General features: G+C 68.5%; 401 protein-coding genes, 2 tRNA genes, 6 pseudogenes and 1 riboswitch (2 of these 410 cut by a window edge). Of the genes and pseudogenes, 220 read left to right on the top strand and 189 right to left on the bottom strand.

Annotation, left to right across the window (positions count from 1 at the left end; all coding sequences use genetic code 11):
• On the bottom strand, window positions 1–114 hold the 5' portion of the coding sequence (locus KHF85_RS18905; RefSeq protein WP_064539554.1) for an HDOD domain-containing protein. Its footprint begins 705 nt before the window's first position; the window shows 114 of its 819 coding nt (coding positions 1–114); it begins with the start codon at window positions 112–114; the stop codon falls past the left edge of the window.
• A 524-nt stretch (window positions 115–638) separates the two neighbouring features.
• On the opposite strand from KHF85_RS18905, the gene KHF85_RS18900 reads away from it, so the two are divergent.
• A complete protein-coding gene (locus KHF85_RS18900) occupies window positions 639–1,130 on the top strand; it encodes a hypothetical protein (protein WP_284567844.1) in 492 nt (163 codons plus the stop codon).
• A 377-nt stretch (window positions 1,131–1,507) separates the two neighbouring features.
• Here KHF85_RS18900 and KHF85_RS18895 read toward each other — a convergent pair whose 3' ends face one another.
• Entirely contained in the window at window positions 1,508–1,981 is a 474-nt protein-coding gene (locus KHF85_RS18895) for a YehS family protein (RefSeq protein ID WP_284567843.1), read from the bottom strand.
• Window positions 1,982–2,133: 152 nt separating this feature from the next.
• Between KHF85_RS18895 and KHF85_RS18890 the strand changes: the two genes are divergently transcribed.
• The 4 genes from KHF85_RS18890 to glpK all read left to right on the top strand — a co-directional run bounded on the left by KHF85_RS18890 (window position 2,134) and on the right by glpK (window position 7,448).
• Window positions 2,134–3,006, top strand: a complete 873-nt coding sequence (locus KHF85_RS18890; protein WP_345782169.1) for a DeoR family transcriptional regulator — start codon at window positions 2,134–2,136, stop codon at window positions 3,004–3,006.
• 326 nt (window positions 3,007–3,332) lie between these two features.
• Window positions 3,333–4,847, top strand: a complete 1,515-nt coding sequence (gene glpD, locus KHF85_RS18885) for a glycerol-3-phosphate dehydrogenase (RefSeq protein WP_284567841.1) — start codon at window positions 3,333–3,335, stop codon at window positions 4,845–4,847.
• A gap of 181 nt (window positions 4,848–5,028) precedes the next feature.
• Window positions 5,029–5,850, top strand: a complete 822-nt coding sequence (locus KHF85_RS18880; protein WP_064539550.1) for an MIP/aquaporin family protein — start codon at window positions 5,029–5,031, stop codon at window positions 5,848–5,850.
• Window positions 5,851–5,948: 98 nt separating this feature from the next.
• Window positions 5,949–7,448: a glycerol kinase GlpK gene (gene glpK, locus KHF85_RS18875; protein WP_284567840.1), complete on the top strand. Its 1,500-nt coding sequence runs from the start codon at window positions 5,949–5,951 to the stop codon at window positions 7,446–7,448.
• 128 nt (window positions 7,449–7,576) lie between these two features.
• Here glpK and KHF85_RS18870 read toward each other — a convergent pair whose 3' ends face one another.
• Window positions 7,577–7,795 carry a hypothetical protein gene (locus KHF85_RS18870; protein ID WP_284567839.1) on the bottom strand — a complete coding sequence of 73 codons (219 nt, stop codon included), beginning with the start codon at window positions 7,793–7,795 and terminating at the stop codon, window positions 7,577–7,579.
• Between the two features lie 80 nt (window positions 7,796–7,875).
• On the opposite strand from KHF85_RS18870, the pseudogene KHF85_RS20525 reads away from it, so the two are divergent.
• The 8 genes and pseudogenes from KHF85_RS20525 to KHF85_RS18830 form a co-directional block, all read left to right on the top strand.
• Window positions 7,876–8,136 (top strand): annotated as a pseudogene (locus KHF85_RS20525) (hypothetical protein); the annotation flags it as partial.
• A 64-nt stretch (window positions 8,137–8,200) separates the two neighbouring features.
• Window positions 8,201–8,683 (top strand): HAD-IA family hydrolase, encoded by a 483-nt coding sequence (locus KHF85_RS18860; RefSeq protein WP_284567838.1) that lies wholly within the window; start codon window positions 8,201–8,203, stop codon window positions 8,681–8,683.
• A gap of 387 nt (window positions 8,684–9,070) precedes the next feature.
• A complete protein-coding gene (locus KHF85_RS18855) occupies window positions 9,071–10,075 on the top strand; it encodes an aldo/keto reductase (protein ID WP_409976718.1) in 1,005 nt (334 codons plus the stop codon).
• Window positions 10,072–10,926: an amidohydrolase family protein gene (locus tag KHF85_RS18850; RefSeq protein WP_284567837.1), complete on the top strand. Its 855-nt coding sequence runs from the start codon at window positions 10,072–10,074 to the stop codon at window positions 10,924–10,926. The genes KHF85_RS18855 and KHF85_RS18850 overlap by 4 nt, the downstream gene beginning before the upstream one ends.
• Before the next feature lie 51 nt (window positions 10,927–10,977).
• Window positions 10,978–11,724 (top strand): SDR family oxidoreductase, encoded by a 747-nt coding sequence (locus KHF85_RS18845; RefSeq protein ID WP_053839423.1) that lies wholly within the window; start codon window positions 10,978–10,980, stop codon window positions 11,722–11,724.
• 37 nt (window positions 11,725–11,761) lie between these two features.
• On the top strand, window positions 11,762–12,619 hold the full coding sequence (locus KHF85_RS18840; protein WP_284567836.1) for a fumarylacetoacetate hydrolase family protein: 858 nt from the start codon (window positions 11,762–11,764) through the stop codon (window positions 12,617–12,619).
• Window positions 12,620–12,718: 99 nt separating this feature from the next.
• Window positions 12,719–13,675 carry an IS1595 family transposase gene (locus KHF85_RS18835; RefSeq protein ID WP_284566649.1) on the top strand — a complete coding sequence of 319 codons (957 nt, stop codon included), beginning with the start codon at window positions 12,719–12,721 and terminating at the stop codon, window positions 13,673–13,675.
• Between the two features lie 255 nt (window positions 13,676–13,930).
• On the top strand, window positions 13,931–15,250 hold the full coding sequence (locus tag KHF85_RS18830; protein WP_284567835.1) for an L-fuconate dehydratase: 1,320 nt from the start codon (window positions 13,931–13,933) through the stop codon (window positions 15,248–15,250).
• 360 nt (window positions 15,251–15,610) lie between these two features.
• Here KHF85_RS18830 and KHF85_RS18825 read toward each other — a convergent pair whose 3' ends face one another.
• A complete protein-coding gene (locus KHF85_RS18825; protein ID WP_284567834.1) occupies window positions 15,611–15,988 on the bottom strand; it encodes an L-rhamnose mutarotase in 378 nt (125 codons plus the stop codon).
• A gap of 1 nt (window position 15,989) precedes the next feature.
• Window positions 15,990–17,303, bottom strand: coding sequence for an L-fucose:H+ symporter permease (fucP, locus tag KHF85_RS18820; protein ID WP_284567833.1), 1,314 nt, complete (start codon window positions 17,301–17,303; stop codon window positions 15,990–15,992).
• Window positions 17,304–17,610: 307 nt separating this feature from the next.
• On the opposite strand from fucP, the gene KHF85_RS18815 reads away from it, so the two are divergent.
• The 11 genes from KHF85_RS18815 (at window position 17,611) to KHF85_RS18765 (ending at window position 28,634) form a co-directional block, all read left to right on the top strand.
• The gene (locus KHF85_RS18815) at window positions 17,611–18,366 is read left to right on the top strand and encodes an IclR family transcriptional regulator (RefSeq protein ID WP_284567832.1); all 756 of its coding nucleotides are present in this window, start codon (window positions 17,611–17,613) and stop codon (window positions 18,364–18,366) included.
• Window positions 18,367–18,466: 100 nt separating this feature from the next.
• Window positions 18,467–18,913, top strand: a complete 447-nt coding sequence (locus KHF85_RS18810; RefSeq protein ID WP_284567831.1) for a hypothetical protein — start codon at window positions 18,467–18,469, stop codon at window positions 18,911–18,913.
• 205 nt (window positions 18,914–19,118) lie between these two features.
• Window positions 19,119–20,762 carry a malonate decarboxylase subunit alpha gene (gene mdcA, locus KHF85_RS18805; RefSeq protein ID WP_284567830.1) on the top strand — a complete coding sequence of 548 codons (1,644 nt, stop codon included), beginning with the start codon at window positions 19,119–19,121 and terminating at the stop codon, window positions 20,760–20,762.
• Window positions 20,763–20,771: 9 nt separating this feature from the next.
• Window positions 20,772–21,086 (top strand): malonate decarboxylase acyl carrier protein, encoded by a 315-nt coding sequence (gene mdcC / locus KHF85_RS18800; protein ID WP_003476499.1) that lies wholly within the window; start codon window positions 20,772–20,774, stop codon window positions 21,084–21,086.
• A 388-nt stretch (window positions 21,087–21,474) separates the two neighbouring features.
• Window positions 21,475–22,389 carry a biotin-independent malonate decarboxylase subunit beta gene (locus KHF85_RS18795; RefSeq protein ID WP_284567829.1) on the top strand — a complete coding sequence of 305 codons (915 nt, stop codon included), beginning with the start codon at window positions 21,475–21,477 and terminating at the stop codon, window positions 22,387–22,389.
• Entirely contained in the window at window positions 22,389–23,093 is a 705-nt protein-coding gene (mdcE, locus tag KHF85_RS18790; RefSeq protein WP_284567828.1) for a biotin-independent malonate decarboxylase subunit gamma, read from the top strand. Before KHF85_RS18795 ends, mdcE begins: the two co-directional genes overlap by 1 nt.
• Complete coding sequence (gene mdcG / locus KHF85_RS18785) at window positions 23,086–23,739, top strand: malonate decarboxylase holo-[acyl-carrier-protein] synthase (RefSeq protein ID WP_284567827.1); 654 nt, start codon at window positions 23,086–23,088, stop codon at window positions 23,737–23,739. The genes mdcE and mdcG overlap by 8 nt, the downstream gene beginning before the upstream one ends.
• A gap of 409 nt (window positions 23,740–24,148) precedes the next feature.
• Window positions 24,149–25,105 carry an IS1595 family transposase gene (locus KHF85_RS18780; protein WP_284566649.1) on the top strand — a complete coding sequence of 319 codons (957 nt, stop codon included), beginning with the start codon at window positions 24,149–24,151 and terminating at the stop codon, window positions 25,103–25,105.
• A gap of 308 nt (window positions 25,106–25,413) precedes the next feature.
• Window positions 25,414–26,226: a triphosphoribosyl-dephospho-CoA synthase MdcB gene (gene mdcB, locus KHF85_RS18775; RefSeq protein WP_284567826.1), complete on the top strand. Its 813-nt coding sequence runs from the start codon at window positions 25,414–25,416 to the stop codon at window positions 26,224–26,226.
• Complete coding sequence (locus KHF85_RS18770) at window positions 26,223–27,143, top strand: acyltransferase domain-containing protein (protein WP_284567825.1); 921 nt, start codon at window positions 26,223–26,225, stop codon at window positions 27,141–27,143. Before mdcB ends, KHF85_RS18770 begins: the two co-directional genes overlap by 4 nt.
• A 135-nt stretch (window positions 27,144–27,278) precedes the next feature.
• On the top strand, window positions 27,279–28,634 hold the full coding sequence (locus KHF85_RS18765) for an SLC13 family permease (protein WP_064538282.1): 1,356 nt from the start codon (window positions 27,279–27,281) through the stop codon (window positions 28,632–28,634).
• Window positions 28,635–28,783: 149 nt separating this feature from the next.
• Here KHF85_RS18765 and KHF85_RS18760 read toward each other — a convergent pair whose 3' ends face one another.
• The gene (locus KHF85_RS18760; RefSeq protein ID WP_284567824.1) at window positions 28,784–29,524 is read right to left on the bottom strand and encodes a GntR family transcriptional regulator; all 741 of its coding nucleotides are present in this window, start codon (window positions 29,522–29,524) and stop codon (window positions 28,784–28,786) included.
• A 124-nt stretch (window positions 29,525–29,648) separates the two neighbouring features.
• On the opposite strand from KHF85_RS18760, the gene KHF85_RS18755 reads away from it, so the two are divergent.
• Complete coding sequence (locus tag KHF85_RS18755) at window positions 29,649–30,251, top strand: DUF4142 domain-containing protein (protein ID WP_284567823.1); 603 nt, start codon at window positions 29,649–29,651, stop codon at window positions 30,249–30,251.
• A gap of 96 nt (window positions 30,252–30,347) precedes the next feature.
• The gene (locus tag KHF85_RS18750) at window positions 30,348–31,304 is read left to right on the top strand and encodes an IS1595 family transposase (protein ID WP_284566649.1); all 957 of its coding nucleotides are present in this window, start codon (window positions 30,348–30,350) and stop codon (window positions 31,302–31,304) included.
• Between the two features lie 119 nt (window positions 31,305–31,423).
• Here the strand turns inward: KHF85_RS18750 and KHF85_RS18745 are convergent, their stop codons facing one another.
• Window positions 31,424–32,503, bottom strand: a complete 1,080-nt coding sequence (locus KHF85_RS18745) for a pirin family protein (RefSeq protein WP_284567822.1) — start codon at window positions 32,501–32,503, stop codon at window positions 31,424–31,426.
• Window positions 32,504–32,806: 303 nt separating this feature from the next.
• Here KHF85_RS18745 and KHF85_RS18740 point away from each other — a divergent pair, with 303 nt between their 5' ends.
• The 6 genes from KHF85_RS18740 to KHF85_RS18715 all read left to right on the top strand — a co-directional run bounded on the left by KHF85_RS18740 (window position 32,807) and on the right by KHF85_RS18715 (window position 40,967).
• Window positions 32,807–33,322 (top strand): RNA polymerase sigma factor, encoded by a 516-nt coding sequence (locus KHF85_RS18740; RefSeq protein ID WP_284567821.1) that lies wholly within the window; start codon window positions 32,807–32,809, stop codon window positions 33,320–33,322.
• Window positions 33,315–34,397 (top strand): FecR family protein, encoded by a 1,083-nt coding sequence (locus KHF85_RS18735; RefSeq protein WP_284567820.1) that lies wholly within the window; start codon window positions 33,315–33,317, stop codon window positions 34,395–34,397. The genes KHF85_RS18740 and KHF85_RS18735 overlap by 8 nt, the downstream gene beginning before the upstream one ends.
• A gap of 117 nt (window positions 34,398–34,514) precedes the next feature.
• Window positions 34,515–35,471 carry an STN domain-containing protein gene (locus KHF85_RS18730; protein ID WP_284567819.1) on the top strand — a complete coding sequence of 319 codons (957 nt, stop codon included), beginning with the start codon at window positions 34,515–34,517 and terminating at the stop codon, window positions 35,469–35,471.
• Complete coding sequence (locus tag KHF85_RS18725) at window positions 35,429–37,015, top strand: TonB-dependent receptor domain-containing protein (RefSeq protein ID WP_284569601.1); 1,587 nt, start codon at window positions 35,429–35,431, stop codon at window positions 37,013–37,015. The genes KHF85_RS18730 and KHF85_RS18725 overlap by 43 nt, the downstream gene beginning before the upstream one ends.
• Window positions 37,016–37,025: 10 nt before the next feature.
• Complete coding sequence (locus KHF85_RS18720; protein ID WP_284567818.1) at window positions 37,026–38,405, top strand: histidine-type phosphatase; 1,380 nt, start codon at window positions 37,026–37,028, stop codon at window positions 38,403–38,405.
• 102 nt (window positions 38,406–38,507) lie between these two features.
• Window positions 38,508–40,967: a DUF3772 domain-containing protein gene (locus KHF85_RS18715; RefSeq protein ID WP_409976717.1), complete on the top strand. Its 2,460-nt coding sequence runs from the start codon at window positions 38,508–38,510 to the stop codon at window positions 40,965–40,967.
• 214 nt (window positions 40,968–41,181) lie between these two features.
• Here the strand turns inward: KHF85_RS18715 and KHF85_RS18710 are convergent, their stop codons facing one another.
• The gene (locus tag KHF85_RS18710) at window positions 41,182–42,873 is read right to left on the bottom strand and encodes an ABC1 kinase family protein (RefSeq protein ID WP_284567816.1); all 1,692 of its coding nucleotides are present in this window, start codon (window positions 42,871–42,873) and stop codon (window positions 41,182–41,184) included.
• 192 nt (window positions 42,874–43,065) lie between these two features.
• Here KHF85_RS18710 and KHF85_RS18705 point away from each other — a divergent pair, with 192 nt between their 5' ends.
• Window positions 43,066–44,175 (top strand): XAC2610-related protein, encoded by a 1,110-nt coding sequence (locus tag KHF85_RS18705; protein ID WP_284567815.1) that lies wholly within the window; start codon window positions 43,066–43,068, stop codon window positions 44,173–44,175.
• A gap of 233 nt (window positions 44,176–44,408) precedes the next feature.
• On the opposite strand, the gene KHF85_RS18700 is transcribed toward KHF85_RS18705, so the two are convergent.
• Window positions 44,409–46,037 (bottom strand): dihydroxyacetone kinase subunit DhaK, encoded by a 1,629-nt coding sequence (locus KHF85_RS18700; RefSeq protein ID WP_284567814.1) that lies wholly within the window; start codon window positions 46,035–46,037, stop codon window positions 44,409–44,411.
• A gap of 145 nt (window positions 46,038–46,182) precedes the next feature.
• On the opposite strand from KHF85_RS18700, the gene KHF85_RS18695 reads away from it, so the two are divergent.
• Window positions 46,183–47,103 (top strand): DUF808 domain-containing protein, encoded by a 921-nt coding sequence (locus tag KHF85_RS18695; RefSeq protein ID WP_284567813.1) that lies wholly within the window; start codon window positions 46,183–46,185, stop codon window positions 47,101–47,103.
• 118 nt (window positions 47,104–47,221) lie between these two features.
• On the opposite strand, the gene KHF85_RS18690 is transcribed toward KHF85_RS18695, so the two are convergent.
• On the bottom strand, window positions 47,222–48,844 hold the full coding sequence (locus tag KHF85_RS18690) for a GGDEF domain-containing protein (protein ID WP_284567812.1): 1,623 nt from the start codon (window positions 48,842–48,844) through the stop codon (window positions 47,222–47,224).
• A gap of 338 nt (window positions 48,845–49,182) precedes the next feature.
• On the opposite strand from KHF85_RS18690, the gene KHF85_RS18685 reads away from it, so the two are divergent.
• On the top strand, window positions 49,183–49,809 hold the full coding sequence (locus KHF85_RS18685; protein WP_284567811.1) for a ParB-like protein: 627 nt from the start codon (window positions 49,183–49,185) through the stop codon (window positions 49,807–49,809).
• Here the strand turns inward: KHF85_RS18685 and KHF85_RS18680 are convergent.
• Both KHF85_RS18680 and KHF85_RS18675 read right to left on the bottom strand, forming a co-directional pair.
• Window positions 49,770–50,273, bottom strand: coding sequence for an MgtC/SapB family protein (locus KHF85_RS18680; RefSeq protein ID WP_284567810.1), 504 nt, complete (start codon window positions 50,271–50,273; stop codon window positions 49,770–49,772). The two genes, KHF85_RS18685 and KHF85_RS18680, sit on opposite strands and share 40 nt — an antisense overlap.
• Window positions 50,274–50,422: 149 nt before the next feature.
• Window positions 50,423–51,349, bottom strand: coding sequence for a carbohydrate kinase family protein (locus KHF85_RS18675; RefSeq protein ID WP_284567809.1), 927 nt, complete (start codon window positions 51,347–51,349; stop codon window positions 50,423–50,425).
• Between the two features lie 291 nt (window positions 51,350–51,640).
• Here KHF85_RS18675 and KHF85_RS18670 point away from each other — a divergent pair, with 291 nt between their 5' ends.
• Window positions 51,641–52,597 carry an IS1595 family transposase gene (locus KHF85_RS18670; RefSeq protein ID WP_284566649.1) on the top strand — a complete coding sequence of 319 codons (957 nt, stop codon included), beginning with the start codon at window positions 51,641–51,643 and terminating at the stop codon, window positions 52,595–52,597.
• Between the two features lie 150 nt (window positions 52,598–52,747).
• Entirely contained in the window at window positions 52,748–53,380 is a 633-nt protein-coding gene (locus tag KHF85_RS18665; RefSeq protein WP_284567808.1) for a Rossmann-fold NAD(P)-binding domain-containing protein, read from the top strand.
• An 82-nt stretch (window positions 53,381–53,462) separates the two neighbouring features.
• Here KHF85_RS18665 and KHF85_RS18660 read toward each other — a convergent pair whose 3' ends face one another.
• Together KHF85_RS18660 and KHF85_RS18655 are read right to left on the bottom strand one after the other, a co-directional pair.
• Complete coding sequence (locus tag KHF85_RS18660; protein WP_284567807.1) at window positions 53,463–54,758, bottom strand: carbohydrate porin; 1,296 nt, start codon at window positions 54,756–54,758, stop codon at window positions 53,463–53,465.
• A 318-nt stretch (window positions 54,759–55,076) separates the two neighbouring features.
• The gene (locus tag KHF85_RS18655) at window positions 55,077–55,247 is read right to left on the bottom strand and encodes a hypothetical protein (RefSeq protein ID WP_284567806.1); all 171 of its coding nucleotides are present in this window, start codon (window positions 55,245–55,247) and stop codon (window positions 55,077–55,079) included.
• Window positions 55,248–55,462: 215 nt separating this feature from the next.
• Between KHF85_RS18655 and KHF85_RS18650 the strand changes: the two genes are divergently transcribed.
• Window positions 55,463–55,786, top strand: coding sequence for a DUF6172 family protein (locus tag KHF85_RS18650; protein ID WP_009584587.1), 324 nt, complete (start codon window positions 55,463–55,465; stop codon window positions 55,784–55,786).
• A gap of 248 nt (window positions 55,787–56,034) precedes the next feature.
• On the opposite strand, the gene KHF85_RS18645 is transcribed toward KHF85_RS18650, so the two are convergent.
• Window positions 56,035–57,306: a DEAD/DEAH box helicase gene (locus KHF85_RS18645; protein ID WP_284567805.1), complete on the bottom strand. Its 1,272-nt coding sequence runs from the start codon at window positions 57,304–57,306 to the stop codon at window positions 56,035–56,037.
• A 234-nt stretch (window positions 57,307–57,540) separates the two neighbouring features.
• Window positions 57,541–59,118: a M4 family metallopeptidase gene (locus tag KHF85_RS18640; protein WP_284567804.1), complete on the bottom strand. Its 1,578-nt coding sequence runs from the start codon at window positions 59,116–59,118 to the stop codon at window positions 57,541–57,543.
• A 713-nt stretch (window positions 59,119–59,831) separates the two neighbouring features.
• Here KHF85_RS18640 and KHF85_RS18635 point away from each other — a divergent pair.
• Window positions 59,832–60,521, top strand: coding sequence for a hypothetical protein (locus KHF85_RS18635; RefSeq protein WP_284567803.1), 690 nt, complete (start codon window positions 59,832–59,834; stop codon window positions 60,519–60,521).
• A 45-nt stretch (window positions 60,522–60,566) separates the two neighbouring features.
• Here KHF85_RS18635 and KHF85_RS18630 read toward each other — a convergent pair whose 3' ends face one another.
• The 6 genes from KHF85_RS18630 to KHF85_RS18605 all read right to left on the bottom strand — a co-directional run bounded on the left by KHF85_RS18630 (window position 60,567) and on the right by KHF85_RS18605 (window position 69,561).
• A complete protein-coding gene (locus KHF85_RS18630) occupies window positions 60,567–61,982 on the bottom strand; it encodes a dihydrolipoamide acetyltransferase family protein (protein WP_284567802.1) in 1,416 nt (471 codons plus the stop codon).
• Window positions 61,979–62,329: an SH3 domain-containing protein gene (locus KHF85_RS18625; protein WP_284567801.1), complete on the bottom strand. Its 351-nt coding sequence runs from the start codon at window positions 62,327–62,329 to the stop codon at window positions 61,979–61,981. The genes KHF85_RS18630 and KHF85_RS18625 overlap by 4 nt, the downstream gene beginning before the upstream one ends.
• Before the next feature lies 1 nt (window position 62,330).
• Window positions 62,331–63,410 (bottom strand): alpha-ketoacid dehydrogenase subunit beta, encoded by a 1,080-nt coding sequence (locus tag KHF85_RS18620; RefSeq protein ID WP_284567800.1) that lies wholly within the window; start codon window positions 63,408–63,410, stop codon window positions 62,331–62,333.
• The gene (gene pdhA, locus KHF85_RS18615; RefSeq protein ID WP_284567799.1) at window positions 63,403–64,491 is read right to left on the bottom strand and encodes a pyruvate dehydrogenase (acetyl-transferring) E1 component subunit alpha; all 1,089 of its coding nucleotides are present in this window, start codon (window positions 64,489–64,491) and stop codon (window positions 63,403–63,405) included. Before pdhA ends, KHF85_RS18620 begins: the two co-directional genes overlap by 8 nt.
• Window positions 64,492–64,836: 345 nt before the next feature.
• Complete coding sequence (locus KHF85_RS18610; RefSeq protein WP_284566649.1) at window positions 64,837–65,793, bottom strand: IS1595 family transposase; 957 nt, start codon at window positions 65,791–65,793, stop codon at window positions 64,837–64,839.
• 204 nt (window positions 65,794–65,997) lie between these two features.
• Complete coding sequence (locus KHF85_RS18605; RefSeq protein WP_284567798.1) at window positions 65,998–69,561, bottom strand: lamin tail domain-containing protein; 3,564 nt, start codon at window positions 69,559–69,561, stop codon at window positions 65,998–66,000.
• A gap of 166 nt (window positions 69,562–69,727) precedes the next feature.
• Between KHF85_RS18605 and KHF85_RS18600 the strand changes: the two genes are divergently transcribed.
• The 3 genes from KHF85_RS18600 to KHF85_RS18590 all read left to right on the top strand — a co-directional run bounded on the left by KHF85_RS18600 (window position 69,728) and on the right by KHF85_RS18590 (window position 73,082).
• Window positions 69,728–70,654, top strand: a complete 927-nt coding sequence (locus tag KHF85_RS18600; protein WP_284567797.1) for a tryptophan 2,3-dioxygenase — start codon at window positions 69,728–69,730, stop codon at window positions 70,652–70,654.
• Between the two features lie 183 nt (window positions 70,655–70,837).
• On the top strand, window positions 70,838–72,457 hold the full coding sequence (locus KHF85_RS18595; protein WP_284567796.1) for a peptide MFS transporter: 1,620 nt from the start codon (window positions 70,838–70,840) through the stop codon (window positions 72,455–72,457).
• A gap of 16 nt (window positions 72,458–72,473) precedes the next feature.
• On the top strand, window positions 72,474–73,082 hold the full coding sequence (locus tag KHF85_RS18590) for a thioredoxin family protein (RefSeq protein WP_284567795.1): 609 nt from the start codon (window positions 72,474–72,476) through the stop codon (window positions 73,080–73,082).
• A gap of 139 nt (window positions 73,083–73,221) precedes the next feature.
• On the opposite strand, the gene KHF85_RS18585 is transcribed toward KHF85_RS18590, so the two are convergent.
• A complete protein-coding gene (locus KHF85_RS18585; RefSeq protein ID WP_206710937.1) occupies window positions 73,222–73,710 on the bottom strand; it encodes a MarR family winged helix-turn-helix transcriptional regulator in 489 nt (162 codons plus the stop codon).
• 134 nt (window positions 73,711–73,844) lie between these two features.
• On the opposite strand from KHF85_RS18585, the gene hppD reads away from it, so the two are divergent.
• Together hppD and hmgA are read left to right on the top strand one after the other, a co-directional pair.
• Window positions 73,845–74,957, top strand: coding sequence for a 4-hydroxyphenylpyruvate dioxygenase (gene hppD, locus KHF85_RS18580; RefSeq protein ID WP_409976630.1), 1,113 nt, complete (start codon window positions 73,845–73,847; stop codon window positions 74,955–74,957).
• 185 nt (window positions 74,958–75,142) lie between these two features.
• Complete coding sequence (hmgA, locus tag KHF85_RS18575) at window positions 75,143–76,444, top strand: homogentisate 1,2-dioxygenase (RefSeq protein ID WP_284567794.1); 1,302 nt, start codon at window positions 75,143–75,145, stop codon at window positions 76,442–76,444.
• Window positions 76,445–76,457: 13 nt separating this feature from the next.
• On the opposite strand, the gene KHF85_RS18570 is transcribed toward hmgA, so the two are convergent.
• A complete protein-coding gene (locus KHF85_RS18570; protein WP_284567793.1) occupies window positions 76,458–76,955 on the bottom strand; it encodes a hypothetical protein in 498 nt (165 codons plus the stop codon).
• Window positions 76,956–77,312: 357 nt separating this feature from the next.
• Between KHF85_RS18570 and KHF85_RS18565 the strand changes: the two genes are divergently transcribed.
• Both KHF85_RS18565 and KHF85_RS18560 read left to right on the top strand, forming a co-directional pair.
• Window positions 77,313–77,972, top strand: coding sequence for a lectin (locus tag KHF85_RS18565; protein ID WP_284567792.1), 660 nt, complete (start codon window positions 77,313–77,315; stop codon window positions 77,970–77,972).
• 591 nt (window positions 77,973–78,563) lie between these two features.
• Complete coding sequence (locus KHF85_RS18560; RefSeq protein WP_284567791.1) at window positions 78,564–79,514, top strand: calcium/sodium antiporter; 951 nt, start codon at window positions 78,564–78,566, stop codon at window positions 79,512–79,514.
• A 124-nt stretch (window positions 79,515–79,638) separates the two neighbouring features.
• Here the strand turns inward: KHF85_RS18560 and KHF85_RS18555 are convergent, their stop codons facing one another.
• The 6 genes from KHF85_RS18555 to KHF85_RS18530 are packed head-to-tail and all read right to left on the bottom strand — an operon-like array spanning window position 79,639 to window position 85,542.
• A complete protein-coding gene (locus KHF85_RS18555) occupies window positions 79,639–80,016 on the bottom strand; it encodes a Na+/H+ antiporter subunit G (RefSeq protein WP_009575160.1) in 378 nt (125 codons plus the stop codon).
• Window positions 80,013–80,297: a K+/H+ antiporter subunit F gene (locus tag KHF85_RS18550; protein WP_004426328.1), complete on the bottom strand. Its 285-nt coding sequence runs from the start codon at window positions 80,295–80,297 to the stop codon at window positions 80,013–80,015. Before KHF85_RS18550 ends, KHF85_RS18555 begins: the two co-directional genes overlap by 4 nt.
• Window positions 80,294–80,794 (bottom strand): Na+/H+ antiporter subunit E, encoded by a 501-nt coding sequence (locus KHF85_RS18545; RefSeq protein WP_284567790.1) that lies wholly within the window; start codon window positions 80,792–80,794, stop codon window positions 80,294–80,296. The genes KHF85_RS18550 and KHF85_RS18545 overlap by 4 nt, the downstream gene beginning before the upstream one ends.
• A 1-nt stretch (window position 80,795) precedes the next feature.
• Window positions 80,796–82,355: a monovalent cation/H+ antiporter subunit D gene (locus tag KHF85_RS18540; RefSeq protein WP_284567789.1), complete on the bottom strand. Its 1,560-nt coding sequence runs from the start codon at window positions 82,353–82,355 to the stop codon at window positions 80,796–80,798.
• Complete coding sequence (locus KHF85_RS18535) at window positions 82,352–82,711, bottom strand: Na+/H+ antiporter subunit C (protein ID WP_053838831.1); 360 nt, start codon at window positions 82,709–82,711, stop codon at window positions 82,352–82,354. The genes KHF85_RS18540 and KHF85_RS18535 overlap by 4 nt, the downstream gene beginning before the upstream one ends.
• Window positions 82,711–85,542, bottom strand: a complete 2,832-nt coding sequence (locus KHF85_RS18530) for a monovalent cation/H+ antiporter subunit A (protein WP_284567788.1) — start codon at window positions 85,540–85,542, stop codon at window positions 82,711–82,713. The genes KHF85_RS18535 and KHF85_RS18530 overlap by 1 nt, the downstream gene beginning before the upstream one ends.
• Window positions 85,543–85,719: 177 nt before the next feature.
• Between KHF85_RS18530 and KHF85_RS18525 the strand changes: the two genes are divergently transcribed.
• On the top strand, window positions 85,720–86,640 hold the full coding sequence (locus KHF85_RS18525; protein WP_284567787.1) for an SDR family oxidoreductase: 921 nt from the start codon (window positions 85,720–85,722) through the stop codon (window positions 86,638–86,640).
• A 25-nt stretch (window positions 86,641–86,665) separates the two neighbouring features.
• On the opposite strand, the gene KHF85_RS18520 is transcribed toward KHF85_RS18525, so the two are convergent.
• A complete protein-coding gene (locus KHF85_RS18520) occupies window positions 86,666–87,148 on the bottom strand; it encodes an Mpo1 family 2-hydroxy fatty acid dioxygenase (protein ID WP_284567786.1) in 483 nt (160 codons plus the stop codon).
• Window positions 87,149–87,402: 254 nt separating this feature from the next.
• Complete coding sequence (locus KHF85_RS18515) at window positions 87,403–88,329, bottom strand: phosphoribosylaminoimidazolesuccinocarboxamide synthase (RefSeq protein ID WP_237652459.1); 927 nt, start codon at window positions 88,327–88,329, stop codon at window positions 87,403–87,405.
• 143 nt (window positions 88,330–88,472) lie between these two features.
• Between KHF85_RS18515 and KHF85_RS18510 the strand changes: the two genes are divergently transcribed.
• The 10 genes from KHF85_RS18510 to KHF85_RS18465 all read left to right on the top strand — a co-directional run bounded on the left by KHF85_RS18510 (window position 88,473) and on the right by KHF85_RS18465 (window position 97,643).
• Window positions 88,473–88,805 carry a J domain-containing protein gene (locus KHF85_RS18510; protein ID WP_039008185.1) on the top strand — a complete coding sequence of 111 codons (333 nt, stop codon included), beginning with the start codon at window positions 88,473–88,475 and terminating at the stop codon, window positions 88,803–88,805.
• A 9-nt stretch (window positions 88,806–88,814) separates the two neighbouring features.
• Entirely contained in the window at window positions 88,815–89,483 is a 669-nt protein-coding gene (rpe, locus tag KHF85_RS18505) for a ribulose-phosphate 3-epimerase (protein ID WP_064540823.1), read from the top strand.
• Between the two features lies 1 nt (window position 89,484).
• A complete protein-coding gene (locus KHF85_RS18500; RefSeq protein WP_284567785.1) occupies window positions 89,485–89,967 on the top strand; it encodes a GNAT family N-acetyltransferase in 483 nt (160 codons plus the stop codon).
• 307 nt (window positions 89,968–90,274) lie between these two features.
• A complete protein-coding gene (gene yegS, locus KHF85_RS18495) occupies window positions 90,275–91,213 on the top strand; it encodes a lipid kinase YegS (RefSeq protein ID WP_284567784.1) in 939 nt (312 codons plus the stop codon).
• Window positions 91,214–91,661: 448 nt separating this feature from the next.
• On the top strand, window positions 91,662–93,137 hold the full coding sequence (gene trpE / locus KHF85_RS18490; protein ID WP_039008181.1) for an anthranilate synthase component I: 1,476 nt from the start codon (window positions 91,662–91,664) through the stop codon (window positions 93,135–93,137).
• A gap of 2 nt (window positions 93,138–93,139) precedes the next feature.
• The gene (locus KHF85_RS18485; protein ID WP_284569599.1) at window positions 93,140–94,210 is read left to right on the top strand and encodes a threonine aldolase family protein; all 1,071 of its coding nucleotides are present in this window, start codon (window positions 93,140–93,142) and stop codon (window positions 94,208–94,210) included.
• Between the two features lie 56 nt (window positions 94,211–94,266).
• Window positions 94,267–94,845: an anthranilate synthase component II gene (locus KHF85_RS18480; RefSeq protein ID WP_039008180.1), complete on the top strand. Its 579-nt coding sequence runs from the start codon at window positions 94,267–94,269 to the stop codon at window positions 94,843–94,845.
• Between the two features lie 100 nt (window positions 94,846–94,945).
• On the top strand, window positions 94,946–96,004 hold the full coding sequence (trpD, locus tag KHF85_RS18475; protein ID WP_053836534.1) for an anthranilate phosphoribosyltransferase: 1,059 nt from the start codon (window positions 94,946–94,948) through the stop codon (window positions 96,002–96,004).
• A 137-nt stretch (window positions 96,005–96,141) separates the two neighbouring features.
• The gene (gene trpC / locus KHF85_RS18470) at window positions 96,142–96,936 is read left to right on the top strand and encodes an indole-3-glycerol phosphate synthase TrpC (protein ID WP_284567783.1); all 795 of its coding nucleotides are present in this window, start codon (window positions 96,142–96,144) and stop codon (window positions 96,934–96,936) included.
• Complete coding sequence (locus KHF85_RS18465; RefSeq protein ID WP_284567782.1) at window positions 96,933–97,643, top strand: haloacid dehalogenase-like hydrolase; 711 nt, start codon at window positions 96,933–96,935, stop codon at window positions 97,641–97,643. Before trpC ends, KHF85_RS18465 begins: the two co-directional genes overlap by 4 nt.
• Here the strand turns inward: KHF85_RS18465 and KHF85_RS18460 are convergent.
• The 3 genes from KHF85_RS18460 to crp form a co-directional block, all read right to left on the bottom strand.
• The gene (locus KHF85_RS18460; RefSeq protein WP_284567781.1) at window positions 97,640–98,668 is read right to left on the bottom strand and encodes a glycoside hydrolase family 5 protein; all 1,029 of its coding nucleotides are present in this window, start codon (window positions 98,666–98,668) and stop codon (window positions 97,640–97,642) included. The genes KHF85_RS18465 and KHF85_RS18460 overlap by 4 nt on opposite strands.
• A 287-nt stretch (window positions 98,669–98,955) precedes the next feature.
• Entirely contained in the window at window positions 98,956–99,714 is a 759-nt protein-coding gene (locus KHF85_RS18455; protein WP_284567780.1) for a sulfite exporter TauE/SafE family protein, read from the bottom strand.
• 48 nt (window positions 99,715–99,762) lie between these two features.
• Window positions 99,763–100,452, bottom strand: coding sequence for a cAMP-activated global transcriptional regulator CRP (gene crp / locus KHF85_RS18450; RefSeq protein WP_284567779.1), 690 nt, complete (start codon window positions 100,450–100,452; stop codon window positions 99,763–99,765).
• A 150-nt stretch (window positions 100,453–100,602) separates the two neighbouring features.
• On the opposite strand from crp, the gene speD reads away from it, so the two are divergent.
• Both speD and KHF85_RS18440 read left to right on the top strand, forming a co-directional pair.
• A complete protein-coding gene (gene speD / locus KHF85_RS18445; RefSeq protein ID WP_003476431.1) occupies window positions 100,603–101,397 on the top strand; it encodes an adenosylmethionine decarboxylase in 795 nt (264 codons plus the stop codon).
• 121 nt (window positions 101,398–101,518) lie between these two features.
• Window positions 101,519–101,836: a DMT family transporter gene (locus KHF85_RS18440; RefSeq protein WP_003470247.1), complete on the top strand. Its 318-nt coding sequence runs from the start codon at window positions 101,519–101,521 to the stop codon at window positions 101,834–101,836.
• 91 nt (window positions 101,837–101,927) lie between these two features.
• Here KHF85_RS18440 and KHF85_RS18435 read toward each other — a convergent pair whose 3' ends face one another.
• On the bottom strand, window positions 101,928–102,437 hold the full coding sequence (locus KHF85_RS18435; RefSeq protein WP_284567778.1) for a hypothetical protein: 510 nt from the start codon (window positions 102,435–102,437) through the stop codon (window positions 101,928–101,930).
• A 193-nt stretch (window positions 102,438–102,630) separates the two neighbouring features.
• Window positions 102,631–103,275, bottom strand: coding sequence for a 2-polyprenyl-3-methyl-6-methoxy-1,4-benzoquinone monooxygenase (gene coq7 / locus KHF85_RS18430; protein ID WP_284567777.1), 645 nt, complete (start codon window positions 103,273–103,275; stop codon window positions 102,631–102,633).
• 215 nt (window positions 103,276–103,490) lie between these two features.
• Here coq7 and rplM point away from each other — a divergent pair, with 215 nt between their 5' ends.
• Window positions 103,491–103,919: a 50S ribosomal protein L13 gene (gene rplM, locus KHF85_RS18425; RefSeq protein ID WP_003470250.1), complete on the top strand. Its 429-nt coding sequence runs from the start codon at window positions 103,491–103,493 to the stop codon at window positions 103,917–103,919.
• Window positions 103,920–103,921: 2 nt separating this feature from the next.
• Window positions 103,922–104,314, top strand: coding sequence for a 30S ribosomal protein S9 (rpsI, locus tag KHF85_RS18420; protein ID WP_003470251.1), 393 nt, complete (start codon window positions 103,922–103,924; stop codon window positions 104,312–104,314).
• Between the two features lie 434 nt (window positions 104,315–104,748).
• Here the strand turns inward: rpsI and KHF85_RS18415 are convergent.
• Both KHF85_RS18415 and KHF85_RS18410 read right to left on the bottom strand, forming a co-directional pair.
• A tRNA-Gln gene (locus tag KHF85_RS18415) sits at window positions 104,749–104,822 on the bottom strand.
• Between the two features lie 44 nt (window positions 104,823–104,866).
• Window positions 104,867–104,943, bottom strand: a tRNA-Met gene (locus tag KHF85_RS18410).
• A gap of 120 nt (window positions 104,944–105,063) precedes the next feature.
• On the opposite strand from KHF85_RS18410, the gene KHF85_RS18405 reads away from it, so the two are divergent.
• The 3 genes from KHF85_RS18405 (at window position 105,064) to bfr (ending at window position 106,547) form a co-directional block, all read left to right on the top strand.
• Window positions 105,064–105,675, top strand: a complete 612-nt coding sequence (locus KHF85_RS18405; protein ID WP_284567776.1) for an RNA pyrophosphohydrolase — start codon at window positions 105,064–105,066, stop codon at window positions 105,673–105,675.
• 79 nt (window positions 105,676–105,754) lie between these two features.
• Complete coding sequence (locus KHF85_RS18400) at window positions 105,755–105,964, top strand: (2Fe-2S)-binding protein (protein WP_284567775.1); 210 nt, start codon at window positions 105,755–105,757, stop codon at window positions 105,962–105,964.
• A gap of 112 nt (window positions 105,965–106,076) precedes the next feature.
• Window positions 106,077–106,547: a bacterioferritin gene (bfr, locus tag KHF85_RS18395; RefSeq protein WP_284567774.1), complete on the top strand. Its 471-nt coding sequence runs from the start codon at window positions 106,077–106,079 to the stop codon at window positions 106,545–106,547.
• Between the two features lie 188 nt (window positions 106,548–106,735).
• Here the strand turns inward: bfr and KHF85_RS18390 are convergent, their stop codons facing one another.
• Genes KHF85_RS18390 through KHF85_RS18380 form a run of 3 tightly spaced genes read right to left on the bottom strand, consistent with a single transcriptional unit; the run spans window position 106,736 to window position 111,768 of the window.
• On the bottom strand, window positions 106,736–109,168 hold the full coding sequence (locus KHF85_RS18390; RefSeq protein ID WP_284569598.1) for a hybrid sensor histidine kinase/response regulator: 2,433 nt from the start codon (window positions 109,166–109,168) through the stop codon (window positions 106,736–106,738).
• Window positions 109,169–109,203: 35 nt separating this feature from the next.
• On the bottom strand, window positions 109,204–111,090 hold the full coding sequence (locus tag KHF85_RS18385) for an EAL domain-containing protein (RefSeq protein WP_284567773.1): 1,887 nt from the start codon (window positions 111,088–111,090) through the stop codon (window positions 109,204–109,206).
• Between the two features lie 45 nt (window positions 111,091–111,135).
• Entirely contained in the window at window positions 111,136–111,768 is a 633-nt protein-coding gene (locus tag KHF85_RS18380) for a DUF4126 domain-containing protein (RefSeq protein ID WP_284567772.1), read from the bottom strand.
• 198 nt (window positions 111,769–111,966) lie between these two features.
• Here KHF85_RS18380 and KHF85_RS18375 point away from each other — a divergent pair, with 198 nt between their 5' ends.
• From KHF85_RS18375 to KHF85_RS18355, 5 genes and pseudogenes are all read left to right on the top strand, one after another.
• Window positions 111,967–112,701 carry a DUF6776 family protein gene (locus tag KHF85_RS18375; RefSeq protein WP_284567771.1) on the top strand — a complete coding sequence of 245 codons (735 nt, stop codon included), beginning with the start codon at window positions 111,967–111,969 and terminating at the stop codon, window positions 112,699–112,701.
• 7 nt (window positions 112,702–112,708) lie between these two features.
• Window positions 112,709–112,870, top strand: a pseudogene (locus tag KHF85_RS18370) (bactofilin family protein); the annotation flags it as partial.
• Window positions 112,871–112,931: 61 nt separating this feature from the next.
• Window positions 112,932–113,318 (top strand): iron-sulfur cluster insertion protein ErpA, encoded by a 387-nt coding sequence (gene erpA / locus KHF85_RS18365; protein WP_003470970.1) that lies wholly within the window; start codon window positions 112,932–112,934, stop codon window positions 113,316–113,318.
• Between the two features lie 48 nt (window positions 113,319–113,366).
• Complete coding sequence (gene nudC, locus KHF85_RS18360) at window positions 113,367–114,332, top strand: NAD(+) diphosphatase (RefSeq protein ID WP_284567770.1); 966 nt, start codon at window positions 113,367–113,369, stop codon at window positions 114,330–114,332.
• A gap of 63 nt (window positions 114,333–114,395) precedes the next feature.
• Window positions 114,396–115,292, top strand: coding sequence for a hypothetical protein (locus tag KHF85_RS18355; protein ID WP_284567769.1), 897 nt, complete (start codon window positions 114,396–114,398; stop codon window positions 115,290–115,292).
• Between the two features lie 6 nt (window positions 115,293–115,298).
• Here the strand turns inward: KHF85_RS18355 and KHF85_RS18350 are convergent, their stop codons facing one another.
• Both KHF85_RS18350 and KHF85_RS18345 read right to left on the bottom strand, forming a co-directional pair.
• Entirely contained in the window at window positions 115,299–115,706 is a 408-nt protein-coding gene (locus KHF85_RS18350) for a DUF2752 domain-containing protein (protein WP_284567768.1), read from the bottom strand.
• Between the two features lie 5 nt (window positions 115,707–115,711).
• Window positions 115,712–116,053 carry a CD225/dispanin family protein gene (locus tag KHF85_RS18345; protein ID WP_284567767.1) on the bottom strand — a complete coding sequence of 114 codons (342 nt, stop codon included), beginning with the start codon at window positions 116,051–116,053 and terminating at the stop codon, window positions 115,712–115,714.
• 390 nt (window positions 116,054–116,443) lie between these two features.
• On the opposite strand from KHF85_RS18345, the gene xopQ reads away from it, so the two are divergent.
• Window positions 116,444–117,751 carry a type III secretion system effector XopQ gene (gene xopQ / locus KHF85_RS18340; RefSeq protein WP_284567766.1) on the top strand — a complete coding sequence of 436 codons (1,308 nt, stop codon included), beginning with the start codon at window positions 116,444–116,446 and terminating at the stop codon, window positions 117,749–117,751.
• Between the two features lie 55 nt (window positions 117,752–117,806).
• Here xopQ and KHF85_RS18335 read toward each other — a convergent pair whose 3' ends face one another.
• The 5 genes from KHF85_RS18335 to purH form a co-directional block, all read right to left on the bottom strand.
• Window positions 117,807–119,729: an MFS transporter gene (locus KHF85_RS18335; RefSeq protein WP_284567765.1), complete on the bottom strand. Its 1,923-nt coding sequence runs from the start codon at window positions 119,727–119,729 to the stop codon at window positions 117,807–117,809.
• A gap of 199 nt (window positions 119,730–119,928) precedes the next feature.
• A complete protein-coding gene (locus KHF85_RS18330) occupies window positions 119,929–120,885 on the bottom strand; it encodes an IS1595 family transposase (RefSeq protein WP_284566649.1) in 957 nt (318 codons plus the stop codon).
• Between the two features lie 65 nt (window positions 120,886–120,950).
• A complete protein-coding gene (locus tag KHF85_RS18325) occupies window positions 120,951–121,346 on the bottom strand; it encodes a hypothetical protein (protein WP_284567764.1) in 396 nt (131 codons plus the stop codon).
• A 342-nt stretch (window positions 121,347–121,688) separates the two neighbouring features.
• Window positions 121,689–122,978 carry a phosphoribosylamine--glycine ligase gene (gene purD, locus KHF85_RS18320; protein ID WP_284567763.1) on the bottom strand — a complete coding sequence of 430 codons (1,290 nt, stop codon included), beginning with the start codon at window positions 122,976–122,978 and terminating at the stop codon, window positions 121,689–121,691.
• A 267-nt stretch (window positions 122,979–123,245) separates the two neighbouring features.
• Window positions 123,246–124,832 (bottom strand): bifunctional phosphoribosylaminoimidazolecarboxamide formyltransferase/IMP cyclohydrolase, encoded by a 1,587-nt coding sequence (purH, locus tag KHF85_RS18315; protein ID WP_284567762.1) that lies wholly within the window; start codon window positions 124,830–124,832, stop codon window positions 123,246–123,248.
• A gap of 81 nt (window positions 124,833–124,913) precedes the next feature.
• Here purH and KHF85_RS18310 point away from each other — a divergent pair, with 81 nt between their 5' ends.
• The 6 genes and pseudogenes from KHF85_RS18310 to KHF85_RS18285 all read left to right on the top strand — a co-directional run bounded on the left by KHF85_RS18310 (window position 124,914) and on the right by KHF85_RS18285 (window position 129,932).
• Window positions 124,914–125,525, top strand: a complete 612-nt coding sequence (locus KHF85_RS18310; RefSeq protein ID WP_284569597.1) for a CDP-alcohol phosphatidyltransferase family protein — start codon at window positions 124,914–124,916, stop codon at window positions 125,523–125,525.
• 94 nt (window positions 125,526–125,619) lie between these two features.
• Window positions 125,620–126,162 (top strand): annotated as a pseudogene (locus KHF85_RS18305) (serine aminopeptidase domain-containing protein); the annotation flags it as partial.
• Window positions 126,163–126,209: 47 nt separating this feature from the next.
• The gene (locus KHF85_RS18300; RefSeq protein WP_284567761.1) at window positions 126,210–127,679 is read left to right on the top strand and encodes a TIGR04222 domain-containing membrane protein; all 1,470 of its coding nucleotides are present in this window, start codon (window positions 126,210–126,212) and stop codon (window positions 127,677–127,679) included.
• Window positions 127,679–128,332 (top strand): CDP-alcohol phosphatidyltransferase family protein, encoded by a 654-nt coding sequence (locus tag KHF85_RS18295; RefSeq protein WP_284567760.1) that lies wholly within the window; start codon window positions 127,679–127,681, stop codon window positions 128,330–128,332. Before KHF85_RS18300 ends, KHF85_RS18295 begins: the two co-directional genes overlap by 1 nt.
• Window positions 128,329–128,961 (top strand): lysophospholipid acyltransferase family protein, encoded by a 633-nt coding sequence (locus tag KHF85_RS18290; RefSeq protein WP_053836081.1) that lies wholly within the window; start codon window positions 128,329–128,331, stop codon window positions 128,959–128,961. Before KHF85_RS18295 ends, KHF85_RS18290 begins: the two co-directional genes overlap by 4 nt.
• Window positions 128,958–129,932 carry a phosphatidate cytidylyltransferase gene (locus KHF85_RS18285; protein ID WP_284567759.1) on the top strand — a complete coding sequence of 325 codons (975 nt, stop codon included), beginning with the start codon at window positions 128,958–128,960 and terminating at the stop codon, window positions 129,930–129,932. The genes KHF85_RS18290 and KHF85_RS18285 overlap by 4 nt, the downstream gene beginning before the upstream one ends.
• Window positions 129,933–130,257: 325 nt before the next feature.
• Here the strand turns inward: KHF85_RS18285 and fis are convergent, their stop codons facing one another.
• The 3 genes from fis to KHF85_RS18270 form a co-directional block, all read right to left on the bottom strand.
• Window positions 130,258–130,530, bottom strand: a complete 273-nt coding sequence (gene fis / locus KHF85_RS18280) for a DNA-binding transcriptional regulator Fis (protein ID WP_003471008.1) — start codon at window positions 130,528–130,530, stop codon at window positions 130,258–130,260.
• A gap of 115 nt (window positions 130,531–130,645) precedes the next feature.
• Window positions 130,646–131,548, bottom strand: coding sequence for a DUF3426 domain-containing protein (locus KHF85_RS18275; protein ID WP_284567758.1), 903 nt, complete (start codon window positions 131,546–131,548; stop codon window positions 130,646–130,648).
• A 175-nt stretch (window positions 131,549–131,723) separates the two neighbouring features.
• Window positions 131,724–132,092: a helix-turn-helix transcriptional regulator gene (locus tag KHF85_RS18270; RefSeq protein WP_284567757.1), complete on the bottom strand. Its 369-nt coding sequence runs from the start codon at window positions 132,090–132,092 to the stop codon at window positions 131,724–131,726.
• A gap of 189 nt (window positions 132,093–132,281) precedes the next feature.
• Between KHF85_RS18270 and KHF85_RS18265 the strand changes: the two genes are divergently transcribed.
• Window positions 132,282–132,740, top strand: coding sequence for a hypothetical protein (locus KHF85_RS18265; RefSeq protein WP_284567756.1), 459 nt, complete (start codon window positions 132,282–132,284; stop codon window positions 132,738–132,740).
• A gap of 43 nt (window positions 132,741–132,783) precedes the next feature.
• Here KHF85_RS18265 and prmA read toward each other — a convergent pair whose 3' ends face one another.
• Window positions 132,784–133,704 carry a 50S ribosomal protein L11 methyltransferase gene (gene prmA, locus KHF85_RS18260; protein WP_284567755.1) on the bottom strand — a complete coding sequence of 307 codons (921 nt, stop codon included), beginning with the start codon at window positions 133,702–133,704 and terminating at the stop codon, window positions 132,784–132,786.
• A 207-nt stretch (window positions 133,705–133,911) separates the two neighbouring features.
• Between prmA and KHF85_RS18255 the strand changes: the two genes are divergently transcribed.
• Together KHF85_RS18255 and KHF85_RS18250 are read left to right on the top strand one after the other, a co-directional pair.
• The gene (locus tag KHF85_RS18255; protein WP_284567754.1) at window positions 133,912–134,853 is read left to right on the top strand and encodes a hypothetical protein; all 942 of its coding nucleotides are present in this window, start codon (window positions 133,912–133,914) and stop codon (window positions 134,851–134,853) included.
• Entirely contained in the window at window positions 134,850–135,203 is a 354-nt protein-coding gene (locus tag KHF85_RS18250) for a hypothetical protein (protein ID WP_003470513.1), read from the top strand. Before KHF85_RS18255 ends, KHF85_RS18250 begins: the two co-directional genes overlap by 4 nt.
• A gap of 414 nt (window positions 135,204–135,617) precedes the next feature.
• On the opposite strand, the gene accC is transcribed toward KHF85_RS18250, so the two are convergent.
• From accC to aroQ, 3 genes are all read right to left on the bottom strand, one after another.
• Complete coding sequence (accC, locus tag KHF85_RS18245) at window positions 135,618–136,985, bottom strand: acetyl-CoA carboxylase biotin carboxylase subunit (RefSeq protein WP_064542717.1); 1,368 nt, start codon at window positions 136,983–136,985, stop codon at window positions 135,618–135,620.
• A 129-nt stretch (window positions 136,986–137,114) separates the two neighbouring features.
• Window positions 137,115–137,600 carry an acetyl-CoA carboxylase biotin carboxyl carrier protein gene (gene accB, locus KHF85_RS18240; RefSeq protein ID WP_284567753.1) on the bottom strand — a complete coding sequence of 162 codons (486 nt, stop codon included), beginning with the start codon at window positions 137,598–137,600 and terminating at the stop codon, window positions 137,115–137,117.
• Window positions 137,601–137,705: 105 nt separating this feature from the next.
• On the bottom strand, window positions 137,706–138,152 hold the full coding sequence (gene aroQ / locus KHF85_RS18235) for a type II 3-dehydroquinate dehydratase (RefSeq protein WP_009611169.1): 447 nt from the start codon (window positions 138,150–138,152) through the stop codon (window positions 137,706–137,708).
• A 479-nt stretch (window positions 138,153–138,631) separates the two neighbouring features.
• On the opposite strand from aroQ, the gene KHF85_RS18230 reads away from it, so the two are divergent.
• Window positions 138,632–140,023, top strand: coding sequence for an FAD/NAD(P)-binding protein (locus tag KHF85_RS18230; protein WP_284567752.1), 1,392 nt, complete (start codon window positions 138,632–138,634; stop codon window positions 140,021–140,023).
• A gap of 121 nt (window positions 140,024–140,144) precedes the next feature.
• On the opposite strand, the gene KHF85_RS18225 is transcribed toward KHF85_RS18230, so the two are convergent.
• The 4 genes and pseudogenes from KHF85_RS18225 to KHF85_RS18210 all read right to left on the bottom strand — a co-directional run.
• Window positions 140,145–140,705 (bottom strand): TlpA family protein disulfide reductase, encoded by a 561-nt coding sequence (locus tag KHF85_RS18225; protein ID WP_284567751.1) that lies wholly within the window; start codon window positions 140,703–140,705, stop codon window positions 140,145–140,147.
• Entirely contained in the window at window positions 140,702–142,981 is a 2,280-nt protein-coding gene (locus tag KHF85_RS18220; RefSeq protein ID WP_284567750.1) for a protein-disulfide reductase DsbD family protein, read from the bottom strand. Before KHF85_RS18220 ends, KHF85_RS18225 begins: the two co-directional genes overlap by 4 nt.
• A 4-nt stretch (window positions 142,982–142,985) precedes the next feature.
• Window positions 142,986–143,318: a divalent-cation tolerance protein CutA gene (gene cutA, locus KHF85_RS18215; RefSeq protein ID WP_284567749.1), complete on the bottom strand. Its 333-nt coding sequence runs from the start codon at window positions 143,316–143,318 to the stop codon at window positions 142,986–142,988.
• A gap of 250 nt (window positions 143,319–143,568) precedes the next feature.
• Window positions 143,569–143,859 (bottom strand): annotated as a pseudogene (locus KHF85_RS18210) (endonuclease); the annotation flags it as partial.
• 266 nt (window positions 143,860–144,125) lie between these two features.
• Between KHF85_RS18210 and KHF85_RS18205 the strand changes: the two are divergent.
• From KHF85_RS18205 to KHF85_RS18190, 4 genes are all read left to right on the top strand, one after another.
• Window positions 144,126–144,413 carry a co-chaperone GroES gene (locus KHF85_RS18205; RefSeq protein WP_003470504.1) on the top strand — a complete coding sequence of 96 codons (288 nt, stop codon included), beginning with the start codon at window positions 144,126–144,128 and terminating at the stop codon, window positions 144,411–144,413.
• Window positions 144,414–144,549: 136 nt separating this feature from the next.
• Window positions 144,550–146,199 carry a chaperonin GroEL gene (gene groL, locus KHF85_RS18200; RefSeq protein WP_009611148.1) on the top strand — a complete coding sequence of 550 codons (1,650 nt, stop codon included), beginning with the start codon at window positions 144,550–144,552 and terminating at the stop codon, window positions 146,197–146,199.
• Window positions 146,200–146,666: 467 nt separating this feature from the next.
• A complete protein-coding gene (locus KHF85_RS18195; protein WP_284567748.1) occupies window positions 146,667–147,740 on the top strand; it encodes a 3-deoxy-7-phosphoheptulonate synthase in 1,074 nt (357 codons plus the stop codon).
• A gap of 314 nt (window positions 147,741–148,054) precedes the next feature.
• Window positions 148,055–148,339 carry a GIY-YIG nuclease family protein gene (locus tag KHF85_RS18190; RefSeq protein WP_284567747.1) on the top strand — a complete coding sequence of 95 codons (285 nt, stop codon included), beginning with the start codon at window positions 148,055–148,057 and terminating at the stop codon, window positions 148,337–148,339.
• A gap of 243 nt (window positions 148,340–148,582) precedes the next feature.
• Here KHF85_RS18190 and KHF85_RS18185 read toward each other — a convergent pair whose 3' ends face one another.
• The gene (locus KHF85_RS18185) at window positions 148,583–150,103 is read right to left on the bottom strand and encodes an acetyl-CoA hydrolase/transferase family protein (protein WP_284567746.1); all 1,521 of its coding nucleotides are present in this window, start codon (window positions 150,101–150,103) and stop codon (window positions 148,583–148,585) included.
• A 128-nt stretch (window positions 150,104–150,231) separates the two neighbouring features.
• Between KHF85_RS18185 and KHF85_RS18180 the strand changes: the two genes are divergently transcribed.
• Window positions 150,232–152,457, top strand: a complete 2,226-nt coding sequence (locus tag KHF85_RS18180) for an AsmA family protein (protein ID WP_284567745.1) — start codon at window positions 150,232–150,234, stop codon at window positions 152,455–152,457.
• A 40-nt stretch (window positions 152,458–152,497) separates the two neighbouring features.
• Here the strand turns inward: KHF85_RS18180 and KHF85_RS18175 are convergent, their stop codons facing one another.
• On the bottom strand, window positions 152,498–152,905 hold the full coding sequence (locus KHF85_RS18175; RefSeq protein WP_284567744.1) for a hypothetical protein: 408 nt from the start codon (window positions 152,903–152,905) through the stop codon (window positions 152,498–152,500).
• On the opposite strand from KHF85_RS18175, the gene glnE reads away from it, so the two are divergent.
• On the top strand, window positions 152,905–155,730 hold the full coding sequence (glnE, locus tag KHF85_RS18170; protein WP_284567743.1) for a bifunctional [glutamate--ammonia ligase]-adenylyl-L-tyrosine phosphorylase/[glutamate--ammonia-ligase] adenylyltransferase: 2,826 nt from the start codon (window positions 152,905–152,907) through the stop codon (window positions 155,728–155,730). The two genes, KHF85_RS18175 and glnE, sit on opposite strands and share 1 nt — an antisense overlap.
• A gap of 623 nt (window positions 155,731–156,353) precedes the next feature.
• Here the strand turns inward: glnE and KHF85_RS18165 are convergent.
• The 3 genes from KHF85_RS18165 to KHF85_RS18155 form a co-directional block, all read right to left on the bottom strand.
• Window positions 156,354–156,947 (bottom strand): VUT family protein, encoded by a 594-nt coding sequence (locus tag KHF85_RS18165; protein ID WP_284567742.1) that lies wholly within the window; start codon window positions 156,945–156,947, stop codon window positions 156,354–156,356.
• 108 nt (window positions 156,948–157,055) lie between these two features.
• Window positions 157,056–158,246 carry a glycerophosphodiester phosphodiesterase gene (locus KHF85_RS18160; RefSeq protein WP_284567741.1) on the bottom strand — a complete coding sequence of 397 codons (1,191 nt, stop codon included), beginning with the start codon at window positions 158,244–158,246 and terminating at the stop codon, window positions 157,056–157,058.
• Window positions 158,247–158,287: 41 nt separating this feature from the next.
• On the bottom strand, window positions 158,288–160,585 hold the full coding sequence (locus tag KHF85_RS18155; RefSeq protein ID WP_284567740.1) for a TonB-dependent receptor: 2,298 nt from the start codon (window positions 160,583–160,585) through the stop codon (window positions 158,288–158,290).
• A 501-nt stretch (window positions 160,586–161,086) separates the two neighbouring features.
• Between KHF85_RS18155 and KHF85_RS18150 the strand changes: the two genes are divergently transcribed.
• A complete protein-coding gene (locus KHF85_RS18150) occupies window positions 161,087–162,955 on the top strand; it encodes a S53 family peptidase (RefSeq protein WP_284567739.1) in 1,869 nt (622 codons plus the stop codon).
• Between the two features lie 104 nt (window positions 162,956–163,059).
• Here KHF85_RS18150 and KHF85_RS18145 read toward each other — a convergent pair whose 3' ends face one another.
• Entirely contained in the window at window positions 163,060–164,040 is a 981-nt protein-coding gene (locus tag KHF85_RS18145; protein WP_284567738.1) for a mitochondrial fission ELM1 family protein, read from the bottom strand.
• A gap of 132 nt (window positions 164,041–164,172) precedes the next feature.
• On the opposite strand from KHF85_RS18145, the gene KHF85_RS18140 reads away from it, so the two are divergent.
• Entirely contained in the window at window positions 164,173–164,763 is a 591-nt protein-coding gene (locus tag KHF85_RS18140; protein WP_284567737.1) for a malonic semialdehyde reductase, read from the top strand.
• 92 nt (window positions 164,764–164,855) lie between these two features.
• Window positions 164,856–165,491: a YceI family protein gene (locus tag KHF85_RS18135; protein ID WP_284569596.1), complete on the top strand. Its 636-nt coding sequence runs from the start codon at window positions 164,856–164,858 to the stop codon at window positions 165,489–165,491.
• A gap of 128 nt (window positions 165,492–165,619) precedes the next feature.
• Here KHF85_RS18135 and KHF85_RS18130 read toward each other — a convergent pair whose 3' ends face one another.
• The 9 genes from KHF85_RS18130 to KHF85_RS18090 form a co-directional block, all read right to left on the bottom strand.
• Complete coding sequence (locus KHF85_RS18130; protein WP_284567736.1) at window positions 165,620–166,066, bottom strand: hypothetical protein; 447 nt, start codon at window positions 166,064–166,066, stop codon at window positions 165,620–165,622.
• Window positions 166,067–166,090: 24 nt separating this feature from the next.
• The gene (locus tag KHF85_RS18125; protein WP_284567735.1) at window positions 166,091–166,348 is read right to left on the bottom strand and encodes a hypothetical protein; all 258 of its coding nucleotides are present in this window, start codon (window positions 166,346–166,348) and stop codon (window positions 166,091–166,093) included.
• Window positions 166,349–166,358: 10 nt separating this feature from the next.
• On the bottom strand, window positions 166,359–166,763 hold the full coding sequence (locus tag KHF85_RS18120; protein ID WP_284567734.1) for a hypothetical protein: 405 nt from the start codon (window positions 166,761–166,763) through the stop codon (window positions 166,359–166,361).
• Between the two features lie 24 nt (window positions 166,764–166,787).
• Complete coding sequence (locus KHF85_RS18115; RefSeq protein ID WP_284567733.1) at window positions 166,788–167,078, bottom strand: hypothetical protein; 291 nt, start codon at window positions 167,076–167,078, stop codon at window positions 166,788–166,790.
• A 34-nt stretch (window positions 167,079–167,112) separates the two neighbouring features.
• Window positions 167,113–167,346 carry a hypothetical protein gene (locus tag KHF85_RS18110; protein ID WP_284567732.1) on the bottom strand — a complete coding sequence of 78 codons (234 nt, stop codon included), beginning with the start codon at window positions 167,344–167,346 and terminating at the stop codon, window positions 167,113–167,115.
• 9 nt (window positions 167,347–167,355) lie between these two features.
• On the bottom strand, window positions 167,356–167,625 hold the full coding sequence (locus KHF85_RS18105) for a hypothetical protein (protein ID WP_284567731.1): 270 nt from the start codon (window positions 167,623–167,625) through the stop codon (window positions 167,356–167,358).
• 270 nt (window positions 167,626–167,895) lie between these two features.
• Window positions 167,896–168,282 (bottom strand): STAS domain-containing protein, encoded by a 387-nt coding sequence (locus KHF85_RS18100; protein ID WP_284567730.1) that lies wholly within the window; start codon window positions 168,280–168,282, stop codon window positions 167,896–167,898.
• Window positions 168,279–168,719, bottom strand: a complete 441-nt coding sequence (locus KHF85_RS18095) for an ATP-binding protein (RefSeq protein WP_284567729.1) — start codon at window positions 168,717–168,719, stop codon at window positions 168,279–168,281. Before KHF85_RS18095 ends, KHF85_RS18100 begins: the two co-directional genes overlap by 4 nt.
• The gene (locus tag KHF85_RS18090) at window positions 168,716–170,656 is read right to left on the bottom strand and encodes a SpoIIE family protein phosphatase (RefSeq protein ID WP_284569595.1); all 1,941 of its coding nucleotides are present in this window, start codon (window positions 170,654–170,656) and stop codon (window positions 168,716–168,718) included. The genes KHF85_RS18095 and KHF85_RS18090 overlap by 4 nt, the downstream gene beginning before the upstream one ends.
• A 234-nt stretch (window positions 170,657–170,890) precedes the next feature.
• Between KHF85_RS18090 and aceE the strand changes: the two genes are divergently transcribed.
• Together aceE and KHF85_RS18080 are read left to right on the top strand one after the other, a co-directional pair.
• A complete protein-coding gene (gene aceE, locus KHF85_RS18085; RefSeq protein ID WP_284567728.1) occupies window positions 170,891–173,581 on the top strand; it encodes a pyruvate dehydrogenase (acetyl-transferring), homodimeric type in 2,691 nt (896 codons plus the stop codon).
• A 152-nt stretch (window positions 173,582–173,733) separates the two neighbouring features.
• The gene (locus KHF85_RS18080; protein WP_284567727.1) at window positions 173,734–174,132 is read left to right on the top strand and encodes a DUF3010 family protein; all 399 of its coding nucleotides are present in this window, start codon (window positions 173,734–173,736) and stop codon (window positions 174,130–174,132) included.
• An 85-nt stretch (window positions 174,133–174,217) separates the two neighbouring features.
• On the opposite strand, the gene KHF85_RS18075 is transcribed toward KHF85_RS18080, so the two are convergent.
• Window positions 174,218–175,174 (bottom strand): IS30 family transposase, encoded by a 957-nt coding sequence (locus KHF85_RS18075; RefSeq protein ID WP_009597007.1) that lies wholly within the window; start codon window positions 175,172–175,174, stop codon window positions 174,218–174,220.
• 125 nt (window positions 175,175–175,299) lie between these two features.
• On the opposite strand from KHF85_RS18075, the gene KHF85_RS18070 reads away from it, so the two are divergent.
• Both KHF85_RS18070 and KHF85_RS18065 read left to right on the top strand, forming a co-directional pair.
• A complete protein-coding gene (locus KHF85_RS18070) occupies window positions 175,300–176,250 on the top strand; it encodes a protein kinase domain-containing protein (RefSeq protein WP_284567726.1) in 951 nt (316 codons plus the stop codon).
• Between the two features lie 113 nt (window positions 176,251–176,363).
• Entirely contained in the window at window positions 176,364–177,320 is a 957-nt protein-coding gene (locus KHF85_RS18065) for an IS30 family transposase (protein WP_009597007.1), read from the top strand.
• Window positions 177,321–177,429: 109 nt separating this feature from the next.
• Here the strand turns inward: KHF85_RS18065 and KHF85_RS18060 are convergent, their stop codons facing one another.
• Window positions 177,430–178,764 carry a site-specific DNA-methyltransferase gene (locus tag KHF85_RS18060; RefSeq protein ID WP_284567725.1) on the bottom strand — a complete coding sequence of 445 codons (1,335 nt, stop codon included), beginning with the start codon at window positions 178,762–178,764 and terminating at the stop codon, window positions 177,430–177,432.
• A 23-nt stretch (window positions 178,765–178,787) separates the two neighbouring features.
• Window positions 178,788–179,744, bottom strand: coding sequence for an IS1595 family transposase (locus KHF85_RS18055; RefSeq protein ID WP_284566649.1), 957 nt, complete (start codon window positions 179,742–179,744; stop codon window positions 178,788–178,790).
• 153 nt (window positions 179,745–179,897) lie between these two features.
• Between KHF85_RS18055 and KHF85_RS18050 the strand changes: the two genes are divergently transcribed.
• The 3 genes from KHF85_RS18050 (at window position 179,898) to KHF85_RS18040 (ending at window position 183,586) form a co-directional block, all read left to right on the top strand.
• Complete coding sequence (locus KHF85_RS18050; RefSeq protein ID WP_345782168.1) at window positions 179,898–180,800, top strand: DNA adenine methylase; 903 nt, start codon at window positions 179,898–179,900, stop codon at window positions 180,798–180,800.
• 664 nt (window positions 180,801–181,464) lie between these two features.
• Complete coding sequence (locus KHF85_RS18045) at window positions 181,465–182,172, top strand: HNH endonuclease (protein WP_284567724.1); 708 nt, start codon at window positions 181,465–181,467, stop codon at window positions 182,170–182,172.
• Window positions 182,173–182,983: 811 nt separating this feature from the next.
• A complete protein-coding gene (locus KHF85_RS18040) occupies window positions 182,984–183,586 on the top strand; it encodes an XAC0095 family protein (protein WP_284567723.1) in 603 nt (200 codons plus the stop codon).
• 6 nt (window positions 183,587–183,592) lie between these two features.
• Here the strand turns inward: KHF85_RS18040 and KHF85_RS18035 are convergent.
• Window positions 183,593–184,737 (bottom strand): IS3 family transposase gene (locus KHF85_RS18035; protein WP_284567722.1). Its coding sequence is split into 2 segments (ribosomal slippage): window positions 183,593–184,485 and window positions 184,485–184,737, totalling 1,146 coding nucleotides; the frame shifts between segments, so codons are not numbered across the junction.
• A 303-nt stretch (window positions 184,738–185,040) separates the two neighbouring features.
• On the opposite strand from KHF85_RS18035, the gene KHF85_RS18030 reads away from it, so the two are divergent.
• Window positions 185,041–185,220 carry a hypothetical protein gene (locus KHF85_RS18030; protein WP_284569593.1) on the top strand — a complete coding sequence of 60 codons (180 nt, stop codon included), beginning with the start codon at window positions 185,041–185,043 and terminating at the stop codon, window positions 185,218–185,220.
• A gap of 280 nt (window positions 185,221–185,500) precedes the next feature.
• Window positions 185,501–186,805 carry a S1 family peptidase gene (locus KHF85_RS18025; RefSeq protein ID WP_284567721.1) on the top strand — a complete coding sequence of 435 codons (1,305 nt, stop codon included), beginning with the start codon at window positions 185,501–185,503 and terminating at the stop codon, window positions 186,803–186,805.
• A gap of 169 nt (window positions 186,806–186,974) precedes the next feature.
• On the opposite strand, the gene KHF85_RS18020 is transcribed toward KHF85_RS18025, so the two are convergent.
• Window positions 186,975–188,017 (bottom strand): IS3 family transposase gene (locus KHF85_RS18020; RefSeq protein WP_284569592.1). Its coding sequence is split into 2 segments (ribosomal slippage): window positions 186,975–187,819 and window positions 187,819–188,017, totalling 1,044 coding nucleotides; the frame shifts between segments, so codons are not numbered across the junction.
• 651 nt (window positions 188,018–188,668) lie between these two features.
• Between KHF85_RS18020 and KHF85_RS18015 the strand changes: the two genes are divergently transcribed.
• The 6 genes from KHF85_RS18015 to KHF85_RS17990 all read left to right on the top strand — a co-directional run bounded on the left by KHF85_RS18015 (window position 188,669) and on the right by KHF85_RS17990 (window position 194,465).
• The gene (locus KHF85_RS18015) at window positions 188,669–189,001 is read left to right on the top strand and encodes a polysaccharide deacetylase (protein ID WP_458296508.1); all 333 of its coding nucleotides are present in this window, start codon (window positions 188,669–188,671) and stop codon (window positions 188,999–189,001) included.
• A gap of 109 nt (window positions 189,002–189,110) precedes the next feature.
• Window positions 189,111–189,311, top strand: a complete 201-nt coding sequence (locus KHF85_RS18010) for a hypothetical protein (RefSeq protein ID WP_284567720.1) — start codon at window positions 189,111–189,113, stop codon at window positions 189,309–189,311.
• A gap of 617 nt (window positions 189,312–189,928) precedes the next feature.
• Window positions 189,929–190,549: a DUF2076 family protein gene (locus tag KHF85_RS18005; RefSeq protein ID WP_284567719.1), complete on the top strand. Its 621-nt coding sequence runs from the start codon at window positions 189,929–189,931 to the stop codon at window positions 190,547–190,549.
• A 405-nt stretch (window positions 190,550–190,954) separates the two neighbouring features.
• Window positions 190,955–191,185, top strand: coding sequence for a hypothetical protein (locus tag KHF85_RS18000; RefSeq protein ID WP_284567718.1), 231 nt, complete (start codon window positions 190,955–190,957; stop codon window positions 191,183–191,185).
• Between the two features lie 79 nt (window positions 191,186–191,264).
• A complete protein-coding gene (locus tag KHF85_RS17995) occupies window positions 191,265–192,089 on the top strand; it encodes an alpha/beta fold hydrolase (protein ID WP_284567717.1) in 825 nt (274 codons plus the stop codon).
• A 288-nt stretch (window positions 192,090–192,377) separates the two neighbouring features.
• On the top strand, window positions 192,378–194,465 hold the full coding sequence (locus KHF85_RS17990; RefSeq protein WP_284567716.1) for a beta-galactosidase: 2,088 nt from the start codon (window positions 192,378–192,380) through the stop codon (window positions 194,463–194,465).
• Window positions 194,466–194,655: 190 nt separating this feature from the next.
• On the opposite strand, the gene KHF85_RS17985 is transcribed toward KHF85_RS17990, so the two are convergent.
• Complete coding sequence (locus KHF85_RS17985; protein ID WP_284567715.1) at window positions 194,656–195,759, bottom strand: DUF1615 domain-containing protein; 1,104 nt, start codon at window positions 195,757–195,759, stop codon at window positions 194,656–194,658.
• Between the two features lie 62 nt (window positions 195,760–195,821).
• Entirely contained in the window at window positions 195,822–196,661 is an 840-nt protein-coding gene (locus tag KHF85_RS17980) for an NAD(P)H-dependent oxidoreductase (RefSeq protein WP_284567714.1), read from the bottom strand.
• Between the two features lie 84 nt (window positions 196,662–196,745).
• Between KHF85_RS17980 and KHF85_RS17975 the strand changes: the two genes are divergently transcribed.
• The gene (locus KHF85_RS17975) at window positions 196,746–197,639 is read left to right on the top strand and encodes a LysR family transcriptional regulator (RefSeq protein ID WP_284567713.1); all 894 of its coding nucleotides are present in this window, start codon (window positions 196,746–196,748) and stop codon (window positions 197,637–197,639) included.
• Between the two features lie 162 nt (window positions 197,640–197,801).
• On the opposite strand, the gene KHF85_RS17970 is transcribed toward KHF85_RS17975, so the two are convergent.
• Both KHF85_RS17970 and KHF85_RS17965 read right to left on the bottom strand, forming a co-directional pair.
• Complete coding sequence (locus KHF85_RS17970; protein ID WP_284566649.1) at window positions 197,802–198,758, bottom strand: IS1595 family transposase; 957 nt, start codon at window positions 198,756–198,758, stop codon at window positions 197,802–197,804.
• A 194-nt stretch (window positions 198,759–198,952) separates the two neighbouring features.
• Window positions 198,953–199,960 carry a class I SAM-dependent methyltransferase gene (locus KHF85_RS17965; protein WP_409976629.1) on the bottom strand — a complete coding sequence of 336 codons (1,008 nt, stop codon included), beginning with the start codon at window positions 199,958–199,960 and terminating at the stop codon, window positions 198,953–198,955.
• 64 nt (window positions 199,961–200,024) lie between these two features.
• Between KHF85_RS17965 and KHF85_RS17960 the strand changes: the two genes are divergently transcribed.
• The 4 genes from KHF85_RS17960 to KHF85_RS17945 all read left to right on the top strand — a co-directional run bounded on the left by KHF85_RS17960 (window position 200,025) and on the right by KHF85_RS17945 (window position 204,025).
• Complete coding sequence (locus tag KHF85_RS17960) at window positions 200,025–200,900, top strand: DMT family transporter (protein ID WP_284567711.1); 876 nt, start codon at window positions 200,025–200,027, stop codon at window positions 200,898–200,900.
• Window positions 200,901–201,080: 180 nt separating this feature from the next.
• Window positions 201,081–201,428 carry a hypothetical protein gene (locus tag KHF85_RS17955; RefSeq protein ID WP_284567710.1) on the top strand — a complete coding sequence of 116 codons (348 nt, stop codon included), beginning with the start codon at window positions 201,081–201,083 and terminating at the stop codon, window positions 201,426–201,428.
• Window positions 201,429–201,600: 172 nt separating this feature from the next.
• Window positions 201,601–202,980: a D-serine/D-alanine/glycine transporter gene (gene cycA, locus KHF85_RS17950; protein WP_284567709.1), complete on the top strand. Its 1,380-nt coding sequence runs from the start codon at window positions 201,601–201,603 to the stop codon at window positions 202,978–202,980.
• Between the two features lie 133 nt (window positions 202,981–203,113).
• On the top strand, window positions 203,114–204,025 hold the full coding sequence (locus KHF85_RS17945; protein ID WP_284567708.1) for a CorA family divalent cation transporter: 912 nt from the start codon (window positions 203,114–203,116) through the stop codon (window positions 204,023–204,025).
• Between the two features lie 16 nt (window positions 204,026–204,041).
• Here the strand turns inward: KHF85_RS17945 and KHF85_RS17940 are convergent, their stop codons facing one another.
• Complete coding sequence (locus KHF85_RS17940) at window positions 204,042–204,401, bottom strand: hypothetical protein (protein WP_284567707.1); 360 nt, start codon at window positions 204,399–204,401, stop codon at window positions 204,042–204,044.
• Window positions 204,402–204,702: 301 nt separating this feature from the next.
• Here KHF85_RS17940 and KHF85_RS17935 point away from each other — a divergent pair, with 301 nt between their 5' ends.
• On the top strand, window positions 204,703–205,602 hold the full coding sequence (locus KHF85_RS17935; RefSeq protein ID WP_284567706.1) for an AraC family transcriptional regulator: 900 nt from the start codon (window positions 204,703–204,705) through the stop codon (window positions 205,600–205,602).
• A gap of 107 nt (window positions 205,603–205,709) precedes the next feature.
• On the opposite strand, the gene KHF85_RS17930 is transcribed toward KHF85_RS17935, so the two are convergent.
• On the bottom strand, window positions 205,710–206,489 hold the full coding sequence (locus KHF85_RS17930) for a transporter substrate-binding domain-containing protein (RefSeq protein WP_284567705.1): 780 nt from the start codon (window positions 206,487–206,489) through the stop codon (window positions 205,710–205,712).
• A gap of 271 nt (window positions 206,490–206,760) precedes the next feature.
• On the opposite strand from KHF85_RS17930, the gene KHF85_RS17925 reads away from it, so the two are divergent.
• The 3 genes from KHF85_RS17925 (at window position 206,761) to KHF85_RS17915 (ending at window position 210,352) form a co-directional block, all read left to right on the top strand.
• Window positions 206,761–207,774, top strand: a complete 1,014-nt coding sequence (locus KHF85_RS17925; protein WP_284567704.1) for a hypothetical protein — start codon at window positions 206,761–206,763, stop codon at window positions 207,772–207,774.
• 757 nt (window positions 207,775–208,531) lie between these two features.
• On the top strand, window positions 208,532–209,458 hold the full coding sequence (locus KHF85_RS17920; protein ID WP_284566813.1) for an IS110 family RNA-guided transposase: 927 nt from the start codon (window positions 208,532–208,534) through the stop codon (window positions 209,456–209,458).
• Between the two features lie 120 nt (window positions 209,459–209,578).
• Complete coding sequence (locus KHF85_RS17915) at window positions 209,579–210,352, top strand: lytic transglycosylase domain-containing protein (protein WP_284567703.1); 774 nt, start codon at window positions 209,579–209,581, stop codon at window positions 210,350–210,352.
• 5 nt (window positions 210,353–210,357) lie between these two features.
• Here KHF85_RS17915 and KHF85_RS20740 read toward each other — a convergent pair.
• The 4 genes and pseudogenes from KHF85_RS20740 to KHF85_RS17900 all read right to left on the bottom strand — a co-directional run.
• Window positions 210,358–210,465: pseudogene (locus KHF85_RS20740) on the bottom strand (AIM24 family protein); the annotation flags it as partial.
• A complete protein-coding gene (gene treA, locus KHF85_RS17910) occupies window positions 210,466–212,157 on the bottom strand; it encodes an alpha,alpha-trehalase TreA (RefSeq protein WP_284567702.1) in 1,692 nt (563 codons plus the stop codon).
• 861 nt (window positions 212,158–213,018) lie between these two features.
• Window positions 213,019–215,904 carry a M16 family metallopeptidase gene (locus KHF85_RS17905; RefSeq protein ID WP_284567701.1) on the bottom strand — a complete coding sequence of 962 codons (2,886 nt, stop codon included), beginning with the start codon at window positions 215,902–215,904 and terminating at the stop codon, window positions 213,019–213,021.
• 326 nt (window positions 215,905–216,230) lie between these two features.
• On the bottom strand, window positions 216,231–217,688 hold the full coding sequence (locus tag KHF85_RS17900; protein ID WP_284569591.1) for a cellulase family glycosylhydrolase: 1,458 nt from the start codon (window positions 217,686–217,688) through the stop codon (window positions 216,231–216,233).
• A gap of 290 nt (window positions 217,689–217,978) precedes the next feature.
• On the opposite strand from KHF85_RS17900, the pseudogene KHF85_RS17895 reads away from it, so the two are divergent.
• The 4 genes and pseudogenes from KHF85_RS17895 to KHF85_RS17880 all read left to right on the top strand — a co-directional run.
• Window positions 217,979–219,217 (top strand): annotated as a pseudogene (locus KHF85_RS17895) (hypothetical protein); the annotation flags it as partial.
• A gap of 56 nt (window positions 219,218–219,273) precedes the next feature.
• Window positions 219,274–219,834 carry a hypothetical protein gene (locus KHF85_RS17890; RefSeq protein WP_284567700.1) on the top strand — a complete coding sequence of 187 codons (561 nt, stop codon included), beginning with the start codon at window positions 219,274–219,276 and terminating at the stop codon, window positions 219,832–219,834.
• 13 nt (window positions 219,835–219,847) lie between these two features.
• The gene (locus tag KHF85_RS17885; protein ID WP_284567699.1) at window positions 219,848–224,305 is read left to right on the top strand and encodes a phospholipase effector Tle1 domain-containing protein; all 4,458 of its coding nucleotides are present in this window, start codon (window positions 219,848–219,850) and stop codon (window positions 224,303–224,305) included.
• Window positions 224,306–224,350: 45 nt separating this feature from the next.
• Window positions 224,351–224,986, top strand: a complete 636-nt coding sequence (locus KHF85_RS17880) for a hypothetical protein (RefSeq protein WP_284567698.1) — start codon at window positions 224,351–224,353, stop codon at window positions 224,984–224,986.
• A gap of 71 nt (window positions 224,987–225,057) precedes the next feature.
• Here the strand turns inward: KHF85_RS17880 and KHF85_RS17875 are convergent, their stop codons facing one another.
• Window positions 225,058–226,656, bottom strand: a complete 1,599-nt coding sequence (locus tag KHF85_RS17875; RefSeq protein WP_284567697.1) for an APC family permease — start codon at window positions 226,654–226,656, stop codon at window positions 225,058–225,060.
• 286 nt (window positions 226,657–226,942) lie between these two features.
• On the opposite strand from KHF85_RS17875, the gene KHF85_RS17870 reads away from it, so the two are divergent.
• From KHF85_RS17870 to KHF85_RS17845, 6 genes are all read left to right on the top strand, one after another.
• Window positions 226,943–227,365 carry a hypothetical protein gene (locus KHF85_RS17870; protein WP_284567696.1) on the top strand — a complete coding sequence of 141 codons (423 nt, stop codon included), beginning with the start codon at window positions 226,943–226,945 and terminating at the stop codon, window positions 227,363–227,365.
• A gap of 10 nt (window positions 227,366–227,375) precedes the next feature.
• A complete protein-coding gene (locus tag KHF85_RS17865; RefSeq protein ID WP_009589054.1) occupies window positions 227,376–227,825 on the top strand; it encodes a type II 3-dehydroquinate dehydratase in 450 nt (149 codons plus the stop codon).
• On the top strand, window positions 227,806–228,024 hold the full coding sequence (locus tag KHF85_RS17860; RefSeq protein ID WP_284567695.1) for a hypothetical protein: 219 nt from the start codon (window positions 227,806–227,808) through the stop codon (window positions 228,022–228,024). Before KHF85_RS17865 ends, KHF85_RS17860 begins: the two co-directional genes overlap by 20 nt.
• Window positions 228,025–228,484: 460 nt before the next feature.
• The gene (locus KHF85_RS17855; protein WP_284569590.1) at window positions 228,485–229,768 is read left to right on the top strand and encodes a histidine kinase; all 1,284 of its coding nucleotides are present in this window, start codon (window positions 228,485–228,487) and stop codon (window positions 229,766–229,768) included.
• Window positions 229,761–230,528 carry a LytR/AlgR family response regulator transcription factor gene (locus tag KHF85_RS17850; RefSeq protein ID WP_064539191.1) on the top strand — a complete coding sequence of 256 codons (768 nt, stop codon included), beginning with the start codon at window positions 229,761–229,763 and terminating at the stop codon, window positions 230,526–230,528. Before KHF85_RS17855 ends, KHF85_RS17850 begins: the two co-directional genes overlap by 8 nt.
• 41 nt (window positions 230,529–230,569) lie before the next feature.
• A complete protein-coding gene (locus KHF85_RS17845) occupies window positions 230,570–230,971 on the top strand; it encodes a hypothetical protein (protein ID WP_284567694.1) in 402 nt (133 codons plus the stop codon).
• Between the two features lie 519 nt (window positions 230,972–231,490).
• Here KHF85_RS17845 and KHF85_RS17840 read toward each other — a convergent pair.
• The 11 genes from KHF85_RS17840 to KHF85_RS17790 form a co-directional block, all read right to left on the bottom strand.
• Window positions 231,491–233,584 (bottom strand): TonB-dependent receptor, encoded by a 2,094-nt coding sequence (locus KHF85_RS17840; RefSeq protein ID WP_284567693.1) that lies wholly within the window; start codon window positions 233,582–233,584, stop codon window positions 231,491–231,493.
• Between the two features lie 371 nt (window positions 233,585–233,955).
• On the bottom strand, window positions 233,956–234,876 hold the full coding sequence (locus tag KHF85_RS17835) for a glycoside hydrolase family protein (protein ID WP_284567692.1): 921 nt from the start codon (window positions 234,874–234,876) through the stop codon (window positions 233,956–233,958).
• Between the two features lie 58 nt (window positions 234,877–234,934).
• Window positions 234,935–236,071, bottom strand: coding sequence for a dTDP-4-amino-4,6-dideoxygalactose transaminase (gene rffA / locus KHF85_RS17830; protein WP_284567691.1), 1,137 nt, complete (start codon window positions 236,069–236,071; stop codon window positions 234,935–234,937).
• Between the two features lie 65 nt (window positions 236,072–236,136).
• Window positions 236,137–237,753, bottom strand: coding sequence for a hypothetical protein (locus KHF85_RS17825; RefSeq protein ID WP_284567690.1), 1,617 nt, complete (start codon window positions 237,751–237,753; stop codon window positions 236,137–236,139).
• Complete coding sequence (locus tag KHF85_RS17820; protein ID WP_003465732.1) at window positions 237,746–238,123, bottom strand: EamA family transporter; 378 nt, start codon at window positions 238,121–238,123, stop codon at window positions 237,746–237,748. The genes KHF85_RS17825 and KHF85_RS17820 overlap by 8 nt, the downstream gene beginning before the upstream one ends.
• Before the next feature lie 85 nt (window positions 238,124–238,208).
• Window positions 238,209–238,877, bottom strand: coding sequence for an acetyltransferase (locus KHF85_RS17815; protein ID WP_284567689.1), 669 nt, complete (start codon window positions 238,875–238,877; stop codon window positions 238,209–238,211).
• Entirely contained in the window at window positions 238,874–239,509 is a 636-nt protein-coding gene (locus tag KHF85_RS17810) for a methyltransferase domain-containing protein (RefSeq protein WP_284567688.1), read from the bottom strand. The genes KHF85_RS17815 and KHF85_RS17810 overlap by 4 nt, the downstream gene beginning before the upstream one ends.
• Window positions 239,490–240,419, bottom strand: a complete 930-nt coding sequence (locus tag KHF85_RS17805) for a glycosyltransferase family 2 protein (protein WP_284567687.1) — start codon at window positions 240,417–240,419, stop codon at window positions 239,490–239,492. Before KHF85_RS17805 ends, KHF85_RS17810 begins: the two co-directional genes overlap by 20 nt.
• The gene (locus tag KHF85_RS17800) at window positions 240,416–241,111 is read right to left on the bottom strand and encodes a WbqC family protein (protein ID WP_284567686.1); all 696 of its coding nucleotides are present in this window, start codon (window positions 241,109–241,111) and stop codon (window positions 240,416–240,418) included. Before KHF85_RS17800 ends, KHF85_RS17805 begins: the two co-directional genes overlap by 4 nt.
• Window positions 241,108–242,922 carry a DUF6077 domain-containing protein gene (locus KHF85_RS17795; RefSeq protein WP_284567685.1) on the bottom strand — a complete coding sequence of 605 codons (1,815 nt, stop codon included), beginning with the start codon at window positions 242,920–242,922 and terminating at the stop codon, window positions 241,108–241,110. Before KHF85_RS17795 ends, KHF85_RS17800 begins: the two co-directional genes overlap by 4 nt.
• A gap of 640 nt (window positions 242,923–243,562) precedes the next feature.
• A complete protein-coding gene (locus KHF85_RS17790; RefSeq protein WP_009588949.1) occupies window positions 243,563–244,180 on the bottom strand; it encodes a hypothetical protein in 618 nt (205 codons plus the stop codon).
• A gap of 426 nt (window positions 244,181–244,606) precedes the next feature.
• Between KHF85_RS17790 and KHF85_RS17785 the strand changes: the two genes are divergently transcribed.
• Window positions 244,607–247,618 (top strand): bifunctional diguanylate cyclase/phosphodiesterase, encoded by a 3,012-nt coding sequence (locus KHF85_RS17785; RefSeq protein WP_284567684.1) that lies wholly within the window; start codon window positions 244,607–244,609, stop codon window positions 247,616–247,618.
• Here the strand turns inward: KHF85_RS17785 and KHF85_RS17780 are convergent.
• The 10 genes from KHF85_RS17780 to KHF85_RS17735 all read right to left on the bottom strand — a co-directional run bounded on the left by KHF85_RS17780 (window position 247,608) and on the right by KHF85_RS17735 (window position 257,883).
• Complete coding sequence (locus KHF85_RS17780) at window positions 247,608–248,621, bottom strand: Rieske 2Fe-2S domain-containing protein (RefSeq protein WP_284567683.1); 1,014 nt, start codon at window positions 248,619–248,621, stop codon at window positions 247,608–247,610. The genes KHF85_RS17785 and KHF85_RS17780 overlap by 11 nt on opposite strands.
• A gap of 47 nt (window positions 248,622–248,668) precedes the next feature.
• Window positions 248,669–249,823, bottom strand: coding sequence for a GGDEF domain-containing protein (locus KHF85_RS17775; RefSeq protein WP_284567682.1), 1,155 nt, complete (start codon window positions 249,821–249,823; stop codon window positions 248,669–248,671).
• A gap of 342 nt (window positions 249,824–250,165) precedes the next feature.
• Window positions 250,166–251,275, bottom strand: a complete 1,110-nt coding sequence (locus tag KHF85_RS17770; RefSeq protein WP_284567681.1) for a hypothetical protein — start codon at window positions 251,273–251,275, stop codon at window positions 250,166–250,168.
• The gene (locus KHF85_RS17765) at window positions 251,272–252,453 is read right to left on the bottom strand and encodes an ATP-grasp domain-containing protein (RefSeq protein WP_284567680.1); all 1,182 of its coding nucleotides are present in this window, start codon (window positions 252,451–252,453) and stop codon (window positions 251,272–251,274) included. Before KHF85_RS17765 ends, KHF85_RS17770 begins: the two co-directional genes overlap by 4 nt.
• A complete protein-coding gene (locus tag KHF85_RS17760) occupies window positions 252,446–253,291 on the bottom strand; it encodes an MBL fold metallo-hydrolase (protein ID WP_284567679.1) in 846 nt (281 codons plus the stop codon). The genes KHF85_RS17765 and KHF85_RS17760 overlap by 8 nt, the downstream gene beginning before the upstream one ends.
• A 154-nt stretch (window positions 253,292–253,445) precedes the next feature.
• Window positions 253,446–254,423 (bottom strand): NAD-dependent epimerase/dehydratase family protein, encoded by a 978-nt coding sequence (locus KHF85_RS17755; RefSeq protein WP_284567678.1) that lies wholly within the window; start codon window positions 254,421–254,423, stop codon window positions 253,446–253,448.
• Between the two features lies 1 nt (window position 254,424).
• Complete coding sequence (locus tag KHF85_RS17750; protein ID WP_284567677.1) at window positions 254,425–255,441, bottom strand: 3-oxoacyl-[acyl-carrier-protein] synthase III C-terminal domain-containing protein; 1,017 nt, start codon at window positions 255,439–255,441, stop codon at window positions 254,425–254,427.
• Between the two features lie 115 nt (window positions 255,442–255,556).
• Window positions 255,557–256,243 carry a glycosyltransferase gene (locus KHF85_RS17745; RefSeq protein WP_284567676.1) on the bottom strand — a complete coding sequence of 229 codons (687 nt, stop codon included), beginning with the start codon at window positions 256,241–256,243 and terminating at the stop codon, window positions 255,557–255,559.
• Window positions 256,244–256,316: 73 nt separating this feature from the next.
• Window positions 256,317–257,312, bottom strand: coding sequence for an aldo/keto reductase (locus KHF85_RS17740; RefSeq protein ID WP_284567675.1), 996 nt, complete (start codon window positions 257,310–257,312; stop codon window positions 256,317–256,319).
• Window positions 257,313–257,556: 244 nt separating this feature from the next.
• Entirely contained in the window at window positions 257,557–257,883 is a 327-nt protein-coding gene (locus KHF85_RS17735) for an aldo/keto reductase (protein WP_284567674.1), read from the bottom strand.
• A 23-nt stretch (window positions 257,884–257,906) separates the two neighbouring features.
• Here KHF85_RS17735 and KHF85_RS17730 point away from each other — a divergent pair, with 23 nt between their 5' ends.
• The gene (locus KHF85_RS17730; RefSeq protein ID WP_284567673.1) at window positions 257,907–258,263 is read left to right on the top strand and encodes a LysR family transcriptional regulator; all 357 of its coding nucleotides are present in this window, start codon (window positions 257,907–257,909) and stop codon (window positions 258,261–258,263) included.
• A 91-nt stretch (window positions 258,264–258,354) separates the two neighbouring features.
• On the opposite strand, the gene KHF85_RS17725 is transcribed toward KHF85_RS17730, so the two are convergent.
• Complete coding sequence (locus KHF85_RS17725) at window positions 258,355–258,924, bottom strand: flavodoxin family protein (RefSeq protein WP_064541372.1); 570 nt, start codon at window positions 258,922–258,924, stop codon at window positions 258,355–258,357.
• A gap of 123 nt (window positions 258,925–259,047) precedes the next feature.
• A complete protein-coding gene (locus tag KHF85_RS17720) occupies window positions 259,048–259,956 on the bottom strand; it encodes a LysR family transcriptional regulator (protein WP_284567672.1) in 909 nt (302 codons plus the stop codon).
• Between the two features lie 179 nt (window positions 259,957–260,135).
• Here KHF85_RS17720 and KHF85_RS17715 point away from each other — a divergent pair, with 179 nt between their 5' ends.
• The 3 genes from KHF85_RS17715 (at window position 260,136) to KHF85_RS17705 (ending at window position 264,184) form a co-directional block, all read left to right on the top strand.
• A complete protein-coding gene (locus KHF85_RS17715; RefSeq protein WP_284567671.1) occupies window positions 260,136–260,942 on the top strand; it encodes a DODA-type extradiol aromatic ring-opening family dioxygenase in 807 nt (268 codons plus the stop codon).
• Window positions 260,943–261,041: 99 nt separating this feature from the next.
• The gene (locus KHF85_RS17710; protein WP_284567670.1) at window positions 261,042–262,286 is read left to right on the top strand and encodes a putative DNA modification/repair radical SAM protein; all 1,245 of its coding nucleotides are present in this window, start codon (window positions 261,042–261,044) and stop codon (window positions 262,284–262,286) included.
• Between the two features lie 455 nt (window positions 262,287–262,741).
• A complete protein-coding gene (locus KHF85_RS17705) occupies window positions 262,742–264,184 on the top strand; it encodes a UdgX family uracil-DNA binding protein (RefSeq protein WP_284567669.1) in 1,443 nt (480 codons plus the stop codon).
• Window positions 264,185–264,304: 120 nt separating this feature from the next.
• Here the strand turns inward: KHF85_RS17705 and KHF85_RS17700 are convergent, their stop codons facing one another.
• Entirely contained in the window at window positions 264,305–264,895 is a 591-nt protein-coding gene (locus KHF85_RS17700; protein WP_284567668.1) for a fasciclin domain-containing protein, read from the bottom strand.
• A 304-nt stretch (window positions 264,896–265,199) separates the two neighbouring features.
• Window positions 265,200–265,868 carry a class I SAM-dependent methyltransferase gene (locus KHF85_RS17695; protein ID WP_284567667.1) on the bottom strand — a complete coding sequence of 223 codons (669 nt, stop codon included), beginning with the start codon at window positions 265,866–265,868 and terminating at the stop codon, window positions 265,200–265,202.
• A gap of 253 nt (window positions 265,869–266,121) precedes the next feature.
• Here KHF85_RS17695 and KHF85_RS17690 point away from each other — a divergent pair, with 253 nt between their 5' ends.
• The 3 genes from KHF85_RS17690 (at window position 266,122) to KHF85_RS17680 (ending at window position 269,625) form a co-directional block, all read left to right on the top strand.
• Complete coding sequence (locus KHF85_RS17690) at window positions 266,122–267,759, top strand: Na+/H+ antiporter (RefSeq protein WP_237652371.1); 1,638 nt, start codon at window positions 266,122–266,124, stop codon at window positions 267,757–267,759.
• Between the two features lie 160 nt (window positions 267,760–267,919).
• Window positions 267,920–268,867 (top strand): ABC transporter ATP-binding protein, encoded by a 948-nt coding sequence (locus KHF85_RS17685; protein WP_284567666.1) that lies wholly within the window; start codon window positions 267,920–267,922, stop codon window positions 268,865–268,867.
• Entirely contained in the window at window positions 268,864–269,625 is a 762-nt protein-coding gene (locus KHF85_RS17680; protein WP_284567665.1) for an ABC transporter permease, read from the top strand. The genes KHF85_RS17685 and KHF85_RS17680 overlap by 4 nt, the downstream gene beginning before the upstream one ends.
• A gap of 21 nt (window positions 269,626–269,646) precedes the next feature.
• Here the strand turns inward: KHF85_RS17680 and KHF85_RS17675 are convergent, their stop codons facing one another.
• Window positions 269,647–269,892 carry a DUF3297 family protein gene (locus KHF85_RS17675; RefSeq protein ID WP_003476154.1) on the bottom strand — a complete coding sequence of 82 codons (246 nt, stop codon included), beginning with the start codon at window positions 269,890–269,892 and terminating at the stop codon, window positions 269,647–269,649.
• Between the two features lie 145 nt (window positions 269,893–270,037).
• On the opposite strand from KHF85_RS17675, the gene KHF85_RS17670 reads away from it, so the two are divergent.
• Window positions 270,038–270,583: a DUF6630 family protein gene (locus tag KHF85_RS17670; RefSeq protein WP_284567664.1), complete on the top strand. Its 546-nt coding sequence runs from the start codon at window positions 270,038–270,040 to the stop codon at window positions 270,581–270,583.
• Between the two features lie 57 nt (window positions 270,584–270,640).
• On the opposite strand, the gene KHF85_RS17665 is transcribed toward KHF85_RS17670, so the two are convergent.
• The 4 genes from KHF85_RS17665 to KHF85_RS17650 form a co-directional block, all read right to left on the bottom strand.
• Entirely contained in the window at window positions 270,641–271,282 is a 642-nt protein-coding gene (locus tag KHF85_RS17665; RefSeq protein ID WP_284567663.1) for a fibronectin type III domain-containing protein, read from the bottom strand.
• 176 nt (window positions 271,283–271,458) lie between these two features.
• The gene (locus KHF85_RS17660) at window positions 271,459–272,736 is read right to left on the bottom strand and encodes a S53 family peptidase (RefSeq protein WP_284567662.1); all 1,278 of its coding nucleotides are present in this window, start codon (window positions 272,734–272,736) and stop codon (window positions 271,459–271,461) included.
• A gap of 399 nt (window positions 272,737–273,135) precedes the next feature.
• Complete coding sequence (locus KHF85_RS17655) at window positions 273,136–273,420, bottom strand: DUF4031 domain-containing protein (RefSeq protein WP_284567661.1); 285 nt, start codon at window positions 273,418–273,420, stop codon at window positions 273,136–273,138.
• Between the two features lie 11 nt (window positions 273,421–273,431).
• Window positions 273,432–273,977: a hypothetical protein gene (locus KHF85_RS17650; RefSeq protein ID WP_284567660.1), complete on the bottom strand. Its 546-nt coding sequence runs from the start codon at window positions 273,975–273,977 to the stop codon at window positions 273,432–273,434.
• Window positions 273,978–274,268: 291 nt separating this feature from the next.
• Here KHF85_RS17650 and KHF85_RS17645 point away from each other — a divergent pair, with 291 nt between their 5' ends.
• Window positions 274,269–275,093 (top strand): hypothetical protein, encoded by an 825-nt coding sequence (locus KHF85_RS17645; RefSeq protein ID WP_284567659.1) that lies wholly within the window; start codon window positions 274,269–274,271, stop codon window positions 275,091–275,093.
• Between the two features lie 190 nt (window positions 275,094–275,283).
• On the opposite strand, the gene motB is transcribed toward KHF85_RS17645, so the two are convergent.
• The 3 genes from motB to msrB form a co-directional block, all read right to left on the bottom strand.
• Window positions 275,284–276,501, bottom strand: a complete 1,218-nt coding sequence (gene motB, locus KHF85_RS17640; RefSeq protein ID WP_284567658.1) for a flagellar motor protein MotB — start codon at window positions 276,499–276,501, stop codon at window positions 275,284–275,286.
• A gap of 10 nt (window positions 276,502–276,511) precedes the next feature.
• Window positions 276,512–277,366: a flagellar motor stator protein MotA gene (gene motA, locus KHF85_RS17635; RefSeq protein ID WP_284567657.1), complete on the bottom strand. Its 855-nt coding sequence runs from the start codon at window positions 277,364–277,366 to the stop codon at window positions 276,512–276,514.
• A gap of 421 nt (window positions 277,367–277,787) precedes the next feature.
• Complete coding sequence (gene msrB, locus KHF85_RS17630; protein WP_053837280.1) at window positions 277,788–278,252, bottom strand: peptide-methionine (R)-S-oxide reductase MsrB; 465 nt, start codon at window positions 278,250–278,252, stop codon at window positions 277,788–277,790.
• A gap of 287 nt (window positions 278,253–278,539) precedes the next feature.
• Here msrB and KHF85_RS17625 point away from each other — a divergent pair, with 287 nt between their 5' ends.
• The 3 genes from KHF85_RS17625 to KHF85_RS17615 all read left to right on the top strand — a co-directional run bounded on the left by KHF85_RS17625 (window position 278,540) and on the right by KHF85_RS17615 (window position 280,523).
• Entirely contained in the window at window positions 278,540–278,788 is a 249-nt protein-coding gene (locus tag KHF85_RS17625) for a hypothetical protein (RefSeq protein ID WP_284567656.1), read from the top strand.
• A 138-nt stretch (window positions 278,789–278,926) separates the two neighbouring features.
• Entirely contained in the window at window positions 278,927–279,304 is a 378-nt protein-coding gene (locus KHF85_RS17620; protein ID WP_039007975.1) for a baeRF12 domain-containing protein, read from the top strand.
• Between the two features lie 262 nt (window positions 279,305–279,566).
• Window positions 279,567–280,523, top strand: coding sequence for an IS1595 family transposase (locus tag KHF85_RS17615; protein WP_284566649.1), 957 nt, complete (start codon window positions 279,567–279,569; stop codon window positions 280,521–280,523).
• Between the two features lie 27 nt (window positions 280,524–280,550).
• Here KHF85_RS17615 and KHF85_RS17610 read toward each other — a convergent pair whose 3' ends face one another.
• Window positions 280,551–281,030, bottom strand: coding sequence for an AsnC family transcriptional regulator (locus KHF85_RS17610; protein WP_284567655.1), 480 nt, complete (start codon window positions 281,028–281,030; stop codon window positions 280,551–280,553).
• A gap of 148 nt (window positions 281,031–281,178) precedes the next feature.
• On the opposite strand from KHF85_RS17610, the gene KHF85_RS17605 reads away from it, so the two are divergent.
• Window positions 281,179–282,486 carry a D-amino acid dehydrogenase gene (locus KHF85_RS17605; protein WP_284567654.1) on the top strand — a complete coding sequence of 436 codons (1,308 nt, stop codon included), beginning with the start codon at window positions 281,179–281,181 and terminating at the stop codon, window positions 282,484–282,486.
• On the top strand, window positions 282,465–283,538 hold the full coding sequence (alr, locus tag KHF85_RS17600; protein ID WP_284567653.1) for an alanine racemase: 1,074 nt from the start codon (window positions 282,465–282,467) through the stop codon (window positions 283,536–283,538). The genes KHF85_RS17605 and alr overlap by 22 nt, the downstream gene beginning before the upstream one ends.
• 355 nt (window positions 283,539–283,893) lie before the next feature.
• Here alr and KHF85_RS17595 read toward each other — a convergent pair whose 3' ends face one another.
• On the bottom strand, window positions 283,894–284,463 hold the full coding sequence (locus tag KHF85_RS17595; RefSeq protein WP_284567652.1) for a DUF3016 domain-containing protein: 570 nt from the start codon (window positions 284,461–284,463) through the stop codon (window positions 283,894–283,896).
• A 196-nt stretch (window positions 284,464–284,659) separates the two neighbouring features.
• Between KHF85_RS17595 and KHF85_RS17590 the strand changes: the two genes are divergently transcribed.
• From KHF85_RS17590 to KHF85_RS17570, 5 genes are all read left to right on the top strand, one after another.
• Window positions 284,660–285,130 carry a hypothetical protein gene (locus KHF85_RS17590; protein WP_284567651.1) on the top strand — a complete coding sequence of 157 codons (471 nt, stop codon included), beginning with the start codon at window positions 284,660–284,662 and terminating at the stop codon, window positions 285,128–285,130.
• Between the two features lie 17 nt (window positions 285,131–285,147).
• Window positions 285,148–285,396, top strand: coding sequence for a hypothetical protein (locus tag KHF85_RS17585; RefSeq protein ID WP_284567650.1), 249 nt, complete (start codon window positions 285,148–285,150; stop codon window positions 285,394–285,396).
• A gap of 165 nt (window positions 285,397–285,561) precedes the next feature.
• A complete protein-coding gene (locus KHF85_RS17580; protein WP_284567649.1) occupies window positions 285,562–287,565 on the top strand; it encodes a PAS domain-containing hybrid sensor histidine kinase/response regulator in 2,004 nt (667 codons plus the stop codon).
• 66 nt (window positions 287,566–287,631) lie between these two features.
• Window positions 287,632–287,922, top strand: coding sequence for a DUF3247 family protein (locus tag KHF85_RS17575; RefSeq protein ID WP_284567648.1), 291 nt, complete (start codon window positions 287,632–287,634; stop codon window positions 287,920–287,922).
• A gap of 107 nt (window positions 287,923–288,029) precedes the next feature.
• On the top strand, window positions 288,030–289,364 hold the full coding sequence (locus KHF85_RS17570) for a PQQ-dependent sugar dehydrogenase (RefSeq protein WP_284567647.1): 1,335 nt from the start codon (window positions 288,030–288,032) through the stop codon (window positions 289,362–289,364).
• Window positions 289,365–289,608: 244 nt separating this feature from the next.
• Here the strand turns inward: KHF85_RS17570 and KHF85_RS17565 are convergent, their stop codons facing one another.
• Window positions 289,609–289,872, bottom strand: a complete 264-nt coding sequence (locus KHF85_RS17565; protein WP_053835882.1) for a hypothetical protein — start codon at window positions 289,870–289,872, stop codon at window positions 289,609–289,611.
• Window positions 289,873–290,015: 143 nt separating this feature from the next.
• On the opposite strand from KHF85_RS17565, the gene KHF85_RS17560 reads away from it, so the two are divergent.
• A complete protein-coding gene (locus tag KHF85_RS17560; protein ID WP_284567646.1) occupies window positions 290,016–291,089 on the top strand; it encodes a class I SAM-dependent methyltransferase in 1,074 nt (357 codons plus the stop codon).
• A complete protein-coding gene (locus KHF85_RS17555; protein WP_284567645.1) occupies window positions 291,086–291,787 on the top strand; it encodes a pseudouridine synthase in 702 nt (233 codons plus the stop codon). Before KHF85_RS17560 ends, KHF85_RS17555 begins: the two co-directional genes overlap by 4 nt.
• Before the next feature lie 204 nt (window positions 291,788–291,991).
• Here KHF85_RS17555 and KHF85_RS17550 read toward each other — a convergent pair whose 3' ends face one another.
• Complete coding sequence (locus tag KHF85_RS17550; RefSeq protein WP_284567644.1) at window positions 291,992–292,540, bottom strand: DUF1415 domain-containing protein; 549 nt, start codon at window positions 292,538–292,540, stop codon at window positions 291,992–291,994.
• Window positions 292,541–292,610: 70 nt separating this feature from the next.
• A complete protein-coding gene (locus tag KHF85_RS17545) occupies window positions 292,611–293,093 on the bottom strand; it encodes a YajQ family cyclic di-GMP-binding protein (RefSeq protein WP_003476107.1) in 483 nt (160 codons plus the stop codon).
• Between the two features lie 108 nt (window positions 293,094–293,201).
• On the opposite strand from KHF85_RS17545, the gene KHF85_RS17540 reads away from it, so the two are divergent.
• The 5 genes from KHF85_RS17540 to KHF85_RS17520 all read left to right on the top strand — a co-directional run bounded on the left by KHF85_RS17540 (window position 293,202) and on the right by KHF85_RS17520 (window position 297,487).
• Window positions 293,202–294,098: a DMT family transporter gene (locus KHF85_RS17540; RefSeq protein WP_284567643.1), complete on the top strand. Its 897-nt coding sequence runs from the start codon at window positions 293,202–293,204 to the stop codon at window positions 294,096–294,098.
• A 107-nt stretch (window positions 294,099–294,205) separates the two neighbouring features.
• Complete coding sequence (locus tag KHF85_RS17535) at window positions 294,206–295,213, top strand: methionine ABC transporter ATP-binding protein (RefSeq protein WP_284567642.1); 1,008 nt, start codon at window positions 294,206–294,208, stop codon at window positions 295,211–295,213.
• Window positions 295,210–295,905 (top strand): methionine ABC transporter permease, encoded by a 696-nt coding sequence (locus KHF85_RS17530; protein ID WP_009573964.1) that lies wholly within the window; start codon window positions 295,210–295,212, stop codon window positions 295,903–295,905. The genes KHF85_RS17535 and KHF85_RS17530 overlap by 4 nt, the downstream gene beginning before the upstream one ends.
• Window positions 295,906–296,103: 198 nt before the next feature.
• The gene (locus KHF85_RS17525) at window positions 296,104–296,910 is read left to right on the top strand and encodes a MetQ/NlpA family ABC transporter substrate-binding protein (RefSeq protein WP_284567641.1); all 807 of its coding nucleotides are present in this window, start codon (window positions 296,104–296,106) and stop codon (window positions 296,908–296,910) included.
• Between the two features lie 13 nt (window positions 296,911–296,923).
• Window positions 296,924–297,487, top strand: a complete 564-nt coding sequence (locus KHF85_RS17520) for a DUF1453 domain-containing protein (RefSeq protein WP_284567640.1) — start codon at window positions 296,924–296,926, stop codon at window positions 297,485–297,487.
• A 73-nt stretch (window positions 297,488–297,560) separates the two neighbouring features.
• Here KHF85_RS17520 and KHF85_RS17515 read toward each other — a convergent pair whose 3' ends face one another.
• Window positions 297,561–298,193 (bottom strand): OmpW/AlkL family protein, encoded by a 633-nt coding sequence (locus KHF85_RS17515; RefSeq protein ID WP_039007953.1) that lies wholly within the window; start codon window positions 298,191–298,193, stop codon window positions 297,561–297,563.
• 188 nt (window positions 298,194–298,381) lie between these two features.
• Between KHF85_RS17515 and KHF85_RS17510 the strand changes: the two genes are divergently transcribed.
• Window positions 298,382–298,924, top strand: a complete 543-nt coding sequence (locus tag KHF85_RS17510; RefSeq protein WP_284567639.1) for a DNA-deoxyinosine glycosylase — start codon at window positions 298,382–298,384, stop codon at window positions 298,922–298,924.
• Here the strand turns inward: KHF85_RS17510 and KHF85_RS17505 are convergent, their stop codons facing one another.
• Window positions 298,925–299,683 carry a hypothetical protein gene (locus KHF85_RS17505; RefSeq protein ID WP_284567638.1) on the bottom strand — a complete coding sequence of 253 codons (759 nt, stop codon included), beginning with the start codon at window positions 299,681–299,683 and terminating at the stop codon, window positions 298,925–298,927. It abuts the gene before it with no gap.
• 245 nt (window positions 299,684–299,928) lie between these two features.
• Here KHF85_RS17505 and aceF point away from each other — a divergent pair, with 245 nt between their 5' ends.
• Both aceF and lpdA read left to right on the top strand, forming a co-directional pair.
• Window positions 299,929–301,698 carry a dihydrolipoyllysine-residue acetyltransferase gene (gene aceF / locus KHF85_RS17500; protein WP_284567637.1) on the top strand — a complete coding sequence of 590 codons (1,770 nt, stop codon included), beginning with the start codon at window positions 299,929–299,931 and terminating at the stop codon, window positions 301,696–301,698.
• A gap of 131 nt (window positions 301,699–301,829) precedes the next feature.
• The gene (lpdA, locus tag KHF85_RS17495; protein ID WP_284567636.1) at window positions 301,830–303,635 is read left to right on the top strand and encodes a dihydrolipoyl dehydrogenase; all 1,806 of its coding nucleotides are present in this window, start codon (window positions 301,830–301,832) and stop codon (window positions 303,633–303,635) included.
• A gap of 176 nt (window positions 303,636–303,811) precedes the next feature.
• Here the strand turns inward: lpdA and KHF85_RS17490 are convergent, their stop codons facing one another.
• Complete coding sequence (locus tag KHF85_RS17490; RefSeq protein WP_284567635.1) at window positions 303,812–304,639, bottom strand: porin family protein; 828 nt, start codon at window positions 304,637–304,639, stop codon at window positions 303,812–303,814.
• Window positions 304,640–305,072: 433 nt separating this feature from the next.
• Here KHF85_RS17490 and KHF85_RS17485 point away from each other — a divergent pair, with 433 nt between their 5' ends.
• From KHF85_RS17485 to KHF85_RS17440, 10 genes are all read left to right on the top strand, one after another.
• On the top strand, window positions 305,073–305,438 hold the full coding sequence (locus KHF85_RS17485) for an ATP synthase subunit I (RefSeq protein WP_139117932.1): 366 nt from the start codon (window positions 305,073–305,075) through the stop codon (window positions 305,436–305,438).
• A 27-nt stretch (window positions 305,439–305,465) separates the two neighbouring features.
• Entirely contained in the window at window positions 305,466–306,260 is a 795-nt protein-coding gene (gene atpB / locus KHF85_RS17480) for a F0F1 ATP synthase subunit A (protein ID WP_009609782.1), read from the top strand.
• Window positions 306,261–306,338: 78 nt separating this feature from the next.
• Window positions 306,339–306,638, top strand: coding sequence for a F0F1 ATP synthase subunit C (gene atpE / locus KHF85_RS17475; RefSeq protein ID WP_003476079.1), 300 nt, complete (start codon window positions 306,339–306,341; stop codon window positions 306,636–306,638).
• A gap of 117 nt (window positions 306,639–306,755) precedes the next feature.
• Window positions 306,756–307,226 (top strand): F0F1 ATP synthase subunit B, encoded by a 471-nt coding sequence (locus tag KHF85_RS17470; RefSeq protein WP_284567634.1) that lies wholly within the window; start codon window positions 306,756–306,758, stop codon window positions 307,224–307,226.
• Between the two features lies 1 nt (window position 307,227).
• Entirely contained in the window at window positions 307,228–307,755 is a 528-nt protein-coding gene (locus KHF85_RS17465) for a F0F1 ATP synthase subunit delta (protein ID WP_004425437.1), read from the top strand.
• Window positions 307,756–307,902: 147 nt separating this feature from the next.
• Complete coding sequence (gene atpA / locus KHF85_RS17460) at window positions 307,903–309,450, top strand: F0F1 ATP synthase subunit alpha (RefSeq protein WP_284567633.1); 1,548 nt, start codon at window positions 307,903–307,905, stop codon at window positions 309,448–309,450.
• A gap of 147 nt (window positions 309,451–309,597) precedes the next feature.
• The gene (gene atpG, locus KHF85_RS17455) at window positions 309,598–310,461 is read left to right on the top strand and encodes a F0F1 ATP synthase subunit gamma (protein WP_284567632.1); all 864 of its coding nucleotides are present in this window, start codon (window positions 309,598–309,600) and stop codon (window positions 310,459–310,461) included.
• Window positions 310,462–310,583: 122 nt separating this feature from the next.
• Window positions 310,584–311,990 (top strand): F0F1 ATP synthase subunit beta, encoded by a 1,407-nt coding sequence (gene atpD, locus KHF85_RS17450; protein WP_003476072.1) that lies wholly within the window; start codon window positions 310,584–310,586, stop codon window positions 311,988–311,990.
• 171 nt (window positions 311,991–312,161) lie between these two features.
• Complete coding sequence (locus tag KHF85_RS17445; RefSeq protein ID WP_009609779.1) at window positions 312,162–312,584, top strand: F0F1 ATP synthase subunit epsilon; 423 nt, start codon at window positions 312,162–312,164, stop codon at window positions 312,582–312,584.
• A 327-nt stretch (window positions 312,585–312,911) separates the two neighbouring features.
• Window positions 312,912–313,484, top strand: coding sequence for a chorismate mutase (locus tag KHF85_RS17440; RefSeq protein ID WP_053837300.1), 573 nt, complete (start codon window positions 312,912–312,914; stop codon window positions 313,482–313,484).
• A gap of 202 nt (window positions 313,485–313,686) precedes the next feature.
• On the opposite strand, the gene KHF85_RS17435 is transcribed toward KHF85_RS17440, so the two are convergent.
• Entirely contained in the window at window positions 313,687–314,070 is a 384-nt protein-coding gene (locus KHF85_RS17435) for a GtrA family protein (protein ID WP_284567631.1), read from the bottom strand.
• Window positions 314,071–314,213: 143 nt separating this feature from the next.
• Here KHF85_RS17435 and glmU point away from each other — a divergent pair, with 143 nt between their 5' ends.
• Together glmU and KHF85_RS17425 are read left to right on the top strand one after the other, a co-directional pair.
• The gene (gene glmU, locus KHF85_RS17430; RefSeq protein WP_064542569.1) at window positions 314,214–315,578 is read left to right on the top strand and encodes a bifunctional UDP-N-acetylglucosamine diphosphorylase/glucosamine-1-phosphate N-acetyltransferase GlmU; all 1,365 of its coding nucleotides are present in this window, start codon (window positions 314,214–314,216) and stop codon (window positions 315,576–315,578) included.
• A 120-nt stretch (window positions 315,579–315,698) separates the two neighbouring features.
• Window positions 315,699–316,655 carry a DUF1565 domain-containing protein gene (locus tag KHF85_RS17425; RefSeq protein ID WP_284567630.1) on the top strand — a complete coding sequence of 319 codons (957 nt, stop codon included), beginning with the start codon at window positions 315,699–315,701 and terminating at the stop codon, window positions 316,653–316,655.
• Window positions 316,656–316,867: 212 nt separating this feature from the next.
• Here the strand turns inward: KHF85_RS17425 and KHF85_RS17420 are convergent, their stop codons facing one another.
• The 11 genes from KHF85_RS17420 to KHF85_RS17370 form a co-directional block, all read right to left on the bottom strand.
• On the bottom strand, window positions 316,868–318,220 hold the full coding sequence (locus tag KHF85_RS17420; RefSeq protein ID WP_284567629.1) for a sensor histidine kinase: 1,353 nt from the start codon (window positions 318,218–318,220) through the stop codon (window positions 316,868–316,870).
• Window positions 318,217–319,554, bottom strand: a complete 1,338-nt coding sequence (locus tag KHF85_RS17415; protein WP_284567628.1) for a sigma-54-dependent transcriptional regulator — start codon at window positions 319,552–319,554, stop codon at window positions 318,217–318,219. Before KHF85_RS17415 ends, KHF85_RS17420 begins: the two co-directional genes overlap by 4 nt.
• Before the next feature lie 55 nt (window positions 319,555–319,609).
• A complete protein-coding gene (locus KHF85_RS17410) occupies window positions 319,610–320,071 on the bottom strand; it encodes a hypothetical protein (protein ID WP_284567627.1) in 462 nt (153 codons plus the stop codon).
• 17 nt (window positions 320,072–320,088) lie between these two features.
• The gene (locus tag KHF85_RS17405) at window positions 320,089–321,321 is read right to left on the bottom strand and encodes an ABC transporter permease (RefSeq protein ID WP_284567626.1); all 1,233 of its coding nucleotides are present in this window, start codon (window positions 321,319–321,321) and stop codon (window positions 320,089–320,091) included.
• A 1-nt stretch (window position 321,322) separates the two neighbouring features.
• Window positions 321,323–322,651 carry an ABC transporter permease gene (locus tag KHF85_RS17400; RefSeq protein ID WP_284567625.1) on the bottom strand — a complete coding sequence of 443 codons (1,329 nt, stop codon included), beginning with the start codon at window positions 322,649–322,651 and terminating at the stop codon, window positions 321,323–321,325.
• A 39-nt stretch (window positions 322,652–322,690) separates the two neighbouring features.
• Window positions 322,691–323,917 (bottom strand): ABC transporter permease, encoded by a 1,227-nt coding sequence (locus KHF85_RS17395; protein ID WP_284567624.1) that lies wholly within the window; start codon window positions 323,915–323,917, stop codon window positions 322,691–322,693.
• 64 nt (window positions 323,918–323,981) lie between these two features.
• Entirely contained in the window at window positions 323,982–325,280 is a 1,299-nt protein-coding gene (locus KHF85_RS17390) for an ABC transporter permease (RefSeq protein WP_284567623.1), read from the bottom strand.
• Between the two features lie 13 nt (window positions 325,281–325,293).
• Window positions 325,294–326,535, bottom strand: coding sequence for an ABC transporter permease (locus KHF85_RS17385; protein ID WP_284567622.1), 1,242 nt, complete (start codon window positions 326,533–326,535; stop codon window positions 325,294–325,296).
• The gene (locus tag KHF85_RS17380) at window positions 326,532–327,842 is read right to left on the bottom strand and encodes an ABC transporter permease (RefSeq protein WP_284567621.1); all 1,311 of its coding nucleotides are present in this window, start codon (window positions 327,840–327,842) and stop codon (window positions 326,532–326,534) included. Before KHF85_RS17380 ends, KHF85_RS17385 begins: the two co-directional genes overlap by 4 nt.
• Before the next feature lie 52 nt (window positions 327,843–327,894).
• On the bottom strand, window positions 327,895–328,620 hold the full coding sequence (locus tag KHF85_RS17375) for an ABC transporter ATP-binding protein (RefSeq protein WP_284567620.1): 726 nt from the start codon (window positions 328,618–328,620) through the stop codon (window positions 327,895–327,897).
• 176 nt (window positions 328,621–328,796) lie between these two features.
• Window positions 328,797–330,068, bottom strand: coding sequence for an efflux RND transporter periplasmic adaptor subunit (locus KHF85_RS17370; protein ID WP_284567619.1), 1,272 nt, complete (start codon window positions 330,066–330,068; stop codon window positions 328,797–328,799).
• A gap of 288 nt (window positions 330,069–330,356) precedes the next feature.
• Between KHF85_RS17370 and glmS the strand changes: the two genes are divergently transcribed.
• Window positions 330,357–332,186, top strand: a complete 1,830-nt coding sequence (gene glmS, locus KHF85_RS17365; RefSeq protein WP_284567618.1) for a glutamine--fructose-6-phosphate transaminase (isomerizing) — start codon at window positions 330,357–330,359, stop codon at window positions 332,184–332,186.
• A gap of 8 nt (window positions 332,187–332,194) precedes the next feature.
• Here the strand turns inward: glmS and KHF85_RS17360 are convergent, their stop codons facing one another.
• A complete protein-coding gene (locus tag KHF85_RS17360) occupies window positions 332,195–332,839 on the bottom strand; it encodes a hypothetical protein (protein ID WP_284567617.1) in 645 nt (214 codons plus the stop codon).
• A gap of 251 nt (window positions 332,840–333,090) precedes the next feature.
• On the opposite strand from KHF85_RS17360, the gene KHF85_RS17355 reads away from it, so the two are divergent.
• Both KHF85_RS17355 and KHF85_RS17350 read left to right on the top strand, forming a co-directional pair.
• A complete protein-coding gene (locus KHF85_RS17355) occupies window positions 333,091–333,564 on the top strand; it encodes a hypothetical protein (RefSeq protein WP_046978691.1) in 474 nt (157 codons plus the stop codon).
• A 353-nt stretch (window positions 333,565–333,917) separates the two neighbouring features.
• Window positions 333,918–334,844 (top strand): IS110 family RNA-guided transposase, encoded by a 927-nt coding sequence (locus KHF85_RS17350; protein ID WP_284566813.1) that lies wholly within the window; start codon window positions 333,918–333,920, stop codon window positions 334,842–334,844.
• 66 nt (window positions 334,845–334,910) lie between these two features.
• On the opposite strand, the gene KHF85_RS17345 is transcribed toward KHF85_RS17350, so the two are convergent.
• The 3 genes from KHF85_RS17345 to KHF85_RS17335 form a co-directional block, all read right to left on the bottom strand.
• Window positions 334,911–335,903, bottom strand: coding sequence for a copper resistance protein B (locus tag KHF85_RS17345; protein ID WP_284567616.1), 993 nt, complete (start codon window positions 335,901–335,903; stop codon window positions 334,911–334,913).
• Complete coding sequence (locus KHF85_RS17340) at window positions 335,900–337,738, bottom strand: copper resistance system multicopper oxidase (protein ID WP_284567615.1); 1,839 nt, start codon at window positions 337,736–337,738, stop codon at window positions 335,900–335,902. The genes KHF85_RS17345 and KHF85_RS17340 overlap by 4 nt, the downstream gene beginning before the upstream one ends.
• 115 nt (window positions 337,739–337,853) lie before the next feature.
• Window positions 337,854–338,294: a CopL family metal-binding regulatory protein gene (locus KHF85_RS17335; RefSeq protein ID WP_284567614.1), complete on the bottom strand. Its 441-nt coding sequence runs from the start codon at window positions 338,292–338,294 to the stop codon at window positions 337,854–337,856.
• Between the two features lie 246 nt (window positions 338,295–338,540).
• Here KHF85_RS17335 and KHF85_RS17330 point away from each other — a divergent pair, with 246 nt between their 5' ends.
• The 6 genes from KHF85_RS17330 (at window position 338,541) to KHF85_RS17305 (ending at window position 346,005) form a co-directional block, all read left to right on the top strand.
• The gene (locus KHF85_RS17330) at window positions 338,541–338,984 is read left to right on the top strand and encodes a heavy metal-responsive transcriptional regulator (protein WP_284567613.1); all 444 of its coding nucleotides are present in this window, start codon (window positions 338,541–338,543) and stop codon (window positions 338,982–338,984) included.
• On the top strand, window positions 338,981–341,434 hold the full coding sequence (locus tag KHF85_RS17325; RefSeq protein ID WP_284567612.1) for a heavy metal translocating P-type ATPase: 2,454 nt from the start codon (window positions 338,981–338,983) through the stop codon (window positions 341,432–341,434). The genes KHF85_RS17330 and KHF85_RS17325 overlap by 4 nt, the downstream gene beginning before the upstream one ends.
• A gap of 41 nt (window positions 341,435–341,475) precedes the next feature.
• Window positions 341,476–341,688 carry a heavy-metal-associated domain-containing protein gene (locus KHF85_RS17320; RefSeq protein WP_284567611.1) on the top strand — a complete coding sequence of 71 codons (213 nt, stop codon included), beginning with the start codon at window positions 341,476–341,478 and terminating at the stop codon, window positions 341,686–341,688.
• Between the two features lie 121 nt (window positions 341,689–341,809).
• On the top strand, window positions 341,810–342,913 hold the full coding sequence (locus tag KHF85_RS17315) for a PLP-dependent cysteine synthase family protein (protein ID WP_053835271.1): 1,104 nt from the start codon (window positions 341,810–341,812) through the stop codon (window positions 342,911–342,913).
• 61 nt (window positions 342,914–342,974) lie between these two features.
• Window positions 342,975–344,999, top strand: a complete 2,025-nt coding sequence (locus KHF85_RS17310) for a M3 family metallopeptidase (protein ID WP_284567610.1) — start codon at window positions 342,975–342,977, stop codon at window positions 344,997–344,999.
• 199 nt (window positions 345,000–345,198) lie between these two features.
• On the top strand, window positions 345,199–346,005 hold the full coding sequence (locus KHF85_RS17305; RefSeq protein ID WP_284567609.1) for a hypothetical protein: 807 nt from the start codon (window positions 345,199–345,201) through the stop codon (window positions 346,003–346,005).
• A gap of 100 nt (window positions 346,006–346,105) precedes the next feature.
• Here KHF85_RS17305 and fabB read toward each other — a convergent pair whose 3' ends face one another.
• Window positions 346,106–347,314, bottom strand: a complete 1,209-nt coding sequence (gene fabB / locus KHF85_RS17300) for a beta-ketoacyl-ACP synthase I (RefSeq protein WP_284567608.1) — start codon at window positions 347,312–347,314, stop codon at window positions 346,106–346,108.
• Window positions 347,314–347,829: a 3-hydroxyacyl-[acyl-carrier-protein] dehydratase FabA gene (gene fabA / locus KHF85_RS17295; protein WP_284567607.1), complete on the bottom strand. Its 516-nt coding sequence runs from the start codon at window positions 347,827–347,829 to the stop codon at window positions 347,314–347,316. Before fabA ends, fabB begins: the two co-directional genes overlap by 1 nt.
• A gap of 205 nt (window positions 347,830–348,034) precedes the next feature.
• Between fabA and dinB the strand changes: the two genes are divergently transcribed.
• Together dinB and gph are read left to right on the top strand one after the other, a co-directional pair.
• Window positions 348,035–349,096: a DNA polymerase IV gene (gene dinB / locus KHF85_RS17290; RefSeq protein WP_284567606.1), complete on the top strand. Its 1,062-nt coding sequence runs from the start codon at window positions 348,035–348,037 to the stop codon at window positions 349,094–349,096.
• A gap of 207 nt (window positions 349,097–349,303) precedes the next feature.
• Window positions 349,304–349,957: a phosphoglycolate phosphatase gene (gene gph / locus KHF85_RS17285; RefSeq protein WP_284567605.1), complete on the top strand. Its 654-nt coding sequence runs from the start codon at window positions 349,304–349,306 to the stop codon at window positions 349,955–349,957.
• 430 nt (window positions 349,958–350,387) lie between these two features.
• Here the strand turns inward: gph and btuB are convergent, their stop codons facing one another.
• From btuB to KHF85_RS17270, 3 genes are all read right to left on the bottom strand, one after another.
• Complete coding sequence (btuB, locus tag KHF85_RS17280) at window positions 350,388–352,259, bottom strand: TonB-dependent vitamin B12 receptor (protein ID WP_284567604.1); 1,872 nt, start codon at window positions 352,257–352,259, stop codon at window positions 350,388–350,390.
• A 110-nt stretch (window positions 352,260–352,369) separates the two neighbouring features.
• A riboswitch (cobalamin riboswitch) is annotated at window positions 352,370–352,586 on the bottom strand.
• Window positions 352,587–352,611: 25 nt separating this feature from the next.
• On the bottom strand, window positions 352,612–353,049 hold the full coding sequence (locus KHF85_RS17275; protein ID WP_284567603.1) for a TfoX/Sxy family protein: 438 nt from the start codon (window positions 353,047–353,049) through the stop codon (window positions 352,612–352,614).
• A gap of 7 nt (window positions 353,050–353,056) precedes the next feature.
• Window positions 353,057–353,539, bottom strand: a complete 483-nt coding sequence (locus KHF85_RS17270; RefSeq protein WP_284567602.1) for a GAF domain-containing protein — start codon at window positions 353,537–353,539, stop codon at window positions 353,057–353,059.
• 104 nt (window positions 353,540–353,643) lie between these two features.
• Here KHF85_RS17270 and bioD point away from each other — a divergent pair, with 104 nt between their 5' ends.
• The gene (gene bioD / locus KHF85_RS17265; RefSeq protein ID WP_284567601.1) at window positions 353,644–354,339 is read left to right on the top strand and encodes a dethiobiotin synthase; all 696 of its coding nucleotides are present in this window, start codon (window positions 353,644–353,646) and stop codon (window positions 354,337–354,339) included.
• Window positions 354,340–354,662: 323 nt separating this feature from the next.
• Here bioD and KHF85_RS17260 read toward each other — a convergent pair whose 3' ends face one another.
• The 3 genes from KHF85_RS17260 to KHF85_RS17250 form a co-directional block, all read right to left on the bottom strand.
• Window positions 354,663–355,034, bottom strand: a complete 372-nt coding sequence (locus KHF85_RS17260) for a phasin family protein (RefSeq protein ID WP_064541217.1) — start codon at window positions 355,032–355,034, stop codon at window positions 354,663–354,665.
• A 263-nt stretch (window positions 355,035–355,297) separates the two neighbouring features.
• Window positions 355,298–355,660 (bottom strand): 6-carboxytetrahydropterin synthase QueD, encoded by a 363-nt coding sequence (gene queD / locus KHF85_RS17255; protein ID WP_284567600.1) that lies wholly within the window; start codon window positions 355,658–355,660, stop codon window positions 355,298–355,300.
• A gap of 132 nt (window positions 355,661–355,792) precedes the next feature.
• Window positions 355,793–357,151 carry a DEAD/DEAH box helicase gene (locus tag KHF85_RS17250; protein WP_409976628.1) on the bottom strand — a complete coding sequence of 453 codons (1,359 nt, stop codon included), beginning with the start codon at window positions 357,149–357,151 and terminating at the stop codon, window positions 355,793–355,795.
• A 375-nt stretch (window positions 357,152–357,526) separates the two neighbouring features.
• On the opposite strand from KHF85_RS17250, the gene KHF85_RS17245 reads away from it, so the two are divergent.
• Both KHF85_RS17245 and maiA read left to right on the top strand, forming a co-directional pair.
• Window positions 357,527–358,516, top strand: a complete 990-nt coding sequence (locus KHF85_RS17245; protein WP_284567599.1) for a fumarylacetoacetate hydrolase family protein — start codon at window positions 357,527–357,529, stop codon at window positions 358,514–358,516.
• 88 nt (window positions 358,517–358,604) lie between these two features.
• Complete coding sequence (gene maiA / locus KHF85_RS17240; RefSeq protein ID WP_284567598.1) at window positions 358,605–359,264, top strand: maleylacetoacetate isomerase; 660 nt, start codon at window positions 358,605–358,607, stop codon at window positions 359,262–359,264.
• A gap of 107 nt (window positions 359,265–359,371) precedes the next feature.
• Here maiA and KHF85_RS17235 read toward each other — a convergent pair whose 3' ends face one another.
• On the bottom strand, window positions 359,372–360,514 hold the full coding sequence (locus tag KHF85_RS17235) for a PilT/PilU family type 4a pilus ATPase (RefSeq protein WP_284567597.1): 1,143 nt from the start codon (window positions 360,512–360,514) through the stop codon (window positions 359,372–359,374).
• A 99-nt stretch (window positions 360,515–360,613) separates the two neighbouring features.
• Here KHF85_RS17235 and KHF85_RS17230 point away from each other — a divergent pair, with 99 nt between their 5' ends.
• The 11 genes from KHF85_RS17230 (at window position 360,614) to KHF85_RS17180 (ending at window position 374,782) form a co-directional block, all read left to right on the top strand.
• Window positions 360,614–361,006 carry a DUF4398 domain-containing protein gene (locus KHF85_RS17230; protein ID WP_284567596.1) on the top strand — a complete coding sequence of 131 codons (393 nt, stop codon included), beginning with the start codon at window positions 360,614–360,616 and terminating at the stop codon, window positions 361,004–361,006.
• The gene (locus tag KHF85_RS17225) at window positions 361,003–361,899 is read left to right on the top strand and encodes an OmpA family protein (RefSeq protein WP_064541187.1); all 897 of its coding nucleotides are present in this window, start codon (window positions 361,003–361,005) and stop codon (window positions 361,897–361,899) included. Before KHF85_RS17230 ends, KHF85_RS17225 begins: the two co-directional genes overlap by 4 nt.
• 339 nt (window positions 361,900–362,238) lie before the next feature.
• Window positions 362,239–362,463: a YdcH family protein gene (locus KHF85_RS17220; protein WP_009575526.1), complete on the top strand. Its 225-nt coding sequence runs from the start codon at window positions 362,239–362,241 to the stop codon at window positions 362,461–362,463.
• Window positions 362,464–362,664: 201 nt separating this feature from the next.
• Complete coding sequence (locus KHF85_RS17215) at window positions 362,665–364,035, top strand: pyridoxal-phosphate dependent enzyme (RefSeq protein ID WP_284569589.1); 1,371 nt, start codon at window positions 362,665–362,667, stop codon at window positions 364,033–364,035.
• An 81-nt stretch (window positions 364,036–364,116) separates the two neighbouring features.
• Complete coding sequence (locus KHF85_RS17210; protein ID WP_284567595.1) at window positions 364,117–365,304, top strand: cystathionine gamma-synthase; 1,188 nt, start codon at window positions 364,117–364,119, stop codon at window positions 365,302–365,304.
• A 1-nt stretch (window position 365,305) separates the two neighbouring features.
• On the top strand, window positions 365,306–366,139 hold the full coding sequence (locus KHF85_RS17205; RefSeq protein WP_003466755.1) for an ABC transporter permease: 834 nt from the start codon (window positions 365,306–365,308) through the stop codon (window positions 366,137–366,139).
• A complete protein-coding gene (locus KHF85_RS17200; protein WP_409976716.1) occupies window positions 366,129–367,493 on the top strand; it encodes an ABC transporter ATP-binding protein in 1,365 nt (454 codons plus the stop codon). The genes KHF85_RS17205 and KHF85_RS17200 overlap by 11 nt, the downstream gene beginning before the upstream one ends.
• Window positions 367,494–367,530: 37 nt before the next feature.
• Window positions 367,531–369,645, top strand: coding sequence for a class I SAM-dependent methyltransferase (locus KHF85_RS17195; RefSeq protein ID WP_284567593.1), 2,115 nt, complete (start codon window positions 367,531–367,533; stop codon window positions 369,643–369,645).
• Window positions 369,627–371,900: a glycosyltransferase family 2 protein gene (locus KHF85_RS17190; RefSeq protein ID WP_284567592.1), complete on the top strand. Its 2,274-nt coding sequence runs from the start codon at window positions 369,627–369,629 to the stop codon at window positions 371,898–371,900. The genes KHF85_RS17195 and KHF85_RS17190 overlap by 19 nt, the downstream gene beginning before the upstream one ends.
• Window positions 371,901–371,939: 39 nt before the next feature.
• On the top strand, window positions 371,940–374,237 hold the full coding sequence (locus tag KHF85_RS17185) for a glycosyltransferase family 2 protein (protein ID WP_284567591.1): 2,298 nt from the start codon (window positions 371,940–371,942) through the stop codon (window positions 374,235–374,237).
• 44 nt (window positions 374,238–374,281) lie between these two features.
• Complete coding sequence (locus KHF85_RS17180) at window positions 374,282–374,782, top strand: hypothetical protein (protein ID WP_284567590.1); 501 nt, start codon at window positions 374,282–374,284, stop codon at window positions 374,780–374,782.
• A gap of 6 nt (window positions 374,783–374,788) precedes the next feature.
• Here KHF85_RS17180 and KHF85_RS17175 read toward each other — a convergent pair whose 3' ends face one another.
• The gene (locus KHF85_RS17175) at window positions 374,789–375,718 is read right to left on the bottom strand and encodes a methyltransferase domain-containing protein (protein ID WP_284567589.1); all 930 of its coding nucleotides are present in this window, start codon (window positions 375,716–375,718) and stop codon (window positions 374,789–374,791) included.
• A 291-nt stretch (window positions 375,719–376,009) separates the two neighbouring features.
• Here KHF85_RS17175 and KHF85_RS17170 point away from each other — a divergent pair, with 291 nt between their 5' ends.
• On the top strand, window positions 376,010–376,135 hold the full coding sequence (locus KHF85_RS17170; RefSeq protein WP_284567588.1) for a hypothetical protein: 126 nt from the start codon (window positions 376,010–376,012) through the stop codon (window positions 376,133–376,135).
• A 175-nt stretch (window positions 376,136–376,310) separates the two neighbouring features.
• On the opposite strand, the gene KHF85_RS17165 is transcribed toward KHF85_RS17170, so the two are convergent.
• Complete coding sequence (locus KHF85_RS17165; RefSeq protein ID WP_284567587.1) at window positions 376,311–376,481, bottom strand: hypothetical protein; 171 nt, start codon at window positions 376,479–376,481, stop codon at window positions 376,311–376,313.
• Between the two features lie 403 nt (window positions 376,482–376,884).
• On the opposite strand from KHF85_RS17165, the gene KHF85_RS17160 reads away from it, so the two are divergent.
• Together KHF85_RS17160 and KHF85_RS17155 are read left to right on the top strand one after the other, a co-directional pair.
• Window positions 376,885–377,103: a hypothetical protein gene (locus tag KHF85_RS17160; protein WP_284567586.1), complete on the top strand. Its 219-nt coding sequence runs from the start codon at window positions 376,885–376,887 to the stop codon at window positions 377,101–377,103.
• Between the two features lie 71 nt (window positions 377,104–377,174).
• Complete coding sequence (locus tag KHF85_RS17155) at window positions 377,175–377,645, top strand: hypothetical protein (RefSeq protein ID WP_284567585.1); 471 nt, start codon at window positions 377,175–377,177, stop codon at window positions 377,643–377,645.
• Between the two features lie 44 nt (window positions 377,646–377,689).
• On the opposite strand, the gene KHF85_RS17150 is transcribed toward KHF85_RS17155, so the two are convergent.
• The 14 genes from KHF85_RS17150 to KHF85_RS17085 form a co-directional block, all read right to left on the bottom strand.
• A complete protein-coding gene (locus KHF85_RS17150; protein WP_284567584.1) occupies window positions 377,690–379,102 on the bottom strand; it encodes a hypothetical protein in 1,413 nt (470 codons plus the stop codon).
• Window positions 379,099–379,500: a GtrA family protein gene (locus tag KHF85_RS17145; RefSeq protein ID WP_284567583.1), complete on the bottom strand. Its 402-nt coding sequence runs from the start codon at window positions 379,498–379,500 to the stop codon at window positions 379,099–379,101. Before KHF85_RS17145 ends, KHF85_RS17150 begins: the two co-directional genes overlap by 4 nt.
• Window positions 379,497–380,801: an NAD(P)/FAD-dependent oxidoreductase gene (locus KHF85_RS17140; RefSeq protein ID WP_284567582.1), complete on the bottom strand. Its 1,305-nt coding sequence runs from the start codon at window positions 380,799–380,801 to the stop codon at window positions 379,497–379,499. Before KHF85_RS17140 ends, KHF85_RS17145 begins: the two co-directional genes overlap by 4 nt.
• A 233-nt stretch (window positions 380,802–381,034) precedes the next feature.
• Window positions 381,035–381,820 carry a hypothetical protein gene (locus KHF85_RS17135; protein WP_284567581.1) on the bottom strand — a complete coding sequence of 262 codons (786 nt, stop codon included), beginning with the start codon at window positions 381,818–381,820 and terminating at the stop codon, window positions 381,035–381,037.
• Window positions 381,821–381,850: 30 nt separating this feature from the next.
• A complete protein-coding gene (locus tag KHF85_RS17130) occupies window positions 381,851–382,807 on the bottom strand; it encodes an IS1595 family transposase (RefSeq protein WP_284566649.1) in 957 nt (318 codons plus the stop codon).
• 69 nt (window positions 382,808–382,876) lie between these two features.
• Window positions 382,877–384,331 (bottom strand): hypothetical protein, encoded by a 1,455-nt coding sequence (locus tag KHF85_RS17125; RefSeq protein ID WP_284567580.1) that lies wholly within the window; start codon window positions 384,329–384,331, stop codon window positions 382,877–382,879.
• Between the two features lie 192 nt (window positions 384,332–384,523).
• Window positions 384,524–384,880 carry a hypothetical protein gene (locus KHF85_RS17120; protein ID WP_284567579.1) on the bottom strand — a complete coding sequence of 119 codons (357 nt, stop codon included), beginning with the start codon at window positions 384,878–384,880 and terminating at the stop codon, window positions 384,524–384,526.
• A gap of 174 nt (window positions 384,881–385,054) precedes the next feature.
• Complete coding sequence (locus tag KHF85_RS17115; RefSeq protein WP_284567578.1) at window positions 385,055–385,999, bottom strand: NAD-dependent epimerase/dehydratase family protein; 945 nt, start codon at window positions 385,997–385,999, stop codon at window positions 385,055–385,057.
• Between the two features lies 1 nt (window position 386,000).
• Complete coding sequence (locus KHF85_RS17110) at window positions 386,001–386,729, bottom strand: SDR family oxidoreductase (protein WP_284567577.1); 729 nt, start codon at window positions 386,727–386,729, stop codon at window positions 386,001–386,003.
• 2 nt (window positions 386,730–386,731) lie between these two features.
• The gene (locus KHF85_RS17105; RefSeq protein ID WP_284567576.1) at window positions 386,732–388,039 is read right to left on the bottom strand and encodes an FAD-binding oxidoreductase; all 1,308 of its coding nucleotides are present in this window, start codon (window positions 388,037–388,039) and stop codon (window positions 386,732–386,734) included.
• Window positions 388,039–389,427: a UbiA family prenyltransferase gene (locus KHF85_RS17100; protein ID WP_284567575.1), complete on the bottom strand. Its 1,389-nt coding sequence runs from the start codon at window positions 389,425–389,427 to the stop codon at window positions 388,039–388,041. The genes KHF85_RS17105 and KHF85_RS17100 overlap by 1 nt, the downstream gene beginning before the upstream one ends.
• 108 nt (window positions 389,428–389,535) lie before the next feature.
• Window positions 389,536–390,525 (bottom strand): lysylphosphatidylglycerol synthase transmembrane domain-containing protein, encoded by a 990-nt coding sequence (locus tag KHF85_RS17095; RefSeq protein ID WP_284567574.1) that lies wholly within the window; start codon window positions 390,523–390,525, stop codon window positions 389,536–389,538.
• Between the two features lie 16 nt (window positions 390,526–390,541).
• A complete protein-coding gene (locus KHF85_RS17090; protein WP_284567573.1) occupies window positions 390,542–391,483 on the bottom strand; it encodes an electron transfer flavoprotein subunit alpha/FixB family protein in 942 nt (313 codons plus the stop codon).
• Window positions 391,483–392,229: an electron transfer flavoprotein subunit beta/FixA family protein gene (locus tag KHF85_RS17085; RefSeq protein ID WP_284567572.1), complete on the bottom strand. Its 747-nt coding sequence runs from the start codon at window positions 392,227–392,229 to the stop codon at window positions 391,483–391,485. The genes KHF85_RS17090 and KHF85_RS17085 overlap by 1 nt, the downstream gene beginning before the upstream one ends.
• A gap of 237 nt (window positions 392,230–392,466) precedes the next feature.
• On the opposite strand from KHF85_RS17085, the gene rfbB reads away from it, so the two are divergent.
• The 4 genes from rfbB to rfbD are packed head-to-tail and all read left to right on the top strand — an operon-like array spanning window position 392,467 to window position 395,935.
• Complete coding sequence (rfbB, locus tag KHF85_RS17080) at window positions 392,467–393,522, top strand: dTDP-glucose 4,6-dehydratase (protein WP_284567571.1); 1,056 nt, start codon at window positions 392,467–392,469, stop codon at window positions 393,520–393,522.
• A gap of 57 nt (window positions 393,523–393,579) precedes the next feature.
• Window positions 393,580–394,467 (top strand): glucose-1-phosphate thymidylyltransferase RfbA, encoded by an 888-nt coding sequence (gene rfbA / locus KHF85_RS17075; RefSeq protein ID WP_009575611.1) that lies wholly within the window; start codon window positions 393,580–393,582, stop codon window positions 394,465–394,467.
• Window positions 394,464–395,021, top strand: a complete 558-nt coding sequence (rfbC, locus tag KHF85_RS17070; RefSeq protein ID WP_284567570.1) for a dTDP-4-dehydrorhamnose 3,5-epimerase — start codon at window positions 394,464–394,466, stop codon at window positions 395,019–395,021. The genes rfbA and rfbC overlap by 4 nt, the downstream gene beginning before the upstream one ends.
• The gene (gene rfbD / locus KHF85_RS17065; protein WP_284567569.1) at window positions 395,018–395,935 is read left to right on the top strand and encodes a dTDP-4-dehydrorhamnose reductase; all 918 of its coding nucleotides are present in this window, start codon (window positions 395,018–395,020) and stop codon (window positions 395,933–395,935) included. The genes rfbC and rfbD overlap by 4 nt, the downstream gene beginning before the upstream one ends.
• A gap of 72 nt (window positions 395,936–396,007) precedes the next feature.
• Here the strand turns inward: rfbD and KHF85_RS17060 are convergent, their stop codons facing one another.
• Window positions 396,008–397,411 carry a mannose-1-phosphate guanylyltransferase/mannose-6-phosphate isomerase gene (locus KHF85_RS17060; RefSeq protein ID WP_284567568.1) on the bottom strand — a complete coding sequence of 468 codons (1,404 nt, stop codon included), beginning with the start codon at window positions 397,409–397,411 and terminating at the stop codon, window positions 396,008–396,010.
• A gap of 48 nt (window positions 397,412–397,459) precedes the next feature.
• Window positions 397,460–398,806, bottom strand: a complete 1,347-nt coding sequence (locus KHF85_RS17055) for a phosphohexomutase domain-containing protein (RefSeq protein ID WP_009575620.1) — start codon at window positions 398,804–398,806, stop codon at window positions 397,460–397,462.
• Between the two features lie 133 nt (window positions 398,807–398,939).
• Here KHF85_RS17055 and KHF85_RS17050 point away from each other — a divergent pair, with 133 nt between their 5' ends.
• Entirely contained in the window at window positions 398,940–399,677 is a 738-nt protein-coding gene (locus KHF85_RS17050) for a CoA transferase subunit A (protein ID WP_284567567.1), read from the top strand.
• Window position 399,678: 1 nt separating this feature from the next.
• The gene (locus KHF85_RS17045) at window positions 399,679–400,311 is read left to right on the top strand and encodes a CoA transferase subunit B (RefSeq protein ID WP_003466796.1); all 633 of its coding nucleotides are present in this window, start codon (window positions 399,679–399,681) and stop codon (window positions 400,309–400,311) included.
• Between the two features lie 24 nt (window positions 400,312–400,335).
• On the opposite strand, the gene KHF85_RS17040 is transcribed toward KHF85_RS17045, so the two are convergent.
• Together KHF85_RS17040 and KHF85_RS17035 are read right to left on the bottom strand one after the other, a co-directional pair.
• The gene (locus KHF85_RS17040; protein ID WP_284567566.1) at window positions 400,336–403,167 is read right to left on the bottom strand and encodes a rhamnan synthesis F family protein; all 2,832 of its coding nucleotides are present in this window, start codon (window positions 403,165–403,167) and stop codon (window positions 400,336–400,338) included.
• A gap of 70 nt (window positions 403,168–403,237) precedes the next feature.
• Window positions 403,238–404,881 carry an electron transfer flavoprotein-ubiquinone oxidoreductase gene (locus tag KHF85_RS17035; RefSeq protein ID WP_284567565.1) on the bottom strand — a complete coding sequence of 548 codons (1,644 nt, stop codon included), beginning with the start codon at window positions 404,879–404,881 and terminating at the stop codon, window positions 403,238–403,240.
• Window positions 404,882–404,994: 113 nt separating this feature from the next.
• On the opposite strand from KHF85_RS17035, the gene KHF85_RS17030 reads away from it, so the two are divergent.
• A complete protein-coding gene (locus KHF85_RS17030) occupies window positions 404,995–405,576 on the top strand; it encodes an alpha-ketoglutarate-dependent dioxygenase AlkB family protein (protein ID WP_284567564.1) in 582 nt (193 codons plus the stop codon).
• Window positions 405,577–405,741: 165 nt separating this feature from the next.
• Here the strand turns inward: KHF85_RS17030 and KHF85_RS17025 are convergent, their stop codons facing one another.
• The 4 genes from KHF85_RS17025 to KHF85_RS17010 form a co-directional block, all read right to left on the bottom strand.
• Window positions 405,742–406,413, bottom strand: coding sequence for an ABC-type transport auxiliary lipoprotein family protein (locus tag KHF85_RS17025; RefSeq protein WP_284567563.1), 672 nt, complete (start codon window positions 406,411–406,413; stop codon window positions 405,742–405,744).
• Window positions 406,410–407,336, bottom strand: coding sequence for an MlaD family protein (locus KHF85_RS17020; protein WP_284567562.1), 927 nt, complete (start codon window positions 407,334–407,336; stop codon window positions 406,410–406,412). The genes KHF85_RS17025 and KHF85_RS17020 overlap by 4 nt, the downstream gene beginning before the upstream one ends.
• Before the next feature lie 3 nt (window positions 407,337–407,339).
• The gene (locus KHF85_RS17015; RefSeq protein ID WP_284567561.1) at window positions 407,340–408,161 is read right to left on the bottom strand and encodes an ABC transporter ATP-binding protein; all 822 of its coding nucleotides are present in this window, start codon (window positions 408,159–408,161) and stop codon (window positions 407,340–407,342) included.
• Between the two features lie 81 nt (window positions 408,162–408,242).
• Entirely contained in the window at window positions 408,243–409,355 is a 1,113-nt protein-coding gene (locus KHF85_RS17010) for an ABC transporter permease (protein WP_053839601.1), read from the bottom strand.
• Window positions 409,356–409,454: 99 nt separating this feature from the next.
• Here KHF85_RS17010 and KHF85_RS17005 point away from each other — a divergent pair, with 99 nt between their 5' ends.
• Entirely contained in the window at window positions 409,455–410,711 is a 1,257-nt protein-coding gene (locus KHF85_RS17005) for a threonine/serine exporter family protein (protein WP_064538789.1), read from the top strand.
• A 99-nt stretch (window positions 410,712–410,810) separates the two neighbouring features.
• Here the strand turns inward: KHF85_RS17005 and KHF85_RS17000 are convergent, their stop codons facing one another.
• The 3 genes from KHF85_RS17000 to KHF85_RS16990 form a co-directional block, all read right to left on the bottom strand.
• Window positions 410,811–411,287, bottom strand: coding sequence for an H-NS histone family protein (locus KHF85_RS17000; protein ID WP_284567560.1), 477 nt, complete (start codon window positions 411,285–411,287; stop codon window positions 410,811–410,813).
• 295 nt (window positions 411,288–411,582) lie between these two features.
• Window positions 411,583–413,277 carry a proline--tRNA ligase gene (locus KHF85_RS16995; protein WP_284567559.1) on the bottom strand — a complete coding sequence of 565 codons (1,695 nt, stop codon included), beginning with the start codon at window positions 413,275–413,277 and terminating at the stop codon, window positions 411,583–411,585.
• 100 nt (window positions 413,278–413,377) lie between these two features.
• Window positions 413,378–413,770, bottom strand: coding sequence for a DUF4124 domain-containing protein (locus KHF85_RS16990; RefSeq protein WP_284567558.1), 393 nt, complete (start codon window positions 413,768–413,770; stop codon window positions 413,378–413,380).
• 79 nt (window positions 413,771–413,849) lie between these two features.
• On the opposite strand from KHF85_RS16990, the gene pssA reads away from it, so the two are divergent.
• The 4 genes from pssA (at window position 413,850) to KHF85_RS16970 (ending at window position 417,326) form a co-directional block, all read left to right on the top strand.
• Window positions 413,850–414,626 (top strand): CDP-diacylglycerol--serine O-phosphatidyltransferase, encoded by a 777-nt coding sequence (gene pssA / locus KHF85_RS16985; protein WP_284567557.1) that lies wholly within the window; start codon window positions 413,850–413,852, stop codon window positions 414,624–414,626.
• Window positions 414,627–414,634: 8 nt separating this feature from the next.
• Window positions 414,635–415,123, top strand: a complete 489-nt coding sequence (locus KHF85_RS16980) for an alanine acetyltransferase (RefSeq protein ID WP_284569588.1) — start codon at window positions 414,635–414,637, stop codon at window positions 415,121–415,123.
• On the top strand, window positions 415,120–415,611 hold the full coding sequence (gene rimI, locus KHF85_RS16975; RefSeq protein WP_284567556.1) for a ribosomal protein S18-alanine N-acetyltransferase: 492 nt from the start codon (window positions 415,120–415,122) through the stop codon (window positions 415,609–415,611). Before KHF85_RS16980 ends, rimI begins: the two co-directional genes overlap by 4 nt.
• A gap of 563 nt (window positions 415,612–416,174) precedes the next feature.
• On the top strand, window positions 416,175–417,326 hold the full coding sequence (locus tag KHF85_RS16970) for a pectate lyase family protein (RefSeq protein WP_284567555.1): 1,152 nt from the start codon (window positions 416,175–416,177) through the stop codon (window positions 417,324–417,326).
• Window positions 417,327–417,513: 187 nt separating this feature from the next.
• Here KHF85_RS16970 and KHF85_RS16965 read toward each other — a convergent pair whose 3' ends face one another.
• The 3 genes from KHF85_RS16965 to KHF85_RS16955 form a co-directional block, all read right to left on the bottom strand.
• Complete coding sequence (locus tag KHF85_RS16965; RefSeq protein WP_284567554.1) at window positions 417,514–420,423, bottom strand: valine--tRNA ligase; 2,910 nt, start codon at window positions 420,421–420,423, stop codon at window positions 417,514–417,516.
• Window positions 420,424–420,530: 107 nt separating this feature from the next.
• Complete coding sequence (locus tag KHF85_RS16960; RefSeq protein ID WP_284569587.1) at window positions 420,531–420,956, bottom strand: DNA polymerase III subunit chi; 426 nt, start codon at window positions 420,954–420,956, stop codon at window positions 420,531–420,533.
• 128 nt (window positions 420,957–421,084) lie between these two features.
• On the bottom strand, window positions 421,085–422,584 hold the full coding sequence (locus KHF85_RS16955; protein ID WP_053839608.1) for a leucyl aminopeptidase: 1,500 nt from the start codon (window positions 422,582–422,584) through the stop codon (window positions 421,085–421,087).
• Between the two features lie 107 nt (window positions 422,585–422,691).
• On the opposite strand from KHF85_RS16955, the gene lptF reads away from it, so the two are divergent.
• The 3 genes from lptF to KHF85_RS16940 are packed head-to-tail and all read left to right on the top strand — an operon-like array spanning window position 422,692 to window position 425,187.
• The gene (gene lptF, locus KHF85_RS16950) at window positions 422,692–423,777 is read left to right on the top strand and encodes an LPS export ABC transporter permease LptF (RefSeq protein ID WP_003475921.1); all 1,086 of its coding nucleotides are present in this window, start codon (window positions 422,692–422,694) and stop codon (window positions 423,775–423,777) included.
• Window positions 423,774–424,880: an LPS export ABC transporter permease LptG gene (lptG, locus tag KHF85_RS16945; protein ID WP_284567553.1), complete on the top strand. Its 1,107-nt coding sequence runs from the start codon at window positions 423,774–423,776 to the stop codon at window positions 424,878–424,880. The genes lptF and lptG overlap by 4 nt, the downstream gene beginning before the upstream one ends.
• 4 nt (window positions 424,881–424,884) lie before the next feature.
• On the top strand, window positions 424,885–425,187 hold the full coding sequence (locus KHF85_RS16940) for a hypothetical protein (RefSeq protein ID WP_284567552.1): 303 nt from the start codon (window positions 424,885–424,887) through the stop codon (window positions 425,185–425,187).
• 68 nt (window positions 425,188–425,255) lie between these two features.
• Here KHF85_RS16940 and KHF85_RS16935 read toward each other — a convergent pair whose 3' ends face one another.
• The gene (locus KHF85_RS16935) at window positions 425,256–425,732 is read right to left on the bottom strand and encodes an RDD family protein (protein WP_284567551.1); all 477 of its coding nucleotides are present in this window, start codon (window positions 425,730–425,732) and stop codon (window positions 425,256–425,258) included.
• A 138-nt stretch (window positions 425,733–425,870) separates the two neighbouring features.
• Between KHF85_RS16935 and xerD the strand changes: the two genes are divergently transcribed.
• The 3 genes from xerD to purL all read left to right on the top strand — a co-directional run bounded on the left by xerD (window position 425,871) and on the right by purL (window position 432,126).
• Window positions 425,871–426,845, top strand: a complete 975-nt coding sequence (gene xerD, locus KHF85_RS16930) for a site-specific tyrosine recombinase XerD (protein ID WP_284567550.1) — start codon at window positions 425,871–425,873, stop codon at window positions 426,843–426,845.
• A 123-nt stretch (window positions 426,846–426,968) separates the two neighbouring features.
• Entirely contained in the window at window positions 426,969–427,775 is an 807-nt protein-coding gene (locus KHF85_RS16925) for a DsbC family protein (protein WP_284567549.1), read from the top strand.
• Window positions 427,776–428,010: 235 nt separating this feature from the next.
• Window positions 428,011–432,126, top strand: a complete 4,116-nt coding sequence (purL, locus tag KHF85_RS16920) for a phosphoribosylformylglycinamidine synthase (RefSeq protein WP_284567548.1) — start codon at window positions 428,011–428,013, stop codon at window positions 432,124–432,126.
• Between the two features lie 179 nt (window positions 432,127–432,305).
• Here purL and KHF85_RS16915 read toward each other — a convergent pair whose 3' ends face one another.
• Window positions 432,306–434,939 carry a methyl-accepting chemotaxis protein gene (locus KHF85_RS16915; protein WP_284567547.1) on the bottom strand — a complete coding sequence of 878 codons (2,634 nt, stop codon included), beginning with the start codon at window positions 434,937–434,939 and terminating at the stop codon, window positions 432,306–432,308.
• A 133-nt stretch (window positions 434,940–435,072) separates the two neighbouring features.
• Between KHF85_RS16915 and KHF85_RS16910 the strand changes: the two genes are divergently transcribed.
• The 9 genes from KHF85_RS16910 to KHF85_RS16870 all read left to right on the top strand — a co-directional run.
• Window positions 435,073–436,203 carry a hypothetical protein gene (locus KHF85_RS16910; protein WP_284567546.1) on the top strand — a complete coding sequence of 377 codons (1,131 nt, stop codon included), beginning with the start codon at window positions 435,073–435,075 and terminating at the stop codon, window positions 436,201–436,203.
• Between the two features lie 1,524 nt (window positions 436,204–437,727).
• Window positions 437,728–443,625 (top strand): ESPR-type extended signal peptide-containing protein, encoded by a 5,898-nt coding sequence (locus KHF85_RS16905; RefSeq protein WP_284567545.1) that lies wholly within the window; start codon window positions 437,728–437,730, stop codon window positions 443,623–443,625.
• 158 nt (window positions 443,626–443,783) lie between these two features.
• Window positions 443,784–445,670 carry a S8 family peptidase gene (locus KHF85_RS16900; protein ID WP_284567544.1) on the top strand — a complete coding sequence of 629 codons (1,887 nt, stop codon included), beginning with the start codon at window positions 443,784–443,786 and terminating at the stop codon, window positions 445,668–445,670.
• Window positions 445,671–446,007: 337 nt separating this feature from the next.
• Window positions 446,008–447,738: a type II secretion system ATPase GspE gene (gene gspE / locus KHF85_RS16895; RefSeq protein WP_064538805.1), complete on the top strand. Its 1,731-nt coding sequence runs from the start codon at window positions 446,008–446,010 to the stop codon at window positions 447,736–447,738.
• Window positions 447,739–447,853: 115 nt separating this feature from the next.
• Window positions 447,854–449,068 (top strand): type II secretion system protein XpsF, encoded by a 1,215-nt coding sequence (gene xpsF / locus KHF85_RS16890; RefSeq protein WP_284567543.1) that lies wholly within the window; start codon window positions 447,854–447,856, stop codon window positions 449,066–449,068.
• Window positions 449,069–449,529: 461 nt separating this feature from the next.
• A complete protein-coding gene (gspG, locus tag KHF85_RS16885; protein ID WP_009575957.1) occupies window positions 449,530–449,964 on the top strand; it encodes a type II secretion system major pseudopilin GspG in 435 nt (144 codons plus the stop codon).
• 79 nt (window positions 449,965–450,043) lie between these two features.
• Complete coding sequence (gene xpsH, locus KHF85_RS16880) at window positions 450,044–450,493, top strand: type II secretion system protein XpsH (RefSeq protein ID WP_284569586.1); 450 nt, start codon at window positions 450,044–450,046, stop codon at window positions 450,491–450,493.
• Entirely contained in the window at window positions 450,490–450,906 is a 417-nt protein-coding gene (gene xpsI, locus KHF85_RS16875) for a type II secretion system protein XpsI (protein WP_064538808.1), read from the top strand. The genes xpsH and xpsI overlap by 4 nt, the downstream gene beginning before the upstream one ends.
• Window positions 450,903–451,361, top strand: the 5' portion of a protein-coding gene (locus KHF85_RS16870) for a type II secretion system protein J (RefSeq protein ID WP_284567542.1). Its footprint extends 192 nt past the window's final position; 459 of the gene's 651 nt are visible here — the first part of the coding sequence; it begins with the start codon at window positions 450,903–450,905; its stop codon lies off the right edge, out of view. Before xpsI ends, KHF85_RS16870 begins: the two co-directional genes overlap by 4 nt.

Raw genomic sequence — 451,361 nt, 5'->3', positions numbered from 1 at the left:
CGCCACGCTGTCCAGGCTGGTGGTGGGATTGTCGAATTGCAGGATCAGCTCCTGCGCCACCTTGGGAATGGTCGGCAGGGTGTGCAACTGGTCGAACAGCACCTCTAGTTTCATGGGGACCTCAAAACGGAACGGGAAGGGACACCGCCAGCGCAGGGAGTGGGCGGCGCCCGCCATGGGGGCGAACCTCGCGCATCGTAGACCGAATCGCGGCAAGCGGCGTGCACGCCTGGATGTGCGGTTTGGTACAGCTTGCCTGACCTCTGCGGCGCCGTGCCGGCGCTGCGAGACAACATTCGCTTGCGTATGCGCGCAGGCGCCGCGCTCTGCAGGCCGGTTGGCGAAGACACCGCAGCGACAGCGCGAACAGGCCAATGCGTGGCGGTGCGAGCAAGCGGGCGAGCAGGCCGAGCCGCTGCAGACCGCTGCGGCGTCCGCCGGCGCGGCGGCGGACGATGCCCGCGCCAGCGCCGCTTCGCCCGACAGGCACCGCCGACCCGGTGTGTCCACGCCGTGGCGGCTCGCGTCTGGCGCATGTCATCCCGCCGTCACCGGATTGACCCAAACTTGCCTAACTGGGGAGCCGGTCCTAGCGACCGCGCAGCCTTTCTTCTCCGCCAAGGCGACAGGATCGAACGATGAAATACTTAGTGCTGGTGCTGGCATGCGTCCTGGCGGCACCGGTGGCGCTGGCGCAGTCGGGGTATGTGGAGATCGAGCGCCGCTTGAGTGCCGCGCAGTTGCGCGAGGTCGGACTGACCCCGGCCCAGCTGGCCACGCTCAATCGCCTGCTGCGCGACGCCGAGACGCGCCAGGCGGCACAGGCGCCGGCGCGGCCCGCCGCGGTCGCGGGCGCCGCAGTGGGCGACCCCCAGGCCGAGCCGGGCATGCTGATCGGCCTGGACGACGGCCCGATCAGCGCCCGCGTGCAGGGCGAGGTCGCCGGCTGGGCGCCGGGCACCGTGTTCGTGCTGGACAACGGCCAGCAGTGGAAGGTGCTCAAGGGCAGCATGACCCTGCGCACCGCACTGGCTTCGCCGGCGATCAAGGTCGTGCCCGGCATCGCCGGACGCTGGTTCCTGCAGGTGGACGAAGACCTGCCGAAGGCGCGGGTCTACCGGATCCGCTGAGCGCCTGCGTCTATCGCGCGTCATGGAGAAGCGGTTCCAACCGCGACCGATGCAGCAGCAGGAGCGCGGGGCGTCTGCCGCCGCCGGGGCTGATGGCCCAAGGCCACCCAGAGCCCTTTCTGCAGTGCGTACCGCTGGCTCGCCCCCTGTGGGAGCGGCTTCAGTCGCGACGAACGAAGCAGAGAACCTGAGTGCTTCGGATCGCGTCGGATAGCATCGCACTGCCATTGACTACGGCTCCTGTAGGAGCGGTTTCAACCGCGACGCAAGGCCCCGGCAAGAGGACGGCTTCTGCGGCGGGGCAGATGGCCAGACGGCCACCCCGTGCCCCTCCTGCAGGAACACGCTGGCGCCGCGTGCTCATCGCGCACGCCGCCTCACCCCGCCGCGCGCAGCCGCAGGGTCAGCCCCTTGAGGAAGTTGCGCAGCAACTGGTCGCCGCACAGGCGGAAGTTCTTGTGCTCGGGCTGGCGGAACAGCGCCGACAGCTCCGGCTTGGACACCGGGAAGCCGGCCTCGGCGAAGATCTGGTGCATGTCCACGTCCTTCAGCTGGAACGCCACGCGCAGCTTCTTCAGCACCACGTTGTTGCTGACCCGGGTTTCCACCGGGCGCGCCGGCAGGTTGTCGTCGCGGCCGCGGTAGTGGAACACCAGCCCGTCGAGGAAATGCGCCAACACCCGGTCGCTGCATTCGACGAAGCCGTCCTCGTCCTCCTTCTTCAGGTAGGCCGGTACCTCGCTCCTGTCGATCGGGAAGGCCGGATCGGCGAGGTGCACCGTGTCCACGATCATCTGGTCGCTGAGGTCGAGCATGTAGCGGATGGAGCGCAGTACGTCGTTGTTGATCATGGCCGGTCCGGTGCTGCCGGTGGCGTCCGGCGGGGTGCGTAGTCTAGGCCGTGCGGTCGATGGCCGGGTAGGCGCGTGGCGCAACGCCACGCGGCTGCGTCGATGCGATGTGCGCGATCGCCGCGGCTGCCGGCGTTTGCATCGGCCCGCGCATGCGCCATCATCGGCGCATGGACAACACCATCCCCAAACCGAGCGCGGTGCCTGCGCTCAATCCGCGCCAGGAGCAACTGGTCGCGCTGGTGCGGCAACAGGGCTATGCCGAAGTGGAAGGGCTGGCCACGCGTTTCGACGTGACCCCGCAGACCATCCGCCGCGATCTGACGCTGCTGTGCGAGGCCGGCGTGCTGCGCCGCTACCACGGCGGGGTCAGCCTGCCGTCGAGCGTGGAGAACCTGGCCTACACCGCGCGCAAGTCGCTGCAGGCGCTGGAGAAGCGGCGCATCGCCACGCTGCTGGCGCAGCACATCCCCGACGACGCGTCGCTGTTCATCAACATCGGCACCACCAACGAGGACGTGGCGCGCGCCTTGATGGGGCATAGCGGGCTACGGGTAATCACCAACAACCTCAACGTGGCGGTGATGATGAGCGCCAATCCGAGCTTCGAGGTGATGGTCGCCGGTGGCCGCGTGCGCGGCCGCGACCAGGGCGTCACCGGCGAGGCCACGATCGAGCTGATCCGCCAGTTCAAGGTGGATTTCGGCGTGATCGGCATTTCCGGCATCGACCCGGACGGCACCTTGCTGGATTTCGATTTCCACGAGGTGCGGGTGGCGCAGGCCATCATCGAGCACTCGCGGCAGGTGTTCCTGGCCGCCGACCACAGCAAGCTCGGCCGCAACGCGATGGTCCGGCTCGGGCCGATCGCGCGGGTCCAGGCCTGGTTCACCGACCGCGCGCCGCCGCCGGAGCTGGCCGTGGTGCTGGACGAGGCCGGGACCCGCGTGTTCGTCGCCGAGGACGCTGCCGAAGGCGAGGCCGAGGCGGAAACGGTGGCCGGCGACCAGGCCGATCTGGACTGAGCCGCGCCGCCCGCCGGCGTGCAGCGGACGCCGGGTCACCGCGGGCATCAACGGCGGATGCGGCGATCCCCATTGCGGGTGCGTTTATGTTCGTATCATTTCGTTATTGTGACGTTACATGCTGCCGGGAGTCGCTATCGGCGGGAGGCCGTCTGCCGCAAATGAAGCGGTCGCCACACGCCCATGCCGCCCGCAGCAAGGCTTTGCGCTGACGCTACGCTGCACTGCAGCGTGCTATGTTCGAAAATGTTCGTTTACGATCTTTTCGTCCCTCGTCGTCGCCCCCGGCCTTTCCGCCGCGGACACGACGCTTCCGGAGTCAGGCAATGCGCGAGATTTACGATGTGCTGGTGGTCGGTGGCGGCATCAACGGCGTGGGCATCGCCCGCGATGCGGTGGGCCGTGGCCTGTCGGTGTGCCTGTGCGAGCGCGACGACCTCGCCTCGCATACCTCCAGCGCCAGCACCAAGCTGATCCACGGCGGGCTGCGCTACCTGGAGCAGTACGAGTTCGCGCTGGTCGGCAAGGCGCTGGCCGAGCGCGAAGTGCTGCTGCGCCTGGCCCCGCACATCATCTGGCCGCTGCGCTTCCTGCTGCCGCACCAGCCGCACCTGCGCCCGGCGTGGATGATCCGCACCGGCCTGTTCCTGTACGACCATCTCGGCCGCGGCCGCCGCACCCTGCCGGGCTCCAGGCGCATGGCGCTGCGCTCTGATCCGGTCGGCGCGCCGCTGCGCGAGGAATTCCGCACCGGCTTCGTTTATTCCGACGCCTGGGTGCAGGACGCGCGGCTGGTGGTGCTCAATGCGATGGACGCAGCGCAACGCGGCGCGCGGATCCTGACCCGCACCCGCTGCGTCGCCGCGCGCCGCGTCGGCGGCGTCTGGCAGGTGCAGCTGGAGCATGCCGATGGCGGCCGCCAGGATCTGCAGGCGCGCGCCCTGGTCAATGCCGCCGGGCCGTGGGCGGTGCAGTTCCTGGACGACGTGGCCAAGGTCGGCCACGGCCACGCGCTGCGCCTGGTCAAGGGCAGCCACATCGTGGTGCCGCGGCTGTTCGAGCACGACCATGCGTACATCTTCCAGCAGCCCGACCGGCGCATCGTGTTCGCGATCCCCTACGAGCACGACTTCACCTTGATCGGCACCACCGACGTGGACTACCGCGCCGATCCGTCCGCGCCGAAGATCGATGCCGAGGAGACGCGCTACCTGTGCGAGGCGGCCAACCGCTACTTCCTCAAGCAGATCGCGCCCGACGACGTGGTGTGGAGCTACAGCGGCGTGCGCCCGCTGCTCGACGACGAGGAGGACAACGCCGCTGAGGTCACCCGCGACTACCTGCTGGAACTGGACGCGGACGCCGGCGCGGCCTTGCTCAACGTGTTCGGCGGCAAGCTCACCACCTACCGCAAGCTGGCCGAGGAGGCGGTGGACCGGCTGGTCGCGCACGCCGGGCGCAAGGCGTCGGCGTGGACCGCGCGCGGCGCGCCGCTGCCCGGCGGCGAGCGCCGCGACATCGGCGTGCTGGCGCAGGAACTGCGTGCGGCGCGGCCGTGGCTGAGCGAGGCGACCGCAACGCGGCTGGCGCGCAACTACGGCACCCGCGCGGTGCAGTTGCTGGGCGCCGCGGCCTCGCTGCAGCAACTGGGCGAACACTTCGGCGCCGACCTGTACCAGGCGGAAGTGGACTACCTGCGTGCGCACGAATGGGTGACCCAGGCCGACGACCTGCTGTGGCGCCGCAGCAAGCTCGGCCTGCGCATCGACGCCGCCGGCCGCCAGCGCCTGATCGACTATCTGCAACAGGCGCCGGCCGCGGTGGCCGCCGCGCCCGCATGAGGCAAGCACCGCGGCCGGCGTGCCCTGTTCCGGGCGCCGGCCGTGCGTGCGCAATCGCCGCGCGCATCGGCAACCGCCGCCGCGCGCGAACCTGGGAACGACCGTGGAGGGTGGCAGGCATGTACAAGACGACGACCGGGATGACCGGCAAGACGACGACCGCAATGCAGGAGCAGCGCGCATGAACCGGCAACTGCTTGGTGAACTGATTTCCGAGGCGGTGGCGATGGTGATCATCATCGCCTTCGGCTGTTCGGTGGCGTGCATGTATGTGTTGTACGACCCCAGTCCGTACCAGAACGCCTACTGGGGCGTGTGCATCGCCTGGGGCCTGGCGGTGACGATCGCGATCTACGCCACCGGCTCGGTCTCCGGCACCCACGCCAATCCGGCGGTGACCCTGGCGCTGGCGCTGTTTCGCGGGTTCGCCTGGAACAAGGTGCTGCCGTACTGGGTGGCGCAGGTGGTCGGCGGGTTTCTCGGTGCGGGCATCGTCTACCTGCTGTTCGCGCCGGTGATCGACCACTACAATCAGGCCCATCAGCTGACCCGCGAAGCGGGCGGCGCGGCCGGCGTGTTCTTCACCGCGCCGGGCCTGGCGATCACCCCGATGCATGCGCTGCGCGACCAGGTGATCCTGACCGCGTTCCTGATCTTCGGCATCTTCGCCATCACCGAGCGCTACAACGAGGCGGCGCCCACCGCCAATTCCGGTGCGCTGATCATCGGCCTGCTGGTGGCGACCATCGGCGCCTCGATGGGCTACCTGGAAGCGTGGGCGATCAATCCGGCGCGCGATTTCGGGCCGCGCCTGTTCGCCTACTTCGCCGGCTGGGGCTCCTCGGCGCTGCCGTCGGCCAACAACTACTGGTGGATCCCGATCGTCGGCCCGCTGATCGGCGGCGTGATCGGCGGCGGCGCTTATCAGCTGCTGATCTATCCGTTCCTGCCGGCGCGGGTGAAAGCGCTCGAGGAAGAAGCAGCGGCGTCGCGCCGGGCCTGAGCCGGCGCGCGGTATCCAGTGCCGGCGCCGCCGGCACGTCCCCAATCATTGCGGGCGCCGCCGCGGCGCGCGCCTCACGACCCCCGCAGGAGTCACCGATGGAAAAGAAATTCATCCTGGCCATCGACCAGGGCACCACCAGTTCGCGCGCGATCCTGTTCGACCGCAAGGGCCACATCGCCGGCATGGCGCAGCGCGAGTTCGGGCAGATCTTCCCGCAGCCGGGCTGGGTGGAGCACAACCCGCGCGAGATCATGACCAGCGTCTACACCACGATCACCGAACTGCTGAACAACCAGCAGGTGGACGCGAGCGCGATCGCCGGCATCGGCATCACCAACCAGCGCGAGACCGCGGTGGTGTGGGACCGCGCCACCGGCCAGCCGATCTACAACGCCATCGTCTGGCAGTCGCGGCAGACCAAGGACATCTGCGAACAGCTCAAGGCCGCCGGCCACGAGGACATGGTGCGGGCCAAGACCGGGCTGCTGATCGATGCGTATTTCTCCGGCACCAAGGTCAAGTGGATCCTCGACCACGTCGAAGGCGCGCGCGAACGCGCGCAGCGCGGCGAACTGGCGTTCGGCACCATCGACAGCTGGCTGATCTGGAACCTCACCGCCGGCAAGGTCCACGTCACCGACTACACCAACGCCTCGCGCACGCTGCTGTACAACATCCACGAATTGCGCTGGGACGAGGAGCTGCTGCAGATGCTCGACATCTCCGCCTCGATGCTGCCCGAGGTGCGGTCTTCCAGCGAGGTCTACGGCACCACCCAGGGCCAGTATTTCTACGGCCACGAAGTGCCGATCGCCGGCATCGCCGGCGACCAGCAGGCGGCGCTGTTCGGCCAGGCCTGTTTCGAGCCGGGCATGGCCAAGAACACCTACGGCACCGGCTGTTTCATGCTGATGAACACCGGCGAGAAAGCGGTGGAATCCAAGAACGGCTTGCTCACCACCATCGCCTGGGGCGTGGACGGCAAGGTCGAATACGCGCTGGAAGGGGCGATCTTCGTCGCCGGTTCGGTGGTGCAGTGGCTGCGCGACGGCCTGCGCATGTTCGGCAAGGCCAGCGACTCGCAGTCCTATGCCGAACGCGCCGGCGACAACGACGGCGTGTACTTCGTGCCGGCCTTCGTCGGCCTGGGCGCGCCGTACTGGCGCAGCGACATCCGCGGCGCGGTGTTCGGCCTGACCCGCGGTACCACCAAGGAACATTTCATCCGCGCCGCGATCGAATCGATGGCCTACCAGACCCGCGACGTGCTGACCGCAATGCAGGTCGATTCGGGCATCGAGCTGAAGGAACTGCGCGCCGACGGCGGCGCGATCAGCAACGACTTCATGGCCCAGTTCCAGAGCGACATCCTCGACGTGCCGGTGCTGCGCCCGGAAGTGGCGGAAACCACCGCGCTGGGCGCCGCCTACCTGGCCGGCCTGGCGACGGGCTTCTGGAAGGATCGCGCCGAGATCGCGCAGCAGTGGGCGGTGGACCGCCGCTTCGAGCCGAGCATGCCGGCCGAACGCCGCGAGGAACTGTATGCCGGCTGGCAACAGGCGGTGGAGGCGACGATGGGGTTCCGGATTCGCTAGCCATCGCCATCGCTATCGCTATTGCTCTCTGTAGGAGCGGCTTCAGCCGCAACCGGAGCGTTACCGGTAACGTTCGGTCGCGGCTGAAGCTCCTACAGAGATTTTCAGGGATTTTTTCAGGCCGGACGCTAGACGTACTGCGTCGGCCCACGCGGTCCCGGCACCGGGGCATCGACGTTGCCGACCGGATCGCTGATCGGCGGGATGGTCGGATCGATCGGCTGGTCCGGGATCGGATCCACCGGCCGGTCCGGGGTCGGGTCCACGCCGGGATTGGGGACCTGTCCCGGCACCTCGTTTGGCGGTTGCTGCGGATCCTGGCCGTGGTTGGGATTCTGCATCTGCATATGCACCTCATGATTCGGAAACCAGGCTGCACCGTGCGCGCCGCGCCAAACGCAGCGCGTGAAGCGCGAGGCAAGGGCGGATGAAGGCGCGCAAGCGGCAAAGCGTGATGTCTCCCCAAGCTATGGTCAGGCGGCCGCAAAAACCGCGCTGGGCGTGCCCTGGCGAGCGTTGGACCGCGTTGCGCAACGGCATGCTCGCCGCAAGCGCTGGCGGCGCGGCCGCCGCTGCGGCATGCTGCCGCCGCATGCGCCGCTACGACCTGATCATCTTCGATTTCGACGGCACCCTGGCCGATTCCTTCGCCTGGTTCCTGGACAGCATCAACGACGTTGCCGACGCGTTCGGCTTCCGCCGCTTCGCGCCGGAGCGGCTGCAGGAAATCCGCAGCCTGAGCGCGCGCGCTGATGGCGCGCAGCGGCATCCGCTGGTGGCGGGTGCCGGCGGTGGCGCGGCACATGCGCGCGCTGATGGCCGCGCAGATCGAGCGCATCGCCCTGTTCGACGGGGTGGCCGAGTTGCTGGACGCGCTCGCGCAGGCCGGCGTGCAGCTGGCGCTGGTGACCTCCAACAGCCGCGACAATGTCGAGCGCGTGCTCGGCGCCGAACTGACCGCGCGCTTCCGCCACATCGGCTGCGGTGCCGCGGTGCTGGGCAAGCGCCGCAAGCTGCGCGCTGCGCTCAGTGCGTGCCGGGTAGCGGCCACGCGCGCGCTGTGCGTGGGCGACGAGATCCGCGATGCCGACGCCGCACGCCAGGCCGGCATCGCCTTCGCCGGCGTCGCTTGGGGCTACACCCTGCCGGCCGCGCTGCAGCCGCACACCCCGCTGCCGCTGCTGCAACACCCGGCCGACCTGTGGGACCGGCTGGGCCTGCCAAGCCCGGCCTGAGCGCGGCCTGGGTCGCATCGGTGAACGCTGCGCCCAGCCATTCTCGGCTCCCGATTCCCCGCTCCCGGTCCGTTCGGAGTCCCGCCGCGCCAGCGAACTGCGCTCCCAACCATTCCCGATTCCTCATTCCCGGCCCAATGCTGCACCGCAACGTGCTGTTCACTTGTGATTGATATATTCATATACGAACAGCTGGCAGGCAGCGTCCGCAATGGCGGCGCCGCGAGCCGGCACCATCCGATCTAGCCCACGTGGGCGGAGGCGTGCCATGCGCAACCCCAGCAGCAACCGGTCCCGGAGCGCGCGCGGGCCGTGCGCGGCGGCCATCGGCGCGGACGCCGGCAGGTGCCGTTGAACGTCGTCAGCGCCGCCGCCGAACCAGGCGCGATCGCGCAGCGCCCGCTGGTGGGCCGCAGCGGCGTGCGCATCGCCACGCTGGGCTTCGGCGCCGCGCCGATCGGCAATCTGTACGCGGAAGTGGACGATGCGGTGGCGTTGGCCGCGGTCGCCGACGCCCATGCCGCCGGCATCCGCCACTTCGACACCGCGCCGTATTACGGCTACGGGCTGAGCGAGCGCCGGCTCGGGCAGGGCCTGCGCGGCTTGCCGCGTGCCAGCTACACGCTGTCGACCAAGGTCGGGCGCCGCGTCTACGACCAGGCCGGCGCCGCGCCGGGGCGCGACGGTTTCGCCGTGGCCGGGCGCGGCGCCGCGTTCGACTACAGCCGCGACGGCGTGCTGCGCGAATTCGAGGCCAGCCTGCAGCGGCTCGGCACCGACCATGTGGACGTGCTGCTGCTGCACGACATCGGCCGCCTCACCCACGGCGAACGTCACCCGGCGATGCTGCGCCAGGCGCTGGACGAGGCCTTGCCGGCGATGGCCGAGCTCAAGGCCAGCGGCGCCTGCCGCGCGATCGGCATCGGCGTCAACGAGGAAGACATCGCGCTGGAACTGATGCCGCTGTTCCCGCTGGACTGCGTGATGCTGGCCGGCCGCTACACCTTGCTCGAACAGCACGCGGCGCAGCGGATCATGACGCAGGCGCTGCAGCACCAGATCGGCATCCTGGTCGCCGGGCCGTACAGCTCGGGCCTGCTCAGCGACGCGCGCGGCCCCGGCGACACCTACAACTACGCGCCGGTGGACCCGGCCACGCTGGCGCACGCGCAGCGCCTGTTCGCCGCCTGCGCGGCGCAGGGCGTGGACGTGGGCGCGGCCGCGCTGCAGTTCCCGCTCGCGCACCCGGCGGTCGCCGCGGTGGTCGCCGGCATGCGCACGCCGGCCGAGGTGGCCAGTGCCGCCGCGCGCCTGCACGCGCCGATCCCGCCGCTGCTGTGGCAACAGTTGCGCGACCACGGCTTGCTGCAGGCGCAGGTGCCGACGCCGTGAACCTGGTCGATGCCCACGTGCACTTCTGGCAGCTGGCGCGCGGCGACTACGATTGGCTGACGCCCGAACTGGCCGCGCTGTATCGCGATTTCGTGCCCGAAGACCTGAGCGCCACGCTCGCTGCGCACGGCGTGGACGCGATCGTCGTGGTGCAGGCGGCGCAGACCGAAGCGGAGACCCGCTACCTGCTGCAGCTGGCGCGTGCGCAGCCGCGCATCGCCGGCGTGGTCGGCTGGATCGATTTCGAGGCCGGCGACGCCGCCGCGCGCATCGCCGCGCTGTGCGCCGAGGGCGATGGCCTGCTCAAGGGCCTGCGGCCGATGGTGCAGGACCTGGCCGATCCGCAGTGGCTGGCGCGGCCGCAGCTGGACCCCGCGTTCGACGCGCTGCTGCGGCACGACCTGGCGTTCGACGCGCTGGTCAAGCCGCTGCACCTGCCGGCGCTGCAGGCGCGGCTGCAGCGCCATCCGCAACTGCGCGTGGTGCTCGACCATGCCGCCAAGCCGGCGATCGGCGGCGCCGGTTTCGCCGCCTGGGCCGACGGCCTGGCGCAGCTGGCGAAGCACCCGAACGTGCTGTGCAAGCTGTCCGGCCTGCTCACCGAACTGCCCGCCGGCGCCGACCTCGCCGCGATCGAGCCGTACGTGGCGCAGGTGTTCGCCAGCTTCGGCGCGCAGCGGGTGATGTGGGGCAGCGACTGGCCGGTGCTGATCCAGCGCGCCGGCTATGGCGACTGGCTGGCGCTGGCGCAGGCGCTGGTCGCGCGCCATGCCGCCGGCCACGCCGCCGACGTGTTCGCCGGCACCGCACGCCGTTTCTACCGTTTGCCCGAGCCGATTCCTTCCCCCTGAGCGAGAGTGCCCCACCATGACCACGACCGCGTTTCATCCCCGGAGCCGCGCATGAGCGGCCGTCTGCAAGGCAAGCGTTGCCTGATCACCGCCGCCGGCGCCGGCATCGGCCGCGAGAGCGCGCTGGCCTGCGCGCGCGAAGGCGCGCAGGTGCTGGCCACCGACATCGATGCCGCCGCACTGCAGGCGCTGGCCGCCGACTCCGATGCGATCGTCACCCAGACCCTGGACGTGACCGACGCCGCCGCGATCCAGGCGCTGGTCGCGGCGAACGCGCCGTTCGACGTGCTGTTCAACTGCGCCGGCTACGTGCACCAGGGCAGCATCCTGGACTGCGACGAGCCGGCATGGCGGCGTTCGTTCGCGATCAACGTCGATGCGATGTACTACCTGTGCCAGGCGGTGTTGCCGGGCATGCTGGCGCAGGGCCACGGCAGCATCGTCAACATGTCTTCGGTGGCCTCCAGCATCAAGGGCGTGCCCAACCGCTTCGCCTACGGCGTGACCAAGGCCGCGGTGATCGGGCTGAGCAAGGCCATCGCCGCCGACTACGTGGCCAAGGGCATCCGCTGCAACGCGATCTGCCCGGGCACGATCAAGACGCCGTCGCTGGGCCAGCGGGTCAAGGCGCTGGGTGGCGACGAGCAGGCGGTGTGGAAGAGCTTCACCGACCGTCAGCCGATGGGCCGCCTCGGCGACCCGCGCGAGATCGCGCAGCTGGTGGTGTACCTGGCCTCGGACGAGGCCTCGTTCACCACCGGCCAGACCCACATCATTGACGGCGGCTGGTCGAACTGACCGCGCCTGCCTTCCACTTCCAAGAGGACATGCCATCATGAAACTGCTGCGCTACGGCGAACCCGGCCACGAACGTCCGGCCCTGCTCGACGCCGACGGCCACCTGCGCGACCTGTCCGCGGTCATCGACGATGTCGCCGGCGAACACCTCACCGCCGCCGGCCTGGACAAGCTGCGCGCGCTCGATGCGGCCACGCTGCCCAAGGTGGAGGGCGAAGTGCGCTACGGGCCGGCCGTGGGCCGCGTCGGCAAGTTCATCTGCGTCGGCCTGAACTACGCCGACCACGCCGCCGAGTCGGGCATGGCGGTGCCGGAGATGCCGGTGCTGTTCATGAAGGCCACCACCGCGATCAGCGGCCCCAACGACACCGTGACGATTCCGCGCGGCTCGAAGAAGAGCGACTGGGAAGTGGAGCTGGGCGTGGTGATCGGCGATGTCGCCCGCGACGTGGCGCTGGAAGACGCGCTCAAGCACGTGGCCGGCTATGCGGTGATCAACGATCTGTCCGAGCGCGAATTCCAGCTCGAGCATGGCGGGCAGTGGGTCAAGGGCAAGAGCTGCGACGGCTTCGGCCCGCTCGGCCCGTGGCTGGTCACCGCCGACGAGGTCGCCGACCCGCAGAACCTGTCGATGTGGCTGGAGGTCAACGGCCATCGTTACCAGAACGGCAACACGCGCACGATGGTGTTCGGCGTGGCCGAGCTGGTCAGCCACATCAGCCGCTACATGACGCTGATGCCGGGCGATGTGATCAGCACCGGCACGCCGCCGGGCGTGGGCCTGGGGCAGAAGCCGCCGATCTACCTCAAGCCGGGCGACGTGATGGCGCTGGGCATCGAAGGCCTGGGCGAGCAGCGCCAAGCCGTGATCGCCCACCCGCGCGACGCGCAGTGACGCTCTAAAGCCCCTCTCCCCTGGGCCTGATTAGCGCTGTGTCTCAGCTGGTGATGCTGCCTTGGTTTAGAAATGCAGGTTCTTCAGTGAGATACGGCGATGACGCTCAATCGGATCCAGTTCCAAAAGGGGCTTTCGATTCCGGCTTTTCTGAGCCGCTACGGCTCCGAGGCGCAATGTGTCGAGGCCTTGGTTCAGGCCAGGTGGCCCAATGGCTTCGTGTGTCCGCAGTGCGGACACACGCATGCCAGTGGCTTTGAGCGGGGACGCCAGCACCTGTGGCAGTGCGCGCGCTGCCGGGTACAGACCAGCTTGACCGCCGGCACGCCCATGGCAGACACCAAGCTTCCCTTGCGGGTGTGGTGGCTGGCCATCTATCTGGTGAGCCAAGCCAAGAACGGAATTGCTGCGCTGGAACTGGCTCGGCAACTGGGCGTGTGCTATCGCACTGCATGGCGGATCAAGCACAAAGTGATGTCGGCGATGGCCGATCGTGAGCAGTCACGCCGGCTCGACGGAGAGGTCCAGATCGATGATGCCTATCTGGGCGGCGAACGCGCCGGTGGTCCAGGCCAACCGCAGTGGCGCAATAAAGTGCCGTTTATTGCAGCGGTTTCCCTGCATCAAGGGCGCCCGCGCTATCTCCGCCTGGATGTGGTCTCCAGCTTCCGAAGAAGCGTCGTGCACACGTGGGCTCAGCAGGCACTGGCACCGGGCACCCATGTCGTCAGTGATGGGCTGACAGCGTTCACCGGTGTGGGCTGGGCAGGCCTGACCCACGATGCCATCGTGACCGGAAGCGGCCGCAAAGGCGTCCAGCAGCCTCGTCTGCGTTGGGTCAATACGATCCTGGGCAATCTCAAAACGGCGCTTAGCGGCACCCACCATGCGGTGGACTTCCCCAAATACGGCGCGCGCTACCTGCATGCGCATGCCTACCGCTTCAATCGCCGCTTCAACCTGGCCGCCATGGTGCCGCGCCTGGCCAGTGCCCTGGCCGGCGCGGGAAGGCTCACAGAGCAGCAACTGCGTACGACAGCTGAGACACAGCGCTAATCAGGTCCCCTGGGGAGAGGGGTTGGGGTGAGGGTACGGGGCGAAGCCACCTCGCCATCCATTTGGATGCGGTCCTCGCTCGCGCCTTCGCGTCCCGCGTGTGCAACACCGCTGCGTGCTTCTACTGCGTTCGTGTTTTTGCGGGAGGCGGCAGTCGTGCACTCCCGCACCCTCACCCCAACCCCTCTCCCGGGGGAGAGGGGCTTGTCCACTGCAGTTTCTTCTTTCTCTACCGCTTCACCGACCAGGATCCCCATGAGCAAAATCGTCGCCCTCGAGACCTTCGACGTGCGTTTCCCCACTTCGCGCGAACTGGATGGTTCCGATGCGATGAATCCGGATCCGGACTACTCGGCCGCCTATCTGCGGCTGCGCACCGATACCGACGACGGCCTCGCCGGCTACGGTCTGGTGTTCACCATCGGCCGCGGCAACGATGTGCAGAGCGCGGCGATCGCGGCGCTGTCGCAGCATGTGGTCGGGCGCGACGTGGACGCGGTGATCGGCGACCTGGGCGGCTTTGCGCGCAGCCTCACCGACGATTCGCAGCTGCGCTGGCTGGGCCCGGAGAAGGGGGTGATGCACATGGCCATCGGCGGCGTCATCAACGCCGCCTGGGACATGGCCGCGCGCCGCGCCGGCAAGCCGCTGTGGCGCTACATCGCCGAGCTGTCGCCGGAGCAGCTGGTGGCGACCATCGACTTCCGTTATCTCAGCGATGCGCTGACCCCGGACGAAGCGCTGGCGCTGCTGCGCGCCGCCGAACCGCAGCGCGCCGAACGCCTGCAGACGCTGCTCGAACAGGGCTATCCGGCCTACACCACCTCGCCCGGCTGGCTCGGCTACTCCGACGAAAAGCTGGTGCGCCTGGCCAGGGAAGCGGTGGCCGACGGCTTCCGCACGATCAAGCTCAAGGTCGGCGCGAATGTGCAGGACGACATCCGCCGTTGCCGCCTGGCACGCGCAGCGATCGGCCCGGACATCGCGATGGCGGTGGACGCCAACCAGCGCTGGGACGTGGGCCCGGCGATCGCCTGGATGCGCCAGCTGGCCGAATTCGACATCGCCTGGATCGAGGAGCCGACCAGCCCCGACGACGTGCTTGGCCATGCCGCGATCCGCCAGGGCATCGCGCCGGTGCCGGTGTCCACCGGCGAGCACACGCAGAACCGCGTGGTGTTCAAGCAACTGCTGCAGGCCGGCGCGGTGGACCTGATCCAGATCGACGCCGCGCGCGTGGGCGGGGTCAACGAGAACCTGGCGATCCTGCTGCTGGCGGCGAAGTTCGGCGTGCGCGTGTTCCCGCATGCCGGCGGCGTGGGCCTGTGCGAGCTGGTGCAGCATCTGGCGATGGCCGATTTCGTCGCCATCACCGGCAAGATGGAGGACCGTGCGATCGAATTCGTCGATCACCTGCACCAGCACTTCGTCGATCCGGTGCGGATCGCACACGGCCGCTACCTGGCGCCGACGCTGCCGGGCTTCTCGGCCGAGATGCACGCGCACTCGGTCAGCCAGTACCTGTATCCGGACGGCCCGTTCTGGAGCGCGGACCTGGCCGCGCAGCAGGCCTAGCGCGACAAGCGTGCGCGGCCCCGTGCCGCGCACGCGCCCCTGTAGGAGCGGCTTCAGCCGCGACGAACCAAGCCAGGAACCTTGGCGGTTTTGCTTGTCTGTCGCGGCTGAAGCCTCCTACAGTGCACCCTGCGAGCAAGCTGCAAGTCTCCTGTAGAGCGGCTTCAGCCGCGACGAACGCAGTGGTGGCCCTGATGGCTTCGCAAGCTATCGGGACCGAAGTGCTTTCGCAGTGCCACTGCCTGCATCGCGTACGAATCCTGTAGGAGCGGCTTCAGCCGCGACGCGCTCTACCGATGCAATCTGTCGCGGCTGAAGCTCCTACAGGGTGGTCTTTCGGCGGCGCGGGGACCGTTTGCCTCAGTCGCGCTCCTGCATCCGCGCCTGCTCCACCAGCGCCGCCTGCAGCGAAAAGATCTGCAGCGCCTCGCGCCATTTCTCGCCCGGCGCCGAACCCGGCAGCGGCTTCTGGAAGCGCCACATCAACGCCTCCCAGGCCTGCACGCGCGGGTCGGCCGCATCCGCGGCGGCCTTGGCCGCGGGCGAATAATCGTCGTCCACCTCCATCAGCATCACCAGGCGGTCGCCGCAGCGGTGGATGTCCAGTTCGCGGATGCCAGCGTTGCGCAACGAGGCGACGATCTCCGGCCATACCGTGTCGGGGCGATGCCAGCGTTCGTACTCGGCGATCAGCGCCGGGTCGTCGTGCAGGTCGAGCAGATAGCAGTGACGCGGCATCTCAGGCTCCCGCCGCGGTGGCGCGCGTCGCGGCCGCGCGGTCGCGCGCATAGGACGCGAACACCAGGATCACCGCGAAGCACAGCGCCGGCACCGTCATCGCCCAGTGGATGCCGGCACGGTCGGACAGTGCGCCCATCAGCGCGGTCAACGCCGCGCCGCCGATGATCGCCATCACGATCAGCGAGGAGCCGAGCTTGCGCGCGTCGTCGTCCAGCCCATCCAGGCCCAGCGCGAAGATGGTCGGGAACATCACCGACATGAACACGCTGCTGGCCACCAGCGCGTACAGTCCGGTCCAGCCCGGCAACGCGATCGCCACGCCGCACAGCAGCAGGTTGAGCAGCGCGAACGCGCCCAGCAACACCGCTGGCGACACGAAGCGCAACAAGGCGGTGCCGATGAAGCGGCCGGCCATGAACAGCACCAGCGAGACGGTCAGGAAGCTGGCCGCGGTCTTTTCCGGGGTGCCCGGCACCGCGTCCTGCAGGTAGCGGATCAGGAAGCTCCAGATGCCGACCTGGGCGCCGACGTAGAAGAACTGCGCGACCACCGCGAACACGAAGCGGCGGTTGCGCAGCAACGGGCCGAAATAGGCCTTGCCGCCGCTGGCCGCCGCGCCGCTGTCACGGGTGACCGGGAAGCGGGTCACTCCGATCAACAGCGCCCACAGCACCACCACCGCGCCGATGATCAGGTACGGGGTCTGCACCGCCGCCGATTCGGCGGCGAAGAAGCTGGCGCGCGCGGCCGGCGCCATCGCCGCCAGTTGCTGCGGCGTGTGCTCCACGCCGGACAGGATGAAGTGCTGGCCGATCAGCACGCCGGTGATCGAGCCCAGCGGATTGAACGCCTGCGCCAGATTCAGCCGCCGCGCCGCGCCCTCGGCCGGGCCGAGCACGGTGACCAGCGGATTGGCGGTGGTTTCCAGGAACGCCAGGCCGCTGGCGATCACGAACAGCGCCAGCAGGAACAAGCCGTAGGTGTGCTCCTGCGCGGCCGGGTAGAACAGGAACGCACCTGTGGCGTACAGCAGCAGGCCGAGCACCACCGCCGCCTTGTAGCTGAAGCGGCGCATGAACATCGCCGCCGGGATCGCGAACACGAAGTAGCCCAGGTAGAACGCGCTCTGCACCAGTCCGGCCTGCAGGTCGGACAGCTCGAAGGCCTTCTTGAACTGCTTGATCAGGATGTCGTTGAGGTTGTTCGCCATGCCCCACAGAAAGAACAGGCTGACGATCAGCACCAGGGGCACGATGGCGGTACGCGCCAGGCTGCCGGGCGCCGCTGTTGCGGTGTCGCTGCTGTAGTGCATGCCGCCTACCCCTCCCAGGATGTGCCGCGTCGCGTTGATTGTGGCCGGAGCGTACTGCGCCCGCTGTCGCCATGCAAATATAAAATTCGTGTTTATATTTGCATGGCGCGATCGGGCGAGCGTCGTGCCCGAGCACGGGCGCGGGCTGGCGTCGCAAGCGTCCGCGTCGGCGTCCGCGCGTCGGACCTGGCGGGCGCTTTGGACATCCGCGCCGCAGGCGCGGGCCGGGTGCGTCGCGCCTCTGCGCACGGACATTCCCTGTACCCTAGCGCCCTTCCACTCCCCCCCCCTGCCTGGCCTCGACGGAATGACCACGCCCCCGCCCAAGTACCGTGCTCCCGCCCTGGACAAGGGCCTGGACATCCTGGAACTGCTGGCGCGCGACGCGCGGCCGATGACGATGAGCGAGATCTCGCAGGGCATCGGCCGTTCGCGCGGGGAGATCTTCCGCATGCTGCAGGTGCTGGAAGAACGCGGCTACCTGACCAAGGGGCCGGGCGAGGGCGGCTACGTGCTGACCAACCGCCTGTTCATGCTCGGCATGCAGCAACCCCAGGTGCAGAACGTCACCGAGGCGGCGCTGCCGGTGATGCGCCGGCTGGCCGATGCGATCCGCCAGCCCTGCCACCTGGTGGCGCCGTCGGACGACCAGATCGTGGTCATCGCGCAGATGGACGTGCCCAGCGACCTGGGCCTGGTGGTGCGCCCGGGCCACCGCCGCCCGCTCGCGCATTCCACCTCCGGCCTGGTGCTGTTCGCGTTCCAGCACGAAGACGCGCAGGCGCGGTTGCTGCAGCGCCTGGACGCCGGCGACGTGGCCTACGACCGCGCCGCGTTCCTCGCCGCCGCCGCGCAGGTGCGCGCGCTGGGCTACAGCATCCACCCCAGCGAAGCGGTGGTGGGCGTGATCGACCTGACCGCGCCGATCCTGCAGCACGGCAGCGCCATCTACACGCTCACCGTGCCCTTCATCGAACGCCGCCCGCAGGAAATCGATGCGCAGGCGGCGATGCAGGCGGTGTGCGCGGCGGCGGCGGAGATCAGTGCGGCGTTGGGTGGGTAGCCTGTCGCGCGGTACGCACGGCACTTTGCCAGGCTGCGGTTGCGCAGGTGGCAAACCCGGCATCAGCCTGATGGCAGGGACATAGGTTGGGGGGAGAGCCGTGCTTACCTGGGAGGACGCCGTCACCGTCGCTGCCATCGTCGCGGTCGTTGCTTCCATCGCGTGGCTTGTGTGGCTTCAGCGCCGTCGTGATCATTGGCTGGAGCAGGCGGTGGAGGAATCCTTCCGGCGCGTTTCCCTGACCAGCGATGGCGTGCTCCTCACCGGTGTGGATCTGGTCGTGGTGAAGAAGGTGCAGCAATTCATGGACGCCAATTACGATGCGTCCTTCATGTTCGATAGCGAAGCCATGAACGGCAGCAACGCGTTCTGGTATTGCAGGGGACACGGCGCGCGCTGGTTCCTGGCGATCCCGAAGGTCAGCACGTGCCGCGGTGGTGTGGACGTGCGCTGGGTGCTGCGTCCGCTGAGCGAGCAACGTGCGCACGCGGTGCTGCGCTTCGATCGTGTGGCGTATCGGCGCGCGTTCGGCGAGACGCCCGATTAGGCGTAGCGACGCTCGCGACGGCGCGGTCAGCGCAGGCGTCGGTCACCTGAATCATCCTTGCCTCGTAGACGGGTGCAACAGACCCGAAAGACGCTGTTGCACCGCAGCGTGCATTGGTCACGGTTTCATAATTATATCGTAATTACAATTTTGGCCGGCCCCGCCGCCAGGCGCTGCCGCCCTCCATTCGCCGACGGAAAGCTTTATGCCTCAGGACTGGAACACACTCGCCGACAACCGCCGGCAACGCCTGCAGCGCGCCGCCGGGCTGGCGCGCGGGCGGCTGGTGGAGGCCAAGGACGCGGTGGCGCTGCTGGAGGCGGTGATCGAGCCGGGCGACCGCGTGTGCGTGGAGGGCAACAACCAGAAACAGGCCGATTTCCTCTCGCAATGCCTCACCGAGGTCGATCCGGCGCGGGTGCACGGGCTGCACCTGCTGCAGTCGGTGCTGGCGCTGCCGGCGCACCTGGACGTGTTCGAACGCGGTATCGCGCAGCGCCTGGATTTCTCCTTCTCCGGGCCGCAGGCGCTGCGTCTGGCGCGGCTGGTCGCCGACAAGCGCATCGAGATCGGCGCGATCCACACTTACCTGGAACTGTTCGGCCGCTACTTCGTCGACCTGACCCCGCGCGTGGCGCTGGTCGCCGCGCAGGCCGCCGACCGCCACGGCAATCTCTACACCGGGCCGAACACCGAGGACACGCCGGTGATCGCCGAGGCCACCGCGTTCAAGGGCGGCATCGTCATCGCCCAGGTCAACGAGATCGTGGACACGCTGCCGCGCGTGGACATCCCCGCCGACTGGGTCGGCTACGTGGTGCAGGCGCCGCGCCCGCACTACATCGAACCGCTGTTCACCCGCGACCCGGCGCAGATCTCCGAGATCCAGGTGCTGATGGCGATGATGGCGATCAAGGGCATCTACGCCGAGTACGGCGTGGACCGGCTCAACCACGGCATCGGGTTCGATACTGCGGCGATCGAACTGCTGCTGCCGACCTACGCCGAGTCGCTCGGCCTGCGCGGCAAGATCTGCCGGCATTGGGCGCTGAATCCGCATCCGGCGCTGATCCCGGCGATCGAGTCGGGTTTGGTCAAGTCGGTGCATTCGTTCGGCTCGGAGCTTGGCATGGAGAAGTACATCGCCGCGCGCGCCGACGTGTTCTTCGCCGGCCCCGACGGGTCGATGCGCTCCAACCGCGCGTTCGCGCAGACCGCCGGCCTGTACGCCTGCGACATGTTCATCGGCTCCACGCTGCAGATCGATCTGCAGGGCAACAGTTCCACCGCCACCCGCGACCGCATCGCCGGCTTCGGCGGTGCGCCGAACATGGGCTCGGATGCGCGCGGCCGCCGCCACGGCAGCGACGCCTGGCTCAAGGCCGGGCGCGAGGCCGCGCGCCCTGGCGAGATGCCGCGCGGACGCAAGCTGGTGGTGCAGATGGTGGAGACCTTCCGCGAACACATGGCGCCGGCCTTCGTCGAGCGGCTCGACGCCTGGGAACTGGCCGAGCGGGCCAACATGCCGCTGCCGCCGGTGATGATCTACGGCGACGACGTCAGCCACGTGCTGACCGAAGAAGGCATCGCCAACCTGCTGCTGTGCCGGACGCCGGAGGAACGCGAACAGGCGATCCGCGGCGTGGCCGGCTACACCGCGGTGGGCCTGGGCCGCGACAGGCGCATGGTCGAGAACCTGCGCGATCGCGGCGTGATCCGTCGCCCCGAAGACCTGGGCATCCGCCTGCGCGACGCCAGCCGCGATCTGCTGGCCGCGCGCAGCGTCAAGGATCTGGTGCGCTGGTCCGGCGGCCTGTACGCGCCGCCGCAACGTTTCCGCAACTGGTAAGGGATATCGATGGAAACCCTTCGCTATCGCTACGACGGGCGCCTGGCGCCGAACGGCCGGCGCGACCACGTGCTGGTCGGCGTGGTGGCTTCCGGCAATCTGGAAGTGCTGATCGAACCGCAGGACCTGGGCGGGGCGATGCAGATCGAAATCGTCACCGCCGCCGACGGCTTCGGCACGATCTGGCAGGCGGTGCTCGACGATTTCGCCGCGCGCCATCCGCTGCGCGACGTACGCATCTCGATCAACGATGTCGGCGCCACCCCGGCGGTGGTCGGCTTGCGCCTGGACCAAGCGGTGGAAGCCTTGCAGGAGGAGGCGTGATGCGTTCCATCCGCACATCCGCCATCGCCGTGCTCCCTGTAGGAGCGGCTTCAGCCGCGACGGTGTCCGCAGCCGACGATAGTTCGGTTACGTTCGTCGCGGCTGAAGCCGCTCCTACAGGGGATGTCGCTCGGTTTCTTCCTGTAGGAGGGGCTTCAGCTCCGACTGTGTCCGGAGCCTGGGACATTTCGACTCCGTTCGTCGCGGCTGAAGCCGCTCCTACAAGGGATGCCGTGCCTGCGAGGCGTCCTGTGGGAGGGGCCTCAGCCCCGACGCGATCCTCCGGCAGCGTCTGGATGGTTCCGGCCGCGATCCGGACGCCTGCTGCAATGAACGAGCGTCCTGCATTGCCCATCCGGCAAGTACGCCGCCCACACCGGAGCTGCGCATGAGCGCGATCCCCAACAACCGCCGCCCGCGCAGCTTCTACGAGGCCGACGCGCGCGAGCGCATCGCCGGGCTGCTCGATCCCGGTTCCTTCCGCGAATTCGTCGGCCCGCGCCAGCGCGCGATGAGTCCGCACCTGGCGCAGCTGGACCAGCCGGGTGCGTTCGACGACGGCATCGTCGTCGGCGAGGGCCGGCTCGACGGGCGCACGGTGCTGATCGCCGCGCAGCAAGGCCAGTTCATGGGCGGTGCGGTCGGCGAGGTGCACGGCGCCAAACTCACCGGCCTGCTGCAGCGCGCCGTGGCCACCAGGCCGGCGGCGGTACTGCTGCTGCCCGACACCGGCGGCGTGCGCCTGCATGAGGCCAACGCCGGGCTGATCGCGATCTCCGAGATCATGCGCGCCACGCTCGACGCACGCGCCGCCGGGGTGCCGGTGCTGGCGCTGATCGGCAGCGGCACCGGGTGCTTCGGCGGCATGGGCATCGTCAGCCGTTGCTGCTCGCGCATCGTGATGTCCGAGGAAGGGCGGCTGGGCTTGTCGGGTCCGGAAGTGATCGAGACCGTGCGCGGGGTGGAGGAATTCGATGCGCGCGATCGCGCCCTGGTATGGCGCGTGACCGGCGGCAAGCACCGCTATCTGCTCGGCGAGGCACAGGCCTTGGTCGCCGATGCCATCGAAGACTTCCGCGCTGCAGCGATCGCCGCGCTGGCGGTGCCGTCGCTGGCCGAAGACGACGACGGCCTAACACGCATCGCCGCCGAGCACGCCGCGCTGCGCCAGCGCCTGGACGCCTACGGCGACTGCCGCGATGGCGTGGAGATCTGGCGCCGCCAGGGCATCGCCGAGCCCGACGCGCTGCCGCTGCTGGACACCGCCGCCTTCCTTGCCGCCGTCGCCGACCGGAGCCCATGATGGAACTGACCCCTCTATTGCAGCAACTGTTCCCGCTCGGCCACCGGGTCGAGGTGCGCGCTGGCGTGATCGGCGGCAGCGCCAGCACCGCGCTCGGCGAGGTCACCGTGATCGGCAGTGCCGACAAGCTGGAAGTGGGCGTGGAGCACGCGCTGGCGTTGGCTGCCGCGGTGCTGGACAGCACGCGCACGCAGCCGCAGCGGCCGATCGTGATGCTGGTCGATACCGCCGGCCAGCGGCCGTCGCGCAAGGACGAACTGCTCGGCATCAACGGCTATTTCGGGCATCTGGCGCAATGCCTGGACCTGGCACGGCGGCGCGGCGCGCGGCTGCTGACGCTGGTCTATGGCGAATCGGTCAGCGGCGGTTTTCTCGCCTTCGGGCTGATGGCCGACGCGATCTACGCGCTGCCCGAGGCGCAGGTGCGGGTGATGGACCTGCGTGCGATGGCGCGGGTCACCAAGCAGCCGCTGGAGAAGTTGCAGGCCTTGAGCAAGAGTTCTCCGGTGTTCGCGCCGGGCGTGGAGAACTACGTGGCGATGGGCGCGGTGGACGCGCTGTGGCAGGGCGATCTGGCGCAAGCGCTGGTCGCCGCGCTGCAGGCGCCGCTGCACGGCGATGTACGCGCGCAACGCGGCGCCGCGTGCAACGGCCGCCTGCTGGCCGCACCGATCGCCGCGCAGGTCGCCGCCGGCCATGCATGAGCCGCTCGCCCGGCACGACCTGGTCTGGCTGGCGGCCGATGCGCCGTGGCAGGCGCGCACACCGGGTGCGCAGGCGCGCCTGCGCGACTGGTTCGCTGCCGGCCATCCGGCGATCGTCGCGCGCGGCGATCGCCGCGACGCTGCGCCGCTACTGCGCCTGGGCGTGCCGTTGCCGCCGGCCGAGGGCAAGCAGCGGCTGTCGCTGTCGGTAGAGCGTGGTGCGGTGCGGCGGCAGCGCGCGCCGCTGACCCTGGACGAGGTCTGCGCGCAGGTGCCGGCACTGCACGATTGGCAATTGCCGCTGCGCGAACTGCAGGCATTGGCCGCCACGCATGGGCTGATCCCGCGCGTATTCGGCGCCTTCGCCTGGCAGGCGCTGACCGGCTTGCGCTACGTGCAGGCCGGTTCGGACATCGATCTGTTGTGGCCGGTGCCGTCGTCGGCGCAGGCCCCCGCGCTGCTCGCCGACCTGGCGCGTTGGGAGCAGCGCCACGGGTGCCGCGCCGATGGCGAAGTGCTGCTGCCCGACGGCGACGCGGTGAGCTGGCGCGAACTGGCCGGCGACAGCGCGCAGCTGCTGGTCAAGGCGCTGCGCGACTGCCGGCTGCAGCCGCGCACGGAACTGCTGCAGGCGTGGGGGGCGTGATGGACCTGCAGGCGCTGCGCGGTACGCAAGACGCCTGCTTTCCGCCATCGCTGGCCGCCGCAGCCGTGGACGGTCCGGCGCCGCAAGCGGTCGGGGCTGAAGCCCCTCCTACAGTGGCCCCAGCAGGTTCGCAGGCTCCTGCAGGAGCGGCTTCGACCGCGACGAACGGAGCGTCAAACCTACCGGCGTCGGCAGCCGTCGGCACTGAAGACCCTCCCACAGTGCAGCTAGCCGGCCATCCGCAAGCCCCTGTAGGAGCGGCTTCAGCCGCGACGAACGGAGCGTCGCACCTACCGGCGTCGGAAGCCGTCGGGACTGAAGACCCTCCCACAGTGCCTGATTAGCGCTGTGTCTCAGCTGGTGATGCTGCCTTGGTTTAGAAATGCAGGTTCTTCAGTGAGATACGGCGATGACGCTCAATCGGATCCAGTTCCAAAAGGGGCTTTCGATTCCGGCTTTTCTGAGCCGCTACGGCTCCGAGGCGCAATGTGTCGAGGCCTTGGTTCAGGCCAGGTGGCCCAATGGCTTCGTGTGTCCGCAGTGCGGACACACGCATGCCAGTGGCTTTGAGCGGGGACGCCAGCACCTGTGGCAGTGCGCGCGCTGCCGGGTACAGACCAGCTTGACCGCCGGCACGCCCATGGCAGACACCAAGCTTCCCTTGCGGGTGTGGTGGCTGGCCATCTATCTGGTGAGCCAAGCCAAGAACGGAATTGCTGCGCTGGAACTGGCTCGGCAACTGGGCGTGTGCTATCGCACTGCATGGCGGATCAAGCACAAAGTGATGTCGGCGATGGCCGATCGTGAGCAGTCACGCCGGCTCGACGGAGAGGTCCAGATCGATGATGCCTATCTGGGCGGCGAACGCGCCGGTGGTCCAGGCCAACCGCAGTGGCGCAATAAAGTGCCGTTTATTGCAGCGGTTTCCCTGCATCAAGGGCGCCCGCGCTATCTCCGCCTGGATGTGGTCTCCAGCTTCCGAAGAAGCGTCGTGCACACGTGGGCTCAGCAGGCACTGGCACCGGGCACCCATGTCGTCAGTGATGGGCTGACAGCGTTCACCGGTGTGGGCTGGGCAGGCCTGACCCACGATGCCATCGTGACCGGAAGCGGCCGCAAAGGCGTCCAGCAGCCTCGTCTGCGTTGGGTCAATACGATCCTGGGCAATCTCAAAACGGCGCTTAGCGGCACCCACCATGCGGTGGACTTCCCCAAATACGGCGCGCGCTACCTGCATGCGCATGCCTACCGCTTCAATCGCCGCTTCAACCTGGCCGCCATGGTGCCGCGCCTGGCCAGTGCCCTGGCCGGCGCGGGAAGGCTCACAGAGCAGCAACTGCGTACGACAGCTGAGACACAGCGCTAATCAGGCCCACAGTGCAGCTAGCCGGCCATCCGCACGCCCCTGTAGGAGCGGCTTCAGCCGCGACGAACGGAGCGTCGCACCTACCGGCGTCGGCAGCCGTCGGAACTGAAGTCCCTCCCACAGTGCAGCTAGCCAGCCATCCGCACGCCCCTGTAGGAGCGGCTTCAGCCGCGACGAACGCAGCCGCGATCTTCACGGCATCAGAAGCGGTCGCGCCTGAAGCCCCTTCTACAGTGCAATTCGTCGGCTATCCGCAAGCGGCTTCATCGGCGGCGAACACCGCAGCGAACGTCCCCAACGCTGCGGCCATGCCATACCGTCTCGGCCGTCTCGCCGTCGCCAGCCTGCATGCCGAGCTGGCCTGCGCGCCGAAGCCCGGCCTGGTCACGCCGTTCGATCGCGGCAGCCACGACGACATGGACGCGTCCACGTTCCTGCGCAGCCTGTTCGCGTTGCGCGGCTACTTCGTCGCGATCGCCGCTGCCGGCATGGCGGATGCGCCGTTCGCCACGTTGCGCCAGCGCGGCATCGAGGCCGAGCGCGCCATGCTGCGCGCCACCGGCGGCGTCAACACCCACCGCGGTGCGATCTTCAGCCTGGGCCTGCTGGTCGCGGCGGCGGCGCGGTTGCGCAGCCAGCAGCATGCGATGCCGGACGGCGTGGCGGTCTGCAATGCCGTCGGCCACTGGCGCGATGCGTTGCTGGACGCGCCACTGGATCCGCACAGCCACGGCCAGCGCATGCGTCGCCGGCATGGCGTGGCCGGCGTGCGCGAACAGGCCGCTGCAGGCTTCCCGCTGCTGCGCGAGGTGGCGCTGCCGACGCTGCGCCGCGCGCTGCGTGCAGGCGTTGCCTATGATGCCGCCATGGCGCAGACCCTGCTGCAGCTGATCGCGCACACCGACGATCTGAACCTGCTGCAGCGCGGCGGCCGCGACGGCCTGCGTTTCGCGCAACGCAGCGCGCGGGGGTTCCTCGAGGCCGGCGGCGTGGCGCAGCCGGATTGGCGCCAGCAGTTGTCGCGCATCGGCGAGGCCTTCGTCGCGCGCCGGCTGAGCCCGGGCGGCAGTGCCGATCTGCTCGCCTGCGCCTGTTTCCTGCAGCGCCAGGAGGCCGCATGAGCCTGGCACTGCTGTGCCCGGGGCAGGGCGCGCAACATCCGGCGATGTTCGACTACAGCGCCGGCGCGCCTGCGGCCGAGGCGGTGCTGGCCGCGGCCGCGCAGGTGCTCGGCGCCGATCCGCGCGCGCTGGCTGGTGCCGACGCGCGCTACGACAACGCGGTCGCGCAGCCGCTGGTGTGCGCGGCGGCGCTGGCCAATGCCGCCGCGCTGCTGCCGCAACTGCCGCCGCCGGCGTTGCTGCTCGGCTACAGCATCGGCGAACTGGCCGCGCATGCGCTGGGCGGCGGCATGGACGCGTCCGTCTGCCTGGCGCTGGCGCGGCGGCGCGCGCAGCGCATGGATGCGGCCAGCCGCAAGGGCGACGGCCTGATCGCGGTACAGGGCCTGTTGCGCGACGCCGCCGAAACGCTGTGCGCGCAGACCGGCCTGCACATCGCCATCGTCAACGGCGACGACCATCTGGTGCTCGGCGGCCATGCCGATGCGCTGGCGCAGGGCGAGCGCCAGGCGCGTGCGCAACGCGCGCGGGTCACCCGGCTGCCGGTCGCGGTGGCCGCGCATACGCCGTTGCTGGCCAGCGCGGCGCAGGCGTTCGCCGCCGACCTGCGCGCCGCGCCGCTGGCCGCGCCGCGCGCCGCACTGCTGGCCGGGATCGACGGACACCGCATCGGCGATCGCGACGACGCCATCGGCGCGCTGTCGGCGCAGCTGGCGACGACGCTGGACTGGGCCGGCACCCTGCGCCAGGCCGCCGAGCGCGGTGCGCGCGTGTTCCTGGAACTGGGGCCTGGCGGGGCGCTGGCACGCATCGCGCGCGAGCTGCTGCCGCAGTGCCAGGCGCGTTCGGTGGAAGAGTTCGGCAGCCTGGCCGCAGCGGCGGCATGGGCGCGGCAGGCGGAGCAACGGATGCAGTGATGCGGCCGTGGCGGCGGGAGGGGACGGCGATGGCAGCCGTCGCGCCGCCACGGCAGTTGGCAGTGGGCGATCGACCCAGGATGGCGGGTGGCCATTCGCGGCAGTGGTACGGATCCAGCAAGCTCGGGAGGGCGCATGAGTCCACAAATCGCGACGATCATCGGCTTGATCGTCATGTTCATCGTGGCCACGGCATTGCCGGTCAACATGGGCGCGGTCGCATTCGCGTTGGCCTTCATCATCGGTGGCGTCTGGGTCGGCATGGACGGGAAGGAGGTCCTGGCCGGGTTTCCCGGCGACCTGTTCCTGACCCTGGTCGGCATCACCTATCTGTTCGCGATCGCGCGCAACAACGGCACCATCGATCTGTTGGTGCATTGGGCGGTGCGCGCGGTCCGCGGCAAGCTCGTAGCGATCCCGTGGGTGATGTTCGTGGTCACCGCGGTACTGACCGCATTCGGCGCGCTCGGCCCGGCGGCGGTGGCGATCATCGGCCCGGTCGCGCTGCGCTTCGCCAGGCAGTACCGGATCAGTCCGTTGCTGATGGGCCTGCTGGTGATCCATGGCGCGCAAGCCGGCGGTTTCTCGCCGATCAGCGTGTACGGCGGCATCACCAACAAGGTGGTGGAGAAGGCCGGGCTGGACGTGACCGAGATGGCGGTGTTCCTGACCAGCCTCGGCTTCAACCTGCTGATGGCGCTGATCTGCTTCTTCGCCTTCGGCGGCCTGGCGCTGCTGCGGCGCGAACCGACGCCATCGCTGGCCAACGCCGCCTACGTGCCGGTGGGCGATCAGTCCTCGCATCGCCAGTTCGCGATCGAAGGCCATGGCGCGTTGCTGTCGGCCGGCGGCGGCACCTTGTCCACCGACCCGGCGGCGCTGGAGGCGGTGAGCCTGAACCGCGATCGGGTGCTGACCCTGTTCGGCCTGCTCGGCCTGGGCATCGCCTCGCTGCTCTACAACCTCAACGTCGGCCTGGTGTCGATGACCGTGGCGGTGGTGCTGGCGTTGCTGTCGCCGAAGGCGCAGAAGGGCGCGGTGGACGGCATCAGCTGGTCCACGGTGCTGCTGATCAGCGGCGTGGTCACCTACGTGGCGGTGCTGCAGGAGAGCGGGGCGGTGGACTACATCGGCAACGGCGTGTCCGACATCGGCATCCCGCTGCTCGGCGCGCTGCTGGTGTGCTACGTCGGCGGCATCGTCTCCGCGTTCGCCTCCTCGGCGGCAGTGCTGGGCGCGACCATCCCGCTGGCGGTGCCGTTCCTGCTGCAGGGCCACCTCGGTGCGGCCGGGGTGATCTGCGCGTTGGCGATTTCGTCCACGGTGGTGGACGTGAGCCCATTCTCGACCAACGGCGCGCTGGTGGTGGCCTCGGCCGCGCCGGACGAACGCGAGTCGCTGTACAAGCGCTTCCTGATCTACAGCGGTCTGGTGGTCCTGTTCGGCCCACTGCTGGCCTGGCTGCTGCTGGTGGTGCCGGGCTGGCTGTGAGGGACGCAGACCGGGCAGCCGCGACCGCCGATCGCGGTTCCCGGCCCGCAACGCATCGAACAAAAAAAGCGCCGTCCCTCGGGGCGGCGCTTTTGTGGGTGTGGCTCTCGGCGAGCGCCTTGCAGCGGCAAAACCGAACGCGCCGCTTTTTACGAGTTCCGCGTCCCGGGTCCCGCGTCCCGCCCACCAGGCAACGGCGCCGGCACATTCAACTTGCCGCCGGCGGCCACATACATCGCCAGGGCGTTGCCCTGGCTTTGCAGGTGCCGGTTCATGGTGCGCTCGGCGCCTTCGGCGTCGCCGCGGCGGAAGCAGTCCATCAGTTCGCGGTGTTCGCACAGCGATTGCTGCATGCGCCCGGGCGCCAGCAGCTGGCGCCCGCGGTGCATCTTGAGGATGCGGTGCAGGTCGTGGGTGACGCGGATCAGCCACGGGTTGCCGGCGAATTCCTGCACCGATTCGTGGATCAGGTAGTTCTGCCGGTAGTACTCGGCCAGGTCGCCTTCGTCGGCCGCCTGCTCCATCCGCGCATGCAGCGCTTCCAGCCGCGCCAGGCCGGCGGCATCGACCTTGCGTACCGCCTCGTAGGCGCAGCGGCCCTCCAGCAGCGCCATCACCGGGAACAGCTCGTTGAGGTCCTCCAGGTTCAGCCGGGTCACGCGCGCGCCGCGGCCGGGCTCGATCTGCACCAGGCCTTCGGCGGCGAGCAGCTTCAGGCTCTCGCGCAACGGGGTGCGGCTGATGCCCAGTTCGGCGACCAGCGCCGGCTCGTCGATCCACTCGCCCGGCGGCAGCACGTAGTCGTAGATCTTCTGCCGCAGCCGCTCGGCCACGTCTTCGTACAGCGCCACGCGCTTGCGCGGCGCGCGGGTGTCGGGCGCGAGGGTCATCGGCGGATCGGAACGCTCTGGAGCCGTGTTGGCCATGCCGTCATTCTAGCGGCCTGCGCAGGCGATTCACGCGGGTTTGCGCGGCGCCTGGGCAAGGTAGGCGTTGGCAAACCAGGAGCATCCCATGACCCCGAGACGCATCACGACCCGGCTTTCGATTCTCGCGGCGCTGACTGCCGTGGCGCTGAGCGGCTGCGGCAAGCCGGGCGACCAGACCTCGCGCACCGCACCGGCGACCTCGCCGGCCCCGACCGCGGCCCCGGTCGGCGGCGAAAGCGGGCGCGCGCCGATCGCCGGCGATGCCTCGGCCAAGGCGATGCTGCAGGTGCTGGAAGGCAATGCGGTGGCGCTGTCGCAGCAGGCGCTGTCGCGCAACGTCAGCGGCAGCGTCGCCGACTTCGCCCGCGAAGTGGTCGCCGCGCATCAGGGCGCCGCGGCTGCGGACGCCGGAAAGGGCGGTCCCGGCGATGCGCAGAAGATCGCCGCGCAAGTGGCCAAGGGCCAGGCGCAACTGCAGGCGCTGGACCAAGAGAAGGACGATTCGGCGTACATGAACGCCTACATGGCGACGATGGTACGCAGCTATTCCGATGCGTTGACGGTGATCGATGCCGAGCTGGTGCCGGCCGCGCAACAGCAGGCGACCAAGCAGGAACTGCAGCAGGCGCGCAAGCGCATCGCCGAGCAACTGGAGCGCGCGCAGGCGCTGGCCTCCGCACGCTACTGATGTAGCCCCTGTCCCCTCGGGGCCTGATTAGCGCTGTGTCTCAGCTGGTGATGCTGCCTTGGTTTAGAAATGCAGGTTCTTCAGTGAGATACGGCGATGACGCTCAATCGGATCCAGTTCCAAAAGGGGCTTTCGATTCCGGCTTTTCTGAGCCGCTACGGCTCCGAGGCGCAATGTGTCGAGGCCTTGGTTCAGGCCAGGTGGCCCAATGGCTTCGTGTGTCCGCAGTGCGGACACACGCATGCCAGTGGCTTTGAGCGGGGACGCCAGCACCTGTGGCAGTGCGCGCGCTGCCGGGTACAGACCAGCTTGACCGCCGGCACGCCCATGGCAGACACCAAGCTTCCCTTGCGGGTGTGGTGGCTGGCCATCTATCTGGTGAGCCAAGCCAAGAACGGAATTGCTGCGCTGGAACTGGCTCGGCAACTGGGCGTGTGCTATCGCACTGCATGGCGGATCAAGCACAAAGTGATGTCGGCGATGGCCGATCGTGAGCAGTCACGCCGGCTCGACGGAGAGGTCCAGATCGATGATGCCTATCTGGGCGGCGAACGCGCCGGTGGTCCAGGCCAACCGCAGTGGCGCAATAAAGTGCCGTTTATTGCAGCGGTTTCCCTGCATCAAGGGCGCCCGCGCTATCTCCGCCTGGATGTGGTCTCCAGCTTCCGAAGAAGCGTCGTGCACACGTGGGCTCAGCAGGCACTGGCACCGGGCACCCATGTCGTCAGTGATGGGCTGACAGCGTTCACCGGTGTGGGCTGGGCAGGCCTGACCCACGATGCCATCGTGACCGGAAGCGGCCGCAAAGGCGTCCAGCAGCCTCGTCTGCGTTGGGTCAATACGATCCTGGGCAATCTCAAAACGGCGCTTAGCGGCACCCACCATGCGGTGGACTTCCCCAAATACGGCGCGCGCTACCTGCATGCGCATGCCTACCGCTTCAATCGCCGCTTCAACCTGGCCGCCATGGTGCCGCGCCTGGCCAGTGCCCTGGCCGGCGCGGGAAGGCTCACAGAGCAGCAACTGCGTACGACAGCTGAGACACAGCGCTAATCAGGCCCTCGGGGAGGGGGTGGGGTGAGGGTACGGCGCGAAAGCGACGCGCTGATGCGAGTACGCGAAGCCAGCACGGCCCGCCACGTTTCCGCAGCCATTCGCCACGGGAACACGCGCTAACCGATCGCGATGTCCGCGGCTGCCGCGTGCTGTGCCGGCCGCTCCTCGCGCCCATCCGGGTGTCGCGCGAAGCGGGCCGCATCGCTGCCGTGCACCGGCGCCTCGTCGTTCCATGGCCAGCCGCCGAACTGGGTGCGGCGGTAGTCGGCCATGGTCTGGGCGATCTCGGCTTGGGTGTTCATCACGAACGGGCCGTGCTGGGCCACCGGTTCGGCGATCGGCCGGCCCTGCAGCACCAGGAACTCGCTCACGTCCAGATCGCCGTTGACCAGCTCCACCGCCTGGTCGGCACGCACTTCGATGGCGGCGTGGCGTTGCACGTCGCGTCCGCCCACGGTCACCGCTGCGCCCTTGAAGAAGTACAGGCTGCGGCGCGTGCCGCGACCTTGCGCGGCGGGCAGCGTCCAGCGTGCGCCGGGCGCCATGCGGATCGTCCAGATCGCCACGTCGGCATCGTCCTGCGCGGCCCACGAATCCGGCGGCGGCGCCAGCGGACCGCCGGCCGCGCCGGGCGCGGCGTCGACCGGGCCGATCCGGCCGGCCACGCAGGCCACCTCGGTGCGGCGGCCGGCGGCGTCGGTGGCGCTGAAGCGCGGCAGGTCGTGCGCCCAGAACATGGTGAAGTGCGGCGCCACCATCTTGCTGCGCGCCGGCAGGTTGAGCCAGATCTGGAACAGTTCCAGCGGGTTGGGCGCGGTGGTCTCTAGCAGCGGGAACATCTCCGAATGGACGATGCCGGCACCGGCCGTCAACCACTGCACGTCGCCGGCGCCGAAGCGCGCCACCGCGCCGAGCGAGTCGGCATGGTTGATCAGCCCCTTGCGCACGATGGTCACGGTCTCGAAGCCGCGGTGCGGGTGGCCGGGAAAGCCGGGGATCTGCTCGCCGTGATACATGCTCCAGCCGTCCTTGCGGCTGAAGTCCTGGCCGATGGCGCGGCCCGCGAGCGATGCCGCCGGACCCATCGCGCCGTTGCCGGCGGGATAAGCGTCGTCGTGATAGACGCAGAACAGAAACGGGTCGATCGTTTCCCATGGAAAGCCGAGCGGCTTGATCTGGACGACGGGGTCGGTCATGACGATGTCCTTGGCGAACGCCGGCGCAAAGGCGGCAATCCCTTGAACATGGAGCGTGTCCGGCGCAGCGGAAGGCCGCTGCGAAGGACATCCTATCCCGCATGTGGAACGCCGCCCGCCCGCGGCCGCCCCGGCCATCGGCCGCGCTACATCCGCCGCTCCAGCGCACCAGGCCGCCCGCGGCGCGCAACTGAATGCCGGCTGGGGCGCGGCCCTGCATCCGTGCCCGCGCGGCCCGTGCGTCATCGGACTTTCATCCGCCGCAACCAGCATCGCAGGCCTTTCCGATCCTGCGAGCGCCTGGTGCGTCCCGAACCCTTGCCGGCCCTGTCGCGGCTGTTCCTGCAATGGCGGCCGTCGCTGAGCCGCTATTTCCTGCGTCGCCGCGCCGCGGCCTGGGACGCCGAGGACCTGGTACAGGAAGTGTGGCTGCGCCTGCAACGCAGCGAGGCGCACGCGCCGGAGATCGCCAATCCGGAAGCCTACCTGTTCACCATCGCCGCCAACCTGATGCGCGAGCATGCGCTGCTCAACCAGCGCAGCACGCAGCGCGACACCTGCCTGGACGAGGTGCTGGAGCGGCTGGCGGTGCCGTGCGAGGCGGATGCGCAGATGCACCGCGAGCAACGCCGGCGGCGCCTGGCCGAACTGATGGCGCGGCTACCGCCGAAATGCCGCGCGGCGATGGTGCTGCGCTACCGCGACGAACTCGGCTACCAGGACATCGCCCAGCAGTTGCAGATCTCCAGCCACATGGTCAAGAAATACATCATCAAGGGCCTGGCGGTGTGCCGGCAGGGCATGGCGCGCTATGCGTGAGTCGCCGATCGCCGCGGCGGCCGCGGCCTGGTACCTGGCACAGCGCGAGGCGCCGCTGGCGCCGGTGCAGCAGGCCGAATTCCTGGCGTGGCTGCGGCAATCGCCGGCGCACGTGGCCGAATACCTGGGCATCGCCCACCTGCACCAGGACCTGCAGGCCGCGGCGCACTCGCAGCAGGCCAGCAGCGACCAGCTGTGCGCGCATGCGCGCCACAGCGGCGCGGTGGTGGTGCCGTTGCGGCCCGAACTCGGCCGCAGTGCCGCGTCGCGAGTGCGCGCGGCGGCGCCCGCGCGCAAGCGCAGCCGGCGCCGGGCCTTGGGCCTGGCCGCGGTGCTCGCGCTGGCCGCGGTGGGCGTGGCCACGCAGCTGGCGGCGCCGGCCAGCGTCGCGGCGACGGTCTACGCCGCCGCCGCCGATGCCGGGCGCGAGGTCGCGCTGGCCGACGGCAGCGTGGTGCGCCTGGACCGCGGCAGCGCCATCGCCGTGCGCTACGGCGCGCAGCGCCGCGACATCGCATTGCTGCGGGGCAAGGCGCTGTTCGACCTCGGCCACGATCCGGCGCGGCCGCTGCGGGTCAGCGTCGGCACGCTGGTACTGCGCGACATCGGCACTGTGTTCGGCGTCGATCAACATGCCGGTGGCACACGCGTCACCGTGCTGCAGGGACGCGTGCACGTGCTGCGCGGCGCGCATCCGTGGTGGTGGCGCAACGCTTTGCCCAGCGAGGGCGCGCAGCTGGCGGACCTGGGCGGCGGCCAGCAGGCGCGGCTGGATGCGCGCGGCCAGTTGCTGGGACTGGACGCGCATGCCGACATCGCCGGCGCCACCGCCTGGCTGCCGGCGCAGGTCGGCGTGCACGACCGCAGCGTGGGCGAGGTGGCGCGGCTGTTCAACGCCTACACCACGCAGCCGCTGCGCATCGCCGACCCGGCGCTGGCCGCGCGCCGCATCAGCGGCGTGTTCCACCTGCGCGATCCGGACGCTTTCGTCGCCTATCTGGGCAGCCTGCCGAACGTGCAGGTGCACCGCGACGCCCACGCGGTGACGATCCGCAGCGCGCCGGCGCCGATGTAAGAAAAAATTCATGCAATTACCGGTAGCCGCGCGGCGCTGTGCGGCACTCCTAGGTAGGTATGGCCGTCGCGCTGGATGCGCACGGCCGCCTTCCTCTCCCCTCCGGTAGCACGTCCCATGCGCAACACGCTCGTCGTTTCCATCGCCCTGCTGCTCGGCAGCACCGCTTCGCTGCCGGCCTGGTCGGTTCCCGTTGCCGCCTCTGCGCCGGCGATCGCGCCGATGCCGCTGGATCAGGCGCTGGAGCGGTTCGCCCGCAACAGCGGCCTGCAACTGATGTACGACCCGGCGCTGGTCGCCGGGCAACGCAGCAACGGCGCACCGGCCGGCTTGGCGCCGGCGCAGCAGCTGCAGAAACTGCTGGCCGGCACCGGCCTGGACTACCGCATGCCAACCCCGAGCACGGTCAGCATCGTGCGCAGCGCCGTTGCCGCGCCCCGCAGCGCCGCCGCCCCGCGCGCGCCGCAGGCCGTGGCCACGCCGGCCGCCGACCCCGGAGACCGCGACGACGGCCCACGCGAACTGGCGCCGATCAATGTCACCGCCAACAGCGTCGATACGCTGGCGCCCAGCGCCGCGCCGCTGGAAGCGAGCCAGCCGACCTCGGTGATCGACGAACGCTTCATCCGCGACGGCCTGCGCCTGAACGCGAACTACGACGACATCATCAAGTACGCGCCGAGCGTGGTCACCACCTCGCCGGAAGGTCCCGGCCTGGGCAAGAACGAAGGCATCAGCATCCGCGGCTTCCAGGACGGCCCATCACCTTCGACGGCATCCCGTTCGGCGACGCCAGCGACCTGCACCACACCACCTCGGCGTACTTCAACAACCACGTGCTCGGCCAGGCCGAGATCGACCGCGGCCCCGGCGGCGGCGCCACCATCGGCAACGCCACCTTCGGCGGCACGCTGGCGCTGCGCACGCGCAATCCCAGCGCGGTGGACGGGGTCACCGCCTACGTCACCGGTGGCAGCTGGGACACCTGGTCCACCGGCGTCAGCGCCGACGAGCACATCGGCAACACCCGCGTGTTCGCCGACCTGTCCAAGGAAGCCAGCGACACCTACCTGAAAGGTACCGACGACCGCCGCGAGCACGCCTTCGTCAAGACCGTCACCGAGCTGGGCGAGGCGACCACGCTGAGCTTCGTCAGCAGCTACAACCAGGAGCACCAGAACACCGTGCAGGGCGCTACCCGCGCGCAGATCGCACAGCACGGCTGGCGCTACGGCCTGGGCAACGATCCGACCCTGCAGAACTACACCGGCTACAACAGCGCCGCGTACTACTCCAGCTTCAGCTACCTGGGCCTGAGCACGCGCCTGGGCGACTGGGAGCTGGACAACAAGGTCTACTACAACAGCTTCGACCACACCGCGGCCAAGAGCAGCATCCCCACCAGCGAGAGCACCGCCGACAACGGCGTGACCTTCTATTCCAGCACCGGCAAGAAGCTGTCCAAGGCGGCCAAGGACGTGCCCGGCAAGCTGTCGGACAACGATTTCCACGCCTTCGGCGACGTGCTGCGGTTGGCGCGCGAGCTGGGCCCGGGCCAGTTGCAGACCGGCGTGTGGGTGGAGCGCAGTCTGGACGAACGCAACCAGCTGCCGGTGGACATGAGCACCGGCGCGGCCAGCGGCACCAAGTACGGCTATCTGTACAACTATCAGCTGCACGACCGCACCGACACGCTGCAGCCGTACGTGCAGTACGACTGGAAGCTAAGCGACACGCTGACCCTCAGCCCCGGCGTGCGCTATTCGCGGGTCGAGCGCCAGCTCGACGCGCAGCTCAACAAGAGCACGCCGCCGGCACCGTCCTACACCAGCGCCAGCTACGACGCGACGCTGCCGTCGCTGAGCCTGCACGACGCCTTCAGCGAGCACTGGAGCGGCTACGTGCAGGCCGCGCGCGGCTTCCTGGCGCCGCCGATCGACGTGATCGAACTCAACGGCGAGCGCGGCCTGCAGCCGGAGCTGACCAGCAACTACCAGCTCGGCACCAGCTACGCCGCGCGTGGCCTGACCTTCGGCGCCGACGTCTACTACATCGACTTCAGCAACTACATCAGCCAGACCCTGGTCGCCACCGACAGCGGCAGCGAGAGCGCCTTCGTCAACGGCGGCGGTGCGGTGTACCGCGGCGCCGAGGCCGAGGCCACCTATGCGCTCACGCCGATGCTGAGCCTGTACGCCAACGCCAGCTACAACGAGGCCACCTACAAGCACAGCAGCACCCAGGTCGCCGGTACCCCGCATGTGACCGGCGCATTGGGCCTGCTCTACAACAGCGGCAGCGGCTACTTCGGCTCGTTGATGGAGAAAGTGGTCGGCGCGCAGTACGGCGTGGACAACAGCACCGACGCCAGCGGCGCCACCGTGTTCGGCAACGACCAGCGCCTGGGCGGCTACGCCAGCCTGGATGCGGCGCTGGGCTATCGCAGCACGCAGGGCCCCTACGGCCTGAAGGGTTATTCGATCAGCATGGACATCAACAACCTGCTCGATCGGCACGCCTTGATCGGCTATGCCGGCGCGCGCTCCTCCGACAACCAGCCGCTGTACTTCGGCCTGGCCGGACGCGGCGTGTTCCTCGACCTGTCGTTGAAGTTCTGAGGCCGGCGCGATGTACGCTTCCATCGCAACACGCGTCGCTGCCGCCGCAGGTTCGCGGCGGTGGCCGCGCGCGGCGGCGCTGGTGCTGCTGGCGGTGACGGCCTTGCCCGCCGCGGCCGCGCACGTGCACGTGCCGACCGGCAACGCGGCGCGCGCCAGCGCAAACGCGCCAGCGCAAGTGCGCCTGAGCATCGTGGTGATGCGCCACGGCGTGCGTGCGCCGACCAAGGATCCGCACGCGCTGGCCAGGTACGCGGCGCAGCCATGGCCGCAATGGCCGGTGGCGCCGGGCATGCTCACCGCGCACGGCGCGGCGGGGATGCAGGCGCTGGGCGCACGCTACCGGCAGCGCTGGCTGGGCGAAGGTGTGCTGGCGCCGGGCTGCGATGCCGCGCAGGTGGTGCTGATCGCCGACAGCACGCCGCGCAACCACGCCAGCGCCGCGGCCTTCGGCGAGGGCCTGCAGCCGGGCTGCCATGCCGACTACCTGGCACTGCCGACCACGCAGAACAATCCGCTGTTCCACTACGCGGCCGGCGAGGACAAGAACGACGACAAGGACGACGATGCGGTGGCCGCGCCGCTGCATCCGGATGCGGCCACGCGCGCGCGGCTGCGCGCACTGCAACGGGTCCTGTCCGGCTGCCAGGGCGCTGCCGCCTGCGCCGCGCCAGCACCGGGCCAGGACACGCCGCGGCTGGACGATCCGCAACGCCTGGACGATCCCGCGCAGGCGGCCAAGCTGCTGAAGACCGCCGGCAGCCTGGCCGAGAACCTGATGCTGGAATACGCGCAGGGCCTGCCGCTGGCGCAGGTGGCATGGGGTCGCGCCGATGCGACCGTCCTGCAACGCCTGATCGGCCTGCACAACGCCGCCTTCGACCACAGCAAGCGCGCCCTGCCGGCGGCGCGTGCCGGCGGCTCCAACCTGCTCGCGCACCTGCTGGCGACGCTGCAGGCCGCGGCCGGGCAGGCCCCGGCAGTGGCGCCGCTGGCACCGGCGCAGACCCGCGCGCTGCTGTTGCTCGGCCACGACACCAACCTGGCGCATCTGGCCGGCCTGCTCGACGTGCCGGGCGCGGTGCCTGGCCAGCCCGATGCCTATCCGCCGGGCGGCGCGCTGCTGCTGGAGTTGGTGCGGCAGGGCGACCGCGACTACCTGCAACTGCGCAGCGTGGTGCCGACCTTGCAGGCGCTGCGCGACAACCGCTTTGACGGCGCCGCGCTGCGCGAGCGACGCTGGCCGTTGCCGGGCTGTGGCGGCCGACTGCGCTGTCCGTTGGCGGTGGCATTGCCGGCCTTGCAGGCGCGGCTGGACGCGCAGCAGGTGCAGGCCGAGGTGCCGACAATGCGCGCGTGGCCGGTGCAGGTGGCCGGGGGCGGCGACTAGCGCGGATGTCCACCGCGCTGTGCCCCCTGTAGGAGCGGCTTCAGCCGCGACAGGTTGCCACCGGTCGCATGCCGCTGGCTCTGTTCAACCCCCACGCCGTATATTGCGCCGCACGCGCGGTGGTCCGCGCTTCACTTGCCGGTTCCCCGCGTGCGCTTGCCTTCCCGTTCCGTTGTGTTGCTGCCGTTGCTGCGCTGCTCGCTGCTGCTGCTGTTGCTGTGCCTGAGCGCGGCCGCTGCCGCGCAGCCGCAGGACCAGCCGCAGGCGCCCGACCCGGAGGCCTTGCTGAGCGGCGCCGAGCAGACGCTGCAGGACGCCCGGCACAGCATGGACAGCGCCGACGACCCGGAGGCGCTGCGCAAGCTGATCGGGCAGGTGGCCGATGCGCAGCGCGATGCCGAGACCGCGGTCGCGGCGTTGACCCCGCAGCTGGCCCAGGTCGATGCGCGGCTGAAGCAACTGGGTGAGCCTGCCGCGGGCGAGGCGAGCGACATCGTCGCGCAGCGCAAGGATCTGACCAAGCAGCGCGCGCCGCTGGATTCGGGGATCAAGCGCGGCAAGCTGCTGGTGCTGGACGCCAAGCAGCTCGGCGAGCAGATCGAGGCCTTGCAGGCCGAGCATTTCAGCCAGGAGCTGTCGATGCGCTCGGACTCGCCGCTGTCGCCGACGCTGTGGCGGCAGATCGCCAGCGATTTCCCCGACGACCGCGATCGCTTGCTCGCGTTGTACCAGTTGGCGGCGCAGGCGCTGGACGCCGCCATCGCCGAGAACGGCACCGGCGCGCTCGGCATCGGCGTGGGCATCGCGTTCGTGCTGCTGTTCCCGCTGCGCTACCTGCTGCGCTGGCTGGGCAAGCGGTACGCGATGTCGCGCGCGCCGGGCAGCCGCCTGCGCCGCTCCGGCCTGGCGTTGTGGTTTCTGCTGCTGGGCACGTTGACCGCGGGTCTGGCCGCGCTGGTGCTGGCCGAGAGCCTGCGCAGCATCGGTGCGGTGCCGGCGCGGCTGGAAAGCGTGCTGCGTGGCTTCGTCGTGGTCAGTTTCGCCGCCGCGTTCATGGGCTCGCTGGGCGCCAGCGTGCTGCTGCCGAACCAGCCGTCGTGGCGGCTGTTCCCGATCGACGACGCCACCGCGCGGCGCCTGCGCAAGTACACCTGGGCCACCGCGACGCTGGCCTGGGTCAGCAGCATGCTGTTGGTGGTCAACCGCGCCAGCCATACCAGCGCCTCGGCGACGGTGGCCGCCGACGGGCTGATCGCGCTGGCCTACGCGGTGCTGATCCTGGCCATCCTGACCAGCCTGTCGCGGCTGCGCCGGCGCCAGTACGCCGAGGCCGCCGCGCAGGCGCTGGAGAACGGCCAGCCGCCACCGCCGGGCCAGCACGGCGGCGCGCTGGCGCTGGTCGGGGTGCTGGTGCGGGTGGCGGTGGTGGTGGCGCTGCTGGCCTCGCTGCTGGGCTATCTGTACCTGGGCCTGTTCATCACCCGGCAGATCATCTGGATCACCATGGTGGTCGGCGCGATCCGCCTGCTGATGACCTTCGCCGACGATTTCGCGCTATGGCTGTTCGCCAGCGAAGGCCGCATCGGCCGTGCCGCCAACGGCGCGTTCGGCGTGCGCCCCAGCCGCCTGGAGCAGGCGGGGGTGCTGAGCTCGGCGGTGATGCGCGTGTGCCTGTTGCTGATCGGCGTGGGCGCCTTGCTGATCCCGTTCGGGACCAATGTCTCGACCATCACCGACTGGTTCTCGGTGCTGTCGCAGGGCATCCCGATCGGCGAGAGCCACCTGTACCCGGGCAAGGTATTGCGCGCGGCGCTGGTGTTGGGCCTGGGCCTGCTGGTGATGCAGTACATCCATGGCTGGCTGACCCAGACCTACCTGCCGAAGACCGAGCTGGACGATGGTTCGCGCAATTCGGTCAGCACCGCGGCCCGCTATATCGGCATCCTGCTGGCCGCGCTGTGCGGGCTGGCCGCCTCGGGCATCGACGTGGCGCAGATCGCGCTGGTGGTCAGCGCGCTGTCGGTGGGCATCGGCTTCGGCCTGCAGTCGATCATCCAGAACTTCGTGTCCGGGCTGATCCTGCTGGCCGAGCGCCCGGTCAAGATCGGCGACTGGGTCAAGATCGGCGACCAGGAAGGCGACGTGCGCAAGATCAGCGTGCGTTCCACCGAGATCCAGGTCGGCGACCGTTCCACCCTGATCGTGCCCAATTCCGAACTGATCACCAAGACCCTGCGCAACATGACCCTGGCCGGGCCGCTGGGCCGGGTGCAGATCCAGTTCGCGGTGTCGCTGGGCACCGACGTGGTCAAGCTGCGCACGCTGCTGCTGGAACTGTATGCCGCGCATCCGGGCGTGTTGTCGGATCCGGCGCCGTCGGTGTACATCGACTCCATCGCCAGCGGCCACGTCACCCTCAACAGCTTCGCCTACGTCGGCAATCCGCGATTGAGCTACGGCATCCGCAGCGATCTGTTCTTCAGCCTGCTGCAGCGCCTGGCCGAAGAGGGCATCGCACTGGAATCGCCGCAGGAAGTGCGGCTGCTGCGCAAGGAGCCGTAAGCGCGAATGGCGCAAGGCCTCGGCGCTCCTGTGGCCGCGCGTGCCGGGCCATCGGCGCCGGCGCCATCTGCAGCGCTCAGCGCCGCCGCTTCGTTCGTCGCGGCTGAAGCCGCTCCTACAGAGGAGCGCCCGCACAGGCCAATGGCGCTGCCACGCTTTTCCGAGTTCCGAGTTCCGAGTTCCGAGTTCCGAGTTCCGAGTCCCGCCACAACACCTACCGCCGCCCGCGCTCCTCCCGCGCATGCGCCCGCCGGTCGAACAGCACCGCGCTGGCGACGATGCCCAGGCCCAGCGCCACGCCGAGCAGGAACAGCACCATCGCGATGGCCGGGTAGCCGAACAGCTTGGCGCCGGTGTCGATGCGCATCATCTGCGTGGAGGCCAGGATCAGCGCGGCGGTGACGATGCCGGCGGCGACGCGGTTGGCGATCTTCTGCAGGCTTTCCATCAGCCGCGATTCTTCCAGCCCGGCCACGCGCACCTGCAGGCGGTTGTCGGCGGCCAGCGACAGGATGTCCGACAGCTTGCGCGGACCCTCGCGCAGCAGCGCCTGCATTTCCATGGCCTCGCTGGCCAGGTTCGCCGCCGACAGCGATTTCTTCAGCCGCGCGCGCATCACGTGCTGCAACTGGTCCTCGACCACGCTGCGCGTATCCAGGTGCGGCGACAGCGCGCGGCACACCGCTTCCAGGTTCAGCAGGGTCTTGCCGAGCAGGCTCAGTTCCGGCGGCGTGCGCAGCCCGTAGGCGGTGGCGATGCGCACCAGGTCCAGCACCACGCGGCCTTCGGAGGTGGCGTCGTGCGCGGCATAGCGCGCGATCATCTGTCCGGTCTCGCGCTGGTAGCGGTCCTCGTCGAAGTCCTCCAGGCGCGTACTCAGCGCGATGGTTTCCTCGGCCACTTCCTCGCCGCGGCCATCGACCGCGGCGAACAGCAGCTTGAGCAGGCGCTCGCGCAGTTTCGGCGGCACGTGCGCGACCATGCCCAGGTCGAAGATCGCCAGGCGCCCGTCGCCGAGCACGCGCAGGTTGCCCGGGTGCGGATCGGCATGGATCTCGCCGTGCACGAACATCTGGTCCAGATAGCCGCGCACCAGCGCCGCGGCCAGCTCGTGCATCGGCTGCTCGGTGCGGCGCAGCCCGGAGATCCTGTCCACGCGCACGCCTTCGGCCAGCTGCATGGTCAGCACCTTGCGGCTGCTCAGGTCCCAGATCGGCTGCGGCACCCACAGCTGCGGGAACGGCTTGAGGTGTTCGCCGAAGCGCGCCAGGTTCTCCGCTTCGGCTTCGTAGTTGAGTTCGGCCAGCAGCGCCTTGCCGAACTCGGCCAGCCAGTCGGCGAAGCGAATGCGCCGGCCCAGCCCGGTCAGTTTGTCGGCGGCGTTGGCGAAACTCTTCAGCACCTCCAGGTCCGAACGCACCTGCGCGGCCACCTCCGGCTTCTGCACCTTGATCGCCACCGGCGTGCCGTCGCGCAGCGCGGCGCGGTGCACCTGCGCCAGCGAGGCGGTCCCCAGCGGGGTGTCGTCGAACGCGGAGAAGGCCTTGTTGACCGCCACGCCGAGGTCGGCCTCGACGATCTCGCGGATGCGTTCCACCGGGATCGGCGCGGTGTTTTCCTGCATCCGCTCCAGCGCGGTGGCGAATTCCGGCGGCACCACGTCCGGGCGCGTGGACAGCATCTGTCCGAGCTTGACGAAGGTCGGGCCGAGCGCTTCCAGGTCGGTGACGAACTGTTCGGGCGTGCCTTCCGGCGGCAGTTCCTGCGCGCCGTCGGCGGCCTGCACGTCCATGCCGGAGAACACGCCCGAGCTGCGGTAGCGCAGCAGCAGGCGCAGGATCTGGGTGCGGCGGCTGAGGCCGCCGACCACGTGCGGGGTGTCCGCAGCGTCGGGCGTCGCACTCAAGGTTCGGCTCCGGAAATGGTGGGTATGGCAGCGGCAAGTCTGGCCAGGGCCGGGTCGTCGTATGGTGAACCCCCGATGGCCCGTGGCGCGCAGCGCACGGCGCGGATGGGCGGGCTGCTCTAAACTGCGGCGCTCAGGCACATTCGCCGATATCCAGGACATCCCATGCGGTCGTTCTCTGCGCTTCTCCCCATGCGCGCCGCGTGGCGTTGCGGTTTCCTCCTGCTCGGCACGCTGTCGCTGGCGGCCACGGCGTCGGCCCAGTCGCGGCGCAGCGCCGACGATGGGTTCGATGCGCAGGCCTTCGCCCACAGCCAGCGCCGCACCTACGAGGTGCAGGATTTTTCCGACCGCTACCGGGCGACGCTGGAGATCGAGGACAACCGCGAGGAGTTCCGCCCCGGTATCGTGCGCGTGTTCGCGCGCGGCAGCGCCAAGCCGCTGATCGAGGTGGCCTCGCCCGAACTGGTGCTGGACCCCGACGTCGAGGCCGGCAAGGCCAAGGGCAAGGTGCACGAACTACCGTACGCCAAGCAGAGCGTCCTGATCTATGCCGACTTCAACTTCGACGGGATCAAGGACCTGGCGCTGATGGACGGGCAGAACAGCTGCAATCACGGTGCGTCCTACAAAGTGTACGTCGGCACCGCCAAGGGCTTTGCGCCGAGTCCGGCATTCACCCAGCTGGCGCAGAAAAACTGCGGCCTGTTCAAGGTGGATGCGCAGGCGCGCGAACTGCAGACCATGAACAAGGACGGCTGCTGCTGGCATCGGTCCGCGGTGTACACGGTGCACGACGGCCAGCCGTTGCTGCAGCGCGAATTGGTCGAGGACGCCAGCAGCGCGCCGGGCCTGGCCCAGGAGACGCGCTACCGCGACCAGGGCGGCAAGCGCGTGGCGCAGACGCATTACCTGTGGGACGACCGCGGCAGCACGGCGATGGTGCCGCACAAGATCCTGCTCGACTTCCGCCTGGCCCCTGCCGGCAAGCGCATCGTCGTGTTCGCCAGCGAGCAGAACGGCCAGTTTGGTAAGCCGTACTACGCGGCGATCGATGCGCAGCAGCAGGTGGAGTTGCTGTACCCGGAAGGCAAGGGGGAAACCTTCGCCTACGACGCTGCGCGGCATACGTTGAGCTTCGTGCGCGGCGCCACCACCTACCGCATCGTCGGCGACGCCCAGGGCGTGCCGCAGCGCATGGACGTGGTGGCGCGCGGCAAGACCCAGCCGCTGGCGCTGCAACCCGGCTCGGCGCACGGCTCGCTGCAGGCAGTGGCGCAGGCGCTGCGCGCTGCGCAGTAAGGAGCAGCGCCTGCGGCGAGCAGGCCTCGCTGTCCCCTGTAGGAGCGGCTTCAGCCGCGACCGGCACCCGCGGTAACGCCCGTCGCGGCTGAAGCCGCTCCTACAAAGGTGCACGGTGGGAGGGACTTCCGTCCCTACTATGCCCGATGCCAGGCAACCGGCCGGCGCCATTGGTCGCGGCCGACACCGCTGCTACAGGTCCGCACCTGTCCGGCGCGGCGCAGTGTCGGCGTTCATCGACTCCACGCCGCGAACGCACGCGCCACCGCGTCGGCGCCCGGATCGATCACGCCGCGCAGCGCGTCTGCCGGTACCGCGGCCGAGCGGCCGGCGCGGGCCTGGGTCAGCTGCGCGGTGGCATCGGCGCCGGCACGCGCCGCGCGTGCCGCGTCGTCGGCGCTGCCGCCGCGCGCCAGCGCGTGCAACGCCGGCAGCAGCGCGTCGAGCATGGTCCGGTCGCCCGGTTGCGCGCCGCCGTAATGCTGCATCCGTGCCACGCCGGCCTGCAGCGCCGGCACCCAGCCGTGCCCGGCCTCCAGTTCGGTGGCCGCGGTGGTGAACAGGATCGACAGCAGCACGCCGCTGGAACCGCCCATGCTGCGTTCGATCGTCGCCGCCAGGCCGTGCGCCAGCGGCGCGGCCGCGCCGGTCGCCAGCGCGTCTTGCTGCAGCGCCTGCTGCAGCGCGCGGGCGCCGGCGGCGAAGGTGCTGCCGGCATCGCCGTCGCCGGTCTGCGCATCCAGCGCGTCCAACGCCGACTGCGCGCCGATCAGCGCCTGCGCGACCCGGGCCAGCGCCGCAGCGCGCTGCGCGTCGCGGGCGCCATGCCGGAACGCATCGCTGCGCGACAGCGCCGGGGCGAAGTGGACGGGCGCGTGCGGCACGCGCACGCCCGGCCAGCCAAGCGTCTGCACCGGCGAGCGCAGTGCGGCGAGCACGTCGGCGTCGGCCGGCACCAGGGTGATCGAGAAGCCGTGCATGTCCATCGAGGTCATCAGCGCCGCCGGCAGCGTCATCAATGCGATCCGGTCGCTGCCGATGCGCTGCAACGCCAGCCTTGTCAGCACGCCCAGTTCCTGGGTGGAGCAGCCGCCCAGGTCGTTGAGCAGCAGCACCAGCGGCGCAGCGGCGCCGTAGCGCGCATCGGCCTGCGCCAGCAGCGGATCCAGCACCAGCGCCAGCGCGTCCTCGACCGAGGCCGGTTGCACCTTGCGCGTGCCCGGCTCGTTGTGAATGCCCAGGCCCAGTTCCGGCGCGCGGCGGCCGGCGTGCTGGCCCGGCACGGTGCAGCTGGACAACGCCATGCCCAGCGACAGCAGGCGCTCGGCGAAGGCCTGGCCGCGCTGCGCCAGCGCGGCCAGCCCTACGCCTTCGCGCGCCAGATGGCCGACGTACTTGTGCACCAGCACCGTGCCGGCGATGCCCCGCGGCTGCGCGGCATCGGGCAGGGCGATATCGTCGGCGACCAGCACGCTGGCCACGTCGATGCCTTCGGCGCGTGCGCGCTCGGCGGCCAGGCCGAAATTGAGCCGGTCGCCGGTGTAGTTCTTGATCACCAGCAGCACCCCGGGCGCATCGGCGCAGGCGCGGATCGCGGCCAGCACCGCTTCCACCCCCGGCGAGGCGAACAGGTCGCCGGCGATGGCGCCGCTGAGCATGCCGGGGCCGACGAAGCCGGCATGCGCCGGTTCGTGGCCGGCGCCGCCGCCGGACAGCACGGCCACTTGCGCCGGATCGCGCTCGGCCTGCAGCACGATGCGGGTACCGCTGGCTGGGTCCGAGCGCAGCAGCGGCTGCAGCGCGGCGACGGCGTCGAGCACGTCGTCGACGATGGCGCGGGGGGCGGTGAGGAACTGGTCCATGGGGGTCCTTCGCAGGCGGCATTGGTCTGCTGCGCACGGTAGCCGAGCCGGCGTTACGCGCGGTTGAGGCGGTGCGCGCCGCTCACGCAGCGGGCGCGCGGAATCGGCGAGAATCCGCGCTCATCCCCCCGAATGGAATCCCCGCATGGCCGGCGCCAGCCTGTTCACCTTGCTCGACGATATCGCCTCGCTGCTCGACGACGTGTCGATCCTGACCAAGGTGGCGGCGAAGAAGACCGCCGGCGTGCTCGGCGACGACCTGGCGCTGAACGCGCAGCAGGTCACCGGGGTCAACGCCGACCGCGAGCTGCCGGTGGTGTGGGCGGTGGCCAAGGGCTCGCTGCTCAACAAGGCGATCCTGGTGCCGGCGGCGCTGGCGATCAGCGCCTGGCTGCCGTGGGCGATCACCCCGCTGATGATGATCGGCGGCGCGTTCCTGTGCTTCGAGGGCGTGGAGAAGCTGGCGCACCGCTTCCTGCATTCCAGGGACGAGGACGCGCAGCGCCATGCGCAAACGCTGCAGGCGCTGGCCGACGAAAAGGTGGACGTGGTCGCGTTGGAGAAGGACAAGGTGAAGGGCGCGATCCGCACCGATTTCATCCTGTCCGCGGAGATCATCGTGCTGTCGCTGGGCGTGGTCGCCGGGGTGCCGTTCTCCCAGCAAATCATGGTGCTGGTGGCGATCGCGCTGGCGATGACCATCGGCGTGTACGGCCTGGTCGCCGGCATCGTCAAGCTCGACGACCTGGGCCTGTCCCTGACCCGCAAGGGCGCCACCGCGGCGGCGGTCGGCCGCGGCATCCTATGGCTGGCGCCGTGGCTGATGCGGGTGCTGTCGATCGCCGGCACCGCGGCGATGTTCCTGGTCGGCGGCGGCATCCTGGTGCACAGCATCGGCCCGCTGCACCACGCCCTCGAAGGCCTCGCGCCGCAGGGCGCCTGGGGCAGCGTGGTGCTCAACCTGGGCAATGCGCTGGTCGGCATGGTCGCCGGGGCGCTGGTGCTGGGGGTGGTGGCGCTGTTCCAGAAAGTTCGGGACTCGGGACGCGGGACTCGGGACTCGTAACAGCGGGCGCAGTGGGTGCGGATGGATCGCGACTGCGCGTTGCGTTCCGCCGTCGCCGGGATCACGCTCTGCCAGTCCCGAGTCCCGAGTCCCGAGTCCCGAGTCCCGAGTCCCGGCCTCAATCCGCTGAAATCACCCGGTTCTTGCCCGCCTTCTTGGCCTCGTACATGGCACGGTCGGCGCGCTTGACCAGCACGTCCTGGGTCTCGCCGGCGCGGCGCATCGCCACCCCGGCGCTGAAGCTGATGAACACGCGCTGGTCCTCGTGCACCAGCGCGCGCTGGGCCAGGGCGCGCTGCACCCGGGTCACCGCCGCGGCCGCTTCGAAGATGGTGCAGTCGGGCATCAGCAGCAGGAATTCCTCGCCGCCGAAGCGCGCGATCGCGTCGCTGCCGCGCAAGGTGGTGCGCGCCACCTCGACCACGTGACGCAGCGCGGCGTCGCCGCCGGGATGGCCGTAGATCTCGTTGAGCGTGCGGAAATCGTCCAGGTCCAGCATCGCCACGCACAGCGGCTGGGTGCTGCGCTCGGTGCGCACCAGTTCGCGCGCGAACAGTTCGTCCAGCCCGCGCCGGTTGAGGCTGCCGGTGAGCTGGTCGACCCGCACCAGCCCGCTGACGTCCTGCAGCTCCTGCTCCAGGCGCAGGATGCGCTGCTCGGCCGCGTCCACTTCCTGGCGCGCGGCGATCAGGTGGTCGCGCGCGCGCAGCGCCTGCTGCTGCACATGGCCGGTGTCCTGCAGCACTTCCTGCAGCAGGCGGTTGAGGTCGCCGATGCTGCGCGCGTCGCGGATGGTCTGCGAATAGTCGGCGATGCGGTCGTGGAATTCGCTGGTGCTGATCGCCATGCCATCCAGGTTCTCGACGAAGGACACCATCATGTCCTTCATCGCCTCCTTGGATTCGGCGATGCCCTGCTTCAGCAGGCCCTGCTTGTAGATCACCTCGCGCAGGCTGCCGCGCGCTTCCTCGATCGAATAGCGGTCCAGCGGGCCGCTGATCATGTCGCGCACCACTGCGATCTGGCCCTGCAGCCAGCTGGTGTCGTCGAGCAGTTCGCCGACGTTTTCCAGCAGCAAGTCGAACAGGCCCAGCAGCAGGGTCTGCTGCTCCTGGCTGTCGCTGGCGCGCAGCGACACCTGGTGACACAGCTCGCGTACGCGCTGCGCCACCGGCTCCAGCGGCAGGCCCGGGCGCCATTGGCGCAGCGCCTCGCCGGTGGCCTCCGATGCGTTGGCCAGTTCCGGCAGGGTGTGCAGCAGCGAGGCCAGCGCGCCGGCGATGGCCTGGCGCAGCAGGTCGCGCAGGCGTTCGGTGTCGCTGGGGCCGGCCAGCGGATCGCCGACGTCGATGGTGCGGATGTACTTGTCGATCAGCTGGCGCAGCGCGCGGCCGTAGCTGGGCCAGTCGCTGCTGCTGGCGGCCGATTGCAAGCGCCGGCCCATGTCGCCGAGCTCGCCGTGCAGGCCGGCCATGCCGTCAGCGAAGGCGCCGAGCAGCTCCAGCGGCTGGTGGGCGTGGTTGAACAGGTGGATCAGCGCCGCGGTGGCCGCGGCCGGATCGGCGTGCTCGCCCGGCGCCGCAGGCGCGGCACCAGGACCATGACCATGCCCACGGGCATGGCCATGGCCATGTCCGCGTGGCGCCACCGCGGAGGCGGCCGGCGGCGCCGGTTCACGGCGACGCGGCGACAACAGCTTGCGCAGTCCGCCGACGGGTGGCTCGTCGCGATGGTCCGGCATGCGGACGCTTCCTCCCAGTAAACGCGCCGCCCATGGCGACACTCAGGAACAGGATATCGGCGCTGGCGGCGTGCGCTTGAGCCGTGGGCCACAACCCTACCATCCCACGGCATACGGTCACGGAAATTGGCGGGCGCGACGCAGGCCTGTTCAAAACGGACCAGACGCTGTCACTCTAGCAAGACGTCTGCTGTGGCTTGGCGATCGATGTCCGCGTGGCGCGGATGCGGCGATCGCCGCCGATGACGGGGAGCCTGGCGTCGCCGCGGTTGCGCGGTAGCGGCGTCATGGTATGGTCGCGGGCGCGACCGGACCGATCCAAGGAGACCCAGAACGACATGGCCAATACCCGGGAACCGATCCTGCAACCGATCCCGATCCTGTCCTTGCGCCCCACGCAGATGACGGTGGGGATGCGCGAGGTGAAGGAAAAGCGCAAGCGCTGGCGCGCCCACAAGTCCGAACGCAAACGCGCCGAATTGCTCGGCAAGCACATGATCCCCGTCGTGCTGGGGCCGGACGGCAATTTCTATGTCGTCGATCATCACCATCTCGCGCGTGCGCTGCACGATGAAGGGGTAAAGGACATCCTGGTCACCGTGATCGCCGATCTCAGCGTCGTCGACAAGGCGGCGTTCTGGAGCGTTCTGGATCATTTACGCTGGGCGTATCCCTATGACGCCAAGGGCGAGCGCCGTCCCTTCAAGGAGATCCCGACGTCGATCGCGGACCTGACGGATGATCCCTACCGCAGCGTTGCCGGCGAGGTCCGGCGTGCTGGAGGCTTTGCCAAAGACACCACGCCGTTCAGCGAATTCCTGTGGGCCGACCTGTTCCGCCGCCGGCTGCCGCGCCGCGAGGTCAAAGCCGATTTCGCGCGCGCCGTTGAGAAAGCGCTTGCGATCGCCAGGAGCAAGGACGCGATCTACCTGCCGGGTTGGTGCGGGCCGGTGTCCGACGACTGATCGGGCGTCGCTGGCGCATGACCGGCTTTCCCGCCGAGCGCCTTGTGCAGCGCGCGCTCGACGCGGCCGCCGCACAGCAGGATGACGAACGTGATGACCAAGCACACGGTCACGATCCGCCAATGGCCGGCACCGCACATGATGCCCACGCAAGCGGTGAGCCAGGCGCAGGCGGCGCTGGTGAGGCCGTGGACCCGGACATGCCGCTGGGTGTGATAGATCACCCCGGCGCCGAGAAAACCGATGCCGGTCAGGATGCCCTGGACGACCCGGCTGCCGGCATCGGTGAAGCCGCCATTGCCGGTCGGATCGACCAGCAGGACCACCATCGCGGTCGCCAGGCCAACCAGCCCCAGCGTGCGCACACCGATGGGTTTGCCGTGCAGATCGCGGTTCAAGCCGATCGCGCCGCCGGCCAGGGCGGCGGCTCCGAGACGCAGGACGATGTCGGACAGGTCGATCAATGGGCGTTCCCAGCCGATGCCCCGGCTTGGGCAGCCGGTCCATCATATAGAACCTGGCACCCGGCGTTCGCTTTCATGGCCGTGGTACGGGCGATCCGGTCGGGCAGCGCGCAGGAGCCAGGCGCACCGTTGTGAAGGGACGGCTCGCCTCAGAGCGCGGCGCGGACCTCGTCCAGGCTGGGCGGGTTGGCGCCGGCGCGGGTGCAGTTGATTGCGGCCGCGGCCACGCAGAAGTCCAGCAAGCGCTGCAGCGCCGGCGCCGACTGGTCCAGCGCGGCGAGCGCGGCCAGGTCGGGCAACTGGTGCAGCAGCGCGGCCTGGAAGCTGTCGCCGGCACCAACGGTATCGGCCACCTGCACCGCGCGCCCGGCCACGCGTGCTTCTGCCTCGCCGCGCCAGGCCACCGCGCCGTCGCTGCCCAGGGTCATCACCACCAGCGACGGGCCCTGCTGCAGCCAGCTGCGCGCGATCGCGAACGGATCCTGCTGCGGGTACAGCAATTCGATGTCCTCCTGGCTGACCTTGACCACGTGCGCCAGCGCGATCCAGCGCGCCAGCCGCGCGCGCCACACCGCCATGTCCGGTTCCACCGTCGGCCGCACGTTGGGATCCAGCGAGATCAGCCGCTGCGCGCGTTCGCGCTCGGCCAGGGCCTGGAAGGTGCTGGCGGTGGTCTCGGCGACCAGGGTGTAGGAGCCGAAATGCAGGCCGCCGACCGTGGCGTCGAGCGCCGGCAGGTCGGTGGCGGTCAGCGCGCGGTCGGCGCAGCCGGTGCCGTAGAACGAATAGTTGGGTACGCCCTGCGCGTCCAGCGCGACCATCACCAGGGTGGTCGCCTCGCGCTTGTCGATGCAGTGCTGCAGCGCCACGCCCTCGTGTTCGAGTGTGCTGCGCAGCTGGCGGCCGAGCGGATCGGTGGACAGCCCGGTGAACAGCGCCGACGGCGTACCCAGGCGGGCCAGGCCGATCGCCACGTTGAACGGCGAGCCGCCCTGGCGCGCGGTCATGCCGACCGCGGTACCGGCGTAGCCGTCGATGAAGATGTCGTACAGGGCCTCTCCACACACCACGAACATCGAACGGCTCCTCGGTTGGCTGCAGCGGCGCCGGGCGGCGCGATGGGTGGCTATTGTGGCGTACAAGCCGCAGCGCGGCGACCATGCTGGGTGGTGTGGGATTGTGGCCGCTGCCTGGGTGTGGGGCAGCGAGGCTGCGCCCGTACCCACATCCGCCCCTTCGGGGCACGGGAGAAGGGAGCCGCCTGCGCTGTGCATAGCCCCTCTCCCGTCGGGACCTGATTAGCGCTGTGTCTCAGCTGGTGATGCTGCCTTGGTTTAGAAATGCAGGTTCTTCAGTGAGATACGGCGATGACGCTCAATCGGATCCAGTTCCAAAAGGGGCTTTCGATTCCGGCTTTTCTGAGCCGCTACGGCTCCGAGGCGCAATGTGTCGAGGCCTTGGTTCAGGCCAGGTGGCCCAATGGCTTCGTGTGTCCGCAGTGCGGACACACGCATGCCAGTGGCTTTGAGCGGGGACGCCAGCACCTGTGGCAGTGCGCGCGCTGCCGGGTACAGACCAGCTTGACCGCCGGCACGCCCATGGCAGACACCAAGCTTCCCTTGCGGGTGTGGTGGCTGGCCATCTATCTGGTGAGCCAAGCCAAGAACGGAATTGCTGCGCTGGAACTGGCTCGGCAACTGGGCGTGTGCTATCGCACTGCATGGCGGATCAAGCACAAAGTGATGTCGGCGATGGCCGATCGTGAGCAGTCACGCCGGCTCGACGGAGAGGTCCAGATCGATGATGCCTATCTGGGCGGCGAACGCGCCGGTGGTCCAGGCCAACCGCAGTGGCGCAATAAAGTGCCGTTTATTGCAGCGGTTTCCCTGCATCAAGGGCGCCCGCGCTATCTCCGCCTGGATGTGGTCTCCAGCTTCCGAAGAAGCGTCGTGCACACGTGGGCTCAGCAGGCACTGGCACCGGGCACCCATGTCGTCAGTGATGGGCTGACAGCGTTCACCGGTGTGGGCTGGGCAGGCCTGACCCACGATGCCATCGTGACCGGAAGCGGCCGCAAAGGCGTCCAGCAGCCTCGTCTGCGTTGGGTCAATACGATCCTGGGCAATCTCAAAACGGCGCTTAGCGGCACCCACCATGCGGTGGACTTCCCCAAATACGGCGCGCGCTACCTGCATGCGCATGCCTACCGCTTCAATCGCCGCTTCAACCTGGCCGCCATGGTGCCGCGCCTGGCCAGTGCCCTGGCCGGCGCGGGAAGGCTCACAGAGCAGCAACTGCGTACGACAGCTGAGACACAGCGCTAATCAGGCCGTCGGGAAAGGGGTGGGGGTGAGGGTACGGCGCGAAGCGCCTCGTGGATCCTGGAGGAGCTAGGACGCGCATGCAGACATCGCCTTGCCCATGTGCCTGCCATCCTCTTAGCTTGATTCCCCCATCGCGCGAGGACGTTCTCGATGAAGATCCTGCTCGCCGGCGCCACCGGCCTGGTCGGCGCACAGGTGCTGGCACAGTTGCTCGCCGCGCCGGATTGCAGCGCGGTGGTCGCGCCGACCCGGCGTGCGCTGGACCGCGTCCACCCGAAACTGCACAACCCGCTCGTGGACTTCGAGCAGCTGCCGGCGCAGGCGCCGTGGTGGCAGGCCGACGCGGCGATCTGCGCGCTCGGCACCACGATGCAGCAGGCCGGCTCGCGCGACGCGTTCCGCTGTGTCGATCACGCCTACCCGCTGGCGATCGCGCGGTTGGCGCGGCAGCACGGGGCCAGCGCGTTCGCGTTGAATTCGGCAATGGGTGCCGATCCGGAGTCGCGGCTGTTCTACAACCGGGTCAAGGGCGAACTGGAGCGCGACCTGCAGGCGCTGGATTATCCCTCGCTCACGTTGGTGCGCCCGGGCCTGATCGGCGGCGCGCGGGCGCAGCCGCGCGCGGCCGAGGGGCTGGCCGGCGCGCTGTTGCAGGTACTGGGTCCGTTGCTGCCGCGGCGCTACCGGATCAATCCCGCCGCGCGCGTCGCTGCCGCGCTGGTGGACAGCGCGTTGCGGCCGCGTGCCGGCTGCCATGTGATCGGTTCCGAACGCCTGATCTGAGCGCGAGAAGCCTATGGCCGCTTGACGCGATCGGGATAGGCCGCGTCGCCATTGACGCGCCGCGGCACGCGGCACGCGGCGATCAGAAGTTCATGCTGACGCGCAGGCCACCGACCACGCCGTTGTTGTCCTTGATCCCGTTGGCGTTGCGGATGTACTGCAGGTTCGGCATCAGCGACAGCGCCGGGGTGATGGCGTACTGGTAGTTCAGTTCCAGCGGATATTCGTAGCCCTGCACGCCCACCGCCGTCGCCCCGCCCGGCAGCGCGGCGTTGTAGCGGCGCTGCGCATCGCCGAGGCGTTCGCTGACGCGGGTACGGCCGGCCGCAAAGCCGATGCGGTCGTCCGGACGCGAGGCGAACGGCGCATCCAGCCACGCACCCAGCTGCAGCATCTGGTCGATGCGATCGGTGTCCTTGTCGGCCTGCACCCAGTTGCCGAACAGGCGCAGCGTGCCGCCGCCGGGTCCGTGCCACAGCACCTGCTCGGCGGTGGCGTAGTAGCCGCTTTCGCTGTCCATCGTCGCGGTGGCGGCGTCGCTGACGTCCGACGGCAGGCCGCTGACGGTGACGGTGTTGCGGTAGTCGGCGCTGTTGCGCCAGCCGCCGACGCGATAATGGCCTTGCAGGCCGTCGCCGAAGGTGGGCAGGTACTCGATCTCGGCCACCACCAGCGTGCCCTGGCTGTCGCCGTCGGTGCGCAGTTTCAGGCCCTGGTCGCGGTCCAGGTTGTTCGGGTTGACGTCGTAGGCGCCGAGCTTGAAGCGCCAGGCGTCGTTGGGCTTGAACGCGACAACCGCGCCGTACTGGCTGATCGGATCGACGTACCAGCCGTTGCTGACATAGCCGGGTAGGCCGCCGCAGAAGCTCAGGTTCTGGAACTTGCAGGAGAACGAGAAGAAATCGCCGTTGGCGTAGAGGCGGCCGAGCTTGATGCTGAGGCGGTCGTCGAACAGTTCCTGGGTCAGCGAGAACTGGCTCAGGCGCGTCACCGCGCCGCGGCCGTGGATCTCCTGCACCGCCAGCAGGGTCGGAAAGCCGGCCGCGTCGTTGAGCGAGTCGCCGTTGCGGTTGGCCACTTCGACCTTGAAGGTGGCACCGCGCCAGGCCCACAGCTTGTCCAGGTCGAAGGTGCCGGCCAGGAAGAACTGGTCGGCATAGGCGTAGGTATCGTCGCGGCTGCCGCCGACGTTGTTGTGCGCGAACTCGCCGGTGTAGGACAGGCGCAGGTCCACGCCGCTGTCGACCAGGCGGGTGCGGGTGCCGCCCCAGTCGCCGGTCAAGGTCTTGGCCGGATCGAAATCCTGCGCCGCGGCCTGTGCGCAGCACAGCGCTGCCGACAGCGCCGCCAGGGCGATGCATGGGGTCTTGTTCATCATGGGCGACTCGCTTGGTACGGGGCCGGCACGGGGGCGCGGCCGGTCATGGGAAGGACGCCGGCGTGGCGGCTGCCGGCGCTTGGGGGCAGGCGGCAGTGGCGGCGTGTGCAAGGTGCGGAGCGAAACAGGCGCTGCGGCGCGCGCCGCTGACCCGGCAGCGGGAAGCGGTACGGCGGACGGCGGCGGTGCATGGATGGAACACATGGCCTCCCGGTTGCCCATCGCAATGCGCTGCGCTGGACTGGATGAATGCGGATGCAACCCCTGTGTCCTGAGCATATCGTCGCCACGCTCGTTTCATGTTCGTTATTTTTCGGATTAGATCTTTCTTGTTTTTCTTTGTTCAGGATTGGTGGGGAATGCCAACCGCGGTGCGTGCTCCGCGGCATCCGTTGCGCCTTGTGCGGCAAGGGTCTTGGCGTTCGAGCAGGCCGCGCTGCGGGCGTTGGCCATCGCTGCTGCCGCCTCGCGGCGCAGCGGCGGAACCACGATCTTTGCTGCGTCGCAGCGTCCGGAACGGGGGCAGGGGCTGCTGCCAAAGCGCCGCGCACCGACTATCGGCCAATCCGCAGCGCGGGGCCGGGTTCTGGCACCATGGCGGCCCGCCGCGCACGCAGGCGGCCAGCGCGACGGCCTGTCCCGCCAGCGGCCGCTGCCGCGCATGCCCGGCCACCGCGTTCCCTCTTTCCAGGATCCTCCCCGCAGTGAAGAAGACCTACCAGCTCCGCATCGAAGGCAAGCACCCCGACCGCCTGCTCGACGCCAGCAAGCACGACATCCGCAAGTACATTCGCCGCGAACGCCGCAAGACCTTGCCGGCTGGTGCCGACTACTGGGATTTCGACACGCTGTTCGGCGCCGAAGAGGCCAGCGCCGCGGTGGTGCCGCCGGCCGAGCTGCTGCGTTCGATCGACGCCCTGGTCGCCACGGGCGGCACCCAGTTCTACGTGGAAATCCGCAGCAAGCCGGGCAAGCGCACGCCGCGGCCGCAGGGCGATGCCGCCGTGGCCGATCCGTTCGACGATTGAGGGCGGTTCGCGCATCTGCCTGCGGGAGCGGATCCGGGTGGCCTGCGGGCCATCGGCGGCGATGATCGAGGCGGGCGCGTTGCAGCTCCGGTCGCGGCTGAAGCCGCTCCTACAAGAGCGTGCTGCCCTCCCTGTAGGAGCGGCTTCAGCCGCGACCGACAGGATCGGCGCACGCAATGCATCGGATCGCTGGCGCCCGTCGCGCTGCGCAATAGCGCGCGCATCTCTCGCCATGGCCGCGAACGCGGTCAATCCTTGGCAGGCAGCGCGCCACCGCCCTGCGCAGTCGCCGCGCGCAGCTTGTCCTTCTTGCTCGGGCGCTTGCCCTTGATGCCTCCCGCCTGCGGCGCCGCTTCGGCGGCGGTCACGGCCGCCGAAGCCGGTTCGAAACCGGCGATGCGCTCGCGCGGCACGCGCAGCTGCTGGCGCTTTTCGATCAGGCGCAGGTGCGCCGCGCTGGCCGCATCGACGAAGCTCACCGCCAGGCCGTCGGCGCCGGCGCGCCCGGTGCGGCCGATGCGGTGGGTGTAGTCGGCGGTGGCGCGCGGCAGGTCGTAGTTGACCACCACCGGCAGCTGCGCGATGTCCAGCCCGCGCGCGGCCACGTCGGTGGCGACCAGCACCTGCACCTGGCCGCTCCTGAAGCCGGCCAGCGCCTGGTTGCGGCGGCCCTGGCTCAGTTCGCCGTGGAACGGCTGCGCCGGCACGCCGGCCTTGTGCAGTTTCTCGGCCAGGTTGTCGGCGCCGCGCTGGCTGGCCACGAACACCAGCGCCTGCGGCCAGCCCTCGCTGTGCAGCAGGTGCCGCAACAGCGCGGTGCGCTGCGCGCTGTCCACTTCGATCGCGCGCTGGCGGATCGTCGCCGGAACCGCGGCGGCGGCGTCCTCGCCGATGCGCCGCGGCCCGCGCAGCAGGCGTTGCGCCAGCCCGTCCACGTCGGCCGGGAAGGTGGCCGAGAACAGCAGGGTCTGCCGGCGCCGCGGCAGCAGCGCCAGGATCCGGCCCAGTTCGGCTTCGAAGCCCAGCGCCAGCAGGCGGTCGGCCTCGTCCAGCACCAGCGTGCGCACCGCGCCCAGGTCGAGCGCGTTGTGCGCGGCCAGGTCGAGCAGGCGGCCCGGCGTGGCCACGACGATGTCGGCACCGCCGCGCAGCTTCAGCATCTGCGGATTGATCGAGGCGCCGCCGGCGACCGCGGCCACCTTGATGCGGCGCGGCAGGTAGCGCCCCAGCGCCTGCAAGGTGTCGCCGACCTGCGTGGCCAATTCGCGGGTCGGCACCAGCACCAGTCCGCACACGCGGCGGCTGGGCGGCAGCAGCGCCGCCTGCTGCAGCAGCGGCAGCGCGAACGCGGCGGTCTTGCCCGAGCCGGTCGCGGCGCAGGCCAGCAGGTCGTCGCCGCGCAGGATCGGCGCGACCGCCTGCGCCTGGATCGGCGTGGGCGCGGTGTAGCCGGCAGCGTCGAGCGCGCGGGAAAACGCGGGCAGCAGCTCGGGCGCTAGGCCCAGCGTGGCGAATGGCATGCAACGGAATCCAGGCAAGGGGCGGTCGCGCGATCGTGGCGCAGGCGCGCCTTATCGCGATGGAGGCAGGCGCGCAGCCTAACCGCAGCCGGCCTTGCGCGCGAGGCGCGTGGAGGCCGGCCGCGCGCCGGCAGCGTGTGCGGCGCTGCGCTGCCGATGCCTAGTGCCGACACGCGACGACGCACGGCCATCCATGGCGGATGGCCGTGCGTGGCGTCGCGCCCGCAGCGGGACTTACTGGGTGCAGGTCACGCCCACTGCATTGAACGCCGCAGTCACCGCCGCCACCGAGCGGCCCAGGTCGCTGGCCGCGGTACGCACGCCGCAGGCGCCGCTGTTGAAGCTGGTGCTCGGGGTCCAGTACAGGCGGTTGGCGCGGGCGAACACTTCGAAGGCGGTGCGCGTGTTCCAGCCGGACGTGGTGGCCAGCTTGTAGAACGCCTTGTTGTAGACGCCGGAGGAGTAATGCACGTTCAACCCATTGCGGTAGTTGGCGGCGTTGTCGATCGAGGCGCCGTCCTGCGGCGGATTGGCCATGTAGCGCAGCGCGCCGTTGGACTTGAAGATCTCCGGGCCCACCAGGAAATCGTTGCTGCCCTTGAGGTAGTACTCGGTGGCTTCGCCGGCGATGTCCGAATACGCTTCGTTGATGCCGCCGGGCTGGCCGGAATAGGTGAGGCCGGAATTTTGCTCGGTGAAGCCGTGCGAGACCTCGTGGCCGGCGACGTCGATGCTGACCAGCGGATGGAAGCGGGTGTTGCCGTCGCCGAAGTTCATCGTCGAACCGTTCCAGAATGCGTTCTCGTAGCGGGTGCCGTAGTGCACGCGCATCACCAGCTGGAAGCTCAGCGGCGCCACCCCGGCATAGGCGCGGTACATCTTCTCGATGACGCCGCCGAAGTAGTGCGCGTCGTTGATCGGCGAGTAGGCGCCGTTGATGGCCTTGTAGGTGTTGCGCGGGCAGGCGAACTGGTAGGCGGTGCTGCCGGAGCTGCCGCCGTTGAGGTCCACCGACTTGACTACGCTGTTCTGCATGCGGCAGTTGTCGTCCACCTCGAGGAAGCCGTGGATGCTGCCGCTGCTGCCGTATTCGTATTGCCCGGTCTTGACGTTGCCGCCGGGGCCGGTGGCATCGCGCGTGGTCAGACCCTCCCATTGCCGCAGCACCGCGCCGTTGCGCGCATCGACGATCACGAACGGCCGGGTCGGTGCGCCGCCCTGCGGCGCGTCGGCGAAGAACGACACCACGTAGGCCATGTGCGCGCGGTCGTCGTCGTCCAGGTAGATCATCTGCGGCGCCTGTGCGCGCTCGATGCGGCGCGCGGCCAGTGCGTCGCCGAGCGCGGCGCGCTTGGCCACGTCCAGCGCGCGCTCGGCCGGCAGCAGCGCGGCCGCCGTGGCGGTCGCGGTGGCCGGCAGTTCGCTGGCCAGGCCGGCGACCGAGCGGCCGAACAGGCTGCGCACGCGGCCGTCGCTGCGCTCGCTGACCACGACGTGCTCGCCCCAGATCGGCACGCCGCGGAAGGTCTGCTGGTAGCGGCTGTGCACGGTGCCGTCGGCGTCGGTGCTGCTGCTCAGCAAGCGCAGCGCGGACTCGGCATCCAGCCCGACCAGTTCGGCATGGCGCACCGCGGCGGCCGCGGGCACGCCGCCCAGGCTGGTGGCGACGGCCTGGTACTGGGTGTTGAGCGCGCCGAGATCCTTGCCGTGCAGATCCACGCGTTCGGCCGCGGCGGCGGAGGTGGTGGCGAGGGCGAGCAGCAACGACGGCAACAGCGCCAGCAGGCACTGGCGGCGGATGGACTGGGTCATGTCGGGTTCCTCTGAGCGATAAGGAAAGTCGTGCCGGCGTGGCAGCGCAGGGCGGCCACCTTGCTTGCAGTTGCGTGGTGGATCACGGCAGCGTTGCGACAGATGGCACGCTGCCGTTGCCCTGGACACGAACATAACGACGCAGTTACCAGTTTTGGTAGACAGGTTTCGTTCATGTTTCAAATGTGGGATGGCGAGCCTGATGTCCCGCTTCGGCAGGCGTGTGGGTCGCTACGCCGGCCATGAGGATGCGAAACGGCGTGTCGGCAACCGCGCGGTTTCGCTCCCGCCCTGGTTGTGCGGCGACGCAGCGGGCGGTTTGCGCCAGGCGGCACTCGAACGATAATCGCGCTGCACGGCGTTGCAGATGCAATGTTTATCGTTTATAGCAAGCCACGCTCGATCCGCTGCGGTATGCCGGAAAGCCGCGATTGGGCATTTGCGAAAATGGCGAAAAAACACACGTTTTCAGCTGGATTACGCACAATGCGAGCGCTTGATTGCGATACCTTTCTGGGCTGTAGAAAAGCGACGGCGATGCCTGCGCGATGTGTATGGAGTTAATCGTAGACGCGGGCGATCCAAAATGCGCGGCAAGTCACCGTTGCGGATATTGGCGATTGCCGCCGCGGAGAGCGGGTTGCTATATCTGTCGCCTCGGTGCGCTGCTGGTGCCCGCCGAGTCTCCCTCCTCCTTTTGGAATCGCAACCGTATGCGCGGTTCGCTCCTGTGGCCGATGTCGGCTGCGCTCGTTGCGGCGATGCGCGGATGCTGGCGGTGTGCGCCGGTGCTGGCGGTGTGGCAGCGCGGGCGCGATCGCAGCGCATGCCGCGTGCTCGGCATGGCGCTGGCCGCGGTGGTGCTGGTCACGCCGTCGCTCTCGGCGCAGGCAGCGGATATCGGTGCGCTGCGGCAGGCGGCGACCGGCGCGCGCTTCAGTTACGGACATTCCACCTATCGCCTGATTCCCGGCGCGGTGGTGCGCCTGCACGCCGAACAACGCCTGCGCGGGCCGCATCCGGCGGATGCCGGGGACCACGTGGCCGCACGGGTCGGCCCGTACGCGATCCTGCTGGGGCGCGAGGCCCGCGACGCGGCGCATGCGCCGCCGGATCCGTCCACGCCGGACGAGCGCCTGGTCGCGGCAATCAACGAACTGACCGCGCAGACCGTGCTGGTCGCGCCCAAGCTCAAGTTGTTCGGCACCACGCCGGCGGTGGCCGATGCGTTGGCGCGCAGGACCGGCGGTACCACGGTCTACGCCTCGGCGATGGATGGCAGCGCGGCGATCCGCTACGGCTCGGTCGAGGCCGCGCACGCGGCGCTGGTGCAACTGCAGAACGCCAGCGGCGTGACCGAGGTGGCGCTGCAGCTCATCCAGAGCGTCGACGAGCGCAACTGATGGAGGGCCACGCCGCCGCCTCGGGGTGAGGCGGCGGCGCGCAGTTCAGCCGGCCAACGCCAGCTCGTCGAGCATCGCGCGCAGGAAGCGCGCCGCCTCGCCGCCGGTGCAGGCACGGTGGTCGAAGCTCAGCGATAGCGGCAGCAGCTTGTGCGTTTCCACCCCGCCCAGCACCGGCACCAGCTGGTGCCGGGCGCGGCCGGCGGCGACGATCGCCACGCACGGCGGCACCACGATCGGGGTGGCGTAGCGGCCGGCGAACATGCCGAAGTTGGACAGCGAGATGGTGTAGCCGCTCAGTTCGGAGGCGGCGATGCTGCGCGCTTCCACCTGCTGGCGCAGTCGGTTGACGCCTTCGCGAATGCCGCGCGCATCGAGCATGTCGGCGTTGCGCAGCGCCGGCACGAACAGGCCGTCGTCGGTGTCCACGGCGATGCCGATATCCACGTGCGCGTGCAGTGTGCGGGTCAGCGCCTCGCCGTCGAACCAGGCATTGAGCGCCGGCACCGCGTGGCAGGCGGCGACGATCGCGCGCACCAGGCGTGCGGTCATGTCGTTGCCGGGTGACCAGGCATGGAGGTCGGCATCGTCGTTGAGCGTGGTCAGCACCACCTCGCGTTGCGCCTGCGCCATCACCCGCGCCATGTTGCGGCGCACGCCCTTGAGCGGCTCCGGCTGGCCGTGCGCGGCGGGGCCGGGCGGCTGTGTGCGCATCGGTTTGCCGGTGGCGGACAGTGGCGTGCGCGAGGGTGCTGCAGTTTTTGTAGGAGCGGCTTCAGCCGCGACCTGCGGCGGCGGTGCGGTCGCGGCTGAAGCCGCTCCTACAACGGCCGAACCGTTCGCTGCCGCCTGCTTCACGTCGGCCAGGGTCACTGCGCCGTCGCCGCCGCTGGCGCGCACCCGCGTCAGGTCCACGCCCAGTTTCTTTGCCAGTGCGCGCACCGCCGGCATCGCGCGGACCCCGCCGACCGAGACCGTGCGCTCGCTGTGCACGGCGTTGGAACTCTGCATCGCACCGACCACGGTGCCGGCGTCGTCGCGCGCGCCATCGCCCGGCGCCGCGTCGGCATCGCGCAGTTCGCCGCCGGTGTCGGAGGCGATGACGCGGTCGTTGTCGCCCGGCGCATCGGCACCGGCGCCCTTGCCGGAGCTGGCAGGCGCGGCGCCGCCGTGGTGGTGGCCGGTGTCCTGGCCGTCGGCGCGCTGCGGCATGCTGGCGTCGGGCGCGAACTGCGCCAGCATGCTGCCGGTGACGACGATGTCGCCCGGCGCGCCGGCCAGTTTCAGCACCTTGCCGGAGACGGGCGAGGGCACTTCGACCACCGCTTTGGCGGTTTCCATCGACACCAGCGGCTCGTCGAGCTGGATGGTGTCGCCTTCCTTGACGAACCATTCGACGATGGTGGCGTCGGGCAGGCCTTCGCCCAGATCGGGCAGATTGAAGCTCTTGGTTTGGCTCATGTGCTCTCTTCCAGCAGTTCCAGGTCGCGCGCCGGCAGCCAGCCCTGCGCGCCATCGGCGCGCTCGGCCCACCACCAGTCGCCGTATTCGTGATGCAGGGTCACGGTATCGCCCTGCGCGGCATCCAGTTCGCGTGCGTCGTAGTCGCGCAACGCCTCGGCGTGGCCGTCGCCGGTGGCGCGCAGCCAGGCCAGCGGTGCCCAGCCGGCGTTGCCGGCCGCGGTCGTGGTCCAGACGAACGCGGGCCATTCCTCGTCGCGCACGCCCAGTACCACGCGCTCGCCGGCGGCGAAGCGGATCGGGTGCGGGTAGGCGGCGCGGTAGTCGCTGAGCAGGCGCGCCCGCATGTCAGCCTGCGGCGACGGCACGCTTGGCCGCCGCGACGATCTTGTCCACGCTCGGCAGGTATTTCATCTCCAGCCGGAACAAGGGAATATGCGTGTCGTAGCCGGTCACCCGCTGCACCGGCGCGACCAGGTCGTACATCGATTGCTCGGCCAGGCGCGCGGCGATCTCGGCGCCGAAGCCGGCGCTGCGCGGGGCCTCCTGCACGATCACGCAGCGGCCGGTGCGCGCCACCGATTCGGCGATGGTGTCGAAGTCCAGCGGGCGCAGCGTGGCCACATCGATGACTTCGGCGCTGATGCCGTCTGTGGCCAGTGTGTCGGCCGCTTCCAGCGCTTCCTTGACCTGCGCGCCCCACGCCACCAGGGTCACGTCGCTGCCCTCGCGCAGCACGAAACACACGTCCAGCGGCAGCGCCTCGCCGTCGTCGGCGACCACTTCCTTGTACTGGCGGTAGATGCGCTTGGGCTCCATGTAGATCACCGGATCCGGCTCGCGGATCGCCGCCAGCAGCAGGCCGTAGGCGCGCTGCGGCGAGGACGGCAGCACCACGCGCAGGCCCGGCACGTTGGTGAAGATGGCCTCGTTGGCTTCGCTGTGGTGCTCCGGCGCGCGGATGCCCCCGCCCCACGGCACGCGCAGCACCATCGGGCAATGCAGGCGGCCGCGGGTGCGGTTGCGCAGGCGCGCGGCGTGGCAGATCAGCTGATCGACCATCGGATAGACGAAGCCGTCGAACTGCGCCTCGGCCACCGGCTTCATGCCTTGCGCGGCCAGGCCGACGCTGAGGCCGGCGATGGTGGTTTCGTCCAGCGGCGTGTCCAGCACGCGCTGCGCGCCGAAGCGCTGCTGCAGGCCGGCGGTGGCGCGGAACACGCCGCCGTTGACGCCAACGTCCTCGCCCAGCACCAGCACCGACGGGTCGTGCTGCAGTTCCCAGGCCAGGGCCTGGGTGACGGCTTCGATCAGGGTGATGGGGGCGCTGGTCATCGGGCTGTCTCCGCGCGCTGTCGCCGCGCTGTGGGCGGTGCCGGCCGCGTGCGCGGCGGCCGTGTCGGCGAGCCGAGGGCTGAACTCATCCATGGCGCTGCTCCAGGGCGATGGCCTCGGCGCGCTGTGCGAGCAGGTCCGGCGGCGGATCGGCGTACAGATGATCGAACATCGCTTCCACCGGCTGCACCGGGGTGGCCAGGTAGGCATCGACCTCGATGTCGACCAGGCGCGCGCATTCCTGCTTCCACGCCGCTTCCTCGGCGTCGTTCCACAGGCCCTGCGCGGTCAGCCAGGTGCGCAGCCGGGTCAGCGGTTCGCGCTCCCAGGCGTGCTTGACCTCGTCGGCGTCGCGGTAGCGGCGCGCGTCGTCGGCGGTGGTGTGGTCGGACAGGCGATAGGTCATGCATTCGATGACCGTGGCGCCCTGTCCGGACAGCGCGCGCTCGCGTGCCTGGCGCATCGCTTCCAGCACCGCGATCAGGTCGTTGCCGTCCACCTGCAGGCAGTGCAGGCCGCCGGCCAGACCCTTCTGCGCCAGGGTCTGCGCGCCGGTCTGCGCCGCGCGCGGCACCGAGATCGCCCAGCCGTTGTTGATCACGCACAGGATCAGCGGCAGCTGGTAGGCGCCGGCGGAATTGAGTGCGGCATAGAAATCGGTCTTCGAGGAGCCGCCGTCGCCGCAGGTGGCGACGGCGACATGGCCTTCGTTGCGCAGCTTGAACGCCAGCGCCGCGCCGGCGGCATGCAGGCACTGGGTGGAGATCGGCACGCAGATCGGGAAGTCCTTGGCGGCGTCGGAATCGCGCAGGAAGTCGCTGCCGCGTTCGTCGCCGCCCCAGTACAGCAGCACCTCGCGCGGGCGCACGCCGCGCATGAACATGGCGCCGTATTCGCGGTAGCTGGGCGCCAGCACGTCGCCGCTGCGCATCGCCGCGCCGATGCCGATGTGGGTGGCTTCGTGGCCCAGGCACGAGGCGTAGGTGCCGAGCTTGCCGGTGCGTTGCAGGGCCACGGCCTTGCTGTCGAAGGTGCGCACGTAGAGCATCTGCTTGAACAGCGCCAGCAGGGTCTGCGGGTTGGCCGAGTCGGCCGGGAGGGCGTCGCGAGCCGGCTGGCCGTCCGCGTCGAGGTACTGCAGGTATTCGATTTCGAACTGGGCGGCGATGGTCATGACAGCGGCACTCTCGACAACAAGTTTCAAATGATATGACTCGGCATGTTAAGGACGGCGTGCACAAAAGCCGTCCTGCACCGCAGCACAGGTTCTTGCTGGATTGCAGCAAAAAACGTGTGCTGTGTGGGCGTTGCGCCCTGCTGGCGTTGACTTCGGCGATTGCTGCGTTGCGGTTGGTGGTTCGCCGTGGGTGTGGATGTGTGGCGGTGGATGTTCAGGGCGGGGTGGGCCTGGTGCGTGCTGTACAGGTGCCCCGAAGGGGCGGATGAGGGGACGTGCGCAGCCTCGTGCATCCAAACTCCGCGAGACGCTTCGCCCCCACCCCCTCTCCCGAGGGCCTGATTAGCGCTGTGTCTCAGCTGTCGTACGCAGTTGCTGCTCTGTGAGCCTTCCCGCGCCGGCCAGGGCACTGGCCAGGCGCGGCACCATGGCGGCCAGGTTGAAGCGGCGATTGAAGCGGTAGGCATGCGCATGCAGGTAGCGCGCGCCGTATTTGGGGAAGTCCACCGCATGGTGGGTGCCGCTAAGCGCCGTTTTGAGATTGCCCAGGATCGTATTGACCCAACGCAGACGAGGCTGCTGGACGCCTTTGCGGCCGCTTCCGGTCACGATGGCATCGTGGGTCAGGCCTGCCCAGCCCACACCGGTGAACGCTGTCAGCCCATCACTGACGACATGGGTGCCCGGTGCCAGTGCCTGCTGAGCCCACGTGTGCACGACGCTTCTTCGGAAGCTGGAGACCACATCCAGGCGGAGATAGCGCGGGCGCCCTTGATGCAGGGAAACCGCTGCAATAAACGGCACTTTATTGCGCCACTGCGGTTGGCCTGGACCACCGGCGCGTTCGCCGCCCAGATAGGCATCATCGATCTGGACCTCTCCGTCGAGCCGGCGTGACTGCTCACGATCGGCCATCGCCGACATCACTTTGTGCTTGATCCGCCATGCAGTGCGATAGCACACGCCCAGTTGCCGAGCCAGTTCCAGCGCAGCAATTCCGTTCTTGGCTTGGCTCACCAGATAGATGGCCAGCCACCACACCCGCAAGGGAAGCTTGGTGTCTGCCATGGGCGTGCCGGCGGTCAAGCTGGTCTGTACCCGGCAGCGCGCGCACTGCCACAGGTGCTGGCGTCCCCGCTCAAAGCCACTGGCATGCGTGTGTCCGCACTGCGGACACACGAAGCCATTGGGCCACCTGGCCTGAACCAAGGCCTCGACACATTGCGCCTCGGAGCCGTAGCGGCTCAGAAAAGCCGGAATCGAAAGCCCCTTTTGGAACTGGATCCGATTGAGCGTCATCGCCGTATCTCACTGAAGAACCTGCATTTCTAAACCAAGGCAGCATCACCAGCTGAGACACAGCGCTAATCAGGTCCCGAGGGCACAGGGGCTTGAGCCAGCAGAGCGGCTTTCACGGCGAGCGTGGAGTCGCAGCGAGCGCAAAAAAAGGCGCGGCTTTGTGGCCGCGCCCTTGTTCCAGCGTGTTCCAGCCGATGCTGGCGCTCAGCGGCCGATGCGGGTGCTGAAGCGTGCCGCGTTGTCGGTCGGGTCGGCATCGGACGAGGCCGAGTTGGCGCTAGCCTCGATCACGATGTTGCGGTCGGCGTGCAGCGGGCGGGTCGCGGTGGTCAGGGTGAACGCGGTGCTGGCGCCCGGGGCCAGGTCGGCGCGGGTGCTGCACTGGTATTGCACGCTGCGCAGGTCGTGGGGCTGGCGTACGCACTGCCAGCCGCGCGGCGGGACCAGCAGCGACAGCACCGACAGCGTGTTGCCGCTGACGCTCAGGCTGGCGCGCTTGACCGGCGCATTGCCATGGTTGACCAGGGTGAGGCGGTAGTTGGCGCTGAACGCGATCAGCGGCAGCGTCGCCGGGCCGTCGATGCGCAGCGCCAGGTTGCCGGCAGGTGCGGCCTGCACCGCCACCGCGGCGCTGGCGCCGTTGTTGCCGCCGTTCGGGTCCTGGGTCTGCGAGGCGACCGAGGCGGCCAGGGTCAGCGTGCGCCCGACCAGGTCGGCCGTGGCAGGCACCGCCACGTCGACGCTCGGCGCGGCACCGGCGGCGAACGCCGTCGTGGTGCAGGTCACCACGGTCTGCGCGGCTACGTCCGGGGCGGCGCAGTCCCAGCCCGGGGCGGCGGTCACGGTCGGCGTCACCGCCGCATCCAGGGCGAAGGCGACCGCGGCGAAGCGCGCCGCATCCGGGCCGGCGTTGCCGAGCGCGACGCTGTAGCGGATGGTGTCGCCGGCGTAGACCGCGGCATTGGCCGCGGTCGCGGTCACGCTCAGGTCGGCGCGCTGCAGCGGCTTGAGCGTGAGCAGCACCACCGCCGGATCGTGGTCGGACAGCCGCGCCGGCGAGTTGGCGTCGTTGCGCGCAGTGGCCGGGAAGTCGGCGTTGAGCCGCGCATGGCTCTCGCTGAGCGTCGCGACCTGCGCCGAGTTCATCAGCGCGCGGTTGGCCAGGATGTGGTCCAGCGACTGCACGTTGCCGTCGTAGGCGTACGAATAGCTCTGGTCCGGCGTGGACAGCAGGGTCAGGTTGTACAGGTCGGGCGCGACCAGGTCGGCGCCATCGCCGTCGACCACGGTCTGCGCGTCGGCCGAGGGCAGGCCGGTCACCGTGCCCATCGCATCGACGTAGCCGTCGTTGAACTCGAAGGCGTTGAAATCGCCCATCACCAGCAACTGCTCGCCGGGATCGGCCACTTGCCGCGCCTGCAGCAGGTTGGCCAGGAACACCGCCTGCGCCTGGCGCTTGGCGCGGATGCGCAGGCCGCTGGCGTCGTCGGTCTCGGCGCCGTTGAGCGAGCGCTGGTGCACCTCGACCACGGTCAGCGGCAGGGTGCGGCCGTCGGCGAAATGCACGATCGCCTTCAGCAGCAACGGTGGGCGGTCGTTGAGCAGGCTGCTGCCGCCGGCCGGCTCGGTCCAGGTGGTCGCCTTGCCTTGCTGGCTGACCGAGCGCACTTCCACGCGGGCGATGCCGGCGCCGACCGCGCCGGTCTTGACCAGGAAGCCGACGTCGATGCCGCCGACGTCGTTGCCTTCCTGCAGGTAGGCCACGTACTGCGGATCGGGCTGGCCGGCGGCGACCGCGTCGCTGTTGATGCGCGCGGCCAGGGTCTGCAGCACGCTCAGGCTTTCCACTTCCACCGTGCCCAGGATGTCGGGCGTGTTGAGGTAGTTGCGGATCGCCAGCGAGGCCTTGTTGAGCCGCGCCTGGTAGGCGGCCGCGGTCAGCACCGGTTCGCCGATCGCCGGGTCGTTCTGGTCGTCGAAGAAGCGCTCCATGTTGTAGGTGGCGACGTTGACGTCGTCGGCCTGCGGCGCGGGCGCCGGCTTGGGCTGGTCGGCGCCGTTGCATTGCACGGTGGGCGCGGTTTCCGGATAGATCGTGTAGCGGCGGAAGCTGTAGTCCAGCGGGCCGCTGACGCCGAGCACCACGCAGCCGCTGGCCACGTCGATACGCTCGCCGCCGAGGCCGGCGCTGCCCACCGCGATCACCTGCGGGCTGGTGTTCCAGCGCGGCACGTCGGCCGGGGAGCCGGCCGGCAGCGGGTCGGGCTGCTGCACGCCGGCCGTGCGCCAGGCGCGCGGCAGGCCGCTGACCACGGCATGGAACACGCCGTTGCTGCTGGCGCTGGCGTTGGTCTCGTTGACGCTGCCGCCGGTGGGCGCGTTGACGGTCAGGCTGGGCACGGCGACGCGCATGCCTTCCAGGCGTTCGAGCTGGTCGTAGGCGCCGTTCGGGTCGGGGAAGCGGGTGGTCAGCGTCACCGCGGCCGGCAGCGGATTGCCGGTGGACTGCAGCAGCACGGTCGGCGTGCCCAACTCGGTCAGCGGCGGCTGGGTCGGGTCGGCGCTCGGCACGTATTCGAGTACCGTGGCCTGCACCCGCACCGCATTGCCCACCGCGGCCTCGGCCGGCGGTGCGCTGCCGGTGTAGACGTAGATGCCTTCGGAGGTCTGCGGATCGGCGTCGGCCTGGGCGTCGGGCGCCTGCAGGAAGAAGCCGGCGCTGCGCCGCGCGGTGACGATGCCGCTGGTGGCGACGATCTGCCCGACCAGCGGCGAACGCGCGCCGCTGCCCTGGATGCTGTGGATCGGCACCAGGTTGAAGTCGTCGTTGAGGATCACGCCGCTGGCGGTCAGCGTGGCCGGCAGGGCGCCGCTGATGCCGGTGATGTCGAGGTAGAAGGTCTCGTCCGGCTCGTTGGCGGTGTCGCCGTTGACCAGCACGCTGACCTGCGCGCTGCTTTCGCCGGCGGCGATGGTCACGTTGGTCGCGGCCACGGCCTGGTAGTCGCTGCCGGCGCTGGCGCTGCCGTCGCGGGTGGCGACGCGGAAGCTGACCCCGCCGCTGCCGGCCGGTTGGCTCAGGGCGATGGTGAACACGAACGCGCTGCTGCCGCTGTCGCCTTCGCCGCGGCTGAGGTTGGCCACGCTGGCCACCGGCTGGTTGCCGCTGCCGCACAGGTTGGCGGCCGCGGCGCTGTTGCGCGGGGTCGGCGCGCCGGTGGCGAAGTCGGCGTTGTTGTTGTCGCTGTCGCTGCAGCCGCCGCTGCCGCGCAGCACCGCCAGGGTGTTGCTCGGCGCGGCGGTCGGCGCGCTGCCTTCGGCGCAGCTGGCGCTGCTGCCGTAGCCGACGAAATCGACGTTGCCGGCGGGGCAGGCGCCGCTCAGCGCGGTCGCCGCGTTGCTCAACGCGAGTTTGCCGGCGGTGCCGCTCATCGCGATGGTGCCGGTGGCGTCCGGCGTCGGCAGCGCGGTGCTGCCGCCGCTGCCGTCGGCCTGCTTGACCAGGTAGTAGTCGCCGGCGGGGATGTTGCCGGCCAGCGCGGTGACCTGCCAGCTGCTGCCGGCGGCCGAGGCGTACTGCAGCGACCAGCCGGCCAGGCTCACCGCCTGGTTGCCGTTGTTGTGCAGTTCGACGAAATCGCTCTTGTAGGTGGCGCCGCTGTTGCCGCCGCCGCCATAGACCTGGCTGATGACGACCTGGGCCTGGCCGGTCCCGGCACAGGCAAGCGCGCACGACAACACTGCAGCACGAAGCAGCATGGTTCGCATGACGAAGACTCTCCCCAATCCTTGAAGACGCACGTAACGGCGATGACCGACGGCGTTCCCCGAAGCGCCGGCTCGATTCTGCCCGAGTTTGCCGTGCGCCGCTGACCGGGATGTGACACGCGTCGCTGCGGTACCCTTGCCGGCCCCGGATCGCCGTCCCCCGCCCATGCCCGTCGAACAGAACCAGCGCCCGCTCGAAGCCGGCATCCACACCGACCTGGAAGGCCGCGTCACCTACGGCGGCTACCTGCGGCTGGACCAGCTGCTGTCCGCGCAGCAACCGCTGTCCGATCCGCCGCACCACGACGAGATGCTGTTCATCATCCAGCACCAGACCTCCGAGCTGTGGCTGAAGCTGCTGGCGCACGAGCTGCGCGCGGCGATCATGCACCTGCAACGCGACGAGGTCTGGCAATGCCGCAAGGTGCTGGCGCGCAGCAAGCAGGTGCTGCGCCAGCTGACCGAGCAGTGGTCGGTGCTGGAGACGCTGACCCCGTCCGAATACATGGGCTTCCGCGACGTGCTCGGCCCGGCCTCGGGCTTCCAGTCGCTGCAGTACCGCACCATCGAGTTCCTGCTCGGCAACAAGAACGCACAGATGCTGCGCGTGTTCGGCCACGACCCACACGGCCAGGCGGCGCTGCAGGCGGTGCTCGAAGCGCCCAGCCTGTACGAGGAATTCCTGCGCTACCTGACCCGTTTCGGGCATGCGATTCCCGCGCAGTACCGGGCGCGCGACTGGCGCCAGCCGCATGTCAGCGATCCGCTGCTGCGGCCGGTGTTCGAGCGCATCTACGAGAACACCGACCGCTACTGGCGCGAATATGCGCTGTGCGAGGACCTGGTGGACCTGGAGACCCAGTTCCAGCTGTGGCGCTTCCGCCACATGCGCACGGTGATGCGGGTGATCGGCTTCAAGCGCGGCACCGGCGGCTCCAGCGGCGTGGGCTTCCTGCAACAGGCGTTGGCGCTGACCTTCTTTCCGGAGCTGTTCGAGGTGCGGACCTCGGTGGGGCTGCCGGACGGGCGCGACGTCGCGCCGGGACTCGGGACTCGGGACTCGGGACCCGATGGCGCGCCGCCGCCGTCCTAGCACGCGCTTGGGTGCCGCTCTCAAGCGATGCGCTCAGGTCGCGGAACGCCTGCGAGTCCCGAGTCCCGGCTCCCCAGTCCCGACCCAATTTGACGCCAGCGCCAACTGTCGGTGATGCTCGCCCGTTACCCGGCCAGGCCGGGAATCGCCCCAGCCCATACTGAATACGCAAGGGAACACCGCATGAGCGTTGACGACGTCGCGTCGCACCCCCCAGCCTCACCGCCGCAGCCGCCAGCGCAACCGCCCGAATTCAAGACCCTGCTGGGCCATCCACGGCCATTGTGGATGCTGTTCATGACAGAATTCTGGGAGCGCTTCGCGTTCTACGGGATCCGCTGGGCATTGGTGCTGTACATCGTGGCGCAGTTCTATGGGGGGCAGGGTTCTGGCCAGGCCTCGGCTAGCGCCACGTATGGCGCGTATCTGGCACTGGTCTACGCGGCAGCCATCTTCGGAGGTTACGTCGCCGATCGAGTGCTCGGCTATCAGCGGTCCATCCTGGTCGGTGCAGCGGTGATGGCCACTGGCCTTTTCATGATCGCCGTACCGAACCAGCAGGTGTTCGAGCTAGGCCTAGCCACGATCATCGTCGGCAATGGCCTGTTCAAGCCCAACATCTCGGCGATGGTCGGCAAGCTCTACAGTGTTGCCGACCCGCGTCGAGACAGCGGATTTACCATCTTCTACATGGGCATCAATATCGGCGCGATGGTCTCGCCAGTGTTGACCCAGATGTTGGCCGAGAAAGTGTTTGGCACTGTGGCGATGCCGTCCTACAAGATGGTGTTCATCGCCTCGGGCATCGGCATGTTGATAAGCCTGCTGTGGTTCTTTGTCGGCCGCGCCCAGCTGAAGGGTATCGGCGCTGCATTCCCAGGTACCGGCGGTAGCGGCCGCGTCATCGCCGTACTGGTGGGCTGTGTGTTCGCGGTTCCTGTGATCTATTTTGTGCTCGGGGGCGCGCTTGCCAGGTATGTGGCCGATGCGCTGATGTCACTGGGATGGCTGCAAGCGGTCCATGTGCAGGGCGCGCTCGACTACGAGAAGACGCTCGCCGCCGCGACGGTGCTGGCCTGGATACTCGGTGCGATCTTCATTGCGCTGTCGGTGATGTTGTTGGTCGAAGGCATCCGCAACGGCAAGGTGGCGCGCGACAAGGTGATCGCGATGCTGATCATCTTTGCCTTCAACGTGTTGTTCTGGATGTTCTTCGAGCAGGCGGGCAGCTCTTTCACCTTCCTTGCCGACGAGATCGTCAATCGCCAGTTCGGCGACTGGACCTTTCCCACCGCATGGTTCCAATCGGTGAATTCGTTGGCCATCATCACCCTTGCACCGGTCATCGCCTGGATCTGGGTCAAGGCTGGCCGCTTCAATCCCTCGATCTCGCGCAAGTTTGCGCTGGGCCTGGGGTTCAATGGCCTGGCATTCCTGCTGCTGATGTTCGCGCTGTCGAGCCTGGTCAACGATGCCGGCAAGATCCCGTTCTGGACCTTGTTCATGGTCTACGTGATCCAGTCGGTGGGCGAGCTGTGCCTGTCGCCGATCGGCCTGTCGATGGTGACCAAGCTGGCACCACTGCGCCTGGTCGGTTTCGGCATGGGCGGCTGGTTTCTGTCCACCGGCATCGGCAACAATCTGTCCGGCATCTTTGCCAGCCATGTCAGCGGCAAGGATGGGATGACGGTATCTTCCGCCTTGGGCGGATATACCTTCGGTTTCTGGGCCCTGCTGGGCTCGGGTGTGTTGTTGTTCCTGATTGCACCGTTGATCAGCAAGTTGATGCACGGTGTTAAATGACGTGAGGTAGATCGCAATGGCGAACAAGACGATCAAGACGATAGGCAGCGCGGCGGCGCTGATGCTGGCCCTGGGCGGTTGCAACAAGGCGCCTGCGCCGGAACCGGAACAGGCGCCGGCCAAGCCGCTGGACACCTCGGTGCAGAAGCCGCCGGTAGCCGATCCGAACCAGCCGGTGGCCTCGGGCAACACGCCCGCCGCGGCCGATGTGGCCGCGGCGGCGGCGTTGGGCGCGCAGTTCGATCCGCACCGCGATCCGGCCAACGACCTGGAAACGGCCGAGGTGGAAGCCAAGCGCGGCGGCAAGCGCATCCTGCTCGACGTGGGCGGCGAGGCGTGCGCGCGGTGCCACATCCTCGACGACTTCATCCAGGGCGACGCCGAGGTGCGCAGTTTCCGCGACGCCAACTACGTGTGGGTCAAGGTCAACCGCAGCGACGAAAACAAGAACGAAGCGTTCCTGGCCCAGTACCCGAAGATCGAGGCCTATCCGCACCTGCTGGTGCTCGATGCCGACGGCAAGCTGCTGCACTCGCAGTTGACCGGCGAGCTGGAGAAGGGCGAGGGCTACGACCGCAAGAAGTTCTTCGACTTCCTCAAGCAGTGGGCGCCGCCGAAGACGTGAGCGCAGCGGCCGACTGCTGAACGTCGCTCGCATCCTGTAGGAGCGGCTTCAGCCGCGACGGGCGTTACCGACAATGCCTGTCGCGGCTGAAGCCGCTCCTACAGGAACTCGCGGCCGCGCCTGCTTCAGGCGCTGCGCCTCACTTGCCGGTCATGCTCGGCAACCCCTCGGCCGCCAGTCGGTCGATCAGCCGGTTCAGCACGCGCTGCTCTTCCTCGCTGAACGGCGCCAGCAGGCGGCGCTCGCATTCCAGCACCATCGGCGCGACCACCTGGTAGACCTCCACCCCCGCCTCGGACAGGTGCAGGACCGAGCGGCGGCGGTCGTCGCCATGCGTCTCGCGCTGGATGAAGCCGCGTTCCAGCAACCGCGCTACCGCGCGGCTCACCGCCACCTTGTCCATCGCGGTGCGCTCGGATACCTCGCCGGCCGACAGCCCCGGATACAGCGCCAGCACCGCCATCACCCGCCATTCGGTCACCGCCATGCCGTAGCGCTCGCCGTAGACGCGGGCGATGTTGCTGCTGATCCGGTTGGACAGCACGCTGATGCGGTAGGGCAGGAACTGCTCCAGGTCGAGCGACGGCTGCTCGGGGGCGGGCGGGGCGGCGGAAGCGATCGAGGTCATGCTGCATTGCACCTTGCTGGTGGTTTCATTTGTAACTATAACGGAGGAGACTACTGTCCATTCTCGCGAGTCTGGCGTCCGTCCGCATCCGAAATTTCGGCCGGGCGCTGCCCGCGTTCTCCAGGAGACGAGCCATGAGCGCACAACCGCAGTATCCGTCCCAGCCGGCCAACCTGGGCATGCAGGTCACCACCTTCGAGAACCCGATGGGCATCGACGGCTTCGAGTTCGTCGAGTTCGCCGCGCCGGCCGGGCAGGGCGAACAGTTGCACGCCTACTTTCGCAGCATGGGCTTCAGCGCGGTGCTGCGCCATCGCCGCCGCGCGATCACCGTGTACCGGCAGGGCGGCGTGAATTTCCTTGTCAATGAGGACCCGGATGCGTTCGCCGCCGATTTCGCCGCCGCGCATGGTCCCTGCGCCTGCGGCTTCGCGATCCGCTTCCGGCATCCGGCCGACGCCGTGTTCGCCAAGGTGCTGGAGAACGGCGGCGAAGCCATCGCCGACAAGGCCGACACGCGCGCGGTGCCGGCGCCGGTGGTCAAGGGCATCGGCGACTGCATGCTGTACCTGGTCGACCGCTATGGCGAAAAGGGTTCGGTGTACGCCGAGTTCGAGCCGGTGCCGGGCGCCGAGCCGCATCCGGCCGGCTTCGGCCTGACCTTCATCGACCATCTGACCCATAACCTCTACTTCGGCAACATGCAGCGCTGGTCGGACTACTACGAGCGCCTGTTCAACTTCCGCGAGATCCGCTACTTCGACATCAAGGGCGCCAAGACCGGGCTGACCTCCAAGGCGATGACCGCGCCGGACGGCGTGGTGCGCATCCCGCTCAACGAGTCCTCCGATCCGAAGAGCCAGATCAACGAATACCTGGACGCCTATCACGGCGAAGGCATCCAGCACATCGCCTGCTTCACCGACGACATCTACGCGACCGTGGAGCGGATGCGCGCGGCCGGGGTGGAATTCCTGGACACTCCGGACGCGTATTTCGAGGTGATCGACCAGCGCATCCCCGACCACGGCGAAGACGTGGCGCGGCTGGCCAGGAACAAGATCCTGATCGATGCCGATCAGGAGACCAAGCAGCGCAAGCTGCTGCAGATCTTCACCCAGAACTGCATCGGCCCGATCTTCTTCGAGATCATCCAGCGCAAGGGCAACGAAGGCTTCGGCGAAGGCAACTTCCAGGCGCTGTTCGAGAGCATCGAGCGCGACCAGATGAAGCGCGGGGTGCTTTGATTGGCGGGACCGGGGACCGGGGACCGGGGACCGGGGACTCGGGACTCGGGACTCGGTAAAGCAGTCCCGGTGGTGTACCTCCTTATGTCCTTCGGCGGCATGTGGCAAGCGTTTCGTTCGTTAAGTTTTTCCGAGTCCCGAGTCCCGAGTCCCGAGTCCCGAGTCCCGACCTCCCGAGTCCAGCCATGCACAACGACACGTTCCACTACCAATCCGGCTTCGGCAACGAATTCGCCACCGAGGCCGTGCCCGGCACGTTGCCGGTCGGGCAGAACTCGCCGCAGCGCGTGGCCCATGGCCTGTACGCCGAGCAGCTGTCGGGCACCGCGTTCACCGCGCCGCGCGGCGTCAACCGGCGCAGCTGGCTGTACCGGATCCGCCCGGCCGTCGTGCACGGCAGCTTCGCCGCGTACACCCAGGCCGGCGCTTTCCATAACGACTTCAATGCCGGGCCGGTGTCGCCGGACCAACTGCGCTGGAGTCCGCTGCCGTTGCCGCAGTCCCCGGTGGATTTCGTCGATGGCCTGTACACGATGGCCGGCAACGGCTCGGCCGCGGCGCAGCACGGCGTGGCGGTGCATCTGTACGCGGCCAACGCGTCGATGCAGGGCCGTTTCTTCTACGACGCCGACGCCGAACTGCTGATCGTGCCGCAACTCGGGCGGCTGCAGCTGTGCACCGAACTGGGCACGCTCGAGGTCGAACCGCAGGAGATCGCGGTGATCCCGCGCGGCGTGCGCTTCCGCGTCGTGCTGCTCGACGCGGAAGCGCGCGGCTACGTGTGCGAGAACTTCGGCGCGCTGCTGCGGCTGCCCGAGCTGGGGCCGATCGGCGCCAACGGCCTGGCCAATCCGCGCGATTTCCTGACCCCGGTGGCCGCCTACGAGGAAGACGAAGGCGACTTCGCGCTGATCGCCAAGTTCCAGGGCCACCTGTGGCAGGCGCCGATCGCGCATTCGCCGCTGGACGTGGTCGCCTGGCACGGCAACTACGCGCCGTACAAATACGACCTGCGCCGCTTCAACACGATCGGCTCGATCAGCTTCGATCATCCCGACCCGAGCATCTTCACCGTGCTCACCGCGCCCAGCGACACGCCCGGCACCGCTAATCTGGACGTCGCGATCTTCCCGCCGCGCTGGCTGGTGGCGCAGCACACGTTCCGGCCGCCGTGGTTCCACCGCAACGTGGCCAGCGAGTTCATGGGCCTGCTCCACGGTGTCTACGACGCCAAGGCCGAAGGCTTCGCGCCCGGCGGCGCTTCGCTGCACAACTGCATGAGCGGGCATGGCCCGGATGCGGCGACCTTCGACAAGGCCGCGCAGGCGGACCTGTCGCGGCCGGACGTGATCGCCGACAGCATGGCCTTCATGTTCGAGACCCGCGCCGTGCTGCGCCCGACCGCGCAGGCGCTGGCCGCTGCGCATCGCCAACGCGATTACCAGCAGTGCTGGCAGGGCCTGCGCCGCAACTTCCGCGCGCCCTGAGCGCGCGCTGCGCTCAGGCGGCTTGCAGCGAGGCGTGCAGCGGCACCGGCAGCACTTCCAGCACGCGCTCGCGGATGCGTTGCGCATAGCGCTCGGAGGTCATTTCCGGCATCGCGCGCAAGGCGTGCGCGATCGCTTGCAGCGTGTCGGCGTCCTCGCGCGCGTCGCGCAGCAGCTGCTGCAAGGTGCGTGAGGCGGGATGGCGCTGCAGTTGCAGCAGGTCGAGCAGGTACATGCGCGCGTTGAGCAGCGCGCGGCGCGGATCCGCCGGCGTTACGGTCGCTGGTGTCTGCGCAGCGGGCGGGGCGGTGCTTGCGCGGCCATCGTCCAGATAGCCCTGCTGCAGCAGCGCCTGCACGATCGCCGCGGCATTGCTGCCGCCCAGTGCGGCCAGCTCGTCCACGCTGCGCTGGCCGTCGGCCAGGATCAACACACGCCGCTGGCGCATGTCCAACGGCGCGGCGTGGGATTTCAGTGCGGCGAGGGCGAGGGCGGTCTTGCGCGGATGCATGGCAGCGGTACCGGAAGGTGCGAAGCTTTGCCGCCGGCGGTGAAACATTGATGACAGGCGCTGCGAGCCGTCGCGGCGGCGAGGCAATGCCGCGTGCGCGGGCAGGCGCCATGCGTGGTCGGTGCTGCGATAGCGTGGCCGTGCCCTGGGCACTGTGTGGTGCGTGGCGCTGCGTGGCATTGGGAGCTTGTTGGGCGGTTTCCGCCGAAGCCGAAGCTGAAGCAGCCTCTTACCCCGACCCCGGGCTGCGTCGCGCAGGTAGCGGGAGCGGACCCCGCGACGCGATTCCGCAACGCCAGGCAGTGCATGCGCGCGGCACGCGCGCTAGCCTATGCACTGCTCTTGCGAGGAACTGCGATGAAGCCGACCCTGCCCGCCGCCGCATTGCTGCTGCTCGCGCTGAGCGCCTGCGACAAAGCGCCGCCTCCACCGCCGCCTGCACCGCCCGCGCTCGCCACCGCGAACGATGACCCCTTGCCGCCGCCGGCGCTGGACCAGCCCGATAGCGACGTCCCCCCGGCACAGGCCCCGGCCGCGGCGATGCCGCCGCAGATGGCGCCGGCCGAGGGTCAGCTCGCCCGCGACGACGGCTATGGCGACCTGCGCCTGGGCATGAGCGCGGCGCAGGCGCGCGCGGCCTGGGGCGGCGAACTCGACGGCCAGCCCGGCGCGGCCGGCGGCTGCTATGTGCTCAAGCCGCGCTGGGTCAAGGGTGGCACCGACTTTGGCCTGATGTTCGAAGCCGACAAGCTGGTGCGCTACGACGTGCGCACCGCCAAGGAGACCGCGCCGGGCGGCGGCAAGGTCGGCATGGACCTGGCGCAACTGCGCGCGCTGTACGCCGGGCGCGTGCAGGAGCAGCCGCACAAGTACATCGAAGGCGGCAAGGTCCTGCGCATCGCCGGCCCCAATGCCCAGTCCGGCGTGCTGGTGTTCGAGACCGACGCCGCGGGCAAGGCGACCGCCTGGCGGGTGGGTCTGCCGCCGCAGGTGGACTACGTGGAAGCTTGCGGCTAGCGCCAACGCGACTCCGATCACCTCCCGCAGTTCGCCCATGCGCCCCGCTGCAAGCCTCTGTAGGAGCGGCGTTAGCCGCGACATGTTGCCGAAGCCCCTGCAGTTCCGGCTCCGTTCGTCGCGGCTGAAGCCGCTCCTACAGGAGGCTTGCTACCGACTCGCCGGGTGCACTGTAGGAGCGGCTTCAGCCGCGACGAACGCAGCGGCGGCCCCGACGATATCGGGTAGTTGCCGGGGCCGATGACCCAACGCCACGCTGAGCCCCTCGCACAGTTCGCCCGCCCGGCCCGCCGCAAGCCCCCTATGGGAGCGACTTCAGCCGCGACGAACGCAGCGGCGACCTCGACGGTTTCGGGCAGTTGCCGCAGCCGATGGCCGCAAGCCGCCCGAAGCTGCAACCATCCAGCGCTGGCCATCATCCGTGCAGGAGCCACTCCGGGCGGCCTCCGAGCATCGGGCTACGGCCGACACCAGCGGCGCCCGGCGTCAATGAATCCGCCTGACCATCCGCCCCGTGCCACCCCCACGATGACGGCCGCATCATCCGCGCTGCGCATAGAATCGCGCATCGTAATGGTGAGGGGATGGGCGATGGCAAGCGCGATCGGCTTGGTGCTGGTGGGACTGCTGCTGCTGGCCTTGGGTGGCGATTCGATCGTCAAGGCGGCCTCGGGCCTGGCGCAGCGCTGCGGCGCCTCGCCGTTCGTCGCCGGCCTGCTGCTGGTGGCGTTCGGGACCTCGTTGCCGGAACTGGCGGTCAATGCGCGCGCCTACGCGGTCGGCGCACAGGACCTGGCGCTGGGCAACGCGGTCGGCAGCAACATCGCCAATCTCGGCCTGACCCTGGCGCTGGCCGCGCTGGCGGCACCGCTGCTGGTGCGCACGCGGATGCTGGCGCCGTTGCTGCTGGTGCTGGCGGTGGCGACGCTGGCGCTGATCGGGTTCGGCCTGGACGGGGCGATCTCGCGCCTGGAAGGCGTGCTGCTGTTGCTGGGCTTCGTCGGCGTGGTGGTGTTCCTGCTGCGCCGCGTGCGCAGCGAAGATGCCGCGCGCCAGCTCGGCCTGTCCGGCTATGCGGTGACCCGCACCGCGCTGGGCCTGAACCTGCTGCGCCTGCTGATCGCGGTCGTGCTGCTGTATGTCGGCGCCAAGCTTGTGGTCGATGCGGCGCCGCGGCTCGGCGCCGCCTGGGGCCTGTCGCCGCTGCTGGTGGGCCTGTTGCCGGTGGCGATTGGCACCGCGCTGCCGGAAGCCGTCGCGGCGATCGCCGCCGCGCGCCGCGGCCAGGGCGACATGGTGGTCGGGCATGTGCTCGGCTCCAGCCTGTTCAACCTGCTGGTGGTGATCGGCGGCATGGCGGCGCTGCGCCCGTTGCCGCTGCCTGCCTCGTTCGTGCGTCTGGAATTGCCGGCGGCGGTGGCGCTGAGCGTGGTGCTGTATCCGATGCTGCGCGGCGACATGCGCATCAGCCGCGGCGAAGGCGCGGTGTTGCTGGTCGCGTTCCTGGCCTGGATTGGGCTGGAAGTGGTGTTGGTGGGATGAGGCGCGGCTGTAGCCTGCCATCCAGGCGATGCCACCTGTAGGAGCGGCTTCAGCCGCGACCGGGACCTTACCGGTAACGCCCGGTCGCGGCTGAAGCCGCTCCTACAGGGCTGTGCCAGCGCGGCTAGCGCTCGTCGTCCTGCTGCGCCGGCGGCGGCAAGCCTTCCTTGTCGGCATGCTCGCCGCTGTTGGGTACCTGCGGCCGCTGCTCCATCATCAGCGACAGCGCCGCCTTGGCCATCATGTGCGCGCTGATCGGCGCGGTGATGAACAGGAAGGCGGTGATCAGCAGTTCGCGCGGCTGCGGGTCCTGGCCCAGGAACAGGTGGTAGCCGACCGAGGCCAGCAGCACGCAGCCCACGCCCAACGTGCTGGCCTTGGTCGGCGCATGCAGGCGCTTGAAGAAGTCCGACAGCTTCACCAGCCCCAGCGCGCCGAGCAGGATGAAGCCGCAGCCGACGATCAGCAGCAGCGACAGCCCGACCTGCAGCAGCGTGATCATTCGACGATGTTCCGGCGCAAGACGAACTTGCTCAGCACCACGGTGCTGCCGAAGCCGAGCATGGCGATGACCAGCGCGGCCTCGAAATACACCGGCGAATCCAGGTACATGCCGAACAGCATCAACTCGGCGATCGCGGTCACCGACAGCGTGTCCAGCGCCAGGATGCGGTCGGGTACGGTCGGTCCGCGCAGCAGCCGCCACAGCGCCAGCAGCATCGCCAAGGCGACCACGTGCATGCACACGGCGATGGTGCCATCGATGAACATGTGGCCGGTCATGGGAAGATCTCCATCAGGGGCGCTTCGTAGCGCGTCTTGATCTGCCGGATCACGGTCTCGGCGTCGTCCAGGTGCAGCACATGCACCAACAGGTATTTGCGGTCGTCCGACAGCGCCGCCGACACCGTGCCCGGGGTCAGCGTGATCATGCTGGTCAGCGCGGCGATGCCGTGGATGTTGGCGATGTCCAGCGGCACCCAGATGAAGCCGGGGCGGATCCGCGATTCCGGACCCAGCACCTGCAGCGCCACCACCACGTTGGAGCGCACGATGTCCCAGGCCACCACGCACAGCATCTTCGGCACCGAGCGCAGCGAGCCGATGCGCGCGAACTCGCGGTCCAGGCGCGCGGCAAACAGCGGCACCGCCACGCCCAGCAGCGCACCCAACAGCAGCTGACCCAGGCCGAAGCTATCGCTCATCAGCAGCCAGAACACGGCGACGGTGACGCTCAGCGGCCAGGACGGGAACAGGCGGCGCAACCAGGGACGGCGCATGTCAGGGCTCCCGCAGCGCTGGCGCGGTCGCGCGCAGCTGAGTGGCGTAATCGGCCGGGCGCAGCAATTGCGCGGCGGCGGCCTCGGTATAGCGCAGCATCGGCCCGGCGGCGACGGTCATCGCCACGCCGTAGCCGAGCAGCAGCAGCGTCGCGGCGGTTTCCAGCGGCCGCGCGCGCGCCTTGCGCGGCGGCGGCGGCAGCTGTTCGATGCCGTCGTCGTCGAGGTGCTGGTCGCCCGGCACGCGCCAGAACAGGCGCACGCCGGCGCGGGTCAGGCCCATGATCACCATCAGGCTGCTGAGCAGCACCGCGGCCCACACCGGCCCGGCGTTGCCCGCCGGCGTGGCACTGAGGATCGCGACCTTGGCCAGGAACCCGGACAGCGGCGGTAACCCCGCCACCGACACCGCGGCGATCAGGAACAGCACGCCGGGCACGGTCTTGCCCGGCAGCGGCGCGATCACTTCCTTGCGGTCGCTGGCGTCGCCGCGGCGGCGCCGGATCAGGTCGGCGACCAGGAACAGCGCCGCGGCGACGAAACTGCTGTGCGCCAGGTAATACAGGCCGGCGCCGAGCGTGCCCGGCGCGTCCAGCGCGAAGGCGATGAACAGCGTCGCCGCCGACACGATCACCAGGTAGCCGACCAGCACCCGCAGGCGCACCGCGGCCAGCACCCCGAGCGCGGCCAGCAGCAGCGTGCCGATGCCCAGCCACAGCAGCCAGGCGCGGCCGTAGCCGTCCAGCGCCTGTGCCTGGTTGCCCAGGATCAGCGTGCTCACCCGCAACACCGCGTACAGCCCGACCTTGGTCATCACCACGAACAGCGCCGCCACCGGCGCCGGCGCGCGTGCATAGGTTTCCGGCAGCCACAGGTATAGCGGCAGCAGCGCGGCCTTGGCGCAGAACACCAGCAGCAACAGGCCGAAGCTGGCCTTGATCAGGCGCAGGTTCTCCGGCGGCGCCTGCGCGATGCGCTGCGACAGCTCGGCCATGTTCAACGAGCCGAGCAGCGCGTACAGCAGGCCCAGCGCGATCAGGAACAGCGTGGAGGAGGTGACGTTGAACACCACGTAGTGGAAGCCCACGCGCAGGCGCAGGCCGCGCCCGCCGCTGAGCAGCAGGCCGTAGGAGGCGATCAGCATCACCTCGAAGAACACGAACAGGTTGAACACGTCGCCGGTCAGGAACGCGCCGTTGAGGCCGACCAGCTGGAACTGGAACAGCGCGTGGAAGTGCGGCGCGCGCCGGTCCCAGCCGGCGCAGGCGTGCAGCAGGCAGGCCGCGGCCAGCAGGGTGGTGGTCAGCAGCATCCACGCCGACAGGCGGTCGGCCATCAGCGCGATGCCCAGCCGCGACGGCCAGTCGCCGAGCAGATACACCTGCACCTGGCCATCGCCAGCGCGCACGAACAGCGCGATCACCGCCGCCGCCAGCGCCGCCATCGCGGTCCAGGCCACCGCGCGGCGCACGTGGCGCCCATAGCGGCGGTGCTCCACGAACAACGACAGCGCGGCGCCGAGCAGCGGGATCAGGATCGGCAGGAGCAGCAGATGGTTCATAACGCGCTGTCGCCGTCGTGATCGACGCGCGCATCGACGTGGTCGCTGCGGTTGTCGCCGCGGCTGCGCATCGCCAGCACGATGCTGACCGCGGTCATCGCGAAGGCGATCACGATCGCGGTCAGCACCAGCGCCTGCGGCAGCGGGTCGGCGTGCTCGGCCAGGGTCGGCGCGACGCCGTCGCGCAGCACCGGCGCCTTGCCCTGCACCAGCCGCCCGCCGGCGAAGATCAGCAGGTTGGTGGCGTAGGACAGCACGGTCATGCCCAGGATCACGTCGAAGCTGCGCGCGCGCAGCAGCAGGTACACGCCGACCGCGGTCAGCACGCCGATGGCGCTGGCCAATGCCAGTTCCATCAGCGCATCTCCCCGGTGCGGGCGGAACGTTGCGCCGGATCGATCTCGCCGCGCTGCGAGGCGCGCGTGCGCGAGGGCTTGATCGTGCCCATCATCGACAGGGTCAGCATGGTGCCGCCGAACACCACCAGGTACACGCCGGTATCGAAGCCCAGCGCGCTGGCCAGCGGGATGTCGCCGATCAGCGGCACGTAGAGGTCGTAGTGGCCGCTGGTCAGGAACGGCACCCCGAACAGCAGCGAAGCCATGCCGCTGAGCGCGGCCAGCAACAGGCCCAGGCCGATGCAGCGGATGTAGTCGAAACCGAAGCGCGATTCCACCGAGGCCGCGCCCTGGATCACGTACTGGATCAGCAGCGGCACCGCCAGCACCAGGCCGGCGATGAAGCCGCCGCCGGGCGCGTTGTGGCCGCGCAGGAACAGGAAGATCGACACGGTGAGGGTCAGTGGGAACATCAGCTGCGCCAGGTCTGCCGGTACCGGCAGCTTGATCGGCGGCCCCGGCATCACTTTTTCCGGCGCCATCCGCGCGCGCCGCAACAGCGCGTGCACCACCAGCGCGGCGATGCCGAACACGGTGATCTCGCCGAAGGTATCGAAGCCGCGGAAATCGACCAGGATCACGTTGACCACGTTGCGCCCATAGGCTTCCGGCAACGCGCGTTGCAGCAGTTCGCCGGCCATCGTCGCCGCCGGCCGGGTCATCACCGAATACGCCAGCAAGGCCATGCCGGTGCCGGCGGCGATCGCCAGCGCCGCATCGCGCAGCTTGCGCCAGCGTTGCGGCTCGACCGGCGAGGCCTTGGGCAAGTAGTTCATCGCCAGCAGCATCAACACCAGGGTGACCATCTCCACCAGCAACTGGGTCAGCGCCAGGTCCGGCGCCGATAGGAACACGAACACCAGGCTCACGCCCAGGCCGCTGCCGCCGATCACCAGCACCGCCAGCAGCCGCTGCCGGTACAGGAACAAGGTGGCTAGCGCGCAGCTGACGATCAGCAGCCACAGCGCCCAGCCCAGCAACGGCATCGGCTGCGGCGCCGGCCACTGGCTCCACAGCGGCGGCGCGGCGACGAACGGCGCCGCCGCAACCACCACCGCGCTCAGCAGCAGCCAGCGCAGGCTGCGCTGCAGGCTGCCGTTGGTCAGCATGCGGGTGAAGCGCGCGGCGACGCCGAACAGCGCGTCCACCTGCCAGTGGAACACGCGCTTGCCCAGCGAGCGGCGCACTTCGGTGTACAGCACGGTCAGCCGGCGCAGGCCGAAGTACAGCGCCACGCCGCCGACCATACCGGCGATGCTCATCGCCAGCGGCGCGTTCCAGCCGTGCCAGACCGCCAGGCTGTAGTCGGGCAGCGCGTCGCCGAGGATCGCCCCGGCCGCGCTGCGCAACACCGGCGCCACGGTCAGCGCCGGGAAGATGCCGACCGCCACGCACACCAGCACCAGCACTTCCACCGGGATCTTCATCCAGCGCGGCGGCTCGTGCGGCAACGCATCCAGTTGCCGCGGCCCAGTGCCGAAGAAGGTCTCGTAGACGAAGCGCAGGCTGTAGGCGACGCCGAACACGCCGGCCAGCAGCGCCGCAGTGGCGGTGAACACGCGCATCGCTACCGGGCCGTCGGCGTCCAGCGCCTGCGCGAAGAACATCTCCTTGGACAGGAAGCCGTTGAGCAGCGGAATGCCGGCCATCGACAGCGAGGCGATGATCGCCAGCGCGCTGGTGAACGGCATCCAGCGGCGCAGATTGCCGAGCCGGCGCATGTCGCGGGTATGCGTCTCGTGGTCGATGATGCCGGCGGCCATGAACAGCGAGGCCTTGAACACCGCGTGGTTGAGGATGTGGAACACGCCGGCCACCACCGCCAGCGGCGTGGACAGGCCGAACAGCATGGTGATCAGGCCCAGGTGCGAGATCGTCGAATACGCCAGCAGGCCCTTCAGGTCGTGCTGGAAGATCGCGTACCAGGCGCCGACCAGCAGGGTGACCGCGCCGACGCCGCTGACCGTGTAGAAGAACAGATCGCTGCCTGCCAGCGCCGGATGCAACCGCGCCAGCAGGAACACCCCGGCCTTGACCATCGTCGCCGAGTGCAGATACGCCGACACCGGCGTCGGCGCCGCCATCGCATGCGGCAACCAGAAATGGAACGGGAACTGCGCACTCTTGGTGAAGATGCCCAGCAGGATCAGCCCCAACGCCCACGGATACAGCGCGCTGGCGCGGATCGTGTCGCCTGCGGCGAGCACCGCATCGAGCTGGTAGCTGCCGACGATGCGCCCGAGCAGCAGCACCCCACCGAGCAGCGCCAGGCCGCCGCCGCCGGTGATCACCAGCGCCATGCGCGCACCGTCGCGCGCGTCCTTGCGATGCGACCAGAACCCGATCAGCAGGAACGAGCTGATGCTGGTCAGTTCCCAGAACACCATCAGCAGCAGCAGATTGCCGGCGATCACCATGCCCAGCATCGCGCCCATGAACAGCAGCAGGTAGCCGTAGAAGCGCGCCGCATTCTCACGCGCGCTCAGGTAGTAATGCGCATACATCACCACCAGCGCGCCGATCGCCAGCACCAGCCCGGCGAACATCCAGGCCAGTCCGTCCAGGCGCAGCGAGAACTGCAGCCCGATCTGCGGCAGCCAGGCGTGGTCGGCGCGGACGATGCCGCCGCCGAGCACGGTCGGAGTCAGCGTGCCAAGCAGGATCAGCCCGGCCAACGGCGCCGCCGCGGCGACCCAGGCCAGCGTGGCGCGCGAACGATGGCGCAGGGCGACCACGGCCGCCGCCATCAGGAACGGCAAGGCCAGCAGGATATCCAGAACCGGGATCATGCAGGCAATACGAGATTCGCGCGCAGGAGCCCGAGTGTAACAGGCGCTTCCCGGCGCTGGCCTGCGAGGGTCGTCGGCGCATGCAAGGTCATTTTTTCACCATAGCGCAGGCCGGGTGATGCGCGTGCGAGCGCGCAGGCATTGGGCGCAGCGGCGCTCGCTCGCTATGCTTGCGCGATGACCGACCTGCCCATCACTGCCGCTTCCGCCACCACGCTTGCCGGCGCGGCACGAGCGCGCGTGGCGCTGCTGTTCGGCGGCAGCGGCCAGATCGGCGAGCGCCTGTTGCAGGGCTTGCTGGCTGCGGGCTGGCAAGTGCATGCGTTCTCGCGCACGCCGCAAGCGCCGCGCGACGGCCTGCACTGGCATCTGGGCGAATTGAGCCAGTTGCAGGCGCCGCCGGTGCAGGCCGAGGCGATCTTCAGCTGCGGCCCGCTGGATGCGTTCGCCGACTGGTACCGGCGCACGCCGCTGCATGCGCGGCGCGTGGTCGCGTTCGGCTCCACCAGCCTGGAGGTCAAGCGCGATTCGCTGGATGCCGCCGAACGCGACGTCGCGCGGCGCTTGCGCGAGGCCGAGGCGGCCTTGTTCGCCACCGCAGCCGAGCGCGGCGCCGCGGCCACCGTGCTGCGCCCGACCCTGGTCTACGGCGCCGGCCGCGACCGCACGCTGAGCGCGATCGCCACGCTGGCCCAACGCAGCGGCTGGTTCGTGCTGCCGCACAGCGCGCGCGGCCTGCGCCAGCCGGTGCACGTGCACGACCTGGCCGATGCGGCGCTGGCGGTAATGGCGCATCCGGCCACGCACGGCCGCAGCTATGCGCTGGGCGGCGGCGAGGTGCTCAGCTACCGCGAGATGGTGCGGCGGGTGCTGGCCGCGCTGCAGCCGCCGGCGCGGCTGCTGTTGCTGCCGCATGCCGTGTTCGCGCTGGCCCTGCGCATCGCCCATGCCGGCGGCCGCCTGCGCGGCATGAACCGCGCCGCGCTGCAGCGCATGGGCGAGGACCTGGTCTTCGATCTGGCGCCGGCGCAGCGCGATTTCGGCTATGCGCCGCGCGCCTTCGTGCTCGATGCGGCGATGCTGGGCGTGGAGCGCTGAGCCGAAGGCAGGTGCAGCGCCCGGCTCAGTAGCGCCAGTTCATGCGCCGATAGAACTTGGCCAGCACCCAGGCCGGCCCGATCAGCAGGTACACCAGATCGGTCAGGAAGCTGGGCCTGTGGCCTTCCAGCGCATGCCCGACGAACTGCGCGATCCAGGCCACCACGAACACGCCCACCGCCAGCCACAGCAGGCCGTGCAGGCCGAGCCGCGCTTCCAGCAACCGGCACAGGCAGCCGCAGAAGAAGAGCGCGGCCAGCATGCCGTAGCCCAGCGGTCGCGACAGCCGGTTGTAGAACATCCACGCCGCGAACATGCCCAGTGCCGCCCACAGCCCGCTCTGGAACCAACTGCCGCCGACCGGGATGCACCACAGCAGCGCCACCACCGACCACAGGATCGCCGGCACCGCGAGCACATGGATGCGCTGGTTGGCGACATGGCGGTGATCGTCGGAATAGCTGGCGAAATAGCGGTCGATCGGGCGCGCGTAGGCGGTGGTATCCATCGTCCCTCCCAGGAGTCGGGCCAGGATAGCGCCATCCAGCCGGCGGCGCGGAGACGGTGCTGGACGCCGTTCTCGCCACGGTATTCAGTGGCGACGTTCGGATTGGATCTGCAGCTGTGTCGCAAGCGCATGCCTTGCGTCGGCGCGCCGCGCGCGCAAGCGTCGGCGTTGCGGTCTGCAAGCGCGATGCGGGAAGCTGCCTGTGCGGCGCGCGCCACGCTTCAGCGACGCTTGGCGCGCGCGCCGCATCGCGCTCAGTCGATCGAAATCCCCGCCAGCCGCTGCAGCGCCTCGGCGTACTTGGCGCGGGTGCGGTCGATCACGTCCTGCGGCAGGCGCGGGCCGGGCGCGGTCTTGCCCCAGTCCAGCGTCTCCAGGTAGTCGCGCACGAACTGCTTGTCGTAGCTGGGCGGGCTGCTGCCCACTTCGTAGTCGTCGGCCGGCCAGTAGCGCGAGGAATCCGGGGTCAGCATCTCGTCCATGATGTACAGGCGGCCGTCGGCGTCGGTGCCGAACTCGAACTTGGTGTCGGCCAGCAGGATGCCGCGTTCGGCGGCGAAGTCGGCGGCGAAGCGGTAGATGCGCAGGGTGGCGTCGCGCACGCGCTCGGCCAGTTCGGCGCCGACGGTCTTGACCATCGCGTCGAAGTCGATGTTCTCGTCATGGTCGCCGACCGCGGCCTTGGTCGAGGGGGTGAAGATCGGCTCGGCCAGTTTCTCGGCCTGGCGCAGGCCGTCGGGCAGCTCGATGCCGCTGACCTTGCCGGTGCGCTGGTAGTCCTTCCAGCCGCTGCCGATCAGGTAGCCGCGGGCGATCGCCTCCACCGGCACCGGCTTGAGCTTCTTGGTTACCACCGCGCGCCGGGCGTACAGCGCCGCGTCCACCCCGGCGGGCAGCACGCTGGCCACGTCGATGCCGGTCAGGTGGTTGGGCATCAGGTGCTCGGTCTTCTTGAACCAGAAGTTGGAGACCTGGCACAGCATCTCGCCCTTGCCGGGAATCGGGTCGGGCAGCACCACGTCGAACGCGGACAAACGGTCGGTGGCGACCATCAGCAGGTAGTCCCCGGGTGGGGCGTCGGCAGGCAGGCGGTCGCGGGGGATATCGAATACGTCGCGGACCTTGCCCCGGTGACGCAACGGCAGGCCGGGCAGATCGGATTGCAACAGCGTGGTGGACACAGGCACTCCTACGGACTTCGCAATGGCGGCTGTCCCGGGACCCGGCGGGCCCGCGGCTCGACAGCGGGCCGCGTAGTGTACGGCCGGAAAGCTCCGCTGTGCCGTAAAATACGAGGCCTTGTCCGCCGAGCCCGCCCTCGCCCATGCACTGGTACGGAAAACTGCTCGGCGCCATCGTCGGGGCGCTGCTGTTCCGGCCCAATCCGGTGGTCGGCGCGGTGCTCGGGCTGCTGGTCGGGCACGCCTTCGATGCTGACTGGTTCAAGTTCGGCCAGCGCGACGATCCCTACCGCGAGCTGGGCGTGCGCCGCGACGCCACCGACGCCGAGATCGAACTGGCCTATCGCCGGCTGATGTCCCAATACCACCCCGACAAGGTTGTCGGCGGCAGCCCGGAGCTGCGCGCGCGGGCCGAGAAGAAGGCCAGCCAGCTCAACACCGCCTACGACCGTATCCGCACCCTGCGCAAGCGCTGAGACCCCGCCATGTCCGATTGCATCATCTCCCCGTCCATCCTGTCCGCCGATTTCGCCCGCCTCGGCGAGGAAGTGGACAACGTGCTCAAGGCCGGCGCCGACTGGATCCATTTCGACGTCATGGACAACCACTACGTGCCGAACCTGACCATCGGCCCGATGGTGTGCCAGGCGCTGCGCAAGCACGGCGTCGCCGCGCCGATCGACGTGCACCTGATGGTCGAGCCGGTGGACCGGCTGATCCCGGACTTCGCCGAGGCCGGCGCCAGCCTCATCAGCTTCCACCCCGAGGCCAGCCGCCACGTGCACCGCACGATCCAGCTGATCAAGTCGCACGGCTGCAAGGCCGGCCTGGTGCTCAATCCGGCTACGCCGGTAGACATCCTCGACTGGGTGCTCGACGAGCTGGACCTGGTGCTGGTGATGTCGGTCAACCCGGGCTTCGGCGGCCAGGCCTTCATCCCCTCGGCGCTGGACAAGCTGCGCGCGATCCGCAGCAGGATCGACGCCAGCGGCAAGCCGATCCGGCTGGAGATCGACGGCGGGGTCAAGCCCGACAACATCGCCGCGATCGCCGCCGCCGGCGCCGACACCTTCGTCGCCGGCTCGGCCATCTTCAACGCGCCCGACTATGCCGCGGTGATCGCGCAGATGCGGGCGGCGGTGGCGGCGCGCTGAGATGGCCGCGCTGCACATCCGCCCGGCCACCGCCGACGATGCCGGGCTGATCCTGCGCCTGATCCGCGACCTGGCCCGCTACGAGCGCGCCGAGGACGCGGTGCAGGCCGACGAGGCCGGGCTGCGCGCCAGCCTGTTCGGCCCCGGCGCCAGCGCCCACGCGCTGATCTGCGAGGCCGACGCGCAGCCGGTCGGCTACGCGGTGTACTTCTACAACTACTCGACCTGGCTCGGCCGCAACGGCCTCTACCTGGAAGACCTCTACGTGGCCCCGGAACACCGCGGCAGCGGCGCCGGCAAGGCCTTGCTGCGGCATTTGGCCAGGCAGGCGCTGGCCGAAGGCTGCGGCCGCTTCGAATGGTCGGTGCTGGACTGGAACCAGCCGGCGATCGAGTTCTACCAGGCCGCCGGCGCGCAGGCGCAGGACGAATGGACCGTGTACCGCCTGCAGGGCGAAGCGCTGGCCCGGTTCGCGGCCGGCTGAGCGGCGCCACCGGCGCAAAAAAAGAACCGCACTGTCGCCAGTGCGGCCCTGGGAGAAATCGGAGGCTGATCCTGCCTCCATCCGTCGTCCTTGCTATGGCCTTCCATGTTCCGGGCGATCGGTGACGCAGGGATGACATTGCGGCGAACATCGGGTTGCGCGCCGGCGGCCGCACCCGAAGCGGAGGCGCGCGCCTTGCCGCGTGCGGGGCGCGGCCCCCCGAGGCCCGCTGGCACGCACGCCGCGCATTCACGATGCCCGCATCCGCCGCCGGCTAGGCTGCAGGCCTGATCCTGGGAAGGTCCGCATGGCAGCAGCGCACTGGCGTCTGATCCTCAATGGCAAGTCGGCGGGCGACGAGCCGCTGCGCGCCGCCGTGTCCGCGCTGCGCGCGCGCGGCATCCAGCTGCAGGTGCGGGTGACCTGGGAGGAGGGCGATGCCGAGCGCTACGTGGCCGAGGCGGTCGCCGACGGCGCCGACTGCATCGTCGCCGCCGGCGGCGACGGCACCTTGAGCGAGGTGGCCAGCGCGCTCGCGCACCATGACGCCGATGCCGCGGCGCTACCGGCGCTGGGCCTGGTGCCGCTGGGCACGGCCAACGATTTCGCCACCGCCGCCGGCATTCCCGACACCGCGCTGGCGGCGCTGGAACTGGTCGCGCAGGCGCCGGCGGTGGCCATCGACCTGCTGCGCATCGAAGCCGAGCATGGGCCGCACTGGTGCGCCAATGTCGCCAGCGGCGGCTTCGGCACCCAGGTCACGGTGGACACCGACGAGGGGTTGAAGAAGATGCTCGGCGGCCTGGCCTACCTCATCACCGGGATGGGCAAGCTGGGCCAGATCGATCCGATCCAGGCGCGCTTCGAGGGGCCGGAGTTCGCCTGGGAAGGCGAGTTCATCGCGCTCGGCCTGGGCAACGGGCGCCAGGCCGGCGGCGGCCAGGCGCTGTGCCCGGACGCCTTGCTCGACGACGGCCTGCTCGACCTGACCATCGTCCCGGAGATGAACGGCGAACTCGCCGCGACCCTGGGCACGCTGCTCACCTCCGGCAAGCAGGCCGCGCTGGAGCGGGTCGCAGTACGCGCGCAACTGCCGTGGCTGCGCATCGACGCGGCCATGCCGCTGACCTTGAACCTGGACGGCGAACCGGAGACCTCGCGGCACTTCCGCATCGACTGCGTCGCCGGCCGCCTGCGCATGCACCTGCCGGCCGACTCGGCCTTGCTGCGCGGCCGGGCGGGGTAGCGGCGCGGCGGTCGCTGGTCGGAGGGGTGCCGCGTCGCGACTGAAGTCGCTCCCACAATGGGCTTGCGGCGCGCCGGCTGGGTGCACTGTGGGAGGAACTTCAGTCCCGACTGCTCCGAATCCGATAGCCGGCCCACTCCGTTCGTCGCGGCTGAAGCCGCTCCTACATGAGACTTGCGGCGCGCCGGATGGGTGCACTGTGGGAGGGACTTCAGTCCCGACTGCATCCAGCCCAGGCAGTCCTGGCGCTTTCCAGGCTGCAACAGTCTCTGCAGCGCAGCGCCGATGGTCCCTTTTGCAACCGTTGCCAGTCGCCGCAGTTGCGGTAAAGTAGCCGCCGTGTCCAGCCTGACGACCCCGCGTTCCTTCACTTCCGCTCGCCGTGCGTGGCGATGGTGGCCTGCAGCCGTCGTCCGCCCCGCCACCGAGTCCCGGAAGGAAAGTCGTCTTGATCACCCGCGAGCTGTTCCAGCGCTACGCCGCTGAAGGCCACACCCGCATCCCCGTCGTCCGCGAAGTGCTGTCCGACCTGGACACGCCGCTGTCGGTCTATCTCAAGCTCGCCGACGCCCCGCATACCTATCTGTTCGAATCGGTCGAAGGCGGCGAACGCTTCGGCCGCTACTCGATCATCGGCCTGCCGGTGCGCCGCGTGTACACCTTCAGCGGGCATACGCTGGAAGTGCGCGATCACGGCGAGTTGATCGAGCGCCGCGAGGTCGCCGATCCGTTCGCCGAGGTCGAGGCGCTGCGCTCGGCGCATTCGGTGCCCAGGCTCGACGGCGTGCCCGGCTTCACCGGCGGCCTGGTCGGCTGGTTCGGTTTCGAATGCATCGGCTACATCGAGCCGCGCCTGGCCAGCGGCGACAAGCGCAACGAGCTCGACACGCCCGACATCCTGCTGATGCTGTCCGAAGAGGTCGCGGTGTTCGACAACCTCAAGGGCCGCCTGTACCTGATCGTGCACGCGGATCCGCGCGACGCCGACGCCTGGGACCGGGCGCAGGCGCGGCTGGACGCGCTGACCGCCACGCTGCGCCAGCCCGGCGCCGGCTACCCGGTGCCGCTGGCGCGCGACGTGCTCGACGAAAGCGACTTCGTGTCCGGCTTCACCCGCGACGGTTTCATCGCCGCGGTGGAGAAATCCAAGGACTACATCCGCGCCGGCGACATCTTCCAGGTGGTGCTCAGCCAGCGCCTGAGCGTGCCGTTCAGCGCCCGCCCGGTGGACGTGTACCGCGCGCTGCGCGCGCTGAATCCTTCGCCGTACATGTATTTCCTCGACGTCGGCGACACCCAGGTGGTCGGTTCCTCGCCGGAGATCCTGGTGCGGCTGGAAGCCGGCCAGGTCACCGTGCGTCCGATCGCCGGCACCCGCCCGCGCGGCAAGACCGTGGAAGAGGACCTGGCGCTGGAAGCGGAGCTGCTGGCCGATCCGAAGGAGCGCGCCGAGCACCTGATGCTGATCGACCTGGGCCGCAACGACGCCGGCCGCGTGTCGCAGGCCGGCACCGTCGCGGTCGGCGAGCGCTTCGTGATCGAGCGCTACAGCCACGTCATGCACATCGTCAGCGAAGTCACCGGCACGCTGCTGCCCGGGCTCAGCTACGCCGACGTGCTGCGCGCCACATTCCCGGCCGGCACCGTCAGCGGCGCGCCGAAGATCCGCGCGCTGGAAGTGATCCGCGAGCTGGAGCCGATCAAGCGCAACGTCTATGCCGGCAGCATCGGCTACCTCGGCTGGCACGGCGATGCCGACACTGCCATTGCGATCCGCACCGCGGTGATCAAGCACGGCCGCCTGCACGTGCAGGCCGGCGCCGGCATCGTCTACGACTCCGATCCGCAGAAAGAGTGGGACGAGACCATGAACAAGGGCCGCGCGCTGTTCCGCGCGGTGGCCGAGGCAGCGAAGGGGCTGTGAGCGTGCCCGCAGCGACAGCGCGGATCGGCTTCCGCAACGACTACAGCGAAGGCGCGCATCCGCGCCTGCTCGCCGCCCTGGCCGCGGCCAGCGCCGAGCAGAACGGCGGCTACGGCCTGGACCGGCACAGTGCACGCGCCGCGCAACTGATCTGCCGCGAATGCGCCTGCGCCCATGCCGAGGTGCACCTGCTGGTCGGCGGCACCCAGACCAACCTGACCGCGATCGGCGCCTTCCTGCGCCCGCACCAGGCGGTGATCGCCGCTGCCTGCGGGCATATCGCCACCCACGAGACCGGTGCGATCGAGGCCACCGGGCACAAGGTGTTGACCGTGGACGCGGCCGATGGCCGCCTCCGTCCCGAACGGATCGCGCCGCTGCTGGCCGAGCACGGCAACGAGCACATGGTGCAGCCGCGGTTGGTGTACGTGTCCAATACCACCGAGCTCGGCACCGTCTATCGCAAGCATGAACTGCAGGCCTTGCGCGACGTCTGCGATGCGCATGGGCTGTGGCTGTTCCTGGACGGCGCGCGCATCGGCAGCGCGCTCACCGCCGAAGGCAACGATCTGAGCCTGGCCGACATCGCCGCGCTGACCGACGCGTTCTACATCGGCGGCACCAAGAACGGCGCCTTGCTCGGCGAAGCGCTGGTGATCGTCAACCCCGCGTTGCAGGCTGATTTCCGCTACCTGCTCAAGCAGCGCGGCGCGCTGCTGGCCAAGGGCATGGTGCTGGGCGCGCAGTTCGCCGCGCTGTTCGAGGATGGGCTGTTCTACGAACTGGCCGCGCACGCCAACCGCATGGCCGCGCGCCTGCGCGAAGGCCTGGCGGCGGCCGGCGCGCAGTTCGCCTCGGACTCGCCGACCAACCAGCTGTTCGTGACGCTGCCGGCCGACGCCGTCGAGGCGCTGGCGCAGCGCTACGATTTCGAGCGTTGGCAGCTGCTGGCCGACAGCCGCTGGGTGATCCGTTTCGTGACCTCGTGGGCCACGCAGGCCGCGGCGGTGGACGCGCTGTGCCGCGATTTCGCCGCGCTTTCGCACTCCGGCGCGCAACGCGCGGCCGGCTGACATTCTTTCCGAAAACGTCCATGCGGTCTTCCTGATCGCGCAATGAGTCCTTCGCCATGCTGCTGATGCTCGACAACTACGACAGCTTCACCTACAACCTCGTGCAGTACCTGCAGGCTCTCGGCGCCGAGGTCAAGGTGCTGCGCAACGACGCGCTCAGCGTGGACGAGATCGAGCGGCTGGCGCCGGAGCGCATCGTGATCTCGCCCGGCCCGTGCACGCCGAACCAGGCCGGGGTGTCGCTGCAGCTGATCGAGCGGCTTGGCCAGCGCACGCCGATCCTGGGCGTGTGCCTGGGCCACCAGAGCATCGGCCAGGCCTACGGTGGCGAGGTGGTCCGCGCCGGCACCATCATGCACGGCAAGACCTCGCGCATCCGCCACGAAGGCCGCGGCGTGTTCGCCGGGCTGCCGGACCGCTACGAGGCCACCCGCTACCACTCGCTGGTGGTGGAGAAAACCACGCTGCCGGACTGCCTGGAAGTGACCGCCTGGACCGAAAACGAAGACGGCACGATGGAAGAGATCATGGGCCTGCGCCACCGCCAGTTCCCGGTCGAGGGCGTGCAGTTCCATCCCGAGTCCATCCTCACCGAGCACGGCCACGCGCTGCTGAAGAACTTCCTGGAGCGATGAACATGCGCCTGCCCTACTCCCCGATGCGCGACGGCGACTGCGTGCTGATGGGCCAGGAAATCCTCGCGCACGCCAGCCTCTGATCCTTCCAGGAACCGCCATGACGCTGACCCCCCAGCAAGCCCTGCAACGCACCATCGAGCACCGCGAGATCTTCCACGACGAGATGGTCGGACTGATGCGGCAGATCATGCGCGGCGAAGTGTCGCCGATGATGACCGCGGCGATCCTCACCGGGCTGCGGGTGAAAAAGGAGACGATCGGCGAGATCGCCGGCGCGGCTGCGGTGATGCGCGAATTCTCGCGCACCGTCGAAGTGGCCGACCGCACCCATATGGTCGATATCGTCGGCACCGGTGGCGACGGCTCGCAGACCTTCAACATCTCCACCGGCGCGATGTTCGTGGCCGCCGCGGCCGGGGCCAAGGTGGCCAAGCACGGCAACCGCAGCGTGTCCTCCAAGTCCGGCAGCGCCGACGCGCTGGAGGCGCTGGGCGCGGCGATCGAACTGCAGCCCGAGCAGGTGGCGCAGGCGCTGGCCGCCACCGGCATCGGCTTCATGTACGCGCCGGTGCACCACCCGGCGATGAAGGTGGTGGCGCCGGTGCGGCGCGAGATGGGGGTGCGCACCATCTTCAACATCCTCGGCCCGCTGACCAACCCGGCCGGTGCGCCGAACATCCTGATGGGCGTGTTCCACCCCGACCTGGTCGGCATCCAGGCGCGCGTGCTGCACGAGCTGGGCGCCGAGCGCGCCTTGGTGGTGTGGGGCCGCGATGGCATGGACGAACTCTCGCTCGGCGCCGGCACCCTGGTCGGCGAACTGCGCGACGGCCAAGTGCGCGAGTACGAAGTGCATCCGGAGGATTTCGGCATCGCCATGTCGGCCAGCCGCAACCTCAAGGTGGCCGATGCCGCCGAATCGATGGCGATGCTGCTGGGCGTGCTCGACAACGTACCCGGCCCGGCGCTGGACATCGTCGCCTTCAACGCCGGCGCGGCGCTGTACGTGGCCGGTGTGGCGGCCGACATCGGCGCCGGCATCGTCCTGGCGCGCGCGGCGATCGCCGACGGCCGCGCGCGCGCAAAGCTGGATGCGTACGTGGCGTGCACGCGGCAGTTGGCGGCAGTCCGCGATGCAGCGCGCTTTCCCGCCTGAGCGCGGCGGATCGGCAAGGCCGCCGGCGCTGCGCATGCTCTTTGCCGATGCTGTTAGCGGCATCACGAATTATGTGTACGCTCGCCTTCATGATCTTGGCCGATAATGCCCGGCCGCCCTCCCCGGACACTGTGCACATGAGCGATATCCTCCGCACCATCCTCGCCCACAAGGCCGAAGAGGTGGCCACGCGCAGCGCGCGCGTGCCGTTGGCCGACTTGGTCGAGCGCGCCAAGGTCGCGCCGCCGGTACGTGGTTTCGCCCGCGCGCTGAAGGCCGCGGTCGCCAACGGCGATCCGGCGGTGATCGCCGAGGTCAAGAAGGCCAGCCCGTCCAAGGGCGTGATCCGGCCCGACTTCCATCCGGCCGACATCGCGGTCAGCTACGAGTTCGGCGGTGCCGCCTGCCTGTCGGTGCTGACCGACGAGAAATTCTTCCAGGGCCATGACCGCTACCTGCAGGAAGCGCGCGAGGCGTGCACGCTGCCGGTGCTGCGCAAGGACTTCATCAGCGACCCGTACCAGGTCTACGAGGCGCGCGTGCTCGGCGCCGACTGCATCCTGCTGATCGTCGCCGCGCTGGACGACCTGCAGCTGTCCGAACTGTCCGAACTGGCGCTGCAGCTGGGCATGGACGTGCTGGTCGAAGTGCACGACATCGACGAGCTGGAGCGTGCGCTCCAGGTGCCGGCGCCGCTGATCGGCATCAACAACCGCAACCTGCGCACCTTCGAGGTTTCGCTGCAGACCACGCTGTCGATGCGCGACGCGGTGCCGCGCGACCGCCTGCTGGTCACCGAGAGCGGCATCCTCGGCGCGGCCGACGTGGCGATGATGCGCGCCGCAGGCGTGCACGCGTTCCTGGTCGGCGAGGCCTTCATGCGCGCCGAGGAACCCGGCGAGGCGCTGCGCCAGCTGTTCTTCGAGTCATGACCGGCGGCTATCCCGTGCCGCGCGCCGATGCGCCGCTGGTGGTGTTCGATTTCGACCACACGCTGTACGACGGCGACTCGGGTAGCCACCTGTTCGCCTGGCTGATCCGGCGCAATCCCCTGCGCCTGGCCGCCGCGCTGCTGGCCACGCCGCTGCTGGGGCCGCTGGTGGCGATGCTGCCAACGCGGCGCAGCGGCATTTCCGGCTACGTGTGGATCGCCAGCTTCGGCCTGCACCGCGCGCGCGAGTTCAACCGGGTGATCGACCAGTACGTGCTGCGGCACGAGGCGCGGATCCGCCAGCGCCTGCTGCCGCACGCGCTGGACGTGTTCACCCGGCACCGCGCCGCCGGCGACCGGGTGGTGGTCGCCACCGGCGCGCCGCCGGAGCTGGCGCGGGCCATCCTCGGCTTCGTCGCGCACCAGGACGTGCCGGTGGTCGGCAGCCTGATCGGCCCGCGGCTGGGCGCGGTCACCGCCACCCGCCACTGCCACAACCAAGAGAAGATGCGCATGCTGCGCGAGCTGGGCTATGGCGAGATCGCCACCGCCTATTCCGACAGCACCGCCGATCTGCCGTTGCTGCAGGCGGCCGCAGTGCCGGTGGTGGTCAATCCCAAGGCCTCGGCGGTGGCGCGCTTCCGCCGCGAACTGCCGTCCGGCACGCCGATCCTGAACTGGGGTTGCCGCGACCGCGCTGGCGACTAGGGCGTTGCGCCTGTGGCCCCGAGTGGGGGACGGCGCCTGGAATAAGCACCATCGCGCGACACCAGCGCCCGGTGCAGCGGTTCGATCCAATGTCCCTGGCCGATGTCGTAGGCGCCGAAGCTGCCCTCGAATTGCCAGTACGCCCACGCGAAATGGCGTTTCTCGGCGGCATTGACCACCGCGATGGTCCAGGCCAGGCGATCGGCATGCGGCGCCTGTTCGTACGGCGCCTGTTCGTAGGCCCCGAATTCGCCCAGCAGTATCTGCCGGTGGTGCGCCGTGGCCCAATCCGCGATCGCATCGAACTGGCGATAGAGCTTGGCCCGGTCGCCGCTGCCGCCCCAGGCAACGCCGCTCGCGTCCCTGATGTCCGGGCGGACCCACGGCGCGCCCTGATGGGTGAAGCGGAACGGGTTGTAGTAGTGCACGGTGACCAGGATGTTGGGATCGTCCTCGGGCAGGCGCAAGGCGCCCAGCGCAGTGAAAGCGTTGCCGTTCGCCGGCCCGATCACCACCGTGCGGGTCGGATTCTCGCGGCGGATGAGGCGCAGCGCATCGCCGAGCAGGGCGTTCCACCGGTCGCTGGTCAGTTCGCCATTGGGCTCGTTCAAGAGTTCGAACAGGACCGAGGGCGGTGCGTTGCGGTAGCGCATCGCGATCTGTTTCCAGAACGCCAGCAGCCTGGTCCGGCAGCTGGCTGCGTCCTGCGCGCAAGGGTGGAAGTCGTGCTCGTCGAGGATCACGTTCAGCCCGGCAGCGCTGGCCTGGTCCACCACGCTGTCCAGGGTGTGCAGCCAGGCGGGATCCAGCTGGTTCGCCGCGTCCATGTGCGCGAAGGCCTGCAGGTTGACCCGCACGGTCTGGAAACCGCCGTCGTGGATCGCGCGGTACAGCGACGGGCGGAAGCGCGCCCTGGACGCATCCGTCCACAGCGGGTCGTAACCGAGCACATTGATGCCGCGGCCGAGTCGGGCGAAGGCGTCGGCATGCGCCAGCGGTGTCAGCATCACCAAGGCCAACAGCATGGCGATCGTCTGAAATCCACGGTTGCGCTGCATCGCGATCTCGCAAGTGGGGAGCAGGGAACAGCATGCCGACCGAACGGCGGCATGCGCCGGCGGCGGCGTTCGCTGCGCATCATCGCGCCTGTGGGCGCCACCAATGCGAACCGCCAATAACCAAGGCAGCGGCCGATGCGTCGGCAATGCCCCGTGGCGGCCGGGTGCTGGATTTTCCGCGGCGCGATCTTTCGGCGGTTCTCCGGCGCCGCCCGCCTGCCGTTGTGCGCGTGCGCTTGCACTGCCTTGGCCGGCTAGGCCAGCCAGCGCGTCAGGGTGATGCCGATCTGGTACAGGCTGATCGCGAGCACCAGCAGGCCCACCGCCATCAGCACCCAGCGTTCGCGCACACGTTTGACCAGCAGCGCCGCCAGCGGCGCGGCCAGCATGCCGCCGACCAGCAGGCCGAGCACGATCTGCAGGTGCTCGATGCCCATGCTCAGCAGGAAGGTCAGCGAGATCGACAGCGTCACCAGGAATTCGGCGGCATTGACCGTGCCGATCGTGGTGCGCGCCTGGCCGCCGCGCGCCAGCAGGGTCGAGGTCGCCACCGGCCCCCAGCCGCCGCCGCCGCTGGCGTCGAGCAGGCCGGCGACGAAGCCCAGCAGCGGCACCCGCTGCACCTGCTGCCGCGGCAGCGCGCGGCCTGCGGCACGCAACAGGATCAGCACCGCCAGGCCGAGCAGATACAGATGCACGAACGGGCGGATGAACTCGCCCGGCAATTGGGTCAGCCCATAGGCGCCGAGGATGCCGCCGGCCATGCCCGGCAGCGCCAGGCGCAGGAACAGGCGTTTGTCGACATTGCCCAGCGCCAGGTGCGACAGGCCCGAGGCGCCGGTGGTGAACACTTCGGCGCTGTGCACGCTGGCGCTGACCGCCGCCGGTGGCAGGCCCATGCTCAGCAGTACGGACGAGGACACCAGGCCGAAGGCCATGCCCAGCGCGCCATCGACGAGCTGCGCCGCCAGGCCGACCAGCACGAACCAGTAAAACGTCTCGCTCAGAACCATCGCGGTGGACCGCCGCCGCTAGCGCGGCGCGCGGTCGCGGCCTTGCGCTCAGCGCGCGCCGTACAGCACCACGGTCTTGCCGCGGGCGTGCAGGATGCCGTCCACTTGCAGCTTCTTCAGCACGCGGCCGGCCATCTCGCGCGAGCAGCCGACCAGCCGCGCCAGCTCCTGCCGCGACACGCGCAACTGCATGCCCTGCGGGTGGCTCATCGCTTCCGGTTCCTGCGCCAGATCGTGCAGGGTACGCACGATGCGGTCGGTGACGTCCAGGAACGCCAGGCGGCTGGCCTTGCGCGAGGTGTCGAGCAGGCGCTTGGACAACTGCACGCCGATCGCGTACAGCACCCGCGGCGCATCGGCCGACAGCGAGCCCAGGAACAGCTGGTGCAAGCGTTCGTAACTGATCTCGGCCAGCTCGCACGGGGTCCGGGTGCGCAGGATCACCTCGCGCTGGTCCGATTCGATGAACAGGCCCATCTCGCCGACGAACTCGCCTCTGCCGAAATAGCCCAGCACCAGCTCGCGGTCGTCATCTTCCTCGGCGATGATGCTGACCGAGCCGCTGACGACGTAGTACAGGGTGCCGGCCGGATCGCCGGGTCTGAACACGTCGGTACGCGCCGGATAACGTCGCCGATGGCTATGCGCCAAAAAGCGATCCATGGTGGCGGTATCCAACGTCAGAGGACTTGGAGCGATGCGCACAGGTGTTGCTGTGGAGGTGTTTCCTGGACTCATGGCGGCTTCGCTACTACGTGAGGCCCGAAGCTTAACGGGACGCGTTCTCTGCGGCAAACGAGTGCCAGTCCCCACGTTTCACTACGCGCGCGTTTGTCGCATAATTGCTGCCCTTTCTACCCCGTCCATCTTTTTAGAGGATTCACGCCCGTGGTCAAGCCGTTGCCTCGTCTGAGGCTGCAAGGTTTCAACAACCTCACCAAGGCGTTGAGCTTCAACATCTATGACGTCTGCTACGCGGTTTCCGAAGAGGAGCGCCAGCGCTACATCGAGTACATCGACGAGCAGTACGACGCCGACCGGCTGACCGAGATCCTCACCGACGTGGCCGAGATCATCGGCGCCAACATCCTCAACATCGCGCGCCAGGACTACGATCCGCAGGGCGCCTCGGTGACCATCCTGATCTCCGAAGAGCCGGTGATCGACAAGAAGCTGGCCGGCAAGGAGATCATCTCCGACGCGGTGGTCGCGCACATGGACAAGAGCCACATCACCGTCCATACCTACCCGGAAACCCATCCGCAGCACGGCATCGCGACGTTCCGCGCGGATATCGACGTCGCCACCTGCGGGGTGATCTCGCCGCTGAAAGCGCTCAACTACCTGATCGAGCGGCTGGAATCGGACATCGTGATCATGGATTACCGCATCCGCGGCTTTACCCGCGACGTGAAAGGCAAGAAGCACTACATCGACCACAAGATCAATTCGATCCAGAACTTCCTGGCCAAGAACATCAAGGCGCGCTACGAGATGTTCGACGTCAACGTCTATCAGGAGAACATCTTCCACACCAAGATGCACCTGAAGGACTTCGACCTGGACCAGTACCTGTTCGAGGAAAAGGCCAAGAACCTGTCGTTCAAGGAGCGCATGCGCATCGAGGCGCTGCTCAAGCGCGAAATCGAGGAACTGTTCCACGGTCGCAATCTGGCCGAGTAGCGGGTCACATTCGGCGGGACGGCCCGCCCCGCGGCGTTTTGCGCTGCGACCCCTGCCGACGGCGGCCCGATGTGCAGACATCGGGCTTTTTTTTGTCCTTATTTGTCTACGGAGACAGACAATGCCATGGATCTATCTGCTGCTCGCCGGCCTGTTCGAAATCGGCTTTGCGCTCGGCCTCAAATACAGCGAAGGCTTCACCCGTCTGTGGCCGACGCTGGGCACGCTGGCCGGTGCCGGCATCAGCCTGTGGCTGCTGACTCAGGCGCTGAAACACATACCGCTGGGTACGGCGTATGCGATCTGGACCGGGATCGGCGCATTGGGCACCGCCGCGCTGGGCATCGCGCTGTTCGGCGACAGCGCCTCGCCGGCGCGGCTGGCCTGCATCGGCCTGATCGTGGCCGGGGTGATCGGCCTGAAGCTGGTCCAGTCCTGAGCGTTGCAGGCGGCGCCAGGTGAGAACAGGCCGAATGCGAGAGCGCCGCGGTCGCCGCGCTGCGTCAGTTCCGCGGAACGTGCCCGGGCGCTCAGGCGACGGCGGCGCGGCGCGTGCCGAGCACGCGCCCGATCAGCAACTGGTGCGCGGCCGCGGCCAGCAGTGCGGCGATCGACAGCGCGATCGCCAGCCGGGTCAGCACGCTGCCGAGGTTGCCGGCGTGCTGCAACTGGTCGAGGCGGCCGAAGCGCGACGGGTCGGCGTTGGCGTAGGCGATCTCCACCGTGGCGCCATCGAGCAGCAGCGGCGCGGCCTCGGCGCCGCTGGCCTCGAACGTGCCGCGGTGCAGCCGGCCCTTGCTCTCGAAGACATAGTGGAAGCGGTAATGCACCAGCGGTTCGGCATGCGCGCCGAAGGCGCCGTCGGCGATCACCGGCACCGTCGCCACCGAGTGGTCGTGCAGGATCGCGCTGGCATGGCGATAGTCGCCGAGCAGGTGGTACAGCAGCGCGCCGCCGCCTAGCACGAACAGGCTGGCGAACAGCAGGCGCGAGAGCCAGCGGGTCCGTGGCGAGGGGATGTGGATGGAGCGTGCGGGCATGTCGGTCGGAAAGGCGCGCGCAAGCGGCATGGCTCGGCGCAGTGGTGCATCGGGTACAGGCAGTGCCGGGATGGAACCGCCGGTCGCTGGAACAGGGTGGGCTGACGTGGAATCAGTCAGCGTTCGTTCACTTTAACCCGAATGCGCCGGCAATGCCAGTGCGCTGTCCCACGACAGGCGCGCCGTGCCGCGCTCAAAGCCGGTAGGCGACCGCTTTCATCAGCCGCGAGGCCGCCGCCATCAGGCCCGGGATCGGCGCCGGCAAGCGCCGCGCGCCGGCCTGTTCGGCGTGTTCGGCATGGCGCGCCTCGTCGGCTTTCATCACCTTAAGTATGTCGCGGCTGCGCAGGTCGGCCGGCGGCAGCGTTTGCAGGTGCTCGTCCAGGTGCGCCTCGACCTGGCGTTCGGTCTCCACCACGAAACCGAGGTTCCAGCCGTCGCCGCGCAGCCCGGCCAGGGTGCCGATCGCATAGCTGCCGGCGTACCAGACCGGATTGAACAGGCTCGGACGGCTGTCCAGTTCGCGCAGCCGCGCCGCGCACCAGGCCAGGTGGTCGGTCTCTTCCTGCGCCGCCTCCAGCAGGTGCGCGCGGGTCGTTGGGTCGCGCGCCACCGCGGCCTGGCCGAAGTACAGGCCCTGCGCGCAGACCTCGCCGACATGATTGATGCGCATCAGCCCGGCAGCGTGGCGGCGTTCGTCCGGCGCCAGCACCACATCGGCGCTCGCCGCGGCGGGGTAGGGGCGCTGCGCCGGCGGATTGCCGAACACCGTGTCCAGCGCGCGCTGGGCTTCGACCAGGGCACGGTCGAGCGGGGTATGCAGGCGGGGAGCCGTCATCGCGAGGGGCCTGGGAACGGTGGGGGATTCGATTTTCGCCGCGGGGCGCCGCGATGCCAAGCGCCGGCCGGTGCTGGCGTCCTGCGCGCGGACGGACTTGCGCGTGCCGCTGCCGGCGCGTAGAATTCCGCCTCTTGCGTTTTTGCAAGTCACAACGCGTGGCAAAGTTCAGGCAGCGTGCTGCCGGAATCCGCCCGACCAACCGAGTCTTCTTAATGAGCACCTTCACCGCTAAGTCCGAGACCGTCCAGCGCGACTGGTATCTCGTCGACGCCGCCGGCAAAACGCTGGGCCGGCTTTCCACCGAACTGGCGCGCCGTCTGCGCGGCAAGCACAAGCCGGTCTATACCCCGCACGTCGATACCGGCGATTACCTGGTGGTGATCAACGCCGAGAAGATCACGGTCACCGGCAACAAGCTCAACGACAAGAAGTATCACCGCTTCACCGGCTACATCGGCAACCTGAAGACCGAGACCTTGGCGCAGGCGCTGGAGCGTCACCCCGAGCGCGTCATCGAGATCGCGGTCAAGGGCATGCTGCCGAAGGGTCCGCTGGGTCGCGCCATGTACCGCAAGCTCAAGGTCTACAAGGGCTCCGAGCATCCGCATACCGCCCAGCAGCCGCAAGTTCTGGATATCTAATCATGGCGATCACGCAAAACTACGGCACCGGCCGCCGCAAGTCCTCCACCGCCCGCGTGTTCCTGCGCAAGGGCACCGGCAACATCACCGTCAACAACCGTCCGCTGGACGAGTTCTTCGGCCGTGAGACCGCGCGCATGATCGTGCGCCAGCCGCTGGAGCTGACCAAGAACACCGAGAGCTTCGACATCTTCGTCACCGCCGCTGGCGGCGGCACCACCGGCCAGGCCGGTGCGATCCGCCTGGGCATCGCCCGCGCGCTGGTCGAGTACGACGAAACCCTGAAGTCCGAGCTGCGCAAGGCCGGCTTCATGACCCGCGACGCCCGCGAAGTCGAGCGCAAGAAGGTCGGTCTGCACAAGGCCCGCCGCGCCACCCAGTTCTCCAAGCGCTGATCCACCGCGCTTGGCGAGGAGTCCTTCGGGATTCCCCTGGGAATACGCAAAAGCCCGGCTCCGGCCGGGCTTTTGTGCGTTTCGGGGTTCGGGCCTGTGCCGCGGTGACCGGCAGGCCATCGCAATGGCGGCTGCTGCGGATCGTGCGCGTTCGATCGCTGCGCCCAGGGCGGCGTGTCATTCAATAGCATCGGCAGTCGAACGCGACCTGCCCGCAGGTCAAGGCTTTACCTCCAACCTGCATCAACGTGTCTGGTGAAAAGCCCCCTTGGAGTCCAAGGGGGCGCGCCGACAGGCGCGGGGATGTGGAGAGGGAAGGCCGGGGCCCGCACCTTGCGCAGCAAGGTGTGGGGCGCAGGCGCAAGGCGCCTGCGCGAACCCGCAGCCAAACACACAAAAAAGGCCGATCTTTCGATCGGCCTTTTTTGTGTGTTTGGCTGCCCCGGATGGATTCGAACCACCGATGCCTGAGTCAGAGTCAGGTGCCTTACCGCTTGGCGACGGGGCAATGTCGCAGATCGCAATTATTGCACGCTTGCTGCGTGGACACCATGGTGGCTATGGGTGGACTCGAACCACCGACCCCAGCATTATGAGTGCTGTGCTCTAACCGGCTGAGCTACATAGCCTTGGTGAACCGCCAATTCTTATAGCAAATCGGGCGGCTGTCAACGGGTTTTTGCCGCGCTTGTGGGCCGGCCGTCGCCATGGCAGAGTCGGAGCCAGTAGATTTTTCAGGAGTCCGCATCGTGATCGATCCGGACGGTTATCGACCGAACGTGGGCATCGTGCTGATGCGGCCGGACGGTCAGGTGTTCTGGGCACGTCGCGTGCGCCGGGATGGCTGGCAGTTCCCGCAAGGCGGCATGAATACCGACGAGACCCCGGTCGAGGCCATGTACCGCGAGTTGCGTGAAGAGACCGGGCTGTTGCCCGAGCACGTCGAAGTGCTCGGGGCGACGCCTGGCTGGCTGCGTTATCGGCTGCCCAGCCGCGCCATCCGCCGCAACGAACGCCAGGTGTGCATCGGCCAGAAACAGGTCTGGTTCCTGCTGCAGATGCGCTGCGACGAGAGCGAGTTGAATCTGGAGCTGACCGAGACGCCGGAGTTCGACCATTGGCGCTGGGTCGACTTCTGGTATCCGGTGGAGCACGTGGTGCTGTTCAAGCGCGGCGTCTACGCGCGCGCGCTGCGCCATCTGGCGCCGTTGGCGCAGACCATTGCCGGGCCGGGCATCCGCGCCATGCCGACCCTGGCGCAGGAAGCGTGGATGCCGGGCAACAACGCCGGCCACGAGCGTCCGCGCAAGCGGGCGCGCAAGCGCGGCGGGCCTTGGGTGGCCCGGATTAATAACGATTAACGCCCGGAATTGACAACCATTCTCACTTTGGGTTGAATGGCGGCAGGCGCAGTCCGCGCCGTTCGCCGCCAACGCCATCGTGTACGTCTGCATCTGCAATGGGGTCACCGATCGTCAGATCCGCGAAGCCGCCGACGCCGGCTGCCGCAGCGTGTCCGAACTGACCATGCGCACCGGTTGCGGTGCCACCTGCGGCTCCTGCCTGGACATGGCCGGCGACCTGCTGGAACGCGCGCTGCGGCGCGACCTGCCGTTGCCCGTGCTGGGCGGCCTGGCGCGCGCGGCCTGAGGCTGCGCGCGCCCGCCGGCGCATGCGCCGCGGGATGATCACGATTCGCGTTCCTTCACCGTGGCGGCCGATTGGCTAGAGTCTGCGCTTTCCAAGACTAGCGAGCGGTGCGATGAAGGGCGACAGCAAGGTCATCGAGTTCCTCAACAAGGTCCTCTACAACGAACTGACCGCGATCAATCAGTACTTCCTGCACGCCAAGATGCTGAAGAACTGGGGGCTGAAGGAACTGGCCGAACACGAGTACAAGGCCTCGATCGACGAGATGAAGCACGCCGACAAGTTGGCGGACCGCATCCTGTTCCTCGAGGGGCTGCCCAACTTCCAGGCGCTGGGCAAGCTGCGCATCGGCGAGAACCCGAAGGAAATCCTCGCGTGCGACCTGGCCCTGGAGCAGGACGGCACCCCCACCTTGCGCGACGGCATCGCCTACGCCGAGTCGATCCAGGACTACGTCAGCCGCCAGTTGCTGGCCGACATCCTGGAGTCGGAGGAAGAGCACATCGACTGGCTGGAAACCCAGCTGGATCTGATCGGCCGCATCGGCGAGCCGAATTATCTGCTGACCAAGCTTGAGGACTGAGCGGGGCGTCTGCTGGCGCCTGCCGGCACGCGCCGCGCAGTGCCGCCTGGCGCTGCGTCGCGCGCCCGCGGCCGCATGGATGCTGGCGCCCGTGTAGGAGCGGTTTCAGCCGCGACAGGACCTCCGGTTAGAACCTGTCGCGGCTGAAGCCGCTCCTACACGGGACCCCGGCAGGGGCCGCGGGCCGCCTATGGCGCGGCGCTTTCCGCGGCGTCGCGCAAGGTGTTGCGGTAGCCCTTCAGGGCCAGCCGCGCACGCGCGAATTCGGCGATGACCAGCGCCACCGCGACCGCCGTGCGCTCCAACCGATGGGCGCGCACGCCGTCCTCGATGCGCGCGGCCGCAGCCGCCAGCGCCAGCGCACCGACATTGGCCGCCGAGGACTTCAGCGTATGCGCCGCGTCGCGCAACGGGTCCAGCTGCGGGATCGCAGAGGCCTGCTCCATGCGTTGGATCAGCTGCGGCGCATCGCCCAGGAATAGTTCGACGATCTGCGCGGTGGTCGCGTTGCCGGCGAGTTCGCGCAAGTCGTCGAGCACCGCGATGTCCAGCACCGGCAACGGTGTCGGCGGCAGCATCGGTGCCGGCTCGGCGGCGCCGACCGCAGGCACCGGCGCGGCACTGGATGAGGGCGTCGGCGCGGCCGCGGTGGCCGACGTAGTCGTCTCCGTCTCCACATCCGTCGCCAGCGTCACCGCCGCCGGCGCGGGATGTGCGGCGCGATGCGGCAGCCAGCGCTGCAGGCAGGCCGTCAGCAATTCGCGGTTGACCGGCTTGGACAGGTAGTCGTCCATGCCGGCCTCCAGGCAGCGCTGGCGGTCGCCGGCCATCGCATTGGCGGTCATCGCCACGATCGGCAGCCGCGGCCGTCCCGTCGCCGCTTCGGATTGGCGCCATTGGCGGGTGGCGGCGTAGCCGTCCAGCACCGGCATCTGGCAGTCCATCAGCACCAGGTCGTAGGGCTGCGCTTCCAATTGCGCCAGCGCGGCGGCGCCGTCGGCGGCGCTGTCGCTGCGGTAGCCGAGCACGTCGAGCAGCTTCTGCGCGACCAGCAGGTTGACCGGGTTGTCCTCGACCAGCAGCAGGCGGTAGTCGGCGGCCGGCGAGGCCGGGCCGGCAGGGGCGTCCGGGTCCGGCGCGAGGGTCGGACCCGCTGTCGGGGCTGTCTCGGCGGCGTGCGCGGGATTCGGTTCCGCGATGGAATCGGGCAGCCGCAATCCTGCAACGGAAGCGCTGGCCGCAGGCGCCAGCGCGAACATCCCGCGCAGGTCCAGGTCCGCCGCCTGCCGCGACAGCAGCGCGCCGTGCGCGCGGATTTCATCGGGAATCTCCACGTCCCCGTACAGCCAGGTCAGGTGCACCCCGTGCGATGCCGGCAAGCGCGCCACCGCGCGCTGCAACGCGCGTGCGCTCTGGCGCAGGCCGTCGAGGTCGCCGATCACCAGGTCGTAGGGCGGGCGACCGGGGCCGCCGGCGCGCAGCCGCTCCAGCGCTTCCTGGGTCGAGTCGACCCTGCTCAGTTGCACACCCCAGTTCGGCAGCAGGCCCTTCAGGCGCTGGTACAGGCGCAGGTCGGTGCCGACCAGCAGCGCGTGCAGCCGCGGCAGGCCGCCCTGGAGCTGCGGCAGGTCGCCGATCACCTTCAGCAGCGGGATCTCGAACCAGAACGTGGCGCCCTGGTCGCTGACCGATTCCACGCCGATGCGCCCGCCCATCAGGTCGACGATGCGCTTGCAGATCGCCAGCCCCAGGCCGGTGCCGCCGTACAGGCGGGTGGTGGAGGCATCGGCCTGGGTGAAGGAGCGGAACAGCCGTTCCTGCTGTTCGGCGCTGATGCCGATGCCGGTGTCGCGCACCTCCAGGCGCAGCAGGTGCTGCGCCGGGGTCTCGCCGAGGCGGCGCACGCGCAGCTCCACGCTGCCGCGCGCGGTGAACTTGATCGCGTTGCCGATCAGGTTGCTCAGCACCTGGCGCAGCCGCACCGGGTCGCCGCGCACCGGCAGGCGCACCGCCGGGTCCAGTTGCAGGGTCACGCGCAGGCCCTTGGCCTCGGCCGAGCGTTGCATCAGCTGCAGCACGCCGTCGAGCAGTTCGCGCAGGTTGAAGCTGGTGATCTCCAGTTCCAGCCGGTTCGCTTCCAGCTTGGAGTAGTCGAGGATGTCGTCGACGATGCGCAGCAGTTGCAGCGAGGAGTCGTTGGCGGCGCGCAGCATCTCGCGCTGCTCGGTGCCGAGCTGGCCGCGCGCGATCAGCTCCAGCATCGGGATGATGCCGTTGAGCGGGGTGCGGATCTCGTGGCTCATGGTGGCCAGGAATTCGCCCTTGGCCATCGTCGCGGCCTCGGCCGCCTGCTTGGCCTGCACCAGTTCCCGTTCCAGGCGCTCGCGCAGGTGCACGTCGCGCTGCAGCGCGTCGCGTTCGGACTCGGCCAGTGCGGCGCGCGCCAGCGCCGCGTCCAGCGCGCCGGCCTGCTGCCGCGCGCGCCAACCGGCGAGCAGCGCCAGCACTGCGGCGGCGCCGATGCAGGCCGGCGCCAGCAGTTGCCACGGCGCCGGCGGCGCCAGTGCCGGCACCGCCAGCAGCGCGCCGGCGGCGGCGCTCGCCGCGCTGGCCGCGGCCAGCCACGGCAGGGGCCGGCGCCGGCGTGCGGGCATCGCTACAGCACCGCGCTCTGGAAATCGAAGTTCAGTTCGTCGCCGACCGACTGCACCAGGTTGCCCTGGATGAAATCGACCCCGCCCATCCACATCGCCGCGGCCGCCTGCGCTTCCTCGATCTGCTGGCCGATGATCAGCAGCCCGGCGCGGTGCGCCAGGTCGATCGCGGCGCGCAACTGGTCGCGCAGGGCGGCATCGGCATGCGCGTTGGCGAAGCGCGCGGACAGGCGCAGGTAGCCCAGCGGCAACTGGTTGAGCAGAGCCTCGGCTTCGGCGCCGGGTTCGAACTGGCTGAGGCAGAACTGCACGCCCAGCGGCATCAGCCGGGCGCAGAACTGCTGCAGCGTCACCGTGTGGATCAGTGCGTCTTCCAGGCGCAGGTCGATCACCAGCGAAGTGCCGGTGATGCCGCGGCGGTCGATCGCCTCGACCAGCCAGTCGGCGAAGGCGCCGCGCGCCAGCGTGCGCGAGGACTGCGACACGAACAGGCGCAGCGGCGGCGTGGCGTGCTGGTACAGGTGCAGCAGGCCGAGCGCGTGGTCCAGCACCTGCTGGTCGAGGTCGGCGATGCGCCCGCCGGCTTCGGCGGCAGGCAGGACCTGCCCGGCCGACAGCAGGGTGCCGTCGCGCTGGCGCAGGCGCAGCAGCACCTGGTATTGCGCGGTGTCGCCGCCGGCGACGGCGACGATCGGCTGGTAGGCCGGTTCCAGCTGGCCTTCGAACATGGCGATGCGGCCCAGGTCCTCTTCCTCGCGCGGCGGCGTATACAGGGCCACGCCCTGCGGGTGCAGGCGCGCCTGCAGCGCGGTGCGCTCGACCGCCTCCAGCGCGCTGCCGGCGTCCTCGAAGCCCTGCGCCAGGTCGGCGTAGCCGATCGCGCAGCGCAGGTGCACCGCCTCATCCTCGCGCAGCGGGAACGCATGGCTGGCCAGGGCTTGGCGCAAGGCCTGGGCGCGCTGCCGCAGCGCGTCCAGGTCGTTGTCCTGGATCAGCAGCAGGAAGCTGTTGTCGTTGAGCCGGGCCAGCGGCTGCGGCGCGGTGGCGCTGGCCAGGCGGCGCCCGGCCTGGGTCATCAGGCGTTCGAATGCGGCATAGCCGTAGCGTTCGCGCAGGCCCAGCGCGCTGGCGATCTCGATGAAGAACAGGCCGCCGCCGGCACCCATGCGCAGCGCGTCGCCGAGCAGCTGCAGCACGTGGGTCCGGGTCGGCAGGCCGGTTTCGGGATTGTTCAGCGGCACGCTGTCGCTGGCGCTTTGCTGGCGCGCGCGGCGGATGCGGTTGGAGACCGCGGCGATCAGGTGCCGCGGGCGGATCGGCTTGGTCAGGAAATCGTCGGCGCCGCTGTCCAGCACTTCGTATTGCAGCTCTGGATCCGGGTCGCCGGTCAGGAACACGATCGGCAGCAGCTGGTGCTGCGGTTGCTGGCGGATCAGCGCGGTCAGGCGCATGCCGTCCAGGCCGGGCATGTGCAGGTCCATCAGGATCAGGTCCGGCCGGTATTCGGCGATCGCCTGCTGCACGCCTTCGGCCTGCATCTCCACCTGCGCCTGCATGCCGGCGCCGTGCAGCACGCTCTGCGCGAACAAGGCCTGCGAGCGGTCGTCCTCGACGATCAGGATGCGGTAAGGCGCGTCCAGCGGCTGTGCCGGCGGCGCGGTGCCGTCGCTGGCCGCAACCGACGCGGCCGCGGGCACTTGATCCGCGCCGGTGGCGGCGGCGATGCCGTCCTGCGTGCTCGCCGCCAGGTCGGGTGCCGGCGCAGGGGCGTCGGGCACGGCATCGGCGGCCCAGCGCCGCCAATAGTGCGGCGGCGGGGTCTCGGCACGGATGTTGCGCGAGCGCAGTTCGTCGCGGCTGGAAAGTGGTGCGGTGTCTCTCGCGGCCATCGTGTCTTTAGGGATCCTGAGTGCACGCCAATTATGCGATGAAGTTCACGAAGACGGGGGGCCATCCTGGCTCGGCCGGGCGACGGCGGCCTCCGCGGGTGGCGCCAGCAGGCGGCGCACGCCGCGCCACAGCGTGCGCCACACCCACCACACCAACAGCGCCCCCAGCACGCTCGCCCCAAGTGATACGGCCAGCGCCAGCCACGGATGCACTAGGGCCAGCGCCAACGTGGCGAGCACCACCGAATCTTCGGTCAGCGAGGCGATCCAGTTGCTGGCCGGTTCCGGCGAGGTGTTCAGCAAGGCGCGCGAACCGGCCTTCAAGACATGGCTGGTGAGCGCGACGCCGGCACCGGTGGCCAGCGCGCCGGCGCCGAGGTGGCCGTCCTGGGACAGCGTGGCGGCGGCCAGGAACGCCCCGGCCGGGATCCGGGTCAGGGTCTGCAGCAGGTCCCAGGCCGAATCCACGCCGGGAATCTTGTCGGCGAAGAACTCGGCCAGGGCCAGCGCGCCGGAGGTGCCGAGCACCCACCACGATTCGGTCGCCTGCAGCGCCGGCGGCAACTGCAGCCAGCCGCACAGGCCGGCCAGGCCGAGCCCGAACACGGTCAGATAGACGCGGATGCCAGCCAGCCAAGCCAGCAGGATGCCAATGACGAAGAGGTGGGCGTCGGTCATGCCGAGGCGCTCCTGCAGATACGCGGATGGCGGCCACTATCGGCCAAGCGTGCAGCGAAGGCCAGCGCAGGGCGGCATGGCCGCGGCGGCGCTGTCCGCCGCCGGTCAAACGCGTGGCTTACACTAGCCGGCCGGCCGCCCCCCCCCCCACCCCGCGAGGATCGACGCCGCTGCCGCCTCGGTGGCACGGCTTTGACGATGAACCGACCCGCCCCCCGTTTCCAGATCGTGCCCAACGGCGCCGCGCCGCCGCGCGGACGCGCCCTGTGGCTGCTGATCGCCATCGTCTGGCTGCTGCCGCTGGCCGGGACCTGGTGGCTGGCCAGCCGCCAGGCCGCGCCGCAGCTGGGCGCGGTGAAGACGCAACTGGGCACGGCCGAACGCAAGCTGCAGGCGCAGCAGCGGCAGATCGACACGCTCAACCAGCGCCAGGCCACGCTGGCGCGCTCGGACCAGATCAGCCGCGCCGCCAACAACGAGGTGCAGAGTTCGCTGGCCGAGCGCGACGAGGAGATCGCCGGGCTGCGCGCCGATGTGGCCTTCTACGAGCGCCTGGTTGGCGCGACCAGCCAGCGCAAGGGCCTGAGCGTGCACTCGGCCGAGTTCTCGGCCGAGGCCGGCGGCACCTGGCACTACAACGTGGTGCTGACCCAGAACCTCAACCGCGGCGCGATCAGCCAGGGGCAGATGCGCCTGGCGGTGGAAGGCGTGCGCGGCGGCAAGCTGACCAGCGTGGGCTGGGACGAACTGCACCAAAAGAGCGGCGTGCCCGGGCAGGACTATTCGTTCCGCTATTTCCAGCAATTGGACGGCAGCGTGATCCTGCCCAAGGACTTCACCCCGCAGCGGGTGCGAGTATCGCTGTCCGGCGGCGGCGCGCCGGTCACCCAGAGTTTCGATTGGACACTGGCCGGCAACGGCAAAGGGGAGTAGGCAGCTTATGTTCGGAAGCAACAAGAACGGCCGCAGCAGCGGCCAGACCGTGGTGGATACCCTGATCGGCGCGCAGGTGGTGATCCGGGGCGACCTGGTGTTCAGCGGCGGCCTGTACGTGGAAGGGCGCATCCTCGGCAAGGTGCTGGCCGAGGACGGCGCGCCGGCGCAGCGCGCGCTGAGCTCGGCCGACGCTTGATTCGGCCGCCGGCCGCCCCCATCCTGCTGCCATGAGCACTCTCGTCTCCCTGCCCAGCGCCGCGCCCGCACCCGACTACCAGTCGCTGGAGCGGCCGCTGAACTTCACCCAGGCCGCCGCGGCCAAGGTGCGCGAGCTGATCCGCGAGGAAGGCAACGATGCGCTGGCGTTGCGCGTGTACATCCAGGGCGGCGGCTGTTCCGGGTTCCAGTACGGCTTCGAGTTCGACGAGAACCGCGCCGAGGACGATCTGTCGGTACGCACCGACGACGTCACCCTGCTGGTCGATCCATTGAGCCTGCAGTACCTGATGGGCGCGGAAGTGGATTACAGCGAAGGCCTGCACGGCGCGCAGTTCGTGATCCGCAATCCCAACGCCAAGACCACCTGCGGCTGCGGCAGCAGCTTCAGCGTGTAGACACGCTGCGGCTTGCCGGATGCGCGGTTTGCCTGCACCCTGCGCCGCATGCCCGAACTGACGCCTGCTTGCTTCGCCTTCGCCGACGCGGTCATCGACCGCGCCGATGCGCTGCGCAACGATCCCGAGGCCTTGCGCCGCGCCTGGCCCGAAGCGCAACTGCTGCTGCTCGATGCCGACGGCAATGCCTACGCCGATGCGCATGGCCAGCCGCTGGCGCTGACCGGCGCGGCGCTGGGCGATGTGGTCGAACAGGCGATCTTCCTCGGCCTGCGCGACGGCGCCGCCTGGTTCGCGCTGGCCGCCGCCGCGCTCGAGGCCGCCGCGATCGAGGTGAACGTCGACCCGCCGCAACTCGACCCGCCGCAACGCATCGACTTGCGCCGCGCCGCGGCCGAGTGGCCGGCGTTCGCCGCGGGCCTGTTCGCCTATGCCCGCGGCATGCTGCATTGGCAATCGCGCAGCCGCTTCTGCGGCGTCTGCGGCGGCGCCATCGGGTTCCGCCGCGGCGGCTTCCTCGGCGTGTGCACGCACTGCGCCAGCGAACACTATCCGCGCGTGGATCCGGCGGTGATCGTCGCGGTCAGCGACGGCCGGCGGCTGCTGCTGGGACGCCAGGCGAGCTGGCCGGCGCGGCGCTATTCGGTGATCGCCGGCTTCGTCGAGCCGGGCGAGTCGCTGGAGCAGACCGTGGCGCGCGAAGTGGCCGAGGAGACCCAGGTGCGGGTCCGGCCCGGCAGCTGCCGCTATTACGGCGCGCAGCCGTGGCCGTTCCCCGGGGCGCTGATGCTCGGCTTCAGCGCGCTGGCCGAACCCGATGCGCCGCAGGTGGATGGCGAGCTGGAGGACGCGCGCTGGTTCGAGCGCGACGAGATCGGCGGCGCCCTGCAACGCGCGGCGGCGCAGGGCGACAGCGCCGACGACGGACACGGCCTGCGCCTGCCGCCGCGCATCTCCATCGCGCGCGCGCTGGTCGAGGACTGGTACCGCCGCGGCGGCGACCACGCCGCCTAGGCCACACTGCCGCCCCGGCTCCGCGCCGCGGCACCCGCTTCAGAACGGTCCCGGAGGACCTGCATGTTCACTACCCTCGTCGCTGTGATCGTCGCCCTGGTGCTGGGCCATGTCGCGCCCGGCATGGTGGCCTCGCTGCGCCGCTTCGACGCCTATGGCGACTGGCTGTCGTGGCTGGATGCGCATGCTGGCGCAGGTAGCGGCTGGCGCGGCCGCTACGGCATCGCGCTGGCGCTGCTGCCGGCCTTGCTGCTGGTCGGCCTGCTGCAGTGGCTGCTCGCCGCGCCGCACCTGGGCCTGCTGGCATTGCTGTTCGGGGTGCTGGTGCTGGCCTTCAGCTGGGGGCCGCGCGACCTGGATACCGATGTGGAAGCGGTGATCGAGGCCGACGATGTCGCCGCGCGGCGTGTCGCGGTCGCGCACCTGCACGCCGACGGCGGGCCGCTGCGCGAGGACCCGGCCGGGCTGGTGGAGGCGGTGGCGGTCAGCGCGTTGCGGCGCTGGTTCGCGGTGCTGTTCTGGTTCCTGTTGCTGGGGCCGTTCGGCGCGCTCGGCTATCGCCTGCTGGCGCTGGCCGCGGTCGGCCCGTACGCGCCGCGGTTGCCGTTGCCCACCGCGCTGGGCGCTCGCACCGCGCTGGCGGCGATGGAATGGCCGGTGGCGCAGCTGATGACCTTCTCGCTGGCGCTGGTCGGCAATTTCGAGACTGTATTCGGCGTCTGGCGCGCTGCCGGCGGCAATCGCTGGCAGCTGGACAGCGGCTTCCTCGGCGCGGTGGCCTGCGCCAGCGTGCGCGGCGAACTGGACGCAGAGGCGCACGACTACAGCGATGCCGGCATGGTGGTGCCGGTGCTGCGGCGGCTGTCCGAATTGCGCGATGCGATGAGCCAGATCTGGCGGGTGCTGCTGCTGTGGCTGGTGGTGCTGGCGTTGCTGGTGATCGCCGGCTGGGTCAGCTGAGGCGCCCTAACCCGGCACGAGCAGGGTGAACGGGAACCACGGCAGGTTGCGCGCGATCCAGTAGCCGGGCAGCGCCAGCAGCCAGAAATTCGGCCGCGACAGCAGCGCGACCACCGGCGCGAACCACGCCGCGCGCCAGCCCGCCTTCCATGCGATCAAGCCCGGCAGCACGGCCAGGCCCAGCATCGCGCCGGGATTCATCGCGAAGGCGCCGAGCGGATCCAGGTGCACCAGGGCGTGCAGGGCGCGGGTCATGCCGCAGCCGGGACAGTAGTAGCCGGTGAGCGCATGGAACAGGCACGGCGCGAACGGATTGTCCGCGGCGTTGGGATCGAACCGGTACAGCAGCGCGCCGCCGGCCGCCGCGAGGGCGGTGGCGGCGCCGAGGCACGCCCGTTGTTGCCAGGCGCGCATGCCGATCAGCTCATGTGCTGCATCTGCTGCATGTATTCCATGTAGCGCTGCATGCCACCGGTGGCGAGCATGCCGATATTGATCAGCAGGCCGATGATGGCCAGTGCGGTGGTCACCCAGCACCAGGTTTTGGCGTTGTTGGAGGCGCGTCGGGCGCCGTCCAGGTCGCCCTGGTTGAGCAGCCCGTTGACCTTGCTGGAGAACACGATCGCGACGATGCCGGTGATGATCGACGGGCAGCACAGGCAGAAACCGAGCACTGTGGCGACGATCGCCCAGGCCAGATGGTTGGGGACCGCGCCGGGCGTGGGGGCGGGCGGCGGCGTGACGGGGCTGACGGTGCTCATGCGGACGTCCTTGAAGTTGAGTTCATGTGCAGTTTAGACGAGTAGCTGCGCGGAGCCTAGGGAGCCTAGAACGACTGCCAGGGTGCCGGCGGATTGGGTGTCGTGCCATGCGCAAACATCGCAGCGTGGGTGGCATCCCACGCGCCGCTGCCGCACCTGCGCTGGGTCGTTGGCAGCGGCACAGCTACCGCCGAATCGGGGGCAAGGGCCGCATCGCGATCGCTTCGCTGGCGTACCATCCGCTTCGTGTACGCTGGCCGGCGACGCTGGCGCCGGCGCCATCATGCCGCCATGAAAATGTCTTCCTCCCATGCCGCGGGCGATGCGGCGGCGGTCCTTTGCCGGACAGACCGGTCTGCGTCCGGCGCAGCGACCGAGTCCCGGCACGAGGTGGCCGACGTGGCGGCGCCGCCGCACCCGCATGCGCCGCCTGATGGCGCCCTGCGCGAGTTGGGACGGCAGGGCCGGCTCGGCTCGGGCCGCGTGTCGCGGCCGCCGCGTTACACCGCGCAAGCGGGGCTGCAGCGGGCCTTGTTCGGCGCGTTCTGGACCAGCGGCCAGGAGCGCATGCTCAGCGCCGAGGAGCGGACCCTGCTGCATCAGCTGAGGCCGTCCTCGCCGGCCGCCGCGCAGGACTGCATCCTGTTCAGCGATCCGAACAAGGACCCGGACGACGTGGTGTCGTTCGTGATGGCCAAGCAACTGGAGATGCTGGGCCTGGCCCGCGTCGGCCATGTCGTTACCACTCTGGGGCCGCATGCGGTGCGCGCCGAGCGGGCGATGCTGGCCAAGGGCGTGTTCGGCGCGCTGGGCATGCCGGGGGTCGGGGTCGCCATCGGGCGCGATTACGAGATCGGCGCGCGCCAGGCCGATCACGGCAGTTTCCTGGCGCGCGGCCAGCCGCTGTGCGCCGCGCATGCCGCTGTCGGCCAGGACAGTCTTGCCGGCATGCGCCAAAGCCTGCGCGATGCGTCCGGCAAGGTCACCCTGATCGCGATCGCCGGCATGAGCGACGCCAATGCGTTGCTGGTGGCGGAACCGGATCTGGTCAGGCAGAAAGTCGGGCGGGTCGTGGTGATGGGCGGCATCGCGCGCGACAAGGACGATCAGGGCCTGGTATGCCCGGACGATCGCGCCTACAACAACCATACCGATCTGGCGGCCGCGCGCAGCTTCTATCGCCTCGCCCAGCACCATGGGATTCCGTTGCGCGTGGTGTGCAAGGAAGCCGCCTACAAGGCGGCGGTGTCGCCGCGCTTCTACGATGCGCTGGCCGCATCGGGGCATCCGGTCGGCGGATACTTGCGCGACATCCAGAAGGAATCGCTGAAGACCCTGTGGGACCGGATCGGCAAGCGCGAAATCGGCAAACTGGATGAGCGCTGGTTCTACAGCACGTTCATCGCGCGCGGCGGCGACGCCACCGGCTTCGAGCAATGGCACGCGCAACGGCCACCGTTCGAGCAGATATGGGGCCAGGTGGAACGCTTGAATCTGTACGATCCGCTGACCTTGCTGGCCGCGCTGGACGCGCCGTCGCAGATGCTGTTCAAACCGCTGGGCGCGCACGCTCCGGGCAAGCCGCCGGTCGAGGTGATCGGCGCCGAAGAAGTGACCAGCCCGGACGCCGCAAGAACCCTGATGGCGGCCCTGTCGAAGCTGGCGCTGGCGACCGAGATCGGCTACGGCGCGCGGTAAGCGCGGCCTTGGATTGGCCTGGTGTTCGCACGCCTTGGAGACGGCACTTGCCGGCTCACGCGGCATCCCCGCGCAACTGCCGCACCTGCGCTTCCAGCCGTTCGGCACTGGCCTCGGCGGCGGCCACTGGCGCGCCGGCGATCACCTCCACGTGCGCGCGGAAGCGCCGCGGCACGCGCATGCGCCGCAGCCGCGAGTCGCGCTTGCTCCACATGCTGGTCCACATGTTGCGCAGCGCCATCGGCAACACCGGCACCGCGCGGCGCGCGACGATCTTCTCCACGCCCGACTTGAACTTGGCTATGGCGCCGTCCTTGGTCAATGCGCCCTCGGGGAAGATGCACACCAGCTCGCCCTCGGCCAGCGCCGCGTCGATCTCGTCGAACGCGCGCTGCATCAGCGCCGGGTCCTCGCGCGCGCCGGCGATCGGGATCGCCTTGGCGGTGCGGAAGATCCAGCGCATCACCGGGATGTTGAAGATGCGGTAATACATGACGAAACGCACCGGGCGCGGGATCGACGCGGCCAGCACCAGTGCGTCCATGTAGCTGACGTGGTTGCACACGATCAGCGCCGCGCCCTCCTCGGGCACATGCCGCTCGATGCCGTGCACGCGCAGCCGGTACAGCGCGCGCACCATCACCCAGCTGAGGAAACGCATCAGGAATTCGGGGACGATGCTGAAGATCCAGATCGCCACCACCGCGTTGGCGATGGCCAGCGCCAGGAACACCTGCGGGATGCTCAGCCCGGGCATCGGCACGTGCATGCCGAACAAGGTCAGCTGCTGCATCTGCAGCGCGATGCCGACCATCGCGGCGATGACGATGAACATCGAGTTCTGGATGTTGAGCCCGGCGATGACCCGCGACAGTTCCGCCTTGGGCGTGCGGCTCTGGATCAGCGCGAACAGCGGCACCACGAACAGGCCGGTGCACAGGCCGATGCCGACCAGGTCGAGCATGATCCGCCAGCTGCCGGCCTGATGCACGAACTGGCCGATGCCCAGCCCGGACTGCAGCGCGTCGCCGGGGCGGGCGAAATACAGGTCGAGCATGAACGCGCTGATGCCGAACGCGCCCAGCGGCACCAGGCCGATCTCCACGGTGCGCCCGGACAGCTTTTCGCACAGCAGCGAGCCGGTGCCGGTGCCGATCGAGAACAGCGCCAGGGCGAAGATGTACAGGTCCTGCGCGCCGCCGAGATTGAGTTCGGCGTAGGTCGGCAACTGCGCGGTCAGCACCGTGCCGACGAACCAGAACCAGGACACGCCGAGCACCGCGTTGCGCACCGCCAGCTGGCGCCGGGTCAGGCGCATGATCGCCAGCGACTCGGGCAGCGGGTTCCAGTTGATCTTCAGTTCCGGCGCGCCGGCATCGACCTTGGGAATGAGCCGCGCGACCAGGTTGCCGGTGACCGCCAGCGCGATCACCGCGGTGGCCGCGGCGACCGGGCCGTGGCTGCCGGCGATCTGGAAGATCAGCCCGCCCAGGATCATGCCGCACAGGATCGAGATCGAGGTGCCCATCTCGACCAGGCCGTTGCCGCCGGTCAGTTCTTCCGGCTTCAGCACCGAGGGCAGGATCGAATATTTCACCGGGCCGAACAGGGTGGACTGCAGGCCGGTGCAGAACAGCGCGACCAGCAGCACCGCCATGTTCTCGGTCAGGAAGCCGACCGCGGCCAGCGACATGATCGCGATCTCCATCGTGGTGGTGATCACCACCAACCGCGATTTCTCCAGCTTCTCGGCGATCTGCCCGGCCAGCGCGGAGAACAGGAAGTACGGCAGGATGAACAGCGCCGGCGCCAGGTTGGTGTAGAGCGTGCGCTGCTCGGGGGTGACGCCCAGATAGAACAGCAGGCCGATGATCGCCTGCCGGTAGACGTTGTCGTTGAACGCGCCCAGCCCCTGGACCACGAAGAACGGCAGGAAGCGGCGCTGTTTCAGCAGGGCGAACTGGCTATGGCCGGACATGCAGGCTCCTTTGCGAACGCGCGCAGCCTAGCAGGTTCGTTGCGCGGCGGATGCGGCGTCGCGGAGCGGGGTGCCGCGGTACGGGCTGTGCCGATGGTGGGGTCTGCGGGGGGGGGGGGGCGCGTGCTGCTGTTTTTGCAGGCGTGCGAGGGTGGCGTGCTTCGTTCGTCGCGGCTGAAGCCGCTCCTACAGGGCCTGATTAGCGCTGTGTCTCAGCTGTCGTACGCAGTTGCTGCTCTGTGAGCCTTCCCGCGCCGGCCAGGGCACTGGCCAGGCGCGGCACCATGGCGGCCAGGTTGAAGCGGCGATTGAAGCGGTAGGCATGCGCATGCAGGTAGCGCGCGCCGTATTTGGGGAAGTCCACCGCATGGTGGGTGCCGCTAAGCGCCGTTTTGAGATTGCCCAGGATCGTATTGACCCAACGCAGACGAGGCTGCTGGACGCCTTTGCGGCCGCTTCCGGTCACGATGGCATCGTGGGTCAGGCCTGCCCAGCCCACACCGGTGAACGCTGTCAGCCCATCACTGACGACATGGGTGCCCGGTGCCAGTGCCTGCTGAGCCCACGTGTGCACGACGCTTCTTCGGAAGCTGGAGACCACATCCAGGCGGAGATAGCGCGGGCGCCCTTGATGCAGGGAAACCGCTGCAATAAACGGCACTTTATTGCGCCACTGCGGTTGGCCTGGACCACCGGCGCGTTCGCCGCCCAGATAGGCATCATCGATCTGGACCTCTCCGTCGAGCCGGCGTGACTGCTCACGATCGGCCATCGCCGACATCACTTTGTGCTTGATCCGCCATGCAGTGCGATAGCACACGCCCAGTTGCCGAGCCAGTTCCAGCGCAGCAATTCCGTTCTTGGCTTGGCTCACCAGATAGATGGCCAGCCACCACACCCGCAAGGGAAGCTTGGTGTCTGCCATGGGCGTGCCGGCGGTCAAGCTGGTCTGTACCCGGCAGCGCGCGCACTGCCACAGGTGCTGGCGTCCCCGCTCAAAGCCACTGGCATGCGTGTGTCCGCACTGCGGACACACGAAGCCATTGGGCCACCTGGCCTGAACCAAGGCCTCGACACATTGCGCCTCGGAGCCGTAGCGGCTCAGAAAAGCCGGAATCGAAAGCCCCTTTTGGAACTGGATCCGATTGAGCGTCATCGCCGTATCTCACTGAAGAACCTGCATTTCTAAACCAAGGCAGCATCACCAGCTGAGACACAGCGCTAATCAGGCGGGTTTCGATCGAGGATTTCGGCACGGCGACACGATAACGCAACGCTGGCGCGCCGTATCGCAGCCGCTGTCGGATCGGCGTGCCGCGCTGCGAGCGCGGTGCCGTGCCGCTCAGCGTTGCAGTTGCCGCAGGCGCGCGTCGCGCAGCGCCGGGAAGCGTTTGAACCAGGTCTGGTTGAGCGGCGGGGGGTGGGGGGGGGCGACAGCGGATATCGCTTGAAGCAATGCGCCGCGCCGGTCTCGGTGTGCAGGCCGACCGCGATGTGCGCGCGGAAGCGCGACGCGCTGGCCCAGAACGCGTCCTTCGCGGACAGCGCCGTGTCGATGCCGTCGGTGTGCGCGGCCAGTGCGCGGAATTGCTTGCGGAGGTCGGGATCCGGCGGCATGGAATGGCCTCGAACACCGATGGTGTCGCCTGTAGGAGCGGCTTCAGCCGCGACAGGATTCATCGGTAAGGCCGGTCGCGGCTGAAGCCGCTCCTGCACGGCCTGCGGATCGCCTGCTGGGTGCACTGTAGGAGCGGCTTCAGCCGCGACAACGTCCGAAGCCGAAAAGCCCGCCGCTGTGTACGTCGCGACTGAAGGGCTCCCACAAGGATTCCACCGGCGCCGTGGAGCGGCGAGCCCTCTTGTGGGAGGGACTTCAGTCCCGACGGCATGCCGCTGCGGAAAATGCACCACTCCGCTCGTCGCGGCTGAAGCCGCTCCTACACAGGGGGGGCGTGCGGCCTATTCGCCGCGTTCGCGTGCGATCGCGCGCCAGCCGATGTCGCTGCGATGGAATTCGCTGGGCCACCGGATCTGCGCCACGCCGGCATACGCGTTGCGCTGCGCGTCCGACACGCTGTCGCCCAGCGCGGCCACGCACAGCACGCGGCCGCCGGCGCTGAGCACGCGGCCCTGGCCGTCCAGCGCGGTGCCGGCATGGAACACCTTGGCGCTGGCCGGCACCTGGTCCAGGCCGGAAATCGCTTCGCCGGTGACCGGCGTTTCCGGATACGGCGCCGCCGCCAGCACCACGCCCAGCGACGGGCGCGGATCCCACTGCGCTTCGGTCGCATGCAACTGCCCGTCGATCGCCGCCTCGATCAGGTCCAGCAGATCCGACTGCAGGCGCAGCATCACCGGCTGCGTTTCCGGGTCGCCGAAGCGCACGTTGAACTCGATCACCTTCGGCGCACCGCTGGCGTCGATCATCAGCCCTGCGTAAAGGAAACCGGTGAACGGCACGCCGTCGGCAATCATGCCTTGCACGGTCGGCTCCACCACCTCGCGCATCACCCGCGCGTGCACCTGCGGGGTGACCACCGGTGCCGGCGAATACGCGCCCATGCCGCCGGTGTTGGGGCCGCTGTCGCCGTCGCCGACGCGCTTGTGGTCCTGGCTGGTGGCCATCGGCAGTGCGGTTGCGCCATCGACCATGGAGATGAAGCTGGCTTCCTCGCCGTCGAGGAACTCCTCGATCACCACGCGCGCGCCGGCGTCGCCGAAGGCATTGCCGGACAGCATGTCGCGCACCGCGGCCTCGGCCTCGTCCAGGGTCATCGCCACGATCACGCCCTTGCCCGCGGCCAGGCCGTCGGCCTTGACCACGATCGGCGCGCCCTTGTCGCGCACATAGGCCAGCGCCGCGTCCACCTCGGTATGCACTTCGTAGAACGCGGTCGGGATGCCATGGCGGGCGAGGAACGCCTTGGCGAAGGCCTTGCTGCCTTCCAGCTGCGCGGCCTTGGCGCTTGGGCCGAAGATGCGCAGGCCGGCGGCGCGGAAACGGTCCACCACGCCCAGCACCAGCGGCACTTCCGGGCCGACCACGGTCAGCGCGACGCCTTCGGCCTGGGCCAGTGTGAGCAGGCCGTCGAGGTCGTCCACCTTGACCGCCACGTTGCGGCACTTGGCTTCAGTGGCGGTGCCGGCATTGCCGGGGGCGACCAGCACTTCGCTGACGCGCGGGGATTGGGCCAGTTTCCAGGACAGGGCGTGTTCGCGGCCGCCGGAGCCGATGACGAGGAGTTTCATTAGGGCGAATTGTCCATGCCAATAAGGATGAGGAATGCCAATCAGAGCACCCACTTGGGAAAGCCGAGCCAGAGTTCTAGCCCGCGTATATTCTCTGTGGTTTCGGTGAGATTGCCGCGATGGTCGGTGCAACCGAGCCTGCGATTTCCTGTCATGGCCAGTTCCTGTAGAGGTCTGACCAGACAAGCTAAACATCTTCTGCGAGCGATCAACGGGTACGCTTTGTAAAAATTCCGCCTACAGCGGCCATTCCTGGATCAAAGCGGCTCAATGCCTGAAATGCCGCACGCCAGTGAACACCATCGCGATGCCGTGTTCGTCTGCGGCGCCGATCACCTCGCCGTCGCGCATCGAGCCGCCGGGCTGGATCACCGCCTTGATGCCGGCCGCCGCCGCGGCGTCGATGCCGTCGCGGAACGGGAAGAACGCATCGGAGGCCATCACCGAACCTTGCACCACCAGTTCCGCGTCGGCCGCCTTGATCCCGGCGATGCGCGCCGAATACACCCGGCTCATCTGCCCGGCGCCGACGCCGATGGTGCGCTTGTCCTTGGCGTAGACGATGGCGTTGGACTTGACGTACTTGGCCACCTTCCACGCGAACAGCAGGTCGGCGAACTGCGCTTCGGTCGGCGCCAGGCGGGTGACCACCTTGAGTTCGTCGCGGCTCACCACGCGGTCGTCGGCGGTCTGCATCAACAGGCCCGAGCCGATGCGCTTGGTATCGACGAAACCGCTGGAGGCCGGCGCCAGCGCGATGCGCAGCACGCGCACGTTGGCCTTCTTCTTCGCGTATTCCAGCGCACCCTCGTCGTAGTCCGGGGCGATCAGCACCTCGACGAACTGGCGGTCCAGGATGACCTTGGCGGTGGCCGCGTCCAGCGGGCGGTTGAAGGCGAGGATGCCGCCGAAGGCGCTGGTCGGGTCGGTCGCGTAGGCCAGTTCGTAGGCATCGCCGCAGGCCGCGCCCACCGCCACGCCGCACGGATTGGCATGCTTGACGATGACGCAGGCCGGCGCGTCGAACTGGCGCACGCATTCCCAGGCCGCGTCGCTGTCGGCGATGTTGTTGTAGCTCAGTTCCTTGCCCTGCAACTGCTGGAACGTGGCCAGCGAGCCCGGCGCCGGATGCAGGTCGCGGTAGAACGCGGCGTGCTGATGCGGATTCTCGCCGTAGCGCAGGTCCATCACCTTGACGAAGGTGCCATTGGCCTGCGCCGGGAACGCGGCACGCACCGGCACCTCGCTCGCAGGGTCGTTCACCGTGGACAGATAATTACTGATCGCCGCGTCGTACTGCGCCACGCGGTTGAACGCGGCCACCGACAGCGCGAAGCGCTTGGCCGCCGACAGCTGGCCGTCGTGCGCCTCCAGGTCGGCGAGCAGGTCGGCGTATTGCGCCGGATCGGTGGCCACCGCCACGCGCGCGAAGTTCTTCGCCGCCGAGCGCAGCATCGCCGGGCCGCCGATGTCGATGTTCTCCACCGCCTCGGCGAGCGTGCAGTCGGCCTTGGCGGTGACCGCCTCGAACGGATACAGGTTCAGCACCAGCAGGTCGATCGGGGCGATGCCGTGTTCGGCCATCACCGCGTCGTCGCTGCCGGCGCGGCCGAGCAGGCCGCCGTGCACCAGCGGGTGCAGGGTCTTGACCCGGCCGTCCATCATTTCCGGGAAGCCGGTCAGCTCGGACACGTCCTTGACCGCCAGCCCGGCCTCGCGGATCGCCTTGGCGGTGCCGCCGGTGGACAGCAGTTCCACGTTGCGCGCGGCCAGCGCGCGGGCCAGGTCGATCAGGCCGGTCTTGTCGGAAACGGACAGCAATGCCCGGCGCACGGGCAGAAAATCGGAGGACATGGGGGCAGGGCACACATCGGAGCGGGGAGCCGATATTGTAGGCTGCGCCGCCCCGGCATGGACCCTCAGGACCCCGCAATGGTGTCGATCTACGCATTGAAAGGACGCTTCCAGGATCTGCTGCGGCCCGGGGTGCGCGGCCTGTACCGGCTCGGCGCGACCGCCAACCAGGTCACCGTGGGCGCGGCGGCGGTGTCGCTGCTGGTCGCCGCCTGGGTGTTCTGGCGCGGCCCGGCGCAGCCGCTGTGGTATGCGCTGCTGCCGGCGTGGATGCTGCTGCGCATGGGTTTGAACGCGGTCGATGGGATGCTGGCGCGCGAGTTCGGGCAGCAGTCCCGGCTCGGCGCCTACCTCAACGAATTGAGCGATGTGATCGCCGATGCGGCGCTGTACCTGAGCCTGGCCAGCGTGCCCGGCGCCAGCGCCGGCTGGCTGTGGGCGCTGGCGCTGGCGGCGGCATTGACCGAGTATGCCGGGGTATTGGGGCTGATGGTCGGCGCCGGACGGCGCTACGACGGCCCGATGGGCAAGAGCGATCGCGCCTTCGCCATGGGCCTGCTGGGGCTGCTGCTGGCCGGCGGCTGGGTCGGGGCGAAGACGGTGGACGGGTTCGCGGTCGTGCTGGCGCTGCTGTGCGCGGCGACGGTGCTGCGGCGCGTTGCAGCCGGCCTGCGCGAGGGGGCGCCGCGCTGAGCCGCGCGGCGCAGGCCGCGGCCACGACACGGAAGCGGTAGCGGTAGCGGTACTCACGGCAACAGCAAGTACGACGACAGGGAATCGGCAACGGATGCGGCAGGTCAGCGAACGCGATTTTTTCAGTTTCGACGGAACACGGTTGTTCTACCGGCACTGTCCGGCCACGGCGCCAGCGGCGGCGGCGCTGCTGCACCGCGGCCACGAACATTCGGGGCGGGTGCTGCACCTGGCCGACGAACCGGGCCTGGACGATTGCGCGATGTTCGCCTGGGATGCGCGCGGCAACGGCCGCTCGCCCGGCATATGCGGCGCTGCGCTCGGCTTCCCGGCGCTGGTGCGCGACCTGGACCGCTTCATCGCGCATATCGGCGACACCTACGGCATCGCGGTGCAGGACATCGTGGTGATCGCGCAGAGCGTGGGCGCGGTGATCGCCAGCACCTGGGTGCACGACTACGCGCCGCCGCTGCGCGCGCTGGTGCTGGCCTCGCCGGCATTCAAGGTCAAGCTGTACGTGCCGTTCGCGCGGCCCGCGCTGGCCTTGCTGCACAAGCTGCGCGGCAATTTCTTCGTCAACAGCTACGTCAAGCCGCAGTGGCTGACCCACGACCCGGCGCGCGTGGCCAGCGACCGCGCTGGCGGCGCCAATCGCGGCGCAGTGCATATGAAGGAGCGTCAGCAATGACCACAGCGACCGGTTCGAGCCTGCTGCGCTACGCCGACGATCCGCAACGGGCACTGTGGGAGCGGCTGCAGGCCTATCGCTTCGGCGAGGACGACGCTGCGTTGCCGGCATTCGTGCGCCGCGTGGCGAAAGAGGCCGACATGCCACTGGCGTTGGCGGCGCAAGCGGTCGAAGAATACCGGCGCTTCTGCTTCCTGGCCTGCACCGCGCAGGAGCAGGCCACGCCCAGCCCGTTGCTGGACCAGGTCTGGCATACCCATCTCACCGATACCCGCGAGTACTGGCAGCGCTTCTGTCCGCAGGTGCTGCGGATCACGCTGCACCATCAGCCCGGACGCGGCGATGCCGCCGACGCGGTGCGCCATCGCGAACAGTACCGCACGACCCTGGAGCGCTATTGGCGCCATTTCGGCGAACCGCCCGCAAGCTGCTGGCCGCCAGCGATGGCGGCCCATGCGCAGGTCTACACCGTAGGCCCGCGCGAGCGCTGCTGGCGCATGCCGCGCGAAGGCGGCAAGGCGGTGTGGATCTGGGCGCTGATCACGCTGTTGCTCGGCATGTGCCTGGTGCCGTTCAACGATGCGGCTTCGCCGCTGCATTGGCGCGGCGGTTCCTTTCTGCTGCTGTTCTTCGCATCGATCGGCCTGGCCTGCGCAGCGGCGGCACGCGTGCGCCGCATGGTGCGCGGCATCGGCCAGCGTCGTGCGGTCATGCAGGTCGATAGCGCCGAGCTGGCCTATCTGGCCGGCGGCAGCGAGCGCGTGGCGGATATGCAACTGGGATTGTTGCTGGCATGCGGCGCGGTGCGTTTGCATGCGCCGCGAAGGACGCGGCGCCGCGCTAGCGCCGACCTGCAGGACACCGGCGTCGAAGCGCCGGCGTCGCTGCAGCGCGCCCTGCTGCTGGTCCGCACCAACCCGCAGCTGACGCGGGCGCTGCAGGCGTTGCGCGACGATGCCAGGCCATTGCGCGATGCGCTGATCGGCAAGCGCCTGTGGCTCGGGCGCGGCCAGGCGTGGTGCGCGCGCCTGGCCGGCGCTGCGCCGTTGCTGACGCTGTGGCTCGTCGGTCTGCGCAAGATCCAGATCGGCCTGCAGCTGCAGCGCCCGGTCGGCTTCCTGGTGGCGGCGATGGTGGTGGTGACGATCGTCGCGCTCGGTTTTCTGCTGACGCCGCCGCGGCGCAATCTCGCCGGCGAGCGGCTGCTCGCCGAGCGCGATGCGGCATTGCTGACCGACGCCGGGCCGCGGCATACGGCACAGGCGCTGGATCTGGCGCAGCCGCTGGCCTTGGCCGGAACCGGCATGCTGCTGGGCACGCCGTGGGCGGACTACCATTCGTTGCGTGCACCGATCGCCAGCGGCAGCGGTGGCAGCGGCTGTTCCAGTTCCGGCGGCGGCGGCGGCGGTGGTGGTGGCTGCAGCAGCGGCTGCGGCGGCTGCGGCGGCTGCGGAGGAGGCAGCTGATGGCACGATCGACCCTGGCACAACGCCGCGCGCAACTGCGCGCGCGCCTGGCGACGGCGCTGCGCGCCCGCGGCGCCACCCCGAACGGCCTGTCCTGGACCGCCACCGGCTTCGCTGCGCTGGCGGCGCTGATGTTCTATTGCGCCTGGCGCGAGCCGCCGCGCGATGCGGCCGGCTTGCTGCTGCTGGCCGCGCTCGGCCTGCAGGGTCGGTTGCTGTGCAACCGCCTGGACGGGCTGGTGGCGCGGCAGGCGCAGATGGTCGGCCGCGCCGGCGAGGTCTACAACGAGGCGCCGGACCGGCTGTCCGACGTCGTCGTGTGCCTGGGCGTGGGCTACGGCCTGCAGCACGTGCTGAGCTGGGGCGCCGAGCTGGGCTGGGCCGCGGCCTTGCTGTGCGTGGGCACCGCCTACGTGCGCATGCTCGGCCTGGCCTGCGGGGTCAGCGAGCCGGTGCAGGGTCCGATGGCGCGCGTACAGCGCATGCGCTGGCTGTCGCTGGCCGCGTTGCTGGCGGCCGTCGCCCTGCTGCTGCACTCCACGGCCGTGGCCGCAACGATCCTGGTCGCGAGCCTGGCGCTGCTGATCGGCGGCGCGGCCTTGACCATCGTGATACGTCTGCGCGCCATCGTGCGCGAACTGGAGTGGACATGATCGCGCGTCTGATCGCCCGCGGCTGCAGTGCCGCGATCCGCCTCCTGACCGGCGCGCGTGCGTTCTGGCGCGGCTGCATTCCCTCCAGCGAGCGCCGCGTGTACTACGGCAACCACGCCAGCCACGGCGATTTCGTGCTGATCTGGTCGTCGCTGCCGGCAGCGCTGCGGCGCGAGGTGCGGCCGGTGGCCGCGGCCGAGTACTGGCAGCGCGACGCGCTGCGCCGCTACCTGATCCGCTCGGTGTTCAACGGCGTGCTGATCGAGCGCGAGGCCGCGCAGCGCCGCCGCGATCCGGTCGAGTGCCTGTGCGAGGCGGTCGATGGCGGCGGCTCGCTGATCCTGTTCCCGGAAGGCACGCGCAACACCGAGGACGGCGTGCTGCCGTTCAAGAGCGGCATCTACCACCTGGCGCGGCATCGGCCGGAGCTGGAGTTCGTGCCGGTGTGGATCGACAACCTGAAGCGGGTGATGCCCAAGGGCAAGTGGCTGCCGCTGCCGCTGCTGTGCACCACCACCTTCGGCGAGCCGCTGCGGCTGGGCGCCGGCGAGGACAAGCAGGCGTTCCTGGAACGCACGCGTGCGGCGTTGCTGGCGCTGTCGCCGGAACAGATGGAGGCCGCGCGATGAGCCCGATCGCCTTCAGCGACCACCTGCAGCAATCCTCGCTGCGGCAGCAGACCCTGTGGCTGTTCCTGGGCATCGCCGCGGTGCTGCTGCTGGCCACGCTGATGTCCGAAACGCTGCGCTGGCGCGCGCGCGGGCGTCCTAGCGCGGTGCTCGACAACCTGGTGGCGCGGATCCGCGCGTGGTGGGTGATGGCCGCGGTGGTGGCGCTGGCGTTCGTGTTCGGGCGCGTCGGGGTGATCGTGCTGTTCGCGCTGGTGTCGCTGTTCGCGCTGCGCGAGTTCATCACCCTGGCGCCGACCCGGCGCGGCGACTACTACGCGTTGCTGGTGGCGTTCTACGTCGTGCTGCCGTGGCAGTACTGGCTGGTGTGGAGCGGCTGGTACGGGCTGTACACCTTGCTGATCCCGGTCTACGCGTTCCTGGTGCTGCCGATCCTGGCCACCATCGGCGGCGACACCACGCGCTACCTGGAGCGCACCGCCAAAGTGCAGTGGGGGCTGATGATCTGCGTGTTCTGCATCTCGCACGTGCCGGCGCTGCTGAACCTGGAGATTCCCGGCTACGCAGGCCGCAACCTGCTGCTGTTCGCGTTCCTGGTGATCGTGGTGCAGTCCTCGGACGTGCTGCAGTACGTGTGGGGCAAGCTGATCGGCAAGCACCTGATCGCGCCGAAGCTGTCGCCGTCCAAGACCGTGGAAGGCTTCGTCGGCGGCATCCTGTCGGCGAGCCTGCTCGGCGCGGCCTTGTGGTGGATTACCCCGTTCTCGCCGCTGCAGGCGTTCGCGCTGGCGCTGGTGGCCAACCTGATGGGCTTCTTCGGCGGCCTGGTGATGTCGGCGATCAAGCGCGACCGCGGCATCAAGGACTGGGGCCACATGATCGAAGGCCACGGCGGCGTGCTCGACCGGCTGGACTCGGTGTGCTTCGCCGCGCCGGTGTTTTTTCACTTGATTCGGTATGGGTGGGTGTGAGGGGGGGGGGGCGGGACTCGGGACCGGGGACTCGGGACTCGGGGATGTGCGCGAGTGCCCTGCATTGCTGCTTTTCTGTAGGAGCGGCTTCAGCCGCGACGCGTTACCGGTAGTGCCTGTCGCGGCTGAAGCCGCTCCTACAGAAAAGCGGCCGGGCTGGAATAAAAAAGCCGCCTTTTCTGCAGAAAAAGCGGCTTTTTTTATCAGATCGCTTGACAGTGATTCATGCGCGGACATCATCCTGCAGTCCCGAGTCCCGAGTCCCGAGTCCCGAGTCCCGAGTCCCGAGTCCCGAGTCCCGAGTCCCGAGTCCCGAGTCCCGGCCTCACGCCAACCCGTATTCCTTCAGCTTCTTGCGCAACGTGGCGCGATGGATGCCCAGCATCGCCGCGGCGCGGCTCTGGTTGCCTTCGCAGTGGTTGAGCACTTCCACGAACAATGGGATCTCCATCTCACGCAGCACGATCTCGTACACGTCGTCGGCATCGCAGCCATCGAGATCGCGCAGGTAGCGGCGCACGGACTGGGCCACGTGTTCGCGCAGCGGCGGCTTCGGCGCGCCGCGACTGGAGTCAGGACGAGTGGTGGCGGCGTTCAAGTTCGGCGGGTCCCCGGATGACGGCGGCGCCGGAGGGCTGGAGGGCCGGCGCGGGGGGACGAGTCTAGCGCGTGGTCTGCCTCGCTGCCATGGCGGATCGTGGTGCCACAGTGTTTCAGTGGAAGTCGAAACTGAATGCCGCAGTTTCCGCCGCCGGTTCGCGCACCTGGAACGTCACCTGCGCGCTCTGCCCCGGCGCCAGCGTCGCCGCTTCGGGGCGGGTGCGGCCCAGGTAGTCCTGCGGGCGCAGCACGCGGCTGCCGATGGTGCGGCCGTCGGCATCGGCCAGCGACAGCTGCAGCAGCGGCCAGGCCTGCGCCCAGCGCGCGTCGTTGCGGAACGTGGCCTGGATCTGCAGCGTGCCGGCACGGCCGGGCAGCGGCCGCACTTCGCGGCTGAGCATGGTGAATGCGCCCGGCTCGCGCCACGGCGGCAGGCGGCAGCGCAGCACCTGGCACACGCCGGCCACCCATGGCCGCCAGCGCGCGTCGGCGCCCAGCCGTTGCCGGTCGGCGATCAGGATCTGCAAGGCCAGCAGCAGGCCCAGCCCGGCCAGTGCGATCCACTGCCACGGCGCGGCGCGCAGCACCGGCCGCCGCAGCGCGCGGCGCTGCATGAAGCTGGGCGCGTCGGCGGGTGCGGATGCGGCGCTGGCTTGCGGCGTCGGTCCTGGCTGCAGCGCTGCTTCCGATGCCAGTTCCGATTCGGATTCCGCTTCGGATGCGCCAGCGCGGGACGCCATCGACGCGTCGGCCTCGGAAGCAAGGGGGGGCGAGTGAGCCGTGGCGGCGAGCGGAGCGTCGGTGGCCGGGCTGGGCGTGGCCGGCGCCGCTTGCGCTGGCGTGGGCACGGCATCGGCGTGCGGCGCAGCGCCGGCGCCACGCGCCTGGGCCGGGCTGGCCGCCGCGCCCGGCTCGGCATCCGCCGGCGCGGCGGCATCGGCCTGTTCCGGCGCGGGCCGCTCGGGCTGGCGCAGCAGGGTCGCGAGGCTGGGGCGGGGCAGGTTGGGATCGGGCATGCGCGGAGGCGACGGCGGCAACGAGAACGCTATTCAAGCACGCGCGGCAGCGGGCTGCAGCGCGGTCGTGGCCTGGTGTAGGAGCGGCTTCAGCCGCGACAGATCCTTGCCGAAGGTGCCTGTCGCGGCTGAAGCCGCTCCTACAGGGACGTCGTGCGCGGCGCCATGGCGCCGCTCAGCGCCGGCTCTTGCCGGTGCCGATCAGGTCCAGCAGGCCGGCGCGCTGGCGCGGGCTCAGGGTTTCGAAGCCGTCGAGCAGGCGCGCCTGCTGGTCGGACAAGTGCCGGTAGTGCAGGGGGTCCTCGGCCACCGACAGCGGCTCGCCGAACACCCGTTCGCCGCGGCCGGTGGCCAGGTATTCGAAGGTCAGCCCGCTGCGGCGGGCCAGGGCGCTCAGGTGCTCCACCGCCGGCGCGGTGCCGTCGGCCATTTCCCACTGCGCCACGGCGCTGCGGGTCACCGCCAGGTCCAGCGCGAGCGCTTCCTGGGTCAGACCGGTCAGCTTGCGCGCTTCGCGCACCCGTTCGTACAGCTTGCTGCTCACACTCACCTCCGCGGGGGAGGCGAGATATAGCCGTGCCGGCTGGGAAAGTTGGTTCGTACGGCTTTCAATGACCTTTTTGTTGTTGATACTGTCGTCGGCGATGGCTGTGCGCAGTGAAGACGCCGGGCTGCCCGCGCGGTCCCTGCCCGCGCCATCGACCGACCCGCTGCCATGGACCAGGACGCGCCGATGCACAGACAGGATGCCCCACCGCAGGACACTGATCGCCCCCGTTTCGCGCCCGCACTGCCGCCCGCGTCGCGCCGTCCGCGGCCGCCGCCGGGGATCGGCGCGCACCGCTACCGGATCTGGGTCGACGCCGGCGGCGCCCGCTGCGCCGTCAGGCAGGGCTGGTCGTGGCGGGTGTTCGCGCTGCCGTATCCACCCGCGCCGCTGCCGAGCGCGCTATGGCTGCTGCTGCATGCCGCGGCCTGGGTGGTGGTGGTGCAGACGCTGGGCGTGGCTGCGGCGTTCGGATTGGGGCTGGAACTGGCCTGGCGGCTGCCGCGTGCGCGGCGCGGCCATCGCTGGCACGAGCGCCGCTTGCGCGCGCAGGGCTGGCGGCCGAGCACGCGGGTGCTGGCGATCCATGCCGAGGCGGCGCTGCTGACCGCGGCGATCCGCAGCCTGGCCGCCGGGCGGCGTTGAGCGCCGGCCGCGCCGGCGCGCTGGCGTCCGGCGCGGGCCGGCCTCAGCCGCGGCGCACGCCGTCGATGCGCATCCAGTCGCCGTCCTGCTCGGTGCGCAATTGTTCGAACCAGGGGGCGTAGCGCTGCAGCAGTTCCGGTTCCTGGCCGTGCAGGATGCCGGACAGGGCGATGCGCCCGCCCGGCGCGACGCGTTCGGCCAGGGTCGGCGCCAGCGCGTCCAGCGCCGAGGCCAGAATGTTGGCGACCACCACCGGATAAGTGGCCACCGGCGCGTCGGCCGGCAAGTACACCGCCAGGCGCGCGCCGACCGCATTGCGCTCGGCGTTGTCGTGCGTGGCCAGCAGCGCCTGCGGATCGTTGTCCACGCCCACCGCCGCCGCCGCGCCCAGCTTCAGCGCGGCCAGGGCCAGGATCCCGGAGCCGCAGCCGAAGTCGAGCACCCGCGCCTGCGCCAGGGCGCCATTGGCGGCCAGGGCGTCGAGCCAGCGCAGGCACAGCGCGGTGGTCGGGTGGGTGCCGGAACCGAACGCCAGGCCCGGGTCCAGTCGCACCACGGCGGCATCGGCGCCGCGCGCTTCTTCCGGCAACGCGTGGTTCCACGGCACGATGAAGGTGCGCGCGCCGAAGCGCATCGGCTGGAACTGGTCCAGCCAGGCGCGTTCCCAGTCCTGGTCGGCGACCTTGCGGAACGTGGCCTGGGCCCAGTCCAGGCCCGGGTCGAACGCCTCCAGCGCGGCCAGCAGTAGCAAGGCGTCCTGTTCGGCGGGGAACAGCGCGCTGAGCACCAGCGTACCCCACAGCGGGGTCTCGCCGACCCCCGGTTCCAGGATCGCGCGCTCGTTGCTGGTGTCGGCTTCGGCGTCGAGCAGGGTGACCGCCAGCGCGCCGACATCCTCCAGCGCGTTCTCGTAGCGGGGCTGGGTGGCATCGGTGCAGCGCACAGTCAGTTCGAGGAACGGCATCGGTCGGGCACAAGGAGGAATGACCGCGCATCTTAGACGACCGCCACGGGGGTCCGGTCCGGCGCTGGCTGCGCGCCCGCCGTGACCGCGTCCGCCACTGCCTGGCGTGGCCCGCCAGCGGCTGCGCTAGACTGCGGCATTGCGGCGTCCGCCGGTTGCAGCGGGCCCGGCCGCCCTCGTCGCCCGTTGCCCAGATCGCCTACGCGCATGCCCTTCGCCGTGTCCCGCAAAACCTGGCTGTTGCTGGCGCCCGCGGCGCTGCTGCTGGGCGTGGTCGGCTATCGCGCGGTGCTGCTTGCGGCCGCGCCGGCGCGGCCGGTGGCCGCCGCCGCGGCCACCCCGGTTGCGATGGACGTGCCGGACCAGGACCAGCATCGGCGCAGCTCGGTGCAGGCAGTACCGGCGGCGTCGCCCGACCGCCGCGCCGCGCTGGAGCGCAGTCCCGACCTGTACCGCACCGCGCAGCAGCTGTCCGCCGCCGCCGCGCAGGGCGATGCCGACGCGTCCTGGCTGCTCAGCCGCATCTACGACTACTGCGCCGGCTATGCGATGGACCCGGCCGGCTATGCCGCCGACATCCGCGCGATCGATGCGGCGCAGTTGCCCACGTCGGCACGGATGGCGGTTGCGCGCGCGCGGGTCGGCCGCCGCTGCGCCGGCTTCGTGCCCGGCGACGGCCTGACCCGCCAGGCCATCGTCGCCCAGCGCGTGCGGGCCGCGCGCGGCGGCAACCTGGCCGCGGAGGCGGCGTTGCTGACGCTGGGGCAACCGCTGCAGTCCTCGGCCGGCTACAAGCGCCACCTGGTCGAACGGGTCCGCGCCTCCGGCGATCCGGATGCGTACCTGGCGCTGGCGCCGGCAATGGGCCTGGCCGCCAGCGGCGACGACAGCCTGGACGAGCGCATCGCCGGCACCGCCTTCACCGAACTGGCCTGGCAGCTGGCGGCCTGCCGGCTGGGGCTGGATTGCGGCCCGGACAGCGAGCTGATGACCCGCTATTGCGCCAACGGCGGGATCTGCTCGCCGGATCCGACCCAGGATTTCAGCAGTTTTGTTTACGACGCCGCAGTTCCGCGGCAAGGCACGGACACGATGAACGAGATGGTCAACAAGTTGGTGGAGACGACGGCGACAGGAGCGGGCTCATGAATTACCGGCGATGGTTGCACGGCGCCAAGTTCTGGTTCTGGGTGCTGGCCCTGGTCGCCTATTCGGCGGCGGCGGCCGGCTTGCTGCTGATCGATACGGCCGAACAGCGCTACCGCGGCCTGTCCAAGGTCGAGCTGACCACCGCACACGCCGCCCCGGACCTGCGCCGCGCCGGCGCCGCGCAGGTGGCGGCGATCTACCGCGCGCGCAGCGGCATGCCGTTCTCCACCCTGAGCCCGGGCAGCACCTTCCAGATCGTGTGGCCGGACGGCTCCACCGAGACGGTGATGATCGTCAGCCCGACCTCGACCCTGGGCGCCGAACCGGTGCCGGGGACGCAGGCGAAGTAGCCGGGAATGGGGAGTGGGGAATCGCAACGGCGGATTTCCATTTCCGATTTGCCGTGTGCGATTCGGTGGGGTCAGCGCCTCACGGCCAGGCGCTGCACCTGCAGGAGTAGCTTCAGCCCCGAACGGGAAGCCGAGCCTGCCCCGCGGTCGCGGCCCCTCTCATAGCGCAATCGTTCCGAATCCGGCTGTTCCGAATTCCGAACCTCGGCTCTCGGGCGAGATGAGCCGCCAGGCGGTCGGTCGCGGCTGAAGCCGCTCCTACAAGGGCGAGCCGGCCGGGTGAAGCGTCGCAATGGCGGGCGACCGGGCCATCAATCCGGACAGCTGCCGCACTTCCCATTGAGATCGCAGCCTCTCATCGGCAGCAATCGATCAGGAACCGGCTCTGCCGATTCCCGATTCCCACTCCCGGCCTCACACCAACGCAATCGACTTGTTCTTGCGCTCGGCCAGGCGCTTTTCCAGGTAGTGGATGTTCTGCCCGCCGGCCTGGAAGCCCTTGTCGCGCATGATCCGCTGCTGCAGCGGGATGTTGGTCTTGATCCCGTCCACCACCATCTCGCTCAGCGCCACGCGCATGCGCGCGATCGCGGTGTCGCGGTCGGGGCCGTGCACGATCAGCTTGCCGATCATCGAGTCGTAGTTCGGCGGCACCTTGTAGCCGCTGTAGATGTGCGTGTCCACGCGCACGCCGGGGCCGCCGGGCGGGTGGAAGGCGGTGATCAGACCCGGGTTGGGCATGAAGGTTTCCGGATCCTCGGCGTTGATCCGGCATTCGATGGCGTGGCCGCGCAGCACGATGTCGCTCTGCTTGATGCTCAGCTTGTGGCCGGCGGCGATGCGCAGCTGTTCGCAGACCAGGTCGATGCCGGTGATGCGCTCGGTGACCGGGTGCTCGACCTGGATGCGCGTGTTCATTTCGATGAAGTAGAAACGACCGTCCTCGAACAGGAATTCGAAGGTGCCGGCGCCGCGGTAGCCGATGCGCACGCAGGCATCCACGCAGACCTTGCCGATCTCGCTGCGTAGCTGCTCGGTGATGCCGGGCGCGGGCGCTTCTTCGACCACTTTCTGGTGGCGGCGCTGCATCGAGCAGTCGCGCTCGCCCAGGTGGATGGCGTTGCCCTGGCCGTCGGCCAGCACCTGGATCTCCACATGGCGCGGATTCTCCAGGAACTTCTCCATGTACACCTGGTCGTTGCTGAAAGCGGCCTTGGCTTCGGACTTGGTGGTCTCGATCGCCGCCTTCAGCGCCGCCTCCGAATGCACCACGCGCATGCCGCGGCCGCCGCCGCCGCCGGCGGCCTTGATGATCACCGGGTAGCCGATCTCGCGCGCGACCTTGGTGTTGGCGACGATGTCCTCGCCCAGCGGGCCGCCCGAGCCGGGCACGCACGGCACGCCGGCGGCCTTCATCGCGCGGATCGCCTCGACCTTGTCGCCCATCAGGCGGATGGTGTCGGCCTTGGGGCCGATGAAGATGAAACCGGACTGCTCCACGCGCTCGGCGAAGTCGGCGTTCTCCGACAGGAAACCGTAGCCGGGATGGATGGCCTGCGCGTCGGTGACCTCGGCCGCGGCGATCAGCGCCGGGATGTTGAGGTAGCTCTCGGCCGACGCCGCCGGGCCGATGCACACCGACTCGTCGGCCATGGCCACGTGCTTGAGGTTGCGATCGACGGTGGAATGCACCGCGACCGTGCGGATGCCGAGCGTATGGCACGCGCGCAGGATGCGCAGCGCGATTTCGCCGCGATTGGCGATGACGACTTTATCTAGCATGGGATGGGGTTCCGAACACGGGGTGTTCGGGACCCGGGACCCGGGACCCGGGACTCGGAAGAGCATCGGGCATGTTGCGCCCGCTTTTGCTCCCGCGAGTCCCGAGTCCCGAGTCCCGAGTCCCGGCGCTTAGCCAATCACGAACAACGGCTGATCGAACTCCACCGGCACGCCGCTTTCGCTGAGGATCGCGACGATGGTGCCGGAGATGTCGGCTTCGATCGGGTTGAACATCTTCATCGCCTCGATGATCGCCAGGGTCTCGCCGGCCTTGACCGCCTGGCCGACGGTGACGAAGGCCGGCTTGTCCGGCGACGGCGAGGTGTAGAAGGTGCCGACCATCGGCGCGCGCAGCACGTGGCCCTCGGGCAGGGCGTTGCCGGGCTTGGCGGTGCCGCCGGTGGAGGCCTCGGTGGGCGAGCTCATCGGCATCGGCGCGGCCGCAGGCGGCGCGGCGGCGGGGGCCGGGGCCGGTGCGTACTGCGGGGCGCTGGCAATCATGCCCTTGGGCGTGCGCGCCAGGCGCACGCTTTCCTCGCCTTCCTTGATCTCGATCTCGGCGAGATTGGACTCTTCCAGCAGGTCGATCAGCTTCTTGATTTTACGGAGATCCATAACGGCCTCTTGAGGTGAATCGGGAAATGACCGGGCACGCGGCCCGGCGAACGCGGAGAGGGTGGCGCCGCGCCGCGCGACGCGCGCTAAAGCCGGGGGTGCCGTTCATGCGCTGGCTCCCAGCCGGGCCAGCGCCGCGTCCAGCGCGTAGCGGTAGCTGTCGGCGCCGAAGCCGCAGATCACCCCGAGCGCGTGGTCGCTGAAATAGCTGTGATGGCGGAACGGCTCGCGGCTGTGCGGGTTGGACAGGTGGATCTCGATGAACGGGATCGCCACCGCCGCCAACGCGTCGCGCAGCGCCACCGAGGTATGGGTGAACGCGGCCGGGTTGATCAGGATGAAGGCGGTGCCGTCGCCGCGCGCGGCCTGCACCCGCTCCACCAGCACGTGCTCGGCGTTGGACTGCAGGCTGTCCAGCTGGTGCCCGGCGGCCGTGGCCTGCGCGAGCAGCGCCGCATCGATTTGCGCCAGCGTCGTGTGCCCATACATTCCCGGCTCGCGGGTGCCGAGCAGGTTGAGGTTGGGGCCATGCAACAGCAGCAGTCGCGCCATGGAAGACAAAGCAGCGGAAAGGGCGGCAGTCTGCGCGAAGCCGGGATTACTGTCCAGTTCGGCGAAGTTGCGGCTGTTTTAAACGAGCGTTTGGTTGCCGCGCGAGGACCGCAGCGGCGGCGGGCAGGGCGAAGGTACACGGTCGTCCATGAATCGCCTGTGCGTGTGCGCTTCGGTCGCATCGGCCGACGCGCCGGTAATGGCGCCGATGGGTTGGATCCTCGGGGCGCAGGCGATCGGTGCAGACGGGGGTGGCCGGAGCGGATCTTCGCTGAGTCGGCCGCGTGCCTGCGTGGCGGTGCCGTCATGGGTGGCCGATGCCGGCCCGGATCGAGACCGATCGGCCGCCGCTCATGCACCAGGCGCATCTGCTGATGCCCGATCGGCATGCGCCATGTGGCGCGCATTAACCGGCGATTTACACCCGCGGCCGCCGTCCCGGGCACAAAGGACGCTCCGACCGGCCACGAGTGTCAGCCATGCGAATTGCGATCATCGGCGCAGGATTCTGCGGCAACCTGCTGGCCGCGGCCCTGGCCAGGCAGGCAACGGCCAGCCGGCTGACGTTGATCGGCGTGGCCGATACCTTCGGCCGCGGCATCGCCTATGGCGCGGCGCGGCCCGAGCATCTGTTGAACGTGCGCGCCAAGGACCTGGGCGTGGACCCGCAGGATCCGGGCGGGTTCGCCGACGCCCTGCAGCTCGACGCCGGGCAGCGCCTGGACTTCCTGCCGCGGCTGCGCTACGGCCGTTACCTGGAGCAGTACCTGGACGCGGCGCTGGCCGCTTCGGCGGTGGAGGTGGCGCGGGTGAGCGAAGAGGCGGTGGCGGTGGAGCGTGGTCCCGCCGGTTTCCGCATTTTCCTGGCCAATGGCGCGGACGTGGTCAGCGACGTGGTGGTACTGGCGATCGGCGCGCTGCCGCCGGCGGCGCTGCCCGGCATCGGGCCGCGCCTGGCGGTGCACCGGCGCTACATCGGCTGGCCGTGGCAGGACGGGGTGCTGGACGAGGTGCCGCCGCAGGCGCGGCTGTTGCTGGTCGGCACCGGCCTGACCATGGCCGATGTCGCGCTGACCCTGCGCCGCCGCGGCCATCGCGGTCCGATCACCGCGTTGTCGCGGCGCGGCCTGGCGCCGCAGGCGCATCTGGCCGAGCCGGGTGCGCCGGTGACGCTGCCGCCGAGCGTGGCGCAGGCGCTGCGCAACCACGACCTCAGCGGCCTGGTGCGCAGCCTGCGCCAGCTGACCACGGTGGTGGAGGACTGGCGCTGCGTGGTCGATGCGCTGCGTCCGCATCTGCAGCCGTTCTGGAAAGGCCTGGCGCCGGCGGCGCGCTCGCGGTTCCTGCGCCACCTGCGCCCGTACTGGGAAGCGGCGCGGCATCGGCTGGCGCCGGCCGCGGCCAGCGCGCTGGCGCAGATGCAGCAGCAGGGCCAGTTGCGCATCCGCGCCGGGCGCCTGCTGCGCGCGCGGCTGGGCGAACGTGCGGTGGAGGCGGTGATCCGCGACCGCGCCAGCCACAGCGCGCGCACCGAAGACTTCGATGTGCTGATCCGCGCCACCGGGCTGGACACCGACGTCGCCCGCACCAGCCATCCGCTGATCGCCACGATGCGCGATGCGGGCCTGCTGCAGGCCGATCCGCTGGGCCTGGGCCTGGTGGTGGACGCGCGGTTGCAGGTGCGCGACGGCAGCGGCCATCCGGTGGCCGGGCTGTATTGCCTGGGACCGCTGCTGCGCGGCGGCCTGTGGGAAATCACCGCGGTGCCGGAATTGCGCGCCGGCGCACAGCACCTGGCCGCGGAACTGGCGGCGTTGGGGCAGGCGTGGGGTGCGGGTGGCGGCGCCGAGGCGCAGCGGCAGGCGGTGTAGCGCTTCCCGATCCAGGCGACGATCCCGATCCCCTGTAGGGCTTCAGCCGCGACCGGGCTTTACTGATCATGCCTGTCGCGGCTGAAGCCGCTCCTACAGGGGCGAGTGGGCAAACGAGCGGTTACGGCAACTGCGCCCAGCGCTCCGCTTCGCCCGGCGCGAACGGCCCCAGCTTCTGCCGCACGATGCGACCGTTGGCGTCGATCAGCACGCTGTACGGCAGCAGGCCCTGGGTGTCGCCCAGGCGCACGCTGGCGTCGGCCGGGCCGGGGGTTTCCAGCGCGATCGGGTAGGCGATCGGGATCCGCTGCAGGAATGCGCGCACGTCCTCGGGATGGTCCAGGGCGATGCCCAGCACCTGCAGTCCGCCGGCAGGCTGCGCGCGCGCCAGCCGATCGAGCTCCGGCATCTCGCGCACGCACGGTTCGCACCAACTGGCCCAGACGTTGACCAGCAAGGGGCGGCCGCGGAACTGGGCCAGGGTCAGCGTGCCGCCGTCGAGCGTGGGCAGGCGCAGCGCGGGCGCCGGGTCGCCGCGGCGGGCCGCGACGACGCCTGTTGGCGTCGCGCTGTCGCTGGCCGGGGCGTGCGCCGGCGTGCGCCACCACACTTGCGCGGCGAGCAGGCCCAGCGCCGCCGCGATCGCTGCCACCGCGAACAGACGCGGCGGCGTGGCCTTCATCGCGAGGCGCGCAGCAGCGCGTCCTCGACCACCGCCTGGCTCAGCACCGGCGGCAGCACGGTCGGCGGCGCGCCCGGGCCGTAGACCACGTACAGCGGCACGCCCACTGCCTTGTGTTCGGCGAGGAAGGCGCTGATGCGCTCGTCCTCGTTGGTCCAGTCGCCCTTCATGTACACCGCATCCACGCGCTTGAGCGTGTCGCGGAAGGCGTCGCTGCTGAACACGTTGCGCTCGTTGGCCTTGCAGGTCACGCACCAGTCGGCGGTCATGTTGACGAACACCACGCGGTTGTCGGTGCGCAGCCGGTCCAGCATTTGCGGCGAATACGCCACCGTGTTGCGCTCCGCCGTGGCACCGGGCGGCGCCAGCCGGGTCACGCCCCAGGCCGGCACCAGCGCCAGCAGCAGCAACACGCTGGCCAGGCGCATGCCGGTGGTGTGGCCGCGCCAGCGTGCGCGCTCGAACCACCACAGGCCCAGCGCCAGCAGGGTGGCGCCGACCAGCAGCAGCGCCACCGCGTCCACCCCGCGCTGCTTGCCCAGCACCCACAGCAGCCAGATCGCGGTCAGGTACATCGGGAACGCCAGCACCTGCTTGAGCGTTTCCATCCACGCGCCGGGCTTGGGCAGGCGCCTGGCCAGCGACGGCACGAAGCCGATCAGCAGGAACGGCAGCGCCAGGCCCAGGCCCAGGGTCAGGAACACCAGCATCGCCATCGCCGGCGGCGCGGTCAGCGCATAGCCCAGCGCCGGGCCCATGAACGGGCCGATGCAGGCGCTGGACACCACGCAGGCCAGCACGCCGGTGAAGAAGTCGCCGACCGGGCCGCTGCGCGAGGACAGCGACTGGCCCAGCCCGCCGAGATTGGCGCTGAGGGTGAACACGCCCGACAGGCTCAGGCCGACCACGAACATCAGGTACACCAGCACCGCGACGAAGCCCGGGCGCTGCAGCTGGAAGCCCCACAGCAGGCGCGCGGCGACGGCGATGCCGCCGACCACGGCGAAGGACACCAGCACGCCCAGCGTGTACCACAGCGCATGGCTGCGCGCGCGGCTGCGGCTCTCGCCGCTCTGCGCCACGCCCAGCACCTTCAGCGACAGGATCGGCAGCACGCACGGCAGCAGGTTCAGCACCAGGCCGCCGCCCAGCGCCAGCAGCAGCATCCACAGCAGGCTTTGCGGTTCCGCCACCGGCGCGGTGCTGCGCGCGGCGTTGTGCGCCGAGGCATCGGGCGCGCTCGTCGCGTCGGGCGCGGTCGCCGGCGCCGCCGTGTCGGCTGCCGCGACGTTGGCGTCGGCCTGGCTGCTGTTCAGCGGCGTGACCAGCAACGGCGCCACCTCGGCCTGGTCGGCGGGGCTGAGTTTGCCCTTGGGCAGCGACAGCTTCACCCGCCGGGTCATCGGCGGATAGCAGATGCCGTCGGTCTGGCAGCCCTGGAAGGTGGCGACCAGGGTCGCTTCGGCGGCATCGGCGCGCTGGCGCTGCAGCGGCACGCTGACCTCGGTCTGGTCGAAATACACCACCACGTTGCCGAAGTGCTCGTCCTGGTGCGAGCGGCCCTGCGGCCAGCGCGGCAGGCCGGTGCGGATGCCGGCCGCGCCTTCCAGCGCCAGCGCGGTGCGGTCGCGATACAGGTAGTAGCCCGGCGCCGGGGTGAAGCGCAGCAGCAGGGTGTTGCCGTCGCCGACGATGGCTTCGAAGCCGAACGCCTGGTCCGACGGCAGCGGCAGGCCTTGCACGGCGCCGCCGCCGAACAACGGCTTGGCGGCGGGGCCGGCCGCGCCCGGCGCGCTGCCCGGCAGCGGCGAGGAGGCGGCCGTCGCCGCGCCGGCCTCGGCCGCCGGCAGCGCCACCTTGAGCACGCGCTTCTGCGGCGGATAGCACACGCCGGCGTCGGCGCAGCCCTGGTAGCGCACCTCCACCTGCAAGCTGGTCGTGGCGGGATCGGCGACGCCGCTCTGTACCGCGTTCAACTCGCCGCGATAGGTTTCCACCTCGCCGAAGTACGGGTCGGTCTTCTTGTGCCCGGCCGGCAGCTGCAGGGTCGGGTTGGGCTTGAAGCCGCTCAGCACCCGCACTGCGATCCGGTGCCGGTATAGGTAGTAGCCGTCGGCGATCTTCCAGTGCAGCTCGATGCGGCCGCGCTCGGGCGCCCGTGCGGTGAGCACGAAGGCCTGATCGACCGGCAGCAGATCCTTTTCGTCGACCGCCAGGGCGGGAAAGGCGGCCAGGGCCAGCAGGCACAGGGCGGCGATACGGTGAAACACGGTCATCGGCTTACGGTTCCTCACGGGTTTCGGCGTACACCCACTGCAGGTAGGCGGGCAGGCCGCCGGCCACCTCGACCTCGATCAGTTCGGGAACGTCGTAGGGGTGCAGTTCGCACAGCCGCTGTTGCAGCGCGGGGATGCGGTCGGTGGCGGTCTTGATCAGCAGCAGCACTTCCTCGGCCTGCTCCACGGCGTCCTGCCAGCGATAGGTGGCGTGCACGCCGGGCAGGCGGCTCACGCACGCGGCCAACCGTTCTTCGACCAAGACCCGGGCAATCCGCGCGGCGCTGGCCGGATCGGGGCAGGTGCTGAACAGTAAACGGAGTGGGGGCGAAGACATGCGGCCGACAGTATAGGGACGCCGGCAGGGCTTTGCCGGGCCTGGTTCGGACATGAGTACAGGTCTGCGGGTGCCTGGTTGCGGGCCGGTGCGCGATGGCCGCGAGCGCGTGGCCGGGCCTGCTGCCGGGCCGTGCGGCGGCGAACCGATCCGCCGCGGGAAATGCCCGGCGGCCTGGAGGCTGCGCACGGCCGCAGCGGCCCGGCGGCCATCCGCCGCCGAGCCTTCAATGCGGTGCGAGCGCCTGCGGATAGCCGACGGTGGCGATGCGCACCTGTCCGCCGCAGTTGACCAGGCTACCGGCCGGCACCGCGGTGCTGGCGTAGACGGCGGCGCTGCCGGGGTTGCTGCCGTTGTACAGGTAGACCTTGTAGCCGCTCAGGCTCTCGCCGGCGGTGGCGACGATCTCCACGCCCTCGCCGCTATCGCCGGCGGCGGTGGCATCTTCGTAGTGCAATGCGTTGATGAACACGGCGGCCTGGACGTGGCCGGCCAGGGCCAGCAGACAGGCGAGAGGTAGGGCAATGGCGGATCGCGTCATCGACAACTCTTCCCCGCCCCGGGTCTGCGAGCCTGGCCTGCCACTCTGGCAGCGTTGCGGAATTCGGGAAGCAGTTCCGCGGCCGGGCCGGCCGCGGAAACGAAATTTTTTTGCCGCCAGCCCTTGAAAGAGCGCCGGCCAGCACCACATCTTGCGCATCCCGGCGTACCGGGTTTTTTCGCGAGCGTTGCTGGCAGTCGTCACGTGCGAGTGCTAACATCGCCAGCCTTTCCTAGACCAATCAATCACTTAAAAGGGTCTCTCTCATGAGCATCAAGCCGCTTCACGACCGCGTCGTAGTCAAGCCGATCGAAGCCGACGAAATTTCCGCCGGCGGCATCGTGATCCCGGATTCGGCCAAGGAAAAGTCCACCAAGGGCGAGATCGTGGCCATCGGCAGCGGCAAGCCGCTGGACAACGGCAGCGTCCGCGCCCCGGCGGTCAAGGTCGGCGACAAGGTCATCTACGGCCAGTACGCCGGCTCCAGCTACAAGGCCGAAGGCGTCGAGTACAAGGTGCTGCGCGAAGACGACATCCTCGCGATCGTCGGCTAAAACGCCGCCGATCGCGGGATCGGGAGTGGGGGTTCGCGATTCGCGCTGCGCTCGCCGCGGCGCGATCCCGGATCTCCCCCGAATCCCGCTCTTGGCCAATCCCTAATCCCCAATCACGCATTCCGGAGTTACACACATGGCTGCCAAAGATATCCGTTTCGGTGAAGACGCTCGTTCGCGCATGGTGCGCGGCGTCAACATTCTCGCCAATGCCGTCAAGGCCACCCTGGGCCCGAAGGGCCGCAACGTCGTGCTCGAGAAGAGCTTCGGCGCGCCGACCATCACCAAGGACGGCGTCTCCGTCGCCAAGGAAATCGAACTGGCCGACAAGTTCGAGAACATGGGCGCGCAGATGGTGAAGGAAGTCGCGTCCAAGACCTCCGACAACGCCGGCGACGGCACCACCACCGCCACCGTGCTGGCGCAGGCGCTGATCCGCGAAGGTTCCAAGGCGGTCGCCGCCGGCATGAACCCGATGGACCTCAAGCGCGGCATCGACCAGGCGGTCAAGGCCGCCGTGGTCGAGCTGAAGAAGATCAGCAAGCCCACCGCCGACGACAAGGCGATCGCCCAGGTCGGCACCATCTCGGCCAACTCCGACGAGTCGATCGGTCAAATCATCGCCGACGCGATGAAGAAGGTCGGCAAGGAAGGCGTCATCACCGTTGAAGAAGGCTCGGGCCTGGACAACGAGCTGGACGTGGTCGAGGGCATGCAGTTCGACCGCGGCTACCTGTCGCCGTACTTCATCAACAACCAGCAGAGCCAGTCGGCCGACCTGGACGACCCGTACATCCTGCTGCACGACAAGAAGATCTCCAACGTGCGCGACCTGCTGCCGGTGCTGGAAGGCGTGGCCAAGTCGGGCAAGCCGCTGCTGATCGTGGCTGAGGAAGTGGAAGGCGAAGCGCTGGCGACCCTGGTGGTCAACACCATCCGCGGCATCGTCAAGGTCGTGGCGGTCAAGGCGCCGGGCTTCGGCGATCGTCGCAAGGCGATGCTGGAAGACATGGCCACCCTGACCGGCGGCACCGTGATCTCCGAGGAAGTGGGCCTGGCGCTGGAGAAGGCGACCATCAAGGACCTGGGCCGCGCCAAGAAGGTGCAGGTCTCCAAGGAGAACACCACCATCATCGACGGCGCGGGCGACAGCTCGGCGATCGAGTCGCGCATCAAGCAGATCAAGGCGCAGATCGAAGAGACTTCTTCGGACTACGACCGCGAGAAGCTGCAGGAGCGCGTGGCCAAGCTGGCCGGTGGCGTGGCGGTGATCAAGGTCGGTGCTTCGACCGAGATCGAGATGAAGGAAAAGAAGGCGCGCGTCGAAGACGCCCTGCACGCGACCCGTGCGGCCGTGGAAGAAGGCGTGGTCCCGGGCGGCGGTGTGGCCCTGGTGCGCGCGCTGACCGCGATCGGCGATCTGAAGGGCGCTAACGAAGATCAGACCCACGGTATCCAGATCGCGCTGCGCGCGATGGAAGCGCCGCTGCGCGAGATCGTCACCAACGCCGGTGAAGAGCCGTCGGTGATCCTGAACCGGGTCAAGGAAGGCACCGGCAACTTCGGCTACAACGCCGCCAACGGCGAGTTCGGCGACATGGTCGCGTTCGGCATCCTGGATCCGACCAAGGTGACCCGTTCGGCGCTGCAGAACGCCGCGTCGATCGCCGGCCTGATGATCACCACCGAAGCGATGGTGGCCGACGCGCCGAAGAAGGACGAGCCGGCCGGCGGCGCTGGCGGCATGGGCGGCGGCATGGGCGGCATGGGCGGCATGGATTTCTGATCCGCACCGGCGCAAGCCGACCTGCAGTCCGCAGTGAAAAGGAGCCCCGCAGCGATGCGGGGCTTTTTTTATGCGTGTGCGGGGGCACGCACACGACGCGATCGGGCGCGAGGTGGCTTTGAGTCGGGACCCGGGACCCGGGACCCGGGACCCGGAAGAGCCGAGAGCCGACCTGCGCGCGCTAACCTGCTTTGCGAGTCCCGAGTCCCGAGTCCCGAGTCCCGACGCCAAAGTTGCACCAGCAACTGTGGCACTCGCAAAAATCCTGTGCTATCAATGCGTCCCATGAACGCCAACCGCCGCTTTTATTTTTGGTACTACGGTTTTCCGATGCCGCTGGCGGAGGAAGGAGTGCGTTCACCCTGAAGGAAACTTCAGCCGCATCCCGAAAGCCGCCAGCGAACCTGGCGGCTTTTTTCATGCCGCCGGACCTGGCCCCCACCCAGAACCCGACCGAGAGATTCCCCATGGCCCCGCATACCGACGATCTGCGCATCCGCAAGATCGAACCGCTGACCCCGCCCGCCCAGCTGCTGTCGCTGCTGCCCTGCGACGAGCAGGCCTCGCAGACCGTCGCCGCCTCGCGCGCGGCGCTGCACGCCATCCTGCACGGCCGCGACGACCGCCTGGCGGTGGTGATCGGCCCGTGCTCGATCCACGACCCGGTGGCGGCGATGGAGTACGCGCAGCGCCTGCGCCCGCTGCGCGACAGCTACGGCGATGCGCTGGAGATCGTGATGCGGGTGTACTTCGAGAAGCCGCGCACCACGGTCGGCTGGAAGGGCCTGATCAACGATCCCAATCTCGACGGCAGCTTCGACATCAACAAGGGCCTGCGCCTGGCGCGCGGCCTGCTGCGCGACATCAACCGCCTCGGCCTGCCGGCCGGCGTGGAATTCCTCGACATCATCTCGCCGCAGTACATCGCCGACCTGGTGGCCTGGGGCGCGATCGGCGCGCGCACCACCGAAAGCCAGGTGCACCGCGAGCTGGCTTCGGGCCTGTCGTGCCCGGTCGGGTTCAAGAACGGCACCAGCGGCGACGTCAAGATCGCGGTCGATGCGGTTGGCGCGGCCTCGCATCCGCACCATTTCCTGGCGGTGACCAAGGACGGGCAGACCGCGGTCGCCACCACCACCGGCAACCCCGATTGCCACGTGATCCTGCGCGGCGGCAAGCTGCCCAACTACGACGCGGCCAGCGTCGCCGCTGCCGGCCAGGTGCTGGAGAAGGCCGGGTTGCCGGCACGGCTGATGGTCGATGCCAGCCATGCCAACAGCGGCAAGAATCCGGACAACCAGCCGAAGGTGATCGAGGACATCGCCGCGCAACTGGAAGCCGGGCAGACCCGCATCGTCGGCGCGATGGTGGAGAGCCACCTGGTCGGCGGCCGCCAGGAACTGCTCTGCGGCCAGCCGCTGGTCTATGGGCAGAGCATCACCGACGGCTGCATCGATTGGGACAGTTCGGTGCAGGTGCTGGAGCGCCTGGCGCAAGCGGTGCGTGCGCGGCGCCAGGCGCGGTTGTCGCACGCGGCCTGAGCGTGGCAGAGCGCGCATGCGCAGCGAGCTGAGCGCCCATTGCGTGTCGCCCAAAAAAAACCCGGCCGTGCCGTCGAATCCAACGGGAGAGAGCCGCTTCATCGACGGTATCCGGCCGGTGAGGAGGTATATGCGCCCGTGCCGTGGCTGCGGTGTGCCGGCGTTTGGCAGTGACTGGCAAGCTGTTCGGGTTGCGTTAAAGCCGGTTGCGCGACGGTTCAGCGCGGCGGCGCTGCCGCATCGGTTTTCCGGGCGCAGACCTCTGTGGCGCGGCACAGGCTGGCGCAAATCACGCGCCGGCCGATAATGCGTGCATGGCCGACGCCCCGCCCTGGTTCCTGTACCTGCTCGAATGCCGCAACGGCAGCTACTACGCGGGCATCACCCTCGACATCGAGGCGCGCTACCAGGCGCATCTGCGCGGCACCGGCGCCAAGTACACCCGTGCCAACCCGCCGCTGCGGCTGCTGGCCAGTCGCGCCTACCCGGACCGCGCCGCCGCCTCGCGCGCCGAATGGGCGCTCAAGCAATTGCCGCGCGCGCGCAAGCTGGCGTTTCTTCGCGAGCCTGACCTGGTGTCCTCGCCCATCGATGCATAGCGGGACGGTGCAGGCTTTGGCGCCGACCGCATCCGAAGCCTGCCAGCATCGCGGCTCCGCTCGTCGCGGCTGAAGCCGCTCCTACAGGGGGCTGGCGGTGAGCTTGCCGGGTGCACTGTAGGAGCGGCTTCAGCCGCGACCGATCAGCGAAACGGCCGCGGGCCTGGCTTCGCTTGTCGCGGCTGAAGCCGCTCCTACAAAAAAGCGCGGGAGCCGCGGTGCTGGCGCTGCGCGCTGGATGGATCAACCCGCCGCGTGCATGCTTCCGGTCTCCAGCCAGCGCTGATGCCAGAACAGCGCCTCGGGCAGCAGGTGCGGGGTGTGCTTGCCGTAGCTGTCGTGCAGCGCGCGGTCGAAATAGTCTTCCAGCTGCGCGCGGTAGCTCGGGTCCACGCAGTGGTCGATCAGCTGCCGCGCGCGGTGCCGCGGCGGCAGGCCGCGCAGGTCGGCCAGGCCGTGTTCGGTGACGATGATGTAGACGTCGTGCTCGGTGTGGTCCACGTGGCTGACCATCGGCACGATCGCCGAGATGCTGCCGTGCTTGGCGGTGCTCGGGCTGAGGAAGATCGACAGGAAACTGTTGCGGGCGAAGTCGCCGGAACCGCCGATGCCGTTCATGATGCGGCTGCCCATCACGTGGGTGGAATTGACGTTGCCGTACAGGTCGGCCTCGATCATGCCGTTCATCGCAATGCAGCCCAGCCGCCGCACCAGTTCCGGATGATTGGAGATCTCCTGCGTGCGCAGGATGATGCGCTGGCGATAGAACGCGATGTTGCGCTTGAATTCCTCGTTCGCCTCCGGACTCAGCGCAAACCCCGTGCACGAGGCCACCTTCAACACGCCGCTGCGCAGCAGGTCGAGCATGCCGTCCTGGATCACTTCGGTGAAGGCGCTCAGGTCGCGAAAGCCGCTGCTGGCCAGGCCGGCCAGCACCGCGTTGGGGATATTGCCCACGCCTGATTGCAACGGCAGCAGGTTGGCCGGCAGCCGGCCCTTGCCGACCTCGTGCTTGAGGAAGTCGATCAGGTGCGCGGCGATGCGCTCGCTGCTGGCGTCGGCCGGGGTGAACGGGCTGTTGCGGTCCGGGCCATGGGTGCGCACCACCGCCACGATCTTGTCCGGATCGCAGCGCAGCGACGGCTCGCCGATGCGGTCGTCGGCGTGCAGCAGCGGGATCGGCTTGCGCTGCGGCGGCAGCGCGGTGCCGTAGTACACGTCGTGCATGCCGTCGATGCCGGCCGGTTGCCAGTCGTTGACCTCCACGATCACCTTTCTGGCCAGGTCCAGCCAGGTCTTGTTGTTGCCGATCGAGGTGGACGGAATCAGGCTGCCGTCCTGGCGGATGCCGGCCACTTCCACCACCGCGGTGTCGATCTCACCGTAGAAGCCGAACCACACGTGCTGGGCGACGTGGCTGAGATGGATGTCGATGTAGTCCAGGGTGCCGGCGTTGATCCGCTGGCGCGCGTCCGGATCGGTCTGGAACGGCATGCGCAGGGCGATGCCCTCGGCCTTGGCCAGCGCCCCGTCCAGTTCCGGTGCGGTGGAGGCGCCGGTCATCAGCCGGATCTTGAACGCCTGGCCCTGCAGGTGCGCGGCCTCGATCCGCTGCGCCAGCGCGATCGGCACCGCCTTGGGATAACCGGAACCGGTGAAGCCGCTCATCGCCACCGTCTCGCCCGGTTGGATCAGTGCGGCGGCGGCATCGGCGCTGACGATGCGCTCGCGCAGGCGCGGGTGGAGGATGCGTTCGGCGGACATGCGGCGACCGTGGCGGGAAGGGGAGACCACGATTATCGCGGATCGCGCCGGGCACGGGTGTGCGCCGCTGCTGCAGTGGCGGCACGGCTTTCACGCGGCCCACGCCACGGCGCGGCGATAGTGCCACGGTGCCGCCCTTTGCCCGCCTCTCGCCGAACGCCGCACTCCACCGCTACCGGCGCTGGCCGCGTGCGTGGCGTTTGCTGCTGCGCGGGCTGCTGATCGCCTATCTGCTGTACCTGCTGCTGGGCAACGTGTTTCTCAACACGCCGCTGTTCGACCTGGCGACCAACCGCACGCCGGAAAAATTCCGCATGCACACGGGGCCGGCGCTGACCGTGCTGCCGGGCTTGGTCACGGCGTGGGACTTACGCATGCGCGGCCACGTGCAGCGCAATGTGTGGACCTTGCGCGCCGATCGCGCCAGCGCGCGCATCGCGGTGCTGCCGCTGCTGCACCGCGAAGTGCGCCTGCCGTGGATGGAGGCGGTGAACGTGATCGGCGCGATCGACCGTGTCGCCGACACCATCCCGCCGCCACCGCAAAGCGACCAGGGCTGGACCCTGCGCTTCGACGCGATCCACAGCGGCACGCTGCGCCGCGCGCGCTTCGGCGACCTGGCGATCGAAGGCAAGGGCCACGGCACGGTGGGCTTCCTCAAACAACTCAAGGGCGGGCCGGCGGAACTGTTCCCGTCGCAGATCGTGTTCGACGACGCCAGCGTGCGCTACGGCAAGCGCCAGATCGCCGACCAGGCGCATGTGGACGCGCGCTTCTCGTTTCCGCGCCACTACCGCGCGCAGGCGCCGGGCCTGCGCAAGCTCGGCATCGCCGACCTGGCGCTGCAGCTGCACGGGCGCAGCGTGGCGCTGCGCATCGACACCGCCGGGGCGAATACGCAGCTGAGCACCGAACCCGGGCTCGGCCACATCGACGCCAACCTGCGCATGCTGCGCGGCGAACTGCAGCCGGGCAGCAAGCTCAACTGGCGCGTGCCGCTGCACGCCGGCGTCGGCGCCACCGATCGCGGCGTGCTGGCGCTGCTGCTCGACGTCGATCGCGATATCCGGCTGCGCGCGCGCCTGCCGGGGCAGGTCGATCCGCGCAGCATGCTCAACGCCGACCTGCGCATCGGCGGACGTACGCTGCCTTTCGATGGCCCAGGCGCGCTGCTGCCGCGGCTGTCCGGCACGCTGCAGGGGCGCTGGCATTTCGAATCGCTGAACTGGATCAGCGACCTGCTGGTGCGCAAGCCGTGGTTCCGGCTCGACGGCGGCGGCGATGTATCGGCCGATCTGCGCCTGGCGCACGGCACGCTGCAGCCGGGCAGCCGCCTCGACGTGCCCGAGGTGCAGGCCACGGCCGATGTGCTGCGGGTGCGCATCCGCGGCAAGGCGCAGGCCGCCGGACGCATCGTCGGCACTGCCGCGCAGCCGCGCACCGAGGTCGCTGTGCGCATGCACAGCTTCGCGCTGGCGCCGCTGGCCGACCCCAAGGCGATCTTCGTGCAGGGCGAGAACCTGCGCCTGGATCTGCAGGGCGACGGCGCGTTGGCGACGCTGAAGGAATCGTTGCAGGCGCGCATGCGTTTCGACGACGCGCGCGTGCCGGACCTGCGCGCCTACAACCGCTACCTGCCGGCATCGCAAGTGCGCGTGCTCGGCGGCAGCGGATCGCTCAGCGGCGACCTGCACCTGGATGCGGCCGGGCAGGTGGGCGAAGGCAATGTGCGCGTGCGTGGCCGCCAGGCGCGGCTACAGGTGGCCGGATTGGCGCTGGCCGGCGACCTCGATCTCGACGCGCGGCTGCGGCGTGCGGAACTGCACGACAAGCGTTTCGACCTCAGCGGCAGCACGCTGCGCCTGCAGGGCGTGCGCTACGGCGACGGAGCCAAACAGCGCGACTGGTGGGCCACGCTGCGCGTGCCGCAGGGGCGCATCGCGGCGGCGCCGGCCACGCAGGCCGATGCGCAGGTGCAGATGCAGATGCGCGATGCCGGCCCGGTGCTGGCGGTGTTCGCGCAGCGCAGCGATGCGCCGGCCTGGCTGCTCAAGCTGGTCGATGCCGGGCAATTGGATGCGCGTGGTCAGTTGCGATGGAGCAAGGACGCACTGTGGCTGGACCGCCTGCATGCGGAAAACCAGCGCGTCTCGCTGCGCGCGCGCCTGCGCGTCGGCGATGCCGGCACCCAGGGCGATCTGTATGCGCGCTGGGGCGTGCTCGGTGTCGGCGTGGCGCTGCGCGGCGAACAGCGGCAATGGCATCTGCTCAACGCGCGCGAGTGGTACGAGCGGCAGCCGGCGTGGTTGCCGGAACCGCCGCCCGCGCCTGCACCGGCGGCGTCGGCGCCCTGAGCCGCCGCATCGCACCAGCGTGCGCGTTGTAGGCGCGGCTTCAGCCGCGACCGATCGCTCGGTCACCGGCGGCATGGATGCTGCGACGATGGCACGTCGCTCGACGCGGGCGCGTCGGCATCGCGCAGCGGGTGAAGACGAGACCCCTGCGCACACTGCGGCGCAGCAGAATGTACCGTCCGGTTTCATTTTGCAGTGCAGCGTGCAATGCGTAAAAAAAGCGCCCAAGATCAACCTGCATCCCGACGTGGGGGAGGGAGCAAGGCCCGCTGGCAGTTCGCTGCAAGCGGGCTTTTTTTTGCCTGGCGATCGTCGATTCTGCCACGCCGTGGTTGCTGCGGTCAGGCGGCGTCCCGCGCTTTCCCGGAGAACGCAAACCGCTTTCGCCGCCGCTGCCATGATCGCGCGCCGCTGTCTGCGGACAGGCCGGGATGCCAGAATCGGCCAATGCCAACCCCGTCCTCGATTGTTCCCGACGCCCTGCAGCCCTTGCTCGAACGCAGCCTGACACGCTTGCGGCAGAGCCTGGCCGCGCCGCCATGGCCCGCCGCGCCGGGGTTCGACGCGCCGCTGCACCGCGCGCTGCTCGCCAGCGATTTCCTGCTCGACACCCTGTGCCGGCAACCGACGCTGCTCGCGCACCTGGCGCAGCCCGACCCGCCGCCGTTGCCGGTGCCGCAGCTGGATCCGGCGCAGCCGGCGGCGTGGCCGGCGCAGTTGCGCCGCTATCGCGCCGCCGCCTCGGCGCGGCTGGTGTGGCGCGACGTGCTGGGTCTGGACGACGTCGATGCGACCCTGGCCGGCAGCACGCAGTTGGCCGAGACCTGCCTGGGCATCGCGCTGCAGGCGCTGGAAGGCGAATTCGCCACCCGCCACGGCGTGGTCCGCGGCGCCGACGGCAGCGTGCAGCGCCTGGTGGTGTTCGGCCTGGGCAAGCTCGGCGGCGGCGAACTGAACTTTTCCTCGGACGTGGATCTGGTCTACGCGTATCCGCAGGGCGGCGAATCCGACGGCGCGCGCGCGCTCGCCGCCGAGGAATATTTCGCGCGCCTCGGCCAGCGCCTGGCGCGGCTGCTGGACGAGACCACCGCCGACGGCTTCTCGCACCGGGTGGATCTGCGCCTGCGTCCGTTCGGCAGCGCCGGGCGTGTGGCGTTGTCGTTCGCCGCGATGGACCACTACTTCCAGCGCGAGGGCCGCGACTGGGAGCGCTATGCATGGCTGAAGGCGCGCGCGGTGGCCGGCGACATTGCTGCCGGCGAGGACTGGCTGCAGACGCTGCGCCCGTTCGTGTACCGGCGCTACCTCGACTTCACCGCGCTCGATGGGCTGCGCGAGATGAAGGCGGCGATCACCGCCGAAGTCGCGCGCCACGATCGTCTCGACGACATCAAGCGCGGCCCCGGCGGAATCCGCGAGATCGAATTCCTGGTGCAGTCGCTGCAACTGATCCGCGCTGGCCGCGAACCGGCGCTGCGCGAGCGCCGCTTGCTGCCCGCGTTGCAGGCGCTGGTCGCCGGCGGCCAGGTCGCGGCCGCGGACGGTGCGGCGCTGGCGCAGGCCTATCGCTTCCTGCGCCGGGTCGAGAACCGCCTGCAGATGCTGCGCGATGCGCAGACCCACGCGCTGCCGGAAGACGCGCTGGACCGCGCGCGCATCGCGTTCGGCCTGGGCTACGCGGATTGGGCGCAGTTGTACGCCGCGTTACAGGCGCAGCGCGACCGCGTCGCCGCCGAATTCGCCGAGTTGCTGGCGCCGCGCCTGCAGACGGTGGCGCCGGATGCGCTGGCCAGTTACTGGCGCGGCCTGCCGCAGCAGGCCGGCGCGCAGGCGCTGGTCGCGGCCGGCTTCGCCGATGCCGACGGCGCCGACCAGGCGCTGCGCGGCTTCGTGCAGTCGCTGGGCGTGCGCACCCTGTCGGACGCGGCGCGCGCGCGCCTGGACCGGGTGCTGCCGGCGCTGTTGCACGCCGCCGCGCGCGCGCCGCAGGCCGATGCCGCGTTGCACCGCGTGCTCGGCCTGCTGCAGGCGATCCTGCGCCGCGCCAGTTATCTGGCCTTGCTCGACGAACAGCCCAGCGCGCTGGCGCGGCTGGTCGATGTGCTGGCGCGCAGCGCGTTCCTGTCCGAACGGCTGGTGGCGCATCCGTTGCTGCTCGACGAACTGCTCGACAGCCGCGTCGCCGGGCCGATGCCGGATCGGGCGGGGCTGCAGCGGCTGTGCGACAGCGCGGCCGCCGCCGCCGGGGACGATCCGGAAGCCGCCCTGCGCGGCCTCAACGAAGCGCGCCAGGCGCTGAGCTTCCGCATCGCCCTGGCCGCGCTGGACCGGCGCCAGCCGGCGGTGCACAGCGGCCGCCAGCTGGCGGAACTGGCCGAAGGCGTGGTGCTGAGCGTGCTGCGCCTGGCCCGCAGCGAGCTGGCCGCCGCGCATGGCGAGGTGCCTGGCGGCAGCTTCGCGATCATCGGCTACGGCAGCCTCGGCGGCATCGAACTGGGCATCGGCTCGGACCTGGACCTGGTGTTCCTGTACGACCATGCCGCCGGCGTGGAGGCTTCGGACGGGGCGCGGCCGCTGGAGAGCGGGCGCTGGTTCGCGCGGCTGGCGCAGAAGGTGATCGCGTTGCTCGGCGCGGTCACCGGCGGCGGCCGCCTGTACGACATCGACGTGCGCTTGCGCCCGGACGGCGGCAAGGGTGCGCTGGTGTCGTCGCTGGCCAGCTATGGCGACTACCAGCGCGAACGCGCCTGGACCTGGGAACACCAGGCGCTGGTGCGCGCGCGCGGCGTGGCCGGCGATGCCGCGCTGCTGCAGCGCTTCGAGCAGGTGCGCGCGCAGACCCTGGCGCGCCCGCGCGACGCGGCGCAGCTGCGCGAGGAAGTGTTGAAGATGCGCGCCCGCATGCGCGCCGAACTGGACCGCAGCGATGCGACGCGCTTCGACCTGAAGCAGGGCGCCGGCGGCCTGGTCGATCTGGAATTCCTGCTGCAGGCGGGGGTGCTGCTCGGCGCCGCGCAGCATCCCGCGCTGAGCGTGCCGCGCGCTACGCCGGCGCTGATCGACGCATTGGCGGCCACCTGGTTCGATGCGCCAACGGCCGCCGCGTTGCGCGACGCGCACGCGACGCTGGTCGACGCCGGCCTGGCCTGCACGCTGGACCGGCGCCCGCGGCTGACCACTGGCACCGACGCGATCGCGCGCGCGCGCGCGGCGATCACCGCCGCGGCGCAGGCCAAGGAGCTGGCGTTCGAGCCGGGGCGCAGCGGACGATAGCGCGGCTGGCCCGCCGACGGCCCGCCGGATCCCGCCCGGCCTGCCCGGAAGTGGATGGCACGCCCCTGGGGCAAGCATGGAGCGTGCCCGTCATCTGGGGTTGACTCGCTTTTCGAGCCAAAGCGCCCTGATGAGCATGAGCACAAGCAGAAGAAAGCCACAGAGTCCTTGCAGTAGTTCCGGCCAGCCGGCGCCAAGGTCGCATGCGGCCGCAATTTTCTGCCAAAGCACGTCTGCGCAAAGCGCATTCAAAAGCGAGGCGAGCAATAGCGGAAGCAGCGGTGGATCGCGGAGCATGCGCCTATAGTTCGGTGTCATCTGTCTTGGCTTCCTTTCATTTGTGAGGTGGCCGATTCGCGTCCGGGTCGTGGCGCCGTCGATGCGTCGCGGGGAAGAATTCGAGGCGTGTATTGGGTCCGAGTCACGTGCGCGACCGCACGTAGCAGCGTTGTTCGATCCGTCGTACTGGCTCGGCGACGATGTTGCCGAAGTCGGCCTGGCGCGGCGAGTACCGCCGGGTCGGTCCATTGGCGTTTGCGTGGCTGCGCCTTGCCAGGCCGGGACGTTGCGCAAACGCCGGGGGCCTGATTCCATGGCGGCCGCCAAGCGGATCGCGGTTCGCCCTAACGCTGCGGCGCGCGCGTGGCCGATGCATCGTCGGCGGCCGACGGGGCGGTCCGCCACAGCAGTGCGCGGAACGGTGCCAGCAGGAACACGCCGATGCCCAGTTTCACCGCCAGGTCGCCTGCGGCCCAACTGATCCATGGGAGCGCCGAACCGGCGAAGGCGACCGACCAGAAGAGCGTCGTGTCCAGCGTCGCGCTGCAGGTGGTGGCGACGATCGGCGCGCGCCACCAGCGGCCGTGGCGCAGGCGGTCGAACACCGCGATGTCCAGCAGCTGCGCGGCGATGAACGCCAGGCACGAAGCGGCGGCGATGCGCGGGGTGGCGATCCAGATCGACAGCAGCACCGCCAGCGCGAAGCCGCACCAGGCCACGCGCCGCGCCGCGCGCGGGCCGAAGCGGCGATTGATCAGGTTGCTGACCAGGAACGCCACTGGATAGCTGAAGGCGCCCCAGGTCAGCCAGTCGTTGATCGGGAACTGCACCAGCACGTTCGACAGCAGCACCACCGCGCCCATCGCCAGCACCGCCAGCAGCAGGGCGCGCGGGGTCAGCGCGGCGAACGCGGGCGATGGCGAGGAGAGCGGCGGCATTGGGCGGTTGCGCGGCAGGCGAGGCGGCGCATTATCGCGATGCGGCGGCGCTGCGGCCAGCAGCAGGGCACGCTGGCCGCGACGCCGTTGCTGCCTGTAGGAGCGGCTTCAGCCGCGACCGGGCTTCACCAGGAAGATCCGGTCGCGGCTGAAGCCGCTCCTACAGCGGGCAAGTCGCCGAGGGAATACCCTCAGCGCGCGCGGCGGCGCCGTCCCATCCACCGCCGCGCGGCCCAGCGCCGGGGCGTCGGTGAAGAAGGCATCCACGCCCGCGGCAATGAACGCGCGCATCTCGGCGATGCTGCCGGCCGCATTCACCGCGGCCGGGCCGTGCGCGTCCTGCAGTTGCTTGGGCAGGAAGTAGTTCTCCGGGCGGAACGTATACGGCACCACCTGCAGCCCGGCCGCATGCGCATCGGCGATGAAGGCGGTGGGCGCGGCCAGCGCGCCGTCGGCATCGACCGGGATGATGGTGCGCAGGTTGGGGCTGACCAGTTGCGCGTACTTGGCAATCGCGCGCAGGCCCTGCGCGCTGCCCATCTGCGCATAGGTCGGGCCATCGCGCAGCTGGTCGCCCGGGCGGTCCTTGGGGTCGCCCAGCAACTGCACCAGGCGCACGTTCGGATGGTCCTTGCCGAGCTTGCGGTGCAGGGACTGCAGGTTGCCGATCTCGAACGACTGCACGATCACCGGTGCGCTGCGCGTGTACGCATGCGCGTCCAGCGTGGCCAGCACCTTGTCTTCCATCGCCAGGCCCAGCGACTGGAAATAGGTGCCGTGCTTGATCTCCGGGATCAGCCCGATCGGGCGCCCGCGCGTGGCCGACTCGGCCGCGGCGAAATCGATGATCTCGTCGAAGGTGAGCAACTGGAACTGGCCGTCGAAGGCGGTGCTGCGCAGTTGCGGCAGGCGCTCGCGCGCGCGCAGCGTCTTCAGCTCGGCCAGAGTGAAGTCTTCGGTGAACCAGCCTTCCACGCGCTGCCCATCGATCTGCTTGACCGTCTTGCGCGCGGCGAACTCCGGGTGCGCGGCGACATCGGTGGTGGCGCCGATCTCGTTCTCGTGGCGCGCCAGCAGCGCGCCGTCCTTGGTCGAGACCAGATCCGGCTCGATGAAATCGGCGCCGTCGGCGATGGCCTTGGCATACGACGCCAGCGTGTGCTCGGGGCGCAGCGCGCTGGCGCCGCGGTGACCGATCACCAGCGGCTTGCGCGTACCCGGTGCCGCGGCCTCGGCCGCGGCGGTCAGCGACGACAGCGCCATCGAACATCCCAGCACCCAGACCAGGGGGTTCATCATCGCATGCGCTCCGCAGCGGCGTCGGGCCAGGATGCGCGCGTTCAGAAGCGTGCGTCCAGGGTCAGGAACACCTGCCGCGGCGCGCTGGCATGGAACGCCAGCGAACGCCCGTTCGGATCGCTGTTGCCGAACGCGGAGAGGTTGGAGGCGTAGCGCTTGTCGGTGAGGTTGGTCACGTTGAGCGACAGCTTCAGGTCCTGCAGGAACGATACCGCGCCGAAGTCGTAACCGGTGCCGGCGTCGAATGCGGTGTAGCCGCCGAAGCCCTGGTCGTTGGTGTAGGTGTAGTAGCGCTGGCCGGTGTACTTGCCGCGCAGGTTCGCGTTCCAGCCGTTGTAGGTCCAGCTGATCTCGCTGGTGAACATGCGCTTGGGCGTGTCCACCGTGTACTTGCCGGCGGTGGGAATGGTCACGCCGTTCTGCACGTAGTTGTCGTCGTAGGTGGAGCGGTTGATCGACGCCGAGTTGTACCACTGCAGGTGCGCGATCGGCTTCCAGATGACGGTCAGCTCGCCGCCGCGGCTGCTGACCGAGCCGACGTTGAAGAAGCGCGTGGTGCACGCCGGCGTGGTGCCCTGCTGGATGCTCGCGCAGGGATTGAGCGAGAGCAGGCGGTTGTCGAAGGTGACGTCATAGCCGACCAGCGAGGCTTCGAACTGGTCGCGCACCAGGCGGTAGCCGGCTTCGAAGGTCTTCGACTTCTCCGGCTCCAGCGCGCCGACGCTGGCATCGAACGAGGCCTGGGTGACCAGCAGCGGGCCGCCGGCGCCGCCGCCCTGGAACGCGGCGATGTTCTCGGCATAGGAGGCGAACACTTCCTGCCCTTCGGCCAGGCGATAGCGCACGCCGGCCTGCGGCAGCAGCGCCTCGCTTGCCTTCAGCGTGCCGTTGGCCACCGGCGATTCCACCGCGATCCCCGGCGTCTCGCGCGCAGTCATCGTGGTGTGCGGGCTCTTCGCGCCCACGTCCAGGGTCAGGCGCTCGTCGAGCAGCTTGAAGGTGCCCTGCACATAAGCCTGCTTGGTGGTGATCGTGTAGTCCTGCGAGAACAGCCGGCGGTCCGGGCCGCTGAGGAACAGGTCGTCGTCGATCGGGCCGTCGATCCAGTAGAAGTTGCGCTCCACGTGGTGCTTGTTGCGCTCGTACCACACGCCGGCTTCCAGGTGGTGCGGGCCCAGGTCCCAGCCCAGCGAGGCGATGCCGCCGGTGCGGTTGATGGTGTAGTTGGTGCTGCGGATCGAGATCGGCAGCGCCTGCGGCGTGCCCGGATTGGACGCCTGGCCCGGCGACCACCAGTGGCCCTGGCCTTCGTTCTCGTGGTGATAGACCTGGGTGTGCACGCTCACCGCATCCGACGGCTGGAAGTCGCCGGCGAGGTAGTACAGGTCGTCGTTGCGCAGCGCGCGGCTCTGGTAGTACGCGTCGTCGGTGTTGTCCACGCCGCCGCTATAGGCGCAGCGGCTGGCATTGCGGGTGGCCGGCGCGCAGTAGGCGGCCGCCAGCGCGCGCTGCCAGTCCGGCGCGTACAGGTTCCAGTCCCAGCCCAGGCCGCGGTGCAGGCCGCTCTTGGACAGGTAGGCGTAGTCGGCCTGCGAGGTGCGCGAGGTATCGACGAAGGCGGTGATCTTGCCGCCTTCGAACTGGTACACGCCCTTGCCGTTGAACTGCGCGGTGCTGGTCGGCGACTTCGGGTCGGCCCACATGTCGGCGCTGGCGTAGATACCGGACAGGTACGCCGAGAAGCCGTTGTGCTCGCCGGTGTCCAGGCGCAGGTAGGTGCGGCGGTTCTGGTCCGAGCCGACCGTCTGCGACAGGCGCACGCCGGTTTCGGTGGACGGATCGTCCGAGAAGTACTGCACGGTGCCGCCGAGGTTGCTGGTGGAGGCGGTGCCCAGGCTGCCGATGCCCGAGGCCAGTTCCACGCCGCCGAAGTTCTCGGCGATCAGCGCGCGGCTGATGTTCAGCCCGTTGTAGTTGCCGTAGGCGTTGTCGCCCAGCGGCAGGCCGTCGAGCGTATAGCCCAGGCGCGTGCCGTTGAAGCCGCGCAGGCTCACCGTCTGCGATTCCTCGTTGGCGCCGAACGCGTCGTTGGACTGCACGTTGACGCCGGGAATGCGGTTGAGCAGTTTCTGGATGCTGGTGCCCGGCGGCAGCACCGCCACGTCCTGGCGGGCGATGCGCTGCACCTGGCGGGTCTCGCCCTGTCCGATCACCGAGACCGTGTCGAGTTGGCGGGCGTCGCCGGTCGTGCTGTCGGCCGGGGCGTCTGCCGCGTGCGCCGCCAGCGGCGACAACAACGTGGCCAGGATCGCGGCGCTCAGCAAGTGATGGGTAGGCATGCATGAAAAATTCGCTAAAGGAGGTCGGGCGAAGATGCGACAGCCAGGTTGCAGGATCGCGTCACCCATGTTGCGGTTGTCATGCAGCACAGACACAGGCGACACATTTGCCAGGCCGGCAACGGTGCGCCTGATGCGGTCCAGCGCTGCAGGGGCGCGGCTTCCATGAAAATAAACGGCCGCAAAACAGAAAGTGGGATGATTGACGGATGAATATTTGAACGTCGCCGTTTCCCGCTGAAAAAATTCGCATCGCCGCCGCTTTTTTCGCAAGTGCACATGGATTTCGACGGTGCCCAAGAAACATTGCCGATGCATTTTTTGCAGGATCGAAAATGCGCTACAGCGTCAAAGTTTTCGATGCGTGGCATCGTGAATGATGGCGACCCATCTCATGATCTGGCTTTGCACGCGTGACGCTGCGCATTTTTGTTCCCATGTGACGCCGCCTGCAATGACTTGCAGGCGGCGCCTTGTCGTTCCACCAACGGAGAGAGATGCATGATCGATCGTAGTCGCCGCCAGCCGTTGCTGGCCGCCGTGTTGTCAGGGTGCGCGCTCATGTTCGGCAATGCCCATGCCGCACAGGACGCCACGCTCGCCGCCATGTCCGCCACGTTGCGCACCGCACCCGTCACCTTCAACGTGCACCTGCCGTTGCGCGACCAGGCCGGCCTGGATGCCTTGCTGGCGGACATCCAGGATCCGGTGTCGCCGCAGTACCACCATTGGCTGTCGCGCGCCGAGTTCGAGCGCCGCTTCGCGCCGCTGCCTGCCCAGGTCGAACGCGTGCGCTCGGCGTTGCAGGCCGCGCACATGGCGGTCACCCAGCAGGGCGCGACCCTGCACGTGAGCGCCAGCGCCGACAATGTCGAGCGGCTGTTCTCCGCGCCGTTGGCGGTGGATCTGCACGAAGGCGCCAACGCCAGGCTCGCCGTGGCCGGTGCGCTGCAGCTGCCGGCGGCATTGCGCGACAGTGGCGCCGTGGTCACCGGCCTGACCGGTGGATTGCTGCCCTACCAGGTGAATTCGCACCTGCTGCCGGTCGATCCGGACAACCGCAGGGGACCCAACGGCGCCTATACGTACAACGATCTCAAGCAGGCCTACGGCTATCCGTCCTACCAGACGATGATCGGCCCGCCCGGCCAGCAGCGCCGCCTGGACGGGACCGGCACCACGATCGCGGTCCTGATTGCCAGCGACGTGCTGGATTCGGACGTTGACGCGCTGTTCAATAAAGAAAATTTCAGCCGCTATGGCGCCGGTCACGTCAACCCGAAACTGTACGCCCGCCGCTACGTGGCGGGTGCCAAGCCGGGGATCAACGAGGCCGTGGGAGGCGAAGCGGCGCTGGACGTGGAGATGGCGCTGGCCGGCGCGCCGGGCGCGCACGTGCTGCTGTATGTGATCCCCGACCTGACCGATGCATCGATCGTCGCAGGCTACGGGCAGATCGTGCAGGACAACGAGGCCGACGTGGTCAGTTCCTCGTTCGGCGGCTGCGAGCTGTACCACACCAAGGCCTACAACGGCGGCGAGGATTTCACCTCGTTCTTCAGCGCGCTGGATGTGATCTTCAAGCAGGGCAACGCGCAAGGCATCACCTTCATCGCCGGGAGCGGCGACAACGCCGGCCTCGGCTGTGCGGATACGCACTATGCGCAAGGCGAGGACGGCAACTTCGTCGCCGGCGTCCAGTTTCCGGCGATGGATGCGAATGTGACCGCGGTCGGCGGCACCAATCTGTCCACCAACTACCAAAAGGGATCGCTGGATTCCAGCTACCGGTCCGAGAGCGCCTATGCCGATCCGCTGGTGACCATGGACTACTACGGCTTAGGCGGACAATTGGCCGGTGGCTACTTCGGGGCCGGCGGCGGGGTGAGCACCTTGATCCAGCGGCCGGCCTATCAGTTGCGTGCGCTGGGGGGGACCGCCATGTCGATGCGTGCATTGCCTGATGTCGGCATGCTGGTCGGCGGTTGCCCCGAGAAGGAGGCAAAACAGCCGTGCGGGCAAGGCAGGGCGCCTTTCGCCAGTTCGGTGTCGGTGGTGTACAAGGGCGAGTTCCATTCGGCGATCGGCACCAGCGTCGCGGCGCCCGAGTTCGCGAGCGTGGCCGCGCTGCTGGTGGAGAAGCAGGGGCGCCAGGGCAATCTCAATGAGTATCTGTATCGGCTGGCGGCCAGTAACCCGCAGGCGTTCCATCGCGATATCCCGGGCAACAACGGCGTGGTCGGCAACGGCGTGCCGATCAGCGGCAAGTACAACTACACGACCGGTCTCGGCACGCCGATCGTGCGTTTGCTGATCGGCGCGCTGGACGCGGCGCCGGCCGGGATACCGCGCTCTCCCAGCAACCCTTGATCTAGCGGGAAGGCAAGCACGGGGCGGTATGCGTGCCAACGCCGGCACGCATACCGCCCCGCTGCATTTGCGCCGCCGCCGCCCGCAGCGCAGGCGGCCTTGCTTCAGTCACTGGCGTCCAGCTGCAGGCGCTCTCGGATGCGCATGGCGATGCGTGCGGTTTCGCGCAGCGGTTCGATCGTGCCAGCAACGGCGCCATGCACGTCCGTTGCATCGGCGAGGCGGCCACGCGCGTGCAGCGCCGCATGGAAGTCGCGTGCGCGGCCATGCGCCGTCAGCGGCATCGCCACCGTCACCGGCACCCGCGTGGCACAGGCTTCCGAGAGCAGGTTCACCGAATCGGGCGTGCACACGATGCGCTCGGCCCAGCCGAGCAGGCCGGCGTAGGGGTTCGCGCCGTCGCCTTCGCCGCACCAGACCACGCCTGGCACACCGGCAAAGGCGTCACGCAGCGCGGCGGCCACCGCTGGCGGCGTCCGTCGCGACGTGCTGGCGAGCACGCTGCCGCCGGTGTCGCGCAGCTGTGTCGCCAATTGTCTGAACACCGCCGCCGCCGCCTCGGCCGTCCACGGCGCCAGCGCGGCGGGGCCGCCGACCAGCAGCGCGGTACGCGGCGACGGCAATGCGCCGAACCGCGGGAACGCCGCGCGCGCAGCGCCCAGCCAGGCATCGTCGATCGGATGCAGGCTGCCGAGCAGGGTGAGCACGTTGTCGCCCCGCAGCCGATCGTGTTCGGGCACCACGACCAGGTCCCAGTGCCGCGGCGACAGGCGTGGATCCAGCACTTGCACCACCGTGCTGCCACGTGCGCGCAGCAGCCGCGTCGCCAGCGCCGCCTGGCGGCCGCAGCCGATCGCCAGCGCCGGTGGGCGACGCAGCAGTTCGGCGAAGCCGGCGCCATAGGCCTGCGCCGCGCCGGGCAACCGCCGCGGTGCCAGCCAGCGCCAGGGCATGTGCGGTTGCAGCACCAGTGCCGGGGCGGGCGACACTGCAGGTGCGGACAGCGCCGCGGCGAGCGCCTCCGCCTGGCGCGCGTTGCCGGCGCGGCCGTCGCTAATCGCCCAGGGCGCGCCCGATCGTTTCACGTTTGGTAGTAATCCGTTGCATTGCGGCTGGGTGTTGCGGCTATCGTGCCACTCTACACTGGCCGTCTTGCACCGAAACCGCCCACCATGGGCTGGCATCGGCCTTCCCCCGACGACAAAAGGTACTTCCGCATGTCCGACGTTCTGCACGATGCCGCCCTGGATCAACTGTTCCGTACCGCCCGCAGCCAGAACGCCTTCCGCGACACCCCTGTCGGCGAAGACACCGTGCGCGCCCTGTACGAATTGCTGAAGTGGGGTCCGACCGCGGCCAACGGCAGCCCGGCGCGCTTCGTGTTCGTGACCTCGGCCGCGGGCAAGGAGAAGCTCAAGCCGGCGCTGTCCGAAGGCAACCTGGCCAAGACCCTGGCCGCGCCGGTGACGGTCATCGTCGCCCACGACGAGGACTTCCACGAGAAGCTGCCGTACCTGTTCCCGCATGCCGATGCCAAGAGCTGGTTCGACGGCCCGCGCGAAGGCCGCAGCGAATCGGCATTCCGCAGCGGCAGCTTGCAGGGCGCCTACCTGATCCTGGCCGCGCGTGCGCTGGGCCTGGATGCCGGCCCGATGTCCGGCTTCGACAACGCCAAGGTCGATGCGGCCTTCTTCGCCGGCACCGCGGTCAAGTCCAACTTCCTGGTCAACCTGGGCTACGGCGATCCCGCCGGCCTGTTCCCGCGCCTGCCGCGGCTGAGTTTCGACGAGGCCGCGCGCATCGAGTGAGTCTCGCCGCGTCTGGTCCGCCCGTGTCCCCCCGCATGCCGGCGCCTGCCGCTGGCGTGTCCAACCGCCCCATCACCCCGGAGTTCCTGCTCATGACCAAGACCCGCAAACTGCTGCTCCCGCTCGCCCTGGCCCTGGCCGTCGTCGTCGCCCAGCCCGCCACCAGCGCCTTCGCCGCGCCGGTTGCCGCTGCCGCCGCGGTCAAAGGCACCACCGGCACCTACAAGCTGGACCCGGCGCATACCGACGTGCTGGTGCAGTGGAGCCACTTAGGCTTCTCCAACCCCAGCGCGCATTTCGGTGACGTCGACGGCACCCTGGTCTACAACGCCGAGAACGTGGCCAAGTCCAGCGTCGAGGTGACCCTGCCGCTGTCGGGCCTCAACAGCTTCACCGCCAAGTTCGACGAGCACCTGAAGAGCGCAGACTTCTTCGATGCCGCCAAGTTCCCGACCGCCACCTTCAAGAGCACCAAGGTGACCGCCGCCGGCGCCAACAAGCTGAGCGTGGCCGGCGACCTGACCATCAAGGGCACGACCAAGCCGGTGGTGCTGGCGGTGACCCTCAACGGCGCCGGTCCGCACCCGATGAAGAAGGTGCCGGCACTGGGCTTCGATGCCACCACCACGATCAAGCGCAGCGACTTCGGCCTGGGCGCATACGTGCCGAACGTCAGCGACGAGGTCAGGATCCGCATCACCACCGAGGCGCTGCAGGAGGCGAAGTAAGCCTGACGGCGGTCGCGGCGATGGCGGCGCCTGATGCGTCGCCGTCCGCCGCATTGAATACCGAACGCCCGCCATCCGGCGGGCGTTCGCGTTTCGGGCCGGTTGTCTTGCGCTGCGACGGCGGCCGCTTACATCGCCTGTTCGATCGACAGTGCGTAGACCTGCACGCCGTAGCGGGTAAAGGTGGCGGTGGTGTCGCTGCCGATGTTCATCTCCTCCAGCGGCATGCCCTGCGCGTCGGCGAGGGTCAGCCGGTAGATCGGCCCGAAGCGCGTGGTGATGTCGGTGGGGCTGATCTTCACCCGGTAGGTGCCGTTGCCCTTGAGCGCGAGCGGCTCGGAGAGCTGCCCGGGAATCAGCTGCAGGTCGGTCGACAGCTGCCGTAGGTCGCCGAGCACCTGCACGGCGAAGGTCTGCGTTTCGGGGAGGGCGCGGCCGAGAGGCGCCGCCGCCTGTGTCGCTCTGGCATCGGTGGCCGCGGTCGCCGCAGCCGCGGCAGGGACAATCGCCGCGATTGCGGTGGCAGCGGTGCCGAGCAGGAAGTTGCGGCGGCTGTCGTTCGTCTGGGTTGTCATCGCGATCCACCTGGAGTTTGCGCGTCAGCCCTGGCCAGGGCCGGGGTTGGGAGTGAAGCAGGAGCCTTTGTTATTGCAGTTGGTGTTGCTGCCCAATGCGCAGTCTTTCGTATTGGTGCATGCGGGATGTGTACCGTTGCAGACCTCATTGGTGGCGAGCGTGCCGAAGCGCCGTGCGGCCAGTGCTTCGACGGCGGCAGCGCTGGATGGGTTTGATCCATCGAACAGCACGTCTCCATGCTTGCCGATTGAGATCTTGTCCGGATCTATGCGGAATGGCATGGGACGTATCTCACGTGCTGGCCAAGGTGGAAAGCGGACAGCCGAGCGTGCGTTCGGATAGGTCGGAAAATCCGCTCATCCAGCGACGCAGCTTGTCGTTTTCGATGTCGATGGTGCCGTCGGCGTGGAGTTGTCCGAGGTCGTTGCGATCATCGTTCAGTGCAACCGTGCACTTGCCGATCTTGCCATTGGCACGGATCATCAGCGAGTTCGGTTTTGCCGCATAGCAGATATATCCATCCAGATGCTCTTCCGACATTGGGCGTTCGTCGTTTTTGCAGCAATCGACGCAGGAAGTAATGTAGGCGATCGCTTCAAGGTAGCGGTCGCGCGGCAAGATCTTTTCCCCGATCGTGCCGCCCGCGCTCAGATTGGAAACCTTGTGGAAGTAAACAGAAAACCGTGGGTCGCTCAATAGCTCGCGATGCAGGCTGGAATACTACAGGCGCCGTACCGATTCGATGTTGTCCTGATGCAGGTGCAGGCGCAGCGAGATAGCGAAATTTGCCGATAGCGACCGGTAGGCGATGAGGTTCGACCATAGTTTCTCGAACGTGGCGCCTTTGTTGGCGGTGATCCGTGTCTTGTCGTGCCATTCCGCGTCACCGTCCAGCGTGATCTGGAACTCGCGGTGCTGGAGTTCAGTAAACCTCTGCAGCAGAGCCGGCTCGAGCAGGTAGCCATTGGTGGTAAAGCCGGCGCTGAACGCGACGCCGTGTCGTGCGCACACTGCGTTTGCGTGTTGGCCGATATCCAGGACAACATCACGCGCCAGGAGTGGTTCCCCCCCCGAACCAGGAGATGTTGAGCCGATCCAGGTGAGGGACGCGATTCGTGATCAACGCCTTGATGCCGCGGACCACGCTCGGTTGCATACGTCCTATTGCAAAGTCTTCATAGCAATAGGTACAGCGGAAATTGCATTTTTCGGTCGGCAGCAGGATGAGGGACAGGATGCGCGGAGAAAGCGCTTCGGCGATGGTGGATTCGCTCAGCATCGTGCTGTCTCAACCGTTCGGCGAAGGCTGGCCGCCGGTTCTACAAGCGCCGACATTGGACGCCTTGGAGCAGTCGCCGGTGTTGTTGCAGGTGTAATTCGTGGAAGAGCAGGTGCCGGAGTTGGCGCACGTTCCGGCATTTTCGCTCATGGGGCGGATGGCCCCGGCTGTCGCTGAAGCGATCGCCGCAGCGCGCAATCGATGGTTGGCGAAGTTGAGCGATCCGTCCGGGTTCAGGGTGATGCCGCGGGGATCGATCTGGTGAAATGCCTTATCCATGTGCAAGCAGCCTGTCGAGATCCGTCGATGGGTGTTCAGATTTGTAAAATACAAATCGTGTTTTTTTGTGATAAAAATCACAAATATGCGGCGTGTCTACGGCCCGCATCTGTGCGCCGGTAGGGAGTTGGGATGGCACTTGGCCCCTTGGCCCCATGCCGGCTTTCGTCGAACTTGCGCATTATCCGCGCGCGCCGATTCGCAGGCGATCTCAGTAAACGCGTTGCCGTCCGGCGCTTGGAAATCGCGCAGCGCGTCTTCCAGCAGCTGTCAGCCGCCGTCGCCGTCCTCCAGCACCCGCCGCTGCATCTCGTCCAGGTAGTCGTCCAGTTCCTGCACCGAGGTGAAGATCTCGTTCAACGGTACCGCCTTGACCACGTCGAACACCTTGCGGATCTGCGGCTGCGGGTTGACCACCAGCACCCGGCCGTCGCGCGTGGCCAGCACCTTGCGCGCCTTGAAGATCGAGCGGATGCCGGCGCTGCTGATGTAGTCCAGGTTCGACAGGTCCAGCACCAGGGTGGTGATCTGGGTGGCCAGCAGCGGCGCCAGCGCCTCGTCCAGGGCCTGGTAGGTATGCGTGTCCAGGCGCCCGCTGAGGGTGATGCGCTGGCGCCGGTCCTGCGTGGGGTCGATCTGCAGGCTCAACGTGGTCATGCGGGGAACTCCTGGGGGATGGGGTCGAAGGGCTGCAGCAGGGTGATGCGCACGATGTTGCGGCCGGCATCGTGCCGGTAATCGATGTGGTCGGCGAGCTGCCGCACCAGGTGCAGGCCGAGGCCGCCGATCGGGCGCTGCGCGATGTCCGCGTCCAGGTCCGGAGGCGGCGCCGCGCGCAGGTCGAAGGCCGGGCCGCTGTCGTGGAATTCCAGCACCAGCGCGCCGCTGTCCACCTGCAACAGCACTTCCACCGGCGGCTGTTCGCTGCGCAGGTGGCCGTGCTCGAGCGTGTTGCAGGCCAGTTCCTCCAAGATCAGCCGCGCCCGGTTCACGTGATCCAGGACCACGCCGTGGCGTAGCAGCGCGGCCTCCAGCGTGTCGCTCAGCTGCGCCAGCGTGTCCAGTGCCGGCACCATCTGCAACCGCAGCTTCATGTGTTTCCCTCCCGCGTCGGATCCTGGCGCAACCGGATCGCCAGCAAGGTAATGTCGTCGGACTGCGGTGCGGCGGCGGTGAACGCATGGACCTCGGCCAGCACCCGCGCGCACTGCGCCTGGGCATCGATGCCGGCTTCCAGCGCGGACAGCAGCCGCTCGGGGCCGTAGGCCTGCTCATGCGCGTCCATCGCCTCGGTGATGCCGTCGGTATAACTCAGCAGCGTGGCGCCGGCGGCCAGGCGCCCGCGCACCACGGGGTAGCGCGTCTGCGGCTCGATCCCCAGCGGCGGCCCCGATTCCACCGCCAGCAACTGCGCGTGGCCGTCGGCGCCGAGCAGCACCGGCGGTTCGTGGCCGGCGCTGGACAGCCAGTAGTCGCCGCTGTGCACGTCGATCAGGCCGCACAGCACGGTGGCGAACATGCAGGTGTCGTTGCCCTCGACCATGCGCTGCGAGGCCGCGATCAGGATCGCGTCCGGCTGGGTGTGGCGGCGCGCGGCCACTTCCAGCACGGTCATCGCCCGCGCCATGAACAGCGCCGCCGGCACGCCCTTGTCGGATACGTCGCCCACCACGAACCACAGCAGCCCCGGCTCGGTCTCGAAGAACTGGTAGAAATCGCCGCCGACCATCGTCGCCGGTTCCAGCAGCGCGTAGGTTTCCAGGTGCTTGTGCGCGCTGTCGAAGGTGCGCCCGCCGGGCAGCATCGCCTGCTGGATGTCGCGCGCGATCGACAGCTCGCTCTGCATCCGCTGCCGCGCCTGCGCCAGCGCGGCGATCTCCTCCAGCTGCAGCTTGATCGAGCCGCGCGCGCGGTCGAAAGCGCGCGCCATCACCCCCACCTCGTCCTGCCGCTCCACATGCCGCAGCGGGTAGTCGAACTCGCCCTGGCTGAAATGCCCGGCCGAGTTGGTCAGGTCCTCGATCGGCCGCGCCAGCCGCGCGGTGTAGCGGTGCAGCAGCCACAGCCACAGCAGCAGCGCAGTGCCGCCGCCCAGCCCCACCCACAGCGCGATGCGGTTGAGCCCGGCCACGATGTAGCGTTCGGACACGCTCAGCGCGAAGGTCCAGCCGGTGTCGCCGACCGCCGCGCTCTGGGTCAGGTAGCGCTCGCCGTTGGGCGCGGTATGGGCGAAGCGCACCGGCACGTGCGTGGCCACCGCCGCGGCCAGCGGCGACAGGTCCGGCCGCGCGCGCGCCACGTGCGCTTCCAGGGTGCGGCGGAAGCGCAGTGCCGGATCCGGGTGCAGCACGAACAGCCCGTCCGGCGACAGCAGCATCGGCTGCAGCCCGGCGTTGGCCGGCAGCTCGGCGACGATCGCCTGCAGCCGCTTCACCGGCACGTCCACGCTGACCATGCCGATCGCGCGCGCCTGCGCGCCGTCGCCGGGCAGGCGCAGCGGCAGGTTGTAGGTGGTGAGGTAGTCGCCACCGGTGGAGGCGTCGCTATACGGCTCGGACCACCAAGGCGCCGACGCCGCCAGCGTGCGCTGGTACCAGGGCATGGTCCGGTAGTCGTAGCCCAGCGCATCGGCCGGCTGCTCGGTCACGCGGCCGTTGGCGCGGCGCAGATGCCAGGCGAAGCCGCGGTCGTCGCCCTTCAGCGTGCCCGGCTCGATCACCAGCAGCGCCCCGGCGATGTCCGGATCGCCCTCCAGGGTGGCGTGCAGCAGGCTGCGCAGGTTGAACGGCTGGCGCCCGACCGCGGACGCGCCGGCAACCAGCGTGCGCCCGCTCACCTGCACCGAGCCCAGCGTCGCATCCAGGCTGCGCGCGGTCTGCAGGGCCAGCCCGGCCACCTCGTCGCGCGCGTTGCGCAGCACCACCTGGCGCGCGCCCAGGTAGAACAGCAGCGCCAGGCCCGCCACCAGCGCCACCTGGATCAAGCTGCCCCACAGCACCAGCCGCGTGCGCAGGCTGTGCCGCCAGGCCACCGCGGAAGCGTCCTGCACTGAAGATAGGGCGGCGATGGCGGCGCTCCGCGGGAGTCGGCCCCGATCATAAGCGCAGCCGCGCCCCGCCGCGCATCCGGGGCGCGCGGTCCCGGGCCATATGACAGTCCGCTCCATACGCTGGCGTACGAGGTCCGGCGGGGGCGGTTGCGCTACACTTGGGGGCTACAAAAAACACAAGCAATCGCGCGCGTGCGTGCGACCTACGGGAGCGCTATGAACTGGTTGAACGAGGTGCTGCAGAACGATCCGAACCCCACTGAGACCCAGGAGTGGATCGAATCGCTCAAGGCCGTCATCGATGTCGCAGGCCCCGAGCGCGCGCATCAGCTGCTGGAGGACATGGTCGAACTGACCCGCCGCTCCGGCGCCTACCTGCCGTTCTCGCCGACCACCGAGTACGTCAACACCATCGCGCCCGCCAACGAGGCCAAGAGCCCGGGCGATGCGGCCATCGAGTGGAAGATCCGCTCGATCATCCGCTGGAACGCCATGGCCACCGTGGTCCGCGCCAACCGCAAGCCCGGCGACCTGGGCGGCCACATCGCCTCCTTCGCCTCGGCCGCCACCCTGTACGACGTGGGCTTCAACCACTTCTGGCGCGCCCCGTCCGACAAGCACCCCGGCGACCTGCTCTACATCCAGGGCCACAGCGCCCCGGGCATCTACGCCCGCGCCTTCCTCGAAGGCCGCATCAACGAGACCCAACTCGACCATTTCCGCATGGAAGTGGACGGCCAGGGCATCTCCTCCTACCCGCACCCGTGGCTGATGCCGGACTTCTGGCAGACCCCCACCGTGTCGATGGGCCTGGGCCCGCTCAGCGCCATCTACCAGGCGCAGTTCATGAAGTACCTGGAGCACCGCGGCCTCATCGAGAAGTCCGACCGCAAGGTGTGGTGCTTCATCGGCGACGGCGAGAGCGACGAGCCGGAAACCCTGGGCGCCATCGCCCTGGCCGGCCGCGAAGGCCTGGATAACCTGATCTTCGTGGTGAACTGCAACCTGCAGCGCCTGGACGGCCCGGTGCGCGGCAACGGCAAGATCATCCAGGAACTGGAAGGCGTGTTCCGCGGCGGCGGCTGGAACGTCATCAAGCTGCTGTGGGGCGGCTACTGGGACGCGCTGCTGGCGCGCGACACCGACGGCGTGCTGCGCAAGCTGATGATGGAAACCGTCGACGGCGAATACCAGAACTGCAAGGCCTTCGGTGGCGCCTACACCCGCGCCAACTTCTTCGGCAAATACCCGGAGACCGCGGCCATGGTCGCCGGCCTGTCCGACGACGACATCTGGCGCCTGAACCGCGGCGGCCACGACCCGCACAAGGTCTACGCCGCCTACCACCAGGCGGTGAACACCAAGGGCATGCCCACCGTGATCCTGGCCAAGACCGTCAAGGGCTACGGCATGGGCTCCTCGGGCGAATCGCTCAACCCCACCCACCAGACCAAGAAGCTGGACGACGACGCCGTGCGCGCGTTCCGCGACCGCTTCAACATCCCGCTCAGCGACAAGCAGCTGGCCGACGCCGAGCAGGTGCCGTTCTACCACCCCGGCCCGGACTCGCCGGAAGTGCAGTACCTGCAGGAGCGCCGCGCCGCGCTCGGCGGCTACCTGCCGCAGCGCCGCCGCAAGGCCGACCAGTCCTTCACCGTGCCCGGCCTGGACAAGTACGACCGCCTGCTCAAGTCCAGCGGCGAGCGCAGCTACTCCACCACCATGGCCTTCGTGCAGAGCCTCAACATCGCCCTGCGCGACAAGGACCTGGGCCCGCGCATCGTGCCCATCGTGGCCGACGAAGCGCGCACCTTCGGTATGGAAGGCATGTTCCGCCAGATCGGCATCTACGCCCCGTTCGGCCAGAAGTACAAGCCGGTGGACGCCGACCAGCTGATGTTCTACCGCGAGGACCAGTCCGGCCAGGTGCTGCAGCAGGGCATCAGCGAACCGGGCGCGATTTCCTCGTGGCTGGCCGCCGGCACCAGCTACTCGGTCAGCAACGTGCCGATGCTGCCGTTCTACATCTACTACTCCATGTTCGGCTTCCAGCGCGTGGGCGACATCGCCTGGCAGGCGGCGGACATGCGCACCCGCGGCTTCCTGCTCGGCGGCACCGCCGGCCGCACCACGTTGAATGGCGAAGGCCTGCAGCACGAAGACGGCTTCAGCCAGGTCATCGCCGGCTCCATCCCCAACGTGCGCAGCTACGACCCCACCTTCGGCTTCGAAGTCACCGTGGTCATGCAGTACGGCATGAAGCGGATGATGCAAGAGCAGGTGGACGAGTACTACTACATCACCCTGATGAACGAAAACTACACCCACCCGGAAATGCCGGCCGGTGCAGAAGACGGCATCATCAAGGGCATGTACCTGCTGCAGGACGCCGGCAAGCCCAAGAAGGGCGAACTGCGCGTGCAGCTGCTGGGCTCGGGCACCATCCTGCGCGAAGCCATCGCCGCGGCGGAGCTGCTGGACAAGGACTTCGGCGTCACCGCCGACATCTGGTCCTGCCCCAGCTTCAACGAACTGCGCCGCGACGGCTTCGACGCCGAGCGCTGGAACCGCCTGCATCCGGAAGGCGAGCAGCGCAAGCCGTACGTGACCCAGCTGCTGGAAGGGCGCCAGGGCCCGGTGGTTGCGGCTACGGACTACGTGCGTGCCTTTGCCGACCAGATCCGTGCGTTCGTGCCGGCGCATTACACCGTGCTGGGTACGGATGGCTTCGGTCGGAGTGATACCCGCGCCAACCTGCGGCGGTTCTTCGAGGTTGATCGGTACTACATCGCGCATGCCGCGATTGCGGCGCTGGCGAAGGATGGGAAGATGACTGGGAAGGATGTGGCTCGGGCGATCAAGCAGTACAAGATTGATGCGGAGAAGTCTAATCCGGTTGGGGTTTGAAGTTCAGCGGAACTGTTTTGCTTCATTGAGTATCTGGTATAGAAAGGGGGCGTGGTGCCCCCTTTCTTTGGAGCCCAAGGAGTTTAGGCTACAGTCGATCGATGTGCCTAATGGAAGGATGCGTGCATCCATGGGTACACAGGGAGGTTAAGATGAGTATCTGCGGAGTAACTATCGCTTCTAATGAGGCAACCTTTGTTTGGGCCGATCCCAACACGGGTGTCTTTGTCTCGGGTGTCAAGATATCGCTGAACGATCCTTACAGCCGGGCTGACACGCAGCGAACCATGGAGCTAATTCGTCAGTACCTAATTGATCGCCAAACAGAGATCGTTGTCGTCAAGAAGGCCTCAACTTCAGGGCGTTTCTCAGCTGCGCCTGCCGCCTTCAAGCTCGAGACGATTATCGCTCTAGCTTCTCCGGGGGAAGTAGTTTTTAAATCAGCTCAGACAGTTTCTGCCTTCTCAAAAAAAGTGAAGATTGACTCGTCCTCCGTGCCGCACAAGTATCAACGAGATGCACATCTCACGGCACTCTCCGGAGTTATGTAGTGCTCCCGCGGCCTGTCCAAGACAAGCTTCTGGACCTAGCAGGCACCTATGTTATCGACGGGAGGGAAGATAAAGGGGGGCGGATTCAACTCCGATTCGCAACGCTGTTGAGGACCTCCTCGGAGAAGACTTCGAGGGGCGTTTTGAATCCGAGTATCTTGCGCGGACGATTGTAGAGTCGCTGTTCGATCCATCGCAGGTGCGCATCGGTGATGGTGCTGAAATCGATGTGTCGTGGCAAGTACTGGCGCGTCAATCCGTTGGCATTTTCGTTGCTGCCTCGCTGCCATGCGCAGTACGGATCTGCAAAATAGAAGTCGCTCTGCAAGCAGGCGGCAATGAGCCGATGATCGGCGAATTCCTTGCCGTTGTCGGCGGTGAGGGTGTGCACCGTGTGGCCTAGGCCGCCCAGGCGCTGGACGATGGCGTTGCGCACGTTCTCGGCGGTGCCGTCAGGCGAGTAAGCCAGCAGATGCAGGCGACTGCGGCGTTCGGTCATGCTGACCACCACGGCCTTTCCGTGTGAGGCCCGGAGGGTATCCAGCTCCCAGTCGCCGATGCGGCTTCGCTGCTCCACCACGCTGGGGCGCTGTGTCCAGCTGCGCCGATGTGTCAGCTGTCCGCGGCCATCGCGCACGCCCCGCCGACGGCGCTTGCGGCGGCGCTTGCGTAGATGCGTGAACAACTGGCCACCGCGCTTGTGGTCAGCGTAGATGTGCCGATAGATCCATTCGTGACTGGCCAGGCCGGTGCGACCGGCAATCTGTTCCGGGCTGAAGTCCTCGCTCAGCAGGACCTCGATCTGTGCGATGCGCTCAGCGTCGATGCGTGGACGCCGGCTGGCCTGCGTGCGCCGATGCTCGCTGATGCGCTGTGCGTGATCTGGCAGATAGTGCCGAGCGTGCTGATTGCGGCGCAGTTCGCGGCTGATCGTGCTGGGCGCGCGCTCCAACGCATCGGCGATGGCCCGCATCGACATCCCGGTTTCATATAACGCATGCAAACGGTATCGTTCGGCCTGGTCCAGGCGGCTGGATGACATGGGCAACTCCACTTGGCGGTGAAGTCGCTCAAGTCAGGTCGCCGGGCCACTTCACAACCGTTGGTGTTGCGAATCGGAGTTGAAGCCGCCGGGCTAATGGATGGCTCTTTTACGCTACGAATAAAGTGACAGGCGTAAAAGTTGCTATAAAATTCTACTACTGGGGAAGTGAGCCTGATCTTCATTCTGAGCCGAGGTCGCTTGCGCAGTTCAATTCTCCTTATGTGGTTCCTATCCTCTCTGCAGATCTCATCAGGGAGGGCTGGGCTTGTTTCATCAGTCCACGATTCCCTGGAGATCTTGAAGGGATGATTCTTCGCGGGAGGATCTCAACTCATTTTGCCCTAGACGTAGGGATCAACGTTCTTTCCGGGCTGGGCGGATTACACGCTTCCTCACTTGTTCATCGAGATGTAAAGCCGGCCAACATCTTTTTGAATGCGGACGGTGTGGCTGCAATTGGGGATCTGGGTTCAGTGGCCACTTTGCAGGACGAGACTGGAGATGTTCCTTCGTCAAGACACTCTGTGCTCTATAGGCCTCCGGAATCATTCTTGACCGGTAGATTCGATCCCAGAGGTGACATCTACCAACTTGGAGTTACTCTATACGAAGCATTTGGCGCAGAACTTCCGAAAGATGCAGTGGAATGGATGTCCCAAAAGGAACTTGGAGCTTACCAGGAGCTGGAGTCCGACTTTGATCGGAGTGCCTTCGAAGATGGAGTGATGCGCGCGGTCATTACTGGCAGAAAACTCATAAGGCTCGAGAGACTTCCCTACTTTGTATCCCGGAAGACGCGTAATGCCATTGCACTAATGACATCCAAGGACCCTGTGGAGAGGCCAAAATCTGTAGCGGATGCGATGGCGCTACTGGTGGATGCGCGCCGGCAATCCATTGATTGGACGCCTACCGCTTATGGGGCAATTGGAGATTTCGTTGGAGGGTCTGCCAGGGTTCTGGCAGATGGTCGCGTTGAAGTCGATCGTGGCCGTGGTTTGCGACGGGACAGGACTTTGGAGGGTTTGGATGCAATGAAGAGTGTGGCAAAAGTGAATAGTCGTCTTGCATAATGTGTGGGCAAAAGAATAGGTCCGGCGGCTTCAACTCCGATTCGCAACACCAACGGTTGTGAAGTGGCCCGGCGACCTGACTTGAGCGACTTCACCGCCAAGTGGAGTTGCCCATGTCATCCAGCCGCCTGGACCAGGCCGAACGATACCGTTTGCATGCGTTATATGAAACCGGGATGTCGATGCGGGCCATCGCCGATGCGTTGGAGCGCGCGCCCAGCACGATCAGCCGCGAACTGCGCCGCAATCAGCACGCTCGGCACTATCTGCCAGATCACGCACAGCGCATCAGCGAGCATCGGCGCACGCAGGCCAGCCGGCGTCCACGCATCGACGCTGAGCGCATCGCACAGATCGAGGTCCTGCTGAGCGAGGACTTCAGCCCGGAACAGATTGCCGGTCGCACCGGCCTGGCCAGTCACGAATGGATCTATCGGCACATCTACGCTGACCACAAGCGCGGTGGCCAGTTGTTCACGCATCTACGCAAGCGCCGCCGCAAGCGCCGTCGGCGGGGCGTGCGCGATGGCCGCGGACAGCTGACACATCGGCGCAGCTGGACACAGCGCCCCAGCGTGGTGGAGCAGCGAAGCCGCATCGGCGACTGGGAGCTGGATACCCTCCGGGCCTCACACGGAAAGGCCGTGGTGGTCAGCATGACCGAACGCCGCAGTCGCCTGCATCTGCTGGCTTACTCGCCTGACGGCACCGCCGAGAACGTGCGCAACGCCATCGTCCAGCGCCTGGGCGGCCTAGGCCACACGGTGCACACCCTCACCGCCGACAACGGCAAGGAATTCGCCGATCATCGGCTCATTGCCGCCTGCTTGCAGAGCGACTTCTATTTTGCAGATCCGTACTGCGCATGGCAGCGAGGCAGCAACGAAAATGCCAACGGATTGACGCGCCAGTACTTGCCACGACACATCGATTTCAGCACCATCACCGATGCGCACCTGCGATGGATCGAACAGCGACTCTACAATCGTCCGCGCAAGATACTCGGATTCAAAACGCCCCTCGAAGTCTTCTCCGAGGAGGTCCTCAACAGCGTTGCGAATCGGAGTTGAATCCGCCGTCCTAAAATTCTGCGGCGATACCGAAGCTTATCGTCTAACCTATCTATGGCCTTCAGAGTGTGGTTCCCTTCAGCTCTGTCATGGTCGCCTATCCTCTGCATCAGGCTGCAGGCCGCACCTTTCGGGTGGGCGAAAGGGTGCGATTTTTCTCTGATGCTTCAAGGTACCGCTTTGCGGCCTCGGGTCGGTAGTTTCCGGTCAGTGTTCCGAGTCGCGGTGAAACATGTACGATCTGAAAGCTGCCCCCGCCGACCCAGGACGTGGCCTCCGTGACTCCCCCGAGCTCGGTCCCGTCAACTACTCGCTGCATTCTTGGCTCTATGAATTCAAGGGCTGTCTGAGCATTGCGCTCGGCAATAATCCAGCGGCGACGCATTTTGTGTGCTACTGCCGCGGTCGTTCCACTTCCTCCGAAAATGTCGACTACAAGTTCGCCTGGATTGGTCGCAATATGGATGATTCGTTCAAGAAGAGATTCGGGTTTAGGTGTATCGAACACCTCACTCTCCGGAAACATCGTCATGAGGTGCCGCTTCGCCTCGTCATTTGTCCCTGTGTCTGTCGCACCCCATACTGTGAATGGCACAAGCCCTCTAAGCTGATGCGCAAAAAGTTTCAGCCTAGGTGAGCCGTCGCCACCTTTGGGGAACCAGATCCGATCATCAGCAAGTAAGTCAAGGTAAGTCTGTTCGGTTGCATACCAGGAACGACCTCGCGGGGGCTGGAGCACCTGTCCAGTTGGTGTGACGATGTCGTACTGCTGAGCTTTGCGATAGCCAGGCGCCGTGAACGGAGCGTCGGCCCAGGGGCCTCGTGGATCATCATCGCGATTCCGCAAATGCGCGTCTTCTTTGACTAGAAGATTACGCGAGGCTTTCCACTTCTTGGGGCCACTCGGTGCGTAAACCAAGATTGTGTCATGGTTCGATGAAAAGGCCGCACGCGAGTCGCGGGTAGTTTTCTTTTGCCAGATGACTGAAGCAACGAACGCAGACTCACCGAAGACCTCATCCATGACAGCTCTGGCCCGATGCACTTCGGCATCGTCAAGGTGTACCCATACGCTCGCATCCGCTGAAAGGAGTGGGCGTAGTGCAGCGAGACGGTCCCTAAACATGCTGAGCCACATCGGTCGCTGCATGGTGTCGTTGTACTGACGGAAATTCACCTGTGTGTTGAACGGTGGGTCAATGTAGACGAGTCGAATTCCGGCCTTCAGCACCGTCGTCTGGGTCGCCAGAGCTTCCATTACGTCCAGTCCATCGCCTATAGCGAGCACATTCGAACGGGCGTTCAGCGGACGCGCAGTCAACTTCTCAAGTCTGATTGGCTTGAGTCGTTCAGCGTCAGCTAGCTGAACCCACTCGTAGCCGGCCTCACCCGACGCATGAAGCGGGACTTCCTTGTTCGGCCACACGAGTTGCACGTCAGTCATATGAACCTCACGGGGGGGCCTGATTAGCGCTGTGTCTCAGCTGTCGTACGCAGTTGCTGCTCTGTGAGCCTTCCCGCGCCGGCCAGGGCACTGGCCAGGCGCGGCACCATGGCGGCCAGGTTGAAGCGGCGATTGAAGCGGTAGGCATGCGCATGCAGGTAGCGCGCGCCGTATTTGGGGAAGTCCACCGCATGGTGGGTGCCGCTAAGCGCCGTTTTGAGATTGCCCAGGATCGTATTGACCCAACGCAGACGAGGCTGCTGGACGCCTTTGCGGCCGCTTCCGGTCACGATGGCATCGTGGGTCAGGCCTGCCCAGCCCACACCGGTGAACGCTGTCAGCCCATCACTGACGACATGGGTGCCCGGTGCCAGTGCCTGCTGAGCCCACGTGTGCACGACGCTTCTTCGGAAGCTGGAGACCACATCCAGGCGGAGATAGCGCGGGCGCCCTTGATGCAGGGAAACCGCTGCAATAAACGGCACTTTATTGCGCCACTGCGGTTGGCCTGGACCACCGGCGCGTTCGCCGCCCAGATAGGCATCATCGATCTGGACCTCTCCGTCGAGCCGGCGTGACTGCTCACGATCGGCCATCGCCGACATCACTTTGTGCTTGATCCGCCATGCAGTGCGATAGCACACGCCCAGTTGCCGAGCCAGTTCCAGCGCAGCAATTCCGTTCTTGGCTTGGCTCACCAGATAGATGGCCAGCCACCACACCCGCAAGGGAAGCTTGGTGTCTGCCATGGGCGTGCCGGCGGTCAAGCTGGTCTGTACCCGGCAGCGCGCGCACTGCCACAGGTGCTGGCGTCCCCGCTCAAAGCCACTGGCATGCGTGTGTCCGCACTGCGGACACACGAAGCCATTGGGCCACCTGGCCTGAACCAAGGCCTCGACACATTGCGCCTCGGAGCCGTAGCGGCTCAGAAAAGCCGGAATCGAAAGCCCCTTTTGGAACTGGATCCGATTGAGCGTCATCGCCGTATCTCACTGAAGAACCTGCATTTCTAAACCAAGGCAGCATCACCAGCTGAGACACAGCGCTAATCAGGACGGGGGGGAAGGGGGAGTGTAGGAGCTTCGGATCTCATATCATGCAACATTGAACACAAGTAGAAGAGTACGGAAATTATGACATTGGTTGCCCTGAACATGCCTTCTGACGCTCAGCATGCGACGGTCAATTCGGCGCCGATCAAGCCGTTCATAAGGTGGGCTGGAGGCAAGTCGCGACTGCTGCCGCGGATTCTTCCGTGTGTGCCCACCAACATCGAGAACTACTATGAGCCGTTCCTCGGTGGTGGCGCGGTCTTTCTCGCCTGCGCTTCACGAGTGTCCGGCCGATCACGCTTGGCGGATCTTAACGAACACCTCATCGCGGCATGGCTGGCCATGAGGGACTACCAGTCGGAGCTTCGGCCATTGCTCGATTGGTACCTTGCAAACGACTCGAAGGAGTTCTACTACGAGGTCCGCTCAACCATCCCGGTTGGTCTAGTCGAGAGGGCAGCGCGTTTTCTGTATCTCAATGGGGTGTCATGGAATCACCTTTGGAGAGAAAATTCTCGTACTGGCGCCATGAACGTCCCCTGGGGCGATCGGCGATTTAAGGATATCGATAAGGCCACAATGAAAGCTATCGGGAACGTCCTGGCTGGAGCGGATATTTTCGTCTCCGATTTTCGCGAGGTGCTTGATGGTGCAAAGCGTGGAGACTTTGTCTACCTAGATCCGCCGTATCTTCCTATATACACGCGTCCTGGCGTGGAGAAAGAGCCGACTGCTAAGTTTAACAAGTACACGGCGAAGACGTTTGAAATGGCTGATCTCGTCGACTTGGCTGGGATCTGTGCTGACCTCTCAAGGCGCGGCGTAAGATGGGTCATGTCTAATCGTGATGCCGAGTCCGTTCGTGACCTCTTTCCAGACGCCGAGATTTTACGATTCACGACTCATCGGTCGCTTGCTGCGCAGAGTCGGAGGGAAGTCGAAGCGCATCAGTCACCTGAAGCGATTATAATTGGGAAGTTTTAAATGGCCGCGCAACCCGTCGAATGGGTATTAGTTGTGTATTACGGTCCCGCAGCACACCAAGCCACGTATGGCCGGCATGTGCGGGAAGGGGGTTACACCAAGGACTATATTCAGCTTTCTCGTAAGCCGGATTTCTTAGAAATGATGGCTGCTATATTTTCCGTCGCAGGGGGGCGGAGGGCTCGATTCCACTGACCTACCAGTGGCCGACAGGAACTGCCCCAGGCTCGTTTGTATTTAGATCTGCAGATCGACCACATCTTAAGTGGGAAACGAACCTTGGTGCGCCACGGGTATGGAAGATGGCTCTCGCTCCGAGTGATATTACGCCGGAGACAATTCCTGGAGATCCGTCTTATCAAGATTTCGTGGATGCTGAGAACGAGTTTGCACTAATCAGTAGTCGCGGTGCAGGCCAACCATATCTAATGGCGATTAAGCTTCTAGATGAGCCGAGAACTTTGCATTTGAGAGCTTATCTGAAGGAGCCAAGCAGCAACTTTGAGTGGGCTGACATTAGGTTAACACCCCAGAAAATCCAGTATCTTGCTGCGAAGACATCGCAAAGATCAGCACTTGCGTGGTCGATTTTTGAGAGCGGGGGGCGGTAGCTGATGCAAGGGTAAAGCAGGCGCTCGCACAATTGTCGATATCTGAAGATCTGGTGTCAGTGATTGACGCCTTTGATGCAGAAACTAGACATGCGGTGGCTAATTATCTTCGCCGGCCTGGCTATGGTCTGTTCTTTGATCCAGATTTAAATCATGATGCTTGGGCTCAGCCAGAGCCTCTTGTTGAGCGGCTAGCGGCGTCAGTTGAAACTATTCTAGCGGCCTTGGAAATTCGGCTCGCTGTGGACCCACAGGGAGATGCGGCAGCTGAGATGCTGGAGGTTGATCCTGGTGAGGTCGAAATTTTTCGTTTTCAAATTTCAACAAAAAGTTTCCACGTTGCTGACTCTACCGCAACCTTAAAGACTAGGGGTAGTGCGCAAAAGGCATTCTCTGATGCTGTTAAGGCTAACTATGGATATAAATGTGCCATCACGGGTGTGAAAACTAGAGACTTTCTCGTGGCGTCGCATGTCGTACCATGGAGTGAAGATCAGAGTATTCGGCTCGATCCATCAAATGGTATCTGTCTTTCTATTCTCGTAGATCGCGCATTCGAGAAAGGGTATATATGGATCGAGGATGATCTTACAATTCGCTTTGATGCAGCTAAAGTTGGTGAAGATCTGGTGCTAAGAGCTCAGCTTGCACAATATGATGGGCGCAAGTTGAGCCCTCCGATACAGTGCCCGCCAAGGCCTGAGTATCTTCAACGTCGGCGGGGTTTGGTTGATGCTATGGGGATAAAAAGACGGAGCTGATTAAGTGGCCTATTCAAGGCGTGCCGTGGCAGTGTTTGATGATCCGCGCGTTCTGCGGCGCGCAAGGCTTTGGTCTTGTATCGTCTTTTGAGTCCTTGTGCCGCTTCAGCCGTAACTTGAGTTTCTAAGGATTTCGATGCATTTCGTCCAGGCTAAGGTAAACCGTTGTGCGATATTTCTAAAGAATTAAGATCGGCATAATTTGTACAGCCTGCTGCGGAGTAACGGGGTCAGATCAACTTATCAATCGACAACGCTCGGCTTGCGCGGCCGATGGCCGCCTGACGCCCGCAAAGCGGCGGATCTTGGCTTCGGGATGGTGTCGTTGTCGTGGCTCAGGGCTCGCTGCCGCTGTAGATGAAGGTGGATGTCAGAGAGCAGGTCTTCGAAAGGGCTTCATCGAGCAGGACACCGTAGGCGTTCGGAGTTTGCCATCTTCTTCTTGACCTTTGAGCGCGCAAGCTGAGGCCGTCGCCAGCGAGTATTCCGTAGTTGGCGCCACATTAGAGCAAGTCGATTTCCTGATGAAAGATTCTACAAATTGCTATTGACAGGCTGCGCATCGCGGTAGCAATCTCTACTTCAAGGAGCGTCGAAACTCCTCTAAGAGCGGTACCCACCTCCGATAAACCGGTGGGTTTTTTGTGCCCGAAGCTCGGGCACAAGCCGACGCGATGCCTACGTCGGGAGGGCGGCTAATACAACACCCTTCGGGGAAATACGCCCGCCGGCTCTTAGCGGTTTCGAACCTCCCGACTTCCCGTCCGCCCTGCGTGGCGGGCGGACCCCTTCATGGAACGAGGAGGCAACGATGTCGTACGACCGTTTGGACGATGAAGACATGCCCGGCTATTTCCTGCCGGAGGAGAGCCAGTTCCGGCTGGCGAAGCTGCGCGATCACGTGAGGTTCCTGGTCCGGCTGGCGCAGCCGCGCACGCCGGACGAGGAACGTGCCGCCGAGCCCAAGGTGCGCATGGGCGAGCTGGCGGTCTGTCTGGAGCTGTTGGCCGACCAGGTGGAGCTGGTGCTGGACGCGCTGTCCTATCCTGCGCAGCGGACCGACACGACGCCCGGCGCCCGGCCCGCTGCCACCGTCGCCGTGGCGCCGGACGTGGGCAGCGGCGCCTTCCGCGTCACGCTGGCGCAACTCGACCAACTCAACCTGCTGGCCGAGACCGTCTCGGCCCATGTCCGAGTGGTGGCGGCCGGCGATGCAGCAGCGTGCGCCGGCCAGGCATTGCCAGAGGTGGGGGACACGCTCTGCGATGCAGCCAACGCGATGCGGGCGCTGCTGCTGCAGATCGAGCGCCAGCCGCTGCGCGAACCCCCGCCCAACGGCGTACGCGAGGAGCGGGCGGTCTATGCGGTGGAGGGGAGCGCTGTTGTGGTCAAGTTTTGGTGGACACGTGGATAGGGGGTTTCAGGTAGTGGCTTTCTCGTAGTCGGCTGGAGATCGATAGCCGAGGGTGGAGTGCAGGCGGTGGGTGTTGTAGAAGCCGACGATGTAGTGGGTGATATCGGCGATGGCCTCGTTGGGGTTGGTGTAGCGACGCTGCCAGACGCGCTCCATTTTCAGGCTCAGGAAGAACCGCTCCATTACCGCGTTGTCCCAGCAGTTGCCCTTGCGGCTCATGCTGGCCACCAGCTTGTGCTTGGTCAGCAGGTCGCGGTGGGCCTGGCTGGCGTACTGGCTGCCGCGGTCGCTATGCACGATCAGCCCCGGCTTGGGCTGGCGCGGGGCAATGGCCATCTGCAAGGCGGTACAGACCAGCTCGGCCGGCATGGTCGGTGCCATTGCCCAGCCCACCACCTTGCGCGAGTACAGGTCCAGCACCGCGGCCAGGTACAGCCAGCCGCGCTCGGTGCGGATGTAGGTGATATCGGCCACCCAGGCCTGGTCGAGGGCGTCCGGGTTGAAGCGCCGATCCAGATGGTTGTCCGCCACCGGCATCTCGTGTCGGCTGTCGGTGGTATGGACGAACTTGCGCCTCCAGCGCGCCTTCAGTCCCTGCTGCTTCATCAGGCGGCGGACTCGATGGCGACTGGCGGGCAGACCCTGGGCCTTCAGGCTCGCGCTCAGCCGGCGGCTGCCATAGTTGCCGCCGCTGGCCTGGAACGCCGTCTGCAATGGCGCAGCGAGCGTGCACGCCCTCGGTGCTGAGCGCCGCCGACGGGCCGCATACAGCCCCGAGCGGCTCACGCCCAGCAGCTGGCACAGCCGGGCGGTTGCGGCCTTCTCCTGCCACTGATCGATCATCTGCTGGATCATTTCAGTTCCCGGGCGAAGAAGGCCGATGCTTTTTTTAACAAGCTGTTGTCCTCACGCAGTCGCTGGTTCTCCCGTTCCAACTCACGGATGCGTTGCTGCTCGGGGGTCAGGGGCCGACCTTGCCCAGGCTGGCCGGCATGCTCGGCCTCGTATTGGGCCAGCCAGCGACGCACGGCGCTATCGACCAAGTCCAGGTCGCGGCACACCTGACCCACGCTCAGGCCTTGGTCGCGGATCATTTGCACCACCTGCAGCTTGAAGGCGGTATCGAAATTTCTACGGATACGGGGCGTCATGTCGTTCAAAGTCCTCGCTGGGGATGATCATCCCCTATCGAGGTGTCCACGAGAATTAGACCAGGACACGCGTCGCCTGCGGGAGGCAGGCGGCTGCATTGATCCCACATGGCTGAGGTGAGGCAAGAACGCTCTGCCTGTGGGCTGGCGGAGCGTTGCCGGTTCATCTCGCAGGAGATGTGTGGAATGCCGCACCCCTAGTTGCTATCTTTCGCGCATACGAGCCGCAGACATGTCCAAGGAGTGACCGAAATGGCTGAGCAAGTGCGATCCAGGCCGTGCTTTCCCGTGGCCGCGCTGGTTGTGGCGATGGGGTCGATCACCTCGTGTGCAAGCTCCGCTTCCGCGAGCAAGGCCCCTTCGTTTTCCGGGGCGTGGGCGTATGCCAAGAAATGCGACTTGGGCCACTATCTGAGCCTGCATTTGCAGCAGCATGGCGATCGCGTCACGCAAATAACGGGGCCAGAGGAAATATCTGTTTGAAACGCATATTTCCTCTGGCCCTGTATCTGGGCCCTGTATCTGGCCGGCGAATGCGGTGGTGCAGTTGGCGGCAGCGAGCCGGATGGAAAGACGTTCTAGGGATCTATCGTTATCACTTGAATAACGAATGTGTTGTCCACGCCAACCGCCCTCGGTGCCACCTGAAGTCGAGAGAAAAAGGAAGCTGGAATGCTGGAACCGTGTCGCTTGACACGGGCGTCGGCGACAAGAAAATAAATGGAACTGCCCTTCAGGAACAACATTCAAGGAGGACCAAACGATGAGACACACGTGGCTTTTCGTCGCAGCCTGCGCAATGGCGCTGTCCAGTACCGCCCAGGCCCAGGATGCCAAAGCGTTGGAACAGTTGGAGGTCATCTCTCGCAGCTACGCGAAGGACAATCACGTGGCTGAAGCGGAAGCCTCGCGGCGCCTGGAGCTCCGTCAGGTGCTTGCGCGGCCGGAGATCGAGGCTTTCAAAGCGGACTATGCCGACCGTCTCGATACCTCGTACTGGGACGATAGCCGCGACGGATTCAAGCTCGTGCTGCGGCTCAAGCAGGGTCCGCTACCCGCTATCCATGAGTTGTCCACGCCGCACGGAACCATCCCGGTCAAGTTCACGCTGGTGTCCGGCAAGACGCTGGACGAGATCAGCGCCGTCCTGGCGGCGAACCAAGCACGCCTGCAGGAGCAGGTGCCCGGCTTGCAGGGCACGGGTATCGATGAAGTGGATGCTGCGATCGTGCTTTACGTCTTCGTCCCTGCGGAGGAGCAAGCTGCCTACGAAGCGGAGAACGCAGCGCTGAGTCGTCAGCTCGGCGTGCCTGTCAGGTTCAAGTTCCTGCCGGGCCCCATGGAATCCGAGCCACAAGAGTCGCCCGAGCAATCGTCCAGCTCAACGCTGCCGACACAGAGTGCGACAATGGCAACGACCGAGTCACCCTATGTGCGGGGCGGCTCGCAGATCCTCAATCTGGACAACGGGCACCAGTGCACCGGCGGCTTCATCGTGCGGAACAAGGACAACACCAAGTGGGGCCTGGTCACCGCGGCGCACTGTGGCAAGAACCTCATGTACGGCAACTGGTCGGATGCGGCGAGCGGCGCGCAGGTCACTGCGAAGCTGACGTACGAGGACCAGCTATTCGATGCGACGCACGACTTGGCATGGCATTCCTTCCCTGTCTTGGGCTACCGCCCACTCGGAGAAGTCTTTGCGAGGGACACCTGTTCCAGTTGCGGCGTGGTGATCCTCTCCACCGCAGCCGCCGTACCTGGGGATCGGGTATGCCACAGGGGCTTGCTGACCGGGTGGACATGCGGCGTCGTGTCGAGCAGCACGGCGAGCTTTGGCAGCAAGGATTGCAACGGACAGGTCTGTGACCCCCGGGCCTACAAGGTGGTCGTAGGGGACGACCTGGCGTGCTTCAGTGGTGACAGCGGCGGGCCGGTCCACTACGGAAACATTGCCTACGGCATCGTCAAGAGCGCTTCCTATGCGGGCGTCGAACCGGGCCGGTGCGGCGCGCTGGTTTTCAGCCCCATTGGCAAGATCGTGGACTTGGGCCTACGGCTGTACTGATTCCAGTACGCTGCACCTCTACCGGCTCTACCACTAACGCATCGCGCGCAGATCAAAGTTGCCCAGCCGGGATATCAGAAACCGCTGCAGGAGCCGCCGCCGCAGCGGCGAGCCGTGCCACTTGATCCAAATAACGGCGACGTCCCCCCGTCCTGAGTAGCAGCGGGGTTTAGAGTCCGGGGTTGATGATATCGGTGTTGGCCAGGTGTGTGGCGTAGTCGGCGGGTGTCATGCCGTCGATGGCCTTCTTTGGACGCTCCTCGTTGTATTCCCGGCGCCAACGTTCGATCTCGGTGCGCGCGTGCAGCAGCGTCGGGAACCAATGTTCGTTGAGGCACTCATCGCGCAGGCGGCCATTGAACGACTCCACGTAGGCGTTCTGGTTCGGCTTGCCAGGCTGGATCAGTCGAAGCTGCACGCCACGCCCGTGCGCCCAGCTCACCATCGTCTTGCCGCAGAACTCCTTGCCGTTGTCGGTACGGATCACCTGCGGCAGGCCGCGACTGATCGCCAGGCGGTCCAGGACGCGGCTGACACCATGGCCGCAGATCGCACGTTCCACCTCGATCGCGACCGCTTCATGTGTGGCGTCGTCCACGATCACCAGCGATTTGATCACCCGCCCATCGGCAGTGCGGTCGAACACGAAGTCCATTGACCATACCTGGTTGGCCCGTGCTGGCCGCAGCAGCGGCTGGCGTTCGCCCACCGGCACCTTCTTGCGCTTGCGGCGCCTGACCTGCAACTGCTGTTCCTGATACAGCCGCTCCACCCGCTTGTAGTTCACGACATGCCCTTCCTGCCGCAGTTTCAGGTAGATCATTCCGACGCCATACCGCTTGTGCCGATGTGCCAGCGCCAGGATCCGCTGGCGCAGGTCGACATTGCGGTCATCGCGCGGGACATAGCGCAGTGCACTGGCACTCATACCGATCATTGCCAGAGCGCGACGCTCGCTGGCGCCACGTCCGATCCACTCGCGCACCAGCGCACGACGCGCCGGTGCGCTCACCACTTTTTTCGTAGCGCATCCTCGATCAAGTCGTTCTCGAATAACTGCTCGGCCAGCAACTTCTTCAGGCGGGCGTTCTCCGCCTCCAGATCTTTGAGCCGCTTGGCATCGGGCACGCTCATCCCACCGAACTTGCTCCGCCACAGGTAGTACGAGGCCTCGCTGAAACCATGGCGGCGGCAGAGGTCCTTGATCGCCATGCCAGCTTCGGCCTCGCGCAGGAAGCCAATGATCTGTTCTTCGGAAAAACGCTTCTTCACGTCCAATCTCCTTGGGTTAGGGAATTGGACTCCAAATCTGACTGCTACTCAAAGGTGGGGGGGCGTCGGCCGTGCTACGTACAAAATTGGCTACACGCACGCCAGCAGTCGGTTCCTGAGGCTGGGCAGCCCCGAGCCGCGCCGCGCGTACCGGTCGCCGTGGCAGGCTTTGGAGTTGCGTGTTGGCATGCGGGTCCTGCGTGCGTGCAGAGGAGCTGGCCTCGGGTTCGTTGGCCACATCGTCCTGCGTGTGCCTCGCCACTCGGCGCGTTACAGACGTTAGTACCACAGGACGCATACATCGCCTCACACGTTGAATGGAGCGCCATTCTTTCGTCGCTCCATCACGACAGCGCGCAACTGGCCGAATAACCGTGGCCTGTGGCGAAACGGACACCGCCGCGCCCGAGGCATCGGGCGGCCTATCCACGCATGGCCGTGGTTCCACCTTCGGCACCGCCTGCACGTGCGCCGGATGTCACTGGCTAAGCGCCCGGCCGATGTGCGCGTTTTGGGCTTCATCGGCGGCCTGCTCGAAGATCGACATCAAGCGTACCTGCGCTGCGGCTGCGCAAGGGCTATGTGCCGTACATGCTCAACATGCTGGATTATGTCGAGGCGCAATCGCAGCGGCTGTTCGGCCGCCGCATCGCGCAGGTGTGGTTGATGCATGCCAACGAATTGAACGCCGTGGCGTTCCCGGAGCTGATCGCCGCCACCCGCCGCCGCGGCTATGCGTTCGTCACCCTGGACCAGGCGCTGCGCGATCCGGCCTACCGGCATGCCGAAGGCTATACCGGCGGCGGTGGCATCAGCTGGCTGCACCGTTGGGCGATGGCCGAGCACACGCCCAAGGACGTCCATGCCGGCGAGCCGGCGGTGCCGGGGTGGGTGTTGGCGCTGGCGGGGATCGATGCGGAATAGGGTCTCGCAGGTCGGGACAGCCTGGGCGCATCGGTGCGCTGGTGTCGTTCACTCGTTCGCGCACCGCATCGCGTCACCATGGGCGCCTCCCTTGCCTGCAGTCATGCCCATGCCCGCCTCCAAGCCCCCACCCTGGAAGAAGCCCAAGCCGCGCGGCCAGCGTGCGCAGCCGTTGTCGCCTGCGCAGAAGGCCGCGGCGCGGCAGCGTGCGGAAGAGAACGGCCGCCCGTATCCGAACCTGATCGACAACATGTGGGCAGTGCGGCAGCCGCGCGCCGACGGCGTGGCGGACGCAGCCGTGGAGGAATAGGCATCGAGGTGCGCATGCGCTTGCAGGGCATGGGGTGAGTTCCTGTGCGTGAGGTGGTGCCGCCGCCGTTTGATCTTGGGCCATCGGTTGCGGCAGGCCCTGTCGGTAAGGCCCGTCGCGACTGACGCCGCTCCCGCTACGTGGACGAATGCCGTGGCTCCGGCGCTCAGCGCGGTGCTGCGTTCGCTCTCGACGCGGCCGTCGAAGCGGTAGACGCGGCCATTGGCGGAGGTGGCCACGAAGGCGAGCGTATCGCCGTTGCGGGTGCCATGCACCTGGTTGGCGTCCAGCCGTCCTTATCGCTTGCCGCCCCGACGCCGACGCGGCTGCGGCCAATGCCCGCGCGAGTCGCCATTGCCTGCCTCGCGACTGCATCGTGGTTCCCGTTGCGGGCCTTTTTGACGACATGTCTCGTCATGGGCGGGGCGGGCGGAAATGCCGGAAGTCATGCGGTCGTGGAGCGGGAGACTGCTGGCGATGGCCTCCGCTGCAGCAGCCGATCCGGTCACTTTAATGAATGTCGGCGCACCAGGCCGCAAGGGTAGCCCTTGGCGCCGGCCGGTCCGCGCCCATGCTGTGCCTGCCGGCATTGGGCCGGTCCCCCTCCAGGTACTGGTATGACCCCGCAAGAACAACAGCTACTCGAAGATTTCCTGGCCCGCGTGCGCAGTGCCGGCGGCGTGGCGATCGATCCGCAGGCCGACGCCCTGATCCGCGAGCGCCTGGCCGGTCAACCCGATGCGGCCTATCTGCTGGTGCAGCGGGCTTTGCTGCTCGAACATGCGCTGGAGAGCGCCAAGGCGCAGATCGCGCAGTTGCAGCAGGCCGCGCCGCCACCGCCGCCAGCCACCAGTTTTCTGGGGCAGGGATTCAATGCGGGACCGCCGCCGTTGCCGCCGGCGCCCGCGCCGCAGGCCGCGCCGGGTTGGCGCGAGCGCCTGTTCGGCGGCGGCACCGGCGTACCGGAGCAGGCGCCGGTCGCGGCACCGGCTGCGCGCGGGCCGAGTTTTCTTGGCACCGCGGCCACCACAGCCGCGGGTGTGGCCGGTGGCATGTTCCTGTTCGAAGGCGTGGAGAGCCTGCTTGGCGGTCACCACGGCGGGTTCCTGGGCGGCGGGTCGTCGCAGCCCACCGTGGTCGAGAACGTCACCAACAACTATTACGACGAGGCGCCGCTGCAGGACGCCGGTCAGGACTTCGCGGACGACAGCAGCATGGATGGGGACAACTGGACCTAGGCATCCTGGCGCTTCCGCTCGGCGGGTCCGTGGGGGAGGCCGCCGAGCGGGCGTTACACGGCCATTGCGCCTGCGCGTTGCTCCCGCTGGCATTCCCGCCCCGTTCCGAAAAGGTGGCTGCTGCCTATTCACATCGCCGGTCGCCGGTGACGCTGCTTTTGGCTGGCGCCAGGGTGAGGGCTGCTGCAGCGGACCCCGCCCTGGCGCAGGCGATCGGCCCTAAATCCAGTCTTTATCTATTCGAATTTTTCCTACTTTCGTTTGGGTGGCGAAGGGAAGTCACTGATATCAAAGTGGATTAGTCGTCTGGATGTCTTGACTGTCTATTCACTATTCGACGACCAGCGGCCGCAAGGGTTCCTTGGGCGTGCCTTCGCGCGCCGCGTGGCCGAGGACATCGGCGCCTTGCCCGACCTGCTGCGCTGGCAGCCCGACGACATCGTGCCGGGATTGTTGCGCCACGGTGGCGGTTCTCCAGGCAATTGCAGCGCGATGGCTGGCTCGACCACGACGCTGCGCGGCGGCTCGGCGTGTCCGGATGGTTCGGTGCTCGCGCTGTGGCGACGCGCGCATGCCAGCAGCTCGGCCGGGCGCTGCAACGCATCGGTTGATAGCCATGCGGCGTGGCGCAATTGACGCCTTCGCAACGTTGCGCTCACGTACGCGGGACATGCCTGCGATGAAGCTTGCGGTTCCTTCCCCCGTGAGCAATGCCATGACTGCAGCACAATCGCGCGTGCGTCTGCACGTTGAAGATATCGGCGGTAACGGCCGACCGGTGGTCCTGATCCATGGCTGGCCGTTGTCGGCCGAGGCGTGGAAGGCGCAGATCGGGCCGCTGCAGGATGCCGGCTATCGTGTGCTGGCCTACGACCGCCGCGGCTTCGGCCGTTCGGACACGCCATCCGCCGGCTACGACTACGACACGCTGGCCGACGACCTGGCGGGTGTGATCGAGGACAAGGACCTGCGCGACGCGGTCGTGGTGGGTTTCTCGATGGGCGGTGGCGAGGTGGCGCGCTATGTGGCCAGGCACGGCAGCGCCCGGCTGGGCGCGGTGGTGTTCGCCGCGGCGGTGCCGCCCTACCTGCTCAAGACCGACGACAACCCGGACGGCCCGCTGAGCGAGGACAAGGCGCAGGAGATGGAACAGGGACTGAGGGCGTCGCGCGAGGCGTTCTTCGATCAGTTCACCCGCCAGTTCTTCAGCGCCAACGGCGAACTGAAGGTCAGCGAGGCGCAGCGGCAGGAGGCGATCGCACTGTGCCAGCAGAGCCATCAGGCCGCCGCGCTAGGCTGCATGCAGGCGTTCGCCACCACCGACTTCCGCCAGGACCTGGCGGCGGTGGATGTGCCGACGCTGGTGCTGCATGGCGACGCCGACGCGACTGTGCCGTTCGAAGGCTCCGGGCAGCGCACCCATCGTGCCATCGCCGGCAGCACGCTGGTGGTGTTGCCGGATGCGCCGCATGGCTGCAATGTCAGTCATGCCGAGGCGTTCAACGCCGCGCTGCTGGCGTTCCTGGCCGAGCTGGACTGAGCGCGCTGGACTGAGCGCGCGCTGGCGGGATGGCGCGCGGTGGATGCATTGCCGCTGGCGCTGCGTCCACGCCGCTGCGTTGTAGAGACAGGCCAATTGCGGGTGAACGTCGCCGTGCTGCGCTGCGCAATCGCGCGCCGCGCAACCGCGGTAGTGCCGTTTTGTGCACAGTTGCGCATCCAGGTTCGGCAAGTTGCGCAAGTGCGCGCCTGGCGCAGGCGTGCACAATGAGCGCTGGCGGCTGAGTGGATCCACCGGCTGCCGTTCCTTCCATCGCCGAGCCCGCCTATGTCATCGCCTTCCTGGTTCCCGCAGCGCGCGATCGCGCTGGTGTGCGCCGCCTTGTTCGCCCTGAGCGCCGCATTGCCCGATGCCCGCGCGCAGGCCACCCGCTACGCCGACGCCGCGCCGTTGCTGCTGGGCGTGGCCTGGTATCCGGAGCAGTGGCCGGAGGCGCAGTGGGAGCACGACCTGGCATTGATGGAGGCGGCGCACGTGCGCGTGGTGCGGATCGGCGAGTTCGCATGGAGCCGCATGGAGCCGCGCGAGGGCCAATACGATTTCGCCTGGATGGATCGCGCCATCGCCGCGGCCGCGCGCCATCACATTGTGGTGGTGCTCGGCACGCCGACCGCGGCGCCGCCGGCGTGGCTGACCCAGGCCTATCCGGATACGCTGCGCGTCGGCCAGGACGGCGTGCGCGACGCGCACGGCAATCGCCAGCAGTTCTCCTTCGCCAGCGCGCGCTACCGGCGTTTCGCCCATGCCATCGCCGAACAGATGGCGCAGCGCTATGGCCGCAATCCGCACGTGGTCGGCTGGCAGCTGGACAACGAATACGCGCAGACCTCGTTCGATCCGGAAGCCAAGGCGCAGTTCCATGCCTGGCTGCAGCGCAAGTACGGCAGCATCGAGGCTTTGAACCGGCGCTGGGCCACCGCGTACTGGAGCCAGACCTACAACGACTTCGCGCAGATCCCGGTGCGCGAGGACGAGGAGAATCCGGCGTTGCTGCTGGAGTGGAAGCGCTTCGTCAGCGACACCTGGACCGACTACTCGCGCAACCAGATCGACGCGATCCGCCCGCACGCCGATCCGCGCCAGTTCATCACCACCAATACCATGGGCTGGTTCGCCGGCTTCGACGCCTACACCGTGCACGACGTGCTCGACATCGCCGCGTGGGACGACTACGTCGCCGGCGAGCGCTACGACTGGGTGGACAACGCGGCGCGGCACGACCTCACCCGCGGCTACAAGCAGCGCAATTACTGGGTGATGGAAACCCAGCCGGGCTTCGTCAACTGGCGCGCGACCAACGTGGCGCTGCGCAAGGGCCAGGTGCGGGCGATGGCCTGGCAGGCGGTGGCGCACGGCGCCGATGCGGTCTCTTACTGGCAGTGGCGCGCGGCGCCAAACGGGCAGGAGGAATACCACGGCACCCTGGTCGGCGCCGATGGCGAGCCGGTGCCGGTGTATGCGGAGATCCAGCAGGTCGGCGCGGAGTTCGCCAAGGCCGGCGCGGCGCTGGCGGGGACCACGCCGCACGCGGAGGTGGCGCTGATCAACGACTTCGACAGCCGCTGGGCGCTGGGTTTCCAGAAGCACTCGGCCGACTTCGATCCGGTCGTGCAGATGAAGTCGTTCTACCGGCCGCTGCGGCAGCAGGCGCAGGTGGTCGATGTGGTCTCGGCGCTGGCGCCGCTGGACGGTTACAAGCTGGTGGTCGCGCCGTCGCTCAATGTGCTCAGCGAGGCGCAGGCGCAGCGGCTGAAGGCCTACGTGGAGCATGGCGGGCATCTGGTGCTGGGTCCGCGCAGCGCGATGAAGAACGCCGACAACGGCCTGCAGCCACAGCGCCAGCCCGGCCCGCTGGGCGAACTGCTGGGCGGCCGCGTGCAGCAGTTCTATGCGCTGGACAAGCCGATCCCGGTCGCCGGTGCGGCCGGCGAGGGCAGCGCGAAGATCTGGGCCGAGCAGTTGCAGGCGCGCGCGGCGCAGACCGAGGTGCCGTTGCGCTACGGCCAGGCCAACGGCTGGCTGGATGGCGCGCCGGCGGTGCTGACCCGGCGGGTTGGCAAGGGCCGCATCAGCTATGTCGGTGCCTGGCTCGACGATGCCACGCTCGATCGCCTCACCGGCGACTGGCTGCGCGATGCGCAGGTGCGCGCGCCGCTGGCGGACGTGCCGGCGGACGTGGAGGTCGGCGTGCGCAGCGATGGCCGCCGCCGCGTGCTGGTGCTGATCAACCACGGCAGCGATACGCAGCAGGTGCGCCTGCCGGCGCCGATGCGCTCGCTGCTGGGCGCGGGGGCGGCCAGCGATGTGGTGCAACTGGCGCCGGAAGACGTAGCGGTGCTGGACGCGCGTCGCTGAGCGCGGTTGCGATGCACGGCTGACGCCGTGCGGCCGGATCCGCACATGCGGCGCGTGTGGATCGGCGCAAGCAACGGCCATGGTGGATGCCACCCGCGTGCGTGCGCATTGCGCGCAGCGGGCGTCGCCGCCGCCATCGCGTGGGTGGACAAGCCGAAGTCGCGCCGCCCGTTGGATCTGTCTGCCGGTGTTACTTGCCCATGCAACGGCGCCAGCGTTCGGCGACGCGCTGTGCGAACCAGGCGGTGGTGAGGGTGCGGGTGATCTTCGGGCTTTGCAGGGTGATGCCGGGCAGGATCGCGCGCGGCAGCGGCTTGCCGGCGCTGCGTTCGGCCAGCGCGAACACCTTGCGGTAGAGCGCGGTGTCGCCGAAATCGGCGGCGTTGCCGCGTTGCAGGGCGCGGCGGATCTCCTTGTCGTCCAGCGCCAGGCGCGCGCCCAGGCTGCGTGCAACGCGCTCGGTGGCGCCGGGCTGGTCGATGTCGCTGCCGGGGATCAGCAGATCGCCGTCCAGCGCCAGGCTGGTGCCGCTGGCCTTCGCCAATGCCGCCTGGAACGCCGCATTGCGGCTGGCGTACCAGCCGGCGTTGAAGTCTGCGAAGCGGTACAGCAGCGTGTCGTAGTCGCTCGGGTAGCCGAGCAGATGGCGGGTGCCGAACCACACGCCGCCGCGGCGATCGAACACCTCGTGGCGCACCGTGTCCTGCAGCGGGTACGGATAGCCGTCGCCATGGGCCTCGGCGAAGGCGATGCTCACCTGCATCGGCCCGCCGGTGTGCACCGGGTTGAGGTCGCCGAACAGGCGCTGGCCCAGCGGCACGCTGCCGGCGAGGTCCTCGAAGATGGCGCTCAGTTCCTGCTCGGTGCGCGCAGCGGCGATGCGTTGGCCGTAGCTGCGGCCATTCGCTGAGGTCACCGCCAGCGCGGCGTCGAGCATGAACGCGGGCACATGCAAGGCGGACGCGCGGCGGCCGAGTTCGGCGCGCGCGATCTTGCCCAGGCCGGGTACCGGCGGATTGGCCTGGTAGGTGGATTCCTGTTCGATCACCGCCAGCACCGCGCAGATGTTGTCGGCGCTGGTGGCCAGTTCCTGCGAGGACAGCGCCACGTACACGTCGTTTGCCCAGCCGCTGCGGTCGGGGATGGCGGCCGGGATGCGCCGTGCGATGTCGGCCTTGATCTCGGTCGGCGTGCGCTCGGGCGCGCGCGGTGCCTGCGTGGCGCAGGCACCGAGCAGCAGGGTGGCGCACAGGGCGAGCAGGCGGGCGAACGGAGGTGCGGTGACGTGCGGCATGGTTCCGATGGCAGGCGCGGCGCATTCGCCGCAGGCGCCATCCTACCGTCCAACGCTGCGCTTCATGTCTCACGGATCCGGTGGTCGTGCGCGGGCGATGCCGCTGCAGCGCGATCTTCCTCGAACCCCCTCACATGCGCCGCGAACCCGATCTGGCCCTGGGCGACCTGCGGCCGTAGCGTCAGCTCGGGGATGGCATAGTCGCCGCCGTTCTGCTTGCGGAACGCGATCGGCGCGGCGCTGCACAGCGTGTCCAGGTGCTGGCCGAGCGCGGCGCGGGTCTGCGCGAACCGGTCGGCGTCCATGCGGCTGCTGCGATAGACCACGAACGGCGGCAGCACGTCGAAGCCGCGGTAGTGCAGGATGCCGTGCTGGATCGGGAACAGCACGTCGTCGATCGGGCCGTTGATGCCGCGCGGCGCGTAGTGCGATTCCCAGCCGCCGGTGGTGACGATCAGCATCGCGCGCTTGCCGGCCATGCTGCCTTCGCCGTAGCGGTCGCCCCAGCGCGCGTCGGAATGTTCGCCGACCCCGTAGGCGAAGCCATACGCATAGACGCGGTCCACCCAGCCTTTCAGGATCGCCGGCATCGAGAACCACCACAGCGGGAACTGCAGCAGCACGGCGTCGGCCCAGCGCAATTTGTCCTGCTCGGCGGCGATGTCCGCGCGCTGGCGGCCGTTGGCGAACGCGCGTTGCGAGTCCAGCGACGGATCGAAGCGATCGCCGGCCGCGCCGTCCAGGCTGTCCTGCGCATCGAGCGTCGGCTTCCACTGCATCGCATACAGGTCCGACACCTGCACGCGGTGGCCGCCGTCCTGCAGGCGTTGCACGGCGAAGTCCTTGAGCGCGCCGTTAAGTGATGTGGGTTCGGGATGGGCGTAGACCAGCAGCACGTTCATGGGCGACCTCGGTGATGGGATGCCGCCAAGGTAGGCCGCGGCCCGCTATAGTTAAAATGAATTACGGGAATTGCAGCTATAGCCATGCTTGATTTCGGACGCCTGGACCTGAACCTGCTGCTGACCTTAGATGCGCTGCTCGCCGAGCACAACGTGACCCGTGCGGCCGAGCGCCTGCACCTGTCGCAGCCCTCGGTCAGCGTGCACCTGGCCAAGCTGCGCGCCGCGCTGGACGATCCGCTGCTGCTGCCGGGGCCGCGCGGCATGCGCCCGACCGCGCGTGCCGAGGCCTTGCGCGCGCCGCTGCGGCAGGCGCTGGAGGCGTTGCAGCGCGCGGTGGCGGCGGAAGCGCCGTTCGTGCCGGCGCAGGCCGGCAACCGTTGGCGTGTGGCCGCGACCGACTATGGCGAATCGACCATCCTGCTGCCGGCGCTGGCGGCGCTGCGCAGCGCGGCGCCGGGTACGCGGCTGGCGGTACTGGAAATGGCGCCGTTGCAGATCGCGCGGCAGGCCGAGCGGGGCGAGATCGACCTGGCCCTGCATACCCGCGACGGCGCACCGCCAAACCTGCGCCAACGCACGCTGTTCGCCGAACGCTATGTGCTGGCCGGCCGCGCCGGGCATCCGCGGCTGCAGCGGCGGCCGACGCTGGCGCAGTTCTGCAAGCTCGAACACGTGATCGTGTCGCCGGACGGCGGCTGTTTCAGCGGCGTCACCGATGCGGCGTTGCACGAACGCGGGCTGCAGCGGCGGGTGGTGCTGTCGGTGCCGCATTTTTTGTTCGTCATCGACGTGCTGCTGCGGACTGATCTGGTGGCGATGTTGCCGGAGCGGCTGCTGCGCGACCATCCGGGCCTGCGCGTGTGCGCGCCGCCGCTGCCGGTGCCCGGCTATGAGATGGCGATGCTCTGGCATGAGCGCGTGCACCGCGATCCGGCGCATCGCTGGTTGCGCGAGCGGATTGCTGCGTCGGTATGAAGAACGTCGCGCGCTGTAGCCTTTTCCTGGGGTTTACATGGGGCGGAAGCGACTGCGGATGGCGTTGGGTCATGCGTCGCGGCGGGCTGTCTGTCGCGGCTGAAGCCGCTCCTACAAGGCCATGCGGCATGGCAAGCTGGCTGGATGCACTGTAGGACCTGATTAGCGCTGTGTCTCAGCTGTCGTACGCAGTTGCTGCTCTGTGAGCCTTCCCGCGCCGGCCAGGGCACTGGCCAGGCGCGGCACCATGGCGGCCAGGTTGAAGCGGCGATTGAAGCGGTAGGCATGCGCATGCAGGTAGCGCGCGCCGTATTTGGGGAAGTCCACCGCATGGTGGGTGCCGCTAAGCGCCGTTTTGAGATTGCCCAGGATCGTATTGACCCAACGCAGACGAGGCTGCTGGACGCCTTTGCGGCCGCTTCCGGTCACGATGGCATCGTGGGTCAGGCCTGCCCAGCCCACACCGGTGAACGCTGTCAGCCCATCACTGACGACATGGGTGCCCGGTGCCAGTGCCTGCTGAGCCCACGTGTGCACGACGCTTCTTCGGAAGCTGGAGACCACATCCAGGCGGAGATAGCGCGGGCGCCCTTGATGCAGGGAAACCGCTGCAATAAACGGCACTTTATTGCGCCACTGCGGTTGGCCTGGACCACCGGCGCGTTCGCCGCCCAGATAGGCATCATCGATCTGGACCTCTCCGTCGAGCCGGCGTGACTGCTCACGATCGGCCATCGCCGACATCACTTTGTGCTTGATCCGCCATGCAGTGCGATAGCACACGCCCAGTTGCCGAGCCAGTTCCAGCGCAGCAATTCCGTTCTTGGCTTGGCTCACCAGATAGATGGCCAGCCACCACACCCGCAAGGGAAGCTTGGTGTCTGCCATGGGCGTGCCGGCGGTCAAGCTGGTCTGTACCCGGCAGCGCGCGCACTGCCACAGGTGCTGGCGTCCCCGCTCAAAGCCACTGGCATGCGTGTGTCCGCACTGCGGACACACGAAGCCATTGGGCCACCTGGCCTGAACCAAGGCCTCGACACATTGCGCCTCGGAGCCGTAGCGGCTCAGAAAAGCCGGAATCGAAAGCCCCTTTTGGAACTGGATCCGATTGAGCGTCATCGCCGTATCTCACTGAAGAACCTGCATTTCTAAACCAAGGCAGCATCACCAGCTGAGACACAGCGCTAATCAGGACTGTAGGAGGGGCTTCAGCTCCGACGCTTTCTTTGCCGATGTTGCCAGGTCCAGCCTTGCGCTTGTCGCACCGATGACCCGGCCGCTCCTGCAAATGCCTGCAACCGAATCGAGATGGGCTAGCGACGCGTCGCCAGCACCCCGTCCAGCGCGAGTTCTGCGCGGAAACCGGCCCTCTCCAGGCGCTTGGTCACTTCGCGCGGCACGTCGCGGCCGCTGGTCAGCTTGTTCGGGCTGCCGGTGTAGTGGAACAGTCGTCCGCCGCGGCGCAGCACCCGCGCCAGCTGGTCGTAGAACGCCTGCGAATACAGCTCGCCGGCGATGCCGAAGCGCGGCGGGTCGTGCAGCAGCGCATCCACCGAATCGCTGGCAATGGCGCCGATGGCCTGGCCGACGTCGGCATGCGCCAGCTGCAGGCGCCCCTCGCTGGCGGCCGGATCCGGCGACCACGGGTTGAGCGTGCGCAGCCACAGCACGTCGGCGTTCTTCTCGAACGACTGCAGCTGCGCCACGCCGGCGTCCAGCGCGCAGGCGGCGAAATAGCCCAGCCCGCCACAGGTGTCGAGCACCCGCTTGCCGCGCGGTTCGATCAGCGCGACCTTGCGCCGCGCGTCCTCGAACGGCGATAGCTGCGCGCTGGGCAGCATCTTGATGCCGTCGATCTCGAAGGTCGGTGCGCCCCATTCGGTCGGCACCAGCTTGATCAGCGCGCCGCCGAAGCGCGACACCGGCGCGAACTCCTCGCCGTCCCAGTAGTAGATCGTGCGGTCCTTGAGCTTGGGCGGATACGGATACGCCTGCCCGCGCCATTGCCAGCGGTCCGCGGTGAGCAGGGCGTGGCCTTCGCTGCGCTGCAGATCCAGCGACCCTGTCCAGGTGGCGGCGCCGCCATCGCGTGCGGCAAGTAGCGCGTCGGCGAGCGGGCGGGTCAGCAGGGGGCCGGAATAGCGGGTCACGTCGATGGGGGCGAGGCGCCACGCGCACTGCGCGCGGCCTGGTTGGTCGGAGCGGGGCAGGCATCGTAACCGAGCCTTGCGGCGAAGTCGTGCGCCGGTGCCGGCGCTAGGCGTTGCGATACGCGCCCGCGGCAACGCCATGTCATGGTGGCCGCAGCGATGGCGACGCATAATGACGCCGTCTTCTCCCCCCAATGGCCGACGCCGCGCGCGGCGCCAGCTGCCAGGATCCGCGATGCTCAAAGGTGTGCTGCTCGGTTTCGCCTGCTATGCCGCCTATTCGATCAGCGATGCGTTCGTGAAGGGCCTGGAGGGAACGCTGCCGGCCTACGAGGTGGTGTTCTTCGGCGCGTTGCTGATGCTCGCCGCGCTGCTGTTCCTGAAGAAGCGCGGCGACCGCTGGCGCGAGGTGGTGGTGGCACAGCGTCCCAGCATCTGGCTGCTGCGCGCGTTCACCGGCGCGGTCGGCAATCTGTCGGCGGTCACCGCGTTCACCCTGTTGCCGATGGCCGAGGCGTTCGCGCTGATCTTCCTGATGCCGATCTTCGTCACCGTGCTGTCGGTGTTGCTGCTCAAGGAGCAGGTGCGCTGGCGGCGCTGGCTGGCGGTGATCGTCGGTTTCGTCGGCGTGCTGATCGTGTTGCGGCCGGGCTTCCGGCACCTGAGCGAGGGCCATGTCGCGGCCATCGTCTGCGGCCTGGTCGGGGCGGTGTCGGTGATCAGCCTGCGCATGGCCGGGCCGGGCGAGAAGCGCCTGACCCTGTACGGTGCCGGCGTGCTCGGTCCGTTGCTGATGGGGGCGCTGCTGATGCTGCCGACCTTCGTGTGGCCGACCTGGCAGCAATGGGTGCTGCTGGCCGGCTATGGCCTGCTCGCCGGGCTGGCGGCGATCTTGCTGATGTATGCGTCGCGGCTGGCGCCGGTCAGCGCGGTGGCGCCGACCCAGTACAGCCAGATGCTGTGGGCGATCGGTTTCGGCTATTGGCTGTTCCACGATCGCCTGGACTGGCCGATGTTGGTCGGCATCGCGCTGATCCTGGGCGCCGGCCTGTTCACCCTGGTGCGCGAGGAAAAAGTGACGCAGTGGTGGCGGCGCACCAAGATCGTGTGAGCCGTGCGCGTCATGCTGCGGCGATCCGCCGCCGCCCCGCCTCAGCGCGCAGACCGCGCGCGATCAGCATATCCCCGATGGTGCGCCGCGCGCGCGCTGCCGATGCTGGCCTCTCACGGACGAGGCACGGCATGGGCGCGCGGCGCCGGTTCCTTTCTTCCATCGAACCAGGAGATTTGCATGATCAATGCATTGGCAGGCGAGGCGCTCGGCCTCGATCAGGTGCCGTCGGGCCGCGTGGTGGCGGGCGTGGTGGCGGGCAACGGGCAGATCCGCAACGGCAGCGGTTTCTCGGTGGCGCGGACCGGTACCGGCCACTATCTGCTGTCGTTCCAACCGGCGTTCGAGACGCTGGGCGGGGCCGCCATCACCCAGATCTACAGCGGCGACGGCGACACCCGCGACAACGCGGTCATCCTCCGCATCGACGCGCGGCAGGTGCTGATCAAGACCGGCGACGGCAACGGCACGCAATCCGATCGCGACTTCAGCTTCGTGGCGCTGGGCCAGGGCGCCAAGCCGGTGTGATCGGGCTGCCGCTGCCGCTGCCGCTGCCGCTGCCGCGGCGGGGCGCTGCGCTGCACGTGGCCGCGCCGCGCCGCGGTGGCTGCGCGGCGTCGCCAGGCAAGGGCGCAACCACTGGCGGACGCTGGCCGGGTCCTCTATGTTGTCGGATTCTTCCCTGCCGATGGCCGCGCCCATGTCCGACCCGTCCGCCCAGCCCGACCATCTCCAGCGCAGCCTGTCCAACCGCCACCTGCAATTGATCTCGATCGGCGGCGCCATCGGCACCGGCCTGTTCATGGGCTCGGGCAAGACCATCAGCCTGGCCGGCCCATCGATCCTGTTCGTGTACCTGATCATCGGCGCGATGCTGTTCTTCGTCATGCGCGCGATGGGCGAGCTGCTGCTGTCGAACCTGGAGTACAAGTCGTTCATCGACTTCTCCACCGATCTGCTCGGTCCCTGGGCCGGGTTCTTCTGCGGCTGGACCTACTGGTTCTGCTGGATCATCACCGCCATCGCCGACGTGATCGCGATCGCGGCGTATGCGCAGTTCTGGTTTCCCGGCCTGGCGCCGTGGATCCCGGCGCTGCTGTGCGTGCTGTTGCTGCTGAGCCTGAATCTGGTGACGGTGAAGCTGTTCGGCGAAATGGAATTCTGGTTCGCGCTGATCAAGATCGTGGCCATCTGCGCGTTGATCCTGACCGGTGCCGGGCTGGTGGCCTGGGGCTTCCAGTCGCCGTCCGGGCACGTGGCGTCGCTGGCCAATCTGTGGAACGACGGCGGCATGTTCCCGATGGGCATCGGCGGTTTCTTCGCCGGCTTCCAGATCGCGGTGTTCGCCTTCGTCGGCATCGAACTGGTCGGCACCACCGCCGCGGAGACTGCCGACCCGCAGCGCAACCTGCCCAAGGCGATCAATTCGATCCCGGTGCGCATCCTGGTGTTCTACGTGCTGGCACTGATCGCGATCATGGCGGTGACGCCGTGGCGCGACGTGGTGCCGGGCAAGAGCCCGTTCGTGGAGCTGTTCGTGCTGGCCGGGGTGCCGGCCGCGGCCAGCCTGATCAACTTCGTGGTGCTGACTTCGGCCACCTCGTCGGCCAACAGTGGCATCTTCTCCACCAGCCGCATGCTGTACGGCCTGGCCGAGGAGAGGCACGCGCCGCGCGGCTTCGCCCGCTTGTCGCGCGCGGCGGTGCCGGCGCGCGGGCTGCTGTTCTCCTGCGCGTGCCTGCTCGGCGGCACGCTGCTGGTGTACCTGATCCCGAACCTGGTCACCGCGTTCACCCTGGTCACCACGCTGGCCGCGGTGTTGTTCATGTTCGTCTGGTCGCTGATCCTGTGCGCGTACATCGCCTACCGGCGCAAGCGCCCGCAGTTGCACGCGGCCTCCGCGTTCAAGATGCCCGGCGGCGTGCTCATGTGCTACGTGTGCCTGGCGTTCTTCGCCTTCGTGCTGGCCTTGCTGACGCTGCAGGACGACACCCGGCAGGCGTTGCTGGCCAGTCCGGTCTGGTTCCTGCTGCTGGGCATTGGCTATGCGTTGAAGCGTCGCGGCGGCGCGCGCGCCTGAAGCAGCGGCCGTCTGGCGTGGACGGGCCATAACGGGCGCGGCATTGGCGGCCGCGGTGCGCGCCTGCGCCGTTGACGTTCGCTTCAGCCGCAGCGGAGGATGCTCGCGCCCTCCCGCCCTCAAGCCGCACCCGATGATCACGATCCACCGCATCGCTGGAACGTCCGCGCCACCGTTCTGCTGGGTGGACCTGTGCCAGCCCAGCCGCGAGGAACTGGCCGAGGCCGACCGGCAGGTGGGGTTCGCCCTGCCCACGCGCGCGGCGATCGGCGAGATCGAGTTCAGCAGCCGGGTGCGCATCGAGGGCGACGTGCTGTTCCTCAACGTGCCGCGCTTCCAGGACGACGACGGCCCGACCGCGCCGCTGGGCTTTGCGCTGTCGCCGCGGGTGCTGGTGACCCAGCGCGAGCAGCGCATGGGGTCGTTGCAGGCGGTGGCCGCGCACTTGGAGAAGACCCCGTGCCGGAGCAGCGACGATCTGCTGCTGCGCCTGCTCGATCAGCTGGTCGGGCAGCTGGCGGACCGGCTGGAAGCGCTGGAGGCGGAGATCACCGAGACCACCCGCATGGCCTTCGACCAACCGCACGCCTCGCGCGATCTGGAGCGGATGCTGCACGCGGTCGGCGGCATGGGCCGGCGGCTCGGCGGCATGCACAACGCCGGGCAGGGCCTGCTGCGCCTGGCCACCTATCTGGACGGCGCCGCGCCGGACTGGTTCGGCGCCGATGCGTCCAAGCGCATCGGCCTGCTGCACAAGGACCTGGTCACCCTGAGCGAGTTCGAGCAGCACCTGGACGACCGTGTCGAGTTCCTGCTCGACAGCGTGCTGGGCATGATCAACATCGACCAGAACAACGTCATGAAGGTGATGGCGGTGGCGTCGGTGGTGGGCATCCCGCCGACGGTGCTGGTCGGCATCTGGGGCATGAACTTCGCGCACATGCCCGAACTCAAGTGGCACGACGCCTACTACTGGGCGTTGGGCGTGATCGCGCTGAGCGTGGTGCTGCCGCTGGCGTGGTTCCGCCGCCGCGGCTGGGTGTGAGCGCGGCGGTGGGTGGCTAGGCGGCGAGACTGTCGGCTTCGACGTCCGCTTCGCTGTCGCTGCGCTCCTCGCCGCTGACGTGCTGCACCGGCGCGATGTCCCAGGACACGGTGTCCGGATCGATCAGCGCATGGATCGCGGCGCCGCGCAGTTCGCGCATCAGCCGCCGCGCCGAAGTGGTGCCGTGGGCGACGCTGTCCCACAGCAGCATGTCGACCACGGTGCCGTCGCGGCGCCGCGCGATGCGCCGCGAGCGGAAGCCGGGCTGGCGCTGCAGCCAGGCATCGACCTCGGCATTGGCGCGCAGGAAGGTGCGCCAGGTGCAGTCCTGCAGGCGGAAGGTGGTGATTTCCAGGGCTTCGGTATGCGCTTGCATCGGCTCAGCCCTGCGCGTTGCGCGGCGCGGCGCAGTGCGGGGAATGGGGGCGGCAGGGCGCTGCGGCGGCGATCGGCGCGCCGGTGGGGGAGGAGGGGAGCAGGAGGGGCATGGGAGCACTCCGGTAGACGCGACGGGGGATCCGGCCTGCACAGAATGCGAGCGCGATGCCGCTGCGCGTTATCGCGATCCCGCGGAATTCTTGTCCGATCCTGCAAACCGTGCCGCGGCGGCGAACGTGCCGTCGCAGCATCAGGCAAGCTGTATGTCCCTGGATTGCCCGCCACCGCGCCCGACGCCGATGACCGCGCTCGCCGAACGCTATCAAGAAATCGCCGCACTCATTGCCCGATTGGCCGTCCCCGACGGCGACGGCGAGACCGCCATCGACGGCCTGTTCTGTTCGTACCGCACCGCGCCCTCGCCGAAGACGCACGCCGCACAGTGGCCGTGCTTCGCGCTGATGGTGCAGGGCGAGAAATGCCTGAGCCTGGGCACGGAGGAGTACCGCTACGGTGTCGGCACCTACCTGCTGGTGGCATTGGACCTGCCGGTGGTGTCGCGGATCACCCAGGCCAGCCCGGAGCAACCGTTGCTGGGCGTGGGCATGGCGATCCGCCCGGATCGGCTACGCGACCTGCTCGAACGCATTCCGCTGCCGGCGCAGGCCAGCGCCGACTGCGTGCGCGGCGTGTCGGTCAACACCGCCAGTGCAGCGCTGCTGGACGCGACCCTGCGCATGCTCAAGCTGCTCGAACAGCCCGACGATATCGCCGCGATGGCGCCGCTGATCGAGCAGGAAATCCTGTATCGCCTGCTGACCGGCCCGTGTGGCCCGAACCTGCTGCGCATCGCGCAGGAGGACAGCCCCAGCAACCGCATCGCCAAGGCGATTGCGTGGTTGCGCCAACATTACGCCGAGCCGCTGCGGATCGAAGACCTGGCGCGGCAGGTGAACATGAGCGCCTCGTCGCTGCATCACCATTTCAACGCGGTGACCGCGATGACCCCGCTGCAATACCAGAAGCAGCTGCGCCTGCGCGAGGCGCGGCGCTTGATGGTGGTGGAGCGGATGGACGTGGGTTCGGCCGGCTATCGCGTCGGCTACCAGAGCCCGTCGCAGTTCAGCCGCGAATACAGCCGCCTGTACGGCCGCTCGCCGCGCAACGACCTGGCCGAACAACTTGGCCAGGCTGGCTGACCGCACGCCGCCGTTCGCCGATTGCTACGGCATCGTGGTCGATGCGCATGACGCGCCGTACATCGCCGATCCCGGCAACCGTGCGATCTGCAACGCTTCCCGGCAAGCTACTCGGCCGCCTCCCCCAACCACGGCGCCTGCGCCTTGCGGTACTCGCCGCTGGCCTTGCTCAGGTGCAGCCACTGGTCCACGTAGGCTTTCCAGGCCATGTCGTCGCGCGGCAGCAGGAAGGCTTTTTCGCTGTACTGCAGCGGCTGCTGCGGGTTCACCGCGCACAGGCCGGGCACGCGGCGCTGCTGGAAGCGCGCTTCGGAGGCGTCGGTGATCATCACGTCGGCGCGGCCTTCGCGTAGTTCGCGGAAGATCGCGGTGTTGTCGTCGGACAGGGTCAGCTGCGCCTGCGGCAGCGCGCGGCGGGCGAAGGCGTCGTTGGTGCCGCCGCGCGGTTCGATCACCCGCACCTCGGCGCGATTGATCTGCGCGATATCGCGATAGCGCTGCTGGTCGGCGCAGCGTACCAGCGGGATCTTGCCGTCCACGTCGAGCACCGCGCTGAACCAGGCTTGGCGCTGCCGCGGCAGCGACACCGAGATGCCGCCGACGGCGATGTCGCAGCGATCGGCGAGCAGGTCCGGCAGCAGTGTCGCCCAGCGTGTGGGTACCCAGGTCACCGGCACCTGCAGGCTGGCCGCCAGCGATTGCGCCAGGGCGATGTCGATGCCCTCGTAGCCGCCGTCCGCGCGCAGCAGGCTGTACGGCAGGTAGTCGCCGGTGGTGCACACGCGCAGGGTGCCGCGCTGCGCGATGCTGTCCAGGTGCGAGGGCGCCGCGGTGGCCGGCAGCGTCGCGGCGGCGCTCAGCAGGCAGGCGCCGAGCCATCGGATCATGTGCTTCTCCACCACAGGTGTGTTCTCCAGAACAGGGGATATCGGCGGCGCCGGCGCGCGCTGGCTGTACGCCGGCTGTCGCCGTATCGGCGCCGGTCACCTTAGCCGGTTTCCTCGCGGCATGGCGCAGCGTCAAGCGTGGCGGGGGTTTTGCGCCTGTAGTCCGGCGGCGCATGACGCTGCATGACGGCGGCCGATGCCGACCGACACGGTGCGGCACAGGAACTCACGGCACCATAGCGGAGTCCGGAGACACTCATCCGGTGGACGCATGCCTCGCTATGGAATCTCGATCGTCGTGACGTCTGCGCCTGCGCAAGACCGGCTGCTGCACCTGGGGGCGGCCGCCATCACCGTGCTGATCCTGCTGCTGCTGGGCCGCCTGTTGTTGATCGCGCCGGCGGCGGCGCCGGCGCGTGCCCACGACGCGATGCGGCTGGTCTTCGTGCCGCGCTCGGTGCCGGTCGCCGCACCGTCGCCGCCATCGCAGGCCGCCCCGTCCGCGCCGCATGCCGCGGCACGGCGCGCGCCGGCTGCCGCGCGCGCGGCGCAAGCGCCGCTGCCGCCACCGACCCGCCGCGCCGCCGCGGTGGCCACGCCGGCCGCGCCGATGCGCGCCACGCTGTACACCCGCGACGGCAGCGCGCGGCTGCCGGACGGCGTGGCGGTGGACCCGTTCGCCGAGGCGCAGGGCACGCCGCCAGGCACCACCAACCCGCGCGACCTGGCCAAGGCCAAACGCCTGCTCGAGCGTCCCAACCCGATCGACTACCGGCGCACCCGCTTCGACAAGGACTGGGCCAGCGACGGCACTCTGGGCGACGTGGCGATGCAGGGCATCGGCGATGCGATGAAGAAGATGCTGTCCAAGAGCAGCCACCAGCCGGCGGTGGCGCGGCCGCCGCCGGACGTGCGCTTCAATCCGGCGCTGCACGAGCGCGCGGGCGATCTCGGCAGCGAAGCGACCGGCGATGCCTACAAGGCCGCGCCGATTGCGTTGGAAAAGGCGCCCGGCCTGGATGGCGAGGCCAGCCGCCGCATCCGCAAGGCGATCGGCGAACTGGAGCAGCGCCGTGCGGCCTGCCCGGCGGCGCAGCGCAGCCGCCTGCTGCAGCCGGTGCTGGACAACCTGGGCGACCTGCAGCGTGTGGAAAACGCCATGGCCCGCGGTGCCGACCCGATCCTGGCGCAGCAGACCCTGCCACGCGCCGCCGACAGCGCCTACGACCTGGCGCGGCGCGCGCTGTGGTACGCCGACCAGACACTGGCGGCGTGCGCGCCGTAAGGGTGGCGTTTTCCCGGCTGCTTGCCGTTGTAGGAGCTTCAGCCGCGACGAACGGAGTGGGCCGGCTATCCGACTTCGGAAACAGTCGGGACTGAAGTCCCTCCCACAGTGCACCCGGCCGGCTTGCTGCAAGTGCCTTGTGGGAGCGACTTCAGTCGCGACGCGTGGAGCCGTGCAGTTGCCGGGCTTCGGAAGCGATCGTGACAGATGGACCAAGAATAGGCCGGGGATCGCAGTGGCTTTGGCAACCTGTCGCGGCTGAAGCCGCTCCTACAGTGCACCCGGCGAGTCGGCAGCAAGCTTCCTGTAGGAGCGGCTTCAGCCGCGACGAACGAAGCCATCCAGCTATCCGACCTCGGAAACAGTCGGGACTGAAGTCCCTCCCACAGTGCACTCGGCCGGCTTGCCGCAAGTCTCCTGTGGGAGCGACTTCAGTCTCGACGCGTGGAGCCGTGCAGTTGCCGGGCTTCGGAAGGGATCGTGACAGATGGACCAAGAATAGGCCGGGGATCGCAGTGGCTTCGGCAACCTGTCGCGGCTGAAGCCGCTTGTGTCTGGAGATTGCTCTACAGTTTGAGTGGAGAGCGATGTGCGGCACGCCGACAGGCCGTAGTGTTCAAGCACGTGTAGGAGCCAGGGCGGCCGCACATCGACCTCGTTGCCTAGCCCGAACAGTTGAACGAGCGTTCGCTCGAACTTCACAAGCGTGGGCAGCGACGAGGTGGCTCTCTCCTGTCCCCCAGTCTACCTAACGCTTATGCCTCTTTGGATCGGTATCGATGTGGCCAAGGACACCTTGGCCGTCCACGTGCTTCCCCTGGACCAGTTGCTGTCCTTTCCCAATACCGCCCAGGGCCACCAGCGCCTGTGCGACCACCTTGCCGGGCACTGCGTCGGCAACGCGCTGCTGGAGGCCACCGGCGGCTACGAACGGGCGGTGATGACGGCACTGGCCACGGCAGGGATCCCGGTGACCCGGATCAATCCGCGCCGGGCACGCGCTTTCGCCACGGCCTTGGGCACAACCGCCAAGACCGATCCGCTGGATGCGGCCTTGCTGGCGCGCATGGCTCACCTGGTGCAAGCGCCCGCGCCGGCTCCCGATCCCTTGCGTGAGCAACTGCGCATGCTGGTCCAGCGCCGCGAGCAACTGGTCCAGCAACGTGACGACGAGCGCCGTCGCTTGCATCAGGCGACCCTGGCCATGGTGCGCGCGTGCCTGATCGAGCAGATCGGCGACGTGCGCCGCCGTATCCAGCGGATGAACCAGGCGATCAAGCAGGTGCGGTGCCAGCTCGACGATGCGCTGGCGCACGCCCTGGGCACGGTCCCGGGCATCGGCGAGGTCACCACCGCCAGCCTGATGGCCTATCTGCCCGAACTGGGGACGCTGGATCGTCGCCAGATCGCGGCCCTGGTCGGCCTGGCTCCCTACAACGTGGACAGCGGGCAGCACTGCGGCAAACGCCGCATCCGCGGCGGGCGTGCCACGATCCGACGAGTGCTGTACATGGCCTGTTGGAGCGTTGTGCGCACTCAAGCCTCCTTCAAGGAGCGTTATCAACAGTTACGGGCACGCGGCAAGCCCGCCAAGGTCGCCATCACCGCATGCATGCGCGTGCTGCTTATCCGACTCAACGCCATGGCACGAGATCGCACACCATGGCGTGAGGTTATCGGATGAGAAGACAGTTGCTCCTACAAGGGCGCGGGTCAAAACGAGCGTCCTGGCCGGTCCTCACTCGCGCCGACGCCCGCTGCGCGATGATGCGCGCCCACCGTCGCCGGTTCCATCTCCCGCCCCATGCGCTGTGCCCGAACGCTGCTGAGCCTGCTGCTGTGCTGCGGCGTTGTCGCCGCGGCGCAGGCGCGCACGGTGTATCGCTGCGTGCGCGACGGCACGGTCAGCCTGGCGACCGCGCCGGAGCCCGGGTCGCGCTGCACGCCCAAGGAACTGGACGATGCCGCGATCGCCATGCCCAATCTGTGGGGCAGCATGGGCGTGTTCAGCGGCACCCTGTACGAGCGCGAGCAGGACGGGCGCCTGGTGTATTCCACGCGCAACCTGCCCGGTTCGCGCGCGTACCTGCGCTTCACCGCGGTCACCCCACCCGGCGAGGCGGCGCATCCGGGACTGGGCAAGGTCGGCGCGCCGCAGTTGAACATGCACGCCAAGCAGTTCCGCGCCGCGGCGCGCGCCACCGGGGTGGACGATCCGTGGCTGCGCGCGATCGCGCATGCCGAAAGCGGCTTCGACGCGGCGGCGGTATCGCCGAAGGGCGCGCAGGGCGTGATGCAGCTGATGCCCGAGGTGGCGAAGGAATACGGTGTGGCCGATCCGTTCGCCGCCGATCAGTCGATCGCCGGCGGCGCGCGCTACATGCAGTCGCTGCTGCGCCGCTACCAGGGCGACCGCACCCTGGCCGCGGCCGCCTACAACGCCGGCATCGGCACCGTGGCGCGCTACCGCGGCGTGCCGCCGTATGCGGAAACCCGGGACTACATCGACAAGGTGATGGCGCTGTACCAGCGCTACCGCGAGGCGATGGGAATCAAGACGGAAACGCCGGCGCAGTAGCGCGCGTCGGTGAACACCGGGCCGCGCTGCACGTTCACCAGCAGCGTCAGCGGTTCGTAGTGCGAGGCGATGGCGACGATGCCGTGGCCGCCGCATACCCGCCGGACGCCGCCTCAGGGCGTGGCCGGCTCCGGCTGTGCGTGGCGCTGCGCGGCCGCTGCGGGCGGCGCGGCGACGGCCGGTTTCGCGTACAGGTCCAGCAACAGCAGGGTCACGCCGTTGGTCCAGCCGAAGCCGTCCTGCAGCGCGTATTCGCCGCCGCCGCCGCCCTGGGCCTTGGCGTCGACGCCGTACTTCTCCACTAGCTTGTGCTGCTGCGCGAACAGCGCCTGTACCCGCGCCAGGAAGCGGCTGCCAATGCGCTGCGCCAGCGCGTCCTGGCCGTAGCGGCGCAGGCCGTCCACCGCGATCCACTGCAGCGGCGCCCAGCCGTTGGGTTCGTCCCATTGCTGGCCGGTATGCAGGCGGGTGGTGGCCAGGCCGCCGGGACGCAGCAGCTGCGCCTGCACGGTGTCGGCGCTGCGCTTGGCGCGCGCCGGCGAGGCGATGCCGACGAACAGCGGATACAGCGCCGCGGCGGTGACCTGGTCGCGCAACCGGCGCTGTTGCCAGTCGTAGTCGGCGTAGTAGCCGGCGTCGCTCCACAGGTGCTTGTCCATCGCGGTCTTGCGCGCGCTGGCCAGGGCCGCGTAGTCGGTGTCGCAGCCGGCCGCGCCCGGGCTCTTGGCGCAGGCCAGGGCCAGGGTGGTTTCGAGGTGGTAGAGCAGGCTGTTGAGATCGACCGGGACGATGGCGGTGGTCCGGATCGTGGCCAGGGTCTTGCGGTCGCTGAGCCAGCGGCTGGAATAGTCCCAGCCGCTCTCGGCGCCGGCGCGCAGGTCGCGGTAGACCTCGGCGGCGGGGCGGTCCTTGGCCTCGGCCGCGGTGCGCACGTCGTGCAGCCAGGCTTCCGGGCGCGGCGTGTCGCGCGCGTCCCAGTAGCGGTTGAGCAGGCTGCCGTCGGCCAGCCGCACCACGTGCGCCTGCGCGCTGCCCGGCGCCAGCGCCTGCGCGCCCTGCATCCAGTACGCGTATTCCTTCTGCAGCTGCGGCAGGTAGCGCGCATAGGCCGCGTCGCCTTCCACCTTGGCCTGCAGCTGCACCATGTGCGAGAAGAACGGCGGCTGCGAGCGGCTCAGGTAGTAGCTGCGGTTGCCGTTGGGGATGTGCCCGTAGGTGTCGATCAGGTAGGCGAAATTGTCCAGCATCTGCCGGCTGCGTTCGCGCTCGCCGCTCTCGACCAGGCCGAGCATGGTGAAGTACGAATCCCAGTAGTAGACCTCGCGGAAGCGACCGCCCGGCACCACGTAGGGTTGCGGCAGCGACAGCAGGCTGCTGTGCGCCGGCACGTCCACCTGGCGCCGCACCAGCAGCGGCCACAGCGTGTCGATGTGCTCGCGCAGGCCGGTGTCCTGGCGGATCGCCTCGGTCTGCACCGGGCCGGATTCCTCGAAGTTGGCGGCGACGAAGCGGCGCAGGTCGAAGCCCGGCTGCTGGCGCTGGCCCAGGTAGTCGGCGTTGATCAGCGCCGGGTCGCGCAGCGGCAGCGCATCGACGAAGTGCTTCTGGTCGTCGAACAGTTCCTGCTGCTGCACGGCCTGGAACAGCTCGGGATAGGCCAGGTCCGGGGTCAGTGGCGCCGGCGCCGGCGCGGTCTGCATCGCGCGCGGCGCGGGCTGCGCCGAGGCGGTGTCGTAGTTGCCCAGCAGCAGGCCCAGCGACAGGCTCAGCAGCGGCGTGCAACAGGGAGGAGCGGCATGGCTCATCTGGGGTCCAGAGCAGGATGCGTGCGGCATGGTAAACGACCGAAGGAGAAGGCGGGTGACTGGCAGCTGTGGCGGCCGCTTGCCGAGGAACAGGCGCGCATGCGCCGCGATCCTGTCAGGGCATGGCGCGTGTAGCGGATCTGCTGATAGCGGCCGCGTTACGATCGGCTTGAACGGAGGCGTGGCCGGGGACATATCACAAGCGATGCAAAAGCGGGGCCAATCGGTTGGTCCCGGTGGTCGCGACCCGTGGCAGAAGCACCGGGTCTGCCCATCGCCCAGCGGATCAGCGTGCCGAGGGGCGAGGCTTGCAGTGACCTGGGTGGACGGCCGGCGGTGTTGCTTACAGATGGCGCTCCACTTCGCGCATGCCCACGTCGGCGGCACGCCGGAAGGCGGTGTCCACCAGCGCACAGTCCCTGTCCGACACGCCCAGTTGCTCGAACACCGCGCCACTCGTGCACCGCCGAATTCGCCGCCAGTCGGGCAGCGATGGGGAGCGGACGAGCCAACGCGATCTGCAGGTGATGGCCGGCTGTCGGCAGGGACCGCGAGCCAGCTGGGACGCATCGGTGCCGAGTTCAAGCGCGGCGCCTTCGCGCATACGCGGCAAGCCGGCGTCGGCTGCGCCCAGTGGGTCGGGATCCGGGAATCCGGCGTTACCGACACGATCGAGCCAGTCCCGACACGGGCTGGCTGACAGGATCAAGCACTCTCGACGGCTGTGCAGGACGACGCAGCGGGCAGCGTGTGGACCACTGCGCAGGGGAGTGTTGCCGAGACGTCCAGCGTCGCGGGCGATCCGCCCGCACGCCGCCTTGCAACGCATGGCCGGGAGTTCCCGGCCATGCGCGTGTCGCGTTACTGCCTGGTGGCCGCCTTGGCCTTCGCCTTGACCGGCTGGCCGTCGCTGCCCAGTACCTGCACCTCGCCCAGCTTCAGCGCGCGCACTGGCGCCTCGATCTGCTTGAGGTCGCCGACGATGACCCAGGTCATCGCCTGCGGGGCGACGATTTCCTTGATCGCCGCTTCCGCCGTGGCCTGGTCGATGCCTTCCAGGCGCGTCTTCAGGGTCTGCACGTAGTCGTCCGGGCGCCCGTACTGGACGATGCTCTCGACCGCGCCCAGCACCGCGCCGGTGGTCTCGAAGCTGCCCGGCAGGGCGCGGATGCGCTGGTTCTTGATGTTGGCGATCTCCTCGGTGGTCAGCGGCTTGTCGCCGACCACGGCCTTGGCCTCCTTCAGGATCTCGGCCACCGACTCGGCGGTCTTGTCGGTCTGCACCGGGGCGAAGAACAGGAACGGCCGCTGGCCCTGCGCATCGATCATGAAGCTTTCGGCGCCGTAGGCCCAGCGCTTGTCCTCGCGCAGGTTCATGTTCAGCCGCGAGGTGAAGGTGCCGCCGAAGGCGCCGTTGGCCACGCCGATGGTGAGGTTGTTCGGCGCCTTGGTCGACGGCGCCAGCAGGCCGGCCAGGATCAGCGATTGCGGGGCGTCGGTGCGGTTGATCAGGAACACGCGCGGCTTGGGCTGCGCGGCGACCTGCGACAGGGTTTTGCTCGGGTGCGTGGCCGCCGGCGGCTGCCAGTCGCCGAACGCCGTGTCCAGCTGCGGAATGATCTGCGCCAGGGTGGTGTCGCCGGCGACCAGGATGCGCAGGTTGTCCGGGCGCAGCCAGCTGTTCTGGAACGCGGTCAGGTCGCTGGCGCTCAGGCTCTTGATCGCCTTTTCGGTGCCGCTGCCGGTGAGCGGTACGCCGTAGGGATGGTGCGGGCCGTACAGCAGCGGCGGCAGGGTGCGCAGCGCCAGGCTCTGCGGCTCGGTCTTTTCCTGCGCGATGGAGGCCAGCCGCTGGCCGCGGACGCGCTCGATGTCCTCGGCCTTGAACGCCGGGTTGCGCACGATGTCGGCGAACAGCGCCAGCGACGGCGCCAACTGGTCGTTGAGCGCGTCGAGCGAGGCGGCGCAGCTGTCCAACTCGCACGCCACGCTGGTGATCGCGCCCAGGCGCTGGCGGCGCTTCGCCACTTCCACCGAATCCAGGCTGCGGGTGCTCTCGTTCATCAGCGCCGCAGTGAAGTTGGCGGTGCCGAGCTTGCCGCCCTGGTCGGCCGCGTAGCCGGCGTCGAACAGCAGTTCCACCTTGGTCACGGGGATGGTATGGCGTTCGGCCAGCACCACCTCGATGCCGTTCTTGAGCTTGCCGCGCTGCAGCTGCGGGAAGCTCAGGTTCGGGAACTGGCTGGTTTCCGGGATGCCGGCGGCGCGGTCCACCTGGTTTTTGCCGACGCTGTAGCTGGCCTTGGCCGGCAGCGTGGGCGCGGGCTTGCCGGCGGCCACGGGCAGCGGCTTGACCGCCTTGTCCTCGGCTACCGGGTCGAAGCCGTCGCCGGCCGGCAGCACGGTCAGCAGGTAGTCGCCCTTGCCGAACCAGGTGTCGGCGGCCTTGCGCACGCTCGCCGCGGTGGCGGCTTGGGCGCGCTGCAGGTCGTGCTGGTAGGCGCCCGGATCCTTGCGGTAGACCTGGCCCTCGGCCAGGATCGCGGCCTTGCCGCCGACCTCCTCCAGGCCGCGCACGAAGCTGGCCCGTGCAGCGATCTGCGCGCGCTGCAGTTCGTCGGCGCTCGGGCCTTCGGCCAGGAACTTCTGCAATTCGTCGGCGATGGCGGCCTCGACCTTGGCCGGGTCCACGCCGTCCTTCACGTCGGCGCTGATCTGCAGTTGGCTGGCCAGCGCGAACGGCTGGATGCTGGCCGAGACGTCGTCCACCAGGTTGTCGCGGTACACCAGGCGCTGGTACAGGCGGCTGGTCTTGCCGCCGCCGAGCACGGTGGTGGCCAGCTCCAGCTGCACCGCGTCGTCGCTGCCCAGCTGCGGCGCCACCCAGGTGCGGTAGAGGCGCGGCTGCGCGACATGGTCGTGCTGCACGCCACGGGTCTGCCTGGCCAGCGGGGTGATCCACGGCTGCTGGCGCGGCACCGGCTTGCCGGCGGGGATGTCGCCGAAATACTGCGCGGCCTTGGCCTTGGCCTGGGCCACGGTGATGTCGCCGGCCAGCACCAGGGTGGTGTTGGCGGCGCCGTAGTTGTCGTGGAACCACTGCTTGACGTCGTCCAGCGAGGCCGCGTCGAGGTCGGCCATCGAACCGATGGTGTCGTGCTGGTACGGGTGGTTGGCCGGGAAGATGTTGGCCAGGATGTTCTCGTCCACGCGTCCATACGGGCGGTTCTCGCCCTGGCGCTTCTCGTTCTGCACCACGCCGCGCTGGGTATCCAGTTCCTTCTGCCCGATCGCGCCGAGCAGGTGGCCCATACGGTCCGATTCCATCCACAGCGCCAGGTCCAGTGCGGTGGTCGGCACGGTCTCGAAGTAGTTGGTGCGGTCGAACCAGGTGGTGCCGTTCATGTCGGTGGCGCCGACCTTCTCGAACGGCTCGAAATAGGTGCCCTTGTGGTTTTCCGAGCCGGAGAACATCAGGTGCTCGAACAGGTGAGCGAAGCCGGTCTTGCCGGCCGGCTCGTCGCCGGAGCCGATGTGGTACCAGATGCTCACTGCCACCACCGGCGCCTTGTGGTCTTCGTGCACCACCACGGTCAGGCCGTTGGGCAGGGTGAAGCGGGTGTAGGCGATCTCCGGCACGGTGGCCTTGGCGGCCAGTGCCGGCGGCGCGGCGCTGGCTGGGGCGCTGGCGGCGCCGACGCCAAGGGTGAGGATGCTGGAGATCAACAACGACAAGGGTCGGAGCATGGGCAGGGCCTGATGAGGAGGATCGAACAGCATAGTGGCCGCGTGCCGGCCCCGGAAGGTGACTTATGGCAGGGCACCGATGCCTGGCCGCGGGGGCTGTGCCGAGCCGCGGACGCCGGCAGCGGTTGCAGTGGCGGCCGCTGCCGAGGACAAGCCCGTCGTCCGATGTCCGATGTGTCGCGCAGGACGGATCCGCGCACGCAACGATCGTCATCCGCACCGCGCCGCATGGCGCTGGCCCGAAACGCGAACGGCAGCGCCGTGCGACGCTGCCGTTGCTTGCCATCTCCGCGCACGACGCGCGAGGACGGTGTCGCTGCAGGCGCTCAGCGCGCGGCGCAGAAGCCGAATTCGGCGCTGGCGCCGGGGGCCAGGGGCTTGTTCCAGTCCACGCCAGATGCGTTGAGCGTGCTGCCGGACTGCGACCAGCTGGCATTCCACAGGGTGTTGACGGTGCCGCTGATCGAAACGGTGACCGCCCAGTTGCCGCTGGCGCTGCCGGTGTTGGTCACTTGCACGCGGTGGCAATAGCCGGCGTTCCAGTCGCTGTCCACCACGGTCCTGGTGCTGAAGCTGGCGCCGCCCGCGGTCTGCGTGTGGGTGGGTGTCGCTGTCGCTCTCGGAGTGGGCGTCGCGGTAGGTGTCGGTGTCGGCGTAGCGCTGCTGGAATCCCCCCACAGCTTCTTCAGCAAGGCGACCTTGTCGGTGCGCACCGAGGACCAGTCGTCGTTGAGGATGCCGCCGATGTCGCCGCTGTTCGGATTCCACGACCAGTAGAAACCGCTGTGGATGCCCTTGCCGATCAGGTAGTCGACCAGCGCATTCTGCCACTGCACGTCCAGCGCATTGCCCTGGCCGTACTTGCCGCCGAACTCGCCCAGCAGCAGCGCCTGCCCGGATTGCGCGAACTGGCCGAAATGCCGCTCCCAGATCGCCGGCATGTTGGCCGGGAAATTGGCGGCGCTGAAGTAGGACTGCATGAACACGTCCGGGCCGTACACATGCGGCGCCAGCAGCAGGCGCTTGGCCGGGATTTTCAGCGCGGCGCAGGCCAGCGGCTCCAGGTTGCCGCCCCAGAAGTGGCCGCCACTGCTGGAACAGTTAGCGCTATCACTTATGCCTTCGACAACGATCAGCCATTTCGGCGCCACCTTCAGCACCGCCGCCGAAGCGCGTTCGGCGGCCTTGTTCCAGTCGGTGCCTGCATTGCCGCTGCCCCAGGTGGCCGCGCCATGCGGCTCGTTCTTCAGGTCCAGGCCGATCACGCCCGGCACGCTGGCGTAGCGCTTGGCGACAAAGCTCAGGTCCTTGAGCCACTGCTGCTCGGTATAGGAAGAGGTGTACCACAGCTCGGAAATCGCATTGCAGTCCGGGGTGTGGTGGTCGAGCAGCACGTACATGCCGCGGCGGCTGAGTTCGTTGATCACCTTGTCCATCACCTGCAGCGCGCTCAGGCCCTGCAAGTCCGGATTGCGGCCGTAGTCGATGCTGCTCGGCGCGGTGCCGTTCAAGGTCTGCGGGCAGAACGGCAGGCGCACTGCGTTGAATCCCAGGCCCTGCATCTGCGTGATCATGTCCTTCCAGTTGCGCGCCCACAGGCCGTGCACGGTGTGCACGTTGGTTTCGAAACCGAACCAGTTGACGCCGCGCAGCTGCACGGCGTTGCCCTTGTCGTCCACGACCTTGCCGCCGTTGATGGCGTAGCTCCATGCCGAACCGCTTGCCGCCAGCAACGCTGCGGCAAGCACACAGCGGGTGATGCGGGATTTTCTCGACATCGACATCATCTCTGTTCACTCCGAAAGCGGCCGGTCCAAGACGGAGCGGCCAAGGCGGGGGCGCAGGCTGGCGCATGGCGGGCATCATCGAGAGCGGATGAGGCGGTTGCCGTGATTGACCGCACAGAAAACGGCGTTGTCCACGGACCCTGCGAGGCGATTCGCGAGCGCGGCGATTAGAACCACGCGCCGATGGAAATTTGAGAGATGCATCACGCCTTCCGGGGTGACGCCGGCAGCGCGTGCTCGCCCGCCGCCGGCGTCGCTACACTCGAATGCATCCGCAAACCCCAACCAGTGCCGCCGACACCGCCCTCACCGCACGGCGTGCCGGAGAGTTGTACGGCCAGGACAACCCGCTCGCGGTCCAATCGGAGTTGACGCATTACGCCGGCCGCAACCTCGGCGGCTGGGCCGGCGGCAGCGCCGCCGCCTACGCCTTGGGCAGCGCTGGCGCCGGGCCGATGGTGCTGATCGCGGCCGATGCGTATGTGATGAGCAAGGCCGGCGAGAAATTGGCCGATGTGCTGGATAATCGCGCCATCTACCACCAGACCGACCGCGACGGCACGCACTGGTCCTTCGATGGCCGCGCCTGGTCGCGTGAGGGGAGGGCCGACACGACGAACGACGGGGTGAACAATCCGACCCCCACGCCGATCGTCGCCAGTTACGACAAAGCCCGCGAACTGAACTACCAGGCCACCAACGCCGCCGCCGCCCTGGCGTTGAAGGACGCGCCCCAACCCGACGATCCCTACAGCCTGCCGGCCGATGACCGCGACCGCCCAAGCCTGAGCCCGGCCAACTGGATGCGCGATGCTGCCGACGGCCAGTGGCATCGCCAGGTCAAGACCGGGGTGTCCGGGGAAAATAACCGCGGCCTCTACGAACAGGAAACTGCCTCGCCACCACGTGCGGCCGAGCTGGACGTGCAGGCCGTGGAAGTCGTTGCGCGCAACCTGGCCAACAGCCCCGGCGCCATCGCCGCACGCTACGAACTGGCGTATCACCGCAGCGGCTGGGCCGCCGAAGGCTGGCCGATGTCGCCGGCGGTGCAGCAGGCATTGCCCAATCCGGATGTACTGGACGCTTCCGACGGCAAGCGCTACTACCGCGATGCCGAGGCCCCCTGGACCAGCGATGGCGGCCTTGCGGCGGGCAATCGGGCGCTGGAACTGGATACGACGCGGGCGCTGCTGCAACCGGCGCTGGCCGAGCACGCGCAGACGCTGGCCGCGATCCCGCAGTCGAAGCGCTCGCCGGAAGCACGGCAACGCGAGGAAACGCTCTACCGTTATCGCATCGTCGGAACGGAGTTGAATCACGACTGGCGCGAGGCGATCGCGCTGGCGACGCAGCGCACGCGCGAGGCGCAAGGACTCTCCGGCGATGGCGCGCTGCAGCTGCAACGCGGACCAGGGGGCGTGTACGGCGCCGATAGCCCGATCGCGCATCTTCAGCGCGGCGCCGATGGCGTGGACCGTCTCGCGGCCATCACCAGCACCGAGGACATCCAGCAGGCGCTGCGTCAGGGGTGCCTTTGCTATATTTCGCATGAAACATCGCTCCCAACATGGACGGCCATGAAATGTTGAACTTCCTCAATGCCCATCTGCTCCGGAAGAAATCCAGCGAGCCTTGGCCGCTGCGGTTCGATAGTTATTCGTTTGGGGCGCGTTGCTACCATGTCTTGCGGTGCAGCATTGTCTTTGCCAAGCAGGAACATTCGAATTATTGGGATAAGCCTTCTGGCGCTCCCTATGCCCCTGACTGGAAAGACGATTGGACCGGCGGCTTCGGCAGCACCGAGGAGTTCGAGACGCGTGGCTTCCCGAGCACGGTCGATATCCGCTGGACCGCGATGGATGGGGTGGGGCGTTACGTCGAGATCGACTTGGAGAAGGTCTTCCCTGGCCATTTGATCCTGCACAACGTGCCCAAGGAGGATGTGGATGAATTCTGGATGACTTACGGATATTTTGCAGACGGGCGCCACCATGTGTACATCCTGCTCGAAGTCAACGATCGCACGATCAATATCTATATGCGTGCCGATGTCCTGACCAAGGACCTGGCTGATCCAGAGCATGACCCACACACAAAAATCAGCCGCGATGAACTCATTCTGGCCTGGACAAAAACCTACTGAAGGAGCGCGGGTCATGGCAAAGAAGATCATCCTGCCGCTGGGTGAAGATGGATTGCCCCTCGATGACGTGTCGCACTACGTTGCCGGCCCGGAGCACTTGGGTACCTACGACCAAGCTGCAGAAGACCTTTACCGGTTCAAGGTGCCACAGCTACTGGATCGCGCCGATCCACATTCGTATCTTCTAGTTGGCCTGATGGATGGCACCGGCAACGATATCAATGCCGATCCATTGCATGCCACTAATGTCGCAAAATTTCGCCAGCAAGTTATAGATTTAAGAGAGTCTGGCATAAAACAAATCGACTACGAATACATCGAAGGCGCCGGCACCCAGGACGATTTTCTTGCAAAGTCGCTCGACGGCGCGACCGGGCGTACTAGCCTGTTCCGTGCCGAGGAAATGTATACAAGATTGACAAGACAATCCCAGCTCATCTTCAAGGCCGACCCCAACGCCAGGATCGCCTACCACGTGGAAGGCTTCAGCCGCGGCGCCAGCCAGGTGCCGCTGCTGGCGCGGATGATCGATGAGCGCGGCATTCCCGATCCGAAGGGCGGCATCCGCGGCATCGACGAGAACGGCCTGCCGCTGTATCACCGCTACCACCAGCCCCCCGGCCTCACCCCGATCAGCGTGGGCCTGTACGACCCGGTGCCGACCGGCTACATGGAGCTGTTCGACCGCCGCCTGCCGCCGTCGGTGGTGTCCGGGTTCCAGATCAGCGCCGAGCATGAGCGGCGTGGCTTGTTCCCCGTCGATCAGATCATGCCGCACGGGCTGTCCGACGACGGGCGTTTCCTCAATGTCACCGTGGCCGGCGCGCATTCGGACATCGGCGGCAGCTACCTGCGCGGCGGCCTGGGCGTACGCAGCTTCAATCTGATGACCGATTACCACAATGGCGTGTTCGGCGCGCCGTTGCTGCCGCCGTTGCATGCGCCGATCGATCCGCGCATGAACGTCATCCACCGCTCCGAAGAAGGCAACGCCTTGTTCGCCGCCGCTCCCAAGATCGACCGCGCCAGCGCGCAGGGCCAGGTGCACCAGCTCACCGCCGATGCCGCGCGGTATGCGCCGCCGGGACAGATCGTGCATGCGGCGGCGCAGGCGCCGGAACCGGTGGCGCCCGGGCTGCACGCGGTGCTTGCCACGGCACGGCCAGTGCAACCGAGCGCTGGCCTGGCCGATCCGGCCCTGACCGAGGGCGATACCCTGGCGGCGCGGCTGCTGCGCAGCGGCCAGGTGGACTTCAAGCCTTATGCGCCGCCGATGCTCGACCGCCCCGGGGTCAGGGTGGCCGGCGCCCTGGGGGTGGTGGGGGCGGCCGCCAGCCTGTACGAGGCCACGCAAACCAGCGACAAGATCGAAGGCCTGCTGCGGCAAGGGAACCCGCTCGCCGCGCACTCGGAACTGACGCATTACGCCGGCCGCAACCTCGGCGGCTGGGCCGGCGGCGCAACAGCCGCCTATGCGCTGGGCAGTTCCGGCGCCGGCCCCATGGTGCTGATCGCGGCCGATGCGTACTTCATGAGCAAGGCCGGCGAGAAGGCCGCCGATTTGTTCGACAACCGCGCCATCTACCACCAGACCGACCGCGACGGCACGCACTGGTCCTTCGATGGCCGCGCCTGGTCGCGTGAGGGGAGGGCCGACACGACGAACGACGGGGTGAACAATCCGACCCCCACGCCGATCGTCGCCAGTTACGACAAAGCCCGCGAACTGAACTACCAGGCCACCAACGCCGCCGCCGCCCTGGCGTTGAAGGACGCGCCCCAACCCGACGATCCCTACAGCCTGCCGGCCGATGACCGCGACCGCCCAAGCCTGAGCCCGGCCAACTGGATGCGCGATGCTGCCGACGGCCAGTGGCATCGCCAGGTCAAGACCGGGGTGTCCGGGGAAAATAACCGCGGCCTCTACGAACAGGAAACTGCCTCGCCACCACGTGCGGCCGAGCTGGACGTGCAGGCCGTGGAAGTCGTTGCGCGCAACCTGGCCAACAGCCCCGGCGCCATCGCCGCACGCTACGAACTGGCGTATCACCGCAGCGGCTGGGCCGCCGAAGGCTGGCCGATGTCGCCGGCGGTGCAGCAGGCATTGCCCAATCCGGATGTACTGGACGCTTCCGACGGCAAGCGCTACTACCGCGATGCCGAGGCCCCCTGGACCAGCGATGGCGGCCTTGCGGCGGGCAATCGGGCGCTGGAACTGGATACGACGCGGGCGCTGCTGCAACCGGCGCTGGCCGAGCACGCGCAGACGCTGGCCGCGATCCCGCAGTCGAAGCGCTCGCCGGAAGCACGGCAACGCGAGGAAACGCTCTACCGTTATCGCATCGTCGGAACGGAGTTGAATCACGACTGGCGCGAGGCGATCGCGCTGGCGACGCAGCGCACGCGCGAGGCGCAAGGACTCTCCGGCGATGGCGCGCTGCAGCTGCAACGCGGACCAGGGGGCGTGTACGGCGCCGATAGCCCGATCGCGCATCTTCAGCGCGGCGCCGATGGCGTGGACCGTCTCGCGGCCATCACCAGCACCGAGGACATCCAGCAGGCGCTGCATGAGGTACGCGCACGCCAGCACGCAGCGCCGTCCGCACCGGCACTGCCCACGCTGGCATCCACCGCATCGGGGTCCACGGCCGCCTCGGACAGCAATGGCGCCACCTCCGGCGCCAGCCCGCAGCTGGTGCTGGACGTGCAGGCGCAGACCCAGGCGGCGATTGCCGCACAGCAACGCCAGGAGCGCGAACAGCAGGAGCGCCAGACGCAGGAACAACAGCAGGCGCAGGTGCGCGAACACGCGCAGCTGGCGCAACTGGAAAAGGCGAGGCAGGCCGACGCCTTGCGCGCCTTGCAGGTGCAGGCGTCAGAGGAGCATCAACGTTACTTTGTGCAACGCGAGCAAGAACAGCGCCAGGCGCAGGAAATACAGCAACGCGAACAGGCACAACGCCAAACGCAGGAAACCCGGCAGCGCGAGCAGGAACAGCGACAGGCCCAGGAAACGCAGCAACGCGAGCAGGAGCAAGGCCAAGCGCAGGAAACCCGGCAGCGCGAGCAGGAACAGCGCCAAGCCCAGGAAACCCCGCAGCGCGAACAGGAGCAACGCCAGGCGCAAGAAACCCCGCAGCGCGATCAGGAGCAACGCCCAACGCAGCAGACCGAGAAGCGCGCGCAAGAACAGCATGATGCTCCACAACGCCTGGCCCAACACACGCAGGAGCAACAGGCGCAGCGTGGGCAGCCGCATGTAGACGATGTACCTGATGCAGCGGCGCAGCAGGCATCGCACCTGCAGCAGGTGCAGGTGCGCCTTACGCAGGACGCGCAGCATCACGCCGCGCAGGCATCCGCACCCCTGCAAGCCGATGCGCGAGCGCATCCCGCGCAGCAACCGTCTATCGCCCAGGCATCGGCCGCCGCGCACGCGCGCACGCCGCTGCAACCGCACCAGGATCCGGCACATGGGCATTCCTCTGCGGTTACGCTTGCATCTTCGGAACCGTCCCCGGCAACGCTACGCGCCGCACAGCGCAGCGATGCGCAAGACCTCGAGCCGCCACGCGTGCCTGCGCTGGATGCGCCAAGCGCCCAGCAGGCACAGACCGCGCTGGCACCAGCGGCCGCTCGGCTGGCGCAGGCACCGATGCCGTCCGCCGATGCGCGCACCGATGACCGCTCCATCGGCATGCCAGAACGCACAGCGCAAACGCACCAGCAAGACGTCGCTTCCTCGGTCCGGCCCCCCGACGCGCACACCGCCACCGCGCCGGAAAGGCGCGAGACCTGGGAGGACACGTTGCACGCAATGCGTGCACTGCGGATACAGCTCGAAAAAGACCTCGCGCAACAAGACCGCCTGGATCAGGCGTGGCAGGCGCGGCGCGCGCGTGGCGAAGATCCTTGGGCGGCGGAGACCGATTTTCGCCGTCGGGATGTGTCTGCGCTGGTGCCATCCGGGCACGCGGCATGCGCGGCACGCTCCGGCATGTCACCCCGGGATGCAGATCCTGCCCATGCGCAACAGCCAGGCGAGCCGAGCACGGCGTCGCTGCCCCGGCGCAAGGCGATCACCGGCGACACCGACGTGGACGATCTCATCCATGCGATCAATTGCAAGAACGACGTCGCCATCGAACAGGCCCTGGACCGGATTGCCGATAGCCCGTTCACCCATGCCTTGTTGGAGAAGGGGAATCAGTACCTGGAGGCCCAGGCCATGGAGGAGGCGAAGGAACAGGTCGCGGCGATGCAGGCAATCGGATTGGACACCACGGCCCAGGTCCAGACCAGCCGCGGCCCGGTGATGGTGATGACCCTGCCGCAATTCGCCAACGGACCCATGATGCAGCCTGGGCCAGGGGGTGGCGGAGGCGGCGGCCCTGGTGGCGGCGGTGGTGGCGCAGGTGGGGGAGGAAGCGGTGGAGGGGGAGGCGGTGGAGGCGGCGGTGGCGGTGGGTAGTCGCCCCCCCATCCTGTCGCGACTTGAACGCGCAAAGAGGACACGATGGACACGCAAAACACGCCCGCGCTGACGGAAAGCAACACTTCCAATGACGCCCAGCAGGAAGCCTGCAAGGCCCTGGCGACACTGGCCGCCACCTTGCAACGGCAGGTACAGCGCTTGCAAGACCAGGTCGCCCAGCAATTGCAGGCGCTCAATGCTGCGGCCGACAACGCCGACCACAAGGTCAATCGGGTGGTCGAGAACGCACTGCCGCGGCTGACGCAGCTGACGCAGCAGGCGCTATCGGCGACGTTGGAACCGGCGGCCGAACGCCACAGGCAAACACTTGCCGACACGCACCAGGCACTGCACCACACCACCCAGCGCTACGCGCAGGCGCAGCACGCTCTGGAAGCGGCGGCGATGCGGCGCATGTGGATGATGGCCATTGCGATGCTGCTGGCCAGCGCCATGGGCCTGGGTGGCGCGGGCTGCGCGCTGTACAGCGCCAAGGCCGCCGTGGCCGACCTCCAACAGCGTCGCGCGCAAATCGACTATCTGGACCGCATCGCCCGTGCCGACCTGGCGCCCTGCGGCACCGACCGGCTCTGCGCCGAGGTCGAGAAGGCCGGGCCGCACTATGGCGACCACGGCCAGTATCGGGTGATCGCGCTGCGGCGATCCACGCCACGCTGAACAGCCGCATCGGCTGGTGCGCTTTCAATGGATGGTGGCGGGAGCAGGTCAGGACCCGCGTTGCGCCGGCTTCAGCCGGCGCTGGTGCTGGCCTGCTGCAGCGACGGCGTGCGCCAGCCGGCGCGCACGCCCCAGAAGTAGAAGCCCAGCGCGACCACGCCGACCACGATCAGGTCCGGTCCATAGGACAGGTAGCCATGCCCGCCGAAGGTGGTGCTGCCGGCCCACGACAGCAGCGCGATGGTCGGCAGGTAGGCGATCAGCCAGCTGGCGCCGCGCAGGTGCTTGCCGAACTCCTTCCAGCCCTGGCGGTGCTGGTAATACGCGTACACCGGCAGCGCCACCAGCATCAGCACGATGATCTCGCCGGTCAGCGGCCAGCGCGCCCAGTACAGCAGCTCGGTGGCCAGTACGAAGGCGGCGGCGGCCAGCACCGGCAGGCCGAAGATGCGCAGCGGGCGGTGCATCTCCGGCGCGTGGCGGCGCAGCGCCATCGCGCTGATCGGGCCGGTCAGGTAGGAGATGATCGTGGCCACCGAGATCACCGCGGCCAGCGTGCCCCAGCCGCGGAAGAAGAACAGGAACAGGTAGGACACGGCCAGGTTGAAGAACATCGCCGGGCGCGGCACGCCCCAGTGCGGATGCAGCTTGCCCAGCACCGCCGGCAGCGTGCCGTTGCGCTCCATGCCGTAGATCATCCGCGCGGTGGTGGCGGTGTAGGTGATGCCGGTGCCGCTGGGGCTGACGAAGGCGTCCACGTACAGCAGCATCGCCAGCCAGTGCAGGTTGACGATGATCGCCAGCTGCGCGAACGGCGAGCGGAAATCGATGCCGTGCCAGCCGGCCTTGGCCAGTAGCTCCGGCGGCACCGCGCCGATGTAGGCCACCTGCAGGATCACGTAGATCACCGTGGCCAGCGCGATCGAGCCGAGCACCGCGAACGGGATGCTGCGCCCGGGATCGCGCGCTTCGCCGGCCAGGTTCACCGGGCTCTGGAAGCCGTTGAAGCTGAACACGATGCCGGCGGTGGCCACCGCAGTCAGCACCGCGGCGAAATCGATCGTATGCGTGCCGCCATGCAGGCCGACGCTGAAATTCTCGCTGTGGAAACCGCTGGCGACCAGCGCGATGCCGGTCAGCGCCGGCACCACCAGCTTGAACACGGTGATCAGGCTGTTGGAGCGCGCGAACAGCTTCACGCTCCAGAAGTTCAGCAGGAAATACACCAGCACCAGCGCCGCGGCGATGTACAGGCCCGGCACCGACAGCTCGCCGGCGCCGCCGGGCTGCTGCACGTACAGATCCTGCGCCCACTGCCACGGCCACGAGGCCATGTACTGCACCGACGCCTCGGCTTCGACCGGGATCACCGACACGATCGCGATCCAGTTGGCCCAGCCGGCGATGAAGCCGACCAATGAGCCGTGCGAGTAGTGACTGTAGCGGACCATGCCGCCGGACTCGGGGAACATCGCGCCCAGTTCGGCATAGGCCAGGGCGATGGTGGTGACGATCGCCGCGCCCAGCAGCCAGGCCCAGATCGCGCCGGGGCCTGCCAGCCCGGTAGCGCGCCAGGCGCCGAACAGCCAGCCGGAGCCGATGATCGAGCCCAGGCCGGTGAGCATCAGGGCGAATGGGCCGACATCGCGGCGCAAGGGAGTCTGGGTCATGGGCGGTTCCTGGCAGCGTCGGCAGCGGGAAACCGGGGATGATCGCAGATGCGGCCGGGGATCGCACGGTTGTCGGCGCGGGACGCGGGACTCGGGACCGGAAGAACGGAAGTCGGTAACGCCACAGTTCGCGGCGTTACGCTTTTCCGAGTCCCGAGTCCCGAGTCCCGAGTCCCGAGTCCCGAAACTTCTTACGCAAGCTTTACGCCCCAACCACATAGCGCAATAGCGCGCTTACGCAGCACAAGCCTAGAGTCTGCAGCGTCCTTTCTGTTGGATGTGTTCCATGTCGATTCTGGTGATCCAAGGCCCGCACCGCGATGCGCCGGCCATTGCCGTTGCGCGGCGCCTGGCCGGCGCGTCCGGCGCCCAGGTGGTGCCGGTGGCCTGCGCCGATGCGGCGCAGATCGTGGCGCGGCTGCAGCAGGGCGCGCACGACGAGACCGAACTGGTGCTGCTGGATTCCGGCGAGCTGCCGGCCGCGGACCTGGCCGATCACGGCGCGCACCTGCGCGAGGCGCTCGATGCGCTCGGCCATCCCTACATCGAAGTGCACGACGCCAGCGCGCAGGCGCTGGAGCCGTTGCTGCATCCGCGCCACGCGCCGCTGCTGACCGTGATCGCCAATGGCGCGCTCGCCGACAGCTACGCGATCGCATTGGGCGTGGCGGCGCGCCATCTCGGCGCGCGTGCGGCGCTGGCCAACTGAGGGCGCCGCCATGTCGATCCTGTTGTTGCGCGGCCCGGACAGTGTGGCCGGCCATCGCGGCCGCCCGGCGCGCATCGCGCCGCGGATGATGCGGCAATTGCTGGAACACGCCGGCCGCGCCGGCAAGACCCTGGCGGTGCGCGGCTGCGCCAGCGAGGCCGAGCTGCTGCAGGCGCTGACCCAGGCCGACGCAGCGCGGGTGGAAATGCTGCTGCTGGATCCGGGCGCCTGCTCGGACAGCGCCATCACCGCCGCCGCGGTCGCGCGGCTGGGCCGGCCGTATGTGGAAGTGCACGACGATGCCTGCGACCAGCGCGAACCCTGCCTGTGCGCGGCCTCGCGGCAGCGCGTGGGGCAGGTCGGCGGCTACTGCGCGCAGAGCTACGCGCTGGCCTTGTCGATCGCGCTGGAACACCTGGGTTGCAACGGCTACGAAGGCGATGTCCACGTCGGCACCTGAGTGCGCGCGCCACTACCTGGCCGACTACGACGCCTACAGCTACGGCCAGCGCGTGGCTTGGGGCACGCTGGCGCACAGCTGGGACGCCGCCGCGCCGCTGGACCCGGAACGCCTGCTGCAGCAACTGCGCGCGCAGGCCGCGCAGCGGCATGGCGTGGACAGCGAGGAGATCCGCATCCGCAGCGTCAGCCGGCTGTAGCGCACACGCGTGCAGCACGCCTGTCGGCCGGTCGCGGAGCGACCGCAAGGCGACCGCATGCTGGCCACGCACGAAGCGCACGCGCGGCGCCCACGGATCGATGCGATGGGCGCCCAGCCGTGGCAAGCGAACCAGCGCGCTGCGGCGCGTAGGCGGCGTATCCGTCGACCGACAGGCTGCAGCTTCTGCGAACCGACGCCGCGGCCGTCACGGCGTGGCGGGCATGCGGCGCGTCACGGCGCAGTTACGCGAACAGCGCAGCCAGCCGCGCCACCGCCGCCTCGGAGGCGGCGCGATCCGGGGTGGCGTCCGCAGACGCACCGCCGAAGCGTCGCCGGCACCGCGGTTTGGCTCCGCCGATCCGAGGTTCCGTCCGCGCTTGCGTGGTTTTGTCGCAAGGGGACTGGCGGCCTGCGCTGCCGCGGCTATGCTCGCGGCCATGTCACCGATCCCCGCCGCCATGTTTTCCAGCGTGTCCCTGATCCTCCGCCTGCTGTGCGCCTGGGTGGCGGCGGTGATCGTCGCCGGCTTCGTCTGGAGCGGCCTGTTCTACGGCATGGAAAACCGGCCCGGCTGGTTCTTCGGCCTGCTGGCGATGCTGCTGATACTGTCGGCGCTGGTCGCCGGCATCACCCATCTGCGCCGGGTCTGGCTGATCGCCGGGCGGCTGGACAACGCCACCCTGTCCAGCCGCCAGCGCCGCCAGATCGAGATCCCGCTGGACACCCGCGAGGCGTTCGCGCTGGTCGATGCGGCGGTGCGCGAACTGCCGCGTGTGGAGGAGATCGAGAGCGCCGCCGACAGCCTGCAGGTGCGCGCCAAGGTGCGCCGCATCGATCCGTACAACGGCCGCACGCCGTCGCGCTGGAACCTTGCCGCGCGCTGGTCGGTCAAGCGCAACCAGGTGCTGGCGACGCTGACCCCCGGCGCCGGCACCAGCAGCCTGACCTTGCTGCTCGAACCGGACGCCAGCGCCTGGATCGACCTGTTCGCGGTCGACGAAGGCAGCAACTACGAGAACGCCGAGGCGCTGAGCCGTGCGGTCGCGCGCCGCGTCGCCGAGGTGCGCCGCGACGAACAGGCCGCCGCCAAGCAGGCGGCCACCGATCAGGAGCTGACCGTGGCCCGGCTGAATCTGCTGCACGCGCAGGTCGAGCCGCATTTCCTGTACAACACGCTGGCCAGCGCGCAGGTCCTGGCGCGTACCGATCCGCCGCGCGCCGACCTGATGCTCGGCTACCTGATCCAGTACCTGCGCCGCTCGCTGCCCAGCGCCGAGGCCGCGCTGAGTTCGCTCGGCGAAGAGCTGGAACGCACCCAGGCCTACCTGGAGATCCTCAAGATCCGCATGGGCGCGCGGCTGCACCTGGAGCTGCAGGTGCCGGAGGCGATGAAGACCCTGGCGCTGCCGTCGATGATGCTGCAGACCCTGGTCGAGAACGCGATCAAGCATGGCCTGGAGCCCAAGCCCGGCGGCGGCACGGTCTGGATCCTGGCGCGCGCCTTCGACGACCACGTCACCCTCACCGTCGCCGACGACGGCCTGGGCTTCAACAGCCAGTCCAGCGGCACTGGCATCGGCCTGAAGAACCTGCGCGAGCGCTTGCGCCTGACCTATGCCGGCGCGGCCACGTTCGCCATCGTGTCCAATTTCCCCAGCGGCGTGGCCGCGACGATCACCTTGCCGTGTCCGCCGCAACCGCCCGCCCCGCTGCCGCTGCCGGCAGGAGCGCAGCATGGTTGATGCGGTCATCGCCGAAGACGAGGAACTGCTGCGCAGCGCGCTGGTCGCGCTGCTCGGCGAAGTCTGGCCGCAGTTGCGCATCGTCGCCGAGTGCGAGGACGGCGCCAGCGCGCTGGAGCGCCTGGCCGAGCACCGGCCGGACGTGGCCTTCCTGGACATCCGCATGCCCGGCCTGAGCGGCATCGAGGTGGCGCGCGCGCTGGGCGAACTGAGTCCGCGCACCCAGGTGGTATTCGTCACCGCCTACGACCAGTACGCGATTGATGCGTTCGAGCAGGGCGCGGTGGATTACCTGCTCAAGCCGATCGTGCGCGAACGCCTGCAGGCGACCGTGCAGCGGCTGCAGGTGCGCGCCGCGCAGGGGCCGGACGTGGCGGTGCTGGATGCGCTGCTGCACCGCCTGGGGCAGCGCCCGCCAGCGCCCACCGCGGCGCCGCCGCTGGCCTGGATCACTGCCAACCGCGGCCGCGAGACGCGGCTGATCCTGCTCGACGACGTGGTCTATTTCCAGGCCGACAACAAATACACCACGGTGCTGACCCGCGACGGCGAAGCGCTGCTGCGCACGCCGCTGCGCGAACTGCTGGACGTGCTCGACCCGGCCGCGTTCCGGCAGATCCACCGCTCCACCATCGTCAATCTGAAAGCGGTGGCCTCGGTGGTGCGCGACGACACCGGCAAGGGCCGGATGAAGCTGCGCCACCGCGACGAAGTGCTGACCGTCAGCCAGCCGTACATGAGTCTGTTCCGCGGCATGTAAGCGCCGCCTCCGCATCTCCGTACTGGAACAAGGAATCCGCCATGCGTCTGCTCTCCGCGCTGTGGTCGTGCCTGCTCAGCCTCGCCGGCTGCCAGGGCCATGCCACCCTCGACCTGTCCACCGACGCCCACCGCGAGACCGTGGTGCATGCCAGCGAGCGCGGCGTGTCGGTGATCTTCAGCCGCACCAGCTACCGCGGCGGGCTGACCACGTTCCGCTGCGTGGACAGCCGCAGCGGGCGCTGCCACTACCAGGTCTACGCCGCTTGCGCGGCGCTGGCCGCGCCCGTCGGCACTGCCGCGGCCGCGTGCGCGCCGCACATGCTGCAGGAGTTCGACCTGCAGGTCGGCCAACGCCGTGAGGTCGGCGGCCTGCCGCGCGACTTCGGGCAGTGCGTCGCACCCGAGACCCCTGCCGCGGCGCAGCCGTGCATGCGGGGCTGAGGGAGACTGGCGTCGAGGGATTGGGACCCCGCTACTGGTGCCGTCGCGGATCAGAGTCCGCGCATCAGTCCCGTCTTCGTCCGAGGCCGGATAACCGGATGGCTTCGTTCGTCGCGGCTGAAGCCGCTCCTACAGGAAGCAAGCGGCGGACTTGCCGGGCGCACTGTAGGAGCGGCTTCAGCCGCGACAGGTTGCCAACGCCACTGCAATCCCCGGCTTCCTCTTGGCCCATCCGTCACGATCGCTGCCGAAGCCCGGCAACTGGCCGGCTCCACGCGTCGCGACTGAAGTCGCTCCCACAAGGATTTGCGGCGCGCTGGCTGGATACACTGTGGGAGGGACTTCAGCCCCGACTGTTTCCGAGGCCGGATCGCCGGATGGCTTCGTTCGTCGCGGCTGAAGCCGCTCCTACAGGAAGCAAGCGGCGGACTTGCCGGGCGCACTGTAGGAGCGGCTTCAGCCGCGACATATCGCCGGGGCCGCTGAACTTCCTGCCAAGTGCAACACGCACTCAATAGCTCAGTAATCCACGCCCACCGAGAACAACAGCGTGCGCGGGTCGCCCAGCGCCACCGCGCGCTGCAGGCCGCCGCTGTAGTAATCGCGATCGAACGCGTTCTTCAGGTTCAGCGCGTAGCGCCAGTGGCCCTGGCGATAGGCCAGGCCGGCATCGAACACCATGTAGCCGGGAATGCGCTGGCCGTAGGCGGTCTTCTCGCCTTCGCCGCGTGCGCCGCCGCTGAAGGTCCAGCCGTCGTCCACGCCGTGCGGCGCGTACTGCAGCCACAGCGAGCCGCTGTGCTTGGGTACGTTGTACAGGCGATCGCCGACGGTGGTGACGCGCTGCGCGCCGTCGTCGGTGACCACCGCGTCGCTGTAGGCATAGCCGGCGAACAGGCTGACCCCGCTGCCCAGGTCGGCGGCGGCGTTGAGTTCCACGCCGCGGCTGCGCTGCTCGCCGACCGCAATGCTGTAGCCGTCGTTGAACGGGTCGCTCTGCAGCACGTTGCGCCGGCGCAGGTCGTACAGCGCCATGCTCAGGCTGGTGCCGGCGTCCAGTTCCATCTTCAGCCCCAGCTCCAGCTGGCGGCCGCGCTCGGGATCGAACTGCGCGCTCTGCGCGTCGGTGCCGACGTTGGGATAGAACGAGGTGGCGACGCTGGCATAAGGATGCAGCCCGCCGCCAGCATCGAACATCAGCGCCGCCGAGCCGGTGCTGGCGCTGGCGTCGTTGCGCGTGTTCGTGCCGGTGAGGTGGTCCTCGCTGCGGTTGCGGCTACGGTCGTGGCGCACGCCCAGCAGCAGTTGCCAGTCGGGCGTGAACTGGATGCGGTCGCGCAGATACAGGCCGCCGGAGCTCACCACGCTGAGGGTGTCGCGGCTGGGCGTGGCCGGGCAGACGATCGCGCCGCCGTAGACCGGCGCGTACACGTTCAGCGTGCCGACCCGGCAGGTGGACTGCACGTTCCATTCCCAGGTCTTGAACGCGTCCACGCCGGCGGTCAGCGTGTGTTGCCAGGCGCCGCTGGCGAAGCCGCGCTGCAGATAGGTGTCCTGCACCCAGGTGCGTCCGTCGTAATGCTGGTCGGTGCCGGTGCGGCGCAGCGTGCGCAGGTCGGTGGCCAGGCCGTTGTTGGCGACGATGAAGCCGTCCAGTCCGAAGGCCTGCCAGCGCGCGGCGTGGTGCAGGGTCCAGCCGTTGTCGAAGCGGTGGTCCAGCACGTAGCCGATGCGGCTCTGGTGGCTGTGGTAAGGCGGCTGGGTGGGTTCGCCGGTGAACAGCGCGCGATCGATCCTGCCGTTCGGGTTGGACGCGGCGCTGCCTTCCCAGGGCAGGCCCTGCTGGCGGAGGTAGTCGCGTTCCTGGTAACTGGTGAGGAGCACGACGTCGGTGCGCGCGCCCAGGTCCAGCGACAGCGACGGGGCGATCCAGCGGCTGCGGAAATACACGTGATCGGTCGGGTCGTCGGCGTTCATCGCCAGGCCGTTGAGCCGCAGCGCGGTCTTGCCGTTGGCCGACAGCGGCTGGTTCAGATCGAAGCTGCCCTGCTGCAGGCCGTCGCTGCCGACGCCCAGTTCGGCGCGGCGCAGCGGGCGCGCGTCGGGCCGCTTGCTGACCAGGTTGACCAGCCCGCCCGGCAGCACCTGGCCGTACAGCAGCGAGGCCGGACCCTTCAGCACTTCCACCTGCTGCATGCCGAACAGCTGCTCGGCGACGCGGTTGTTGGCCGCGGTGCGCAGGCCATCGACGAACAGCGAATCGGAGGCAGTCTGGCCGCGGATGATCAGGTCGTCCCAGCCGCGCCGGCCGTAGGTGTTGGCGACCACGCCGGACACGTTGTGCAAGGCATCGGCCAGGGTCTGCGCCTGCTGGCTGTCCAGCAGCGCGCGCGGCACCACGGTGATCGAGAACGGGGTCTGCGCCAGCGGCGTGTCCGACTTGTCGGACTGCGCCGGCGCAGTGCGGCGGAAGCCATTGTCGGCGGCCTCGGCGCGCACCTGCACCGCCGGCAGTGCGGTGGCCTGCGCGGCGTCGGTGGCGTCGGCCGTGCGCGCGGCAGTGGCAGCCGCCATGCCGAGCAGGCAGGCGAGCGGAAGGGGATGCAGGTTCATCGCGACCGTGGGGTGGGAAAGGGGCTAATCGAGAATGATTATATTTCGCGAAGTGGCGATTGCGAAGCCTCGCCCATCGGTGTGGCATGCAGGAGGCTGTAGCCCGGGCATGCCGTCGCTGCCGAACGCCCTGGCAATGCGCTGCACGGGGCCATCCGTGGTTGGCGTCGAACTGGCGCCTTGTGCAAGCCTGAGGCCAGCGCAAGGCCGCCCGTGATGTGCTCAGGCAGCGGCCATGCGAGACCTTCAGCTGACACTGCCGCTGCGCGTGCAGGTGGGGCTGTGTACGACTACTTGCCGGCGCACCGGCCGTGCGCCGCAGCGATCGCCGCATTGGCCGGATCGCGCGGGGGCTTTGGCGCAGGCCGCGACTAACCGTGTTCCAGAACCGCCAGCCCGAAGCCGCTGCGGCCATAGTCGTTGCCGTTGTAGAGCATGTAGCGCTCGCCCTCGTGATCGAACACGAAGGGATACTCGATCATCTGCGAATCCCAGCCGCTGGGGGAGGGCGCGATTCCCGCCAGATGATCCAGTCGCTGCCAGCGCACGCCGTCGGCGGACTCGGCGTAGCCGATGCGATAGGCGCTGCCGCGACAGGAGTACCACATGCGCCAGCGGTCGGGGTCGCGGATCACGCAGGGGCGGGAGATGGCGTACTCCGCGGCGTCGGCATAGTCGATCGCGACATCGCCGTTGCGGCGCCAGGCGATGCCGTCGTCGGACTCGGCGTACTTGAGATGATAGCGGTGTCGCGGCTTGCCGTCGTGCAGCTCCCAACCGGTGCAGGACAGGTACCACATGCGCCACAGATCCTCGCCCGGCAGCACGCAGCAGCTTGCGCAGAAATGCGGTTCGGTGGCCGAGCGGTCGACGATCGGCCCGGGCAAATGGCGCGCGAACGGCTGTTCGGCTCCCGCGGCGATCGCCAGGCCGATCGCATTGCGGAACGGCACGGTCACGCCGAGGTTCCATCCGATGTAATACAGGAACCGCTGCCCGCGATGCGTCGCCAGCCAGGTCGCCATCGCGCCGCTGTCGTCGAACTCGCCCAGAGCGCCCGGCTGCAGGACCGGTGCGGTGGCGGCTTCGAGGATGCGCTGGGGGTGGCGGAGATCGATGACGACGTAGGAGGTGAAACTGCGATTTGCCGCATCGCGGCTGCTGAAATAGATCCGATAGCGGTCGCTGTCGCCGATGCGCTCGGCGATCGGTACGGCGGCGTAGGCGTGCAGCCAGGAGGTCTGGCCGCTCGCGCTGAAGACCAGCCCCAGTTTCTTCCAATACGCCGCCATCGGTACTCCCCGTGTCAGATGCGGCCGCCGCCGCGCGTTGCCGTGCGCGACCAGCGACTCAGCCAAGCGCGCGCGCAAAGACGTCCACCACCCGGTCCTGCTGGGCTTCGCTCAGTCCTGTCCACAGCGGCAGCCGCAGCAGGCGCCTGGACTGGCGCTGGGTGATCTCCAGCTGTCCCGCGGCCCGGCCGTAGCGCTTGCCCGCGGGCGAGTCGTGCAGCGGCACGTAGTGGAAGACCGATCCGATGCCCTGTGCGCGCAGCGTCTCCAGCACGTGTTGCCGATCGGCCTGCGGATGCAGCAGCACGTAGTACATATGCGCGTTGTGCTGGCACTCGTCCGGGATGATCGGGCGGCGGATCGCGCCGCTGTCTTCGAGCGATTGCAGCGCGGCGTGATAACGGTCCCAACTGCGCACCCGATCCTGGGTGATGCGTTCGGCCTCTTCCAGCTGCGCCCACAGGAAGGCGGCGGTCAACTCGCCTGGCAGGAACGAGGAGCCGACATCCTGCCAGGTGTACTTGTCCACTTCGCCGCGGAAGTAGCGGCTGCGGTCGGTGCCCTTCTCGCGGATGACCTCCGCGCGCTGCGCCAGCGCCGCATCGCGCATCAGCAAAGCGCCGCCTTCGCCGCTGATCACGTTCTTGGTTTCGTGGAAACTGTAGGCGCCGATGTCGCCGATCGCGCCCAGCGCGCGGCCCTTGTAGCTGGCCATCACGCCCTGCGCCGCATCTTCGACCACGCTGAGCCCGTGGCGTGCGGCGATGTCGAGGATGCTGTCCATCTCGCAGGCGACACCGGCGTAGTGCACCGGCACGATGGCGCGGGTGCGGGCGGTGATGGCGGCTTCGATCAGGCGCTCGTCCAGGTTCAGGGTGTCTTCGCGGATATCGACGAACACCGGGATGCCACCGCGCAGCACAAAGGCGTTGGCGGTGGAAACGAAGGTGTACGACGGCATGATGATTTCGTCGCCTGGCTGGATGTCCAGCAGCAAGGCGGCCATTTCCAGGGCGGCCGTGCACGAGTGGGTCAGCAGCGCGCGTGCGCCGGTGCGCTTGTGCAGCCAGTCGTGGCAGCGACGGGTGAACGGGCCATCGCCGGCAAGGCGGCCGTTGAAATGGGACTCGGCGATGTAGTACAGCTCCTTCCCGGTCATGTGCGGCCAGTTGAAGGGGATGGAATCGTTGCTCATGCGATACGTGTCCGCGGTCCGGGAAGAGTCATCTGCTTGAAGCGGGTCGGTATGGCCATGCGCGGTCACCTCGCCGCCGCGCATCGCTGGCGGCTGGCCAGCAATGCGCCGGCCTGCCACACCTGCAAGTGTGCTGGTTCGCCTTTCAGGCGCTGCCTGCAATACAGGTCCAGCCACTGCAGGCGTTGCTCGTTGGCGACGATCGTCACCCCTTCGTTTCGCTGCAGCAGGCGCACGAACCCGCGTCCGGCGCGGTCTTCGTGCCTGGCAACGGAGTTCGGCACCAGCGTGAAGGCGCCCAGTGCGTACAGCCGATACCGGGCGTGTTCGTCGGCACCACTCAGCGGCTGGTAGAGGGCCTCGAAAGGAAAGGTGGCGCCCCACACCACGATCGATCCTTGCGGAAGCGATGCGAGATCGCCGCGTGCCTGCGCGTCCGCGCGCCGCGCGGTCTGCCACGCGCCGGCCGCCAGCCAGGCATTGGCCAAGGCCGCTAGTGCCACGATGGCGAGAATCGCAGCACGCTTCCTGGGGTGCAGCGCGGTGCCGAAGAGCAACGGCGCGATCGTCAACAAGGCGATCAGCGGGATGTACACGCGCAAGACGCCCGGCCGGCCAAGCAGCCCCATCATGAACACGGCCGAGACGCAAACAAGCCAGCTGGCTGCCACCCTGCGCTTGGGAAGCAGCAGGCCAAGCAGCAACGCGGCAATCAGCGACGGCAGCAGGTTGGGATGCCAGAGCGCGCGGATGCCCTGCCAGCCGGCGCTCAATCCGTTCTCGCGCAGCGCAAGCGCACCGGCTTCGGCCAGCATGGCCTTCAATGCCGTCGGATCGGCCAGCTGCGGGTCCGGGAAGAACCAGCGACTCAGCAGGTCGATGTCGTTGGTCGTATAGGCGTGGCGTGCCAGGATGTCGGGACGGGTCTTGAGGTAATCGCCGGCGCCGAAATCGGTGAATGCGGCGCGGACCAGATTCAGATCGTTGAAATCCTTCCATTCCGGCGTGGCGTACGCATGCCGGTCCAGCAGCGCAGCGGCAAGCAGCGCGAGACAAAGCGCGGCGGCGGCCCAGCGCGGAGCACGTGCTTGCGTCAGTGCGCGCCAGGGCAGCAGCGGCAGGGCGATCAACAGCACCAGCAGGAATTCATGGCTGCGCACCATGCAACTCAGGAACAGCAGCGCCGTGCCGAGCCACAGCGCCTGGGGGCGTCCTGCGTGGGCGTAGAGGCGCAAACACACGACCGCAGCCACCGCCAACAGGCCGGCGTTGACGGTGAACTGCGGGAGCAGCAGCGGGCGTGCCAGCGTCAGCAGCACGATGCCGGCCGCCAGCGGCCAGCCGTTGCCGAGGCGCCGCAGGCTGTACAGCAAGGTCGTTGCGACCAGGACCAGCACGCCCAATGTCGCCAGCGTATAGCCATCGATGCCACCCGGCGCGGGCAACAGGCGCACGATGTACCCCCAGACGACATTGGAGAACACCAGATTGGGCGAGCCGACGGCGGCCATGCCGTAGCCATGCGCCAACATCGCCATGCCGATATCGTCATTGGTTTCCCAGCGCGGCGGACAAGCGGCATACAACGCCAGCACCGATAGCAAGGCGATCAGCGACACCACAAGCCATTGATACCGCTCGTGCCGCTCGGCGAAGCGCGGGCGGGCGAGCGGCTCAGCCACGTGCGGCAACCACGGTGCCTGCCATGATCAACGCAACGCCGGCCAGGCGTTGCGGCGTCAGCGGCTCGCTCAGCAACCAGCCGCTGAGCAACAGCACGATAACGAAATTCAGGCTCATGAAAGGGTAGGCGTGGCTGAGTTCGAAGCGGGTCATCGCCGCCATCCATGCCAGCGAGGCCAGGAACGCTGCGGCGAAGCCAGAGAAGATCGCCGGGTCGAACAGCAACGACACCAGAAATTTGAGCTTGTCGAACGCCTCGGCAGGCAGCGGACCCAGCTTGGCGATCCGCCATTTCAGGATCAACTGGCCGTACACGGTGAACACGATCGTGGCAGCGATATACAGATAGTCCAGGGGCCGTGGCGGCATCAGCAAGGCTCCGGCTGGGCGGCAGTCGCTGTGCGCTCGGCCAGGCCGGCAATGCGACCCGGCGCATCCTGTGCAGGCGTGCGTGTCATATCTTTCTCAGCCGTGTGCTGGGGACCGCGGAGCGCTCGGTGGCGGCGCCGATATACAGACCTTCCTGTTCGGCGTCGCCCAGCAGCAGGGCGCCGGCGCCGACCACGGTTTTGGCGCCGATGCGGATGTGGTCGCGCAGCGTCGCGTTCACCCCGATGAAGCATTGCTCGCCGATCTCCACGCCGCCGGACACGACGATGTGCGAGGCGAGGAAGCAGTGGTTGCCGATGCTCGAGTGATGGCCGATATGGTTGCCGCTCCATAGCGTGACGTTGTCGCCGATCTGCACGAAGGGTTGGATGGTGTTGTCTTCGAGCAGGAAGCAGTTGTCGCCGATCCGGCCGTCGTTGAGGACGGTGGCATGCGAGCTGACATAGCTGGCGCAACGGTAACCGGCCGCCTTGGCGGCGAGGTACTTCTCCTTGCGTATCGCATTGAGCTTGGAGTAGCTCAGCGCGATGAAGATCGCGTTGCGCTCGGGCGGGTAGGCGTCTGCGAGTCGCTCGTAGGCCACCACCGGCAAGCCACAGAAATGGCTGTCGGTGATGTAGTCGGCATCGAGGGTGAACGCCACCACTTCGTAGTCCGAGTCGGTGCTGAAGTAATAGTGCGCCAGTTGCGCGATGTCGCCTGCGCCGAAGATGACCAGCGGGTGCTTGCTCATGGTGCTTTCCTCACCAGTATCGTGAATTCGTACAGGTTGTAATCGTGGAGCAGCGCGACATTGCGTGAATAGCGCCGCTTGCACAGATCGAAGGACTGGCAGGGATCGGCGTAGTAGAGATGATCGCGCATGCGCTCGCGGTCGGAATAGCTGGTCAGGCAATTGAACGCGAAGCCGGCGCGGCTGGTGCGGTCCAGCACGTCCAGCGTCGCCTCGACGTAGGATTGCCAGCGCGCCGGATCGTGGCCGAGGCGGACATTGAAAATGCCGCTGGCCATGCCGTAGTCGGCAATCCGGTCGGGTTCTGCGGCGACCACGAATCTGGCGTTGGGCTGCGCGGCGTGTCGCGTGGCCGCGGCCGCGACCATATCGGCGGAGACGTCGAAGCCGGCATAATCCACGCCGGCGTGGCGTGCGCGCATGTAGTCGTAGAGCGCGGCATAGCCACAGCCCAGGTCGTTCACCGAAAACGCGCCATCGCTGCGGATCAGCGTGCACAGCTGGGCGAAGCGCAGGGCCTGGCTGTCCTCGCCGTTCCAATCCACGCCGCGCGCGGTCTGCCCGTGCTGGGCGAGCTTGTCGCTGTAGTAGCCAGCGACATCGGCGAGCAGCTCAGTCGTGTCGTTGTGCATGGATCCGCCTCACGATCGTATAGGGGCGCTGCTTGGTTTCGGAAAAGATCTTCGACAGGTAAATGCCGATGACGCCGATGAAGGAGATGATCATGCCACCCAGCAGCCAGATCGACGCCATCACCGAGGTCCAGCCGCTGAGCGGTCGTGCCAGGAACGCCCAATGCACCATCAGGTAGGCGATATAGACCAGCGCCATCAGCGAAATCGCCACGCCGACATAGAAGATGCTGACCAATGGCGCATTGCTGAACGAGGTGACGGAGTTCACCAGCAGCGACAGCTTGCGGCGCAGCGTATACGTGGTCTGGCTGGTGCTGTGCTTGGCGACCGCATGCGGTTGCTGCCGGAAGCCGGTGATATGCCATAACCCGGCCATGAACACTTCGCGTTCGCGATGCTGCACCAGCGCCTGTACATAGCGCTGGCGCATCAGCCGTGCGGTGACCACGTTTTCCGGCAATGCCATGCCGGTCAGCAGTTTGAACGCGCGATAGAACCACTGCCCGCTCCAGCGCTCGAACGCGCTGCCCTTGCGTTGCGTCTGCACGCCGTAGACGACATCGGCCGCGTGATCCTGCAGGGCGTCGCTGAACGCTGCCAGCCACTCCGGTTCTTCTTCCAGGTCGCTGTCGATCAGGAACACCAGTTCGCCGCTGGCATGCGCCAGGCCGGTCATCATCGCCTTGTGGTGACCGAAGTTGCGCGACAGATCCACCACCACGACATGCGGATCGGCCTCGCTCAAGCCCACCGCCAGCTCCAGGCTCTGGTCCGGAGAGCCGTCGTTGACCAGGACGATCTGGTAATCGTCCGCCACCAGGCGCTGCGCCGCAAGGCTGGCGCGCCGATGGAACTCCGCGATGTAGGGGGCGGACTGGTACAGGGTGGTGACGATGGACAGTTTCATGGGCGCACGTATCTCATGTATTTGTGAGCCTCGGCGCCGCAATTGAAGAGCAGGTCGAGGATGCTCACGCCGTGCACGAAGTCGCCCCACAGCTGCGGGTATTCGGGATAACCGGCGTAGTCGAACCAGGCCAGCGCGATGCCGTACTGCCGGAACACAGCTTCGTCGATGTAGGTTTTTGCCGCCGGTCCGGAAATATACGTGGTCGCGCCCACTTTCGCGCACAGGTCGGCCAGGCGTTCGGTTTTGCCGTCGAGCAACGCGTAGTCGGACGAACTCCTGAACACGGTCGGTATCTTCAGGTAGACGCAGATCGCCTCCAGGAAGCGCCGGTTCATCTGCGAAAGATGGGTATGGGGCTGGAGATAGAGCGGCTGCAGCCAGGCGGCGATCTCATCGAAGTGCGGGGCGCGGCGATAGTTCTGCGCGAGCGCGCGCCAGTGCAGTTCGGCCCATTCGGCTCCGTCCAGTTCGGTGTCGGCAATGCGCTGGTGATACTTGCCCTTGCTCATCACCGGGACGGTCAACCATTGCACGCCCTGCGGCGTCTTGATCTGGTTGCGGTTGCGCCAGTCGCGACGGGTGTACTGCATGTCGTCATAAACAATGAATTCGTCGACGGCGGCGATCAGGTCGAAATAGCCCTTCCACGGAATATAGTTGGACTGCAGGATGGCGACTTTCTTGCTCACGGATGGGGCCTCGGTGTGCGGCTGAACAGCTCGTATCCGCCTGCGACGGCGAATGCCCGGCGGTAGCCTGCGGCATCGAGCTGCGCTGCGATGGCCGCGTGGCGATCGGCATCGGCACGAACCAGCACATGCGCCGGTCCGTTCGCTGCGGCGATCGTGGCGCGGAAGGCATTCTCCGCTTCCGGGGTGACGGCATTGCGGTACAGGTAGGCCGCGGCGTCCTGCCTTTGCTGGAACGAAATGCGCGCCGGGACGGTGCTCATCATCAGCCCAAGATAGTCTTCGCGCACGACGTACTGCGGAAAGCGCGAGGACAGCAACAGCACGTTGCTGGCGATCTCGACCGGGGCCAGCATCGAACCCGGCGCGGCCCGCTGCACCAGCTGCTGCGCGCAGATCCTGTCCGCCGTGCCGATCTTGTAGCCGGGCAGCGCGAGCGTTGCGCCGTTGTCGTGCCGCAGCACCGAGGTCGGCCCGATCGTCGCCGCGATGCCGGCGGCGACCACGCACAGACCCGCCCACAGCGGGCCGCGGCGGCCGGCATTGGCCAGCGGCGCCAGCGCCAGCGCGGCGAGCAGCGGAAATGGAAGCAGGTAGAACATCCGCCAGTAGATGTTCTCGGTGGTGAGGTGCAGCATGACCAGGTGCGACACCCACGGATTCAGCAGCAGGATGCACAGCGTCGCCACCCAGGTGGCGAAAAAGCGGCGATACGGCGAGAGCGCCAGGACCAGCGCCAGGGACGCCACGAACAGCGCCGGCGTCAGTGGGTAGTCGGGATTCACGATCAGGCGCAGCTGATCGGCGAACGATTTCGGGAATCCTGCGTTGATCTGGCTTCCTGCCGAGATGTTGTCCACCGCGTAGAAGCGAAACGCGATCGCCATCAGCACCACCGGCGCCAGGGAGGCGCCGTAGCGCAGCGCCGGCCACCATGCCGCGGTCGAGGCGAATGCTCTGGATTCCTGCACGTGGACCGCCAGTGCCAGGGTCAGCGCCAGGAACGGCAGGAACACCATCGCCGTCGGTGTGGCGGCGGCCATGCCCACGCCCACCGCGGTGAGGATCAGCCAGGTGCGCGGCTGCGGCTGGCGCAGATAGCGCAGTGAGAAATAGATCCACGCGGGCACGCCCACGGACAGGAACATGTACTTGCCATGGAAGGCGCGCGCGATGCTCAGGTTGCCGTAGGCGCGATGGGTTTCCCCCAGCGCGAGCAGCAACAGCAGGTAGAAGACGCTGCACAGCAGGATGGTGCGCGGCCGCGTCTCGAACGCTCCGATCAGGACGATCGCGGCCGCGCACATCAAAAAGCCGACGATTCCCGGGAATAGCACGTGATACACGGCCAGATACGGAACGCCGCCGAGCCAGGCAAGGGCCGCCTGGGTGAGTTCGTAGTACGGAAAGACGCCGGAATTGGGAGTGCGCTCCAGGCCTGCCAGCCAGTTCACGCTGGTGTCGATCGGCGCATCGGGATGCGCGACGTAGTAGACCGCCTTCGGAACGTAGATGGAGTCGTCGATATCCGGGCGGTTGATCGACATCGCCAGCCAGCCGCCGGCCAGGGCAAGCGCGATCGCCCCGGCCAGGTGCAGGCGCTGCCCAGGTTGGCGCAGGCGCCGATAGCCGCCGATCACCTGCGCAGCCGTCACCGACAGCGTCGCAACCGCCAATCCGCCGATCAGCAACGCGACGACGGAGAAGCGCAGCGATAGCCGCTGCGCGAGCATCAGCGACGCTGCGGACGTGGCCAGGAAGATCGCAAATGCCGCAAGGCACGCCGCGAGGATTTCATGACTCTTGTGCATGAAACTGGCAGGGCTGTGCTGGTGCTGAGGGATTGCCACTTCGGCTCGGAGTCCAGGGAAGGGGAGGCGTCGGGGCCGTGCGTTCGTATGTATCCATTCGGCCGCCGGACGTCGCGGCCTTGCCGGCCCGCGTCCCCATCGCGCATTTTACCGTCATGCCATGGATTTGTCGGGGAGTTGGCAAATTCGGTTGCCGCCGCCGCCGCCAGGCTGGTTCTGGCGGCGTGGGCCGCCGCTACCGGCACCACAGTGGCGGGGCCGCTCCGCAGGGGAGCCGTGCAAGCGCGGAGGCAGGGCGTTGCGCCTGGCGAACGGGGCGCTGGCATCGGCCGCGCGGCCATGGCGGTCCGGCGGCATCGGGCGCCGCGCCGCTGCGGCTGCGCCCTGCTGGCCGTGCAGCGTTGGACCCGGCACGGCGGTGATCGAGCGCGGCGTCGGTGCCGGCGATGCCGCACGACGCTGCCGTGCGCGTTCATTCCAGCGCTGTGGCATGGCGCAGCGCGGTCTGAGCGTTGCGTGATGTTTCTTGAAGCCGGCAGCATCTCCGGCCATCGGCGACACATGCGCGCCGTCCGTTCGCGGGCGGCGGCATGTTGCGGCCGCGTTGTGCCGGCGTAAACGCCGTGCGGCCGCTACCGGTTCAGCCGGCGACGCGCAGCACGCCGTTCTGGCCGCCGGGGGGCGTGCCTTCGAATTGGGTCAGGGCGGCGACCAGTTCGGCATGCAGGCGGATGCGGCCCATCTCGCGCATGATGCGGATATCCTCGTGGCGCAGTTCGCGGTTGGCCACCACTTCGCGCTTGTAGTCGAGGATTTCCGGATACTTGCGCGCCATGTTCAGCGCGTCGGCGACGCACTCCACCGTATCGGCGTCGGCGGTCAGCGGCTCGCGGCTGTTGAAGGCCGTGAGCCAGCGCTCGAAGCCGGCGGTGCGGTCGAACATGTTGGCGATGAACCAGATCACGAACAGGATCGCGACCCAGGAACTGACCACGATCACGATGCGTGAGAAGGTCAGGTGATAGTCGTGCTGCCACAGCTGATTGGTGATCACGCCCAGGATGATCAGCGAGATCGCCTGCCAGCCGATGATCGAGGCCACCAGCCATTGCTGTTTGGCTGCGGCCAGCAGATTCACCTCCGAGCGTAGCTGCGCCTCGCTCTTGTGCTGCCAGTGCGCGACCTGTTCGGGGAACGAGCGCTGGTGCAGCGCGTTGTCCTCCAGCAACAATCCCAACCCCTTGAACAAAGCGATCATGACAGGCTCCCTGCAGATGCGGTGACGGACGACGAGCGACGCAGCTTCTTTCTAGCACAGTGTCCGCAATTGGCATGTTGCATCCGCACATGGGCAGATCGCGGCGCGCTGCCGCGCAGCACCATCGCGGCGCGCGCGCCTGGCCTTGGCGGGCCGCCCGCGGTCCGGTGTGGCGCGCGCGGTTTGCACGGCGCATGCATTCCGAATGACGGCATCGCGCAGCGCGCCCGCCGCCGGGTCGGCGTCGCCCCGCAGCGCCTGGCGCAGTGGCCCGATTGAGCGGGCCGCCGGCCGCTGGCCGAGCGTGGGTTTTTTTGCCGCCGCGCCGACAAAGCTGAACGGCAGTGGCGCTGCGGCGGACGGCCTGCGCCGCGGCGCCGCCGTCCGGTCAAGATTGCCGCACCCGGGCCGCTCTATGCAGGACCGATGCAGCGCCGCTCCGCCACCGCCGACAAGCTCTACGACGTCCGCTTCAGGCAGCGCCTGCGGCGCGCGTTGCGCGCGCCGCTGCGCGCGATCCTGGTCTGGGGACTGGCCTTGGCGCTGTTGCTGGCCTGCGGGCTGGCCTATGTGCTGGCGCAGGACCGCGGCAACCGCCTGGCCGCCGCGCAGCGGCAGAGCCTGGCGCTGGCGACCGGCGCCGACCGCCTGCTGCAGCTGGAGCTGGACAACCTCAGCCAGGCGCTGCGCGGCGAAGGCGTGGGCGCGCAAACGCTGCTGGCCGACGCGCCGGCGCGCGCGCCGGCGCTGATCGAGGCATCGCTGCGCGGGTTGTTGCGGCGCCATCCGGAACTCCACGACGTCGCGCTGCTGGATGCGCAGGGCCAGCGCAGGTTCGGCGGGCCAGGCGATCCGACCTTGCGCGAATGGGCGCTGGGCTCGCGCCGCAATGGCGAGGACGTGTTCGTCGGCCCGTGCCGGCGCCTGGCCGACGGGCAAGCGCTGGTGGCGCTTGCGCTGCCGCTGGCATCGGGCGACTGGGTGGTGGCGCATTGGCGGGTCGCGGCGCTGCAACGCATCGTCGGCGGGGTCGATACCGGGCGCGACGGGGTGGTCGCGCTGACCGATACGCATGGCCTGCTGCTTGCGGCCAGCAGCGCCGCGGCCGGGACCACCGGCACCCGCATACGGCTGCCGTTGGGCCTGGTGCGCGGGCGGCCGCAGGGCAGCGCGATGGGCATGCACCATGCGGTGTTCGGCCAGCAGGCGCGCATGCTGGCGGTGAGCGGCGGAGGCGACTATCCGTTGCTGGCGGTGGCCGGGCTGTCGGTGCGCGAGGCGCTGGCGCCGTGGTGGTGGTTCGCCGGTGCGGCACTGTCGGTCTATCTGCTGTATCTGGCCGGATTCGGCTACCTGCTGGGCAGCCTGCGCCGCGCCGAAGGCCGCCAGCGGCAGATGCTGGAGCGCTTGCGCCGCGGCGACGAGGAGCTGCGCCTGGCGCACGAGATGGGCGGTATCGGTACCTGGCGGGTCGAGGCCGATCAGGGCCACCTGCTGCTGGCCGAGCCGACCGGCGCCCTGTTCGGGGCGCCGCAGCTACGCATGAGCCTGCCCGCGTTCCTGGCCCGGGTGCACGACGACGATCGCGCGCGGGTCGAGCAGTTGTACGACCAGGCGCTGCATGGCAACGGCGAGTACAACGTGGTGTACCGCATACACTTGCCCGATGGCGGCCTGCGCTGGCTGGCCGCGCGCGGTGCGCGGGTGCAGGGCCGCGACGGGTTGTGCATGACCGGTGCGGTGCAGGACGTCAGCGAGCGGCTCGAGGCGCAGGCGCGGCTGTTCGACGCCGAGCGCCAGTTCCGCCTGGTGTTCGAGCGCAACCCGTTGCCGTTCTGGCTGTTCGCGGTGGACAGCCTGCGTTTCCTGGAAGTGAACCAGGCGGCGATCCGCCAGTACGGCTACAGCCGCGAAGAATTCCTCGGCATGACCCTGCTCGAGTTGCGCCCGCGCAGCGAGGCCGAACGGCTGCTGCAGGACGTGCGCACGTCGCGCGAGGGCTTCGACGCCCCGAGCGTGTGGACCCACCAGCGCAAGGACGGCAGCCTGCTGTCGGTGCGGGTGCACAGCGCGGACCTGGACTTCGGCGGCGTGCCGGCGCGGCTGATCCTGGCCGAGGACGTCAGCCAGCGCATGGCGGACGAGCGCGAGCTGGCGTTCCGCGCCAGCCACGATGTCACCACCGGGCTGCTCAATCCGCGCGCCCTGGCCGAGGCGCTGGACGCGCGCCGGCAGGCCGGCTACGCGGTGGCCTACGCGCAGTTGCGCGGGCTGGCGCTGATCGGCGCCACGCTGGGCCAGGCCGCTGGCGATGCGGTGCGCTGCGCGGTGGCGCAGCGGCTGCGCGGGCTGGGCGAACGCTTCGGCCTGACTGCGCATCAGCCGTCGCAGGACTTCGTGCTGGCGGTGCTGGATGCGCAGCAGCTGCCGCAGGCGCTGCAGGCCTTGCTCGAAGCGGTGTCGGCGCCGGTGCAGGGCGGCGCCTTCACCCAGCAGTTGCAGGCGCACGTCGGTGTGGCGCTATGCCCGGACGATGCCGCCGGCGCCGAGGAGACCATCGGCAGCGCCGCGCAGGCCGCGCATGCGGCGCAGGCCGAGGGGCGCAGCGTGGTCCGTTTCGAGCGCAGCATGTCCGCGCGCATCGGCGAACGCCTGCGTCTTGCCGGGCGCATCCATCAGGCGATCGCGCGGCAGGAGTTCGAGCTGCATTTCCAGCCGATCATGCACGCCGGCAGCGGTGCGCCGCGCCTGCTCGAGGCGCTGATCCGCTGGCCGCAGGCCGACGGCAGCTACATCGCCCCGGACCAGTTCATCCAGCTGTGCGAGGACACCGGGCTGATCCTGCCGCTCGGGCGCTGGGTGATGCAGGCGGCCGCGCAGGCGCGGCAGCAGCTGGCGCTGCGTGGCTGGGCCGATCTGCCGGTGGCGGTGAACGTGTCGGCGCTGCAGTTCTTCGACGGCGACCTGGTTGCGGACCTGGTGCAGGCCTGCGCCGCGGCCGGCCTGGCCGTCGACGGCCTGCACCTGGAACTGACCGAGAGCAGCCTGATGCGGCAGCCGCAGCAGGCGCTGGAGGTGTTGCGGCAGCTGCGTGCGCTGGGGGTGAGCGTGGCGCTGGACGATGTCGGCACCGGGTTCTCCAGCATGGCCTACCTGCGCGACCTGCCACTGGACACGCTGAAGATCGACCGCAGTTTCATCGCCGACGTGCATCGTGACGCGCGTAACGCCTCGATCTGCGAGGCCTTGCTCACGCTCGGCCGCAGCCTGGGCCTGGACGTGGTGGCCGAAGGCGTAGAGACCGAGGAACAGCTGCAGTGGCTGCGCGCGCAAGGCTGCGACCAGGTGCAGGGCTATCTGCTGGGCCGGCCGGCGCCGCTGGCGCAGGTCATCGACGCGCTCGGCGCGCGTGATGCGCAGGACGCGGTCACAGCATGAGGTCGATGCCGTGCGGCGCGCCCGGTGCCGGCAGCGGCTCGCCGTCCCAGTAGCGGCGCAACGGTTCGCGGACCAGGTCCAGCGCGGTCGAGGCGCCGCGCACGCCGGGAAAACGCTGCAGGTTGTGCGACTGCAGTGCGAGCATGCGCCGATCCTGCTCGCCGACCTTGCGCAGCAGCGGCCACACCAGCCAGCGCACCGCCCACGCCGGCGCCCAGCGCCCGTCCACGTGCAGGCTGGCGAACACCTCGGTGCTGCGCGGGCCGACCGGGGTGAAGTGCAGGCTGATCCGCACGCGGCCGCCGCGGGCGTAGCGGTATTCGATCTGCGCGGTGCCGGGCGCGGCGAAATGCGCGCGCTCCAGCGTGCGCGGCGATTCGAACAGCCGGTACAGCCAGCCGCTCTGCGCGGCGGCGCCGGCGTAGTCGACATGGAAGCCTTCGTCCGTAGTCTGCAGGCTGGCACGCATCGCGCTGCGCGCGCCGCCGCGGCGCACCAGCCCCGGATGCAGCAGGTGGGTGTGCAGCGGATCGAGGAAGTTCTCCAGCGCATCGACCACGTGTGCCTCCCAGCGCGTGCGCCACAGGAAGCGCCGCACTGAAGGTTGCAGTTGCTGCACCAGCTGTGCCGGGTGCGCGTCGCCGTCGGGATCCGGGCGCAGCCAGATCACGCCGTCGTGTTCGCGCGCGGCGAATGCGCGCACCCGCACCGCCGGCAGCGGCTGTCCGGGCGGCATGCCGGGAATCGCGCGCAGCGCACCGTCGCGGCCGAAGCGCCAGCCGTGGTACGGACAGGCCAGGCCGTCGCCGCTGGCGCAGCCGGCCGACAGCGGCGCGTGCCGGTGCGGGCAACGGTCTTCCAGCGCGAGCAGGCTGCCGTCGGCGCAGCGCGCGATCGCCGCATGCCGGTCCATCACCGTCACCGCCAGCGGCCGCTGCCGCAGCGCGTCGGCGCGGGCCACGGCGAACCAGTGTCGGTACAGCGAGGGATGCCAGTCGGTCATGCCCACTAGCGTCGCATGCGCAGCATGCCGATGTCCGTGCACACGCCCTAGGCGACGACCGTCCCGGTCACCCTGTTGCGCCCGCCGTGCTTGGCCGCATACAGCGCCTGATCGGCGATGACGACCAGCTTCTGCCACTCGATCTGCGCCTGCGTCGAAATGCAATAGCCGATGCTGACCGTGCAGAACAGCGCGGCGCTGGCCGCAGGCGCGATTTCCTTGCGTTCGACCACGCGCCGCAGGCGTTCGGCGATGTCGCGCACCACCGATTCGTCGCCATGCGGGATCAGCACCATGAACTCCTCGCCGCCGACGCGGGCGAGAAAGTCCGGGCTGCGGATATGCCGCGCCAGCGTGTCGGCGATGGCGATCAGGACCTGGTCGCCGGTCGCGTGGCCCAGGCGGTCGTTGATCGATTTGAAGTTGTCGACGTCGATCATCAGCACCGCGATCGGCGAGTTCCTGCCGCGCGCCTCCTGCGTGGCCGACTCGCCCTTTTCCCACATGATCCGGCGGTTGGCGACGCCCGTGAGGGAGTCCTGCGAGGCGTGGCGAATCAGTTCCGCGTTCATCTTCCGGGCCAGCATCCACAGGAACCCGGGGGTGATGATCGAGGTCAGCACCATGCGCGCGAGCAGGCCGAATTTCGACGTCGGGTCGACGCTCGTGTCCGCGAGCGGATGGATCGACCACCAGGCGATGCGCAGCAGCAGCATCAAGGCCCACAGGAAGTGGAACGCGGCAGTGAAGCGTGCCGCGGTGCGTGCCGTTGCGTCAGCATGGCGCCACAAGGCCATGCCGGTGGCAACGGTCAACAGGCCGCGCAGGGTGCAGCCGAAAATCACCATGATCCTGAGATTCTCGCCTCCACTTTGTACGCAATAGATCTCCGCCGCACCGATCAGCGCGACCGAGACCAGGATCCAGGGCTGGATCAGTGGCCGCCGCAGATAGGCGTGCACCGCGCACAACTCCAACACCGTGGCGGCATCGATCGTCAAGTTGCCGATCAATCCCAGAACGGTGCCGTGCGCCGGCAACGCCGTCGGCAGCACGAGTGCGCCAAAGCCAGCCGCGAACGTGGCGTAGCTCAGGCCAAGCAGCAGCAATCCGTTCGTGTGCTTGGCTTTGCGCCCGGTCAAATGGATGGCAAAGAACACCGCCGACGAGACCGCTGCCAGCAAGGCATTGACGATCAGCAAGGTGCCAGCGTGAACCAGGTGTGTGATCGAATCCACAGGTCGCCCAGTCCGCGCTGCAAACGATTTTCAGAAGCCGCCCAGTATAGGGCAGCGAGAATATGTGAGACGCCCGTTTGCAGCAGTTTTCTCATGGAAAACGTTTCCAGATGCCCTGTAGGGCACGACACCGTTCGTGCACACGCTGGATTGGTTTTGCAGGCGCGGCATAGGTCGACGGCAAGGGGCGGTTCGGTCCATCGGGGTTCCTGGCGCTGCAGCTTGGGCTTGCCCTGATATCGGCGAGGGGTGCGTGGCCTTTAGCCCTTTGCGGTTGCGACCATGGCGGCAACGCATGCCGGTCGTTCACAGCCGATAGCGGCGCATCAGTGGTACGCCGATGCGTTCGGTCAGCGCGCCGAGCGCGGCGATCGGCTGGCGCCGGCGCAACGGCAGGTGGCGCGCATCCACTGCGCTGTACTCGATCACCGGCATGCCGCCGCGCTGGCGCTTGAAACTGGCGGCGCCGGCGCTCTGGTTCAGTCGGCGTCCGTACCGCAGCGCATGTTCGAACCCGCAGGCGGTGAGCGTGCGGTACAGCGCCAGCCGTTGGGGTTGCCGCAGGTCGTAGCCGACGATCGGCGCGGTCAGCGTCTGCCCCACGCCGAACAGACCGGTGATGCAGACCAGCTCGCCGCGCGCGTCGCGAAAGCCGTCGAAGTGCAGCAGCCCGGCGCGGTGCCAGGCGCTCAGGAACGCGGCGCGGTAGGCCGGATTGCAGCGCGAATACTTGTCCAGGTACAGCTGCGCGTACAGTGCGGCGATGCGTGGGTAGTCGGCCTCGCCGATGGCGGCGTTGCCGCAGCGCTGCAGGTCGGTGCGCGCGGTCAGCTTGAGATCGCGGGCCAGGTCGCGGTGCCGCAGCAGCGCCGGCCAGTCGTCGTACAGATACACCTGGCGGCTGCCGATCAGGGTGAAGCCATCCGCCTGCAGCGCCTCCAGCCACTGCGGCGTGTCCACCCGGTTGAGCGAGCGGAACCACAGCGCATGCTCCGGCCAGCGCGTGCGCGCCGCGTCCAGCAAGGCGCCCAGGCCTTCGCGCGGCAGCGGCGGATACAGGTTGGTGGACAGCAGCCAGTTGTTGAGGGTGACCGCGCGGTCGATCCGCGCCCAGTCCAGCCAGGCGCCGATGCCGCTGCACAGTCCGCGCAGCGGCGCGGCCAGCGCGCGCGGCAACAGGCGCGCGGCCTCCTCGGCGGCGTAGTCGGCATAGGTGGTGCGCGGCGAGCAGACCCAGGCGTTGCCGGTGCGCTCTTCGCTGACCGTGACCGGCATCGACAGCGTGCCGGCCTGCAGCATGTCGATGCGGGCGTACAGGTTGCCGGCCACGTGCTGCGCGTCGCGGCCGGCATGCAGGGCGGCGAAGCGCTGCGCCTGCACGGCGTAGTCGTTGCCGGCCTCGGCGTCGCCGTTCATGGCGGCGGCAGGGCCTGGCCGTCCCATTCGGTATCGCGGGTGGAGGCGGCGCGCACGCTGCAGCGCTGCGCCAGCGCCAGCCGCGCATGGCTGCCCAGGTCGCACAGCGCGCCGGCCAGTGGGCGCCGATCGCCGCGCGGGGCGAGCACGTCGTCGGCGCGGGCGTAGTCGTGCCGCCATTGCGGCAGGCGGCCATGGCGCAGCGCCGCCGGCAACGCGACGCCGAGCATCAACAGGCCGAGCATCGCCGCGCGCGTTGGTGCCGGGCGCACGATCGCCGCCGGGTCGCGGCAGCTGCCGTCCAGCGCCGCGACCAGCGGATCGGCGGCGGCGAACAAATGCAGGCCGCTGGTCGCGCGCGGATTGCATTCGATCACGCTGTAGCGGCCCTGCGCCGAGACGATCCAGTCGAAGGAGAGGTGTCCGCTGAAGCGCAGCGAGCGCACCAGCTGCGCGGTGAAGCGTTCGATCTGCGGCGCCGGCGCGGCGTCGAAGTAATAGCTGGAACTGCGCTGCAGCCGGTAGCGCGGCCGGTACACCGTATGCGCGAGCAGCACGCCGTCGCGGGCCACCGCGTACGAGCAGCGCTCCTCGCCGGCGCAATAGCGCTGCGCGACCCAGTCGCCCTGTTCGGGCAGCGGCGGTGCCGCGGCGGGCAGGCCGTGCGGATGCACGCGCACGTGCACGCCGAAGCGCGAGTATTCCGGTTTCAGGACCAGCGGCGCGCGGCCGGCCCACTCGCGCGCCTGCTCCAGGCTGCGCACGCGCACGCTGTCGGGCACGTCCACCTCGGCATCGAGGGCGCGCGCCAGCTGCAGGAAGTGCCATTTGCTGTGCAGCGCGCGCAGCATGTCGAACCCGTCCACCAGCACGTCCAGCTGCGCGGGCAAGGCATGCCGGTAGCGGGCCAGGTAGAACACTTCCTCGCAGGTCGGCAGCAGCAGCGCGATGCGCTGGCGCGCGACCAGCGCGTTGAGGCCGGCGATGTAGGCGGCCGGCGCGTAGCGTGCCGGGGCGATGCGGTGGCTGGCGGCGACCGCGTGCGACCAGCCGGCGATGCGGCAGGCTACGCTGTCGGCCAGATGCACGCGCCAGCCCTGCGCGGCGAAGCGGCGCGCCAGGTCCAGCGCCACCGGTGCGCGTGCGCCGCTGATCAGGACGGCCGGCGCGCTAGCCATCGGCGCGCGTGGCGGCGGGCCGCCACTGCCGGCAATGCGAGGGCACCATGCGCAGCGTCGGTTCGGCCTGGCGTAAGGCGTGCAGCCGCGCCAGTGTGTCGCGGTAGACGCGGTGTTCGCCTAGCAAGTGGGTGACGAGTGCCGGCGGCGGCGTGCCGTCGGCGATCGCGGCGCTGGACCAGGCCGCATCGGCGACCAGGAACACCGGCCCGCGCGTGTCCTCGAACCACAGCCCGTGGTGGCCGGGCGCGTGCCCGGGCAGCGGCACCAGCAGCACACTGCCGTCGCCGAACAGGTCGCGCGGCGTGCCGAAGCCGCGCAGCGCCGCGGGCGCCGCGCATGCCGGCAATGCCTCGCACCAGTGCATGCGTTCGCGCGCGCCGTGCAGCAGTGCCGGCAGGAAGCCTTCGCGCAGCGCCGCCAGCCGCCCGCGCCGCTGCAGGTCGTCCCAGGCCTGTTGCGCGCAGGCGATGCGCGCCTGCGCGAAGTCGGCCACGCCGCCGACGTGGTCGCCATGGAAGTGCGACAGCACGATCCAGTCGATCGCCGCCGCGTCGACGCCGTCTCCGGCCAGCTGTTCGCGCAACGACTGGCCCGGCGCCAGGTGCACCGGCGTCAACAGGCGGTACAGCCGCTCGGGAAAATGCGCGGTGGCGGCGAGGAAGTGCTGCGAATAGCCGGTGTCGAACAGCAGGTTGCCGTGCACCGGATGCTGCAGCAGCGCCGCCAGCGCCGGGAACTGGCAGGGCGCCAACGTCGCGCCGCGGCGCGTGGCGCGTTCGGGATGGGTGCAGTGGCCGGCTTCGTACAGCCGCCAGCGCAGCGTCGGTGCGCTCATGTGCGTTCCCGCCCGGCCGCGCGATGCGTGGGCGATGTGTCGGCCGCGACGCTTTGGCGGGTAAGTCGCGTCGGGACTGAAGTCCCTACCGCACGTGCAAAGGCGCGTGAGTCTGCGCAGGCCGTGGGCTGGCCAACCGCTTGTCGGAGCTGGCTCACGTGCGCGCCAGGGCCGCGATCCCGGCCTCGGTGGACAGCTGCGGCGCGTAGCCGAGTTCGCGCCGTGCGCGGCCGATGTCCAGCGTTTGCGAATAGCCGAGCACGCCGATGCCGTAGCGGCTCAGCCGCGGCTCCGGCTGCCCGCGCCGGCGCAAGGCGATCTGCTCGCCGAGCGTGGCCAGCGCCAGGGCCAGGCGGCGCGGCACCGGCAGCAGGCGCACGCGCAGCTGCAGCGCCGCGAACAGCTGGGTGAGCAGGTCGCGCACCGCGATCGGCGTGCCGTTGCTGATGTTGTAGGCGCGGCCATCGCCGAGGTGCTCGGCGCGTAGCGCGGCCAGCGCCGCGGCCACCGCGTTCTCCACGCAGCACACGTCGATCATCGCGCGCCCGCCGTGCACCAGCGGGAACCAGCCGCGGTGCGCCACCGCCAGCAGCCGCGGCACGATCGCGTTGTCGCCGGGGCCGAACACCGCGCGCGGGCGCAGCACCAATGCCGGCAGCCCGGCCGCGGCGGCGGCACGCACGTTTTCTTCCGCTTCCCATTTGGTCTGCGGATAACCGCCGATCCAGCGCGCCGGCGGGGTGAAGTCTTCGCGCACCTGGTATTGGTCGGCGAAGCGGAAATAGATGCTGGGCGAACTGAAGTGCACGAAGCGGCGCACCCGCGTGCGCTGCGCGGCGGCGAGCAGGCGCTCGGTGGCGACCACGTTGGCCTGGCGGAACAGCTCGGCGCTGGCCCACGGCGCCGACAGCGCGGCGCAGTGGATCACCGCCGCGCAGCCGTGCAGCAGGGGGGCCAGGTCGTCGCGGCACAGCTCGGCGCGGACCACGTCGATGCGCGGATCGCCGGCGAAGGCGGCCAGTGCGGCGGCATTGCGGCCGCTGGCGCGGACCTGCGCGCCGTCGGCGGCGAGCGCGCGGACGATGTGCGCGCCGATGAAGCCGGAGGCGCCGGTGACCAGGATGCGCGCCATGTCAGTACCTGAGCACCGCGCCGCCGAACGCCAGCCCGGCGCCGGAGCCGATCAGCCCGATCAGGTCGCCGCGCACGATGCGGCCGTCGGCGATGGCCTGGTGCAGTGCGCTCGGGATCGAGGCGGCCATCTGGTTGCCGCGTTCGCCGATCACGTTGACCAGCGTGTCCGGCGCCAGCCGCAGCGCGACCTGCAGATGCCGCAGCGCCTTGGCGCTGGCCTGGTGCGGCACGATCCGCTGCAATTGCGCCAGTTCGACGCCGGCCTTGTGCAGCAGCCGCTGCAGGAACCCGGGCAGCTTCGCCGCGGCGAGCCGGTAGGTGGCGCGGCCGTTCATTTCGAACAGCGAACCGGCGCGCAGCGCGTCGATGCCGTGTTCCAGGCGCAGGCGGGTGCCGCCGGCGCGGACCCGGCAGTGTTCGATGCCTTCGGAATAGGTTTCCAGGTGCGCGGCCAGTAGTTGCGAACCGCTGTCGCCGCTGTCCGCGCCCAGCACCAGCGCCGCGGCGCCGTCGCCGAACAGCGGCGCGGTGTCCATGTCGTCGCAGTTCAGGCCGACGCTGGCGATTTCGCTGCACACGATCAGCACCCGCCGGTAGCGGCCGGCGGCGATCGCGCAGGCGGCCAGGTCGAGCGCGGCGATGAAGCTCAGGCAGGTGGCGTTGATGTCGAACGCCGGCAGTCCGCTGCCCTGCAGGCCGAGCCGCGCGTGCAGCAGCGCGGCGCTGCAGGGGATCGCCTGCTCCATCAGGCTGCAGGCGCAGATCACGCAATCGACCTCGGACGCGTCCAGCTGCGCCGCCGCCAGCGCCGCGCGCGCGGCGCGTTCGCCCATCAGCGAGGCCGGTTCGTCGGCGCCGGCGTAGTGGCGCACGCCGACCCCGGCATGGCGCAGGGTCCAGCCGGCGGGCTTGCCCCAGCGCTGGTCGAAGCTGTCCGAGGTCACTTGCCGCGCCGGCAGATAGTCGCCCGTGCCGAGGATGCGCACCGCGATGGGCCTGCTGGGGGCGACGGTCATTGCCAAAGCTCGGGCAAAGGAGACGCAGCGTACTGCCAGCGGATCGACGCCGGCAACCACGCCGCGGCGGCGCGTGCTGCCCGCGAATGCAACACGTGCGCTAGCGGCCGCGGCGCTACCCGTACCAGAAGCCGAGCGCGTCGCGCGAACGCAGCATGCCGCGGCCGCGGCGCAGCAGCTGCAGCAGCAGGCCCAGGTGCTCGCGCTTGCTGAAGCTGCGCAGCTTGCGGTCGGAGGTGTGCACCGGCTCGCGCAGGATCACGAAGCGCCCGCGCCGGGCCAGCGCGCGGCTCAGCGCCACGTCCTCGCCGGCGTAGTAGCGTTCGTCGAAGCCGCCCGCGGCGTCGAACGCGCTGCGCGTGCAGAACAGGAAGCAGCCTGGGGCGATGCCGGTGCGGCGGAACAGCCAGGCGAACACGGTTTGCGCCACGCGTTCGTGCCAGGCGATGTCGCCAAGCAGGTGCACCTGCGCGCCGCCGCCGACCGCGCCGGTGTGCAGCGCGCGTAGGGCCGCGGCCAGCAGCGGCGTGTTGACGCGGGTGTCGGCATCGACGAACAGCAGGTAACGGCCACGGCTGGCGGCGGCGCCGGCATTGCGGGTGGCGGCGATATGCCGCAGTTGTACGTCCAGCACCTGCGCGCCGTGGCGGCGCGCGATCTGCGCGGTGTCGTCGCTGCAGGCGTCGGCGACGACGAGCGTCTCGTAGTCCAGCCGCAAGGCTTCGGCGGCGATATGCAGCGACGCCAGGGTGTCGCCGATCAGGGCGGCTTCGTCGTGGGCGGGGACGATGAACGAGATCACGCCCCGCATCATGCGACGCGGCGGCGGTGCGGGCAAATCCGCCCGCGTCGCCGCGGCGACCGCGCAGCGCGGGTCAGCGCTGCAGCGTCGCCATCATCGCCGGCGGGTAGCGGGTGCCGGCGGCGGCGTCGGCCGGGAAGATCGCCTCGATCTGCGCGCGTTCGGCCGCGCTCAGCGTCACCTGCAGCGCGCCCAGGTTCTCTTCCAGGTAGGCCAGGCGCTTGGTACCGGGGATCGGCACCAGGTCCTCGCCCTGCGCCAGCACCCAGGCCAGCGCCAGCTGGCCCGGCGTCACACCCTTGGCCTGGGCCAGGGTGCGCACCTGTTCCACCAGGTGCAGGTTGCGCGCGAAGTTCTCGCCCTGGAAGCGCGGCGAGTGGCGGCGGTAGTCGTCGGCCTCGAAGTCCTCCGGCGAGCGGATCGCCCCGGTCAGGAAGCCGCGGCCCAGCGGCGAGTACGGCACGAAGCCGATGCCCAGCTCGCGCACCGTGGCGAACACGCCGTCGCTCTCCGGGTCGCGCGACCACAGCGAGTATTCGCTCTGCACCGCGGTGATCGGGTGCACCGCATGCGCGCGGTGGATGGTGGCGGCGGCGGCCTCGGACAGGCCGAGGAAGCGCACCTTGCCCTGTTCCACCAGCCGCGCCATCGCGCCGACGGTGTCCTCGATCGGCACGTTCGGGTCCACCCGGTGCTGGTAGTACAGGTCGATGTGGTCCACGCCCAGCCGCTGCAGGCTGCCCTCGCAGGCGGATTGCACGTACTCGGGGCGGCCGTCGATGCCGCGCACGGAAGGATCGTTCGGATCCAGCTTGATGCCGAATTTGGTGGCCAGCACGACCTGCTGGCGGCGCCCGGCCAGGGCCTTGCCGACCAGCACTTCGTTGGTATGCGGGCCGTACATGTCGGCGGTGTCGATCAGGGTGACGCCGTGGTCCAGCGCGGCATGGATCACCGCGATCGCGGCGGCATCGTCGCTGCGACCGCCGTAGAACGCGCTCATGCCCATGCAGCCGAGGCCGAGGGCGGACACGCGGGGGCCGTTGCGGCCGAGGGTGCGGGTTTGCATCGGGAAGCTCCTGTTGGAAAGCGGGAAGCGACGTGAAAGAAAGGATGTTGCGCGGACGCTGTGGTCGCGGGGACGGAGGATGCTAGCGCGGCGCTGCGTTAGCGCGATTGCGCAGGATCCTTGTCCGATCCTGCAATCGCGCCGCCGCGCCGCGCCGCGCCGCGATTGCGCAGGCGCCGACCATGCCATGGCCGACGTTTGCGCAAAGTCAGTGCCGCGTTCCGTCACGCGTCGGCGGCGCGGTTCAGCGCGCCGGCGTACGCGGCCGCAGCTGGGTGCCGCCGGAGACCAGCTGTCGCGGCATCGGCAGGCGCATGAACGCGTGCGGGAACGGATGCGCCACCGTGCTGACCGCATCCAGCCTCTGCAGCTGCGCCGCGTCCAGTTGCAGCTCCAGCGCGCCTAGGTTGTCGTCCAGCTGCGCCAGGGTGCGCGCGCCGACGATCGGGATCGCGCCGCCGCCCGGCCGCTGCAGCAGCCAGGTCAGCGCCACCTGCGCCGGCGAATGGCCGATGTCCGCGGCGACCTGCCTGACCGCGTCGGCGATGTCCAGCGCGCGCTCGGTCAGCATCTTCCTTGAAGCTGGGCTTCACAATGGCCGCCAGTCCCCTGCCTGCCGTGGTCGCCTTCGCCCGCGTCGCCCACCACGCCAGCTTCACCCGCGCCGCCGCCGAACGCGGCGTCTCGGCCTCGGCCCTGTCGCAGGCGGTGCGTGCGCTGGAAGCGCAGCTGGGCGTGCGCCTGCTGCACCGGGCCGGGCTGGGCCTGGCGCAGGGCTTCGAATCGGTGGTCGCCGCCGATGTCGCCGCCGGACGCCTGCTGCGCGTGCTCGACGGCTGGCAGCAGCCCTTCGCCGGCTTCCATCTCTACTACCCGGCGCGCGACCACCTGGCGCCGAAGCTGCGCGTGTTCATCGACCATCTGCGCGCGGCGAACGCGGCGGCGGGGTAGCCGCCGCGTCGGTCGGTGATCGGCGCCACTGCCTGGCGCGCAATCGCGCAACCGGTATCGCCGCCATCGCGGTGGCGACGCCGTGCGCGGCTCAGCGCTTCAACTTGGCCGCGTATTCGGCCACGCGCTGGCCGAGCAGGCGCGCGGTTTCCAGGTCGCCGGCACGCGGCGCCTCTTCCGGCGAGGCGTCCGACGGCGAGATCGCCAGCGCGCCGCCGGAGCCGGCGGTCCAGTTCACGTCGGCCGGGCCGTGCGCCTTGGTGTTGGCCGGCAGCAGGCCGGTGCCGACCCAGATCTGGCCGTGCTGCTGCGACAGGGTCCAGAAGTATTCGATGGTGGCGAACTTGTCGCCGTTGACCGAGGCCGAGTTGGTGAAACCGGCGGCGATCTTGTCCTTCCACGCCTGCGCGAACCACGGCTTGGAGCTGGCGTCGGCGAACTTCTTGAACTGCCAGGCCGGGCCGCCCATGTAGGTCGGGCTGCCGTAGACGATCGCATCGGCCTGGCCGATCGCCTCCCAGGCGCCGTCCGGCAGGTTGCCGTCCTGGTCGATGCGGTACAGCGTGGCCGCGCCGACGCTGGCGGCGCCGGCGTGCACCGCCTCGGCCTGCTTGACGGTATGGCCGTAGCCGCTGAAATAGACGATCGCGATCTTGCTCATGGGGAGCTCCTGAAATGACGGGGGAAGCGCGGGCATTGTGCGCATGCGCCGCCGCTTCGATCATCGCCACGTGCGGGATGTTGTGTTCGACCGGCCGCCGCCGCGCGCCGGCCGCGCGCCGCCTCAGGGCGCCGCGGCGCCGTGCATCTCGCGCTCGATGCCGACTTCGACCAGGTAGTCGATGAAGCTGCGCACCTTCGGCGCCAGATGACTGCGGCTGGCATAGACCGCGTAGACGCCGATCGGGCCGAGCCGGTGGTCGGGCAGCACGCGCACCAGGCGGCCGTCCTGCAGCGCGTCCTGGGTGATGAAGTCCGGTTGCAGGACGATGCCCATGCCGGCGATGGCGGCTTCGCGCAGCACATCGCCGCTATTGGCGCGCAGCCCGCCCTGCACGCGCACCCGGGTCTCGCCGTCGGGGCCGTGCAGGGCGATCTCGTCCAGCGGCATGTAGCTGTAGGTCAGGAATTCGTGGCCGGCGATGTCGGCGGCCAGGCGCGGCGTGCCGGCGCGTTGCAGGTAGGCCGGCGCGGCGTACAGATAGGCCTGCACCTCGCCGAGCTTGCGCGCGATCAGGGTCGGAGTGACCTGGCGGGTGATGCGGATCGCCATGTCGTAGCCTTCCTCGACGATGTCCACCATGCGATCGGACAGCGACAGGTCCAGCGCGACCTGCGGATAGCGCGCGCGGTAGCCGGCCAGGCGCGGACCCAGCCGGGCGATGCTGAAGCTGAAGGGCGCGTTGATGCGCAGTGTGCCGGACGGGGTCAGCGCCTGCTCGCCGACCGCCGCCTCCATGTCGTCGAACTCGGCCAGCAGCACCTGGCAGCGCTGGTAATACGCGGTGCCGACGCTGCTCGGGCTGACCCGGCGGGTGGTGCGGTTGAGCAGGCGCAGGCCCAGCCGCTTCTCCAGCCAGGCCACTTGCCGGGTGACGCTGGCGGTGGACATGCCCAGCGCCTCGGCGGCGCTGTTGAAGCCGTTGCGGTCGACCACGGTGACGAACACGCGCATCGCTTCCAGCGTATCCATTGTTGCCGTTCCTGAAATAGATATCCGGTCGCAGGGTAATTTATCTCCCCAGATGTCGGGAATACCCTGTGGATCCGCTGCCATGGCCGCCGCGAACGCCGCCATGCATCTCGGTGCCGCCGCGCGCGGCAAGGTCCCGGCCGGCGCACGCAGCGCCGCATCCTCCTGGAGAATCCGTCATGTCCCGTCTGCCCTCGCTGTACATCTCGCACGGTTCGCCGATGACCGCGCTGGATCCGGGCCTGGTCGGCGTGCGCCTGGCCGAACTGGCGGCGGCGCTGCCGCGTCCGCGCGCGATCGTCGTGGCGTCGGCGCATTGGCTGGGGCGGCGGCCGCTGGTCGGCGCCGCGGCGCAGCCGCAGACCATCCACGATTTCGGCGGCTTCCCGCGCGCGCTGCACGAGATGCAGTACCCGGCGCCGGGTGCGCCGGCGCTGGCGCGCGAGGTCGCCGCGCGGCTCGAACGCGCCGGCCTGCAGCCCTACGTGGACGCGCGCCGCGGCCTGGATCATGGCGTGTGGGTGCCGTTGTCGCTGCTGTACCCGCACGCCGACATCCCGGTCGTGCCGCTGTCGATCCAGCCGGAACTCGGCCCCGCCCACCAGCTGGCGCTGGGCCGCGCGCTGGCGCCGCTGCGCGACGACGGCGTGCTGCTGGTCGGTTCGGGCAGCATCACCCACAACCTGCACGACCTCGGCCGCTACGCCGAGGGCAAGGACGCGCCGTACGTGCGCCCGTTCATCGATTGGGTGGAGCAGGCGTTGCGGCGCGAAGACCTGCCGGCCTTGCTCGACTACCGCCGCCAGGCGCCGTTCGCCGAACGCGCACATCCCACCGACGAGCACTGGTTGCCGATCTACTTCGCGATGGGCGCGGCCGGCGAAGAGGGGCTCGGCGCGCAGCGCATCGATGCCGGCATCGATGCCGGGCTGCTGGCGATGGACCTGTATCGGTTCGACGGCGGGGCGCGGCGCGCCGCGGCCTGAGTCGGCCGGGCCGGCGACCGGCTGAGTCGTTCATCGCAGTGAAGGCGATGGCGCATTGCCGTCTCACAGGTTGAGACGGCAACCGGGCATCGTAGTCGGGTGAATACCCTCGAAAAGCTCGCCGTACTCGCCGACGCGGCCAAATACGACGCTTCCTGCGCCTCCAGCGGCGCCGACCAGCGCCATTCGCTGCGCAGCGGTGGCATCGGCAGCACCGAAGGCATGGGCATCTGCCATTCGTACACGCCCGATGGCCGCTGCGTGTCGCTGCTGAAGATCCTGCTGACCAACTTCTGCGTGTTCGATTGCGCGTACTGCGTCAACCGCGTGTCCAGCAACGTGCGCCGCGCGCGCTTCACCCCGGCCGAGGTGGTGAAGCTGACCCTGGATTTCTACAAGCGCAACTACATCGAGGGCCTGTTCCTGTCCAGCGGCATCATCCGCAACAGCGACTACACGATGGAGCAACTGGTGGAGGTGGCGCGGCAGCTGCGCGAGGAGCATCGCTTCGCCGGCTACATCCACCTCAAGACCATTCCCGATGCGGCGCCGGACCTGCTGGCCGCGGCCGGCCGCTATGCCGACCGGCTCAGCATCAATGTCGAGCTGCCGACCGAACAGGGCCTGGCCCAGCTGGCCCCGGAGAAGAGCGTCGGCGGCATCCGCGCGGCGATGGGCGAGCTGCGCTGGCGGATCGAGGAAAGCAAGGAGGCGCGCAAGGCCGAGCGCAAGCTCAGCGCCAAGCCGCCGCGTTTCGCGCCGGCCGGGCAGAGCACGCAGATGATCGTCGGCGCGGATGGGGCCGACGACCGCGCGATCCTGCGTACCAGCCACAATCTCTACGGCAATTACCGGCTGCGGCGGGTTTATTACTCCGCGTTCAGTCCGATTCCCGATGCGTCCTCGAAGCTGCCGTTGCAGGCGCCGCCGTTGCAGCGCGAGCATCGTCTGTACCAGGCCGATTGGCTGTTGCGGTTCTACGATTTTTCGGTGGAGGAGATCGCGCCGGAGGCGGCCAGCGGCATGCTCGATCTGGATGTGGATCCGAAGCTGGCCTGGGCATTGCGGCATCCGGAGCGATTTCCGGTGGATTTGAATACGGCGGCGCGGGAGATGTTGTTGCGGGTGCCGGGCCTGGGGACGCGCAATGTGGAGCGGTTGTTGTTGTCGCGGCGGCATGCGCGGTTGCGGGTGGAGGATCTGGCGCGGTTGCGGATGCCGATGAAGAAGCTGCTGCCGTTCGTCAGTGTGGTGGATCATCATCCGCGCCAATGTTTGGACGATCCGCAGCGGTTGCGGGCGCAGTTGGCGCCGGCGCCGCGACAGGGTGGGTTGTTTGATTGACGCTGTGCTGTGGCGCTGTAGTCGTTGGGCTGTTGCGATGATTGCTGCAACTGCAACTGCAACTGCAGAGGCAACGGCAGTTGCCGAAGCAAGATCAAGATCAAGATCAAGAGCTTTCGCGCCGGTCGGCGCGAGTCACTTTTGTCTTGGCAAAAGTAACCAAAACCGCTCCCGCCCGACACGAGCCGGTGCGATACAGCCGCACCGGTGCCCTGCGCTCCTCGCGACGAGCGGCACGGCGCCCAAACTCGCTTCGCTCAAACAAGGGCGCCTCTTCGGCCGCTCGCCGCTGCGGTGCTCGGCTCGCTTTAAGGCGGGAAGTTTTAACAGCAAGATCACCGGCAACAGCAACAGCAACAGCAACAGCAACAGCAACAGCAACGGCCGTTGCTTTGGTGATGGTGGCGCTGGTGGCTGTTGCGTTGGTGTTGGTGCGGTGATGCGAGTGGTGAATTGTGTTTCGGGCTGAGGTGGTGCCGCCATGGAGTCTGGAGGCGTGGCGGACGGCGGCGCGGGCGGCGTGGTGTGCGCAGGTGGCACCGGAGTCGCTGGTCTGGGAGGGGGATGCGCAGGGCGGGTTGCTGGCCGGGACCGATGTGGCCATGTTGCCGGCCACGGTGGCGGCGCCGCGGGTTTCCACCGAGTTCCTGGCCTTGGCCGGTGCTGTGCTGTGCCATCGCGATCCGCAGCGGCATGCCTTGCTGTATCGGTTGCTGTGGCGGATCGCGGCGGGCGAGCGGGCGCTGTTGCAGCGGGTCACCGATGCCGATGTGCATCGGGCGCAGCAGTGGGCGCAGGCGGTGCGCCGCGATAGTCACAAGATGAAGGCGTTCGTGCGCTTTCGCGAGGTGCCTGGCGAGCAGGAGACGTTCGTCGCCTGGTTCGAGCCGGAACATCGCATCGTCGATCGCGTCGCGCCGTTCTTCGCGCGCCGTTTCGCCGGCATGCGTTGGGCGATCCTGACCCCGTACCGCAGTGTGCGCTGGGATGGTGCCACGCTGCAGTTCGGCGCCGGCGCGCAGCGTGCCGATGCGCCGGCCGACGATGCGCAGGATGCGTTGTGGCGCACCTACTACGCCAACATCTTCAATCCGGCGCGGCTCAATCCGGACATGATGCGCCAGGAGATGCCGCAGAAATACTGGAAGAACCTGCCGGAAACGCAGTTGCTGCCGGGCCTGATCCGCGAGGCCGGGCAACGTGTGCGCGCCATGGCCGAGCGCGCGCCGGCGCCGGTGCGCCGGCGCATCCCCGCACCGCCGCCGCCGGCCGTGGTTGCAACCGACGACAACCTCGAGGCGCTGCGCGCTGCGGCGCGCGAGTGTCGCCGCTGTCCGCTGTGGCAGCCGGCCACGCAGACCGTGTTCGGCGAGGGGCCGCACGACGCGGCGGTGATGGTGGTGGGCGAGCAGCCCGGCGACGAGGAAGACCTGAGCGGGCGGCCGTTCGTCGGTCCGGCCGGGCGCCTGTTCGATCGCGCGCTGCACGAACTCGGCATCGCCCGCGCCGGGCTGTACGTGACCAATGCGGTCAAGCATTTCCGCTTCGAGCAGCGCGGCAAGGCGCGGTTGCATCGCAATCCCGACCGCGTGCACGTGGAAGCCTGCCGTTTCTGGCTGGCCGGCGAACTGGCGCGGGTACGGCCGCGCATCGTGCTGTGCCTGGGCGCCACCGCGGCGCGCGCGGTGCTCGGCAACGGCGTTGCGTTGATGGCGCAGCGCGGGCAGTGGCAAGCGCTGGCCGACGGTAGCCGCGCGCTGGCCACGGTGCATCCGTCGTGGGTGCTGCGCCAACGCGGCCGCGAGGCGGCCGATGCCGCCTATCGAGGCTTCGTGGACGACTTGCGCGTTCTGGCGGAGCAGGCGCAGGCGCCGCGCGAGTCCAATGCCGGCGACTGAGCGCGTGCGCCCGTCATTGCAGTGGGCCGGCCGCGCAGGTCCCGACCTGCCGCATGCACGGCGCAAAACGAGGACGGCCGCAGCCGTCCCCGCGATGCCAATGTACCCCCCGAGGTGTGCTTACGGCATCAAAACCTTGTCCACCACATGGATCACGCCATTGCTCTGCATCACGTCGGCGGTGGTGACCTGGGCGGTATGGCCCTTGGCGTCGGTGAGGGTGACCTTGCCGCCGCGGGTCCTGGCGATCAGCGGTTCGCCCTGCACGGTGGTCAGCTTGGCGCTGCCGCCGTCGGCCTTGATCTGCGCCAGCAGCGTCGTCGCATCCAGCTTGCCGGCGACCACGTGATAGGTCAGCACCTGGGTCAGCTTTGCTTTGTTCTCGGGTTTGAGCAGTGTGTCCACCGTGCCCGCCGGCAGCGCGGCGAAGGCGGCGTTGGTCGGTGCGAACACGGTGAACGGGCCTGCGCCCTTCAGCGTGTCCACCAGGCCGGCGGCCTTGACCGCGGCGACCAGGGTCGTGTGATCCTTGGAGTTGACCGCGTTGTCGATGATGTCCTTGGTCGCGTACATCGGGGCGCCGCCGACCATCGGATTCGGCTTGGCCTCGGTCATCGCGGCGTGGTCGTGCATCGACGCCGGGCTGGTTGCGGCCATGGCGGGCAGCGAAACGAGGCTGGCGAGGGCCAGGGCCAGCAAGTTGATCTTCATGGGATTGCTCCTTGAGGGAATGCCCGGCCAGTCGACCGTGCACACGGTTTACGGCGATTGCGCTGGCGCGGTTGCATCACGCCTCCCAGATAATGATGAATGGGCATTGCCCGTGGTAGCGCGCCGCGCGGCTAAGCGCGTTCCCGGCAAGCGCGCCTGCGCCGCGACCGCGCCGACGCCGCGCAGGCAAGACCGCGTATGGCGACGGACGTGCGCCTGCCGCACATGCTGCGCGTCGAGCGCCCATGCAGGCGCTGCCACCGGCCGGCGCTGACGGGCGCGGATGTAGACACCACCTGCGGACTCAGCGGCGCTGCAGCACGTAGCTGTTCTCGAACCCATGCGCGCACCCCAGCACATGGAAGTCGTTGAAGTAACCGGTGGCGCGCAGCAGGTCGACCGCCGGGCCGACTTCCGGCGAGTGCTGGTGGTCGCCGTAGTCGTCGAACACCACGAATCCGCCGGTCACCACGCTGGGCGCATACAGCAGGAAATCCAGCAACACATTGCGTCCGGTGTGGCCGCCGTCGATATGCAGCAAGACCACTTCCGGCTTCATGTTGTAGAAATGCTGGGCGCAGAACTCCGAGTAGCCGCGGATGAACTGCGCATTGGGCAGCAGCAGCTGGCGATAGTGGTTGAACTCTTCGAACTGGTTGGGCAAGGCGAACGGATCCATGCCGATCACCCGGCGCTGGCGGTTGCTGATCTCGTTCATCAGCACCAGCGACTTTCCCTTCCACACGCCGATCTCGACCAGGTCGCCGGGGATTCCCTCCAGCAGCAGGCACAGATACCCCAGCAGCCGCACATGATCGTGGAACGACAGTTCGCGCCGCTGCATCGCGTGCTCGGCCGGCAGGTTGGCCTGGGCCTGCTCGAAATGCTGGCCGATCAGGGTCCAGACCTGCGTGACGTTGTCGCTCACCGCAGGGTCGTCGATGAAGCGGTTGAGTTCTTGGATGGTAAGCATGGAGTCTCCGACGGCGGCGGCACGCTGGGTTCGGTCTGCGCACAGATCGGTTCGATGGTAACGCGTGCCGCGGCGCGGCGCCGGGTCGCGCAGATCTCGCCGCCACGGCGGCACAGCGCCCGCGCCGTGGCGTGCCGCCGCATGAATAGCGGGCGGACATGCCACTGGACATCGCGCCTGCGGTGCGCTTTGCTTGCCGCTTCCCCCATTCATGGTGCGGTGCCGGCGGCGCGGCGCCGCCGTCCGGACGAGCATGCATTCGATCGAAGTGGTGTTGGCGATGTTGCTGGCGGTCGTGGCCAGCGGCTATCTGGTCCGCGTACTGCCGTTTTCGCTGCCGTTGCCGCTGGTGCAGATCGGCCTGGGCGCGGTCATCGCCGGGGTGTTCAAGAAGGGCTACGCGCTGGAGCCGGAGCTGTTCTTCCTGCTGTTCCTGCCGCCGCTGCTGTTCCTGGACGGCTGGCGCATCCCCAAGCAGGGCCTGTTCCGCGACAAGGGGGCGATCCTGGAACTGGCGCTGGGCCTGGTGGTGTTCACCGTGGTCGGCGCCGGCTTCCTGATCCACTGGATGATCCCGGCGATGCCGCTGGCGGTGGCGTTCGCGCTGGCCGCGGTGGTGTCGCCGACCGATCCGATCGCGGTGTCCTCGATCGCGGCACGGGCGCCGATCCCGAAGCGGCTGATGCACATCCTGGAGGGCGAATCGCTGCTCAACGACGCATCCGGACTGGTCTGCTTCCAGTTCGCGGTGGCCGCGGCGATGACCGGCACGTTCTCGCTGGCCGACGCCTCGCTGACCTTCCTGTGGGTGGCGTTGGTCGGCGTCGCCGCCGGCGTCGGCGTGACCCTGGGCGCGAGCCTGGCGCAGCGCTGGATCTGGCGCCAGGTCGGCGAGGAACCCGGCGCGGCGATCCTGGTCAACCTGCTGCTGCCGTTCGCCGCCTACCTGCTGGCCGAGGCGATCAACGCCTCCGGCATCCTCGCCGCGGTCGCCGCCGGCATCAGCATGAGCTACGTGGAACTGAGCGGCCGCGCCCCGGGCAGCATGCGCGTGCAGCGCTCGGCGGTGTGGGACATGGTCCAGTTCACCCTCAACGGCATCATGTTCGTGCTGCTCGGCGAGCAGCTGCCGGGCATCGTGCAGGGCGCGGTGCACAACATCGACGAGGCCGGCCACCTCAATCCGTGGTGGCTGCTGGGCTATGCGCTGGCGATCTACCTCGGCCTGCTGCTGCTGCGCTTCGTGTGGGTGTGGCTGTCGCTGCGCTGGAACCTGCTCAAGGCGCGGCGCCGCGGCGAGGAACGGCGCAGTCCGCCGTCGCGGATCATCGTGGCCACCTCGCTGGCCGGGGTGCGCGGCGCGATCACCCTGGCCGGCGTGTTGACCCTGCCGCTGTTGCTGCCCACGGGCGCTGCGTTCCCGGCGCGCGACCTGGTGATCTTCCTGGCCAGCGCGGTGATCGTCACCTCGCTGCTGGTCGCCAGCGTGGCGCTGCCGCGGCTGCTGCGCGGCCTGGAACTGCCCGAGGAACCCAGCGACCGCCTGGAGGAGGACCTGGCGCGGCGCGAATCCTCGCGCGCGGCGCTGGCGGCGGTGGAGAAGCTGCGCCAGCGGCTGGTGCAGGACAGCGAACACGCCGACCTCTACAACGAGGCGGCGATCCGGGTCAGCGCCCTGTACCAGCGCCACCTCGACCATGGCGATGCGATGGAGAGCGATCCGGAAGAGGCGCGGCGGCTGGACGACGTGCTGCGCCAGCTACGCCACGCCGGCCTGCAGGCCGAACGCCAGGAACTGTTCAAGCTGACCCGCCAGCACAAGATCTCCGACGAGATCGCGCGGCGGCTGATTCGGAATCTGGATTTGCTGGAGGCGCGGAGGAAGAGTTGAGGAGCCGGGACCCGGGACTCGGGACTCGGAGGGCATGCGATGACTGATACGGCTCCGGCTGGCGGACGTTTTGCTTCCCATGCTCGCAACGATGCGGCTGCTAGGCTCTTCGAGTCCCGAGTCCCGAGTCCCGAGTCCCGAGTCCCGCAAAGGAATCCGCGTGCCCCCGATCATCTCCATCCAGCAGCTCACCAAGACCTACGCCGGCGGCTTCCAGGCGCTGAAGGGCATCGACCTGGACATCCAGCGCGGCGAGATCTTCGCCCTGCTCGGTCCCAACGGCGCCGGCAAGACCACGCTGATCAGCGTGGTCTGCGGCCTGGTCACTCCCAGTTCGGGCACGGTGCTGGCCGACGGCCACGACATCGTGCGCGACTACCGCGCCGCGCGCTCCAAGATCGGCCTGGTGCCGCAGGAACTGGCCACCGATGCGTTCGAGACGGTGTGGGCGACGCTGCGCTTCAGCCGCGGCCTGTTCGGCAAGCCGAAAAACCCGGCTTACCTGGAACAGGTGCTGCGCGAGCTGTCGCTGTGGGACAAGCGCGACAGCAAGATCTCCACCCTGTCCGGCGGCATGAAACGGCGCGTGCTGATCGCCAAGGCGCTGGCGCACGAACCGAGCATCCTGTTCCTGGACGAACCCACCGCCGGCGTGGACGTGGAGCTGCGCCACGACATGTGGCAGATGGTGCGGCGCCTGCGCGAGCAGGGCACCACCATCATCCTGACCACGCACTACATCGAGGAAGCCGAGGACATGGCCGACCGGGTCGGGGTAATCAACCGCGGCGAGCTGGTGCTGGTGGAGGACAAGCGCACGCTGATGCGCAAGCTCGGCAAGAAGCAGCTTGCGCTGACCCTGCAGGCGCCGCTGCCGGCGCTGCCCGCGGCGCTGGCAGCGCAGTCGCTGGAACTGTCCGCCGACGGCGCGGTGCTGACCTATACCTACGACGTGCAGGCCGAGCAGACGGGCATCGGCAGCCTGTTGCGGCAACTGGAGGAGCACGGCGTGGAGATCAAGGACCTGCATTACAGCGAAAGCTCGCTGGAGGAAATCTTCGTCAACCTGGTGCGCCCGGACGCCGGTCGCACGGAGGCGCGCGCATGAACCTGCATGCGATCGCCGCGATCTACCGTTTCGAGATGGCGCGCACCTTCCGCACGTTGACCCAGTCGATCGCCTCGCCGGTGCTGTCGACCTCGCTGTATTTCGTGGTGTTCGGCGCGGCGATCGGCTCGCGCATGGGCGCCATCGACGGGATCAGCTACGGCGCCTACATCATCCCCGGGCTGGTGATGCTGTCGCTGCTCAACGAGAGCGTGTCCAACGCCTCGTTCGGCATCTACATGCCGCGCTGGGCCGGCACCATCTACGAGGTGCTGTCGGCGCCGGTGGCGTGGTGGGAGGTGGTGATCGGCTACGTCGGCGCGGCGGCGAGCAAGTCGGTGCTGCTGGGCCTGCTGATCCTGCTCACCGCGCGCGCGTTCGGGCCGTACGAGATCGCCCATCCGTTGTGGATGTTCGGTTTCCTGGTGCTGACCGCGGTGACCTTCAGCCTGTTCGGCTTCATCATCGGCATCTGGGCCGACGGCTTCGAGAAGCTGCAGGTGATCCCCTTGATGGTGGTCACTCCGCTGACCTTCCTCGGCGGCTGCTTCTATTCGATCGGCATACTGCCGCCGCTGTGGCAGCAGATCAGCAAGTTCAACCCGGTGTTTTACTTGGTCAGCGGCTTCCGCTGGGCGTTCTTCGGCAAGGCCGATGTGCACATCGCGATCAGCGCGGGCATGACCGGGGCGTTCCTGGCGCTGTGCCTTCTGGTGGTCTGGGCGATCTTCCGCAGCGGTTACCGGCTCAAGTCCTGAGCCGGCGGCCGCGCGCGGCGCTCAGGCGGTTTTTTCCAGGTAGTACGCCTCGACCTGGCCGTTGATCTTCATCGTCATCGGATTGCCGCGGCGGTCGCGCGCCTTGCCGACCTGCACGCGGATCCAGCCTTCGCTGACCGAATACTCTTCCACGTTGTCGCGCTCCACGCCGTTGAAGCGGATGCCGACGCCGCGCGCCAGTGCCTGCGCATCGTGGAACGGGCTCTGCGGGCTGATCGCCAGGTGATCGGGAGGGGTATCGGGCATGGTCGTGGGTTCGCTTGGCGGCGGGTAGCGCCGTCTTCCGGAGGCGAAGGATAAACGCCTGCGGCGCCGCTGCCGAGTGTCGCCGCGCTTCCGTCGCCGCGCCGGGCGCGTCACACTGCGCGTTCCGCAGCACAGATCCGCCGCCATGCCCGACAACAGCGCCGACTACGAAGACCCCGACGACCTCAGCGGCGATGCGGACGACGACGATCCGGATACCCAGCAGGGGCTGATCTGGAACCTGCTGCTGCTGATCAATCCCGGCGACGACGAAACCGCGCTGCGTCAATTCAATGCCTACCGCGAGGCGGCGGGCGAGGTGGACAGCGACGGCGACGGCTGGCTGTGGTCGCTGAAGGACGCCATCGACTGGAGTTCCGGCTTCTACGTGGACGGCGGCGATACCGAAGTGCTGATCGGCGCGATCAACGAATTGGCCACGCGCTGGAACCTGCGCATCGACTGGGGCGGCGACCTCGACGACGAGGACTTCCTCGCCGCCCACGACACCGCCTCGCTGCTGACGGTCGCCTACGACCGACTGCGCGAGTACGGCTACAGCATCTGGTGCTGGGACACCGGCGGCGAGGACCGTGCCGGCTGGATGGCGCTCAGCCGCGACGACGAGGACATGCAGCGGCTGGCGGCGATCCTGGGCATCGACCTGCGCCCGGGCAGCGATCCGTTCTAGGCGCCGCGTGCGCCGTGCCGGTCCGGGCCGCGCACGGCCCGGACGGCGGCCTGGGCGCTAGCCCTTCTTCGCGGTCTTGACGATCACCGGCGAACTCAGCTTCGCCCCGCCCTTGTTCAGTGCGATGACCAGGAACGCGTAGTAGGTGTTCGGCTTGAGGTCCTTGAACGTGTAGCGCGTGCCGCGGGTGAGCGCGTAGCCACTCACCGCGCCGCTGGCGTAGTCTTCCGCGATCAGCTCGTATGCGGTCGCGTTGTCCGCCGCGCTCCATTCCAGCGTGCTCGTCGTCGTGGTCGGGCTGGCGTGCACGCCGCGCGCCTGGTTCGGCGGTGGCGTGCTGCTGTCGTGCGCAGTGAGCAATGAGTCGATCAGCAGCGAGGAAGACAGCATCGAACCCAGCCCGGTCACGTTGTCGTAGCCCTGGCCGGCAGAGAAGCCGGCGACGCCGCCGAACAGTTTGGCGTTGCCGTTGCTGCCCTTGAGCACGTCTTTGGTATCGCGTGAGACGGCACCGTCGACATCGCCGTAAAGGAACGGATTGGCGAAGCCGATCCGCCCCAGTCCCGCATACTGGTGCGCCTGGTCGGCAATGGACATGAAACTGGCCCAGATCGGCGCCGAGACGCTGGTGCCGCCTACGTTGATCCAGCCGCCGTCCAGTTCGGAATAGACCGCGACCGGCGTGCTGGGGCTGGCCACGGCGGCCACGTCCGGGAAATTGCGTTGCGTGGACGAGCCGTGGTTGGGCGCGGCGATCGACGTCTGCTTGCCCTGGGCGTCGGCGATCAGCTGGTAGTCCGGGATCGGCCAATAGGCACTGAGGCCACCGCCGGTGGCGCCCTTGCCCGCGCCGAGCAGGTTCCAGGTTTCTTCGTTCAGGTAGCTGCCGTTCTGCCGGATGAACAGCGCGGTGCCGCCGACCGAGGTAACCAGCGGCTGGGCTGGGTGCCGGGATCCTCGCCGTGCAGGCCGTCGCCGATGCGTCCGTAGGCGCCCTGGTCGCCGGAACTGGCATAGACCCCCTGGCCTTGCGCGACCATCTGCGTCAGCACCTGACCTTCCGCGGCGAGCGCCGCATTGCCGAGCATTTCCTCGTCTATCGCGTAGGAAATGCTCACCGTCTGCGCGGTATTGTCGTCGGCGATGGCGCCCAGCGCCGCCAGAATCGCCACCGGATAGGGATCGTCGCCTTCTTCGTAGACCTGGATCTGCTGCAACTGCGGATTCACCGCAATGGCCATGTCGATGTCCAGCGCCGCCTCGCCAGCGACGCCTGTATCGTTGACCGCACCGGCATAGCCGTTGACGTTGCGGACCTTCACCGGCACGTTCGGCAGTCCGAACTTCTTCACGTAGGTGGCGATATCGCTGCTCAGGAAGCCACCTTGTTCGAACAGCGCAAGGGTCTCCTGTCTGCCCGGTGCCAGTTGCGCGGGAATGGCATAGGCCGTGCGGATGTCCTGCGGACTCAGGCCGCCGTTGGGGCCGTGGCCGGCGGACTCGGTCGCCGCATCCGCATTGCCGCTGGCGTGATCGTCGGCAATCGCCGCAGGCCTCGCCGGCGCGCGGATGGCCAGCGGCGCGAAGCGGATGGCGTCGTTGAGTCCGACGATGCCGCCGACGTGGCTGGCGATCTCGCTGGGCAATTGCGGTTGCCGATCGGCCGAAAAGAAGGTCTTGCCGTCGCTGGCCTGGTAGCGGCCGAAGTTCACCCCGAGATGGTGGGCGAAGGTGCTGGCGGGCGCCTTCAAGGTGATCAGCGAGCCGGCGCCGCCGATGCTCTTGACTTGCATTCCATGCGTCTTGGCGAAGGACGTGACCGCGTCGATGTCGCTCTGCCGCGCGCCGAAGCGCGCCGCGAATTCGCTCGGGGTCAGGTAGTGCCCGTAGAGCGGATCGCCCGGTCGCGAGACGTGCATCGCGTAGTCGTAGGCACCGGCACCGTCCTTCAACGGCAGGGTCATCACCACACTGATCGGCGCACTGGCCGTCAGCGCGCCGAGTTGCTTGGCGCTCTGCAGCTGTGCGGGGAGGTGGGCGATCTCGGGCGACGCGGTCTGGCCGCTTTGCGCGTCGCTGATCGCAGGCGCGGACAGCGCGGCCAGGCAGGCCAGGTGCAGGGGGAGGCGGCGAAACAGGGAGGCATCTTTCATGCAGGGTGACCTTCGATAGGGAGCTGCGAAACGACCACGCCGGAACGACATGCACAGGCAAGCCGCAACGCTGGCGTGCCAGGATGCGAAACGATCAAAAAATGCGCGATTCAAACAGAGCGAGCCTCAGCAGAGGCTCGCTCGAAGCATAGCGCTGTCGTTGGATGGCCTGTAGACAAATGCCGACACGCCGTTATGGACAGTGCGTTGCGACGCAGCACCGGTTGCGGTTGGTGGTGGGGACAGCTGCGCTGCAAAGGGGCAAGCCACGCACACGGGATGTCGGCGGCGTAGCAGCGTTGGCGTGAGTGCGTCGCGTTGCCAAAGCCTGGGCGGCGGTGTTGCCGGACACGTGCGCAGGGGCGTGGGCAACCTAGCCGTGCCGCTCGCGCGTGCGCGTCAGTCCATCTCGCCGCGCGCCTGTGCGCGGGCCTGGCGGATCAGTGCCTTCATCAGCGCGCGATCGGTGTGCCGCGACACCGGCAGCGCGCCCAGCCGGATCGCTTCGTCGCGCAAGGCGGCGGGCACGTCGTAGTGCGCGCCGCTGAGTTTGTTCTGAAAGGCGCGGCGGGGAATGCCCAGCCGCGCCGCCATCGCATGCAGTTCGTCCAGCGTATCGGCGAGCAGATGTCCCCAGCGCTGGCCGCGCCAGGGATGCACCGCATCGTCGATGTAGACCGCCATCGCCGCGCCGATCAGGCGGGCTTGTGCTTGCTGTCGGCGTCCGCTTCGGCGTCGGCGGCAGGTGTGGTCGCCACGGAGTCGCTTTCCGCCTTGCCGGCCGATGCATCGGTATCTGCGTCATCGGCAGCAGCGTTGCCCGCATCGGTGACGCCATCTTCTTCGGTCGTGGCGTCATCGCCCTCGGCGAATTCGGCGACCAGCGCGTCCAGATATTCGGCCGCGGTCTGGCCTTCGTCGGCGGCCAGGTCGTCGATCATCTGCTGCAACTGGGTCGAGTAGTCCAGGGTGATGGTGTTGCCTTCCTGCTCCTGCACGTTGGCCAGGTGCTTGAGCATCGCCAGCATCGGCACCGGGTTGTCGGCGTTGCCCATGGTCTGGCCGCCGACCGACAGCAGCCATTCGCTGCCCTGCAGGCCGATCGCGGCCAGCACCCGGCCGCTGTCGTCCTGCAGCACGGCGTGGTTGGCGATGGGCTGCTCGCGGCCCAAGCGGGCGAAGCCGCGTTTGGGTTGCTGCTTCTTGCGCTTGTCGCGCTTGGCTTTGGATTGCTTGGACACGTTCGTCTCGCTCGCGGAGTGGGCGCCATTGTAGCGGGGCCGGCCGGCATGACCTTCGGCAGGATTGACGACATGTGTAGTCATCGATAGTTTGGCTACAGGTGTAGTTATCGGTTGCCGACACCGACGCACTGCCCGAACCATCGTCCCGCAGCCGCGGCGGGGGTTCGCCCTGGCAGCGGAATCGGCAGCGCGCTACGCCAGCGCTTGGTCCGTGGCGCTGCCGGCGGCTTCGCGCTGCGCGGATGCCATCGCCTCGTCCATTTCGATCCGCCCACCAGGAGACACCGCATGCTGCACTCGCACCTCACGCTCTGGCGCTGCCGCGCCGCCTTGCTGGTCCTGGCCGCTGTCGCCGTTGCCGCGATCTCTTGCGCACAGGCAGGCACGCAGGATGCGGGGCTGCCGAGCGCCGAACCGGCAGCGCCAGCGCCGCCCGCAGCGCCGATGCCGCCGCACCACGTGGCCGGCGCGCAGCGCATGGCGATCCGTTCCAGCGTCACCACCCTGTCCAACGATCGCCGCACCGCGTCGGTGCTGTTCGAACAGGGGGACACCAACGTGTACGGTAGCAGCGGCGACCTGCGCGAGGCGCGGCGCGCGCGCCGCGGCGAGGAGACGCTGTGGTGGATCCGCAGGGACGGCAAGCGCTACGTGGTGCGCGATGCGGCCACCCTCGGGCAAGTGAAGGCCGCCTATGCGCCGGTCCAGGCGCTGGCACGGCAGCAGGGCGAACTCGGCGCGCAACAGGGGCAGCTGGGTCAGCGCCAGGGTGAGCTCGGCGAGCAGCAGGGCGCCATCGCGCAGCGCCAGGCGGGCGTGGCCGTCGAGCAGGCCAGGGCCGCCGGCGCGCAGGCGCGGCGCGCCGCCAGCGGCGATCAGGCCGCGTCCGCAGCTGCGCCACTCATCGACGCGGCGCAGGCCGATTACGCGCCGCAGATGCAGGCATTGGCCAAGCGCCAGTTGGCGTTGGCCGAACAGCAGGCGGGGTTCGCCAGGCAACAGGCGGCACTGGCGCAACGCCAGCAGCTGGCCAACGCGGCGTTGCAGCGCGACATCGAACGCATCGTGCAGCAGGCGATCGCGCAAGGCGTGGCGCAACCGCTGGCACCGTGAGCGCTGCGGCGCGAGTGCGCAATGCGGTGGACCGTCTGGAGCGCTTGTTCCGCAGCCAGGCGCAAGGGGCAACTGTAGGAGCGGCTTCAGCCGCGACCGGAGCTGTCCTGGTAACGCCTTGTCGCGGCTGAAGCCGCTCCTACACAGGAGGGGTAACGCGCCGACAGGTCTGGTAACGCGCCGAAACGTCTCAGCGCTGCTCCGGATCCTCGGCGGTGGCGGTCACCGTCACCGTTGCCGGCGACGGCGCCGCACGGCTGCGCGGCTTGCCGCCGGTGACGCTGTTGACCGCGCGGATCGCTTCGCGGGCGGCGTCGGCGGCGATTTCCGGAGAGGTGGTGCGCGGCGCCGCGACCGTCACCGTCGCCGGCCTGGCGGCGCTTGCCGCCGGCGCCGCGGCAGGCGCTGCCGCGACCTGGGCCGGCAGCTTCACCGCGGCGGGCAACGGCGGCGGCGCCGCGCTTGCCGTGGCGCTCAGGTCCGGCACCTTGGTGTCGGCATCGCTCTGCGGCTTGCCCAGCGCCAGCGCATGGTCGCTGCCGGCCAGCGCCGCCTCCTCGGCATCCTTGGTCATCACCACGATGCTGATGCGGCGGTTGATCGGGTTGTCCGGCGTCTGCTTGTCGAACAGGATCGACGAGGACAGGCCGACCACGCGCGACACCTTGTCTTCGCCCATGCCGCCGACCACCAGCTCGCGCCGCGCGGCATTGGCGCGGTCCGCGCTCAGCTCCCAGTTGCTGTAGCCGTTCTTGCCGCTGTACTGGGTGACGTCGGTGTGGCCGGTGATGCTGATGTGGTTGGGCACTTCGTTGATGAAGCCGGACAGCTCGTGCAGGATGTCGCGGGTATAGGGCTTGAGCACCGCGCTGCCGATGTCGAACATCGGCCGGTTTTCCTTGTCCACGATCTGGATGCGCAGGCCGTCCGGGGTCAGGTCCAGCAACAGCTGGTCCTTGAACGGCTCCAGCGCCTGGCTCTTGTCGATCGCTTGCTTCAGGTCCTGCATCAGCGCTTCCAGGCGCTGCTTTTCCTTCTCGCGCTGCGCCGCCTTGCTTTGCGTGTCGCCGTTCAGGCTCTTGCTGCCGAACGGATCCTTGTTGTCGCCGCGCTGCATGTCCGCGCTGCCGCCGAGCTTGATCATCGAGGTGCTGGCGCCGCCGGGACCGGCCATGCCGGGACTCGGCGCCGGGCTCTTGCCTACCAGCGGGCTGGGATTGCGGAAGTATTCGGAGATCGCCGCGCGCTGTTCCTTGGTAGTCGCCGCGACCAGCCACAGCACCAGGAAGAAGGCCATCATCGCGGTCACGAAGTCGGCGAAGGCCACCTTCCAGGCGCCGCCATGATGGCCGCCGCCCTGGACCTTCTTGACCCGGCGGATGACGACGGTGGCTTTGGTCTCCGGCATGGCTGCGGCGCTACTTGATCGTCTTCAGGTGCGTCTCGAAGTCCGAGAAGCTCGGCCGCACGTTGCTCGGCAGGGTCTTGCGCGCGAACTCCAGCGCGATCTTCGGGTTGTAGCCGCGCAGGCAGGCCAGCAGCGCGGTCTTCACCGATTCGAAGATGCGGCTGTCCTGCTCGGCGCGCGCTTCCATCGCCGCCGACAGCGGCGCGACGAACCCATAGGCCAGCAGGATGCCGAGGAAGGTGCCGACCAGCGCGGCGCCGACGTGGTGGCCGATCTCCTCGATCGGGCCGCCGATCGAACCCATGGTGATGACGATGCCGAGCACCGCGGCGACGATGCCGAAACCGGGCAGGCCATCGGAGACCTTGCTCAACGCATGCGCCGGCGCCATCGCCTCGTGGTGGTGCTTTTCCAGCTCCAGTTCCAGCAGCGGCTCCAGCTCATGCGGCTCGATGTTGCTGCCGATCATCAGGCGCAGGCAGTCGGTGATGAAGTCGAGCAGGTGGTGGTCGGCCAGCAGCTTCGGATAATTGCCGAAGATCGCGCTGTCGGCCGGCTTTTCGACATGGTCTTCCAGTGCCATGAAGCCGTCGCGCCGCGCCTTGTTCAACAGCTCGTAGATCAGGGTCAGCGTGGCCCGGTAGTCGTCGGACTTGTACCTGGGGCCCTTGAACGCGCCGAGGATGTCGACGAAGGTTGCTTTGACGATCTTGGCCGGGGTGCTGACCAGGAACGCACCCAGCGCCGCGCCGCCGATGATCATCAATTCGTAAGGCTGCCATAGCGCGCCGAGCTTGCCGTGCGAGAGCACGTAGCCGCCGACCACGCTGATGATGACGACAAGGAAGCCAACAATGATGAGCATGGCGGAAGCAGCCTGCGAGCGGTGAACGGGGATACTTCCATTTCGGCCCGGCGGCGGCTTTCTGAAGGCGGCGCTGTCGCGGCGGCGGCGTGAAGATGGGTGTGAAGAGGCGTGTGAAAGCGCCGCTGGCGCGGCGCAACTGCAACGTACGCCGGCGTGCGTTGCACCGTTGCGGAGCCGTTTCGCATTAGCGCTGGCGCGCACTCGGGCACGGCGAACTGCCGCAGCGGAGGCATTGCTGACGCGCAGCGAAAGTTTCTTCGCTAGCGCGTGCTGCGGCGGGTGCGCGTTGTTCTCAAGATTGTGTGTTGCAGCGGGTGCGCACTGTTCTCAGGATCGCGTGTCGCAGCGGGTCCGCGTTGTTTTCAAGGACGATGGGCAGCGCCGCGTCGCAGCGGCCTGCAGCACGGCGCCGCGGCGCTCAGGCCGGTTCGCTGTCGCCGCCGCCGCGGCGCAACGGATTGGGCAGCGCCTGGCCCTGCTCGGTGAATTGCAGCGACACAGAGTTCAGGCAATGCCGCTCGCCGCTGGGCGGCGGGCCGTCCGGGAACACGTGGCCGAGATGGCTGTCACAGCGCGCGCAGACGATCTCGGTGCGGATCATGCCGTGGCTGCTGTCGCGGATCTCGCGCACGTGGGCCGGATGGTAGGGCGCGAAGAAACTGGGCCAGCCGGTGCCCGAATCGAACTTGGCGCTGGAGCGGAACAGCGGCAGTCCGCACAGCCGGCAGCTGTAGACGCCCTCCAGTTTGTTGTCCAGGAACACGCCGCAGAACGGTGCTTCGGTGCCGTGCTGCAGCAGCACCCGGCGCTCCTCGTCGTCGAGTCCGGCGATCAGGCGCTCGCGTTCGGCAGAGGTGGGAGGCGTGAGGTCGAATCGGCTCATGGCGGGGCCTGCGGCGCGGAGGGATGCGCACAAGATGAGGGCGTCGCCGCGGCGATCAAGCCGCATTCGCGCCCGTATCGACGTGGCGCCCCGGTTGCGCTAGCGTTGGCGCATCGACGCTGGTGCAATGGAGCGGTTGTGCATTCTTCCCTGATCCGCGCGGCCGCCATGACGCTGCTGCTGCCTGCGCTGGCGAGCGCGCAGAGCCTCAATCCGGCCCCGTCGTCGCCGACCGCCAGCCGGCAGGCGACCACGCTGCAGTCGGCGCCGGCTACCAGGCCGCGCCCGTGTCGTCCAGCCTGGACGACCGGCCGCAGTCGCCGCAGTCGCCCGCGCACAAACCAGCCAAGGCCAAGCCGGCACCCGCCAACGGCGCCAATGCCGCCGCCGACCGCCGCCCGGTCAAACTGTACGACCGCGGCGGCCGCGTCATTCCCGGTGCGCTGCAGGTCGGCCCCAACCGCGTGCTCGACACGCGCAGCGGCCGCTACTACAGCACCGTGCCCAGCGGCGACGGCCAGCGCATCGACGAGTAGGCGCCGATCGGTGGAGCGCATGGCCGTTGCGTGAAAACCGGCCAACGCTCCGTGGTCGCGATCCTCACGAACCGCTTCCTAGACTGGCCCGACGCAGGCGCTCACGTCGTCTGCGCCGTACCTTCGCTAGGAGAACCGATGAGCAAGCTTCCCGACAACACCCTGGTCGTCGTCGCCGATCGCGTCAGCGCCCGCCTGTTCCGCACCAATCTGGCCGGGCAGACCTCGTTGCTGGAGCAGACCGAAGTGCTGACGCCCACGCCGATCGAAGGCGTCGAGGATGGCGACCGGCCGATGACCATGGACGAGGCCGGCTTCGTCCGCCAGTTGGCCGAGCGCCTGTACCAAAGCGCCTTGCGCAGCGACTTCGAACACCTGGTGCTGGTCGCCGACCCGCAGACCCTGGGCCAGTTGCGGCCTCTGCTGCACAAGGAAGTCCAGAAGCGGGTAGTGTCGGAACTGGCCAAGAACCACGCGCACACCCCGCGCGACGAGCTGGAAAAGCTGCTGGCGTAAGCGTGTCCGGCGCGCAGGCCGATGCTGCGGGGGCGCTGCGCATTTCCTTCTCCCGTCGGGACCATGGCCCCCTGTTCGGGGCAAGGTGCCCCGCAGGGGCGGATGCGGGTCCGGGCGCAGCCTCATGCCCCCAAACTCCGCAAGACGCTGCGCGCCGGACCCTCACCCCGATCCCTCTCCCGGTGGCACCTGATTAGCGCTGTGTCTCAGCTGGTGATGCTGCCTTGGTTTAGAAATGCAGGTTCTTCAGTGAGATACGGCGATGACGCTCAATCGGATCCAGTTCCAAAAGGGGCTTTCGATTCCGGCTTTTCTGAGCCGCTACGGCTCCGAGGCGCAATGTGTCGAGGCCTTGGTTCAGGCCAGGTGGCCCAATGGCTTCGTGTGTCCGCAGTGCGGACACACGCATGCCAGTGGCTTTGAGCGGGGACGCCAGCACCTGTGGCAGTGCGCGCGCTGCCGGGTACAGACCAGCTTGACCGCCGGCACGCCCATGGCAGACACCAAGCTTCCCTTGCGGGTGTGGTGGCTGGCCATCTATCTGGTGAGCCAAGCCAAGAACGGAATTGCTGCGCTGGAACTGGCTCGGCAACTGGGCGTGTGCTATCGCACTGCATGGCGGATCAAGCACAAAGTGATGTCGGCGATGGCCGATCGTGAGCAGTCACGCCGGCTCGACGGAGAGGTCCAGATCGATGATGCCTATCTGGGCGGCGAACGCGCCGGTGGTCCAGGCCAACCGCAGTGGCGCAATAAAGTGCCGTTTATTGCAGCGGTTTCCCTGCATCAAGGGCGCCCGCGCTATCTCCGCCTGGATGTGGTCTCCAGCTTCCGAAGAAGCGTCGTGCACACGTGGGCTCAGCAGGCACTGGCACCGGGCACCCATGTCGTCAGTGATGGGCTGACAGCGTTCACCGGTGTGGGCTGGGCAGGCCTGACCCACGATGCCATCGTGACCGGAAGCGGCCGCAAAGGCGTCCAGCAGCCTCGTCTGCGTTGGGTCAATACGATCCTGGGCAATCTCAAAACGGCGCTTAGCGGCACCCACCATGCGGTGGACTTCCCCAAATACGGCGCGCGCTACCTGCATGCGCATGCCTACCGCTTCAATCGCCGCTTCAACCTGGCCGCCATGGTGCCGCGCCTGGCCAGTGCCCTGGCCGGCGCGGGAAGGCTCACAGAGCAGCAACTGCGTACGACAGCTGAGACACAGCGCTAATCAGGCCGGTGGCAGAGGGCCTTATGCTCAGTCGGCGATCGGCAGGCTCAGCGTCTCCTTCACTTCCTCCATTACGATGTAGCTCTTGGACGCGCGCACATGCGGCAGGGTCAGCAGGGTGCTGCCGAGCAGCTTGCGGTACGAGGCCATCTCGCTGATCCGCGCCTTGAGCAGGTAGTCGAAGTCGCCGGAGACCAGGTGGCACTCCAGCACGTTGGGCAGCTTCAACGCGGCGCGGCGGAATTCCTCGAAGATGTCGCCGGACTTATAGGCCAGGCTGATCTCCACGAACACCAGCAGGCTGGCCTTGAGGTAATGCGGGTCCAGCCGCGCGTAGTAGCCGATGATGGCGCCGTCGCGCTCCAGCCGGCGCACCCGCTCGGTGCATGGGGTGGTCGACAGGCCGACCCGCTCGCCGAGTTCGGTGAAGGAAATACGCCCTTCCTGCTGCAGAATGCGCAGGATCTTGCGGTCGATCTTGTCCAGTTCGCGGGCGCGGGCGGCCATGGCGCAGGTCTCGGTGGGCTGGGGCAGGGCATTGACCTGTCCGATGTTCGAAAATCAGGAGAAAATCCTGGCTTGCGCTTCATATACTGCGCCTAAACCCATCCGTGGCGCCATCCAGCCAGGGATTTGATCCGACAGAGGTGAGTGCATGCGGGTTCTGGTTCTCGGCAGTGGTGTGATCGGCACGGCCACGGCGTGGTATCTGGCGCGCAGCGGCTGCGAGGTGACGGTGGTCGATCGCCAGCCCGCGGCCGCGCTGGAGACCAGCTATGCCAACGCCGGCCAGGTGTCGCCCGGCTACGCTTCGCCGTGGGCCGCGCCCGGAGTGCCGCTGAAGGCGCTGAAATGGCTGTTCCAGCGCCACGCGCCGCTGGCGATCACCCCCACTGGCGACATCCACCAGTACCTGTGGCTGGCGCAGATGCTGCGCAACTGCACCGCCGAGCGCTATGCGATCAACAAGGCGCGCATGGTGCGGTTGTCCGAATACAGCCGCGACTGCCTGGACCAGCTGCGTGCCGACACCGGCATCGCCTACGAAGGCCGCCAGCTCGGCACCACCCAGCTGTTCCGCACCCAGGCGCAGCTGGACGGCGCGGCCAAGGACATCGAGGTGCTGCGCGAGTACGGCGTGCCCTACGAACTGCTGTACCGCGCCGGCATCGCCCGCATCGAGCCGGCGCTGGCCAGCGCCCCGGCCACCCTGGTCGGCGCGCTGCGCCTGCCCAACGACCAGACCGGCGATTGCCGCCTGTTCACCCAGCGCCTGGCCGCGCTGGCCGCCGCGGCCGGCGTGCAGTTCCGCTACGGCGAGACCATCGACGGCCTGTACGCCGACGGCGACCGCCTCGACGGCGTGCGCATCGGCGGCCGCCTGGAGCGCGCCGACCGTTACGTGGTCGCCCTGGGCAGTTATTCTCCGCAGCTGCTCGCGCCGCTGGGCATCCGCCTGCCGGTGTATCCGTTGAAGGGCTATTCGCTGACGTTGCCGATCCGCGACGCGGCGCTGGCCCCGATGTCCACCATCCTCGACGAAACCTACAAAGTGGCGATCACCCGCTTCGACCAGCGCATCCGCGTCGGCGGCATGGCCGAACTGGCCGGCTTCGACCTGTCGCTGCCGGCGCGGCGCCGCGCCACCCTGGAAAACGTAGTGAACGACCTGTACCCGCGCGGCGGCGACCTGGCCCGCGCCGAATTCTGGACCGGGCTGCGCCCGGCCACGCCCGACGGCACCCCGGTGGTCGGCGCCACCGGCTACCGCAACCTGTTCCTCAACACCGGCCACGGCACCCTCGGCTGGACCATGGCCTGCGGCTCCGGTCGCTATCTGGCCGACCTGATCGCCTCACGCCAGCCGCAGATCAGCGGCGAGGGCCTGGACATTTTCCGTTATTCGCGCGGCGCCTCGGTGCCCGTCGCCGAGGCAAGTGCGTGCGCCCAGCCCGTGCGTTGATCGATCTGCAGGCGCTGCGCCACAACTACCGCCTGGCCCGGCGGCTGGGCGGCGGCAAGGCGCTGGCGGTGGTCAAGGCCGATGCCTACGGGCACGGCGCGGTGGCTTGCGCGCGCGCGCTGGAAGCGCAGGCCGACGGCTTCGCGGTGGCCTGCATCGAGGAGGCGCTGGAACTGCGCCAGGCCGGCATCGCCGCGCCGATCCTGCTGCTGGAAGGCATCTTCGACGCCGACGAACTGCCGCTGATCGCCGAGCACCGGCTGTGGTGCGCGGTGGCCTCGCCATGGCAGGTGGAGGCGATCGCCGCCTATGCCGCGCCGCAGCCGCTGTGCCTGTGGCTGAAGCTGGACAGCGGCATGCACCGGCTGGGCCTGGCGCCGCACGAATTCCGTGCCGCGCATGCGCGGCTGAGCGCGCTGCCGCAGGTCGAACGGCTGGTGCTGATGAGCCATTTCGCGCGCGCCGACGAACTGGACAGCGCGCGCACCCTGGAGCAGGCCGAGGTGTTCCGCCAGGCCACCGCCGGCTTGGCCGGGGAGACCAGCCTGTGCAATTCGCCGGGGCTGCTGGGCTGGCCGCAACTGCATAGCGACTGGGGCCGCCCCGGGCTGATGCTGTACGGCGCCGACCCGTTCGCCGCCGGCGCCGAACTGCCGGGCGAACTGCGCCCGGTGATGACCCTGCAGTCCAAGGTGATCGCGGTGCGCGACCTGGCCGTCGGCGAGCCGGTCGGCTATGGCGCGCGCTTCGTCGCGCCGCGCCCGACCCGGGTCGGCGTGGTCGCGATCGGCTACGCCGACGGCTATCCGCAGTTCGCGCCGAACGGCACGCCGGTGCTGATCGACGGGGCGCCCGGCGCGCTGATCGGGCGGGTCTCGATGGACATGCTGACCGTGGACCTGACCGAGCACCCGCAGGCCGGGCTCGGTAGCGAGGTGCAGCTATGGGGCGCGCAGCCGCGCATCGACGCCCTGGCCGCGCGCTGCGGCTCCAGCGCCTATCGCCTGCTGTGCGGACTCAAGCGCGCGCCGCGGCAGTACCTGGGCGGCTGAGCGTCGCAGGCGCTTGCAGGGGCGGCGGCGGGGGGCCTCGGGCTGCGACCGTCAGGCCGGGAATGCGTGGTCTCGCGCGTCGATCGCAGTCAGCGATGCGCTGGCCGCACCGGGCGTGGGGGCAGTCGGGACTGAAGTCCCTCCTGCAAGGGCGCGCGCCTTGCGTCGCCTGAAACCTTCCGCTCTTTTGTAGGAGCGGCTTCAGCCGCGACCGGGGCGTTACCGGTCGCGTCTGGTCGCGTCTGAAGCCGCTCCTACAAAAGCCGGGGTCGGCTGAAACGCCGGGTTTCACGCGCAGGATGGTCCGCGCATGCTGTTCCCGATTCCCAGCCCTATCCGCAGCCACATCCCCCGCTCAGCGCTCGGCCACCGCCGCCTGCTCGCGGAACTGGCGGCGCAGCCAGTCGTCGAGCATCCGCTTCTCGTAGCGCAGCGGATCGTTGTTCAGGCCGATCGCGCTGTTCATCAGGTAGCTGCTGTCGAGCAGCTTGCGCTCGCCCTGGTCCAGCACCTGTCCGTCGGCGCCGTACAGGGTGAAGTTCAAGCTGATGCGCGGCGGGTAGATGTCGCGCATGACCCGCACGTCGTTCCATTGCGGGCCGTGCCAGGGCTCGTAGTCGCCGGCGCGCTTGATGTCGGTCAGCTCCACCTGCAGCCGCTGGCCGGGCGCCAGTTGCTTGCCGGCGCGCTGCTGCAGGTAGTCGGCCAGTTGCTTCACCCAGTCGCCGCGCTGCGCTTCCCAGCGATTGCGGCTGTAGCGCAGTTCGCTGAAGGCGGCGGGGTCGGTCCAGCGCACCTGTACCGGGCTGTCGCCCTCGGTGCTGCGCACGGCCTGCGGGTCGGTGACGTTGCGGGTCGCGGCGGAGGCGCCGCCCGCCAGCAGGCAGGCCAGGGCCAGCGCCGTCCAGGCATATCGGATCTTCATCGCGGATCTCCACGGAAACGGCCAGGCCAGTGTGTGCCTGCGCGGGCGCGGCCGCAATCGCGGCGCCGCCGGGTGCGGCGTTCGTTCTTCGCCGGTTCATGGGCGCGGCCAGGTGACACGCGGTTCACGCCGCGTCGCCGCGTGCTTCACGGCGCCGGCGCGACCATGGCGGCAACCAAGGTGATGCGGGGATCGCATGAAGATGCCGTTGTTCCACCAGGCCCACGCCGCCTCGGACGTGCGCCTGCAATTCATCGACTGGGCCAAGCGCCATGGGCACAGCCCGGCGAGCGGCGCGGCCAGCTTCGTCGATCAACAGGCGGACCTGGACGCGGCGGCGCGTCACCTGCGGCTGAACCCGGGCGAGGACGTGCGCCAGGAACTGCGCCGTTACCTGGCCTCGCTCGGCGAGCAGCAGGACGTGGCGGTGCAGTTCCCGCCGATCTACGCCTGCCGCAATCCGCAGGGGCAGGGTTTCCGCTATTCGCTGACCCTGGTGCTTGCCGAGAGCGGAGTCGAGTGGAAGGCGCGGGTCTGGAGCGGTCTGGAGTATCTGGGCCTGATCGTCGGCCGCGGCGCCGGCCCGCGCGCCAACTACACGCGGCTTGCGCTTAGGGCGGTGGAGCAGGAACTGACCAGCGACACCCCGCGCTTCACGCTGGGCTAGGCCGGGAGCAGACCGCGATGTCCTGCGCAAGCGCGCCAGAACAGGCCACCGCGCCCGAACAGTGCCGGCAGCAATGCCGCGTGCTGGGGGTGGCGCGGGTCCAGCAGATGCTGGAGCAGTCGCCGCCGCCGTCATGGCGGCAGGAGGCCGAGCGCTGGCTGGAAGAACAGGCGCTGCGCAGCGCGCAGCTGACCCAATGGGGCGTTCTCGCGGGGATCGCGCTGGCGCTGGTGGGGATCGTGCTGGTCGTCGCCTTCTTCTGGTGACCTGCCGCCGCCGGGCGGCCGGGCCGGCTTGACGGCAGCGGAGCGGCTTCACAAGATGCGGGGTCCGTCGTGCCATTGCCGGTCCTGTGCATCCGTCATCACGCCGTGGGCGCGGAGCGCGCTGTCGCTCCGCCGCCGTAGGCCGTTTCCAGAGCAAACTCCGTCATGCATGTCAGCACCGAATCTTCCTCCACGTCGCGCACGCAGGCGTCGGATCTGCACTACCGCGAGATCTTCGACAAGATCGACTCCGGTTTCTGCGTGGTGCAGGTGCTGTTCGACGCGGATCAACGCGCGGTCGATTACGTGTTCCTGGAGGTCAACCAGGCGTTCGAGCGCGAGACTGGCCTGCACGACGTGATCGGCAAGCGCATCCGCGAACTGTCGCCGACCAACGAGGAGCATTGGTTCCGCATGTACGGCGAGGTGGCGCTGAGCGGGCGCTCGGCCAAGTTCGAGAACTTCGCCGGCGGGTTCGGCCGCTGGTGGGCGGTGGAGGCGTTCCGCATTGGCGCGCCGGAACGGCATCTGGTCGCCGTGCAATTCCTCGACATCACCGAGCGCAAGCGCGTGGAGCGCGACCTGGCCGAGAGCGAGGCGCGTTTCAGCGCGCTCGCCGAGGGCCTGCCGATGCCGGTGTGGGTACTGGACGCCAGCGGCCAGCTGCGTTTCACCAATACCGCCTACGCCGAATTCTTCGGCATCGACCTGCAGGCCGACGACGCGTGGCCGGGCTGGGGCGACGTGCTGCACCCGGAGGATGCCGGCGTGTTCGCGTTCGAACTGCGCAGCGCGCTGGACGTGCAGCGCAACCTGCGCGCGCTGGTGCGCGCGCGCCGCCACGACGGCGAGTGGCGCTGGATCGAGATGACCGCGGTGCCGCGCTATTCGGCCGAGGGCGAATTCATCGGCCTGGCCGGCAGCAGCCCCGACGTCACCGAACGCCGCAACATCGAACTGGCCCGCGAGCAACTGCTGGAATCGGAGCGCAGCGCGCGCAACGCGGCCGAGAGCATGGCGCGGCTGAAGGACGAATTCCTGGCCACGCTGTCGCACGAACTGCGCACGCCGCTGACCACCATCCTGGGCTGGAGCGACCTGCTGCTGCAGCGGCTGCCGCCGGGCGACCCGAGCAGCAAGGGGCTGTCGGTGATCGCCAGCAGCGCGCGCGCGCAGCAGCGGCTGATCTCGGACATGCTCGACCTGAGCAGCATGCTGCTGGGCAAGGTGCAGCTGGAAGTGGAGGCGCTGGACCTGACCGAACAGGTGCGCGAAGCGCTGCGCGCGCAGGAGCCGGTGGCCGAGGGCAAGGACCAGGCGCTGACCCTGCGCGAGCCGTCGCATCCGTGCGTGGTGCTGGGCGACGCCACGCGCCTGCAGCAGGTGTTTTGGAACCTGTTGTCCAATGCGATCAAGTTCACCCCGGCGCACGGCCGCATCGAGCTGGCGATCGACGTCGATGCCGATGGCGAACACGCCACGGTGGCGGTACGCGATTCCGGCGACGGCATTCCGCCGGAGTTCCTGCCGCATCTGTTCGGCCGCTTCCGCCAGGCCGACGGCACCACCACCCGCCTGCACGGCGGCCTCGGCCTGGGCCTGGCGATCGTGCAGCAACTGGTGGAAATGCATGGCGGCCAGGTCAGTGCGGCCAGCGAAGGCCGCGGCTGCGGCGCGGTGTTCACCGTGCGCCTGCCGCTGCACCGCGACAAGGCGGGCAAGCGGCCGATGCGCGAGGTGCGCACGTTCGCGGTGGCCGAGCAGGTGGTGGAAGCGTATGCGCTGAAGGGCATGCGCCTGCTGGCGGTGGAAGACCAGCCGGACATGCTCGAATACCTGCGGCGGCTGCTCGAGGAACAGGGCGCGGCGGTGGTCACCGCCGGTTCCGCCAGCGAGGCGTTGGCGCTGCTCGACGATGGCGGCCACACCCGCATCGATGTGATGGTCACCGACATCGGCATGCCGGGCATGGACGGCTATGGCCTGATCCGCACCATCCGCGACAACATGGGGCTGCAGGCGGCCGAGTTGCCGGCGGTGGCGGTGACCGCGCTGGCGCGTGCCGACGATCGCCGCCGCGCGTTGCAGTCCGGCTTCCAGGAACACCTGGCCAAGCCGTACAGCGTGGCCCAACTGGTGTCCGCGGTGCGTTTCGCGCGCCAGCAGTAGCCGTACTTCCCGGCGTTTTCACGGCATTGCCGCTATGTTGCGCGGGGTCCTTCGCAGGAGATGCGCATGAGCAAGTACGCCGATGCGGTGCATACCGATCCCGACGCCATCGCCGCATTGCAGGCATGGTTGCCGAAATTGCCGGACCAGGCGCAGGTGCTGCTGCGCTTGGACGATGGTAGCCAGGTCAGCGGTACGGTTTCGGTGCGGCCCACCTTGCAGACCTTCCGCGACCGGCAGGAACGCGAGGGCGTCAACGGTGTGGTGCGGCTGGACGATCTGCTGCATCCAGAGCAACAGCACTACGTCTGGCTGGACCGCATCCGCGAGGTCGCGCCATTGACGCCGACCGCATGAGCAGCGCATGCCGCCGTATAACGGCATTTGACATCTATTTCACGTTTGCCGAGCGCGCGCTGTGCATCATCGGTGGTCCTGTCGTCACCATGGAGAGTTGAGCAGCGATGATGCGACTTCCTTCGTCCGCAGCCCGTTGGGCCTTTTGTCTCCTGTCCGCTGCCGCATTGAGTGCCTGTGGAGACACCGCCAAGCATTCCATCCAGGATGGGATGGGGCCCGATCCGGTGCTGCCCGACCCGGTCAAGCGCATGATCCCCACGGTGAAGGTCGCCGAGGTCAAGCGCTGGGCCGAAGGCGCCGCGCCGGTGCCGGCCGAGGGCCTGGCGGTGCAGGCCTTCGCCCGCGACCTGGACCATCCGCGCTGGATGTACGTGCTGCCCAACGGCGACGTGCTGGTGGCCGAGACCGCGGCGCCGCCGGCCCCGGAAAAGGAAGGCAGCGGCCTGCGCGACAAGATCCAGGGCGCGATGATGGCCAAGGCCGGCTCGACCGTACCCAGCGCCAACCGCATCACCTTGCTGCGCGACGCCGATGGCGACGGCGTGGCGGAGGTGCGCACGCAGTTCCTCAAGGGCCTGTATTCGCCGTTCGGCATCGCCCTGGTCGGCGACCGCCTGTACGTCGCCAATGCCGACGCGCTGGTCAGCTTCCCGTACAAGGAAGGCGACACCCAGATCAGCGCCGCGCCGAGCTTCGTCGCCAACCTGCCCGGCGGCATCAACCATCACTGGACCAAGAGCCTGCTGGCCAGCCGCGACGGCAACAAGCTCTACGTCGGCGTCGGCTCCAACAGCAACGTCGCCGAAAACGGGATGGACGCCGAACTCAACCGCGCCGCAATCCTGGAAGTGGACGCGCACAGCGGCGCCACCCGGGTGTTCGCCAGCGGCCTGCGCAACCCCGTCGGCCTGGCCTGGCAGCCGGGCGCGGACACGTTGTGGGTGGTGGTCAACGAGCGCGACGAGATTGGCAGCGATCTGGTGCCCGATTACCTGACCTCGGTGCGCGAAGGCGGCTTCTACGGCTGGCCGTACAGCTACTACGGCCAGCACGTGGACGAACGCGTGCAGCCGCAGAACGCGGAGATGGTGGCCAGCGCGATCAAACCCGATTACGCGCTGGGCCCGCATACCGCCTCGCTGGGCCTGACCTTCTACGAAGGCGCGTTGTTGCCGCAGGCGTATCGGGGCGGTGCCTTCATCGGCCAGCACGGTTCCTGGAACCGCGATCCGCCCTCCGGCTACAAGGTGATCTACGTGCCCTTTGCCAACGGCAAGCCCAGCGGCAAGGCGCAGGACGTGCTGACCGGTTTCCTCGATGCCGAAGGCAAGGCCCAGGGCCGCCCGGTCGGCGTGGCGGTGGACAAGCCCGGCGCGCTGCTGGTGGCCGACGACGTCGGCAACGTGATCTGGCGGGTGACGCCCAAGGCCGGACCGTAGTCGGGAGTGGTTCGCTGTGCCCGGCCTCTTCGTGCGCCCGGGCGATGATCCGTCGGGAAGACGGATTGCCTAAGCCCAACAGCGCGCGGCATTGCTATCGCCATGGCCTTTGTAGGAGCGGCTTCAGCCGCGACCGGGCGTTACCAGTAACGCCCGGTCGCGGCTGAAGCCGCTCCTACAGTGATTGCATCCGAATCGAATGCCTGCTTCGCCCGGGTAGATCCCGGGCAATCAATCCAAAGGCCTAATGCTCCACCGGCGCCGGCTCCACGCCGAAGCGGCGCGCGTAGCCGCGCTCGCTCACCACGCGTTCCACCTCGGTGTCGCCGAGTTCGGGCGCGGCATAGACCGCATACACCACGCTGCCGTCGTCGCGTTCGCCGCGCTGGTGCAGGCGGTAGCGCGGGCGTCCGGTGCCGGTGTTTTCCGGATAGTGCAGCGGCGGTTGGCTGCTTTCCAGATCCACTTCGCTGTTGTCGACGACGCCACCGATGAACACTGCGCGCATATGCCTCTCCAATCCGTCCGGGTGACTTGCAGCCTAGGCGCGACGATGTTGCCATTGCATCAATGATGCGTTCACTCGGCGCAAAACCGGGCCGGCGCCGGGCTGCCGGTAGAATGCGCGCTCCCCGACCGATTCCGATCCCGATGCCGGCTCTGCAAGATGCTCCCCTCGATACCCTGTTCCTGCCGTTCGCCCAGGGCGCGCTGCGCTGGCCGGCCGGCAAGGTGCTGTTCCTGCGCGCGCGCGACGGCTGGGCGCTGCGCCAGCACGCGCTGCCGGCGCAACTGGTCTGCGAGCAGGGCTACCGCCCGTTCGCCACCGCCCTGCAGCAGGGCGGCTGGCAGGTCCGCGCCGAGGATGCCGACGACCACGACGACGCCGGCGGCTATGCGCTGGTGCTGGTGCTGCCGCCGCGTCAGCGCGACGAGGCGCGCGCGCTGCTGGCGCGCGCGCTGGCGCTGGCCGCGCCGGGCGGGGTGGTGGTGGCCTGCCAGTCCAACAACGAGGGTGCGCGCTCCGGCGAGGACGATCTGCAGCAGCTGGCTGGCCTGGGCGGCAAGCTGACCAAGCACCACTGCCGCGTGTACTGGACCGCGCCGCTGCACGGCGGCCACGACGCCGCGCTGCAGCAGCGCTGGGCCAGGCTCGACGCGCCGCGGCCGATCCTGGACGGGCGCTTCCGCAGCCGTCCCGGGGTGTTCGCCTGGGACCGCATCGATCCGGCCTCGGCGCTGCTGGCCGAGCATCTGCCAGCCGACCTGGCCGGCCGCGGCGCCGATCTCGGCGCCGGCTACGGTTATCTGTCGGCGGAATTGCTGGCGCGTTGCCCGAACATCGCTGCGCTGGACCTGTTCGAGGCCGATGCGCGCGCGCTGGCGCTGGCGCGGGCGAACCTGGCGCAGGCGCCGGCCGCGGTGGAGGTCGGTTACCACTGGCACGACGTGACCGCGGGGTTGCCGGCGCAGTACGACTTCATCGTCAGCAACCCGCCGTTCCACGCGCCGGGGCGGATGGAGCGCCCGGACATCGGCCGCCGCTTCATCGCCGTCGCCGCGCAGGCGCTCAAGCCCGGCGGCAGGCTGTATCTGGTCGCCAACCGGCACCTGCCGTACGAAGCGGTGCTCGACGCCAGCTTCGGCGACACCAAGGTGGTCGCCAGCCGCGACGGCTTCAAGCTGATCCTGGCGGTCCGCGCGCGCGCCACGGTGCGCCGGTGAAGCTGGTCAAGCACCTGGCCAACCTGGGCTACGGCAGCCGCAAGCAGGTCACCCTGATGTTCCGCGAAGGCCGCATCACCGACGCCGACGGCGAGGTGCTGTACGCCGACGATCAGGTCGAACATGCCGCGATCCGGGTCGATGGCCAGGCGCTGGATCCGCCGCCGGGGCTGATCCTGGCGCTGCACAAGCCGGTCGGCTACACCTGTTCGACCAAGGACCCGGGGCGCATCGTCTACGACCTGCTGCCGCCGCGCTTCCGCCTGCGCTCGCCGTTGCTGTCTACGGTCGGGCGGCTGGACCGCGACACCAGCGGCCTGTTGCTGATGACCGACGACGGCGCGCTGCTGCATCGCATCGTCTCGCCGAAAGCGCAGCTGGCCAAGGTCTACGAAGCGACCCTGGCCGAGGATCTGCGCGGCGACGAGGCGGCGCAGTTCGCCAGCGGCACGCTGCTGCTGGACGGCGAGACCACGCCGCTGCTGCCGGTACAGCTGGAGCTGCTGGGCCCGCGCCAGGCGCGCATCACCCTGTACGAAGGCCGCTACCACCAGGCGCGGCGCATGTTCGCCGCGGTCGGCAACCACGTGGCGACGCTGCACCGCAGCCGCATCGGCGGCTTCGCGCTGGACGAGACCTTGCCGGCCGGGCAATGGCGCGTGCTGGAGGCGGCGGATCTGGGGCGGGTGTTTGGGTGAGGGTGTCGGGACCGGGGACTCGGGACTCGGGACTCGGGACTCGGGACTCGGAAAAGCAGCTGCTTGGTGCGCTGTCGCCCCGCATATGTGCAGTGCGCGGCAGCGTTGTAGGAGCGGCTTCAGCCGCGACGGGCGTTACCGGTAACGTGTGTCGCGGCTGAAGCCGCTCCTACAGGGTGCTGCAGGGAGACACGATCCTGCGCGTTACGCGAACAGCTTTTTCCACCCGTCCAGCCCCAGCTTTTCCAACGTCTGCAGATTGCGTTCCACGATCACGTCCGCATCCGGGAACGCGGCCACGGCGCGTTCGACGCTGTCCTCGCGCAGCAGGTGCAAGGTGGGGAAGGGCGCGCGGTTGGTGTAGTTGCCGATGTCGTCCGGCGCGGTGCCGGCGAACTGGTAGTGCGGATGGAAGCTGGCCACCTGCAGGATGCCGTGCAGGTCCAGCGCGTCCACCGCGGCGTCGGCGTTGTCGAGAAAATCGTTGTAGTCCAGGAAATCGCCCAGCACCTGCGGATGCACGATCAGCGTGGTGTCGATCTGCTCGGCCGGCGTGTCGCGCAGCAACAGCAGTTCCTCGCTCAACTCCTCCAGCAAGGCCTCCGGCGTGGTCGCGTCGCTGAGCACGTAGCGGATCTGCTGCTTGACGTGTACCGCCTTGGCGAACGGGCACAGGTTCAGGCCGATCACCGCGCGCTCCAGCCATAGGCGGGTCGCGGCGATCGGATCTGAGTTGGGATCGAGGTCGTTCAAGGTGGTTCCAGCGGGCGAGGGCGGGCGGCGATCGGGCGAAGCGGACGGCGGGCGTGCCGCTGCGCATGGCTCAGTCGCGGAAATTCTCGAATTGCAGCGGCAGCTCGAAATCGCTCTTCTTCAGCAGCGCCATTACGTCCTGCAGGTCGTCGCGCTTCTTGCCGCTGATGCGCAGCTTGTCGCCGTTGATCTGCGCTTCCACCTTGAGCTTGGCGTCCTTGATCGCGGCGACGATCTTCTTGGCCAGCTTCTGCTCGATGCCCTGCTTGACCGTGACCTTCTGCCGCGCGCCGGCCAGGTTGGTCTCCACGTCGCCGAATTCCAGGCAGCGCACGTCGATGCCGCGCGCGATCAGCCGTGCGCGCAGGATGTCGGTCATCTGCTTGACCTGGAAATCGCTCGGCGCCGCCTGGTTGATGACCTGGTCGTCGAGCTCGAAGCTGGCCTCCACGCCCTTGAAATCGAAGCGGGTCGACAGCTCGCGGTTCGCCTGGTCGATGGCATTGGTCAGTTCGTGCTTGTCGATTTCGGAGACGACGTCGAAGGAAGGCATGGCAGTTCCTCGGGGAAAGACCGCCTATCCTACCGATCTCGCCGCAGCGCCGCTGCCGGCGCGCTGGCGCTGCTGGGCGGCGCCGCCGATCGCGGCGATAATCCGCCGATGCCCAGCCCCCGTTCCAACACCGCGGCCGCCGCCTGGATGATCGCGGCGGTCGCCTGCTTCGCGCTGATGGATGCGACGATGAAGCTGCTGACCGCGCACTATCCGGCGCTGCAGGTGGCCACGCTGCGCGGCGGCGCCTCGCTGCCGTTCGTGCTGCTGTGGGTGCTGGCCACCGCCGGCCCGCGGTCGATCGTGCCGGTGCGCTGGGGCCTGCACCTGCTGCGCGGCGTGCTCGGCATCGCGATGATCGGCTGCTTCGCCTGGGCGCTGCGCAGCCTGCCGCTGTCCACCGCCTACACGATCTACTTCGTCGCGCCGCTGCTGGTGACGGCGTTGTCGGTGCCGCTGCTGGGCGAACAGGTCGGCCCGCGGCGCTGGGCCGCGATCGGCATCGGCCTGGTCGGCGTGCTGGTGGTGCTGCGCCCCGGCGTGGGCGGCTTCGTGTCGTTGCCGGGGGTGATGGTGCTGCTGGCGGCCACCGCCTATGCGCTCGCGGTGGTGCTGGTCAGCCTGCTGGCGCGTACCGAGACGCCGCAGTCGCTGGTGGTCTGGTTCCTGCTGATCATGGCGCTGGGCGCCGGTGCGCTGGCGTGGCCGGCCTGGCTCCCGCTGCGCCTGGCCGATGCCGGCTGGATCGCCACGCTCGGCCTGGCCGGTGCGCTGGCGCAGGTGGCCTTGACCCAGGCGTTCCGCCGCGGCGACGCCTCGCTGATCGCGCCACTGGAGTACAGCGGCCTGATCTGGGTGATCCCGTGGGACTGGTTGCTGTGGCGCAAGCTGCCCGATGCCTGGACCTGGCTGGGTGCGGCGATCATCGTCGGCAGCGGGCTATATCTGCTGCACCGCGAGCGTGTCCTCGCCACGGTGCGCCCGCCGCCGCTGGCGCATCCCTAGCTGGTGCCGGCGGCGCTCCAGGCGCACGCGTTAGAATCGAATGCAATAACGCCTGCAGGCCTGGCCTGCTAGGCTTTGCGCCCCCTTCCGCTGCCGGTCCCCGCGCGTTGATCCAGTTCGAGCACCTGCACAAGTCCTACTCCGTCGCCGGCCAAGCGGTCGTGGCCTTGCATCCGCTCGACCTGGAAATCCGCGCCGGCGAGGTGTTCGGCATCATCGGCCATTCCGGCGCCGGCAAGTCCACGCTGATCCGCCTGATCAACCGGCTCGAGGAGCCCAGCGGCGGGCGCCTGCTGATCGACGGCGAGGACGTGACCGCGCTGGACCGCGCCGCGCTGCGCACGCTGCGCCGGCGCATCGGCATGATCTTCCAGCACTTCAACCTGCTGTCCTCGCGCAGCGTGGCCGGCAATGTCGCCTTCCCGCTGGAACTGGCCGGCACTCCGCGCGCGCAGATCCAGGCGCGGGTGGCCGAGCTGCTGGCCCGGGTCGGCCTGGCCGAGCACGCCAACAAGTATCCGGCACAGCTGTCGGGCGGGCAGAAGCAACGCGTCGGCATCGCCCGCGCGCTGGCCACCGGGCCGCAGATCCTGCTGTGCGACGAGGCCACCAGCGCGCTGGATCCGCAGACCACCGCCTCGGTGCTGCGCCTGCTGGCGCAGATCAATCGCGAGCTGGGGCTGACCATCGTGCTGATCACCCACGAGATGGACGTGATCCGCCGCGTCTGCGACCGCGTGGCGGTGCTCGACGCCGGGCATCTGGTCGAGAGCGGGCCGGTCACCGAGGTGTTCCTGCACCCGCGCCATCCGACCACGCGCCGCTTCGTGTCCGAGGCCGAACATGTGGACGAAGGCGAACTGCATCGCGACTTCACTGCGGTGGCCGGGCGCATCCTGCGCCTGACCTTCCTCGGCGGCGACACCTATGCGCCGCTGCTCGGGCGCATCGCGCGCGCGACCGCGGTGGACTACAACATCCTGTCCGGGCGCATCGACCGGATCAAGGACACTCCGTACGGCCAGCTGACCGTGGCCCTGGTCGGCGGCGATCTGGACGCGGCGCAGGCCGGGTTCGTCGCCGCCGGCGTGCATGTCGAGGAGCTGCGCCGATGATCCCGTTCGCGACCGCCGCCAGCGGCTTCTTCCGTAATCTCGACCCCGGCAAATGGGCCGAGATCGGCAACGCCACGCTGGACACGCTGCTGATGCTCGGCGGCGCGCTGCCGCTGACCCTGCTGATCGGCCTGCCGCTGGGCGTGCTGCTGTTCCTGACCGGGCCGCGCCAGACCCACCAGCGGCCGCTGCTGTACGGCGTGCTGGCGCTGGCGATCAACGTGCTGCGCTCGGTGCCCTTCATCATCCTGATGATCGCGATGATCCCGCTGACGCTGTGGGCGATGGGCACCTCGCTGGGCGTGCGCGGCGCGATCCTGCCGCTGGTGGTGGGCGCGGCGCCGTTCTACGCGCGGCTGGTGGAGACGGCGCTGCGCGAAGTGGACCGCGGCGTGGTCGAGGCCAGCCTGGCGATGGGCGCGACCACCTGGCAACTGGTGACGCGGGTGCTGCTGCCCGAAGCGCGGCCGGGGCTGATCGCCGGCGCCACGGTGACCACCATCGCGTTGATCGGCTTCACCGCGATGGGCGGCGCGATCGGTTCCGGCGGCCTCGGCGACCTGGCCTATCGCGACGGCTACCAGCGCTCGCACGCCGACGTGGCGCTGATCACCGTGGTGGTGCTGCTGTTGCTGGTGCAGGGGCTGCAGATGCTCGGCGACCGGCTGGTCGCGCATTACAGCCGGCGCTGAGCGCGCGGCTCACCGGTTTGCTTTTCTGTAGGAGCGGCTTCAGCCGCGACCGGGATCTACCGGTGAAGCGGTCGCGGCTGAAGCCGCTCCTACAGGAGAGCCGCCACGTGCCTTTCCCCGCACGTATCGGCCGGGTCTGCTAGCTTGCTCGCAGCGCCGCCCGCGTCATCCTTTTCCCCACGTTTCCGGATTCCCGCCATGACCAAACTCCCGCTTCGTCTGCTGCTCGGCGCCGCCGTGCTCGCCCTGGCCGCCTGCGGCAAGACCTCCGCGCCCGGCGCCGACAACGCAACGCTCAGCGTCGCCGCCACTGCGGTGCCGCACGCGGAGATCCTGGAGGTGGTCAAGCCGCTGCTGGCCAAGCAGGGCGTGACCCTGCAGGTGCGCGTGTTCAACGATTACGTGCAGCCCAACGACCAGGTGGTGCAGAAGCAGATCGACGTGAACTACTTCCAGACCGAGCCGTACCTGGACGCCTACAACCGCGATCGCAAGAGCGGCCTGGTCACCGTGATCGGCGTGCACATCGAGCCGTTCGGCGCCTATTCGCGCCGCTTCAAGTCGCTGGCCGCGCTGCCGCAGGGCGCCGACGTGGTGATCCCCAACGATCCCAGCAACAACAGCCGCGCGCTGATCCTGCTCGACAAGGCCGGGGTCATCAAGCTCAAGGATCCGGGCAATGCGCTGTCCACCCAGCGCGACATCGTCGCCAACCCGAAGCAGCTGAAATTCCGCGAACTGGATTCGGCGATGCTGCCGCGGGTGCTGGATCAGGTCGATCTGGCCCTGATCAACACCAACTACGCGCTCGATGCCGGGCTCAATCCCACCCGCGACGCGCTGGCGATCGAGAGCAAGGACTCGCCGTACGTGAACTTCCTGGTCGCGCGCGCCGACAACAAGGACGATCCGCGCGTGCAGAAGCTGGCCAAGGCGCTGACCAGCCCCGAGGTCAAGGCCTTCATCGAGCGCAAGTACCAGGGCGCCGTATTGCCGGCGTTCTGAGCGGAGCCTGCGCATGCCGTTGCTGCTGGCCATTCCCCTGGCGATCGTGATCGCGCTGGCGGTGACCGCGGTGCTGGTGCCGCTGTCGCTGCTGCAGCGCTTCCGCTACGGCACCGCGCGGCGTCAGGCGCGGGCGTGGCTGGCCAGCGTGCAGTTCTGGTCGGCACTGGTGTCGAGCCTCGTGTTGCTGGGCTTCGCATTGATCGCATCGCATTGGTGGCCCGACGCGGCCGCGTATGCCTGCATCGGCTGGGTGGCGGGCCTGGCGCTGGGCGCGCTGGGCGTCTGGCTGAGCCGGTTCGAACCGCTGCCGCAGGGCCTGTACTACACGCCGAACCTGTGGCTCGTGCTGGGTTTGACGCTGCTGGTGGTGGCGCGCATCGGCGCCGGCCTGGTGCAGGGCTGGCGCAGCATGAGCGCAGGCGCGGCGTGGCCGGCGCAGGGCTGGATGAGCCACGCCAACCTGCTCGGCGCGGCGGCGCTGTTGCTCGGCTACGCGTGCGCCTATGCGTGGCTGTTGCGACGCCGTGTGCGCCATTTCGATCGCTACCGTGGCTACGACCGTTCGCCGCGCTGAACCCCAGGCGGCGACGCAAAAAACAAACGGGCCCGAAGGCCCGTTTGCAGGTGACGCGGTGCTGCAGGCGTGCTTAGAAGCGCGCGCCGACGCCGAAGCTGACCAGCCACGGATCCAGCTTCAGATCCTGGCCGGTACCGCTGCCGGCGACCTGCACTTCCGGACGCGAATGCATGTAGCGTGCATCGGCGCGGGCGAACCAGGTCGAGTTGATGTTCATGTCCACGCCGACGGTGCCGATCGCACCCTTGGCGGTGTCCAGGCCGACGTGCTGGCCGCTGGCCGACAGGCCGTCGATCTTCTCGTTGCTGAAGTTGGACTCGTAGTAACCGACGCCGACGAACGGACGGAACACGTTGTCCGCCTGGCCGAAGTGGTACTGGCCGCTCAGCGCCAGCGGCTGCTGCTCGACGGTACCGACCTTGCCCACGCCGCTGGCGGTGACGCGGTGGTTGAACTTGTCGGCGGCGCCCCACAGCTCGACGGCCCAGTTGTCGTTGATCAGCCAGCTGGCGCTGAGGGTCGGCGCCGGGCCGCCATCGACATTGAGGCCGTTGGCCGGCTTGGAATGGGGGTCGAGCAGGGTCGCGCTGCCGACGACGGCAAAGCGCTTGCCGGATGCGGTGTCGGCATCCTGCGCAAACGCGGCGGGCGCGAACGCAAGGGCGGAAACGACAGCCAGGCTCAGGATTTGAATGGACCGCATGGGAATCTCCTCAATCTTTTTTTTGTGGGGCCACAGGAGTGGGCGCACACACCGTATCGATGAGAAGATGAATCGACGCCGACCCCGGCCCCGCGAAGACGAGCGTTGTTCAGGCACGGGCCGCCAAGGCTTGAAATAACGAGGTTTTAATACTTGGCGGCATTCACCCACATGCGCGCGATGTGACGATGCAGGACGTATTGCAGGGCTTGCCTGCGCAGATTCGCGACGATTGCCGGGTGCTGATTCTCGGCTCCATGCCCGGTGCGATGTCGTTGCAGCACGCCCGCTATTACGCGCATCCGCGCAATCGCCTGTGGCCGTTGCTGGGCGCGCTGTGCGGCTTCGATCCGCAACTGGACTACGACGCGCGGTTGCAGGCGATGCAGGCCTGCGGCGTGGGCCTGTGGGACGTGATCGGCCAGTGCCGGCGCCGCGGCAGCCTGGACACGGCGATCGTGCGCGGCAGCGAAGTGCCCACTCCCTTGCCCGCGCGCATCGCGCAATTGCCGCAGTTGCGCGCGATCGCCTGCAATGGCGCGGCGGCGGCGCAGGCGTTCGCGCGCTTCGTGCAGCCGCAGCTGGCGCCGCGCGAAGCGCCGCTGGCGGTGTTGGCGCTGCCCTCGACCAGTCCGGCCAACGCCGCGTTTTCGCTGCCGCGGTTGCAGCAGGCGTGGGCGCCGCTGCAAGCCTGGCTGATGCCGCTGTCGGCAGCGCCGGCGCCGCGCTGATCAGCGGCGCGCGCGCAGCCCCGGCGCGCGCAGCCGCAGCCACAGCGTCTGCACCAGCAGCACCGCGGCCAGCGCCAGCGCCACCCAGGCCGCACTGCGCGCACCGTCCAGGCCGCTGCCGGCCTGCTTGACGTAGACCGCGGCCAGCGCCCACAGCGCCGCGGCGACATAGGCCAGGTTGCCGCGCATCGCCCGGTTCAGGCCTAGCAACAGCGCCGCGGCCAGCGCGAACAGCACCATGCTCCACGGCAGCATGTGCTCGGTGGACAGCCAGCGGTAGGCGACGATCACCTGCGCGGTGTCGAGGAAGGCGGCCAGCGACAGCCAGCCGGCATGCAGCGACAGCGGCAGCCAGGCCCACAGCGCCTGCCACGGCTCGGCGCGCCGATCGCGCGACAGGCGCAGCGCGGCCAGCGCCAGGCACGCCAGCGCCGCCCAGATCACCGCCAGCGCCAGCAGGAAATGCTGCTGCGAGAACACCGGCATCCACAGCGCGGTGAGGCCGAAGCCCAGTGCCGCCGGCAGCCGCACCTGCGCCAGCGCGGTGTCGCGCTGGCGCCGCGGCGACAGCTGCCACGCCGCGAAGGCCAGGTCGAGCAGGAAGATCGGCCCCCAGATCGCGAAGGCGTAGCCGGCGGCGACGATCAGCGTGGGGTAGCGATCGGAGATCGCACCGTTGGTCGGGCCGAACGCGCCACGCTGCGCGAACCAGGCGACCAGCGGCATCGCCAACGACATCAACAGCACGAACGCACGCATGGCGGCACTCCGATCGAGGGTGCGGCGCATCCTAGGCGCCCGCCCGTGAAGGCGGCGCGGCGCTTGCCGCGGCGATGACGCCGGGACAATGCGCAGGCGTACAGTCCGCCGCGAGCGCCGCAGACACGCGTTTCCCGGTGCCGCGGCGCGGCCGCTACGGGTTTTTTTGCCCGGTAAAGGTTGGCGCTAAGGCTGCGGGCCGCCACAATAGGGGTTTCCCCTCATTAGTTGCCGGAGTTGCGCGCATGGCCGAAATCAAGGAAGCACTTGTCCCCGATATCGGTGACTACAGCGACGTCCCGGTAATCGAAGTGCTGGTGGCGGTCGGCGACACGGTGAAGAAGGACCAGAGCCTGGTCACCCTGGAGTCGGACAAGGCGACGATGGAAGTGCCGTCGCCGTTCGCCGGCGTGGTCAAGGAGCTGAAGGTCAAGATCGGCGACAGCCTGTCCGAAGGCAAGCTGGTGGCCTTGATCGAAGTAGCCGAGGACGGCGCCAGCGCCGCGCCGGCAGCGGCCCCAGCAGCGGCCAAGGCCGCGCCAGCGCCGGCCAGGCAGGAACCGGCCCAGCCGGCGCCCGCCGCGCCGCCCGCGAGCAAGCCGGCGGCTGCCGCCGGCGGCGGCGGCATCGTCGAGGCGCGCGTACCGGACATCGGCGACTACAGCGACGTGCCGGTGATCGAAGTGCTGGTCGCGGTCGGCGATACCGTGGCCAAGGATCAGAGCCTGGTCACCCTGGAATCGGACAAGGCGACGATGGAAGTGCCTTCGTCGGTGGCCGGTGTGGTCAAGGAACTGAAGGTCAAGGTCGGCGACAGCCTGTCCGAGGGCAAGGTGGTGGCGCTGATCGAAGTGGCCGGCGCCAGCGCCGACGCGCCGGCGGCAGGCGCGATCCAGCCCAGCGCCGAGACCGGCGGCGGGGTGGAGCCGGTGCCGGCCTCGTCTGCGCCGGACAAGCTCGCGCAGCGCGAGATCGCCCAGGTGCAAGGCTCGGCGCCGGCCAAGGCGGGCGCGGCCGCGCCGTCGGCCGGCACCCCGAGCAGTCCGCCGGTGGAGTTCAACGCCGACAGCGTGCTGCCGCAGAAAGTGCCCTACGCCAGCCCGGCGGTGCGCGTGTTCGCCCGCGAACTGGGCGTGGACCTGTTCCAGGTCAGCGGCACCGAGCAGGGCGGGCGCATCACCAAGGACGACGTGCAGCGCTACGTCAAGGCGGCATTGGCTGGCGGCGTGCCTGCCGCAGCGGCGGGCGGCGCAGCCTCGGCCGGCGGCGGCAACGGCCTGAACCTGCTGCCGTGGCCGAAGGTCGATTTCGCCAAGTTCGGCGAGGTCGAGGTCAAGCCGCTGTCGCGGATCAAGAAGATCTCCGGCGCCAACCTGGCGCGCAACTGGGCGATGATCCCGCACGTCACCCAGTTCGAGCAGGCCGACATCACCGACCTGGAAGCCTTGCGCGTGGCGCTGAACAAGGAGAACGAAAAGGCCGGCATCAAGCTGACCATGCTCGCCTTCCTGCTCAAGGCCAGCGCCGCGGCGCTCAAGCAGTTCCCCGACTTCAACGCCTCGCTGGATGCGGCCGGCGAGAACCTGACCCTGAAGAAGTACTTCCACATCGGGTTCGCCGCCGACACCCCGAACGGGCTGGTGGTGCCGGTGATCCGCGACGTGGACAAGAAGGGCGTGGTCGAACTGGCGCGCGAGAGCGGCGAACTTGCCAAGAAGGCGCGCGACGGCAAGCTCGGCCCGGCCGAGATGAGCGGCGGCTGCTTCTCGATCAGCTCGCTCGGCGGCATCGGCGGCACCGCGTTCACGCCGATCGTCAATGCGCCGGAAGTGGCGATCCTGGGCGTGTCCAAGGCGGCGATCCAGCCGGTCTGGAACGGCAAGGAATTCGCGCCCAAGCTGCTGCTGCCGCTGTCGCTGAGCTACGACCACCGGGTCATCGACGGCGCCGCGGCGGCGCGCTTCACCACCTACCTGAGCCAGGTGCTGGCGGACATGCGCCGCGTGCTGCTGTAAGGCCTGCCGTAACGGCGCCGCGCCCGGCGCGGCCCGTGTTTCCCCCACCTGCGTGCGCCGCGTCCATCGCGGCGCCGCCGTAGAACTGCAATCGCCCGCCGGCGCGCCGGCCGGGCCACAGGAGAAGCTGCATGGCGGTCATTGAGGTCAAGGTCCCGGATATCGGCGACTACAGCGAGGTTCCGGTCATCGAGGTGCTGGTCGCCGTCGGCGACACGGTGAAGAAGGACCAGGGCCTGCTGACCCTGGAGTCGGACAAGGCCACGCTGGAAGTGCCGTCGGCGGCGGCCGGCGTGATCAAGGAACTGAAGGTCAAGCTCGGCGACGTGCTGTCCGCAGGCGCGGTGATCGCGCTGCTGGAGACCGAGGACGCCAGCGCCGCGCCGGCCGCCGCGCCTGCAGCGGCCAAGGCCGAGGTGCCTGCCAGCAAGCCGCCGGTGGCGCCGTCGCATCGCGCCCCGGCCGAGCCGCCGGCGCCCAAGCCGGCGCTGGCCAGCGGCAAGCCGGCCGACATCGACTGCAAGATGGTGGTGCTCGGCGCCGGCCCCGGCGGCTACACCGCCGCGTTCCGCGCCGCCGACCTGGGCCTGGACACGGTGCTGATCGAGCGCTACCCCAGCCTCGGCGGCGTGTGCCTCAACGTCGGCTGCATCCCGTCCAAGGCGCTGCTGCACGCGGCCGCGGTGATCGACGAGGTCGCCCATGCCGGCGACTTCGGCGTGACCTTCAGCGCGCCCAAGATCGCCCTGGACAAGCTGCGCACCTACAAGGAAAACGTGGTCGGCAAGCTCACCGGCGGCCTGGCCAGCATGGCCAAGCAGCGCAAGGTGCGTACCGTCACCGGCGTGGCCAGCTTCGTGTCGCCGAACGAACTGGAGATCGTCGGCGCCGACGGCAAGACCCAGCTGCTGCGTTTCGAGTTCTGCATCATCGCCGCCGGGTCGCAGGCGGTGAAGCTGCCGAACTTCCCGTGGGACGACAAGCGGGTGATGGACTCCACCGACGCGCTGGAGCTGCAGGAGATCCCCAAGACCCTGCTGGTGGTCGGCGGCGGCATCATCGGCCTGGAAATGGCCACCGTGTACAGCGCGCTGGGCAGCAAGGTCAGCGTGGTCGAGTTCATGGACCAGCTGATGCCGGGCGCCGACAAGGACCTGGTCAAGCCACTGGCCGACCGCCTGAAGAAGCAGGGCGTGGAGATCCATCTGAAGACCAAGGCCACCGAGGTCAAGGCCGACAAGAAGGGCATCACGGTGTCCTTCGAAGCCGCGGCCGCGGGCGAGACGCCGGCACTGGGCGCGACCAGCTACGACCGCGTGCTGGTCGCGGTGGGGCGTTCGCCGAACGGCAAGAAGATCGGCGCGGAGAAGGCCGGGGTCAACGTCACCGAGCGCGGCTTCATCCCGGTCGATCGGCAGATGCGCAGCAACGTGCCACACATCTTCGCCATCGGCGACATCGTCGGTAACCCGATGCTGGCGCACAAGGCCACCCATGAGGGCAAGCTGGCCGCAGAAGTGGCCGCAGGCGAAAAGAAGGAATGGGTGGCGCGGGTGATCCCGTCGGTGGCCTACACCAACCCGGAAATCGCCTGGGTCGGCGTCACCGAGACCGAGGCCAAGGCCAGGGGCCTGAAGGTCGGCGTGGCCAAGTTCCCGTGGGCGGCCAGCGGCCGCGCCATCGGCATCGGCCGCACCGAGGGCTTCACCAAGCTGATCTTCGACGAGGAAACGCATCGCATCGTCGGCGGCGCCATCGTCGGCGTGCATGCCGGCGACCTGCTGGCCGAGATCGGCCTGGCGATCGAGATGGGCGCGGAGGCCGAGGACATCGGCCACACCATCCACGCCCATCCGACCCTGAGCGAGTCGGTCGGCATGGCCGCCGAGGTCTACGACGGCACCATCACCGACCTCTACATCCCGAAGAAGAAGTAAGCGCAGGCCTGTTCGCAGCGCAAAACCCCGGCCCGCGCCGGGGTTTTGCGTTTCTACAGCGCCACAACGACAAAACCCCGCATCGCCGCGGGGTCCTGCATGAAACTTCTTGCGAGTCCCGAGTCCCGAGTCCCGAGTCCCGAAGGAAGAGTCCCGAAGGAAGAGTCCCGAAGGACTCAGAACGCGAAGGTCACACCGGCCACCGGACCCTTGAACTCCTGCTTCAGGCCGACGCTGGTCAGCGAGGCGGCATTGGAGTCGGTCTCGCGGTCCACGTCCAGCTTGAACCAGTCGTAGCCGGCGAAGATGCCGAAATTCCTGGTGAAGCGGTACTCGACGATCGCATTGGCGCGGGTCAGGTCGCCGTCGTACTTGCCGAAATCGCCCCACTTGGTGTTGACGTACTGGCCCTGCGCGCTGAACAGCCAGTGCTCGTTCGGCTGTGCGGTGAAGCGCACGCCGACCACCGGCGCGGCGCCGTCCTCGCTCTCGTCGATGAAGGTGCCCGAATACAGGTCGCCCAGGTCGGCATAGGCATTGGCCTGGACCTTGGCCCATTCGGCGCCGAGCTGCAGGCCCAGGCTGAACTGCGGCGTGTCGATGACCGAGTAGTCGTATACCAGGCTGGCGACCTGGTACTTCAACTCGCCCTTGATGAAACTGCCGGCCGGCACGGTGACGCCGTCGTAGCTGAGGTCTTCGCCCAGTTCCTCGCGGCGGTCCTTGTCGTACTTGAAGTAGTCGAAGATCAGGCGCTGGCGGGTGCTGATGCGGAACATGCCGTCCACGCGCGGCTCCCATTCCTTGCCGCCGAAGCCGAAGTCCTGCGAGCCGGAGAGCGCGTTGCCGTCGATGGTGGTGTTGCCGCGCAGGGTGTTGTGGTTGTCCACGTTCATCGCGCCGAGGCGCAGGGTGAAGCGGTCGTCGCCGTCTTCGGCGTGGGCGGGAAGGGCGTAGGCGGCGGCGAGCGCGCACGGCAACGCCAGGGCAAGCAAGTGTTTCATAGGGGTAGAGCTCCGTCATCTGGAGATGGATGCGCCGATGGCGAGCGCCAGCGCGTGCCGCAACTATCCTTAAAACCGTGTCCACCATTCGTGAAGGTATGGAGGTGGCGTCGGTCACGGAATCACAGGCAAAAAGAAGAGCCCCGGTCGCCCGGGGCTCCATGGGTCCGCGCTGCAAATCGACGAGGATGGGCGCAGTCCCTGCAGGATCGGACCGGAGGCGAGATGAAAAGTTCCCACGCAAATTCCTGTTGCGATGCATCAATCCAGGCCGCGGTGCGGGTCCGCGACGTGGTATCGTTGGCGGCTTGGCTCGATCGGGGGACGGCCGCGACCTTGTGGCGGTTGTCTCGTAAATCGTCCCATTGCTATAATTCCGCGGCTCGACGGACGCGAAGACGTCCTCAACTCACCACCAACTGCAGGATTTTCTGTGCTGAACTCCGTTGATGCGGGTCGGCGGCTGATGCTGCGCGCAGCGATTTACCCGCTGCTGGCGGTGGCCGTGGTTTCCCTGGCGTTCCTGCTGCTGGGGCCGAAGTACGCCATGGGCGCTGCCGCAACCGGGCTGGCGACGGTGGCGGGAGGATGGATGGCGGCACGCACCGCGTTGAGCGGCGGCGTGCAGGCGGCAGGTGCGGCGATGGCGCGGTTGATCGTGGCCATGGTGCTGAAGTGGGTGTTGATATTCGCGGTGCTGGCGCTGGGCTTTGCCTGGTGGCGGTTGCCTCCTCTGGCCCTGTTGGCGGGTATCGCCGTCGGGCTGATGTTCCAGGTTCTGGCGCTGGCCAGACGTTGATCGAATCACGATAAAGGCTCAGGACTCATGGCGGGCGAGGAAGCAACCCCTACCTCCTACATCCAGCACCACCTGCAGAACCTCACCTTCCAGGTGCAGGAAGGCGGGTTCTGGCAAGTGCACGTCGACACCCTGGTCATGTCGGTGCTGTCCGGCCTGCTGATGGTGTTCGGCTTCTGGATCGCCACGCGCAAGGCCACCGCCGGCGTGCCGGGCAAGTGGCAGGCGTTCGTGGAGATCCTGCTGGAGTTCGTCGACCGCCAGGTCAAGGACACCTACCACGGCACCAGCAAGCTGGTGACCCCGATCGCGATCACCCTGTTCTTCTGGATCCTGATGATGAACCTCATCAAGATGGTCCCGGCGGACTTCATCGCCAGGCCGCTCGAAATGGCCGGCGTGCACTACTGGAAACCGGTGCCCACCGCCGACGTCAATGCCACCCTGGGCATGTCGATCAGCGTGTTCTTCCTGATGATCTTCTTCTCGCTGCGCTCCAAGGGCGTGGGCGGGATGGCCAAGGAATTCCTGACCGCCCCGTTCGGCAAGTGGATGCTGCCGTTCAACCTGATCCTCAATATCGTCGAGTGGGTGAGCAAGCCGATCTCGCTGGCGATGCGACTGTTCGGCAACATGTTCGGCGGCGAGATCGTGTTCCTGCTGATCTGGGTGCTGGGCGGTGCCGGCATCTTCGGCGCCCTGGCCGGCGGCGCGTTCGGCTTCGGCTGGATGCTGTTCCACCTGCTGGTGATTCCGTTGCAGGCTTTCATCTTCATGATGCTGTCCATCGTGTACCTGAGCTTGGCGGAAGACAGCCACTGACGTTTCTGCTTCACGCGTTTTACGCAACCCTTCGTTCGATTCACCATCCTCAAGCAACTTTAGTTCTCGGAGAAAACCATGTCCTTCGCCGTCCTGACCAACCTCGCCCAAGTCCAGAGCTCCACCGTCCTCGCCGTCGGCATCATGATCGGCCTGGCCGCGCTGGGTGCCGGCCTCGGTCTGGCCATCATGGCCGGCAAGTTCCTGGAGTCGGCCGCGCGCCAGCCGGAACTGATCCCGGTGCTGCAAGTGCGCATGTTCATCACCGCCGGCCTGATCGACGCCGCGTTCATCATCAGCGTCGCGGTCGGCCTGCTGTTCGCGTTCGCCAACCCGATGATCGGCGAGTTCGTGTCGCGCCTGCCGCAGGGCGGCTGATCCAGTAGCACCGGCGGACGGCCGCAGCGATGCGGCCGCCCCGCTGCAGATGAAGGTTCGGACGCGCCCGCCGCGATGGCGTCGCGTCCACCCCGTCACTTTGGCTGAGCGTACCCCATGAATATCGGTCTCACCCTCTTTGCCCAGGCGCTGGCGTTTGCCGGTCTGATCTGGATCGTCGCGACCAAGATCTGGCCGCCGCTGACGAAGGCCATCGAAGAGCGCCAACAGAAGATCGCCGAAGGCCTCGCCGCCGCCGATCGCAGCCAGAAGGATCTGGCGCAGGCGCAGGAAAAGGTCAACGAAGCGCTGAAGGACGCACGCGTCAAGGCCAACGAAATCATCGATCAGGCCCACGCGCGCGCCAACCAGATCGTCGAGGCGGCCAAGCACGAGGCGATCGCCGAGGCCAGCCGGCAGAAGGATCTGGCCCAGGCCGAGATCGACGCCGCCGCCAACCGTGCGCGCGAAGAACTGCGTCGCCAGGTGTCGCTGCTGGCGGTGAGCGGTGCGGAAAAGTTGCTCAAGCGCGAAATCGACGCCAACGCCCACAAGGCGCTGCTCGACGCGCTGGCGGCGGAGATCTGAGATGAGCCAGGCCCTCACACTGGCGCGTCCGTATGCCCGCGCCGCGTTCGCCGCGGCCAGCGATGCCGGCAAGCTCGCGCCCTGGTCGCAGGCCCTGGCGTTGTCCGCCCAGGTCGCCGCCGATCCGCGCGTGGCGGCGTTGCTGCACAACCCGCAGCTGCAGCGCGAGCAGGCGGTGGCGCTGCTGGCGCCGCAGGTGGCCGACGAGCAGTACGCGCGCTTCCTGGGCCTGCTGGCCGAAGCGCAACGGCTGCCGCTGCTTCCCGAGATCGCCGGGTTGTACGATCAGCTGCGGGCCGAGGCCGAATCCGTGGTCAAGGCCAACGTGACCTCGGCCACCCAGCTCAGCGACGCGGAAGTGGCCTCGTTGAAGGTGGCGTTGAAGCAGCGCTTCGGCCGCGAGGTCGAGATCACCACGGCGGTGGACGCTTCGCTGATCGGCGGCGCGGTGATCGACGCCGGCGACGTGGTCATCGACGGTTCGCTGAAAGGCAAGCTGTCGCGCCTGCACTCCGCACTGGCCCACTAAGAAGCGGGAATGGCGAATAGAGAAAAGAGAACCCGGCCCGGCGGCGACGCCAGCAGCGATTCCCGATTCCCCATTCCCGATTCTCAAAGAAGCTAACCAAACGTCGCCATCCGCCTTCGCGCGGTGGACGATCCGAAGGAAACCAAGATGGCAACCACGCTCAACCCCTCCGAAATCAGCGAACTGATCAAGAACCGCATCGAGCAGGTCACGCTGACCGCGGAGTCGCGCAATGAAGGCACGGTCACCAGCGTGTCCGACGGCATCGTGCGCATCTTCGGCCTGGCCGACGTGATGCAGGGCGAGATGATCGAACTGCCGAACGAGACCTACGCCCTGGCGCTGAACCTGGAGCGCGACTCGGTCGGCGCCGTGGTGCTCGGCGACTACGAGAACCTGCGCGAAGGCGACGTGGCCAAGACCACCGGCCGCATCCTGGAAGTGCCGGTGGGCAAGGAACTGCTCGGCCGCGTGGTCAACGCGCTGGGCGAGCCGATCGACGGCAAGGGTCCGCTCGGCACCAGCGCGACCGCGCCGGTGGAGCGCGTGGCGCCGGGCGTGATCTGGCGCAAGTCGGTCGACCAGCCGGTGCAGACCGGCTACAAGTCGGTCGATGCGATGATCCCGATCGGCCGCGGCCAGCGCGAGCTGGTCATCGGCGACCGCCAGACCGGCAAGACCGCGCTGGCGATCGATGCGGTGATCAACCAGAAGACCACCGGCATCAAGTGCGTGTACGTGGCGATCGGGCAGAAGGCCTCGACCGTGGCCAACATCGTGCGCAAGCTGGAAGAGAACGGCGCGATGGCGCACACCATCGTGGTCGCCGCGACCGCCTCCGAATCGGCGGCGATGCAGTACATCAGCGCCTACGCCGGCTGCACCATGGGCGAGTACTTCATGGACCGCGGCGAAGACGCGCTGATCGTGTACGACGACCTGTCCAAGCAGGCCGTGGCCTACCGCCAGATCTCGCTGCTGCTGAAGCGCCCGCCGGGCCGCGAAGCGTATCCGGGCGACGTGTTCTACCTGCACAGCCGCCTGCTGGAGCGCGCCGCGCGCGTGTCCGAGGACTACGTGGAGAAGTTCACCAACGGCGAGGTCAAGGGCAAGACCGGTTCGCTGACCGCGCTGCCGATCATCGAAACCCAGGCCGGCGACGTGTCCGCGTTCGTGCCGACCAACGTGATCTCGATCACCGACGGCCAGATCTTCCTGGAAACCGACCTGTTCAACGCCGGCATCCGTCCGGCGGTGAACGCCGGCATCTCGGTGTCGCGCGTCGGCGGCGCCGCGCAGACCAAGATCATCAAGAAGCTGTCGGGCGGCATCCGCATCTCGCTGGCGCAGTACCGCGAGCTGGCGGCGTTCGCGCAGTTCGCCTCGGACCTGGACGAAGCCACCCGCAAGCAGCTCGAGCGCGGCCAGCGCGTCACCGAGCTGATGAAGCAGAAGCAGTACCTGCCGATGTCCATCGCCAACCAGGCGCTGTCGATCTACGCGGTCAACGAAGGCTTCCTGGACGACGTGCCGGTCAACAAGATCGGCGCGTTCGAAGAGGGCCTGCACGCGCACTTCGCCAACACCGCCGGCGAGCTGATCGCCAAGGTCAACGACAGCGGCGACTGGAACGGCGAGATCGAAGCGGCGTTCAAGAAGGGCATCGGCGAGTTCAAGACGACTGGTAGCTGGTAAGCGCGCCGGGACTCGGGACTCGGGACTCGGGACTCGCGAAAGCGGGTCCCCGGTGCCCGGGGCGCGAGATCCGGAACAGTAAAAACGATTCGTGCGCGGGCTTTTGCGAGTCCCGAGTGCCGAGTCCCGAGTCCCGACGAGAAGAGAATGGCAGGCGGACGCGAAATCAAAACCAAGATCAAGAGCGTGCAGAACACCCGCAAGGTGACGCGCGCGCTCGAGATGGTCTCGGCCTCCAAGATCCGCAAGGCGCAGGATCGGATGAAGACCTCGCGCCCCTACGCGCAGGCCATGAAGCAGGTGATCGGGCATCTGGCGCAGGCCAGCACCGACTACACCCATCCGTTCCTGGTGCAGCGCGACGCGGTCAAGCGCGTCGGCTACATCGTGATCTCCTCCGATCGCGGCCTGGCCGGCGGCCTCAACAACAACCTGTTCCGCAAGATGCTGGGCGAAGTGCGCCAGTGGCAGGACCAGGGCGCCGGCATCGACGTGGTCACCATCGGCCAGAAGGCCTCGGTGTTCTTCCGCCGGCTCAAGGTGGACATGCTCGGCAGTGTCAGTCACCTGGGCGACGTGCCGCAGCTGGAGCAGCTGATCGGCGTGATCAAGGTGATGCTCGATGCGTTCACCGAGGGCAAGGTCGACCGCGTCTACCTGGTCTACAACCGCTTCGTGAACACGATGACGCAGAAGGCCAGCTTCGACCAGCTGCTGCCGCTGCCGGCGGCGGAGAACCAGGTCGCGCACCACGACTGGGACTACCTGTACGAACCCGATGCCGCGAGCGTGCTGGAGCACGTGATGACGCGCTACATCGAGTCGCTGGTGTACCAGGCGGTGCTGGAGAACGTGGCCTCCGAACATGCCGCACGCATGGTCGCGATGAAGGCCGCCAGCGACAACGCCAACAAGCTGATCAGCACCTTGCAGCTCATTTACAACAAGGCGCGGCAGGCGGCGATCACCCAGGAAATTTCCGAGATCGTCGGCGGCGCGGCCGCTGTGTAGCCGGGAAGGGGGAATGGAGAAACGGGCATGCTCGAAGCAGTCGCATTCGATCCTCCCCTTCCCGATTCCCCGTTCCCCATTCCCGACACCAGTTTCGAATAGACATTAGTGGAGTTATCCAAATGAGTCAGGGCAAGATCGTTCAGATCATCGGCGCGGTCGTCGACGTCGAATTCGCGCGTGCCGATGTGCCGAAGATTTACGACGCACTGAAGGTCGAAGGCACGGCCATCACGCTGGAAGTGCAGCAGCAGCTGGGCGACGGCATCGTGCGCACCATCGCGCTCGGTTCCACCGACGGCCTCAAGCGCAACCTGCTGGCGACCAACACCGGCCGTGCGATCTCGGTGCCGGTCGGCCCGGGCACGCTGGGCCGGATCATGGACGTGCTGGGCCGCCCGATCGACGAGGCCGGCGAGGTGCAGGCCACCGACCATTGGGAAATCCACCGCGCCGCGCCGAGCTACGAAGACCAGTCCTCGGCCACCGAGCTGCTGGAAACCGGCATCAAGGTCATCGACCTGATGTGCCCGTTCGCCAAGGGCGGCAAGGTCGGCCTGTTCGGCGGCGCCGGCGTCGGCAAGACCGTCAACATGATGGAACTGATCAACAACATCGCCAAGGCGCACGCGGGTCTGTCCGTGTTCGCCGGCGTGGGCGAGCGTACCCGCGAGGGCAACGACTTCTACCACGAGATGAAGGACTCCAACGTCCTGGACAAGGTCGCGATGGTGTACGGCCAGATGAACGAGCCGCCGGGCAACCGCCTGCGCGTGGCGCTGACCGGCCTGACCATGGCCGAGTACTTCCGCGACGAGAAGGACGAGAACGGCAAGGGCAAGGACGTGCTGCTGTTCGTCGACAACATCTACCGCTACACCCTGGCCGGTACCGAAGTGTCGGCGCTGCTGGGCCGCATGCCGTCGGCGGTGGGCTACCAGCCGACCCTGGCCGAGGAAATGGGCGTGCTGCAGGAGCGCATCACCTCGACCAAGACCGGCTCGATCACCTCGATCCAGGCCGTGTACGTGCCCGCGGACGATTACACCGACCCGTCGCCGGCGACCACCTTCGCCCACCTCGACTCGACCGTGGCGCTGTCGCGCAGCATCGCCTCGTTGGGTATCTACCCGGCGGTGGATCCGCTGGATTCGACCTCGCGCATGATGGATCCGAACGTGATCGGCCACGAGCACTACGACACCGCGCGCCGCGTGCAGATGACCCTGCAGAAGTACAAGGAACTGAAGGACATCATCGCGATCCTGGGCATGGACGAGCTGTCCGAAGAGGACAAGCAGTCGGTGTCGCGCGCGCGCAAGATCGAGCGCTTCTTCAGCCAGCCGTTCCACGTTGCCGAAGTGTTCACCGGTTCGCCGGGCAAGTACGTGTCGTTGAAGGACACCATCCGCGGCTTCAAGGGCATCGTCGAAGGCGAGTACGACCACCTGCCGGAGCAGGCGTTCTACATGGTCGGCAGCATCGAAGAAGCGGTCGAGAAGGCCAAGAAGATGGCCGAGAAGGCCTGATCCGGATCCTGGCCGCGCTGCGGCCGGGATGCGGAAGCGCCAATCGCCAATCGAGCATCGTCAGTGCGGGTCGCTGGAGCGTCGAAGAACCGGGAACAGGATGCGGCCGCCGAGCCGCTTTCCGAGTCCCGAGTCCCGAGTCCCGAGTCCCGCCGCACCCAGTGAGGCACCATGAGCACCATCCGTTGCGACATCGTCAGCGCCGAGCATGAGATCTACCACGGTGAAGCGACCCTGGTGGTCGCCACCGGCGAACTGGGCGAGCTGGGCATCGCGCCCAAGCACGCGCCGCTGATCACCCGGCTCAAGCCCGGCAAGGTGGTGGTCACCACCGCCAGCGGCGAACAGCTGGATTTCGCCATTTCCGGCGGCATCCTCGAGGTGCAGCCGCAGGTGGTGACCATCCTGGCCGACACCGCGATCCGCGCGCAGGACATCGACGAGGCGTCGGTGCGCAAGGCCAAGGACGAAGCCGAGCGCATGCTCGCCAACCGCGGCGACGGCATCGACGTGGCCGAGGCGCAGGCCAAGCTGGCGGAAGTCACCGCGCAGCTGCAGGCGCTGGAACGCCTGCGCAAGAACCTCAAGCACTAGCGAAACCGCGCGCCGCCTGGCGGCCGCACGACCGCGAACAAGACGCCGGCGATTGCCGGCGTTTTTCGTTGATGAAAGGCGCCGCGTGCGGGTGATGGCACGCCGTCGCGGCGACGGCCACGCATGCGCCGCAGCGCGTGCGCAGCGGGGTGGGGCGTGCGCGACAGTGACATGGCGCACGGCGCTGGCTTTATCGCCGCTGACTCGGGTGCGCGCTTGCGCCGCAATCGCGGCGTGCTGCAACGCAATCGTCCGCCGGCTCCGGCAAGATATCGGCCCGATCTGCACATTCCTCCCCCACGCAGACGGTTGCCCTGGAGACACACGATGACCGCTTTCGTTGCTGCCACACTCCCGCGCGCGCTGACCGCGCTGCTGGCCGGCGCCGCCATGATGGGCTGCGCGATACCCGCGCGCAGCGCCACCCCGCTCGACCCGCTGCTAGACCATATCGTCGAGCGCAACGCGATCGGCGACCAGGTCGCGCTGAGCAAATGGGACAGCGGCAAGCCGGTGCTGGATGCCACGCGCGAGGCCGCGGTGCTGGCCAACGTGCGCGCGCAGGCGCCGGCGCACGGCGTGGACGCGGACGACGCGGCGCGCTTCTTCGGCATGCAGATCGAGTCCAACAAGCTGGTGCAGTACCAGCTGCTGGCGCGCTGGCGGCTGCGCGGCCGCGCTCCGGACCAGCCGCGTCCGGACCTGACCGCGCTGCGCGCGCGCCTGGACCAGCTGCAGGGCGAGATGCTGGACGCGCTGCAGGCCAGCGCCGCGGTCCGGCAGGCGCCGGATTGCCCGGCGACGACCGCGCGCGCGGCCGAGGCCTATGCGCTGCGCTGGCAGCTGGACCAGGTCCATCGCACCGCACTGGTACGCAGCCTGGGCGATTTCTGCCACTGAGCGGATCGAGCGGGTCGCAGTCGCCCCGCTTGCAGCCGCATCCGGCCTGCGCCGCCGAGCGCGCGCAGGCCGACCCGGTTGCCGCCGGGCGCATGCTGTGCACTTTGTAGGAGCGGCTTCAGCCGCGACAGGCGCGATCCGTAACGCCCGTCGCGGCTGAAGCCGCTCCTACAGGGTTGCCGGCATGCTGGGGCCAGCGCGGCTAGCGGTACACCACGTGCCGTCCGAGGAAGAACGACAGCACCGCCAGCACGCCTTCGACCACCGGCTTGGCCAGCCAGGCCAGGCGCAGGCCCAGCGCGTCCACGCACAGCGCCAGCAGCCAGGTGCTGAGCAGGGTCAGCACGCTCCACATCGCCATGAAGCGGCCGAAGCGCTGCCAGCCCAGGCGCACGCCATCGTCGCTGGCGAAGGTGATGCGGCCGTTGAGCCAGAAGCCGAGCAGCGCCCCGCACACACGGCCGAGCACGTTGGCCGGGATCGGCGGTATGCCGGCGGCGGTCGCCGCGACGAACGCGCTCCAGTCGATCAGCAGTTGCAGCAATCCGATCACCACGAATTGACTGCCCTGGCGCAGCAGACTCATGCAAGCCCTGGGTTGGGGTCAAGCGCGCATGCTAGCGTCTGCCGCGCAGATGTAAATGCCGCCGCGGCGCGATGGCGCGGGCATTGCGGCACGCACACGCGGCTGCCTCTAAAATCCCCGTTCACCCGGAATGGAACCTGCCCATGAGCCTGCCTTTGCACGTCGTGATCCTTGCCGCCGGCGCGGGCAAGCGGATGAAGTCGGCCAAGCCCAAGGTGCTGCAGCCGGTCGCCGGCCGGCCGATGCTGGCGCACGTGATCGAGACCGCCCGCCAGCTGCAGCCGGCGGCGATCCATGTCGTCTACGGGCACGGCGGCGACGCGGTACGCGCCGCGTTCGGCGCGCAGCCGGACCTGCTGTGGGCCGAGCAGGCGCAGCAGCTGGGCACCGGGCACGCGCTGCAGCAGGCGATGGCCGCGGTGCCGGATGCGGCCACCGTGCTGGTGCTGTACGGCGACGTGCCGTTGATCCGCGCCGACACCTTGTTGCGCCTGCTGCATTCGCCCGGGCGGCTGGCGGTACTGGTGGCCGAACCCGAGGACCCCAGCGGCTACGGCCGCATCGTGCGCGACGCGGCGGGCAAGGTCGCCGCGATCGTGGAGCACAAGGAGGCCGACCACGAGCAGCGCCGCATCCGCATCATCAACACCGGCATCGTCACCGCCGAATCCACCGCGCTCAAGCGCTGGCTGGCGCAACTGCGCAGCGACAACGCGCAGGGCGAGTACTACCTCACCGACGTGTTCGCCGCCGCCGCCGCCGAATTCACCCCGGCGGAGATGGTGCTGGTGGCCGATCCGATCGAGGCCGAAGGCGCCAACGATCCATGGCAGCTGGCGCAGCTGGAGCGCGCCTGGCAGCGGCGCGCGGCGCGTGCGCTGTGCGAGCAGGGCGCGCACCTGCTCGACCCGAACCGGCTGGACCAGCGCGGCCGCGTGCGCGTGGGCCGCGACGTGTGCATCGACGTGAACGTGGTGCTGGAAGGCGAGGTGGAACTGGGCGACGGGGTCAGCATCGGTCCGTTCGTGCGCTTGAAGGACGTGGTGCTGGGGCCGGGCACCGAAGTGCGCGCGCATTGCGACCTGGAAGGCGTGATCACCGAGGGCGCGGTGCTGATCGGTCCGTTCGCGCGGCTGCGGCCGGGCACGGTGCTGGCCGACGGCGTGCACATCGGCAACTTCGTGGAGACCAAGCAGGCGGTGCTCGGCGTCGGCAGCAAGGCCAATCATCTGAGTTATCTGGGCGATGCCACGATCGGCAGCGGGGTCAACATCGGCGCCGGCACCATCACCTGCAACTACGATGGCGTGAACAAGTCGCAGACCACGATCGGCGACGACGTCTTCGTCGGCTCCAACAGCGCGCTGGTGGCGCCGCTGACGATCGGTGCCGGCGCAACCATCGGCGCCGGATCGGTGATCACCCGCGATGCGCCGGCCGGCCAGCTCACGGTGGCGCGGGCGCGGCAGGCCTCGCACGAAGACTGGAAGCGGCCGAAAAAGAAATAGCCGGCGGCGCGCGCCGGGCGGCGCGCGACAGGCATCGCAGCCGCACGCGCAGGGCGGCGCTAAGGCGGCGCGGCTGGCCAGGCATGGTGCCAGCGTCGCAATGCTTCACGGAGGTGTTCGATGTCGCTACGACGTACGCGATGGTGGGTCTTGATGGTGCTGGTGGCGGCGAGCGCCGTGCACGCGCAGACGTTCCGCCTGTACCTGGCGCCGGACGGCAACGATGCCGCGGCCGGGACCAGTGCCGCGACCGCATTGAAGACATTGAGCGCCGCGCACCAGCGGCTACTGGCGCAGCCGCCGCCTGCCACCGTGGAGATCGTGGTGGCGCCCGGCACCTACCTGGGCCAGTCGGTGCGCTGGACGTTCCGTAACGGCGCGCCGCTGCGCATCGTCGCCGCCGCTGGTGCACGCACGATGCCGCACTTCGACGGACGCGGTGGCGACACCTGGTTCACCCTGCGCGGCGGCGGCAACCAGCGCACCCAACTGCAGGTCGTCGGCCTGGAGGTCAGCGACTACTGGATGGCGATGGACCTGGGCGGCAGCAACGCGGCCGCCGACGGCAATGCCGGCAACACGATCCGCGGCATGCGCTTCACCCGCATCGGCGGCCTCCATGGCCAGGGCGATCCGGCGTATTCGTACGCGGCGATCCGGCTTCAGAACTCGCGCGACAACGTGATCGCCGACAACCAGTTCAGCGCGATCGAGAACAGCAAGGACACCTCCGGCTACCTCCATGCGCTGTACCTGGCGCGGCATTCAACCGGCAACACGGTCGAAGGCAACAGTTTCACCGACGTCAACGGCGACGTGGTGCGCACCCGCGATGCGTCCGACGCGACCCTGGTGCGTGGCAACCGCTTCGTGCGCGCCGGCAAGTACGCCGCGTTCTCCGACTGGTTCGACCCGCAGCAGGGCGAATGCCCGTCGCAGGGCGGGCGCTTCGTCGACAACACGGTCGGCGCGGGTTACTACGGCGCGATTCCGGCCACGGCCACGACCGGCGCCGACGATGCCTGCGGTGCGCTGGGGACGCCGCGCATCGTCGAGCGTGGCACGGTGCGCGAGTGAGTGCGCCGACAGATGTTGCGAACCCTTGTAGGAGCGGCTTCAGCCGCGACAGGATGTTTCAGCACGTCTGTCGCGGCTGAAGCCGCTCCTACAGGAACTTGCGGTCATCCCGCCGGGTGCACGGTAGGAGGGACTTCAGTCCCGACCGATTACCGAAACCGTCGCGGTCCAGGCTTCGCGCGTCGCGGCTGAAGCCGCTCCTCCAGGTGCGGCTAGTCCGACGACGCCAGCGGCAGCTGCACCGCCACGCACAGCCCGCCTTCGTCGCGGTTCTGCAGCGACAGGCGGCCGCCGTGCGCTTCGACGATCTCGCGGGTCAGCGCCAGGCCCAGGCCGGTGCCGTTGCGCTTGGTCGAATAGAACGGCATCAGCGCGTTGTGCAGCACCGCTTCGTTCATGCCGCTGCCGCGGTCCAGCACTTCGATGCGCAGCCACTCGGGGCGGGTGGAGACGCGGATGCGCACGCTGTCGGCCGGTGCCTGGCCCTCTGGGCTGGATTCGTGCGCGTTCTTGACCAGGTTGAGCAGCGCCTGCTGCAACTGCGCCGGATCGACCCGGCTGTGCAGCTCGTGCGCTTCCAGTTCCAGCGCGAACGGGATCTGCTGCTGCAGCCCGCCCAGGAACTGCGCCCAGTGCACGGTCTGCAATTGCGGCTGCGGCAGCTTGGCGAAGCGCGCGTAGCCGCGGATGAAGCCTTCCAGGTGCCGCGCGCGTTCCTCGATGGTGCCGAAGACTTCTTCCAGCCGCTCCACCTTCTGCCGCCGCACCAGCTCGGCGCCGGAATGCGCCAGCGAGGCGATCGGCGCCAGCGAGTTGTTCAATTCGTGGCTGATCACCCGGATCACCTTCTTCCAGGTATGCACTTCCTGGCGACGTAGTTCGGCGGTGAGCAGGCGGATCAGCAGCAGTTCGTGCGGGCGGCCGTTGAGACGGAAGCGGCGCCGCGACAGATGGTAGACCTGCTCCTCTTCCGGGTCCTCGTCGTCGTCGATGGTGAACAGGCTGTCGCCGCCGCGCGCCACGGCCTCGCGCAGCGCCGGCGGCATGCCCAGCAGCAGGTCGTCCAGGCGCTGGCCTTCCAGTTTCCAGCCGCCGTGCAGCAGCTTGCGCGCGGCCAGGTTGGAGAACACCACGCGGCGCAGGCCGTCGCCGCCGTTGGAGGTCAGCAGCATCGCCACCGGCGTGTTCTGCACGATGGTGTCGAGCATCAGTTCGCGTTGCGCCAGGCCCTGGCGCTGTTCGCGCAGGATGTCGCCCAGTTGCCGGTGTGCGGCGACCATTTCGCCGAGTTCGTCGTCGCCGCGCCAGTGCACGCCGAAGTTGTACTCGCCATCGCGGTAGCTGCTGACGGTGCCGGCCAGGGCGCGGAACAGCGAGCGCATCGGCGCGGTGGCGCGGCGCAGCGTCCACCACATCAGCGCCAGCAGCAACAGCGCCGAGAAGCTCACCACTTCCCAGCCGCGGTCCATCCAGTACGCCAGCAGCCACGGCATCGCCGCGGCCAGCGCCAGCACCGGCAGCAGGCGCAGGAACAGGCCGACGGTGAAGGAGCGCTGCAGTTTCATTCGCGCGGAATTCCGTAGCGGTCCATGCGCCGGTACAGCGCCTGCCGGCTCATCCCCAGCTCGGCCGCGGCCTGGGCGATGACGCCGTTGGCGCGGCCCAGCACCGCGACGATGCGCTCGCGGTCCGGTTCGGCACCGGCGGCGGGGCGTTGCGGCGCGGGCTTGGGCAGGTTGAGGTCGGCGGCCTCGATGTGGCGGCCGCCGGCCAGCAGTTCGGCGCGCTGGATCACGTTGCGCAGCTCGCGCACGTTGCCGGGCCAGGCATGCCGCTGCAGCGCCTGCACGGCGCCGGCCGACAGCGCCTTGCTGCCGGACAGGAAGTGCTCGGCCAGCGGCAGGATGTCGCCGGGCCGGTCGGCCAGCGCCGGCAGCGACAGCTCCACCGCGTTGAGCCGGTAGTACAGATCCTCGCGGAACGCGCCATCGCGGATCATCGTGGGCAGGTCGGCATTGGTGGCGCTGATCACCCGCACCTTGACCTGGCGCTCGCGGTTGGAGCCGAGCCGTTCGAAGCGCCCGGTCTCCAGCACGCGCAGCAGTTTCATCTGCCCGGCCAGCGACAGGTTGCCGATCTCGTCCAGAAACAGGGTGCCGCCGTCGGCGGCCTCGAACTTGCCTTCGCGGACCTTGTTGGCGCCGGTGTAGGCGCCGGCCTCGGCGCCGAACAATTCGGCTTCGATCAACTCGGCCGGAATCGCGCCGCAGTTCAGCGCCACGAACGGGCCCTGCCGCATCGGCGAATTGGCCTGGACGATCTCGGCGATCTTCTCCTTGCCGCTGCCGTTGGGGCCGGTGATCAGCACCGCCAGTTCCGAGCGCGCGACCTGGCAGGCCAGGGCGATGGCGCGCTCGCTGGCCGGGTCGGCGAACACCGCGCCGCGTAGGTCGTAGCGCTGCGCCAGCTGCTCGCGGTGGCGGCGTTCGCCGTCGCGGCGCCGCTCCAGTTCGCGCCGCGCTTCGGACAGTTCCAGCAGGTTGTTGACCGTGGTCAGCAGCTTGCGGTCGTCCCAGGGTTTGGCCAGGTAGTCGGCGGCGCCGGCCTTGACCAGTTCCACCGCGCTGCTGAGCTGGGTCCAGGCGGTCAGCAGGATCAGCGGCAGGTCCGGATGGCGCGCGCGGATCGCATCGAACAGCGCCACGCCTTCCTCGCCCGAGGTGGTGTCGGCGCTGAAGTTCATGTCCTGCAGCACCAGATCGATATCGCCCTCGGCCAGGCGCTGCAATCCGGCATCCGGACTATCTGCATGCACCGTCTCGATGTCGTGCAGCGAGAACAGCACTTCCAGCGCGGTGGCGACAGCGGGGTTGTCGTCGATGATCAGGATGCAGGGCATCGGGAACCTTGTCGGATGGCTGGGGCGGAACGGGCGAACGCAGAACGAGGCGGCATCATCGCAGTCCCCGCGCGGCTTGTCGTGTGCGCCAGCGGCCGCCTGCAGCACCCGGCGCAGCAGCGCGGCGACGCCCGTGCCGAGGGCGTCGCCGAGGCCGCACAGCAGCAGGTGCTCGCCGCGCAGCCGCCAGCGGATCTGCGCCGCGCAGTGCCATCAGTGGGCTCCAGCGCTCGGGTCCGAACGGCAGTCGATTGATCGCCCCCACGCGCAGGACGCCGGGGATCGCCCCCAATCCCGCCGCCTCGCGCTGCGCTTGCGTGGCGGACACGCGGCCGTTGAGCCGCAGCGTCAGCAGCTTCGCGTCGTCGTCGATGCCGCTGGCAGCGTGCATCCGCGCATGCGCCTGGGACGCCAGCGTGCCCATGGCGAGCAGCAGCGGATAGCCGAGCGCCATCTGCAGCACGGTCGGCGCCGCCAGCAGCGGGTGCCTGCCCGGCGAGATCAGCCCTCGATCCATGATCCGAAGCGTCCCGCTCAGGTGCTGCGCGTGGCCACTGCCGGCGGCACGGCGGCGGCGCGTTGCGCCGGCCACAGCACCGCGAACTGGCCAAGCGAGAGCAAGGCCATGGCCGCCGCCACCAGGTAGCCCGGCGGCAGACGCGACAGGTCGTAGTGGCGCATCAGCGCCTGGTTGAGCAGCACCGCCAGCGCCATGCCCAGCACGCTGCCGCTGCCCACGATCAGCAGGTTCTCGGTCTGGAAGTAGCGCCGGATGTCGCGGCGGGTGGCGCCGATCGCGCGGCGGATGCCGATCTGGCGGGTACGCTGCTGGACCCAGAAGCTGGCCAGTCCGCCGATGCCCAGGGCGGTGACGAACAGCAGGCCCGTGGTCGCCGCGAGCAGCAGCCCGATCATGGTGGCATCGCGCTGGAAGTAGTGCTGCCGCACCTGCGCGAAACTGCGTCGCCCCGCGTCCGGGATCAGCCGCAGCGGGCCGGCCTTGGCCAGTGCGGCCGCGGCGGCGGCCAGCACCTGGTCGCGGTCCCGCGGCGCGCTGCGCAGCAGGTATTGCGTCTGCGTGCCGGTGGGCAGCTGCGGCGACAGCGCGACCAGGCGATCGACCGCGGCGCTGCGCAGCGTCGGGCGCAGCAGGTCGTCGACCACGCCGACCACGGTGCTCTGATTGCCGCCGTAGAGCGTCTTGCCGACGGCCGGCTGGTCCGGCCACAGCTGTTGCGCCAGCGCACGGGTCACGATCAGCGCGCTGGGCGACGCTGTGGAATATTCGTCGGCACGGAAATCGCGGCCGGCGATCAGGTGCGCGCCCATCGCCTGCACGAAGCCGGGCGAACCGGAGTAATACGTGGCCTGGATGCAACCGGCCCCATCCATCGATCGCTGCGCGATCGCGCGCTCCAGCGCCTGCCGATCGGCGCAGCCGCCGTAGTCGTTGGAGCCGCCGGACAACGGCGTGCTGAACCCGATCGTGGCCGCCGCCGTGACCCCGGGAATGCCGCACAGCGCCTGCAGGTCGGCGTGCTGCTGGGCCTGCGCATCGGCGCCGGCCTGCAGGCCGCGCACCGAGATCAGCGCGAGTTCGTCCTCGGGCAGGCCGCTCGGGGTCCGCAGCCGTTCGATCCGCCCACCGATCAGGAACACCGCGTTGGGGACGAAGGCGCAGGTCAGCGCCACCTGCAGCATCAGCAGCGCGGCGGTGAGGCGGTGGTGATGCAGGCTGGAGAGGATGGGACGGATCGGCAGATTCATGTCAGATGTCCTTGATCTGCAGGGCGGGGTTGATCCGGCTGGCGCGCCAGGCCGGCAACAGGCCCGCCAGCAGCGCGGCGATCACCGCCAGCGCCACGGTGGCCAGCAGCATCTGCAGGTCCATCCGCGCGACCTTGGCATAGTCGTCCGGGCGCTGGCGCACACTCCACAGGCCCAGCTCGGCGATCACGGTTCCCAGGGCGCCGCCGAGCAGCCCGATCAGCACGGCTTCGCTGCCGAACTGCAGGAGCATGTGGCCGCGCCTTGCGCCGAGCGCGCGGCGCACGCCGATCTCGCTGCCGCGGCGCAGGAACTTCGCCAGCAGCAGGGCGATGACGTTGACCAGGCACACCCACAGAAAGCCGAGTGCGAGCAGCGTTTGCAGGCGGATGTCATCGGGCACCATCCGCAGGTGATCCAGCCAGTCCATCAGCGTGTAAAGCCTGGCGCGCTGCGGCGGGCGCTGGAAGCGTCCGTCGGCATGTTGCGCCGCTGCGTAGTCGTAAAGGAAGCGCTGATAGGCCGCCACTTGCTGCGGCGTGTCCAGCTGCACCCAGAACTGCAGCCAGCTGGTGGAGGGATCCTCGAGCCGCGCCTGATCGCTGCCGCTGAACTGTTCCCAGCCGCTGATGCTGTTGCTGGTGCCCATGTCCAACTCCATCGCGGTGGACAGCGGCAGGAAGACATCGTCCCGGTCGCCGAAGCCGCCCTTGCTGTGCGGATCGGCGTAGAACAGCGGTTGCGGATTCCAGTGTCCGGTCACGCCGATCACCTGGAAGCCGATCCGCTGTTCGCCGAGCGCAACCCGCTGGCCGATCGGATCGCGTGCGCCGAACAGGGTGTCGGCCAGCGCATGGCTGAGCACGATGACGCGGGCATGGTTCTGGTCGTCGCTTGCGCTCCAGCCGTGTCCGCGCTCCAGTGGTATGCCGAACAAGGCGAAGAATTCGGCGGTGGCGTAGCGGCCGCTCATGTCTAGCGGCACGCTGGCCGCGTGTGGCGGCCACAGCAACGTCTGTGCGCCGGCCATCGCCGCCTGGTGGGTCGCGCGCTTTGCGCGCAGCAAGGCCATGGCGTCGGGCCAGGTGAGGTTGTCCGCTGGATCTGCCCATTCCTGATCGTCTGGATAGTTCGCCGGTAACGGATCCAGGTGCGGGGCGTAGAGCGCCCGGCTCTTGCCAGGCAGCGGATCGCGCGACATCACGTGCAGCACCGTCAGCATGGTCATGCTTGCGCCGATGCCCAGGCCGATCGCCAGCACCATCAGCGCGGTGGCGATCGGCGTGCGCAGCAGGCTGCGCCAGGCCATCATCAGGGAGTAGTGCAGCATCCGGAAGTTCCTCGGTTGCGGGTCGTCGTCTGCGCTAGGTCAGGCGCTGCGCGTGGCCACCGCCGGCGGCACCGCCGCGGCGCGGCGTGCCGGCGCGAACACCGCGATCTGGCCGAGCAGCCACAGCGTGACCGCGCCGAACGGCAGGTAGTACAGCGGCAGCCGCGGCAGTTCGTACTTGCCCATCAGCCACTGGTTGATCGCGTAGGCCAGCAGCATGCCGAGCACGATGCCGGTGCTGGCCAGCAGGAAGTTCTCGGTCTGGAAATAGCGCAGGATCTGCCCGCGGGTGGCGCCGAGCGCGCGACGGATGCCGATCTGCCTGGTGCGCTGCTGCACCCAGAAACTGGCCAGGCCGACGATGCCCAGCGCGGTCACGATCAGCAACGCGATGCACACCGCACCGAGCAGCCAGACCATTGCGCGGTCGCCCTGGAAGTATTCGTCGCGGATCTCGGCATAGGTCTGCTGCTTCAGCACCAGGCGGCTGTTGTCCACCTTCATCAGCGCGGCGGTCGCCGCGCCGAGCACTTCCTGGCGCCGCGCCGGGTCGGTGACGCGCAGCACGTACAGGCCCTTGGTGTAGTTCAGGCGCAGCGGCAGCAGCATCGCGTAGTCGATCTCGGCCAGGCCGCTGGTCGCGGCCGGCCGCGCCAGCGTGTCGACGATGCCGACCACGCGCACCGGGATCGGTCCGGTATAGAGGGTCTTGCCGAGGGCATTCTGCCCGGGGAACATCTTCTCCGCGGTGGCGCGATTGAGAATGATGGCGGTACCTTTTTTCTGCGCGTCCCTGTCGGTTTGCGCGATTTCCAGATCGAGGTATTCGTCGGGCGTGAAGTCGCGCCCGGCCACCAACTGCAGCCCCAGGGTCTGCAGCGTGCCTTCCTCGGCCATGTACTGCGCCCCGTTGAGGGTGGGCCGCTCCTGGTCCGGGGTCAGCGCCAGGCTGGTGTTCCAGGAGTAGTGCACGAACGGCACCTGGTTGAGCACGGTCGCATTGCGCACGCCGGGTACGGCGCGCAACGCGGCCAGGTCCTCGCGGGTCCTTGCGGCGGCGTTGACCTGCTGGCCGATGCCGCCCAGCGAGATCGTCACCAGTTCCGACTCGGCGATGCCGCTGGGCCGGTGCAGGGTCTCGATGCGGTTGCCGATCAGGAACAGCGCGTTGCACACGATGGCGCAGGCAAGCGCGATCTCCAGCACGATCAGCGCGGCGGCGGTCTTGTGCCGGCGCAGGGTGGAAAGGATGGGGCGGATGTCCATGGCGATAACCTTGTGAGGGACCTTCGTTGGCGGTCTGCCCGCCGCCGTGCGGCGGGGGCGATGGTCAGGACGATTTGAGCTGCAGCGCCGGCGCCACCTGGATCGCGCGCCAGGCCGGCAGCAGGCCGGCCAGCAGACTGGCGGCCAGGGCCAGGGCGAAGGTCAGTGCCAGCATCGTGGGGTCCAGATGGGCGAGCTTGGCGTAGCCGGAGGGCTGCTGGCGCACGGCCCACAGGCCGAGCGCGGCCAGGCCGAGACCGGCGATACCGCCGGCCAGGCCGATGGTGCCGGCTTCGACCAGACACTGCGCGAAGATCGCGCGGCGCGAGGCGCCCAGCGCGCGGCGCACGCCGATCTCGCCGCTGCGGCGCAGGAACTTGGCCAGCAGCAGGCCGACGGTGTTGAGCAGGCATACCAAAAGAAAACCCATCGCCAGCCACAGCTGCAGGCGCACGTCGCCCGGCACCACTTCATTGTGGTCCAGCCACTGCATCACGTTGCGCAGGCGCACGTTATTCGGACGCTGGAAGCGGCCGGCGGCGCGCTGCTGGTTGGAGTAGTTCTCGAGGTAGGCCTTGTAATCGGCGGTCTGGGCCGGGCTCTCCAGTTCCGCCCAGTACTGCATCCAGTTGCAAGGCGCATTGAGCGAGGTCTGATCGCCGTTGCTGTCGCCGAAGCAGTTCATATTGCCGTTGCGGTCTATCTTCAGGTCCATCGCGACCGAGAACGGCAGGTAGGCCTGTTCGTCCGAACCGTAGGTGTTGGTGATGTCGTAGAAGCGCGGATTGGGGGCCCAGGTATCCAGCACGCCGACGATGCGGAACGTGTTCTGGTCCATGCGCAGTTCGCGGCCGACGCTGTCGGCGCCGTCGTACAGTTTCTCGTTGAGCTTCTTGCTGATGACCGCCACGCGCTCGTGGCGTTCGTCTTCCGTACCGGTCCAGCCGTGGCCGTACAGGAACGGCGTGTCGAACATCGGGAAGAAGTCGGCCGAGGTGAAGCGCACTTCCGACTTGAACGGTTTCAGCCCGCTCTTGAGCGGTTCGATCGCCGCCGACCCACCGGTCATGATCGCTTGCCGCTTGGCGCGTTTCTCGCGCAGCAGCGTCTCCGCGTCGTAGCGCGTGTTCTGGAAGTCCGGTTCCTCGCCGGGCTGGAAGCCGGCCTTCGGCTGCGCATCGACCTGCACGTAGAACAGCCGGTCGCTCTTCTGCGGGATCGGATCGCCGGAGAGCACGTAGAACACGGTCAGCGTGGTCATGCTGGCGCCGATGCCCAGCGCGATGGCCAGCACCATCAGCGCGGTGAGGACCTTGTTGCGGCCGAAGCTGCGCAAGGCGAGGCGGAAGTAATAGCCGAACATGGGTGGCTCCGGGTCAGGCGCTACGGGTGGCGGTGGCGGGTGGGACGGCGGCGGCGCGCAGCGCGGGGCCAAGGACGGCGAGCTGGCCGAGCAGCCAGACCGCCACGATGCCGGTGAGCACCGTGGGCGAGGACAGCCGCTCCAGTTCGAAGCGTTGCATCAGCCATTGGTTCATGACGTAGGCGAGAACGGCGCCCAGCGCGGCGCCGCCGCCGACGATCAGGAAGTTTTCCAGCTGGACGTACCCCATGATGTCGCGGCGGGTGGCACCGATGGCGCGGCGGATGCCGATCTGCCGGGTGCGCTGCTGCACCCAGAAACTGGCCAGCCCGCCGATGCCCAACGCGGTGACGGTGAGCAGGATCACGATGATCGCCAGCAGCATGCGCGCCACTGCGCTGTCGCTCCTGAAATAGTCGGCGCGCAGTTCCTGCATGGTGGCGACCTGGTGTTGCACATAGGTCGGGTTGGCACGCTGCATCGCCGCCGCCGCGCGTTGCAGGACCTGCGGCAGCTGCCCCGGTTTGCTGCGGATCAGATAGCCGCCGCCCCAGCCTTCGGCGCCGACGCGCATTTCGGTCAGCAGCGCGTCTGCATCGTCGTCGTGGCCGGCGATCACGCCACGCAGCGGTGCCATCACCCCAACGACATCCAGCCGTACCGCCTGGCTCCACATCGTGGTGTAGATCTTCTGCCCCAGCGGCGAAACGCCAGGAAACAACTTGGCGGCCAGCGACGGGGTGATCAGCGTCGGCAGCTGGCGCTCGCCATGGTTGGTCTCCGCGAACGTCTCGGCGGCAGCCGGCAGCTCGGCGTCGCGCAGGTCGCGGCCGGCGACGATGCGGATGCCCAGGGCGCGGTTCAGGCCCTGGCTGCCGGAGAACAGCGTCGCGCGCGCCGCCGCTTGCGTCGCCTGCGCTTCCCGGAACAGTTGCACCCGGTTCGGATTCCACAGCGGCGGTGCGCCAAAGGCGGCCGCTTCCACGCCGGGCACCGCTCGCAACACATCCAGGCTGCGCCCGACGCTGCTCTTGCTGTCTTGCTCGCCGATCACGGAGATGCTCTGGATCAGACCGATGTCCTGCTCCATCGCCCCGGTTGGCGTGTCCACCCGCTGGTAGGTGCGCGCGATGATGAACACCAGGTTGCACAGCACCGCCAGGGTCAGGGCGATCTGCAAGACCATCAACACCACCGCGGCACGATGGCTGCCCAGCGCGGAAAGAATGGGGCGTGCGTGTCTCAGCGCGCTCATAGCGATTTCACCTGCAGGGCGGGGGCGATGCGCGAAGCGCGCCATGCCGGCCATACGCCGGCCGCCATCGCCGACAGCACCGCCACGGCCAGCGCGAGCGCAAGCAGCGCGGGGTCGGCATGCGCCTGCTGGGCGTAGGCCACCGGTTGCTGGCGCACCAGCCACAGGCCGATCCAGGTCAGCGGGATGCCGAGCAGTCCGCCTAGGCAGCCGATCAGCCCGGATTCGGCCAGGCATTGCAGGAACACCCCGCGGCGGCTGGCGCCCAGCGCGCGGCGCACGCCGATCTCGGCGGCCTTGCGCATGAACTTGGCGACCAGCAGGCCGACCGCATTGAGCAGGCACACCAGCAGCACGCCGAAGCCGATCCAGCTCTGCATGCGCACGGTGGCCGGCACCACGCGCTTGTAGTCGAGCCAGTCGAGCAGATCGCGCAGGCGCGTGTTGGGCGCGCGTTCGAACCGGCCCAACTGGCGCTGTTGCGCGCTGTAGTGGTCCAGCGCGGTGCGGTAACGCTGGACCTGCGCAGGCGTGTCCAGTTGCACCCAATACTGCACCCAGGTGCATTGCGCGCTCTTGGGATTGTGCAGGCCCGCTTCCTGGTCCCGGCCCCAGCACTGCATCGGCCCATAGCCATAGTCCTGGGGCAGGTCCAGCCAGGTCTCCAACGGCACGTACAGCGCTTCCGGCGCCTTGTACGCGCCCGAGTTGAGATCGTAGAAGCGCGGCTGCGCATCCCAGGTGTCGATCACCCCGATCACCCGGAACGGGCGGGTGGCGATGGTCAGGGTCTTGCCCACGCTGTCGACGCCGCCGAACAAGGTGTCGTTGAGCGTGCGGGTCAGCACCACGACCTGCGCGCGCTGCGCATCGTCGCCACGGCTCCAGCCGCTGCCGTAGAGGAAGCGCATGCCGAACATCGCGAACAGGTCGGCGCTCGCGGCGCGGGTGGTGAGCATGCGCAAGGGGCTGTCCGGCACGGTCTGGCGGACCGGCAGCCAGTTCGCGCTGGTCATCGTCTGCGCCGGCGCAGCGTGCAGCCGGTACAGGGCGTTCGCGTCCTGCCAGGTCAGTTCGTCGGGCGGCTCCCGGTCGGCACCCGGCAGGTCGCGCGGACGCGGGTCCAGTTGCGGATGGAACAGCGTGGCGCTGCGGCCGGGCAGGGGGTCGCCGGACAGCGTGTGCAGCACCGTGAGCATCGTCATCGAGGCGCCGATGCCCAGCGCCACGGCCAGCACCATCAGCGTGGTGAGGATCTTGTTGCGGCCGAAGCTGCGCAGGGCGAGGTGGAGGTAGTAACCGATCATCGTGGGTTCCGGGTCAGGCGCTGCGGGTGACAACGGCATGGCAGGCCCTGTCTCAGCGGTCGCCAGCGGCGGAGGGCATCGCCGTGCCGACATGCCCCAGCACCGGTTCGCGCTGCAGGTCGGTGGCCTGGCCATCGACGATGTGCACGTTGCGCTGCGCGCGCGCGGCCAGTTCCGGATCGTGGGTGACCATGACGATGGTCGAACCCTGCGCGTTGATTTCTTCCAGCAGTTCCATCACCCCGCGCGCCATCTGCGAGTCCAGGTTGCCGGTCGGTTCGTCGGCCAGCAGCAGGCGCGGGCTGCCGGCCAGCGCACGCGCGATCGCCGCGCGCTGTTGCTGACCGCCGGACAGTTCGGACGGGTAGTGCTTCATCCGCGAGCCCAGCCCGACCCGGCCCAGCGCGTCCTCGATGCGCTGCTTGCGCTCGGCCGCGGCCATGCCGCGGTAGCGCAGCGGCACATCGACGTTGTCGAACAGGTTGAGATCGGGGATCAGGTTGAAGCCCTGGAAGATGAAGCCGATCTTCTGGTTGCGCATGCGCGAGCGCGCGTCGTCGTTGAGGTTGCTGACGTCCTGGCCATCGAGCAGGTACTGGCCGCTGCTGAAGGTCTCCAGCAGACCGGCGATGTTGAGGAAGGTGGTCTTGCCGGAGCCGGACGGCCCGGTGACCGCGACGAATTCGCCTTCGCGCACATGCAGATCCAGCGAGCGCAAGGCGTGCGTCTCGACCTGTTCGGTACGGAAGACCTTGGAGACGGAGCGCATTTCGAGCATGAGGTGGTTCCTTTGCTGGGAGTGGTGGTGGTGGTGCCGGGACTGGGGACTCGGGACTCGGGACTCGGGACTCGGAAAAGCAGACGCGATACAGACAACTGAAACTTCGGTAGGGAGACGGATACCACGGTGTGGGCTCTTCCGAGTCCCGAGTCCCCAGTCCCGAGTCCCGGCTTCTAGTGCACCGTCACCTGCGGCGCCTCGCCGAACAGGTCGCTGCCGGAGACCACGACGCGGTCGCCCGGTTGCAGGCCCGAACGCACCTCGACTTCGCCCAGGCTGGTGACGCCCAGCTCCACCGGGCGGCGGATCGCCGCGTTGCCGTCCATCACGTAGGCGTAGCGGCCGCCGGATTGTTCGACGAACGGGCCGCGCTCGAGCTTGAGCACGTTCTTGCGGGTATCCAGCAGCACCCGCGCGCTCATGCGCTGGCTCTGGCGCAGGCCGGGCGGTTGCTTGTCGGTGAAGCGGATGCGCGCGTTGACCTCGCCGTTGACCACTTCCGGCGACACCGCCGAGATCGCGCCGGCGAACGGTTCGCCGGCACCGCTGGTCAGCTGCGCCGGCATGCCGATCGCCAGGTCGCGGGCGAAGCTCTCCGGCACCTTGATTTCCAGTTCGAACTTGGACAGATCGACCACGCCCAGCACCGGCGCGTTGGCGGCGACGTTGGTGTGCTGCGACACCTGCACCTGGCCGACCTGGCCGTCGAACGGCGAGCGCAGGGTGAGTAGGTCCACCTGCCGCTTCACCTCGGTGACCACCGCGCGCTGGCGCTCGGCGAGCAGGCGCTTGTTGCGTGCGTCCAGGCCGGCGCCCTGGGTCTGCAGGCCGGAATCCTTTTGCGCATGGCTCATCGCGATGTCGGCCTTCTTCAGCGAGTCCTGCGCCTTGGCCAGTTCCACCTGCGGCACTGCGCCGCCGTCGTAGCCGCGCTGGTAGCGTTCCAGGTCGCGGCTGGCGGCCTGCCGCTCGATCTGCGCCTGGTCCACCAGCTTGCTGGCATTGGCGCGGGCCAGCACCGCATCCAGGTCGGCGCGGCCGGCTTCGGCTTCCAGGCCGGCCAGCGTGGCCTCTTCCTGGGCCAGCTTGCTGCGCAGTTCGGGGCTGTCGATCTCGGCCAGTTCCTGACCCTGCCTGACCACGTCGCCGGCGACCACCTTCAAGGTCACGGTGCCGCCGGAGATCGCGTACAGGGTGGGGCTGTTGGCGGCGATCAGGCGCCCGTCGGCGGAGATGTCGCGGACCAGGTCGCCGCGGCTGACCGTGGCGATGCGCACGCGCTGCGCGTCGAACGAGCGGCTGCCGGCGATCCAGCCGCGCGCGGCGAAGGCGATGCCGAGCAGCACCGCCAGCGCGATCAGTGCCGGCCAGAACCAGCGGCGCCAGGCGGCGGCGGAGCGGGGGCGGGTGAGAACCTGGTCCTGGGCGGAAGTGTCGCGGATCATCGGTCGGGTCGGCGCAGCGGAGAATGAACCAATCCAAAGCACACCGCGTGCCAATTGCAAGTGATTGAAATGCATAAGGTTCGATTGCGGCGGACGGCTGTCCGCGTGTCCGCGGACACGTTCGCGGACACCGTCTCCGAATCGATCGGCCAGCGCCTGGCGGCGCTCACGGCAATCGCAGCGGCCGTGCCGGGGTCGGCGATGGCCGGTCCAAGTCGCACTGCCGGGTCCTGCAGGACATGCAGCGGACAAAGCTAGAATGGCGATCTTTCGGTGCAGGGTGCGGCTATGTGCGGGATCGTGGGTGCGATTGCGGAACGGGACGTGGTGCCGGTGCTGATCGAAGGCCTGAAGCGGCTGGAGTACCGCGGCTACGATTCCTCCGGCATCGCCGTGGTCGCCGCCGACGGCGTGCGCCGGGTGCGCCGCACCGGGCGCGTGGCGGAGATGGAAAGCGCGGCGCTGGCCGAAGATCTGCACGCCACGCTGGGCATCGGCCACACCCGCTGGGCCACCCATGGCGGCGTCACCGAGGCCAACGCGCATCCGCACGTCAGCCACGGCGACCTGGCGCTGGTGCACAACGGCATCATCGAAAACCACGAGCAGCAGCGCGAACGGCTGCGCGCGCTGGGCTATGTGTTCGAGTCGCAGACCGACACCGAAGTCATCGCGCACCTGATCCACCACCACGCTGCGCAGGGGCTTTCGCTGCTGGCGGCGCTGCAGGCCGCGGCCAAGGAACTGACCGGCGCCTATGCGCTGGCCGCGGTGAGCAAGTCGCGCCCGGACGTGCTGGTCTGCGCGCGCATGGGCTGCCCGCTGCTGATCGGCCTGGGCGAGGGCGAGAACTTCATCGCCTCCGACGTGTCGGCGGTGATCCAGGCCACGCGCCGGGTGATCTTCCTGGAAGAGGGCGACACCGCCGAGCTGAGCCGCAGCGGCGTGCAGGTCTACGACGCCGAGGACCGGCCGGCGCAGCGCGAAGTGCACATGTCCGAAGTGTCGCTGGCCTCGCTGGAGCTGGGCCCGTACCGCCACTTCATGCAGAAGGAGATCCACGAGCAGCCGCGCGCGCTGGCCGACACGCTGGAAGCGCTGTTCGACGCCGGTGGCTTCGACACCACGCTGTTCGGCCGCAATGCCGGGCAGCTGGCCGACATCGACGGCGTGCAGATCCTCGCCTGCGGCACCAGCTACTACGCCGGGCTGACCGCGCGTTACTGGATCGAGTCGATCGCCGGCCTGCCGTGCAGCGTGGAGATCGCCAGCGAATACCGCTACCGCGCCGCCTACGCCAACCCGCGCCAGCTGATCGTCACCATTTCCCAGTCCGGCGAGACCCTGGACACGATGGAGGCGCTGAAATACGCCAAGTCGCTGGGCCACGCCAAGACCCTGTCGATCTGCAACGTGCCCGAAAGCGCGATCCCGCGCGCCAGCGCGCTGGTGCTGTACACCCGCGCCGGCGCCGAGATCGGCGTGGCCTCGACCAAGGCCTTCACCACTCAGCTGGCGGCGCTATTTCAGCTGACCTGCGTGCTGGCCAAGCTGCGCGGACGGCTGAGCGCCGCGCAGGAGGCCGACTACCTGGAACAGCTGCGCTACCTGCCGGGCAGCGTGCAGCACGCGCTGAACCTGGAGCCGCAGATCGCGGTGTGGGCCGAGCGTTTCGCCGACAAGCACAACGCGCTGTTCCTGGGCCGCGGCCTGCACTATCCGATCGCGCTGGAAGGCGCGCTCAAGCTCAAGGAAATCACCTACATCCACGCCGAAGGTTACCCGGCCGGCGAACTGAAGCATGGTCCGCTGGCGCTGGTCGACGCGAACATGCCGGTGGTGGTGATCGCGCCCAACGATGCGCTGCTGGAGAAGGTGAAATCGAACATGCAGGAAGTGCGCGCGCGCGGCGGCGAGCTGTTCGTGTTCGCCGACCAGGACAGCCACTTCAGCGAATCCGAGGGCGTGCACGTGATCCGCACCCCGCGCAACGCCGGCCTGCTCAGCCCGGTGGTGCACACCATCCCGGTGCAACTGCTCGCCTACCACACCGCGCTGGCGCGCGGCACCGACGTGGACAAGCCGCGCAATCTGGCCAAGTCGGTGACGGTGGAGTAGCGCTTGGCCTAAAGCGCCAACCGTTCCTCGAAATCGAATTCCAATTGCCGCGGCATTCTCAGCGTCCGGTAGCGTCTCCAGGGGCCGAACTGAGCGCGGGCCGCCGCCCTAAAGGGAATCGCGTTCTGTCGGCCGGCAATGCAGCTTGCCTTGGCACAACAGCGATAGGCATACGACACCGAGATCAGCAGATGGTCCGCGACCAGGCGCATGCGTTGGCCGTGCGATCGGAGCAGTGCCAGCCAGGCACCGGCAAGGCAGGGGGATAGTTCCTCGATGTGCGCGTTCTGCGCTTCTTCGTTCTCGCCAAGATAGGCAAGCGGATCCCGGCCGCCATCGCTGGACAACAGGTTCATCAATGGATGCGCGCGCCCGCCATCCGCATCCTCGCCGGTGCCATGATCGAGCCGCACCGCGTGCCTGACGTTGAGCTCGGTGTATCGGACCATGGCTTGATAGAGGTGGCGCAGCAGCAAGTCCTGGAATTGCGCATCCTGGAAGTCCATCGGACGCGAATGCCGGCTGGAGAGCGTGACTGCCATCAGCCAGGCTTCGTTGACGACGTCGCCGTACAGATGTTCTCCACGCGTAGCGCGCGCGATTCGCTTCAGGTCAGCTGCGCGCTGGCGACTGAAGCATTCGAATGGGTCCATCGGATGTCGATTTTCGGAAGGTGATCAATACCGAGCTGTTGACAGGCGGGTCATGGCGATTCGATGAAAAAAGCAGATGCAGGAAACGGCTTGGTCGATGCATCGGAATCGGCGTCCGGCGTGCCACCAGACAGGATGGCCGATCCTTGCACTCGTCTCATGGATTGGCAGCCTTGGCCGGCGGCTGCCAACGCAATGGCCCAGGTTATGCATAAGCTCCTGGCGAGGGTTCCCACCACGCAGGAGGACGTATGTACGAGTCTTTCAGACAGGGGGCGCCGGCCGAGCTGTGGCAGGCGCTGGTGCACGAGGCAGGGCAGCGGCTGGGGCGGCCGCTGGACGAGTCGCGCGAGAGCTATCTGGTGTTCGTGTTGCTGCGCTACCAGGCCGATGGGCACCTGCTGTCGCGCACCCAGGCGCTGGCCTGGCTGCATGCTCAGGAGCAGGTCGGGCGCGCCCGCGCCGATGCGCTGCGCGAGGTCGGAGACGGTTGCCTGCTGATCGCCGGGCTGTTTCCCGGCGTGGCCGCGCGGCGCCGGGTCAGCGTGGACTACTTCATCGACCTGGGCCGCGGCGCCTACTACGAAGTGGCCGAGACTCGCGCCAGCGATGCAGGGTTGTTCGGGCAACTGGCGCGCAGCTACCAGGAACTGGTGCGCACGCTGGGCGCGCTGCGTCCGCCGCGCGACTGGCGGATCGGGGAGGATGGTTCGCTGCGCGCTTGAGCGGCCGGGACTGGTGTGAGGAAGCGGTTGCTGGGCGCCGTGGTGTCGCCTGATGCGCGTCGTGCCATTACGGTTGGCGAAGCGGTGTAGGAGCGGCTTCAGCCGCGACAGGATCTATGGGTAGCCTGTCGCGGCTGAAGCCGCTTGTGTCTGGAGATTGCTCTACAGTTTGAGTGGAGAGCGATGTGCGGCACGCCGACAGGCCGTAGTGTTCAAGCACGTGTAGGAGCCAGGGCGGCCGCACATCGACCTCGTTGCCTAGCCCGAACAGTTGAACGAGCGTTCGCTCGAACTTCACAAGCGTGGGCAGCGACGAGGTGGCTCTCTCCTGTCCCCCAGTCTACCTAACGCTTATGCCTCTTTGGATCGGTATCGATGTGGCCAAGGACACCTTGGCCGTCCACGTGCTTCCCCTGGACCAGTTGCTGTCCTTTCCCAATACCGCCCAGGGCCACCAGCGCCTGTGCGACCACCTTGCCGGGCACTGCGTCGGCAACGCGCTGCTGGAGGCCACCGGCGGCTACGAACGGGCGGTGATGACGGCACTGGCCACGGCAGGGATCCCGGTGACCCGGATCAATCCGCGCCGGGCACGCGCTTTCGCCACGGCCTTGGGCACAACCGCCAAGACCGATCCGCTGGATGCGGCCTTGCTGGCGCGCATGGCTCACCTGGTGCAAGCGCCCGCGCCGGCTCCCGATCCCTTGCGTGAGCAACTGCGCATGCTGGTCCAGCGCCGCGAGCAACTGGTCCAGCAACGTGACGACGAGCGCCGTCGCTTGCATCAGGCGACCCTGGCCATGGTGCGCGCGTGCCTGATCGAGCAGATCGGCGACGTGCGCCGCCGTATCCAGCGGATGAACCAGGCGATCAAGCAGGTGCGGTGCCAGCTCGACGATGCGCTGGCGCACGCCCTGGGCACGGTCCCGGGCATCGGCGAGGTCACCACCGCCAGCCTGATGGCCTATCTGCCCGAACTGGGGACGCTGGATCGTCGCCAGATCGCGGCCCTGGTCGGCCTGGCTCCCTACAACGTGGACAGCGGGCAGCACTGCGGCAAACGCCGCATCCGCGGCGGGCGTGCCACGATCCGACGAGTGCTGTACATGGCCTGTTGGAGCGTTGTGCGCACTCAAGCCTCCTTCAAGGAGCGTTATCAACAGTTACGGGCACGCGGCAAGCCCGCCAAGGTCGCCATCACCGCATGCATGCGCGTGCTGCTTATCCGACTCAACGCCATGGCACGAGATCGCACACCATGGCGTGAGGTTATCGGATGAGAAGACAGTTGCTCCTACAAGGGCCACTGCCGTTCAAATGGACGGGAAAGAATCCTCTGGCAGTCGCTAAAACCAGACGCGTACGCCGGCGACGACACGTGTCTCGCGCGCGGCTTCTCCTGCGTCGCGCCGATAGTCCGCGGTTGCGCCGAAGGCGCGCTCGTGGACCACGCCGAGATACGGCGCGAAGCGGCGGCTGATCTCGTAGCGCAGGCGCAGGCCGGCTTCGACCGTGGACAGGCCGCTGCCGATGTCGCGTGCGCGATCGTCGGCGAACGCGACGTCGGCTTCCAGCCGCGGCTGCAGGATCCAGCGGTTGCTCAGCAGCACGTCGTATTCGCTTTGCAGGCGCGCACTGGCGCGGCCGCCTTCGCCGATGTACAGCGTGGCCGCGACCTCGAACTTGTACGGCGCCATGCCCTGCACGCCGAACGCGGCCGAGGTGCGCGCATCGCTCTGGGCGAGGTCCTGTTTCACCCCGACCAACAGATCCCACCACGGCGAGACCGCGTGGCCGTACAGCGCTTCCAGGTCCGCCGCTTCGGTGCGGCCGCCGTTGCGCTCGCCTTCGCTGCGCAGCCACAGCCGATCGATGTCGCCGCCGTACCAGGCGCTGGCTTCCCAGGCCTGGCCGCCGCCGTGGTGGTTGTCCCAGCCCTCCAGACGATCGAACAGCAGATAGCCGGTCCGCGACGGCGCATGCAGCATCGCGTGCGTGCGTAGGACCGGGAACGCGGCGGCGCGGTCGGCCTCGGTGAGCGCCGGGATCGGCTCGCGCGGCAGCGTAGAAGCGGGCGCACTGGCGCAGCTGCACGTCGCCGCTGAGCTGAAGTGAGCAGGCTGCGCTTGTGCTTTTCCGGGTCCCCGGTCCCCGGTCCCTGGTCCCGGCTCCACAGCCCCCGGCTGCATCCCGGCGTGGTCCTGCATGCCGCGCTCGGCCTGCGCTGCGCTTGGCGTGCCGTGCTCCTGCATCTCCCTCTGCGCACGCGCAGCACCGTGCGCGAACAGCAGCGCCAGGCCGAGCGCCTGCGCCAGCGCGGCGCGCGGCCTGGCGTTCATGCGTCCACCCGCACTTCGCGCATCATGCCGCCGTCCATGTGGTACAGCAGGTGGCAGTGGTAGGCCCAGCGGCCCGGCGCATCGGCGCGCACGCGGTAGCTGCGGCGCGTGCCCGGCGGCATGTCCACGGTGTGCTTGCGCACCTGGAACTGGCCGGCGGCGTTCTCCAGGTCGCTCCACATGCCGTGCAGGTGGATCGGGTGCTGCATCATCGTGTCGTTGACCAGCACGATGCGCAGGCGCTCGCCGTAGTTGAGCCGCAGCGGCGCGGCGCTGGCGAACGGGATGCCGTCGAAGGACCAGGCGAACTTCTCCATGTTGCCGGTGAGATGCAGTTCGATCTCGCGCCCGGGGTCGCGACCGTCGGGGTCGTCGAACAGGCTATGCAGGTCGGCGTACGTCAGCACCCGGCGGCCGTTGCCGCGCAGGCCGATGCCCGGATCGTCCAGCTTCGGCGCGGTCGCGGAGGACTGCATGTCCACCAGCGGATTGCCGCGTTCGCTGCGCGGATGCGTGGGCGCTGCACCAGCGTCGCCGGGCGCATGCGTGCCGTGGTCCATCGTGCCGTGCTCCATCGCGGCATGGTTCATGCCGGCCATGCCCATGCTGGCGCCGCAACCGCCGTCCATGCCTTTCATCGTGGCCGCGCCGCCGTGGTCCATGCCGGAGTGCCCCGCCATGGCGTGACCCATGTCCTGCATGCGCAGCAGCGGGCGCGGATCGTTCGCCGGTACCGGCGCCTGCAGTCCCTGGCGCACGGCCAGGGTGCCGCGCGCGTAGCCGGTGCGGCCCATGTCCTGGGCGAACACGGTGTAGGCGTCCTGGCCGTTGGGTTCGACCAGCACGTCGTAGGTCTCGGCCGCGGCGATGCGCAGTTCGTCCACGCTCACCGGGTGCACGTACTGGCCGTCGGCGGCGACCACGGTCATCTTCAGCCCGGGGATGCGCAGGTCGAAGTAGGTCATGCTGGAGGCGTTGATCATGCGCAACAACAACTTCTCGCCGGGACGGAACTCGCCGGTCCAGTTGCCGCCGGGGGCGACGCCGTTGAGCAGGTAGGTGTAGGTGTTGGCGTTGACGTCGGACAGGTCGCTGGGCGTCATCCGCATGCGTCCCCACATGCCGCGGTCGGCGAGAGTGGCGCGCAAGCCGTCTTCGCGCGCGTCGCGCAGGAAGTCGCCGACGGTGCGCTGGTAGGTGTTGTCGTAGGACGGCATCTTCTTCAGCCGCCGGAACAGCGCCGCCGGGTCCAGGTCGGTCCAGTCCGACAGCAGCAGCACGTGTTCGCGGTCGTAGTGGTAGGGCGGCGGCTGCAGCGGGTCGATCACGATCGCGCCGTACAGGCCGGCTTGTTCCTGGTGCAGCGAGTGGCTGTGGTACCAGTAGGTGCCCGACTGGCGCAGGGCGAAGCGGTAGCGGTAAGTCTCGCCCGGGTAGATGCCGTCGAAGCTCATGCCCGGCACGCCGTCCATGTTCGCCGGCAGCAGGATGCCGTGCCAGTGCACGGAGGTTTGCGTGTGCCCCGGCAGGCGGTTGGCGACTCGCACCTCGACGGTGTCGCCTTCGCGCCAGCGCAGGATCGGTGCCGGCACGCTGCCGTTGACGGTGATGGCCGGGCGCTCGCGCCCGGTGAAGTTGACCCGCGCGCTGCCGATGCTGAGGTCGAAGTCGGTGCCGTGCAGCTGATACGGCACGGCGCCATTGCGCGCCAGCGTTGCGGCCTGGGCTTGTCGCAGCGACAGGCTGCCGATGCCGGCGGCGGCGCCCAGCGCCAGTCCGGTGACGAAGCGGCGCCGCGACGGCAGCGCCGGCAGGTCGGAGGAAGGTGGTTTCATGAGCGAGCCTCGATGCGATGCGATGCGCGACCGCGTGGGCGGTGCGTGCGCGGAAGCGACCGCGCGCGGATGCGCGGTCGCCGTGGCGCCACCCGAGCGGGCGGCGGCGTCGCGATCAGGCGCTGGGAGGTCGTTCCAGCCGCGGCAGGCCGGGCGCGCCGCGGCCATCCTGGCGGCCGCGTGGGAACAGCTGTTGCGCCGCGGCCGGCAACGCCAGCGGCAGCGCGATCAGTGCCGGCGGCGGCTGCGCATGCGGGCACTGGCAACCGGCCGCGGTGCCGCAGCAGCCGTGCTTGCCGGCCTTGCTGTGGCCGTCGCCGTCGTGCTCGTGTTCGCGGACCTGCGCCGGCGTGGCCTCATGACAGGGCATCGCCGCGCTGGCGACCTGCGCGGCATGCAGGTGCTTGCCAGCATGGCCTTCGGCCATGGCATGGTCCGTGCCTGGCGCTGCGTCGGTCATGCCGTGCATGCCCGGCATCGCCATAGCCGTGCCGGCGCCATTGAGCAGCAGGCTCAGGCACAACAGCAGGCGGGTCAGCAAGGCGAAGATCGGCACGGAGGACGCAAGGCAGGCGAGGGGATACGCGGAGAATACTGCAGCGATGGCTGCGGGCAAGCGCCGGGACGGCGTGGCGGCGCGCCATCGGCGCACCCTGGAGCCGGGTCCAGGGCGCGCGTCCCCGCCCGGCGAAGGCCTGCGGGGCAAGGGTTTGGCGTCAGCGTGAGCCGCCAATGAACAATTCGCGCGCAACGGCGACAATGGCTTGACCCTGGACCGGCGTCCAGGGAGTAGCTTGCACGCATGAATCCGGTCGCCCCTCCGTCCCGCTTCACCATCGGCGCGCTCGCGCGCCAGGCCGATGTCGCCATCGACACGGTCCGCTACTACGAGCGCCAGGGCCTGCTGCCGGCGCCGCCGCGGCGCGCGTCCGGCTACCGCGACTACGATGCGGCCGCGGTGGAGCGGGTGCGTTTCATCCGCCGCGCCAAGGACCTGGGCTTTTCGCTGGAGGAGATCGGCGACCTGCTCGCGCTGCAGGACGATCGCCTGCATGGCGTGGAAGGCATCAAGCAGCGGGCGAGCAAGCGCCTGCACGAACTGGATCGGCGCATCGCGCAGCTCACCGAGATGTGCGATGCGCTGGCGGTGCTGGTCGCCGAATGCCCAGGCAGCGGCGAACCCGCAGGCTGCCCGATCCTCGGCGACATCCGCGGCGACGCTGCGCCGGGCAAGGTGCAACCGTGAACACGGCCGCCGCCGGCACCGCCACGCTGAGCCTGCCGGTGCACGGCATGAGTTGCGCGTCCTGCGCCGTCGGTCTGGAGCAGGCGCTCAAGCAGTTGCCTGGCGTCGACGCCCAGGCCAATTACGCCGCCGCGCGCGTGCGCCTGCATTACGACCCGCAGCAGGTGGATGCGCAGACGCTGCTGCAACGCATCGGCCAGGCCGGCTACACGGTGCCGACGCAGCTGCTGACGCTGGACCTCAGCGGCATGCGCTGCGCGTCCTGCGCGGCTTCGATCGAAACCGTGCTGGCGGACACGCCCGGGGTGATCGCCGCCAGCGTCAACCTGGCCTCGGCCAGGGCGCGTGTGGAGTACGTGGCGGAACTGGTCGCAACGGCCGACATCATTGCGCGGATCGGCAGCGCCGGCTTCGGCGCCAGCGTCGTGCGCGAGCTGGACCAGACCCAGTTGCAGGCGCGCGAACAGGCCGAGCGCCGCGCCTGGCACCGCGAGCTGGGCCGGTTCGCCGCCGCGGCGCTGCTGACCCTGCCGTTGTTCGTGCAGATGTTCGGCATGCTGGACATCTCCGCCATCGCGCATGCGCTCGGCGGCCAGCACGCCGAGCCGTTGCCGCGCTGGCTGCAGTTGCTGCTGGCCACGCCGGTGCAGTTCTGGCTCGGCGCGCGCTTCTACCGCGCCGGGTTCATGGCCTTGCGCAACGGCCGCGCCAACATGGACGTGCTGGTCGCGCTCGGCACCAGCATGGCCTACCTGTACAGCGCCGCGGTCACCGTGTTCGGCCTGGCCGGGCAGCACGTGTACTTCGAGGCCAGCGCCTCGATCATCACCCTGATCCTGCTCGGGCGTTTGCTGGAAGCGCGCGCCAGGCGCAGGACCTCCTCGGCGATCCGCGCGCTGCTCGACCTCAAGCCCAGGACCGCCAGGGTGGAGCGCGACGGCGCGCTCGTGGAGATCGACGCCGCCGAACTGATCGTCGGCGATGTGTTCGTGGTCGCCGCCGGCGCGCGCGTGCCGGTGGACGGCGAGGTGCTCGACGGCCATTCCAGCGTGGACGAGGCGATGCTGTCGGGCGAGGCGATGCCGGTGGCCAAGGCGCCGGGCAGCCGCCTGTTCGCCGCCACCGTGAACCAGTTCGGCATGCTGCGCGCGCGCGCCACCGGGGTCGGCGCCGACACGCTGCTGGCGCAGATCATCCGCATGGTCGATGCGGCGCAGGGCTCCAAGGCGCCGATCCAGCATCTTGTCGATCGCATCGCCGGCGTGTTCGTGCCGGTGGTGATCGCCATCGCCATGCTCACCCTGGCCGCGACCTGGTGGCTGAGCGGCAGTTTCGCCACCGCGCTGGTGCACGCGGTGGCGGTGCTGGTGATCGCCTGTCCGTGCGCGCTGGGCCTGGCCACGCCGACCGCGATCATGGTTGGCACCGGCGTGGGCGCCCGCGCCGGCATCCTGATCCGCAACGCCGAGGTGCTGGAGCGCGCCCGTGCGCTGACCACGCTGGTGCTGGACAAGACCGGCACCCTGACCGAGGGCCGCGCGCAGGTGACCGCGATCGGCGTGGCGCCGGGCGGCGATGCCACCGCGCTGCTGCGCCTGGCGGCCGCGTTGGAGGCCGGTTCCGCGCATCCGCTGGCGGTTGCGATCGTGCGCCGTGCCGCCGACGACGGCGTGCGCGCGGCGCTGCCGGTGGCAACGCCGCAGGCGGTGGAGACCTTGCCCGGGCAGGGCGTGCGCGGCCGTGTCGCTGGCCAGGCGGTGGCGCTGGGGTCGCTGGCGTGGCTGCGCGCGCTGTGCGCGCCGCCGCTGGATGCCGAACTGCTGCAGCGGGCCGAGGCGGCCCAGGCGCAGGGCCAGAGCGTGGTCGGCATCGCGCTGGACGGCCGTCTCGCCGGCTACATCGCCATCGCCGATCCACTGCGCGACGGTGCCCTGGACGCGGTGGCGCGGCTCAAGGCGCGCGGCATCGAGGTCATCATGCTCAGCGGCGACAACCGCCATGTCGCGCAGGCCGTGGCCGCGCAGGTCGGCATTCAGCGCGTGCTGGCCGAGGTGTTGCCGCAACACAAGGCCGAGGAAGTGCGGCGCCTGCAGGCCGAACCGGGCGCCCACGTCGGCATGGTCGGCGACGGCATCAACGATGCGCCGGCGCTGGCCGCGGCCGACGTCAGCTTCGCCATCGGCGCCGGCTCGGACATCGCGGTGGAAGCCGCCGACGTGGTGCTGGTGCATGGCGACCTGGACGGCGTGGCCACCGCCATCGACCTGTCCGCGGCGACCTTGCGCAAGATCCGCCAGAACCTGTTCTTCGCCTTCGTCTACAACGTGCTCGGCATCCCGCTGGCCGCGTTCGGCCTGCTCAATCCGGTGCTCGCCGGCGCGGCGATGGCGCTGAGTTCGGTCTCGGTACTGGCCAATTCCCTGCTGCTGAACCGCTGGCGGCCGCGCTGAGCGCGCTGCGGCGGCCACCACATTCCAACGAGGACACCGCAATGCAGCACATCGAACTCACGGTCCAGGGCATGACCTGCGGCGGCTGCTCGGCGCGCTTGCAGCGGGTGCTGCAGGCCAGCGCCGGGGTCGCCGCGGCGCGGGTGGTGCTGGACGGCGGGCGCGTGGAGGTGGAGTACGACGCCGCGCGCATCGATGCGGCGGCGATCGAACGCGTCATCGTCGATGCCGGTTTCGGCGTGGTGCCGCGCTGAGCGGCAGCCGCCGCCAGCGCCGCCGGCAGGTGAACATCGCCGCCCAGCGCCGCTCCGGCGCAGCCCCAGGACCGGGGCGGGCGTGTATCGTGGACGCGATTTTTCCGTCCTGCGCACCGTCATGACCTATCGCGATTGGGTGGCCAACGCCATCCAGAAGATCGAAGCCGATTTCAACCGCTCGGCCGACACCCACCTGATTCCGCTGGAGCTGCCCGGTTTCCCCGGCATCGATCTGTATTTCAAGGACGAGTCCAGCCATCCCACCGGCAGCCTCAAGCACCGCCTGGCGCGTTCGCTGTTCCTGTACGCGCTGGCCAACGGCTGGCTGCGCGAGGGGCGGCCGGTGATCGAGGCCTCCAGCGGCTCCACCGCGGTGTCCGAAGCCTATTTCGCGCGCCTGCTGGGGTTGCCGTTCATCGCGGTGATGCCGGCGACCACCTCGCCGGAAAAGATCGCCGCGATCGAATTCCAGGGCGGGCGCTGCCACCTGGTCGAACGCGCCTGCGACCTGCACGCCGATTCGGTGCAGCTGGCGCGTGAGAGCGGCGGCCATTTCATGGACCAGTTCCTGTACGCCGAGCGCGCCACCGACTGGCGCGCCAACAACAACATCGCCGAATCGATCTTCCGGCAGATGCAGGAAGAGCCGCATCCGGTGCCGGCATGGATCGTGTGCAGCCCCGGCACCGGCGGCACCGCCGCCACGCTGGGCCGCTACGTGCGTTACCGCCGCCACGCCACCCGCATCCTGTGCGCGGATCCGGAAGTGTCGGTGTTCTTCGAAGGCTATTGCGAAGCGCTGGCCGGGCGCGACTACGCCGGCCTGGCCAGTACCGGCGGGTCGCGCATCGAGGGCATCGGCCGGCCGCGGGTGGAATCGAGCTTCATCCCCAGCTGCGTCGATGCGATGGTCAAGGTGCCCGATGCGCTGAGCCTGGCGGCGATGCGCTATGTGAGCGCGCGCCTGGGCCGGCGCGTCGGCGGTTCCACCGGCACCAACTTCGTCGGCGTGCTGCAGGCGGCGACGCGGATGCGCGAGCAGGGCCGCAGCGGTTCCATCGTCACCATCCTGTGCGACAGCGGCGAGCGCTACGGGCACAGCTACTACCGGCCGGACTGGTACCGCGAGCACGGCATCGACGTGGCGCAGGCCGACGCGCAGCTGGCCGCGGCGGTGGCCGGCGCCGGCTTGCCGCCGCTGGCTTGTGCCGCGTTGTCGTGACCGCCATATCTCCCTCGAGGCCGGCAGCGCCGGCCCTTCCCCCGCTACCGAGATTCCTGCGATGACCAATCCCCTGCTCGATTTTTCCGGCCTGCCGCGCTTCGATGCGATCCAGCCCGAGCACATCGGCCCGGCGATCGACGCGCTGCTGGCCGCCGCCGAGGCCGCGGTCGCGCACGCCGAGCAGGTCGCGCCGGTGAGCTGGGACAGCTTCGTGGTGCCGCTGGACGATGCCACCGAGCGCCTGTGGCGCGCCTGGGGCCAGGTCAATCACCTGCAGGGCGTGGTCAATACGCCGGCGCTGCGCGAGGCCTACAACACCAACCTGCCCAAGCTGACCCGCTTCTCCAGCGCGCTGGGGCAGAACCTGGCGCTGTTCGCGCAATACCGCGCGCTGGCCGCCACGCCCGAGGCCGCCGGTGACGACGCCGCGCGGCGCAAGGTGCTGGACAACGCGCTGCGCGATTTCCGCCTGGGCGGCGCCGAACTGGGCGATGCCGACAAGCAGCGTTTCGCCGCGATCCAGGAAGAACTGTCGGCGCTGTCGGCGAAGTTTTCGCAGAACGTGCTCGACGCCACCGATGCGTGGTCGCTGCTCATCGACGAGCCGTCGCGTCTGGCCGGCCTGCCCGACGACGTGGTCGCCGCGGCGCGCGCGGCGGCGGACAAGGACGGCCAGGCCGGCTGGAAACTGACCCTGCAGATGCCGTGCTATCTGCCGGTGCAGATGTACGCCGAGGACCGCGCGCTGCGCGAGACCCTGTACCGCGCCAACGCGATCCGCGCCTCGGAGTTCGGCGACCCGGCGCTGGACAACAGCGCGGCGATCGAACGCATCCTGGCGCTGCGCGGCGAACTGGCCGGCCTGCTCGGCTTCGCCAGCTACGCCGAATATTCGCTGGCGACCAAGATGGCGCGCAGCCCCGACGAGGTGCTCGGTTTCCTGCGCGACCTGGCCGCACGCGCCAAGCCCTATGCGCAGCGCGACCGCGCCGAACTGGAAGCCTATGCGCGCGAACACCTGGGCCTGGACGATCTGCAGGCCTGGGACCTGGCCTACGCCAGCGAAAAGCTCAAGCAGGCGCGCTACAGCTTCTCCGAGCAGGAAGTGAAGCAGTATTTCACCGAGCCGAAGGTGCTGGATGGCCTGTTCGGCGTCATCAACGACCTGTACGGCCTGCAGGTGCAGGCCGACAGCGCGCCGGTCTGGCATCCGGACGTGCGCTTCTTCCGCGTCAGCGATGCGCAAGGCCGCCTGGTCGGACAGTTCTACCTGGACCTGTACGCGCGCGAAGGCAAGCGCGGCGGCGCCTGGATGGACGATTGCCGCAATCGCCGCGACCGCGCCGACGGGGTGCAGACGCCGCTGGTGTACCTGGTGTGCAACTTCGGCCGCGGCGCCGACGGCAAGCCGGCCACCTTCACCCACAACGAAGTCACCACCCTGTTCCACGAGATGGGCCACGGCCTGCACCAGTTGCTGACCCAGGTCGGCGAACTCGGCGTGGCCGGCATCAACGGCGTGGAATGGGACGCGGTGGAGCTGCCCAGCCAGTTCATGGAGAACTTCTGCTGGGAATGGCCGCGGCTGCAGGCGATGACCGCGCATGTGGACAGCGGGCAGCCGCTGCCGCGCGCGCTGTTCGACAAGATGCTGGCGGCGAAGAACTACCAGAGCGGCATGTTCACCGTGCGCCAGCTGGAATTCGCGCTGTTCGACATGCAGTTGCATCACAGTTTCGATGCGGCCGGCGACAGCATGCTGCAACTGCTCGAGCGCGTGCGCGACGAAGTCGCGGTGAACCGGCCGCCGGCATGGAACCGCTTCCCGCACCAGTTCAGCCACATCTTCGCCGGCGGCTACGGCGCCGGCTACTACAGCTACAAGTGGGCCGAAGTGCTCAGCGCCGACGCCTATGCCGCGTTCGAGGAAGCGCCGGACCAGCTGGCCGCCACCGGTGCGCGCTTCCTGCAGGAGATCCTGGCGCGCGGCGGCAGCCGTCCGGCGCTGCAGAACTTCACCGCCTTCCGCGGCCGCGCGCCGGAGCTGGACGCCTTGCTGCGGCATAGCGGCATGGCGGGGTGATCGGCGCGCGCCGCGGCGAGGAGCAGGCAGGCCGGCATGGCGCGCGCGTTGGCCGCCGCGTGTTCGGTGAACGCCATTGCAACCTCATGCACCGATCCGGGCGTCGCAACGCATAATTTATGCGCGCAGATGCTGGCTTTATGGCGGATTTGCGCGGTGTTTGCGTAGCGTATGCGGCAACCAAGCAACGAGATCGCATATGGCTATCCGCGCAGTGTCTTCCACGTCCCACCCGCGCATCGATCTGGAAGCCGGCGACACCGGCGCTGCAACGATCACTGCGCCTTCGGCTCTGCCGTCCAGCAGCGCCGCGCTCTCCGGATTGACGCCTGCTCCGGCGCGCGCTGCGCCGAGGCGCGCGCGGGTGACGGATGCCCAGGCGCAATCGGCGCCGCCGAGCGCGCTGCGGCAGGTTGGCAGCTATGGCGGGCCGGCGCTGGACGCGCTTGCGTCCGGCTTGTCCTTGGCGGCCTCGCGGCTGTCCGCGGCGCCGGATGCGGCGAAGCTGACCGGGACGCTGAGCGGTGCGCTGTGGGCCGGAGGCGCTGGCCTCACGCAGGTCGGCAGCGCTTCACCGCCGGTGCTCGTCACCGGCGCCAACGCCCTGGGCGGCGTCGCCGGCGTGCTCAGCGCCGTGCAACCGTGGACCGGCGCAAACAGCGCCAGCACGCTGGCTTACGCGTCTGCGGCGGCGTGGGCTGTGAACGGTGCCGCCAACATGGTGCGCGCCGGCAGCGATGCCGGCCGCCATCTTCCCAGCCGTGTGTTGCAGGGGGTCAGTGGCGCAGCCAATGTCGCCGCCGCCGCCCTGGCCGCCGCCGCGGCGAGCGCCTCGCAAAAGGACGAACCCGTCAAGGCGGCCAATCTGGGCGCCGCATCGTCGCTGGCATGGGGCGTTGGCGCGATCGCCGCGCTTGGTTCGGCGTGTACTGCCGCGCCTGATGGCGACGCTGCCAGCGCAGAAGAGGCGCCGCCGTCACCGCATGCGCCCGCTGTGGCGCCCTGATGCGGCATCGGCAAGCGACGGGCGCATCCGCGCCGTCGCTTCGATCAGGGCAACGGCCGCGCCGCAACCGGGATGCGGCGTGCCGCCGTCGCATTGCGCTTCAAACGCGCCCGAACACCAGCGCGGCGTTGGTGCCGCCGAAGCCGAAGCTGTTGGACATCACCGTGCGCAGCGTCGCCTCGCGGCTCTCGCGCACGATCGGGAAACCTTCGGCGCGCGGGTCCAGCGCGTCGATGTTGGCCGAGCCGGCGATGAAGCCGTCGCGCATCATCAACAGGCAGTAGATCGCCTCGTGCACGCTGGCCGCGCCCAGCGAATGCCCGGACAGCGCCTTGGTCGAGGACAGCGGCGGCACCGCATCGCCGAACACGTCGCGCACCGCGCCCAGTTCGGTGACGTCGCCCAGCGGCGTCGAGGTGCCGTGCGTGTTGAGGTAGTCGATCGGCGCCGCCACGCCCTGCATCGCCATCTGCATGCAACGCACCGCACCTTCGCCGGACGGGGCGACCATGTCGGCGCCGTCGGAGGTCACGCCGTAGCCGAGCAGTTCGGCATGGATGCGCGCGCCGCGCGCCACCGCGCGTTCGTAGTCTTCCAGCACCAGCATGCCGCCGCCGCCGGCGATGACGAAGCCGTCGCGCTCGGCGTCGTACGGGCGCGAGGCCACCGCCGGGCGCTCGTTGAAGCCGCTGGACAGCGCGCCCATCGCATCGAACATCAGGCTCATGGTCCAGTCCAGCTCTTCGCCGCCGCCGGCGAACATCACGTCCTGCTGGCCGTGGCGGATCAGGTCCGCCGCCGCGCCGATGCAGTGCGCCGAGGTCGCGCACGCCGCCGACAGCGAATAGCTGACGCCCTTGATCTTGAACGCGGTGGCCAGGCTGGCCGAGACCGCCGAGCACATCGTGCGCGGCACCATGTACGGGCCGACCTTGCGCACGCCGCGGTTGCGCAGCAAATCCGCCGCTTCCACCTGCCAGTGGCTGGAGCCGCCGCCGGAGCCGGCGATCAGGCCGGTGCGCACGTCGCTGACCACCGCCTCGTCCAGGCCGGCGTCGGCGATCGCATCGCGCAGCGCCAGATAGGCGTACGCCGACGCGTCGCCCATGAAGCGCTTGAGCTTGCGATCGATCAATGCCTCCAGGTCCAGCTGCACGTCGCCGGCGACCTGGCTGCGCAGGCCGTGTTCGGCCGCCTCGGGGTTGGCGCGGATGCCGGCGCGGCCCTCGCGCAGCGCGCGCGCGACCGTGTCCAGGTCGTTGCCCAGGCATGAAGTGATGCCCATGCCGGTGATCGCGACGCGGCGCATCAGAACCCCTCCGTCGAGGTGAACAGGCCCACGCGCAAGTCCTTGGCGGTGTAGATCTCGCGACCGTCCACCGACATGCGCCCGTCTGCCACCGCCATCACCAGCTTGCGGTTGATGACCCGGCTGATGTCCAGCTCGTAGACCACCTGCTTGGCGGTCGGCAGCACCTGTCCGCTGAACTTCACTTCGCCCACGCCCAGCGCGCGGCCGCGGCCGGGCGCGCCGATCCAGGTCAGGAAGAAACCGGTCAATTGCCACAGCGCATCCAGGCCCAGGCAACCGGGCATCACCGGATCGTCGATGAAATGGCAACCGAAGAACCACAGGTCCGGGCGCACGTCGAGTTCGGCGCGGACTACGCCCTTGCCGTGCGTGCCGCCGCTGTCGTCGATGTGGCTGATGCGGTCGAACATCAGCATCGGATCGTTGGGCAGGCGTGCGGCCTCGGCGCCGAACAGCTCGCCGCGCGCGCTGGCGAGGAGGTGTTCGCGTGAATACGAAGTGAGGCGGCTCATGAGCGATTTCCCAGGGCAGACAGTCGAGGCGCGCAAGCGTGCACGACGCCTGCGCTTTCAATCAAACGTTTTATCCGTACGCACGCGTAGCGTAGGCCGTGCCGCCGTGGTTGGCCGTGCGCAAGGTCAAGGCGTGCGTTCCCGGTGCATGCGCGGGCCTGGCTTATCATGCCGCTACCGTTCGCTGGCGTAGGGTGCAGGGCCGATGCGCAAGATCATTCACGTCGACATGGATGCGTTCTACGCGTCCGTGGAGCAGCGTGACGATCCCGCATTGCGCGGCAAGCCAGTGGTAGTGGCCTGGCGCGGCATGCGCTCGGTGGTGTGCGCCGCGTCGTACGAGGCGCGCGTGTTCGGCATCCGCTTGGCGATGCCGGCGCTGCGTGCGGAGCGGCTGTGTCCGGACGCGATTTTCGTGCCGCCGGATTTCGCGCGCTACAAGGCGGTGTCGCGGCAGGTGCGCGAGATCTTCCAGCGCCACACCGATCTGATCGAGCCGCTATCGCTGGACGAAGCCTATCTCGACGTCACCGCGCCCAAGGGCGAACTGGCCACCGCCACCGAGATCGCGCAGACCATCCGTGCGCAGATCCGCGAGGAAACCGCGCTGACCGCCTCGGCCGGCATCGCGCCGAACAAGTTCCTGGCCAAGATCGCCTCGGACTGGCGCAAGCCCGATGGCCAGTTCGTGATTCGCCCGCACCAGGTGGACGCGTTCCTGACCCCGCTGCCGGTCAGCAAGGTGCCGGGCGTGGGCAAGGTGATGCAGGCCAAGCTGGCGGAGTTGGGCATCGTCACCGTCGGCGATCTGCGCACGCACGGCGAAGCGGAACTGGAAGCGCGCTTCGGCAGCTTCGGCTTGCGCCTGTACCAGCGTGCGCGCGGCATCGACCAGCGCCCGGTGGAAGCGGACCAACAGGTGCAGTCGATTTCTTCGGAAGACACCTTCGCCGAAGACCTGGCGCTGGACGCGCTGGAGCCGGCGATCCGGCGGCTGGCGGAAAAGACCTGGACCGCGACCCGCCGCACCGAGCGCATCGCGCGCACCGTGGTGCTGAAGCTGAAGACCGCGCAGTTCCGCATCCTGACCCGCAGCTTCACGCCCGAGCAGCCGCCGGATTCGCTGCAGGCGCTGACCGACATCGCGCTGGCCCTGCGCCAGCGCGTGGACTTGCCCGCGTCCACCCGCTACCGGCTGGTCGGCGTGGGCCTGGCCGGTTTCCACGAACCCGAGCCGATGCAGACGCAGGGGCGGCTGTTCCGCTGAGCCGTGTAGCGGCGCGTGCGATGGTGTCCGCTTCGCGCATGGCCAGCGCATTTTGCCTGCGGCGTGTCCGCTTCGCGCCGGCAGCAGCCGGCGATCGTGCGCGTGTTCCTGGATGTCCTGATCGCACGTTTCGGCAAAGTGCCTTACGGGGATCGCGACGGAGCGTGGCGCCTACAATGGGCGCTGCTCTTCGTCTCCAGGAACGACATGACATTTCCGTATGCGCTGGTGGTGTTCGATCTGGACGGCACCCTGGTGGACAGCGGCGCCGATATCGCCGAAGCGCTCAATCGCACCCTGGCCGAATTCGGCCTGGCGCGCGTGCCGGAGGCCACCGTGCTCGGCTGGATCGGCGAGGGCGTGCGCAAGCTGGTCGAGGCCGCGTGGCGGCATGCGCACGACGCCACCCCGATCGACGCGGTGATGCCCACCTTCATGCGCCACTACGAAGCCTGCCTGCTGCGCAGCCCGCGCCTGTACCCGGGCGTGGCCGAGGCGCTGGCGCAGTTGCGCGCGCGCGGCGTGACCCTGGCGCTGTGCACCAACAAGCCGTCGGCGTTGGTGTTGCCGTTGTTGCGCCATCTGGGTGTGGCCGATGCGTTCGCCGCGCTGCTCGGCGGCGACAGCCTGCCCGAGCGCAAGCCCAGCCCGTTGCCGCTGCTGCACCTGGCGCAGCAGTTCGCGCAGCCGCCGGCGCGTTGCCTGATGGTCGGCGATTCCGGCACCGACCTGCAGGCCGCGCATGCCGCCGGCATGCCGGCCGCACTGGTGCGCTACGGCTATCCGCGCGACCTGGACCTGGCCGCGGCCGACGTGGTGCTGCTGATGGACGACCTGCGCGAGCTGCTGGCGCTGGGGTGAGGCGGGCCATTGCACCTGCGGCACGCATGCGGCATCGGGCACTGCAATCGACCTGACAGTCGATCAACCCCTGTAGGAGCGGCTTCAGCCGCGACGCTTTGCCGGTAGCGCCCGGTCGCGGCTGAAGCCGCTCCTACAGGGGCGCGCGTCTGCACTTGGTCCCCGACGCACGGCATGCGAACTGCCGATATCGGGGGATGCGGTTGTTGGCGTGGTCGGTCTGGCATCGCCGCAGCGTTCTTCATGCAGCTGCAGACACAGAAAAACCCTGGGAGCGACTGACTGAAGTCGCTCCCACAACGTCACTGCAACAGTAGCGCCCGAGTCGAGGCGTGCTTGCCTTCACCGAGGCTGCAGCGACTTTCGCTGTCCAGCAGGACGCATGTCGGTGAAGCGGGTCGCACCCCAAGGCGCAGCCCGCTGCGGGGACTCAGCGCGCTGCCGGTGCGTAGCGCAGGGTCAGCGCGTATTCGCGGCCCGGCTGGTTGTACCAATTGATGGTCTGGTAGTCGCGATCGAACACGTTGCTGGCCTTGGCCTGCAGCGTCCAGTCCGCGGCGAACGCGTATTCCACGCGCAGGTCCAGCGTGCCGTAGCCGGCCAGGCGCACGCTGTTGGCCGCGTCGTCGTAGCGGTGGCCGCTGCCGAACGCGGTGACGCCGAGCTTGACCGGGCCGAAGCCGCGGTCCACGTCCAGCCGCGCGGTGTCCTGCGCGCGCCGCGCCAGCCAGTTGTCGCGGTTGGCGCCGTCGCTGCGGTTGCGCGGATCGGTGTGGCTGAGCTGCGCCGACAGTTCCCAGCCGGCCAGCGTGGCGTAGCCGGTCAGCTCGGCGCCGCGGATCCGCGCCTTGTCCACGTTCACCGGCAGGAAGCTGGCGGCGTCGTAGGAGATCAGGTCGTCGACGCGGTTTTCGTAGACGTTGAACGTCCAGTTCCAGGCATCGGCGTACTGCGCCACGCCCAGGTTGCCGCTCTTGGACTTCTCCGGCTTCAGTTCCGGATTGCCGGAGAACGGGTAGTACAGGTCGTTGAAGGTCGGCGCCTTGAAGCCGGTGCCGAGGCTGGCGGTGAGCTTGAAGCCGCCGTCCAGCGCCAGGCCCCAGCCGAGGCTGCCGGTGGTGTGCTGGCCGAACTGTTCATTGTCGTCGCTGCGCACGCTGGCCTGCACCTGCTGCGCGCCGAAGCGGCCCTGGTACTCGGCGAACACGCCGGTGTTGTCGCGCTGGTCCACGTCGAAGGCGGTGGTGCCGGTGACTTGCTCGCGCTGCCAGTCGGCGCCGGCGCTGAGCAGATGGCCTTCGGCCAGGCCGAAGTCGCCCTGCAGCGAGGCGCTGTCGCGGCGGCTGTCGAAGGTGCTGACGAAGCTGCGCGTGTCGCTGCCGGCGGCGTGGTAGTAGCTGTCGGCCTGGTCGCTGTTGCGGCCGAGCTGCGCGGCCAGATGCACGCGCTCGGACGGGGTCCAGTCGAGCTTGCCGCCGACCACCTGCTGGGTGTTGTCGGCCTCGTTGCCGGCGAACAGCGCATCGCCGTCGTACTCGTTGCGGCTGTCGATGTTCAGCGCCTGGCCTTCGATACGCAGCGTGTCGCTCAGCGCATAGCCGCCGCGCGCGCTGAGCGAGGTGTTGCGGTAGCCGTCGCGGTCCGGCTCGTCGACGAAGCAGCCGGCGAACAGGGTGGCCGAGCCGTTGCAGGCGTTGATGCCGTCGGTGTTCTGGTAGCCGCCCTGCACCGATAGCCAGCCGCGCTCGCCGCGGTTGCTGAAGCCGGCGCTGGCTTCGCGCAGGCCGTGGCTGCCGGCGCCCAGGCTCAGGTTCTGCTGCAGGCCCTGGCCGCCGCGGCGGGTGAAGATCTGGATCACGCCGCCGATCGCATCGGAGCCGTACAGGCTCGAGCGCGGGCCGCGCACGATCTCGATGCGCTCGATCTGGCTCAGCGGCAGGTCCTGGAACGCGGCCAGGCCGGCGCTGGCCGAGCCGATGCGCACGCCGTCCACCAGCACCAGCACGTGGTCCGATTCGCTGCCGCGCAGGCTCAGCGTGGTCAGCTTGCCGAGCCCGCCCTGGTTGGACACGCCGATGCCGGCGCGGCCCTGCAGCAGCTGCGCCAGCGACGTGGCCTGGCTGCGCTCGATCTCGGCGCGGTCGATCACCTGCGCCGGGACCACGGTGTCCTCCACCGCGATCTGGGTGCGGGTGGCGGTGACCAGGACCTGGTCCAGGTCGGTGGCGGCATCGGCGGCGAGCGCCAGCGAGGGCAGGGACAGGGCGGACGCGATCGCGACCGAAAGCAGGCGGGACGACATGGGGCAACTCCGGCGCGCGGGCGCGCTGTGACGGCAAAGGAGTCGTGAACGGAAGGTGCGAGCGGACGGCGCCAGACGCGGCGCGGCACGCCGCGACGCCCTCCGCATCGCAACCAGTGAACTGCAAGGCCGGTCTCCGGGCTGGCGATCTGGGAGTCGGACTCCCGGCTGCGACGCCTTCCCATGCCCAAGGCACAGTGGCGCAAGTCGTCAGCGCAGATCGCTTACCGTTGCGGGGGCAGCGCCGGCCTTGTCGCAAGACGCACCGGCTTCCCGTTTCAACCTGCAGGCCGGAGCCGGCGGGTCACCTTAAGCGGCGCGATTGTACGCGATCGCCGCTGCGGCGCACGGATCAGTCGGCGTCGCGCTCGCCTGCGTGGCCATCGCGGTCGGGTTCTTGATCGGCGTCGTACGCATGGCCGCCGGAGGCGTCGTGCGCGTCCTGCGCATAAGGCGTGTCGCGGCGGTCGCCATCGTGGTCGAAATGGGTGGTCGCCACCGGTCCGGCCACCGGCAGGCCGCGCTGCGCCGGCAGCTGCGCCGCCGCGGTGTCCAGCTCGCCGAGCAGTTGCGCGCGCCGCGCCTCGGGCAGTTCCTGCCAATGGCAGCCCGTCAGCGCGCCTTCCAGCGAGTACAGCAGGTTGAGGCTGGGCTTGAAGCCGGCACGCTTGACCTTGAGGAATGCGCCCACCGCACCGGCCGCGGCCAGGTCCTCCTGTGTGCGCAGGCCGACCTGGCGCAGCCAGGCCGCGCTCTTGGGACCGATGTTGCGCAGCTTCTGCGTGCTCATCGCTGGCTCATCGCAGCGCGTCGACGAAGACCTGGGCGATCGCCTCCAGGCCGTGCTGGTCGTCGGCGTCGAAGCGCGCCAGGTCCGGGCTGTCCAGGTCGAACACGCCGACCAGCGCGCCGTCGCGCAGCAGCGGCACCACCAGCTCCGAGCGCGAGGCCGCATCGCAGGCGATATGCCCGGGAAAGGCCTCGACGTCGTCGATGCGCTGGGTCTGGCCGGTGCTGGCGGCGGCGCCGCACACGCCCTTGTGCAGGGGGATGCGCACGCACGCGGGCAGGCCCTGGAACGGCCCGACCACCAGTTCCTTGCCGTCGTACAGGTAGAAACCGACCCAGTTCAGCCGCGGCAGCGCGTGGTACACCAGCGCCGCCAGGTTGGCGGCATTGGCGATGCGGTCGGGCTCGCCGCTGACCAGGGCGCGGGCCTGGGCGAGCAGCTGGGCGTACTGTTCCGGCTTGCTGCCGGTGAGCGAAGAGGAAGCGAACATCATCCGAGTCTAGCAGCGGCCGCTGGCGGCCTGTGCGCCGGCGCCTGGCCCCGGCTATCCTGCGCGCCCGCGCCGCATGCGCCGACCTCGAGGATCCTGCAACGATGAGCGTCCCCGCCTTCTACGTTACCGGCACCGATACCGGCATCGGCAAGACCGTCGCCAGCACCGCGCTGCTGCATGCGTTGCGCGCGCGCGGGCAGACGGCGCTGGGCATGAAGCCGGTCGCCAGCGGCTGCGAGCGCAGCGCGGACGGCTGGCGCAACGAGGATGCGCTGGCGCTGCGGGCGGCGAGCCTGCCGCGCCCGGACTACGCCGACCTCAATCCCTACGCCTTGCCGCTGCCGCTGGCGCCGGAACTGGCGGCCGCCGACGCCGGGGTATGCGTGGAACTGGGGCCGATCGCCACCGCCTTCGCGCGGCTGCGTGCGCAGGCCGACGTGGTGGTGGTGGAGGGCGTCGGCGGCTGGGCGGCGCCGCTGTCGGCGACCCTGGAGCAGGCCGACCTGGCGCGCGCGCTGGCGCTGCCGGTGGTGCTGGTGGTCGGCCTGCGCCTGGGTTGCCTCAACCACGCCCGGCTCAGCGCCGCGGCGATCGCCGCCGACGGCCTGCGCTGCATCGGCTGGATCGGCAACGAGATCGATCCGGCGATGGAGCGCATCGACGCCAATATGCAGATGCTGCAGGAGCGCTTGCCGATGCCGTGCTGGGGGCGGCTGCCGTACCGGCCGCAGCCGGATCCGGCCGTGCTGGCGGCGTCGTTGTGCCCATGGCAGGGCATGCAGACGGCGCAGGGCTGAGTCTGCGCCCGCCCGCAAGCGCGCACCGCGCAGGAACGGCTTCCGGGTGGGAGGGCTTCCTGTGCAGAAGGCGCGTTCAGTCCCGAGGCCGGGCTGGAAAAACCTCAGGTGGGGGCCGCTGGCAAGAAGCGCAAGCATGCCTGGCCGTTGCGCAAATCCCGAATCCCGCGCGCGCTTCGACAGCCGCAGGTTGGTCATCCCGAATCCCGAATCCCGGCCATAAAAAAGACCCGGTAGAGGGAGGGATCTACCGGGTCTTGGCTGCACGGGGGGAGGGACCCGCGCGTACCACTTGTCAGTCGTGCGGCTGCGCCGCAGTGGACTTATTTGGTCTTGGCCTTCGGCGCGGCCTGGTCGCTGGCCGCCTCGAACTGGCTCTTGGCGAGCTGACCGATGGCTTCGGAGGTCTTCAGGCCGAGGCCGAACACTTCCTGGTTGGCCGTGGCCAGCCGCTCGAAGTTGTCGCGGGCGATCTGCAGGCCCTTCGGCCACAGCGACTGCACGCTGCCGAGGTCGCGCGCTTCGGTGAGCTCGCCGAGGAAGCCGGTGGTCGCGGCGACGTTCTTCTCGAAGGTCTTCAGCTGCACGCCGAACACGCTCTCAGCGCTTTCCAACGCCAGACGGTTGGCGCGCGAAGCGGCGGCGGCGAACTGCTGGGTGTAGTTGCTGAATTGATCGTTGAACTGAGCGGACATCATGCGACTCCAGGGGAATGCCGATTGCTGTTGCAGTGCAACATACGCGGATTCTGCTGCAATGCAACATTGCTTTCTGAAGGCGCTCAGGAAGCGTTCAAACTGGCTTTCCGATCAATGGGTTGGCGTAGGTCTGCCGGGCTTTGCCCGGGCCTGCGGATGCGCCAGGCAGGCATCCTTTGCGCCGCTGCCGCGCCTTGGGCGGAAACCGGCCATCGGCACGCCATCCGGCGCCGCCCTGCCGCGCTTGCGCATCCCCGCGCTCAGGCCTGCGGACCGCGATAGCGGCAACCCGACGTGCAGGTCTCGTGCACCACGATCTCGCTCAGCAGCGGCAATACCGGCTTGAGCCGTTCCCAGATCCATACCGCCAGACGTTCGCTGGTCGGGTTTTCCAGCCCCTCGATGTCGTTGAGGTAGTGGTGGTCGAGTCGGTCGTAGATCGGGCCGAACGCGGCCTTGATGTCGCCGAAGTCCATGACCCAGCCGCTGTCGGCGCCGGGTTCGCCGCTGACGTGCAGCTCGATCCGGAACGAATGCCCGTGCAGTCGCGCGCACTTGTGGCCGGGCGGGACGTTGGGCAGGCGATGCGCTGCCTCCAGGGTAAAGCTCTTGAAGATATCCATGGCGTCATTGTAGGTGGCGGGGAGAACCGGCTGGCGGAGCGCCGGCACTGCGGCGGTCTGGCGAGAGCGGTGCGTGGCGAAAACACGAACGCCGCCCGAAGGCGGCGTTCGTGCTGCTACGGTCGCCTGCGCTTAGCGTGCGGCGCTGGGCTGGCCGCCGCTGCGGCGGCGCTCGCCCTGGCGGCGTGCGCCGCCCGGCTGGGTGCCGCCGGCCGGCTTGGCCCCGGCATGCGCGTGCGCGCGCGGCGCGTCGCCGTGCGGACGCCGCACATGGGTGCTCTTGCGCGGCGGACGCTGGCCGCCCGGACGCTCGTCGGCCGGATTGTTGTTGCCCCAGCGGATCGGCGTGGACGGTTCGAAGCCCGGCACGTCGCGGATGTCCATCTCGCGCTTGAGCATGCGCGAGATCGCGCGCAGCAGCTTGGCCTCGTCCTGCGCCACCAGCGACACCGCCTCGCCCTGCGCGCCGTTGCGGCCGGTGCGGCCGATCCGGTGCACGTAGTCCTCGGCGACCATCGGCAGGTCGTAGTTGATGACCTTCGGCAGCTGGTCGATGTCGATGCCGCGCGCGGCGATGTCCGTCGCCACCAGCACGGTGATGCGGCCGGCCTTGAAGTCGCTCAGCGCGCGCAGGCGCTGGCCCTGGCTCTTGTTGCCGTGGATCGCGGCGGTCTTCAGCCCGGACTTGTCCAGGAACATGGTCAGCTTGTCGGCGCCATGCTTGGTGCGCGCGAACACCAGGGTCTGCATGCGCGAGTCGGCGGCCAGCAGGTGCAGCAGCAGTTCGCGCTTGCGGGTGCCATCGACCGGGTGCACGCGGTGGGTGATGGTGTCGGCGACGGTGTTGCTCGGCGTGGCCTGGATTTCCTGCGGGTTGTGCATGAACTCGCGGGCCAGCTGCTTGATGCCTTCCTCGAAGGTCGCCGAGAACAGCAGGGTCTGCCGGTTCTGCTTGGGCAGCTTGGCCAGGATGCGCTTGATCGAGGGCAGGAAGCCCATGTCGAGCATGCGGTCGGCTTCGTCCAGCACCAGGATCTCGATGCCCGACAGGTCCACGCTGCGGCGCTCGAGGTGATCGAGCAGGCGGCCCGGGCAGGCGATCAGCAGATCCACGCCGCGGCGCAGCGCGTCGAGCTGGTTGCCCATGCCGACGCCGCCGTAGATGGTGGTGCTGGGGATGCGCAGGTACTTGCTGTAGCCGCGCAGGCTGTCGTGCACCTGGGTGGCCAGCTCGCGGGTCGGGGTCAGGATCAGCGCGCGCGGCTTGCGTGCGCCGTTGCCGACCGGCTGCGGCGAGGTGCCCAGGTGCTGCAGCAGCGGCAGGCCGAACGCGGCGGTCTTGCCGGTGCCGGTCTGCGCGCCGGCCATCAGGTCGTGGCCGGCCAGCGCCAGCGGAATCGCCTGCAACTGGATCGGGGTGGGGGTTTCATAGCCCTGCTCGGCCAACGCACGCAGCAGGAAGGGCGCCAGGCCCAGGGATTCGAACGACATCGAGGAAAGCTCCGGATAACGCGCCGTCGCCGGGACGTGCCCGGCGTGAAGACGCAAGTTGGGTGAGGCTCGGAGCGTTCCCGTGAACCGCGCTGCGAGAGGGTGGATCAACCCGGAGCCAGACAGCGCTCGGGTTTGTCGGCACCACGAAAGGCGTCGGGCGGGGCGGGCGAGCGGATCGAAACGATCCTGAGCTCGCCGGCGATCCCTAAGGGAAACGGACGGCCGCATGCAGACCTTGCTAGTCTACGCTGAATTGGCGCGTTTCACAAAAGCCGCTGCCGGCCATCCGACAGCGGCGGTTCCGTTTCAGTTGTAACCAATATCCGGTCTGGCCGTACAATCCTCCGATCGGCTCCCCAGCACTGGACGGACATGAAGCTAGGCTCCCTGAAGGAAGGCGGTCGCGACGGCAGCCTGATCGTCGTTTCCCGCGACCTGACCCGCGCGGTGCGCGCCACCGGCATCGCCACGACCCTGCAGCGCGCGCTGGAGGACTGGAGCAATCTGGCGCCGCGCCTGAACGCGCTGTCCGAATCGCTCAACGACGGCAGCGCCGACGGCCAGTTCGCCCTGGACATCGCCGCGCTGGCCGCGCCGTTGCCGCGCGCCTACGAATTCCTCGACGGCAGCGCCTACCTGCCGCACGTGGAGCGGGTGCGGCGCGCGCGCGGCGCCGAGGTGCCGGAGAGCTTCTACACCGATCCGCTGATGTACCAGGCGGTCAGCGCCGGCTTCTACGGCCCGCGCGATGCGGTCAAGGTGGTCAGTGAGGATCACGGCATCGACCTGGAAGCGGAGATCGTCGTGATCACCGACGACGTGCCGATGGCGGTCGATGTACAGCAGGCCGCCGCGCATATCCAGCTGGTCGGGCTGGTCAACGACGTGTCGCTGCGCAACCTGATCCCGACCGAACTGGCCAAGGGCTTCGGCTTCGTGCAGTCCAAGCCGCGTTCGGCGCTGTCGCCGGTGTTCGTCACCCCCGACGAGCTGGGCGAGGCGTGGCGCGACAACAAGCTGCACCTGCCGCTGCTCACCCACATCAACGGCGCCTGGTTCGGCGCGCCGGAGGCCGGCGAGGACATGCAGTTCGATTTCGCGCAACTGGTCGCGCACGCGGCCAGGACGCGGCCGCTGGCGGCCGGCGCGGTGATCGGTTCGGGCACCATCGCCAACCACGACACCACGCGCGGAGCGTCCTGCTTCGCCGAACTGCGGGTGGTGGAAACGCTGCGCGACGGCCAGCCGAGCACGCCGTTCATGAAGTTCGGCGATGTGGTGCGGATCGAGATGCTGGACCGTGATGGAGTGAGCATCTTCGGCGCGATCGAGCAGCGCATCGAGCCGGCCGCGCGGCCCTGAGCCGGCCAGCGGCGGCGCGCGGGCGACCGGCGGCGCGCCGCTGACGGTGTCCATCGGTATCTTGAGCGTCCGAACGGGGAGAAAACGCGTGCAAGAGGCCTTGCAGCTTTACACCTACTGGCGTTCCAGCGCCGCCTATCGCGTGCGCATCGGCCTCAATCTGAAGGGGCTGGCCTACCAGGCGCTGCCGGTGCACCTGCTGCGCGACGGCGGCCAGCAGCATGCGCCAGAGTACGCGCGGCTCAATCCGCAGGAACTGGTGCCGACCCTGTGCCACGATGGCCAGCCGATCCGCCAGTCGCTGGCGATCCTGGAATACCTGGACGAACGCTGGCCGGAGCCGCCGCTGCTGCCGGACGCGGCGATCGACCGCGCCCGCGTGCGCGCGATCGCGCAGCTGATCGCCTGCGACATGCATCCGCTCAACAACCTGCGCGTGGGCCAGTTCTTCGAGCACGTGTGGAGCGTGCCGCAGCCCGAGCGCGAGGAGTGGATGCGGCACTGGATCGTGCTGGGCTTCGATGCGCTGGAGCAGTTGCTGGCCGAATCGCCGGATACCGGCCGCTACTGCCACGGCGCGCAGCCGGGCCTGGCCGATTGCTGCCTGGTGCCGCAGGCGTTCAATGCGCGCCGTTTCGGCGTGGACATGCAGGCGTATCCGACCATCGCGCGGATCGAGCAGGTCTGCCTGGCGCTGCCGGCGTTCGCCGCGGCGCGCCCGGAACAGCAGCCGGACGCGCAGGGCTGAGGCTGGCGTCAGGACCTTGTAGGAGCGGCTTCAGCCGCGACAAGGTCTTGCCGGATGATGTGTGTCGCGGCTGAAGCCGCTCCTACAGGGGTGGGGGTACGGCGGTTTCAGCCGAAGCCGTGGGTGATCCGCGGCGGGCTGGCGCCGCCGCCGGCGTCGTAGTCGGCGTAAGGGTCGTGTTCGCCGCTGGCGCCTTCGGACAGGCGGAATTTCAGCGCCAGGCCGTCGCGCGAGTCGGCCGCGCGCAGCGCTTCCTCCTGCTCGATCTGGCCCTGCTTGACCATCCGGAACAGGCATTGGTCGAAGGTCTCCATGCCTTCCTCCAGCGATTCCTCCATCGCCTGCTTGATCTCGTGGATTTGGCCGCGGCGCAGCAGGTCGCGGATCATCGGCGTGTTCAGCAGCACCTCGGTGGCCGGGCGGCGGCGCTCGTTCTTGTCCTTGACCAGGCGCTGCGACACCACCGCGCGCAGGTTCAGCGCCAGGTTCATCAGCACGTTCTTGTGCGCGCTTTCCGGGAAGAAGTTGAGGATGCGCTCGATGGTCTGGTCGGCGTTGTTGGAGTGCAGCGTGGCCAGGCACAGGTGCCCGGTCTCGGCGAAGGCGATCGCCGCCTCCATCGTCGTCGCATCCAGGATCTCGCCGATCAGGATCACGTCCGGCGCCTCGCGCATCGCGTTCTTCAGCGCGTTGTTGAAGGTGTGGGTGTCCAGGCCGACCTCGCGCTGGTTGACGATCGACATCTTGTGCTTGTGCAGGTATTCGATCGGATCCTCGATGGTGAGGATGTGCCCGGTGGTGGTGCTGTTGCGGTGGTCGATCATCGACGCCAGCGAGGTGGACTTGCCGGAGCCGGTCGAGCCGACCATCAGCACCAGCCCGCGCGGGGTCATGATCACGTCCTTCAGCACCTGCGGCAGGTGCAGTTCCTCGATGCTGGGGATCTTGCTGCGGATCGCGCGGATCACCAGGCCGACCTCGCCGCGCTGCTTGAAGATGTTGACCCGGAAGCGGCCGGCGTGCTGCAGCGCGATGGCCATGTTCAGTTCCAGCTCGCGCTCGAACTGCGGCACCTGGCCCTCGTCCATCAGCGAATAGGCGATCTTCTTGACCATGCCCGGCGGCAGGCCGGTGGCGCCGAGCGGATACAGCTTGCCTTCGATCTTGATATAGACCGGTGCGCCCGTGGTCAGAAACATGTCCGAGGCGTTCTTTGCGGTCATCAGCTTCAGGAAGTAGCCGATATCCATGCGCAATGGTTCCCCAACAATCCGCGACAGCCCGTTGCAAGCGCGCCACAGGCTTCCGACAATGGCCGTGCTCGACGTCTCCGCCTACGGCCCCCCTTGATGAAAACTAGCTTCGCACAAATCCGTTGCCCGCAGTACGTGATGGCGGGCGCTCTGGCGCTGTTCGCCACGCCCGCGGCCTTTGCCCAGGTCGCTTCGCCGGAACTGCAGAGCGCGCAGCAGGCGGTGCAGCGCGCGATCCAGGCCGACGCCGACCAATACGCCCCGGACCTGATCGCCACTGCCCGCCAGGGCCTGGAGCAGGCGCAACAGGCGGCGCTGGACCGCCGCCAACGCAAGACCGCACCGCAGCTGGCGCTGCGCGTGGCTGCCGACGCCGACCTGGCGCGGGTGCGCAGCGAGGAGGCGGTGGCCAATGCGCAGCTGAAACAGCGCAAGGCCGAGGTGGCCGAGCTGGAGCGCAGCTTGAACACCGGGGAGGGCCGTCCATGAGCCGCCGCCTGGGGATGGCCGGCCGCCTGGCCGCGCTGCTGTTGCTGGTCGCACCGCTGGCCGCGTTCGCGGCCGACGATCCGGAACTGGCGGTCCTGAACCAGCGCCTGGTCGCGCTGCAGGCCGATCCGCTGAGTGCCGACGTGGCCGCCTACGAGCGGTTGCAGGCGCAGCAGGCGGTCGCCGCGTTCGCCGCGGCCAAGCGCAAGGAGCAGGACGACGCGCGCTATCTCGCCGAGCGCCGCGTCGAGATCGCCGAGACCGCCGCACGCGCGGCACTGGCGCGGCGCCAGGTCGAGCAGTTGGAGAAGACCCGCAGCGACTTGCTGGTCGAGGCCAGCCGCCGCGAGGCCGCGCGCGCGCGCCAGGAAGCCGAACGGCTGCGGGTGCAGGCGCAGATCCAGGCCGAAGAGGCCGCGAGCCTGCGCCAGGCCGCCGAGGCCGAGCAGCTGGCCCGGCAGGACGCCGAGCAGGCCCTGACCAACGTGGCCGGGCAGCAGACCGCCAAGCTCAGCGCCGCGCAGCAGAAGTCGGCCAAGCTGGCCCGCGAGGAGGCCGAACTGGTCGCCGGGGCCAAGCTGCCGGCGTCGCGTTTCGAGCCGCGCGGGGAGGTCTTCACTGTTGCGGGCGGCGCCTTCGCGGCAGGCAAGGCGGCGCTGTCGGCCGATGCCGCCGGCCAGGCCAAGGCGCTGGCCCAGTACCTGCAGATCGGCGCCAAGGGCCGGGTGCGGATCGAGGCCTACGACGCCGATGCCGGCGTGGCGCAGAAGCGCGCCGACGCATTGCGCGATGCGCTGGTCAGTGGCGGGGTCGCGGCCAGCCGCTTGCAGGCGGTCGGCAAGAAGGCGCCGGCGAGCAAGGCGCGTGCCGCCGAGGTGGTGATCGCGCCCTGAGCGAGCCCTGGCCGTTGCGGCCCGGTGGCCGCGTTTAACGCGGTGTTTCCCTGGGCCTGAGCCGCAAGCAACTGAAATGCGGAAAAGCCGGCGGTCGTCTCTTGCCGGATCCGGTGGGGAGGCGTAGGGTCGAACTCCCAGGCCACACATCGTCGCCTGGTTCCACGGAGACACCGGGCCGATGAAGCAGTGGCACGCACCGCAGCGAGACGTTCCAGGGGCAGCAAGCCTGGGCGTTGCGGTGGAGTGGCTGGCGGCCCGCGCGATTCCGCTCCCAGGCAACGCCCCGCGCCGTCCCGGCCGGGGCGTTCTTGTTTCCAGCTGAAGGAGGCTATTCCTATGTTCGAAGGGCAACCGCAGACCGAAATCGACGCGTTGATCAAGTCCGATCCGGAGTTCAAGCAGCTCTACCAACGCCACAAGACCCTGGACAAGAAGTGCATGGACGCCGAGCTCGGCGTGCTGCCGATCGACGATCTCACCCTGTCGCAGATGAAGCGGGAAAAGCTCGCGGCCAAGGAAAAGCTGTTGCGGCTCTACGACGAGCAGCAAAAGCCTCATTGATTCCTCTCTCCCACGACAAGCGTTCCATTGTCGCGGGCGGTGGCCGGCCTCCTCGTCGGCCTGCCACCGTCCGCGTCATCTCCTCCGAAGCCGCGATCGCGGCTTTTTTCGTGCAAGTTCCGCGCTTTGTCTGACATTCCGGCGCATACCGCGGATAATCACCAGTCCAGCCGCTATGACGGCGCGATGCATCCGGATGCGATGGCCATTCACTCTTCCGTACTCGACCTGATCGGCGACACCCCCATCGTCAAGGCCAGCAAGCTCGACACCGGCGTGTGCGAGCTGTACCTGAAGCTGGAAAGCGCCAATCCCGGCGGCTCGATCAAGGACCGCATCGGCCTGTCGATGATCGAGGCGGCCGAGCGCCGCGGCGAGCTCAAGCCCGGCGCGGTGCTGGTCGAGGGCACCGCCGGCAACACCGGCATCGGCCTGGCCCTGGTCGCCCAGCAGAAGGGCTACAGGCTGATCCTGGTGGTCCCGGACAAGATGAGCCGGGAGAAGATCTTCAACCTCAAGGCGATGGGCGCCGAAGTGGTGCTGACCCGCTCGGACGTGGCCAAGGGCCATCCCGAGTACTACCAGGATCTGGCCGCGCGCCTGGCCGCCGAAACGCCTGGGGCCTACTTCGTCAACCAGTTCGGCAACCCCGACAACCCGGCCGCGCACGAGTTCGGCACCGGCCCGGAGATCCTGCGGCAGATGGACGGCAAGCTGGACGCGATCGTGTTCGGCTGCGGCAGCTCAGGCACCATGACCGGGCTGTCGCGCGCGTTCGCTGCCGCCTCGCCGCATACCGAGCTGGTGCTGGCCGACCCGGTCGGCTCGATCCTGACCGAGTACATCGAGCACGGCACGGTCAGCGAGAAGTCCGGCAGCTGGCTGGTGGAGGGGATCGGCGAGGATTTCCTGCCCGACATCTCCGATTTCACGCGGGTCAAGAAAGCCTATTCGATCAGCGACGCGGAGAGCTTCCACACCGCGCGCGAACTGCTGGCCAAGGAGGGCATCCTCGGCGGCTCCTCGACCGGCACCCTGCTGGCCGCCGCGCTCAAGTACTGCCGCGCGCAGACCGAACCCAAGCGGGTGCTGGTGTTCGTCTGCGACACCGGCAACAAGTACCTGTCGAAGATGTACAACGACTACTGGATGCTGGACAACGGCTTTCTGGAGCGCCCGCAGCACGGCGACCTGCGCGACCTGATCCTGCGCCCGTACAGCCAGCGCGACACCGTGGTGGTCGGCCCCAACGATCTGCTGACCACCGCGTACCAGCGCATGAAGCTGTACGACGTGTCGCAGCTGCCGGTGATGGATGGCGATCAATTGGTCGGCATCGTCGACGAAAGCGACGTCTTATTGCACGTTTATGGCGACGAGACGCGGTTCCGCGATCCGGTTTCCACGGCCATGGTCAGCAAGCTCGACCGGCTCGACGTGAAATCGCCGATCGAAGCGCTGCTGCCGGTGTTCGACCGCGGCCAGGTCGCCATCGTCATGAACGACGGTGCCTTCCTCGGCCTGATCACCCGCATCGACCTGCTCAACTACCTGCGCCGCCGCGTTCAGTGACGGTCCTGCATGAGCGGCCCCGATGCATGGGGCCGTTCAGACCTCGCTGCTAGAATCACGCCCCTTCTCCGGGAACCCCTCATGACGGACCACACGTCCAACCCCAATGGTGACGGCCCTGCGCTGTCGCTGGCGACCCTGGCGATCCATGGCGGCCAGCATCCGGACCCGTCCACGGGCGCGGTGATGCCGCCGATCTATGCGACCTCCACCTACGCCCAATCCAGCCCCGGCGAACACCAGGGCTTCGAGTACTCGCGCACCCACAATCCGACCCGCTTCGCCTACGAGCGCTGCGTGGCCGCGCTGGAAGCCGGCACCCGCGGCTTCGCGTTCGCCTCGGGCATGGCCGCCACCTCCACGGTGATGGAACTGCTGGACAGCGGCAGCCACGTGGTGGCGATGGACGACCTGTACGGCGGCAGCTACCGCCTGTTCGAGCGCGTGCGCCGGCGCACCGCCGCACTGGACTTCAGCTTCGTCGACCTGACCGATCCGGCCGCGTTCGCCGCCGCGATCACCTCCAAGACCAGGATGGTGTGGATCGAGACGCCCACCAACCCGATGCTGAAGATCGTCGACATCGCCGCGATCGCCGCGATCGCACGCCAGCACGGCCTGCTGGTGGCGGTGGACAACACCTTCGCCTCGCCGATGCTGCAGCGCCCGCTGCAGCTGGGCGCGGACATCGTGGTGCATTCGGCCACCAAATACCTCAACGGCCACTCCGACATGGTCGGCGGCATCGCCGTGGTCGGTGCCAACGCCGAACTGGCCGAGCAACTGGCGTTCCTGCAGAACTCGGTGGGCGGCGTGCAGGGCCCGTTCGACAGCTTCCTGGCGCTGCGCGGGCTCAAGACCCTGCCGCTGCGCATGCGCGCGCATTGCGACAACGCGCTGCAACTGGCGCAGTGGCTGGACACCCATCCGGCGCTCGACAAAGTGATCTATCCCGGTCTGGTCTCGCACCCGCAGCACGCCCTGGCGCAGCGGCAGATGTCCGGCTTCGGCGGCATCGTCTCGATCGTGCTCAAGGGCGGTCTGGAGGCGGCCAAGCGCTTCTGCGAACGCACCGAGCTGTTCACCCTGGCCGAATCGCTGGGCGGTGTGGAAAGCCTGGTCAACCATCCTGCGCTCATGACCCACGCCTCGGTGCCGGTGGAACGTCGCGCCCAGCTCGGCATCAGCGATGCGCTGGTGCGTTTGAGCGTGGGGGTCGAGGATGTGGGGGATTTGCAAGCCGACCTCGATCGCGCGCTGCGGAGCTGACATGCACGACGTGCTGCAACGAGCGAATCGCATTTCGCCGACCGGACCGTTCCATGCCTGGCTGCACTATCCCAGCCTGACGATGGAGATGACCCGACGCGACGTGCTCGGTCGCTATCGTGGGGCCAGCTTCGGCCTGCTGTGGTCGCTGATCAGTCCCTTCATGATGCTGATCATCTACACCTTGGCGTTCGGCTACGTGCTGAAATCGCGCTGGCCGGGGACCAGCGGCAACATCGCCGACTTCGCGATGCTGCTGTTCCTCGGCCTGATCGTGCACGGCCTGTTCGCCGAATGCCTGACGCGCGCGCCCACCCTGGTCATCGGCAATGCGAACCTGGTCAAGCGGATCGTGTTTCCGCTCGATGTCCTGCCCTGGACGATGGTGCTGTCGGCCCTGTTCCACGCCTGTACCAATTCCCTGGTGTTCGTGGTGCTGAACCTGATCGTGCGGCATGAAATGCACCCGACGCTGATCTTCCTGCCGATCGTGTTCCTGCCGCTGGCGGTCGGGTTGCTTGGCCTGGGATGGCTGCTGTCCTCGCTGAGCGTGTTCCTGCGCGATATCGGGCAGATGACCGGCGTGATCGCCACGGCCACCTTGTTTCTGTCCTCCGCCATCGTTCCGGTGAGCACGCTGCCGCCGAAGTACCAGTTCGTGTTCCACCTCAATCCCTTGACCTTCATCATCGACGAGGCGCGCGACGTGGCGTTCTGGGGACGCGCGCCGGATTGGGCGGGCCTGGGGATGTACACGCTCGGTGCGCTGGCGTTCGCCTATTTCGGCTACTTCGTGTTCCAGAAGACGCGCCGGGGGTTCGCCGATGTCCTCTAAGCCCCTGGCCGTGCAATCGGGCAGCCCGATGTTCAGCGACGCCGACCTGGTGGTCGACGCGCGTGGCGTCGGCAAGTGCTACCACATCTACGACCGGCCTTCGCACCGTTTGCTGCAGGGTCTGGTGGGCGGCTCGCGGCGCTACTACCGGGAATTCTGGGCATTGCGCGGTGCCGACCTGCAGGTGCGCCGCGGCCAGACGGTCGGCCTCATCGGCCGCAACGGCTCGGGAAAATCGACCTTCCTGCAGATGATCGCCGGCACGCTGACCCCGACCGAGGGCAGCATCCAGGTGAAGGGGCGCGTGGCGGCATTGCTGGAGCTGGGAAGCGGCTTCAATCCCGAGTTCACTGGGCGCGAGAACGTCTATCTCAATGCAGCCATCCTCGGGTTGAGCAAGGAAGAAGTGGATGCCAGCCTCGATCGCATCCTCGCTTTCGCCGACATCGGTGCGTTCATCGACCAGCCGATCCGCAGCTATTCCAGCGGCATGGTGGTGCGCCTGGCGTTCGCGGTGCAGGCGCAGGTGCATCCGCAGCTGTTGATCGTCGATGAAGCCTTGTCGGTCGGCGACGCCAAGTTCCAGGCCAAATGCTTCGCGCGGCTGAAACAGCTCAAGGACGATGGCGCTTCGATCCTGCTGGTCAGCCACTCGGCCGATCAGATCGTCCAGCATTGCGAGTTCGCGCAGTTGCTCGATGGCGGCCGCGTGCTGCGTCAAGGCAAACCCAAGGACGTGGTCAACGCCTACTACAATTTGTTGTTCGGCAGCGGCGACAGCGAGGCTCCCGCGCCCGACGCGGGCGAGCGGGCCGCGGATGCGCCATTCGCACAGACGCTGCCGTTCGCCGGCGAAGGCGGTGGCTACGAGTCGCGTCCCAACTACAACCCGCACGAATTCCGCTGGGGCGATGCGGCCGTGCGCATCACCGACTTCGAGTTGCGCTCGGCGCAAACACTGTATCCGCCGATTCTCGAGTCCGGCCAGGAAGTGCGCCTCGTGGTCAGACTGGTGTTCGATCGCGAGGTGGTCAGGCCGATCGTCGGCTTCACCTTGAAGACGACCGAGGGTGTGGTCGTTTACGGGACCAATACCGAGTACAAGCCGCTGCCCGCGTTCACCGCTGGCGGCGCTGCCGGCAGCACGGTCGATGTCGTGGCCGCCTTCCGCTGCGACCTGGCCGATGGCGACTATTTTCTGTCTGTCGGCGTGGCCAGCCGTGGCGAAGAGGATGTGGTGCCCCACGACAGACGCTACGACAGCATCCATTTCAAGGTGATCAACGCCGATTTCTTCGGTATGGGCGGGCTGGACATGCGGCTGGAAATCGCAAGTTCTCGCCAAGCTTTTTGATCAATCACGCCGACGATGATTCAAAAGGATGCATTGCATGATTGATTTATTGGCAGCAGCTGGCTATGTCATGCCTGCTGACGTTGCCGTATGGCGCCGCGAAGGCTATGACAGCATCGACTACAGCGATGGAGACAGCTCCGAAGATGGGTTGTTGGCGACATTGCGCGCGGCTACCGATGTCAGCGTGTTCTCTTGCGAGCTGGCGGCCGCTTGCGTCGATTGGCCGAGCCGTTATCACCTGTCCACGGAGCGCGCGAACCTGCTGCGGCCGTTCGCGCAGTATTTTCAGCCGGGTGCGAGGGTTCTCGAAATCGGCGCTGGCTGCGGTGCGGTTACGCGCTATCTCGGCGAGAGCGGGGCCGACGTGCTGGCGCTGGAGGGGTCGCTGCGGCGCGCAAGCATCGCACGCGAGCGCACTCGCGAACTGCGTAATGTCGCTGTGGTGGCAGAGCGGTTCCAGGATTTTTCCGTCGCCCAGCGCTTCGACGTGGTGACCCTGATCGGCGTGCTGGAATACGCCAGCCTGTTCTCCGACGCGCAGAATTCCGCGCTGCACATGTTGCAGGCCGCAAAGCGGTTGCTGGCACCAGGAGGACGCCTGATTCTGGCCATCGAGAATCAGCTGGGCTTGAAGTATATGGCTGGCGTGCCGGAAGACCACCTGGGGCATCCAATGGTGGGGTTGGAAGATCGCTATCAGCCGCGCGGTGCACGTACCTACGGGCGGCATGAGCTCGACTCGCTGCTGCGGCGTGCCGGCTACGCACGCAGTCGTTTCTCGGCGCCGTTGCCGGATTACAAGATGCCGGCAACGATCCTGACCGAGCGTGGCATCTCGGCCGACCCCGCCGTGTTCAATGCCGGCGCGCTGGCGGCGCAGGCGGTTCTCCTAGATCCTCAACTCACGCCGACGACGTTCAACCTTCAGCGCGCCTGGCCGGTCGTCGCCGCCAATGGCCTGGCGCTGGATCTGGCCAATTCGTTCCTGGTGGAAGCGGTGGCCGACGACGCGGCGATGGCCGAACAAACGGCGTTGGCGTATCACTACAGCACGCAGCGGATGGGCGCCTATGCTCGGGAAGCGCTTTTCGTGGCGGAGCAGGACCAATCGGTGCGGGTACATGCACGCAGGTTGTCCGACTTACCAGCGGCAGAGGGTGGGGTTCGTCTGCATGTGGAAAGCGATACGGCCTATTTCCAGGGTTCCTTGCTGGTCGACGGCATGCGTGCAGTCCTGAGTCAGCATGGCTGGACGCAGGCCGACTTGGCTGCGGAAGTACAACGCTACTTGCACGCCTTGGCGCAGGTTCTGCACGACGAGGGGCATGCCATTGCATTGGACAGCGTCGACAGCGTTTTGCCCGACGACTACCTGGATGCCACACCATCGAATTTGTTGTGCACCGCCGATGGCAGGATCGTCTACTTCGATCGCGAGTGGGTCGCCGAGCGCCCGACGCTTGGCTGGCTGTTGTTGCGTTCGCTGTTGTTCACCTATGGCGGCAGTGTCGTGGCGCCGATGGAGGCAGGCGAGCCGATCACCTTGCGGGCCTTGTTGCTGGATGTGGTGGCCGGAGTGTTGGCTCCTTCGGCAAGTGCTGGTTTCGATCTCTGGTTTGAGCGCGAATTGGCATTTCAGCGCCAGGTCACGGGCAAGGACCAGCGCGAAGCGGTCGAACGTATGCTCGATGCGCTCGTGCCGCGTGCAGCAGCGACGGTTGCTGCCTCCGGGTACCAGCACGCACAGATCGCCGACGGGCTCGCGTCGCTGCAACATTCGCTCAATCTGGCGGGGCGACACGGCGTGAACATGTATGCCTCCATCGCGGCGCTGCACACTGCGCTTGGAGACGGTCTGGCGCAGACGGTGCCGGTGTTGCAGCGGATTCAGGCCGTCGTCCAGCAGTTGGCCGAGGGCCAGGGCGCCTTGTATGACCGTATCGTCGCCACCGACGATCGTCTGGTCGATTCGATCCAGCACTGGAGTGCGCTGCAGGATGAATTGACCAGCCGGCTCAGCGACGCGCTGGATCGGATGGAGCGAGGGGTAGCGCTGGAAGCCAAGGTGGATGCGCTCGCTACGACGCAGAGCCAGCAAATCGCCACGCTTGCGCAGTTGCACCGACGCAAATGGTGGAAGTTGCGGTGAGTGCGGCGGATTCGGGGCAACGATCGCCGACGCGCATGCGTTGGGATGCGAGGCCGTTGGCCGATCTTGCCTGCATCGCCGCTGGCGAGGTTGCGACCTGGGAATCGGTCGGGTCCGATCCGCAGTTCGCGCTTGGCCAGTCGGCACTGCCGCTTGCCGCCGGCTGGTACCGGCTGCGCGGCGTCTTGCGCGAACTGGATGGACGCCTGGCCAACCCCTGCCTCTATCCGGATTATGGAAACGGGATCGCCGAAGACACCCGCATCGATCTTGCGCTGGCCGCTGGCCGTGGCCGCCTGGATGTCGTGGTGCAGTTTCCCGCGCCGCTGCAGGCGTTGAGGTTCGACCCGACCAACGCCTATGCGCGGTTCGCGCTGGGGCCGCTGGAGTGTTACCGGTTGAGCGAGCGCGAAGCCTTCTGGTTGCTGCTGCGCGGCGGTGTCGGTGAGCGACTGCGCGATGCGCCACAGGAAGCGCTCGAACTGGTCGATGAGGCGCAGTTGCAGTGGCGCGAGCAGGGCGCGAACGCGTCGTTGCAGGCCCTGCTGCGCAGCGAGCGTGCGGACACGGCGGCGCGCGATGCCGGCTATGCGACCTGGGTACTGCGCGAGGATCGGCGGCTGGCCGAGCTGGTGTCGATGCCAGGCAGCGACATCGATGTCCAGGCTCCTGTGCTCTCGCTGATATTGCACGATCGGCCGGGAGCGGATTTCGCGGCATGCCTCGCTGCGCTCGGTTGCCTGGCGGGGCAGGCGGTCGAAATCGTGGCCGATGCCCGGCAACTGGGCGAGTGGCCCGTGCAGCGGGCGTTGCCATCGCTGCGCAGGGTGGATGCTTCGGCGTTGCTGGGTGCGCGTGTGCGCGCTGCGCAAGGCGCATACGTGACGGTGCTGGCGGCGGACGATCGCCTCCATCCGATGATCGCCAAGGTGCTCTCTCAGCTGATGTCGCTTGATGCCGCGACCGTGGTGTACAGCGACGAGGACAGGGTGGATGAAGACGGACGGCGTTTCGCGCCGCTGTTCAAGCCGGCGTGGGACCGCCTGCGCTGGTACGAACAGGACTATCTCGGGCGCAGTGCCTGCGTGCGCAAGGCGGCGCTTGCGGATGGCCTGCTCAATGGCCTCGACCCGGATGCGCCGTGGTTCTCGCTGCTGTGCGCGCTGATCCACGAGCGCGCCGCGATCCCGCTGCACCTGCCGCACATGTTGCGTCACGTGAACGGCGACGTCGGTCCGATCTGCGCGCCGTTTGCGCGTAGCGAAGCGGATGCGATGGCGCGTGCGCGCGTGCTCGGCGCGGCCTTGCAGCCGCAAGGCGCGCGGATCGATGTGCTGGACCGGCAGCGCTTGCGTGTGCAGCATGCGCTGGACGCCGAGCCGGACGTGGAGATCATCATCCCGACGCGCGATCGCATCGATCTGCTCGAGCAGTGCATTTCCACGCTGCTGGCCAAAACAGCGTATTCGCGCTATCGCATCACGGTGGTGGACAACGGCTCCGTCGAAGCGCGCTCGCATGCCTATTTCGAGGCGGTCGGCCAAGATCCGCGGGTGCGGATATTGCGCTACGACCACCCGTTCAATTATTCCGCGATCAACAACTACGCCGTGGCGCATTGCACTGCGCAGATCGTGGTCCTGCTCAACAACGATATCGAAATCACCGATGCGGGGTGGCTGCAGGAACTGGTGCGGCTGGCGTCGCGCCCGGGGGCCGGCGCGATCGGCGCGAAGCTGTTCTACCCGGACGGGGCGCTGCAACATGCCGGTGTGGTGCTGGGCATCGGCGGTGTCGCCGCACATGCCTTCGCCCACGCGCCGCACGATTTCGCCGGCGAGTACGGCCGCGCGTTGCTGACGCAGCGCTATTCGGCGGTCACTGCGGCGTGCCTGGCAGTGACACGCGCGGCCTATGTCGCAGTGGGCGGCCTGGATGAATCGATCGCGGTGGCGTTCAACGATGTCGATTTCTGTCTGCGGCTATGCGCGCACGGTTACGACAATGCATGGACGCCGCATGCCCAGGCCTACCATCATGAATCGGCCAGCCGGGGCATCGAGGATGATCCGGTCAAGCAGGCGCGGTTTGCCGGCGAGGTCGCCACGATGCAGGCGCGTTGGCAGCAGGTGCTCGGCGACGACCCGGCCTATAGCCCATGCCTGTCGCTCGATGCGCCCGCGTTCTCGCTGGATCCCGACCGTCACGCGCCAGTGCTGGCACGCGGTTCACATCCCGTTTATCCTATAGAGTAAGCTCCCCCGGTGACCCGGGGGACTTTCCCCGAGAGTTAGATGTCCGAAACGATTGCACTTAGCGTCACTCCGCTGCAGCAGATTGCGCCGCTGGCCCCCGCATTTCCCGCCACGGCATCGCATGCTGCAGCGTGGCGCGCCTCGGGTAGCGCCCCTCAGTTGGAACTGCGTTGGCAGGGCGATGCCCTGGCCGGCGGCTGGTACCTGCTCACTGGCGAGCTGTCGGTCCATCGCGGGCGCATGTTCGCGCCGGTGCTGTATCCGACGTATCGGGTCAGGCACAGCGGCGAGGCCGAGCGCATCGATCTTCCTCTGAATATCCCCGGCGGCGAAACGCGGCGGTTCGAGATCGTGGTGCGTCTGGTGGAGTCCACCACCGGCATCCGCTTCGATCCTTCCGTCGCGCCGATGGATTTCAGTCATTCCGTTCTGCACCTGCAGCGCATCCAGCGCGGCGACGCCATGCGGCGTCTGTTCAGCGCATCGTTCGATCGCCGCGAAGGCGGTGTGAGCAAGCTGCGGCTATTGGCGCGAACGGCGATCGATCTGCTGACCAAGGGCGTCCGCAGCATGGCCGATCGGCTCTATCACGAATACGCGACGCGCATGCTTTCGGGGTCTTTCTCCGATTACGAGGTATGGCAGGAGTTCTACGATTGCCGCGATGCCGAGTGGCAGGCGGCGGCAGATGCGGAACTCGCCTCGCTGACGCGCAGGCCGCTGGTTTCGGTCATCGTGCCGACGTACAACACGCCCGAGCGCTGGTTGCGGCGCTGCATCGAAAGCGTGCGCGAGCAGGTCTACCCGAATTGGGAGTTGTGCATCGCCGACGATGCCTCCACCGATCCAGTGGTGATGCAGGTGCTTGCCGAGTATGCCGAACGCGACGATCGCGTGCGGTTCCAGCGGCGCGAGCAGAACGGGCATATTTCCGCGGCGTCGAACACGGCCCTGCAGATGGCCAGGGGCGAGTTCGTGGCCTTGCTCGACCACGACGACGAACTGCATCCCTTGGCCCTGCTCAAGAGCGTCCACGCGTTCGAGAACAATCCGCAGTGGCAGATGCTGTTCACCGACGAAGACAAGATCGACGTGGAAGGGAAGCGTTCGGATCCCTACTTCAAGTCGGACTGGAATCCTGACCTGTTCCTTTCGCAGAACTGCGTTTGCCACCTGACCGTCTATCGCGCCGAAACCGTGCGCGCGGTCGGCGGTTTCCTCGAGGGATTCGAGGGCGCGCAGGATTGGGACCTGACCTTGCGCATCACCGAGACGCTGCCGCACGATGCGGTCGGCCATCTTCCGCTGGTGCTGTATCACTGGCGCATGATCAGCGGCTCCACCGCGATGGCGCCGGGTGAAAAGTCGTATGCGCATCTTGCCGCGCTGCGCGCGGTCCAGGCGCATCTGGACCGAACCGGCAACGGCGCGAAGGTGCTGGAGATGCCGAGCTACAGCGGCTATTTCCGCATTTCGTATCCGCTGCCGGAACCGGCGCCGCTGGTCAGTCTGCTGATTCCCACCCGCGATCGCATCGATCTGCTCAAGCAGTGCATCGATTCGATCCTGGAGCGCACCGACTACCCGAACTACGAAATCGTGGTCATCGACAACGATTCCCAGGAGCTGGCGTCCAGGGAGTATTTCGCGCAGGTCCAGCAGGATTCGCGCGTGCGCGTGTTGCCGTATCCGCATCCGTTCAACTACTCGGCGATCAACAACGCCGGCGCACGCGCGGCGCGCGGCACGGTGCTGGGGCTGCTCAACAACGATATCGAAGTCATCAGTCGCGATTGGCTGGACGAGATGGTCGGCCACGCACTGCGCCCCGAGATCGGCGTGGTGGGCGCGATGCTGTATTACCCGAACAACACGATCCAGCACGCCGGCGTGATCCTCGGCATCGGTGGCGTGGCCGGGCATTGCTATGTGGGCATGGCGCGCGGTTGGCCGGGCGATAAACACCGAGGTGGTTTGGCGCAGAGTCTGAGCGCGGTGACCGCGGCCTGCGCGATCGTGCGCCGTTCGGTGTTCGAGCAGGTCGGTGGCCTGGACGAGCAACTGGAAGTGGCCTTCAACGACGTGGACTTTTGCCTGCGCGTGCGCGAGGCCGGCTATCGCAACCTGTGGACCCCGTTCGCCGAGCTGTATCACCACGAATCGGCGTCGCGCGGCTACGAGACCACCCCGGAGAAGATCGCTCGCTTCAAGCGCGAGGAGAGCTTCATGAAGGCGCGCTGGGGCAAGGCGTTGCAGCAAGATCCGTACTACAACGTCAATTTGACAACCGAATCGACGCCATTCACGTTAGCTTATCCACCACGCGTTGTGAGCTAAAATAGCTTCTTCTGGCGTCATGCCAATTAATCTGGAGTCCTGCCGTGCGACCGATTACCTTGATTGTTCCCCTGATGCTGACCTCGCTGGTCGCGTGTCAGCAGCATGAAGCTCCGATCCCGGGAGATCAGAGCACCGATGCAGTCAAATCGGCGGTATACCAAATCCCCGTGCAACCCCTTGCCGCCGGTGGCGACTGTGCATTGGATTCAGTGAACGGTACGCCGGCGGCGAACGCGTCGCTCAAGACCGGGACCAGCGCATTGTTCGCAGGTTGGATGGGCGATGCGCAAAAGCAGGTTCCCGAGAAAGCCGAGCTGATCTTCAAAGGACAAGGGCAGTCCTATCAGTATCCGCTTCGTGCGGGTGGCGAGCGCCAGGATGTGGTGTCGGTACTGGGCGCTCCGGGTCTGGCCAAGTCCGGCTATAACGTCACGCTTTCGCTTGGAGGGGTGGCGCCTGGCAAGTACGCTCTTTCCATCGTCAATGGTGGAGAGCCTGCGACCGAGTGCAATCTGAACATCGATCTGACCATCATCGACTGATCGCAATCAGCGCCAGCGCCGTTGCTCGCTACGTCCGTACTCGACGTAGTGATCGTTGGGATCCACCCCGGCCGCGCGTACATCAGGATTGAGGTGATAGTAGAGGTTGGCGTCGAATCCTTCCGGCAGCGAGCGGTAACGCTCGCCTGCTGCGGGATAACTGGCCATCCGCGATGGCCGGTCCATGTGATCAGCACGGCCGAGCCTGACCAGGAATTCGTTTTCCGCGGTGCCGCGCAATTCGAGAAGATGAAGGTCCAGCATGCCGGCGGCCACGACAGTGCGCATTAAATTGCAGAAGGATTCCGGTGTGAATGCCCAGCAGTGAACGTCGAAATATTCGCCGCTCGCCAACACATGCCGTGCAATCGACAACGCGTGGTCCGGCTTGCGGCTGAGTTTGAGTTCCTCAAGTGCTGGCTGATGGTTCCAGCTGATTTGATCATCTAGCTTCACTTCATTTGCGAGCGCATCGAAGATGCGACCAGGCGAAGGGCGCGAATGTTCCAGCAGCGCTGCCTCCACCCATTCTCCAGCGGTGGTTTCCCGCCGCAGGGCGTCGAAGCAGCGTCCTCGATCCGGTATCGCCAGTGCCAGCCATCCTCCATCCTCTAGCAGCGTGTGAATGTCGGTCAGCCATTTGATCGGGTTCGGAACATGCTCAATGACATGCGATGCGATGAGATAGCGAAACCGGTCTTCACCCACCGCCGCGAGTAGTCCGCCCGGGCCGATGATGTAATCGATCTCTGGAATGCCTGCTGGATCCACCCCTGAATGGGCCGCATACTTTTGAATGAGCGCTTCCCGTCCCAGGTGGTCGGCATAGCGGATCTGCGCTCCCGGCCTGCCTACGATGGGTCGATTAAGCGGACCAATCTCCAGCCCCAGGTAATTTTCTGTGATGCCTTGGCGCAACCATGCAGTACGATCCATCAACTACTCCAATGACCAATTGCAATTGCAAAAAAAGGCCGAACGGTATTCTCCTGGAAAGGCTTGGTGCCGAATCTGATCGCGACGTATGCTTGCGAGCGTGCCTCAGTCTTCTTTGGTGGGCAAGATTTTCGCAACATTGGGTCGTCGAGCATCTGGCGCAGAAGATCCGACCTTGTGTAGGGTATCTCGAAATGGGATGCGTTCAATGCTTTTGGGTTGCCGGTACGTAGACACTGCAACGTATTGCGCTGTTGCAGGGCAAGCGCGCCCGATCTGTCTACCAATTCCGTGCTGTTCTATTCGGACGGTTCGCTGCAACCTGCTGCAGGTGGCGTGCTGGGCATTGGCGACGTCGCGGCGCATGCCTTCTCCCATGCGCCGCACGATTTCGCCGGCGGGTACGCGCTTTGCTGACGCAGCGCTATTCTGCGGTCACTGCGGCATGTCTGGCGGTGACGCGTGCGGCCTATGTCGCAGTGGGTGGCCTGGATGAATCGATGGCAGTGGCGGTCAACGATGTCGACTTCTGTCTGCGGCTGTGTGCGCACGGTTACGACAATGCGTGGACGCCGCATGCCCAGGCCTACCATCATGAATCGGCCAGCCGTGGCATCGAGGACGATCCGTCAAGCAGGCGCGGTTCGCCGGCGAGGTCGCCATGATGCAGTCGCGTTGCCAGCAGATGCTCGGTGACAACCCGGCGTATGGCCCATGCCTGTCGCTCGAAGCGCCCGCGTTCTCGCTCGATCCCGACCGTCATGCACTGGTGCTGGCACGGAATTCACATCCTGTTTATCCTGTAGAGGATGCGTCCCCGGCGCCCCGGGGGACTTTTTCCCCGAGAGTTAGATGTCCGAAACGATTGCACTTAGCGTCACTCCACTGCAGCAGGTTGCGCCGCTGGCTTCCAGCTTCCCCGTCACGGCGTCGCACGATGCGGCATGGTGGGCCTCCGGTAGCGATCCCCAGGTGGAACTGCGTTGGCAGCGCGAAGCCCTGGCTGGCGGCTGGTACCTGTTCACCGACGAAGACAAGATCGAAGTGGAAGGGAAGTGTTCGGATCCCTGCTTCAAGTCGTACTGGAATCCTGACCTGTTCCTTTCGCAGAACTGCGTCTGCCACCTGACTGTCTATCGCGCAACCTGTGGACTCCGTTCGCCGAGTTGTATCGCCACGAATCGGCTTCGCGTGGCTACGAGACCGGCCCGGAGAAGATCGCCCGCTTCAAGCGCCAGGAGAGCTTCATGACGGCGCGCTGGGGCAAGGCGTTGCAGCAGGATCTTTGCTACAACGTCGATCTCACGGTGGAATCGACTCCGTTCACGCTGGCCTATCCGCCGCGCCATGGGGAACCGCAATCTTCGTGTAGAGCACTTGCATGAGCGCGCGACGTTGCGCCGCAAGCATCGGGACGAGTCACCGCCGACTGCCTTGGTTTGCGCTGGCGGTTGGCATGACGCTCGCTGGGTGCTACAGACAGCCGCCGATTTCCGACGAAGGCATCGCTGCGGCGACCGAGCCGGCGTTCGTGCCGTATGCGGGGCCGGTTTCTGACTTGCCTGCTGGTGGGCGCTGCAGCCTGGATGCGGTCGACGGCAAGCCGGCACAGCAGGCCCGGGTCAGGCCGCGTGGCTGGGTCACGTTCGGCGGCTGGATGGCCGATGCGGCGGATGCGGTGCCCGATGCGGCGACCCTCGTGCTGAACTCCGCTGCGGCGTCGTACGCGGTTCCCATCGTCGCTGGCGGAGCACGGCCGGATGTCGCCCAGGCGTTCGGCACGCCGGCGTTGCTGCGATCGGGTTACAACCAGCGGGTATGGTTGCCGGCCATCCAGCCCGGAAGCTATCGCGTCTTTCTGGTGTATGGACGCGACAAGGCCGCGTCGGCATGCGCAATGGGAACGCTCGCCGCTGGCGCGCCTTGAGCGCTGCGTTTAGCGCCATACCTGCTGGCGGGCGCTAGCCGCCGCTAGCGCACGTCGTTCGGCGAGGTGAAGCTGTGCAGCGGCCTGGGCCGGTCGCTGCCGGAAAGCGCCTGCAGCAGATACGGATCTTGCAGGAGCTGGTGTAGCCGCTGCGAATTCGGATAAGGCAGCGGTAGCTGCCCGCTTTCGAACGTGACGTCGTCCTTGGAGGCGATGTAGTACAGCACGCTTTGCGCCTGCGCCTGCGTGGCTTCGTGGCGGGCGCGCAGCGCCTCCATATCGACGTGGAATCGCTCGGCCCAGCCACCGAACAAGGTGAGCGTAAACAGTGCTGCGACCGCGTAAGTGCCGCGTTGGACCAGCGCAGGAACGCTGTGACGCAGTTGCAGCAGGCGGATGGCGAACCAGGCATTTGCGAACAACCCGGGAATGAGAATCTCGGTATAGCGCGGAGACAGCTCCACCAGATCGTGGCCTCGCCCATAGGCAATGGCGGCGGCCTGCAGGCCGCCCCAGGCCAGCAGACCGGCCATCGTGATGTCGGTCTTGCCGGCTGGCCGGGCATGCAGCGTCAATGCCAAGCCGAGCACGCCGGGAAGCCAAAGCAGCAGCGCAGGCACGTGCATGCCGCGCACCGGCCAGCTCAACACGCGGGTCAGTCCGCCAAACAGCTCGAGCGCGGATTGCGAGCGCATGACGGCATGCTCAGGAATGACCGGCATGCTTTTGTACGCCAGCACGGCGATCGCCATCAGCAGGCAAATGGCCAGGACGGATGGCCATCTGCGTCCAGGCAGCAGCCGGGCGGCCAGCGCATAGGTGAGCGCCGCTGCGACCGGCGTCAGCAGGCCCGATGCCATCGTGAGCGCGCTGATCACGCAGAGCACGACAACGCCGCCGATGGCGATGATGTTGTCGTGCATTGCCGCGGCGAGCGAGACAGCCAAGATGGCAAACAGGATCAGGAAGTAGAACTGACTCTGGAAGCCGACCAGGAAGTTCTCCCAGGAGTAGGGCAGCACCGCCGCGCAGGTCGCCACCGCGATCAACAACACGCGCGAGCGCAGCGAGGGGCCGATGCGCATGCCGTGCCAGACCAGAATGGCGGGAATCATGGCGTAGATCGCCGCACTGATCCTGGCTTCGTAGATGTTGTTCCACTGTCCGGTTGCAAGGTAGCTCGCCAGCGTCACCAACCTGGTCGGCAGAATCCGATGTTCGTTGTGCGCATGCAACAGATCGGCCAAGCTTAGCGAGCCCGACAGCAGCGGTTTGAGCAGATGGTCGCCTTCCGCGTCCCATTGATCCCAGAACGGCATGCTGACGGCAAAGTATTGGATGTACAGCAGGCGTGCGGCGAGTGCGATCAGGCCCACTGCCACGGCGATCAGCCAGGCCGGATAGGGCCGACTCTGGACAAGGCCGCCGCTTGCATGGCGCGTGTCAGCACCGTTCATGCCGGTCGCTCCTTGAAGGTGAGTGCCTTGTGGCCGAAGTAGCTGGTGAAGACGGGCACCGCCACGCCGATCGCGTGCGCCAGCGTTTCAGGATGGAAGCGCATGCCCATCGCCGGAAAAATCCAGCGTGCAAGGATCAGGCTGCAGGCGAGCGTCTGCAGCACGGCGGCGATATTGATCAGGGTGAACCAGATGGCCTGGTGCCTCAGGCCGGTGCTGGCCGCTTCGAACACGAACATGCGGTTGAGCACGAACGCGGTGAGCATGCCGATCAGATAGGCCACCACGATCGACCATGTGTACGGCATGACGTGGCCGAGCAGGATGCGCGAGCCGAAGTTGGCGGCGGCAGCGGTTCCTCCCGCCAGCAGGAACTTGATGAACTTGCGCGATGTCATGCGTGAAGTACGGCGTCTGCCAGGCGGTCGGCCGCTTGCAGGCTCTCGGAGATCGAGCGGTCCTCCGGGTAGTAATAGGCGGTGTCGGCCATGAAAAACCCGTGCAGCGGCGTGCGCATTGCCGGCAGGCGATCCTGGAAGCCCGGCGGGCAGATGGTCTGCGCGAATTCATAGCGGTGGCAGTGGGTCGCCAGCACCCAGTCGCGCTGGAAGGACGGATTCAGCTTCGGCAGATAGCCAAGCACCTCTTCGATCAGCGCGTCGTTGCGCATGCTCCATTTCGGGTGGGTCTTGGGCATGTAGAACGGGGCGTACAGGATCTTCTGCCCCGGCGGCGTAGTGGGATTGAGGTTGCTGTACTCGATCACGCCCGGGATCGCGATGCTCGGGTCGCTGATGTTCATCCAGAAGTTTTCGCTGACCGGCTGCTTCAGTTTGAGGATGACGCAGGCGACCGGAATATTTTCGATGGCGCGGATCTGGGCGCTGAAATCGGGCGGCAGGCTCGGCACCATCGCCGGCACGTATTGGATGGGGGCCGTGGAGACCACGCCATCGTAGGCAACGAACTGGCCGCCGGCGCGCACGCCGCTGACGCTGCCGTTTTCGCTGACGACTTCGTCGATGCCCTGCGACAACACAATGCGACCGCCGCGGGCGGTGATGTCCGCGGCCATCTTGTCGAGCAGGGTCATCGAGCCGCCATCCAGGTAGCCAAGGCTCTCGTGCATGAGGCTGCGCCGCGACAGCGCGATGCGCTTGATGCGCGTGCCGATCCAGCTGGCGGAAAGATTGTCCCGGTACTCGAAGAACTTCAGCCGGAATGCGTCCTTCCACATCACGTCGTACGCCTTGTCGCCGATCCACTTGCGGATCCACGTGGTCGCATTGACCTTGTCCAGCGCCGTCCAGTCCTTGATGCCCTTGGTGTACATGACGTGCAGCGCGTAGCGCAACTTGCTGATCGGCCCAAGATGCGGGAAGCCCAGCAAGGCGAACGGCGTTCCCCACTTGTAGAGGGTTCCGTTGTAGAAATAGCCCATCTTGGTATCCGTCCAATGCAGCTTGTCGGACAGGCCGTAACGGGCCAGCAGGGCGAACAGCGGATCGTCGGTCTTGCAGATGAAGTGGTAGTAGCGCTCGATCGGAAGGCCATCGAAATCGAAGGTGGCAGACATGCCGCCGATGCGGTCGTCGCGTTCGTAGATGTCCACGCTGTGGCCGGCGTCGAGGAGCCGAACGGCCGCCATCAGGCCCATGGGGCCGGCGCCGACGATCGCGTAGTGCTTCTTTGAGGTCATGTCATTGGCTTCAGTAGGGGGGCGCCGGCGCCAGCAATCAGGCGGTGGCGCGGCAGGCAGGAGGCAAGTTTAGCGTGTCATCGCCATGGGTGATGCGGTGGCGGGGTGCGCAGTCCGAACAGGCGCCAGCTGCCGCACGCCATGGCCACCGGACGCAATCCCGGATGCGGCAAGACACCGCAACGGGCGATCGACATCGACTCAAGGGCGACAAGCGGCACCCAATGACGGCATCAACACCGACGACGCTCGTCGTCCATCGTTTCCGCTGACGCCAGCCTGCAGGCGGCGAGCAAGCCGCCGGTCAGTGCCAGCGTGGCGCCGAGATGGATCGCGGAGGACGCACCGTCGAAAGGCCTGTCGAAGGCGTAGGCGAGCGCAGCCACCGCGAGGTTGAGCGCGACAACGGCGTATAGCGCCAGCGGGAAGCATTGAGCCAGCATGAGCAGGATCACCAGCATGCTGGCCAGGAAACTGAAGTAGGCGCCTTGATGAATGACCGTCTGCCCAGGCTCGTAGATCACCAGGATCCAGAACAGGAACGACAGTGCCGCGGCGAGCGCCAGGTCGGATGGAAACCGCACCGGGCGCAGGCTACGGCGCCTGACGAACGCATAGGCAACGCAGGGCAAAAGCCACAGCGGCGATGCGAACCACATCGAATACGCGCCGTAGAAAAAGCTGTTCTCGACGACGGTGGCGATCGCCGCCGGGCTGCGGTTCCAGAACAGTGCCCATGCGTCGCCGAAAAAGCTGAAGCTTCCGTGCATCAGGCTGTTCAGGTTGGCGGCGCGCCCGGCGAGCCATGGCCACAAGCCGAGATCGGCATAGGCCGCACGCAGCACGTGCAAGAACGAGTCCTGGGTGACCGGGATGTGCCCGGCGAAATGCCATTTCAGCAGTCGGTCGCCTGGTGGGTCGATGAGGCGCTGGTAGCCGACCCAAGGCAGGTAGGCCGCCACCGCAAGGGCGCCGGTCTTGAGCAGCACCGGCAACGCCTGGCTGCGTTTCAGCAACACGAAGGCGGCCGTGGATCCCACCAGGCCTGATTAGCGCTGTGTCTCAGCTGTCGTACGCAGTTGCTGCTCTGTGAGCCTTCCCGCGCCGGCCAGGGCACTGGCCAGGCGCGGCACCATGGCGGCCAGGTTGAAGCGGCGATTGAAGCGGTAGGCATGCGCATGCAGGTAGCGCGCGCCGTATTTGGGGAAGTCCACCGCATGGTGGGTGCCGCTAAGCGCCGTTTTGAGATTGCCCAGGATCGTATTGACCCAACGCAGACGAGGCTGCTGGACGCCTTTGCGGCCGCTTCCGGTCACGATGGCATCGTGGGTCAGGCCTGCCCAGCCCACACCGGTGAACGCTGTCAGCCCATCACTGACGACATGGGTGCCCGGTGCCAGTGCCTGCTGAGCCCACGTGTGCACGACGCTTCTTCGGAAGCTGGAGACCACATCCAGGCGGAGATAGCGCGGGCGCCCTTGATGCAGGGAAACCGCTGCAATAAACGGCACTTTATTGCGCCACTGCGGTTGGCCTGGACCACCGGCGCGTTCGCCGCCCAGATAGGCATCATCGATCTGGACCTCTCCGTCGAGCCGGCGTGACTGCTCACGATCGGCCATCGCCGACATCACTTTGTGCTTGATCCGCCATGCAGTGCGATAGCACACGCCCAGTTGCCGAGCCAGTTCCAGCGCAGCAATTCCGTTCTTGGCTTGGCTCACCAGATAGATGGCCAGCCACCACACCCGCAAGGGAAGCTTGGTGTCTGCCATGGGCGTGCCGGCGGTCAAGCTGGTCTGTACCCGGCAGCGCGCGCACTGCCACAGGTGCTGGCGTCCCCGCTCAAAGCCACTGGCATGCGTGTGTCCGCACTGCGGACACACGAAGCCATTGGGCCACCTGGCCTGAACCAAGGCCTCGACACATTGCGCCTCGGAGCCGTAGCGGCTCAGAAAAGCCGGAATCGAAAGCCCCTTTTGGAACTGGATCCGATTGAGCGTCATCGCCGTATCTCACTGAAGAACCTGCATTTCTAAACCAAGGCAGCATCACCAGCTGAGACACAGCGCTAATCAGGCCACCAGGGCGAACAGCGCGCCGCCATGCGACAGCATGGCCAAGGCCGCCGCAAGCCCGGCCATCGACCAGCGCGCCGGCCTGGCGATGCTGGACGGACCGAACAGGGCGATATGGAAGATGGCGCAGAACGTCGCCGCGAAGAGCTTGGGCCACACGAACAGGCCATTGAGCAGCACCAGCGGAGACAGCGCGAGCGCGAACACGATCGCGGCGCGTTGCGAACGCCGCGGCAGAGTGCCGGCGAGGACGAGCAGCGGCACGACGACCAGCGTTTGCGCCCACGTCGACAGCGCTTGATAGATCAGGCCGCCGTGCGCTAGCCAGGAGTGGAAGAACAGCAGGTACAGGCCCGACTGCAGCGGCGGCCGATCGCTGCTCAGCCAGTCGCCGATCATCGGTACGTCCAGGCGTCCGCCGTGGACCATATTGGCGAAGATCAGCGGCAGCCATGAATCTATCGGCAGGTTGCGCCAACGCGTGGCGGCTGTCTGCCAGTCCTGCCCGTCCCATGAAAACGGATAGAGTCCGATCCAGAGAATCAGCAGTGCCAGCAGCAACGAGGGAAAGAACAGGCGGTGCAGCGCGGTGGCCTCGGCCAGCGGCGCCGCTCCCCGGCGCAGCCGCAGCGGCAACGCAAGCAACGGCAGTGCGGCAGCGCCATAGGCGATGATGGCGCCGAGGGCGGGAGATGCAATGTAGCCGGCAATGACGCACGCGGATGCGGTGCCGAGCGCCAGGAGCGCGCATAGCGCCCGCGCCGGTACCGTCCATGTTCGTGGCAGCAGCCAGCCGGCGAGGATCAGCCACAGATGCGCGGTGAGGATCGCCAATGCCATCGGCAACGCGTGGGCCGGTAGCGTCGTGGCCAGCCCGGCACGCTCGAAGCCCAGGCCTGCCCAGCCGAACGTGCCGGTCGCGTCATCGACCAGCCGAAGGTAGAACGCGTGCGTCTGGGCCGCCTCGGGCAATTGGAAGCTGACCGGCTTCCAGCTCTCGCCGATGTTGTCCGTCTTCAATGCCGAAGTGAAACTGCCATCGGTGGCGACCGCCAGCACGCGCACGCCCTCGGTGGCGGGATACCCGGCCATCATCACGGTGACGTGGCGCGTCCCGGCGGGGTACGCGGTTGTGCTGATCTGGCCGGTGGAAGCGTCGCCCTGGTCGCAGTAGGTGATGCGCCCCTCGACGCTCGGCGCCTGCTTGAGATAGGGCGAGTGCTGCGGCGGGCAGCCGCCGTCCTGCACGAGGCTGGGCTGCGGCGATTGCTGGCATGCGAGCAGCGACATGCTCAGGACGGCAATGGCATGCCATTTGCGGAATAGGTGGAGCATGGATGTTTCTTCGAAAAGGGAGGGGTAAGCGCTCTGGCCAGGGACGCGCGGATGCCATCGCGCAGCATTCGGTTTCCCGTCGGCATCGGGGGCGGCAGCGGAGCAACCGGCGCGCATGCACCCAAAAAAAGCAATATACAGTCAACGAAAGCGGTTTTGTACGCCGCGCCCCATGCCAGTCTTGGCGCATGTTCCGCTGCAAGCCCCAGTCAACGCGTTGTCGCTTGCTGCCCATCGGAAACCGGTCTGCGCGCCGTACCCATCATGACAATGCGCATGCGCGCCTTCGGCTTCCCCGTGGGACAGGCATCATTCCTTTGTGGTGATGGTGGTTTCCCAGCCCTCCGGGTTGAACTTGATGGGATGCGAGCCCGGCAGGTCGAGCTTGCGCAGTTGTGCGGCGGGTCCGTAGTGGACAAAGCGCGGCCGCAGCATGTGGTCGGTATTCAACAAGCCGACAAACAGCATGAATAGCAGCGTGAATCCGGCGCCTTGCCTCTCGCTGACCAGCAGATCCTTCAGAACGACGAAGCAGGTCCACCAGAATACGATCTTCAATGCGAGAAAATAAGGATCGCAGTCGAGCAGCGACAGCATCGGCTCGACGGTGACCTTGTGCGCTGCGGCGAACACTTCAAGGCTTGCGAAAGCCAGCGCGAGAAACACGCCAATACGGGCCCGCTGGGAAGAGTTTGCTGAAAAACAGGATGTATGCGTCGACTGCGGCGTAGCCTATCGGCCAGTATACCGGGCGAAGCGGGTTATAGCCCAGGAGGCGATATCGTATCTCCTCAGCTCGATCCGGGAGTCGCTGCGTGGGTTCATCGACATCGGGTCTGTTCAGCGCTGCAGCACGATACGGCTATACCGCGGATCGGTGTAACTCTCGCGGATCGCGTCTTCGAACGGCGTCTGGCGCACGCCGAATACCGCTTCGGTATCGATGCCCTTGAAGTCGTCGCCGGCGCTGAGCGCCTTGAGCTGGTCGGCGGTGAACGGCGGTTTTGCGCTGAACAGCGAATACACCCGCAGCAGGAAGGCAAAGAACCCGATCGGGATATGCACGATCAGTGTATGCAGCTTTTTGACCCGCTTAATGGTCTTGATGATGTCCACGTAGTCTACGCGGGTGTCGCCGACGATGTCGTAGACCTCGCCGTCGGGCTCGCGTTCGATGCATTTGGCGATGCAGCGGCAGAAGTCGCGCTCGTACAGCGGTTGGCGCATGAACTTGCCGTCGCCGGGAATCGGGAACACGGGGGTCTTGGCCATGAAGCGCGACAGCCAGCCCAGGTGCTTGGGATCGAACCAGCCGAACATCAGGGTCGGGCGCAGCACGCAGTGGCGCAGGCCGCTGGCCACGACCATCTGTTCCTGCGCGCGCTTGGTGTTGGTGTAGTCGTCCTTGGCCACCGAGTTCACCACCGAGGAACTGATGTGGACCAGGTACGGCACCTTGGCCGCGCGGCAGGCGTCGAGCACGTGCGAGGTGGCCACCAGGTTGTTGCGGGTGAACAGCTCGGTGGTCTTGCCGGTGATCTGCGCGTGCAGTTGGGCGACGCAGGCGGCGCCTTCGAACTCGCGCGCCCAGTCGCCGGGTTCGGCCAGATCCGCATGCACCACGCGCACCGCCGGATGCAGCTCGCGCAGGATCTGCAGGTTGTGCGCGTGCTTGTCGATCGCTACCAGTTGGCTGTAACCCTGCTCTTCGAGTTCGACGATCAGGTTCTGTCCGACCAGCCCGGCGGCCCCGGTGATGACGATCTTGGCGTGTTTGTCGGTCATGTCAGAGCTTGATCCTGCGGAAAACGAATTCGGGGATGGACGTGATGATGAACATGATCGCCCACCAGAAACCCGGCAGGTAGGCGACCGCGCGGCGGCCGTCGACGGCGCGTACGATGCCCTTGGCGATCTGGTCGGGCTTGGCCCACAGCGCACCCTTCTTGAAGGCGGCGGTCATCGGCGTGTCGACGAAGCCCGGTTTGATCGTGAGCACGTTGATCCCGGCCGGGCGCAGGCGCTGGCCCAGGCCGCTGAGATAGGCGCTGACCGCGGCCTTGGCGCTGCCGTACAGGTAGTTGCTGGCGCGGCCGCGGTCGCCGGCGACCGAGGAGATCACCGCCAGCGTCGCGCCAGCTGCCAGGCGCGGCGCCAGCGCCGCGCACAGCGCGATCGTGGAGGTGCCGTTGGTGGCGAACTCGCGCAGCGACAGCTCGACCGAGGCGTCGCACGCGGCCTGGTCCGGCAGGGTGCCATGCGCGATCAGGACCACGTCCACGCCGCCGAGGGCCGACCATGCCGCGTCGAACGCTGCGCCGTGGTGCGCGCCGTCGTTGACGTCGAGCACGCCGCTGCTGCTCTTGGCGCCGCGCACCGACAGGTCGGCCGCGATCGCCTCCAGGCGCGCGGCCTGGCGGCCGAGCAGATGGATCGCCGCGCCGCGTGCGGCGTAGCGTCGGGCAGTGGCTTCGGCGATGGCCGAGGTGGCACCGATGATGAGGACGCGTTGCATGGTTACTCCGTGACCCGGCGCCAGAAGCCGGAAGAAAAGCGTGGATCGAGGTAATGGCTGAATTCCCGCCAGCGGCCGTAGGCGCGCTGGAACGACGCCGCGCTCATGCGCGCGTCCTTGGCAGGGTACAGAGCGCCGCCGGCCGCGTCGACGATGCGGTCGAGCCGCTCCAGCAGCCGGAAGACGTCCGGGCCGCTATTGGGGAAATCCAGCGCCAGGGTGGTGCCCGGGCGCGGAAACGACAGCATGCCCAGCGAGCGCGCGGCGCCGAATTCCTTCAGCACCGCCAGGAACGAGCCGCTGCCGCTGCGCGCGATCTCCGCCAGCAGCGCGTCGATGCCGTCGCGCGAGGCGGCCGGCGGCAGCACGCACTGGTACTGCAGGAAACCGGCCGGGCCGTACATGCGATTCCAGTTGCGGATGCCGTCCAGCGGATAGAAGAACGGCAGCACGTGGCTGACCGCGCGCTTGCGCGGCGCAGGCTGGCGCCAGAAGTACAGCGCGTTGAACGGCCGCAGCGACAGCTGGTTGACCAACGAGAACGGCGGCGTCAGCGGCATCGGCAGGCCTGCGCCCGGGGGCGTGGGCCGTTCTTCCGGCAGGCCCGGGCAATGGTCGGCACGGGTGAAGTGACCACGGCCGCGCGCGCGGCCGCTGGCCAGGCAGTCGATCCAGGCGACGCTGTATTCGTGGCTGTCGGCGGAGGCCGCCGACAAGGCGAAGAACTCGTCGAGCGAGCCGAAACGGATGTTCTCCGTTTCCAGCGCGGCGCTGGCGACCCGGCGCAACTGGAGTTGCGCCCAGGTGATCAGGCCGGTCAATCCGAGGCCGCCGACGGTGGCCGCGAACCAGCCTTCGGCATCGTCGGCGGGGCTGCACACGCGGCGCGTGCCGTCGCTGCGCAGCAGCTCGAAGGCGCGCACATGGTGGCCGAAGCTGCCGGTGCGGTGGTGATTCTTGCCGTGCACGTCGTTGGCGATGGCGCCGGCCACGGTCACGTAGCGGGTGCCCGGGGTCACCGGCAGGAACCAGCCCTGCGGCAAGGCCAGGTCGATGATCTCGGCCAGGGTGACCCCGGCTTCGCAGCGCAGCAGGCCGGTTGCCGGATCGAAGCCGATGAACCGGTCCAGGCCGCGCGTGCACAGTAGGCTGCCGTCCGGATTCAGGCAGCTGTCGCCATAGCTGCGGCCGTTGCCGCGCGGCAGCGCGTGGCCGTCGAATGCCGGCAGGTCCGCCGCGCGGTCGGTGACCGGCAACAAGGCCTGCGTCGCCTTCGGATAGCGCCCCCAGGATTGCCCCGCGTCCGCCATCAGATGGCGCTCAGCGCGAACAGTCCGCACAGCACCACCACCACCTGGCTGACCCGGTCGGTGGCGGCGAACACGATCGGGTCGTCGTGCATGTCGCCGCGGTGCGCGATCACCCAGACCCGGCTCACCCAGTACAGCAGCACCGGACAGACCAGCCAGAGCACCTTCGGGTGGCTGTACAACTCCACGCTCTCCGGGCTGTTGATGTACAGCGCCATTACCATCACCGCGATGTAGCCGGCGGCGGCACCCATCGACTGCAGCAGCGACAGGTCCTCCACCGAGTAGGCGCGTCCGCTGGCCTTGGTCTTGCCGCTGCTGAGCATCGCGTGCAACTCGGTGTAGCGCTTGAGCAGGGCCAGCGATAGGAAGATGAACATCGAGAACGCCAGCAGCCAGAACGACAGCTCGATGTCGATCGCCATCGCGCCGCCGATGATGCGCACCGTGTACAGCGCCGCCAGCAGCACCACGTCGATCATCACGATGCGCTTCAGGCGCAGCGAGTACGCCAGCGTCATCACGTAATAGGCCAGCAGCACCAGGGTGAATTCCAGGTTGCAGGCCAGCGACAGCGCGAGTCCGGCCACGGTCAGCACCGGCGCGGCGAACAGGCCTTGCAGCAGGGGAAGACGGCCGGCGGCGAACGGGCGCTTGCGCTTGCGCGGGTGCTGCCGGTCCGGGGTGAGATCGAGTAAATCGTTGAGCACGTACACGCCGGAGGCGCACAAGCCGAATGCGATCAGCGCGATCGCCGCCTGCAGCACCGACTCCGGATCCAGGAAGCGATGTGCGGTCAGCAGCGGGACGAACACCAGCAGGTTCTTCAGCCACTGGTGCAGCCGCAGCGCCTTCAGCCAGGCGCGAGCGCGCGGCCGGGCGGGCCAATGCGCGTGCACCGTGGTGCGCTGCGCGGCGGCCTTGCTGAGCGCGCTGCCATTGTTGACGACCCAGGCGCCACCGGCTTTCTCCCACACGTGCAGATCCACGCTGCCGTTGCCGGCGTAGTCGAAATTGCCGGCACCGAACGCTTCGACCAGGACATCGGCCTTGTTGCGCCCGGAGAGATTGCGTTTGCCGTCGCTGGCGATCACCTGCTCGAACAGGCCCAGATATTCCGCGATCGGCGTCACCAGCAAGGCATCGGAGGCCGTGCACAGCACGCGCGGACGCTGCGTGGTGGTGCGCAGCAGTTCCAGGACTTGCTCGTTGTAGGGCAGGGTCTCGGCCGGCAAGGTGACGCGCGAGGCCAGTTCGCGCTTCAGCGCCGCCTTGCCGCGCAGCAACCACAGCGGCAGCAGGAACACGTACAGCGGATTGCGTGCCAGCAGCGCCAGCACCGACTCGTAGAGAATGTCCGAGTTCAGCAGGGTGCCATCCAGATCCACGCACAGGGCGCGCCCCGAAACTGCCGGATGGTGGGGCGGGGAACTGGTAGAGGCGGACATTCGATGGCCTGGCGGTCCATTGCGGGGCCGCGATTATACCTATGTGAATCAGACGGCCTTGTTGCGAGGCAGGAGCTCGGCCCGGATCATCGCCAGCGCGCCGACCACAATGGCGTACCACAGCGTGACCAGGCGCGCCGCCACCGCCACGGCGATCGCATCGGCGGTGGCGATGCCGAGGCGGTCGAGCATCAGCACGATCGCCAGTTCGGTGGTGCCGACGCCACCGGGCACGAAGGACAGCGCGCCGACCAGCATCGCCAGCGGGTAGATGCCGAAGGCCACGCTGGGATCCAGTTGCAGACCCATCCCCAGGCACAGGCCCACGAATACCGCGGAGGTCAGGCCCCAGGCCAGCACCCCGGCGACCATGCTTTGCCCGAACTGGCGCGCACCCAGGCAGCCGCGCAGTTCCAGCGCCGCGGCCAGCGCGAACTGCGCCAGGCGCTGCAGCCAGCGGCCAGGCATCCACCGCACCAGCGCGGTCAGCCGATCCAGCAGCGGCGGCCAGGCGGCCGCGCCGAACAACAGGCCAACGAAGGCCAGGACCACCGCCGCCAGCACGCCCAGCGTGGGAAAGACCGGAGCGGCCAGCAGCGACAGCGCCAGGATCACCAGCAGGTCGCAGGCGCGCTCGAACACGAACACGGCGATGGTGCGTCGCGCCGGCACGCCGATGCGGGCGAAATAGCGGATACGCAGCAATTCGCCGGCCTTGCCTGGCGTTGCGGTCAACGCGAAGCCGGCCAGGTAGCCGGCCAGCCCGGCGCCGAACGGGACCGGATGGCCGTAGCGCTGCAGCAGCCAGCGCCAGCGCCAGTAGCGGAACAGGTAGCTGGCGCTGACCGGCAAGGTGGCCAGCGCCATCAGGTGGCCGACCTCGCTCAAGCGCGAGAACGTCCCGTTGCCGCGGTCCACCCAGAACAACGTGGCCACGTAGCCCGCGCACAACAGCAGCACGAACCCGGCCAGATGGTCCATGCGCCGCCGCCGCGGCATCGGCATGCCGTCGGCGCCGGAGGGCGGCAGCGAGGTCATCGGAGCCGCATCGGCGTCAACCCAGTGCCGTTTCCAGTTCCGGGAGCAAGGCGAACAAGTCACCCACCAGCCCGATGTCGGCGATCTCGAAGATCGGCGATTCCGGGTCCTTGTTGATCGCCACGATGGTGCCGGCGTCCTTGATCCCGGTCAGGTGCTGGATCGCGCCGGAGATGCCCACGGCCACGTACAGGTCCGGGGCGATGATCTTGCCGGTCTGGCCGACCTGCAGTTCGTTGGGCACGTAGCCGGCATCCACCGCCGCGCGCGAGGCGCCGACCGCGGCGCCGAGCTTGTCGGCGAGCTTGTAGATGATCTGGAAATTCTCCGCCGAACCCACGCCGCGGCCGCCGGAGACCACGCGCTTGGCGCTCTGCAGGTCGGGGCGGTCGGAGCTGCCGGCGGCCAGGCCGACGAAGCGGGTGTGGGTGGGCAGCGTGGCGCTCACGCTGGCCGCTTCGATCGCCGCGCTACCGCCCTGGACCGCTTCCGGCCACGAGGCGCTGCGCACGGTGGCGACCACGGTCTGCTCGGCGGGCGCCTGCACGCTGATGATCGCGTTGCCGGCGTAGATCGGGCGCTTGAACGCGTAGTCGCCATCGACCGCCATCAGGTCGGAGATCTGGTTGACCCCGAGCAGCGCGGCGACCACCGGCATCAGGTCCTTGCCGAAGGTGGTGGACGGGCCGAACACATGGCTGTAGCCCGGCGCCAGCTGCGCGATCTGCGGCCCCAGCACCTGCGCGATGGCGTGTTCGTTGGCCGGATTGGCCACGGTGAGCACGCGGCGCACGCCGGCGATCTGCGCCGCTTGCGCAGCGACCGTGGCCGGATCGGCGGCCAGCACCACGATGTCGATGGCTTCCGGCGACAGCGCCTGCGCGGCGCTGACGGTCTTGGCGGTGGCCGCGTTGAGCTGGCCGTTCAGGTGTTCGGCGACGACGAGGATCTTGGCCATTACAACAACCCCTTCTGCTTGAGTGCGGCCACCAGTTCGGCGGCGTCCTTGACCATCACGCCGCGGCTGCGCTTGGGCGGCGGGGCGTAGTGGGTGGTGGCCAGGCTGTCGTTGGACTGCACGCCCAGCTCGGCGAAGGCCAGCGTCTGCAGCGGCTTGCTCTTGGCCTTCATGATGTCCGGCAGCTTGATGAAGCGCGGCTCGTTCAGGCGCAGGTCGGTGGTGACCACCGCCGGCAGGTCCACTTCCAGCGTTTCCAGGCCGGCGTCGACTTCGCGGGTCACCGTGGCCTTGCCGTCGGCGACCACCAGCTTGCCGGCGAAGGTGGCCTGCGGGCGGCCCCACAGCGTGGCCAGCATCTGCCCGGTCTGGTTGGCGTCGTCGTCGATCGCCTGCTTGCCCAGGATCACCAGGTCCGGCTGCTCCTGCTCGACCAGCTTGAGCAGCGCGCGGGCCGCGGTCAGCGGCTGGAGCGCGGCATCGGTGAACACGTGGATGGCGCGGTTGGCGCCCATCGCCAGGCCGTTGCGCAGGTGCGCGGCGGCATCGGCCGGGGCCAGGGTGACCACCACCACCTCGCTGGCGATGCCGGCATCGCGCAGGCGCAGCGCCTCTTCCAGGGCGATTTCGTCGAACGGGTTGGGGGAAAGCTTGACGCCCTCGGTCACGACGCCGGAGCCGTCCGGCTTGACCTGGATGCGGACGTTGTAGTCCACCACGCGCTTGTAGGCGACGAGGATTTTCATCTTGTACGAGATCCTTGAGCAGTGCGGGGAGGCCCGGCCGCGGCGGCTGGCACGGGGCAGTCGGTGGATTCTAACCGGCAGTAGCGGGCCATGCGATGGCGTATGGTCACCACCGGAGGTGGGCGCCCCAGTCTGAACCCGGCACAGCTGGCGCAGGCGACCATGCCATACAAAGCGTATATGCTGTTCGGTTTGGACAGCGGCGCGCGTCGCAGCGCCCGATCAGGAGATGTCACAGTGGCTACTTGGCTTGTAACCGGCGGCGCCGGGTTCATCGGCGGCAATTTCGTGCTGGAGGCGGTGTCGCGCGGCGTGCGCGTGATCAATCTGGACGCCTTGACCTACGCCGGCAATCTGAACACGTTGGCGTCGCTGGAGGGCAATCCCGACCACGTCTTCGTGCAGGGCGATATCGGCGACCGCGCGCTGGTCGCGCAACTGCTGCGCGAGCACCAGCCCGACGCCGTGCTGAACTTCGCCGCCGAGAGCCATGTGGACCGCTCGATCGACGGCCCCGGCGCCTTCATCCAGACCAACGTGGTCGGCACCCTGGGCCTGCTGGAAGCGGTGCGCGACCATTGGAAGGCGCTGCCGGAAGCGCCGCGCGCCGCGTTCCGTTTCCTGCACGTCTCCACCGACGAGGTCTACGGCACGCTCGGCGAGACCGGCAAGTTCTCCGAGACCACGCCGTACGCGCCCAATTCGCCGTACTCGGCGTCCAAGGCCGCCTCCGACCACCTGGTGCGCGCGTTCCACCACACCTACGGCCTGCCGGTGCTGACCACCAACTGCTCCAATAATTACGGCCCGTACCACTTCCCCGAGAAGCTGGTGCCGCTGGTGATCGCCAAGGCGCTGGCCGGCGAGCCGCTGCCGGTCTACGGCGACGGCAAGCAGGTGCGCGACTGGCTGTTCGTCGGCGACCATTGCGAGGCGATCCGCACCGTGCTGGCCAAGGGCCAGGTCGGCGAGACCTACAACGTCGGCGGCAACTCCGAGAAGCAGAACATCGAGGTGGTGCAGGCGATCTGCGCGCTGCTCGATGCGCGCCGCCCGCGCGCCGACGGCCAGCCGCGCGCCAGCCAGATCACCCATGTCGCCGACCGCCCCGGCCACGACCGGCGCTATGCGATCGATGCGTCCAAGCTGAAGAACGCACTGGGCTGGGAGCCGAAGTACAGCTTCGAGCAGGGCATCGCCATCACCGTGGACTGGTACCTGGCCAACCAGGCCTGGGTGCAGGGCGTGCTCGACGGCAGCTATCGGCTGGAACGCATCGGCACGGCGGCATAACGCGAGTCCCTCGCAAGAGCCCGCACATCGATGTGCGGACTTCCTAGGAAGCACATCATGACGCAACGCAAAGGCATCATCCTGGCCGGCGGCTCCGGCACCCGGCTGTATCCGATCACCAAGGGCGTCAGCAAGCAGCTGCTGCCGGTGTACGACAAGCCGATGATCTATTACCCGCTCAGCGTGCTGATGCTGGCCGGCATCCGCGAGGTGCTGATCATCAACACCCCGCACGAGCAGGCCTTGTTCCGCGCGCTGCTGGGCGACGGCTCGCAGTGGGGCATGCAGCTCGAATACGCGGTGCAGCCGAGCCCGGACGGACTGGCGCAGGCCTACCTGATCGGCCGCGATTTCATCGACGGCAAGCCGAGCTGCCTGGTGCTGGGCGACAACATCTTCCACGGCCATGGCCTGACCGAGACCCTGCGCCGCGCCGATGCGCGGCAGCACGGCGCCACCGTGTTCGGCTACTGGGTCAACGACCCGGAGCGCTATGGCGTGGCCGAGTTCGACCAGGCCGGCAAGGTCATCGACATCGCCGAAAAGCCGGCGCAGCCGCGCTCCAACTATGCGGTGACCGGCCTGTACTTCTACGACGGCCAGGCCAGCGAGCACGCCGCCGCGTTGACCCCCTCGCCGCGCGGGGAGCTGGAAATCACCGATCTCAACCGCCGTTACCTGGACGCGGGCGAACTGCACCTGGAACCGCTGGGCCGCGGCTACGCCTGGCTGGATACCGGCACCCACCAGTCGCTGCACGAGGCCTCCAACTTCATCGAGACCATCCAGTCGCGACAGGGGCTGCAGGTGTGCTGTCCCGAGGAGATCGCATTCGGCCAGGGCTGGATCGATGCCGCGCAGCTGGAGAAACTCGCCGCGCCGCTGTTGAAGAACGACTACGGCAAATATCTGCATGAACTGGCTGTCCGAGGAACCGTTCCGTGAAAGTGATTGAAACCCATCTGCCCGGCTGCGTGGTGATCGAGCCGGCGGTGTTCGGCGACGAACGCGGCTATTTCTTCGAGACCTGGAACGCCGAGCGGTTCGGCCAGCACGGGCTGCCCACCAACTTCGTGCAGAGCAACGTCTCGACCTCGGCCAAGGGCGTGCTGCGCGGCCTGCATTACCAATGGCCGCGCCCGCAGGGCAAGCTGGTCAGCGTGCTGGAAGGCGAGGTCTACGACGTCGCCGTGGACATCCGCCGCGGCTCGCCGCAGTTCGGTCGCTGGGCGGCGGTGGTGCTCAGCGCGGAGAACAAGAAACAGTTCTGGATCCCGGAAGGCTTCGCGCATGGGTTCGCGGTGCTGTCCGAGCGTGCGGTGTTCAGCTATCTGTGCACCGACGTGTACGTGAAGGAAGCCGACGCCGGCGTGCGCTGGGACGACGCGGCGATCGGCGTGGACTGGCCGATCAGCCAGCCGCTGCTGTCTGCCAAGGATGCGATGGCCCCGTTCCTGGCCGACATCGCGGCCGAGCGTTTGCCGGTGTACGCGCCGTGACCACGCTGGTGTTCGGCGCCAACGGTCAGGTCGGCCAGGAGCTGCTGCGCGCGCTGGGCGCACGCGGGCCGGTGCTGGCGACCACGCGCAGCGGCCGCCTGCCCGACGGCAGCGCCTGCGAGACCGCCGACTTCGATCAGCCGCACACGCTGGGCGCCTTGCTGGATCGGTTGCAGCCGAGCGCCGTGGTCAATGCGGCGGCCTATACCGCGGTGGATCGCGCCGAGCAGGAGCGCGACGCGGCCTTGCGCGCCAACGCCGAGGCGCCTGCGGCGATCGCCGGCTGGTGCGCAGCGCATGGCGTGCCGATGGTGCATTACTCCACCGACTACGTGTTCGATGGCCAGGGCAGCCGCCCATATCCGGAGGACGCGCCGACCGCGCCGCTGGGCGTGTATGGTGCGACCAAGCTCGCCGGCGAAGCCGCGATCCGCGCGTCCGGCGCGCAGCACCTGATCTTGCGTACCGCCTGGGTCTACGCCGCGCATGGCAGCAATTTCCTGCGCACCATGCTGCGCGTCGGCGCCGAGCGCGACGAACTGCGCGTGGTCGCCGACCAGGTGGGCACGCCGACGCCGGCAGGGTTGATCGCCGATGTCACCGCGCAAGTCCTTGCGCAGCGCGCTGCCGCGCAATCGGGGACCTGGCACCTGACCGCCGCCGGCGAGACCACCTGGCACGGCTTCGCCGAGGCGATCTTCGAAGAAGCGCTCGCGGCCGGTCTGCTGTCGCGTGCGCCGCGCGTGCTGCCGATCGCCACGGCCGAGTATCCGACCCCGGCCAAGCGCCCGGCGTATTCGCGGCTGGACGTGTCCAGGCTGCAGCGCGATTTTTCGCTGGTGCTGCCGGAATGGCGCGATGGCCTGCGCCGGGTGATCGGCGAACTGGCTGCGCAAGCGCCGCCGTCCGCGTAGCGCGGTACTGAAAGGCGGAAACGAAAAAAGCCGGGCATCGCCCGGCTTTTTTCTTTTTCGCTGCAGCAGGACTCAGGTGCGCCCGTAGGTGTCCTCGAAGCGCACGATGTCGTCCTCGCCCAGATAGCTGCCGGATTGCACCTCGATCAGTTCCAGCGGCAACTTGCCCGGGTTCTTCAGGCGATGGGTCACGCCCAGCGGGATGTAGGTGCTCTGGTTCTCGGTGAGCAGCAATACTTCCTCGCCACGGGTGACCTCGGCGGTCCCGCTGACCACGATCCAGTGCTCGGCGCGGTGGTGGTGCATTTGCAGGCTCAGCGTGGCGCCGGGCTTGACGGTGATGCGCTTGACCTGGAAACGCTGGCCGTTGTCGATCGAATCGTAGGCGCCCCACGGACGGTACACTTTGCGGTGCCAGGTGGCCTCGGAGCGGCCGCTGGCCTTGATCTTGGCCACGATCTGCTTGACCTCCTGGATGCGATCGCGATGACCGACCAGCACCGCGTCGTCGGTCTCCACCACCACCACGTCCTGCAGCCCGACCATCGCGATCAGCCGCGAACCATAGGCGTAGGTGTTGCGGCAATCGATCTCGATCACGTCGCCGTGGTGCGCATTGCCCTGCGCGTCCTGCGGCGAGACTTCAAGCAAGGCCGACCAGGAACCGACGTCGTTCCAGCCGGCGTCGAGCGGCACCACCACTGCATCGGCGGTCTTCTCCATCACCGCATAGTCGATCGAGTCCGACGGGCTGGCGGCGAAGGCGTCCTTGTCCAGGCGGGTGAAGTCGGCGTCGCGCTTGGACGCTTCCCAGGCCTTGCTGCAGGCCTCGGCGATCGCCGGCTGCAAGCGGCGCAGTTCTTCCAGGTAGCGCGAGGCGCGGAACAGGAACATGCCGCTGTTCCAGTAGTACTCGCCCGACGCCAGGTAGCCCTGCGCGGTGGCCAGGTCCGGCTTCTCGACGAAGCGCTCGACCGCGCTGACGCCGTTGCCGGCGCCGGCCTTGATGTAGCCGTAGCCGGTTTCCGGCGCAGTCGGCCGGATTCCGAAGGTGACCAGCTTGCCTTGCGCGGCGGCCGCCGCGGCCGCGCGTACCGCGGCCTGGAATGCCGCTTCGTCGCGGATCACGTGATCGGAGGGCAGCACCAGCAGCAGCGGATCGGCGCCGTTGCGGGTGGCCTCCAGCGCCGCCACGGCGATGGCCGGGGCGGTATTGCGGCCCTTGGGTTCGAGCAGGATCGATTGCGGCTTCACGCCGATCTGCTGCAATTGCTCGGCGGCCACGAAGCGGTGCTCTTCGTTGGCGACCACGATCGGCGCATGCCCGGCGACGGGCGCCGCACGCAGCCAGGTGGCCTGCAGCATGCTGTGCTCGCCGACCAGCGGCAGGAACTGTTTCGGGTAGGACTCGCGCGACAGCGGCCACAGCCGCGTGCCGGAGCCGCCGGACAGGATGATGGGTAGGACGTCGCTCATGGGCGGGGGAACTCCATCGTGCGTCTAGGGGGAGGGGAGAGGGGGAGATCAACCGCGCAACAGGTCGGAAATTTCCTGGGTGCGCTGTTCCAGCAATGCCGCATCGCCACGCGTTTCCACGTTCAGGCGCAACAGCGGTTCGGTGTTGGAGCTGCGCAGGTTGAAGCGCCACTGCGCGAATTCGGCGCTGACGCCGTCGGTGTCGTCCAGCGCCGGCGACTGCGCGGCGTAGTGCTGCATCACCCGCGCCACCGCGGCCTTGGCATCGGCGACCTTGAAGTTGATCTCGCCGCTGCACGGGAATTTCTGCATGCGCGCCTCGACCAGGTCGGCCAGCGAACGGCCCGATTGCGACACCAGCTCGGCGATCAGCAGCCACGGAATCATGCCCGAGTCGGCGTAGGCGAACTCGCGGAAATAGTGGTGCGCGCTCATCTCGCCGCCGTACACGGCGTTCTCGCTGCGCATCTTCTCCTTGATGAAGGCATGCCCGCTCTTGCACAGCACCGGCACGCCGCCGGCGTCCTCGACCATCTCGATCGTGTTCCAGGTCAGGCGCGGGTCGTGCACCACCTTGCCGCCCGGCTGCTTGGCCAGGATCGCCTGCGCCAGCAGGCCGACCAGGTAATAGCCTTCGATGAAGCGGCCGTTCTCGTCGAAGAAGAAGCAGCGGTCGAAATCGCCGTCCCAGGCGATGCCGAAGTCGGCGCCGTGTTGCTTGACCGCCTTGGCGGTGGCCTCGCGATTTTCCGGCAGCAGCGGGTTCGGGATGCCGTTGGGGAAGTGGCCGTCCGGCTCGTGGAACACGCGCACGAACTCGAACGGCAGGTGCGGCGCCAGCAGGTCGACGATGGCGCCGGCGCCGCCGTTGCCGGCGTTGACCACCAGCTTCAGCGGCTTGAGCGAGCCGATGTCGATGTAGCTCAGCAGGTGCGCGATATAGGCGGACTTGTCCGGGCGGCTGTGCTGCGCCGCGGTCGGCGTGCCGGCCGGCGCGGTGTCGGCGGCCACGGTGTCGCGGATCGCGAACAGGCCGGTATCGGAGCTGATCGGGCGCGCGTTCTCGCGCACCAGCTTCATGCCGTTGTAGTCCATCGGGTTATGGCTGGCGGTGACCATCACCCCGCCCGCGGCCTGCAGGTGATCGGTCTGGAAATAGACTTCCTCGGTGCCGCACAGGCCGATGTCGATGACCTCGCGGCCGCTGGCGCGCAGGCCGGCCGACAGCGCGTCCTGCAGCCCCTGGCTGGCCAGGCGCACATCGTGGCCCACCACCACCGGCCCGCTCTCCAATTGCCCCGCCAATGCCACGCCGATGCGGCGGGCCAGGTCCTCGTTCAGTTCGTCGGGAACGCGACCGCGGATGTCGTAGGCCTTGAATGCGGGAAGCGACATAGGGCAGAAACCTTGCATGGGGGAACCTGGAGTGTAACGGTCCGGCCCTTAATCGGTCATTGCGGCAGTGCGCAGTAGGCCGCGCGCGGCGAGCGGCTAAACTACTTGTCTACTTCCGATGCGGAGCTGGCGAATGGGCGACACCTCTACCCGGGCGACCGGACGGCGCGGCAAGCTGTTCCCCGACGCGGCCACGGCGTTGGCCGACGTGGTGGGCGACGGCCAGACCCTGGCGGTCGGCGGTTTCGGCCTGTGCGGCATCCCCGAGGCCTTGATCGCCGCGCTGCGCGACAGTGCGGTGACCGGCCTGACCGTGATCTCCAACAACGCCGGCGTCGATGGCTTCGGCCTGGGCCAGCTGCTGGCGACCCGGCAGATCCGCAAGATGATCTCGTCCTATGTCGGCGAGAACAAGGAATTCGAGCGCCAGTACCTGGCCGGCGAGTTGGAGCTGGAGTTCAATCCGCAAGGCACCCTGGCCGAACGCCTGCGCGCTGGCGGCGCCGGCATTCCTGCGTTCTTCACCGCCACCGGCTACGGCACGGTCGTCGCGCAGGGCAAGGAGACGCGCGAATTCGACGGCAAGCACTACGTGCTGGAGACGGCGTTGCAGGCCGACCTGGCCCTGGTCAAGGCGTGGAAGGCCGACGCGGCCGGCAACCTGGTGTTCCGCAAGACCGCACGCAACTTCAACCCGGCCTGCGCGATGGCCGGCAAGGTCTGCATCGCCGAGGTCGAGCAACTCGTCGACACCGGCAGCATCGAGCCGGACCAGGTGCACCTGCCCGGCATCTACGTGGACCGCATCGTGCACAACCCGCATCCGGAAAAACGCATCGAACAGCGCACCCTGCGCCAGAAGGACGCCTGACATGGCCTGGACCCGCGACGAAATGGCGCAGCGCGCCGCCCGCGAACTCACCGACGGCGCCTACGTGAACCTGGGCATCGGCCTGCCGACCCTGGTCGCCAACCACATCCCCGAGGGCGTGGACGTGTGGCTGCAGTCGGAGAACGGCCTGCTCGGCATCGGCCCGTTCCCGAGCGAGGACGAGGTCGATGCCGACCTGATCAACGCCGGCAAGCAGACCGTCACCGCGCGCGCCGGCGCCAGCTATTTCGGCAGCCACGATTCCTTCGCGATGATCCGCGGCGGGCATATCGACCTGGCGATCCTCGGCGCGATGCAGGTCAGCGCGCGCGGCGACCTGGCCAACTGGATGGTGCCGGGCAAGATGGTCAAGGGCATGGGCGGGGCGATGGACCTGGTCGCCGGGGTCAAGCGCGTGGTGGTGCTGATGGAGCACGTGGCCAAGGACGGCAGCCACAAGCTGCTGCCCGCCTGCGACCTGCCGCTGACCGGGGTGGGCGTGGTCGACCGCATCATCACCGACCTGGCGGTGTTCGACGTGAGCGCCGATGGCCTGGTGCTGGTCGAGGCGGCCGATGGCGTGGAGGCGGCGGAACTGGTTGCCAAGACCGGGGTCGCGTTCCGCAGCGCCTGACGCTACCGCGCGCGCAGGCGCCGCTCAGAGGGTCACGGCGACCCGGCCGCGGCCAGTGAACGCGTCGCTGACCGCCAGGCCGCGCGCCCAGTCGCCGGCCTGCCAGCGGCCCTCGCCCAGGCAACGCAATGGCGCCTGGATCAGCGCATGGTCGAACGTGAGCTGCCAGGTTTCGCTGCCGCCGACCGCGCACAGGTCGGCGACGAAGTCGAGCGCGCCTTGCTGGACGGCCGCCACCGTGGCGAACTGCGTGGCGTCCAATTCGCTGTCGGCGAAGACCGCTTCGGTGCTGCCGTCGTCGCGCAGGGCGAAGTGCGAGAACTGGCCGTGCGCTGCGGTCAGAAAGGTTTCCAGCAGCAAGTCGTGTTGCAGGATCGGCGAGGGGGGCGCCTGCGTGCTGCGGCCATCGAAATAGCAGGCTTCGGCCCAGCCGCTGGCCTCGACCTGGGCGATGCCACGGTTCACCGCGAAATAGCCGCCACCCAGCGCGGTTGCGCTCAACCGGGCCAACTGCGCCTGGATCGTGCCGGCGTAGCCCAGGTCCGCGACCATGGCCGGCGCCTCGCCGACCGTATCGCGCCAGTAACGCAAATAGCCTTCGCGTTCTGCGGCGGCCACGGCCAGCAGCGCCGGCATCGCGGGCGCCAGCTTCTGCAGCAGTGCGGCACGCATCTCCGGCAAGAGCACGGTGCTGCGCATGTCTGCCGCGCCGAGCTGCGCGGCGATCGCGGTGGTCGCCGGTGCGCCAAGCCGCGCTTGCAACAGGTCCTGCAGGCTGCCGGTGTAGGTATTGCCGAGCAAGGCTTCCAGGTCCTTTGCCTCACGCAGCGTCGGCACGCCGGTGCCGCGGCGCGAGGCCAGCAGATAGCGGCCGCGCAGCGCGGCCAAGGAGGGACACGCGGCCTGCAGCTGCGCGAACGCCTTTTGCAACAAATAGCCTTCGCGGCTCAGGAACAGGATCTGGCCAATGCCGCGCGACAGCGCCAGCCGCGCCAGCCACAGCAGGTAATCGGCGATCAGCGGGCCGAGCACCAGGTAGCCGAGCGATGCCGGCGATTCCAGGCGCAGCCGCTCGCCGAACTGCTGCGGCCGCGCATCGGCCAGATCCGCCAGGTGGCGACTGAGCAGGCCCAGCCACAACTGATCCTGCCAGGGACTGGCGGCGCCCGCGGCAGGCCGCAACGGGCGCAATGCCGGGACCACGTCGAGCAGGGCCGCTGGCCGCAGCACATGCACGGGGGTGAGATAGCCGTGCATCTGCGGGCGCTGGATATCCGCCTGTTCGTTGTCGCCGACGTGGAGCCAGTGCCGCGCGGCCACGCCTTCGCGCGCCGGCAGCTGTTCCCAGGCCTGGCCGTCGTCCTTGCGCCAGCCGGTTTCGCAAGACACATACCAGGCGTGCGGCAGTTCGCGCACGGCCGATGGCAACACCCTTTGCAGGTCGGCGCTGTCCAGGTACATGTCCGACACGGCGAGCAGGCGCCGGCCGTTGGCGGCGAGCGCGGCGGCAGCGGCGACCAGCGCCCGACGCGGCTGCAACAGGCGTGCTTCTGTCTCCAGCTCGAGTTTCTGCAAAGCTTGCAGGGGGAGGTCCTTCGCCTCCGCCAGGTGCGCCATCGCCGCATAGATGGCGTCCAGATCGACATCGCGTCCGGCCGCTGCGCGCGCGCGCGCTTCGGCACGCTCGCGCAGCATGGCGAATTCGGCGACGCCAAGCGTTTCGGCCGCCAGATGGGCCAGATAGGCACGCGCGCCGGCAGGGGTCAGGAAGGGGCGCGTCACCAGGGTGTCGAACACATCCAGCGACACCACGGTTGCATCGATCGCCGACAGCGCCAGGCGTGTGGCCAGGGGCATCTGGAAGGCCTGCATCCAGTTGCGGCTTCCTTCCGTGCTCAGCGCGAGCGTTCCGTCCGCTGGCAGGATGCCTGCCAGCAGCCCGTGCTGGCGCGCCACCGCCACGAACATCCGCTCCAGGGCATGCTGCAGCGTCCCGTCGATCTGGCCGTGCTCTTCCGGAAAATCGTGCAGGTTCAATCCCAGCGCGTAGATCGGCCGCAATGCCTCCACGTGCGCCCAGAACATCGAGCCGGCCGGGAAATCGATGTAGGCCGTCGCATCGATGCCGATGCCGAGACGCTGACCCAGTTCGCGACACACGTGCAGGTTGCTCAACCAGGTGTGCGCCCACAGCGGCACGCTGCCGAAGCTCTCCGGGTAAACGATGCCCAGCGTCGGTTCGGCGGCGAACATGCCCAGGATCCAGGCAACGCGTTGCGGCGAACCGAACAGCGAGCCGCTGAGGTAGCTGCGCCAGTCGCGGCGTTCGCTGCCGGTATACAGCGATTTCTTGGTATGCCAGTGCGCCACGACATCGAGCGCCAGGACTTCCTCGCGGAACGTCACGATCAACGGCGCCAGATCGCGGCCGCGGTTGGCGACCTGGCGCACATGCAGCGTCTGCAGGTTAGGCAGCGCCGACAATTGCTGTCGGACCATGCGCTGCGCGTCGTCGTCGACGACCGACACCATCAGCACGTACGCCATCGGCATGGCGGTCAGCGCCTGCGCCAATTCATCCAGCAGCTCGGGGTAGAACACGTGCGCCATCACGCCCACGCGCAGTTGCACGCGCTCGATCGGCGTCGGCGCCGGGAACACCACATCCGATGGCGGCGCTGCCGACACCTGCGCCTGCCCGGCATGGCGCAGGCGCTGCAGAAAACCCGACAGGCCCAGCGCGCGCAGGACTTTCCAGCCGCGTTCGGCGACGGCGAGCACGCCGCGCCAACCGCCGCCGTGGCGCTCGACCGCCGCGCGCGCGGCCAGGGTGACCCTACGCCAGGCGGCGCTCATCGCAAGGTCATGCCACGCCGCGTTCTGTCACGGCGCAGCCGGCATATCGTCCCGGAAGCGCGCAAGCGGCTCACAGGTTCTGGTAATTCGGCCCGGAGCCGCCTTCCGGGGTGACCCAGTTGATGATTTCGTAGGGGTCCTTGATGTCGCAGGTCTTGCAGTGCACGCAGTTGGCGGCGTTGATCTGCAGGCGCTTGCCGGCCGCGTCGTCGACGATCTCGTACACCGCGGCCGGGCAGAAGCGGGTGCAGGGGTTGCCGTATTCCTCGGTGCAGCGGGTGACGCAAATCTGCGGGTCCAGCACCTGCAGGTGCACGGGCTGGTCCTCATCATGTTCGGTGGCGGCGAAGTACACGCCCTGCAGGCGGTCGCGCGGCGCAAGGTCGCGCTGCACGTAGTCGCGCCTGGGCTGTTCGTGCTCGCCCAGCCGGTCCAGCGACGACCAGTCCGCGGTCACCTTCAGCGTCCACGGCGAGGCGCCCTTGACCAGGGTTTCCCAGGCGGCGTTGAGCATGCCGAACCACAGGCCCTTCTTGAAACCGGGCTTGATGTTGCGCACCTGGCGCAGTTCGGCCATGACCGCCGAACCGCGCAGTCTGGCGTCGAAGCCGGCCGGGTCCAGCGCGGCGCCGGCGGCCAGGTGTTCGGCGGCGAGCATGCCGCTGCGGATCGCCTGGTGGGTGCCCTTGATCTTGGGCACGTTGAGCAGGCCGGCGCTGTCGCCGATCAGCAGCGCGCCGGGCATCTCCACTTTCGGCAACGACTGCCAGCCGCCGCTGGCGATGGCGCGGGCGCCGGCCGACAGAATGGTGCCGCCTTCCAGCAGCGGCTTCAGCAGCGGGTGGTTCTTCCACTGCTGGAACGCCTCCCACGGCCGGTACTCGGGATCGTGGTAGTCCAGGCCGCTGACGTAGCCCAGCGCCACCTGGTTGTTCTCCAGGTGGTACAGGAAGCTGCCGGCATAGGTGGTGTTGTCCGCCGGCCAGCCCAGGGTGTGCACGATCTTGCCGGGGACCACGCGGCCTTCCGGCAGCTGCCACAGTTCCTTGATGCCGATCGAATAGGCCTGCGGATCGCTGTCGGCGTCCAGCGCGAAGCGCTTGACCAAGCGCTTGGTCAGATGCCCGCGCGCGCCTTCGGCCAGCACCGTGACCTTGGCGCGGATATCGATGCCGGGGGTGTAGCCGGGCTTGTGCGAGCCGTCCTTGGCCACGCCCATGTCGCCGATGCGCACGCCGAGCACGCTGCCGTCGTCGGCATGCAGGGTTTCGGCGGCGGCGAAGCCGGGATAGATCTCCACGCCCAGCGCTTCGGCCTGCGGCGCCAGCCACGCGCACAGCGCGCCGAGGCTGACGATGAAGTTGCCGTGGTTGCGCATGCCCGGCGGCACGATCGGGAACTTGCGCCCGCCGTCCTTGCTCAGGTGCCAGAACTCGTCTTCGCCGGCGGGGACGCAGATCGGCGGCGGGGCGTCGCGCCAGCCGGGCAGCAGCGCGTCGAGCGGCGCCGGTTCGATCACCGCGCCGGACAGGATCTGCGCGCCCACCGCGCTGGCCTTCTCGATCACGCAGACCGAGATGTCCGGGTTGAGCTGCTTGAGCCGGATCGCGAACGCCAGCCCGGCCGGGCCTGCGCCGACGGTGACCACGTCGTATTCCATGACGTCGCGCTCCACTGGCTGCGGCGCGCTGGCGCCGCCCTCCGATCCCGTCATCTGCTCCGCTCCGGTTGGCTCGTTCTGGCTGGCTGCATTTTCAGGCTTTGTGCGTGATGGGGCAAATTCCGCACGCTGGCGTATGGTGTCTGCGCGCATGCTAGCGTGGCGCGATGCGACTCGATCTGCCCGGCGCCGACCTCCGCTGGCTGCCCGGCTGGCTCGCGCCGGCCGAGGCGGCGGCGCTGTTCGCGCACCTGCTGGCCGCGGTGAATTGGGAAGTGCACCGCATCCGCCTGTTCGGAAAGCTGGTCGATTCGCCGCGGCTGAGCTGCTGGATCGGCGATGCGCAGGCGAGCTACCGCTATTCCGGCACCCGCTTCGCGCCGCATCCGTGGCCGCCAGCGTTGCAGCCGTTGCGCGCGCGGCTGGCGGCGGAAACCGGGGTGGCGTTCAACAGCGTGCTGGCCAACCGCTACCGCGACGGCCGCGACGCGATGGGCTGGCACAGCGACGACGAGACGGAACTGGGGCCGCATCCGCTGATCGCCTCGCTGAGCCTGGGCGCCACGCGCCGCTTCGTGCTGCGCCACCGCCAGCAGCCGGCGCTGCGCCAGGCGCTGGAACTGAGCGCCGGTGGCCTGCTGTTGATGGGCGGGGAGACCCAGCGCCTGTACCGGCACGCCTTGCCGCGGACGGCGAAGCCGGTCGGCGAGCGGATCAATCTGACGTTTCGGAACATCGCCGCGCGTTAGCGGCTATCCCGTCTCCCTTCGGGACCATGGCCCCCTTTTCGGGGGAAGCTGCCCCGCAGCGGCGGATGAGGGGACGGGCGCAGCCTCGCGCTCCCAAACTCCGCGAGTCGCTGCGCGCCGCACCCTCACCCCCAAGCCCTCTCCTGGGGGAGAGGGGCTTTACGGTCAGCGGCGTGGTGCCGGGGCGGGCTTCGGCAGCGGCGCCACGGCCGTCGCCGCATCGGCCTGGCCCTGCTGCAGGGTCCAGCCCACCACATCGCCGGTCACCTGCGACAGCGCCTGGCTGAAGGCGTCGGCGACCTGCGCCTGCGCGGTGCTGGCCGCCGGTTGCGCGGCGAGGAAGGTGCGCGAGGCGACCACGCGCTGGTCGGGCGTGTACAGCAACTTGGCGTTGAGTTCGATCGTGGCCGAGGGCACAGCGCGGCCGGCGTAATCGGATTCGAAGCGGCGCAGGTCCAGGATCAGCTTGTAGTCGGCGCGGATGCCGGTGCCGAGCCGGGCCACACCCGGGATCCGGCCGGAATCCTCGAACGCGCGCACCAGGGTGTCCTCGAGCATGTCGGTGGCCGGCTGCGCCCAGCTGACGCCGCTGTACACCTGCAGTTCGTCCGGGGTGGGGCGTACCGCGATGCGCGGGCTGTCGACCACGCGCGATGCGCTGGGCTTGGCGATCGCCAGTTGCCAGGTCACCTGCGGCCAGGCCGGGTTCGGCGCGACGTGGACGTCGGGCGCGTAGATCGTCACCGGCTCCTTGCTGCCGCCGGTCAGCGCGGAGCAGCCGGCGGCAAGCAGCAGGGCCGGGAAGGCGAGCAGCAGAAGGGCGCGCGTCGGCTTCATTTGGGTTTGAACTCCTTCGGGGCGTCGCGGCCGAGCAGGTAGCGCGCGGGGTTGTTGTCCAGGCGGTCGCTGACCCGGCGCAGGTCGCGGATCAGCCCGCGCAGTTCGGTCAGGGTCGGGCCGAGCTGGCCCAGGCCATCGTTGGCGAAGCTGTTGATCGCCGCGCGGTTCTCGCCCAGGATCTTGTCGGCGTTGCCGGACGCCGAATCGAGCTTGCTCAGCGTGCTTTCCAGCTTGTCCAGGATCGGTGGCAGCTGCTGCACCAGGTTGGTGTCCAGGCGCTGGATGGTGCCGTTGGTGGTCTTCAGGGTCACGTCGAGATTGCGCGCGGCATCGCGCGCGCTGAGGATCAGCGATTGCATGCCTTCGTCGCGGTCGGCCAGCGCGCCGCTGATCGTTTCCAGGTTGTGCAGGGTGGCGGTGATGCTGGCCACGTTGCGGTCGCTGAGCACTTCGTCCAGGCGTTCGACGATGCGGTTGGCGGTGTCGGTGATGTTCTGCAGCGCCGACGGCGTGGTCTGGATGATCGGCGCGTCGCTGGTGTCGATCGTGGTCAGCGCCGGCGCCTCCGGGGTGCCGCCGGAGAGCTGGATGATCGACGGCCCGGTCAGGCTGGTGATGCCTAGCTTGGCGCGGGTGTCGCTCTTGATCGGCGTGGTCGAGTTCACCCGCACCCGCGCCACCACCTGGCGCGGATCGTTCGGCGCCAGGGTCAGCTCGGTGATCGAGCCGACCGCGATGCCGTTGTACTGCACCGGGCTGCCTACCGACAGGCCGGTGACCGCCTCGCGGAACACCACCCGGTATTCCTGCCAGGTGCGGTCGGAGGAATACTTGGCGGCCCACAGCCCGAACAGCAGCAGGGCCAGCCCGGCGACGATGGTGAAGGCGCCGATCAGGACGTAGTTGGCTTTGGTTTCCATGGCTCAGTGGGTCTCGCTCCAGGCGGTTTTGGCGTCGCGCGCCGCGCGCGCGCGCGGGCCGTGGAAATAGTCCTGGATCCAGGGATGGTCGACCTGCTCGATCTCGGCCAGCGGCGCGTTGGCGATGACCTTGCGGTCGGCCAGCACCGCCACGCGGTCGCAGATAGCGTACAAGGTGTCCAGGTCGTGGGTGATGAGGAACACGGTCAGCCCCAGCGCTTCCTGCAGGGTGCGGATCAGGCGGTCGAAGGCGGCCGCGCCGATCGGGTCCAGCCCGGCGGTGGGTTCGTCCAGGAACAGCAGCGGCGGGTCCAGCGCCAGCGCGCGCGCCAGCCCGGCGCGCTTGCGCATGCCGCCGGACAGTTGCGACGGCAGCTTGTTGAGCGCATCGGCCGGCAGCCCGGCCAGCTTCACCTTCAGCAGCGCCAGTTCGTAATGCCAACTGTCCGGCAGTTCGCCGAAGTGCTCCTTCAGCGGCACCTGCACGTTCTCGCCCACGCTCAGCGAGGAGAACAGCGCGCCGTCCTGGAACAGCACCCCGGTATTGCGCTCCACGTGCAGGCGGTCTTCGCGGCGCCGCGAGTCGGTGTCCACGCCGAGCACGCGGATGTGCCCGGCGTCGGGCTCGCGCAGGCCGAGGATGCTGCGCATCAGCACCGACTTGCCGGTACCCGAGCCGCCAACCACGCCCAGGATCTCGCCGCGGCGCACGTCCAGGTCCAGGTCTTCGTGCACGGTCTGGGTGCCGAAGCGGTTGAGCAGGCCGCGCACCGAGATCGCCAGTTCTGCTTCGGGATTGGGGATGGGGGATGGGGGATTGGTCAACGCATGCACTCCCGGCCGGATGCACAGATGCAGTCGGCTTTGCCCATTCCCGATTTCCGATTTGCGATTCCCGGCCTCACATCACCACCCCACGTTCATGAACCACAGCGCGGCGATCGCGTCGATGATGATCACCAGCGAGATCGACTTCACCACGCTGGAGGTGGTGCGCTCGCCGACCGATTGCGCGGTGCCTTCCACGCGCAGGCCTTCCAGGCAACCGATCAGAGCGATCAGGACCGCGAAGATCGGGGCCTTGGACAGGCCCACCAGCATGTGCCGCAGCTGGATGGTGTCGTGCATGCGCGCCAGGTACATCTGCGGCGGGATGCCCAGGTCGAAGGCGCCGACGGTGACGCCGCCGGCCAGGCCGGCGATCATCGCCACGAAGGTCAGCAGCGGCAGCATCACCAGCAGCGCCACCAGCCGCGGGATCACCAGCAGGTCCATCGGGTCCAGGCCCAGGGTCTGGATCGCGTCGATCTCTTCGCGCGCCTTCATCGCGCCGATCTGCGCGGTGAACGCGCTGGCGGTGCGCCCGGCCAGCACGATCGCGGTCAGCAGCACCGCGAATTCGCGCAGGAAGGCGATGCTGACCAGTTCCACCACGTAGATCTCGGCGCCGAAGTCGCGCAGGATGGTCGAGCCCAGGAACGCGATCACCGCGCCGACCAGGTAGGACAGCAGCGCGACCAGCGGCACCGCGTCCAGCCCGACCTGTTCCATCTGGTGCACGGTGGCGGTCATGCGGAAGCGCCGCGGCTCGTGCACCAGGCGCAGCATCTTGACCAGGGTCTCGCCGAGGAAGCCGACCAGCGCGACGATCTCCTTGCTGTTGCGGTGTACCGCGTAGCCCAGCCGCTCCAGCGCCGCAGCGAAGCCGTAGTCGCGCTTGCGCTTGGGGCGGTCGTCGGCCACGTCCTCGATGGTGCTGACCAGCGCCTGGTGGTCGTGGCGGAAGTTCAGCGCCTCGTGGGCGATGCCGTTGCGGGTGGCGTAGCGGATCAGCTGCAGCACGCCGGCCGAATCCAGCTGGGCGATGCCGCTGGCGTCGATGCCGGTGGTGCCGGCTGGCAGCGTGCGCAGCACGTCCGACGACGCCAGCGCGGTGGCCAGCGTCCAACTGCCGGACAGCCGCACCCGCGTGGGGTCTCGGTCGTCCTGGCTGAGTGTTGGCGGTTGCGGTTCGATCATGGGGCGTCCGGGGCGCGAGCATACCTGTTTCGCCTGCAGCGCAATGTCGTCGTGCGCCACAGGGTGGCTGTGCGCGGGGTTGGCGCCATACTAGCCGACATGCAAGCCGCACCCATCGCCAACGCTTCCACCGCCACCTATGCGCAACGGATCGCCTTCGTCTCCGAGATCGCCGGCCGCCTGCACACCTACGGCACCACCGCGCAACGCCTGGAAGCGGCGGTGGTGGCGCTGTCGCAGCAACTGGACCTGGACTGCGAACCCTGGTCCAACCCGACTGGCGTGATCCTCAGCTTCAGCGATCCGACCAAGGCGATCGGCTCCAGCGACATCACCCGGGTGGTGCGGCTGGCGCCGGGCGACAACGATCTGCACAAGCTCAGCGTTGCCGACAGCATCGCCGACGACGTCGCCAGCGGGCGCATGAGCGTGGCCCAGGGGCATACCGCGCTGCGCCAGCTGGACCGCCCGCCCGGGCGGCGCTGGAAGGCGATGCAGGTGCTCGGCTTCGGCCTGGCCGCACTGGGCGTGGCCGGGCTGTGGCGGCTGCCGTGGCTGGACATCGCCACCGCCACCGCGATCGGCCTGCTGATCGGCGCGTTGACCCAGCTCACCGACAGGCGTCCGGCGGCCAAGGAGGCCAGCGAGGCGCTGGCGGCGCTGCTGGCCGGCGTCGTCGCCGCGCTGGTGGCGACCTTCGTGGCGCCGCTGAACCTCAATTCGGTGATCATCGCCTCGCTGGTGGTACTGCTGCCGGGAATGGCGCTGACCAATGCGGTCAACGAGCTGACCAGCCAGCACTGGGTGTCCGGCGTGGCGCGCTTCGCCGGCGCGGTCACCACCATCCTCAAGCTCACCGTGGGCGCGGTGATCGCGGTGACCCTGGCGCAGTTGCTGGGCCTGCAGCCGCTGGTGCACGCGTCGCGGCCGCAGGCGGTGTGGGTGGAATGGTGCTCGCTGCTGGTGGCCGCGTATGCGTTCGCGCTGCTGTTCAAGGCCCACGGACGCGATTATCCGTGGGTGATGGCGGCCTCGGTGGCCGGCTACGTGGTCGCGCGCTTCGCCGGCGAGGCCTGGGGCAGCCCGGTCGGGATCTTCCTGTCGGCGATGTCGCTGACCGCGGCCGGCAATCTGTTCGGCCGGCTGGTGCACCGGCCGGGCGCGCTGATCCGGCTGCCCGGCATCATCATGCTGGTGCCCGGCAGCGCCAGCCTGCGCGGGCTGCTGACCATGGTGCAGCAGCACGACGTGTCCGGCGGGCAGTCGGCGCTGCTGGCGGTGACCAATATCGTGATGGCGCTGGTCGCCGGCCTGCTGTTCGGCAATCTGCTGGTGCCGGCGCGGAAGAATCTCTAGCGCCATTGCGCTTGCGGCAGGCATGAAAAACGCCGGCTTGCGCCGGCGTTGCTTGAATCGACGGACGCTCCCCGAGCCGTCGCCGGATCGGGTTCCCGATCAGTTTTTCTGGGCCGCGGACTTGCCGGCTTTCCTGGCGACCTTGGCGACTTTCTTGGTGGCCTTCTTCGCGGTCTTCTTTGCGGGCGCGGCGGACTTGGCCGGCGCGGCGATCAGGAAGTCCTCGACCTTCTTGCCCTTGGACACCTGCTCGGCCAGCCAGCGCGGCTGCTTGCCGCGGCCGGTCCAGGTCTCCGTGGCATTGGCCGGATTGCGGTATTTCGGCGGCACCTTGCCCAGCTTGCGGCCCGGCTTCGGACCCGGCTTGCCGGCAGCCGGCTTGCGGCCACGCTTGGCCGGAGCGGCGCCATCGACGACTTCGTCGATGCTGTAACCGTGGGACTTGGCCAGGCGTGCCAGCAGGGTGCGGACCTTGGCGATGGGCGTGCGCTTGGCGACGATGGTCTGTTGCTTCTTGGCCGTCTTGATAAGAGCGCCCAGCTGCTTGGCCGACAGGCCACTGAGATCGATGGTCATCTTTACTCCGGAAAATGGATGATGGGCAGGTAGCCATTCCATGGCTAGAGTGCCCTGGCTAGAGCGGAATCATAATATCGCTTTATCGGATTGACAAATATTCCGGGCATTTCGATAGGCAGGCCGTCATTGGATCGGCGAGGCTGACACTTATACGCGCCGAATTCCGCTTGTCAAATCAACGCGGGGCAACGCCGCTGATTCGATTGGCATATTGCCCCGGCAAATGTAGAGGCGGTGTCATGAAGGCGGAGGCACAAGAAAAAAGGCCGGGATATATTCCCGGCCTTTCCGATTAACCCTGCAGGCGCGCCAGCAAGGCGGCACGGTCCAGGTTTTCCGCCTCGCCGCCGCTGCGCGCGCGGTACTCGAAGGTGCCGGCGGCCAGCCCGCGCTCGGAGACCACCACCCGCTGCGGGATGCCGATCAGTTCGATATCGGCGAACATCGCGCCGGCGCGCAGGCCGCGGTCGTCGAGCACCGGGTCCAGGCCGGCCTGCTGCAGCTCGGCCAGCAGCGCCTCGCCGGCCGCGTCGATCGCCGGGTCGCGCTTGGGATTGATCACGCATACCGCCACCGACCACGGCGCCATCGGCTGCGGCCAGCGGATGCCGGCCTCGTCGTGGTTCTGCTCGATCGCCGCGGCGACGATGCGCGAAATGCCGATGCCGTAGCAGCCCATCGCCATCGCCACGGTCTTGCCGTTCTCGTCCAGCACGGTGGCGTCCAGCGCCTGCGCATACTGGCGCCCGAGCTGGAACACATGGCCGACTTCGATGCCGCGTGCCAGGCGGATTTCGCCGCCGTCGTGGGCGCGCTCGCCTTCGACCACGTTGCGCAGGTCGGCCACGGTGTCCGGCTCGGGCAGGTCGCGGCCCCAGTTCACCCCGGCCAGATGGAAGCCGGCGGTGTTGGCGCCGACCACGAAATCGGCCATCGCCGCCACGTCGCGGTCGGCGACCACGCGGATCGGCTGGCTGGGGTTCAGCGGGCCGAGGAAGCCCGGCTCGCTGCCGAGGTGGGCGCGGATCTCGGCTTCGTTGGCCATGCGGTAGCCGGCCAGGCCGGCGACCTTGCCCAGCTTGATCTCGTTCACCGCGTGATCGCCGCGCACCAGCGCCAGCACGAACGCGTCGCCGGCCATCACCGCGACCGACTTGACCGTGCGCTGCAGCGCGATGCCGAGCAGTTCGGCCACCGCCTCGCAGGTCTTCTGGGTGGGCGTGGCGACCTTGCGCAGTTGTTCCTGCGCTGCCGGGCGCGGCGCCGGATCGGCGGCGACCGCGGTCTCGACATTGGCCGCGTAGTCCGAGCCGGTGGAGAACGCCAGCGAATCCTCGCCGGACTCGGCCAATACGTGGAATTCCTGCGAGGCGTCGCCGCCGATGTCGCCGGAATCGGCCTGCACCGCGCGGAACTGCAGGCCCAGGCGGGTGAAGATGTGGCCGTAGGCGGCCTTCATGTTCTCGTACTCGCGCGCCAGGTCCGCGTCGCTGACATGGAACGAGTAGGCGTCCTTCATCAGGAATTCGCGCGCGCGCATCACCCCGAAGCGCGGGCGGATCTCGTCGCGGAACTTGGTCTGGATCTGGTAGAAATTGACCGGCAGCTGCTTGTAGCTGCTCAGCTCCTGGCGCGCGAAGTCGGCGGCGGCCTCCTCGGCGGTGGGGCTGTAGCAGTATTCCTGCTCCTTGCGGTCCTTCATCCGCAGCATCAGGCCGCCGAACTTCTTCCAGCGCCCGGTGGCCTCCCACAGCTCGCGCGGCTGGATGGTCGGGAACAGCACTTCCACCGCGCCGGCGCGGTTCATTTCCTCGCGCACCACCGCTTCCACCTTGCGCAGCACGCGCAGGCCCAGCGGCGACCAGGTGTACAGGCCGGAGGCGAGCTTGCGGATCATGCCGGCGCGCAGCATCAGCCGATGGCTGACCAGTTCGGCGTCGGCCGGGGTTTCCTTGGTGGTGTGCAGGTGGAACTGGGAAAGGCGCATCGAGGGGCTTCGCTGACGGCGGGCGCCCATTTTGCCAGTCATTGCCGGCGCTGCGGGGATGTGCGGCGGCCCGTGCCGCGCCAGTGCCGCCGCGCCGCGCTCACTGCGCGGCGGCGGGTGGCGGGCAATAGGCCTTGATCGCGGCTTCAGCCAGGCCCTTCTGCGCGTCGCGCTGGGCTTCGTCCAGTTCTCCGTCGGGCTTGCCGTCGCCGTCGCGGTCGGTCAGCACCTTGCCTGGCTTGCCCAGGATGTCCAGGTTCTTGCGCGCGCTCAGGCAGTTGGCGTTTTCGGCCGGGGCGGCGACCTCGCTGCTCTCGGCCTGGGTGCCGCCGTGGCTGTCGACCTGCCGCGCCTGGTACTTGCCATCGGCCGGCGGACTCTGCGAATAGTGGGTGACGCCCTGCGCATCCTTCCATTGGTACAGGGTGGCGGCGCCGGCCACGCCGCTGGCGGTGAGCAGGCACAGGCAGCAAAGCCGGGTCAGGGCGCGCATCACGGTCTCCAGGGGCACGGGGCGAGCGCCGATTGCAGCACCCGCCGTCGGGCCTGGCAAGTCGATTAAACTGCCGGCCATGGACCCATCCCGACCGCCTCCCCGTTCGCGCACCATCTATCTGCTGCCGAACCTGTTCACCACCGCCGGCCTGTTCTCCGGTTTCTACGCCATCATCGCCGCCGTCAACGGCCAGTTCGTGCACGCCAGCGTGGCGGTGTTCGTCGCCGCGGTGATGGACGGGCTGGACGGGCGGGTGGCGCGGCTGACCGGCACCAGCAGCGAATTCGGCGTGCAGTACGACTCGCTGGCCGATCTGGTCAGCTTCGGCATGGCCCCGGCGCTGGTGATGTACCACTGGTCGCTGTCGGCGCTGAAGTTCGACGGCAGCGTGATGGGCCGGGTCGGCTGGTCGGTGGCGTTCCTGTATGCGGCCTGCGCCGCGCTGCGTCTGGCGCGCTTCAACACCCAGGTCGGCACCGTCGACAAGCGCTGGTTCGTGGGCCTGGCCAGTCCGGCCGCGGCGGGGCTGATGATGGCCTTCGTGTGGGCGTTCGCCGACGGCAACCTGGGCTGGAACGGCGAGCAGTTGCGCTACGTGGCGCTGGGCCTGACCGTGGTCGCGGCGCTGCTGATGGTCAGCCGGATCCGCTTCTGGAGCTTCAAGGGCGGCGCCGGCAAAGGCCCGCGCGCCGATCGCGTGCCGTTCCTGATGCTGGTGCTGGCGTCGGTAGTGATCGCGGTGCTGGTCATCGACCTGTCGCGCGCGCTGCTGGCGATCGGCGTGCTATACGCCTTGTCCGGTCCCTGCCACTGGCTGTGGCGGCGCTGGCGCAAGCTGCCGGACGCGACGTGAGCGAGGCGATGTCCAGCGCTGCGCCGTTGTGGTCGGCCGAGCAGCACGGCTGGCTGCAGGTGCTGGGGCATACCCTGTATGTCGGCGCCGATGCCGAGGTCGGCGCGGTGGTCGCGCAGCCGGCGCCGGCGCCGCTGCGCGATCCGCCTGCCGCCGATGCGGCTGGGTCGGCGCTGCTGTCCGAGCACGCGGCACCGGCGTCGCGCGCGCCCGCGCCCGCGCAGCCGTCGCCGCGCGGCCGCGCGCCGGCCGCACCCGTGGCCTCCTATCCCGAGCCGCAACGCGCGGCGCCGGCACCGGTCCCGCGGCGTGCCGGCCTGCGCTTGCCCGACCGGCTGCAGATCGCGCTGCTGCGCGCTTCCGGGTGCAATCCGAACGATCCGGCCACGCAGGCCTTGATGGCGACCTGGCCGCTGGCCGAGTTGCGCGGCAATGCCGCCGCCAAGCGCGCGCTGTGGCCGCAGTTGCGCGCGCTGCGCAAGCGGGCGCCGCGATGAGCGCGCTGGGTTCGGCGTCCTCGCCGGCGGCGGCGACGCTGCGTACCTTGCGCGAAACCGACCTCGATACGGTGATGGAGATCGAGCGCCGCGCCTATCCGTTCCCGTGGACGCGCGGCATCTTCCGCGACTGCCTGCAGGCCGGCTATCCGGGCTGGGTGCTGCAGGAGCAGGGCCAAATAGTGGGCTATGGCGTGATCAGCGTGGCCGCCGACGAAGCGCACATTCTCAATGTCTGCGTCGCGCCCGAGCGGCAGTCGCGCGGCTACGGCCGCCTGCTGCTGCGCGCGCTGATCAAGTACGGCGCCGACCTGGGCGCGCGCCGCGTGTTCCTGGAAGTGCGCCCGTCCAATCCCGGCGCGATCGCGCTGTACCACAGCGAAGGCTTCAACGAGATCGGCCGCCGCCCACGCTATTACCCGGCGGCGAACGGCCGCGAGGACGCGCTGGTGATGGCGATCGAACTGTTCTTCGAAGGCATGTCGTAACACGCGACTTCATGCCGCCGGCGCCGCGCCGGCATGCTGCGTGCGCGTGCCCGCCGGTTTTTGCGGCGCGCTGATTGTCTTCCCGATTGACTGCTTGCGCAGTGCAGCGTTGCGCGCGCGGTGCGCCGTGCCTGCGCTGAAAGAGCACGGCGTTCGCGCATCCGGTCGCCGCCTTGCGGCGCATGCGGGTGCATGCCGAGCGCGCCACCGATGGCGCCGGCACTGCATTTTTCCATGGGTTTCCCGGACTGCGCCGCGCGGCTGTGCAATGTCGCGACATGTCGCCGGGACAGCGTTGTTGTCCTGCAGCTTTAACCGATGGAGAGGGGGCCGCGCAAGCCCATTTTGTTAGATGCAATCCCCATATCGCAGCACTGGATCTGCGCGCAGCGTATTTGGCGTTTCGCGCTCCCTACAGTGCGCGCCTCTTCGGCGCTGCCCCGTGCGATGGCATCCAGCGCAGTTGTCCGAGGGGACAGCGAATGCGCTCGCGCTGCCGCGTTTTCTGCCTGCGGAAAGCGCCGCGCCTGCGACCACTCCACCCATGCTTACGAGGTTCCAGGATGAACACACAGTCACTCATCGCACCCCCGCGCACGCTCGCCCATACGATTGCGCTTGCAGTCTGTCTGGCGGGCGCGGCCGGCAGCGCCTACGCCGATGCCAGCCTGGAGGTCGCCAGCACCGGGTGGGCCACGCAGAACGGCGGCACCAAGGGCGGTTCCAAGGCCGCGGCGGCCAACGTCTACAGCGTCAGCAGCGCGGCGCAACTGAAGGCCGCGCTGAAAGCGAGCGTCGGCAGCAACGGCCGCATCATCAAGATCAGCGGCATCATCGACGTCAGCGCAGGCACGCCTTACAGCACCACCGCGGACATGAAGAGCCGCGCGCGCCTGGACGTCCCCACCAAGACCACGCTGATCGGCGTCGGTTCCAATGCGCAGATCCGCGAGGGCTATCTGTACGTCAAGGCCAACGACGTGATCATTCGCAATCTGACCATCGAGAATCCGTGGGATCCGCAACCGGTGTGGGATCCGGACGACGGCGACCAAGGCAACTGGAACTCGGAGTACGACGGCCTGACCATCGAAGGCGCCAGCAACGTGTGGGTGGACCACGTCACCTTCACCGACGGCCGCCGTACCGACGACCAGAACGGCACCGCCAACGGCCGGCCCAAGCAGCACCACGACGGCGCGCTTGACGTGAAGAAAGGCGCCAACTACGTGACCGTCTCGTACTCGGCGTTCAAGTCGCACGAGAAGAACAACCTGATCGGCTCCAGCGACAGTGCCTCCAGCACCGACAGCGGCAAGCTGAAGGTGACCATCCACAACACGCTGTTCGAAAACATTTCCGCGCGCGCGCCGCGGGTGCGCTTCGGCCAGGTGCACCTGTACAACAACTACCACGTGGGCAGCACCAGCCATGCGGTGTATCCGTTTTCGCATGTGCACGGCGTCGGCAAGGAGTCGAAGATCTTCTCCGAAAACAACGCCTTCGACATCGCCGGAGTCAGCAGCTGCGACAAGATCGCCGCCAACTACGGCGGCAGCGTATACCGCGATTTCGGCTCGCTGCTCAACGGCAAGGCGCTGACCTGTTCGTGGAACAACAACATCGGCTGGACGCCGCCATACACCTATTCGCTGTTGCCGGCGAACAAGGTGGCGAACGACGTCAAGTCCAAGGCGGGTGCCGGCAAGTTGTGAGTGAGGTGTGCCGCCGTCCGGAATGGGCGGCGGCACAGGCGGCGATATACGTGCCGCGTCGATTCAGAGAATGCCACTGTAGGAGCGGCTTCAGCCGCGACGGGTATTACCGGGGAAGCCCCGGTCGCGGCTGAAGCCGCTCCTACAGTTTGTAAGAAAAAGCGCGGTGGCGGCCGCCTGCGGCGCGTTACAGTTTGGCGCGCTGCTCGCGCAGGCCGGCCAGTTGCGTGGTCCAGTCGGCCAGGCGTGCGCGTTCCTGCTCGACCACTGCCGCCGGTGCGTTCTGCACGAAGGTGGCATTGCCGAGCTTGCCGTTGCACTTGCCGATCTCCGCGTCCACGCGCTTGATTTCCTTGTCCAGGCGGGTGCGCTCGGCGTCCAGGTCGACCAGGCCCTCCAGCGGCACCAGCAGCCGCAGCTCGCCGACGATCGCGGCGGCGGCCGGCGGTGCGTCCTGCGCCGCGTCCAGCCACTGGATCGCCTCCAGCCGCAACAGGAACTTCAGCTGCGAGGCGAAACGTTGCACCCGCGTGCGGTCCTCGGCGTGGCCGCCCTGCAGCAGCAGCGGCACCAGCCTGGAAGGCGGCACGTTGAGTTCGCTGCGCACGCGGCGCAGCGCCGAGACCATCGCCTTGAGCCATTCGATGTCGGCTTCGGCACCGGCGTAGGCACTCACGTCAAAATCGCCGGCGCGCGGATACGGCTGCAGCGAGATGGTCGGCGCGGCGATGCCCAGGCGCGGCGCCACCTGCTGCCACAGTTCCTCGGTGACGAACGGGGTCAGCGGATGCAGCAGGCGCAACAGCGTCTCCAGCACCTGCAGCAGGGTGTGGCGGGTGCTGTCGGCGGCCGCGGCATCGTCGCCGTTCAAGGCCGGCTTGGTCAGCTCCAGGAACCAGTCGCAGAACTCGTTCCAGGCGAACTCGTACAGGCATTGCGCGAGCAGATCGAAACGGTAGGCGGCGTAATGCGCCTGCGCCTCGGCACTGACCTTGTCCAGCCGCACCAGAATCCACTTCTCGGCATCGGTGGTCGGCACGTGCTGGGCCGTAGCCTGATGCAAAGCGGTGTCCGCATGGTTCGCCCTCTGGGCGCGTGGCGACGCGTTTGTCTCTGTCGCCGCCGCGGGATCCTCGGGGCGCGTATTCATCAGCACGAAGCGGCTGGCATTCCACAGCTTGTTGCAGAAGTTCTTGTAGCCCTCGGCGCGGCCAAGGTCGAACTTGATGTCGCGGCCGTGGCCGGCCAGCGCGGCGATGGTGAAGCGCAGCGCGTCGGCGCCGTGGGCGATGATGCCCTCGGGGAATTCCTTGCGCGTGGCCTTTTCGATCTTCTCGGCCATGCGCGGCTGCATCAGCCCGCTGGTGCGCTTGGCGACCAGGTCTTCGATGCTGATGCCGTCGATGATGTCCAGCGGGTCGAGCACGTTGCCCTTGGACTTGGACATCTTCTGCCCGTCCTTGTCGCGGATCAGGCCGGTGATGTACACGTCGCGGAACGGCACCTGGCCGGTGAAGCTGTCGGTGGCCATGATCATCCGCGCCACCCAGAAGAAGATGATGTCGAAGCCGGTGACCAGCACGCTCGACGGCAGGTAGCGGTCGAAGCCGCGCTCGGCCATCGCCTGCGGATCGGGCCAGCCCATCGTCGAGAACGGCCACAGCTGCGAGGAGAACCAGGTCTCCAGCACGTCGTTGTCCTGGTGCAGGGCGATGTCGGCGCCGAGGCCGTGCTTGGCGCGCACGTCCGCCTCGTCGTGGCCGACGTAGCAAGTGCCGGCGTCGTCGAACCACGCCGGAATGCGATGGCCCCACCACAGCTGGCGGCTGATGCACCAGTCCTGGATGTTCTCCATCCAGTGGCGATAGGTGTTGATCCAGTTCGGCGGCACGAACTTGACCTGGCCCGACTCGACCAGCTCCAGGCCGCGCTTGGCCAGCGCGTCCATCTTCACGAACCACTGGTCGGTGAGGTAGGGCTCGATCACCTGGCCGGTGCGGTCGCCGCGCGGCACCTGCAGTTTGTGCGGTTTGGTCTCAATCAGCAGGCCGAGGTCTTCTAGGTCGGCCAGCACTGCCTTGCGCGCGTCGTAGCGGTCCAGGCCGCGATACTTCTCCGGCGCGTTGTCGTTGATCGCCGCGGTCGGGGTGAACAGGTTGATCATCGGCAGGCTGTGCCGTACGCCGACCTGGTAATCATTGAAATCGTGCGCCGGCGTCACCTTGACCACGCCAGTGCCGAACGCGCGGTCCACGTAGTCGTCGCCGATCACCGGCACGCGGCGGCCGGTCAGCGGTAGCGTCACCGTCTTGCCGATCAGGTGCGCGTAGCGTGTGTCGTCCGGATGCACCATCACTGCGGTGTCACCGAGCAGGGTTTCCGGGCGCGTGGTGGCCACCACCAGAGAGTCGCGGGTTTCGCGCAGGGTCTCGTTGCCGTCGGCATCGTGCTCGACGTGCTCGTAGCTGGCGCCGTCCTCCAGCGCGTAGGCGATCGACCACAGGAAACCGTCTTCCTCCACGTTCTCCACTTCCAGGTCGGAGATTGCGGTCTTCAGCACCGGGTCCCAGTTGACCAGGCGCTGTCCGCGGTAGATCAGGCCCTGCTCGTGCCAGCGCACGAACGCCTCGACCACCGCCGCCGACGGCTGCGGGTCCATGGTGAAAGTGCTGCGCGACCAGTCGCTGGAGGTGCCCAGGCGGCGCATCTGCCGCTCGATGGTGTCGCCCGACTGCGCCTTCCATTCCCACACCTTGGCGATGAAGCCCTCGCGCCCCAGCGCGTCGCGGGTTTCGCCCTTGCCCGCCAGCGCCAGGTTGCGCGACACCACCATCTCGGTGGCGATGCCGGCGTGGTCGCTGCCGACCTGCCACAGCGTGTCGAAGCCGCGCATGCGGTGGTAGCGCACCAGCGCATCCATCAGCGTCTGCTGGAAGGCGTGGCCCATGTGCAGGGTGCCGGTCACGTTGGGCGGCGGCAGCAGCACCGTGTACGCCTCGCCCTGCCCGGACGGCTTGAAGTAGCCGGCCGCTTCCCACTGGGCGTACAGGCGCGATTCGAAGGAGGTGGGGTCGTAGCTGGGGGCGAGGGTGGTCATGGGGAAGCCGGTATTCGTTATTCGGGATTAGGGATTCGCGCGGAGGGTGCCGATGCAAGGATGCCGGGGATCTGGAGATCCATCCCCAATCCCCAATCCCCGCTTCATCACATGTCGTACTTGCTGACTTCGAAGCCAAGCGCCTTGTACTGTTTCCAGCGTTCGCGCAGCGGCTCGCGCGCGGCGGGGTCGGCCGGCACCACTTCCAGCACGCGCTCGCAGGCGCCGAGGTAGGCGTCGTCGCGCAGGTTGATCACCAGCGCGCGCGACGGCGCTTCCACGCCGGGCGGGACGATCAGCACCTGCGCCTCTTCCTCGTCGACATCGGCGCCGGCGATCTGGTGCGGGATGTAGGCGTCGTCGTCGAACGCCCACAGCAGTTCGTCCAGCTCCTCGGCCTGCGCCCGGTCGCGCGCCAGCACCAGCGTCCACAGGTTGGCGTCGTTGGCCTTGCGCGCCAGCTCGCAGACCAGCCGCAGCGGCTCGGTGAGGAAGCGCGGCTTGGCGATCAGGTAGAAGTCGGCGCGCATCAGGGGCCGGGACTCGGGACCCGGGACTCGGGACTCGGAAAGCGGGTTCGCGAGTAACGGCGACTCTTTCTGGAATCCAGCAAGATCCTGCCGGTGCTGACGCAGATTCGGGACAATGACATGGCAGCGCCTTACCGAGTCCCGAGTCCCGAGTCCCGAGTCCCGGCTCTATCCAGCAACCACTGACTCAACAACCCCACCGGCCGTCCGGTCGCCATGCCGCGCTTGCCTTCGTCGCTGGCCACGCCGGCGATGTCCAGGTGCGCCCAGCGCTGGCCTTCGGTGAAGCGTGACAGGAAGCAGCCGGCGGTGATGGCGCCGGCCCAGCGGCCGCCGATGTTGTAGACGTCGGCGAAGCTGGAATCGAGCAGGCCCTGGTATTCGTCCCACAGCGGCAGGCGCCAGGCGCGGTCGAACACGTGCTCGCCGGCGGCCAGCAGTTCGTTGGCCAGGTCGTCGTGCTTGCTCATCAGGCCGGCGGTCTGGTGGCCGAGGGCGACCATGCAGGCGCCGGTGAGGGTGGCCACGTCGATCAGCGCCTCGGGGTTGAAGCGTTCGGCGTAGGTCAGCGCGTCGCACAGGATCAGGCGGCCTTCGGCGTCGGTGTTGCCGACTTCGATGGTCTTGCCGGACATGCTGGTGATCACGTCGGAGGGGCGGTAGGCGTCGCCGTCGATCGCGTTCTCCACCGCCGGCACCACCACCACCAGGTTCAGCGGCAGGCGCGCGGTGGCGGTGGCGACGAAGGTGCCGATGACGTTGGCGCCGCCGCACATGTCGTACTTCATCTCCTCGATGCCGCCCTGGGTCTTCAGGTTGACGCCGCCGGTGTCGAAGGTGATGCCCTTGCCGACCAGCACGTAGGGCTTGGCGTCGCCGCCGCCGTTCCACTTCAGCACCAGCAGCCGCGGGCGGTTGGCCGAGCCGCGCGCCACCGCCAGCAGCGAGCCCATGCCCAGCGCCTGCATCTGCGTTTCGTCCAGGATCTCGGCCTCGGCGCCGTCGATGCCGTGGGCGAATGCCGCGGCAGTCTCGGCCAGGTAGGCCGGGGTGCACAGGTTCGGCGGCAGGTTGCCGAGCTCGCGGGCGAATGTCACGCCGGCGGCGATGGCCTGGCCCTGGGCCAGCGCGGTGGCGTCCTCGCCGAGCACGGCCAGGCTGGCCAGGCCGCCGTCGTCGGGCTTCTTCTTGCCCAGGGTGGCGGTGTAGCGGTAGCAGGCGTGGTCGCTGGCGATCACCGCCTGGCGGATCGCCCAGGCCTGGTCGCGGCCTTTGATCTCCAGTTCGGACAGGGTGAACAGCGCCCTGGCCGCCGGCCCGCTCTTCAGTGCGCGCGCCGCGTCGCCGACCGCCTTCAGGTACTGCGGCACGCCGAACTTGGCGGCCTCGCCCAGGCCGACCACCAGCACGCGCGGCGCGGTCACCCCGGGCAGGTCGTGCAGCAGCGCGCTGGCGCCGGTCTTGCCGCTGAGGTCGCCGCGGCCGGCCAGGGCGGTCAGGCGTCCGCCGCTGGCCGCATCCAGGGCCTGGGCGGCGGGCGATAGGCGCTTGTCGGCGAAGACGCCGACGACGATGCAATCGAACGCCGCAGTCGCCGGGGCGTCGTGGTTCAGGGTGAATTCCAGGGCCATTGATCAGATTCCGTTGGCAAATCCGTACAATCGCGGACTCTTTACCCCCAGTCGGATAGGCTGGGGCAGCCGCGAACGAATCCGAGAGTCTAAATCAACCCACCCCCATGCCGAAGCTCGATCGATACCTGCTGCGCGATTTCATCCAGAGCTTCCTGGCCACCCTCATCGTGCTGCTGGTGGTTAGCGTCGGCGGTGTGCTGGTCGATATCCTGGGCAACATCGCCGATGGCCGCATCCCGGCCAAGTTGCTGTTTTCCCAGTTGGGCCTGCAGTTCGTGGTGTATCTGCCGCTGATCCTGCCGCTGGCGCTGATGTTGGGCCTGCTGCTGGCGCTGGCGCGGCTGTACCGCGACTCGGAAATGGCGGTGATCACCGCCATCGGCGTCGGCCCGCGGCGCCTGCTGCGGCCGATCCTGATGCTGGTGGTGCCGGTGGTGGCCCTGGTCGGGCTGTGTTCGCTGTGGCTGGGTCCCTGGGCCGACCGCACCTCCGACCGGCTGATCGACGAGGCCAACCGCAGCCTGCTGATGGCCGGGCTGGAGGCCGGGCGCTTCACCACGCTGTCCGACGGCGGCATCGTCTACATCAGCACCCTGTCCGGCGACGGCACCAAGCTGGGCAAGGTGTTCATGCAGCGGCAGAAGGACGGCCGCCTGGACGTGGTCACCGCGCAGCGCGGGGCGATGTTCTTCGAGGGCCGGGCCGACCGTTACCTGCGCCTGGAGGACGGCTACCGCGTCGAGGGGCCGCTGGCCGGCGACGCCATGGACTACCGGCTGATGCGCTACGTCAGCAACGACGTGGCCCTGCCCGACCGCAGCGAGGCGCGCAAGGACGACGATCCCGAGCTATTGCCCACCGCCAAGCTGATCGGCGACCCGCGGCCGCAGGCCAATGCGCAGCTGCACGCGCGCATCGCCCCGCCGCTGCTGGCGCTGGCCTTCGCCCTGCTGACCCTGCCGCTGTCGCGCAGTTCGCCGCGGCAGCAGCGCTACGGCCGGATCATGCTGGCGTTCCTGGCCTATCTGGTCGGCACCAACCTGATGTTCATCGGCACCCAGTGGCTGAGCACCGACAAGCTGCCGCGCGCGCTGGGCCTGTGGTGGCTGACCGTGCCGCTGCTGGTGCTGGCGGTGTGGACCTATCTGCGCGACGGCCAGCTGTCGCGGCCGCGGAGGCAGGCGGCATGAGGCTGCGTCCGAACCTGCACGACGTCTACGTCGGCCGTGCCGTGCTCGGCACCGTCCTGCTGACCTGGGCGGTGCTGCTCGGGCTCGACGTGATCATGGCCTTGTCCAACGAATTCAAGGACATCGGCAAGGGCAGCTACAGCCTGGGCCACGCCGTGGCGTTCGTCGCCTACACCGTGCCGCGGCGCGCCTACACCCTGTTCCCGACCGGGGCGGTGATCGGCGTGCTGATGGGCCTGGGCCAGCTGGCGGCCACCTCCGAACTGACCGCGCTGCGCGCGCTGGGCCTGTCGCGGCGGCGGCTGAGCGTGGCCGCGGCGGCGACGATGTTGCTGCTGACCGTGGCGATGGTGTTCAGCGGCGAGACCCTGGCGCCGTGGGCGCAGAACCAGGCCGACACGATCAAGGCCAACGCCAAGTACAACGGCAACATGAGCATGGCCCGCTATTCCGGGGTCTGGGCGCGCGAGGGCGACACCTTCCTCAACGCGCAGAGCGGCGAAGAGCATCTGGAGGAGGCAGGCGGCACCTGGCTGGAACTGCGCGACGTGCGCCTGTACACGCTGGACCAGGCCGGGCGCTTGGCCTCGCTGACCCATGCCACCACCGCCGAGCACCGCAGCAGCGGCTGGACCCTGAAGCAGGTGTACCGCGATACCTTCGCCGAACGCGCGGTGCAGCGCGAGAAATTCGACAGCCTGCCATGGGCCTCGCGGCTGGACGCCGCTGCGCTGGCCTCGGGCCTGGCCAAGCCGCGCAACCTGTCCGCGCACGACCTGCACACCAGCATCGAGTACCGGCGCCGCAACGGCCTGGACGCGCGCGACTACGAGGACCAGTACTGGAGCCGCTGGTTCTATCCGGTCAACGTGCTGGCGCTGTGCTTCGCGGCGATCCCGTTCGCGTTCGGCGCGCTGCGCAGCGGCGGCATGGGCAAGCGGCTGTTCCTGGGCATCCTGTTCGCGCTGGTGTTCTGGCTGCTGCAGCTGTTCTTCGGGCGCATGGCCGGCGCGCTCAAGTTCGACTACCGCATCGCCTACGCGTTGCCGCCGCTGGTGATGCTGACCGTGTCGTGGCTGTTGTTCCGCAAACGCAGCAGTTGAGTCGATGCGCCGATTGAGCCTGCTCGGCGTGGGCTTGTGCCTGCTGTATGCAGTGCCGACCGCGTTGTGCGTGTGGGAAGCCCAAGGTGCCGACGACAAAGGGCACTTCGTGTTGCTGCAACTGCCGTTGACTCCGCAGTTGCTGGTGCTGGATGCGCTCGGGGCCGACGCTTGGTTGCGAGGCATGTCCTGGATTGCCGGTTACTTGTTGCTGGTGCCGCCGCTGTTGCTATTGCTGTATTTGGCCGGACATCTGCTGGGGGCGATGTTGCGCCGCGCTGCGGTAGGCCTTGCGCGTCCGGGCTGAGCGAAACGCCTTGCGCCGCGGTGGCATTGACGCGGCGATGGGGTTCGCCGTGTGCCCGTACGTTGCGGTCAGGGCTTTTGCTTCGGAAGTCGAACCAACCGCGTGCCGCTGGCGCGGTCGTGCCACGTCAACCGTTCGCGATCGAACAGCGCCCACCAGAACCCAAGCCCGCCCAGCAGCAGCGACAGCGTGCCGACCAGGTAGCGCCGCCATAGCGCGCCCCAGTTCGGCGTGCCGCCATCGGCGCCGTGCAGGCGCAGCCGCCACGGGCGCATGCCCAGGGTCTGGCCGCCGCGGCGCCAGCTCAGCGTCGCGTACAGCCCGGCCGCCAGCCAGCAGCACAGCCACAACAGCCACTGCAGGGCGCTGAACGGAGCGATGTTCTCGCGCGGCGCATGGCCTTCGAGCGTGTAGCCCAGGGTGAACAGCGCGGAGATCGCGAACCACAGCGCCAGCACCGGCCAGGCATCGTAGAACAGCGCCAGCAGCCGCCACGGCAGCAGCGCGCGCGGACGGGAAGCGGTGGCGGTGGACGCGGCGGTCATCGCCACAGCTTAGCGGCAGCGCCAGCGGCGCGTCACCGGCCGTCACCGCGATCGGCGCAGCCCCCGCCTTGCGCCACGCGAAGCCGGCGCTAGGCTTTGCCGAGTCCCGTAAGCTCCCGAGTCCCGTAAGCTCCCCCGATGCCCGAACTGCGCACCCCCGCCGAACGCCGCCAACAGGCGCAACGGCTCGCCCCGCTGCGCGATGCCGATGCCGTCGCGATCCAGCAGTTCCTGGACACGGCCTGGGCCGAGCAGGGGCTGGCGCGGCAGAGTCTGGACAGCTACCGGCGCGACCTGGAAGGCTTCGCGCGCTGGCGCGACGGCGCCGGCGGTGGCCTGCCCGGGGCCGATCGCCAGGCCTTGTTCGACTATCTGGCCTGGCGCACCCGATTGGGCTATTCGCAGCGCAGCAACGCGCGCTGGCTGTCGTCGCTGCGCGCGTTCTTCGCCTTGCGCCTGCGCCGCGGCGAGCGCAGCGACGACCCGACCGCGCTGATCGACCCGCCCAAGCTGCCGCGCTCCCTGCCCAAGGCGCTGGCCGAAAGCCAGATCGACGCGCTGCTGGCGACGCCGGACGACACCGATCCGGCCGGCCTGCGCGACCGCGCCATGCTCGAGCTGATGTACGCGGCCGGGCTGCGGGTCAGCGAGCTGGTCAACCTGCCGGCGAACGCGGTGAACCTGCGCCAGGGCGTGCTGCGGGTCACCGGCAAGGGCAGCAAGGAACGCCTGGTGCCGCTGGGCGAGGAATCGCAGCACTGGCTGCAGCGCTACCTGGACACGGCGCGGTCGGCGCTGGCGGCGGGGCAGGCGGTGCCGGCCAGCGACGGCACCGTGCCGATGTTCATCGATGCGGCGCGGCACCCGCTGAGCCGGCAGCAGTTCTGGGGCCTGGTCAAGCGCTACGCGGGGCTGGCCGGCATCGACCCGGCTGCGGTCAGCCCGCACGGGCTGCGCCACAGCTTCGCCACCCACCTGCTCAACCGCGGCGCCGACCTGCGCGCGCTGCAGATGCTGCTCGGCCACAGCTCGCTGTCCACCACCCAGATCTACACCCTGGTCGCGCGCGAACACCTGCAGAAGCTGCACAGCAAGCACCATCCGCGCGGCTGAGCCGCCCGCGCTGCGCCCGTGTCCGCTTGCGCGGGCGGTGCCGCGGCCGCTCAGGCTGGCTACATGGAGCGGACCAATCGGTATGCGACAATCCAGCCGATCCGCCGCCCTCATGGATAGCCAATGCTCCGTTTTGCTCTTTTTGCGCTGCTGGGCGCCACGACCCTTTCCGCCTGTGCGCAGCCGGCTTCACCCACCGGCGCTGCCGCCGCCCCGGCCAAGCCGGCGGCCGCCCCCGCTGGCGCCCCGGGCGACCAGCGCGTGCGTGCGGCGCTGCTGCAGCTGGACCCGAACTTCAAGCCCGACTTCATCGGCGCCGCGCCGTTCCCGGGCTTCCGCGAAGTGGTGGTCGGCGGGCAGGTGCTGTACGTGTCCGACGACGGCCGCTATCTGTTCCAGGCGCAGCCGTTCGACATCCAGGAAAAGCAGTTCGCCTCCAGCGAAGGCCTGCTGAGCTACCGCCGCAAGCTGCTGGAATCGGCGCCGCGCAGCGAGCGCATCGTGTTCGCCCCGGCCAACCCCAAGTACACCATCAGCGTGTTCACCGACATCGAATGCGGCTACTGCCGCAAGCTGCACAGCGAGATCGCCGAGCTCAACAAGCAGGGCATCGCGGTGGAGTACCTGGCGTTCCCGCGCATGGGCCTGGGCAGCCAGGACTACAAGGACATGGTCGCGGTGTGGTGCGCGGCCGACAAGAAGACGGCGCTGACCGAGGCCAAGGCCAACGGCAAGGTGCCGAGCGCGACCAGCTGCAAGAACCCGGTGACCATGCAGTACAACCTGGGCCAGCGCCTGGGCGTCAACGGCACCCCGGCGATCTTCGCCCCGGACGGCACCCAGCTCGGCGGCTACCTGCCGCCGGCGCAAATGCGCGAGGCGCTGGACAAGCGTGCGGCTGAGGTGGGGCGGGCGGGGGGGAGTCGCTGAGCTGTCGGGACTCGGGACCGGGGACTCGGGACTCGGGACTCGGGACTCGGAAAAGCGGGTTCCGGGTGGCTGATCCGTTGTCGGCGGACGATGCGTTCCGCGCCAACTAGTTCCTGATTTTCTTGGGTTTCTTCCGGTCGTCGGAAACTGCTTTTGCGAGTCCCGAGTCCCGAGTCCCGAGTCCCGAGTCCCGGCTACACTACACAGCCCGTTTACCTCACACGGTTCCCCGGACATGATCGTCCTCGAGGGCGCTTCCGCCCTTTCGCCGTTCCGCCGCGCTCGGCTCGAAACCCGCCTGCACTCCGTCGTTCCCGGTCTGCGCATCGCTGGCGCCTGGCACGTCTACTTCATCGACAGCGACGCCGACGCCGCGGTGGACACCGCCGCCGCGCAGCGCATCCTGCAGGCGCAGGACGCGCCGGCCGTGGCCGAGGCGGGCACCTGCTCGCGCTACGTGGTGCCGCGGCTGGGTACGCGCTCGCCGTGGTCGAGCAAGGCCACCGAACTGCTGCGCGGCGCCGGCCTGGCGATCCGCCGGGTGGAGCGCGGCACCCGCCTGGACCTGGCCGGCTGGCCGGAAGACGCCCTCCAACAGGCGGCGCTGGCCAAGCTGCTGCACGACCCGATGACCCAGTCGCTGCTGGACGGCGCGGCGCAGGCGCAGGCGCTGTTCCAGGCGCCGGCGCGCGGCGACGTCGAGCGCATCGCGCTGGACCAGCTGGACGCGGCCAACGCGCGGCTGGGCCTGGCCCTGGCCCAGGACGAGATCGATTACCTGCGCCAGCGCTTCGGCGAACTCGGCCGCGATCCCGCCGACGTCGAACTGATGATGTTCGCACAGGCCAATTCCGAGCACTGCCGGCACAAGATCTTCAACGCCAGCTGGAGCATCGACGGCAAGGAGCAGGAACGCTCGCTGTTCCGGATGATCAAACACACCCACCAGCAGACCCCGCAGCACACGCTCAGCGCGTACAGCGACAATGCGGCGGTGGTGGAAGGCCATCCGGCCGCGCGCTACCGCCCGGACCCGGCCAGCGGCGAATACCGCAGCGAGGCGGTGACGCCGTCGGCGTTCTGCATCAAGGTCGAGACCCATAACCACCCGACCGCGATCGCGCCGTTCCCGGGCGCCGCCACCGGCGCCGGCGGCGAGATCCGCGACGAGGGTGCCACCGGCCGCGGCGGCAAGCCCAAGGCCGGCCTGACCGGCTTCAGCGTCTCGCACCTGCGCATTCCGACCCTGCCGCAGCCGTGGGAAGCCGCGCGCCCGTTGAACCCGCGCATGGCCCCGGCGCTGGAGATCATGCTCGAGGCCCCGCTCGGCGGCGCCGCGTTCAACAACGAATTCGGCCGGCCCAACCTGCTCGGTTATTTCCGCAGCTTCGAACTGCCCGAGACGCAGGAACTGACCCGCGCCTACGACAAGCCGATCATGCTGGCCGGCGGCCTCGGCGCGATCGACCGCATCCAGGTCGAGAAGATCCGCCTGCAGCCGGGCGATGCGGTGATCGTGCTCGGCGGCCCGGCGATGCTGATCGGCCTGGGCGGCGGCGCGGCCAGTTCGGTGGCCTCCGGCGACAGCGCCGAGGACCTGGATTTCGCCAGCGTGCAGCGCGATAACCCGGAGATGGAGCGGCGCGTGCAGGAGGTCATCGACCGCTGCGTGGCGCTGGGCGCCGACAACCCGATCCGCTGGTTCCACGACGTCGGCGCCGGCGGCCTGTCCAACGCGATTCCCGAACTGCTGCACGACTCCGGCGTAGGCGGCATCATCGACCTGGACCGCGTGCCCAGCGACGACCCGTCGCTGTCGCCGATGCAGCTGTGGTGCAACGAATCGCAGGAGCGCTACGTACTCGGCGTGCCGCAGGCGCGCCTGACCGAATTCGCCGCGATCTGCGCACGCGAGCGCTGCCCGTTCGCCGCGGTCGGCGTGGCGACGGCGGAGGAGCGGCTGGTGGTGGGTTATGGAGTGCTCGGGACTCGGGACTCGGGACTCGGGACTCGGATGGAGCAAATGCAGGCGGTAAGCACCCTGCATGCGCCGACCGTCGATCTCGCAGTTTCCGCTGAACCCGCTTCTTCCGAGTCCCGAGTCCCGAGTCCCGAGTCCCGAGACCACCCCATCGACCTCCCCATGGACGTGCTGTTCGGCAAGCCGCCAAAGATGCACCGCGATGCGCGGCAGCCGCCGGCGCCGCGTTGGCCGGAGCTGGACACCGATACGCTGGACCTGCGCGACGCCGGGCTGCGCGTGCTGGCGCATCCGGCGGTGGCGGCGAAGAGCTTCCTGGTCACCATCGGCGACCGCAGCGTCGGCGGGCTGACCGCGCGCGAGCAGATGATCGGTCCGTGGCAGCTGCCGCTGGCCGACTGCGCGATCACCCTGGCCGGGTTCGACACCCATGCCGGCGAAGCGATGGCGATCGGCGAGCGCACCCCGCTGGCGCTGCTCGATGCCGCCGCCGCGGCGCGCATGGCGGTCGGCGAGGCGATCACCAACCTGTGCGCGGCGCCGGTCGAGGCGCTGGCCCAGGTCAAGCTGTCGGCGAACTGGATGGCCGCGGCCAACCACCCTGGCGAGGACGCGCGGCTGTACGCCGCGGTCAAGGCAGTGGGCATGGAACTGTGCCCGCAGCTGGACCTGAGCATTCCGGTCGGCAAGGATTCGTTGTCGATGCAGGCGCAGTGGGTGGTGGCCGGGACTCGGGACTCGGGACTCGGGACTCGGCAAGAGCAAGAGCCTGGTTCCGCGCCATTCCGCAATGCCGACACCGCCGCCGTTACGAGTCCCGAGTCCCGAGTCCCGAGTCCCGGCGAAACGCATAAAAGCGTTTCGCCCGTCTCCCTCATCGTCACCGCATTCGCCCCGGTGGCCGACGCGCGCGCGCAGCTGACGCCGTTGCTGGCGCGCGAGGCGGAGAGCGAGCTGTGGTTGATCGGGTTGGGCGGCGGCAAGCAGCGCCTGGGCGGGTCGGTGCTGGCGCAGGTGCATGCCGAGGGCGGCGTGCCGGCGTTCGGCGGCGCGGTGCCGGACCTGGACGATGCGCAGCGCCTGCGCGCGTTCTTCGAACTGATCCGCGATGCGCGCCAGGCCGGGCTGCTGCTGGCCTACCACGACCGCAGCGACGGCGGCGCCTTCGCCACCCTGTGCGAGATGGCGTTCGCCTCGCGCCAGGGCCTGGAGATCAACCTCGATGCCTGGGGCGACGATCCGTTCCGCAGTCTGTTCAACGAGGAACTGGGCGCGGTGGTGCAGGTCGCCAACGAAGACCGTGCCGCGTTCGCCGATCTGATCGAGCGGCATGCACTGACCGAGTGTGCGCAGCGCATCGCCCGTCCCAGCACTGCCGCGGTGGTGCGCGTGGGGCTGGCCGGCAAGACCCTGGCCGAATGGCGCTGGGAGGAGCTGTTCGACGCGTGGTGGTCGGTGAGCCACGCCATGCAGAAGCTGCGCGACAACCCCGACAGTGCCGACGAGGAGCGCGCGGTGGCGCGCGATTTCGCCGCGCCGGGGCTGAAGCCGAAGCTGGCGTTCGACCCTGCCGAGGATGTGGGAGCGCCGTTCGTCGCCAGTGGGCACAGGCCCAAGGTGGCGATCCTGCGCGAGCAGGGCGTCAACGGTCAGATCGAGATGGCCCATGCGTTCGAGCGTGCCGGCTTCCGCGCCTTCGACGTGCATATGAGCGACCTGATCGCCGGCCGCGTGGACCTGGCCGATTTCACCGGCCTGGCCGCCTGCGGCGGTTTCAGCTACGGCGACGTGCTCGGCGCCGGCCGCGGCTGGGCCACCTCGATCCTGGAGCGGCCGGTGTTGCGCGATGCGTTCGCGGCGTTCTTCGCGCGCCCCGACAGCTTCGCGCTGGGCGTGTGCAATGGCTGCCAGATGCTCAGCCAGCTCAAGGACATCATCCCCGGCGCCGAGCACTGGCCGCGTTTCCTGCGCAACCGCAGCGAGCAGTTCGAGGCCCGCACCAGCCTGCTGGAAGTGGTGGAATCGCCATCGATCTTCCTGCGCGGCATGGCCGGTTCGCGGATCCCGGTGGCGGTGGCGCACGGCGAAGGCCGCGCCGAGTTCGACAACGCCGTGGACCAGGCCGCCGCGCGCGTGGCGTTGCGCTTCGTCGACGGCAACGGCGAGGTCGCGCAGCGCTATCCGCTGAACCCGAACGGCTCGCCCGACGGCATCACCGGCCTGACCAGCGACGACGGCCGGGTGACGATCCTGATGCCGCATCCCGAGCGCACCCCGCGCTCGCTCAATCTCAGCTGGCACCCCGACGGCTGGGCGGACGCTTCGCCGTGGCTGCGCATGTTCCGCAACGCGCGGGTGTGGGTGGGTTGAGCATCCGCTGCTGCCGCGTCCGCCACGGAGGACGTGGCGGCGCGAACGCACGCCGGCGCTGGGGCGGACCTTTGCGCGCTTGCGGCGCCTGCGCTGCTCTACCGGAGCTCAACATCAAGGACCGCAGCTAGCCCCAACGCAGCCGGGGCGCCGACCTGGGCGCCCCGCACCGGCCTTGGTCAGAATTCCGTCCAGCTGCTTTCGTTGCTGGGAGTGGCAACCACCGCACGCAGCCTGGACGTGGCAGCGCGTCCGTCCGTCGTCACTTTGACCTCGACCGCCGGCGCCGCCGCCGGTCCTGGCGCGGCCCGCCTTGCCTCAACCGCATGGCGGGCGTCGATCTTGAACACCGCGACCGCTTCGGTGAGCTGCATCGCCTGGTCCTCGAGCGAGCGAGCGGCGGCGGTGGCTTCTTCCACCAGTGCCGCGTTCTGCTGGGTGGCCTCGTCCATCTGGGTGATGGTCTGGTTGACCTGCTCGATGCCGGACGATTGTTCCTGCGACGCAGCGGAGATCTCGCCCATGATGTCTGTGACCCGCTGCACGCTGGCCACTACCTCGCTCATGGTCTCGCCGGCGCTGTGCACCAGCGAGGAGCCTTCGGCCACGCGCTGTACCGAGTCCTGGATGAGATCCTTGATTTCCTTGGCCGCGCCGGAGGAACGCTGTGCCAACATGCGTACTTCCGAGGCCACTACCGCAAAGCCGCGGCCCTGTTCGCCGGCACGCGCCGCTTCCACGGCCGCGTTCAAGGCCAGGATGTTGGTCTGGAACGCGATGCCGTCGATGACCGAGATGATGTCGGCAATCTTCTTGGACGAGGCTTCGATGCCGCTCATGGTCTCGACGACCTTGTCCACGACCTGGCCGCCCTGCGCGGCCACGCTGGCCGCGCCGATGGCAAGCTGGTTGGCCTGGCGCGCGCCATCGGCGTTCTGCTTGACGGTGGAGGTGAGCTCCTCCATCGAGGCGGCGGTTTCCTCCAGATTGGCGGCCTGTTGCTCGGTGCGCTGCGACAGGTCCTGGTTGCCGGCGGCGATCTCGCTTGCGGCGCCCTTGATCGATGTGGCCGAGGTCTGGATGCTGCCGACGATCTGCGCCAACTGGCTGGCGGTGGCATTGGCGTCGTCGCGCATCTGCGAGAACACGCCGCGGAACTCGCCGCTCATGCGCACGGTGAGATCGCCGGCGGCGATGGCGCGCAACAACCGCGACAACTCGGCCAGGTTTGTATCGGTCGTCTGCATCAGGTTGTTCAAGCCTTCGACCATGCTACGGAAATCGTGGTCGAACGCGTTCGCATCCCCGCGGGTCGAGAAGTCGCCGGCCTCCGCTGCCTGCGCCAAGGCGAGAATCTGCTGATTGATCGCCTGCAGGTTGTGTTTGGTTGCCGCCATCGCATCGCTGAGGGCCGCCTTCTCGCCCGGCAATGCCGGCATGTCGGCCTGCATGTCGCCTACCGCGTAGCGCGACATGACGGACACCAGCTCCCGCTGGACCCGCACATGCGCATCGACCAGGTTGTTGGTGCCGGCCACCATGCGGCCGTACTCTCCTGGAAAACGCGCCGCATCCATGCGGTAGCTCATTTCGCCGGCGTCGTGCCGGCTGGCCATATGGTCTTGCGCTTCGATGACCGCGCGCAGCTGCGCCTGCATGGTGCCCATCGAGAGCAGCAGTTGGCCCATTTCGTCCATGCGGCGCGGCTCGATGCGACTGTTCAACTGGCCGGAGGACACCGCCGCAGATACCTTGACGGCCTCGGCGAGGGGCGCCAGTACCTGGCGCCGCAGCAACAGGTACAGACACACGCTCAGCAGAGCGGCCGAGAGCAGCCCCACCGCGATGATGACCCATAGCAACGTGCGTGCCTGCGCCATGACATGGTGTTTGGGCACCATGATGCCGAGCGCGAACATTTCCGGTGCCTTGCCCAACCGCATCGGGACGAACACGCGCAGCCAATCTTCGCCACCGATCGCGGCTTCATCGCTGCTCACTTGCCCCGCGCGCACTTTCGCCAGCATGGCCTGCGTGCCGGCGTCGGTCAGCTTCTTGCCCACCTGTTTGGCATCGGCGCTGGCCATCACGGCGCCGGTGGGCGACAGCAGCAGCGCCTGCCCCACGTCCAGCGGCCGCAGCGTCGCCACGCGCTTTTGCAGCGCGTCGAGCGAAATGGTGATGTTGACCGTGCCGAGGAAACGATCGCCTTCCATGATGGGCGTGCTCAAGGTCGTCATCAGCGTGTCGACGCCGGCAACCGGATAGTAGTAAGGCTCGATGACCACGGGCGCGTGGCTGCTGCGCGCAGCGAGATACCAGTCGCCCTCGCCGGGCTTGTCGTAGCTGTGCAGCGCCTCACGCACCAACTCGCCTTTTTGGTATGACCAATACACCATGAAACGGCCGGTCGCATCATGGAAGGGGGCGTTGGCGTTGCTGGCGTCGTGTCCGTCGAATGCGTTGGGTTCCCAGAGCGTACTGATGCCAAGCCAGTTCTTCTGCAGGCGCAGCTGCTCACGAAGCACCAATGCCGCCGAATCGCGGCTCGTGCCGGCAGTGCTGCGCTGGATTCTGAACGTATTGGCCAGCGTTGCCCCGGTGTTGAACGCCGCCCCGATGTCGGACGAGATCTCGCTTGCTTGGTGACGCGCTACCTCGCGCAGCATGCCTTGCGATGTCCCGAGCAACGCCTGGCTACTGCGCCAATAGCTGATGGCAGCGGTCATGCCGAAACACAGCAGGGCCAGGATGCCAGTGCCGATCATCAAACGGCTGGCGACGCTGTTGCGGCGAACTAGGGGCCTGCTCATTGGTGCTCCCGGGATGGATTTTCAGGTGTCGTGCTGGACACTCTGGACACTTCGCTACGCTGAGGTATCGACGATCTGAAACGAAACTTAAATCCCGGCGTGCGCCTCATGCTGGCTAGATTGCGGCCGATAGATGTCTGGCGACATCCAGGCGGAGGCGGTCACACCCATGTCATTCCATTCAGGTATTTTGCTGTTGCTGGCCATTGCGTGCAGCGGCCAGGCGTACGCGCAGGATGCTCGGGACACCGACTCGTACGCAAAGCTTGGCGGAGCGGTCCGATTCAATTACGGCTGGCGCGATTACGGCCCCACGCAGCGGCTCGATCTGGAGTTGCTGCGCGTCGATGTGAATGCGGGAACAGGCCCGCTCTTCGTTTCCGCGCAGTACCGTTGGTACGACGGATTCGACGCGGTGCATCACGCTTTCATTGGCTGGAACGTGGACGACCACACCGTGGTGAAAGCCGGCATCGAGCAGGTGCCGTTCGGATTGTTGCCGACCGCGTCGAACAGTTTCTGGTTCGGCTCCGGCTACTACCTCGGTATCGAGGACGATTACGATCCGGGCGTCGTATTCGCGCGCAGCATCGGCAAGGATACCGTGCATGTCGGCTGGTTCTCGGGCGACGAATACGGCGATGGAGCGCGCACGGACCGCTACTCGTTCGATGTCGCCGACACAGCGCTGTCTCCCTATCGCGAATACCATCGTTGGAATGCCCGCTACGAACATCGCTACGACCTGCGCCGTGGCACCCTGCTGCTGGGCGCTTCGGCCTTTTCCGGGCACGTATTGAATGTCCAGGACCGCAGCCTCCACGGACATCGCGGCGCGGCCGTGCATGCGCAGTGGAGCGGCGGTGGCTGGACCGGCCAATTGCAATGGGCGCGCTATCGCTACGATGTGCCCGGCGATCGCATTGCAATGTCGGCGTTTCTGGCGCCCTTCGAGATCGCTGCCGAAGCCGACGTACCCACCGTCAACATCGCGTATTCGTTCGGTAACGGGCGCTGGCTGGACGACGTGACCTGCTACAACAATTTCAGCATGACGGTGCCGTCCCACGATCGTCCTGGTGTGCGCGAATCCATGCAGAACGTAACTGGCTGCAGCGTGAAAAGAGGCGTGATGCTGACCTATCTGGATTGGATCGCCGGCAAGAACATGTGGTTCGCAGGTGGCGACGGCATCGCCATCGACGACGGTGACCGCTCCAGCTGGCATTCGCGTTTCAACCTGAACGTGGGGTTCTACTTTTAGTCGGGTGCGGCGTGTCGATCTCGACGAAGGCGATGACCCGCCCGGCGTCTTCGACATGCATCCTCGACGTTGTTGCCTGCCACCTGATACACGTGGCGTCGCGCCTGGAACCTGATTCGCAGTCACCATTGCTCTCGCTGAGGCCTGGCGCAGGCTGCGGCAAACGACGTCGCCCCTGTCTGCCTCCCGCGCGTATGCGGACGGCCGCATGCGCAGCCCCAATGCACGGACGGCGACGCAGCAAACCATCGATGTGCCGGAAATCGGGGGTTGCCAAAACGGCGATCCTCTTCGCCCCGAGCGTTGTGCCTCATGCGTTCGACCCACCGAGGATTCGGCACCGGCGGCATCCTCGCGCTTGCCCGACCCGCGCCCTCAAGGCGCCACGCGTCGGCGTAGCTCAAGGCGCCCGCTCGTGTTGCCCTCTCACGCTTGAGCGTCGGTCCCTCCCTGCAGGTTTACCCGTGTCTCTAGGCGCCACCGTTGCAGCGGGCCGATTCCGGGTTAGGGGGATCACGGTCGATGAGCTCAAGGTCGCCACGCCATCGCCGCCACGCCTTGGTTGAATCAGGCGTTGGCGAAATCCATCTCGTCTCCGCGCCCATGTCGCCGGCCGAAGCCGAAGTATGGCCGCGGCTGGTCGCTGAGCATGGCGGACGAGGCGGTCAGGTTGTCCGGACCCTGAGTGGCCAGGCGCCAGTACGCCTCGACGTGATCTGGACTGATCTGGACGATGCGAAGTCGCGGAGGGCATTCACCGCGGGCGGTGGTCTGTGGGCATCGATGACCGCGGCGACCGACAGCAATGGCCCTTGGAACGTCCTATTCGAGCAGAGGGGGCGACCACCTCCTGCGCCGACAGCAACGTATTGACGGCTTGCCGCCTGAGCGGCACTCACCGTGCATCGGCGCAGGCGTCCGGCGCTCGAGGGCGGATGGCCCAGGTCACCGCCGCTTCAGGGCTCCGGGACGACCGGGTGGGCACATCCGCCGTCGCCGACAGCAGGCCGATCGTTCGTCCGCATGTTCTCTCTTGCGCACCCAACCAGCCTGGGTTTTGCGCAGTCGGTCTTGTGCACGGCCACATGCGAATGAGCGATGAGCGTGCATTCGCCGCGTCGCCGCTATTGCGTCGATACATGTCAAACCCTTGGCGCAGCAGCGAATGTGGCCTCCGCCCAATGTCAATGCACCGCAAGTGTTGTGCCGAGAATTTGGCGGAATGTCTTGTTTTTATTGAAATTTATCGAAAAATTAACAATTTAGTTGAAAATCCGAGATCTGCACCACTGAAGTTGACGTTTTTGTCAAAAACTTGACGTACTCAAGATGCGGAGTTAACACTCCAGACAGTTCCGCATTTCGTCTTGGTTCATCAAGACAGACGGGCCGCAACAGGCGACAGCCTCTTGCGCTCCGGGTCAGGGATGCGGCGCAAATACCGACAGGGGGTCGGCCGGCTGGAATGCCGGGCGAGGGTGGCTTTTTGACCAAAAACCAGCCTAATTTGAGGAGCAGCAGTCGATGAATCGGATTTATCGCAAGGTCTGGAACAAGGCGTTGGGGATGTGGACCGTGGCCTCGGAACTGGCCAGCGGCGATTCCCGCGGCCAGCTGGTTCGCGAAGGCAGGGCCGGGCGCGCCCACAGCCTGGCCTTGTCGGCCGCGATCGCCCTGACGCTGGGCGCCGGCGGATCCATCCTGCCCTCCAGCGCGCAAGCGCAGGCGCTGCAGATCGGTGACGGCGCCAGTGCCAGCGGCGACTACGCCACCGCGGTCGGTGCCGAAAGCACCGCCAGCGGCGAGCAGAGCACCGCGACCGGTGCAGCCAGCAACGCCAGCGGCGACGGCAGCGTGGCCAGCGGCGCGCTCAGCGAAGCGAACGGCCTGGAATCCACTGCCCTCGGCTACTACAGCACCGCCAGCGGCATCGGCGCGACCGCGCTCGGTGCCGAGAGCGTCGCCAACGGCACCGCCACCGCGGCGCTGGGCCTGGGCGCCACCGCCGATGCCGACTTCGCGACCGCCGTCGGCGGTTTCGCCACGGCGACCGGCTACAACAGCACCGCGCTGGGCAATGCCGCCGTGGCGCAGGGCGAGAACAGCGTGGCGCTGGGCGCCGACGCGCTCGCCGATCGCGACAACAGCGTGTCGGTCGGCAAGGCCGGCGCGGAGCGCCAGATCACCAACGTCGCCGCCGGCAGCGAGGGCACCGATGCGGTGAATCTGGACCAACTCGATGCGGTCGCCAACGTCGCCGACACCACCGCGCGCCTGTTCTCCGCCAGCGGCGCGGGCAGTGCGCTGGCGCAGGGCGAAGAGGCCACCGCCTCCGGCTCCAACGCCTTGGCCGACGGCGACTACACCACCGCGCTCGGCTCCAGCAGCTTCGCCGGCGGCACCGCGGCGTCGGCGATCGGCAGCGGTGCGCTGGCCAACGGCCAGAACGCCAGCGCGCTCGGCGCCAACGCCACCGCCAATGGCGAGTCGGCGACCGCGATCGGCGGCGTCGCCACGGTGTACGAGTACGACGAGGACGGCTTCATCGTCGGCAGCCGCGAACAGACCACCCAGGCGCTGGGCACCGCGGCCACGGCGATCGGCGGCGGCGCGCAGGCGCTGGACCCGCTGAGCACCGCGGTCGGCACCGGCAGTTCCGCCAGCGGCGTGCAGAGCACCGCGCTGGGCTACCACGCGCAGACCTTCCAGGACGGCGCCACCGCGGTCGGTGGCCTGTCGGAAGTGTCCGGCGCGCTGGGCACGGCGGTGGGCTACGGCTCGCGTGCTGCGGGCGATTACGCCACCGCGACCGGTATCGGCGCGCGGGCGACCGCGACCAGCACCGTGGCGATGGGCATGAATGCCCTGGCCAGCGGCACCGACAGCGTCGCCATCGGCGGCGTCAGCACCGCCGCCGAAAGTGCCGGCAACAGCGTCGGCATCGCCGCGGCGACCGGCGTCGGCGGCGTCGCCCTGGGCGCGGGCGCGCAGAGCCAGGGCAACTACGCGATCGCGCTGGGCTACAACGCCAACGTGTTCCCGAACATGGAGAACAACGCCGTCGACTCGGTGGCGATCGGCCACAGCGCCGGTTCGTTCGCGCCGCATACCGTCTCGCTCGGCGCCTATGCGCTGTCCGCGGGCGAGGGCGGGGTGGCGATCGGCCAGGCGTCCACCGCGTGGACCGCCAACAGCGTGGCCCTCGGCGCCGGTTCGGTGACCTCGATGTTCCATGAAAGCGGCACCGCGCTCGGTGCCAACAGCGCGGCCAACGGCATCGACGCGACCGCGATCGGCTACGGCGCGCGGGTCAGCAGTTGGCTCGCCGATGCGCAGGACCGTTCCGCGTCCAGCGCGGTCGCGCTCGGCGCGTATTCCTACGCGGACCGCGACAACAGCGTCGCGGTCGGCGACGTGGCCAACGGCCTGACCCGGCAGATCACCAGCGTCGCCGCCGGCACCGAGGCCACCGATGCGGTCAACGTCGCGCAGTTGCAGGCGGCGGGCAAGTACCTGCAGGCCAGTGCCGGCAACAGCGATGCCGGCGCCTACGTGGAAGGCGACGATGCGCTGGCCGCGGGCGAGGCGGCCAATGCCATCGGCAACGGCAGCACCGCGCTCGGCGGCGGTGCCGATGCGTTGCGCAGCGGCGCCACCGCGGTGGGCAGCGGCGCGGTCGCGGCAGGGCAGAACAGCGCCGCGTTCGGCAGCAATGCGCAGGCCACCGGCCCGGCGGCCGTGGCGGTGGGCGGGGTGGCGGTGGACGAGAACGGCGATCCGTTGATCACCAGCGGCGGCGTGGCGGTGGACACCGGTGCGACCAGCGCCGGCGTCGGCGGCACCGCGCTGGGCGCCAGCGCCGATGCCGGCGGCTTCGCCGCTTCGGCGGTGGGCGTGGGCGCCCATGCCAGCGGCGCGCAGGCCTCGGCCTTCGGCGCGGTGTCCAATGCCAGCGGTGCCTATGCCACCGCGATCGGTACGCAGAGCGTGGCGACCGGCGCCAGCAGCGTCGCCGTCGGCGGTCCGGCCGACCTGATTCCGGGCCTGGGCCTGTTCGTGCAGACCCAGGCCAGCGGCGAGCGCGCGGCGGCGTTCGGCGCCGGCGCGATCGCTGCGGGCGACTTCAGCCTCGCCAGCGGCAGCCTCAGCGAGGCGGCCGGCCTGGAAAGCACCGCGCTGGGCTATTTCGCCTATGCGCCCGGCGCCTTCGCCACGGCGCTCGGCGCCGAGTCCTGGGCCAGCGGCGCCAACAGCAGCGCGATCGGCTACCACAGCACCGCGCTCGCCGCCGACAGCGTGGCGCTGGGTTCCAACTCGGTCGCGCGCCGCGCCAACACGGTGTCGGTCGGCGATGTCGGCAGCGAACGGCAGATCGCCAACGTCGCCGCCGGCAGCCAGGCCACCGACGCGGTCAACGTCGCCCAGCTGGACGCGGTCAAGCAGTCCGCCGATGCCACCGGCAAGCAGTTCAAGGCCAGCGGCGGCGCAGAGCCGGCCGACGACGTCGGCAGCTATGTCGAGGGCAACTACGCCACCGCCGCCGGCGAGGCGTCCAACGCCTTCGGCACCGGCGCCTCGGCGTTCGGCAGCGGCGCGCTGGCCGGCGCGCAGTACGCCACCGCGTCCGGCTACAACGCCACCGCCACCGGCGCGTCCAGCACCGCGATCGGCGGCGCGCTGTACTACACCGACGACGCCGGCAACGTGCTGCTCGACGGCACCACCACCGCCAGCGACGTCGGCGCCACCGCGCTCGGCGCGGGCGCGCAGGCCACCGGGGCGTTCAGCAGCGCCAGCGGCGCCGGCGCCACGGCCGCCGGCCTGCAGTCCACCGCCAACGGCTACAAGGCCGAGGCCGCGAGCGACTACAGCACCGCGGTCGGCGCGTTCAGCAGCGCCAGCGGCGCTCGCACCGGCGCGTTCGGCTACGGTGCGGTGGCGGCGGGCGACTACGCCTCGGCGTTGGGCTGGGGCAGCACCGCGTCCGGCGCGTATGCGTCGGCGCTGGGCTACAGCGCCCGCGCCAGCGGCGAGGATGCGACCGCGCTCGGCGCGTCGGCCTGGGCCACCGCGGCGCAGACCACCGCAGTGGGCCAGTTCGCCTGGGCCACCGCGCAGGGCGGCACCGCGATCGGCCAGGATGCCTACGCCTACAGCGGTATCAACGCCACCGCACTCGGCAGCAACGCCTGGGCCAGCGGCAGCAACAGCGTCGCGCTCGGCGCCGGTTCGCGCGCCAGCGAGGCCAACGTGGTGTCGGTGGGCGGCGGCAACGGGGTCAGCGCGCCGGCCACGCGCCGGATCACCAACGTCGACGCGGCGCTCAACGCCACTGATGCGGTGAACAAGGCGCAGCTCGATGCGGTGGCGGCGGCGGCCGGCGAAACCAGCGCCGACTTCCAGAGCTCGGGCAGCGGCGTGGCCAGCGCCAGCGGCGTGGACAGCACCGCGGCCGGGGCCGGGGCCACCGCCAGCGGCCTGCGCAGCACCGCGCTGGGCGTGGCCAGCGTGGCCAGCGGCGCCGGCGCGACCGCGTCCGGTGCCAGCAGTTCGGCCAGCGGCGCGCGCAGCACCGCGATCGGCCTGCAGACCAATGCGATCGGCGAGAACGGCGTGGCGCTGGGCTACAACAGCTTCGTGCGCAACAGCGGCAGCAACGGCGTGGCGATCGGCGCCAACGCCGGCGTCTCGGCCGACAATGCGGTCGCGCTCGGCGCCGGCTCGCGCGTGTACGAGGCCGATACGGTCTCGCTGGGCAGCGGCAACGGCCGCGGCGGCCCGGCCACGCGCCGCATCACCAACCTTGGCGCGGCGCTCAACGCCACCGATGCGGTGAACAAGGCGCAGCTCGATGCGGTGGCGGCGGCGGCCGGCGAAACCAGCGCCGACTTCCAGAGCTCGGGCAGCGGCGTGGCCAGCGCCAGCGGCGTGGACAGCACCGCGGCCGGGGCCGGGGCCACCGCCAGCGGCCTGCGCAGCACCGCGCTGGGCGTGGCCAGCGTGGCCAGCGGCGCGGGCGCGACCGCGTCCGGTGCCAGCAGTTCGGCCAGCGGCGCGCGCAGCACCGCGATCGGCCTGCAGACCAATGCGATCGGCGAGAACGGCGTGGCGCTGGGCTACAACAGCTTCGTGCGCAACAGCGGCAGCAACGGCGTGGCGATCGGCGCCAATGCCGGCGTCTCGGCCGACAATGCGGTCGCGCTCGGCGCCGGCTCGCGCGTCTACGAGGCCGACACGGTGTCGCTGGGCAGCGGCAACGGCCGCGGCGGCCCGGCCACGCGGCGCATCGTCAACCTGACGGCCGGCAGTATCGCCGCCGGCAGCACCGAGGCGATCAACGGCAGCCAGCTGTACCAGTCGCTGAGCAATATGGCCACGTTCCTGGGCGGCGGTGCCGGCCTCGGCGCGCAAGGCCTGTTCGTGGCGCCGACCTATGTGATCCAGGGCGCCAGCTACAGCAACATCGGCGATGCGCTGGCGGCGCTGGACGGCAAGGTCAGCGAACTGGATGTGCGCAGCGGCGGCAGCGCCAGCATGGCGCGCAGTGCGCGTGTCGCCAGCGTGTCCTCAGTCGCCGAGTCGGAGTCGACCGTGGCCACCGCGCAGGCGGCGTCCGCGTCGGCGACGGTATCCGGCAGTGCGTCCACCGCGCAGGTCGGCGAGGCGGTCGTGGCCGATGCAGGCGGCGCAGCGGTCGGCACGGCGGCGCGCGCCAACGATGTCACCGGCACCGCGATCGGCGGCAGCGCCTATGCGCATGGTCGCAACGACACCGCGATCGGCAGCAACGCCAAGGTCAACGCCGACGGCAGCACCGCGGTGGGCGCCAACAGCCACATCGCCGCGGTGGCGACCAATGCGGTGGCGATGGGCGAGGGCGCCAGCGTCACCGCCGCCTCGGGCACCGCGCTCGGCCAGGGCGCCAGCGCCACGGCGCAGGGGGCGGTCGCGCTGGGCCAGGGGTCGCTCGCCGACCGCGCCAACACGGTGTCGGTGGGCAGCGCCGGCAACGAACGCCAGGTCGCCAACGTCGCCGCCGGCACCCAGGCCACCGACGCGGTCAACAAGGGCCAGCTCGACAGCGGTGTGGCCACCGCCAAGTCGTATGCCGATTCGCGCTTCAACACCATGGCCGACAGCTTCGACGTGCTGCGCGGCGATGTCGCTGCGCGCTTGCGCGACCAGGATCGCCGCATCGACCGGCAGGGGGCGATGAGCGCGGCGATGCTCAACATGGCCACCAGCGCCGCGGGCATTCGCACCCAGAACCGGGTCGGTGCCGGCGTCGGTTTCCAGAACGGCGAGTCGGCGCTGTCGGTGGGCTACCAGCGCGCCTTCAGCGATCGCGCCACGCTGACCATCGGCGGCGCGTTCAGCGGCGACGACAGCTCGGTCGGCATCGGTGCCGGCTTCGGCTGGTGAGCCATCGCGGATGGCGGCGCGTGCCGCCGTCCGCCCACGCAATGGCCTGAGGGGGCAGACCGAAGGACCTTGGCTGGGCCGGCCAACGGATTCGGGAAAAAGGAGTTTTTACGGCCGCAACTGTCGCCTTATCCACGAACTTTGAAGAGGACGTCAACGTGATCGACAAGCAAAATCTTCGTATCAGTGCCATCGCCGCCGTCACGCTGATGATGTCGCTGGGGGCCTCGAGCGCATTCGCGACCGGTGCCGCGCCGTTGCCGCTCAAGCAGCCGGCCCAGGCCGCAGTGGCCGACGCGCAGACTTCCAACCGCATCGTGGTGCGCTACAAGACCGGCACTGCCGCGGCCAGCGACCGAAGCGCCAAGCTGTCGGCGGTGCAATCGGCGCTGACCCGCGCCAGCCTCGGCGGCGGCAACGGCATCTCCCGTGCCGCGGCGGCCAGCGTGCGCGCCGAATACGTGCGCACGCTGGGAGTGGGCGCCGACCTGATGCGCCTGTCGGGCAAGCTGAGCAAGGCCGACGTGGACAAGGTGGTGGCGGAAATCGCCGCCGACCCGGCAGTCAAGTACGCACAGGTGGACGTCATGCTGCAGCCCACCGACCTGCCCAAGGCGGCACTGGAGCAGCCGCAGTTGGTGCCCAACGACCCGCTGTACGCCACGTCCCAGTGGAACCTGAACAGTTCCACCGGCGGCATCCATGCGCCGGCCGCGTGGGAGATTTCCAAGGGCGACGGCGTGGTCGTGGCGGTGTTGGATACCGGCATCCTGCCGAACCATCCGGACGTGGCGGTGCATCTGCTGCAGGGCTACGACTTCATCTCCGCGGCCGAGACCTCGCGGCGTCAGACCGACGCACGCGTGCCCGGCGCGCTGGACTACGGCGACTGGGTGGAGAACGACAACGAGTGCTATGCCGGTTCGCTGGCCCACGACAGCTCCTGGCACGGCAGCCATGTCGCCGGCACCATCGCCGAGGCGACCGACAACGGCATCGGCGCGGCCGGCATCGCGCCCAATGCCACGGTGCTGCCGGTGCGCGTGCTCGGCAAATGCGGTGGTCGGCTGTCCGATATCGCCGACGCGATCACATGGGCTTCCGGCGGCAGCGTCCCCGGCGTGCCGGACAACGCCAATCCGGCCGAGATCATCAACATGAGCCTGGGCGGCGGCGGCTGCGGTCAGCTGGAACAAGAGGCGATCAATGGTGCGGTGGCGCGCGGCACCACCGTGGTGGTAGCAGCCGGCAACGGCGCCACCGACGCGTCCACCTCCAATCCGGCCGGCTGCGCCCACGTGATCGCGGTCGGCGCCACGCGTATCACCGGCGGCATCGCCTATTACTCCAACTATGGCGCGGTGGTGGATCTGTCCGGTCCCGGCGGCGGCGGCAGCGTCGACGGTAACCCGGGCGGCTACATCTGGCAGAACGGCTACAGCGGCGCGACCACGCCGACCTCGGGCACCTACAGTTACAATGGCCTGGGCGGCACCTCGATGGCCTCGCCGCACGTGGCGGCGGTGGCGGCCCTGGTGCAGAGCGCGGTGATCGCCGCCGGCAACGCGCCGCTGACCCCGGCCGCGCTGGAAACCCTGCTCAAGCAGACCGCGCGTCCGTTCCCGGTGTCGATCCCGGCCAGCACTCCCATCGGTACCGGCATCGTCGATGCCAAGGCCGCGCTGGCCAAGGCGTTGGAAGTGCCATGCGACCCGCAGACCGAACAGTGCACGCCGCCGGCGACCGCGCTGACCAACAAGGTGGCGGTGACTGGCCTGACCGGCGCGGCGGGCAACGAGGTGCTGTACAGCTTCGAGGCCGAGGCTGGCGCGGTGCTGAGCTTCCTCACCTACGGAGGCAGCGGCAATGTGTCGCTGTACGTGAGCTTCGACAAGGAACCCAGCAGCACCAACTACGACGCCAAGTCGGCGCGCCCGGGCAACAACGAGACGGTGCGCTTCACCGCGCCGCAGGCCGGCACCTACTACGTCAAGCTGGTCGGCACGTCGAGCTACAGCGGGGTCAGCCTGGTCGCGCGCCAGTAAGCCTGCGATGACAGCGCCGGACACGGCGTCGGAGGAACCCAGGAAACCCGGCTTCGGTCGGGTTTCCTGCGTTAAGGCAAATGGAAAAGCCGCGCGCGCCAGGCGATACCGCTGTCGGCACGGCGGCCGGCATGCGCTGCTGTCGGTTGCGCTTGTGCGCTGTACTCGCCATGCACACGGCGCCGCAAGGCGCAATGCTGCGCGCCGCGTGTGTCATGCCAATGACGCGCCCAGCGCCGCCGTGGCCGTCGTAGACAGTCGCGCCGCCCACTGCGGCGCGGGCGGGCGGCAGGTCGTGCCGAACTGTTAAAGTCGCCGCACGCTTGGGAGGGATTGTGTGAACGCGCTTGTGAAGGACACTGCTGCCGCTGTCGATACGCCCGAGGCGCGCATCGTCGATGCGTTGCTGGCCAAGGGCCGGCTCAAGGAGGGCGACCTGCTGCGCGCGCGCCAGTTGCAGCGCGAATCCGGCGGCGGCCTGCTGTCGCTGCTGGCGCGGCTGGGGCTGGTCTCCGAGCGCGACCATGCCGAGGTCAGCGCCGAAGTGCTGGGCCTGCCGCTGCTCGATGCCAAGCAATTGCCGGCTACCGCGCCGGAGCACCTGCCCGAGGCGCAGCCGCTGTCGCTGCGCTTCCTCAAGCAATTCCACGTGTGCCCGCTGGGCGAGCGCGATGGCGCGCTGGAACTGTGGATGTCCGATCCGCACGAGGCCTATGCCGCCGACGCGGTGCGCCTGGCTACCGGTTTCCAGGTGCTGCCGCGGGTCGGCCTGCGCTCGGAGATCGACGACCTGATCGAGCGCTGGTTCGGCCAGGGCCGCAGCGCGATGGGCGCGATCGTGGAAACCGCCGACGGCGACAGCACCGCCGCCGACGACATCGAACACCTGCGCGACCTGGCCTCGGAAGCGCCGGTGATCCGGCTGGTGAACCTGGTGATCCAGCGCGCGGTGGAGCTGCGCGCCTCGGACATCCACATCGAACCGTTCGAGAACCGGCTGAAGGTGCGCTACCGCGTCGATGGGGTGCTGATCGACGGCGAAAGCCCGCCGGTCAACCTGACCGCGGCGGTGATCAGCCGGGTCAAGATCATGGCCAAGCTCAACATCGCCGAGCGCCGCCTGCCGCAGGACGGGCGCATCATGCTGCGCGTGCAGGGCAAGGAACTGGACCTGCGCGTGAGCACCGTGCCCACCGCGCACGGCGAGAGCGTGGTGATGCGCCTGCTCGACCGCGAGACGGTGGTATTCGATTTCCACCGGCTCGGCTTCACCGACGCGTTCCTGCCGCAGTTCCGCAAGGTGCTGGAGCAGCCGCACGGCATCCTGCTGGTCACCGGCCCCACCGGCTCGGGCAAGACCACCACGCTGTACACCGCGCTGAGCCAGCTCAACACCGCCGACGTCAAGATCATCACCGTCGAGGACCCGGTCGAATACCAGATCGAGGGCATCAACCAGATCCAGGCCAAGCCGCAGATCGGGCTGGATTTCTCGCACGCGTTGCGCAGCATCGTGCGCCAGGACCCGGACATCATCATGATCGGCGAAATGCGCGATCTGGAAACCGCGCGCATCGCGATCCAGTCGGCGCTGACCGGCCACCTGGTGCTGTCCACGCTGCACACCAACAACGCCGCCGGCGGCATCACCCGCCTGCTCGACATGGGCGTGGAGGACTATCTGCTGACCTCCACCATCAACGGCATCCTGGCGCAGCGCCTGGTGCGGCGGCTGGAGCCGACCCATGCCGAGCGCTATCCGGCCTCGCCGGAGGAGATCGAGAAGTTCGAATTGCGCCGGCTGCAGCCCGAGGGCGACATTTTCCTGTTCCGCCCGCGGCCCTCGGCGATCGCGCCGACCGGCTACCTGGGCCGCACCACGATCATGGAATTTTTGGTGATGAACGACGCGCTGCGCCGCGCGGTGATGCGCCACGCCGGCATGGGCGAGATCGAACAGCTGGCGCGCGAGGCCGGCATGCGCACGATGTACGAGGACGGCATCGGCAAGGCGCTCAGCGGCCAGACCACGATCGAGGAAGTGCTGCGCGTGACGGAGGAAACCTGATGCGCGCGGCACGCTGCCCGGCAGTGCGCGTCAGCGCCGCGGCGCGCCGGCGCGCGTGCAGTGCGCGCGGCCTGCTTTGTGCGTCCCGCGTCCCGCGTCCGGCGTCCCGCAGCTAATGCCCCTGTACCGCTACAAAGCGCTCAACCCGCACGGCGAGATCCTGGAAGGCCAGATGGAAGCCGCCAGCGACGCCGAGGTGGCGCTGCGCCTGCAGGAGCAGGGGCATATGCCGATGGAGGCCAGGCTCGCTGCGCAGGGCGGCGGCACCTCGCTGCGCGGCCTGTTCCGGCCCAAGCCGTTCGACGGTGCGGCGCTGGTGCAGTTCACCCAGCAGTTGGCGACCCTGCTCGGCGCCGGCCAGCCGCTGGACCGCGCGCTGACCATCCTGCTCGAACTGCCCGAGGACGAGCGCTCCAAGCGCACCGTCGGCGACATCCGCGACGCGGTGCGCGGCGGCGCGCCGCTGTCCACCGCGCTGGAGCGCCAGCATGGCCTGTTCTCACGCCTGTACATCAACATGGTCCGCGCCGGCGAGGCCGGCGGCAGCCTGCACGATACGCTGCAGCGCCTGGCCGAATACCTGGAGCGCAGCCGCGAACTGAAGGGACGGGTGATCAACGCGCTGATCTATCCAGCGATCCTGGTCAGCGTGGTCGGCTGCGCGCTGCTGTTCCTGCTCGGCTACGTGGTGCCGCAGTTCGCGCTGATGTACGCGAGCCTGGACGTGCAGTTGCCGTGGTTCACCCAGGCGGTGCTGGGCGTGGGCCTGTTCGTGCGCGACTGGTGGATCGCGCTGCTGGTGGTACCGGGGCTGGCGCTGCTGGCGATCGACCGCAAGCGCCGCGATCCGGTATTCCGCGCCAGCTTCGACGCCTGGCTGCTCAGGCAGCGCTTCATCGGCGTGCTGATCGCGCGGCTGGAAACCGCGCGCCTGACCCGCACCCTGGGCACCTTGCTGCGCAACGGCGTGCCGCTGCTGTCCGCGCTGGGCATCTCGCGCAACGTGCTGTCGAACCTGGCGCTGACCGCCGACGTCGGCGCCGCCGCCGACGACGTCAAGAACGGCCATGGCCTGTCGGCGTCGCTGTCCAAGGGCAAGCGCTTCCCGCGGCTGGCGCTGCAGATGATCCAGGTCGGCGAGGAATCCGGCGCACTGGACACGATGCTGCTGAAGACCGCCGACACCTTCGAACAGGAAACCGCGCAGGCGATCGACCGCCTGCTCGCCGCGCTGGTGCCGCTGATCACCCTGGTCCTGGCCTCGGTGGTCGGGCTGGTGATCATCTCCGTCCTCGTCCCCCTGTACGACCTCACCAATGCGATTGGGTGAGGCGCCACGCTCATGCGCCATGGCGCATGTGGCGCCGAACGCCCGGCCACGGATGGCCGGGCCGGCGGTTCCGGCGCACGTGGTGCTGCGCCAGGGATGGCGGCGTGAACCTGTGGCGCAGCGGTGCATCGAATCGAAAGAGGCCATGCGTTTGCGAACCACTGGTTCGCGCATGGCCGGACGCCCGGCCACGGATGGCCGGGCCGGCGGTTCCGGCGCCCGTGGTGCTGCGCCAGGGCTGGCAGCGTGAACCTGTGGCGCCGCGAATGGTCGAAGCATTGGGTACACCTCATGCCCGCAGCATGTGTGCGCCGCGTCATGCGCGAAGTGCGAGATGCGTCGATCGCGGCCGCGCCGCGGCCGTCGCCGCGCATGAAGCGTAGCTGCACGACCCGCACGCGGCGGCGTCGCTTGTCACCGCGTTCGGCTACATAGGCTTTCCACCGCAAGGATCCGATGCAATGCGAAATATCCGCTCCCTGACCCGTTCCCCCTCCGCCGCGCGCCAGTCGGGCATGAGCCTGCTGGAAATCATCATCGTCATCGTGCTGATCGGCGCGGTGCTGACCCTGGTCGGCAGCCGCGTGCTCGGCGGCGCCGATCGCGGCAAGGCCAACCTGGCCAAGTCGCAGATCCAGACCATGGCCGGCAAGATCGACAACTACCAGCTGGACACCGGCAAGCTGCCGTCCAAGCTCGACGACCTGGTCGCCGCGCCGGGCGGCGTCAGCGGCTGGCTCGGTCCGTATGCCAAGGCCACCGAACTGAACGATCCGTGGGGCCACCCGATCGAGTACAAGGTGCCCGGCGACGGCAAGCCGTTCGATCTGATCAGCCTGGGCAAGGACGGCCAGCCCGGCGGCACCAGCTACGACGCCGACATCAAGTACGAGTGATCGCGGCGCCGTGATCCACACTCCTGCCGGCGTTCTCCAGCGCGGTGCGCACGCGTGCGTACCGCTGGCGCGTGCGCGCATGCGCGGCGTGTCGCTGTTGGAGATGCTGCTGGTGGTGGGGCTGATCGCGATCGCCGCGATGCTGGCGGCGTCGGTGCTGACCGGCGGCATCGACGGCATGCGCTTGCGCTCGTCGGCCAAGGAGATCGCCGCGCAGCTGCGCTACACGCGCGCGCAGGCGATCGCCAGCGGCCAGCCGCAGCGCTTCCTGATCGATCCGCAGGCGCACCGCTGGCAGGCGCCCAACGGCCGCCATGGCGAGATCCCGGCGTCGCTGGCGATCCGCTTCAGCGGCGCGCGCGAGGCGCAGCGGCGCCAGGACGAAGGCGCGATCCAGTTCTTCGAGGACGGCGCCGCCACCGGCGGGCGCATCGAGTTGCTGACCCGCAAGGCCAGCTGGCGCATCGACGTGGCCTGGCTGACCGGCGAGGTCAAGGTCGGGCGTCCGCCGCAGCAGGGCATGCCATGAAGGCGCAGCGCGGCTACACGCTGATCGAGGTGATCGTGGCGTTCGCGCTGCTGGCGCTGGCGCTGACCTTGCTGCTCGGCTCGCTGTCCGGCGCCGCACGCCAGGTCCAGCGCGCCGACCAGCTCAGCCGCGCCACCCTGTATGCGCAATCGCTGCTGGCCGCGCAAGGCGTGGAGCAGCCGCTGCAGCCCGGCCGCGAACAGGGCAGCTTCGAGCAGGGCCATTACCGCTGGACCCTGGACGTGGCGCCGTACGTCGATGCGCGGCGCCCGCCGGACACGACCCTGACGCCAGGCGCGCCGACGCTGCTGCAGCTGAACCTGCAGGTGCGCTGGGGCGATGCGCCGGCACAGGCGCTGCAGTGGAAGACGCTGCGCCTGGTCAGCGCGCAGGCCAACGGGATGCCGCAGTGAGCCGCGCGCCGGGTCGCGCCGCCGCACGCGGCTTCACCCTGATCGAAGTGCTGCTGGCCACGGTGCTGCTGGTCGGCGGGTTGACCCTGGCCTTCGCCACGCTGCGCTCGGCCACCGCGATCAGCGGCCGCGGCGAGACCATCGCCGGGCGCAGCGAGCGCATGCGCGCGGTCGAGGGCTTCCTGCGCCGGCGCCTGAGCGGCGCGCAAGCGCTGGCGCTGGACATCGACAGCCGCACCCTGCAGCCGGTGCGCTTCGTCGGTGAGCCGCAGCGCATGCAGTTCGTCGCCGATCTTCCCGATTATCTGGGCCGCGGCGGCCCTTACCTGCACGACCTCAGCGTCAGCGGCGACGCTGGCCGGCAGCGCCTGGCGATCGCGCTGGTGCAGGTGCAGGCCGGAAAGCAGATCCCCGACGCCAAGCCGCGTCCGCCCGAGCCGCTGGCCGAGGGCCTG

The sequence above is a fragment of the Xanthomonas graminis pv. graminis genome (assembly GCF_030168915.1).
Classification (GTDB): domain Bacteria; phylum Pseudomonadota; class Gammaproteobacteria; order Xanthomonadales; family Xanthomonadaceae; genus Xanthomonas_A; species Xanthomonas_A translucens.
The sequence above is the reverse complement of the archived record's forward strand: the minus strand, read 5'-3'. Positions and strand labels throughout refer to the sequence as shown.

What these genes read in the sequence shown, in the direction of transcription:
- nudC (WP_284567770.1), top strand. Translation starts at nt 113,367, where the DNA reads ATGCCCGAACTGACGCCTGCTTGCTTCGCCTTCGCCGACGCGGTCATC.
- KHF85_RS18570 (WP_284567793.1), bottom strand. Translation starts at nt 76,955, where the DNA reads ATGCATCCGCGCAAGACCGCCCTCGCCCTCGCCGCACTGAAATCCCAC.
- KHF85_RS17815 (WP_284567689.1), bottom strand. Translation starts at nt 238,877, where the DNA reads ATGAGCAAGCACCCGCTGGTCATCTTCGGCGCAGGCGACATCGCGCAA.
- KHF85_RS18880 (WP_064539550.1), top strand. Translation starts at nt 5,029, where the DNA reads ATGAACCGGCAACTGCTTGGTGAACTGATTTCCGAGGCGGTGGCGATG.
- KHF85_RS17435 (WP_284567631.1), bottom strand. Translation starts at nt 314,070, where the DNA reads ATGAGTCTGCTGCGCCAGGGCAGTCAATTCGTGGTGATCGGATTGCTG.
- KHF85_RS17655 (WP_284567661.1), bottom strand. Translation starts at nt 273,420, where the DNA reads ATGGCGGTCTACATCGACGATGCGGTGCATCCCTGGCGCGGCCAGCGC.
- KHF85_RS17525 (WP_284567641.1), top strand. Translation starts at nt 296,104, where the DNA reads ATGACCAAACTCCCGCTTCGTCTGCTGCTCGGCGCCGCCGTGCTCGCC.
- KHF85_RS17150 (WP_284567584.1), bottom strand. Translation starts at nt 379,102, where the DNA reads ATGAACGGTGCTGACACGCGCCATGCAAGCGGCGGCCTTGTCCAGAGT.
- KHF85_RS18755 (WP_284567823.1), top strand. Translation starts at nt 29,649, where the DNA reads ATGACCCCGAGACGCATCACGACCCGGCTTTCGATTCTCGCGGCGCTG.
- KHF85_RS18460 (WP_284567781.1), bottom strand. Translation starts at nt 98,668, where the DNA reads ATGCTGTTGGCCTTGGTGATGCTGACACCGCTGGCGCATGCCGACGCC.
- msrB (WP_053837280.1), bottom strand. Translation starts at nt 278,252, where the DNA reads ATGAGCCGATTCGACCTCACGCCTCCCACCTCTGCCGAACGCGAGCGC.
- KHF85_RS17900 (WP_284569591.1), bottom strand. Translation starts at nt 217,688, where the DNA reads ATGTCGATGTCGAGAAAATCCCGCATCACCCGCTGTGTGCTTGCCGCA.
- KHF85_RS17940 (WP_284567707.1), bottom strand. Translation starts at nt 204,401, where the DNA reads ATGCAAGCGCATACCGAAGCCCTGGAAATCACCACCTTCCGCCTGCAG.
- KHF85_RS17055 (WP_009575620.1), bottom strand. Translation starts at nt 398,806, where the DNA reads ATGTCGCTTCCCGCATTCAAGGCCTACGACATCCGCGGTCGCGTTCCC.
- btuB (WP_284567604.1), bottom strand. Translation starts at nt 352,259, where the DNA reads ATGTCGTCCCGCCTGCTTTCGGTCGCGATCGCGTCCGCCCTGTCCCTG.
- hppD (WP_409976630.1), top strand. Translation starts at nt 73,845, where the DNA reads ATGAGCGCACAACCGCAGTATCCGTCCCAGCCGGCCAACCTGGGCATG.
- KHF85_RS17540 (WP_284567643.1), top strand. Translation starts at nt 293,202, where the DNA reads ATGCCCAGCCCCCGTTCCAACACCGCGGCCGCCGCCTGGATGATCGCG.
- KHF85_RS17225 (WP_064541187.1), top strand. Translation starts at nt 361,003, where the DNA reads ATGAGCCGCCGCCTGGGGATGGCCGGCCGCCTGGCCGCGCTGCTGTTG.
- KHF85_RS17490 (WP_284567635.1), bottom strand. Translation starts at nt 304,639, where the DNA reads ATGAAACACTTGCTTGCCCTGGCGTTGCCGTGCGCGCTCGCCGCCGCC.
- KHF85_RS18605 (WP_284567798.1), bottom strand. Translation starts at nt 69,561, where the DNA reads ATGCGAACCATGCTGCTTCGTGCTGCAGTGTTGTCGTGCGCGCTTGCC.
- KHF85_RS18005 (WP_284567719.1), top strand. Translation starts at nt 189,929, where the DNA reads ATGACCCCGCAAGAACAACAGCTACTCGAAGATTTCCTGGCCCGCGTG.
- KHF85_RS17410 (WP_284567627.1), bottom strand. Translation starts at nt 320,071, where the DNA reads ATGGATCGAGGGCTGATCTCGCCGGGCAGGCACCCGCTGCTGGCGGCG.
- queD (WP_284567600.1), bottom strand. Translation starts at nt 355,660, where the DNA reads ATGGATATCTTCAAGAGCTTTACCCTGGAGGCAGCGCATCGCCTGCCC.
- KHF85_RS17915 (WP_284567703.1), top strand. Translation starts at nt 209,579, where the DNA reads ATGCGCTGTGCCCGAACGCTGCTGAGCCTGCTGCTGTGCTGCGGCGTT.
- yegS (WP_284567784.1), top strand. Translation starts at nt 90,275, where the DNA reads ATGGCAGCAGCGCACTGGCGTCTGATCCTCAATGGCAAGTCGGCGGGC.
- KHF85_RS18780 (WP_284566649.1), top strand. Translation starts at nt 24,149, where the DNA reads ATGACGCTCAATCGGATCCAGTTCCAAAAGGGGCTTTCGATTCCGGCT.
- KHF85_RS18285 (WP_284567759.1), top strand. Translation starts at nt 128,958, where the DNA reads ATGAGCCCGATCGCCTTCAGCGACCACCTGCAGCAATCCTCGCTGCGG.
- erpA (WP_003470970.1), top strand. Translation starts at nt 112,932, where the DNA reads ATGAGCACTCTCGTCTCCCTGCCCAGCGCCGCGCCCGCACCCGACTAC.
- KHF85_RS17740 (WP_284567675.1), bottom strand. Translation starts at nt 257,312, where the DNA reads ATGCAAACCCGCACCCTCGGCCGCAACGGCCCCCGCGTGTCCGCCCTC.
- fucP (WP_284567833.1), bottom strand. Translation starts at nt 17,303, where the DNA reads ATGCACTACAGCAGCGACACCGCAACAGCGGCGCCCGGCAGCCTGGCG.
- KHF85_RS17090 (WP_284567573.1), bottom strand. Translation starts at nt 391,483, where the DNA reads ATGGCCAAGATCCTCGTCGTCGCCGAACACCTGAACGGCCAGCTCAAC.
- KHF85_RS17045 (WP_003466796.1), top strand. Translation starts at nt 399,679, where the DNA reads ATGGCCTGGACCCGCGACGAAATGGCGCAGCGCGCCGCCCGCGAACTC.
- trpD (WP_053836534.1), top strand. Translation starts at nt 94,946, where the DNA reads ATGACGCTGACCCCCCAGCAAGCCCTGCAACGCACCATCGAGCACCGC.
- KHF85_RS17250 (WP_409976628.1), bottom strand. Translation starts at nt 357,151, where the DNA reads ATGTCGTTCGAATCCCTGGGCCTGGCGCCCTTCCTGCTGCGTGCGTTG.
- fabA (WP_284567607.1), bottom strand. Translation starts at nt 347,829, where the DNA reads ATGAGCCGCCTCACTTCGTATTCACGCGAACACCTCCTCGCCAGCGCG.
- KHF85_RS18015 (WP_458296508.1), top strand. Translation starts at nt 188,669, where the DNA reads ATGCTCAACATGCTGGATTATGTCGAGGCGCAATCGCAGCGGCTGTTC.
- KHF85_RS17155 (WP_284567585.1), top strand. Translation starts at nt 377,175, where the DNA reads ATGACGCTCGCTGGGTGCTACAGACAGCCGCCGATTTCCGACGAAGGC.
- KHF85_RS17980 (WP_284567714.1), bottom strand. Translation starts at nt 196,661, where the DNA reads ATGAACGTGCTGCTGGTCTACGCCCATCCCGAACCCACATCACTTAAC.
- KHF85_RS17210 (WP_284567595.1), top strand. Translation starts at nt 364,117, where the DNA reads ATGACGGACCACACGTCCAACCCCAATGGTGACGGCCCTGCGCTGTCG.
- KHF85_RS17340 (WP_284567615.1), bottom strand. Translation starts at nt 337,738, where the DNA reads ATGAAACCACCTTCCTCCGACCTGCCGGCGCTGCCGTCGCGGCGCCGC.
- KHF85_RS17610 (WP_284567655.1), bottom strand. Translation starts at nt 281,030, where the DNA reads ATGGCCGCCCGCGCCCGCGAACTGGACAAGATCGACCGCAAGATCCTG.
- glnE (WP_284567743.1), top strand. Translation starts at nt 152,905, where the DNA reads ATGCCAACCCCGTCCTCGATTGTTCCCGACGCCCTGCAGCCCTTGCTC.
- KHF85_RS18500 (WP_284567785.1), top strand. Translation starts at nt 89,485, where the DNA reads ATGGCCGCGCTGCACATCCGCCCGGCCACCGCCGACGATGCCGGGCTG.
- KHF85_RS17025 (WP_284567563.1), bottom strand. Translation starts at nt 406,413, where the DNA reads ATGAAGCCGACGCGCGCCCTTCTGCTGCTCGCCTTCCCGGCCCTGCTG.
- KHF85_RS17905 (WP_284567701.1), bottom strand. Translation starts at nt 215,904, where the DNA reads ATGCTCCGACCCTTGTCGTTGTTGATCTCCAGCATCCTCACCCTTGGC.
- motB (WP_284567658.1), bottom strand. Translation starts at nt 276,501, where the DNA reads ATGCCGGAGACCAAAGCCACCGTCGTCATCCGCCGGGTCAAGAAGGTC.
- glpK (WP_284567840.1), top strand. Translation starts at nt 5,949, where the DNA reads ATGGAAAAGAAATTCATCCTGGCCATCGACCAGGGCACCACCAGTTCG.
- KHF85_RS17005 (WP_064538789.1), top strand. Translation starts at nt 409,455, where the DNA reads ATGCAAGCCGCACCCATCGCCAACGCTTCCACCGCCACCTATGCGCAA.
- KHF85_RS17515 (WP_039007953.1), bottom strand. Translation starts at nt 298,193, where the DNA reads ATGCGGTCCATTCAAATCCTGAGCCTGGCTGTCGTTTCCGCCCTTGCG.
- KHF85_RS18010 (WP_284567720.1), top strand. Translation starts at nt 189,111, where the DNA reads ATGCCCGCCTCCAAGCCCCCACCCTGGAAGAAGCCCAAGCCGCGCGGC.
- KHF85_RS17060 (WP_284567568.1), bottom strand. Translation starts at nt 397,411, where the DNA reads ATGAGCGACGTCCTACCCATCATCCTGTCCGGCGGCTCCGGCACGCGG.
- KHF85_RS17795 (WP_284567685.1), bottom strand. Translation starts at nt 242,922, where the DNA reads ATGCACAAGAGTCATGAAATCCTCGCGGCGTGCCTTGCGGCATTTGCG.
- KHF85_RS17560 (WP_284567646.1), top strand. Translation starts at nt 290,016, where the DNA reads ATGCCGGCTCTGCAAGATGCTCCCCTCGATACCCTGTTCCTGCCGTTC.
- KHF85_RS16915 (WP_284567547.1), bottom strand. Translation starts at nt 434,939, where the DNA reads ATGAGCAGGCCCCTAGTTCGCCGCAACAGCGTCGCCAGCCGTTTGATG.
- KHF85_RS18675 (WP_284567809.1), bottom strand. Translation starts at nt 51,349, where the DNA reads ATGTTCGTGGTGTGTGGAGAGGCCCTGTACGACATCTTCATCGACGGC.
- groL (WP_009611148.1), top strand. Translation starts at nt 144,550, where the DNA reads ATGGCTGCCAAAGATATCCGTTTCGGTGAAGACGCTCGTTCGCGCATG.
- KHF85_RS17595 (WP_284567652.1), bottom strand. Translation starts at nt 284,463, where the DNA reads ATGAAGATCCGATATGCCTGGACGGCGCTGGCCCTGGCCTGCCTGCTG.
- KHF85_RS17680 (WP_284567665.1), top strand. Translation starts at nt 268,864, where the DNA reads ATGAACCTGCATGCGATCGCCGCGATCTACCGTTTCGAGATGGCGCGC.
- KHF85_RS17130 (WP_284566649.1), bottom strand. Translation starts at nt 382,807, where the DNA reads ATGACGCTCAATCGGATCCAGTTCCAAAAGGGGCTTTCGATTCCGGCT.
- KHF85_RS17855 (WP_284569590.1), top strand. Translation starts at nt 228,485, where the DNA reads ATGTTTTCCAGCGTGTCCCTGATCCTCCGCCTGCTGTGCGCCTGGGTG.
- KHF85_RS17010 (WP_053839601.1), bottom strand. Translation starts at nt 409,355, where the DNA reads ATGATCGAACCGCAACCGCCAACACTCAGCCAGGACGACCGAGACCCC.
- KHF85_RS17785 (WP_284567684.1), top strand. Translation starts at nt 244,607, where the DNA reads ATGCAGCGCCGCTCCGCCACCGCCGACAAGCTCTACGACGTCCGCTTC.
- KHF85_RS17750 (WP_284567677.1), bottom strand. Translation starts at nt 255,441, where the DNA reads ATGACCGTCGCCCCCAGCAGGCCCATCGCGGTGCGCATCCTCGGCACG.
- KHF85_RS16995 (WP_284567559.1), bottom strand. Translation starts at nt 413,277, where the DNA reads ATGCGCCTTTCCCAGTTCCACCTGCACACCACCAAGGAAACCCCGGCC.
- KHF85_RS18860 (WP_284567838.1), top strand. Translation starts at nt 8,201, where the DNA reads ATGGCGCGCAGCGGCATCCGCTGGTGGCGGGTGCCGGCGGTGGCGCGG.
- KHF85_RS18330 (WP_284566649.1), bottom strand. Translation starts at nt 120,885, where the DNA reads ATGACGCTCAATCGGATCCAGTTCCAAAAGGGGCTTTCGATTCCGGCT.
- KHF85_RS17330 (WP_284567613.1), top strand. Translation starts at nt 338,541, where the DNA reads ATGAATCCGGTCGCCCCTCCGTCCCGCTTCACCATCGGCGCGCTCGCG.
- KHF85_RS18600 (WP_284567797.1), top strand. Translation starts at nt 69,728, where the DNA reads ATGCCCGTCGAACAGAACCAGCGCCCGCTCGAAGCCGGCATCCACACC.
- KHF85_RS18900 (WP_284567844.1), top strand. Translation starts at nt 639, where the DNA reads ATGAAATACTTAGTGCTGGTGCTGGCATGCGTCCTGGCGGCACCGGTG.
- KHF85_RS17845 (WP_284567694.1), top strand. Translation starts at nt 230,570, where the DNA reads ATGCGTCTGCTCTCCGCGCTGTGGTCGTGCCTGCTCAGCCTCGCCGGC.
- KHF85_RS16965 (WP_284567554.1), bottom strand. Translation starts at nt 420,423, where the DNA reads ATGACCACCCTCGCCCCCAGCTACGACCCCACCTCCTTCGAATCGCGC.
- KHF85_RS17405 (WP_284567626.1), bottom strand. Translation starts at nt 321,321, where the DNA reads ATGAATCTGCCGATCCGTCCCATCCTCTCCAGCCTGCATCACCACCGC.
- KHF85_RS17660 (WP_284567662.1), bottom strand. Translation starts at nt 272,736, where the DNA reads ATGAAAGATGCCTCCCTGTTTCGCCGCCTCCCCCTGCACCTGGCCTGC.
- KHF85_RS17590 (WP_284567651.1), top strand. Translation starts at nt 284,660, where the DNA reads ATGAAGATGCCGTTGTTCCACCAGGCCCACGCCGCCTCGGACGTGCGC.
- KHF85_RS18100 (WP_284567730.1), bottom strand. Translation starts at nt 168,282, where the DNA reads ATGACCACGTTGAGCCTGCAGATCGACCCCACGCAGGACCGGCGCCAG.
- KHF85_RS17440 (WP_053837300.1), top strand. Translation starts at nt 312,912, where the DNA reads ATGACCGCTTTCGTTGCTGCCACACTCCCGCGCGCGCTGACCGCGCTG.
- xerD (WP_284567550.1), top strand. Translation starts at nt 425,871, where the DNA reads ATGCCCGAACTGCGCACCCCCGCCGAACGCCGCCAACAGGCGCAACGG.
- KHF85_RS17580 (WP_284567649.1), top strand. Translation starts at nt 285,562, where the DNA reads ATGCATGTCAGCACCGAATCTTCCTCCACGTCGCGCACGCAGGCGTCG.
- KHF85_RS17035 (WP_284567565.1), bottom strand. Translation starts at nt 404,881, where the DNA reads ATGACGGGATCGGAGGGCGGCGCCAGCGCGCCGCAGCCAGTGGAGCGC.
- KHF85_RS17320 (WP_284567611.1), top strand. Translation starts at nt 341,476, where the DNA reads ATGCAGCACATCGAACTCACGGTCCAGGGCATGACCTGCGGCGGCTGC.
- rfbA (WP_009575611.1), top strand. Translation starts at nt 393,580, where the DNA reads ATGACGCAACGCAAAGGCATCATCCTGGCCGGCGGCTCCGGCACCCGG.
- KHF85_RS18550 (WP_004426328.1), bottom strand. Translation starts at nt 80,297, where the DNA reads ATGACCGGCCACATGTTCATCGATGGCACCATCGCCGTGTGCATGCAC.
- KHF85_RS17995 (WP_284567717.1), top strand. Translation starts at nt 191,265, where the DNA reads ATGACTGCAGCACAATCGCGCGTGCGTCTGCACGTTGAAGATATCGGC.
- KHF85_RS17400 (WP_284567625.1), bottom strand. Translation starts at nt 322,651, where the DNA reads ATGCTGCACTACTCCCTGATGATGGCCTGGCGCAGCCTGCTGCGCACG.
- trpC (WP_284567783.1), top strand. Translation starts at nt 96,142, where the DNA reads ATGAGCGATATCCTCCGCACCATCCTCGCCCACAAGGCCGAAGAGGTG.
- xpsI (WP_064538808.1), top strand. Translation starts at nt 450,490, where the DNA reads ATGAAGGCGCAGCGCGGCTACACGCTGATCGAGGTGATCGTGGCGTTC.
- KHF85_RS18845 (WP_053839423.1), top strand. Translation starts at nt 10,978, where the DNA reads ATGAGCGGCCGTCTGCAAGGCAAGCGTTGCCTGATCACCGCCGCCGGC.
- KHF85_RS17700 (WP_284567668.1), bottom strand. Translation starts at nt 264,895, where the DNA reads ATGAAGATCAACTTGCTGGCCCTGGCCCTCGCCAGCCTCGTTTCGCTG.
- KHF85_RS18520 (WP_284567786.1), bottom strand. Translation starts at nt 87,148, where the DNA reads ATGGATACCACCGCCTACGCGCGCCCGATCGACCGCTATTTCGCCAGC.
- KHF85_RS17205 (WP_003466755.1), top strand. Translation starts at nt 365,306, where the DNA reads ATGCACGACGTGCTGCAACGAGCGAATCGCATTTCGCCGACCGGACCG.
- KHF85_RS18795 (WP_284567829.1), top strand. Translation starts at nt 21,475, where the DNA reads ATGAGCGCGATCCCCAACAACCGCCGCCCGCGCAGCTTCTACGAGGCC.
- KHF85_RS17115 (WP_284567578.1), bottom strand. Translation starts at nt 385,999, where the DNA reads ATGACCGACAAACACGCCAAGATCGTCATCACCGGGGCCGCCGGGCTG.
- KHF85_RS17810 (WP_284567688.1), bottom strand. Translation starts at nt 239,509, where the DNA reads ATGCACAACGACACGACTGAGCTGCTCGCCGATGTCGCTGGCTACTAC.
- KHF85_RS18055 (WP_284566649.1), bottom strand. Translation starts at nt 179,744, where the DNA reads ATGACGCTCAATCGGATCCAGTTCCAAAAGGGGCTTTCGATTCCGGCT.
- KHF85_RS17780 (WP_284567683.1), bottom strand. Translation starts at nt 248,621, where the DNA reads ATGACCGACTGGCATCCCTCGCTGTACCGACACTGGTTCGCCGTGGCC.
- purD (WP_284567763.1), bottom strand. Translation starts at nt 122,978, where the DNA reads ATGAAACTCCTCGTCATCGGCTCCGGCGGCCGCGAACACGCCCTGTCC.
- KHF85_RS17820 (WP_003465732.1), bottom strand. Translation starts at nt 238,123, where the DNA reads ATGCCGCCACGGCCCCTGGACTATCTGTATATCGCTGCCACGATCGTG.
- mdcE (WP_284567828.1), top strand. Translation starts at nt 22,389, where the DNA reads ATGGAACTGACCCCTCTATTGCAGCAACTGTTCCCGCTCGGCCACCGG.
- rplM (WP_003470250.1), top strand. Translation starts at nt 103,491, where the DNA reads ATGAGCACCTTCACCGCTAAGTCCGAGACCGTCCAGCGCGACTGGTAT.
- KHF85_RS18770 (WP_284567825.1), top strand. Translation starts at nt 26,223, where the DNA reads ATGAGCCTGGCACTGCTGTGCCCGGGGCAGGGCGCGCAACATCCGGCG.
- KHF85_RS17140 (WP_284567582.1), bottom strand. Translation starts at nt 380,801, where the DNA reads ATGACCTCAAAGAAGCACTACGCGATCGTCGGCGCCGGCCCCATGGGC.
- accC (WP_064542717.1), bottom strand. Translation starts at nt 136,985, where the DNA reads ATGCTAGATAAAGTCGTCATCGCCAATCGCGGCGAAATCGCGCTGCGC.
- KHF85_RS16955 (WP_053839608.1), bottom strand. Translation starts at nt 422,584, where the DNA reads ATGGCCCTGGAATTCACCCTGAACCACGACGCCCCGGCGACTGCGGCG.
- KHF85_RS17185 (WP_284567591.1), top strand. Translation starts at nt 371,940, where the DNA reads ATGTCCGAAACGATTGCACTTAGCGTCACTCCGCTGCAGCAGATTGCG.
- KHF85_RS17195 (WP_284567593.1), top strand. Translation starts at nt 367,531, where the DNA reads ATGATTGATTTATTGGCAGCAGCTGGCTATGTCATGCCTGCTGACGTT.
- KHF85_RS17770 (WP_284567681.1), bottom strand. Translation starts at nt 251,275, where the DNA reads ATGAACGGCGACGCCGAGGCCGGCAACGACTACGCCGTGCAGGCGCAG.
- KHF85_RS18440 (WP_003470247.1), top strand. Translation starts at nt 101,519, where the DNA reads ATGCCATGGATCTATCTGCTGCTCGCCGGCCTGTTCGAAATCGGCTTT.
- KHF85_RS17735 (WP_284567674.1), bottom strand. Translation starts at nt 257,883, where the DNA reads ATGCTGACCGAGCGCGCGCTGGACATCGCCGACGCGGTCAGGCAGGTC.
- atpA (WP_284567633.1), top strand. Translation starts at nt 307,903, where the DNA reads ATGGCAACCACGCTCAACCCCTCCGAAATCAGCGAACTGATCAAGAAC.
- KHF85_RS17725 (WP_064541372.1), bottom strand. Translation starts at nt 258,924, where the DNA reads ATGAGCAAGATCGCGATCGTCTATTTCAGCGGCTACGGCCATACCGTC.
- KHF85_RS16970 (WP_284567555.1), top strand. Translation starts at nt 416,175, where the DNA reads ATGAACACACAGTCACTCATCGCACCCCCGCGCACGCTCGCCCATACG.
- KHF85_RS17880 (WP_284567698.1), top strand. Translation starts at nt 224,351, where the DNA reads ATGGACACGCAAAACACGCCCGCGCTGACGGAAAGCAACACTTCCAAT.
- KHF85_RS18695 (WP_284567813.1), top strand. Translation starts at nt 46,183, where the DNA reads ATGGCCGGCGCCAGCCTGTTCACCTTGCTCGACGATATCGCCTCGCTG.
- KHF85_RS18095 (WP_284567729.1), bottom strand. Translation starts at nt 168,719, where the DNA reads ATGAAGCTGCGGTTGCAGATGGTGCCGGCACTGGACACGCTGGCGCAG.
- KHF85_RS18465 (WP_284567782.1), top strand. Translation starts at nt 96,933, where the DNA reads ATGACCGGCGGCTATCCCGTGCCGCGCGCCGATGCGCCGCTGGTGGTG.
- KHF85_RS17945 (WP_284567708.1), top strand. Translation starts at nt 203,114, where the DNA reads ATGATCACGATCCACCGCATCGCTGGAACGTCCGCGCCACCGTTCTGC.
- KHF85_RS17755 (WP_284567678.1), bottom strand. Translation starts at nt 254,423, where the DNA reads ATGGCGCGCATCCTGGTCACCGGCGCCTCCGGCTTCATCGGCGCGCAC.
- KHF85_RS17470 (WP_284567634.1), top strand. Translation starts at nt 306,756, where the DNA reads ATGAATATCGGTCTCACCCTCTTTGCCCAGGCGCTGGCGTTTGCCGGT.
- KHF85_RS17970 (WP_284566649.1), bottom strand. Translation starts at nt 198,758, where the DNA reads ATGACGCTCAATCGGATCCAGTTCCAAAAGGGGCTTTCGATTCCGGCT.
- KHF85_RS17510 (WP_284567639.1), top strand. Translation starts at nt 298,382, where the DNA reads ATGCAGGACGTATTGCAGGGCTTGCCTGCGCAGATTCGCGACGATTGC.
- KHF85_RS17390 (WP_284567623.1), bottom strand. Translation starts at nt 325,280, where the DNA reads ATGTTCGGCTATTACTTCCGCCTCGCCTTGCGCAGCTTCGGCCGCAAC.
- bioD (WP_284567601.1), top strand. Translation starts at nt 353,644, where the DNA reads ATGAGCGTCCCCGCCTTCTACGTTACCGGCACCGATACCGGCATCGGC.
- KHF85_RS18130 (WP_284567736.1), bottom strand. Translation starts at nt 166,066, where the DNA reads ATGACAACCCAGACGAACGACAGCCGCCGCAACTTCCTGCTCGGCACC.
- KHF85_RS18760 (WP_284567824.1), bottom strand. Translation starts at nt 29,524, where the DNA reads ATGACCCTCGCGCCCGACACCCGCGCGCCGCGCAAGCGCGTGGCGCTG.
- KHF85_RS17615 (WP_284566649.1), top strand. Translation starts at nt 279,567, where the DNA reads ATGACGCTCAATCGGATCCAGTTCCAAAAGGGGCTTTCGATTCCGGCT.
- KHF85_RS18895 (WP_284567843.1), bottom strand. Translation starts at nt 1,981, where the DNA reads ATGATCAACAACGACGTACTGCGCTCCATCCGCTACATGCTCGACCTC.
- KHF85_RS17730 (WP_284567673.1), top strand. Translation starts at nt 257,907, where the DNA reads ATGGCCGCCAGTCCCCTGCCTGCCGTGGTCGCCTTCGCCCGCGTCGCC.
- KHF85_RS17000 (WP_284567560.1), bottom strand. Translation starts at nt 411,287, where the DNA reads ATGACCATCGATCTCAGTGGCCTGTCGGCCAAGCAGCTGGGCGCTCTT.
- KHF85_RS18640 (WP_284567804.1), bottom strand. Translation starts at nt 59,118, where the DNA reads ATGACCCAGTCCATCCGCCGCCAGTGCCTGCTGGCGCTGTTGCCGTCG.
- aroQ (WP_009611169.1), bottom strand. Translation starts at nt 138,152, where the DNA reads ATGGCGCGACTGCTGCTGTTGCATGGCCCCAACCTCAACCTGCTCGGC.
- KHF85_RS17505 (WP_284567638.1), bottom strand. Translation starts at nt 299,683, where the DNA reads ATGCGTGCGTTCGTGCTGTTGATGTCGTTGGCGATGCCGCTGGTCGCC.
- mdcC (WP_003476499.1), top strand. Translation starts at nt 20,772, where the DNA reads ATGGAAACCCTTCGCTATCGCTACGACGGGCGCCTGGCGCCGAACGGC.
- KHF85_RS18435 (WP_284567778.1), bottom strand. Translation starts at nt 102,437, where the DNA reads ATGCCCGCACGCTCCATCCACATCCCCTCGCCACGGACCCGCTGGCTC.
- KHF85_RS18265 (WP_284567756.1), top strand. Translation starts at nt 132,282, where the DNA reads ATGCACAGACAGGATGCCCCACCGCAGGACACTGATCGCCCCCGTTTC.
- KHF85_RS18060 (WP_284567725.1), bottom strand. Translation starts at nt 178,764, where the DNA reads ATGACTGACGTGCAACTCGTGTGGCCGAACAAGGAAGTCCCGCTTCAT.
- KHF85_RS18185 (WP_284567746.1), bottom strand. Translation starts at nt 150,103, where the DNA reads ATGTCCGCCGAACGCATCCTCCACCCGCGCCTGCGCGAGCGCATCGTC.
- glmS (WP_284567618.1), top strand. Translation starts at nt 330,357, where the DNA reads ATGTGCGGGATCGTGGGTGCGATTGCGGAACGGGACGTGGTGCCGGTG.
- KHF85_RS18150 (WP_284567739.1), top strand. Translation starts at nt 161,087, where the DNA reads ATGATCGATCGTAGTCGCCGCCAGCCGTTGCTGGCCGCCGTGTTGTCA.
- KHF85_RS18040 (WP_284567723.1), top strand. Translation starts at nt 182,984, where the DNA reads ATGTCGTACGACCGTTTGGACGATGAAGACATGCCCGGCTATTTCCTG.
- KHF85_RS18690 (WP_284567812.1), bottom strand. Translation starts at nt 48,844, where the DNA reads ATGCCGGACCATCGCGACGAGCCACCCGTCGGCGGACTGCGCAAGCTG.
- KHF85_RS18555 (WP_009575160.1), bottom strand. Translation starts at nt 80,016, where the DNA reads ATGATCACGCTGCTGCAGGTCGGGCTGTCGCTGCTGCTGATCGTCGGC.
- KHF85_RS18825 (WP_284567834.1), bottom strand. Translation starts at nt 15,988, where the DNA reads ATGCCGCGTCACTGCTATCTGCTCGACCTGCACGACGACCCGGCGCTG.
- KHF85_RS17105 (WP_284567576.1), bottom strand. Translation starts at nt 388,039, where the DNA reads ATGGCGGACGCGGGGCAATCCTGGGGGCGCTATCCGAAGGCGACGCAG.
- KHF85_RS17715 (WP_284567671.1), top strand. Translation starts at nt 260,136, where the DNA reads ATGTCCCGTCTGCCCTCGCTGTACATCTCGCACGGTTCGCCGATGACC.
- KHF85_RS17110 (WP_284567577.1), bottom strand. Translation starts at nt 386,729, where the DNA reads ATGCAACGCGTCCTCATCATCGGTGCCACCTCGGCCATCGCCGAAGCC.
- KHF85_RS17850 (WP_064539191.1), top strand. Translation starts at nt 229,761, where the DNA reads ATGGTTGATGCGGTCATCGCCGAAGACGAGGAACTGCTGCGCAGCGCG.
- KHF85_RS18075 (WP_009597007.1), bottom strand. Translation starts at nt 175,174, where the DNA reads ATGTCATCCAGCCGCCTGGACCAGGCCGAACGATACCGTTTGCATGCG.
- KHF85_RS18560 (WP_284567791.1), top strand. Translation starts at nt 78,564, where the DNA reads ATGGCAAGCGCGATCGGCTTGGTGCTGGTGGGACTGCTGCTGCTGGCC.
- KHF85_RS17465 (WP_004425437.1), top strand. Translation starts at nt 307,228, where the DNA reads ATGAGCCAGGCCCTCACACTGGCGCGTCCGTATGCCCGCGCCGCGTTC.
- motA (WP_284567657.1), bottom strand. Translation starts at nt 277,366, where the DNA reads ATGCTCATCATTGTTGGCTTCCTTGTCGTCATCATCAGCGTGGTCGGC.
- KHF85_RS17955 (WP_284567710.1), top strand. Translation starts at nt 201,081, where the DNA reads ATGATCAATGCATTGGCAGGCGAGGCGCTCGGCCTCGATCAGGTGCCG.
- KHF85_RS17670 (WP_284567664.1), top strand. Translation starts at nt 270,038, where the DNA reads ATGCCCGACAACAGCGCCGACTACGAAGACCCCGACGACCTCAGCGGC.
- KHF85_RS18290 (WP_053836081.1), top strand. Translation starts at nt 128,329, where the DNA reads ATGATCGCGCGTCTGATCGCCCGCGGCTGCAGTGCCGCGATCCGCCTC.
- KHF85_RS17270 (WP_284567602.1), bottom strand. Translation starts at nt 353,539, where the DNA reads ATGTTCGCTTCCTCTTCGCTCACCGGCAGCAAGCCGGAACAGTACGCC.
- KHF85_RS18660 (WP_284567807.1), bottom strand. Translation starts at nt 54,758, where the DNA reads ATGATGAACAAGACCCCATGCATCGCCCTGGCGGCGCTGTCGGCAGCG.
- KHF85_RS17570 (WP_284567647.1), top strand. Translation starts at nt 288,030, where the DNA reads ATGATGCGACTTCCTTCGTCCGCAGCCCGTTGGGCCTTTTGTCTCCTG.
- KHF85_RS18375 (WP_284567771.1), top strand. Translation starts at nt 111,967, where the DNA reads ATGAACCGACCCGCCCCCCGTTTCCAGATCGTGCCCAACGGCGCCGCG.
- KHF85_RS18385 (WP_284567773.1), bottom strand. Translation starts at nt 111,090, where the DNA reads ATGGCCGCGAGAGACACCGCACCACTTTCCAGCCGCGACGAACTGCGC.
- xpsF (WP_284567543.1), top strand. Translation starts at nt 447,854, where the DNA reads ATGCCCCTGTACCGCTACAAAGCGCTCAACCCGCACGGCGAGATCCTG.
- KHF85_RS17245 (WP_284567599.1), top strand. Translation starts at nt 357,527, where the DNA reads ATGAAGCTAGGCTCCCTGAAGGAAGGCGGTCGCGACGGCAGCCTGATC.
- atpE (WP_003476079.1), top strand. Translation starts at nt 306,339, where the DNA reads ATGTCCTTCGCCGTCCTGACCAACCTCGCCCAAGTCCAGAGCTCCACC.
- KHF85_RS18345 (WP_284567767.1), bottom strand. Translation starts at nt 116,053, where the DNA reads ATGAGCACCGTCAGCCCCGTCACGCCGCCGCCCGCCCCCACGCCCGGC.
- KHF85_RS18050 (WP_345782168.1), top strand. Translation starts at nt 179,898, where the DNA reads ATGACATTGGTTGCCCTGAACATGCCTTCTGACGCTCAGCATGCGACG.
- KHF85_RS18765 (WP_064538282.1), top strand. Translation starts at nt 27,279, where the DNA reads ATGAGTCCACAAATCGCGACGATCATCGGCTTGATCGTCATGTTCATC.
- KHF85_RS17530 (WP_009573964.1), top strand. Translation starts at nt 295,210, where the DNA reads ATGATCCCGTTCGCGACCGCCGCCAGCGGCTTCTTCCGTAATCTCGAC.
- KHF85_RS17790 (WP_009588949.1), bottom strand. Translation starts at nt 244,180, where the DNA reads ATGATCGCTTTGTTCAAGGGGTTGGGATTGTTGCTGGAGGACAACGCG.
- KHF85_RS17380 (WP_284567621.1), bottom strand. Translation starts at nt 327,842, where the DNA reads ATGATCGGTTACTACCTCCACCTCGCCCTGCGCAGCTTCGGCCGCAAC.
- bfr (WP_284567774.1), top strand. Translation starts at nt 106,077, where the DNA reads ATGAAGGGCGACAGCAAGGTCATCGAGTTCCTCAACAAGGTCCTCTAC.
- rffA (WP_284567691.1), bottom strand. Translation starts at nt 236,071, where the DNA reads ATGAGCAACGATTCCATCCCCTTCAACTGGCCGCACATGACCGGGAAG.
- KHF85_RS17545 (WP_003476107.1), bottom strand. Translation starts at nt 293,093, where the DNA reads ATGCCTTCCTTCGACGTCGTCTCCGAAATCGACAAGCACGAACTGACC.
- KHF85_RS17935 (WP_284567706.1), top strand. Translation starts at nt 204,703, where the DNA reads ATGACCGCGCTCGCCGAACGCTATCAAGAAATCGCCGCACTCATTGCC.
- KHF85_RS18125 (WP_284567735.1), bottom strand. Translation starts at nt 166,348, where the DNA reads ATGCCATTCCGCATAGATCCGGACAAGATCTCAATCGGCAAGCATGGA.
- KHF85_RS18750 (WP_284566649.1), top strand. Translation starts at nt 30,348, where the DNA reads ATGACGCTCAATCGGATCCAGTTCCAAAAGGGGCTTTCGATTCCGGCT.
- KHF85_RS17985 (WP_284567715.1), bottom strand. Translation starts at nt 195,759, where the DNA reads ATGCCGCACGTCACCGCACCTCCGTTCGCCCGCCTGCTCGCCCTGTGC.
- KHF85_RS17865 (WP_009589054.1), top strand. Translation starts at nt 227,376, where the DNA reads ATGTCGATCCTGTTGTTGCGCGGCCCGGACAGTGTGGCCGGCCATCGC.
- KHF85_RS16935 (WP_284567551.1), bottom strand. Translation starts at nt 425,732, where the DNA reads ATGACCGCCGCGTCCACCGCCACCGCTTCCCGTCCGCGCGCGCTGCTG.
- KHF85_RS18635 (WP_284567803.1), top strand. Translation starts at nt 59,832, where the DNA reads ATGCGCGGTTCGCTCCTGTGGCCGATGTCGGCTGCGCTCGTTGCGGCG.
- KHF85_RS18025 (WP_284567721.1), top strand. Translation starts at nt 185,501, where the DNA reads ATGAGACACACGTGGCTTTTCGTCGCAGCCTGCGCAATGGCGCTGTCC.
- KHF85_RS18230 (WP_284567752.1), top strand. Translation starts at nt 138,632, where the DNA reads ATGCGAATTGCGATCATCGGCGCAGGATTCTGCGGCAACCTGCTGGCC.
- KHF85_RS18665 (WP_284567808.1), top strand. Translation starts at nt 52,748, where the DNA reads ATGAAGATCCTGCTCGCCGGCGCCACCGGCCTGGTCGGCGCACAGGTG.
- KHF85_RS17565 (WP_053835882.1), bottom strand. Translation starts at nt 289,872, where the DNA reads ATGCGCGCAGTGTTCATCGGTGGCGTCGTCGACAACAGCGAAGTGGAT.
- KHF85_RS17395 (WP_284567624.1), bottom strand. Translation starts at nt 323,917, where the DNA reads ATGGACATCCGCCCCATCCTTTCCACCCTGCGCCGGCACAAGACCGCC.
- KHF85_RS17355 (WP_046978691.1), top strand. Translation starts at nt 333,091, where the DNA reads ATGTACGAGTCTTTCAGACAGGGGGCGCCGGCCGAGCTGTGGCAGGCG.
- pssA (WP_284567557.1), top strand. Translation starts at nt 413,850, where the DNA reads ATGGACCCATCCCGACCGCCTCCCCGTTCGCGCACCATCTATCTGCTG.
- atpG (WP_284567632.1), top strand. Translation starts at nt 309,598, where the DNA reads ATGGCAGGCGGACGCGAAATCAAAACCAAGATCAAGAGCGTGCAGAAC.
- KHF85_RS17960 (WP_284567711.1), top strand. Translation starts at nt 200,025, where the DNA reads ATGCTCAAAGGTGTGCTGCTCGGTTTCGCCTGCTATGCCGCCTATTCG.
- treA (WP_284567702.1), bottom strand. Translation starts at nt 212,157, where the DNA reads ATGAGCCATGCCGCTCCTCCCTGTTGCACGCCGCTGCTGAGCCTGTCG.
- KHF85_RS17870 (WP_284567696.1), top strand. Translation starts at nt 226,943, where the DNA reads ATGTCGATTCTGGTGATCCAAGGCCCGCACCGCGATGCGCCGGCCATT.
- KHF85_RS18540 (WP_284567789.1), bottom strand. Translation starts at nt 82,355, where the DNA reads ATGAACCATCTGCTGCTCCTGCCGATCCTGATCCCGCTGCTCGGCGCC.
- KHF85_RS17145 (WP_284567583.1), bottom strand. Translation starts at nt 379,500, where the DNA reads ATGACATCGCGCAAGTTCATCAAGTTCCTGCTGGCGGGAGGAACCGCT.
- KHF85_RS17040 (WP_284567566.1), bottom strand. Translation starts at nt 403,167, where the DNA reads ATGAGCGCCGCCTGGCGTAGGGTCACCCTGGCCGCGCGCGCGGCGGTC.
- KHF85_RS17860 (WP_284567695.1), top strand. Translation starts at nt 227,806, where the DNA reads ATGTCCACGTCGGCACCTGAGTGCGCGCGCCACTACCTGGCCGACTAC.
- KHF85_RS18350 (WP_284567768.1), bottom strand. Translation starts at nt 115,706, where the DNA reads ATGCGCGCCTGGCAACAACGGGCGTGCCTCGGCGCCGCCACCGCCCTC.
- KHF85_RS17385 (WP_284567622.1), bottom strand. Translation starts at nt 326,535, where the DNA reads ATGAGCGCGCTGAGACACGCACGCCCCATTCTTTCCGCGCTGGGCAGC.
- purH (WP_284567762.1), bottom strand. Translation starts at nt 124,832, where the DNA reads ATGTCCTCCGATTTTCTGCCCGTGCGCCGGGCATTGCTGTCCGTTTCC.
- xpsH (WP_284569586.1), top strand. Translation starts at nt 450,044, where the DNA reads ATGCGCGGCGTGTCGCTGTTGGAGATGCTGCTGGTGGTGGGGCTGATC.
- KHF85_RS18830 (WP_284567835.1), top strand. Translation starts at nt 13,931, where the DNA reads ATGAGCAAAATCGTCGCCCTCGAGACCTTCGACGTGCGTTTCCCCACT.
- KHF85_RS17690 (WP_237652371.1), top strand. Translation starts at nt 266,122, where the DNA reads ATGCATTCGATCGAAGTGGTGTTGGCGATGTTGCTGGCGGTCGTGGCC.
- rpsI (WP_003470251.1), top strand. Translation starts at nt 103,922, where the DNA reads ATGGCGATCACGCAAAACTACGGCACCGGCCGCCGCAAGTCCTCCACC.
- KHF85_RS17695 (WP_284567667.1), bottom strand. Translation starts at nt 265,868, where the DNA reads ATGCTTACCATCCAAGAACTCAACCGCTTCATCGACGACCCTGCGGTG.
- mdcA (WP_284567830.1), top strand. Translation starts at nt 19,119, where the DNA reads ATGCCTCAGGACTGGAACACACTCGCCGACAACCGCCGGCAACGCCTG.
- KHF85_RS17165 (WP_284567587.1), bottom strand. Translation starts at nt 376,481, where the DNA reads ATGACGGTCGGGATCGAGCGAGAACGCGGGCGCTTCGAGCGACAGGCA.
- KHF85_RS17030 (WP_284567564.1), top strand. Translation starts at nt 404,995, where the DNA reads ATGCGACTCGATCTGCCCGGCGCCGACCTCCGCTGGCTGCCCGGCTGG.
- KHF85_RS18455 (WP_284567780.1), bottom strand. Translation starts at nt 99,714, where the DNA reads ATGGTTCTGAGCGAGACGTTTTACTGGTTCGTGCTGGTCGGCCTGGCG.
- KHF85_RS18735 (WP_284567820.1), top strand. Translation starts at nt 33,315, where the DNA reads ATGCGTGAGTCGCCGATCGCCGCGGCGGCCGCGGCCTGGTACCTGGCA.
- KHF85_RS17050 (WP_284567567.1), top strand. Translation starts at nt 398,940, where the DNA reads ATGGGCGACACCTCTACCCGGGCGACCGGACGGCGCGGCAAGCTGTTC.
- KHF85_RS17765 (WP_284567680.1), bottom strand. Translation starts at nt 252,453, where the DNA reads ATGGCTAGCGCGCCGGCCGTCCTGATCAGCGGCGCACGCGCACCGGTG.
- KHF85_RS18705 (WP_284567815.1), top strand. Translation starts at nt 43,066, where the DNA reads ATGCGCGCCGCGTGGCGTTGCGGTTTCCTCCTGCTCGGCACGCTGTCG.
- KHF85_RS18250 (WP_003470513.1), top strand. Translation starts at nt 134,850, where the DNA reads ATGAATTACCGGCGATGGTTGCACGGCGCCAAGTTCTGGTTCTGGGTG.
- prmA (WP_284567755.1), bottom strand. Translation starts at nt 133,704, where the DNA reads ATGCCGTTCCTCGAACTGACTGTGCGCTGCACCGATGCCACCCAGCCC.
- KHF85_RS18135 (WP_284569596.1), top strand. Translation starts at nt 164,856, where the DNA reads ATGACCAAGACCCGCAAACTGCTGCTCCCGCTCGCCCTGGCCCTGGCC.
- KHF85_RS18610 (WP_284566649.1), bottom strand. Translation starts at nt 65,793, where the DNA reads ATGACGCTCAATCGGATCCAGTTCCAAAAGGGGCTTTCGATTCCGGCT.
- KHF85_RS17975 (WP_284567713.1), top strand. Translation starts at nt 196,746, where the DNA reads ATGCTTGATTTCGGACGCCTGGACCTGAACCTGCTGCTGACCTTAGAT.
- KHF85_RS17230 (WP_284567596.1), top strand. Translation starts at nt 360,614, where the DNA reads ATGAAAACTAGCTTCGCACAAATCCGTTGCCCGCAGTACGTGATGGCG.
- aceE (WP_284567728.1), top strand. Translation starts at nt 170,891, where the DNA reads ATGAACTGGTTGAACGAGGTGCTGCAGAACGATCCGAACCCCACTGAG.
- KHF85_RS17350 (WP_284566813.1), top strand. Translation starts at nt 333,918, where the DNA reads ATGCCTCTTTGGATCGGTATCGATGTGGCCAAGGACACCTTGGCCGTC.
- crp (WP_284567779.1), bottom strand. Translation starts at nt 100,452, where the DNA reads ATGAGTCCAGGAAACACCTCCACAGCAACACCTGTGCGCATCGCTCCA.
- KHF85_RS18565 (WP_284567792.1), top strand. Translation starts at nt 77,313, where the DNA reads ATGAAGCCGACCCTGCCCGCCGCCGCATTGCTGCTGCTCGCGCTGAGC.
- KHF85_RS17420 (WP_284567629.1), bottom strand. Translation starts at nt 318,220, where the DNA reads ATGAAACTGCAGCGCTCCTTCACCGTCGGCCTGTTCCTGCGCCTGCTG.
- KHF85_RS17370 (WP_284567619.1), bottom strand. Translation starts at nt 330,068, where the DNA reads ATGATCCGCGACACTTCCGCCCAGGACCAGGTTCTCACCCGCCCCCGC.
- KHF85_RS17415 (WP_284567628.1), bottom strand. Translation starts at nt 319,554, where the DNA reads ATGCCCTGCATCCTGATCATCGACGACAACCCCGCTGTCGCCACCGCG.
- KHF85_RS17805 (WP_284567687.1), bottom strand. Translation starts at nt 240,419, where the DNA reads ATGAAACTGTCCATCGTCACCACCCTGTACCAGTCCGCCCCCTACATC.
- KHF85_RS18745 (WP_284567822.1), bottom strand. Translation starts at nt 32,503, where the DNA reads ATGACCGACCCCGTCGTCCAGATCAAGCCGCTCGGCTTTCCATGGGAA.
- KHF85_RS17310 (WP_284567610.1), top strand. Translation starts at nt 342,975, where the DNA reads ATGACCAATCCCCTGCTCGATTTTTCCGGCCTGCCGCGCTTCGATGCG.
- KHF85_RS17215 (WP_284569589.1), top strand. Translation starts at nt 362,665, where the DNA reads ATGGCCATTCACTCTTCCGTACTCGACCTGATCGGCGACACCCCCATC.
- KHF85_RS17585 (WP_284567650.1), top strand. Translation starts at nt 285,148, where the DNA reads ATGTCCTGCGCAAGCGCGCCAGAACAGGCCACCGCGCCCGAACAGTGC.
- KHF85_RS18730 (WP_284567819.1), top strand. Translation starts at nt 34,515, where the DNA reads ATGCGCAACACGCTCGTCGTTTCCATCGCCCTGCTGCTCGGCAGCACC.
- KHF85_RS18890 (WP_345782169.1), top strand. Translation starts at nt 2,134, where the DNA reads ATGCGCCATCATCGGCGCATGGACAACACCATCCCCAAACCGAGCGCG.
- lpdA (WP_284567636.1), top strand. Translation starts at nt 301,830, where the DNA reads ATGGCGGTCATTGAGGTCAAGGTCCCGGATATCGGCGACTACAGCGAG.
- KHF85_RS18110 (WP_284567732.1), bottom strand. Translation starts at nt 167,346, where the DNA reads ATGCTGAGCGAATCCACCATCGCCGAAGCGCTTTCTCCGCGCATCCTG.
- KHF85_RS17875 (WP_284567697.1), bottom strand. Translation starts at nt 226,656, where the DNA reads ATGACCCAGACTCCCTTGCGCCGCGATGTCGGCCCATTCGCCCTGATG.
- KHF85_RS18300 (WP_284567761.1), top strand. Translation starts at nt 126,210, where the DNA reads ATGACCACAGCGACCGGTTCGAGCCTGCTGCGCTACGCCGACGATCCG.
- rimI (WP_284567556.1), top strand. Translation starts at nt 415,120, where the DNA reads ATGAGCGCGCTGGGTTCGGCGTCCTCGCCGGCGGCGGCGACGCTGCGT.
- KHF85_RS16940 (WP_284567552.1), top strand. Translation starts at nt 424,885, where the DNA reads ATGCGCCGATTGAGCCTGCTCGGCGTGGGCTTGTGCCTGCTGTATGCA.
- KHF85_RS17360 (WP_284567617.1), bottom strand. Translation starts at nt 332,839, where the DNA reads ATGGACCCATTCGAATGCTTCAGTCGCCAGCGCGCAGCTGACCTGAAG.
- KHF85_RS18355 (WP_284567769.1), top strand. Translation starts at nt 114,396, where the DNA reads ATGTTCACTACCCTCGTCGCTGTGATCGTCGCCCTGGTGCTGGGCCAT.
- purL (WP_284567548.1), top strand. Translation starts at nt 428,011, where the DNA reads ATGATCGTCCTCGAGGGCGCTTCCGCCCTTTCGCCGTTCCGCCGCGCT.
- KHF85_RS16980 (WP_284569588.1), top strand. Translation starts at nt 414,635, where the DNA reads ATGTCCAGCGCTGCGCCGTTGTGGTCGGCCGAGCAGCACGGCTGGCTG.
- cutA (WP_284567749.1), bottom strand. Translation starts at nt 143,318, where the DNA reads ATGTCTTCGCCCCCACTCCGTTTACTGTTCAGCACCTGCCCCGATCCG.
- KHF85_RS18295 (WP_284567760.1), top strand. Translation starts at nt 127,679, where the DNA reads ATGGCACGATCGACCCTGGCACAACGCCGCGCGCAACTGCGCGCGCGC.
- KHF85_RS17520 (WP_284567640.1), top strand. Translation starts at nt 296,924, where the DNA reads ATGCCGTTGCTGCTGGCCATTCCCCTGGCGATCGTGATCGCGCTGGCG.
- mdcB (WP_284567826.1), top strand. Translation starts at nt 25,414, where the DNA reads ATGCCATACCGTCTCGGCCGTCTCGCCGTCGCCAGCCTGCATGCCGAG.
- KHF85_RS18190 (WP_284567747.1), top strand. Translation starts at nt 148,055, where the DNA reads ATGGCCGACGCCCCGCCCTGGTTCCTGTACCTGCTCGAATGCCGCAAC.
- KHF85_RS18220 (WP_284567750.1), bottom strand. Translation starts at nt 142,981, where the DNA reads ATGACCGTGTTTCACCGTATCGCCGCCCTGTGCCTGCTGGCCCTGGCC.
- KHF85_RS17235 (WP_284567597.1), bottom strand. Translation starts at nt 360,514, where the DNA reads ATGGATATCGGCTACTTCCTGAAGCTGATGACCGCAAAGAACGCCTCG.
- KHF85_RS16925 (WP_284567549.1), top strand. Translation starts at nt 426,969, where the DNA reads ATGCTCCGTTTTGCTCTTTTTGCGCTGCTGGGCGCCACGACCCTTTCC.
- glmU (WP_064542569.1), top strand. Translation starts at nt 314,214, where the DNA reads ATGAGCCTGCCTTTGCACGTCGTGATCCTTGCCGCCGGCGCGGGCAAG.
- KHF85_RS18670 (WP_284566649.1), top strand. Translation starts at nt 51,641, where the DNA reads ATGACGCTCAATCGGATCCAGTTCCAAAAGGGGCTTTCGATTCCGGCT.
- KHF85_RS17200 (WP_409976716.1), top strand. Translation starts at nt 366,129, where the DNA reads ATGTCCTCTAAGCCCCTGGCCGTGCAATCGGGCAGCCCGATGTTCAGC.
- KHF85_RS17890 (WP_284567700.1), top strand. Translation starts at nt 219,274, where the DNA reads ATGTTGAACTTCCTCAATGCCCATCTGCTCCGGAAGAAATCCAGCGAG.
- KHF85_RS17095 (WP_284567574.1), bottom strand. Translation starts at nt 390,525, where the DNA reads ATGACCTCGCTGCCGCCCTCCGGCGCCGACGGCATGCCGATGCCGCGG.
- cycA (WP_284567709.1), top strand. Translation starts at nt 201,601, where the DNA reads ATGTCCGACCCGTCCGCCCAGCCCGACCATCTCCAGCGCAGCCTGTCC.
- gph (WP_284567605.1), top strand. Translation starts at nt 349,304, where the DNA reads ATGACATTTCCGTATGCGCTGGTGGTGTTCGATCTGGACGGCACCCTG.
- KHF85_RS18595 (WP_284567796.1), top strand. Translation starts at nt 70,838, where the DNA reads ATGAGCGTTGACGACGTCGCGTCGCACCCCCCAGCCTCACCGCCGCAG.
- KHF85_RS18700 (WP_284567814.1), bottom strand. Translation starts at nt 46,037, where the DNA reads ATGGACCAGTTCCTCACCGCCCCCCGCGCCATCGTCGACGACGTGCTC.
- KHF85_RS18335 (WP_284567765.1), bottom strand. Translation starts at nt 119,729, where the DNA reads ATGTCCGGCCATAGCCAGTTCGCCCTGCTGAAACAGCGCCGCTTCCTG.
- accB (WP_284567753.1), bottom strand. Translation starts at nt 137,600, where the DNA reads ATGGATCTCCGTAAAATCAAGAAGCTGATCGACCTGCTGGAAGAGTCC.
- KHF85_RS18225 (WP_284567751.1), bottom strand. Translation starts at nt 140,705, where the DNA reads ATGAAGGCCACGCCGCCGCGTCTGTTCGCGGTGGCAGCGATCGCGGCG.
- gspG (WP_009575957.1), top strand. Translation starts at nt 449,530, where the DNA reads ATGCGAAATATCCGCTCCCTGACCCGTTCCCCCTCCGCCGCGCGCCAG.
- KHF85_RS18720 (WP_284567818.1), top strand. Translation starts at nt 37,026, where the DNA reads ATGTACGCTTCCATCGCAACACGCGTCGCTGCCGCCGCAGGTTCGCGG.
- KHF85_RS17760 (WP_284567679.1), bottom strand. Translation starts at nt 253,291, where the DNA reads ATGAGCGCACCGACGCTGCGCTGGCGGCTGTACGAAGCCGGCCACTGC.
- KHF85_RS18620 (WP_284567800.1), bottom strand. Translation starts at nt 63,410, where the DNA reads ATGGATGAGTTCAGCCCTCGGCTCGCCGACACGGCCGCCGCGCACGCG.
- KHF85_RS18685 (WP_284567811.1), top strand. Translation starts at nt 49,183, where the DNA reads ATGGCCAATACCCGGGAACCGATCCTGCAACCGATCCCGATCCTGTCC.
- KHF85_RS18255 (WP_284567754.1), top strand. Translation starts at nt 133,912, where the DNA reads ATGCCCTTCGCCGTGTCCCGCAAAACCTGGCTGTTGCTGGCGCCCGCG.
- atpB (WP_009609782.1), top strand. Translation starts at nt 305,466, where the DNA reads ATGGCGGGCGAGGAAGCAACCCCTACCTCCTACATCCAGCACCACCTG.
- KHF85_RS18645 (WP_284567805.1), bottom strand. Translation starts at nt 57,306, where the DNA reads ATGCCATTCGCCACGCTGGGCCTAGCGCCCGAGCTGCTGCCCGCGTTT.
- KHF85_RS18105 (WP_284567731.1), bottom strand. Translation starts at nt 167,625, where the DNA reads ATGGATAAGGCATTTCACCAGATCGATCCCCGCGGCATCACCCTGAAC.
- KHF85_RS18195 (WP_284567748.1), top strand. Translation starts at nt 146,667, where the DNA reads ATGGCCCCGCATACCGACGATCTGCGCATCCGCAAGATCGAACCGCTG.
- hmgA (WP_284567794.1), top strand. Translation starts at nt 75,143, where the DNA reads ATGCACAACGACACGTTCCACTACCAATCCGGCTTCGGCAACGAATTC.
- KHF85_RS18140 (WP_284567737.1), top strand. Translation starts at nt 164,173, where the DNA reads ATGTCCGACGTTCTGCACGATGCCGCCCTGGATCAACTGTTCCGTACC.
- dinB (WP_284567606.1), top strand. Translation starts at nt 348,035, where the DNA reads ATGCGCAAGATCATTCACGTCGACATGGATGCGTTCTACGCGTCCGTG.
- rpe (WP_064540823.1), top strand. Translation starts at nt 88,815, where the DNA reads ATGTCCGATTGCATCATCTCCCCGTCCATCCTGTCCGCCGATTTCGCC.
- KHF85_RS17445 (WP_009609779.1), top strand. Translation starts at nt 312,162, where the DNA reads ATGAGCACCATCCGTTGCGACATCGTCAGCGCCGAGCATGAGATCTAC.
- KHF85_RS16990 (WP_284567558.1), bottom strand. Translation starts at nt 413,770, where the DNA reads ATGCGCGCCCTGACCCGGCTTTGCTGCCTGTGCCTGCTCACCGCCAGC.
- KHF85_RS18065 (WP_009597007.1), top strand. Translation starts at nt 176,364, where the DNA reads ATGTCATCCAGCCGCCTGGACCAGGCCGAACGATACCGTTTGCATGCG.
- KHF85_RS17315 (WP_053835271.1), top strand. Translation starts at nt 341,810, where the DNA reads ATGACCTATCGCGATTGGGTGGCCAACGCCATCCAGAAGATCGAAGCC.
- KHF85_RS18535 (WP_053838831.1), bottom strand. Translation starts at nt 82,711, where the DNA reads ATGGAACTGGCATTGGCCAGCGCCATCGGCGTGCTGACCGCGGTCGGC.
- KHF85_RS18325 (WP_284567764.1), bottom strand. Translation starts at nt 121,346, where the DNA reads ATGCCGCCGGATCCCGACCTCCGCAAGCAATTCCGCGCACTGGCCGCG.
- fabB (WP_284567608.1), bottom strand. Translation starts at nt 347,314, where the DNA reads ATGCGCCGCGTCGCGATCACCGGCATGGGCATCACTTCATGCCTGGGC.
- KHF85_RS17425 (WP_284567630.1), top strand. Translation starts at nt 315,699, where the DNA reads ATGTCGCTACGACGTACGCGATGGTGGGTCTTGATGGTGCTGGTGGCG.
- KHF85_RS18275 (WP_284567758.1), bottom strand. Translation starts at nt 131,548, where the DNA reads ATGCCCGATCCCAACCTGCCCCGCCCCAGCCTCGCGACCCTGCTGCGC.
- KHF85_RS17375 (WP_284567620.1), bottom strand. Translation starts at nt 328,620, where the DNA reads ATGCTCGAAATGCGCTCCGTCTCCAAGGTCTTCCGTACCGAACAGGTC.
- KHF85_RS18530 (WP_284567788.1), bottom strand. Translation starts at nt 85,542, where the DNA reads ATGATCCCGGTTCTGGATATCCTGCTGGCCTTGCCGTTCCTGATGGCG.
- KHF85_RS17835 (WP_284567692.1), bottom strand. Translation starts at nt 234,876, where the DNA reads ATGGCGGCGTATTGGAAGAAACTGGGGCTGGTCTTCAGCGCGAGCGGC.
- KHF85_RS17305 (WP_284567609.1), top strand. Translation starts at nt 345,199, where the DNA reads ATGGCTATCCGCGCAGTGTCTTCCACGTCCCACCCGCGCATCGATCTG.
- KHF85_RS17920 (WP_284566813.1), top strand. Translation starts at nt 208,532, where the DNA reads ATGCCTCTTTGGATCGGTATCGATGTGGCCAAGGACACCTTGGCCGTC.
- KHF85_RS17275 (WP_284567603.1), bottom strand. Translation starts at nt 353,049, where the DNA reads ATGAGCACGCAGAAGCTGCGCAACATCGGTCCCAAGAGCGCGGCCTGG.
- KHF85_RS18625 (WP_284567801.1), bottom strand. Translation starts at nt 62,329, where the DNA reads ATGCGGGCGCGCCTGCTCAGCGACTACCGCGCCGCCTACCCGCACCCG.
- KHF85_RS18205 (WP_003470504.1), top strand. Translation starts at nt 144,126, where the DNA reads ATGAGCATCAAGCCGCTTCACGACCGCGTCGTAGTCAAGCCGATCGAA.
- KHF85_RS17020 (WP_284567562.1), bottom strand. Translation starts at nt 407,336, where the DNA reads ATGGAAACCAAAGCCAACTACGTCCTGATCGGCGCCTTCACCATCGTC.
- KHF85_RS17345 (WP_284567616.1), bottom strand. Translation starts at nt 335,903, where the DNA reads ATGAACGCCAGGCCGCGCGCCGCGCTGGCGCAGGCGCTCGGCCTGGCG.
- KHF85_RS18815 (WP_284567832.1), top strand. Translation starts at nt 17,611, where the DNA reads ATGACCACGCCCCCGCCCAAGTACCGTGCTCCCGCCCTGGACAAGGGC.
- KHF85_RS18585 (WP_206710937.1), bottom strand. Translation starts at nt 73,710, where the DNA reads ATGACCTCGATCGCTTCCGCCGCCCCGCCCGCCCCCGAGCAGCCGTCG.
- KHF85_RS17840 (WP_284567693.1), bottom strand. Translation starts at nt 233,584, where the DNA reads ATGAACCTGCATCCCCTTCCGCTCGCCTGCCTGCTCGGCATGGCGGCT.
- KHF85_RS17575 (WP_284567648.1), top strand. Translation starts at nt 287,632, where the DNA reads ATGAGCAAGTACGCCGATGCGGTGCATACCGATCCCGACGCCATCGCC.
- KHF85_RS17645 (WP_284567659.1), top strand. Translation starts at nt 274,269, where the DNA reads ATGCTGCACTCGCACCTCACGCTCTGGCGCTGCCGCGCCGCCTTGCTG.
- pdhA (WP_284567799.1), bottom strand. Translation starts at nt 64,491, where the DNA reads ATGACCATCGCCGCCCAGTTCGAAATCGAATACCTGCAGTACCTCGAC.
- KHF85_RS17885 (WP_284567699.1), top strand. Translation starts at nt 219,848, where the DNA reads ATGGCAAAGAAGATCATCCTGCCGCTGGGTGAAGATGGATTGCCCCTC.
- KHF85_RS18870 (WP_284567839.1), bottom strand. Translation starts at nt 7,795, where the DNA reads ATGCAGATGCAGAATCCCAACCACGGCCAGGATCCGCAGCAACCGCCA.
- KHF85_RS17605 (WP_284567654.1), top strand. Translation starts at nt 281,179, where the DNA reads ATGCGGGTTCTGGTTCTCGGCAGTGGTGTGATCGGCACGGCCACGGCG.
- KHF85_RS17925 (WP_284567704.1), top strand. Translation starts at nt 206,761, where the DNA reads ATGCCTCGCTATGGAATCTCGATCGTCGTGACGTCTGCGCCTGCGCAA.
- mdcG (WP_284567827.1), top strand. Translation starts at nt 23,086, where the DNA reads ATGCATGAGCCGCTCGCCCGGCACGACCTGGTCTGGCTGGCGGCCGAT.
- KHF85_RS18630 (WP_284567802.1), bottom strand. Translation starts at nt 61,982, where the DNA reads ATGAGCCAAACCAAGAGCTTCAATCTGCCCGATCTGGGCGAAGGCCTG.
- KHF85_RS18380 (WP_284567772.1), bottom strand. Translation starts at nt 111,768, where the DNA reads ATGACCGACGCCCACCTCTTCGTCATTGGCATCCTGCTGGCTTGGCTG.
- KHF85_RS18480 (WP_039008180.1), top strand. Translation starts at nt 94,267, where the DNA reads ATGCTGCTGATGCTCGACAACTACGACAGCTTCACCTACAACCTCGTG.
- KHF85_RS18510 (WP_039008185.1), top strand. Translation starts at nt 88,473, where the DNA reads ATGCACTGGTACGGAAAACTGCTCGGCGCCATCGTCGGGGCGCTGCTG.
- KHF85_RS18165 (WP_284567742.1), bottom strand. Translation starts at nt 156,947, where the DNA reads ATGCCGCCGCTCTCCTCGCCATCGCCCGCGTTCGCCGCGCTGACCCCG.
- KHF85_RS17965 (WP_409976629.1), bottom strand. Translation starts at nt 199,960, where the DNA reads ATGCGTCGCCATCGCTGCGGCCACCATGACATGGCGTTGCCGCGGGCG.
- KHF85_RS17085 (WP_284567572.1), bottom strand. Translation starts at nt 392,229, where the DNA reads ATGAAAATCCTCGTCGCCTACAAGCGCGTGGTGGACTACAACGTCCGC.
- KHF85_RS16910 (WP_284567546.1), top strand. Translation starts at nt 435,073, where the DNA reads ATGTCTGGCGACATCCAGGCGGAGGCGGTCACACCCATGTCATTCCAT.
- lptF (WP_003475921.1), top strand. Translation starts at nt 422,692, where the DNA reads ATGCCGAAGCTCGATCGATACCTGCTGCGCGATTTCATCCAGAGCTTC.
- KHF85_RS18835 (WP_284566649.1), top strand. Translation starts at nt 12,719, where the DNA reads ATGACGCTCAATCGGATCCAGTTCCAAAAGGGGCTTTCGATTCCGGCT.
- KHF85_RS16905 (WP_284567545.1), top strand. Translation starts at nt 437,728, where the DNA reads ATGAATCGGATTTATCGCAAGGTCTGGAACAAGGCGTTGGGGATGTGG.
- KHF85_RS18525 (WP_284567787.1), top strand. Translation starts at nt 85,720, where the DNA reads ATGACCGACCTGCCCATCACTGCCGCTTCCGCCACCACGCTTGCCGGC.
- glpD (WP_284567841.1), top strand. Translation starts at nt 3,333, where the DNA reads ATGCGCGAGATTTACGATGTGCTGGTGGTCGGTGGCGGCATCAACGGC.
- KHF85_RS18080 (WP_284567727.1), top strand. Translation starts at nt 173,734, where the DNA reads ATGAGTATCTGCGGAGTAACTATCGCTTCTAATGAGGCAACCTTTGTT.
- KHF85_RS17220 (WP_009575526.1), top strand. Translation starts at nt 362,239, where the DNA reads ATGTTCGAAGGGCAACCGCAGACCGAAATCGACGCGTTGATCAAGTCC.
- KHF85_RS18590 (WP_284567795.1), top strand. Translation starts at nt 72,474, where the DNA reads ATGGCGAACAAGACGATCAAGACGATAGGCAGCGCGGCGGCGCTGATG.
- atpD (WP_003476072.1), top strand. Translation starts at nt 310,584, where the DNA reads ATGAGTCAGGGCAAGATCGTTCAGATCATCGGCGCGGTCGTCGACGTC.
- KHF85_RS17720 (WP_284567672.1), bottom strand. Translation starts at nt 259,956, where the DNA reads ATGGATACGCTGGAAGCGATGCGCGTGTTCGTCACCGTGGTCGACCGC.
- coq7 (WP_284567777.1), bottom strand. Translation starts at nt 103,275, where the DNA reads ATGACGGCTCCCCGCCTGCATACCCCGCTCGACCGTGCCCTGGTCGAA.
- KHF85_RS18545 (WP_284567790.1), bottom strand. Translation starts at nt 80,794, where the DNA reads ATGCGCCGTCCCTGGTTGCGCCGCCTGTTCCCGTCCTGGCCGCTGAGC.
- KHF85_RS17260 (WP_064541217.1), bottom strand. Translation starts at nt 355,034, where the DNA reads ATGTCCGCTCAGTTCAACGATCAATTCAGCAACTACACCCAGCAGTTC.
- KHF85_RS17930 (WP_284567705.1), bottom strand. Translation starts at nt 206,489, where the DNA reads ATGATCCGATGGCTCGGCGCCTGCCTGCTGAGCGCCGCCGCGACGCTG.
- KHF85_RS18840 (WP_284567836.1), top strand. Translation starts at nt 11,762, where the DNA reads ATGAAACTGCTGCGCTACGGCGAACCCGGCCACGAACGTCCGGCCCTG.
- KHF85_RS18155 (WP_284567740.1), bottom strand. Translation starts at nt 160,585, where the DNA reads ATGCCTACCCATCACTTGCTGAGCGCCGCGATCCTGGCCACGTTGTTG.
- KHF85_RS18160 (WP_284567741.1), bottom strand. Translation starts at nt 158,246, where the DNA reads ATGATGAACCCCCTGGTCTGGGTGCTGGGATGTTCGATGGCGCTGTCG.
- KHF85_RS17620 (WP_039007975.1), top strand. Translation starts at nt 278,927, where the DNA reads ATGAGCAAGCTTCCCGACAACACCCTGGTCGTCGTCGCCGATCGCGTC.
- KHF85_RS17990 (WP_284567716.1), top strand. Translation starts at nt 192,378, where the DNA reads ATGTCATCGCCTTCCTGGTTCCCGCAGCGCGCGATCGCGCTGGTGTGC.
- aceF (WP_284567637.1), top strand. Translation starts at nt 299,929, where the DNA reads ATGGCCGAAATCAAGGAAGCACTTGTCCCCGATATCGGTGACTACAGC.
- KHF85_RS17190 (WP_284567592.1), top strand. Translation starts at nt 369,627, where the DNA reads ATGGTGGAAGTTGCGGTGAGTGCGGCGGATTCGGGGCAACGATCGCCG.
- lptG (WP_284567553.1), top strand. Translation starts at nt 423,774, where the DNA reads ATGAGGCTGCGTCCGAACCTGCACGACGTCTACGTCGGCCGTGCCGTG.
- KHF85_RS17175 (WP_284567589.1), bottom strand. Translation starts at nt 375,718, where the DNA reads ATGGATCGTACTGCATGGTTGCGCCAAGGCATCACAGAAAATTACCTG.
- KHF85_RS17675 (WP_003476154.1), bottom strand. Translation starts at nt 269,892, where the DNA reads ATGCCCGATACCCCTCCCGATCACCTGGCGATCAGCCCGCAGAGCCCG.
- KHF85_RS17125 (WP_284567580.1), bottom strand. Translation starts at nt 384,331, where the DNA reads ATGCGCGCCGGTTGCTCCGCTGCCGCCCCCGATGCCGACGGGAAACCG.